Source organism: Plantactinospora sp. CNZ321, from assembly GCF_004217235.1.
In genome coordinates this window covers 3,459,577-3,920,949 of record NZ_SHKQ01000001.1, presented here as the reverse complement: position 1 = coordinate 3,920,949, position 461,373 = coordinate 3,459,577, and the positions used below count along the sequence as shown (strand labels likewise).

The following is a 461,373-nucleotide window of genomic DNA, read 5'->3' as shown; positions in this document are numbered from 1 at the left end:
CGGTCTGAAACATCTCTGATTACCGGTGGCTACCGTCCCGCGCATGACGCACGACTACCTGATCATCGGGGCCGGGCCCGCGGGACTGCAACTCGCCGCCCTGCTCGAACGCGACGGTCATGACTACCGCGTCCTGGAGGCCGGCCCCGCACCCGGAACGTTCTTCACCACCTATCCGCGCCACCGTCAGCTGATCTCCATCAACAAGGTCTACACCGGCTCCGACGATCCGGAGTTCAACCTGCGCACGGACTGGAACTCGCTGCTCAGCGACGACCCCGCCCTGCTGTTCGCCCGGTACACCGAGCGGTACTTCCCGGACGCCGAGGTGTTGCTGCGCTACCTCGCCGACTTCGCCGCGGCGACCGGGGTACGGGTCGTGCCCCGGACCACGGTGGTCCGGGTGAGCCGCGACGGCGACGGGTTCCGTGCCCTCGACGCCGACGGCCGCACCTGGCGAGGCCGCCGCCTGGTGGTGGCGACCGGGGTCTCCAAGCTGCACGTGCCGCCGATCGAGGGGATCGAGACCGCCGAGCGGTACGACACGGTCAGCGTGGATCCACGGGACTTCGTCAACCAACGGGTCATGGTCATCGGCAAGGGCAACTCCGGATTCGAGACCGCCGACGCCCTGGTGGAGACCGCCGCCGTCGTGCACGTCGCGGGGCCACACTCGGTCCGGTTCGCCTGGCAGACGCACTACGTCGGGCACCTGCGGGCGGTGAACAACAACTTCCTCGACACGTACCAGCTCAAGTCGCAGAACGCCGTCCTGGACGGCACGGTCGAGAGCATCCACCGGCGTCCCGGCGGCGGCTACCTGGTCCGGTTCCGGTACGCCCGCTCGGTCGAGGCGATCCGGGAGATCGAGTACGACCGGGTGATCGCCTGCACCGGTTTCCGCTTCGACGCGAGCATCTTCGACGACACCTGCCGGCCGCGGCTGGTCATCGACGACCGCTTCCCGGAGCAGACCCCGGCCTACGAATCGACCTCGGTACCCGACCTGTACTTCGCCGGCACGCTCACCCAGCAACGCGACTTCAAGCGATCGACCAGCGGATTCATCCACGGCTTCCGGTACGGCGCGCGGGCGCTGCACCGGATCCTCAACTCCCGGTACCACGGCGTGGCCTGGCCCAGCACCGAGTTGCCGGCAACCCCGGAGGCGATCACCGACGCGATCATCGCCCGGATCAACCGCTCCTCCGGGCTGTGGCAGCAGTTCGGCGTCCTCGGCGACGTCGTGACGGTACGCGGCGGCACCGCCCGCTACCACGAGGAGGTGCCGGTGGCGTATCTCGCCGACGGCGGGCTCGGCGACGGGTCGGCGCTCGCCGTCACCCTCGAGTACGGGGCGGGTCACGACGCGGTGGACCCGTTCGACGTCTCCGTGCCGCGGGTGGCCGAGAACGACGCGCAGGGCGCGCATCGGGCCACCTACCTGCACCCGGTCGTCCGGCACCGTCGGGGCGGGACGGTGATGGCGGTGCACCATCTGGCGGAGAACCTGGAGAACCAGTGGAACCTGCCCACGGTCCACCAGCAGCCGCTGGCCGCCTTCGTCAAGGAATGCCTGGCCGGTGCCGAACGCTGAGCCCGCCCGGGCGGTGCCACGCGCTGAGCCCGCCCGGGCGGTGCCGAACGCTGGGCCGAGCTACCCGCAGGCCGTGCTCGACCTCCTCGCCACCGGCCGGGACCGGCCGGTGTTCGAGCACGGCCCGCGTACCGTCGGCGCCGACGAGCTGGCGGACCTGGTCGCCCGGATCAGCGCCGGGCTGCGAGCGGCGGGGATCGGTCCGGGTGACGGAATCGCGGTGCTGCTCGGCGTGTCACCGGAGGCGTTCGCCGCGATCATCGCGGTGCAGGTGGTCGGTGCCCGGGTGGCCGGAGTGCGCCCCGGGCTCACCCCCGGACAGCTTCGGCACCTGCTCACCCACCGGATCAGGGCGGTGCTGGTCGACCGCGACACCGCGACACCGCGGCTCCGGTCGACCGCCGCCGGTCGCCACCTGCTGGCGGTCGGCACGGTCGACGGGTTGCCCGACCTGACCGCCACCCGGGCGTACCCGGGCCCGCCGGTACCCGCCGGACACCCGGAGGACGTCGGCCGGGTCATCTACACCAGCGGCAGCACCGGCACTCCGAAGGGCTGCCTCCAGACGTACGCCGCGCTCGGTGCCGCATGGGCAGCGCACCCGGACCGGTGGCCCCCGGCGATCCGCGACCTCGCCGCCCAGCTCGACCGCTACCTGGTCTTCGGCTCGCTGAGCAGCCAGGTGATGCTGGAGTACGGCATCCTCACCCTGGCCGCCGGCGGCACGATGGTGGTCGCCGAACCGCCACGCGAACCGGAACCGTTCTTCCCTGCCGCGCTCGTGCGGCACCGCGCCACCGCCAGCGTGATCACCGTGCCCCGGCTGGCGAAGCTTGTCGCGGCCCAGCGCGCCGCACCGGCCGACCTCGGCGCGCTACGCGCCCTGCTGGTCTCGGGCTCCCCGCTCGCACCGGCCCGACTCGCCGAGGCGATCTCCGTGCTCGGGCCGGTCGTCTACCACGGCTACGGCCAGACCGAGACCGGCATGATCTCGATGGTGACCCCGGCGGAGCTGACCGGCGCACCGGCCGTGCTCGCCTCGGTCGGCCGCCCGCCGGCCGCCGTCGAGGTGCAGGTCCGCGACGCCGGCGGCCGGCCGGTGGCGACCGGGGTCGAGGGGGAACTCTTCGTCCGCACCCCGGCCCAGGCGAGCGGGTACTGGGCCGAGCCGGCGGAGACGGCCGAGGTGTTCGTCGACGGCTGGGTACGCACCCGTGACCTCGCCCGGCTGGACGCCGACGGCTACCTGTACCTGCTGGGGCGGGCCCGGGACGTCGTCATCGTCAACGCCGACCTCCAGTACGCCGGCCCGATCGAACAGGTCCTCTCCAGCCATCCCGACGTGGCCGAGGCGTACGTCGTGGCCGTGCCCGACGAGGAGACCGGCGAGGCGGTGCACGCCTTCGTCGTCCCTGCTCCGGACCGCCGGCCCGAGGCGGACGTGCTGCGGAAACTGGTCCGGGAACGGCTGGGCGCGGCGAGCGCTCCCCGGCACGTCACCTTCGTCGCCGAGGTTCCGGTCTCGGCCGCCGGCAAGCCGGACAAGCGGCGCCTGCTGGCCGACCGCCGAGCGACACCGTCGTGCTGACCCCTGGGCACGGCGGCGGACACTCGGAACCCGGCCGGCGGCTCAGCGGTCCCCCGGCCCGGCCGGCACGACCGGCTCTGCCGAGCTGGCCGGCACGACCGGCGCTCCTCCCGGATTGGACAGCACGATCCGGGCGTCGTCGGGCAGCCGGCGGGTGGCACCGCGCCGGTCCAGCAGTTCGAGCAGCGGCACGGCGACCCGCCGGGTCGTGCCGAGCGCCTGCCGGGCGGTGCTCAGCGAGAACGGCTGCGGAAGCGCGGCGAGTACCCGGACCGCCCGCTCGGGGGCGTCCGGCAGCAGTACGACGTTGTCGGCGAGCCTGAGCAGCGCGCCGACCCGTACCGCCGCGCCGATCTCCCGGTGCCCGAGCCCGAGTTCGGCGAGCCGGCCCGCCTCCGGGGCGACGAACGGCCGCTCGGCCAGCTCCGCACCGACCCGGCGTACCGCCCGGGCGACCTGCTCGGGCAGGGTGCCGGCCGCGACACCGCGGCCGATCCGCCCGTCGCGGACCACCAGCGGCGTGGTGACCAGGGCCTCCACCAGGGCCCGATCCGGCAGGTCCAGCAGCCGGCGCGCGGTCTCGACCGGCATCCCCGGCTCCAGCGGATGCGCCCGCGTCCACCGGGTCACCTCGGCGAGCAGCCGCCGGCCGAGCTCCCGCCAGTGCCCGGGGTCGGCGTGCCACCCGCCGGTCACCGGCGCCGTCGTCACGGTCACACCCATCCGCTCCAGCTCGCGCCGCCGGGCCAGGCCGCGCCGGGCCAGCTCGCCGGGCTCGTCGGGCCGGCCGCCCAGCCCGGCCAGCACCGCCGCCCGGGCGGCCGCCGCGCCACGCCGGCTCAACCTCGGCGGTACGACGTCGAGCACCGTCACCCCGCCGGCCACACACCGCCGGCCGGGATCCCGCAGCAGCCCCCGGTCACCGATACGCAGCGGCAGCGGCCGGTCCAGCCGCAGCCGGGCGGTGTCGGCGCCGAGTGGGCGTATCCGGGCGGTCACCCCGGCCGAGCCGACGTGCAGGGTTACCTCTGCCGGCAGCTCGGCCACCGGGTCGCCGGCCAGCCGGACGTCGACCAGGTCGGTCTGCTGGAAGCGCCCGGGGGTGAGCAGTGCGTCGCCCCGGCGGACCTGTTCCCGGGCCACCCCGCGCAGGTTGACCGCGACCCGGGCCACCCCGGCGACCTCGCAGACCTGGGTACCCAGGGTCTGTAGCTCCCGGATCCGGACCCGCTGGCCGGTGCCGGTCAGCTCCAGCTCGTCACCGTTGCGCAGCACCCCCGCGCCGAGGGTGCCGGTCAGCACGGTGCCGCTGCCCCGGATGGTGAACGCCCGGTCCACCCAGAACCGCACCGGTGCGGCCGGCTCGGGCACCGGCAGCCGGGCGGCGAGCCGGTCCAGGGCGGCGCGCAGCTGCGGCAGCCCGGCGCCGGTGACCGCGCTGACCGCGACCGTCTCGACCCGGCCGAGCGAGGTGGCCGCGATCTGCCCGACCGCCTGTCGGGTGGCGAGGGCGGGGTCGGCCAGGTCGGTCCGGGTCACCACCAGCAACCCGTGCCGGACACCGAGCGCGTGCAGCGCGGCCAGGTGCTCGGCGGACTGCGGCATCCAGCCCTCGTCGGCGGCGACCACGAAGAGCACGGCCGGGGCCGGGCCGATCCCGGCGAGCATGTTGGGGACGAACCGCTGGTGTCCGGGTACGTCGACGAACGCCAGCACCGTTCCGGACGGCAGCGTGGTCCAGGCGAAACCGAGGTCGATGGTCATGCCCCGGCGCCGCTCCTCGGCCCATCGGTCCGGCTCCATCCCGGTCAGCGCCCGAACCAGTGTCGACTTGCCGTGGTCGACGTGTCCGGCGGTGGCGATGACCTGCACGTCAGCTCTCCCGCCAGCCCCGGGCCACCCGGGCGACAGCGGTCCGCACCGCCTCGTCCCGATCGGCGGGCACGCAGCGCAGGTCGAACAGCAGCCGGCCCCGTTCGAGCCGGCCGATCACCGGCGGATCGCCGAGGCGCAGCGGTTCGGCGTACTCCTCGGGAAGGGCGAGGGCCCACGAGTCGAGGGTGACCTCCGGCGCCCCGCCGCCGCCGACCACGGCGTCGTGCGGGACCACCCCGGCCTGCACACCGTCGGTCGCGAGCTGGTCGCGGAGCCGTTCGGTGCGCAGCCGCAGCGCGGCCGGGGTGGCCCGCAGCGCCCGCCAGGTCGGGGTCTCCGGGCCGGTCAGGGTGGCCGCCAGGGCGGCCAGGGTGAGCTTGTCCACCCGCAGAGCCCGGGCCAGGGGATGCCGGCGGAGCACCTCGACCAGGTCGGCGTCGCCGAGCAGCAGCCCGGCCTGCGGCCCGCCGAGCAGCTTGTCACCGCTCGCGGTGACCAAGGCCGCGCCGCCCCGCAACGCCGAGGCGGCGTCCGGCTCGGCGGGCAGCAGCGGGTCCGGGGCCAGCAGCCCGGAGCCGATGTCGACCACCACCGGTACGCCGAGGGTGGCCAGTTCCTCGACCGCTACGGCGGCGGTGAAGCCCCGGACGACGAAGTTCGACGGATGCACCTTGAGCACGAACGCGGTGCGCGGCCCGACCGCCGCCGCGTAGTCGGCCAGCCTGCTCCGGTTGGTGGTGCCCACCTCGCGCAGCGTCGCCCCGGTGCTGACCAGCAGGTCCGGCAGCCGGAACCCGTCGCCGATCTCCACCAGCTCGCCCCGGCTGACCACGATCTCCCGGCCGGCGGGGTCCCCGTCGGGCCGGTGCGCGGCGGTCAGCGCGGCCGCGACCAGGGCGAGCGCGGCGGCACCGTTGTTGACCACGTGCACCGCGCCGGCCGACGGCACCGCGGCGGCGAGCGCGGCCAGCGCACCCCGGCCGCGCCGGGCGCGCCGCCCGGTCCGCAGGTCGAGTTCCACATCGGTGTGCCCGGCCGCCGCGATCACCGCGTCGACCGCCGCCGCCGACAGCGGCGCCCGGCCGAGGTTGGTGTGCAGCACCACGCCGGTGGCGTTGAGCACCGGGCGCGGCCCGGCGGCGGTGGCCGGCAGTGCGGCCAGGGTGGCCGGGACGACCTCCTCCGGCGGGATCTCGCCGCGCCGGACCCGGTCCTGGGCGGCGCCGAGCAGGGCCTTGAGCCGGACCCGCCCGACGGTCGCCTCGGCGGTGACCAGCCGGGGGTCGGCGAGCAGCACGTCGGTGCGTGGCACCCGGCGCCGAGGATCGACCGCCCCGTCCATTCCCACCTCGCTGTAGAAACCCGTTCACCCGGCACTTAACCACACCCGATCTCCAGACGCCGGGGGAAGTCCACGACCGGCCGGGATGGACGGTGCCGATCGGAGCGCGCCGGGGCGGGTCAGCCGGCCGGGGTGAGCGCGCCGGGGCCGGGCAGCAGGTCGACGTCGGCGGCCCGGATCGGCTCGCCGCAGGCGGAACAGCTCAGCTCGACGTGACCGACCTGCCCGCAGGCCCGGTGCCGGTGCAGCACAGGTGGGCCCGGCTCGCCGGCGGTCCACCGGTCGCCCCAGCGGACCATGACGAGGAGCAGGTCGCAGAGTTCCTGTCCCTTGTCGGTGAGCAGGTACTCGTACCGCGGCGGCCGGTTCGAGTACTCCCGCCGCTGGAGGACACCGTTGTCGACCAGCCAGCGGAGCCGCTCGGCGAGCACCTTGGTGGAGATGCCGAGATCCTGCTGGATCTGGTCGAACCGGGTGATCCCGGCGTAGACGTCGCGCAGGATCAGCGGGGACCAGGGCTCTCCGACGACGTCCAGGGTGCGGGCGATCGAACAGGCCATCTCGGCGAACCGGGTTCGCTGCATGCCACCACCCTAGGCGATCTGACTTCCTTCAGGGAAGGGACTTCGGCTAGGGTGTGCCGGACCACATCCTTTCTTCAGGGAAGTCACCGTAGGAGGAACCATGAACCGACCCCAGGTGGTGCCGGCCGAGCAGTGGCGGACTGCCCTGGCCACGCTGCGCGACAAGGAGAAACAACTCACCCGGGCGCTGGACGACCTGGCCGCCGAGCGGCGCCGGCTGCCGATGGTCCGCGTCGACAAGGACTACCGGTTCGTCGGCCCGGACGGGCCGGTGGGGCTGCCGGATCTGTTCGAGGGACGCCGGCAGCTCATCGTCTACTGCTTCATGTGGCACGGCGCCGACCACGTCTGCTCGGGCTGCGCGATGTTCACCGACAACATCGGACACCTCGCCCACCTGCACGCCCGGGACACCTCGCTGGCGCTGGTCTCCCGGGGGCCGCTCGCCGAGATCCTGCCGGTGCGGGAGCGGATGGGCTGGTCGATCCCCTGGTACTCCTGCGCCGCGGGCGACTTCACCGACGACATGGACGCGGGCGACGGATTCGGGCTCAACGTCTTCCTCCGCGACGGCGCCGAGGTCTACCGCAGCTACTTCACCACCAACCGGGGGGTGGAACGGCTCGGCAGCGGTTGGACCTTCCTCGACCTCACGCCGTACGGGCGGCAGGAGACCTGGGAGGATTCGCCGGACGGGTGGCCGCAGGGGCAGCCGTACGCGTGGTGGCGGCTGCACGACGAGTATCCGGCGGAAACCGCGGCGCCGAGTGGCACGGCCGGCGTCGATTCGGTGCGGGGGCGGTCGTGAGCGGCCGTACGCCCGTCGCCGAACTGCTCTTCCGGGCCGAGGACGCGGCGCCGATGAGCCTGGACGAGGCGACGGTACGACCATGGAGCCAGGCCCGGACGGCGTTGGAGTCGACGACGAAGGGCTGGCTGTCGACCGTACGGCCGGACGGCAGGCCGCACGTCGCGCCGGTGATGCCGGTCTGGGCCGACGGCGCGCCCTGCTTCACCACCCGCCCCGGCTCGCGCAAGGGCCGGAACCTGGCCGGCGCCCCGGCCTGCGCGCTCAGCGTCGCCGCCCCCGACCTCGACCTGGACCTCGTGCTGGAGGGCGATGCCGTCCGGCTGCGGGACCCGGCGCTGCTCCGGCAGGTGGCCGACACCTTCGCGGAGAAGTACCGGTGGGAGCTGACGATCCGCGACGGAGTCGTCCGGGATCCCGGACTGCCGGGCGAACCCGAGTACGCCTTCTACCGGGTCACCGTGCTGCGCGGCTTCGGCTACGGCGCCGACGGGTCGACCGCGACCCGCTGGCGCTTCGGCTGAACCGCCGGAGCGGGCGGCGGGTGCGACCATGGTCCGATGACCACCGGGCAGCGCCATCGACTCACCCAGTACGCGCACGGCGGCGGCTGCGCCTGCAAGATCCCGCCGGGCGAGCTGGAGGAGGTGGTGGCCGGGCTGGTCGGCACGTCCGCGCCGGCCGGGCCGGGTGAACTGCTGGTCGGGCTCGACGACGGCGACGACGCGGCGGTGGTCCGGCTCGGGTCGGGTACCGCCGTGGTGGCGACCGCCGACTTCTTCACCCCGGTGGTCGACGACCCGTACGACTGGGGCCGGATCGCCGCCGCCAACGCCCTCTCCGACGTCTACGCGATGGGCGGTACCCCGGTGGTCGCGGTGAACCTGCTGGCCTGGCCCCGCGAGGTGTTGCCGCTGGCGCTCGCCGCCGAGGTGCTGCGCGGCGGGCTGGACGTGGCCCGGGAGGCGGGCTGCCACGTGGCCGGCGGGCACAGCGTGGACGACCCCGAGCCCAAGTACGGGATGGCGGTCACCGGGATCGCCCACCCGGAGCGGCTGATGCGCAACGACGCCGGCGTGGCCGGGCTGCCACTGACCCTGACCAAACCGCTCGGCGTCGGGGTGCTCAACAGCCGGCACAAGCGGACCGGCGAGGTGTTCGGGCAGGCGGTGGCGGCGATGACCGAGCTGAACCGGGCCGCCTCGGCGGCGGCGGTGGCTGCCGGGATCCGCTGTGGCACCGACGTGACCGGGTTCGGGCTGCTCGGCCACCTGCACAAGCTGGCCCGGGCGTCCGGGCTGACCGCCCGGGTCCGCGCGTCGGCCGTACCGTATCTGGACGGTGCCCGGGCGGCGCTGGCCGACGGCTTCGTCAGCGGCGGTACCCGACGCAACCTGGCCTGGGTGCGTCCGCACCTGGAGTCGGCGGGGGTCGACGAGGACGAGTTGCTGCTGCTGGCCGACGCGCAGACCTCCGGTGGCCTGCTGGTCGCCGGCGAGCTGCCCGGCCACCCGGTGGTCGGCGAGCTGCTGCCGCCCCGGGGCGACGGGCGGACCCTGCTGGTGACGGGGTGAGGACGCGGAACGGGTCCCCGGGATCGACGATCCCGGGGACCCGCACGGTGCAACCCGCTGCTACTACCGCTCAGTTGGCGCCACCGGTGAGCGGGGCCAGCTTCGGGTCGTCGGCGTACGCCTCGACCACGTTCTTCTTGGTGACGATCAGCGGCTCCAGCAGGTTGGCCGGGACGACCTTGACGCCGTTGTCGTCCGGGTCCGCTCACCATACGTCCGGCCCTGTCGGGCCGCGCCACACCGGCCCGGCCGAACGTGTGGCCGATCACGCCGGCCCACCCCACCACCGGCCCCGGCAGAACGTGTGCCCGGCGCGCCGGAACCACCACCCTCCCGGCTCGGCGTCCTCGGGTCGTGGCTACGGGCCGGCGGCGGCCTTCCGGTCCGCGCCGTGCTCCCGCTGCGGCAGCACCGTGTACTTCGGGTCCCGGGCGGAGACCTTCCCGGCCTCGAAGACGCCGAACCGGGTCAGCAGCGAGGAGGCCAGCAGGGCCGCGCCGGAGAGCACGCGAAGTGTCCGGTTGCCCCGGGCCAGCAACGCGCCCGCGGTGCCGGCGGCCAGCAGCAGCTGCCCGCCCCGGATCAGCCGGGCCGGCCGCCCGGTCCGGTACGGCTCACCGGTCAGCCCCAGCCGGGCGATCCGGCGCTCGGCGAGCACCTCGACCACCGCACCGGCCAGCGCCAGCCGGGCCGCGGGGCCGGACTGCGCGGCCGGTGCCGCGACCAGCCCGGCCCCCGCACCGGCGACCAGCGCGCTGCCGCCGAACATGAACGGCAGGTCCGGGTACGCGTCGTGCCAGGCCGGCATCGCCGTGTCGGCCAGCAGCACCCCGGTGTACGTGGCCAGCGCCGGTGCCGTTGCCGCCGCGACCAGCCCGGCGCCCCGGCCGACCGGTGGCAGCAGCCGGCGGGCCAGACCGAGCCCGCCGCGCCGGGGCAGCACCGGGGCGACCTCGCTCACCGCGGCCAACCCCGCCGCCGGCCCGAAGATGGCCAGGATCCAGGTGCCCATCGACATCGGCGAGGTCGGCTTGACGACCCGCAGCATGTGGTGGAACCGGGCCGGCCGGCCGAGATCGCTGATCAGGAAAAAGGTGCTCAGGCCGACCGCGCCCAGCGAGACGAGGCGGCCGGCCCGACGCAGCGCCGCCCGCCCGGTCAGGTCCGCACCGGCGGCCAGCAGTGCCGAGCCGGCCGCCAACCCGCCGGTGAACAGGTACGCGGGGATGGCCTGCCGCCACACCGGCGCCTTGACCACCGGCCGCCCGTAGTACGAGCTGAACTCGGCCGGTGGGACGACCACCGGTTGCCCGGCGACCACTCCCGGCCCCGACCCGCCGCGCTGACCGGTCCGCCGCCGCGGTTCACCGCCGATGCCGCCGGTCATGACGGCCGTCCGACGAACGCGGCCACCACCGCGGCAGTCATGGTGAGCGCGGCCAGCCCGGCCCGGCGCCACATCCGGGGCAGGTCCCGGGTGGTCACCACCGGGTCCGGCGGCAGCCCGTACACCTCGGGCTCGTCGAGCAGCAGGAAGAACGCTCCGTCACCGCCCACCCCGTCGTCCGGGTCGTGCCCGTAGAGCCGGGCCTCGGCAACGCCGTCGGCGTGCAGTCGCTCGACCCGGGCCCGGGCCCGCTCGCGCAGCTCGTCGAGTTCGCCGTACTGGATCGACTCGGTGGGGCAGGCCTGGGCGCAGGCCGGCATTCGTCCAGCAGTCATCCGGTCGTAGCAGAGGGTGCACTTCCAGGCCCGGCCATCTCCACTGCGCTGGTCGATGACGCCGAATGGGCAGGCGGGAACGCAGTAGCCGCAGCCGTTGCAGATGTCCTCCTGCACCACCACGGTGCCGAACTCGGTGCGGAACAGCGAGCCGGTCGGGCAGACGTCCAGGCAGGCGGCGTGGGTGCAGTGCTTGCAGACGTCCGACATCATCAGCCAGCGCAGGTCGGTACGCCCGTCCAGGTCCCCCTCCCGGCCGGGCAGGTCGGTGCCGGGCATCCCGAGGAACTGCGTCCCCTGCGCCATCCGGCCCGCCGGGCCGGGCTCCGGGGCCGGCGGCACGCCGGGACTGGTCCCCTGGTCGGGCCCGATCACCCCACCCGCCTCCGCGGTGACCGGGGCGATCGGCGGCCCGCTCGGGGTACCGGCCAGCGGCGCCGACGACTGCCAGCCGGCCGGCCGGGGCTGCTCGACGAAGGCGACGTGCCGCCACGAGTTGGCAGTCAACGCCCCCGTGTTGTCGTACGACATGCCGAGCAGGTCGAGACCGCTCTCCGGCACCAGGTTCCACTCCTTGCAGGCCACCTCACAGGCCTTGCAGCCGATGCAGAGACTGGTGTCGGTGAAGAACCCCATCCGGGGTGGCGGGTCGAGGTGGCCGGCCTGCTCGGCGGGGTTGACCGGCGCGGCCGGACGTCGCGTCTCGACCATGCTCATGCCTCCGGTTTCGTGTCGTCGCCGGTGTGCCGTCCACCCGGCCCCTGGCCGGCACCGCAGCCGTCGACGGGTGTCCGCCCGGGTCGCCGGGGATCTGTTCGGACCGCCTCGCCCCGGGCGTCGGTCACCACCGTGGGGTAGTGCCCGTCGGCACCGGCCCGCCACCGGTAGTCGGCGAGGTAGTCGAGCAGCCCCGGCCCGGTCGGTCGGCGGCCGGCCCGGATGTCACAGGTGCCGACCTTGCTCTCCTGAATCAGCACGTTCGGGTCGAGGGTGACCCCGAACAGGTCGTTGGCCGGCTCGCCCCGGACCAGGCCCGCATTGCCGAAGTGGTACGGCAGCCAGAGCTGGTGAATGATCCGGCCGTCGACCCGCAGCGGGCTCAACCGGTCGGTCACCATCACCCGCGCCTCGATCACACCCCGACAGGTGACCAGGTGCGCCCAGCCCAGGTGGGTCAGCTCGCGTTCGACGGCGAGTTCCGGTCCGACCTCGACGAACATCTCCGGTTGCAGTTCGGCCAGGTAGCGGACGTTCCGGCTCATCGCCCCCGCGGTGTGGTGCTCGGTGAGCCGGCTGACCGTGAAGACATACGGGAAGACGCCGGTGCCCACCTCCGGCGGGCTGGGGTTGGTCGGGTTGTCCGGCCGGTCGTACGTCCTGCGGGTCGGATTGGCCTGCTGCCCGTAGAGCGGGTTGCGGACCGGGGACTCGACCGGCTCGTAGTGGGTCGGCAATGGCCCGTCCAGTATCCCGGACGGCGCGAACAGCCAGCCCTTTCCGTCGCCCTGCATGACGAACGGATCGTCGCCGGCCAGCGCGGCCACTCCGGTCGCGTCCGGGTCCGGCCGGTACGACGGCGGCTTGGTCTTCTCGAAGTCCGGTACGTCGGGTCCGGTCCACTCACCCCGGTCCGCGTCCCACCAGACGTACCGCTTGCGTTCGCTCCACGGCCGGCCCTCCGGGTCGGCGGAGGCCCGGTTGTAGAGCAGCCGCCGGTTGAGCGGCCAGGCCCAGCCCCACTCGGCGGCGACCCAGTTCTGCTCCCCGCCGGGTTTGCGCCGGGCCGCCTGGTTGACCCCGTCGGCGAAGACTCCGGTGTAGATCCAGCAACCGCCGAGGGTCGAACCGTCGTCCTTCATCTCGGTGTACGAGTTCAGCGGGCGTCGGGTGGCCACCTCGTACCCGTTGATCTCCCGCAGCACCGCCTCGGCGTCCGGCTCGGCGTGCGGTCCCTCGGTGGGATAGTCCCAGGTCAGGTCGAGCAGGGCCCGGTCGCGCGGCCGGGTCGAGCCGGCGAGCTTGGCCCGGATGATCCGGCCGAGGTGGTAGAAGAACCAGAGTTCCGAGCGGCAGTCGCCGGGCGCCTGCACGGCCTTCTCCCGCCACTGCAACAGCCGCTGCGTCTGGGTGAAGGTGCCGGGCTTCTCGACGTACGAGGCGGCGGGCAGGAAGAAGACCTCGGTACGGCATCGCTCCGGGGCGATCTCGCCGGTCTCCACCTCCCGGCTGTCCTTCCAGAACGTCGCACTCTCGACCAGGAAGAGGTCGCGGACGACCAGCCAGTCCAGGTTGGCCATGCCGAGCCGCTGGGCACGGCCGTGCGCCGAACCGACCGCCGGGTTCTGTCCGAGCAGGAAGTAGCCCTTCACCTTGCCGTCGATCATGTCGAACACGGTCTGGTAGGTGCCGTGGTCGCCGCTCATCCGGGGCAGGTAGTCGTAGCAGAAGTCGTTCTCCGGGGTGGCCGCCGCGCCCCAGTACGCCTTGAGCAGGTTCACCGCGTACGCCCGGGCGTTGTCCCAGAAGCCCTTCTGGCCGGGGTGCCTGATGCCCTGGCACCACTTGTCGAAGGTCGGGTGCTGGGCGTGGTGCGGCATCGGCAGGTAACCGGGCAACAGGTTGAACAGCGTCGGGATGTCCGTCGAGCCCTGGATGCTGGCGTGCCCGCGCAGCGCCAGGATCCCACCGCCGGGCCGGCCCACGTTGCCGAGCAGCAGCTGGATGATGGCCCCGGTCCGGATGTACTGCACCCCGACGGTGTGCTGCGTCCAGCCGACCGAGTAGACCAGCATGGTGGTGCGGTCCCGGTTCGAGTTCGCCACCCAGGCCTGGGCGACCTCCTCGAACTTCTCCCGAGGAACCCCGCAGACCCGTTCGACCATCTCCGGGGTGTAGCGGGCGTAGTGCCGCTTGAGGATCTGGTATACGCAGCGCGGGTGCTGGAGCGTCTCGTCCCGCTGCGCCCGTGCGGAGACCGGCGGGCCGTGCGACTCGTGTTGCAGCCCGGCCGCGCCCTCCCGCTCGGTGGCGGTGTCGTTGTGCCCGTCGTCCTCGTGCCCGGCGTACTGCCAGCTGCCCCGGTCGTAGCTGGTCCGGTCAGGGTCGTAGCCGGAGAAGAGCCCGTCCAGGTCCTCGGTGTCCCGGAACTCGTCGCTGACGATGGTGGCCGCATTGGTGTAGGCGACGACGTACTCCCGGAAGTCCAGTTCGTTCTCCAGGATGTACCGGACGATGCCGCCGAGGAAGGCGATGTCGGTACCGGCCCGGATCGGGACGTACGCGTCGGCGAGCGCGCTGGTCCGGGTGAACCGGGGATCGACGTGGAAGACCTTGGCACCCCGCCGCTTCGCCTCCATCACCCACTGGAAGCCGACCGGGTGCGCCTCGGCCATGTTCGAGCCCTGGATGATGACGCAGTCACTGTTGATCAGATCCTGCTGGAATTCCGTCGCGCCACCGCGACCGAAGCTGACCCCCAGACCGGGGACCGTGGCGGAGTGTCAAATGCGGGCCTGATTCTCGATCTGGATCGCCCCCGCCGCCGTGAACAGCTTCTTGATGAGGTAGTTCTCCTCGTTGTCCAGGGTCGCCCCGCCGAGGCTGGCGATGCCGAGGGTGCGGTGCAGTGGCCGGCCCTGGTCGTCGACGTCCTCCCAGGTGGCGTCCCGGGCGGCGAGCACCCGGTCGGCGATCATGTCCATCGCGGTCGGCAGGTCCAGCTCTTCCCACTCGGTTCCGTACGGGCGACGGTAGAGCACCCGCTGCTGTCGCAGGTCGCTGGTGACCAGGTCCTTGCTGGCGGCGCCCTTGGGGCAGAGCCGGCCCCGGGAAATCGGACTGTCCGGGTCTCCCTCGATCTGGGTGACCCGCCCGTCGGAGACGTAGACCCGCTGGCCGCAGCCGACGGCGCAGTACGGGCAGATCGACCGGGCGACCGAGTCGGCGGTGTCGGTACGCGGCGTCAGCCCGGCGGAGCGGGCGGACTTCGCGGCGGCGCCCCGGCCGAGCGGGTCGGTGCCGGTGAGCTGACGGTAGACCGGCCACTGCGTGATCCAGGTGCGGACCCCCATGTTGTCAGCACCTCCCGCCATCACCAGGCCGGTCGCCTGACTCCCAGGTTAGGTCAGCCAGACGGTGCCCGCAGGACAGCGGCGAAACCCGGTCGGCCGGAGAACTACCAGGAAATTTCGCCCTGGCCACGGGGCCGTCGAGAGTCGCCCCAGCCTGCGGAAACGGGACGAAGGACAGCAAAGGGTCGGGCGTCAATATGAATGATCGTGACATCTGAGGGTGATCGGCGCAGTACTCTGACGCGATGTCTGTCGATCAATCCTCCGAGACCGGTTCGGATCCCATCCCCCGGATCGACTTCGACCACCACTCCCCCGGATACCGTGCCAACTGGCGGGCCATCTCCGACGAGCACCTGGCCCGGTGCCCGGTCGCCCGCACCGACACCTACGGCGGCTTCTGGGTGGTCTCCGACCACGCCGGCGTGAGTCAGGTGATGCGGGAGCACGCCACCTTCAGCTCCGGCCGAAACACCGAGGACCCGTCGGACCCGCGGCAGGGCATCGTCATCCCGCCGAACCCGATCAAGCAGGTGCCGCTGGAGCTGGACCCGCCGGAGTACAACCCGTACCGGCGGATCATGAGCCCGTACTTCTCGCCGAGCGCGGCCCGCGACTCGCTGCCCTTCGCGGAGCAGGCGACCGACACCCTGCTGGACCGCGTCTGCACGAGCGGCCGGATCGACCTGGTGCTCGACTACGGCAACCCGCTGCCGGCGCTGGCCACCATGAAACTGATCGGGCTGCCGCTGGACGACTGGCAGACGTACGCCGAGCCGATGCACCGGGTGGCGGCGTCGCCGCCGAGCGACCCCGACTACCCGCGCAACGTCCAGATCATGGGGCAGCTCGGCGGCGCGATCGCCGCCGAGGTGCCGAGACTGCGCGAGGAGCCGGGCGAGGGGCTGCTGAGCGGACTGGCCCAGGCCAGCGTCAACGGCGCACCCCTGCCCGTCGAGGAGGTGGTGAGCATCGCGCTGCTGGTGATCCAGGGTGGCGTGCACACCACCACCGCGCTCTTCGCGCACACCATGCTCTGGCTGGCCGACCACCCCGAGCACCGGGAGATGCTGACGGCCGACCCGTCGCTCTGGGTACACGCGACCGAGGAACTGCTCCGGGTCTTCCCACCGGCGATGGGCTTCGCCCGGACCGTCACCCAGAACGTGGTGGTCGGGGGGCAGCAGATGCGGGCCGGCGACCGGGTGATGATGTCGTTCGCCGCCGCCAACCGGGACCCGGCGGTCTTCCCCGACCCCGACGAGGTACGGCTGGACCGCTCCCCCAACCGGCACACCAGCTTCGGGCTCGGTATCCACCGCTGTATCGGGCTCAACCATGCCCGCGCCTGGTTCCCGGTGATGGTGCGGCGGGTGCTCGAACGCATGCCGGACCTGGTCATCGACCGCGACGCCACGAAGCAGAACGAAAGCGTCGGTGTGATCAACGGGTTCGTCAGCATGCCGGCGACGTTCACCCCGACCGACCCGCTCGGGGTGACCATGCCGGACTGACCGACCCACCCCGGCCGACCGCCGGTTCGGGCGTCCGCCGGAAGCGTTCCGGCGGACGCCCGCCGGCTCGGCCGGCCCGTGCCGGTCTCGGCCGGCCGGGACCGGCAGGGGCCGGTTCGACGAACCAACCCGCCGCCGTCACCGCCGGCCTGTCGTCGGGGAGGCCGGCGCGTGGCCGGGCCTCCCCGAATCCGTGGGCCGACGCGTCACCTGGACCAGACGTCCTGCACGATGTCGGCAGCCTGCTCCTCCCACTGCGCGTACGCGTAGGGGTAGGCCGACACCTGCACCGCCTGGGCGGCGTCGGTCAGCGGCCGGTCCCACCAGCGGTCGACCCGCTGGAGTCCGGCGTAGAACGCCCTGGCGGAGTAGTCCCGGTCCCGGACCTGCTCCGGCGATCCCCAGCCGGACGACGGCCGCTGCTGGAACAGGCCGAGCGAGTCATGGTCGTTCCACGCGCCCAGGTGACCGAGGTTGCGCAGCTTCGACTCCTGGAGTGCGGTCGCCACGCCGATCACCGCGCCCCGCTGGCCCATGTTCATCTTCCGGGCGACCCGGACGATCTCGCGGGCGTTGTCCCGCTGCTCGGCGTCAAGCTCGATCCGCGACTGGTGGCCCTGCACGCCGTGCGGGACCAGCTTGTCCCGGGACGGCTTGGCGGCCGAGTTCCCGGTGTCGGCGGGCCGGTTACGTTCGGCGTGCCAGTCTCCGCGCGTCGACTGGCCGTACCCCACCGACTGCGCGCCCGGGTCGCCGGAGGCGGCGACCACGCCGACCGGACCAGCCACCGCCGAGCAGGCGGCCGCGCAGGTGAGGCCGGCGACGGCCAGCGCGGACCGGCGGGCGAGCGGGGTTTCCGCGACGGCGGGAAGCCGACGCGTCACCGGATGTTCGGCGATGGCGGGCAGCCATCGGGCGCGAGCGGTCTCCACGATGGCGGGAAGCCATCGTCCGAAAATCGGATTCATGGTTACCCTTTCGTCTGGATTCCGGGAGGCACTGCGAGGGCCCTGGGACGCCAGCCCCAGCGCACAAGGGAGGCACGCCCGCGGTCCAGGGGGCTGACCTCGCGGGCGTACCGACAATGAACAACCAGCCGGGCCAGTCCGGCATTCCGGATTTGCCCTTCCGCCGGACACCGTCGGCCCGGCCCGGATTCCGACCCAGCCCGAACCCGAACTCGGGGCTGGCAGCAGGCCGGACAGACCAGCAAAATCGGGTACGGACGATCCGTACCCGGCCGCTTCCGGCTACCCTGAGCGCATGCAGTACGTCGCCGCGTCCGGAACCGGTGTGGCCTACCTGGCCCGCCCCGGTCGGCCTGCCGTGGTGACCGCGACCGTCGCCGAGCTGACCGGCCCGACCCGGGGCACGATCGTGCTGCCACTGCGCCTCATGTGGGGGCCGGAGCGCAGCTTCGACCTCGACGACCCGGACCAACTGCTCTGGATGTACGAGAACGTCCTGCGTGAGACCACCCGTTCCGACGACCTGCGCCGGTTCGTCAACGGTCGGGTCCTCCGTCGGGTCTGGTCCTCGCTGAACCTGCCGCGCGGAGTGCGGGCGGCGTGGGAGCGACGGCACCCGTCGCTGGCCGCCGGTGATCGCCGGGCGGCATGACCACCACGCATCTCGACGACTTCTACCGACAGGTCGCCCGGGTCGCCCTCTCCGTGGCCGACAAGCACGGATTCGTCCTCGGCGGCGGGGTGGCCTGGGCGGCGCACGGGCTGGTGTCCCGACCGACCGAGGACGTCGACCTCTTCGCCGACGTCGACGGCGCAGCGGCCAGCGCCGAGGCAGAGGTCCGAGCCGCGCTGGAGGCGGCCGGCTTCACCGTCGTCGACGAGGACCCGTCGACCGACCTGGCCGGGCTGTTCAGCGGCTTCGAGTTGGACATGAAGGACTTCCTGGTCGGCAGGGGCGGGCGGCAGCTACGGCTCAGCCTGGGCCGGCTGGACCGGCACCGCAGCCCGGTGGTGATGGACCTCGGTCCGGTCATGCACGTCCAGGACCTGGTGGCCAGCAAGACCGCCGCCCTGGTCACCCGCCGTGAGGTGCGCGACTACATCGACGTGGCGGCGGCGCTCGACCGGTACGCCGTACCTGACCTGATCCGGCTCGCCACCGAGTACGACCCGGCGATCGAGCCGGACGACATCACCGCCGCCGGCCGTTACCTGGACCGGTTGCCCGACCAGCGCTTCGCCCGGTACGGGCGGGACGCCGCACAGATCCGATCGATCCGCGCGAAGCTGGCTGCCTGGCCCCGTTGACCCGGGTGCGCCCGCCTCGGTTGAGGCTCCGGATCCGAGGATGCCGAAGGCCGGACCCGACCCGGGTCCGGCCTTCGGTTTGTTCTTCCTTAGCTGTTGGTCCAGGCGTCGGCGACGAGGTCGGCGGCCTGGTCCTCCCACTGTGCGTACGCGTCGGGGTACGCGGAGACCTGTACCTTCTGCGCGGCCACGGTCAGCGGCAGGTTCTGCCAGCCGTCGATCTGCTTCAGTCCGGTGAGGAACGCGGTGGTGGAGTACTCGGGGTCGGTGATCTGTTCCACCGAGCCCCAGCCCGAGGACGGGCGCTGCTGGAACAGGCCCTGCGAGTCGTGGTCGTTACGGGCACCCAGGTGACCCAGGTTCTCCAGCTTCGACTCCTGCAGGCTGGTACCGACCGCGATCACCGCGGCCCGTTCGTCCAGGCCGGCCTTCTTGGTGGCCTTCACGATCGCCCTGACGTTGTCGGACTGCTCACCCGACAGCGGGATCCTCGACTGCTTGCCCTGCACACCGTGCGGTACCAGCTTGTCCCGCGACGGCTTACGATCCTTACTCTTGCGGTCCTTGTCCCGCTTGTCGTGCTTGAGGATGTCCTTGCCACCCTTGTCGTCCTTGTCGGCCAGGACCGACTGCGACACCGGGGTGCCGACATGCTCGGCAGCGGCCTGCGCGGCGACGGCCGGGCCGGCGACGGTACCGCCGACGAAGGCCAGACCAGCCACACCCAGGGCGGTCCTACGGATCAGGGAGGTCTGCTCGATGGCCGGGAGCCATCGGCTGAACATGGTGGTGTTCATGATGGTCTTCCTTCCAATCGGGGATGAACACCCCACCGGGGGGATGGGGTGTCATTGGAGGAGAGAGGGGTACGCCCACACACGGCTCCAGGGGGTGCCGGTACTCGGGCGAACACAGTATGTAACGACCGGTGGCCCGGGATCATTCCCCGGCGCCTGGCCACCAGTGCAGGTCACGACTGGTGGTACTCGGTCGCACGGGTGGTGTAACGACTGCCGGCCTGCCGACATTCCACCGACCACCCAGTCGATCATGAACTTCGGAGCAGAGATCCCTCGCGGACATCGCATCCGCGCCGCGCGAGCCCATCAGACATCTCGGCTTCCCCCGAGTCGCGCAGGATCCGGCCCGGCACGTCGCCGTGATCCGGGCATCGACCCCGAAGGCCCTGGTGTCCGATTGCGGCCCTGTCCACCGGATTCGCGTTCCGCCGTCTCAGACCTTGGTTCTCGGCGGATGTGACCGACCAGCCCACCCCTACAGCATCCTAGGACGATAGGCGGCTTGGGTGCCGCTCGATCTGATGAACAAAACACCCGTCGTAATGCGAAAACGCCCGGCGGGATCGCCTGCCACGCGCAGCTGCCGCGAACCAGGGCCAGCACGACAAGCATCTCCCACGCCACCCAATCGAGTGAAGTGCGGATAAGTCGACCGACCGGCGGCGGCAGCGGTACGGCCGGGTCGGGTTTAGCGGACCCGCACCCAGGGGAGACAGCGCCGCCACACACCGGGGACCTGCCCGCCGGGCGACCCACGACACCCGACGGCCACCGGTCCGCCGGGTGGTACCGGTGGCGACCATCCGCCCGGTGGTACCGGATCCCGACGCCGGGCCACCGAGCCGTGCGGTGACCGGGTCGGCCGCTCCGGCCACCTGGCGCGAAGACCGAGGCGGTCGAGGCGATAGGAAAAGAGCCGGACGAGGAGGAGCCGAGGTGGCCGACGCACGACGAGCAGGCCCGATTCGATCGACCGTCAGCCAGGGCAGACGGCCGGCGGACGGTCGAGGTGGCAGCAAGCGCACTCCCACGAGGCCCGCCGCCGCCCGCAAGGCGACCGGCGCGAAGAAGGCACCCACGAAGAGCGCCACGAGAGCGAAGAAGGTCGCCACCGCCACCCGACGAGCCACCGGGGCGACCGCGGCGAAGACCCCGGAGAAGCGGCCGTCGACCGTGGCGAAGGAGGCGAAGAAGGCCGCTCCGGCCACCCGGACCGCACCGTCGAAGCGGGTACCCGGCAGGAAGAGCACCGCCGAGAAGAGCACCGCGCGGAAGGGCACCACGGCTAAGAAGGCCACCGCCAAGAAGGCCACCGCGAAGACAGCCACCGCGGCGAAGGGTGCCCGCAGGAGTACGGCGAAGACGACGACGGCCCGGAGTGTGACGGGGTCGCGATAACCGTCCCGCGGGTGCTCCGGTAGCCAGTTCGGTCGCCTGGGAAGCGGATCCATCGATGTAGGTTCTTGTCGCCTCGCGTTGTCATGGTGGAAGATATCGCCGTGACCCGACTGTCGCGCCGCACCGTCCTGGCCGCCCCGCTGGTCCTCGGTCCACTGCTCGGCACGGCCCCGGCCGCCCGCGCCGCGACCCCGGCGAAGCGTGCCGAGCCACGCACCGCACATGTCGACGTCTCGGTGGCCACCCTGTGGGTGGAGCCCGGTCGGCACCGTCCCGTCGACCTGCCGTCCACCACGAACCCGGTCGACCTACGTGCCTGGACGGGCGGGATGACCCTCGCCGAGCGGCGTTGGCTCATCGGTGATCTGGAGACCCAGGCGACGTATGGGCAGCGGGTGCTGATCCTGGCGGAGCTCGGCGACTGGGTGCAGGTGGTCGTACCCGACCAGCCGACCCCCCGAGACGAGCGGGGCTACCCAGGCTGGCTGCCCAGGGTGCAGTTGACCGACGGGAAGACCTTCGGCCGCTTCGCGGGCCGCCCCTTCGCACTGGTGCGTACGCCCACCGCGTGGCTGTACGACGACCCGCACCGGACCCGCCGGGCGATGGAGTTGAGCTACAACACCAGGTTGCCGGTGCTGGCCCGGCTCGACCGGGCCGTACTGGTGGCCACCCCGAGCGACGGGGCCAGCTGGCTGGCCGCCTCGGACGTCTCGGTCTACCGCTCCTCCGCCGAGATCCCCCGGCCGACCGGCCCGGACGTGGTGGCGGCGAGCCGGATGTTCCTCGGACTGCCGTACCTGTGGGCGGGTACCGCAGGGTTCGGCTTCGACTGTTCCGGACTCACCCACTCCGTCTACGCCGCGCATGGCATCACCATCCCCCGCGACGCGCAGGACCAGGCCAACGCCGGCACCCCGGTCGCCCGGGACCAGCTCGCCGCCGGCGATCTCGTCTTCTTCGCCCGGAACAACGGCACCGGACGGGTGCACCACGTCGGCGTGTACGCGGGCGACGGCTACGTGGTCGACGCGCCGACCAACACCGACACCGAGGAGAGCGGCGTCGAGTACGTCGAGCTCGACCAGCACCGGTACGCCCACGAGTACGCCGGGGCGCGCCGCTACCTGTAGCGCGGCTCGCGGTTCGCCGGTGGTGGCGCGGCCGGCGGACATCGGTACATCGGTATGTCGGGGACCATCGTGGATGGATGGTGGGTGGTCGTCAAATCGACCGGGCGGCTCGCTCGGGGCGGTTGGCTCCGGCCGGTACGGCAGCCGTCCTCGGTCATCGCTCGACCCGCAGATGCCGAGGGCTATGGCTGACTGATGCGGCAGATGCGGGTGGGCAAGCCGTCTTCACATTGCGGATGCGGATCAGTAGCCTGGCCCGGTGACCGTGTTCCGGATCGGTGAGGCCGCAGAACTGCTCGGGGTCAGCGCCGACACGGTGCGCCGCTGGATCGACGGCGGACGGCTGCCCGCACTACGCGACGAGTACGGGCACCGGCTGATCGACGGGGCGACGCTCGCCGGGTTCGTCCAGGCACAGGCGGGCGAGCCCGCGGGGCGTGCCGAGGAGTCGTCGGCGCGCAACCGGCTGCGGGGCATCGTCACCGCCGTGGTCAAGGACACGGTGATGGCCCAGGTGGACATCCAGGCGGGACCGTTCCGGCTGGTTTCGCTGATGAGCCGCGAAGCCGTCGACGCCCTCGGGCTGGAGGTCGGCTCGGTGGCGGTCGCGGTGATCAAATCGACCACGGTCGTGGTGGAGAAGCCGGCGACGACGGCCGGCGGCCGAGCGAGGACCAGCGCGTGAGGGCCCGACGATTCCGTACCACGCTGGCCGCACTGACCGTCCTGGCGGTGCTGTGCCTGCCCGGCTGCGGCAGCGGCGGCGAGACCGCGAGCCCACCACCGGCCGGCGACGGTGCCCGGATCACCGGAGACGTCACGGTCTTCGCGGCGGCGTCGCTGGCCGAGTCGTTCACCCGGCTCGGCCGGGACTTCGAGGCGGCACACCCGGGCGTGCGGGTCAGCTTCAGCTTCGCCGGCAGTTCCGCGCTCGCCAACCAGATCAACCAGGGCGCGCCGGCGGACGTCTTCGCCGCCGCCGCGCCGGCCAACATGAAGACCGTCACCGACGCCGGTAACGGCGATGGCACCCCGGCTACTTTCGCGCGGAACCAACTCGTGATCGCCGTGCCGGAGGGCAATCCTGGCGGGCTGACCGGGCTGGCCGACCTGACCAGGCCCGGCGTCAAGGTGGCGCTCTGCGCCGAGCAGGTGCCGTGCGGCGCGGCGGCGAGGCGGGTGCTGACCGCCGCCGGGGTGCGGGTCACCCCGGTCACCCTGGAGCGGGACGTCAAGGCGGCGCTGTCGAAGTTGCGGCTGGGCGAGGTCGACGCGGCGCTGGTGTACCGGACCGACGTCAGAGCCGCCGGCGGCGACGTCGACGGAGTCGAGTTCCCCGAGTCGGCCGGTGCGGCCAACGAATACCCCATCGTACTGCTCAGCGACGCGCCGAACGTCAGGGCCGGGCGGGCGTTCGTCGACCTTGTACTCTCCGCCGCAGGCCTGGCGGTACTCACCGCCGCCGGATTCCAGGCGCCGTAGCCGGTGGCACTCCCGCACGACGTACCCGCGACGAGCCCGGCCGGAAGGGGCGGGGCAGCACGGCGGCGTCGACGTACCGGCCGGGTGCCGGCGGCGCTGCTCCTCCCGGCCGCGCTCGGACTGCTCTTCCTGGTGCTGCCGCTGGTCGGCCTGCTGGTACGCACGCCATGGAGCACCCTCCCGCACCGACTCGCCGAGCCGGAGGTGCTCACCGCGCTCCGGCTGTCGCTGCAGACCGCCACCCTGGCCACCCTGTTCTGCCTGCTCCTCGGCGTACCCCTGGCCTGGCTGCTCGCCCGGGTCGAGTTCCCCGGCCGCCGGGTCGTGCGCGCGCTGGTCACCGTTCCGCTGGTACTGCCACCGGTGGTCGGTGGCGTCGCCCTGCTGCTCGTCTTCGGCCGCCGTGGGCTGCTCGGCGGCTGGCTCGACGCCACCTTCGGGATCACCCTGCCGTTCAGCACCGCCGGCGTCGTCCTCGCCGAGGCGTTCGTCGCGATGCCTTTCCTGATCATCGCCGTCGAGGGGGCGCTACGCGGCGCCGACACCCGGTACGAGGAGGCGGCGGCCACCCTCGGCGCCGGCCGGTGGTCCGCCTTCACCCGGGTCACGCTGCCGCTCGTGGCCCCGGGCATCGCCGCCGGGACGGTACTGTGCTGGGCGCGGGCGCTCGGCGAGTTCGGCGCCACCATCACCTTCGCCGGCAACTTCCCGGGCCGGACCCAGACCATGCCGCTCGCCGTCTACCTGGCGCTGGAGACCGACCTGGAGGCGGCGATCGTGCTGAGCCTGCTGCTGCTCGCCGTTTCGGTGGCGATCCTGGCCAGCCTGCGGGACCGCTGGATCACCGGCCCATGACCGCCCTCTCGGTGACCCGGGCCGACGCCGAGGCCGGCACGCCACTGCTCGACGCACACCTGGTCGCCGACCGGGGCGCCTTCCGGCTCGACCTCGCGCTGCGGATCAGCGCCGGCGAGGTCGTCGCACTCCTCGGCCCGAACGGTGCCGGCAAGACCACGGCGCTGCGGGCCCTCGCCGGCCTGCTGCCACTCACCGGCGGGCGGATCACCCTCGCCGGCCGGGACCTCGATCGACCCGACCTGGACCGCTGGACACCGCCCGAGCGGCGGCCCATCGGCGTGGTCTTCCAGGACTATCTGCTCTTTCCGCACCTGACCGCGCTCGACAACGTCGCCTTCGGACCGCGTCGGCACGGTGCGGACCGCCGGCGGGCCCGGCGGTGTGCCGCCGAGTGGCTCGACCGGATGGGCCTGGCCGGACAGGCCCGGCGGAAACCACGGCAGCTCTCCGGTGGGCAGGCCCAGCGGGTCGCCCTGGCCCGCGCCCTCGCCGTCGACCCCGCACTCCTGCTCCTCGACGAGCCACTCGCCGCACTCGACGCCCGGACCCGGCTCGACACCCGTACCGAGCTGCAACGTCACCTCGCCGAGCATCCCGGCGCCACGCTGCTGGTCACGCACGATCCGCTCGACGCGCTCGTCCTCGCCGACCGGTTGATGATCGTGGAGCACGGCCGGGTCGTACAGGAGGGTGACGCCGCCACCATCACCGCACAACCCCGGACCGACTACGTCGCCCGGCTCGTCGGGCTCAACCTCTATCGCGGTCGGGGCGACGGTGCCATCGTGCGGATCAGCGACGACTTCTTCCTCACCACCACCGAGCATCCGCACGGCGACGTCTTCGTCGCCTTCCCACCCTCGGCCGTCGCCCTCTACCCGGGCCGCCCCGACGGCAGCCCCCGCAACATCTGGCCGGCCACCATCTCCGCCATCCAGCGACACGGGGACAACCTGCGGATCCAGCTGAGCGGCCCGGTCCAGGTCGCCGCCGACATCACCCCGGCCGCCGCCGCCCAGCTGCGGCTGGCTCCGGGGCAGCCGCTCTGGGCCGCGGTGAAGGCGACCGAGACCCGCGTCTACCCGGCGGCGGCCGGCGGGCTAGGGCGGCCGGGCCGGTAGGCGGTACGGCGGGTTCCCCCAGCCGTACCGCCCCCGCCGGTTCAGTTCGCGGTGCAGGACACCGTCGGCGCGCTGTTGGTGCCGTTCCACGACCCGAGGAAGCCGAAGGTCGTGCTCGCCCCGGCGGCGAGGTTGCCGTTGTAGCTCACGTTGCGGGCGGTCACGTTCGACCCGCTGCTGGTCACGGTCGCGTTCCAGGCCTGCGAGACGCGCTGGCCGTCGGCGAAGGTCCAGGTCACCGTCCAGCCGCTGACGGCCGAACCGCCGGCGGTCACCCGTACGTCGCCCTGGAAGCCACCCGTCCACTGACCGGTCACGGCGTACGTGGCGGTGCAGGCCCGGCTCCCGCCCGTCGGGGTGGCCGTGGGGGTCACCGGTCGGGTGGTCGTGGGCGTGACCGGCGGAGTGGTCGGGCCCGGTGTCACGCTGTCGTAGACGGTGGCCTGCCGGGCGGTCGCCCTGATGCCGTTGGCGCCGTTGAAGATCCGCTCGCCCCAGGTGGTGAGCTGGTTCGGGTCGAAGTTGGTGGCCATGTCGAGGATCGGGTCGGTGTTGCCACTCCACGACCAGCCGAGGTAGCCCAGGCCCCGGGCGTTCGCCTCGGACAGGATCGTGTCGTGGTCCACCTCACCCGAGTTGAACCGCCAGCCGAATTCGCCGATCACCAGCGGCCAACCGTTGGACCGGAAGCGGTCGAGGTAGTCCGTGATGCTGGCGGCGGTGTTGAACACCGCGTACATGTGGATCGAAAGCACGGTGTTGCGCTGGGTGTCGGCGTCCAGAATCGTCTGTGCGTTGTCCCGCATGACGTACTGCCAGTCCTGGCCCCAGTTGGGCGCGTCGACCATGAGCAGGTGCTGGAAGCCATTGCCGCGCATCCTGGCTATGGCCGAGGTGGTGGCGGCGGTCCACTGTCCGGCGTTGGTGTTGCCGATCGGCTCGTTGCCGATGTTGATGACGACGAAGTTCTCCTGCCCGACCAGCGCGCTCTTCTGGCTGATCCAGTAGTCGACCGCCTCGTCGAGCGAGGCGGCCGCACCCTCCTCGCCGTAGCCGGTGGTGTCGTGCACCTCCAGCACGCAGATCAGCCGGTTCTGCTTGCACAGCGAGATGACCTGACCGACGTCGGTGGACGGGCCCCACCGCTTGCCACTGCCGAGCACCACCCGCACGGTGTTGGCACCGAGCGCCTTGATGTCGGCGAATGCTCTGGTCTGGCTGGTGAACCAGACGTGCGGGTGGTTGACACCGCGCATGACGAACGTCTGGCCGTTTGCCTCGACGATGTTTCGGCCGCTGATGTGCAGGCCGACGGCGGCATCCGCCGGCCGTACGAACAGCAGTACGGAAGCGGCGACCGCGAGCAGCACGGCGCCGAAGGCAGCGAATCGTCTTTTCATGACCTACCTCGAGCTGAGGCCCCGGTATCGGGGCAGGGCGGGTTGGCCACGGGCGTGCGCCCCCGACGATCGCTGCCCTGCTCTCGGGGGTGGGTCGGGCACAGTCCATTGGCTCGTTACTGAATGATCCGGCTCGTGGACGCACGGTACGCTCCGCCGGAGCACAACGCAATCCGCACCTGTCGATGCGCCGGAGACGCCGAAGGCCGGACCCGGCTGGGTCCGGCCTTCGGTTTCCTTCCTCGGTTTGTTCTTCCTTAGCTGTTGGTCCAGGCGTCGGCTACCAGGTCGGCGGCCTGGTCCTCCCACTGTGCGTACGCGTCGGGGTACGCCGAGACCTGTACCTTCTGCGCGGCCACGGTCAGCGGCAGGTCCTGCCAGCCGTCAACCTGCTTCAGTCCGGTGAGGAACGCGGTGGCCCGGGATCATTCCCGAGGGCCCTCGCATCTGCCCAGGTCACAGGCGCTGATACTCAGCCGTACGCGTAATGTAACGACCCGCTGGCCGCCAACATTCCATCGTCGCCAAGTCGATCACGGGACCGAAATCGGCGGACGCGACGTCGCGCACGCCGCGACGGTGTCGACGACGTCAGACGTCGGCCAGGGGTACATCCGGGTCGGCGAGCCGAATCGGATCGAACGACCGCCGGGACCGGACCAGTTCCCCGATCTGGTCAGCCACGTCCCAGACGTTGACGTTCATGCCCGCAAGCACCCGCCCGGACGCGGTCCAGAACGCGATGAACTCGCGCCTGGACAGATCGCCCCGGACGATGACCTGGTCGTAGCTGCCTGGCGGGGCGTGGCCGGTGTACTCCATGCCCAGGTCGTACTGGTCGGTGAAGAAGTACGGCAGCCGGTCGTAGGCCACGTCCTGGCCGAGCATCGCCCGGGCGGCAGCCGGGCCGGAATTGCGGGCGTTGGACCAGTGCTCGACCCGGACATGCGTGCCGAGCAGCGGGTGGTAAGCGTTGGCGATGTCGCCGGCGGCGAAGATCTGCGGGTCGCTGGTACGCAGCGCCTGGTCGACGACGACCCCGTTCTCCACGGTCAGTCCGGCCCGCTCGGCCAGTTCGGTGTTGGGCGTGGCCCCGATGCCGACCACGACCGTGTCGGCAGGCAGTTCGGTGCCGCTGGAGAGCAGCACCGAGGCGACCCGGTCGATGCCCCGGATCTCGGTGATCTGGCTGCGCAGCTGGAACGTCACCCCGTGTTCGCGGTGCAGGTCGGCGAAGACGCCGGCCATCCCGGCGCCAAGTACTCTCCCGAGGGGCAGGTCGGAGGTTTCGACGACGGTCACGTCAGCACCCTTCTGCCGGGCGGCGGCGGCCACCTCCAGGCCGATCCAGCCACCGCCGGCGATGACGATGCGGGCACCCTCGGTGAGCGCGGCGGCGAGCCGGCCACTGTCGCCGAGCGTACGCAGCCGCAGCACCCCGTCGAGGTCGGTGCCGGTGACCGGTAGGTTCCGCGCGGTCGACCCGGTCGCCAGCAGCAGCCGGTGGTAGCCGATCCGCTCCCCGTCGGCGAGCACCACCTCGGCGGCCTCTCGGTCGATCCCGGTGACCCGGCTGCCGGTACGCAGTTCGATGTTCTGACCGGGGTACCAGTCCGCCTCGTGAAGGTAGACGCTGTCCCGGACGGCCGCGCCGAGCAGCAGGCCCTTGGACAGCGGCGGCCGCTCGTAGGGAGGTTCGGCTTCCTCCCCGAGGAGGACGATCGGACCGTCGTACCCCTCGCTGCGCAGGGTATGGGCCGCGCGGGCTCCGGCGAGCCCGGCCCCGACGATCACGAACGCGCGTTGGTCGGCCATGGTCTTCTCCGTTCTGGGTCTGTGGTGCGGCACCGGCCGGTACCGCCCGGTCGGTCGGTACCGCTGGTCGGGCCGGGCGGGTCGCCCGGCGGTACGGGCCGAATCCGGGCGGTTCACCCTGTGCCGAGTCGGGCGAGGGTGAAGAACTCGGTCCGCGACCGGGCGTCGTCACGCAGGGCGCCGAGCAGCGTGGAGGTGACGGTGCTGGCCCCGACCGCCTGCACACCGCGCAGCGTCATGCAGAGGTGTTCGGCGTCGATGACCACACCGACGCCCTTGGGCCGGAGCTGGCGGGCAAGCCAGTCGGCGATCTGTTTGGTGAGCCGTTCCTGGACCTGGGGCCCATGCGCGAACAGCTCCACCACGCGGGCCAGCTTGGACAGTCCGAGAATCCGTTCTCCCGGCAGATAACCGACGTGCGCCACCCCGAGGAACGGCAGGAGGTGGTGCTCGCAGACCGATCGGATCGGAATCGACCGGGCCAGTACCAGTTCGTCGTACCCCCCGTCATTGGCGAACGTGGTGAGCTGAAAGGCACGCGGGGTGAGTAGTTCGGCGTAGGCGCGTGCCATCCGGGCCGGCGTCTCCGCCAGTCCTTCCTTGTCGATGTCCACGCCGAGTGCGGTCAGAAACGTGGCGGCGGCGCGGCTGGCAGCGGCGATGTCACGGCGCGGCCGGTCGTGCGCCACGCGGATCGGGACGACCGACATGATCAGCTGACTCCGACGCCGGCAGCGGTGAGCAGCACCAGCACGAGTGTCGTGGCAGCGAGGAGACCGTGACCGACCACGACCGGAATCGGGAAACGCGCGTCGGTGCCGCCGTCCGAGCCACGTACCGAGGGAATCCAGCGGGCCAACATGGTGAAGCCGAGCAGGGCCACCGGCAGCAGCACCACGAACGCGGTCCAGGCCAGGACGTCGCCGCCGGCGACCAGGTAGACGATCCACAGCACCAGACCGATCGCGGCAAGGGCGAAGTGACCGAAGACCAGGCCCGGGGCGAGCCGGCTGGTGCCGCCCGGACGGTGTCCGCCCCCGGCGATCCACTTGCCGAGCATGACGAACCCGCCAACGGCGGTGAGTAGCCAAGTGATCAGTGCGGCAACGGCCATGGGAGTACTCCTGTTCTACTTCGTCGAGGGTTGTCGAGCATGGCGCGGCGGCCCGCGTCGCGACTCTGGTCGCGGCGGCGCGGTCGGGATCGACGATCATGTGCCCCTTGTGGACCGGTATCCCTCGGCCTGGGTGGCCTCGTCGGCCACCCTTACGCCGTAGCGGAAGGCCAGCTCGCCACCGAGGAAGCCGGCGACCGCCAGCCCGCCGAGTGCGGCGGCGGAGAGGGCCAGCAGCCCCCCGCCGACCGGACCGGCCGGCTGGTCGCCGCGCAGCACGAAGCCCAGCGCGTAAGCAGCGGTCACGGCGAGGTTGATCGCCATGTGCAGCAGAGCCGTACGGAAGACCCTGGTGCCAGCGGGAACCGCGAACAGATCGAGAAACCCCACCATGATGGCGGCCAGGGCTCCGAGCACGCCCAGACCGATCAACCAGCGCGAACCCTGCGCGGCGACCTGCGACTCGTCGACAACGCGGGAGGCGATGTCGAAGACGAAGCTGGCGGCCCAGGCACCGACCGGCACCGCCGCCAGCGCCGGGTGCAGGGGGTGTCCGTACGGTCCGGCGAGGCCGCTGACCGGTCGCTTCGCCTGTTTCATGTGGTGCACCAGGACCACCTTCAGGGATTTTCACCAACGGACATGGTTGCTAATCCCGATCCTGCACCGGTTACCGAATAAATTCAACAGTGCCTGCTAGTGATATTCTCTTGGGGTGGTCAACCGGTGGGATGCCCTGGCTGCCCTGGTGGATCGCTCCCGCCGGGCGCTCTACGAATACGTGCGCCGGGCCGACCACCCGGTCAGCCGGGAGGAGGCCGCCACGGCGGCCCGCATCTCCCGCGGCTTGGCCGCCTTCCACCTGGACAAGCTGGTCGAGACGGGATGGCTACAGGCCCGCTACGAGGCTCCGTCCGACCAGCCCAGAGGACGGGGACGCGCGCCGAAGGTCTACGAGCCTGCCGGCGACGGGCTGGCCGTCACCATCCCCGAGCGCCGCTATGAACTGATCGCCGAGATCCTCGCTGACGCCGTCGCCGAGGATCCGGCGCACGCCGAGGACGCGGCCCGGCGCCGCGCGTACCAGCGGGGGCGTGACCTCGGCAGCGAGCTGCGGGCCGGCGGCGTGGATCTCGGTGCGGCCCTGGCCGGGCTGGGCTTCGAGCCGGAGCTGACGTCCGGCACCGTCCTGTTGCGCAACTGCCCCTTCCACACCCTCGCAATGCGACACACCGCCCTGGTCTGCGGGATCAACCACACGTTCCTCACCGGGCTGGCCGAAGGGCTCGACGCGGACGTGCGGGCGTTGCTGGCCCCCCGGCCCCGCGCCTGCTGCGTCGAACTGACATCCGCGGAGGCCGGGCCGACCAACCCGCAGCGGGGGTAGCGGACGCTCCCGGGCCCGGCAGGTGCACGATAGGAGCCGTGTCGACCCGCCGAGGAGGTACCCCGTGGCGCTACTGCCCGACCGCTTGACCGAGACGCTCCGGAAGGGTCAGCTCGACGGCCTGCACGGGGCCGTGGTGGTCCGTGCCGGCGAGATTCTGTTGGAGTACCACGGCACGGGCGAGGACTTCGCCTGGAACCACCCGCTCGGCGTGGTCGAGTTCGGCCCCGACACGCTGCACGATCTCCGGTCGGTCACCAAGAGCGTGACCGCGCTGCTGTACGGCATCGCGCTCGGCGACGGCCTGGTGCCCGACCCCGCGGCGCCGCTCCTGCCACGGTTCCCGGAGTACCCCGAGTTGGCGGCCGACCCGGCGCTGGCCCGGCTCACCGTCGAGCACGCGCTGACGATGTCGCTCGGCCTGGAATGGCGCGAGGATGTCCCGTACGACAGCCCGGCCAACGCCGAGATCGCGATGGAACTGGCGCCGGACCGGTACCGCTACGTGTTGACGCGGCCGGTCCTCGAACCACCCGGCACCCGGTGGCACTACTGCGGTGGCGCGACGGCGCTGCTCGGCCGGCTCATCGCCGACGGCACCGGGCAGTCGCTGGCCGAGTACGGCGACTCGGCCCTGTTCGCGCCGCTGGGGATCAAGGACGTCGTCTGGATGTTCGGCGCGGACGGGGTGCCCTCGGCCGCGTCCGGGCTCCGGCTCACCCCCCGTGACCTGGCCAGGATCGGCGAGCTGGTGCTTGCCGGAGGCGTGTGGCAGGGCCACCGGATCGTCCCCGCCGACTGGATCCAGACGATGCTCCGGCCCCGCCTGCGGACCACCTGGGGGGCCGAGTACGGATACCACTGGTATCTCGACGTCGTTGCCGGTCATCGGCTCGTCTCCGGCAACGGCAACGGCGGTCAGCGCCTGGTCGTCATCCCGGAGCAGGACCTGGTCGTCGCCATCACCGCCGGCAACTACGACCACCCTGACCAGTGGCGGACTCCCGCGACCCTGCTGGAGCAGGTCGTCCTGCCCGCGCTGGACTGAGGTTCGCACCTCGGGCAGCCGTTGACCCGGACCGGCTCCGGCGACAGGGCGGCGCCGCGCGCGGTACGGTCGGTCGGTGGACCAGGCCGAGGAGGGCGCCCGGATCGGCGCCACGCTGACCGGTTGGCTGAACCGGCTGACGTTCACCGACCAGACGGGTGACGAGGTCACCGTGCTGCTGATCGATTCGGTGGCGGCCTGGGCCCTGGCGCAGGGCTGGCGGGTGTACCGGCGGGCCGCCAGCGTGATGCGGCTGCCGCCGCCGTACGAGCACCGGCACTCCATAGTGGACGTCGGATGCGCCCGGCCGGACGGCGCGCCGGTCGTGGTCGAGGTCGACCATTCCGACCGGCGCCGTTCGATCGACAAACTCGAACTGGAGGCGGCGGCCGGTCGGATCGCCGTCTGGCTGCGCTGGGGTGACCGCCCGTTCGAGGCGCCGCCGGCGCCGATCGCCATGGTGCCGTTCCGGGTCACCTCCCGGGCCGGCCGCAACGGGTCGGGACGGTGGTATTCGAGGCTGCCGGCAACCCAGCGGCCGGCGCCGGCACATCTGGTCGGGGACGTGGCACTCGGCGAGCAGGTGGACCTCTTCCCCGCCCCCGGGACGGCCGATCAGCCCGATCCGGCCCGGCGCTGACCGGCCGGGTCAGCCGCGCTTCATCAGCCGCCCGACCGCGGCCATCATCTCGGTGGCCATCTCGTCGGCCCGACCCTCGGCGGCACCCTCGTGCATGCAGTGCCGGGCGTGCCCGTCCAGCAGGCCGAGCGCGACCTTGTCCAGCGCGGCCTGGATGGCGGAGATCTGGGTCAGCACGTCGATGCAGTACCTGTCGTCCTCGACCATCCGCTCGATTCCCCGGACCTGTCCCTCGACCCGGCGCAGCCGCGCGAGCAACTGGTCCTTGCTGGCGGTGTAACCGCGAATCGGGGTCCCCGGAGGTGTCGTCATGCCCCAAGCATAGCTAACCCCCCGGGGGTATGTTAGGGTCCTGGTGGCGGATACCCCCGAGGGGTAAACTCGACCGGCCCATACCCCCAGGGGGTATGGTCGGAACCGGAAGGGAGAACTTGCAATGATCACCCAGAGCTACCAGGTCAAGGGCATGACCTGCGGCCACTGCGCCAACGCGGTCAGCACCGAGGTCGGCGCGATCCCGGGCGTGACCGGGGTGAACGTCGACCTGGCCTCCGGCGCGGTCACCGTCACCAGCAACGATCCGGTGGACCCGGAGCGGCTTCGCGCCGCCGTCGACGAGGCCGGTTACGAACTCGTTGCTCCCTGACCACCGACCAGAAGAACTCTTCCTGACCACACCCACCGAAGCCTTCCCCGACCAGACCCGCCCGGAAGAAACCAGGTAGCACGATGAACACCGCGACGAAGTTGGGCGCCTTCGCGCTCGGGCTCGTGACAGTGTTCGGCGCGGCGTACGGGACCGGCCGGCTCGCCGGCCCCGTACACACCGCCGAGCCGGGCCGCTCCGCCCACTCGACCGGCCACGGCACCGAGGCGACCGGCACGACGGAACTTCCCGGCGGGCTGCTCGTCTCCGACCGGGGGTACACGCTCACCGCCGTACCGGCCCCGGCCGGCGAGTTCGCGTTCCGGATCGTCGGACCGGACGGCCAGCCGGTGACCGACTACGACGTGGCACACGACAAGCGGATGCACCTGATCGTCGCCCGCCGGGACCTCTCCGGCTTCCGGCACGTGCATCCGGAGATGAGCGCCGACGGCACCTGGCGGATCGCCTCGCCGCTGGGCGGTCCCGGAAGCTGGCGGGTGTTCGCGGACTTCGCACCCAGCGGCGCGGAGGCCCTCACCCTCGGGCTCGACGTCGCGGTGGCCGGTGACTTCCACCCCCGGCCGCTGCCGGCCCCGGCGCCCACCGCCGAGGTCGACGGGTACCGGGTACGCCTCGACGGCACCCTGGCGCCGGGCCGGACCGGCGAGCTGACCCTGACCGTCAGCCGCGACGGGCGACCCGTCACCGACCTGGAGCCCTACCTCGGCGCGTACGGGCACCTGGTCGCACTCCGCGAGGGCGACCTGGCGTACCTGCACGTGCACCCGGACGGCGCGCCCGGCGACGGCCGCACACCCGCCGGACCCGGGATCACCTTCTTCGCCGACGTCCCCTCGGCCGGCACCTACCGGCTGTATCTCGACTTCCGGCACGGCGGCACCGTCCGCACCGCCGAGTTCACCGTGACCGCCGGCCATCCGGCCCAGCCCGCTGCCGCCGGCACGCCGAGCGGCGCTCCGACACCTGAACGGCCCGCGCCGGCGACCACCGCCGGGACCGACGGACCGGGGCACGGCGAGCCGGGCCACGGACACGACTAGCGCAGGAGGCAGCAATGGCACCGGCAGCCGGGCGTCCACCCGTGGCGCCCAACCGGATCGAACTGAAGATCGGCGGGATGACCTGCGCCTCCTGTGCCAGCCGGATCGAGAAGAAACTCAACCGGCTCGACGGGGTGATCGCCACGGTCAACTACGCCACCGAGAAGGCGACGGTCACCTTCGACGACAGCCGTACCCCGGAGGAACTCATCGCCACGGTGGAGAAGACCGGCTACACCGCCGCGCTCCCACCGCCACCCCGCCCGGCCGGCGGGCCCGGCTCCGAGCCGGATGCACCCGTCGACCAGCTGCGTACGCTGCGTACCCGGCTGCTGGTGTCGCTGGTGCTTACCGTGCCGGTGATCGCCCTGGCGATGGTGCCGGCCTGGCAGTTCGACTACTGGCAGTGGCTCTCGCTCACCCTCGCCGCGCCGGTCGTCGCGTACGGCGGGCTGCCCTTCCACCGGGCCGCCTGGATCAACCTGCGGCACGGTGCCGCCACGATGGACACCCTGGTCTCGCTCGGTACGCTCGCCGCGCTCGGCTGGTCGGTGTGGGCGCTCTTCCTCGGCACCGCCGGCACGCCCGGCATGACGCATCCGTTCAGTTTCGACATCGGGCGAAGCGACGGGTCCGGCAACATCTACCTGGAGACCGCGGCCGGGGTGACCCTCTTCATCCTGGCCGGCCGCTACTTCGAGGTCCGGTCCAAGCGCCGGGCCGGCACCGCGCTGCGAGCCCTGCTCGAACTCGGCGCCAAGGAGGTGACGGTACTCCGCGACGGCACCGAGGTCCGGGTCGCCCTCGACCAGCTCGCGGTCGGTGACCGCTTCGTGGTCCGTCCCGGCGAGAAGATCGCCACCGACGGCCTGGTCGAGGCCGGCTCCTCCGCCGTCGACGTCAGCATGCTGACCGGGGAGTCGGTGCCGGTGGAGGTCGCCCCCGGCGACCGGGTGGTCGGGGCGACGGTCAACGCCGGAGGCCGGCTCGTCGTCCGGGCCACCCGAGTGGGGGCCGAGACCCAGCTCGCCCAGATGGCGGCCCTGGTCGAACGGGCCCAGACCGGCAAGGCCCAGGTGCAGCGCCTGGCGGACCGGATCTCCGGGGTGTTCGTGCCGATCGTGATCGCCCTCGCCGTCGCCACCCTCGGCTTCTGGCTCGGCTCCGGTGGCGGCGTCACCGCCGCGTTCACCGCCGCCGTCGCGGTGCTGATCATCGCCTGCCCCTGCGCGCTCGGGCTCGCCACCCCGACGGCGCTGCTGGTCGGCACCGGCCGGGGTGCCCAGCTCGGCATCCTGATCAAGGGGCCGGAGGTGCTGGAGTCGACCCGGCGGGTGGAGACCGTGGTGCTGGACAAGACCGGCACCGTGACCACCGGACGGATGACGCTGACCGACGTCCTGCCGGCCGACGGGGAGGACCCGGACGAACTGCTGCGGCTGGCCGGCGCCCTGGAGCACGCCTCCGAGCATCCGATCGCCCGCGCGGTCGCCCGCGCCGCCGCCGAGCGGACCGGGCCGCACCCCGAGGTCGCCGGGTTCGCCAACGTCGAAGGGCTCGGCGTGACCGGCACCGTCGACGGCCGGGCGGTCACGGTGGGCCGGCCGCGCCTGCTGGCCGACCGCGGTCTCGACCTGCCCGGCACGCTCGGGCCGGCGGTCGCGGACGCCGAGGCCGCCGGCCGGACCGTGGTGCTGGCCGGCTGGGACGGCCAGGTGCGCGGCGCCCTGGTGGTGGCCGACGCGATCAAGCCGACCAGCCGCGAGGCGGTCGCCGGGCTACGCCGGCTCGGCCTCACCCCGGTGCTGCTCACCGGCGACAACGGCGCGGTCGCCCGGTCGGTCGCCGCCGAGGTCGGCATCGACGAGGTGATCGCCGAGGTACTGCCGGCCGACAAGCTCGACGTGGTCAAGCGGCTCCAGGCCGAGGGCCGGGTGGTCGCGATGATCGGGGACGGCGTCAACGACGCGGCGGCGCTCGCCCAGGCGGACCTGGGCCTGGCCATGGGCACGGGTACGGACGTGGCGATCGAGGCCGCCGATCTGACCCTGGTCCGCGGTGACCTGACCGCGGCCGTCGACGCGATCCGGCTGTCCCGGGCGACGCTGCGGGTGATCCGGGGCAACCTGTTCTGGGCGTTCGCCTACAACGTCGCCGCGTTGCCGCTGGCCGCGATCGGGATGCTCAATCCGATGATCGCGGGTGCGGCGATGGCGTTCTCGTCGGTCTTCGTCGTCGGCAACTCGCTGCGGCTGCGCCGATTCACGCCGTACCGGCAGGTGCCGGCGCCCGCTCCGGGCGGGTGACCGGCGACGTCAGCCCAGCAGGGCCAGCGCCGCGCGTACCCGGCGGCGTTCCAGGGTGCGGTCGAAGCTGGTCTCACCCCGGCAGAAGGCGGTGAACATGCGCCAACCGGCCGGGGTGGCCAGGACGGTGTGGAAGATCCCCGGGTGCCGGGAGAAGGCGGCGAGAATCCGGTGCCCGGCCCGCATCGGCGGGACGAGTTCATCGTGCACCGCCCGGACGTAGCCGTCGAGGTCGCCGCCGGCCGCGGCCTCACCGGCGAGCGAGCCGGAGCGCAGGGCGAAGCTGATCCCCTCCCGGGTCCACGGCTCCAGCAGGCCGGCCGCGTCCCCGGCGACCAGCACCCGGCCGTGCCGCAGCGGGGAGTTCTCGGCGCGGCACCGGGTCAGGTGCCCGGAGTCGTGTGCCGGTTCCAGGTCGGCCAGACCCAGCCGCTCGACGAACCGTCGCAGGTAACGCCGGGTCCGCTCCCCCTCGCCCCGGGCGGCGATCACCCCGACGGTGAGCCGGTCCCGCTTGGGGAAGACCCAGGCGTACGACCCGGGCAGCGGGCCCCAGTCCAGCAGCAACCGGCCGCGCCAGCGCTGCTGGAGCGGGGCGGGGATCGGGATCTCCAGCTCCAGCCCGAGGTCCACCTGGGCGTACTCCACCCCCACCCCTCGGGCCGTCACCCCGGCCGAGCCGTCGGCGCCGACCGCGACCCGGGCCCGCAGCTCGGTGCCGTCGGCGAGCCGGATCCGTACGCCGTCCGGCTCCTGCTCCACCCCGCGCACCGCGACCCGCTGCCGGAGCTCGGCGCCGGCGCCGACGGCGGCACCGCGCAGCCGGTCGTCGAACTCCTCCCGCCGCACCATCGTCAGCAGTTGGCCCGGCCGGTGCCGGCGGGTGAACTCCCGCCGCCCGTCGGCGGTGAACGTCACCCGGTCCACCCGATCGTCGGCGGGCACCTCGATCCGCGCCGCGGCGAGCGCCAGCGAGGTGCCGAGCAGCCCACCCCCGCAGGTCTTGTAGCGCGGATGCTCGGCCTTCTCCAGCACCACCGTCCGCGCTCCGGCCCGCGCGGCGGCGAACGCGGCGGAGAGCCCGGCCGGTCCCGCCCCGATCACCGCCACGTCCCAGATCACGGGTAGCAGCCTAGGCGAGGGACCGGCCGCCGCCGGGGAAGGGAGGCCGCCGCCACGAACGCGCGGCCGGGGCACCGCCCGACGAGTCGGGCCGGGCGGATCCGGCACCCCCTGGTGCATCAACGCCGTCCCGGTGGGTAATCGCCGCCCGCGAACTGCCCGTGCGCGGTGCGCGGGCGAGGAGGTAACCATGCAACAGCTGCATCTCACGGAGATCGAACAGCGGGTGTACCAGGCGGTCACCGCCCTTGAGGCCCGGGGACAGGTGCCGTTTCCGGAGGCCATCGCGGAGGAGGTCGGTCTGCCGCCGGAGCAGTTGACGACGCCGCTGCACGTGCTCGGCGAGAAGAACCTGCTGCACCGCGAGGACTCCCCGATGGAGGGTCTGGACTTCGGTCCACGCTGGTGCTCGCAGCAGCTCGCCTGAGCCGCCCCGCCGACCGTGCCGCCCGGTCGGCGGCCCCGCGCCGGGCAGGTCGTTGAGCGGGACTCCGGACAGTTTGCGGTAGTCTGTCCCCGGCGGTCACCGTTTCACGACCCACGACTCGCCCACGACTCGGCCACGGCACAGTCAGCGAGGCCCGATTGAGCGCGGCGCAAGGCAGTCCACCAGATCGTGCCGCAGTGCCGAGCGACCGCGGCGGAACGGAGCCGGACCCACTGGCCGGGCTGGACCAGCGGACCGCCGCCCGGCGCCGCGGGCAGATCCTGGCCATCGGACTGGTCGCCGCGTTCATGACGTTGCTGGACGTGAGCATCGTGAACGTCGCGATCCCGTCGATCGAGCGGGCCTTGCGCGCCGACCCGAGTGATCTCCAGTGGATCCTCTCCGGCTACGCGCTGACCTTCGGCCTGATGCTGGTACCCGCCGGCCGGTTCGGCGACGCCCGGGGCCGGCGCAACGTCTTCATGCTCGGGCTCGCGCTGTTCACCCTGACCAGCGCGGTGGCCGGGCTGGCCGAGTCGCCGGGCTGGCTGGTCGGCGCCCGACTGTTGCAGGGCGCATCGGCCGGGCTGGTGAACCCGCAGGTGATCGGGCTGATCCAACAGCTCTACCGGGGCGCCGACCGGGGCCGCCCGTTCGGGCTGCTCGGCGCCACCATCGGCATCTCCACCGCCGTCGGCCCGCTGCTCGGCGGCGCCCTGATCGAACTCGGCGGTCAGCAACTCGGCTGGCGGTTGGTCTTCTTCGTCAACGTGCCGGTCGGGCTCGCCGCGATCTTCTTCGCCTGGCTGCGGCTGCCGACCGAGGGGCGGCGGGCCGGACGGGACGGCCTCGACCCCGTGGGCGTCCTGCTGCTGGGGCTCGGTGTGGTTCTGGTGCTGCTGCCGCTGGTGCAGCGACAGCAGTGGCACGGGCCGCTCAAGTGGTTGCTGATCCCGGGCGGTCTGCTGGTGCTGCTCGGCTTCGTCGGCTGGGAACTCCGGTACCGGCGCCGCCGGGAACCACTGTTCGACCTGGCCCTGTTCCGGCTCCGGTCGTACTCGCTCGGCACCCTGATCGGGCTGCTCTACTTCGCCGGATTCGTCGCGGTCTTCTTCCTCTTCACCCTCTTCCTGCAGAACGGCCTGCGCTACACCGCCCTGGAGGCCGGCCTGGCGATCACGCCGTTCGCGCTCGGCTCGGCGGTCACCGCGGCGGTCGGCGGCCGGATCGTCGACCGGTTCGGCCGGCCGCTGGTCGCGATCGGCCTGGCCACCGTCGCGGTCGGACTCGGCGGGGTGATCCTGGCCCTGCACTTCGTGCCCGGGCGCGGCGCCCCGGTCGCCACGGCCCTGCCGTTGCTGCTCGCCGGGCTCGGCAGCGGGCTGGTGATCACCCCCAACCAGAACCTGGCCCTCGCCGAGGTGCCGGTCGCCCAGGCCGGCAGCGCGGCCGGGATGTTGCAGACCGCCCAGCGGATCGGCGCCGCCGCCGGCATCGCCGGGGTCGGCGCGATCTTCTTCAGCAGCCTCGCCACCACGCAGAACGGATGGTCACGGGCGTTCCGGGACGCGCTGCTGGGCACCATCGGCTTCGTCCTGGTCGCGCTGGTCGCGGCGATCGTGGACAGCCGGACCGAGCGGCCCGGCAGCCCGGCCAGCCCCGGCCGCACCGACCGACGGGAGCGGAGACCGGCCCGGTGACGACCGGACCTTCGCACCCGGGGGTGCCGGCCGGCGGCGAGGGGTGGGCGCATCGAGACGCATGTCAGCCGGATTCGGACGAGGACCGGGGTCCGGGACCGGGCGCTGGCGCCGGCGGTGGCGCGTCAGGCTGTCTCGCCCGGGGTGAGCCAGCGGTAGCAGCCGCCGGCCTCCTCCGCGAGCCACCCGTGCACGCTGCGGAGCCCTCGGTCGTTGACCTGCGCGTCGTGGATGCCGTACGCACGTTCCGGGGCGACCGCCCGGACGAAGTCGATCGCCTCGGCGGTCTTCAGCCACGACCCCTGCACCGGTACGAGCAGCGTCTCCACCGGTACCCCCGGGCGGTGTACCGAGTCGCCGGGGTGGTAGACCCGCCCCTCGACCAGGTATCCCAGATTGGGGCAGTCCGGCTGGCCCCCGCTGATGGTGGCGTGCCGACCGCCGAACGCGCGTACCCGCAGGCCGGCGGCGGCGAACTCCTCCCCCGCCGCGACGGGGTGCACGTCGATGTCGGGGATCGCCGCCCCGGCCGGGGCGTAGACCGGGACACCGAGATTGGCCAGCCTCCGCACGTCGACGTGATCGGTGTGCTCGTGCGTGACAAGGACCGCGTCCGCGCCGCGCAGCGCTGCCGGCTCGGTCCAGACCCCGGGATCGATCACCAGGACCCTGCCGTCGTGTTCGAGCCGTATGCAGGCGTGGGTGTACTTGGTGAGCCGCACCCGGCCACCGTACCCGCGGCCCTCGGCAGCCCATGATCCGGCGAAGAAGTGAGACAAATCACATATCTTCTCCGGCCGGTGGAGTTCGAGTTCTTCTCCAGCGTGTAAGCACTGCCAACCTGCCGCGCCCAGCCGGGGAGGAACACATGTCGCGCCAGCAGTTCGGTTTCGTCGCCGGTTTCCTCGTCGCGGCGGTCTGGGCCGTCGCCGGCTTCGGGGCGGCGGCGGGTGCGGTACTCGCCGGCCTGGTCGGCTGGCTGGCCGTCCGGGTGATCGACGGCGATGTCAACGTCGCCGGGCTGGCCGACCGGGCCGGTGTGTCCCGACGGCGCTGAACGGTGCCCGCACCCGGATTCAGCGGAGATCCGCAGGAGATGAGGACAGGCGATGGCTGACAGCGGTACCGCCACCAGAAACGACAACCGGCCCAGGACAGCTGCCCCGGGCCCGATGGCGACGGCGGACGGCGGCGGACCGGCCCGGGCGGAGTTGAGCACCGAGTCCGGCAAGACCCGCATCGCGGAGGGCGTGGTGGCCAAGATCGCCGGATTCGCGGCGCGGGAGATTCCGGGCGTGCACTCCATGGGTGCCGGGCTGGCCCGGCGGGTCGGGCAGCTCCGCGGCCTCGTACCGGGCGGCTCCGAGACGATCCGGCAGGGCGTCTCGGTCGAGGTCGGCGAGCGCGAGGCAGCCGTCGACCTGGACATCGTCACCTTCTACGGCCAGAGCATCGTCGACGTCTCGGAGGCGGTACGCCGCAACGTCGTCGACCGGGTACAGGCGATGACCGGCCTGAGGGTGGTCGAGGTGAACATCAACATCGACGACGTCTTCGTCGAGGGGGACCAGGACGGCGACGACCGCCAGCAGCAGCGGGCGCGATGACCAGCCGGGCGGCGAAGCGCGGCACCGGCCGGGCCGCGCCCAGCGGTACCCGCCGCAACGGCCGGAGCACCGCCGCCCCGGCCGCGGGCGCCGGTCGGCCTTCCGACGCCGACCCGGCCAAGACCGCTCATCCGACCGTGGCCGCCGACCCGGCCGCGCTAGCCGACCCGGCCGCGCTCGCCGGAAGGGTTCGGGAGGCGGTACTCGGGGTTCCCGGGGTGACCGGGCTGACCGCCGGCACCCGCGTGGAGGTGGCCACCCTGTTCCCCGGCGGCAAGGTCGTCGGCATCCGGCTCGGGAACCCGGTCGAGGTGCACGTCGAGGTCGGCCCGGTGCCGATCGGCGCGGTGGCCGCGCAGATCCGGGCGGCGGTCCACGACGTACTGTCCACCTTCGGTGTGCGGCCGCCGGTGGAGGTGGTGGTCGAGGACATCGACCTGCCGGTCCCGGTGGACGGCACCTGAGATGCGCCTGGTCAACCGGCTGGCCGCCCTGCTGCTCGGCTGCGCGCTGCTGGGCGGCGGACTGCTGCTGATCGTGGAGGTCCTCGCGGTGGCCCTGGACCGCGGATCGGTGGTCGTCGACCGGGCGGGCTGGTACCGCACGCTGACCGGTACCCGCCTGGAGGATCCCTGGGTACGGACCGGGTTGGTCGCCACCGGTGTGGCCGGCCTGCTGATCCTGTGGGGACAGTTGGTCCGCTGGAAACCCGACCGGCTGCCCACTCGGCTGGCCGACGGCTGGCACCTGCAACGCCGGTCGGTGGAACGGCAGTTGGCGACGGCGGCGAACGCCGTACCCGGCGTCGAGTCGGCGAGTGCCCGGGTCCGCCGCGAGGGCTTCGGCTGGCGTACCCGGATCCGGGCGGTCGGCGACACCTCGGTCAGCATGGCGGTGGAGTTCACGGTCCGGCGGGAGTTGGAACGCCTGGGCGCCTCGCTGCACGACCATGTCGGAGTGGAGATGGTCCCGTCGGGCAGCCGGCCACGGACCGACGTGCCCCGGGTGGAGCGCTGATGCGGCAGCGCGGGGGGCCGGCATGACGAACAGCGCGATCCGGGTGCTGTGGACGGCGGTCGGCCTGGCTCTCACCGCCATCGGGGTGGTGGGGCTGATAGCCAGCCTCGGGCACCTGGCCGGGGTGGAGAACGAGGCACCGCTGCTCTGGTCGGGTCTGCTGCGCACCTGGCGCGACCTCGACCCGTGGGGGCTGGTCATCCTCGGCGTACTCGGAATCCTCGTCGCCTGGCTGGGGTCGAGACTGCTCGGCCGGGTGCTCCGGGCCCGCCGGTACCCGGTGTTGGGCGAACTCGACCTGCGGTCCGTCACCGGTCAGACCGCGGCCGCCGGGCCGGCGCTGCCCGGCGCCACCCGCGTCCGGGGTGCCCGGCTGGCCCGTGGCCTCGAACGTGATCTCGCCCGGGATCCGCAGGTCCGCCGGGCCTCGGTCACGCTCGCCGGCACGGCGCCCCGGCCGGAACTCTGGATCGAGCTGCAACTCACCTCCCGGGCCGGGCTGGCCACCGTCCGGGAACATGTGGCGGCCGCGGTCGAGCGGTTCCGGACCACCACCGGGCTGGTGCCGCGCCGGCTGGAGGTGACCGCCCGGATCGACGCCGCCGATCCGGTCCGGGTGCACTGAACCCGGAGCAAGCCGGCCGGCTACCAGAGCCGGGCCGAGCCCGCCGGCTACCAGAGCGGGCGCAGCGGCGGTGGCGAGTCCCCGGCCAGATGCCGGATCAACCGACTCAGCTCGGTACGCAGCACCGCCAGGTCGCCGGCTCCGACCCCGGCGGCGAGTTCGGCCTCCAGGGTGTGCAGCACCCGGCCGGCCGTCGCGAGGTGCTCGACGGCGCGCTCGGTCAGCACGATCAGCCGGCGCCGCCCGCCACCGGGATGCGGCTGGCGGCGCAGGTAGCCGCGCCGCTCGAGGTCGTCGACGAGTTGTCCGGCCGCCTGCTTGGTCACGCCGAGCCGTTCCGCCAGCTCGGTACCGGTGACGCCGCCGTCGCGCAGCACCTGGAACGCCAGCCCGTGCACCGGACGCAGATCCGGGTAGCCGGCCTCGGCCACCCGCCGGACGAACTCGGCGAGCACCAGCTGGAAACCCATCCCGAGCAGGAAGGTCAGCTCGGTACGGGCCAGGGGGTCGTCTGTGGTCATACCTCATCGTGACACAAGCGAGTCAAGTCGCTTTACTTTGGCTCGCAAGTCAAGCAGCTTGACTAAGGGGGAACGTCATGATCGTGGTAACCGAGCTGCCCTGGGCGCGCTGATCGGCGGCACTGCCCGGGCCGTCCCCCACCGGCCGGCGGCACTGCCCGGGCCGTCCCCCACGCCCGGCACGCCGGCATTCGACGGTTGGGGCGGGCCGAGCAACCGTCAGGGCAGGGCGGGTCGGGGCACGGTGGACCGGAGGTGGCGGTCAGAGCCAGCCGTACCGGCGGGCGATCGCCACCGCCTCGTGCCGGTTGGCGGCACCGACCTTGCCGGCCGCCGCCGAGAGGTAGTTGCGCACGGTCCCCGGCGACAGCGAGATGCGCTGGGCGATTTCCTCGATCGGCGCGCCGTCCGCCGCCAGCTCCAGCACGTCGGCCTCGCGCGGGGTGAACGGGCTGTCGCCGGCACTGATCGCCTCGGCCGCGAGCTGAGGATCGACGTACCGGCCGCCGCCGTGGACGCTGCGTACCACGTCGGCGAGCACCTCGGCGGAGACGGTCTTCGGCAGGAAGCCCCGTACCCCGGCCGAGAGCGCCCGCTTGAGATGTCCGGGCCGGCCGTGGCTGGTGACGATCATCGTCTGGCAGCCCGGCACCTCGGCCCGGATCGCCTCGGCGACCGCGATGCCGTCCAACTCCGGCATCTGCAGGTCGAGCATTGCCACGTCGGGCCGCAGCGCCCGGGCCAGCGACAGCGCCTGGGTGCCGGTCGCCGCCTCACCGATCACCACCAGGTCGTCGTGCAGCCCGAGCAGCGCGGTCAGCGCGCCCCGGATCAGGTGCTCGTCCTCGGCGAGCAGGATCCGGATCGGCTCCGGCGAGCCGGCTTCGGCCCGCCCGCCGCCCCCGGCGGCCGGCCCCGGCGGTCCGGGCCGGCGGGTCACGAGCGGCTCCGCTGCGCCGGGGCGGAGCCGGACGACACGTCGCCAGGCGACGCCTCGACCGACGCCACCTCAGCAGGTGCCACCTCAGCAGCTGCCACCTCGGCTGCCGGAACTCCGACAGGCGGCTCCCCGGCAGGCGACGCCTCGTCGGAGGGCGACGCCTCGTCGGAGGGCGACGACGTCGGGGTCAGCGGCAGCTGTGCGGTCAGCCGAAACCGGTCCCGGCCCGGTCGGCTGGTGGTCACCCGGCCGCCGAGCGGCGCCAGCCGCTCGCTGAGCCCGAGTAGGCCGCTGCCGAAGACGGGCCGGCCGCCGGAGCGGACACCGTCGTTCTCCATCACCAGCGTCACCAGGCACCCGCCGTCGGATGGGTCCGCCGCGTAGCGGGAGGAGTCGTGCCCCGACCCGGTTCCGGACGGGTCGGCCGCCGCTGGCCCCCGCCGTACCGAGACCGTGCAGGTCGCCGCCTCGCTGTGTCGCAGCACGTTCGTGGTGCCCTCCCGGACCACCCAGCCGAGCGCGCTCTGCGCCTGCGGGCTCAGATCCGCCGCAGCCCCCAGCACCCGGCACCGCACCCCCGCGGAAGCGAGCACGGCGCGGGCGCCGGCCAGCTCCGCGTCCAGGTCGGCGGAGCGGTAGCCCCGGACGACCTCCCGCACCTCGGTCAGCGAGTCCTGCGCGATCCGGCGTACCTCGAGCATCTCCTGCACGGCCCTGGGCCGCTCCCGCTTCGCCAGCTGCGCGGCGAGTTCGCTCTTCACCGCCACCACCGCCAGGTTCCGGCCGAGTACGTCGTGCAGGTCCCGGGCGAACCGCAGCCGCTCCTCGGCCACCGCCAGCCGGACCTGGGTGCCCCGGGACCGCTCCAGTTCCCAGAGCACCGCGAGCATCCACAGCGAGCAACGGAAGGTACAGAACAGCACGACGAAGCCGAAGCACAGCGCCCAGAGCGACGAGAACAGGACGCCCCCCGACGCCCCCTGGACCAGCCCGACCAGTCCGACGACGCCGGCCAACCCGGCGGCCGCGCCAGCGGCGTGCCGGGGCGGGACCGCGGTGCAGAGCGCACCGAGGAAGTAGCACGAGGCCAGCGCCGCCACCGGCAACATCCGGCCGCCGGAACTGGGCGGCGTCCGGGTCAGGGCGTCGGTGAGCCCGGCGGCGACGACCGTGCCCAGGGTCAGCCACCCCGCCGCCATCACCAGCCGGATGGGACGCTCCCGGCGGCCGAGATAGTGCTCGATCCCGGCCCGTGCGGCGAGCAGGCAGAGCACCGCGTGCGCGGCGCCGAACCCGGGTACCACGATCTGGCCGGCCGCCGGCAACCCCGCACGGGTCGCGTTGAACAGCGCGATCGGCTCGGTAGCCAACACCAGGTAGAGGGTGGCCCGGGTGACCAGGTCGAACCGCTCGGGCTGGCCACGTCCGGTCCACCAGCCGATCAGCTCGCGCATCCCGGGCCCTCCATCCGTCCGTCGGCTAGCGTCGGGTGTCCCAGCGGAACCAGCGACGGGTGGCCCAGACCCCGACAGCGACCCATAACAGTACGACCAGCGCCGGCCGCCCCGCCTGCGCCAGTACGCCGACGAAGTCACTCGGTGGCTCGGCGCCGGTGGTGCCGAGCCAGCCGAGCCGGACCAGTTCGAGCACCGGAGTCAGCGGCAGCATCTGGAACACCCTGGCGATCCCGTCCGGCAGCGAGGCCACCTGCCCGGTGAAGCCTGATCCGATCATCGACAGGATCAGCACCGGCATCGTGGTGATCTGCGCGGTCTCCACTGTTCTGGTGAAGCCCGACGACGCCGCCGCGAGCAGGACGAAGACGACACACCCGGCCAGGAGCGCGACGAGCAGCAGCGGAAGGTTGACCGGCACCGGAAGGTCGAAGAACACGGTCGCGGCGACGACGGTGAGCACCACCTGCGCCAGGGTCAGGACCAGGGCGGGGACCGCCGCACCGACCAGGATCTCGGCGTCGGTGACGACTCCGGTACGCAGCCGCTTCAGCACCCCCTCCTCGCGCCGCGCCACGTAGGTGGTGACCAGGTTGTAGTAGACGACGTAGAGCAGCACGAAGCCGAACATCGAGGTGGCCAGCAGCGCTCCGGTGGAGACGTGCCCCTCGCCGGTGAGGAAGGTCGCGAAGAGCGCCACCGTGGCCAGCGGCAGCAGCAGCGCGGTCGTCGCGGCGGTCTTGTTGCGCAGCAGCAGGACCAGTTCGGCCCGCCCGAGCGCGCCGATCCGGCGCAAACTCACCCGGCCGAGCCCGAGCCGCCGGACGAGCCCGCCGCTGGTCGCCTCCGTCGGTGCCGTCATCGGACCCCCTCCTGGACTGAGTCGCCGGACTCCCGGATGGACTCGCCGGACTGCGCCACCGCGAGAAATGCCTCCTCCAGCGACGCCGACCGGGCGTCCAGCCCGGTCAGGTCGAGGCCGCGACCGTTGGCCCAGCCCAGCAGCGTGGTCAGTGCGGGTTGCAGCGTGTCGGTGTAGAGCGTCAGCCGCCCGGCGGCCACGGATGGCGCATTGGCCGGCGGCGGCTGGGATCCGGGCAGCGCCGGCAGCTCCGCCGGGTCGAGCCCGTCCGGCAGGACGAAGCTGATCCGCGCCGGGTGCGCGGCCACCACCTCGGCCACGGTACCGGCGGCGACGATCCGACCCTGGTGCATGATCGCCAGGCGGTCGGCGAGTTCCGCCGCCTCCTCCAGGTAGTGCGTGGTGAGCAGTACCGTGATGCCGTCGACGAGCAGCGCTCTGACCAGCTGCCAGGTGTTGTGCCGGCTCTCCGGGTCGAGTCCGGTGGTCGGCTCGTCGAGGAAGAGCACGTCCGGCCGGCCGAGGATCGCCATCGCCAGGTCGAGCCGCCGCCGCTCGCCTCCGGAGAGCTGCTTGACCTGGGTACGCGCCCGGTGGCGCAGGTCCACCAGCTCCAGTACCCGCTCGACCGGTTGCGGGTGCGGAAGCGTACCCGCCCACATCCGGGCGGTCTCCGCCACGGTCAGGTCCGGCGGAAAGCCGCCCTCCTGGAGCATCACCCCGGTCCGCGGCCGCACCGCCGCCCGGTCCCGGTACGGATCCCGCCCGAACACCCGGACCGTGCCGCCGCTGGGCCTGTCCAGCCCTTCGACCAGCTCCAGCGTGGAGGTCTTACCCGCACCGTTCGTGCCGAGCAACGCGAACAGCTCGCCCTGGGCTACCGAGAAGGAGACCCCGCGCACCGCCTCGAAGCCGCCGCTTCCGCCGTACCGTCGTCGTAGGTCGGTGACCTGGACGACGGTGCCGTCGGGCGGTGCGAGCCGCGGGTCGCCAGCCGTCATCGTCTGGTTCATGCCTCGATTGTTCGGGCCACCGGTCGTCGGCGGCAGTGCCACCGCTCACCGGTTTCCGTGCGGGGTGCCCCGGCACCCCGGTGACAAATGTCAGCTCTGTCGCCCGCACGCCACTGCCGGGACCCCCCGGGCCGCCGGGACCACCCGTGCCGGACCGGTCACGGCCGGCGCGGCGATTCTGCCTACGGAAAGTGATGATCCTCACGGGCGCCGCCCAGGTCAGAGGCATTCCAGAGCTCCTCTGACTACCCTGTGGAATCGGTACGCACCAAGATCACCGCGCCGAACGGCAGTCGTTTCCGGGGGGAAGCAGCATGATGACCGGTTCCGCCACACGCTCCTGGCAGGGCATGACGATACCGGCGCCCGGCAGCTACCTCCTCGATCCCGCGCACAAGCGGGTCGGTTTCCTCGCCCGGCACATGATGGTGAGCCCGGTACGTGGCGAGTTCGCCGAGGCGACCGCGCGGATACTCGTGGAGCCGGACCCGTTGGACTCCTCGGTGACCGCGACGATCCGGGCGGCCAGCATCGGCACCGGCAGCGCGGAACGGGACGTGCACCTGAGCAGCGCCGACTTCCTCGACGTGGAGCGGTTCCCCACGCTCGAATACCGCAGTACCGGGATCAGGTGGCAACCGGACCGGAACGACTCCATCTTCTACTGGGCACGGTTGCGGAGCCAGCGCCCGGGGCGACGGGGCGGGGTCGCCGTACCGGAACAGGCGGACCGGACGTCCGGACGGTTCGTGCTCACCGGGGAGTTGACCATCAAGGGGGTCACCCGACCCGTCGACCTCCAGGTGGAGTTCGGTGGCGCCCGGCGCGACCCGTACGGCCAGGACATCTTCGGGTTCAGCGCGACCGCCGAGATCGAGCGCGAGGAGTACGGGCTGGTCTGGAACGTGGCGCTGGAGACTGGCGGGGTGCTGGTCGGCAGGAGCGTGCGGATCGAGATCGCCGGTGAGGCGATCCGGCAATCCTGACCCGACCTGCCGGGGGTGGCCGTCGCCGAGGCACCGGCCGACCCGGGCCGGGCCCGCGACGGAGGGCTTCCGCCACGGGCCCGGCAATCGGGTGGGGTCAGTTCGGGGCGTGTACGCCGTTGCCGGCGTAGTCCCTGGTGGCACCGCGGACGTACATGGTCGACTGGTTACCGGAGAAGTACTGCCGGATCGAGCCGGCGAACGGCGTGCTGGAGGCGTTGCGGCCGTAGACGTCGGTGTAGACCGTGGTCGAGCCGCTGTTCTGCATCGAGAAGGTACCCGGCCGGAACTCCCGCAGGGTGCCCTTGAACGGCGAGCGCGGGTCGTCCCAGGCGAGGTTCTGCCCGGCCTGGCGGGCCTGGTTGCAGTAGTCGCCACCGGCGAGGTTCGTGTAGCACAGGTCCACGATTCGACCCAGGTTGTTCGGCTTGCTCGGGTCGTAGTACCGGGACGGGTTGACCACGTAGAACAGCGGCGCCAGGCGGAAGCTCAGTCCGGAACCAGTGATCTGGAAGTCGGAGAACCAGAAGTCGTCCATGTCGGAGACCGTGAACGGCACCGGGTTGGGGTAGAGCGGGTCGTTGTGGGTACGCCCTTCCCGGATCGCCTGGATGCAGCCCGGCTCGGTGATCAGCCGACCCAGCGACCTGGTCTCCGACGGCGAGTCCGCCGGCACCGGGGGTCCGACGTTGATGAACGCGCCGCCGAAGCCCGGGCACTCGCTGGGGCTGAATCCGCCGGCCCGCCCGAGCGGGATCAGCGCGCTGAACCGGGCCTCGGTGACCTGGCCGCCGTTGCTCGCGGTGCAGCGCTGGTTGAAGATCAACTCGTGGATGTTGTTGGTGAACGCGTCCGGCGAGTGGGTGCCCTGGTGGAACTTGAGCAGTACGTCGCAGACGGCGATGGTCGTCCCCTGTGGCGGGAAGAAGCTGGTGCCGTTGTCACCCTGGATCACGTTGACGTTGTTGACCGTCAGCACCTTGTGCCCGACGTGGTCCTCGTGCCGGTGGCTCTGCTCCGCCATGTTCTCCATCATCACTTCGCTGGTGTAGCCGAAGGCGGGCCAGCCGGCGGTGCTGTACAGGTCCGACGGCCTGGGGTCGTCGCCGTGTTCGTGGCCGAAGGTGCAACCGCTGGGGTCCCGGGTCGGGTGCCAGGTCGGGTAGACCTTGCCGTCAGGCCCGTACGTCCAGTAGCGGGCGTGGACCTCGACCGAGCACTCCCCGGACCGTGGCTGGTAGCCCTTGTCGCTGGCGGTGGCGATCAGGTCGTACGCCCGGCTGGTCTCGGCACCCGCCGGTGGCAGCCCGGCGCCCCAGGTCGGGTTGCCGGGCGGTGCCGAGGTCGGCGGCACGGTGGGCGGCGACGTCGGTCCGGTGGTGGGGGGGCCGGTGGTGGGGCCGGGCGCCCCGGTGCAGGCGGTGCCGTTCACCGCGAAGCTGGTCGGCGCGGGGTTGCTGCCGTTCCAGGATCCGTTGAAGCCGAACGAGGCGCTGGCTCCGGTGGCAATGCTTCCGTTGTAGCTGGCGTTACGGGCAGTGACCTGGCTGCCGCTCTGCGACACGGTGGAGTTCCATGCCTGGGTCACTCGTTGGCCGGCGTCGTAGCTCCAGGTGAGCGTCCAGGAGCTGATCGGGTCGCCGACGTTGGTGATGGTCACCGCCGCGGTGAAACCGCCCTGCCATTGGGTGCTGACCGTGTAGGTGACGCCGCAGCCGGCGGCGGCCACCGCTGGTCCGGCGATGACGACTGCCGCTCCGCTGGCGGCGACCACGGCTGCCATGGTCACGGCCGACCAGAGCCGGGACCGGGGACGATGTAGGCGCATTGCTGGCCCTCCGAACGATGGTGGGTGAATCGACGGGACCGTGGCTCCCGGCAGGCGATGGACCGGACGGCGGGGACCGGGCTACCCGCCCGGGGGCGGGCGTGAGCCGCACCGGCCACCGAAGCGGCCGGGGCGGGACCCGGCGGGGTGCCTGAGTAACACCATCGATTGATTAGCATCTATGTTACTGTCCGGGTCGATACTGTCAACGCGTATCAACCGACCCCGGCGGCAAGCGCATTCACGCAGGTAGGTTCCGATGCCCGCCCGACCGGCGTTTAACGGCGCGATCGGGGGGAACGGCTACCGCCATGAGCGTTCGAGGGATCGTCGGTGGTCGTCCCGACCGGGCAACCGGGGCCGACCGGTGAGGCCGACAGCGGGTGGCACCGGCGCCGGGCTGCGGGTGGTGGTGGTAGGTGCGACCGGCAACGTCGGGACGAGCCTCGTCGAGACGCTCGGCCGGGATCCGGCGATCGGCACGATCGTCGGAGTGGCCCGGCGGCCACCGCGGTGGCGGCCACCGAAGACCGAGTGGGTCGAGGCGGACATCGTCGCCGCCGACCTGGTCGAGATCTTCGACGGCGCCGACGTCGTGGTCCACCTCGCCTGGCTCTTCCAGCCCACCCACCGGCCACTCACCACCTGGCGGGTCAACGCCGTCGGTGGCCGGCGGGTCTTCGCGGCGGCGGCCCGGGCCGGCGTACCGGCGCTGGTGTACGCCTCGTCGGTCGGCGCGTACTCGCCCGGACCGAAGGACCGGCCGGTGGACGAGGGGTGGCCGACCGACGGCTGGCCGACCGCCGGGTACACCCGGGAGAAGGCGTACCTGGAACGTGTCCTCGACGCCTTCGAGCAGCGGTATCCACAGACGCGGGTGGTCCGGCTGCGTCCCGGGTTCATCTTCAAACGGGAAGCCGCCAGCCAGCAGCGTCGCCTCTTCACCGGGCCGCTCCTGCCGGGCCGGCTGGTGCGACCGGGGATCGTACCGGTCCTCCCCGACCTGCCCGGCCTGCGCTTCCAGGCCCTGCACTCGGCGGACGCCGCCGAGGCGTACCGGCTGGCGGTGCTCCGCGACGTGCGCGGCGCGTTCAACGTCGCCGCCGAGCCGGTCGTCGACGGGCGCCTACTCGCCGACGTCCTGCGGGCCCGACCGGTACGGCTGCCGTCCGGGCCGGTCCGGGCCGCACTCGCGCTCGCCTGGCACCTGCACCTGGTGCCGGCCTCACCGGACCTGCTCGACGCGGTGCTCCGGGTGCCGGTGATGGACACCACCCGGGCCAGCACGGAACTCGGCTGGACACCCCGGTACAGCGCCCGGGAGGCGATCGAGGAGTTCCTGCACGGACTGCGCACCGCCGCCGGGATGCCGACCGCCCCGTTGGCGTCCCGGCTGCGCGGTGGCCGGCTGGCCGAGGCCGGAACCGGCGTGGGCGAGCGCCCCTGACCGAACCCGGCGGGACCGGGAGACCCGGCCCGCCGGGACGGCACGACGGCGCTGTCAGAACCGGGTGACCCGGACGGCGTCGGCGATGACGTAGCCGGTGCCGGTGGTCCACCGGCTCACCCCGATCCGGTCCGCGTCACCGGCGGCGAGCGCGAAGACACCGAGCGACACCCACTGACCACCGGTCAGGCGCTGGTTGACCCGTACCGTCTGGTTGCCGCTGGTGGTGGCCACGATGAACGGGGTGGAATCGTTGTAGTCCGGGTTGGCCGCGTACCAGACCGAGACCTCGTAGTTGGCCGTCTCCGGGACGTTCACCCGGTACCAGGCCACGTCGCTGGCCAGGACCGGTTCGGCGAAGCGGTAGTCGTCACCGTAGCGCTGGCCGGAGTAGGCGGACGTTCCCCAGTTGGCACTGGCGGTGAACCGGCCGGCGGTGCCGTTGTCGACGATGCTGCTCCAGACCGGCGGTGGTTCCCCACCACGGTTGGGAGAGACGTCGAGGTAGTTGCGGTCGATGTGGATCTGTACGCCGCCCCAGGTCTCGTTGACGTTGCCGGCGTACTGGTGCAGCCGTTGGTGGTCGGCGTAGTACTCGGCCGGGCAGTACGGGCCGGTGTCGAGGTTCGCCACACCGTTCCACCAGGCGAACCAGAGGTGGTCCACCCGGGTGTAGGCGGGGTCGTCGTACGCGCTGCACAGGTCCGCCACCCCGGACGAGCCGCTGGAGTACATCCCCGAGAGGTAGCCGAGCGCGTGCAGCCGTTCCGTCCAGCCGGACAGGTACGACAGCACGGCGGCCCGGCACGACGCGTTCGACGGGTAGTGCTCGATGTCGTTGTAGATCGTGCTGCCGGCGAGGATGCCGAGGGCCTTCGCGGCGTTCACCGCGCTGGTCGCCCGGCTGGCCCCCTGGGAGCGCGCCGTGGCCGGGTCGCTGGACATCTTCGGTGTCCGGGTGCCGCAGGGCGCCTGGCGGTCGAGTTCGATGGGAATCAGGTGCCAACCGTTGTTGGTCTGGTTGGTCACCCAGGTCGCGGTCAGGTTGGACTGGGAGCACGAGCGGCTGGCCCCGCTGATGTAGATCCCGATCGCCCGGTACGGCGAACTGGCCCGCCAGGTGTTCATGGCCGACTGGGACGGGGCGGTGCAGGTGTCGAAGCCGCGGCCGAGGTAGGTGCCGGGTTGCGGGCCGGCCGCCGCCAGTGGGGCGGCCGGGGCGGCGGGGCGGGTCAGCGAGTCGAGGGCGGACCGCGACAGCGGCACCGCGTCCGGGCCGAGGGACGCGGTGCCGAGGACCTTCCGGACGAGGCCCTCGGTCGACGGCGTGTGCACGGCCGTGACGAGTACGCCCGCGTCCCGGACCGCGACCCGGATCTCGTCGTCCCCGGAGGGCACCGCGGCCGCCGTCGCCGCGCCGGGCGCCGTGGTGGCGGCGCCGTCCGGCAGCCGGTCCGCGGAGCGGGCGTCGATCGGTTCGAGGAGCAGGCCGGCGCTCCGCCCGACGAGTCGGGACGGGCACTCGGACTGGTCACCCGGGTGGCCGAGGTAGACCGTGGGGCGGTCGAACCGGACGCAGGCGTGTGGTCGGGCGGCTAGGTCGACGACCTGCCAGTCCTCCGGCACGGCAACCCGGTAGCCCTGGTAGCTCACGGTGCGGCTGCCCTCCGGCGCGACCGGTTCGGCGGTCATGCCGGCCCGGGCCGGCATGACCGCCAGCGTCGAGCCGGCCACCACGGCGGCGAGGCCGGTCAGGCCCGCCATGGTTCTCTTCATCGAGCCTCCTGGAAAAATTCTTACCCGCAGCCGTGATATTTGGAGAATTCCTACCAGATATCGACGCCGGCCGCTAGCCGGGGCACGCGCCGTCCGGTCGGTCCGAAGGTCGTGTTGTCCGCCGTCGACCGCCGCCGGCACATTCGTCGCCATCACCGTCCACGACCGATAGAGTGCGCGCACACCACCGGCACTCGTCGGACCCTCCCCCGCCAGGAGCTCGCCTTGACGCCTCCCATACGTCGGTCGCCCCGGACCGTCACCGCCCTGCTCACCGCCGTCGCGCTGGTCACGATCCCCGCCTCGGTCGCATCGGCCGGCACCGAGACGGCGGGCGACACCGCCGTGCTGGCGTCGCGGATTCTGCGGGTCTACAACAACAACATCGAGAACCTCGTCGTGAACAACGCCGACGGGACCTGCACCCGGATCTCCGGCCCGAACCACCTCACCTCGATACTCGTCGACGACAGCGGCCGGACGGGTACCGCCGGTGTGCTGGCCCCGGACCTGCTGATCGTGCAACAGGTCCGGGGCACCGGGCAGGCCGAGGCGTACGCCGACCAACTCTCGGCGAAGTTCGGCTATCCGGCGGGCACCTACCGGGCGATCGTGGCCTGGAGCGACCCGGAGCCGTGGGGCAGCACCCACAAGTGCAGCTCGCAGTCGCTCGGTGACCTGAAGAAGAAGCAGACAAACGGCATCCTCTACAACACCCGGACCCTCAGCCTCGCCTCCGGAGACGTCTCCAAGTATTGGTCCGCCGGCTGGTTGCGCCCCGGGACGGCGTACGCCAACGGCGCCGGGTGCACGCTGTACAAGCCGCCGAACAGCGACCCGGACACGACCGACTACTACAAGTGGAAGCGGACCAGCGCCATCGCGGCGAGGTTCACCATCAAGGCGACCGGCACCACCGTCTTCGCCGCCACCATGCACCTGCCACAGGAGAACCGGCAGAACGCCTGCGCCGGGGCGGGCTACACCGGGATCGGCGGCACCGGCATACACATCGGGGCGGACGCCACCAGCCTGATGAACGCCTCGACGATCCGGGTGGTCGGCATCGACGCGAACCGTACCGGCATTCCGGCGTCCACCCTGAGCGGCTTCGGCATGACCGGCTACGGATCCCGGCCCACGCACGGCTCCAGCAAGATCGACTATCTCTTCGTCCGGGGTACCGTGCAGCCGTCGGCCGTCGACCACACCGTGGCCGGCACCAGATCGAACCACCTGGCCCTGTACGGCTTCATCGCCTACTGACGGCCGCGGCCCACAGCCCGGCCGGCGACCGGCGCGGTCGGCGGACCACCGACCGCGCCGGGAGGACCGGGTGGTGACGAATCGGCGGAGCGCGGCCGTCGAGGTACGCCGTCCGGCCGACCATCACCTCACCGCCGGCTCCGATGGAGCGCCTGGAACAACGAGATCCACTGCTCGGGCCAGACGTACCCGACCAGCGTGTCGGCCGGCACCCGGTTGGCCCGCAGCGCGGCGTCGACCCGGCGGGCCGGATAGCCGCGATGCAGCGAGGCCCGCAGCGAGCCGCCCACCCCGCTGAAGCCGAGCCCGACGAACCGCTCGTAGTCGGCGAGTTGCCGCGCCGGCAGCAGCTCCACCGCCCGGCGTTCCAGCCGCAGGATGCCGGAGTCCACCCGAGGCATCGGCCGGAACCGCTCCCGGGGGATCCGGCCGGCCAGCCGCCAGTTCATCCACGGCCAGGTCTGCACCGTCCGCAGCGTCCACCGGCCGTAGTCGCCGCAGCGCTTGCGGGCGTACTCGAGCTGGGTGACCAGGGTGGCGGTGGTCAACTGCGGGGCGTCCAGGCACCAGTCGACGATCCGGCTCGTCGAGGCGTACGGGATGTTGCCGACCACCGCGAACGGCTCGGCGGGTGGCCGGGCAGCGACGAAGTCGCCGTGCACGAGCCGGAGTCCGGGCTCCGACCGGAACTCCTCGCCGAGCCCGGCGACCAGCCCCGGGTCGATCTCGTACGCGACGACCCGCCGGCACCGCCGGACCAGTTCCCTGGTCAGCGCTCCCTGCCCGGCACCGACCTCCAGGACGAGCCCGGCCGGGTCGAGGCGGGCCGAGGTGACGATCTGCCCGATGGTCCGCTCGTCGCGCAGGAAGTTCTGCCCGAGCACCCGGCGCGACCGGTCCTGCCCGGTACGCGGCACTCTCGTCCTGCCGGGTCGGTCAGGTTGCCGGCGGACCGGCAGACTCGCCGCACGGGCGTGCGGACGGTTCTTTCGATTCGGATGGTGATGTGGCACAGCCGTGTCCTCCGCCCGGGCGCTCCGGGCCGGTTTTTGGGACAGGCGGGCGCACGGCGCCCACGGCCTGTCCTCGGATGGATCAGGACTCGGGTGACCCTGGGCGTGCGGAGGGTTTCGGCGGCTCGCGCTCGGGCGTCGTCGACGCGAGCGGTGTCGCGAATCGTCGACGCGGGTGCCCCGCACCGGGCGCAACCGACGCCGTACGTCGGGCGGCCAGGTGGAGGGCACGGCGCGGCGCGCCGCCGATGGACGGGGCTGGGATTCGACCGACGGTCACCGTCGACGTAGGCGACGGTGGGCTGGCTGCCGCGTCAGCGGCGGCGATGGTCGAACCCCGATGCTTCTCCCGTGCTCAGCCGGCCAGGGCGCGGTGCCGGGGCCGGTCGCGGTGCAGGAGCTGAATCGCCCGACCAGCGGTGCACGTCCCGGTCAGGGACCCGCGGATCAGGGCGTGGAAGGTGCCAGACACCCGGCCACCCTAGCTCAGCGGGCGCGAACCGCCCAACCGGTTTCCCCGGGAGAACGACGGTGCCCACCTGCTGCGACACTCCCACCGGGTGGAAGTGATCACGGTCCCGGTCCGGCGTTAAGGTACCCGGATGGAAAAGCCCACCGTGGGTCTGGTCGACGGTCCGCCGCCGGCCGACCTTGTCATCGAGGACATAACGATCGGGACGGGCCAGGAGGTCCAGCCGGGCCAATGGGCCGTGGTGCACTACGTCGGGGTCTCGTTCGACACCGGCGACGAGTTCGACTCGTCGTGGAACCGCGGCTCGCCGTTCAGCTTCCCGGTAGGTGGCGGCAAGGTCATCGAGGGTTGGGATCGGGGCGTACTGGGAATGCGGGTCGGCGGCCGGCGCAAGCTGGTGATCCCGCCGCAGCTCGGCTACGGCAATCAGGGGGTCGGCAACCGGATCAAGCCGGGCGCCACGCTCGTCTTCGTGGTCGACCTGGTCGACGTGAAGTTCTGACTGATTCTGCCTTGTTCTGACCTGTTCGGGGTGTGTTCGTCCCGGCCGGAGGGCCCCGGACGCCGTCGGCGTCCGGGGCCCGCGATTCTGATCGGCCCGATCCGCGCTCAGAAGCCGAGCGCGGGGCGTCCGCCCACCACCGGCAGGGTCAGGGTGCTCGCCGTCGGCAGTACCGTCAGCCGGGTACCGGGCAGCGGCAACAGGGTGTAGTCCTGGTCGCTGGAGAAGATCACCAGACCGAGCCGGTGCCCGGAGCCGAACACGTAGTCCTTGGGCTCCATCGACCAGCGGTAGTCGGCCATTCGCCCCGGCCGCAGCGGCCGGCCGTGCGCCTCGCTGGTCCGGTTCTGCGGGTCCAGCCAACCCCGGGAGACCACCACCGGCGCCTCGTTCGAACCGGCCGGGCCGTAGTCGACCAGGTAGCCGGTGAGGTTCGCGCCGGTCCGGTTGTCGACGGAGAGCCGTACCCGCAGCTCGGGCCGGCCCGAGATCCGGACGTCCCGGTCCAGCGCCGGGGAGGTGTAGACCAGCCGGTTCGGGTTGGCGGTGTCCGGTCCGGCCACGAGTTCGGCCGGGCCGATGGTCCGGCCCGAGTCGACCAGGCTCTGCGCTGCGCGGCCCCGCCCACCGTGCCCGACCAGCCGGCCCGGCGCGGTGGCGTCGCTCGCCGAGAGTCCCAACGCCACCTCCCGGGAGCCCGGATCCGGCCAGTCCCGGTACGTGGTGTAGACCCGATCCTCCCGCTGCACCACCGCCCTCGGCTCGGCCATGATGCCGTTGTCGACGCCCCACAGCCAGTGGTCGAACCAGCGGTTCTCGGTCTGCTTGTAGCTCCACGACCGCCCGTCCGGCAGCGTCACCGTGGCCGCGCTGCCCGGCCCGCCGTGGCCGCCCTGGTGCAGCCACAGCTTGCGTGGCACGGCGTACCGGTCGAGCTGGTCCCACCAGTCGGCGAACTGGCCGGTCTTCACGTTCCAGTCGTTGAGCCCGTGTACGACGAAGACGCTGGCCCGGACCCTGCGCGCCCCGGGCAGATAGTCCCGCTCCCGCCAGAACCGGCTGTAGTCGCCGGTGACCCGATCCTGTTCCTCGGCGATCTCGGCGATCTCGTCGGCACAGGTCCCCTCGGAGCGGGCCCGTCCGGCGGTGTACATGGTCAGGATGTCGGCATCCTCACCCTGGTATCCGCCGGGTGCCACCACCAGACCGTTGGCCCGGTAGTAGTCGTACCAGTTGCTGATGGCGGCGACCGGGACGATCGTCCTGAGTCCCCGAACCCCGGTGGTCGCCACCATGTTCGGCAGGGTCCCGTTGTAGGAGACGCCGGTCATCCCGACCGCCCCGGTGGTCCAGCCGGCCCGCACCGGCGCGCCACTGGCGTCGTACGCCCTGGCCCGCCCGCCCAGCCAGTCGATGATCGCCCTGGTGCCCAGCGTCTCGGCCGAGTCACCGGTGCTCGGGCAGCCGTCGGAGTCACCGGTGCCGATGCTCTGTCCCAGCACCACCGCGTAGCCGCGCGGCACGTAGTAGTCGTCGAGCTGGCCGGGCAGGTTGGCCTTGGCCTTGGCCCGCAGGACGCCGGGTTGCTCCGCCCGCCGGGCGGACGCCCCGGCCGACGAGTTCTGCGGCAGGTCGTCGACGAGTACGCTCGGATAGGGGACGTCGCCCCAGGTGCCCTTCCGGTACGGCGAGTGCTCCAGGATCACCGGCACCCGCAGTCCCTCGGAGTCGGTCTCCCGGGGCCGGGAGATGTCCACCACCACCCGGTCGCGGCTGCCGTCGTGGTCGGTGTCGAGCGGGGTCTCCACCCACACCCGCTCCTCGATGGCGTCGGCGAGGGAGAAGACCGGCTGGGTCATGCCGTCCCGCACGACGATCTCCGGCGGTGGCGCGGCCGTGGCGGCGCGGGCCGGTACCGCCGCCGCGACCAGGGCCAGGCCCACCACGTACGCCCCGAGAATCCTCCCGGGACCCGCTGATGGCATGGCGTTGCTCCTCTCGACCTGTCCTCGTGGTCCGGCGCCCGGCGCCGCGCGGCCCGCCCCCAGAGGGTGTCGGGAGTGTCGGGACGAAGGCGCCGAGAGCGGGGAGATCGACGACTCATCCTAGTACGACAGTCAGTGGCCGGCCCGGATCGTCAGTCGGGTCCAGGCACCGAGGTAGATGCGGTCGCCGTCACCGAGCGGGACCGGTGTGTTGGCGACGATCGGTGGCGTCGACGGATCGTTGAGACAGGTACCGTTGGCGGACTCCAGGTCCACCATGGCCCAGCCGTCCGGCTGTGGGAGCAGCAGCGCGTGCAGATGAGAGACCCCGGGATCCTCGGGCGGGCCGACGAGGTCGACGTCCGGAAATACGCCCCGGGATCGGCTGCGGCGACCGATCAGCAACTGCCGGGGCTCCAGGATGAACCGGCGGGGCACGACGAAACGGGGAAGCGTCAGACTGCCGGCGTCCGTACCGCCCGAGGATCTGACCAGGTCGAAATAGCTGGCATCGACCTCGACCAGCAGGTGCCAGGTGGCGCCGTGTCCGGAAACGGCCGGATCGCCGCCGGCCGGCGGGGCGGTACCGGTCGGGGCAGGGTCGACCGGTGGACCCAGCAGGAAGTCGTAGCCGTCCTCCTCGCAGAATCGGCCCACCTGAGGCGTACCGCAGGTTGGGCACGGCGGTGCCGGCGATTCCCGCGCGGCCTCCGCTCCGCCGCCCGCCGGTTCCACCGCTCCGCCGCCTGCCGGTTCCACCGGTACGCCGGTCCCCGGCGCCGAAAGCGATCCTCCGGGGCGGTCGGGAACCGAGTCGACCCCGGCGGGCGGGATGGGTACCCCGCAGACGTCGCAGTAGTCCATGGTGGACGACTCGTGTCCCCGGGGGCAGGTGTTGGGCGACGCGGTCACGGGCTCACCCCTGCTCCTTCTTCACCCGCACCGTCTTCACCGACCGCACGTCGGTCAGTTCGGCGTCCAACGCGGCCACCTGCCGCTTCAGCCGTACCGTGCCGGTCGGCGCGTCGACGACGTCGACGATCCGGCCGAGCAGCATCGCGGTCTCGTCGTGTCCCGACTCGGCGGCCAGCTGCACCGCCCGCCCCAGCCGCGCGGTCGCGGTCTCCTCGTCGCCGCTCTCCCGGGCCCGCAGCCCCTCCTGGATCGCGGCGGCGAGTTCGGCCTGCCCGGTGTAGTGCGCCACCTGGGGGCTGATCCGGGTGGAGAGCGCCGTGTCGTCGGTCCACCTGGCCAGGATCAGCCGCTCGGTCAGTACCTGGCCGGCGCTGACCAGGCTGACCCGGGCGGCCAGCACCTCCTCGCCGACCGCGTCGGGTTCGAGGGTCACCGACACGTGGTATTCGCGGGTCTCCGCGCCCCATGCGCCGGTCGGGTAATCCCCGATCCGGGCGCTGACCGGCGAGCGGCGTGCGGTCAACTCCTGCACGTGTGGAAAGACCTGTTTGACCATGCGTACCGTCGATCCGGCCGGACTCCAGATCCTGAGCGCGACGTCCGCCACCCGCTTGCCCATCGCGGCCGCGGTCATCGCCTGGAACGCGGCCGGCAACTGCGCCGGGTGCTCCAGGCCGTCGGCCGTGCCGAGCAGGGCCGAGGCGATGGTACGCAGCTCGCTGGCCACCCAGCCGCTGCCGATCCCCCGGCTGTCGCAGACGAACCGGCCCTCGCAGGCGGCCAGCATCCGGCGCAGGTCTTCGGGCCTCTCGTGCTCGTTGCGCCCGTCGGTGAGCAGGATCGCGTGCCGGACCTCGGTGGGACAGCTGGCGAAGAGCCAGTTCGCCAGGTCCAGCCAGCGACCGATGGCGGTCCCGCCGTCGGCTCGCAGCCCAGCCACCGCCGCCTTCGCCGCCGCCCTGGTCTGCGCGTTCGCCGGCACCATTCCCGGTTGCGCCGGGTAGACCATCCGGGCGACCGCTGTCCCGGAGACCACCGCGAAGGCCACATTCTCGCGCAGGGTGTCTATCGCCACCGCCGTGGCCCGTTTCGCCTCGGCGAGCTTCGTCGGCGGCATCGCCATCGAGCCCGAGGTGTCGATCATGATCACCTGTGCCGCCGTCGGTGCGGTCCTCGGGTTGCGCAGGTCCGCACCGACGGCGGTCACCGTCAGGATCGCGTCCACCACCTGACCACCGGCCGGCAGGTACTCATTGTGGTCCACCTCGGCGACGAACTGCGGTACTCCGCTCACGTACCCGCCCCCGGCATCCCTCCGGCAGGCGGAAACGGCAGCACCGCCACGGCGATGTTGTCGTGGCCACCGGCCTCGGCAGCGAACCTGGTCAGGTCCTGGGCGATCGCGATCGGCGTGCCACCGCCCGGCCCCGGCACCCGGGCCGCCAACGCCCCGGCGTTCGGCAGGTAGTGCGAGAGTCCGTCCGAGCAGATCACCAGCCGCCCCGGCCGCCCGGGCTGGAACGTCACCACCTGCGGGTCGGTGTCGCCGGAGTCCGCACCGAGCCACCGGATCAGCGCCTTGGATGTCGGGTCCTGCTCGGCGCCGGGCGGCACCGGCCGCCCGGCCCGGATCTGGCCGACCACGGAGTCGTCCACGGTGAGGCAGACCGCCTCGTGCACCGCGCCGTCGGGACCGAGCCAGTAGGCCCGGCTGTCACCGATCCAACCGACCGTGACCGAGCCGGCGGTCACGATGGCGGCGACGAAGGTACAACTCGGCGGCACCTGCCCGTCGTCCTGCAAGGCGGTCGCCCGAGCCGCCTCGGCCCCGGCCCGACCGGAGGCCACCACGGCGTCGGGTGGGGCGGCACCGCTGCCCAGCGCGGAGAGCATCGTGGCCAGAGCCGCCTCCGCGGCACCGTGCGCCGCGAGGTCCGCGCGGAGTGATGTCGAGACCCCGTCGCAGACCACCGCCGCGATGGCCGGACCCAGCCGGCCGACCGCGACCGCGTCCTCGTTGCGTCGCCGCCGGGCCCGGTCCGTGACGGCGGCGACCGCCCCCAGGTCCAGGTCGGCGCGGTCCCGCCCCACCGACGAGCGTCGTCCGCAGTGGTCACAGTGACCGGAGTCGCCTGACGGCGGGGTACCGCAGCTCGGACAGGGTTGGCCGACCGCGCGTGAGGAGAGCCAGGAGCCGGAGGGGCCGAGCGGACCGGTGGGAACCGCCGGCACGCCGACGGCGAACGTACCCGGGGTGGCAGCCCCTCCGGCCGACCCGGCCGGGCCGGTCCAGCCGGGTGGGGCGGGTGGTGCCGAAGGCCCGGCCCACCCCGGCGGTGTGAGCGGCGTCGTGGGCCCGGCCCACCCCGGCGAGGCGGCGGGCGCCGCGGGCCCGGCCCACCCCGGTGGTGCGGCCGGCGGTGGGTGGACGGCGGGGTTCTCCGGTCCGGCCGGTGCGGTCGGCTGCGCGGGCGGACCCCAGCCGGGAACCCCGGACGGTGGGGCCGGTGGCACGGACCCGGCCAGCTCTCCCGGCCGGCCCTGGGCGACGGATGGTGCCGACGACGCCCCGGCCGATCCGGTCGGTCCGGCGAGCGCCTCCAGTCGGGACAGCGAGGTCGGCCCGGAGATGTCGACCTGGCGCAGCAGTTCGGTCGACTCGGCAGACCCGACCGGGCCGGACACCTCGGCCCGCCCGCTCGCGGTCGCGGTGCCCGACCGGGACGACTCGGCCGGGGCGGACGAGCCGGTCGCCGTGCTCGTCCCGCCGGACGGCCCGGTCACCTCGCCCACCGGTACGCGTTCCAACTCCCGACCGCAGACCTCGCAGTACCGGTGTGCCGGGTCGTCGGGCGCGCCATGCTCGGGACAGGGCTTCGGCATGCTGCCGGCACTGCCGGCTCCGACGGCGGTCACACCAGAGTCCTCGGTCGGACCGCGTTCGCGTGGTCGACCAGGGCGATCCGCAGCTCCGGGTCGTGGGAGAGCTGGGCCAGCATCCGGTACGCCCGTTCCAGCCCGAACCGCAGGCCGCGCTCGGACAGCTCGTGTCCCAGCACCCGGGCTCCCGAGGTGGCCCCGGGTCTGCTCCGTACCCAGGCCAGGGCCACCTCCAGCACCTCGATGGTGAGCCGGGTCTGCCGTTCGACGTCCAGACCGAGCCGCTCCAGCCGGACGGATGCCCGCTGCAGGTCGTCCGGGCCGGTGGTGCCCGCGGCCAGCCCGGGCAGGCTGGCCCGGACGGCGGCTACCTGCGCGGCCACGTGCTGGCTGGAGCTGTCCGGCACCTGGTCCAGTACGGCGAGCGCCCCCGTGCGGTCGCCGACCAGGAACCGGATCCGGGCCAGCCCGAACGCGGCACTCAGGTAGCTGCGGTCGACCCGCCACACCCGGTCGTACAGTCGGGTCGCCAACTCCCGGTCGCCGGTGCACTCCGCGCTCACCGCCAGCGCCAGCCGGGCGGCCGGCTCGCCCGGCAGGGCGTCGTACACCGCGTCGAAGGCGACCCGGGCGTCGGCGGGCCGGTTCGCGGTCAACGCCGCCAGGCCCCGGTACCAGTCGACCCGCCAGTCGAACGGGTCGGCCGCAGCCAGCCGGTCCAGGTCGACGCCCGCCCCGGCCAGGTCACCGCTCTCGATCCGGGCCCGGGCCAGCCGCAACGCCACCTCGACACTGCGGACCGGCGCCGCGGAGAGCTGTCGGACCAGTTCCGCCGGGTCGGTCGTGCCGAGTGAGGCGAGGAAGCCGGCGCCCGGGTCGAGCACGTCGACCTGCGGCAGCGGCAACGCGGCGGCGACCACCGGCGGCGCCGGGGCGATCGCACCGGGCGGTATCCCGCCGCCGGCGCCCCAGGCCCGGCCCGCCACCGCCCGGCCGACCTCACCGGCCTCGGTGCCGAAGGCGCGCCGCTCCGGCGTGAATTGCCGGGACACCGCCGGCCTGGGCACCCCGTCGGCGGCGGAGAGCACCTCGCGCAGTACGCCGAGCAGTTGCTCGCTCATCTCCCCGGCGCTCTGGAAACGCCGGTCCGGATCGGGGTGGGTGGCCCGGCGCAGCAACCGGTGGTACGACATCTCGGCGGCGAGCAGCGGCGCGTCCGCCGGGTCCGGCAGCCGGTCGGCGTACGTGGTCGTGAAGCCGCGGAAGTCGAGGCTGAGCACCGCCAGCGCCCGGCCGACGGTGTAGATGTCGGAGGCGACCGAGGGGCCGAGCGTGCCGACCTCCGGCGCCTGGTAGCCGGGGGTACCGAAGATCGCGCTGGCGCTGTCGTCGACGTGGCGTACCGCGCCCAGGTCGATGAGTTTGAGCTGTTCCTCGGCGTGGATCACGTTGTCCGGCTTGAAGTCGCAGAAGAGCAGGTTCCGGTCGTGCAGGTAGTCCAGGGCCGGCAGGATCTCCACACCGTAGGCGATCACCTCGGGCAGCGGCAGCGCGCGCTGCCCGGTCTCCCGGCGCCGGGCCATCAGCATGTCCCGCAGGGAATGGCCGCCGACGTACTCCATCACGATGTAACCGACCGGGGTGCCGGTACGCGGATCGGGGTGCTCGACGAAGTCGTGGATCTTGACGATGTTGGGGTGGTCGAGTTCGACCAGGAAGCGGCGCTCCGCGACGGCGGAGGCCATCGCGTCCTCGTCCGAGGTGTTGATCAGGCCCTTGAGTACCACCCAGCGGTCGCTGACCGTGTCACTGACGTTGCGGTCCCGGGCGAGATAGATCCAGCCCAGTCCGCCGTACGCGAGTGCGCCGAGGATCTCGTACCGTCGGTTGATCACGTCACCGGGACCGAGTCGGGGCACGAAGGAGAACTGGGTCCCGCAGTGCGGACAGAAGCCCTCGGCCCGCCCCGGTCGGTCGTCCCGACCCCGACCCACCGGCTTCTCGCAGCTCACGCAGAACCGTCGAGACTCGGCGACCTTCGGCTCGGCCATCACCGCCGTCGCCGGGTCGCGCAGCGGCACCCGGGCGATGTCGACCAGACCGGCACCGAGACCGCCCCGGGAGGCGCTCCGGGACCGGCTGGAGGCCCGCGAGCCGGAGTTCGCGCTCCCTCGGCTCGGCATGGTGCCGAATCCGGTCGAGGACGACCCCCGCCCGGTACCGGTCGACGCCGGCCCCTGCCCGGTCGAACCTGGCCCTGGGCGGGGACCGGTGGAGGCCGACGCCTGGCCGGCCGGTGCTCCGGGTTGCCCCGGCACCGGACCGTGCCCGGACGGACCGTGCCCCGACGGACCGTGCCCCGACGGACCGTGCCCCGACGGCACCGGACCGTGCCCGGACGGCGACCGGCCCAGCCCGGTACCGGTGGACGGGCCGACGGCCGCGGCCGGCACCGACGCCCGTCCGGCGCCGGTCGGCACCCGGCCCGTCCCGGCCGGCACCGACGCCCGCCCCGCACCGGTGGACGTCCCGAGCGGGCCGGTACCGGTCGATCCGGTGCCCTCGGGCCCGGCCACCGACCCGGCCGGTGCCCGCCGACCGCACTCGTCGCAGTAGCCGTCGGGCAGGTAGGAGCCGGGGCAACCGGGCCGCAGGCAGCGGGTGCTCATGAGGATCCCTTCGCACCGGGCGCCGGGCGCTCGGCGAGGTCGTTGAGATGACGCTGGTACGCGACCACGGCCCGGGTCGCCGCCGACAGGTCACACGGGCTGGTGTACAGCAGGTCGCTGGCCTGCCGGTAGCGGGCGGAGAGTTCGAGGTGCTCGATCAGGCCGAGCCGCCCCGCCTTGGCCCGGTACGCGTCGAGCCTGCCCCGCAGTTCGGCACGCCGCAGCAGCAGCCCGTCCGCCGCCTCGTACGAGGAGGCCAGCCGGCGCCGGGCGTCCGCCACGCCACGTTCGAGCGCGGCCAGTTCCGTACCGAGTTGGCTCCACCGCCGCTCCCGGTGCAACTGGCCGAGCTGCGCCAACTGGGCACGCAGCGCCGGAGCCGGATCCGGCGGCAGGTCGGGTAGCGCGGAAGCGGCGATCTTGGCGCGCGCCAGCGCGTGCGCGCGGGCGGTCCCGGCGGCCGCGGTGGTGAGTTCGTCCAGTGCGCTCGCCAACCGGACGATCCGTCCCGGGTAGCCGTCGCGTACCTCGGTCAGGTCGGCGAGCCGGCCCGCCAGGGCGGCGACCTCGGCCTCGAACCGCCGCAGCCGGTCCCGCACCGTGGTCGCGGCCGGTCCGCTCCCGGACGCGCCGATCGGGTCGGCAAGCGCCTCCCGGTACGCCTCGTCGACCACCCGGTCGAGCCGGTCGAGTTCGTCGCGCGGCGACGGGTCGACCCGCGATCCGGTCACCGGAGTCGCGACGGGAGCAGCCGGCGGGACAGGACCGGCAGCGGGCGGGACCGGCTCGTCGCCTCGTCCTCCCGGCCCGGTCAACCCGACGGCCTCGGCCCGCAGCCGGTGCAGCGCGTCGGTGAGCTGCGCGAACCGTCCGGCGAGCCGGGCCCGCGCGGACTCCAGGCCGGCGAGTGCCCCGGAGAGCGCGGCCGCCTCGGCCTCGATCCGACGGGCGAGTTCGATCAGCCGGAGCCGCTGTGCCGGTGTGCCGGCCGGATCGTCGAGTACCGTCCCGTCGACGTCGAGCGCGACCACCGCAGCCCCGAGCAGATCGCCGAGTTCCCGCAGCTCGGTCTCGCCGGGTCGGGTCCGCCGGGCGCGTACCTCGCGGGCCTGGGCCAGCAGCACCCCGAAGGCGGCGAACTGGGACCAGAGTGCGCCGGTCCGGGCGAGCACGTCGCCGGCGACCCGCGCAGTCTCCCCGGCCGTCCGGGAGTCCCGCAACAGGACCAGCTCGGGCCGGCCGTCCAGGGCGTACATCGCGGCCGAGGCCCTGTCGTGTGCCGCGCCGAGCGCGCCGAGCACCTGGTCGACCTCGGCTCGACCCATCGGCGACGGCGGCGGCACGGTCATCGGCGCGGCTGTCGGGGTCTGGCCGTGCCGGCCAGCGTCCCCGGACGCCCACCGGTGCTCGGCGACTGCGCTGGAAGGTCCACGAGCCACGCTAGTCCCGGTAACGCGCGACCGGTGGCGCCGGGGCCGGACCCAGCGACGTCAACCATCGGGTGTAGAGCCGGGTCCAGGTCCCGTCGGACCGGATCTTTGCCAACACGCCGTTGACGAACCGGACCAGCTCCGGCGAGTCCCGGGAGATCGCCACCCCGTACGGCTCGTCGCTGAACCGCGGGCCGACGACCTCGGTGTTCGGGTCCTGCGCGGCGAGCCCCACCAGGATGCTGTCGTCGGTGGAGACCGCGACGACCTGGTTCTGCTGGAGCAGTACCAGACAGTCCGTCCAGTTGACCACCGAGACCGGCACCGTACCCCTTCGCGCGATGTTCCGGATCGAGGTGCTGCCGGCCGCCGCGCAGACCTTCTTGCCACGCAGGTCGTCGATGGTCTTCACGCCGGAGCCGCGGGTGACCAGGACGCGCTGGCCGGCGGTGAAGTACTCCGTGGAGAAGCTGACTTCCTGCCAGCGTTCGCAGTTCATCGTCATGGTCCGGACCACCATGTCGACGGTGCCGTCCTTGACCACCTTTATCCGGTCGGCCGAGCTGATCGCCCGGAACTGGATCCGGCCCGGGTCGCCGAAGAGGCCCCTGGCGATCTCCCGGGCGATGTCGACGTCGAAGCCGGTGAGTTGGCCGGTCTGCGGGTCACGGAAACCGAACTGGTAGCTGTTCTGGTCGACCCCGACGATCAACCGTCCACGCTGGACGATCTTCTCCATCGCGGTGCCCGGCGGCATCTGCCGGGGACGGGGCAGGCTACCGGACGGCCGGAGGCTGGCCCGGGGGTTGCAGGACCCGGACGAGGCCGCCGGACCGCTCGGCACGACCGCCGGGTCCTGCATGCCGACCGGCCGGGGCGGGTCCGCCGCGATCTGGTTGTCGGGAAGCGCCTCTTCGCCCGTGCCGCATCCGGCGAGACCAACCGTGCAGACCAGCACGAGGACGCCGGCAAGGAGCCGGCCGGCGAGATGCCGGTGTCTCATCGGTACTCCACAATCCGCCGCTGCATGCCCACCGCGGCCCCGACCAGCATGACGAGGGTCAGCCCGACGATACCGACGTCGACCCCGGTCAGGGCCCGGCCGGCGCCGACCGCCTCGCGTTCGAACCGTTCCCCGTTGTGGTTGATGGCCAGGGCCAGCGCCTCGTCGAACTCGTTGAAGATGGCGGCCGTGGTCTGCTCGCCGGCGCCCACCGTGGCGGCCACCGCCTTGGCGTACTCGCCGCCGTCGTCGAGGGCCCGCACGTTGCGGTGCGCCGCCGACCAGTCCTTGCTGCGGGCGATGGCGGCGTCGACCGCCTGCCGGGTGGTGTCGTCCGACGCGGCCGCCCGGGCCTGCGCCAGCAGCCCGCCCGAGCCGTCGGTGCCGGCGAGTCGCTCCATCACGACGCCGTAGTTCTCCTCGAACGCCGCGCCGTTGCCCCGGGCGACCAGGGTCAGTGCCTCGTCGGCACGGGCCTGCAACCCGGCGATCCGCGCCTCGGCCAGGAGATTGACCTGGTCGGAACCGTCGTCCCGGCTGTCCCGCAGGTTTCCGGCCGCGACCAGCGCCGACCCGGCCAGCCAGACCGTCAGCAGCACCGTCGCACCGGTGCCGACCAGAAGTCCGACGTTGAGCAGCCGGTTGGTTCGCCGGGTCAGGTGGACCTGCGCCAGTGCCAGCGCCGCCAGGGTGAGGACGGCGAGCAGCACCGCGACCCAGGGAAAGCCGGCCGCCCGGTCCCGCGCCTCGTCCAACTCGGACGAGGCGGTCGCGTAGAGCTCCTGGGCGGCCGGCAGCAGTTCGTCACGCATCAGGCCGGAGGCCTCCTGCAGATAGGCGACGCCGAGCGGCAGACCCTGCCGGTTGTAGGTCCGGGCGGTCTCCACCAGGCCGCTGTAGACCGGAAGCCGTGCGGTGATCCGGGCGACCGCCGCCGCACCCCGGCTGTCGTCCGAGACGGCGGCCGAGACGACGGTCAGCGCCGAGGCCGCGTCGGCCAGGTCACGCAGGTAGCGGTCACGCAGCGCGGGCGGTTCCAGACCGTTGGAGAGGAAGGCGCTCGCGGCGGTGGCGTCGGCGTCGGAGAGAGCGCGGTAGAGGCTCTGTGCCGCCACCGCCAGCTCGCCGCTGCGGGCGGTGACGCCACGGACCAGGTCCGCCCGCTGCCGTACACCGACGAACGCCACCAGCCCGGTGAGCAGGCCGAGCACGACCACTCCGGCCAGGATCGCAGTGAGTCGGCCGGGTGTACGCCGCAACGGTGTGGTGGCCCGGCGGAGCAGGTCCGGCGGGCGGGGCTGCGGCGGAACGGCCAACCGGCCTGGCGGGGCAGCCACCGCCGACCCGTGCGAACCCACCCGAAACCTCCCCAACACCGCACCGGGATCCCGCCGCACCGGACATGGCTCCGGCGGTCAGATCTTGAAACGACCGGCTTCAAGGTAACCAATCCGCTCAACCGGTGGGGGGCGGCCCGCCGGCCGGGCGGGGCGGACCGGGATCGGGCGCGCCGGGTCCGCCCGCCGGCCCGGGGAATCGACCGGACCGGGGACGACCGCCGGCCGGGTGGACCGGAAACGTAACCTGGCCGAAGGCGCGCCGTCGCGACCGTCGACCAGGCTGATGGGGCTAACCTAAGTCGGATGTCCGGCGTCGCCGGCGGGGGTGGAAGGTGGTAGCGGGATTGTGCTGGCGGAGGAAGACCACGTGACCACGCCGTCGCGGACCGGACGCCCGGCGGTGATGACCGACGTGGCCCGGCTCGCCGGAGTGTCACACCAGACGGTCTCCCGGGTGATCAACGGCCATCCACGGGTCCGGCCGGAGACCCGGGACCGGGTGGTCCGGGCGATGGCCGAGCTGAGCTACCGGCCCAACGCGATGGCCCGAGCCCTGGCCAGCCGCCGGTCCCGGGTGCTCGGCGTGGTGAGTTTCGACACCATCCTGTACGGCCCGGCCTCGACGCTGCTCGGCATCGAACGCGCCGCCCGGGCCGCCGGTTACGGGGTCAGCATCGTGACCCTGGAGAAGGTCGACCGCCGTGGCGTACTCAGCGCCGTCGAGGCGCTCGACGGCCAGGGCGTGGACGGGGTCATCATCATCGCACCGCAGATGGCCGCCGCCGCCGCGCTGCACAGCCTGCCCCGGGGGATGGCTGCGGTGGCGGTGGAGGCCGGCCAGGACAGCGGACTGCCGTCCGTCTCGGTGGACCAGGTGGCCGGGGCCCGGCTCGCCGTCCGACACCTCCTCGACCTCGGGCACCGCACCGTGTGGCACGTCTCCGGGCCGAGCGACTGGCTGGAGGCGGGTGACCGGATCATCGGCTGGCGGCAGACCCTGGAGGAGGCCGGCGCCGCCGTACCGCCGATCATCTCCGGCGACTGGAGCGCCCGGTCCGGGTACGCCGCGGGTACCGCGCTGGCCGGCAACCCCGACGTCACCGCGGTCTTCGTCGCCAACGACCAGATGGCGCTCGGCCTGCTGCGCGCCCTGCACGAGCGGGGCGTCCGGGTGCCGGCCGACATCAGCGTGGTGGCCTTCGACGACATCCCCGAGGCGGAGTTCATGCTTCCGCCGCTGACCACCGTCCGGCAGGACTTCGACGAGGTGGGCCGGCGCGGCATGGCGACCCTGCTGCAACTGCTCGACGCCACCAGCCGGGCGGAGGGGCCGCTCCCCGTGCTGTCCAGCACCACCCCGATCGAGCCGACCCTGGTGATCCGGCAGAGCGCCGCCGCTCCGCCGGCCGGACGGAGCTGACCCGGCAGGGCCAGGACTTCCCGGGCGGCGGGCCGGAGTGCGGACCATCGGCTCGACCGGCGTCGTCAGGCCCACGGGGCGGTCGGCCGGAACGAGCTGTCCGCCCGGAAGGTGGCGTTGTCGGCGTACCAGTCGATCCGGAGTTCGTAGTTGTAGTGCCGCAGGTACCGGCCCGGCAGGTTGTAGGACTCCAGGGCGACGGAGCCGGTCACCGAACCGGGGCGGGCGCAGAAGGTGGCGTCGCCGCGGAAGAGCGCCGTACCGTCGCTCGGATCCAGGCGCAGCCGGTAGTCGTAGTGCCGCAGATAGCGGCCACCGGTGCCGGTGAAGGAGTAGCAGTTCGGGTCGGCCAGTCCGGCGACCACGGTGAAGGTGGCGTCCTGCCGGGTCTGCGCCGGGCTCGACGCGGAGACCGGATCGATGTACCCGAGGTAGTCGCGGTGCCGGAGGTACCGGTCCGGGAAGTTCACCGACTGGAGGGACCGGGTCGTGTTGACCGGAAGGGTGACCCCGCCGGACACCGTCTCCCGGAGCACCGTGAAATGCCGGGCGAACCCGGAGAGCCCGGGTAGCTGGGTCGGGGCGGTCCAGGTGTTGAAGCCGTCGTAGCTGTCGCTGAACAGGTACTGCCCGCTGGTGTAGCCGTCGAAGAAGATCCGCCAGCCGCCGTTGTCCAACTGCACCAGCGCCTGGCCCTCGCGCGGGCCGCCCCAACCGGCCCAGTTCCCGGTGCGGCGCATCGTGTACGGCCCGGTCAGGCTGGTCGCCGTCGCGTACTCGATGAACTTGGTCGTCTCCTGTTTGGTGAACGCGTGGTACGTCCCGCCGATCTTCACGACGAAGGTGTCGATGTAGTTCGGCCCGATCCCGCTCAGTACCGTCGGCGCGCTGAACGCGGTGAGTGCGGCGTTCGTCGCCCGCAGCCGGTACGGCTTGAAGTCCGCGCCGTTGGTGGAGAGCGAGACGATGACGTTGACGCTGCCGTCGGTGTCGACGAACCACTCCGGCGCCCAGGTGTTCTGCACCCCCAGCGGGATGGTGTGGTTGCGCAGGAAGGTCCAGTTGACCCGGTCGGTGCTGGTGGCGAAGCCGATGGTGTTGCCGGTCCAGTTGGTGGTGTAGACGATGTAGTAGCGCCCGTCGGTGTGCCGGATGATGCTCGGATCCCGGATCAGCCCGGACGGCGGGGTGTAGGCGGGGCCACGCAGCAGTCGGAAGCCGGTGGCGTCCGGCGACTCGTAGACGTACATGTTGGATTCGCTGCTGTTGGTGAAGGCGGTCATGGTGTAGCGGGTGACCTGGCCGGGTGGCGGGGCGGCGGCCCCGGCCGGAGCGGCGGGCACCGCCGCCCCGGCCACCGCCAGCAGTGCGGCGGAGGCCAGCGACGGCCATCGGGAACGGTTCCGGGCTCGGGTCATCGTCGCTCGGGTCATCGTCGCCACCTCCGGGCGGGGTGCGGCATGCCGTGTCCGGGCATTCGTGTGAGCGCTAACATCGCGTCTGAGCGCTAACATACCGGTCGACCGCCGGCCATTCAATAGAAGCTTACCGATCACCGCCGACCGCCGGGGTCACCGGATAGCGGAGGATCGTCCCAGCCTGGCCATCACCATCGCGTCGCGCACCTGGTCGCGCCGGTAGTAGCGGTAGCCGGTGGCCGGATCCACGCTCGCCGGTCTGCGGTGCGGCCGGGTCAGCGGTCGGTCAGGCGTTGGAAGAGGACGTGGTCCTGCCACCGTCCGGCGATCTCGACGTGCGCCCGGGCGAAGCCGATCCTCTCGAACCCGTTGCGCCGGAGCACCCGCTGTGACCCCGTGTTGTGTGGCAGGGTGCCGGCCAGCACCTGGTGCAGGTCCAGTTCGCCGAAGGCGAGGTCGAGGGCCAGGCCCACGGCCCGGGTCGCGACTCCGCGTCCGTTGACCGACTCGGCCACCCAGTAGCCGAGGTACGCGGACTGTGCCGGCCCGCGGACGATCGTCGACAGCGTGATCGTGCCGCAGATCCCCCCGTCGTACTCGATCACACAGCCGTAACCGGTGCCGTTGCCCCGCTCGGCCGTCGCCTGTTCGAGCCGGGCACGCTGACCGGCGGGGGTGAAGAAGCTCGCCGGTCGCCGGGGTTCCCAGGGGGCCAGGAAGCTCCGGTTCGTCGCGTACACCTCGGCCAGCGCGACCGCGTCCTCGACATCGGCGGGTCGGATTCGGATCATGGTCCGATTCTTCCAGCCGGCTCCTCCGGCCCGGCACGGGGCGACCGGCACGGGGCGACCGGCACGGCCGCGACCTCCCGATCGTGGGCAGCCTCCCGATCACCGGGCCAGGACGTCCCGGTTAACCTGACGGGATGTTGGAAGCCCGCAGGGTGAGCGCGTGGCGCAGTCGCTACGAGATCAGTGTCCAGGGTCGGGTCGTGACCACCTGGGACGGCTCGTCGTGGCGCAGCGGCGGCGAATTCGAGTTGGACGGCCGGCGCTACCAGGTGCGCGGCAACGCCTGGGGCAACCGTTACAGCCTGCTCGACGCGGCGGGCGGGACCGTCGCGTCGGCGGACCGGGTCGGGCGCAAGCGGTGGACGGTCTCCACCGACGGGCAGACCTACCACTTCCAGCGCGCCTCGCTCTTCAGCAGCGAACAGGAACTGCACGCCGACGGGCGTCGGGTCGGTTCGGTGCGCCGGGTCAGCATGTGGCGCGGCGACGTCGCCGCCGACCTGCCCGGCCTGCCGCTGCCGGTGCAGGTCTTCGTCCTCGGCATCGTGATCACCATGTGGACCCAGCAGGCGGCCGCGGCGAGCTGAACCGGCCGGTCCGCACGCCACCTCCGGCATCGCCCGCCAGCTGTCCCGGCCCGGTGGCCGGCTGGTCGGTCGCGGGCGGCTCCGGTCCGGGAATCTTGAAAACCTTTTCGGGCTCGGCTGCGGAAGCCACGCCAGTGTCGATCATCCCAACGATGGGGCTCATCGCGGAGTGCGTGCCTGGACTACAATCCTGTTGCTCCGCCCTTCCGAAAGACAGTCCGAAAGGATTTCGGTGGTCAGACAACGCTCCCAATCTGTGACCCTGACCGACGTGGCACGGCGGGCCGGGGTCTCGGTGGCCACCGCATCCAAGGCGCTGAACGCGCGGGACGAGGTCGCCCCGGCCACCCGCCGCAGGGTCCTGGAGGCCGCCGAGGAACTCTCCTTCCATCCCAACGCCCTGGCCAAGGGACTGATCTCGGGACGCACCCGGACCATCGGGCTGCTCACCGACGAACTCGGCGAGCGGTTCGCCTTCCCCGTGCTGCTCGGCATCGAGAACGCACTCGGTAACGAGCAGATGTGCGTGCTGCTCTGCGACGCCCGGGGCGACGTCATCCGGCGCCGGCACTACATCCGTACGCTGCTCGCCCGCCAGGTGGACGGCTTCATCATCCTGGGCGACTCGAACGACATCCGCCCCTCGCTGACCCGGGACATTCCGGTCCCGGTCGTCTACGTCTACGGCGAGTCCGACGACCCGAAGGACCTCTCGGTACTCGCCGACGACGCCGGCGGCGCGCGGCTGGCCGTCGAGCACCTGATCTCACTCGGCCGACGTCGGATCGGTCACATCACCGGCCCGGAGACCTACCGCGCCGCCCGCGACCGGGTGACCGGCCTGCACTCGGTGCTGGCCGAGGCGGGCCTGCCGCTGGTCGGGGGCGATCCGCTCTACGGCGAGTGGTCCCAGCGCTGGGGCCGGCACGCCGGCCGGATGCTGCTCACCTCCGATCCGGACATCGACGCGGTCTTCTGTGGCAACGACCAGATCGCCACCGGGGTCGCGGAGACCCTGCTCGACCTCGGCCGGCGGATCCCGGACGACGTCGCGATCGTGGGGTACGACAACTGGGAGGTCTTCGCCGCCGACTGCCGGCCGCCACTGACCACCGTGGACCTGAACCTGCAACAGCTCGGCGCGACCGCGGTCAAGCAGCTTTTCGCCGCCCTGGACGGGGAACGGGCCGCCGGGGTGATCCGGCAACCCTGCCGTCTCGTCGTCCGGGAGTCGACCGGCCCGGTCGCCTCGCTCGGCGCCGCCCGCGGGGGCGCCCGGACCGAGGCGGTTACCCCGAGCGAGCGCGGATAATCCCACCGGCACCGGCGGACCGGGAAAAACCGATAACCGCAGACCCTTCCGCACCCCTCGGGCATGCTCAGGTGATGGGCGGGGAAGGGAGTACGGCGTGAGGAACTACGACGACGACTGGACCGAGGACCAGCGCGCGCTGTACGACGAGTGTTACGACCTGGGCGAAGCCTGGGCGGGTGATCCGGAGACCGACACCGACCAGCTGCAGGACGTGATCAACCTCGCCGAGGCCGACGACGACGAACTCGCCGACGTCGACCTCAACTATCCCCCGCTGGTCGACGCGGTGGCCGAGGCGACCGGGGAACAGGTGACCAGTGTGACCGCCGACCGGGACGACCCGGCCTTCCGGGGCTTCGTCGACGGTGTCCGGCAGGGCGTCGAGGAGGACGTCTTCGGGCTCTGAACCACCGGGACGCCAGGGCGGGGCGGCTCAGGGCCGGGCCGGCTGGATGCGGGCGGTGCCGAGCGACGCCGGGAAGTCCGCCCGGCTGATCCGGACCGACTGGCCGGAGAGCACCGCGACGGCGGCGGTGTAGTCCGGACCGACGTCGAGGTCGTGCAGCTGCACCGGGCCGTCGAGGGGACGGTCGACGGCCCAGTCGACGAGCCGGGCCGGCTCGTCCGGCGGCGTCAGCGTGATCCGGTTCATCGGCACGGCCAGCCCGTGCCCGGTCGCCTTCAGCAGCGCCTCCTTGCGGGCCCAGTACCCGAAGAACGCCCGGCGGGCCGACTCCGCCGGCTGCTCGCTCCACCAGCGAAGCTCGGCCGGCGAGAGCACGTTCCGGCTCAACGCGACCACGTCGGTGCCGTCGGTCAGCTCCTGCACGTCCAGGCCGACCGGGTCGGCGGCCACCGCCACGGCGACCCACTCGCCGGAGTGGGTGAGGGAGAAGTCGAGCTTGGTGGCGGGTCGGTCCACCACCGGCTTGCCGTGCCCGGCGCCGCAGTGCCGGCAGTGCCGGGAGAAGCCGAGCTGTCCGGCCGGCACCCCGAGGTAGTGCCCGAGCAGCATCCGCACCCCGACGTGCGCGGCCTGGTAGCGGTCCCGGTCGGCGGCCTGCCGGAACCGGGCGTACCGCTGCCGCTCCTCGTCGTCGAGCACCTCGAGCCCGGCCCAGTGCGCCGGTCCCATCGGCAACCGCCACACCTGGCACTCCCCCGGCCCCGGCGGCAGCGGACCGTCGGGACCGGCAGACGTCGGAGCGACCGCCCCGGGCAGGTCGTCGGGCGGGCGGCGGGATCCGGTCAACAGGCACCACCAGGGTCGCGGGTGAACGACGGGCGGGGATGCCCGCCGGGAACATTCTGGCGCGAGCATGCCAGCCCGGCAGTCAGCGCACCAGTACCGGGACCGTGCGCCGGCCGCCGGCATGCCCCCGGCCTCCGCCGCCGTCCGGACGTCACCGCTGGCCGTAGACCCCCTGGTAACGCTCGTAGAGTGCGTCGATGTGCTGCGGCTCGATCGGCACCAGCGGACCACCGGCCCGGGCGATGTGCACGGTACGCGCGACGTCCTCGCACATCACCGCCGCCTTCACCGCTGCCTTGGCGCTGGCCCCGATGGTGAAGACCCCGTGGTTGCGCATCAGCACCGCCGGTGAGCGGTGCCCCTCCAGGGTGGCCACGATGCCCTTGCCGATGTCGTCGCCGCCGATCAGCGCGAACGGGCCGACCGGGATCTCCCCGCCGAACTCGTCGGCCATGGCGGTGAGCACGCACGGAATCGCCTCGTCCCGGGCCGCCCACGCGGTGGCGTACGGGCTGTGCGTGTGCACCACACCGTTGACCTGCGGCATGTGCCGGTAGACGTACGCGTGTGCGTCGGTGTCGCTGGACGGTGAGTGGTTGCCGTCGACGACATCCCCGTCCAGGGTCGTCACCACCATCGACTCCGGGGTGAGGTCGTCGTACGACACCCCGCTGGGCTTGATCACCATCAGGTCGGCGCCGGGCACCCGCGCGCTGACGTTGCCGCTGGTCCAGGTCACCAGCTCCCATCGGGTGAGCTGCTCGTGCAGCCGGCACACCTCCTGGCGGATCCGGGCGACGCTGTCGCTGATCGTGCCGGTGAGTCCACCGCCGGTCATCGGCGCACCTCCTCGCGTAGTGCGTGCAGCCGGTGCAGCACGTCGTTGCCACCCCGGCCGAAGTAGTCGTGCAGTCGCTCGTACTCGGCGTAGAGCCGGTCGTACACGTCGGCACTGGCCGGGTCGGGCTGGTAGACGCCGCGCCGGACCTTGCCCATCGCGGCGGCCGCGGCCGTGATGTCCGGGTACGCCCCGGCGGCCACCGCCGCGTGGATCGCCGAGCCCAGCGCCGGCCCCTGGTCGGAGTCGATCACCGACAGCGGACGGCGCAGCACGTCGGCGTAGACCTGCATCAGGAAGGCGTTCTTGAGCAGGCCACCGGCGACGATGAACTCGGTCACCGGCACCCCGGCGTTGACGAAGGCGGCGACGATGGTCCGGGTGCCGAAGGCGGTCGCCTCGATCAGCGCCCGGTACTGGTCCTCCGGCCGGGTGGCCAGGGTCTGCCCGACCAGCACGCCGGAGAGGTCGTGGTCGACCAGTACCGAGCGGTTGCCGTTGTGCCAGTCCAGGGCGACCAGCCCGTGCTGGCCGGGGCGTTGCGCCGCGGCCAGCTCGGTCAGGTACTCGTGCACCCCGATCCCCCGCCGGGCCGCCTCCTCGGTGTAGCCGGCCGGTACGCAGCGTTCGACGAACCAGCCGAAGATGTCCCCGACGCCGCTCTGTCCGGCCTCGTAGCCGAACCGGCCGGGCACGATGCCGTCCTGGACCACGCCACACATCCCGGGAACCTCGGCGAGGGTGTCCGCGACCATCACGTGGCAGGTCGAGGTGCCCATGATGGCGAGCAGCTGACCGGGCTCGACGGCGTTGGCGGCGGCGGCGGTGACGTGCGCGTCGACGTTGCCGACCGCGACCGCGATCCCCGCCGGCAGCCCGGTGGCGGCGGCCGCCTCCGGGGTCAGCCGCCCGGCCAGCCCGCCGAGCGGGGCGAGCGGGTGGGCGAGCCGGGTCTCGACGAAGTCGGCGAAGTCGGGGTGCAGCGCCGCCAGGTAGTCCCGGGACGGGTACCGCCCGTCCTGGTGGATGCCCTTGTAGCCGGCGGTACAGACGTTACGGGTCTCCTCGCCGCAGAGCTGCCAGATGATCCAGTCGGCCGCCTCGATCCACCGTTCGGTCCGGGCGTACACCTCGGGGTCCTCGGTGAGCACCTGGAGCGCCTTGGCGAACTGCCACTCGGCGGAGATCCGCCCGCCGTACCGGGGCAGCCACGGCTCGCCGCGCTGCTCGGCCAGCTCGTTGATCCGGTCGGCCTGCCGCTGCGCCGCGTGGTGCTTCCACAGCTTCGGGTACGCGTGCGGCCGGTCGGCGAGCCCGGGAACCTCGTTCAGCGGGGTGCCGTCGGCAAGTGTCGGCAGCACGGTACAGGCGGTGAAGTCGGTGCCGATCCCGATCACCGCGTCCGGGGGCACCGAGGCGGCGGAGAGCGCCTTGGGCACCGCCTCGCGCAGCACCGTCCGCCAGTCCTCCGGCATCTGCAGCGCCCAGCCGCCGGGCAGTTCGGCCCCGGTCTCCGGCAGCCGGTCGTCGATCACCCCGTGCCGGTACTCGTGCACGGCCGAGCCGAGTTCGGCGCCGTCCGAGACCCGGACCACCACCGCCCGGCCGGAGAGCGTGCCGAAGTCGACGCCAACCACGTACCGGTCCGCACCGTCAGTGCTCACTCGTGTCCCTCCTGGGGGTTTCCCTGTCTCCCTCGCCGGCCGCCCGCGCCAGGTGGACCGGCCCGCAGCGGCACCACCGGCGCCTCCGCTATCCGTCAGCCAACCACGGTGTTAGCGCTACCACCAGGCCGGGTCCGGGTACCGGCACCGGCGGGCCGGTGCCGCACCCCTACGCCTGGCGCCGGGTCACGGCGCGTTGCAGCACGATGAACACGAAGAGCAACACACCGATCACGATCTTGGTCCACCAGGAGCTGAGGTCGCCCTGGAAGGTGATGATGGTCTGGATCAGCCCGAGCACCAGCACCCCGAGCACCGTGCCGACCAGGTAGCCGGAGCCGCCGGTCAGCAGCGTGCCACCGATCACCACGGCGGCGATCGCGTCGAGTTCCAGCCCGACCGCGTGCCCGTTGTTGCCGGAGAGCATGTAGAAGCTGAGCAGCAGCCCGCCGAGCGCCGAGCAGAACCCGCTGATCGTGTAGACCGCGATCCTGGTACGCGCCACCGGCAGCCCCATCAGCAGCGCCGACTGCGGGTTGCCGCCGATCGCGTACGTGTTGCGGCCCAGCCGGGTGTAGCCGAGCACGTAGATGCCGATCGCCACCACCACCAGCGCGATGACCACGCTGGTGGAGATGAAGAAGCCGCCGAACCGGATCCGCTGCTGCGCCACCGAGGTCCAGAACGGGTCGTCGATGGTGATCGACGAGGTGCTGATGGTGTAGCAGAGCCCACGGGCCAGGAACATCCCGGCCAGCGTGACGATGAACGGCTGGATCTCGAAGTAGTGGATGATGCAGCCCATCGCGAAGCCGAGCAGGGCGCCGATCAGCAGCACCAGCGGCAGGACGAGCACCGGCGGCCAGCCCCGCTCCTCCAGCAGCGAGGCGGAGAGCATCGTGGTCAGCGCGACCACCGAGCCGACCGAGAGGTCGATCCCGCCGGTCAGGATCACGAACGTCATGCCGACCGCGACCACCAGCAGGAACGCGTTGTCGACGAAGACGTTCAGCACCACCTGGGTGTCGGAGAAGCCGTCGTAACGCAGCACCCCGGCGCTGTACATCAGGACCAGCAGGGCGAGGGTGGCGAAGATCGGCAGGTACTTCTGCTGCGGCCGCAGCAGCCGCTCCCGACCGTTCGCGACAGTACCCGAAACAGCACTCATGCCGGCACTCCGCTGCGCTCCGTGCCGCCATGAGGCACACCCACACTGAACTGACCGATTCGCTCACTTCGTTCGCTCATGCCGGCACTCCGCTGCGCTCCGTGCCGCCATCAGGCACACCCACACTGAACTGACCGATTCGCTCACTTCGTTCGCTCATGCCGGCACCTCCACCTTCGGCTGGGCGCGCTCGGGGGCGGGCGGCAGTGGCGGTTTCCGGCGCCGGCCGAAGACCCTGGCCCGGAACGCCGGCGACTGGAGCAGACAGACGATCGTCACGACCAGGGCCTTGAACAACAGCGTCGTCTCCGGTGGGATCCCGATGGTGTAGATGGTGGTGGTCAGGGTCTGGATGATCAGTGCCCCCAGCACCGTGCCGCCGAGGGAGAACCGGCCGCCGGCCAGTGAGGTACCGCCGATCACCACCGCCAGGATGGCGTCCAGCTCGATCCAGAGGCCCGCGTTGTTGCCGTCCGCGCTGGAGACATTGGAGCTGATCATCAAGCCGGCGACCCCGGCGCAGAAGGCGGCGAAGACGTACCCGGTGAAGATGATCCGGCGGGAGTGGATCCCGGCCAGCCGGCTCGCCTCGGCGTTGCCGCCCACCGACTCGATCAGCAGGCCGAGCGCGGTACGCCGGGTGAGCAGCGACGCCAGCCCGAAGACCAGCAGCGCGACCAGGATCGAGAACGGCACGGTCAGCCAGTAGCCGGCCCCGATCAGCTTGTACGGCGAGCTGTTGACCGTGATGATCTGCCCGTCGGTGATGAGCTGGGCCAGTCCCCGGCCGGCGACCATCAGGATCAGGGTGGCGATGATCGGCTGGATGCCGAACTGCGCGACGAGCAGGCCGTTCCAGGCGCCGAGCAGCAGGGCCAGCCCGAGGGCCAGCCCCACCGCGGCCAGTACCCCGAGCACGCTGTTCTGGTCGCCCAGCTCGCTGATCCGCAGGCAGGCCAGTGCGCCGCAGATGGCGACGATCGAGCCCACCGAGAGGTCGATGCCGCCGGTGGCGATCACCAGGGTCATGCCGAGCGAGACCAGGATCAGCGGCGCGCCGAACCGCACGATGTCGATCAGGCTGCCGTACAGGTGCCCCTGGCGGATGTCGACGACGAAGAAGTCGGGGGTGAAGAACAGGTTGCTGACCAGCAGGAGCAGCAGGGTCAGCACCGGCCAGAAGAAGCGGTGCCGCACGAGGTTCGCCATCACACCTCCTCCCGGACGACGATCGCGTCCGGATCGGGTCGGCCAGCCGCCTCCGGTGGCGCCGAGCCGTGACCGCTGGCGATGGTCGCCATGATCCGCCCGACGGTGACCTCGTCGTCGTTGGCCAGTTCGTCGACCATCCGCCGGTCCCGCAGTACGGCGATCTTGTGACTGAGCCGGAGCACCTCCTCCAGCTCGGCGGAGATGAAGAGCACCGCCATCCCGCCGTCGGAGAGCGTGACCACCAGGCGCTGGATCTCCGCCTTGGCGCCGACGTCGATGCCCCGGGTCGGCTCGTCCAGGATCAGCAGCCGCGGCTCGGTGATCAGCCAGCGGGCCAGCAGCACCTTCTGCTGGTTGCCGCCGCTGAGCTGGCCGACCGGGGCCTCCGGGTTGGCCGGCACGATGCGCAGCGCCTTGACGTACCTGTCGACGAGCTCGTCCTGCCGGCGCCGGGGCAGCGGACGGGACCAGCCCCGGGCGGCCTGGAGGGCCAGGATGATGTTCTCCCGGACGGTGAGATCGGCGACCAGCCCCTCGGTGCGGCGGTTCTCCGAGCAGAAGGCGATGTCCTGGGCCATCGCACTGCGCGGGCCGCGCATGGCCACCGGCTCGCCGTCCACCCGGAGTTCTCCGACGTCGGACCGGTCCGCGCCGAAGAGCAACCGGGCCACCTCGGTACGCCCGGAGCCGAGCAGCCCGGCCAGTCCGACCACCTCGCCCCGGTGGATGGCCAGGCTGAACGGGGCGACCGCGCCGGCCCGGCCGAGTCCGACCGCCTCGACGACCGGCCGGTCCCGCTCCAGGGTGGCCAGTTCGCGCCGGGGCTGTTCCTCCAGCTCCTCCAGGGCCGCGAGTTCCTTGCCGATCATCGCGCTGACCAGTTCGAGCTGGCTCATCTGCCGGGTGACGTACTCGCCGACCCGGCGGCCGTTGCGCAGCACCGTCATCCGGTCGGAGATCTCGTAGACCTGGTCGAGGAAGTGGCTGACGAACAGGATCGCCATGCCCTCCTCCTTGAGTTGGCGCATCACCCGGAAGAGCTGCCCGACCTCGTCGGCGTCCAGGCTGGAGGTCGGCTCGTCCAGGATCAGCACCCTGGCCGAGATGTCGATGGCCCGGGCGATCGCGACCATCTGCTGCACCGCCAGGGAGAGGCTGCCGAGCGGGGCCGAGACGTCGATGTCCAGGCCCAGCCCGTCGAGCAGTCGTCGGGAACGGCGCCGCAGCTCGCCCCAGTTGATGGCACCGAAGCGGCGCGGTTCCCGGCCGATGTGGATGTTCTCCGCGACGGAGAGGTTGGCGCAGAGGTTGACCTCCTGGTAGACGGTGCTCACCCCGGCCTGCTGCGCCTGCAACGGGCCGGCGAAGCGGACCGGGGTGCCGTCGAGGACTATCTCGCCCTCGTCCACGTCGTACACCCCGGTCAGCACCTTGATCAGTGTCGATTTCCCGGCACCGTTCTCGCCCATCAGCGCGTGCACCTCGCCGGGGAAGAGCCGGAAGTCGACCTCGTCGAGTGCCCGTACGCCGGGGAACCGTTTGCCGATGCCGGCCATGGTCAGGATCGCCCGGGGCTCCCCCGACGTCTCCATCCGCCCTCCTCCGTCCGTCACGTCGTCGCGTGCGGGCCCTCGGCTAGTACTGCCGGTTCGGCAGCGCCGCCTTGGCCTGCTCCTGGGTGAAGGTGGTCTCCTCGGTGACCACCCGCTCCGGCACCGTCTCACCGGCGACGACCTTCTTCACCAGCTCCATCAGCTGTGGGCCGAGCAGCGGGCTGCACTCGACGATGAAGTTGATCTTGCCGTCGGCCAGCGCCTGCATCCCGTCCTTCACCGCGTCGACCGTGATGATCTTGATGTCGACGCCCGGCTTCAGCCCGGCACCCTCGATCGCCTCGATCGCACCGAGACCCATGTCGTCGTTGTGCGCGTAGAGCACGTCGATGTCCTTGTGCGCCTTGAGGAAGGCGTCCATGACCTCCTTGCCCTTGGCCCGGGTGAACTCGCCGGTCTGCGAGGCGATCACCTTGAACTTCGGGTCCGCCTTGATGACGTCGGCGAAGCCCGCCTTCCGGTCGTTGGCCGGCGCCGATCCGGTGCTGCCCTGCAGCTCCACGATGTTCACCGGCTCGGTCTTGCCCTCGTATTCGGCGACCAGCCACTCAGCGGCCTTCTTCCCCTCAAGCACGAAGTCGGACCCGATGAAGGTCTTGTACAGCGTCTTGTCCGGGGAGTCGATCGCCCGGTCGGTCAGGATGACCGGGATCTTGGCATCCTTCGCCTCGCGGAGCACGGTGTCCCAACCGGACTCCACCACCGGCGAGAAGGCGATCACGTCGACCTTCTGGGTGATGTACGACCGGATGGCCTTGATCTGGTTCTCCTGCTTCTGCTGCGCGTCGGAGAACTGGAGGTCGATGCCGGCCTCCTTGGCGGAGTCCTGGATGGACTTGGTGTTCGCGGTACGCCAGCCGCTCTCCGCACCCACCTGCGCGAAGCCCAGCGTGATCTTGCCATCGTCGTTTCCGGAGCCGCTGCCCGCGCCGCCGTCGCCTCCACAGGCGGCCAACGCGGTCACCATCAGTCCGCCGAGTACAACGGCGGAGACCTTTTTCAGCACCGTTTCCTCCTCGCCTGGGAAATCGCTGTCTGTCGTAGTTACCGTTCACACGCAGGGCCGGCCAGCACCCCTCGTCACCACCTGTCCGACGCCGGAGAGGGCTGGATCCGGCCGAGTCTGCCACGGAGAACGCCGACCCTAAGGGCACGCCGGTCGATCCACAGGGCTTCCTGGTTCGTGAGTGTTAACGTTCTCATGCCGGCCGTCAAGGGGTACTTCCGGCGACGGTATGGATCCGTGATGCTGGACGTGCCGGACCCTCCAGCGCAAAGACGGCTGGTCGAGACGAAGGAGCGGCCGTTGACAGCTGACCGTATCGACGCCGGTGACCAGTCGGCTGACCCGCCGCCACGGACCCGGGGTTCGGTGATGCGCGACGTCGCCCGCCTGGCCGGCGTCTCCCACCAGACCGTCTCGCGGGTGCTCAACAACCATCCGAACGTCCGGCCGGAGACCCGTGAGCGGGTACTCGCGGCGATGCGGGCACTGAACTACCGGCGCAACTCCGCCGCCCGCACCCTGGTAACCCGCCGGTCCCGCACCCTGGGACTGATCGCCTACGAGACCACGCTGTTCGGCCCGGCCTCCACCCTGTACGGACTGGAGCAGGCGGCCCGGGCCGCCGGCTACTTCGTCAGCGTGGCGAGCGTACGCACCCTGGACCGGGAATCGGTGCTGGATGCGGTCGGCCGGCTCTGCGAACAGTCGGTGGAGGGGATAGTGGCGATCGCCCCACAGAGCAGTGTGGGCACCGCCCTCGCGCAGGCACCGGCCGGGCTGGCCGTGGTCGGGGTGGGTGGCGGCGCCGAACACGTACCGACGGTCTGCATCGACAACTCCAGCGGCGCCGCGATGGCGACCCGGCACCTGCTCGACCTGGGGCACACCACCGTGCAACACATCGCCGGTCCAGCCGACTGGCCGGAGGCGCGGGACCGGACCGACGGCTGGCGGGAGGCGCTGCACGCGGCCGGTGCCCCGGTGCCGGCACCCCGGCTCGGGGACTGGAGCGCCCGGGCCGGCTACGAGCACGGCCGACTGCTCGCCGCCGATCCGACGGTCACCGCGATCTTCTGCGGCAACGACCAGATCGCGCTCGGCGCGCTGCGGGCCCTGCACGAGGCCGGCCGCCGGGTGCCGGACGAGGTCAGCGTGGTGGGCTTCGACGACGTACCCGAGTCGGGTTACTTCCTGCCACCGCTCACCACGGTCCGGCAGGACTTCGCCGAACTCGGCCGACGCAGCCTGGACCTGCTGATCGAACAACTCGAAAGCGGTGTCCGGACCAACCGCCGGGTCTCGTTGACCCCCCGGTTCGTGGCCCGGACGAGTTCGGGACCGGCGCCGGCGCAGCGGCCCAGCCGGCCGGTCCGGCGCGACCCGGAATGCGTACCGCCGGATTAATCGCCGATAGCGTGCGGCCCCCAATCACCGCCGCCAACCGGCCGCGGCGGTGCCACATCGACATACCACGGGAGCCTTACCCGGGCCGGATACCGCGCGCGTCAACGCCAGAACTGAAGTCACGCCGTGTACGGTCGACGCGCGAGAAATGTCCAATGTCTTGCAGAATTGGCGTGCGATCAGTCAAACTCGACTCCTAGCAATAAATGTTCACGAGGAGTAATCGACCATGGCGAAGCAGGTAATCACACTTCTGACCGACGACCTCGACGGCGGCGAGGCCGACCGCACTGTCGAGTTCGGTCTGGACGGCGTCAACTACACGATTGACCTGTCAGATAAGAACGCCGGCAAGCTCCGCAAGGCGCTGGACGTTTACATCCACGCGGGCAGCCGGGTGGGACGCGGCTCGATCGAAAGCCGTCGGTCGGGTCGGCGTGGCGGCGCCACGAGCCCGACGCGAAGTGACCGCGACCTGAACCGCGCGATCCGGGAATGGGCCGTGCAGAACGGCTACGAGGTTTCGGAGCGGGGTCGCATTCCGTCGTCGGTGGTGAAGGCGTACAACAGCCGGTGAGCGGTCGGGGGACGGGAGCGGTCGTCCCGATTTCCCCGGGCGGGCCAGGGCGGAATGCTCATCCACCCGCCGGGTGCCGTCGGCGACGGTCGTCGCCGACGGCACCCGGGTCGCGGTGCGGCACCTGCCGGGTCACCGGCCGCCGCTGCTCGAAGACGGTGCCGGTGACGCGGGCGGCTTGTCCGCGGCCGGTGGTCCGCCGTTCGCCGGACCACCGTTTCCCGGACCACCGTTCGCCGGCCCGCTCGGAGGCGGTGGCGCCGGCTTGAGATCGGCGGGCACCGGCAGGGCACTGCCCTTGACGAACTCGTCCCAGCTCACGTTCCAGGCGGTCCAGCCGTTGCCCTGGTCAAGGGTGACCTCGGTGCCCTTGATCGTCACCAGGTCACCGACCTTGGTGGTCTCCATCAAGAACTCCGCGTTCGCGTCCGAGACGTTCGTGCAGCCGTGCGAGACGTTCCGCTCCCCCTGGGCGCCGACGGACCACGGCGCCGCGTGGATGAATTCGCCACCCCAGGTCAGCCGCTGTGCGTTCGTGACGGTGACCACGTAGGGATCCGGCGAGCCCGTGGTGTCGAAGACGGTCGACTCGTGCTTTTCCATGATCACCATCTTGCCGCTCGACGTCGGGGTGCTGCTCTTGCCGAGGCTGACCGGGATCTTCCTGACCAGTACGTCGTCCTTGAACACCGACATCTGCTTGGTGGCGTTGTCGATCTCCAGAAAGACCCGGTTGCCGATCTTCGCGGTGCCGCTCCGGTCGGTGTCGCCGAAGCTGCCCTCGCCCATCGGCACCCCGTCCAGGGCGGCCCGGACGGAGACGGTGGTACCCGGGCGCCAGAAGTCGGGAGCCCGGTAGGAGACCTGGCGGCCGTTCTCGTCCCACGACCAGACACCCGGCTGCGGCGGATCGGTGCTGACCAACAGCCGGCGCTGGATCCCGGCACGCGCCTCCTTCGGGATGTCGGAGTCGAATGACACCGTTATCGGCATCGCCACCCCGTAGGTCTGGTCACTCTGCAGATTCAGGTTGGTCACGGTCCGCTTAGCCGGTTTGTCCATGGTGCTGAAGGTCGTCTTCTGGGTGACCGCCTTCCCGGCGTCATTCTTCGCGGTCACCTCGGCGGTATAGGTCTGCTTGTTGGCCAGCGCCCTGCTCGGCATCCAGCTCGAACCGTCGGCGCGCATCGCACCGTCGACCCGGGTGCCGCTGGCGTCGGTCACGACCACGTCGGCGACCTTCCCGCCCGTCACCGCCGTACCGATCTCGACACTGGTCGGCAGATCCCGGCTATCCGGAGCCGGGGTAATCGTCAGCTTCGGTGGCGGCGCCGGCCGCGCGACGCGTTCAAACGGATTGCCCGTACAGCCCGCCAGAACCAGTGGTACGGCAGCCATCACGAGCATCACCAACAACACCGCTCGACGCCTCAGTACCATGCTCCCCCCACCCCATTCCCTCCGCCGCTCCTCGCAGGACTTCGTCCCGGACCGTCCGATCGCCTCGCGGCGAGAACCGCCATTACCCGGGGAATCGCCGCTCAACCAAGGGGTAAACCCCGCCGCACCGGCCGTTTTGCCCCGCCCGGCCCCACCCGCACCCCGCCGGAGGGCGGATTGTGGCATCCTGCTTCGATGCAACAGATCGACCTCGGCCTTCCGACACCGCTGCACTGGGATGTCGCACCACCCGACTGGTCACCCGACGGCGTCACCGGACTGACCGTGAGCGCGCCGGCCCAGAGCGATCTCTTCGTGGACCCGGCCGGCGGCGAGCCGGTGCTCTCCGCGCCCCGGCTGCTGGCCCCGGCACCGGAGGGCGACTTCCAGTTCTCGGCCCGGGTCAGGGTCGACTTCGCCGGCACGTACGACGCCGGCAGCCTGCTGCTCTATTCCGGCCCCCGGCACTGGGCCAAACTCGCGTACGAACGCTCACCCCAGGGCCCCGCGATGGTGGTGTCGGTGATCACCCGCGACGTCTCCGACGACGCCAACGGATTCGTGGTCGACGACGGCGCGCCGCTCTGGCTGCGAATCTCCCGGCTCGGCCCGGCCTGGGCGTTCCACGCCAGCACCGACGGGACTTTCTGGCAGTTCGTCCGGTACTTCCGGCTCGACCCGGCAGCGGCCCCACTGCGGTTCGGCCTCTCCCCGCAGTCACCGACCGGCGCCGGTTGCCCGGTCTGGTTCGACCGGATCAGCTTCTCCGCCACCCGGCTGGCCGACCTGCGGGACGGCCGCTAGCGGAGCTGACCGCCACGCAGGTCCTCCTCGATCCGCTTCGCGGTGGCGAGCAGTGGCGGCAGCAGTTCCTTGCGGATCAGCTCCGAGCTGCCCCGGCTGGCGTGCGCGGAGACGTTCACAGCGGCGATCACCGCGCCGTCGGCGTCCCGGATCGGCGCGGCGAGGGAACGCAGGCCCTCCTCCAGCTCCTGGTCGACGATCGCGTAGCCCTGGTTGCCGATCCGGTTCAGGATCGTCCGCAGCCGCGCCGGTTCGGTGACCGTACGCCGGGTGAGTGGACGCAGCTCGGCGCTGTCGAGATAGTTGTCAAGCCACGGGGCCGGCTGGGCGGCCAGCAGTACCCGCCCCATCGAGGTGGCGTACGCCGGGAACCGGGTGCCGACGCTGATCGCCACCGTCATGATCCGCTTCGTCGGCACCCGCGCGACGTAGACCACCTCGTCGCCGTCCAGTACCGACATCGAGCAGGACTCGCGCACCTCGGCGACCAGAGCCTCCATGTGCGGCTGGGCCACCTCGGGCAGGCTCAGACTGGACAGGTAGGCGTACCCGAGTTCGAGGATGCGGGCGCGCAGCGAGAAGAGCCGTCCGTCGGTGCGCATGTATCCGAGCTCGACCAGGGTGAGCAGAAATCGTCGGGCCGCCGCCCGGGTCAGCCCGGTCGCCCGGGCCACCTCGCTGAGCGTCAACTGGGGATGGTCGGCGTCGAACGCCCGGATGACCGCGAGTCCTCGCTCCAACGACTGGACGAACTCCCCGGTGCGAGCCGTCTCCTCGACCACCTCGGTCACCCGTCCTCCTTCCGCAGAGTCTCCTGGGCGACCTTGAATGCCCGGTTCGCCGCTGGAACGCCAGCGTAGACGCCCACCTGCAGCAGGACCTCCCGGACCTCCTCCCGGGTCAGCCCGTTGCGCAGCGCGGCCCGGACGTGCATCGCCAGCTCCTCGTCGTGGTGCAGGGTGGCCAGCACGGCGAGGGTGACGCAGCTGCGGGTGCGCCGGTCCAGTTCCGGCCGGGTCCAGATCTCGCCCCAGGCGTACCGGGTGATCAGGTCCTGGAAGTCCGCCGTGAACTCGTCGGTACCGGCGACGGCGCGGTCCACGTGCGCGTCGCCGAGCACCTCGCGCCGGACCGCCATGCCGGCGGCGTGCCGTCGACGATCATCCATCCGTCCGCTCCCTCCACCCACCGGGCTCCGGCACCCCCGGGGCAGGTCCGCCGTCGAGGTGCTCCAGGATCAGCCGGCCCACCTGCTCCGGTCGCTCCACGCTGGCCAGATGGGCGGCGTCGCCGACCACCCGCAGACCGGCGTCGGGAATCCGCTCGGCCAGCAACCGGGCGTGTCCGAGCGGAATCGCCGGATCGTCCCCGCCCGCGATCACCAGGGTCGGCGCGGTGATCCGGGCCAGGTCGGCCCGCAGGTCCATTCCGGCGATCGCCTCGCAGCAGCCGGCGTACCCCTCGACCGGAGTCGCGGTGAGCATCGACCGGTAGGCGGCGACCACCCCCGGGTGGCTCGCGGCGAAGCCCCGGGTGAACCACCGTCCCAGCACCGCGTCGGCGACCGCTTCCAGCCCGCCGGTCCGGGTCGCGGCGGCCCGGTCCCGCCAGCCCCGGGCCGGGCCGAGCCAGGCCGAGGTGCAGAGCAGCACCAACCGGTCGACCCGGTCGGGCGCGTTGGCGGCCAGCCACATCCCGACCATCCCGCCGAGGGAGAGCCCGGCGTACGACACCCGGGGCAGGTCGAGCTCGTCCAGCAGCCGGAGTACGGCGTGCCCGAGATCCGCGATCGTGTACGGGCCGGTCGGCACGTCGGAGTCGCCGTGCCCGAGGTGGTCGTAGCGGACCACCCGGTGCCGCCGGGTCAGCGCCGGCACCTGCGGCCGCCACATCGCCGCCGAGGTGCCCAGCGAGCTGCCGAGGAGCAGCGTCGGCGCCTCGGCCGGCCCGTCGACGCAGGCGTGCAGGGGGGATGTGTCGACGCAGGCGTGCAGGGGGGATGTGTCGACGCAGGCGTGCAGGGGGGATGTCATGTCTGGTTCTCCGGGTTCCGCTCCACCCCGCACGTCCGGTACTCCCGCAGTGCCCGGTCCACGAAGGTGCCGGCCGAACCGAGCCAGTTGGCCGGCGCGAGGGCCTGGTCCAGCTCCCGCTCGGACAGGTGTGCCCGGACGGCCGGGTCGGCCAGCAGTGCGGCCCGGAAGTCCAACGCGGCGGCCGCCCGGGCCAGCACGTCGTGCGCGTCGGCCCGGCCGAGTGCCGGCGCGAGCCGGGCCGCGACCGCCTCGGCGAGGACCCGGCCGCCGAGCGCGTCGAGGTTGTCCCGCATCCGCTCCGGACGCACGTCGAGCCGGGAGAGCAGCCGGGCGGCCCGGGCGGCCGCACCGCCGGCCAGCCGGAGCAGGTCGAGCAGCGGTTCCCACTCGGCGTGCCAGCCGCCGGTGGCCCGCTCGTGCTCCTGCACCGCGGCGGCGAAGAGCGTGCCGACCAGGTGCGGCCCGCGCCGGGCGGCAGCGCCGATCAGGACCGCGTCCACCGGGTTGCGCTTGTGCGGCATCGCCGACGAGCCGCCCCGGCCCGGACCGCCGCCCTCGGCGACCTCGGCCACCTCGGTCTGGGCGAGCAGTCCGACGTCCAGGCCGACCTTGCCGGCGGCCGCGAGCAGGCTACCGAGTGCGGCGGCCAGGTCGAGGATCGGCTGACGCCGGGTGTGCCAGGGTAACCGGGGCGCGGCGAGGCCGAGCCGGGCGGCGAACCGCGCGGTCACCTCCGGTCCGGCCGGGCCGAGCACGGCCAGCGTGCCGACCGCCCCGCCGAGCTGTGCCGGCAACGCGGCCCGGGCGGCGGCCAGCCGGGTCCGGGCGTCCAGCAGGGCGAGCAGCCAGCCGGCGGCCTTCAGGCCGAATGTGGTGGGCGCGGCCGCCTGGCCGAGGGTACGGGCCAGTGCCACGGTGTCCCGGTGCCGGTCGGCGAGCCCGGCGGTGGCGTCGAGGGCGGTGTCGAGGTGACGCAGCAGCGGCTCGCCGGCCCGGGTGGCGACCAGGACCAGCGCGGTGTCCAGCACGTCCTGGCTGGTGGCGCCGTGATGCACCCAGGGCCGGGCGGCGGCCGGTACCGCCTCGGTGAGCTGGCGGACCAGCGGCACCACCGGGTTGCCGGCGGCGTCGGCGGCCGCGGCGAGGGCGGCGAGGTCGAACCCGTCCGGGTGGCACCGCCCGGCGATCGCCGCGGCGGCCGACGCCGGCAGTACCCCACCCTCGGCCCCGGCCTCGGCGAGCGCCCGTTCCACGTCGAGCAGCGCGGTCAGCAGTGCCCGGTCGGTGAGTTCGGCGTCCACCTCGGCGGTGCCGGACAGCCCGGAGAGCAGTCCCGCGCCGGCCGCCGGCGGCTGCTCAGACCGCGAAGAAGACGGTCTCATCCGGGCCCCGCAGGTGGATGTCGAACCGGAGCCCGTCCGGCACCGGTCGGGCCACCAGGGTGGCCCGGCGGGCCGGGTCGATCGCGCCGAGCACCGGGTCGGCGGCGTTCGCCGCCGCCTCGTCCGGGAAGTAGAGCCGGGTCACCAGCCGGTGCAGCAGGCCCCGCGCGAAGATCGACAGGTTCAGGTGCGGTGCCTCAATCTCCCCGTCCGGGCCGGGCAGCGGGCCGGGCTTGAGGGTACGGATTCCGTACCGGCCGTCGGCGTCGGTGGCGCTGCGGCCGAAGCCACGGAATCCGGGCACCGTCGGCGGGCGGGCGCCCCGGGGGTCGTCCGGATGGTCGAACCGGCCGTCCGGGTCCGCCTGCCAGGTCTCCACCAGTGCGTCCGGCACCAGCGCCCCGGCGCCGTCGAAGACCTGGCCGCGGATCCAGATCGCCCCGGGGGTACCCGCCGGCACCACGTCCGGGCCGTCCGGCCAGAGCAGGCCGATGTGCAGGTACGGTCCGACCGTCTGCGCGGGGGTCGAGCCGAGCGGTGGTGCCGGGGCGAGCCCCGCCGAGCCGGCCGGTGAACCGGCGGTGTCGACGGCCGGGCCGGTACCGAACGTCGGGGTCGGGTCGGGCTGCTCAGTCATCGTCGCCGTCCTCGAAGGGTGTGGCCTCCCGGCCGCGCAGCACCAGGTCGAACTCGAAGCCGAGCGCCCACTCGGGTTCGCTCACCGCGTGGTCGTAGCGGGAGATCAGCCGTTCCCGGGCCAACGGGTCGCGGACCGAGTTGAAGATCGGGTCCTGGAAGAAGAGCGGATCTCCGGGGAAGTACATCTGGGTGACCAGCCGTTGGGTGAAGGCCTGGCCGAAGAGGGAGAAGTGGATGTGCGCCGGCCGCCAGGCGTTGGGGTGGTTCCGCCAGGGGTAGGCGCCGGGTCGCACGGTGACGAACCGGTAGTGGCCGTCCGCGTCGGTCAGCGTCCGGCCCGCCCCGGTGAAGTTCGGGTCCAGTGGTGCCGGCCAGTTGTCGCCCGCATGGCGGTACCGGCCGGCGGCGTTCGGCTGCCAGATCTCCACCAGCGTGTTCGGGATCGGCCGGCCGTCCCCGTCCAGCACCCGGCCGTGCACGATGATCCGCTGGCCCAGCGGCTCCCCGGCATGCTGGCGGGTCAGGTCGTGGTCCAACTCGCCGAGCCGGCCCTCGCCGAGCAGCGGCCCGGTGACCTCGGTCAGCCGCTGCGGCAGCACCACCAGCGGCTGCCTCGGCGCGCGCAGGGTGGTGGAACCGTAGTCGGGGAAGAGCATCGGCGGGTGGGTGTCCGGGGCGTCGTGCCGGTAGCGGGGCAACACCGGCCGGCCGGGACGGGCCGCCGGCACGCCGGGTGCGGTGGACCGGATGTGTTCGGTGGTCATGGTCGTCCTCCGTCAGGCTTCCAGTACCCGTCAGGCCTCCAGTACGACGGCCAGGCCCTGACCGACGCCGATGCAGATGGCGGCGAGGCCCAGCCCGCCTCCACGGCGATGTAGTTGCCAGGCCAGCGAACCGAGGATGCGCGACCCGGACGAACCGAGCGGGTGGCCGAGGGCGATCGCCCCGCCCTGCGGGTTGACGATCTCGGGGTCGAGGTCCTTCCACTGCGCCAGGCAGGCCAGCGACTGGGCGGCGAACGCCTCGTTCAGCTCCACCACGGCCAGGTCCGACCAGCTGATGCCGGCCCGGCGCAGCGCCTCCTCGGCGGCGCGTACCGGGCCGATCCCGAACAGTTGCGGTTCGATGCCGACGACCGCGCGGGAGACGATCCGGGCCAGCGGGGTCCGACCGGCCGCCTCGGCACCGGCCCGGTCGGCGAGCAGCAGTGCGCTCGCCCCGTCGTTGAGCGGGGAGGAGTTGCCGGCGGTCACCGTGCCGTCCGGCCGGAACACCGGCTTGAGCCGGGCCAGTGCCTCGGTGGTGGTACCCGGGCGGATGCTCTCGTCGCTCTCCAGCTCGGTACCGGGTACCGGGCTGACCTCGTCGGCGTACGCCCCGGCGGCCCACGCCCGCGCGGCCAGCCGCTGGCTGCGTACGGCGAAGGCGTCCTGCTCGTCGCGGGAGATCCCGTACCGCTGCGCGAGGATCTCGGTGCACTCGCCGAGCGAGGCGGTCCACTCGGCCGGCATCGCCGGGTTGACCATGCGCCAGCCGAGGGTGGTCGAGTGCAGGGTCTCGTGCCCGCGCGGGTAGCCGGTCTCCGGCTTGGCCAGTACCCAGGGGGCCCGGGTCATCGACTCGACGCCGCCGGCGACGCAGACCGAGGCGTCGCCGACCGCGATCGCCCGGGCCGCCCCGATCACCGCCTCCAGGCCGGAGCCGCAGAGCCGGTTCACGGTCGCGCCGGGCACCGTCGGCGGCAGCCCGGCCAGGAGTACCGCCATCCGCGCCACGTCCCGGTTCTCCTCGCCCGCACCGTTGGCGTTGCCGAGCAGTACGTCGTCGATCCGGACCGGGTCGAGCTCGGGGCTGCGCCGGGTCACCTCCCGCAGCACGTGTGCGGCGAGGTCGTCGGGGCGTACTCCGGCGAGGGCGCCACCGTACCGGCCGATCGGGGTCCGTACGGCGTCGAGGACGTACACGTCGTTGCTCACGATGTCTCCTTACTACCCGCCGGTTGCCGGGTCGGCCCGACGCTACCGGCGGCCCCGGCCGGGGCGCCGGCCGGCGGGTGGATCGACGTCGTGCCTCCCTTCGCCAGGTCCGGCGCACCACCCACCACGCATGCCCGGGCCACCACGCATGCACAGGCCATCACGCATGCAGCGGCGCGTTCGACATGCGGACTTCCGTGCTTATCACGAACGTAATCCCCGGCCCACGATCCGTCAACGAGGTCCCCGTGCCGCTCGACGCCGTTGTGGAGAAGTTCCAAAGCGCTGGTTGACGTGAATCGGGCACTGTGCCAACGTTCCAAATGAGAACAGTCGTTCGGCTAGCGACCACCACACCCCCCGAGGTTCCTCCGGGAGCCGCTCAGCCCGGTCTCGACAGGACCGCCGGAAGCCGGGAGACCCGATGCGCCGTCTCGCCGCCACCACCGTCCTCGCCGCCCTCCTCGTCGTCGCCGGCTGCGGCTCCTCGTCCGACGACTCCTCCGGAAACGGCTCCGGAGGGGTGGACCGGGTGAAGGTCGGCCTGATCCCCATCGTCGACGTCGCCCCGCTGCACCTCGGCAACGCCAAGGGCTTCTTCAAGGAACAGAACATCGAGGTCGAGGTGGTCAACATCAGCGGCGGCTCCATCGCGGTGACCGGCGTGGTGAGCGGCCAGTTCGACTTCGCCTTCGGCAACGTCGTCTCGCTGATCACCGCCCGCTCGCAGAACATCCCGGTCAAGGCGATCACGGTGGGGAACTCCTCCACCGGCAAGCCCGGCGCGGACTTCGGCGGCGTCGTGGTGCCGCCGGACAGCCCGATCACCGACGCGGCCGGCCTGGCCGGCAAGAACATCGCGATCAACAACCTGAACAACATCACCGACACCACCACCCGGGCGTCGGTCCGCAAGGCCGGCGGCGACCCGTCGACCATCAGGTGGACCGAACTGCCCTTCCCGGACATGCCTGCGGCGGTACTGGGCAAGCGGGTCGACGCGGCCATGGTCGTCGAGCCGTTCTTCACCATCGCGCAGAACCAGGGCGCCCGGGTCGTCGCCTACAACTTCGCCGAGGCCATCCCGGACATGACGGTGGCGGCGTACTTCTGCACCGAGCAGACCATCGACCGGCGGTCCGACCTGACCGAGCGGTTCAAGGCCGCGATGGACAGGTCCCTGCGGTACGCCCGGGAGCACCCTGACGAGGCGCGCCAGGTGCTACAGACGTACACCAAGATCGACCCGACGGTGGCCGAGAAGATAACGCTGCCGGCCTGGCCCGCCGAGATCAACCGCGCGTCGGTGCAGACCCTGACGGACCTGATGCTGACCGACGGACTGCTCAAGGAGAAGATCGACGTCGCGGAACTGCTCCCGTGACCCGAGCCGCCACCGTGCCGCCACCCGCCGCGACCGCACCGGCGCCGGCCGGCCGGCCCGGCGGTGACGGTCGGCCGCGCGGCGGCACCCCCCTGCTCGGGCTGCTCGGCTTCGCGACCTTCCTCCTCGTGCTGGAGGCGGTGCCACGGCTCGGGCTGGTCTCGGCGAACTACCTCCCGCCGACCAGTGAGATCACCGTAGCCCTCGGGGAGCTGCTCGGCGAGCCCCGGTTCTGGACGGCGGTCACCGACACGCTGCGCGGCTGGTTCCTCGGCCTGGCGATCGCGGTCGCCCTCGGCGTACTGGTCGGCTTCGTCCTCGGCACCGTCCCGGTGCTGCGCGAGTTCACCACCTCCACCGTCGAGTTCCTCCGGCCGATCCCCTCGGTCGCGCTGATCCCGCTCGCCGTGCTGCTCTTCGGCACCGACCTGCGCTCCGTGCTCCTGCTGGTGGTCTACGCGGCGTTCTGGCAGGTGCTCGTCCAGGTGTTGTACGGCGTCCGGGACGTCGACCCGGTCGCCCGGGACACCGCGTACACCTTCGGGCTCGGCCGGTGGGCCCGGATCCGGCACCTGCTCTGGCCGACCGCGCTGCCGTACCTGCTGACCGGGGTGCGGCTCGCCGCCGCCGTGGCGCTGATCCTGGCCATCACCGCCGAGCTGATCATCGGCGCGCCGGGGTTGGGCAACGAGATCAACCGGGCACAGTCCGGTGGAGCCGTCGACTCGATGTACGCCCTGATCATCGTCACCGGCCTGCTCGGGGTGGCGGTCAACGTACTGGCCCGGCGACTCGAACGCGCGGTGCTCTCCTGGCACCCCTCGGTACGCCGTGAGGGCACCCGGTGAGACCCGGTGGCGTACTCCCCCGGCGGCGCGCAGATGCGGGCCGGCGGATCGTGGCGGTCGTCGGCCGGGCGCTGTGGTGGACGGCCGCCGTCTTCGGGCTGCCGTTCGGGCTGCTCGCCCTCTGGTGGGTGCTCTCGGCCGACAGCGAGACCTTCTACCTCCCACCGCTGTCGGAGATCCTGGCCAGCTTCGACGACGTCTGGCTGCGCAGCGACCGGCTGCGTACGGATGTGCTGCCGAGCCTGCTCCGGCTCGCCGCCGGATTCCTCCTCGCCGTCGCCGTCGGCGTCGGGCTCGGCGTCCTGATCGGCTCCTTCCGGCGGGTCCGCGCGTTCTGCGAGCCCGTGCTGGAGTTCCTCCGGGCCGTCCCGCCGCCGGTACTGGTGCCGGTGCTGATGCTCTTTGCCGGCTTCGGCGACACCATGAAGGTCCTGGTGGTGCTCTCCGGCTGTGTCTGGCCGATCCTGCTCAACGCGGTGGAGGGGGTGCGGGCGGTCGACGAGGTGCTGACCGAGACCTGCCGCTGCTACGGCATCCGCGGCCCGGCCCGGCTCTGGCACCTGGTGGTCCGGTCCGCCTCCCCGCAGATCTTCACCGGCCTGCGCCAGGCCCTCTCGGTCGGCATCATCCTCATGGTGATCAGCGAGATGTTCGCCGCGAACAACGGTCTGGGCTACACCATCATCCAGTTCCAGCGGACCTTCGCGGTCACCGACATGTGGACCGGCATCCTGCTGCTGGGTCTGCTCGGCTTCCTGCTCGCCATGCTGCTGCGGCTATTCGAGCGGTCGGCGCTGCGCTGGTACCTCGGCCTCCGGCACTCACAACGAGACGATGGACACCGATGAACTCCACAGACGCCCGCCAGGCCGGCACCCCGGCCCTGCTCGACGTCCGCGCGCTGCGCAAGGTCTACACCGGACGTGGCCGGTCGGTCGAGGCGGTCCGGGACCTGACCTTCTCCGTCGGCGCCGGCGAACTCGTCTGCGTGGTGGGCCCGTCCGGCGCCGGCAAGACCACCCTGCTCAAGTGCATCGCCGGCCTGCTCCCGCCGACCTCCGGCGACCTGGTCCTGGAGGGCACCCCGGTCCGGGGTCCGTCGCCGGGCATGGCCGTGGTCTTCCAGGAGTACGGCCGCAGCCTCTTCCCCTGGATGACCGTGCAACGCAACGTCGAGCTGCCGCTGAGGCAGAAGAAGGGGCTGAGCCGGTCCCGCCGCCGGGAGCTCGTCCGGGACGCGCTCGCCGCCGTCGGTCTCGGCGACGTGCCGGGCGCCTACCCGTGGCAGCTCTCCGGCGGCATGCAGCAGCGGGTGGCGCTGGCCCGGGCGGTCGCGTACGAGCCGCACATCCTGCTGATGGACGAGCCGTTCGCGGCGGTCGACGCGCAGACCCGGGCCGACCTGGAGGACCTGGTCCGGTCGTTGTGGCAGCGCCTCGGCGTGACCATCCTCTTCGTCACGCACGACATCGACGAGGCGGTCTACCTCGGCCAGCGGGTGCTGGTGCTCTCCGGTTCGCCGACCGTGGTCCTCGACGACGTGGCGATCGACCTGCCGGCCGAGCGGGACCAGCTCGGCACCCGGTCGTCGGCCCGCTTCGCCGAGCTGCGGGCCCAGGTCTTCGGCCAGATCCAGCGGGCCAAGAGCGGCTGGCCCGCCGACCCAGGGAGGTTCCCGTGACTATTCTCGACTCGACCGACTGGTCCGGCAGGATATCCAGCGACGGCTGGGTCCGGGCCGACGGCGGCGACGCGGCCGTGCGGGAGCCGGCCACCGGCGACGAGATTGGCCGGACCGGAATCGCCAACGCCGCCGACGTGGCCCGGGCCGCCGCCAGGGCCGCCCAGGCGCAGCGCGACTGGGCCGCGACCCCCTACGACCGACGCGCCGCGGTGCTACGCCGGGCCGGGCGGTTGTGGGAGGAACACGCGGCCGAGATCGGTGACTGGATCGTCCGGGAAACCGGTTCGGTGCCGCCGAAGGCGAACCTGGAGACGGAGACCGCCGCGCAGGAGTGCTACGAGGCGGCGGCGCTCGCCTCGCAGCCGCTGGGCGAGATCATCCAGAGCGGGCAGCCCCGGCTCAGTCTGGCCCGCCGGCTGCCGGTCGGGGTGGTCGGGGTGATCTCCCCGTTCAACGTGCCGGCCATTCTCGGGATCCGCTCGGTCGCCCCGGCGCTGGCCCTGGGCAACGCGGTGCTGCTCAAGCCCGATCCGCGGACCGCCGTCGCCGGCGGGGTCGCGATCGCCCGGATCTTCGAGGAGGCGGGCCTGCCGCCGGGGGTACTGCACGTGTTGCCGGGCGGGCCGGAGGCCGGCGAGGCGCTCGTCGCCGACCCGCACGTGCGCCTGATCAGCTTCACCGGCTCGACCTCCGCCGGCCGCCAGGTCGGGCAGGCCGGCGCCCGGCATCTCAAGCGGGTACTACTGGAACTCGGCGGCAACTCGGCGCTGGTCGTCCTCGACGACGCCGACCTGGAGCTGGCGGTCTCGGCGGGTGCCTGGGGTTCGTTTCTGCACCAGGGGCAGATCTGCATGACCACCGGCCGGCACCTGGTGCACGAGTCGCTGGCCGACGAATACGTCGACCGGCTGGCCGCGAAGGCCGCACAACTACCGGTCGGCGACCCGGCCCGGGAGCAGGTCGCGCTCGGGCCGATCATCGACGAGCGGCAGCGGGACCGGATCCACTCGCTGGTCACCGCCAGCGTGGTCGCCGGGGCGACCCTGGCGGCCGGCGGGACGTACGAGAACCTCTTCTACCGGCCGACGGTGCTCACCGACGTCACCCCGGCCACCCCGGCGTACGCGCACGAGGTCTTCGGCCCGGTCGCCCCGGTACTGCGCTTCGGTGACCTGGACGAGGCCGCGAAGCTCGCCGCCGACAGCGAGTACGGCCTCTCGCTCGGCATCCTCAGCCGGGACGTGATGAAGGCGCTGGCCTTTGCCGAGCGGGTGCCGAGCGGCATCGTGCACATCAACGACCAGACGGTCAGCGACGAGGCGGTCGCCCCGTTCGGCGGGGTCGCCGCCTCCGGCAACGGACCGCGACTCGGCGGGCCGGCGGCAAACCTCGCCGCGTTCACCGAGACGCAGTGGGTGACCGTGCGGGGCGACATCACGAGGTACCCCTTCTGAACCGCGATTCTCCGGTCCCGGAGGCCACCGTCGCCGATCCGGGCGGCGGGGCCCGGTTCGGGGCAGGCCGGTTCGGGATGGGCCGGTTCGGGATGGGCCGGGGCGGCTGGCTGACGCTGCTCGGGCTGGTCCTGCTGGCGTTGAACCTGCGGGCGGCGATCGCGGCGGTCCCGCCGCTGCTGCCCGAGCTACAGGCCGACCTCGACCTGGGCCGGGGAGCGGCCGGGCTGCTCACCGCCCTGCCGGTGCTCTGCTTCGGGTTGCTCTCCCCGTTCGCCGCGCTCTTCGGCCGCCGGGTCGGCATCGAGTTCGCGCTGCTGGTCGCGATGCTCGGCATCGTGCTGGGCAGCGTGGCCCGGATCCTGCCGCACGCCGGCTGGATGTTGGCCGGCACCGCGATCATCGGCGCCGGGATCACCGTCGGCAACGTCCTGGTGCCCAGCGCGGTCAAGCGGCACTTTCCGGGCCGGGCGGGGCTGGCCACCGGGGTCAGCACCGCCGCACTGACCACCGGGGCGACCCTGGCGGCGGCGGTGAGCGCGCCGCTGGCGTACACCGTGGGGTTGGGTTGGCGGGGTTCGCTGCTGGCGTTGGGCGGACTCGCCGGGGTCGCGGCGCTCGGCTGGCTCCCCCGGGTACGTCGCCGGCACACCGCACCGGCCCCGGAGCCGCCCCGGTCCGCAGGCAGCGTGCTGCGTTCCCCGGTCACCTGGCAGCTCGCCGTCTTCATGGGTACCCAGTCGATGCTCTACTACGCGCTGCTCACCTGGCTGCCGAGCATGCTGCGGGATCACGGCGTCGAGCCGACCCGGGCGGGGGCGGCGTTGGCGGTGTTCAACCTGCTCGGGATCGGCACCGCGCTGCTGGTGCCGACGCTGGCGGTCCGCCGACCGGACCAGCGAGGGCTGGCGCTGTTGGTCTGCGCTTGCTGGGCGGTCGGCCTGGTGGGCCTGCTCGCCCTGCCGTCGCTATATCTACTCTGGACGGTGACGACCGGGCTCGCCCAAGGCGCCGCGATCAGCCTCACCCTGACCCTGCTGGTGATCCGGGCTCGCACCCCCAGGTCGGCCCGGGAACTCTCCGGTGCGGTGCAGTCGATCGGCTACCTGCTCAGCGCCACGGCCCCGGTGCTGGTCGGCGCGCTCCGGGACGCCACCACCGGCTGGGGTGTGCCGCTCGCCGTCCTGATGCTGGTGACGGTGGTGATGGCGGTGAGTGCGCTCGGTGCGGGTCGGAACCGGCAGGTGTGAGCCGCGGTCCGGCAATTCGGGGAGGTCACGAGAGGTCATGGAGGCAACGATGCGTACCCAGGTCGGGATCGTCGGCGCCGGGCCGGCGGGTCTGGTGCTGTCGCACCTGCTGCACCGGGCCGGCATCGAATCGGTGGTGCTGGAGTGCCGCAGCCGGGAGTACGTCGAGCGCCGGATCCGGGCCGGCGTGCTGGAGCAGGGTTCGGTCGACCTGCTCCGCGGCTGCGGGCTCGGTGAACGGCTGGATCGGGAAGGGCTCCGGCACACCGGCATCGAGCTGCGGTTCGGCGGTGCCGCGCACCGGATCGCGATGACCGAGCTGACCGGGCGGGCGATCACCGTCTACGGCCAGCAGGAGGTGGTGAAGGACCTCATCGCGGCGCGGATCGCCGCCGGAGGTGACCTCCGGTTCGAGGTCGAGGAGGTACGCCTCGCCGGGCTCGACTCCGACTCGCCGGTGATCCGGTTCCGGCACCGGGGCCGGGACGAGGAGCTGCACTGCGACTTCGTCGCCGGCTGCGACGGCTCGCACGGGGTGAGCCGGGCGAGTGTGCCGGCCGGCGAGCTGACCGAGTACGACCGCAGCTATCCCTTCGCCTGGCTCGGGGTACTCGCCAGGGCCGCCCCGGCGGCCGAGGAGCTGATCTACGCCCACCACGAGCGCGGGTTCGCGTTGCACAGCATGCGCTCCCCGGAGATCTCCCGGCTCTATCTCCAGGTCGAGCCGGAGACCGATCCGGCGGACTGGCCCGACGAGCGGATCTGGTCGGAGCTGCGTACCCGGCTGGAGACGGTACCGGGGTGGAGACTCAACACCGGCCCGATCCTGGAGAAGAGCGTCACCGGAATGCGGAGCCTGGTGGTGGAGCCGATGCGGTGGCGGCGACTCTTCCTGGCCGGCGACTCGGTGCACATCGTGCCGCCGACCGGCGCCAAGGGGATGAACCTGGCGCTGGCCGACGTCACGCTGCTCGGCGACGCGTTCGCCGGCTGGTACCACGATGGTCGAGAGGACCTGCTGGACGCCTACTCCGACACCGCGCTGCGCCGGGTCTGGCGCGCCCAGCACTTCTCCTGGTGGATGACCTCGCTGCTGCACCGGCTGCGGACCGACGACCCGTACGAGGCGAGGTTGCAGCTCTCGACGCTGCGCTACGTCACCTCGTCCCGGGCGTACGCCACCAGCCTGGCGGAGAACTACGTCGGTCTCGCCGAGGTCTGATCCGCCGCCGGGGTACGTCGCTGGGCTTCGCTCAGGATGCGGTGGTGGCGGCGACGGTGCTGGGCTCCTGTTCCACACCGCGGCTCCGGCGACGGGCGAGTGCGGCATCCAGCGACCAGCGCCCGGCGCCGAGGGCGGCGACCAGCAGGAAGGACCAGCAGAACAGCGCCGCGGTCTCGCCGCCGTTGTTCAGCGGCAGCAGCGCGTCGGGCTGGTGCACCATGAAGTAGGCGTACGCCATCGAGCCGGAGCAGATGATCGCGGCGGGGCGGGTGCTCAGGCCGACCAGCACCAGCAGTCCGCCGACGAGCTGGATGAGGGCCGCGTACCACCCGGGCCAGGTGCCGATCGGGATCGCCTCGCCGCTGCCCCGGTTGCCGCCGAAGATCCCGAAGAGGGAGGCGGCGCCGTGCAGGGCGAACAGCAGGCCGAGCACGATCCGGAACAGCGTGGACACGATGTCAGCGACTCGGACGTTGGACATGGGACACTCCTTGCGACTGGCAGGAATAGCTGTTGGGTCCCACGGCAGAGTCACGTTAACCATTTACATTGATAGCTGTCAATAGCTATCCAATGGGTTCCGAGTATGCCCCACCAAGCGCTCCGTCGCGGCTCGCAGGTGAAAGGCTATGTGAGCGATGCCATCCTGTTCAAATTGGAAAAGTTCCAATTCAGCCGGTGGTCGGTGGTCCGGTGTCCGTGACCGAAACGGTCACCTCGAACCGCCGCGCCGGGCGCTTGCCCGCCTGCCAGTCGCGCACCAGCACCAGCCGCAGCACGGTCCGGCCGGGCCCGGTCGCGGTGAACCGCAGTTGCCGGGTCCCGGCGCCGCCCAACCCCTCCCGCTCCGGCCGGAACGAGTCCCCGGCCGGCGCGAGTACGGCGCTGTCCACCGCGTCGAGCCGCCACCGGTAGCCCGAACTGGGCGTCTCGGTGAGCTGGACGACCACCAGGTCCCCTGGTGCCGCCGGGCACGAGCGGCCGGCGTCCGCCTCGGTCACGTCGACCCGCGCCACGCCGTACTCCGATCTCCGGTGGGATGGGCGGCGGCTCGCCCCGGACGGCTAGTGCGGCAACTCCACCGCACAGCACGCCTCTCCGTCATCCTGGAGCAGTCCGTCGAAGTCGCCGCGCTTCATCTTGAATCGGCCGCCCCAGCCCCACGCCGCACCCCAGGAGTTCTGGAAAAGGTACGCGTCCTCGGACTCGATCCGGTCGAGCATCAGATAGCAGTGCCCGCCCGTCGCGGCACCGGTCGGCTTGACGAACCCGTCGTCGTCGGGGTTGAACATGTCGGCGGTCCACGCGGTGCCAACCACGATCGACCCCTGGTTGTCGATCCACTCGTCGATCTCCGCCGTGCTGCGCGCGAACGCGAACGCGGCGAGCCGACCCCGTTCCCGGACGGCGAGCGCGCCGGACCGGACCGTCGAGCCGTTCTCCTTGCCCGGCTCGCCGTCGATCACCTTGGCCTCGTAGTAGAGGGCGTGACCGTCGGCGTTCTGGTAGGTGCCGGCGACCGGCATCGCGTCCACCCAGCCCGCCCAGCCGAAACCGACGCAGTGACCCGTCTGACCCTGGTCGAGCTGGACGGCCAACTCCCAGGCCGGCGCCCTGTCCCGCACCGGGGCGGGGGGCGCCGCCGGCTGCCGCTGACTCCGTAACCAGCGCCAGAAGACCAGGTACGCCCGCCAGTCGGAGAAGTACGGCGTCTCGGTGAGCACCTGCTCGACCGTCATCTGCCGGATCGACTCGGCCGGCTCGGCGATCTCCAGCAGGCGCGGGATGTCCCAGTCCCGCGGGTCCGGCCGGTAGAGCCGGCCGAGCAACTGCGGACCGGGAATGCTGCTCGCGCTGGTCTCCGGTGGATCCACCGCGAAACGTCTCTCCGACTCCATCGACTCGCCTTCGACCGGGCCCTGACGGGCGGCTGGACACCGACGGCTCCGGGTCCCACTCGGACAACACCGCCGAACCCGTCCCGTAGCCGCCGCGGCACCCATTGTGCGCCCCGAGCACAATCCCGCGGGCCCGATCCGGCGAGTCCGCCGAGCTGCCGGCGTGTCACCGAAGGTCGCCGGAGAACCGGGGGCGTCGGAGAACCGGGGGCGTCGGAGAACCGGGGGCGGGTCGCCAAGGGTCGTCAGGTCACCGGGGGGTCGTCGGAGACCGGGCGGGCCCGCTCGCCGTCCCGGGCCGCCCGCCGCACCGACAGGGCGGCCTCACGACTCGGGCAACCGCTGGCCCGGAGGAGGTCCGCGGCGGAAACCCGCACCTGCGTGACGAGCGCGTCGCCGTAGTTGTGCAGTTCCTCCCGGCGGGCCCGCCCGCCACGCCGGGCCGCCACCAGCGCCCGGCGATGGGCCGCCCCGGTGTCCCGTCCGGTCCGCGCCTGCCGGTGCAGCGCCTTCACCGCGCTCGCCAGGGTGTCGACCGCGTCGGGCAGGCAGTTCGGGATCGGCTCCCGGTAGTTGATGACCGTCACCGCTCGGCGGGCCAACATCTGGGCGCCCTCGATCACCTGGGTCAGCTGCGTCACCCCCCTGGCGTAGTGCTCGAACTCCTGCCGGCGGCCCCACCGCAGCGGCGCCACCCTGACCACCTCCTCCGCGCCGCTCACCGCCTCCCGCAGCCGCTCGAGGTCCGGCTGGACCCCGCGCAGCCCGTCCAGCGCCCGCCGGGCCCCGTCCAGGTCCCGCTTCCGCAGCGCGACCGCGGTGTCGTGAAGCCGACCGGCGAGGACCGCGAAGACCGGTCCGGCCGCGCGGTTGACGATCCGGATCGGGTTCAACGGCAGCAGCAGCGCGACCACGAACAGCCCCACCGCGCCGCCGGTCGCCGCGTCGACGATCCGCGGGATCTCCAGGTTGCGTTCGCTGGAGGAGAGGGTCGCGATCAGCACGGCCGTACCGGCGACCTGGCTGACCACCGTCCCGCCCCGCCCCATCAGGCCGAGCGCGATGCCGACGGCCAGGGTGACGATCACCGCCGTCTGCCACGGTCCACTGCCGAGGAGAAAAATCAACAAATCGCCGACGACGATGCCGAGGCCCACCCCGGCCAGCAGTTCGACCGTACGCCGGGTGCGCTGGCCGATCGCCGCGACGATCGTGCCGACCGCGGCGGTCGGTGCGAACACCGGGTTCGGGTTGCCCAGCAGTTCGCCCGCGATCCATCCGGCCAGCCCTACCGCGACCCCCGCCTGCACCGCGATCACCAGAATGATCTCCAGCTGCCGCACCCGCAGCCGGGTTGCCCGACCCCCCTCGTACCGGGCCCGACCGGCCGTCCCGCGAAGCCGGTGCACGGCCGCACCCAGCGGTGACCGGTAGTGGGGGCGGGACGGCATCCCCGCGACTACCCGGCTCGACGCCGTGCAACCCCCGGGCCCTGCCATGGTCGACTCGCGTGACAACCGACCATCCGCCGTGCCCGCGGTGGGCGAGGTTAGAGACAGCGCGAAGTGGGCACCCGGGCCGCAGTCGTGGGAACGGGGGTATCCGCCGGTGTCGACCTTCGGGCTGTACGCCTCGCGCGAGCGGATCCCGGCGGTGGGCCGGGCGTTGTTCCCCCTGCCGGAGTCGGCATGACCAGTTCCTTCCCACCGATCGACTCGTACGCCTTCCTCTCCGACACGCACACCTCGGCCCTGGTCGGCCCGGACGGCGCGGTGGAGTGGTTCTGCGTGCCTCGCTTCGACGGCGACGCGGTGTTCGCCCGGCTGTTGGACCGGCGGGCCGGCGTGTTCTCGATGACCGTGACCGGCGCGGACGTCCCCGAACGCCGGTATCTGCCTGACACGCTGGTGCTGGAGAGCCGTTACCGGACGGCGTCGGGCACGGGCGTCGGGCACGACTTCCTGGCCGTCCGGGTCGGCCCCGCCGAGCGACCGATCCACGCCGACCACCTACTGGTCCGCCGGATGACCGCGCTGCGCGGCACGATCCGGCTGGCCGTCCGGATCGCCGTCCGTCCGGAGTACGGCCGCCGCGCTCCGGGCTGGGAACTGATCGACGAGGAGTGGTGGACTCGACAGCCGCGCCTGCGCCTCCGCGCCAGCCTGCCCTTCCAGCTGCGGGCAGCCGACCTGTGCGGTGAGGTCGAACTCGCCGAGGGGCAGAGCGTGGACGTCATGCTGCGCTACGGCCACGCTTCGCAGGAGTACGGACCGGCCGAGCCGGGCGACGGCCCCGACCTGCTCGCCGAGACCTGCCGGGTCTGGCGGAACTGGTCGGGTCGCTCCGACTACACCGGGGTGGGCACGGCAGACGTCCGGCACAGCGCCCTGGTGCTGCGCGGGCTCTGCTTCGACGAGACCGGTGCGCTGGTCGCGGCGGCGACCGCGGCACTGCCCGAGGAGATCGGCGGGGTACGCAACTGGGACTACCGATACACCTGGCACCGCGACGCCGCGCTGCTGCTGCTCGCCCTGTTCCGGCTCGGGCACGCCGACGAGGGCCGCCGCTATCTGCGCTTCCTGCTCGACGTCTGCACCAATTCCGCCGACCGGCTCGCACCGCTGGTCGGCATCGCCGGCCACACCGAGAAGGAGCGGATCCTGCCACACCTGTCCGGCTACGCCGACTCGGCGCCGGTCCGGATCGGCAACGAGGCCGCCGACCAGGTGCAGTTCGACACGTACGGGCACGTGCTCGATGCGGCGCTGGTGTACCAGGAGCTGACCGGCGAACTGACCGAACGGGAGTGGGCGGTGCTCCGGCGCCAGGTCGACACGACGGCCGCCCGCTGGCGGGAACCGGACCACGGCACCTGGGAGATTCGTGGACCATGCCGGCACTACGTCAACTCCAAGGTGATGTCCTGGGTCTGCCTGGACCGGGGCATCCAGCTCGCCGGCATGCTCGACGACGACACCGCCCCGGTCCACCGGTGGCGGCGGGCTCGGGACGAGCTGCGCGCCGAGATCCTCGACCGGGGCTACGACGCCCGGATCGGCAGCTTCGTTCTGGCGTACGGTTCGACCGAGCTGGACGCGTCGCTGCTGCGCATCCCGTTGGTCGGCTTCCTGCCCGGCAGCGATCCTCGGGTGGTGGGCACCATCGACCGGGTCCGCGAGGTGCTCGGGATCCGCCCGGCGCTGCTGCGCCGCTACACGATCGACGACGGGCTCCCCGGGCAGGAGGGCGCCTTCCTGCTCTGCTGCTTCGAGATGGTCTCGGCACTGGTGCTGGCCGGACGGGTCGACGAGGCCCGGGACGCCTTCGCCGAGCTGTGCCGGCACGCCGGCCCGCTCGGTCTCTACGCCGAGCAGCTCGCCGCCGATGGCACCGCGCTGGGCAACTACCCGCAGGCCTTCACCCACCTGGCACTGATCGAGGCCGCGCTGAACCTGGACGCCGCCGATGACCGGGAGGCGCTGCGTGCCTGGGCGAAGCGGTCGCGCCGGACCTCCGGACGACAGCAGTCCGTCCCCGAACTCCGAGACCCGCGAGACGGCGGCTAGAGGGGGTAGAGCGCGCTCTGGCGCCGGGCCGGATCCGCAAGTAGTGCTGGCTGCAGTAGGCACGGGCCATGCCGACCGTTCGGATTCGTATGAGGACATTCGGAACAGCGGCTGGGCACGCAGACCGGGTCACTGCCGCGCCTCGACCTGGGCGGCTCGTGCAGCGGCTCTATCCGGCGTTCGAGGGTCAGTCACCCGCCGCCCGCTCGGCAGACACGTCCTGCCGGCCCCACCTGCCAAGCACACCGAACAGATTGATCTTCTGGATCCCAGCCGGAAGGGCCGGATCGGCGAGCAGTTCCTCCCCGTGTGGCTGCATTCCGAGCATGATCCGCAGCAGGAGCGGGGGCGCGCCGGTCGACCAGGCCTGCGGGCTGCTCGCGGTGGGATAACCGACCGGGCGTCGAGTCGATTGTCGACTATAGCCTGCGAACACCTCGGGCAGGCGCCCGTCGAAGAACGGTGCGGCGTCGATAATTGCCTGCGCGATCCGCCCTGCCTCCGAGCGGAAGCCGTACCGCCACATGCCCCAAGCTATTATCGAATTGTCGAATGGCCATACCGTGCCGACGTGATAGCCGACGGGGTTGTAACGGCCCTCGCCTTCGGCGAGCGTCCGGACGCCCCAACCGGAGAACAGTCGAGGCCCCATCAGGTGGTCCACGACCATCGCGGCGCGGGACTCCTCCACGATCCCGCTCCACAGCAGATGGCCGATGTTCGACGAGAGGGCGTCGACCGGCTCGCCGTCGGGGTCCAGCGCCAACGCGTAGTATTCGCCGTCGGCGATCCAGAAGTCCCGGTTGAACCGGGCCTTCAGATCCGCCGCCTCCCGTTCCAGCCTCTGCGCATACGTCTCGTCGTGCCAGAACAGCCGGGCGAGCCGGGCTCCGCGCAGCTTCGCATCATAGGCGTACCCCTGCAATTCGCAGGTCGCCCGGGGAAAGCCGGGCAACCTGCCATCTCGGTAGGAGATCGCGTCCCAGGAATCCTTCCAGCACTGGTTCTCCAGTCCGGTCGCCTCGTTGCGGCGCTGATACCAGATGTATCCGTCTCCCATGATGTTGGCGTAGGTGTCGATCCAGTCGAGTGCCGCGCGCGCTTCGAGTTCCAGGTGCCGGGCGAGCGTGCTGTCGCCGGACCACCGCTCGTACTCGTCGAGCAGGATCACGAACAGTGGCGTGGCGTCGGCCGAACCATAGTACGGCGAATGGGGCTGTTCCTCGAAGGAGCTTGACTCTCCGTACCGGGTCTCGTGGGCGATCTTGCCCGGCTCCTCCTCGCGGAAGTCGCCGAGTCGGGCACCCTGCCCGGCGGCGAAGGCATTCAGCATGGTGGGGGTCAGCTCCGGCGTGAAAGGTAGCGTCTGTAGGCAGGTGATGGCGTTGTCCCGACCGAAGGGCGCCATGAACCAGGGCAGGCCAGCCGACGGCATGCGGGTCGGCCTGGACATCCCGACATGTCGTAGGGCGGCCAGATCCTCGACGCTCTTCGCATAGGTCTCGGCCAGCGCTAACGAGTCCGTCTCCAGGCGCGGCGCCGAGTCGAACCACCGCCTCAGGTCCTCCGCCAGCTCGGCACTGGCCTTCTTGTGCTCGGCGTAGATGCTCGACCGGACGTCACTGCCACCCATGCCCCGCACCACCGACTCCACCCGTAGCAGCGTTGACCAGCTCGCCTGGGGCTCCACTCGGATCCGGAAGGACATGCCACGTTCGTCTGTCTCGGAAGGCTCGGTAGAGCGGACAATCGCCGTGCGATGAAAATCCTCGCGGCGGTAGTCCAGGTGGAGCGCGCCATCCGCCACGATGATCGTTGGCTTGAATTGTTTCACAACGGCATTCTTGACGTCGAAGACGTCGGCGAAATCGGAAGCGACCTCCAGCCGGACAAGTAGGTCCACCGCCTCCTGAGCGTGGTTTACGATGGTCAACCTTTCGTCGAAACTGCCCCCAACCCAACGGTGACGAATCACGGACAGGGTCGCATTCACGTACGGAGTCGGCTCGCCTGGCACACAAAAGAACTTGGCCTCAAAGTAGTTGAGGTCGTCCACCGCCAAGCCGTTGAGCCCCTGCCCGTCGACGGTAAGAACCCAGGTGGACAGAAAACGGGTGTCAAACGAGAAGAATCCCTCCGGACTAGCGTGCGAAGCGGCGATATCGCCGTTGCTGTTGCTGACCACGAAGGTGTTGCCGTCGAGGACGCTGATCCGGTGTTTCATCCTCGCCTCCCCGGCGCGAGGCTGCGCGGGTCCCGGGCGCCCTTCATGTCGGGTAGCAAGCGGCGCAGTATCGCGAATGCCTGGAAGTCGCCCTTGAGCAGGACACGACCTCGGAACAGGTACGGACCGAACTGAGCCTCGCCATCCACGATGCGGTCGAAGAGCGACCTTTCGAGCGTGAGTGTGCAGTCGGCCGCACGGTGTTCACGCGAGACCGAAGCCTGCCCGTGCTCGACTGAAATGTGCCATGGCTCCCGCCGGCCGTTCTCGAGTAGCTCGATCAGAATCGTTCCGTTATGACGGTGCGTCAACGCCGTGCGCGCCCGGTACGGCACCTGAGCGAAGAACTCCGCAGTCGGGTCCGCTGGGTGCGTACCGGCGTCGACGGCTGCCATGCCGGTTGCCATACCCGCTGCGACGAGCAATAGGCGTGACGTGCGGCCCCACGAGTCGACGCCAGGCTCCGGCACCCACACCTTGCGCTCATCCAGCGGCTTGCGACCGCTCGGCTTCCGGCTGTGCCGATAGGTTGCGGTCAGCGTGTTCGGTTCACCCAGACCGGCTGCCGGGGCTCGTCGTTGTGCACGATGATGTCGACCTGATCGTTCGGGCGGACCGTAGCGAAGTAGAACTGCTGGGCGGGGATGTAACGCTCGCGCCAGCGCCGTTCGACGTCGGCCCGGGATGAGACCTGGCGCTCTCGGATCACGGCACGATCCACCGTCCGGTCGAGCGCGGCCGACACGAAGATGCGCAGGTCCCACCGATCGATCAGTTCCGGGCGCATGAGGAACACGCCGTCGAAGATCAGCACGGCGTCGACGGAGGCAGTCGTGACCGGCGGGGAGAACACGGTATCCGTCGTACGGTCGCAGACCGCGGGTTGGAAGCGTCGGTCTCCGCCCGGGCCGAGCGGATCGAGCAGAACCCGGTTCAGCGCCTCGGTGTCGTGGGCGTCGAAGTAGCAGCCCTCGGCCGAGTACTCGCCGCGCGGGTAGCGCTGTGCCCGGGGGAAGAGGAAATCGTCGATCGTCGCGCGAATGACGTCCCGGCCCTGGGTACGCAGGACGACGGCCAGCTCGTCGGCGAGCGTGGTCTTGCCTGCGGCGGGCGGCCCGTCGACGGCAACCCGCGTCGGGTGTGTGACTGCGACGGACCCGACTGCCTCAGCCAGGCAGCCGAGCATCTCGTCGCGGGTGCCTTGGTCCACGTCGTACCCGCCGCCAAGTTGATCGTCAGCCATGACGAACGATTATCAGCCGTCCGCCTGGACCGGCGTACGCGGAACAAGGGGCAGCACGACGCGGTCCGGACGCCATCCTCGGCTGCCGCGATCGACGCACGTCTCGCCGGGCGTAGCTGTCGACGCCCGCAGCTGCGCATCGTCGCGGCGGTGACCGAACGTAGGTAGACCAGGGCGGGTACTAGTACTCCAACGTCACTTGGCTTCGGCCATGGGCGTGGCGTGGGCATGAGGACGGCCACCGCGTTGATCATCGATGGTTTGTGAGGACAACCGAAGATCGTGCGGTGGCCGTGTGCCACAGCGTAGACCTTGATCAGTGGCGGGTCATCCTGGACGAGGCGGTGACGCGTGTCGCTGACCGGTTCGTCCGCGCGGAGCCACGCCGGACCGCCGGGCAGTTCGTGGAAGGGCTGCTGTCGCGCGTGGAACGCAAGACTTGCTGGTCCCTGGCGGAACGGGCAGGTCACGATGATCCGCAGGCGATGCAGCGGCTGCTGCGTACGGCGGTGTGGGACGCCGACGCCGTCCGCGACGACGTGCGGGCCTGGCTGATCGAGCACCTCGGCCACCCTGACGCCGTGCTGGCCACTGACGAGACAGGCTTCCTGAAGAAGGGCATGTGCTCGGTCGGGGTGCAGCGGCAGTACACCGGCACCGCCGGGCGGATCGAGAACAGCCAGGTCGGGGTGTTCCTGGCCTATGTCTCACCTCTGGGGCGGGCGCTGATCGACCGCCGGCTCTATCTACCCGAGACGACCTGGTGCCAGCAGCCCGAGCGTCTCGCCGCCGCCGGCGTTCCGGACGGTGTCGGGTTCGCCACGAAGCCTGCGCTGGCCCGACAGATGATCGCCGCCGCGTTGGACGCCGAAATCCCGTTCGGATGGGTGACCGGCGACGAGGTCTACGGCGCCGACCCCGGCCTGCGCGCTGACCTCGAACACCGCGGGATCGGTTACGTCCTCGCGGTCGGCTGCGACCGACGCGTGGCGGTCAACGACGGCCGCACCCTCATCCGCGTTGACGAACTCGCCGAGCGGATCCCCACCCGCGAGTGGCAGCGGCACAGCTGCGGGCCGGGCGCGAAAGGGCCCCGCGACTATCTATGGGCCTGGATCACCACGGCCGCCCGCCCTGGCGAGTATCGGTGGCTGCTCATCCGCCGCAACCGCACCAGCGGCGAGTTGGCCTTCTACCTGTGCTGGTCACCCCGGCCGGTGCCGCTGCACACCCTCGTGACCGTGGCCGGCTCCCGCTGGAGCATCGAGGAGTTGTTCCAGACCGGCAAAGGCCAGGTCGGCCTCGACCACTACCAGGTCCGCGGCTGGACCGGCTGGCACCGGTTCATCACCCTGGCCATGCTCGCCCTGGCCGTCCTGACCATCCTCGCCGCCCAGCAACCCGATCCCGACTCGGAGATCATCGCGTTGACCGTCGCCGAGATCCGCCGACTCCTCAACGCCTTCGTCCTCGCCACATCGCCACCGCCAGAACACACCCTGCACTGGTCGATCTGGCGACGAACATCCCAAGCCCGAGCCCGACGATCCCACTACCAGCGCAGACAGGCGAAGTGACGTTGGAGTACTAGTCGATGGCGATGTCGGCGCAGCCGGCCTCGTCCGGCAGCAACGGCCGCAGGCCGACCTGCCAGCGGTCGCCCCCGGAGGTCCACGGGGTGCGGGCGTTCGCCTTGGTGGCCGCCGAGAGCAGTGCGGTCGCCTCGGCACCGCGTACCTCGACACAGCCCTGGTCGAAGCCGGCCGAGGGCGGTGAGCCCGGAAGCGCCGGGCCGGGCCAGGCGATCTCCGGCGGGGCGGCCAGCCCCTCGTTGTCGTCCGCGCGCCACGGGATCGCCACCGCCGCCACCGCCTCGGCCTGGTACGGCTGCGGCTGCTCGACCTCGTCCTGCCCCAGCGTGCCGGCCAGGTCGGTGAGCGCGCCGACCAGCTTCTGCAACTCGGCCCGGGCGGTACGCTGCGCCTCGGTCAGGCCCGAGGTGCCCTCCCCGCCCTCGGCGAGCGCGTAGACCTCCAACTCGTCGGTGCCGGCTGCGGACGACACGGTGAACCGGGTCGACGGGGCGTCCGCGACCGGTGGCCGACCGAGATCGGTGACGGTCCCGACACCGGCGGTCCGGGCCTGCTCGACCAGCCGGTCGACCTGCTCCGGCGCCAGGCGCTGCTGCTGGAGGTTCGGCAGCGCCGGCGCGGGATAGATCTCGATCTGGGGCCCTTCGGTGATCACCCGCCCATCCGCATAGACGGTCAGCATCGGCACCCGGGTCAACCGGGCAGCCGGCGGCACGAACCCACCGACATGCTCCACCCGGAGCACCACCGCATTCGGGTCGACGGAGCCGGCGTCGCCGCCCGAGCCTCCGCCCGGTCCGTCACCACCCGCACCGGCACCCTCGCGGGCACAGGCGGCCAACAGCAGAAACAGTGCGCCGACACAGGTTATCCGGACACCACGCCACGTTCTCATGCCGATCAGACGGGACGGTGCGCCGGCTGGTTCCGCACTGCCTCCGGACAAGGAAGATCAAGACCGTGCCCGGCTGGCGCGGAAGCTCGCCCGCCCCTGCAGCGGCCCCTATCCTGGGTTCCGATGACCACGAACCCGATGCTCGCCCGCGCCCGCACCGGCAGCCTCCTGCTCGGCATCACCCCGCCCCGGGGCAATGCCACTCGGGAGCGGGTCGCCGAGATCGCTCGCGCCACCCTCGCTCGACTGGAGTCGCTCGACCTCGACGGGCTCGTCCTCTATGACATCGACGACGAGAGTGACCGCAACCCCAACGAGCGGCCGTTCCCGTATCTGCCGACGGTCGACCCCGCCGTCTTCCACGCTGAGTATCTCGGCCGGTGGCAGCGGCCGGTGGTGATCTACCGGTGCGTCGGCAAGTACGCCGAGGACGAGATCAGCGCCTGGCTGGGTGCGGCCGACCCTGGGGCGATGTCGGGCGTCTTCGTCGGCGCGTCCTCCCGCGACAAGCCGGTGCGCACCAGCCTCGCCCGCGCGCACACGCTGCGCCAGGAGATCCGCCCCGACCTGCCGATGGGCGGCGTGGCGATCACCGAGCGCTATACCAGCGGTGGCGACGAGCACCTGCGGATGCTGGCGAAACAGGAACGCGGCTGCACGTTCTTCATCTCGCAGGTCGTCTACGATGTCGGCGCGACCAAGAGCCTCGTCTCCGACTACTTCTACACCTGCCGCTCACGCGGTGTGGAGCCGCAGCCGGTGATCTTCACGCTGTCGGTGTGCGGGTCGCTGAAAACGCTGGCATTCCTGCGCTGGCTCGGTGTCGCCGTGCCACGCTGGCTGGAGAACGCGCTCGTCCACGCACCGGACCCGTTGACCGAGTCGCTGAGCCAGTGCCGGGCCAACGCGCGCGAGCTGGCCGACTTCTGTCGCGGAATCGGGATCCCGTTCGGGTTCAACGTGGAGAGCGTGTCGATCCGCAAGGAGGAGATCGACGCGTCGGTGCAGCTCGCCGCCGAAATCGGCAGGACGTTGCGCTAGCTCCGCCGGGCGGCGAGGCCGACGAAGGCACGCCACGCCGCCGGCCGGAAGGTCAGCACCGCACCCGCCGGGTCCTTGCTGTCCCGGACGGCGACCACACCGGGCAGGTTGTCGGCCACCTCGACACACCCGCCACCGTTGGTGCCGCTGCGGGTCGATTTCCGCCACCGGGCGTCACTGAGGCGCATGTTGGCTCTCCACTTCCTTCAGCAGGGCGAGTGACAGGTTCTCCGGCAAGGCTACGCTGCGAACACCCTCCCAGCGGGTGAGGAGCGTAGCGATGCCCTCCTCGTCGTCCACGACGAAATCGGTGAGCTGGTTCTCGATGTTCCCCACCCAGTTTCCGTCGGCGGACCTTGCCAGAGAGAGCTGCCCGTTGAGGCCGACGTGCAGCCCGGCGTCGGCGGGGATGATGTGGAGCTGGATGTGGGGCCGCTCGGCCATCCGCAACAGGTGCCGGAACTGCTCGGCCATGATGGCGTCCCGGACGCGCAGCGCCGACTCGTCGATGACGGCGATCAGCAGAGGTGGCTCCTCCCGGGTCAGGATCTCCTGCCGTTCGAGCCGGGACGCGACCAGCTTCTCCAGCTCCGCCTCGGGCCGGGTGGGTTCGAGGCGGAGCACCGCACGGGCGTAGTTCTCGGTCTGGAGCAGCCCTGGGATCAGGGTTGGGTGGTAGCACCGGAGCTGCGTTGCGGTGCGCTCGGCATCTAGCCAGCGCTTGAACCAGGTAGGCTCGCTGTCCCGCTGCGCCGCCGTCAGCAGGGAGACGAACAGCCCGCCGGTCTCCAGAATCTCGTCGGCCCGGGTGGCGTACGGCATGTCAACCGGCCGGGTACCGGTCTCCACAGCGGAGACCGTCGAGGCCGAGTAGTTGGTCCGCTTGCCGAACTCCTCCTGCGGCATGCCGCGCAGGGCTCGCTGCCTGCGGAGCTGGTCTCGAATGAAAGCGAATGCGTCCTCGTGTCCCATCGGACCTCCAGTAGTTCGTCTAGATCAGCGCAGGGTCGCCAGTCGCCGCCGACGGCTCGCCAGAGCTGCGCCGTGAGCTGCTCCGTCGCCTTCCGACCCTAGTGCCGTCCACAGCAGAGTGTCACCCAGCGGAACTGCTCGGTGACCGTCAAGCGCCCGGGTGGAACCTGCCCCGGGAGCCGGCCCCGCCCCCCCGCCGGGACCGGCTCCCTCCAACTCCCCAAGGAGGTTGTGATGGCGAGGCTGCTCCGGCATCTGACCGGACCACGGCCCCAGCACCGCCGGGACTGGCGCCGGCTCTGGCGGTACTGCCGCTGCGGATGGCGCTGGCGCTGCCCGGATTCGATCGAGCTGGTACCCACGCCGTACCAGCCGCCGCCCTCGGTCGAGTTGACCGAGGCGGAGCGGGCCGAGATTCGTACCCTCTCGGCCACGCCGCCGCCCGCCACCCCGGAAGTGGCACTGCCGCCGGCCATCCCGGCAGCGGCACCGGCGCCGGTCCGGGCCCGGTCGCGCAACCGACGGCCCGGCTGGGAAGCGCCCACCCGGTCACACCTGGCGAACGGCCGGGCGGGTGGCCTGACGCCTGGGCAGGAGTACCGGGCCCGGCGGGCTGCCCGGGTGTGACCGGTGATCGGCCCGCAGGAGCGCTGGCGCAAACACATTCCGACACACCCGTCGTACCGGTGCCGGAGCTGCACCGATCCCTGGCCCTGCCGGCCCGCCCGGCTGGCGCTGGCGACCGCCTACCGCGACGACCGGGTGGGCCTGATGGTGTACCTCGGCGCGCACCTCGCCCGCGCGCTGCGGGAGCTGCCTGACACGCATCCCGCACTGCTCGCCGGGCAGATCCTGCACTGGGTGCCGCGCCGCCGCTGACCGCCTCGTCACCCGACCGGCCCGCCCCGGGACGCCGCTTCCCCTTCGGCGCCCCGGGGCGGGCCTCCGCGGCACACACCGGGCCTCCGCGGCACACCCTCCCCCGAGCGACGGTGGTCCGGCGGCGGCCGGAGTGCTCCGGACGCCGCCGGACCGGCCAGCCTGGTCGGCGGGTCCTGCGGCCTGTCGCTGGGGAGGAAGCGGCCGCGTTGGCCCTGGCCCGCCGCCCGCTGGCGCGGGGAGATGGTCAGTACAGGCCGCTCGGGCGCCGGCCCCGGGTGGAGACGAACTGGTACGACAGCGAGGCGAAGGCGGGATCCTTGGCCAGTTCCCGGAACCCTTCCAACTGGTTCGGCGAGAGTCCGGTGGCGAGCAGCCGGGGTTCGAGCTGACGGGAGTTCGTCTCGTGCAGCGAGGCCCCGGTCGAGCCGCCGGGCCAACTCTGCGAGTGGGTGATGGTGTCCACCTCGGTCAGCCCGGCCAGCACCATCTCGGTGTGAACGTCCTGCGCCCAGGCCAGGTCGGCGCCCCGGTCCTGAAGAATGCCGAGGGTCGCCTCCATCACCTGCTGGAAGAGCTTCGCCGCGTCGTCGGTCGGCGCGGCGAGTACCCGCAGCCCGGCCGTGCAGTCGAACTCCTCGACGACCAGGGCGCCGCCCGGGGCAAGTGCGCCGATCAGCTCGGCGAGCACCCGCCGCCGCTCCGGCAGGTGCAGCAGGACCAGCCGGGCGTGGATGACGTCGAACGGGCCACCCTCCGGCGCACCCGTCCGGACGTCGTGCTGGCGTACCACGAGGTTTCCCCCCGGCTCCAGCCGGGACGGTTCGATGTCGGTCGCGACGACCAGTCCGGTGGGCCCGACCGCCCGGGCCATGTGCCGGGCGATCGAACCACCTCCGGCACCCAGCTCCCAACACCGCGCGCCGGGGGTCAGCACCGGGGCGAGCCGTTCCGCGGTTATCGGATCGAGGAACGACTCCAGCGCACGCATCTGCGCCTCGGCCTCCGGGGAACGGTTGTCGAACGCGTAGCTGCTCTTGACAGGGGTGGCAGTCACGAACGGTACCTCCTTCGTGATGATCCGTGACGACGAGCCGCCCACGCGTCATCGCGCGTCGGCACCGGAGAAGCATGGGGGGACCGGTACGGACACGGAGTCAGCGGTACGACGAACGTCGGGATCCGACGGTTCTCAGGGTGCGGATGAGGAAGAGGATGTGGTCGGGGCGGACGCGGGGTCCGCCGAGGAGTCGGAACCAGGAACGAGCACGTCCGGGCCTCCCGTTGGCCCGGAGCGAGCGGAGTCCGGCCCGGTCGGGGCCGTCGACTCCTGGCCGGACGGGACCGATCCGGTCCCGGCCGGCGTGGCCGTGCCCGCCACACTGAGTACCGCCTCCACCGGGGCGGGGTCGGCGCGCACGGCGGCCGTCGAGTCCGCGAAGACCAGCCGGCCGTAGTCCAGCACCGCGATCCGGTCGGCGACCTCGATCGCGTGCTGGAGCTGTTGTTCGACGAGCAGGATGCACAACCCGGCCGCGGCGAGCCGGGTCACGAGTTCCCGGACCCGGGCCGCCAGGTCCGGCGCGAGCCCCTCGCCCGGTTCGTCGAGGAGCAGCACCCGGGGCTGGGTGAGCAGCGCCCGGGCGATGGCGAGCATCTGCTGTTCCCCACCGGAGAGCTGGTTGCCCCGGTGGCCCAACCGCTCGGCCAGCCGGGGCAGCAGTTCCAGCACCCCGGCGACCGTCCAGTTCGGACCGGACCGCGCCCCGGCACGGCGGCGCAGCGAGGCGGCCAGCGTCAGGTGCTCGGCCACGGTCAGCCGGGGAAACACCCGGCGTCCCTGCGGCACCAGGCCGACCCCGGCCCGGGCCACCCGGTACGCCGGCTTGCCGGCCAGGTCCGCGCCGTCGACCGAGACGATTCCCCGGTACGGCCGCAGCAGCCCGGCGACGGCGTGCACCAGGGTGCTCTTGCCGGCACCGTTGCGGCCGACCAGCGCCTGCACCGTGCCGGCCGGCACCTCGACGTCGACGTCGTGCAGCACGGTGCCGCCGTCGTAGCCGGCGTACAGGCCCTGCACCCGCAGCATCACCGCACCGCCTCGGCGTAGGCCCGCCGGACGGCGGGCGCGTTGCGGATCTCGGCCGGCTCGCCGCTGGCGACCAGCCGGCCGTCGTGCAACACGGTGACCGTGTCGGCCAGTGCGTACACCAGATCCAGCCGGTGCTCCACCAGCAGCACCGACACGTCCCGGGGCAGCTCCGCCAGCAACTCGGCCAGCCGGTGCACCTCCACACCGGAGAGTCCGGCGGCCGGCTCGTCGAGCAGCAGCAGGCGGGGACGGCCGGCCAGCGCCATCGCGATCTCCAACTGGCGCCGCTCGCCGTGGGACAGGTGCGCCGCCGTGGTCCACGCCGTGCCGGCCAGCCCGACCCGCTCCAGCAGGGCCATCGAGGGTTCACGCAACCGCCGCCGGAACCGGCTCCGGCTGCGTACCCCCCAGAACCCGCCGGCCTGGTGCCAGCCGGCGACCACGACGTTCTCCAGCGCGGTCAGCGACGGCCACACGGCCGGCCGCTGGTGGATCCGGCCGATCCCGATCCGGGCCCGGCGGGCCGGGCCGAGCCGGGTGATGTCCCGACCGGCGAAGCGGATCCGGCCGCCGTCGACCCGGGTGGCCCCGCCGACCAGGTCGAGCAGGGTGGTCTTGCCGGCACCGTTCGGTCCGATCAGGGCGTGCCGCTCGCCGTCGGCGACCCGCAGGTCCACCCGGTCCACCGCGACCAGCGAGCCGTACCGGCGGACCACCGCCTCGGCCGTCAGCAGCGCCGTCTCCGTCTGCGAAGATGCCGTCTCTGCCGTCAGGTGTGCCGTCATCGCCGCTCCCCGCTCGACACGTGCGCGGCACCGACCGGTTCGCCCCGGGACGGGCGGCCCTGGATTCCCGTCCCGGGGCGATCCCCCGGCCCGGTCCGGCCCCGCGAACGGGACCTGACAAGGTTGGCGAGGTCGGTCGAGAAACCGGCCACGCCACGGGGGAAGAGATAGGCGGTCAGCACGAAAAGGCCGCCGAGCAGCAGCGGGGCGTACCCGGGCAGCAGGCCGGAGAGCCAGTCTCGGACCGCGACCACCAGGGCGGTACCGACGATCGCGCCACCGATCGACGCCGCCCCACCGATCACCACGCCGAGCAGCAGCAGTGCGGAGACGTCGAAGCCGAAGTCGGCCGGCGAGACGTACTGCTGCGCGGTGATCAACAGGGAACCGGCGACCCCGGCCACCGCGCCGGCACCGACGAAGGTCACCGCCAGGTAGCCGGTGACCCGGTGTCCGGAGGCGCGGGTCCGCGCCTCGTCGTCCCGGCTGGCCCGCAACAGCAGCCCGGCCGGCGTCCGCAACAACATCACCATGGCCGCTATCACCACCCCGACCACGACCAGCGTGTACAGATAGCGTGCCCGGTCGCTGGCCAGCGGATCCATGCCCCAGACGGGCCGGATCGCCGGGATTCCGGCGAGCCCGTCGGTCCCTCCGGTGACCGAACTCCACCGACTGGCGGCGGTCACCGTCAGTTCACCGATGGCCAGGGTAATCATCAGGACGACGACGCCTCGGGCGTACACCACCAGTGGGACGGTGAGCAGGGCGAACAGCGCCCCGGCCAGCGCACCGGTGAGCACCTGCACCACGCCGACCGAGGAGACGTGCATCGCGACCAGGGCACTGGTGTACGCACCGGCGGCGTACGGACCGGTCTGGCCGAGCGTGGGCAGCCCGGCGAGACCGGTCAGCAGCGCCACGCTCACCCCGACCAGCCCCAGCACCAGGGTGCGGGCGAAGAGCGAGGTGGTGTAGGCGTCCACCGACCAGGGCACCGCGACAGCGGCGGCGAGCCCGCCGGCCAGCACGGCCCGGCCCAGCCAGCGCCGGGGGGCCGGAGTCACGGCGTGCTCCCCGGGCGGAGCCGCAGGAACCGACCGGGCAGCCCACGGGCCCGGACGGCGAGCACCAGGGCCATCGCCGCGAAGAGCAGGAACGGCGCGGCCGTCGGCGCCAGCGCGACGCCGAGGCTCTGGATCTCGCCGACCGCGAGGGCGGCCAGCAGGGTGCCCTGGACCGAGCCGAGGCCGCCGAGCACCACCACGACCAGGGAGAGCAGCAGCACGGTGTCGCCGGTGGTCGGTGCCGGCCCGATGATCGGTGCCCCGAGCACCCCGGCGGCACCGGCCAGCGCGCCGGCCGCGCCGAGCACGCCGAGCCGGATCCGGGCCGGGTTCACCCCGAGACAGGCGACCATGTCGGCGTCGTCGACCGCCGCCCGGACCAGCATCCCGGCCCGGGTCCGGGCCACCGCCAGCCAGAGCAGCACCGCGATCACCGCCGCGACCCCGATGAAGACCAGCCGGTACGCCGCGTAGCGGTGCCCGGCCAGCTCCACCGAACGGTCCAGCGCGGCGGGGATGCGCACCGGGAGGCTGTCCGGACCGAACGCGGTGACCAGCAGGGCACCCCCGCCGAGCGCGACCCCGAAGGTCAGCAGCGCCTGGGTCAGATGGTCCCGCCGGGCGACCGGCGCGAGCAGGCCCGCGAGCAGGCCCCCCGCGCCGGCCGCCGCCAGCGTCCCCACGCCCAGGGCGAGCAGGAGGCTGCCCCAGCCGCCGTCCAGCACCGCCGCGGCCAGGTACGCGCCGATCGCGTACAGCAGCCCGTGCGCCAGGTTGAGGATGTTCGCCACGCCGAAGCAGAACACCAGTCCGGATGCCGCGACGAAGAGCAGCAACCCGTAGGCGACGCCGTCCAGAGCCGGGATCAGGTACGGGTCGACCGGGCCGAGCAGCCGTGCCGATTGGACCATCATCCGCCCACGGTCGCCAGGTCACCGACGACGGTGTTGGACAGCGCCCGCCCGTCCTGCCGGACCTGCCGCAGGTACCACTTCTGCACCGGCGAGTGCGTCCGCTTCGAGAACTGCCAGGTGCCGCGCGGGCTGTCGATCTGGCCGAGCCCGGCGATCGCCTTGTTGATCTCCTCCGGGGTGGGGTTGTCGCCGGCCGCGCCGATCGCCTTGTCCAGCACCGCCGCCGCGTCATAGGAGGCCATCGCGTAGGTGGTCGGCGATCCGTCGTGGTCCTCCTTCCAGGCGGCCACGAAGGAGCGGTTCTCCGCGTTGTCCAGGTCGGGCGAGTAGTTGAGTACCGAGTAGATGTTCCGGGCCGCCTCGCCCTGGGCGTTCAGCACACCGCCCTCGGTGAGGAAGCCGGCGGCGTAGAGCGGCAGGTCCTTGATCTCCGACTGGGCGTACTGCTTCACGAAGTCCACCGCCGCGGTACCGGCGTAGAAGGTGAAGACCGCCTCGGCACCGGAGGCCTTGATCTGCGCGAAGTACGGCAGGAAGTTCGTGGTCTGCGGGAACGGCGTCCAGAGTGTCTTGCCGTCCGGGTTGGCGAGCTTGCCGCCGATCTCCTTGAAGGTGTCGGTGAAGCCGCGCAGCTCGTCCCAGCCGCCCTGGTAGTTCGGGCCGATCGCGAAGACCTCGCCCTTGACGTTGTCCCGGACGTACTCGGCGATCGCCGCGCCCGGCTCGTCGGAGAGGTAGGAGGTGAACCAGGACCGGGAGACGTCCTTCAGCGCCGGACTGGCGTTCGAGCCGACGAACGGGATCTTCGCCTCGGCGAGCACCGGGGCGACTCCGGCCACCGAGCCGCCACCGACGATGCCGGTGAGCGCCTGTACCCGGTCCTGTTTGATCAGCTTGGTCGCCGCGGGTACGGCGGTCTGCGCGCCGTTGCCCTCGTCGGCGACGATCAGGTCGACCTTGTGACCGCCAAGCTTGCCGTCGTGCATCCGCAGGTAGAGCTCGAAGCCGTCGCGCATCTCCGTGCCGACCGCCTCGTAGGTGCCGGAGAGCGAGGCGAGCAGGCCGATCTTTATCGTTCCCGGCGTGCCGCCGGCGTCGTCGCCGCTGTTGCAGGCGCCGCTGGCCACGGTCAACCCGAGGGCGAGCAGCACCCCGGTCAGGGCGCGACGCCGGCTCGTACCGGTGGGGAAAGGCATAACTTCTCCAGTCGAGGGGTGAGGAAGGTTGTGGGGAGGGTGTGGTCGTGGTGGTGCCCGCCCGGCCGACGCAGGCCGCCGGTGGCGCGGTGCCGGGCCGGTGACTCTGCCCGGCGACCGGTCGCGGCCGGGTCGGTTCGGGCACGTGCCCCCGAACCGGCACCGGACGACGGGTGCGCCGGCCGGCCAGTGCGCCGGAGGCCGTCAGCGTCCCTGCGCGACCGCGGCCCGGGCCGCCGGCGTCAGTACGTCTCCAATCCGGTTCGCCAGTTCCGTCATCTCGTAGGAGACCTTGCCGACGTCGCAGCTGGGCGCCGCGAGGACGAGCAGCGAGGCACCGTCGTTGAACGCCATCGAGAACATGAAGCCACCCTCCAGCTGGGTGACGTTGGAGATCACCGCGCCCGCCTCGAAGAACCCCGCGGCACCCCGGAGCAGGCTGACCAGGCCGCTGCCGGTGGCCGCGAGCTGGTCGGCCCGGTCCGGTGGCAGGTTCCGGGTGGACGCCACCATCAGGCCGTCGCTGGAGATGGCGATCGCATGGCTGACCTCCGGGGCCCGCTCGACGAAACTGTCCAGCATCCAGCCGAGATCTCGTTGGTTCACGTAGCACTCCCTGTCGCGTCGCTTGTCGCCGAGGCGTTCACCAGCTTGGGACGGCGGGCGGCCACGCCCCGGGCGTAGGCGGCCATCGCGTTGGCCACCTCGGCCGGGTCGCGGTGCTCCGAGACCGGCTGCTGTTCGGGTGGCGGGGCGACGCCGCCCGGCACCAGGTGCCGCTGCGGCTGACGGATCGGAAGCCCCGACGGGGTGGTCGCGGAGATGTCCGGGTTGACCAGCCCGGTAGCCGCTCGCCACCCCTCGTCACCCCGGGTCTGCCAGCCCGTGGCGGTGTAGCCGCCGTTGGCTCCGTCGGCCCCGTTGGCGGCACCGGCCGACGGCGTACCGGCCGGCTCGGGAGCGCCCCCCGCCGGGCTGCCCGCGCCGTTGCCCGTGGGTGTCCCGACCGGGGTGCCCGACCGGTCGGTGCGGAACCAGTTGTTGACCTGCTCGAAGATGACGAGTTCCTGGGTCGGATCGTCGCCCCGGCCGCTCCGCTGGGCCGGCGGTCGGAACACCGATCCGGCCGCCGGTAGCGCCCGGTCCGAGGCTTGCCGCCGAGCCGGGCCGTTCGGGGTGGCCGTCGCGGCGGCCGGTTCGGCGGTGCCGCGTACCCGGCTCTCCGGCATCGTCGACAGCCGGCCGGGCGCCAGCACCTGGGTCTCCGGCGGGACGGGGCGGATCAGCGTCGCCGGCAGCGAGATCTCGGCGATGGTGCCGAGCCTGGGACCGGGCCGTAGTTCGACGGCGACCCCGAGCCGGCCGGCGAGTTGGCCGACCACGACCAGACCCATCGCCCGGACCGCCGCCACGTCGGTGGCCGGTGGCCTGGCCAGCAGGTCGTTGAGTTGTGCCAGCCGTTGCAGCGAGAGCCCCACACCCTCGTCGCTGACCTGCACGATGACCCGGTCGCCGAGACTGCGTGCGGTCACCCAGGCCTCGGTCTCCGGCGGCGAGTAGCTGGTCGCGTTGTCCATCAGCTCGGCGAGCAGGTGCACCACCTCGTCGACCTTGTCGGCCGCCACCGCCACGTCCGGGTCGACGACGCCGATCCGGACCCGGGTGTAGTGCTCGATCTGCGACAGCGCCGCCTGGACGACCTTCTGCATCGGTACGTCCTCGTGGCGTACCCGTCCGACGCCCACCCCGCCGAGCACGAGGAGGCTCGCGTTGATCCGTCCCATCCGGGTGGCGAGGCTGTCCAGGGTGTAGAGCTGCTGTAGCCGCTCCGGGTCGGTCTCGTCCTGCTCGACCTTGTCCACCTGGGCCAGTACCGCGTCCACCAGGCGCTGCTCGCGGCGGCTGAGGTGGACGAAGATGTCGGCGGTGTTGGCCCGCATCACCGCCTGCTCGGCGGCGGTCCGGACGGCGGCCTGGTGCACGGCGGTGAACGCCTGCCCCACCTCTCCGATCTCGTCGTCGCTGGTCGCCTCCAGGGTGGACGCGGACGCGCGGGCGAGGGCCTCCGGATGGATGCCGGCGCTGTCGAGGCTGCGCAGTTCGGCGACCATCGCCGGCAGTTCGGTGTAGGCCACGGAGTGCGCCGCGTCCCGCAGCCGCCGCAGTCGTCGGGTGATCTGCCGGGCGACCGCCCAGGTGACCAGTACGGTCAGCAGCAGCGCGACCGCCATCGCGGCGCCCTCGACAACGGCCCGCCAGCGCTGCTCCACCCGGGCCGCGTCCACCCTGGCCAGCACGGCGGCATCGACCCGCTGCTGCACCTCGAACAGCCGCGCGGCCCAGCCCTGGGTGGCACCGATCCAGGCGTTGGTTCCCACCTCCAGCGGGGCGCCGATCTCGGCCCGGGAGACCTGGTCCTGGAGGCGTTGCAGGGTGAGCGCCTCCTTGCCGCTGCCTGCCTGTTCCCACCACACCTGCCACTGCCCGGGGGCGAGGCCGAGGAAGGCCTGGCTGGCTTCGGTGAAGCCGGTCCGGGCGGCGGTGATGTCCTGCTGCATCGCCGGGGCGAGTTGGCCGGCGGCGATGGCCCGCAGTACCGCGACCTGTTGCTGGCCGAGCGCCTCCGCGGTCTTGGACAGCGCGGCGGCGGCCCGGATCCCGTCCGCGACCTCGGCCGAGGCGACGCCCTGGGCGATCGACTCCCGGTACGCGAGCAGGTCGGCGATGATGATCCGATAGCTGAACGTGGTGGCCGAGACGGCGGCGTGCGCGGCGGTCCGCACCTGGGTGCGCAGCGGCGCCAAACCGGCCAGGGTGTTGTCGATCCGGGACAGTACGCTGGCCGGTCCGGCGTCCACCCCGGGAGCGAGCGCACGTTGCCGCTGGTAGCGCGCGACGATCTCGTCGGTGGCGGCGGACTGCCGAGCATAGGTGTCCTGCTGGCGGTCGGTGGCGCCGGTCAACAGGTCGGCCGCGGCCGCCCGTTCCCGCTGGAGCTGGTAGGCCAGCCGGCCGGCTTCGGCGCCCAGTTGGGTCAGTACGCCGAGGTCGCTGGCCTGCCCGGCCCGCCGGACGCTGTCCGCCAGGGCGAGTCCGGCGAACCCGACGACCGCCACCAGCGGCGCGGCCACGATGATGCGCATCCGGGAGGCGATCTTCCAGCCGCGTCGGCGTACGGGCTGGGGTCGGGCCGCGTGGGATCGGGTGGTCGAGGCCAAGACTGACTCCCACGGCTCGTCATCGAGGAGATTTGCATCTTGCAGTTAGCAAGTCCCATTGCGCCGGACCGGCGGGGCGGACAACAGGGTTAACGGTGGTACAAACAGCTCGTACCACTATCTGTACCCACCGCCGAACAGGGAGTTACTTCCGCAGGCAGCGATATCCGGGAGGCCGATCGACACCCTCCGCCGACCGACCTCACTGCTGTTTCACGACTCAGTCTGGGTGCGCGGGGCTCAGCGCCGGCGACGCAGGGCGCCGACCCGGTCTCGCCGGTGGGACTCGACATAGGGCCGACGGACCTCGCCGGCCGGCCGACGCGCGCCGGCCGCCGGCTGCCGGGGCTCCTCCACCGAGGGGGGCGGCTCCAGGTCGCCGTCGCGGACCGTCGGATCGTCCGCGGGACCCGCGTCGTCCTCGTGCCACCGGTGCAGCTGCGTCGCGAGCCGGTGCGCCTCCTCGGTGAGCCGGTGCGCCTCCGCCGGGCGCCGGTCGGACTCCGCCGGGAAGTGGACCCGCAGCATCTGGTCGATCAGGTCCCGCAGTTCGTCGATCGCCTCCACCACGGACTGTCGCTCCCCGAGGGTGGCCGGCTGCTGGTCGGCATCGGGGCCGGTCGGGGCCGCACGTCCGGCCGCGGCGCCGCGTGGCCCGCGCCGCCCGTCCGCGGCGATCTGCTCGACCGCCACCTGTGGCCAGAGCGCGGCGAGCAGGCCCCCGGTCCCGAGTACGTCGTCACAGCGCACGGCGAGCTCCTGGCTGCCGTAGCGGCGACCCGCCTCCACCGCCGCCACAGTTTCCCGACTGAACCGCACACGGTCGGCGAGAGCGCGCTGGGTCAGCCCCTTACGGGTACGCCAGCGACGCAGTTCGCGCTGGAACTGTCGGGTGGCCATCGATTCTGCGGTACCTGACGACGCAGCGTCCATTTGCTCACCTTCGTTGGTCAGCGATCCGATTCTCGCACCAGATCATGAGACGCACTGAAAAGATCATGACCCGGCATTTGCCGGGGCCAATTCTCACCTGGGGAGCGACGGGTGTGAAGGCTTACGCGCCCCTCGTCGTTGACGGTGAGTGAAAAACCTCGCACGCCGATCTACTTGACGGTAGCCAAATGATCTACAAAGGAGACGGACGCCGCCGGTTGCCCGGATTCATCCCATCCGCCGCGAGCGACGAATGGCGACACTCCGCAATCATCGGTCGGAGATCGAAGGCCCCCGAGCGTCCGCCTACACGACGACCGCCATCGATGCTTGGCCGTTCACTGACAGAACGTGATCCCCGACCCTCCAGTGCCGCCGCCCCGGTCGTTCGGACACCGACATCCCCGATCCCGCGATCATCGCCGAACAACAGCGGCGCCGTTGCCGGGATGGGCGGCGAATCTGCCGGTCCGCCCGGGATCGGCTAGGCGGCCCGGGCGCCGAGCGGGTCGGGTGGATCTTCCCGCCGTTCCCTCGGCGCACTGCCGATATCGATGACGGCGGGCAGCGCCTGATGCGCACGGAACGCGACATTCGGTTTGTAGGCACTTACGTGACCGGGGACCAGGCGCAAGCCGGGAATTGCCTCCGCGAGCCGCACGAGCGCGATCCGGGCCTCCAGGCGGGCGAGTGCGGCACCGATGCAGAAATGCGGACCGTAACCGAAGGAGAGATGCTCCCTGACGTCGTCCCGGTCCGGATCGAACCGATCCGGACCGGTGAACGTCGCCGGGTCGCGGTTGGCGGCTCCGATGAGGAGCAGGCACCGTTGCCCGGCCGGGATGGTGACGCCGCCGACGGTGACCGGCCGCAGGGTCACCCGCAGCCAACCGTCGATGGCCGGGCCGAACCGCAGCGCCTCCTCCAGGAAGGCCTGGACACTGCCCGGGTCGTCGGCGATCCGCTCCCACCGACCCGGTGTGGACAGCGCCTGTTCCAGGCCGTGCGCGAGAAGTCCGGCGGTGGTCTCGTGACCGGCGACGAGGAGGTTGAACGCCATGCTGGCGACCTCGGCGACGGTGAGGACCCCGTCGTCGCCGTCGCGGTAGCGCAGGGCCCGGGAGACGAAGTCGTCGCCGTCGAGGTCACCGGCGGCCCGCTGGTCGACCAGGTCCTGGCAGTAGTGCCAGAAGTCGAGCAGCCCCTGGGCCAGGCGTACCTGCTCGGCGGGGTCGGGCCGGCCCCAGACCAGGGCGATCTGCCCGTCGGCCCACTGCCGGATCCGCGCGGTGTCCCGATCGGGTACGCCGAGGATGTCCAGCACCACCAGCAGTGGCAGCAGGGCGGTGAACTCGCCGATCAGGTCGACGACCTCGCCCCGGCGGGCGACGATGGCGTCGACGAGTTCGTCGACCCGGCGCCGCACGAGCGGCCCGTACTGGGCGGCGACCCGGGGGGCGGTGTTGGCGAAGGTGGCCCGCAACGCCCGCCGGGTGCGGGTGTGCACCGGGGAGTCCGCCGCGGCCGTGGTCGGCGGAGCGTCGAGCCGCATCACGATCGCGAGGGCCTCGGGACACATCTCGTACACCGGCGCCAATGTGAGCGCGTTACCGAAACTGTCCGCGTCGCCGAACGCCTGCCGGACGTGCTCGTGCCGAGTGATCAACCACATGCCCAGATCCTCGGCGTAGTGCACGCTCTCGGGACGGTCCAGCAGATCCCGCCACACCCTGGCCGGGTCGGTCAGATAGTAACCAGCGAACGGGCTGAGTTCCATGGCCGCCTCCTGGCCCATGATCGGGCGCTGTCGCAGGGGTTTCGATGACAGGGTTCCGATGGCAATACTTCGTCCACCGGAATGGGTTGCCCCGCAACTTCCAACGACATCTGGGAACCTCACGATGCGCTGTGGCAGACGGTAAGTCAAGGCATTGGTTTGTGCCATTGTATTGACGCTCGGTCGACGCGCCGGTGGCGCCGGGTCGGAAGCGGACCGGCCGCCGGGAGTGCAAGTTGCGGGAGGCACCTTGCTTCCTGGGCGAACCCGCACCGGCCGGACGTCACCCGGAGTCACCGGATCCGGCGGATCCGCGCCCTGCACCCCCTCTCGCCGGCGGCCGCCGCCGGTCCGGCACGCGGCCCGTCAAGGGGCCGGACCATTGCGATGAAACAGCTCATCCTGAGCGATCGTTTGGGTAGATTCTCGACAATGCCCAATCGAGACAGTCACTCGCCTCGACGACCCGTCAAGAGGTTCACGTTCTGCGAGACAATGGTGGACGGCCACCGCCAACCCGGACGGGGGCGCACCGGAACATCAGGTTCGCGATGAATCTGCACGGCTACGGCGGCTACCTCGGGTGGCCGCCGGGGAACGGCGCGGGCGGGTCAGCTCGTCGAGCGGAGCCGGCGGCCCGAGCCGTCCGCCAGCATCGCCGCGACCAACTCCTCCCGGGCCCGGGCCACCCGGGACCGGATGGTGCCGACCGGGCAGTCACAGACCTCGGCCGCCTCGGCATAGCTGAGCCCGGCGATCTGGGTGGCGACGAACGCCTCCCGCCGGTCCGGCGGCAGGTCCGCCAGCAGCCGGTTGAGTTCCACGGCACCCTCGAAGCCGGTGCTCCCCCGGGCCAGCGCGGCGTCGGCGGCGAGTTGCCAGTCCGGCAGTGACGCGATCCGGGGACGACGCATCGCCGTCCGGATGTGGTCGGCGCAGGCCCGCCGGGCGATCGAGAGCAGCCACGTCCTCGCAGACGACCTGGCCGCGAAGCGGGGCAGCGCGCGCATCGCCCTCAGGTAGGTCTCCTGGGCCAGGTCCTCCTCCTCACCGGCACCCACCAGGTGGGAGACGAACCGCCGCACATCGTGCTGGGTCGCCTGGATGAATGCCGCCGCGGCCGAGCGGTCGCCGGCCTTGGCAGCCAACGCCAGCCTGGTGATCTCGTCGCTGTCGACGCCGGAGGGACGCATGCCCCAAAGCTACCGGCAACGACAGTCGCCGCCGATACCCCCGGTCGGCATCTGATCGCCTTGCGCGTTGATCATGGAGATCCGGAAGGGTCGACCCGGCCCGGTCGCGCCGGTCAGCGGCAGAATGCTTACCCCGGAGGGAACCGTCGGCCGGTCAGAGCCGACTATGGGTGTGTGGGGTGCGAAGAGTATCGAGAAGCCCTGTCGGCCCGGCTGGACGGCGAGGAGCACCCGGCCGAGCGGGCCGGGCTGGACCGTCATCTCGCCGGCTGTGCCCGGTGCCGGAGTTGGCTGGAGAGCGCGACGGCACTGAACAGGCTGGCCCGGACCAGTGTCGTCGGGCCGCCGCTGGAGATCGACGATCGGATCCTCGCCGCCGCGCCCGGGCCGGCTCGCCCGGTAGCCCGGCTGGCCGGAGCGCTCCGGGTCGCGCTCGGCGTGGTCGGGGTCGCCCAGTTCCTGCTCGGCGCGGCGCAGATCGCCGGCATCGGCGACGCCGGGCACCGGCACGGCTTCCAGGCGGTGTTCGGCGGCGGGCCCGACCACCTGTGGCACGAGTCGGCCGCCTGGAACGTCGCGCTCGGCGCCGGTTTCGCCTGGATCGCGCTTCGCCGTACCCGGCCGGTGGGGTTGGTGCCCACGCTGACCGCGTTCGTCGCCGTCCTGACCCTGCTCTCCGTCAACGATGCGATCGCCGGCCGGGTCGACCCCAGCCGGATCCTCAGTCACGGGCTGATCCTCGCCGGCTATCTGATCATCCTCGGTCTGTCCCGTCCGACCATCGACTCGGGCGAGCCGCCGCCCCGGTACGGCGGGCGAACCCGGCCGGGCTGGCGGGCGAGGTTCGACGAGGAGCCGGAGCCGGCGCCGCCGCGCCTCCGGCTGGTCCGCCCCAATACGGCGCGGGCCCGCACCCACCACCGGGCGGCCTGACCGCCCCCTGCCCAGGCCGTGCACTGGCCTGCGGCCGCGCCGAAACAACCGGCTCGCCGGAACGGGCAATGGACCCGGCCGACGCATTGACATTATTAGTTAACTTTCCTAATCTCAGCAACTCAACGACGTCTATCCGATCCCGCTTCACCGGTACCGCGCCGGCCCCTCGCCGCCGTGCCGCCGCGGCTCCACCCCCACCGGGTCGGATCGAGCCGCTGAGGTGCCTGCGACAGAAGGGAACGTCGATGTCACGCATCCTGAGCGCCAACCCGGACAACCCGCCGGGACGCCGCTCCGGCGTCCGGTCCAGGTGGTGCACCGCAGCGCTCGCGATCGCCACCGCCGCGACCGGCACCGCCGTCGCACTCGCGCCGCTCTCCCCCGCCGAGGCCGTGGTCCTGCCCAACAACTTCAAGAGCGTCGGCTACCTGCCGAGCTGGGCCGGTGACGTCAACGCCGTCCAGTACACCAAGCTGACCCACATCAACTACGCCTTCGTACTGCCGAACCCGAACGGGACGCTGCGGGCCGTGGAGAACCCGGGCAAGCTCTCCTCGCTGGTGTCACGGGCGCACAGCAGCAACGTCAAGGTGTCCATCGCGATCGGCGGCTGGAACAACGGGGACGACTCGGCGTTCGAGGCGCTCGCCGGCAACGCCTCCAGCCGCACCACGTTCGTGAACAGCGTGCTCGGCTTCGTGTCGCAGTACAACCTGGACGGTGTCGACATGGACTGGGAGTACCCGGACCCCGGCACCTCGGCGAACAACTTCACGGCACTCATGCGGCAGCTCAGCGAAGCGCTGCGCAGCCGGGGCAAGCTGCTCACCGCCGCCGTCGTCTCCGAGGGCGGTACCGTCACCGGGGTGCAGCCGGCCGTCTTCGGCTACGTCGACTGGCTGAACATCATGGCGTACGACGGCGGCAGCCCGCACGCCAACTACGACTGGTCGGTCAACGCCGTGAACGGCTGGAAGTCGCGCGGGCTGCCGGCCGCAAAGGCGGTGCTCGGCGTACCCTTCTACAGCCGGCCCGGCTACTACACCTACTCCGCGCTGGTCGCGATGGACCCGGCCAACGCCAACCGGGACTGCACCACGGCCGGCGGGGCACAGCAGTGCTACAACGGCATCCCGACGGTGAAGCGCAAGACCCAGTGGGCGATGGCCAACGCCGGCGGGATGATGAACTGGGAGCTGTCCCAGGACACCAACAACGCGACATCGCTGGTCAGTGCCATCTACGACACGGTGCTGGGCGGCGGCACGCCACCGGGCGGCCGGACCGGCCAGATCACCGGCATCGGTGGCAAATGCGTCGACGTCGCGGCGGCCTCCACCGCGAACGGCACGGCGATCCAGCTCTACACCTGCAACGGCACCGACGCCCAACGCTGGACGGTCGGCACCGACGGCACCCTGCGGGCGCTCGGCAAGTGCGCCGACGTCACCGCCGCCGCGACCGGCAACGGAGCCAAGGTGCAGCTCTACGACTGCAACGGCACCGGCGCGCAGGCCTGGCAGGCGCAGGCCAACGGCACCCTGCGCAACCCGGCCTCGAACCGGTGCCTGGACGCCACCGACAACAGCTCGGCGGACGGCACCCGGCTTCAGATCTGGGACTGCTTCGGCGGCGCCAACCAGGTCTGGCGGCTTCCGGCCTGATCCCGGCCCGCGTCCGGCCCGGTCGCCCCGAGCGGCCGGGCCGGCGGCTGCGTACGGTCGCCGACGTTCGACCGTCAGCCGTTGCAAGGACATGGACGTCCTGCCGCCTTGAGCCGAAACCCTATCTTCACCGCCAGACGTTGACCGCCAGCCGGCCGGTGGTGCCCAGGTCGATCCCGCCACGCGGCGCGACGAGCTGGGCCGGCGCCTCAGGCCCGGGAGCGATCTCCAGGTAGCTCGCGTTCGTCGCTTGCTCGGTCGACTCGGTGACGGTGTTCCGCCAGAGCACCCGGGCCCGCGCCGACTCGCCCGGGTCCAGTACCACCGGGCGCGGTGGCACGTCGTAGCTGTCCGGGCTGCTCACCGGCGCCGACCCGTTGCCGACCGTGACGTCGAGCGCCCGCCGCTCCTGGTCCAGCACCCGCACCACCGGATAGCCGTCGAGCCGGTAAGGTGCCGCTCCGCAGTTTCGCAGCTCGATCCCGAGCGCCCGCAGGCCGAGCGCGGCTTCCACCTCGCCGGCGGTGATCAGGAAGCCGTCGGGACACTCGGCGGCGGTCGGGGACGGATCGCCGGTCAGGGTCGGCTCCGGGATCGGCGGCCGGTTCGGGGTATCGCACCCGACGAGAAGCACGGCCGCCCCGAGCAGGGTGCCGAGCCGGCGGGTCCACCCGAGCGGGAACGGCGGCCGAGACTCGCCGCGGCGGGGCATGCCCGTGCTGGCGCCGAGGACGCGGGTCATATGATCATCCCCTTCAGTCCCGTCGAGCACGCCACCGGCCTGTCGGCGGTACGGACCCGCCGCGAGCAGGCACGATATCAGTACCGACCCCCCGGCCGGCCGGGAACGTCACCGCCGGCGGCTCGCGTATCGCCGGCGGGATCCCGAATCTGGATCTCGATGGGCATGATGGCGGTTGGTTGACGCCGGACGGGGACTCCGGGGGAAGGGACGACATGACATCCGCGAGAACGGAGCCGGAAGCCGTGCCCCACGAACAGGGCCTGATCCGCAATCCGGTGCTGCCCGGTTTCCATCCGGATCCCTGCATCCTGCGGGTCGGTACCGACTACTACATCGCCACCTCGACCTTCGAGTGGTATCCCGGGGTACGCCTGCACCACTCCACCGACCTGGTGCACTGGCGCCCGCTCGGCGGGATCCTCACCGAGCGCCGGCTGCTCGACCTCGGCGGTGCCGGCGACTCGGCCGGGGTCTGGGCCCCCGACCTGAGTTACCGGGCCGGCGTGTTCTATCTCGTCTTCACCGACGTGTCGAGCTTCGCCGGCGGCTACTGGGACTCACAGAACTACCTGACCACCGCCACCGACCTCGCCGGGCCGTGGTCCGACCCGGTGGCGTTGCACGCGCGTGGCTTCGATCCGTCGATGTTCCACGACGAGGACGGCAGTAGCTGGCTGCTCACCATGGCCGCGGACTGGCGCCCCGGGCGGAACCGGTTCGCCGGCATTCAACTCCAGCGGTACGACCGGGCGGCCGGCCGGCTCGTCGGCGAGGAGCGGACGATCTTCGAGGGGACCGCCGCGGGGCTGACCGAGGCGCCGCGGGTCTACCGCAGGGACGGCTGGTACTACCTGATCACCGCCGAGGGCGGCACCAGCTGGCCGCATCAGGTCACCGTCGCCCGGTCACGGGCGTTGACCGGTCCCTACGAGGTGGCGCCGGGCGGGCCGATGCTCACCTCCGCCGGCCGCCCCGACCTCGCGCTGCAGAAGGCCGGGCACGGCAGCCTGGTCTGCACGCCGGACGGGCAGTGGTTCATGGCCCACCTGGCGGCCCGGCCGTACTCCCCGCTGGGCCGGTGCGTGCTCGGCCGGGAGACCGCGATCCAGGCGGTGACCTGGGACGAGGCGGGTTGGCCACGGATCGACGGCGGCGTTCCGGCCGAGACGGTGCCCGCACCGCCCGCTGCCCCGAGCGCCGGACGACCCCCGGCGGGGACGACCGGGGACCACCGGCAGGGGTACGCCGCACACGACGACTTCGACGATCCGGTACTCGGACCGGACTGGTCGACCCTGCGCCGCCCGGCCACCCACGACTGGGTACGGCTCAACGCCCGGCGATCGCACCTGCGGGTCTACGGCGGGCAGTCCCCGGTGGGCCGGCAGCGGCCGAGCCTGGTCGCCCGCCGGGTGACCGCCACACACTGCGTCCTCGACACCACCATGGAGTTCCGGCCGCGCACCTTCCGGCAGCTCGCCGGCATCACGGCGTACTACAACACCGGCAACTGGCACTACCTGCACATGACGGCGGACGACGACGGCCGGCGGGTGCTGGACGTGCTCACCTGCGACAGCGGTCGGCTGGTCGAGCACCCCGGCTGCCGGGTCGACGTCGCCGGGGTGGACCGGGTACGCCTGCGGGTCCGCCTCGACGGCCCACTGGTCAGGTTCGGCTACTCGGTCGACTCCACATCGGAGGGTGCTGCGCCGTCGGCCGACGGGTGGCACGAGTTTCCGGTCGACCTCGACGCGACCATCCTCTCCGACGAGTACACGTCGCGGAGCACCGGCGACGGCGAGCCGGAGGCGTGGGGTTTCACCGGCGCCTTCGTCGGGCTCTGGGTGCAGGACCTGGGCGCCGAAGGGGCGTACGCCGACTTCGACGCGGCGACGTACCGGACTGTCGAGCCTGGCTGATCCGGCCGACCCCCGGGGCGCCCGGGCGGCCCTCGTCCGATGGCCACGGGTACCGGGAACCGGTGCCCGTGGCCCCGTTGTTCCACCGGCCCGGTCACGGCGGGCTCATCGCCCGGTCACCTCGACCCGGAGGATGCGGTCGTCGCCCGCCCGTGGTTCGGTGCCGCCCCAGGTCGCGCGGTCGGTGTTCGACGTGAGCAGCCACAGTGCCCCGTCGGGAGCGACCTCCACGGTCCGGATCCGGCCGTAGTCACCGGTCAGGTGGGCGATCGGATCGGCCGTCGCGGCCCCGCCCTCGACGGGGAGCTGCCAGAGCCGCTGGCCGCCGAGCGCGCCGATCCAGAGCGACCCCTCGGCGTACGCGACGCCCGACGGACTCGCGTCGTCGGGGTGGAGCGTGGCGATCGGAGGCTCGCCCGTCGATCCCGCGATGCCCTCGGTCTCCGGCCAGCCGTAGTCGGCGCCCGCGCGGAGGACGTTCACCTCGTCCCAGGTGCGGTGCCCGAGCTCGGAGGCGTAGGGCGTGCCGTCAGGTCCGAAAGCGATCCCCTGGACGTTGCGGTGGCCGCTGGAGTAGATCGGCGACTGGCCCGGATTGTCCCGGGGAACGGAACCGTCGACCGCGATACGCAGGATCTTGCCGTTGAGTGATCCGTCGGCGGCGGCGTTCTCCGGCTCGAAGGCGTCGCCGGTGCCGATCCAGAGGTGTCCGTCCGGTCCGACGACGATGCGGCCGCCGTGGTGGCGGTCGGCGGTCTGGATGCCGTCGAGCAGCACCCGGTCGACCGCGAGGGAACCGTAGTCGTCGGCGATGGTGAGCGCCACGATCCGGTTCTGGTCCGCTCCGGAGACCGATGCGAAGACCGTACGATCGGTCGCGAACCCGGGGGAGGCGACGATGCCGAGCAGTCCGCCTTCCGCGCTCGTCCGCACGCCGGGCACGACCCCGACCGTCTGCGGATCGCCGCCGCGGGCGGGGATCCGGACGATCTCCCCGCTGATGCGCTCGGAGACCAGCGCCGACCTGTCCGGCAGGAAGGTGAGTCCCCACGGCGCCTCCAGGCCCGTCGTCAGCTCGACCGGCTCGCCGAGGGTGGCGGTTCCGGCGCCCGGGACGGCGGTCGACCGTGCCGGCCGGAGTGGACCTGCCCCCGACTCGCCGGCCGGGTCCGCGCAGCCGCCGAGCGCTCCGGCGAGCGACGCGGCGACGACCGCCGCACGCCACCGGGAAGGTCGAGCCGGAAGGGGTCCGCCTGGGCTGTCCACCATGATCTACCTCCAGTAAGCGGCAAGATATGGACAACCTGTACACTACTGCCGTCGCACAGAAATGTACAAGGAGTCCACAAGAAGGGATCGTGGAATGCCCGAGAGCCCTGCCACCCGACGGGGACGCGGCCGCCGGCCGGCTGCCGAGGTGCGCGCCGCCGTGCTCGCCGCGGCGGGGCGCATCCTGTTGCGAGACGGCATGCGAGCGGTGACGTTCGACCGCGTGGCCACCGAGGCCGGTTCTAGCAAGATGACGCTCTACAAGTGGTGGCCGTCACCGGGCGCGCTCGCCGCCGAGGCGTACTTCGCGCAGAGCCGGAGCATGCTGGACTTCCCGGACACCGGCGACCTCCGCGCTGACCTGATCACACAGCTGAGCGCGTTCGTACGCCTGCTGAAGGACGAAGGCGCGGAGAAGCCCGTCTCGGAGCTCGTCGGGGCGGCCCAACTGGATCCCGCGCTCGCCCAGGCGTGGTCCGAAAGCTACGCGCAGCCCCGTCGCGAACTCGCCCGGGTACGCCTGCGGGCCGCCCAGCGACAGGGCCAGTTGCGCGCCGACGCGGACCTCGACGTCATCGTCGACCAGCTCTGGGGTGCCTGCTACCACCGCCTGCTCGTGCTCAGGGTGCCGTTCGACGAGTCGATCGTCGCGCGCCTGGTCGACCACGCGCTCTACGGGGCGGCACCGCGGGGCGCGTGACGGCGACGAGCGCGACCGTCCCCGTCCGGACCGTGGCGACCGGCCCGGCGCGCCCCCCGAGGCGCGCTCCGGACGCGCTCGGCGGGGTCGGCCGGGCGCGTCCGGAGCCGGTGCGCGATGCCCCGCGCAGCGGTCGGCAGGTCAGCTGGCGACGCAGCTCGGCGTGAGACCCGCGCCGCTACCGGTGCCCTGGAAGCCGAACTCCGTCGACTGCCCGGCGGCGATCCGTCCGTTGTAGCTCACGTTGGTGAACTGGACAGCGCCGGTACTGCCGCTGCGCTGGGCGTTCCAGGCATTGGTGATCGTGGTGCCGGACGGCAGGGTGGCACTCACCGTCCAACCGTTGGTGCCGGCCGAGCCGGCGGTGACCCGTACGGTCGCGACGAAGCCGCCGGTCCAGGAGTTCAGCGACACCGTCGCGGTACAACCGGCGGGTGGCGTGGTGGGCGGCGTGGTGGGCGGGGTGGTGGGACCGCCGGTCGGCGGAGCGCTGGGGGTGGCGGTGGGCGTCGGGGTGACGCCGCCGTCGGTGAGGCTGCCGGGCACCGCCAGCAGGGCGTTGTACCAGGTGGTGGCCATCTTGCTGTAGCCGGTCGCGTTCGGGTGCACGCCGTCGGCCAGGTCTGCGGTGGTCAGCGCCGCGTACATGTTGACCAGGTACACCTGCCGACCGGCGTTCGCCCGGCTCGCCACGATCTGCGGGATGGCCGCGTTGAAGCTGCGCACCTGGGCGTCGGTGCTCGCGGACCCGGCCGGGACGATCGTGGCGACGAAGAGCTTCGCCTCGGGCGCGGTGGTGGTGATCCGGTCGATCAGCGCGGCCAGCCGGTTCGGGGCGTTGGGCAGGTCGCGGTTCTGGAAGATGTCGTTGGTGCCGATGTGCAGCAGGATCGTGCGCGGCTGGTACGTGTTGAGCCAGTTGACGATGTTCGCGTCGATCTGGTCGATCCGCCAGCCGGAGTGGCCTTCGTGGTCACGGTCGCCGAGACTCGCCGGGCCGTTGGCCTGGGAACCCACGAAGTCGATCGTGTAGCCGCCGGCAACCACCTTCTGCCACAGGTCGATCCGGTATCCGCCCGGCACGTTGAAGCCGTCGGTGATCGAGTCGCCGAGCGGAAGCACCCGGACCCCGGCCGCCGCCTCCACCCGGTGGCCGGTGTGCAGCAGGATAGCCGCGGTCGCCAGGACGACCGCCAGCAGGACGCCGGCGCAGCGGCGCATGGTCGTGGACATAGCCACCCACCTTCCGAGACATTCATGGCCTTCAATCGAAACTATCGAATGTCCCGTCCCCGCCTCCCAACCCGCGGGTGCGGACCTGAGCGGCGAACGCGCCGCCACATGCGCCGAACGGGCGAGCGGGCATCGCGCCCTCTCGCCCCGGCTGCCCGCAGCCGGCCCGCAGCCGACCCGGCCCGCAGCCGACCCTCAGCCGACCCGGTCCCGGAACGTGAAGATGAGGTCCCGGCTCTCCTTGCGCTCGATCGAACTGATCCCGCTGATCCCCAGTTCCTTGCCGTAGCAGAGGACCAGATAACAGGCGGCGGTGCCGTTCTCGGAGCCGAGAATCAGCGAGAAGTACGGGCTGTCTTCCGGGAAGGTGCCCACCAGTTCCTCATAGGTGTTTCGCTGCCAACGGACATAGTCGAGACTGCTGGTCAGGGATTCACTGCTGGCCTGCTGCCGCATCAGGATCCGCAGGCCCGGGAGCCCGCCGTCAGCACCGTCCCGTTGGTGTTGCAGCCGGTACTGGCAGTAGTAGATGTCGGCGTTGGTCAGCGGCTCGCCCTGCGCTCCCTTGTTCTGCCACGACAGTATGGTGCCCTGGGCCGGCAGCGGCGTGTTCTTGTATCCGTGGCTCGGCTGCACGACCCCGCCCGACCAGCGGCTGTGCAGGGTGCGCTTGGTTGGCGAGTCGTCGTGCTCCTCAATCGTCGTGCAGTATTCGTGGAAACGGCCTTCCGCCTGGCGTCCGGGCTTGCCAGCCCGAATCAGCTCCAGCCGGGCAGTGCCCTTCCTGAGGCATTCCTCGTACGATTTTTGCCACGCCGCCACCCGTTCCTTGGTGCTCGGTGCGTCCCTGAACGGCGGTCTGTCTGCCGTAGGCTGTGGTGGAGGCGGTGGGATTCGCGGAGGGGACAGCGGCTCTTCCGACATTCCTGGACGGCTCCCTGTGCGATATGGAGAGAGGCCGGAGATCGCCGACCGCCCGATGCCGCCGCAAGAATTTCACGTTCACCGACCGGCGCCGCTGCTATGTCCTTGATCTGATAAATGCGATCGTTCTCGTTCGGGATCAGCCGAGCCGGAAGTCCGCCACCCGGATCGGGGACGGTGTGGTGCCGCTGGAGCCGCGCTGGTAGAGGATCGACAGCACGCCGTCGCTCTCCACCCGCATCCGGTCCACGATCACCTCGCCGAAGGCGTTCAGCCCGGCGCCGTCGAAGCGTACGGTCCAGTCGGTGTAGCCGCTGGCCCGGCTGGCGGTGACGATCCGCCCGTACGGCAGCACGACGTAGGCGTTGTCGGCCGCGTCGAGGACGATCTGGGACCGACCGGTGGCGTTGAGGGGCACCGGGATCTCGATCTTGCGCCAGACCCCGGACGAGTTGCGGAACAGGTGGAAGGCCCGACCGTTGGCCCGACGCGCCGAGGCGTACGAGGTGACGCACGAGGTGAACCGGCCCGGTACGTAGCTGATGATCACATGCGGGTTGCCGGTCGAGTCGACGTCCTGGCTCTCCTGGTTGATCAGCCCGTAGTTCGGCGGCAACGGGTCGACCACCAGGCCCGGGCTGGAGATCGACACCAGGTTGCCCGAGTTGGTGGTGCCGACGATGGTCCCGACGTTGTTGCGCCAGGTCCGACCCTGGTCGTCGCTGTGGACGTACCCGGTGTCGTGGTTGGTCAGGCCGCCGCTGTTGCAGGTGACGGCGGAGTTCCCCTCCCGCCAGGTGAACGACGCGTGCAGCCGGCCACCCGGGCCGTAGGTGAGCCCGTGCAGGTACATGTTCCGGGTGGTGCTGGTGGCGCCGTTCGCGCTGTACGACCCGGTCGCCGACGACCAGCGGCCGAGCCGGCGCCAGGTGGAGCCGTCGTACTCGGCGAGTTCGTTGGTGCCGTTGCCGGACCGCCCGGTCCGGTAACTCAGCTGGAGGCGGTTGCCGGGCGCGACCCGGAACTGCGGGTACGTCATCGCGCCGAGCCCGACTCCGTCCAGGCTGCGCTGCACCGCGCCGAACCGGCTCGCCAGCCAGCTCCGCGAGCCCGGCGCGGAGACCAGCCCGGCTTCGGACCTGACGTAGTAGATCTCGCTGTCGTGGGTGTCCATCGCCACGTGCAGCCGGCCGTCGCCGGGCGAGATGCCGAGCGCGATGGAGTTGTGCGAGTCGTTGCTGGTCAACCGGTGCGGCAACGACAGGGTCTGCCACGCCCCGGACGGCAGTTGCCGGCGGGCGAGCACGGCGTGCCGGGTCGAGGTGTACCAGGCGGCGTACTGGTAGCCGGCGTGGCTGACGATGCCGTCGCCGTACGAGTTGTTGTTGACCAGTCCGTCGTAGGAGACGAAGTAGAGCGCGGCGGGGTCGAGCTGGGTGTCACCGAGCCGGGTCACACCCGGGGCGGCCGCGGCCGCCGGACCCGGCGGGACCAACGCCGCTACGGCGACCCCGAGGACGAGTGAGGCCGCCGACGCGGCCCGACGGTACGACGGGGCGGGCATGGCTTCTCCCTCGCGCCGGGCGCCACCGGGCGCTCCAGATGAATGGATTCAATTTACATCTACATCCATCAATCTGGAACCCGTCGGACCGGCCCACCCGGACGGGATGCCCGGCGGGTCAGGATCGACGAGCCGTGGTCTCCTCCCGGACCACGAACCGGATCGACCTGGCCTCGGTGATGCAGGCCCGCAGCGGGGCGGCCAACTCGCGGTGCCCGGGGCTGCGCTCCCACGCCTCGAAGTCGGCGAGCGACGCCCACTCACTGGTGATCAGCCACTGCTCGGAATCGCTCGACGCCTCGCAGACCTGGTCCACCAGGTGCCCCGGCACGCCTTCGGCCACCTGGTAACGGATCTGCTCGTACGCCTTCAGGAAATCCTCGGTCCGCTCGCGCGGCACCCGGATCAGGAACAGCACCCTGGCCTTCGACATCCCGGTCGTCCTCTCCGTTCTCCCCCGGCCTACGCCGGTCCGCGCCGGACCACCACGGCGCTGTTGAAACCGTCGAACCCGCGCGCACCGACCAGCGCCACGTCGACCCGCCGCGGCCCGGACTCCCGGACGAAGTCCAGCTCGCAGCCGGGCGCCGGACGGTCCAACCCGGCCATCGGCGGCAGCGTCCGGTGCCGGATGCCGAGCAGCGCGGTCGCCACGTCCAGCGCCGACCCGCCCTGGTGCGCCCGGCCGATCAACGGCTTCTGGGTGGTCACCGGCGGTGGCCGCGTCCCGAACACCGTCCGCAGCGCCTCGGCCTCACTCCGGTCGTAGCGCAGCACCCCCAGCGCGTCCGGGAAGACGACGTCGACCTCGGCCGGCGCCACCCCGGCCCGGTCGAGAGCGAGCCGCATCGCCCGGGCGTACTGCACCGGGTCTCCGGCGGCGCGCCGGCCGGTGTGCCGGGCGTCGTGGCTGGCCCCCCAGCCGGCCACCTCGGCATAGCCGGACACCCCCCGGGCCCGGGCGTGCGCCAGGTCCTCCACCACGAAGACCGCCCCGCCCTCCCCCGGCACGTAACCGCTGGCCGTCACGTCGAACGGCCGGTACGCCAGCGCCGGCTCGGGACAGGTGCTCAGCAGTCCGCTGCGCATCTGGCAGGTCAGCGCATACGGGCTCAGCGGACACTCGGTGCCACCGGCCAACACCACCGGGGTGCCCCGGCGGACCATCCGTACCGCGTGCGCCAGGCTGTCCAGCCCACCCGCGGACTCGGCGGCCAGCACCCCGCACGGGCCCTTGAACTGGTGCCGGATCGAGAGCTGGCCGACGCTCGCCGCGTAGAACCAGGCGATCGACTGGTACGCCCCGACGGTGCGGGCCGGGCCACGCCAGAGCCGTTGCAGTTCCCGCTGTCCGAAGAGGTTGCCGCCGGAGGCACTGGCCAGGGTCACCGCGTACCGGTACGGATCGTCGGCCGTCTCCGGCAGCCCGGCGTCGGCGAGCGCGAGCCGGGCCGCCGCGAACCCGAGGTGCGTCCACCGGTCGGTCTGCACCAACTGTCGGTTGTCGGCGTAGTGCAGCGCGTCGAAGCCGGCCACCTCGCCGGCGAGCCGGCTCGGATAGCGTTCCGGGTCGAAAAGGGTGATCGGGCCGATCCGGTTCTGCCCGGCCACCACACATTTCCAGTGCGCGTCCGCGCCGATGCCGCTCGGCGCCACCACGCCGATCCCGGTGATCACCGCCCGACGCCGCGCCCCGGCCCCCTCCGTCCGGCCGGTCACCCGGCTGCTGCCGCGCACCCCGGCCGTCACCGGGCTGCTGCCGCTCACCGGGCCGGCCCGGTGAAGCGGGTGAAGACCATCGCCGACTGGAACCCGCCGAAGCCGCTGCCGACGGAGAGAGCCACCCGCACCGGTACCTCCCGGGCGGTGTTCGGCGTGTAGTCCAGGTCGCACTCCTCGTCCCGGTTCGCCCAGTTGGCCGTCGGCGGCACCACCCCGTGCTCGATGGCCAGCGCGCAGGCCGCCATCTCGATCGCGCCGATCGCACCGAGCGAGTGCCCGACCATCGACTTGATCGAACTGATCGGCACCTGGTACGCCGCCGCACCGAGCGCCCGTTTGAAGGCGGCCGTCTCGTGCCGGTCGTTCTGCCGGGTTCCCGAACCGTGCGCGCTGACGTACGACACGTCGGCCGGATCGCACCGGGCCTGCGCCATCGCGTCGTCGATGGCGAGTGCCATCTCGACACCGTCCGGGCGCAGCCCGGTCATGTGGTAGCCGTTGCTCCGGTTGGCGTATCCAGCGGCCTCGCAGTAGACCCGGGCCCCGCGCCGCCGGGCGTGTTCGGCCTCCTCCAGCACCAGCACGGCGGCGCCCTCGGCGAGGACGAACCCGTGCCGGTCCCGGTCGAACGGCCGCGAGGCGTGCGCCGGGTCGTCGTTGTCCGGCGTGGTCGCCTTGATCGCGTCGAACGAGGCGACGGTGACCGGCGAGATCGGACTGTCCGAAGCGCCCGCCAGCACCAGGTCCGCCTCGTCGTCCTCGATCAACTGTTGCCCGTAGCCGATCGCGTCGATCCCGGAGGTGCAGCCGGTGGAGATCACCTGGGCCGGGCCGTGCAACCCGTGCCGGCAGGCGACGTCGGCGGCGAGACTGCTCGGCATCAGGGCCTGGTAGAGGAACGGGCCGGCCCGGTCCGGATCCACCAACCAGTCCGCACCGGAGTCGCTGACCTGCACGTACTCCCGTTCCAGCAGCATGGTCCCGCCCACCGCCGAGCCGAGCACCACTCCGGCGCGCTCCCGCGTCGCGTCGGTCAGCTCCACCCCGCTGTCGGCCAGCGCCTCGATCGACGCGGCCAGCGCGAACTGGACGTAGCGGTCTGCGCGCTGTCGCTCGGCGACCCCGAGTCCGGCCCGGACCGGATCGAAGTCGCATTCGGCGGCCACCTGGGAGCGGAACGGCGACGGGTCGAAGAAGCTGATCCGGCGGGTCGCCGTGCGGCCGGCGGTGATCGAGGCCCAGAACTCCTCCCGGGTCGCCCCGCCCGGCGCGACCACTCCGATCCCGGTGACCACGCTACGGCGCCGGCTCACGGTCCGGCCTCCGGCCCACCGACCACCGCACCCGCCGCCGGCTGGTCGGCACCATCCGACCGCGCCACCGGGACGCCGTTCTCCGGCCGGCCCGACGCCGGTTCGGTGGCCGACGGTTCGGTGTCGACGTGCCCGAGTTCCGGGCGCGGGGCCAGCGGTCCGAGTTGGAAGACCACCTCGGCGGGTTCGTCGGCCACATTGCGGAGCCGGTGCCGGACGTTCACCGCCACGTACAGTGCCTCCCCGGTGCCGACCGGCACCGGCTCGCCGTCCAGGTCCACCACGATCGCGCCCCGGGCGACATAGAGGAACTCCTCGCTGTACGGGTGGTAGTGCTCGGCGATCCGCTCGCCGGGGGCCAGATTCGCCACCCCCAGGAAGCCGGATCCGCTGCCCACGGTGCGGGGGCCGAGCAGTACCCGGATCTCGCCACCCCGGCGGCGGTCCGGGGCGACGTCGCGGGCGGCCACCCACCGGCGGCCCGGCTCACTCATCGCCGACCCCGGCGGTCGACGCGGCCGGTGCCGACGCGGTCGCCGCCACCTCGGCGGCGATCCGCTCGATCCTGTCCCGGATGATGTCCAACTGGATCCGGCTGTTCGCGTTGATCCGGTCGGTCATCTGGGCTGTGGTCACCGGTGCCGTCGGGCGCATCTCGAAGTCCTGCGTCCAGGTCATCCGGGTCCCGCCCGCCACCTCGGCGTAGCGCCAGTGGATCCGCATGTACTCGAACGGCCCGGTCTCGACCCGGTGGGCGTGCACCTCGCGGCGAACCGGATCGGCGGTACGTTCGCTGACCCAGCTCCAGGTGACCCCGTTCTCGTCGGGATACATGGTCAGCCGGAACCGCACGGTGTCGCCGCGCCGCTCGATGATCTCCACCGACTGGTACTCGGTGAAGAGCCCGGTCCAACCCGCGACATCGTTGGTCAGGTCCCACACGAGTGGCAACGGGGCCGCGATGCGGACGCTGTTCTCGGTGTGGCCCGGCCGGCCCGCACCGGCGGCGGGGGCGACCGACGGCTCGTACTGGTGCGCCACCACCTCGGCGACCTCCGCGATACTGAGCCGCCCGGCCTCCTCCGGAAGCTGGATCCGGTAACGGTCCGCCACCACCGCCTGTAGTTCGAGCAGTGCCAGCGAGTCCATGCCGAGTTCCTCCAGCGAGGCGTTCGGCGCGGCGGCCGCGGCCGCCGGGTCCAGCCCGCAGTGCCGGACCAGGATCGTGGTGATCTCCGCCGCCGTCACCGGCGACGATCCCGGCTCGCGCTGGGTCAACGCCGGCTCCTGCTGGGTCGACCCGGTCAACGCCGGTTCCTCGTGCCTGACACTCATCTGGTCCTCCTGGAAAGGTTGGCGATAGTGGGCGGAGCGATCCCCGCACCGACGGAAGCACCGACCGGGGCACCGATCGAGGCACCGACGGACGCCTCTGGACCGGCAGGACCGCCCCGAGCCGACGAATCGGCGGTGTCCAGCAGCCGCTCGACCAGTCCGGTCGAGTACCGCCCCTTGCGGAATCCCGCGTCGTCGAGCACCCGGCGCAGGAACGGGATGGTGGTGCGGATGCCGGGCCCGTCGACGTCGAACTCGTGCAGCGCCCGCTCCATCCGGCCGAGCGCCAGATCCCGGTCCGGCGCCCAGACCACCACCTTGGCGAGCAGCGAGTCGTAGTACGGCCCGACCAGGTAGCCGGGGTAGCCGTGCGTGTCCACCCGGGTGAACGGACCGCTCGGCGGAACGAACCTGCCCAACCGGCCGGGGGTCGGTGCAAACCCCCGGCCGGGGTCCTCGACGTTGACCCGGCACTCCAGCGCGACGCCGGTTATCCGGACATCCTCCTGGCGCAGCCGCAGCGGCACGCCGGCCGCGATGTGCAACTGCTCGTGCACCAGGTCGACCCCACTGATCATCTCGGTGACCGGGTGCTCGACCTGGATCCGGCAGTTGACCTCCATGAACGAGAACCGTTCGGCCTCGTCGACGAGGAACTCGAACGTTCCGGCTCCGGTGTAGCCGGCCCGGAGCGCGCCGCGCAGGGCGGACTCGGCGAGCGCGTCGCGGGTGCCGGCCGAGATCGCGGGCGCCGGGCCCTCCTCGACCAGCTTCTGGTGCCGCCGCTGCACCGAGCAGTCCCGGGTGCCCAGGTGGACGGCGTTGCCGTACCCGTCGCAGAGTACCTGCACCTCGACGTGCCGGGCCTGAACGAGATACCGCTCGACGTAGACCCGGTCGTCGCCGAAGACGGCCTGGGCGGCGATCCTGGTCCGCTCGTACGCCGCGCCGAAATCGTCGGCCGACCGGACAACCGTCATCCCGCGTCCACCGCCGCCGGCGGCACACTTGATGATCACGGGATAGCCGATCCCGTCCGCGGTCTGCCGAGCCTTCGCCGCCGTGTCGACGGTCGCCAGGCTGCCCGGCGACAGCGGGAGGCCGGCCTCCCGCATGAGCGCCCGGGCCCGCGCCTTGTCGCCGAGGGCGACCATCACCTCCGGCGACGGTCCGATGAAGACGAGCCCGTTGTCCGCACAGATCTCGGCGAAGTCGGCATCCTCGGAGAGGAACCCGTACCCCGGGTGCACCGCCTGCGCGCCGGTCCGGCGGGCAGCCTCGACGATGGCGGCGGCGTTGCGGTAACTCTGCCGGGCCTCCGGCGGGCCGATGCAGACCGCCTCGTCGGCCAGCCGGACGACGGCCGAGTCCCGGTCCGCGACCGAGTACACCGCCACGGTGCGGACGCCCAGTTCACGACAGGCCCGGGCCACCCGGAGCGCGATCTCGCCTCGATTGGCGATCAGGATCTTCTCGAACATCGCCGCACCGTCCTGGAAGTCATGCGGGTAGCAGGGCGATCAGTGGCTGCCCGAACTCGACCGGCTCGCCGTCCCGGACGAGCACCTCGGCGACCCGGCCGACCTGGTCGGCGACCACCTCGTTCATCAGCTTCATCGTCTCGACGATGCAGACCACCTGACCGGGCTCCACCCGGTCGCCGACCTCGACGAACGGCGCACCGCCGGGTTCGGCGGCCCGATAGCAGGTGCCGACCATCGGCGCGAGGAGGGTCCGGTGGCGGTCGCCGCCGACCACACGGTCGGCGGCGGCGTCCGGCACGGTAGGAGTACCGGCGCCGGCCGAGGCGTGGCCGGGCGCGCCGGCCGGGTCCGGCGGATCGGGTACGCCGTGCCACTCGATCTCCAGCACGGCGTCGCCACTGCGCAGGTGGATCCGGCGCACCGGCCCAGCCGTCTCGGCCAGCAGCAGATCGGCCTGGCGGCGCAGTTCGGCCAGTTCCCTCCCCGGGCCGTTCGGGGAGGCGGCCGGCACGCCGTTCGGGGAGGCGGCCGGCACGCCGTCCGGGGCTGGCGGCAGGGGGACGCCCCGGTCGCCCGCCGGCCGTTCTCCCGGCGCGGGCTGGGCCGCTCTGGCCGGAGCCGGCTGTCCGGGAGTCGCCGCGGCCGTCACTCCGGACCCGCTTCCGACCGTACGCTGGCCGCCGCACCGTAGCGGCGGAAGCGCATTCGACGACGCCGGACCAGCTCCCCTGCGGGTACGTCGCGCAGTGGTGCGAGGTTCTCCAGCAGCGCCCGTCGGAGCAGCCGGGCCGCCCCGACGGGATCCCGGTGCGCACCACCGGGCGGCTCGGCGACGATCTCGTCGGCGACCCCGAGCCGCAGCAGATCGGGTGCGGTCAGCCGGAGCGCGTCGGCGGCCCTCGGCACGGCGGTCCGGTCGTGCCAGAGGATCGCGGCGCATCCCTCGGGGCTGATCACCGAGTAGACCGCGTTGCGCAGCATCAGTACCCGGTCCGCCACGGCCAACGCGAGCGCACCACCGCTGCCGCCCTCGCCGATGATGACCGCGACGACCGGGGTCGGCAGCCCGGTCATCGCGAGGATGCTCTCGGCGATCGCCGCGGCCTGCCCCTGCTGTTCGGCCTCAACCCCCGGGTACGCACCCGGCGTGTCGATCAGCGTCACCACCGGCAGTCCCAGTCGGGCGGCGAGCCGCATGATCCGGATCGCCTTGCGGTAGCCGGCCGGGCTCGCCATCCCGAAGTTGCGGGCAACCAGCTCGCCCGCCTGGTGCCCCTTCTGGTGCCCGATCACGACGACGTACCGCTCGTCGAGTCGAGCCAGCCCGGCGACGACCGCCGCACAGTCGACCCCGAGCCGGTCGCCGTGCAGCTCGACGAAGCCGTCGAAGGCGGTGGCCAGGTAGTCCAGCGTGGTCGGCCGGCCGAGGTGCCGGGCGGACCGGACGATCCGCCATGCGTCGGTCGGGTCGCCGGTGCCGGGGGCACCGCCCCGCGCCCGGACCCGCGGGCCGGTCACCGCAGCCGCGAGGCCGGCCACGTCAGCCGGCAGACCGGCGACGCCAGCCGGCAGACCGGGCATGCCAGCCGGATGGCCGGCCAGCGGCGGTGGAGGCGCTCCGGTCGCGCGGTCCGGAGTCGCGGCCGCACCGGCCGACCGGCTCCGGGTCGGCGCGGCGGCGGCGAGGAGCCAGCGCAGCCTGGACCGCAGCGACCGGCGCTGCACCACCATGTCGACCTGGCCGTGCCGGAGCAGGAACTCGGTGGTCTGGAAGTCGGCCGGGAGCGTCTGCCGGATGGTCTCCCGGATCACCCGGGGACCGGCGAAGCCCAGCCGGGAACCGGTCTCGGCCAGCACGATGTCGGTACAGGTCGCGAAGGACGCGGCCACGCCGCCATAGGTGGGGTCGGTGACCAGGCTGACGCTCAGCAGCCCCGCCTCGCGCAGCGCGGCGATCGCCTGGCTGATGGTGGCCATCTGCATCAGCGCCAGCACACCCTCCTGCATCCGGGCACCGCCGGAGGCGGTGACCAGCAGCAGTGGCAGGCGGTCGGCTAGGGCGCGCTCGGCGGTCCGGGTGATCAGCTCCCCGGTGACCGAGCCCAGGCTGCCGCCGAGGAATCGGAAGTCCATCACGGCCAGCGCCAGCCCGTACCCGCCGAGTGTCGCGGTACCGCAGAGCACGGCCTCGGCCAGACCTGTGGCCGCGCGGGCGGCGGCGAGCCGATCCGGGTACGGCACCGAGTCGACGAACCCGATCGGGTCGACCTGGGCCAACCGGCCGGGCAGCTGCCGGAACGTGTCCCGGTCCACGAGCTGCGTAATCCGCTCGGACGCGCCCAGCCGGCGGTGGTCGCCGCACTCCGGACAGACGTCCAGGTTGCGCCGCAGCCGCTTGCGGTAGAGCAGCGCCGGGCAGGAGCGGCAGCGGATCCAGGGCTGCTGGTCGAGGTCGGCGTACCGGCGTGCGGCGGTGCCGGCCGGCGTACCCCCGGTCATCGCCGTATCCCGAGGTCGGCCGGGGCGTCCCAGCGGTAGAAGCAGCGCGCCATGGCGTCCGCCGGCACCCGCCAGTTGGCCAGGTACGGCGTGATGTGCGCGGCCAGCCGCTCGCTGACCCGGACGAACTCGGGGTGCTGGCGGACGTTCTCCACAGCCGCGGAACCCGGGTTCTCCGTCTCGATCAGGTGCACGTACAGGTCGTGCAGCCGGTAGAGCGAGCGGTGCCGTACCCCCACCAGCCGGGGCAGGTCGGTCCGGTCCGACTCGGCGAAGATCTGCGCGACCTGCCCCTCGGCCTCCGGCACGACCTTCGCGACGATCAGTGAGCGATCCATGGCGCAGCCTCCCTGGGCGATTCCCGCGCTCCGGATGGGTGACACCGGCACCCGGCCGCGACAAGAGCCTCTCCCCCGGCTTCTCCCCCGACTGCGACCTTGTCCGAACGACTGGGGACCACCCTGCCGATCGGGTGTCAACGCAGTGTCACCCGATCGCGTACAACCGCACCCCGGCATGGTGACGCTCCGGTGACGGCGGTGTGGGCACTATGCCCGTTCGCCGACGCTGATGCGGCCCCGAGTCAGCGCGGTGACGATCGATAGCGTCCACTTATGCCCAGCTCAGAGCCATGGTGCAGCGCCGAACGGGCGGGTCGTATTACGGACCGGCGGATTGACCGAGCGTGACGGCGATTGATAATCTTCGTCACGCTTTGTGGTGTCGGGCCCGATCGGGCGCGACCTGCGGAGCGGGCGTCGGCAGACCGGAGCGCTGGACAGGGCGTCCGGCAGAGCGGACCTCGGGACACGGGTTCCGGGTGCAGGAGGGTGGGCCGTGACTCCTGAGCAGAGCGTGCCGCACGACGCGCGGCGGCGGACACCGGCCCGCCCCTCCGAGCGCCAGTCCGGCCGGGAGCCCGGGCAGGGCGGCGCGCAGCCGGAGGCGGTCCAACTGTTCCTGCTGGACGGGTTCAGCCTGCTGCACGACGGGACGCCGGTGGTCGTACCACGCGGACTGCAGCGGATCATCGCCTTGGTCGGATTGCGGCCGGGCGCGACCCGGGCGCACCTGGCCGGTCTGCTGTGGCCGGAGACTCCGGAGGAGCGGGCGATGTCCTCCCTGCGGACCGCGCTGTGGCGGCTGCGCCAGGAGGGCAGTTGTCCGGTGCTCACCACCGGCGACACGGTCCGGTTGGATCCGGCGGTACGGCTGGACATCGACGACCTCGTCCGAGCCGCGGAGCGGGTACGCGACGGCGGCGACCCCCGCTGGGCGGCGAAGATCCGTGGCGCTGGCCGGCACGACCTGCTCCCCGGCTGGTACGACGAGTGGGTGCTGGTGGAGCGGGAGCGGCTGCGCCAGCTCCGGCTGCACATGCTGGAGGACATCGCCCGGGGACACCTGGAGGCCGGGCAGCACGGCGAGGCGTTGCAGGCGGCCCTCGAGGCGGTCCGCGCCGAGCCGCTGCGGGAGACGCCGCACCGTCTGATCGTCGAGATCCATCTCGACGAGGGGAACGCCTACGAGGCGCTCCAAGCCTTCTACGTCTACCGCGACCTGCTGCTGCGCGAGCTTCAGTTGGAGCCGTCCGAGACGATGTGCGAACTGCTCAGCGAGCTGCTCGCACCGATCGCCCGGCCGCCGGGGGCGCGGCTGTCGAATTCGCGGCCACCGTCCGGGCACGCCGGGGCGTACCCCGGCCGGTCGGTGCTGCCGGCGATGCCGGTACGGCGTTGAGCCCTGCCCCCGCCGCCCCGCACGGTGACCGATCCTGCGTGTCACCGCGCGCCAGCGCATCTGGTCGGCGGCGGTCGTTGACGGTCCGGTGACGGTGGGGTGACGTCGCCGCCGGCATGGTGGTCGGGCCCGATCGGACGGCCGGCAGGTCGTCCGGGCCGAACCGGGTCCGGACGCCCGCCGGACCCGGGTCCGGGGCACCGGTCCGGGGCAGTCGGTCGAGCCGGTGAACCGCGGTGACACCACGGCGACCCGAAGGAGTCCGATGAATCGCATACTGATCGTGGGCAGGATCGTCCCGGGCACCGAGGAGGAGATCGCGAAGATCCTCGCCGAGTCCGACGGCACCGACCTGCACACCGTCACCGGGGTACGGCACCGCTCGCTCTACCACCTCGACGATCTCTGCCTGCACCTGATGGAGACCGACGACTCCGCGCCGTCCCGGCTGGAGCAGGCGAACCGGCATCCGCTCTTCGTCGACGTGACACAGCGGCTGGGTGCGTACATCTCGCCGTACTCGCCGAACTGGCGGTCGCCGCGCGACGCGATGGCGCGGTGCTTCTACCGCTGGGACGGCCCGGGCGCGACGGCCGCGGAAGGGGCCTGATGCCCACCGCCCCGCTGCACGTGATCGTGATCGGTGCCGGTACCGGCGGCATGTGCCTGGCGCACGGCCTCCGCCGGGCCGGGATCAGCGTCGCGGTCTACGAACGGTACCGCGACCGGAGCGACGGTCTGCTCGGCTACCGGGTCGGAATCAACCCGACCGGCTGCCGGGCGCTGCGGGAGTGTCTGCCGCCGGAGCTGTTCAGCACGTTCCTCGCCACCTGCGCCCAGCCGCCCCGGTACTTCAACGTGCTCACCGGTCAACTGCACCGGACAGCCTCCTTCGCGCTGCGCCCCGAGGCCGATCCGACCAGCATCGACCAGTCGGTCTCCCGGATGACGCTGCGCCAGGTGTTGTTGACCGGCATGGACGACGTGGTGCACTTCGGCAAGACGTTCACGCACTACGCGCGGCGCGACGACGGGCGGGTCACCGCGTACTTCGCCGACGGCAGCTCGGCCACCGGGGACCTGCTGGTCGCCGCCGACGGCACACACTCCGCGGTACGCCGGCAGTACCTGCCGCACGCCGAGGTCAGGGACGCCGGGAGCATCAACATCGCCAGCAAGATCCCGCTGACCGAGCAGACCCGGAGCCTGCTCACCGAGGAGATGCACCGGGGCATCTCGCTGATCTTCGGCGCCGGCGGGGTGATGGGCGTACTGCACGTGATGGAGTTCAAGTGGGACCAGCGCGGCTCGGTCAAGTCCGGGGTCGGGGTCACCGAGGCCCGGCTGATCGGGCAGTGGCCGGGGCTGCTCTTCGACAACACCCGGGACTGCATCAACCTGATCGTCTGGAGCGCGGCGGACCGGTTCCCGCCGGACGTGATGCAACTGCGCGGCGAGCGACTCGCCGAGGTCGCCCGGCAGCTGACCCGGAACTGGCATCCGAACCTGCGCGAACTGCTGCGGCTCAGCGACACCGGCAGCGTCATCCCGATCAGGGTCGCCACCTCGGTACCGGTGCAGCCCTGGCCGAGCAGCAACGTGACCCTGCTGGGCGACGCGATCCACACCATGACGCCGGGGCGGGGGGTGGGGGCGAACACCGCGTTGCGGGACGCCGCGCTGCTGCACCGGCAGTTGGTCGCGACGGCGGCCGGCGCCAAGCCGCTGCTGGGAAGCATCGCGGACTACGAGACGGAGATGATCCGGTACGGCTTCGCCCGGGTCGCCGACTCGCTGCGTACCAACGGGACCAACGGCGACGACCCGATCTACAAGCCGGTGATCGGCCGGTTGGCGATGCTGGCCGCGCGCGGCTACTTCAGCGTGACCAGCCGGCTTCCGCCGCTGCGCCGCCGGTTCGTCGACGAGCTGTACAACTACCGCGGCGCGGAGACCTGAGCTGGTCGACCCCCGACCGAAGTGCTCACCGGCCCGCCCGACCCGGGAGCCCAAAACTATTGACATCGGCAAAGGATTTGTTGAAATAGGCAGATGACTTCTGCGCTGGCGCCGCAGGCGAACGCGGTACGCGACTTCAACCGCTTCTACACCCGGATCATCGGTGTGCTCGACGAAGGGATGGTCCGCACGCCCTTCTCGCTCACCGACTGCAGGGTGATCTACGAGCTGGCCCAGCGCCCGGCCACCGAGGTGCCGGCACTCCGCCGCGAACTGGGACTGGACCCCGGCTACCTGAGCCGCATCCTGTCCCGGTTCGCCGCCGACGGCCTCGTCGAGCGGAGCCAGTCGCCGGTGGACGGGCGCCGACAGGTGGTCGCGCTGACCGACGCCGGGCGCGCCGCGTACGAGCTGCTCGACGAGCGGACCCAGAACGAGATCGAGAGCCTGCTGAGCCGGCTCTCCGACCCGGATCGGGAACGGCTTGTCGAGGCGATGCGCACGATCCGTGGCCTGCTCGGCGAGGCGCCGCCACCCCGGGCATACCTGCTGCGACCGGCCGGCCCCGGCGACCTCGGCTGGGTGGTGCACCGGCACGGCGTCCGCTACGCCGAGGAGTACGGCTGGGACATCACCTACGAAGCCCTGATCGCCCGGATCGTCGCCGATTACGTCGACGGCCGCGACCCCCTCCGCGAGGAGGCCTGGATCGCCGAGCTGGACGGCGCACCGGTGGGCTCCGTCTTCTGCGTCCGCCGCGACGACGGGGTGGCCCAGTTGCGCCTGCTGCTCGTCGAGCCGGAGGCCCGGGGGCTGGGCATCGGCAGCCGGCTGGTCGACGAGTGCCTGCGCTTCGCCCGCCGGGTCGGCTACCGGGAGATCATGCTCTGGACCACCGACATACTCACCGATGCCCGGAGGATCTACGAGAAGGCCGGCTTCGAACTGCGCGAACAGGCCCCGCGTCACAGCTTCGGCCACGACCTGGTGGAGCAGACCTGGTGGCGACGGCTCTGAACCGTCGAGAGAACATGCGCTGCGCAGCACCGCTCGGCCGAAAGGCTTTCGGACGATGCCGGATCTTGACGTTGCCGGTGGAAGGCGGTTAGCTCGGGAAAGCGTTTACCGCTTGGCCACGGCCCCGAACGGCACCATCGCTCCCGCGCCCCGAAAGGCACCGACGCTCCATGACTTCCGCGCACGACACCACGGGCCGGCTCACCGTCACCCACGAACACGGCCGCCAGATCGTCGTCACCGCGAACGGCGTGGAGATCGCGACCTACGTGTACGGCTCCCCTACACCGGCCTTCGAGTCGCCCAAGCCGTACCTGCACCCGCTGCGCACCCTCGACGGCGCCCTGGTCTCGGCGTACCGGCCGAACGACCACCGGTGGCACAAGGGGCTCCAGATGACCGTCTCGCACCTGTCCGGGCAGAACTTCTGGGGCGGCAACTCGTACGTGCACGGCAAGGGCTACCTCGTCCGGGACAACGTCGGCCGGATGCGGCACGACAGCTTCGACGCCGTCGACGTCACCCCCACCGAGCTGACCCTGCGGGAGGCGCTGACCTGGATCACCTCGGCCGGTGAAGACTGGATCGCGGAACGGCGGGAACTGCGGATCCACGCGGTGGACACCGGGCGCGGCACCTGGACGCTCGACTTCGGCACCGAACTGCGCAACATCCGGGGCGCGGAGCTGCGGGTCGGCAGCCCGACCACGCACGGCCGGCCGAACGCCGGCTACACGGGGTTCTTCTGGCGCGGGCCGCGCGGCTGGACCGGTGGCGAGATCGTCACCGCCGACGGTGGTGGCGGGCCGGAGAGCATGGGCCGGCAGTCGCCCTGGCTCGCGTACACCGCCGAGCACGACGAGGTCGACGGCGGCGGCACCGTACTCGTCTTCGCCGGCACCTCCAGCGCGGCCGTACCGCTGAAGTGGTTCGTCCGCAACACCCCGTTCCCGGCCGTCAACCCCTCCCCCGCCTTCGACGAGGAGGTGGTGCTCGCCCCCGACGAGAGCCTCCGACTGCGCCACCGGGTGGTCTTCGCCGACCGGGCCTGGCAGCGGTCGGAGATCGAGGCGTTCGCCGCGGAGTACGCGCCGTGACCGGCGACGACGGCACGCCGCCGCCCTTCCCCGGCGCCGTCGGCATCACCAACCTGCGGGTCTATCCCTGGCAGGCCGACGACGGCCTGCACGGCGGCACACCACACGTGCACCTGTGCTGCACCGAGTGCTACGTGGTGGTGGGCGGTCGGGGACGGCTGCAGACCCTGACCCGGCGGGGCTTCGCGGAAACGGCGCTGGGTCCGGGCGACGTGCTCTGGTTCACCCCCGGCACCATCCACCGGGCGATCAACGACGACGGTGCACTCCAGGTCGTCGTGATCATGCAGAACAGCGGGTTGCCGGAGGCCGGCGACGCCGTACTCACGTTCCCGCCGGAGCAGCTCGCCGACGCGGCGACGTACCGGCGGGCGGTCTCGCTGACCGGGCCCGACGGGTCCGAACCGCCCTCGGCCGAGCGGGCCCGGGCTCGCCGCGACCTCGCCATCGAGGGGTTCGCCGAGCTGCGGCGCCGCTGCGCGGCCGGCGACACCGCCGCGCTCGACGACTTCTACGCGGCCGCCGCCGCCCTGGTCCGCCCGCAGCTCGACGCCTGGCGGGACCGCTGGGAGCAGGGGCCGGCGGCGGTGAGCCGGCAGACCGGGGCGGAGCTGGACGCGCTGCGGCGCGGTGACCACAGCCATCTCGCGGACGCCACCGTCACCCGGATCGCCCAACCCGAGCAGACGACCCTGGGCATGTGCGGCTTCCTCTCCCCCTACGACCCGCCGCGCCCCCGGCATGACTGAGCGGCCGGCAACACCTCGCCAAGGAGCACCTGTGGAACCCATCCGCGTCGCCGTGGTCGGGACCGGAAACATCGCCTGCCTGCACGCCGAGGCGCTGCGGCAACTCGGCGACGAGGTACGCCTCGTCGGTGCCGTCGACACCGACGGCGGCCGGCTGTCGACGTTCTGCGACCGGTACCAGGTGCCGGCCCGGCACCCCGACCTGGCCAGCCTGCTGGAGAAGGAGGAGCCCGAACTGGTGCACGTCTGCACCCCGCCCGCCTCGCACCACGAACTGGCCCTCGCCTGCCTGCGGGCCGGCGTCAACGTGCTGGTCGAGAAGCCACCGACGCGCAACCTCGGCGAGTTGGAGGAGCTGGTCGAGGCGGAGCAGCGGTACGGCGGAAGGCTCGCCACCGTCTTCCAGCACCGGTTCGGCAGCGGCGCGCTGCGGCTGCGCGCCCTGCTCGACGCCGGACTGCTGGGCCGGCCGCTCATGGCGGTCTGCCACACCACCTGGTTCCGCCCCCAGGCGTACTTCGACGTGGCGTGGCGCGGGCGCTGGGACACCGAGGGCGGCGGCCCGACCATGGGCCACGGCATCCACCAGATGGACCTGCTCTGCGCGATCCTCGGCGACTGGACCGAGGTCTCCGCCCTGGCCCGCCAGCAGGCCCGGCGGTCCGAGACCGAGGACCTGAGCATGGCCCACGTCAGCTTCGCCAACGGCGCGGTGGCCAGCGTGGTGAACAGCCTGCTGTCGGTCCGGGAGGAGAGCTACCTGCGGTTCGACTTCGAGCGGGCCACGGTCGAGCTGACCCACCTGTACGGCTACGGCGACGACGACTGGCGGATCACGCCGGCACCGGAGTACGCCGAGCAGGTCCTCGCGGCCTGGCGGACCGGCGCGGCCGGAGTCCGCAGCGGTCACCACGCTCAGTTCGCCCAGGTGGTCCGGAGCCTGCGCGCCGGCACCCCACCTCCGGTCACCTCGACGGAGACCCGCCGGACGATGCGCCTGGTCGCCGGGGTGTACGCGTCGGCGTTCACCCGCCGCCCCGTCCGCCCGGACGAACTCGGCGAGGATTCGCCGTTCCACCGGCGGATGCAGGGGGACGGTCCGCGTTGGTGAGCCGACCCGCCCGGGTCAGTGGCGGGGCGTGAACCGCACGAACGGAATGTGCCTGCCCACCTCGCGGTAGTCCGACACGCTCCCGTCCACCTCGAATCCCATCACCCGGCACAGCCTCCGGGCGGCCGTCGGGTGGCGGGGCGCGTACCTGGCCATGATCTCCGCGCCCACGTCGGTCGGAAGCGGCGCGGCGGTCACCTCGATCCTCCGGCCGCCGACCTGGATGGTGGCCTCGGGGGTCTTCATGACATTGCGGTACCAGTCCGCGCGGGGGCCGAACCCGGAGGCCGCCACGTAGCCGCGCTCGTCGTGTTCGACGACCTCGATGACCGCCTCCCGGCGGCGACCGGAAACCCGACCGACGTGGCTGAGCAGCATGACCCGGTCGCCCAGCAGCCGGCCGAGCCTCATCCGGTAGAACCAGATCGGTAGCCGCCACAGCCGGCGGCGCAGTCCGGACGGTGGGTCCGGCCTCCGGATGATCTCCATGGCCCGGATTCTCCTCGCATGGCTCGGTGGTCCGGATTCTCCTCGCACCGGCGGCGCGTCGGTAAGGCTAACCGACCGGGTGCCGGGGTTCGGCCAGCAGGTCCGGGGGTTCGGTCAGCAGCTTGTCGACCTCGGCGCCGGTCGGCATCGCGGCGGAGCCGCCGAGCCGGGACGCCACCAGCGCCCCGGCCGCATTGCCGAACCGGATCGTCCGATCCAGCGGCCAGCCGGCGAGCAGCCCGTGGCAGAGCGCGCCGCCGAAGGCGTCCCCGGCACCGAGCCGGTTGCGCACCTCGATCGGCACCGGCGGCACCTCGACCACCTCGTCGGCGGTCCGGGCGAGCACTCCGGACGGCCCCCGCACCACCGCCAGCCGTACGCCCCGGGCGAGCAACGCCGCGGCCGCCGCGTGTGGCTCCCGCTCACCGACCGCGGTGGCGCACTCGTCGAGGTTGCCGACCGCGACAGTGGCGTACCGGAGCGCCGACTCGTACGCCGCCCGGGCATCGTCTCGGGAGGGCCAGAATCCCGGCCGGTAGTCCAGGTCGAAGACGGTGTTCGGGGCACGTCCCCGGGCGCCGAGGGCGGCGAAGTGGGCGTCCCGGCTCGGCAACTCGCAGAGCCCGGTGCCGGTGAACCAGAAGACCCCGGCCGTCCGGATCGCCGGCAGGTCCAGCTCCTCGGGGCGGATCTCCAGGTCCGGCGCCCTCGGACAACCGTAGGAGTAACTAGGGAAGGCGTCGGGCGGGAGGACCTCGCAGAAGGTCACCGGGGTCGGCAGCCCGGCGACCGGGAGCACCCAGCGGTCGTCCACCCCGAAGTCGCGCAGCGCGCGGTGCACGTACTCGCCGAACGGGTCGGCGCCGGTCCGGGTGACCAGGGCGACCCGCCGGCCGTACCGGGCCGCCGCGACGGCGACGTTGGCGGCGCTGCCGCCGAGGAACCTTCCGAACGTCTCGACGTCGGGCAGCCGCGTGCCGGTCTGGAGTGGACAGAGGTCCACTCCCACCCGCCCCATGCTGACCACCTCGAACGAGGTCACCGCATCATGTAACCCCGACACGTCCGGGACGGTCAATATCTGTCGTACCCGCGACGGCGCCCGGGCGTGGCGAGTTACCGGAGGCGTCGCCCGTGCCCGGCCTCGATCCGGTCGGCGACGCGGGGTGCGACGGGCCGCTCGCCGCACGCCGTCCAGCGGATTCGGCTCACTTCGCGAAGATCTGGGACTCGTCCCGGAACGCCTTGAATTCCAGGGCGTTGCCGGCCGGGTCGCGGAAGAACATCGTCCACTGCTCGCCCGGCTCGCCCGCGAACCGCAGGTACGGTTCGATCACGAACCCGCCGCCACCGGCCCGGATCCGGTCCGCGAGGGCGTGGAAGTCCTCGATCGAGAGGATGAGCCCGAAGTGCGGCACCGGTACGTCGTGCCCGTCCACCGGGTTGCGCCCCGCGTCGGTCTGCCTGGCCGCCGGTACGACGTGCGTCACCACCTGGTGGCCGTAGAAGTCCCAGTCGACCCAGGCGTCCGCCGAACGCCCCTCGGCAAGGCCGAGCACTCCGCCGTAGAAGGCGCGGGCCCGCGCCAGGTCGTCGACCGGGATTGCCAGGTGGAAGCCGGGACGGGGGGCCGCGGTCATCGTCTGCTCCTCTCCGCCGGGTGTGGCCCGGCCTCTTCCGCCATCCAAGCATGATCACGTCGTCGGGATTGGTGCAGAATCGGCGGCCAGGAAACGGCCGACCACCCGGCGGACCGGTCGGGCTCGGACGACCCGGAACCGCACCGGCCCTCCCGGGGCGGCCTGGGCGACCTGCGGAAGGTCGTCCGGGTGCAGCACGCCGATCACCGGGTAGCCGCCCATGGTCGGATGGTCGGCCAGGAAGATCACCGGCGAACCGGCCGCCGGCACCTGCACCGCGCCGAGTACCAGGCCCTCGCTGCGCAGTTCCCGGCGGATCCGTCGGGGCAGCGCCGGCCCCTCCAGGCGTACCCCGATCCGGTTGCTGTGCGTGGAGACGTGGTAGCGGCTGGCGCCGAGGAGGCGTACCGCGTCGTCGGTGAACCAGTCCGTGCGGGGGCCGAGCAGGACCCGCAGGGTCAGCTCCTCGGCCAGGATGCCGGTCGGGGCGACGTCGACCGGGGCGGGCGGCCCGGCCGCTTCGCCCAGTGGCAGCCGGTCCCCGGCCCGCAACGGTGCGGGGCCGAGCCCGGAGAGCAGATCGGTCGACCGGCTGCCGAGTACCGGCGGGGCCGCGATCCCGCCGTCGAAGGCGAGATAGCTGCGCAGCCCGCGCCGGGCGGCGGTCACCTCGACGCGGGCTCCGGCCGGCACCGGTACCGGGGCCGACCAGCCCGCCGGCCGGCCGTCCACGGTGACCGGCGCCCAGGCTCCAGTCACCGCGACCGTGCCGGCCCGGCCGACCCGCACCGAGACTCCGGTGCCGGTCGTCTCGATCGTCGCCGCGTCGGGCGGATTGCCGACCAGCCGGTTCGCCAGCAGATGCGCCGGCAGGTCGAGTGCGCCCGAGCGGGGTACCCCGAGGTGCGCGTGCCCGGGTCGGCCGAGGTCCTGCACGGTGCTGAGTGCCCCGGGCCGGAGCACCTCGACGAAGCGTCCGGCGGTCATGCCGGCGACTCGCCACGCCCGGCGTCGTGCCGCGCCCGCGCACCGGGCCGGCCGCCGGCATCCTCGTCGACGCCGGCGATGCCGCCCCTGCCGTCGTCGCCGCCGCCCCTGCCGTCGTCGACGTCGACGTCTCGGAACCGGACCCGCGTCCCGGGGGTGAGCAGGGCGACCGGGTCCCGGTCCGGGTCGAAGAGGACCAGGTCGGTGCAGCCGAGCAGTTGCCAACCACCGGGCGAGTCCCGGGGGTAGATCCCGGCGTAACCGCCGGCCAGCGCGACCGAGCCGGCCGGGACCCGGGTCCGGGGCACCGCCCGCCGGGGCAGGTGGTACCGCTCCGGCAGACCGGTGAGGTACCCGAAGCCGGGGGCGAAACCGCAGAACGCGACCCGGTACTCGGGGGCGCTGTGTATCCGCCGCACCTCCTCCTCGGTGACCCGCCAGTGCCGGGCCACCTCGGCCAGGTCGGCACCGTCGTACCGGACCGGCACCTCGACCAGCGGCCCGTCCGGCGGCCGAGACGAACTCGGCCGCCAGCCGGCGAGCCGTCCGGCCAGCGCCGCCGGATCGTCGAGACCGTCGAGCAGCACGGTGAGTTCCCCGGGTACGACGTCCCGCACGCCGGCCAGTTCGCCCCGGTCCCGCCACCGGTGCAGGTCCGCGGCGAGCGCGGCGGTGTGCGCCGGCTCGGTCACCTCCACCAACAGCGCACGCAGCCCCACCGGGATGATCCGCACCATCGCACACTCCTCGTCGATGCCGGTGGTCGCCCGAGGGTCAGACGAACGGGGCGAGGCCGACGCCCGCATCCTGCAACGCGGTGCGCACCTGGCGGGCCAGTTCGACCGCACCCGGGGTGTCGCCGTGCACGCAGATCGACCGGGCGTGTACCGGCACCGGGGTGCCGTCGACGGCGGTCACCCGCCCGGTGGTGGCCATCTCGACGCAGCGCCGGGCGACCGTGTCCGGATCGGTGACCAGCGCGCCGGGGCCGCCGCGTTTGGCCAGGCTGCCGTCGGCCCGGTAACCGCGGTCGGCGAAGGCCTCCCGGACCGTCTTCAGCCCCAGCTCGGCGGCCTGGCGCAGCAGTTGCGAGCCGGGCAGACCGAGGATCGGCAGGTTCGGGTCGTACGCGGAGACGGCGCTGGCCACCGCCGCCGCCTGGGCCGGGTCGGTCACGGTGCGGTTGTAGAGCGCGCCGTGCGGTTTGACGTACCGGACCCGACCGCCCTCGCTGCGGGCGATGCCGTCCAGCGCGGCAAGCTGGTACAGCACGTCGTCGGAGAGCCGGTCGGGTTCCATGTCGATGGCCCGGCGACCGAAGCCGGCCAGGTCCCGGTAGCCGACGTGGGCGCCGATGCAGACGTCCCGGCTGATCGCCTCCGCGCAGACCCTGCGCATGATCGTCGGATCGCCGCCGTGGAAGCCGCAGGCGACGTTGGCGCTGGTCACGACGGAGAGCAGGGCCATGTCGTCGCCCAGCTGCCAGACCCCGAAGCCCTCGCCGAGGTCACTGTTCAGATCGAGGGTGACCGACATCGGAACCTCCCGGGGACCGCGGCGGACGCCGTCGATCCAGGCTGGCAGACTGTTGAACAATCCGTCAATGGTCATGTTCACTGGTGTCTGGTACTCGTGCCTCTCATAGCATGGACCTCCTCTTGATTGCGGGCCCGACGGTGTGAAGGAAGATGACCGCGTGACGTGGCTGGCGAAGCTCCAGGACGACCGCTCGTTGATCACGCGGGCGAGCACCGCGCAGCGGGTGGCGGAGGTTCTCCGGGTGCGGATCACCGAGGGAGCCCTGCTGCCGGGCACCCGGCTCTCCGAGGAGATGATCGGGGCGGCGCTCGGGGTCTCCCGCAACACTCTGCGGGAGTCGTTCCGGCTGCTGATGCACGAGCGGCTGGTGGTGCACGAACTCAACCGGGGCGTCTTCGTCCGGGTGCTCGAGGTCCAGGACGTGGTCGACATCTACCGGGTCCGCCGGGTGCTGGAGTGCGCGGCCGTGCGCGACGCCCGCAACTGCTCCGCCGAGGCGGTGGACGCGCTCGAGGCCGCGCTGGTGGCGGGCGAACAGGCGGCGGCGCAACAGCGGTGGTTCGATGTCGGCACCGCCAACATGCGGTTCCACCAGGCCATTGCCGGCCTGGCCGGCAGCCCCCGGATCGCGGAGATCATGCGGCAGGCGCTGGCCGAGATCCGGCTGGCGTTCCACGTGATGGCCGCACCGCAGACCTTCCACCAGCCCTATCTGGACCGGCACCGGGAGCTGCTGGAGCTGATTCGCGGCGGCGAGGTGGAGCGGGCACACGCGGTGCTCGACGCCTACCTGCGGGCCGCGGAGCGACAGCTCGTCGACGCGTACGCCGACGGGGTGCCGGAGAAGACGGCCGCGCGGCGCTGACCGGTCGGCGGGCCTCGGCGACCGGCCGGCGGTCAGACGGTGTGCAGGGCGTACACCCCGGCATCGGTGCCGACCCCGGCCGGCCCACCCAGCGCGGACCAGGCGCTGCCGTTCCAGCCGGCGACGTGGTTCACCGCCACCCCACCGGCGCCGGTGAAGAACCCGCCGGCGATGAGCCGGCCAGCATGGACGGCCAGGGCAAGCACGATGTCCTCGGTGCCGGCACCCAGCGCGGACCACCGGGATCCGTCCCACCGGGCGACGTAGTTCGCCGCCGCCCCGTCCGCCTCGGTGAACGTGCCGCCGACGACCAGCGCCGCACCGAAGACGGTGAGCGCCCGTCCCTCGGCGTTCAGCCCGGCGCCGAGCGTCGTCCACGCGCCGCCGCGCCACTGCGCGACGTACCCGGCGGCGGTGGAGCCGGCCTGGGTGAAGCCGCCCGTGGCCACCAACGCGCCGTCGTGCACGGCCAGCGCCAGTACGTCGCCGTTGAAGCCCGTGCCGAGCGTCGACCACGCGCCGTCGCGCCACCGGGCGATCCGGTTGGCCGCCGCGCCACCGGCCTGGCTGAACCCGCCGCCGACGATCAGCGCGCCGTCGTGCACGGCCAAATCCCAGACCGACGGTACGTCCACTCCGGTGCCGCCGGGCCCGGTCAGCGGCCACCACTCGGCCCCGTCCCACCGGGCGATGTGGTTGACGGTGACCCCGCCGGCGGTGCGGAACTGCCCCCCGACGAACAGGTCCCCCTCGAAGACCGCCAGCGCGTTGACGAAGTCGAGCGAGGTGGTCATCACTCCGGTACCCGACGAGCCGGTCAGCGGCGACCAGGTGCTGCCGTCCCAGCGGGCGATGCCGTTCACCCGTACCCCGCCGGCGGTGAGGAAGCTGCCACCGGCGATCAGGTCCCCGTCGTAGACGGTCAGGGCGGTGACCGAGCCGTCGGGTCCGGCACCCGACCCGCCGCCCGGCATCGACCAGGCGGAACCGTTCCAGGTGGCGAGGTGGTCGACGCTGGCGCCACCGGCCCGGGTGAAGGTGCCGCCCGCGTACAGGCCGGGGGCGGCGGCCGCCCGGGTGTCTGGATACACCGCAGCGGCGGCGGAGACCGGCTGCCCCGGTGCGGCGCTCGCGGCGCAGATCGCGGCCAGCGCGAACACGGAGAGTCCCCGCCGTAGCCTGGGTGTGCCGACCGCGGACATGCGCGCTCCCTCCGCCGGGTCCACCCGAATCAGGTCGGATCCTGCCAGGAAAAATACACGAGCATCAATGTTCGGGCAATTCGACCACCCGCCACCCCGCGCACCGGTCAGGGGCGCCGGGTCGGCTGGTGGAGCAGGCAGAACTCGTCGCGCTCCGAATCGACCGGTACGACGAACGGCGCGGCGCCACGCTGTCCCACCGCCGCCCGCCGGTCACCCGGAGTAATCACCCGGTCGGTTCTCGGCGTCGGGTCGCCGCGGTCCCTGCCGGGGTCGACCTGCAACCGGTTCCCGCCGGTCTGCTCCGGCGCCCCGGGCTGTGGCCCGGCCCTCGGTGCCGGGCTCGGCGGCTCACGGGCGGCGCAGCGTCAACAGGGTGATCTCGCTCGGCGCGAAGATCCGCAGCGGCGGACCCCAGAACCCGGTACCGCGACTGGTGTAGAGCCGGGTCACGTCGCCGTGCCGGGTCAGCCCGTGCACGGTCGGCTGGTCGAGCCGGACCAGGAGGTGGAACGGCCAGATCTGGCCGCCGTGGGTGTGCCCGGACAGTTGCAGGTCGACGCCGTGCGCGACCGCCGCACCGATCTGCTTGGGCTGGTGGGCCAGGAGCACCACCGGCAGGTCCGGATCGACGCCGGCCAGCGCGGCGGCGTGGTCGGGGCGGTGTCCGGGACGCCCCGACGATCCGGCGGTCGCGTCGTCTACGCCCGCCACCACCAGCCGGGAGCCGTTCCGCTCGACCACGAGGTGCCGGTTGTGCAGCGGCTCCCACCCGAGGTCCCGCATGTGGTCGAGCCAAGCCTGCGCCTCGCCGAAGTACTCGTGGTTGCCGGTCACGTACGTCCGGGCGAGCGCGGCCCGGACGTCACCGAGCGGCGCGGCCTGGGTACGCCGCTGCGCGACGGTGCCGTCGGCGATGTCACCGGTGTGGCAGACGATGTCGGCGCCGAGTTCGTTGACGGCCGCGACGACCCGTGCCGACCAGGCGGTCCGGTCGATCGGCCCGTAGTGGGTGTCGGTCAGCAGGACGATCCGGAGACCGTCCAGCCCGGGCCCAAGGCGCGCGATCGGCACCTCGACCCGGCGGACCCGGGGCAGCCGCATCGCCTCGACGTACCCCCAGACGAGCAGCAGTATCGCGACGACCGCGACCGCGGCGGCGGTGATCCGGGACCGGACCGGGTCGGCGACGCCGCCGGCCGCCAGTCCGGCCCGTAGCAGGTTGCCGAGCGCCGCCCAGACGAAGAGCACCCAGACCACGCCGAGCAGGGTGTCACCCACTCGGGCCGCCCAGTCCCGCCCACGGCCGTGCCCGAGGTACATCAGCACCGGTAGGGCGACGAGGGCCAGGACGAAGAGGGCGGTGCCGGCGGCGAAGACCGGGCCGGGCCAGTGCGCCCCGGCCGCGACCAGCGTCCACCAGGGCAGCCCGAACAGCAGGGCCAGCACGGCGGTCAGGGTCAGGCCGAACAGCAGTGGTCGCAGCAGCCGCCGGGCGGGCGCGACCGGTACGGTGGGTGCCGCTTCGCCGGCTGACACAGTGGGCCTCTCCTCAGCTCGTTCGGCTGGTCCCCCGGTGCGCCGCGTCCCCGTCGGCAGTGTCGCCGTCGGCGGTGCGCCGCGTCCCCGTCGGCGGTGTCCGTTGGTGGTGTCTCCGCCGCCGGTGTCTCCGCCGCCTGGGCCGGAGCGTCGACGCCCGGGTGCGTGCAGCATGACACGGGCGCCGCCGCATCGACCACGTTGCTGAGACCGGCCACAGCGAACGGTCTCCCGTCGGGCCCGGCCTAGACTCGGCGTGGAGGTGTATCCGCAGGCCGGCGGGGGACGGGAGGGCGATGATGTCGAGCCGACACGAGTCCAGAATCGAACGTCAGATCCGCGAGGCACAGGAGCGCGGCGAGTTCGACAACCTCCCCGGGGCCGGCAAGCCGCTACCCGGACACGGCGGCACGTACGACGAGAACTGGTGGATCCGGGACTGGGTACGCCGGGAGAACCTGACCGACGTCGGACCCGCGTCGTTGCAGATCCGCAAGGAGGCCGAGCAGTTGCCGGATCGGCTGGCCCGGGAGTCCTCGGAACAGGCGGTCCGGGCCATCGTGACCGCGCTCAACGAACGGATCCGGCTGGCCCGGCGCGGCCTGGTCGACGGGCCGCCGGTGGTGTTGCCGACCTTCGACGTCGAGCGGGTCGTCGAGACCTGGCGCCAACGGCGGGGACGGTAGCCGCACGACGGCGGAGCGGCTGCCCCGGCTGACCGGGACAACGCGGCCGGGCGGCTGCCCGGCCCGGACGGCCAGCCGGCCCGCCGCGGCAACCCCGCCGACGATTCGACGAGCCATTCGCGTCACTTCCACCAGGCGTCCAACCGTGCCAGCACGGCAAATCCGCCAGCCGAACGGTCGTCTTGTCGAGGCCGGCGCACGGCCAAAGACATAGCGTCGGCCGTCGCTGAGTACGAGTATCCGCAGGTCCCCTCTCCGGCTCCCCGGCGGGGCGACTCACCGGTCGGGCCCTAAACCGGTTCATGGCCGCCGCTCGGACCCGGGCTGGACCGCCGTTTCGGGCGTTCCGCCCCTGGCCACAGAGTCGATGTCGGCGGCTCGCCCTGAACCGGTTTACCCACTTAACTGTTCAGTTCCCACCGGCCCTTGTCGCGTCGTTGACAGCGCTGAAACCCGCGTGTACGTTCCCTGCAAGTCGCGCCGCCTATCATGCACTCCCCCAGGCGCGCCACTGTGCATCGCGCAATGTCAATGTGGACACCGAAAGGTGGGACGCGCATATGAGAAAGCACGGAATCGCCGGTGCCGCCCTCGCGCTCGTGCTGGCCGTGACGACGGGCTGTGGCGGGGGTGACGAGGAGAGCGGCACCGACGGTGCCGTCACCGGTGAGATCACGGTGCTGACCCAGCGCACGGACATCGTCGACACCGTCTTCCAGGACTACAAGAAGAGGTTCGAGGCGAAGTACCCCGGCACCACGGTCAAGTTCGAGGCGATCACGGACTACGAGGGCGAGGTCCGGATCCGGATGAACACCAAGGAGTACGGCGACGTGCTCCTCATCCCCAACTCGGTCACCACCGACCTGTTGCCGACCTTCTTCGAGCCGCTCGGCACCGTGGCCGAGCTGGAGAAGAAGTACCGCTTCGTCCGCACCGAGCAGCGTCTCGACGACAAGGTGTACGGCATCACCATCACCGGCAACGCCCAGGGCTTCGTCTACAACAAGAAGGTGTGGCAGCAGGCGGGCATCACCGCGCCACCGAAGACCCCGGAGGAGTTCCTCGGCGCGCTGGCCGCGATCCGGGACAGGACCGACGCGATCCCGCTCTACACCAACTACAAGGACAAGTGGCCACTGGGCCAGTGGGAGGGCAACCGGGGCGGAGTGAGCGGCGACCCCGAGGCGGCGATCAAGCTGGCCAGGGACGACGCGCCCTGGGCGCCCGGCAGGGAGCACCACATCATCGACTCGCTGCTCTTCGACGCGGTGCAGCGTGGACTGACCGAGCCGGACCCGACGACCACCAACTGGGAACAGTCCAAGGGCATGCTCGGCACCGGCAAGATCGCCACCATGATGCTCGGTTCCTGGGCCATCGTGCAGATGCAGGCCGCCGCCACCGACCGGGCGGACATCGGGTACCTGCCCTTCCCGACCCAGGTCGACGGCAAGTTCCACAGTGTCACAAGTGGCGACTACGACAACGGCATCAACGTCAACTCCAAGAACAAGGCGACCGCGCGGGCCTGGATCGACTGGTTCGCCGACGAGTCGAACTATGCGGTGGACCAGGGCGGCATCTCACCGCTGATCAACGCGTCGATGCCGAGCACCCTGGCCGACCTGACCGCCGCCGGCACCGAGTTCATCGAGTACAGCCCGGCGCCGAAGGGCGAGGAGGGGCTGGCCGACAAGATCGGCAACGCCGCCGAGATCGCGCTCTGGGACGGCACATACCGGCAGCGGATCGTGGACGCCGCCCGCGGGGCGAAGAAGGAGACCAAGGAGCAGATCTTCGCCGACCTCAACAAGAGGTGGGCAGCGGCCAGATCCAAGGTCAAGTAGCGAATCGACCCGGTCAGCACGCGCCGGGCGGGCGGTGGATGTCGCCCGCCCGCCCCCGGACGACCGCACGAGGGCGTGCGGCCCCGGTTCGATCCGGAAGGTCTGTGTTCCAGATGGCAGCTCCGACGAACACCGCGAGTCGCTTCTCCGGGTTGACCCGGACGCCGCGGCAGCGCCTCGGACCCACCGGCCCGCGCCGGCCGGTGTCGCGCCGCCGGAAGCCCCTCACGCCGTACCTCTTCCTGCTGGTGCCGGTGGCGCTGCTGGCCGTCTTCACCTACGTACCGGTCGTCAACATGTTCGGCTACAGCGTCACCTCCTGGAACGGCCTGAGCCCGACCAGGGAATTCGTGGGCGTCGACAACTACGTCGAGATCGCAACCCGCCCCGAACTCTTCGGAGTGCTCCGGGTCAGCCTCTACTACATCGGCGCGTCGGTGGTCCAGATCGCGCTCGCGCTCTACTTCGCCACCGTGCTCAGCTTCAACGTCAGGTTCCGCAACCTCTTCAAGGGAATCATCTTCTTCCCGTACCTGATCAACGGCGTCGCCATCGCCATGGTCTTCCTCTACTTCTTCCAGCCCGGCGGCACGCTCGACTCCGCGCTGCGGGTCTTCGGCCTCGGTGACCTGTCACAGCAGTGGCTCGGCGACCCGGAGGTGATCAACTATTCGCTCGCCGGTACCTCGGTCTGGCGCTACCTGGGGCTGAACTTCGTACTCTTCCTCGGCGCCATCGGGTCGATCCCGGCCCAGCTCTACGAGGCGGCCGAGATCGACGGGGCGAACCGCTGGGACCAGTTCCGCTTCCTGATCCTGCCCGGCATCCGGCCGATCGTCGGACTCTCGTTCATCCTGGCGATCTCCGGGTCGCTGTCGGTCTTCGAGATCCCGTACATCATGACCGGCGGCGCGAACGGCAGCGAGACGTTCGTGATCCAGACCGTCGACATGGCGTTCAAGTACTACAAGGTCGGTCTGGCCTCGGCGATGGCCGTCGTACTCCTCCTGATCATCCTGCTGCTTACCTGGATCCAGCGCCGGGTCGTACCCGACGAGAAGGTGAACCTGTCGTGAGCCCCACCGCCACCCGCTCCCCCGAGTCACCACCCCGGCGCCGGACCGGGGCCGGCGCCGCGCCGGGCACGATCGGCGGCCGGGTCGCGACGGCCCTCACGTACGCCTCCCTGGTGGTCGCCTCCCTGGTGGTGCTGACACCGCTGCTGGTCCTGCTGATGGCGTCGTTGAAGACGAACCAGGAGTTCATCAACGGCGCGCCGTTCGACCCGCCCGGCAACTGGTTCAACCTCGACAACTACGTGACGGCCTTCACCCGGGGCGGGATGCTGCGGGCCTTCGTCAACACGACGATCATCCTGGCCGTGTCGCTCGTCGGTACCGTCCTGATCGGCTCGATGGCGGCGTACGCCCTGGACCGGTTCGAGTTCCGGTTCCGCAGGACCATCATCATGCTGTTCCTGCTGGCCACCCTGGTGCCCGGGGTGACCACCCAGGTGGCGACCTTCCAGGTGGTGAACAAACTCGGCCTGTTCAACACCAGATGGTCCGCGATCGCGCTCTTCCTCGGCACCGACATCATCTCGATCTACATCTTCCAGCAGTTCCTCCGGGCGATCCCCCGGGAGTTGGACGAGTCCGCCGCCATCGAGGGCGCCAGCCACCTCACGATCTACTTCCGGATCATCCTTCCCCTGTTGAAGCCGGCGATCGCGACCGTCGTGATCATCAAGGGGATCACCATGTACAACGAGTTCTACATACCGTTCCTCTACATGCCGGACCGGGACCTCGGGGTCATCTCCACCTCGCTGTTCCGGTTCAAGGGGCCGTTCGGGGCACAGTGGGAGGTCATCTCGGCCGGGGTCATCCTGGTCATCATCCCGACGCTGGTCGTCTTCCTGCTGCTCCAGCGCTTCATCTACAACGGATTCACCAGCGGCGCCACCAAGTGAGCCCGGGTCACCGGGTACGAACGCCGCGGGCGTCCGGTCGCCTCGCTACCCTACGAGGGCTCTTCTCCCCTGACCTCTCCTGCTGGAGCCCAGATGCAGCGCGCCCTCGACGATCCGGTCGGACCCTCCGACCAGCCGGCCGGCCCCCTTGCCGCAGCGGAAAAGTCCGACGAACAGTCCGACGCCGACCCGGGCCGGGCCGCCCCGGAAACCGCACCGCACCGGGCCGACGAGCCGACGGCCACCCCCGGCGGCCCGGACACCGGCACCGTCCCGCCCCGCCGGACCACCGTGCGCCGAGGGCTGCTCGCGGTCAGACCGCTGCTCTTCGCCGCCGCCGCCGGGATTCTGGTACTGGCGATCGAGGCGCTCGCCCAGGCCGCCGGCTTCAATCCGTACTCCGGCCGGGTGCAGTACGGGATGCGGGCCGCTCCGATCGTCGTCGCCGTGCTGGCGGCCGGGTCCGTGTGGTGGGCCCGGCGCCGGGGACGGGCCTGGGACGCCGACCTGCTCCCGGCGCTGTTCGGCGGGCTCGGTGCGCTGACCGTCGTGGTCGGCCTGCACGGAACCCCGTACGACCTCTACGCGCTCGACGGCGACCAGATGTTCCGGACCGAGGCGGTCACCCGGTTCGCCGACTCGTGGCGGGGCGCCGACTACACCTACCGGGGCCTGCCGGCGTACTACGCACCGGCGTACTTCTGGGTGCTGGGTCGGACCGCCGACCTCGCCGGGCTCCCGCCATGGTGGATGCTCAAGTACGGCAGCATCGCGGTCGCGTTCCTCACCCCGCTCGTGGCCTACCTGCTGTGGCGCCGGGTGGTGACCGTCCGGGTCGCCGCGCTCATCTCGGCGACGCCGCTGATCGTCCCCAACCTCACCGAGACGTACTCCTGGCTCGTCCTGGTCGCCCTGGTGCCGTGGTGGCTCCAGGTCGGGCCCGGGCTGACCCGGCCGGGCCTGCGACGCTGGTCCCCGCTGCTGCTGGGCGCGATCGGCGCGGTGCTGTTCACCGTCTACTACTACTTCTTCTTCGTACTGCCGATCGTGCTGCTCCTGCACCTCGCCTGGTCCCGATGGCAGGGCCGGGTCGACTGGCGGGAGGTCGGCCGCCCGATCGGCATCCTCGGGATCGCCGCCCTCGGCTCGTCGCCGTACTGGGCGCCGCTGGCCTGGAACTTCCTCACCGCGCCGCACTTCGAGTCGCTGAACAACCGGTGGATCACGTTGAACTCGGGCAAGCTGGCCCTGCCGATGCTCGAACCGTCGGTGCTCGGCGCGCTGTGCCTGCTCGGCCTCGTCTTCCTGGTGGTGACCGCCCGGGAGGCGCTGTCCCGGGCACTGCTCACCGTGCTCGTCGCGCTGTACGTCTGGCACGTGGTCGGCTTCCTGTTCCTGGCCGCCGGCACGCCGCTGATGTCGTTCCGGATGCGCGAACTGGTGCCGACGGTGCTGCTGGCCGCGGCCGCGATGGCGGTGGTCCGGGCGGTCCGGTACGCCGCCGGCAGGTTCTCCGCCGAGCACGTCTGGCGGGTCGCCGCGACCCTCGGCGTACTGCTGGCGATCTTCGCCGGTGACCGCTTCGTCAACCTGGTACTAACGGACATCGGCAACGCGCACAACCGGGCCCTGCCGAGCGGCGAGTTGCCACCGTTCCACGAGCCTGACGCGAAGGCGTGGGGGACGCCGCCGGCCAAGCTGAGCGCGTTCATCGACGGCCGGTACCGGGGCACCGGACATCCGGTCGTGTTGACCGGGCACTCCGACCTGATGGCGCTCAACCCCTACTACGGGTTCGTGCAGTGGAACGCCAACTACAGCCACCCCACCGCCCAGTTCAACCGCCGGATCATCTTCCTGGAGGAGTTGGCCCGGTCGGGCACTCCGGCCGAGTTCGCCGCTCGGCTCCGGGACAACCCGTACGACCGGATCGACGTGGTGGTGCTGCACGTCGTCGAAGATCGGCTGGTCTTCAGGTTCCACGCCGACGACTTTCCGTTCGGGACCGCCCGCCGGGAGATCAGCTTTCCGCGCCGCCTGGTGACGCCGGAGCACTTCGAGGTGACCACGGTCAAGGACACCCTCGTCGCGGTACTGCGGTCGTAGCCCGGGGCCGGGGACCGGCGGTGTCGTAGCCCCGGCCGGGGACGGTGTCGTAGCCCCAGCCGGGGACCGGCGGTGTCGGCGGTCGGGCCGGTCGGCGGTATCGTCGTGCGGTGCGTGCAGACGGCGTCGGCCGGAGCCCGGCCGGCCGGCCACGGACCTCCTCGCGGACCGACTCCCCCGACCGGCCCGGCCAGACCAACCGGCCGGCCCGGACGGACCGGGCCGGCCAGACCGGACGGGCCGGCCCGGCGCGGGTGGGCAGAACGCTGCGGGTCAGCACCCGCAACGCCAGCTTCCAGCAGTGGTCGGCCCTGCTGACCAACCGCACGAAGCGGCAGCGGGCCGGCGAGTTCCTGGTGCAGGGCGTCCGGCCGATCACCCTGGCGGTGCAGCGGGGCTGGCCGGTGCACGCCCTGCTGCACGCGGACGGCGTGCCGCTGTCCCGGTGGGCCCGAGACCTGCTCGACGGGGTCGCCGGCAGCCGGGTCGCGGTCGCCCCCGAGCTGCTGCGGGAACTCGGCGGCAAGGACGAGGACCAGCCCGAGCTGGTTGCCGTGGTGGGCCTGCCGGCGGACCGGCTGGAGCGGATCCCCACCGGCCCGGACGCACTGGTGGTGGTCTTCGACCGGCCCACCGCACCGGGCAACATCGGCACCCTCGTCCGCTCCGCCGACGCGTTCGGCGCCGCCGGGCTGGTGGTGGTCGGGCACGCCGCCGACCCGTACGACCCGAGGGCGGTCCGGGCCAGCACCGGCTCGCTCTTCGCGATCCCGGTGGTCCGGACCGGGTCGCACCACGACGTGCTCGACTGGGTGGCGGCGCTGCGCGGACGAGGGCTGCCGGTACAGATCGTCGGCACCGACGAGACCGGCGAGGGCGAGATCGCCGAACACGACCTCACCGGGCCGACCGTGCTGCTGGTCGGCAACGAAACCTCCGGGCTCAGCGCGGCCTGGCGGCAGTCCTGCGACCGGATGCTCCGGATCCCGATCGCCGGGGCGGCGAGTTCGCTGAACGCCGCCACCGCCGGCACGGTCGCACTCTACGAGGCGGCCCGGCAGCGACGCGCCCGACCGGCGCCGCCCGGTTGACCACCTCCGCAGGGCGAGGATGGGCGGACCGGGCGGCTGGCCGGCTGCCGCCCCGACGGCGCGGGGTCGGCCCGGGCTGCGGCCCTCAGTGCGGCAGTGCCGCCGGGGTGTGGCCGACCGCGACCGGCGGGGCCGTGCGCCGGGCCAGCCGGCCCGGCCACCAGGTGGCGGGCCCGATGGAGAGTGCCAGTGCCGGAATCAGCAGGCTGCGCACCAGGAACGTGTCGATGAGTACGCCGACCGCGACGATCACCCCGGTCTGCACCGACGGCACCAGCGGCAGCACGGTCAGCGCCGCGAACGTGGTCGCCAGCACCACACCGGCGCTGGTGATCACGCCGCCGGTGACCGTGAGGGCGTGCAGCACCCCTCGCCGGTGTCCCCGGACGGCGACCTCCTCCCGGGCCCGGGTCATCAGGAAGATCGTGTAGTCCACGCCGAGGGCGACCAGGAAGAGGAACGTCTGCAACGGCAGCGCCACCCAGAGCCTCGGATGGCCCAGCACGTCGAGGATCAGCCCGGCCGCACCCAGCGCGGCGAGGTACGACAGCACCACACTGGCCAGCAGCAGCAGGGGGGCGACCAGTGCCCGGAGCAGTGCCACCAGCACGAGGAAGACGACGAGCAGGATCAGCGGCATCACCACCCGGTCGTCCCGGCTGGTGACCCGGTCGACGTCCAACTGGTACGCGGTCTCGCCGCCGACCAGCGCGTCGGCACCCGGCACCGCCCGCAGCGCGGTACGCAGCCGGTCGATGCTCTGCTTAGCCGCCGCGCTGCCCGGGTCGTCCGCGAGTACCGCCGGGATCCGTACCCAGCGGCCGTCGGCGGAGCGCTCGACCGGGCCGACCTCGGCGATCCCGTCCACGCCCCGGGCCGCCCGGACCACCCGGTCGGCACCGCCCGCACCGGCCACGATCTCCACCGGCGCGATCATGCCGGCCGGCCAGTGCGCCGCCACCATCCTCTGCCCGGTGACGGAGCCGACCTCCCGGGTGAAGTACCCGTCCCCGGGCAGACCGACGCTGAGGTTGCCGATCCCGAGCACCAGCACGCCGAGCGCGAGCGTGCTGCCGATCCAGGTGATCCTCGGCCGCCGGCCGACGAACCGGGCCACCCGGGCCCAGCCACGGTGATCCTCGGCGACGTCGTGCCCGGCCAGGTCGGCGGTGTAGCGCGGGACGAAGGGCCAGAAGACCCAGCGGCCGAAGAGCACCAGTACCGCCGGTAGCAGGGTGGCCATCGCCACCAGGGTGGCAGCGATGCCGACCGCGCCGACCGGGCCGAGCCCTCGGGTCGCCGGCAGCTCGGCGGCGAGCAGGCAGAGCAGCCCGGCGCCGACCGTGGCGGCCGAGGCGCACATCGCCGGGAAGGAACGGCGCAGCGCCAGCGCCATCGCCGCGTGCCGGTCCGGGTGTCGCCGCAGCTCCTCGCGGTAGCGGGCGACGATCAACAGCGCGTAGTCCACCCCGACGCCGAGGACCAGTACGGTCAGGATGGTCTGACTCTGGAAGTCGACGGTGAGCCCGCCGTACCGCGCGAGCAGGTAGACCGCCGCGCTGGCCAGCTGACTGGCCAGCGCGGCGGTGAGCAGCGGGATCAGCCAGAGCACCGGACTGCGGTAGGTGACCAGCAACAGCAGTGCCACCGCGCCGATCGTGGCGAGCAGCAGCGTGCTGTCCATCCCACCGAACGCGTCGAAGAGGTCTCCGTCTGCCCCGGCCGACCCGGTCAGGGCGGTACCCAGACCGTCCGGCCCGCCGCCGGCCAGCCGGTCCCGGATCTCGCCGACCGCCGCCGACTGCTCCTCCTCGGTGCCGGCGAGCGGAAAGGAGAGCAGCAGGGCCCGGCCGTCTTCGCTGGACAGTTCGGTGGGTGCGCTCCCGTCGACCGCGTACCGGGCGAACGCGGCCCGGTCGGCCGCGACCCTGGCCCGGTCGGCATCGGTGAGGCCGCTCTCCCGGGCGTAGACGGCGACCGCGACCAGGGCGTCCGGCTCGGGGAACGCGGCCGAGGCCCGGGCGGCCGCCCGGCTGGCCTCGGCGCCGCCGGGCAGGGCACCGAGGTTGTCGTTCTGCTGCACCCCGCTGAGCTTCAGCGCGAGCGGGCCGACCACCGCGGCGACGACGACCCAGAGGGCCAGCATCGCGAACTTCGCGCGCCGGCCGGCGACGACGCTGGCAATTCGGTGTCCGGAGATGGCGTGTTCCTCGTCGGTCATGACGTCGATCCAACGGGCTGGCAGGGCTACCGGCAGGGGTGGCACGTCCCGAACCGGGGTGGTCCTAGCACCACAGCTCGGGTCGGGCCGGTCGGCCAGAATGGGCGGATGGACCGCGTGACCACTGAACCTTTGTCAACCTCCCCTTGCGGTCCGACGGACTGCAAGGTCGGGCGCGGTGCATGAGCGCCGCGCGGTTCAGGTTGAAAAGGTTGACTCTCCGGCCGCCATCGCCGTGGCTCCGGCGCCGGCTCGCGCAGAGCGGCCAGGCGCTGCTGCTGGCCGTCCTCTCGGTGAGCGCCAACATCGGGCTGCTGGTGCTCTCGCTGCTCTCCCTGGCCTTCACCGTGCTGGGGGTGGGGCTGGTCGCCTTTCCGGCGGTGACCGCCGTGGTACGCGATCTGGCCGACCTCAACCGTCGGATCGCGGGGCGGTGGACCGGCCGGGAGGTGCCGAGCCCGTACCGGCCGGCACCGGAGCCGATCACCGTCTGGCGCCGGTACCGGTGGGTGGTCACCGACCGGGCGACCTGGCGCGACCTGCTCTGGCTCGCGGCGTCGATCCCGGTCGGGCTGGTGCTGGGGCTGCTGCCGGTCTGCCTGGTGGTCTACGGCCTGGAGGGAGTGCTCGGGCTGCCGATGCTGCTCTGGGCCCTCGACGTCTGGTACGGCTACGGCGCGATCTGGCCGATCGACAGCTTCGGCCAGGCGCTGCTGGGGGCACCACAGGGTGCCCTGATCCTGGCCTTCGGCGTCGTCGCCGGCGACCTGATCCATCGGGCGCACGCCGGCTTCACCCAGGCGCTGCTGGCACCGAGCCGGACGGCGGCACTGCACCAGCGGGTCCGGCGGCTCACCGAGACCCGGTCGGAGACCGTCGACGCGCAGGCCGCCGAGCTGCGCCGGATCGAGCGGGACCTGCACGACGGGGCGCAGGCCCGGCTGGTGGCGCTGAGTATGAGCATCGGACTCGCCGAGGAGCTGATGGGTCGCGACCCGGAGGCGGCGCAGCGGCTGATGGCCGAGGCCCGGGAGGCCAGCGGGCAGGCCCTGGGCGAGTTGCGGGAACTGGTCCGGGGCATCCATCCGCCGGTCCTTGCCGAACGCGGGCTGGCCGGTGCGGTCCGGGCGCTCGCGCTGAAGCTGCCGCTGCGGGTCGAGGTCGACGTCGAACTGCCGGGCCGGCCGCTGGCCCCGGTCGAATCCGCGGTCTACTTCACCGCGGCCGAACTGCTGGCCAACGTCGCCAAGCACAGCGCCGCGCGGAACGCCTGGGTACGGCTGCGGCACGGCGACGGTCGGCTGGTCATGGTGGTCGGCGACGACGGGGTGGGCGGGGCCGACCCGACCGGCGGGACCGGCCTGCGGGGCATCGAACGACGACTGGCCGCCTTTGATGGGACGATGTTCGTGGCCAGCCCGCCGGGCGGGCCCACGAGGGTGACCATGGAGCTGCCTTGCGAGTTGTCATCGCCGAAGACCTCGCCCTGCTCAGGGACGGGCTGACCCGGCTGCTCCAGGCGTTCGACCTCGAGGTCGTCGCCGCGGTCGACAACGGGCCGGCGCTGCTGCCGGCGCTGCTCGACCACCGCCCCGACGTGGCGGTGGTCGACGTACGGTTGCCGCCGACCTTCACCGACGAAGGGCTCCAGGCGGCGATCGAGGCCCGCCGGCGGATTGCCGGCCTGCCCGTCCTCGTGCTGTCCCAGCACGTCGAGCAGCTCTACGCCCGGGAACTCCTGGCCGACCGCACCGGCGCCATCGGCTACCTGCTCAAGGACCGGGTCGCCAACGTCAGTCAGTTCGTCGACGCGGTGCGCCGGGTGGCGGCCGGTGGCACGGTGATGGATCCGGAGGTCATCGCCGAGCTGCTGGCGAACCGCTCCGGCGTCGAGCCGCTGCACGCGCTGACCGGCCGGGAGCGGGAGGTGCTCGGCCTGATGGCCGAGGGCCGGTCGAACGCGGCGATCGCCGGCCGGCTCTTCGTCACCGAGAAGGCGGTCAGCAAGCACATCAACAGCATCTTCAGCAAGCTGGGCATGCCACCGTCGGAGGACGACAATCGGCGGGTGCTGGCCGTGTTGACGTATCTGAACGCGTGAGATAGCCGGCCGGACCGCGAGCCGACCGCCGACCGCCGACCGCCGTCGATCATCCACTGTGACCGATGGAATTGATCGGCATAATTCGCTACCATCCGCCATCAACGCCTCACCCGGCGTCGATGGCCCGATCGCACTGATCACCCCGGTCAAGCCGATCGTCAGCAACCGTCGCGCCGGCCCGCGCCCGCTCGACGGAGGGATTCGAGATGACGGACAGCCGGCAGGTGACCGCCCGCCCCTACCCGTTCGCCGCCCCGGACCGGCTCAACCTGGACCCGCAGTACGCCCGGCTGCGCCGCGACGAGCCGCTGATCCGGGTGCAGCTGCCCTTCGGTGAGGAGGCCTGGCTCGCCACCCGCTACTCCGACGTCCGGGTCGTGCTCGGCGACGCTCGGTTCAGCCGGGCCGCCGGGGCCGGGCGCGACCAGCCCCGGACCACGCCCCGGCAGCCCGACCTGGGCATGCTCGGCATGGACCCGCCGGACCACACCCGGCTGCGTCGGCTGGTGGCGAAGGCGTTCACCGCGCGCCGGGTGGAACGGCTCCGGACCCGCACCCAGGAGATCGCCGACGGGCTGGTCGACGAGATGATCAAGGCCGGCCCGCCGGTCGACCTGGTGGAACAGTTCGCCACCCCGCTGCCGATCCAGGTCATCTGCGAGCTGCTCGGCGTCCCGTTCGCCGATCGGGACAGCTTCCACACCTGGTCCGAGGCGATCGTCTCGACCACCTCGCTGAGCCCGCAGCAGATCCAGGAATACCTGGAGAATCTCTGGGACTACATCGGGAAGTTGGTCGCGATCCGCCGCCGGGAACCAGTCGACGACCTGCTCGGCGCGATGGTGCGGGCCCGGGACGAGAACGAGGACCGGCTCACCGAACAGGAGTTGGTGCAGCTCGCCGCCGGTCTGCTCGCGGCCGGGCACGAAACGACGGTCACCCAGATCCCGAACTTCGTCTACGTACTGCTGGAGAACCCGGCGGAGCTGGCCCGGTTGCGGTCCGATCCCGCGCTGATCCCGAGCTCCGTCGAGGAGTTGATGCGCTACGTACCCCTCGGGACGGCCTCGGCCTTCCCCCGGTACGCGACGGAGGACGTCGAGCTGGGCGGGGTACTCGTCCGGGCCGGCGAGCCGGTACTGCCGGCGGTCGGCTCGGCCAACCGGGACGGCACCGTCTTCGCCGACCCGGACCGGCTCGACCTGGGCCGGGAGGTCAACCCACACGTCGGCTTCGGCCACGGTGTGCACCACTGTCTCGGCGCGCAGCTCGCCCGGATGGAGCTGCAGGTGGCGCTCGGTACCCTGGTCGACCGCCTGCCGGGGCTGCGCCTGGCGGTGCCGGAGCCGGAGGTGCCGTGGAAGAGCGGCCTGCTGGTACGCGGACCGCTCGCGCTGCCGGTGGCCTGGTGAGCGCCGCCTGGCGGGTCAGCGTCGACCCGCAGCGCTGCATCGGCTCGGGAATCTGTGCCGGCATGGCGCCCGGGCACTTCCGGCTCGTCGGCGGGCTCTCCACGCCGCTGGCCGGGACCGTCGAACCGGACGACCGGGTGGTCGACGCGGCCGAGTCCTGCCCGGTCGAGGCGATCCTGGTGCGGGACGCGGCCGACCAGCGGCTGATCGCGCCCGAGTGACGACCGGCTGGTCGGAGCCGGCCGCCGGTCAGCGACGACGGCTTTGCCCAGAGACGACGACTCGGTCAGAGCAGGGCGTCGACCGGGGTCCTGATGAAGTCGAGCAGCGCCTGGTTGATCTCGTCGGCATGGGTCCACGGGATGCCGTGCGGTGCGCCCTTGAGGGTGACGAGCTGACTGTTCGGCATCGCCGCGTGCATCCGCTGTCCGGTCACCGGAAACGGCAGGATCCGATCCGCGTCGCCCTGGATGATCAGCACCGGTACGTCGATCCGGGCCAGGTCCTGTCGGAAGTCGGTGAGCCAGGCGGGGATGGAGGCCAGCGTGCCGATCGGCGAGGCGCTCACCGCCACGTCCCAGTTCATCCGGACCACCTCGTCGCTGACCCGCGTGCCAAGGTTCTCGTCCAGGTTGTAGAAGTCGTGCAGGAACGACGTCTGGTATCTGGCCCGGTCGGCGATCACGCTCTGCATGAAGCCGTCGAAAAGGCTCTGGTCGATGCCCTCCGGGTTGTCCTCGGTTTTGAGCAGGAACGGCGGGATCGGGGCGATGAGGACGGCCCGGTTCACCCGGGCGGAGCCGTAGTTGGAGATGTAGCGGGTGACCTCACCGGTACCCATCGAGTGGCCGACCAGGATCGCGTCGGTGAGGTCCAGCTCGTTCATCAGGATGCTCAGGTCGGCGGCGAAGGTGTCGTAGTCGTATCCCACCGCCGGCTGGCTCGACATGCCGAATCCCCGCCGGTCGTAGGCGATGGTCCGGTAGCCGGCGTTGAGCAGCGGGTTGATCTGCTTCTCCCAGGCCGCGGCGCTGAGCGGAAAGCCGTGGATGAGCACCACCGGCTGCCCGGCGCCGTGATCCTCGTAGTGCAGATCGATGGGCGCGGAGTTCTCCACGCCGACAGTCAGATATGGCACCCGACTCTTCCCTTCCCCCGTGGTTCGCCCGCCGGGACGGCGGTCGCGCCGGACAGGCTACGACGGCCGACGGCAATTGCACCAATTATCGGATTTGCCGGCCTCGGTCAGCCTACCCAGTCCAGCTCCATCGCACCGGTGATTTCCCGGCCCCGACAAACCGGCACCATTCATCCCACCCCGGCAACTCCGGCACGGCGACCGCTGATTTTCGGGTGTGGTCCCGGCCAGCCCCGCCTAGGGTGGCCGGGATGACGCTCGCACACGATGTCGCCGGGAACGGCCCCGCCGTCCTGCTGCTGCACTCCTCCGTCTGTGACCGGCGGATGTGGGACCCACAGTGGCCTGCCCTACGCGACGCCGGCTACCAGGTGATCCGCTGCGACTTCCGTGGCTTTGGCGGCAGCCCGGTGCCGGACCAGCCCTACGCCGAGGCGCAGGACGTCCGCGATCTGCTGGACGCCCTCGGGGTCGACCGGGTGGCACTGGTCGGCGCCTCGTTCGGCGGCCGGGTGGCTCTGGAGGTGGCCGCCCACTGGCCGCACCGGGTGGCCGCGCTGACGCTGCTCTGTCCCGCGCTGCCCGGGCACGTGCCCGGCCCGGAACTGCGGGACTTCGACCGGCGCGAGGACGAGCTGCTCGAGTCCGGCGACGTCGCCGGGGCCGTCGAACTCAACGTCCGGACCTGGCTCGGGCCCGAGGCCGACGACGCGACCCGGATTCGGGTCCGCGAGATGCAGCGACACGCCTTCGACGTCCAACTCGCCGTCGACGAGGACGTTGCGCAGCTCGATCTCGGCGAACCCGACCTCGGGAAGATCACCGCACCCTGCCTCGCCATATCCGGCCGGCACGATCTGCCGGACTTCCGGCAGATCGCCGCCCGGTTGCCCACGCTGCTGCCCGACGCCCGGCACCTCGAACTGCCGTGGGCCGGCCATCTGCCCAGCCTGGAGCGCCCCGCCGAGGCGACCGCGCTGGTCCTCGACTTCCTCCGCCGAACCTGGCCTGCCTGATCTACGGCCCGGCGTCTCGGACGGCCCGATGCTCCGGACCGCCCGATGCTCCCGACGGTCCGGGAGTGACTGTCGGGCAGGGGCGCCGCTGGTGCTGGCCCGCGTCGTGCTGATCCCACACGTCCGGTCGGGAGTGCCGGCCGTGGCCGGTGGATGGCGCGACCGGGTGCAGTGGCGGGATACCGCCGCGGGCCAACATCCAGTCTGGCGGAGCGGGGACGGGGGCGCCGGGCCCTACGGGCGGCGCCGGTAGAGACCTGCGGCCAGGCTGACTCCGACGGCGGCGAGGGCGACCTGGAGGGCGAGTTCGATCCAGTCGGGGCCGCCGGTCTCGGCGACACCGAAGGCGGCGGCGACGACCGTTCCGAGCAGGGCTGCGATGATGCCGATGGCCAGGGTGAGCCAGATCGGGATGTTCTGCCGGCCGGGCACGACGAGCCGGCCGAGGGCACCGATGATCAGACCGATGATGAGGGCGGTGAAGATACCGCTGATCTCCATGCTGGCTCTCCTTCGCTTGTCGTCCAACGGGGATGCAGTGCCCGTTGACCGGGCGACAGAAACCGTCCGCCGATCGTGACCGCCATCCGGTGCGCCCACGGCGTCCCGTCGTGGTCACCTCGCCCGGTGCCGCAGGACACCTGCCCGGAGCGCTACCTCCGTATGCTAACCGGATGTGAACCGCCTTCGGCGCCGACGACGAGGCGGGGAGGTTTGCCCGGATCTGGCGATTCGGAGCCGGGGCGAGGCCCGGTGCGATAACCGGGTCCGTCGGCCGGGCGATCCGCCCCGGCCGATCCATCCGGTGGAAGGTGGCGCTCAGTGTCGGCACGGGGATACGACGTCATCGTCGTCGGCAGCCGGGTGGCCGGTGCCGCGACCGCGATGCTGCTGGGCCGCCGAGGCCTACGGGTGCTGGCGGTCGACCGGGCACGGTTTCCCAGCGACACCCTCTCGACGCATCAGGTCCAGGTACCGGGGGTCGCCCGGCTCCACCGGTGGGGGCTGCTGGACCGGCTGGCGGCGGCCGGCACTCCGCCCGCCCGCGACATCCGGCTCGACACCGGCGGCGTCGTGCTCGCCGGCCGCTACCCCGCACACGAGGGCGCCGACGCGCTCTACAGTCCCCGCCGTACCCTGCTGGACGCACTGCTGGTCGACGCGGCCCGCGAGGCGGGGGTGGAGGTGCGGGAGGGGTTCGACGTCGACGAACTCGTCCGGGACCGGGACCGGGTGGTCGGGGTGCGCGGGCGGCAGCGCGGCGGCGGACCGGTGACCGAGACCGCCTCGTTGGTGGTCGGCGCCGACGGCAAGCGTTCCATGGTCGCCGCCGCGGTCCGGGCACCCGCCTACCGGGAGCGGCCGGCCAGCACCTTCGCCTGCTACACGTACTGGTCGGGGGTTGCCGTCGCCGGCGGGGAGTTCTACCAGCGCCCCGGCCGGACCGTGGCGGTCTTTCCCACCAACGACGGTCTGACGATCGCCTACGTCGCCGGGCGGGCCGCCGACTTCCCGGCGTTCCGCGCCGACGTCGAGGGCCAGTACCTGAGCACCCTGGACGGCTGTGGCGATCTCGGCGCCCGGGTACGGGCCGGCGAGCGGGCCGAACGCTTCCGGCTGACGCCGGACGTGCCCAACGCGTTCCGGGTGCCGCACGGTCCGGGCTGGGCACTGGTCGGCGATGCGGGCCTGGTGATGGACCCGATCACCGGTCAGGGCATCGGCAACGCCTTCCGTGACGCCGAACTGCTCGTCGACGCCGTCGTCACCGCTGTGGAGGGGGGCGGTCGGCCCGACGCCGCACTTGCCGGATACCGGGCCCGCCGGGACGCCGCTGCCGGCCCGATGTACGACCTTACCCTCGACCTGGCCTCCTTCCGGCCCACCCGCGCGGTCGACCGGGCGCTGTTCGCTGCGCTGAAGGACCGGCCGGCCGCCGTCGACCAGTTCCTCGGCGTACTCTCCGGGGCGATTCCGATGTCCCGGTTCCGCGCGCCGGGCAACCTGCTGAACCTACTCGGGCCGCGGGCCCTGATCCGGGTCGCCGCCGCCGACCTGCTGAACCGCTGACCCCGCTGGTCAGGCGCATACTCGCAGATGGACCGTGTGGACTGGCGGGTTCGGGGCAAGCAGTTTCACCTGACCTGGGCACCGGTCGCGGGGCGGAGTTGGCCGCTCGGGTCGGCACCGGCCCGCGACACGGCACCGGGCGGGCGTCGGTCGACAGGTGAGACAGCGACCGTCGTACGCTATCTGCTGCGCCGGACGACCCGCACGCCGTACGCGAGTGTGCCGAGGACGAGGAGTGCGCCCAGGAACTGCAGGCCTGGCGAGTCGTCGGCCTCCCCGTAGACCACGGCGGCGACGCCGAGCGCGATGGCGAGCAGGGCGAGTAGATACCTCATCGGATTCTCCGCTTCGGGGCCGGATACACCGTCGACCGCGACGGTGCGCAAGGCTGTGGCGGGTGGATTCGGTGATGGGTCATTCCTCCACCCACTCGAGCAGGTCACCGGGCTGGCAGTCGAGCACCCGGCACATGGCCTCCAGGGTGCTGAACCGGACGGCTTTCGCGCGGCCGTTCTTCAGCACGGCCACGTTCGCCGGGGTGAGCCCGACACGCTCGGCGAACTCGCCGACGCTCATCTTGCGTTTCGCCAGTTGGACGTCGATGCGCACGACGATGGGCATCAGATCACGCCTTCCATGTCGCTGCGCAGGGTGGTTGCCTGCCGCAGTAGCGCGCGCATCACGACCATCAGCAGCCCGAGCACGGCGACACCCACCGACATCAGGAACAGCAGCACGGGCAGCCCGGGATCGTCCGCGTTGAAGCCGACGTAGAGGAGAACGCCGACGAGCACGACCCAGGCGGCGGCGATGGCCCAGACGATCGCGTCCACCCAGGCCAGCGAGGCCTCGCTGAAGATGCGGTCGTTCTTGACCATGGTGAGCAGCTTCCAGGTGGCCACGATCACCACTTGGACGCAGAGCACCCAGAACACCGAGATGGCGGTCATCGGCCACCTCAGGTACGCCATGTCCGGGGACTCCTCGGCCATGTGCGCGAACTGTCCGGGCAGCGAGAGGGTCTGGAACATGACCAGAATCCCGAACAGCAGCACCAGGAGTACTCGGAGCGGGGCCACCGCTCGATGCTCGGCAAACATATATCGACTATCAGGCGTTACCTATCGATTGTCAATAGGGTCGACGGGGTGCGACCAGCGGTGTGCCGATGTTCGGTCTTCCTTCTGTCTGGACCGGCTATCCGGCCGGCGCGGACCGGATCGCGAGCGCGGCCTGGACGAGCGCGGCGTGGGACAGGGTCTGTGGGTAGTTGCCGAGGTGGGCGTCGGTGACCGGGTCCATCTCCTCCGCGTAGAGTCCCAGCGGACTCGCCCGGTCCAGAAGCGCCCGGAACAGCTCGACCGCCTCGGCTCGGCGCCCGGTGGCGGCAAGGGCCTGGACCAGCCAGAACGAACAGGGCAGGAAGGCCGCCTCGGCACCGGGCAGGCCGTCACGTCCGGGCGGGTAGCGGTAGAGCAGCGGACCGCCCGCCCCCAGCTCCCGCCGGATCGCCTCTATGGTCTGCTCCACCCGGGACGAGCCGGCATCCTCGATGCCGAGCAGCGGCAGCGTCAGCAGCGCCGCGTCGAGTTCCCGGGAACCGTAGCCGCGTACGTAGTTCGACCGCTCGGGGTCGACGCCGTGCACCCGTACGTCGTCGGCGATCGCCTGTCGGGCCTCACGCCAGCGGCGCCGCTGCCGGTCCGGAAGTGGATGGGCCTCGGCCATCCGCAGTGCCCGGTCCAGCGCGAGCCAACCCATCAGCTTGGAGTGCACCTGCTGGGTGGCGTGGCGCAGCTCCCAGATGCCGGCGTCGGGTTCCCGCCACCGCCGGGCCACCACGTCGGCGAAGCCGCGTACGGTGCGCCAGGTCTCCCCGTCGAGGCGGTGCCCGGCCCGCACGTACACCCAGGCCGCGTCGACGACCCAGCCGTACCCGTCGAGCTGGTGCTGGCCGGCGGCGTCGTTGCCGAGGCGTACTGGGATGCTGCCTGCGTAGCCGGGCCAGCCGTCGAGCCGCCGCTCCCCCGGCACCCGCAGACCGTCCAGGGTGAACAGTGCCGCCAACCGCGGTCGCTGCAACCGGCTGGCCCGCAACAGCCAGGCGAGAAAGCCACGGGCCTGGTCGGGCTTGCCGACACCGAGAAAGGCGGCGACGCCGATGCTGGCATCGCGGGGCCAGACGTAGCGGTAGTCCCAGTTGCGTACCCCACCGGGTTGTTCCGGCAGCGAGGTGGTCGGCGCCGCGACCGGGGCGTGCGACGGCGAGTAGGTCAACAGCCGCAACGTAAGCAGGCTGCGCGCCACCGCGTCCCGGAACGGCAGCCCGGGATCGAGGTCGCCGACCCAGGCCCGCCAGCGTGCCTGGTCGGCACGGAGCAGTTCCCAGGCCGCGTCCGGGTCGACGTGGATCAGTGGCTCCCGCAGGGCCACGACCAGCACGAGGGTGACGGGCCGGCCCGGGTGTACGGTCAGCGAGGTGGGTCGGCCGGGCCCGACGACGGGCCCGGGAGCGCAGCTCAGCGACACCGCGAGCGAGCCCCATTCGCAGACCACCAGTGAGCGGCGGCGGTGTATCCGGGGCGGCCGACGCCCGGCGCCGAGCCGGGGATCGAACTCGACGACGGCCTCGGTCGGACCTCCCTCGGCGCACAGCCGCCGCACCAGCAGCGTCGCCGGCAGCAGCGCTCCGGTCACCTCGGCCACCATCCCCTCGGTGAGGGTGAGGCGCCGGTCGCCGAGCGCCCAGGTGGTCCGCAGAGTCGCGGTGTGCCGCCGGTACCGCCGCTCGACCACCTCGGCCGGTCCGGCCGGCCCGATCCGGTACGTGCCCGCCTCCGCTCCGCCGACGAGCCGGCCGAACAGGGATGCGCCGTCGAACCGGGGCACGCACATCCAGTCGATCGCGCCCGCGCTGGAGACCAGGGCCGCCGTGCGGGTGTCTCCGAGCAGCCCGTAGTCCGCGATCGGCGGTGGCTCGGCGGGGCCGACCTGGCTCATCGGGCCTGTAGGAGCAGCCCGAGGACGGCCCCGTAGAGGACGTGCACGGCCGCCGTGACGGCCGGTGTCTGCATGCCGTAGTTGAGGGCCAGCAGGCCCGGCGGCTCCAGCACCGCCGTGCTGGACGGACCGGCCCGTGCCGAGGCCATCCGGGGATGTACGCCCGGCAGCAGCGGCAACAGCACCGTCAGCGTGATCCCGACATGCAGTACGCCGAGCAGCGCGCCGAGCCACCAGGTGGCCCGGCCCAGCAGGGCGAAGGTCGCGGCGTAGCCGAGCGCGAAACCCTGACCGGCCAGCAGGTGGAGGAAGAATCCGGCGACCCGGGCCCGGTCGGGGTCCTCGGTGAACATGGTGCCGAGGATCAGTGGCAGGTCAACCCGGGTTAACCCGGCGAGCTGCGCCGTGATCATCGCCGCCGTCAGTGCGGTGGTGGCGACGATCCCGAAAAGTGCCCATCCGGCCCAGTCCATCTCAGCCGGCGCGGCCGACCGTCGGGACGCGCCGGCCCGGCCCGCTCGCCGGGGTCCTTACCGGATCGGCCATCGGCCTGCCTCCTGACTCCACACGGGCCCGCCCCGCCCCGGCGTCGGGCGCCCCGATCCCGGATCGGACCCTGGTTCGTCCGGATATCTACCGTATGCGCTCTCGCAGTCGGAAGCCGTACGGCTCGCCGGGCCAGTACGGCGAAGACCCCGTCGGCCGGGGTACTGCCGTGGCAGGTGCGCCTCCCGGGCGGGCCGGCCGCCGACCACGCCGAGGCAGGTGTGTCGCCGCCGGAAGGGCTCCCGACTACCGGGATGCTCCGGCGCGTCGCTTGGTCCAGACGTCGAAGGCGACCGCCGCGAGCAGTACCGCGCCCTTCACCAGCATCACCTGCTCGCTCGGCGCGCCCATCAACGACATGCCGTTGTTGATGACACCCATGATCAAGCCACCGGTGATCGCCCCGACCACCTTGCCGACCCCGCCCTGCACCGCCGCCCCACCGATGAACGCCGCCGCGATGGCGTCGAGTTCGAAGGCGTTGCCGGCGGTCGGCCCGGCCTGGTTGAGCCGGCCGGCGAAGATGATCCCGGCGAGCGCGGAGAGCACCCCCATGTTGACGAAGATCCAGAAGATCACCGACTTGACCTTGACGCCGCTCAGCGTCGCCGCCTGGAGGTTGCCGCCGACGGCGTAGATCTGCCGGCCGAAGACGGCCCGGCTGGTCAGCAGCGAGTACGCCAGGATCAGTCCCGCCAGCAGGATCAGCACCCAGGGCAGGTTCTTGAACCGGGCCAACTGCACGATCACCGTCATCACCACGACGCCGGCCAGGGCGAGCTTGAGGACGAACAGCGGCAGCGGTTCGACGTTCTGCTGGTAGCCGAGCCGGGACACCCGGCCGCGCCACTGCACCAGCACGATGCCGGCCATCGCGGCGATCCCGACCAACAGGCTGAACAGGTCGGCGCCGCCCAGCGGGCCGAGGCCGACGTTGCCCAGGTAGCCCTCGGTGAAGCCGTTGGCGAGGGTACGCACCGGGTCCGGGAACGGGCCGATGCCCTGGTTACCGAGGACGGTGAGGGTCAGCGCCCGGAACAGCAGCATGCCGGCGAGCGTGACGATGAAGGCCGGGATGCCGAAGTAGGCCACCCAGAAGCCCTGCCAGGCACCGATCAGCCCGCCGACGACCAGGGTGATCAGCAGGGCCAGCGGCCACGGTACGTCGTGTTCGACCATCAGCACCGCCGCGACCGCCCCGGTGACCGCCACCACCGAGCCGGCGGAGAGGTCGATGTGTCCGGCAATGATGATCAGGATCATGCCGATCGCCAGGATCAGCACGTACGAGTTCTGCACGATGATGTTGGAGATGTTCTGCGGCTGGAGCAGGGCCCCGTCGGTCAGCACCGAGAAGAGCAGCACGATCAGCGCGAAGGCGACGTAGATTCCGCTCTGCCGCAGGTTCACCGAGAGCCGGCGGCCTGGCCCGCCGGACGGGGCGGCGGGCACACCGAGACCGGGGCCGCTCAGCGTGACGTCGGCGTTGGTCGGGGCGGTGGCGCTCATATCGAGGGCTACTCCTGTCCGTTCGTCGAGTCGCCCGGCCGGCCGGCGGCGTCCACCGGGCCCGGGGCGTCGGTGGCACCGCGGGCGTCGCCGTGGTCGGCCTGGCCCTTGGTCATGTGCCGCATCAGGTACTCCTGGGTCGCCTCGGCGCGCGGCACCTCGGCGGTGACCCGGCCGGCGGAGAGGGTGTAGATGCGGTCGCAGAGGCCGAGCAGTTCGGGCAGCTCCGACGAGATGACCAGGATGGCCTTGCCCTCGTCGGCGAGCCGGTTGATGATCGAGTAGATCTCGTACTTGGCGCCGACGTCGATGCCCCGGGTCGGCTCGTCGAGGATCAGCACGTCAGGATTCGTGAAGATCCACTTCGACAGTACGACCTTCTGCTGGTTGCCGCCGCTGAGCTTGCCGGTCACGCTCAGCACGCTCGGCGCCTTGATGTTCATGCTGGCCCGGAACTCGTCGGCGACCTGGTACTCCCGGTGGTCGTCGACCCAGCCGCGCCGGGCCAGCCGGCTCAGGCCGGCGGCGGAGATGTTCCGCTTGATGTCCTCGATCAGGTTGAGGCCGTACCGCTTGCGGTCCTCGGTCGCGTACGCGATGCCGTGCCGGATGGCGTCCCGCACCGACCGTACGCTGATCTCCCGCCCGTCCTTGACCAGCCGGCCGGAGATCTCCGTCCCGTAGGAGCGCCCGAAGACGCTCATCGCCAGCTCGGTACGGCCGGCGCCCATCAGCCCGGCCAGCCCGACGATCTCCCCGCGCCGCAGCGTGAGGTTGGCGTTGGAGACCACCACCCGGCCGTGCTGGGTGGGGCTGTGCACCGTCCAGTCCTCGATCCGCAGCACCTCGGTGCCGATGCGCGGCTCGCGCGGCGGGAACCGGTGGTCGAGGTCGCGGCCGACCATCCCGGAGATGATCCGGTCCTCGGTCACCTCGTCGGACTCCGGGTCCAGGGTCTCGATCGTCCGCCCGTCCCGCAGGATCGTGATCCGGTCGGCGATCGCCGCGATCTCGTTCAGCTTGTGCGAGATGATCACACAGGTGATGCCCTGGTCACGCAGGCCGCGCAGCAGGTCGAGCAGGTGCGCCGAGTCCCGGTCGTTGAGCGCCGCGGTGGGCTCGTCGAGGATGAGCAGCCGGACCCGCTTGGCGAGCGCCTTGGCGATCTCGACGAGCTGCTGCTTGCCGACGCCGATGTCGCTGATCTGGGTCACCGGGTTCTCGTGCAGTCCGACCCGGGCGAGCAGCTCGGCGGCCTCGTGGTTGGTCCGGTTCCAGTCGATCAGACCACGGCTGGCCCGCTCGTTGCCGAGGAAGATGTTCTCGGCGATCGAGAGCTGCGGGCAGAGCGCCAACTCCTGGTGGATGATGACGATTCCGCGCCGCTCGCTGTCCCGGATGTCGGCGAACTCGCAGGGCTCACCGTCGAAGAGGATCTCCCCGGCGTACGAGCCGTGCGGGTAGACCCCGGACAGCACCTTCATCAGGGTGGACTTCCCGGCGCCGTTCTCGCCGCAGATCGCGTGGATCTCACCCCGGCGCACCGAGAGGCTGACCTCGTGCAGTGCGCGTACCCCGGGAAAGGTCTTGGTGATGTTCCGCATCCGCAGGATGTCGTCGGTCATGCCAACGGATCGCCTCCAGCGTCGGTGGTGGGCAGGTGTTCCCGGCACGGGCGCGGCGGCCGCACAGGGGATCACCCCGGGCGACCGCCGCGAGGGTACGACTACTGGAGCTGCTCCGGCTTGTAGTACCCGGTGTCGATCAGCGCGGCCTGGTAGTTCTCCTTGTTGACGATGACCGGTTCGAGCAGGAAGGACGGCACGACCTTGTTGCCGTTGTCGTAGTCCTTCTCGTTGTTGACCTCCGGCTTGCTCCCCTTCAGCACCGCGTCGGCCATCTTGACCGCCACCTCGGCGAGCTGCCGGGTGTCCTTGTAGATGGTCGAGTACTGCTCACCGGCGATGATGGACTTCACCGAGGCCACCTCGGCGTCCTGCCCGGTCACGATCGGGTACGGCTGCCCGGCCGTGCCGTAGCCGTTGCTCTTCAGCGCCGACAGGATGCCGATCGACAGCCCGTCGTACGGCGAGAGCACGCCGTCGACCTTCGTGCCGCCGCTGTACGTCTTGGTCAACAGGTCCTCCATCCGGCGCTGCGCGGTGCCGGCGTCCCAGCGCAGGATCGCGACGGTCTTGAAGTCCGTCTGCCCGCTCTTCACCACCAGGGTGCCCTTGTCGATGTACGGCTGGAGCACCGACATCGCGCCGTTGAAGAAGAAGGTGGCGTTGTTGTCGTCCGGCGAGCCGGCGAAGAGCTCGATGTTGAGTGGTCCCTTGGCGGTGCCCTCGCTGCCGTCGGGGTTCTTCAGCTTCAGCCCGACCAGCAGCGAGGTCGCCTGTTGCACCCCGACCTTGAAGTTGTCGAAGGTGGCGTAGTAGTCGACGTTCGGGCTGTTGCGGATCAGCCGGTCGTACGCGATGACCGGGATCTTGTTGTCCGCCGCGTTCTGCAACTGGGTGGTGATGGCGGTACCGTCGATCGAGGCGATGATCAGCACCTTGGCGCCCTTGGTGATCTGGTTCTCGATCTGGTTCACCTGGGCGGGGATGTCGTTCTCGGCGTACTGGAGGTCGACGGTGTAACCGAGCTTCTCCAGGCCCGCCTTGACGTTGTTGCCGTCGTGGATCCACCGCTCGGAGGACTTGGTCGGCATGGTGACCCCGACGAGTGCCCCGGCGTTGTCGCCGGAGGCGGCCTCCTGGTCCACGGTCTTGGTGCTCGATCCGCACGCGGTCAACGCGGCGGCGAGGGTGGCCGCGCTGGCCACCGCCGCGAGCCGGACAAACCTCATCTACTCCTCCGTTCCATGGGGTGCGCGGAAGGGCCCCGCTTCCTTCCTTGCACCTCCGTGCTGCGTGGGCGGGTTGGTGGTACGGGTTCGGGTCAGCCCCGGCCGGGCAGCCCCTGGGCCAGCCGGTGGTATGCCTGGTTCCAGCGCAGCCGGTCCCGGAATTCGGCGGTCGTGGTCCGCTCGTCGATCAGCACCAGTTCGGTGTGCAGCATGTCGGCGAAGTCGCGCAGCGTGGCCGACCCCACCGCCTGGGTCAACACGGTGTGGTGCGGGCCGCCGGCGGTGAGCCACGACTCGGCGGAGGTGCTCAGCGACGGCGCCGGCTTCCACACCGCGCGGGCGACCGGCAGCCGGGGCATCGGCTCGTCCGGCGGCACCACCTCGATCTCGTTGGCGACCAGGCGGAACCGCTCGCCGAGGTCGGCCATCCCGATCACCACTCCGGGACCGGGGGTGGCGTCGAAGACGAGCCGGACCGGATCCTCGCGGCCGCCGATGCCGAGCGGGTGGATCTCGCACGACGGACGCCCGCTCGCGATGCTGGGGCAGACCTCCAGCATGTGCGCACCGAGGATCTTCGGCTCACCCGGTCCGAAGTGGTAGGTGTAGTCCTCCATGAACGAGGTACCCCGCTGCGATCCGACGCCCATCGCCTTGACCGCGGCGAGCAGCGTCGAGGTCTTCCAGTCGCCCTCGCCGCCGAAGCCGTAGCCGTCGGCCATCAGCCGCTGCACGGCGAGGCCGGGGAGCTGCCGCAGCCCGCCGAGATCCTCGAAGTTCGTGGTGAACGCGCCGAAGCCGCCGTCGACGAGGAACTCCCGCAGGCCGGCCTCGATCCGGGCCGCGTACCGCAGCGACTCGTGCCGGTCGCCGTCCTTGGCCAGTTCGGGGGCGAGCCGGTAGAGGTCGGCGTACTCGCCGACCAACCGCTCGATCTCCTGGTCGGCGACCCGGTCCACCACCTCGACCAGGTCGTTGACCCCGTAGGTGTTCACCGAGACGCCGAAGCGCAGCTCCGCCTCCACCTTGTCGCCCTCGGTGACGGCGACGTCGCGCATGTTGTCGCCGAACCGGGCCAGCCGGAGGTTGCGCAGGTGCGCGAGGCCGAGCGCGGCGCGGGCCCACTCGTCGATCCGGCTCACCACGCTCGGGTCGGAGGCGTGCCCGGCGACCGTCTTGCGGGCCAGTCCGAGCCGGGTCTGGATGAAGCCGAACTCGCGGTCGCCGTGCGCGGCCTGGTTGAGGTTCATGAAGTCCATGTCGATGGACTCCCAGGGCAGCGCCTCGTTGAGCTGGGTGTGCAGGTGCAGCAGGGGCTTGCGCAGCGCGTCCAGACCGGTGATCCACATCTTGGCCGGCGAGAAGGTGTGCATCCAGGCGATCACGCCGAGGCAGCCGGGGTCGGCGTTCGCCTCCAGCAGGATCGCACGGATCGCCGACGCCTCGGTGAGGACGGGTTTCCAGACGATGTCCGCGACGATCTGACCGGATCCGGCGAGCGTACGCAGGATCTGCTGCGACTGGGACGCGACCTGGTCGAGGGTTTCCGGACCGTACAGGTGCTGGCTGCCGGTGAGGAACCAGATCTGCGGATGCGTGGCCGGCGGCATGTCCACCTCTCCTACCTGGGGCAGGCGCCTGCCAGCCCCGACCGTCTGGTCGCGATCACGTCGCGAGCCGAGTGTTACCGCTAACATTTGACCAGTCAAACCGTACACCGTAACGCTTCAGTAACGGGAGAGCGGGAACCCGGAATCCGGGTGTCAGTCCGGGGGCGGCACCGGGGCGGACGGGAACGGCACGGAGGCGTCGTACTCGTGGTGCGCCACGACCTGGAACCCGTTACGGAGCAACAGGGCCGCCGTGACCCCCTGACCGGCGACCCGGTTCCGCCGGAACGTCCCGTCGCTGACCTGCCGGCAACCGCAGGACGGGCTGTAGTCCTGGAGCACCGCCCCGACCGCCCCGGTGGCCCGGGCGATCCGCAGGGTACGCCGGGCACCCGCCAGGTACGCCTCGGTCACGTCCTCGCCCCGGTCGGTCAGCACCCGGGCATCGCCGTCCAGAACGTCGAACCCGTCTCCGCCGACGATCTCCGCACGGTCGCGCGGGGTCGGCAACCCACCCATCACCTCCGGACAGACCAGCCGGACCCGGGCATCGGCAGCGGGCGCCACCTCCTCCCGCGCGGCGCCGCCGTCGTACGCGCAGCGGGTGCCGGCAAGGCAGGCGCTCATCAGGAACAGCGGTGCGGCACCCGCGGCGGATGCGGGCACGGCGTCGTCGCCACCGGCCGTTGCGGTCTCCATTTCCGAACCTCCGCGCTCGCTGGCACCGCTGCGTCGGACATCGAACTCCACCTGGCAGTCTAGGCGCCGAACCGCCCGAGCAGGTCCGCCATTCGCCGAGACCATCCACTTCGGACCCGTAGTGGGCTCGGTACGCTGAGTCAGCAAGCGGGTACGGCCCCAGCGCGATCGCGGCCTGCACCACCGGCGCACAGGCTGCTGGAGGGGCCTCGGACGCACTGGTCTCGCCTCGCTAGGATCCGCAGGGAGCGAAGCGGAAGTGGGTTGGGATGCAGCCAGTGGGTCCGTACCAGTTCATCGAGGCGGTCAGCCTCTGCCAGGTCGGCAGCGTCTGGTCCGCCATCGACGGACAGGGCAACTCGTACACGGTGGCCGTGCTGGACGCCGCCGTCGCGAGTGACCAGCGCTGGCGGCAGGCGTTCGTCGGCACCGCGCAGGCGCTGGCGCAGCCCGGTGCGAACGGTCCGCGCTACGTGCACGCGGAGTTCGCCGCCCCGGCCCCCTGGGTGGCCTACGCCGCGGCCGAGGCCGGCGGCGGCGAACGACTCTTCGCGGCGCTCGGCATGGAGTGCCGGGCCACGCAGGAGGGGTTCGGGGACGGTGAGGAGCCGACCAGGAAGACCGGTGTCGCCGCAGCGCCGGCCGACGGCACGCCGGCCGGCTCCCCCGGAGCATCCGAGGACGACGACCTGGCCACACCCACGACCCGACTGACTCCGGGCACGCCGCCGCCCAACCCGTGGCAGGCCGGACCCCCACAGCCGGTGCCGCCGGTGGGCGGCACCCCGACCTCGGCACCACCGCACCAGACCTCGGCACCACCGCACCAGACCTCGGCACCACCGCACCAGACGTCCGCGCCGCCGGACCAGACCTCGGTGCCGCCATTCCAGGGTTCGGCGCCGCCCTACCAGAACTCCGCACCGCCCTACCAGATCTCGGTGCCGCCGGACTCGGTCTCCGGGCCGCCGCAGCCGCTGCCGGAGATGCCGAGGGCGTACTCGACGGAGCCGCCGACGGAGGCGTCCTCGTACGACCCGCTGTATTCGCCGGTACGGCACATCGTCCCCTCGGAGCCGAAGCCACGGCGCAACTGGCTCTGGATCGCCATCGCGGCGGTGGTCGTACTGGTCCTGGCCGGTGGCGGGACCCTCCTCGCGGTGAACCTCTCCGACGATGGCGGGGACAAACCGCCGCCGGACGCGAAACCGACCGCGAGCAGCCTGCCGCCGCCACCACCGACCAATCCCCCGCTACAGCCGGGTCTCGAACCGCCCACCCCGGGTGCCTGGCCCAGCAAGTGGCCGACCTTCACGGAGCGGGACAACGTGCGCACCCTGGCCCGGTTGGAGGGCCTGACCTTCACCCTCAAGGTGCCGGGCACCTGGCAGTGCGAACTCTCCGGCCGGGCAGAGGGCTTCACCAAGTACAACTGCGGCGTGCCGCCGGGCAGCGACCTGCCGAAGTACGGCGGGGAGCTGATCGTGCGGGACTGTGCGCAGCCCTGCGACGAGGCGCAGCAGGTCGCCATGCGGCAGGCCGAGGAGGCCTGGGGCAAGCGGTGGATCCGCAGCGGCCAGAACTCCGCGTTCCTCGAGACGAACACGTTGCAGGAGAACGGCGAGCAGCGACACGGGCTGGTCGTGGTGGCGTACTTCCAGAGCGGCACCAGTGAGGAGAGCAGGATCGACCGGCAACTGGTGCTCAGGATGACCGCCCCGGTGAACGGTGCGCAGGAGCTAAGGCGGGTGGCGACCTACCTGCGCGAGACGCTGATCTTCTGACCGCCCCGGCTGTGCCGACCGGCTCACCGACCGGTCTGCTCGGCGATCCACCGTCGCAGCCGCACAGAGAACGCGTACTCCGAGAAGCCGGCGGCGTGCGCCGCCAGCCGGTCCCGGTCCAACTCGTCGAGACGGCGGAGCAGGGGCAGGTAGTCGGCCGGGGACACCGAGTCCACGAGAAGACCGGTCTGTCCGTCCACGACGGTCTCGAGCAGACCGCCCCGGCGCAGTCCCAGCACCGGCGTGCCGCAGGCCTGGGCCTCCACCGGGATGATGCCGAAGTCCTCGTGGACCGGGAAGAGCAACGCCCGGGCGCCCCAGTAGAGCTGCCGTAGCCGCTCCCGGTCGGGCTGGACCTCGAAGCTGACCTCGACCCCGGCCCGAGCGGCGGCGCGCCGGAGATTCGCCTCCTCCGGACCCGAGCCGGCTACCACCAATGGCAGCCGGGCGGCCTCGGCGATCGCGATGATCAGTTCGAACCTCTTGTACGGAATCCACCGCCCCACCCCGAGCAGGTAGTCCCGGGACTGGTGGCGCTGCGCGTCGGGCGGGGAGGAGAAGAAGTCGGTGTCCACGGGTGGGTTGATGACCACGGCGTCCCGACCCCAGTAGCGGCGGATCCGGTCCCGCACCTCCCGGGAGTTCGCGGCATAGCCGTGCACGTGCCGGCTCAGCCGCAGGTCGACCGTGCGCAGCAGCCTCCTCGGAACGGTCAGCAACGGATTCGCGCCGCGGCCGTCGAAGGACGGGCTCCAGAGGTACCGGGCCGGCGAGTGGACGTAGCTGAGGTAGCGGGTCCGCTCCGGTGCGCCAAGCCGCACGGTGTGCGCGAAGGCGTGGCTGGAGGAGACGACGACGTCGAACCGCTGCCGGCTCAGGGTCCGCCAGACCAGTGGCATCAGCGGCAGCGCAATCGCCTTGGTACGCCGCAGCGGCGTCCGGGCCAGCCACGACTCCTTGAGGTCCGGCTCGTCGACGCCCGCGTCCTTCCACAGCACGAACCGTTCGGCGTGTGGCAGCTGCGCCGCGATCTGCCGGAAGACGTTCTCCGAGCCGCCGGTGGCACCGAACCACTCGTGCACCACCGCCACCGACCGGTCGGCGAGGTGATCGAGCGGGACCGGTCCGTCGATCGAGGCCGATCGGTCGATCGCGGCGCCGGTCGGAGCGGATTCCGTCCGCCGGGTACGAACCTCTTCGGCACTCATCCTGCTGCTCCATCCGACGGGGTCCGGTCACGATCCCGGGGTTCCCCGGGCCTGCGCCACGCGCCCAGCCCCCGCACCCGTGCCCAGACGCCCACCAGGTAGGTCCGGCGCAGCGCCGGCACCAGCGCGGCGGAGCCCAGCCAGACCAGCAGGATTCCGGCGCAGGAGCCGACCAGCCGCGGCAGGCCCGGACCGGCGAGCAGGTATCCGAGCCCGGCGGCCGCGACCGAGCCGGGCAGCAGCGTCACGAGCAGTCGAAGGCAGTACCCGAGCACCCCGAGCAGGCGCGCCGAGACGAGGAACATCAGCAGCCCACCCACCGACGCCGCCGCGCCCAGGGTGAACGCCCCCCAGTGCCGGAACAGCAGGAGGTTCAGTGCGGCCGCGGCGGTGTACGACACCGCCATCACGATCGCGACCTCACGGTTCCTGCCCTGGGCGTTGAGCACCTTCATCAGGGTGTAGCCGATCACCTGCGCCCAGATGCCGAGGGCGAAGCCCAACAACAGCGTGGCGGAGATCCGCACCGCCTGGTCGTCGAACTCGCCCCGCGCATAGAGCAGGGTGACGATGCCGGTGCTGTTCAGACAGAGGATCAACGAGAGCGGCACGGTGGCGAACAGCACCGGGGGTAGCAGCCGGCGCAGGCCACCGGCCACCTCCCCCGGGTCCATCCTGGCGAACGAGGCCAGGCCGGCCAGCCCCAGCGGGGCGGCGAGCAGGGCCATGCAGGAGTCGACGACGAACCGGGCGTACTCGGTCGCCGCCACCACCTCGATGCCGAGCAGCGACCCGACCGCGCGTTCGACGCCGATCGACCCCTGGAGGATCACGGGGATCAACAGCAACGGGCGGAGCCGGCGCCAGAACATCGCCAGGGCCAGCCGGCGGCCCGTACCGTCCGGCAGGTCCGCGCCCGGACCGTCCACGGCGGCCAGGTATCCCCGGCGCCGCACCCAGTAGGCGCCCCAGGCCCACAGCAGGACGTACGGCACGGTGAAGCCCCAGGCCAGGATCGCCACCTCGCCGGTGAGGTAGGCCAGCACCGTTGCGCCGATCAGGCCGAGGCTCTGCACCGAGGGTCGGATGTTGATCAGGCGTACGTCGTCGTGTGCCAGTCCGACCAGCGTGTACAGGCCGTACTGGACGTAGAACGGCACCGACAGCGCGGCGATCCCGAGCATCGTCGCGGTGAGCGCCGCGGTCTCCGGGTCCAGTCCGGGTGCCAGCACGTCGACCCAGGCCGTCCGGCCGAACACCAGGGCCACGGTGAGCAGCAGCGAGAACGCGCCCAGCAGCGACCGTACGGTGCGATAGAGCACCAGGGCCATCGCCGGTCGCTCCTGGCGGTACCGCACGTAGAGCGGCAGGAAGCCGGCCGACAGCGCGTCGGCGGTGAAGAAGTTGACCGGGATCAGCGTGGCCGTCAGCGCGACCCGGTTCGCCGCCACCGCCCGACCGGCGCCGAACAGCGCCGCCAGCAGGACCTCGCGGAGCAGGCCGAGTACCTTGCCGGTCACCCCGCCGAGGACCAGCCGGAAGAAGATCCTGGTCACGGCGGGAGGTACCCGCCGCGAAGCTCCTCCAGCAGCGCCAGGTAGCCGCGGGCGCAGTGCGCCAGGGTCAGGTCGTCGGGGAGCAGGCTCGGCCGTGGTGCGGGTACCGGCGGCATTCCGTGCAGGATGTCGGCGAGCGCAGCGGGATCGTCGGTGTCGACCGGACGCAGCACGGAGTCGAGCACCACCGGTCCGGCGATGCCCCGGGACACGACGCAGGGCACGCCGCTGGCCAGCGCCTCCAGGATGGCCATCGGGAGCCCGACCTCGAGGTGGGCCGTGGTGAGCAGGGCGACGTCGGCGGCCGCGTGGTACCGGCCGACCTCGTCCGGCCGGACCTCGCCGACGAACGTGACCAGCTCCGCCAAGCGGAGATCCCGGACAAGCTCCCGTAACCGGCCCTCGTCGGGTCCACCGCCGACCAGCAGGAACCGGAACCGGCCGCCATGCCCCCGGTCACGCAGCACCGCAGCGGCCCGCAACACCCGGTCGAGCCGCTTCTGCGCGTGCAGCCGGCCGACACAGCCGACCACCGTCACCCGATCGTCGACACCGAGTGCCGCCCGGAGTTCCCGCCGGGCCGACTGGTCGGCGGCGTGGTCCGCCGGTCGCACCCCGTTGGGGATGTGCCGGACCCGGTCCACCGGGGCGAACCAACGCTGCGGTCGGGCTGCCAGCGAGTCGACCACCCGTCCGCCGACCGCGACGATCCGGTCGAAGTCCCGGTACCGGGCCAGGTCCCGCAGCAGCCAGGCCGCGTTCTTCGGCGCGGTGGCCAGCAACCGGGGACTCCCGGACCGCAGTTTGGAACTGATCTCCATCATCGAGGTGCCGTGCGCCTGTAGCACGAACGGCGTACCCGGATGCCGCACCCGGGCCCGGGCCACCGCGTACGCCCCGGCGCTCACCGACAGCACCGCCCCGGGCGGCTCGGCGAGCGCGGCCCAGTAGGCCCGGGACTCGCGCCACCAGGCGGTCGAGTAGCGACCGGGGCGGGTCCCGGGCAACGGCACCACCTCGACGCCGTCTGCCGAGAACGGGCCGTCGACCCCGGGCACGGCGGTCGTGACCAGCCGGACCCGACGGACCTGCCGGGCCAGTTCCACGGCGAGGTTCCAGGAGAGGACCTCCATGCCACCGATCTGATGCCGGAGGGTGGCCCGGGAGAAGACCAGGATCGACTCGATCATTCGAGGGTCCTGTACAGCGACTCCAACCGGTCGGTCTGCCGGCGCAGGTTGTACCGCTCGACGACCATCCGCCGGCCCGCCGCACCGAACCGTTCGCAGAGCTGTCGATCGCGGAGCAGGAGGGTCAGCCGTTCGGCCAGCGCGGCGACGTCCCGCTCGGCCACCAGGAAGCCGTTCTCGCCGTCGATCACCGCCTCCGCTATCCCGCCGTGCGCGGTCGCGACCACCGGTCGCCCGCTCGCCGCCGCCTCCAGCAGCACCGTCGGCAACCCTTCCTGGTCACCCGTGGCCGCCGTCACGCTCGGCTGGCACAGCAACCGGGACCGGCCCAACCGGTCGAGCGTCTCGGCGTGCGGCCGCGCCCCCAGGAACCGGACCGCCGCGGACACGTCGAGTTCCCGGGCGAGCCGGTCGAGCCGCTCCCGCAGCGGTCCGGCGCCGACGATCACCAGTTCGGCCTCGGGAACGACCCGGCGTACCACCGCGAACGCCCGCAGCAGGTCCGCGGTCCCCTTCTTCTCCACCAGCCGCGCGACGTGCAGAATCCGGGGCGTCTCGACGAACCCGGCGAACGGGATCAGGTCGACGTCCACCCCGGTCGGCAGTACGACGAGTCGGTCGGCCGGATAGCCCCAGTCGACCGCCCGGTCCCGGATGTGCGCGGAGACGCAGACGAATACGGCGCCGGTGTCGAAGAGGTCGCCCCGCCAGGCGACGTAGTTCATCCAGGACGGTTTCCTCGACGCGATCAGCCGGGATTTCGGGATGGTCACGTCGAACCCGTGCAGGGTGGTGACCAGCGGAACGCCGAGCGTCCTGGCCACCGGGGCCGCGTAGACGCCCTCCACCCCGAAGTGTGCGTGCAGCAGCGCCGTCCCCCGCTCGGCCAGCAGCCGGCGCAGCGGTGCCGACCGCCGGGTCAGCGTGTAGGCCAGCAGCGCGGCCCGGCCGAAGTCGGCGACGCTGACCGAGTCCGGTGGCGACCCGAGGCCGACCCGGTCGACCTGCCGGGCAGCACCGGCCGGGGCGGGCACCGTCGTGACGTCAGCCGCGCCGGTCGGCGGCAGGCTCGGGACCGGGTCCCTCGCCACGAACAACGGCCGGAAGCTCCGCATCGCCAGGGCCTGGCTCGTGATGAACGTCTCCGACGGCCGGAACTGCTGATGTCGTACGACGCCCACCGTCGGGGTGACTGACATTGTCCTCGGACTCCTCGTTTCCGGACTCCTCGATGACCGGCCGGATCAGATAGGCGACCAGTACGGCGACGATCGGGATCAGGTGGATGTCGCCGAAGATGTCGGTGTTCTCGCCCAGGCCCTGTACCAGGATCCAGGCGAGCGCAGTGCCGACACAGACCAGGTACACCCGCGGGACCTGCCCGTGCGTCGACATGCGGCGGGCGACCAGCCGAAAAGCCACGACGAAGAACCCGACGGTGAGTGCCAGCCCGGCGATCCCGGTCACCGCCCAGGCACCGAGCAGGATGTTGTGCGGTGGGAAGACCCGCCAGATGTCGTGCTGGTCGGCGTACGCCGCGAAGCCGAGATTCCAGCCACCGTAGCCCAGCCCCAGCAGCGGACTGTCCCGGAACGCCTCCGCGCCGAACCGCCAGATCACGCTCCGCCCGGCGAACGCCTCCAGAAGGGCGTCGAGAAAGCCGCGGTTGAGGGTGAACAGCAGCGCCAGAGCCGCGCCCAGCGGCACTGTGGCGATCAGCAGGTACCGCCGGAGCACTCCGGTCGGGTACCGGCGCAACCGGTGCAGGCCGTACGCGGCGGCGGGCAACGCGACCACCAGCACGGTGGCGGACTTCGAGCCGGTGAACGGCACCGCGAGCAGCGCCACCACGCCGACCACCCGGACCCAGCGGGCGCCGGTCAACGCCGCCAGGGCGAACGCGGCGAGGCCGTTGATCCCGAGGAACATCGCCGCGACGTTCGCGTTGATGAAGACCCCGCCGGCCTTCGCCGGGTCCAACACGTTGTTCGGATTGTCGCCGAAGAGCGCCGCGACGGCGTTCTGACCGGCGAAGTAGCCAGCGATCGAGTGCAGGAACGCGTCCTCCAGGCCGGGCAGCACCCGGAAGACGACGACCAGGCCGGCCTCGAACAGCACCCACGGCCAGTACCAGAGCTGCAGCCCGCGCAGGGGTGCGGTGCCGTACCCGGCCACCGCCGACATGAGCACCAGGGTGACGACGAACTGGCCGAGCAGCGTGATCGACTGTAGCCCGGCGCGGGGCTCGGGTGACCAGGCCAGCGTGAGCAACCGGAGTGCCAGCAGGAGCAGCAGGATCCGGACCAGCGCCAGCCGGAGCAGCCGGCGCACCGATTCGCCGCGGGCGGCGAACAGGATCACCGGGGCGAGCAGCAGGGCGACGACCGTGCCGAGGGCGATGTCCACGCTGCCCCTGGGAAGCAGGTAGACCTGCGGCAGGGCGAGGAACAGCACGACGGTGGCCAGCACCGCGAGCCGGACCGGATCGGCGGCGGCCGTGGCGAGCCGGTCGAACAGGCGCCGGGCCGGGTCGGCGGCGGCCGTGGCGAGCCGGTCGAGCCGGCGCCGGGCAGCGGGCAGCGGACCGGTCACCGGACCGCCCCGTGGTCGGCGCCGGCCGCTCCCGGGCCCGCTCCGGTGACGATGCTTCGCAGCAGTTCGCCACGGGCCTGCCAGCCGAAGTCGCGGGCGTACTCGACGCGGGCACTGACATCCGGATCCGATCCGGGCCCGACGGCGCGTAACACCCGGGCCACGAAGTCGTCGACGGAGTCCGCGACCTCGATCGCACCGGTGCCCCGGGCCGCCCGGATCACATCCGGCACGGCGGTGCTCACCACGGTCAGCCCGGCCGACAGGTATTCGTAGCACTTGAGCGGGCTGACCCCCACGGTGTACGGGTTCAGTGCGTACGGCACCAGGCCCACCGTGGCGGTGCCGGCCACCGCGGCCAGGTCGTCGATGCCGAGCACGCCGAGATAGCGGGCGCCGAGCCGTTCCAACTCGGCCAGTTCGGCGGCGAAGCCGCCACCACCGGCCGCGACCGGACCGGCCAGCAGCAGTTCGCCCCGGCCGCGCAGGCCTTCGGCGAGGGCGCGGAGCAGCGGGTAGTCCAGCTTGTGTGGTGACAGGTTGCCGGCGAACAGCGCCGCCGGACGGCGCGCTGCGGCGGGGTGGCCGGCCGAGGCGAAGACGTCGATGTCAGCGACGTTCGGCAGCGTACGAACGTCGGAGAAGCCAACCTCCGCCAGGTGTGCGGCGACGGCGTCGCTGGTGGCGATGGCACACCGGGCCCGCCCCGCCAACTGCCGCTCTCCGGTCGCGACGGCGACCCCGTCCACCCCGGGAAACGCGGCCAGCAGGTCGACGCAGTGGTAGACGGTGAAGTCGGCGTACCGTTCGAGCCCGTAGGTCACCGGGGTGAACGTCCACAGCCCCCGGGGCCGGGGGCTGCGCCGCCACCGCGTCACGGCCCGCTCCAGCAGCACCCGATTGATCAGCCGGGTCGGCCGGCGGTGCACCGGCAGGACCAGCGGTGAGACGATCGTCGCCCCGACCGGCACCGGCCGCTGCGCGGTGTCGGCGTGCCCGCGGACCGAGTTGCGAACCCGGTGGGCGATCCGGGTGAGGTCCCGGGCGTCGAACCGGACCCGGCGCAGGCCGAGTGACTCGACGAAGTGCGTCTCGAAGGCCTGCGCGAACTCCCGCACCACGTAGTGCTGGTTCGTCGCGATCTGCGCACTCCACTCGGCGGTGCCCAGTACCAGCATCGTCGGTCGCGGCGGCCCGGCCTCGGCTCCGCCACTGCGCGGTCGTGTCGTCGTCACCTGTCTCTTCCGGCCTGGTCGGGCAGCGCGCACCGGCCGCTGCCGAGGAAAGACCCGATCGACCGTAGGGTGGGTCATTCTGTCAACGGGGGCGCGCTGCCGCACCAGGGGCACCCTAGGCGAGCGCCGGGACGCGACGGCAGCCGCCCTCGCCGACGCTCCGCTTTATCCAGTTTCGACCAGACCCGCTGGTCAGCCGGTTGCCTGGCCGAGGTTTGCCGCTGCCGCCGCTTCTCGCCTATGTTGCCCCTATGACCGGCGACGTCGCGCTGCTCCTGCGCCGGGCCGGATTCGGTCCGACCGCTGCCGAGCTTGCCGCGGCGCGCCAGGCGGGCTACCCGGCGACGCTCTCCGGCCTGCTGTCCCCGCTCGGGCCCGATGTCGGCGCCACCAGCTCCCCGGTGCCGGAACTCGGCCCCGATCCGCACGCCAACCTGCCCAATCCGACCCGGGCCCAGCACATCCGGGCCGACATCAAGCGCAAGGCGCAGGGCGAGCTGATCCAACGGTGGTGGCTGGACCGGATGACCGTGGCGAGCCACCAGGCCGTCGAGAAGCTGGTGTTCTTCTGGCACGGGCACTGGGCCACCTCGGCCGACAAGGTGAGAAGCGCCCAGTTCGTACTGAACCAGCACCGGGCCCTGCGAGACAGCCGGGACTTCGTGGACCTCGCCCACCGGATGATCGTCGACCAGGCGCTGATCTACTGGTTGGACGGGCAGTACAACCAGAAGGACGCGCCCAACGAGAACCTCGCCCGGGAGCTCTTCGAGCTGTTCCTGCTCGGCATCGGGCAGTACACCGAGCGGGACGTCCGGGAGGCGGGCCGGGCACTCACCGGATGGCTGACCGTGCTGGAGGAGAAGAGTCCGCTCTTCGACCCGGCTCGCCACGACCCGGGGCGCAAGACCATTCTCGGCCAGACGGCGAACTTCGACGCGCACAGTCTGGTCAACCTGCTGCTGACCCGACCGGAGTGCCCCCGGTTCATCGCCGCCCGGATGTGGTTCCGGTACGCCTCGCACAGCGAGCCCATCCCGGAGCGGCTCCGGGAGAAGATGGCCGAGGCGTTCCCCGCGCCGATGGCGATGCTGCGCGCGCTCTTCGAGGACGAGTCCTTCGGTGCGACCGCGCACACCCTGGTCAAGCAGCCGGTGGAGTGGCTGGTCGGGGCGATGCGGCAGCTCGGCCTGCGGATCAGCGGCCTGCCGGTCGAGACCGCCATGGATATCGTGTACGGGATGCGCGCTCTCGGACAGCTTCCCTTCGCGCCGCCCAGCGTCGGCGGGTGGCCGGCCGGCACCGCCTGGCTGACCTCGGCCGCCGCCCAGGTCAGGATGAATCTCGCCGGCAAGCTGGCCGGGCTGCACCAACCCGGGCGGCTGACCCCGGAGGAGGTGGCGCACATCCTCGCCGTGGACGGCTGGACCGACCGGACCTACCGGGTGCTGCGCGACGTCAAGGACGCACGCCAGTTGCTGGTCCTCGGCCTGTCGAGCCCGGAATACCTGGTGACCTGAGATGGACGCGCTGACCCGACGCCGTTTCCTGCTCGCCTCCGGTGTCGTCGGCGCCGGCGCGCTGGCGACGACCGGAGCCGCGCTGGGACTCGGCGAACTGCTGGAGAAGTCGACGTCCCGGGCCGCACCGGCCGACCCGGGCGGAACGCTGGTACTCGTCACCCTCTACGGCGGCAACGACGGTCTGAACACCGTCATCCCGTACGCGGACCGTCGCTATCACGGGTTGCGGCCGGAGTTGGCGTACCCGGCCGAGAAGGTGCTGCATCTCGACGACGCCCTCGGGCTCAACCCGAAACTGCGCGGCCTGAAGCGGCTCTGGGACGCGAAGAGCCTCGCCATCGTCCTCGGGGTCGGCTATCCGAAGCCGGACCGCAGCCACTTCCGGTCGATGGACATCTGGCAGACCGCGTCGCCGGGCGTACCCGTGTACAGCGGCTGGGTGGGGCGCTGGTTGGACGGCACCGGTGCGACCCCGGAGACGGCGGTGAGTTTCGAGCCGGTGCTGCCTCCGCTGCTCGCCGGAGAGACCCGGGCCGGCGCCTGCGTCAGCATCGGCGGCCTGCGGCTGCCGCCCGGGATCGACACCGGACTCGTCGGTGCGCTGGGGGGTCCGCAGCAGGGCGAGCCGGCGATGCAGGCCCGCGCTGCCGCCTCCTACGCGGACCTGCTCCGGGTGGAGGACCTGGTGCGGCACTCCTCGGAGTCGGCCCGACCGGAGACCGGGCCGACCGGTCCGGCGACCGGTACCGGTGGGTCGAGCGCGCTCGCCGTGCAACTCGGGCTGGTCGCCCGCTGCGTCGAGGCCGAGGTGCCGACCCGGGTGTACTCGGTCAGTCTCGGCGGGTTCGACACCCACGCCAGCGAGATCGCCGGGCACGAGACGCTGCTCACCCAGCTCGACGAGGCGTTGACCAGCTTCGTCGAGCGGATGTCGCAGACGGAGGCGGGCCGGCGGGTCACGGTGGTGGTCTACAGCGAGTTCGGGCGCCGGGTCCGGGCGAACGCCTCCGACGGTACCGACCACGGCACCGCGGGCCCGGTCCTCGTGCTCGGCGGCCAGGTGACCGGCGGCCTCTACGGCGAGCAGCCGAGTCTGGCCGATCTGGACGACGGCGATCTCAAGGCGAGCGTCGACTTCCGGCAGGTCTTCGGCACTCTTCTCGGCTCGGTGCTGCGCGCCGATCCGGCCCGCTATCTGGAGGGCTACCAGGTGACTCCGCTGCCGTTCCTGCCCGCCGGGTGACCGCTCGCCGCCGCCCGGGCGTACCGCCACGGGTGACGGCTCACCGGCCGCCGCCCCGGAACACCTCGATGACCGTCCGGAGCAGCACCTTGGTGTCCAGCCAGAGCGACCAGTTCTCGATGTAGTAGTTGTCGAACCTGGCCCGGTCGGATATCGGGGTGTCGCCGCGCAATCCGCTCACCTGGGCGAGCCCGGTCAGCCCCACCGGCACCCGGTGCCGCATCGCGTAGTCGGGATGCTCGGCGGAGAACTTCTGCACGAAGTACGGCCGCTCGGGACGGGGGCCGACCACCGTCATGTCGCCGCGCAGGATGTTCCAGAGCTGCGGCAGCTCGTCGAGGGACGTCCGCCGCATGAAGCGGCCGACCGGGCCGATCCGCCGGTCGTCCGCGATCGACCAGCGGGTCCGGGACTCCAGCTCGTCGGCGGGCTGCATGGTGCGGAACTTGATGACGTCGAACGGCTTGCCGTACCGACCGATCCGCTCCTGGTGGAAGAAGACGCCCCTGCCGCCCTCCAGCCAGGTGGCGAGGGCGCAGATCAGCAGGACCGGGCTGAGCAGGACCAGCGCGACGAGGCAGAAGACGATGTCGGATGCGCGCTTGACCACCCAGCGCACGCCGGAGAGGCTGGTGTGCCGGATCTGTACCACCGGGATCGCACCGATGTGGTCGGGCAGTCCTCCCGGAGAGCGGGAGCCCCAGAGCCGGGGCACGCTCCAGATGTCGCAGTTCGCGTACTCGGGTCGGGCCAACTGCTCCATCAGGCCGCTCTCCGGATAGTCGGGTTCGGCGACGAGCAGGACGTCGCACTCGACAATCCGGATCCGGTCGGCGAGCTGGTCCAGGGTCCCGATCAGCGGTGGCGAGGCCGGGCCATGCCGCTTCTCCGCGTCGACGAAGCCCGCGAAGCGCAGGCCGTACTGGGGATAACGGCGCAGCAGCCGGGCGAGTTCGACGGCGATCGGACCGCTGCCGATGATGATGGCGTTGTGCTCCACCCACCTACGCTTCCGGGCGATCAACACCACCCGTCGGGTGATCGCCCGTCCGACGATGACGAGGCCGGCGGAGAGCGCCACGCCCCGCATGAAGCCGGTCATGTAGTCGACCGAGCCGTGCCGCAAGGCCGCGATGATGGCGACCACCGCGGCGGAGGCGAGCAGCCGGCCGCAGAGGCTGGGCAGCTCGTCCAATATGCTCATGTGCCGGCGCGCCCGGTAGAGCCCGCCGGCGGCGAAGATGGCCACCGTGAGACCGGCGGTGAAGACGGTTCCCCGCCAGTAACGGTCGGTTACCAGCAGCGGGGCGAGCAGCGCGGCGACGTCGACCGGGGCGGTCACCATCCAGGCCCGCAGCCGGCGGGTGCGCACCGAGGCTCGGGAGCCGACGTACGGCAGTACCGCCGTCGTGTCGATGCCGGACCGGGTCCGACCCGGTGGGTCCCACCCGGACCCGGTGCGGGGTCGGGGCAGCGCCGGTGGGTTGGGCCCCGAATCGACGGCATCGACGGCGCCCACGGTCGACGGCCGGTCCGACGAACCGGAGTCGGGCAGGCCGACCGCCGGGTCGTGCGGTGCCAACGGCCACGTCGACATCTACTTCCTCCCCCGTAACGACAACCTCCGCTACGCCGGCCCCCGGCGCGGGATTACGCCGCGAGCATTCCCACCGGTGGGTGCGGTCACTTCACTCCACTCAGGATCTCGGGTACGGCGTCGCGCCGGACGGCGTCGTAGAACCTCTTCGCCTCGTCGGTCTTGGCGAACACGACGCTCTCGTTGCCGACCTCGCCGGTGCCCTTGGTCGGGCTGGTGATGAAGCTCAGGTTGCCGCTGCGCAGGTGCCGCAGCTCCATGCCCATGTCGAGCAGGGAGAGGGTCTTGTCGACCGAGACCGCGTCGGCGGAGGCCCGGATGAACGAGTTCAGCTTGGCCGGATTGGCCAGGGTGCCGCCGGAGGCGGCCTTGTCCAGGATGGCGCGGATGACCTGCTGCTGATGCCGGATCCGGGCGAAGTCCCCGTCCTTGAACGCGTAGCGCTCCCGGGCGTAGTCCAACGCCTGCGCGCCGTCCATGACCTGCGGGCCCTTCTTGAACTCCCGACGGCCGGTGGGCAGCAGCGAGTGCGTCGAGGTGAAGCTCTGCTCGACGGTGAGCTGGATCCCGCCGAGCGCGTCCACGATCTCCTTGAATCCGGAGAAGTCGACGATCGCGACGTGGTCGACGCGGACCCCGGTGAACTTCTCCACCGTCTGCACCATCAGCGGGATGCCGCCCCAGGCGTAGGCCGCGTTGATTTTGGCGTCCCGGCCGCCGTGCTTGCCGTCCTTGGATCTGGGCACGTGCACCCAGGTGTCCCGGGGGATCGAGACGAGTTGGGCGCTCGACCGGTCCGCCGGCAGGTGGGCGAGGATGATGGTGTCGCTGCGTGATCCGTCGGCGTTGGACGGGTCACGGGTGTCGCTGCCCAGAATCAGGATGTTCTTGGCGTCCTTCGCCACCTTGACCGGGCGTGACTCCTCGGGAACGGCGTCGAACGCCTCGACCCGCTCGATGCCCGACTCCAGCGAGTGGACGTAGATGCCGGCCGCGACCGCTCCCCCGCCGCCGAGCAATGCCAACACCAGCAGCGTGATGAGGAGGATCCGCCTGGTGCGCCGCCGTTTCGGAGCGGGTGCTCCGGTGGAACTCCCGTCGGGGGACACCGCGAGCACCTCGGTGGAGTCCGACTCCGCGAGTTGGGGTTGGTGTGGCATGGACTCGATGCTACTGATTGGCGCAACAGGGAAAGGTCCCGGCTCTTCGACCGATCCGACCGGTCCGCCCGCCGATACTGCGCCGCTGGTCAGCGACGGTTCCCACGACCGTGACGGGCGGCCGTGCGAACCGTCGGGGCTATCCGGCGTCGTGTCCGGTGCCGTCGATCGAGCGCACCCGTGCGATCCGAATCACCCGGTTGAGCGCCTTCGAACCGGTGAGGAGGACGGCGCAGAGCACGGCGATCGTTCCCGGGATGAACACCAGCAGGTTGTCGATCCGCTCCCAGGCGGCGGGGCTCCAGAGGGCGACCCAGGTCAGCACGAGCGTGACGGCCGTCGTGCATTCGCCGACCAGGCTGACGAAGCCGGCGAAGATCGCGCCTCGGCGGTGTCGCTGCGCGGCACGGGTGGACATATGGAAATCGATCCCGAAGGCGATCAGGAGCAGGACGAAGACGGAGAGCAGCAGCCCGAGGTCATCGTTGGACAGTTCACGCATATGCCCACTATGCCCCGATATCGCCGCCTCGGCCTTCCCCGCCGTGCTATCCGACCCTGAGGACCAGCTTCCCGAGATAGTGATCGTCCAGGGCGCGATGCGCATCCTGGGCCCGCTCCAACGGGAAGGTCCGGGCGACGTGGACCTCGAACGAGCTCGCCTCGATGATGGCGTTCAGCCGATCGGTGGCGGCCCGGCCTCGGTCCCCGTCGTAGTAGGAGACCGTCGCGTCCAGCGACGTCACCGGCAGCGGCAGGACCCCGTTCGGCCAGGCGATCCGCCCCGAGCTCCTGATGGCGCGAAGCGAGCGTTCGGCGATCTCTCCTCCCACGGTGACCAGAGCCGCATCGAGCCCGTCAGGTGCGAACCCGAGTGCCGCGGCCAACACGTCGTCTCTGCGGCCGTCGACGACCGCGTCGGCGCCCAGCCGCCGGGCCAGGGCGACACCGTCGTCACCGGAGGCCACGGCCAACACCCGGATGCCGCCGTGCCGCGCCAGCTGCACCGCCATGTGCCCGATTCCCCCGCTGGCCCCGAAGACCATCAGTGTCTCGCCCGGACGCAGGCCGAGCAGATCGAGGCCGCTCAGCGCGGTCAGGGCGTCCCAACCCATCGGGCCGGCCTGTTCGAGCGGCAACCGGTCAGGCACCCGCGCCACGAACTCTGCCTCCACGACGCCGTACTCGGCGTAGAGGCCGCCGCGCACCATCGGCATCGTCGCGGCGTAGACACGCTCGCCCGGGTCGAACCGGGTGACGTTGCGTCCGACCGCGGCCACCGTGCCGGCGGCGTCCCAGCCCAGGACATAGGGGAAGGTCGACGGGATGCCGAACGCGCCGTCGTAGTCCCCCGCCCGCTCGGCCGCGTCCCAGGACCCGACCCCGGCAAACTCCACCCGGATGAGGACGTCGTCGTCGCCGACCTCCGGGACCGGAATCCGGCGCGACGAGAGTTCGTCGACTCCGCCGAACCGGTCGAGGACGACCGCGTTCATCCCCGACTCCACGCTCGCGCCGCCCACGGTAGGCCCGCCTTTGCTCTCCATTGGCTCCCCCGATTACTTGAGTAGATCAAGCATTAGTCGATCACAACTGTTTGAGCGGGTCAAGTACCTGTTCTAGGCTGGGCGCATGGCCCTGCCGAACGGACCCGTAACCACCTCGTCCCAGGCCGAGGCGGTCCTGTTCGACCTGGTCGACGCATATGACCGCGCCTACGAGGCGGCCGCGGCCGAGCTGTCGCTCACCCCGGCCCAGGCCTGTCTGCTGGGACGACTCGACGAGAGGTGCGGCATGGGCGCCCTGGCCGAGGAACTCGGCTGTGATGCTTCCAACATCACCCAGATCGTCATGCGTCTCGAAGCGCTCGGCCTGGTGACCCGCGAACCGAATCCCAGGGACCGCCGCGCCCGGCTCGTCGCACGAACCCCCCGAGGAGACGAGATCAACCAACGGTTCGCCACAGCCTTCACCTTCGCCCGCACCGCGGTCGGGCGACTCTCACCCGACGAACAGGACCAGTTGACGGCGCTGCTACGCAAGGCACTGGGCTGACGGTGCGGCTGGCCTGTTCGGTCCGCGGGTGACGGGCTGACACGCCGACCACCACCCGATTCCGCCCTCGCCCGTTCGGTCGAGTTGCTGCCCGATCGAGGACAATGCCCGTTCCGGTCGGCGTGTAGACCGAGCGGGGTGCAGCCGCGCGGCGCAGACTGTTCCGCGTGGAGGCGCAGCAGGTACTCGGCGGCCGCTACCGGCTCGAAGACCAGCTCGGCCGGGGCGGTATGGCGGTGGTCTGGCGGGCCCGTGACGAGGTACTCGGCCGTCCCGTCGCGGTCAAGTTGCTGGCCGGCCCGCATGCCCGGGACCCGGTCTCACGACGCCGGATCCGGCAGGAGGCGCGGGCCGCGGCGGCGCTGTCGCACCCCAACGTCGCCCAGGTGTACGACTTCGGCGAGTCCGCCACCGGCCTGACCTGCGTCCCCTACGTGGTGATGGAACTCGTCGAGGGCCGTACCCTCGAACAGCGCCTCGCGGCCGGCCCGCTGCCGCCGAAGGTCGGCTTCCGGATCTGCGCCGAGGTGGCGGCGGCGCTGGCCGCCGCCCACGACCGTGGCCTGGTGCACCGGGACATCAAGCCCGGCAACGTGATGGTGACCCCGGCCGGCGCGAAGGTCGTCGACTTCGGCATCGCCGCCGCGGTGGGACACGGAGACGCCGACGAGTGGGGTGACGAGTTGCTCGGCACCCCCGGCTATCTCGCCCCGGAACGGATCAGCGGGGACGCCGTCGTGCCCGCCTCCGACGTGTACGGCGTCGGGGTCCTGCTCTACCGCCTGCTCGCCGGTCACCCGCCGTGGAGCACGGAGACGGTGACCCAGATGTTGCGGGCGCACGTCTATGTCGAGCCGGCACCGCTCCCGCCGCTGCCCGACGTGCCGGCGAAGGTCGCCGAGCTCTGCCGGCGCTGCCTCGACAAGGACCCGGAACAGCGTCCGCCGGCCCGCGAGGTGGCCGCCACGCTCGCTCGGGCCGCCGGCGTGCGGATCGTCGACGACGAACTCGCCCACTCACTGGCCCCGGCCGCGGTCGACGGTGAACCCTCGACCGTGCTGGTGCCCCGGGCCGTCCACGGCCGGGCCGCCCGGCGCCGCGCCGGGGTGCTGGTGACCGGCGCGGCGGCCGTCGCGGTCACCGCGCTCCTGCTCTGGCTCGCCGACCCGCTCGGCTCGGGGTCGAGCCCGCGCGGTGCCGCGGAGTCCGGTCCGAGCGACCGGCCGACCGCGTACACCGGACCGTCGGGGAGCACCGGTGGCGACTCCGTCCCCCCACCGGCCGGGCCGGGGCCGCTGACCCCGGTCGCCGGCGCGCCGGGTACACCGCTCGGCGACCCCGTACCCGGTCCGGTGACCGGGTTCCCGCCGGGAGGTCAGCCGGGCGGAGTCCCGGGCGGGGAGCCGGGCGGCGGAGACCCGGACGGCGGGATACCGACCGGGCCGGGCGAGCCGGCGCCGTCGTCTCCGGAGTCGCCGCCGACCGCGACGCCGGAGGCGAGGACGCTGACGTCGGACGGCGGATCGGTCCAGGCCAGCTGTACCGACGGCGGCGCCTGGCTGCTCTCCTGGACGCCGAACCGTCCCTACCGGACCGACGCTGTCGAACCCGGTCCGGCGCCGGCCACGATGGTCAGGTTCCGGCACGGCAACCACACCGTGCAGATGACCGTCATCTGTACCGACGGTGTCCCCTCGACCACCAACACCGGCTCGGAGTGAGCACGGGCCGGCGACACTCGGCTATGTCGGCGCGATGGGTTTCCGGCGTACCGGGCCCGGCTGCTGGCCGGCGACACCGGCGAGGGCTCACATCCGGCCGGCGACGGTGCGGGCCACCTCCTCCAGCGGCTTCCGGCTCTCCTTCGGGTCGTTCAGCAGTACCAGCTTGACCGCGACCCACTGCCCGCCCTTGTGCACGAAGACGGCGCCGTCCTCGGCGTACGCCTCGTCACCGATTCCGGGCAGCGGCCAGATCTCGTGGTCGAGTTCACGCTCGATGTCGAGGAACTTCTTCGCCCCGTCCCCGACGTAGATCTCCACCTGGGCGGTCGGCCCGGTGACCGGCCCGGTGTAGCTGCACGTCTCGCGCACCGGTACGGCGTCCTCCAGCGGCGTACCGGCCAGCTTCTCGGCCTCGGCCCTGGTGACCAGGGCACAGGCGTCCAGCGACGCGGCCGCCGGCGGCGCCGAGGTCGGCTCGGTCACCGGGTCGGCGCCGGTCGCGGCCGGTGGGGCGTCCTGCGGTGCGGCGACCGGCGGGTCGCCGCCGAACCGGCCGCACCCGGTGGGGAGGGCGAGCGCGAGCGCCGTCAGGGTCACCAGCAGCGGGCGGCTACGGACGATCATTGGAGCCTTCCTCTCAGCCCACGCAGAGTGGGACGTTCGGCAGGGTCTGGGCCGCCCGGTGGATCGGCCACAACTGCTCGCTCTCCAGCTCGAACTTCAGCTTCGTCGGCAGCAGCTTCTTCAGCGCCTCGACCGCCTTGGACGAGGCGGTGATCCCGAAGCCGCCGCCGACCTTGGCGTTCAGGCTCGCCGACACGCACCGGGCCAGCGGGGCACCCAGCGCCGAGCCGTTGGTGACGCCGAGGTCGACCACAAGCTTGGCGTACGGGCCGGCGAAGGCGGCCGGAATGCCGATACCGAACTGGATCTTCGTCTCCACGGCGAAGGCGAGCCCGCTGGGACCGATCGAGATGCCGGTGATCGAGTCCATGATGCTGCGCACCACCGAGAGGGTCGGCTTCTGCAACGTACCGCCGATGATGCCGAGGGTGCCGTTGACCGCCCACTCCCCGGCCGCCGTCACCGTGGTGTTCCGACCGCTCAGCCCGGTGGTCACGATGAACTTCCAGGTGTTGCTGTACACCAGCGGCTCACCCGGTACCGGAATGTTGATCTCGACCGGTACCTCGACGCGGACCTTCCGGTTGTCGTCCGCGCCGTTCGCGGCGCCGGCGGAGACGTCGACCGAGATGCTCCGGATGCCGTCGACCGCGAACGTGCCACTGCCGATCCGCCCGTTCGAGATCGGCACGTCGGCCCGGATCCGCAGGTCGGCGACGTTCATCGCGAAGTCGATGTAGACCTTGAGGTTCTCGTTGGCGGCGTACCCGATCTTCAGGCCGAGCTTGCCCTGCGTCCGGTAGGGCTGGGCCTCCCACTCGCCGACGCTGACCGCGAAGTTCCGCTCCCGCGCCGGTGGCAGCCGGCCACCGCCGGCCGGGGCGAGCCGCACCGGGTTCATCGTGAGCACGGTGGTCCCGTCGAGCCCGATCGGGGTGACCGCTTCCGGCGACCGCGACCCGGCCGGTACGCCGACCGCCCCGGGCAGGTCCGGCACCTCCTGGTACGCCAGGTCGGCCTCGTCGAATCGCTGCTCGGATCGGAAGTGGGCGTCCCGGAACACCTCGGTGAGCGTGACCGGAGCGAGGGTGACGGCGAGATCGTCCCCGGACCGCCGCGCCTGCACCACCCGACCGACCGCCCGGCTGGTGGCGTACATGATCCGGCCCGGTTCGAGGTCGTCGACGCCCGGCGCGTCGGCGTCGAGTACCCAGGTCGTCCCGTCCGCGCTGGCCGACCGGATCGCGTCCGGTCCAGCCTCGACGAGCACCACGTCCGGCTGGTACCTGATCGACCGGTCCCGACTGGGGCCGTACCCGTAGGTGCGGCCCGCCTCGCTCGCGGCGATCGCGCCCCCCGGTTCGCCGTCGCCGCCCGGAAGGATTCCGCACGCCCCGACGCCGACAAGCAGGACGACCACCACGAGCAACGAGCCGCACCCCCGCCAACCGGACATCCGCCGCCTCCGCCCTCGACCCGCCGTGTCGGGCTCCATGATGGGCGGTGATGTTCCGAGGCGGTTCAGGAATCGTTCAGGGCGCCGGCCGTCTCGCCGGTTCCCGGCGGAAAGGCCGCCGGTTCGACCTCGATCTCCCGCATCCGGTCGAGATAGTCCCGGTAGCGGCGGGCGGCCTCGCCGTGCCGGCCGGCGGCCGACAGCGCGCTGACCAGTCCCAGGTGGGCCGATTCGTCGTAGCCGTCCTCGGTGGTCAGCCGCAGGTACCAGCCGACCGCCGCCTCCGGCCGGCCGATTCGCAGGCACCGGCGGGCCAACCGGCGGATCAGCTCGCGGTGCAGTTCGGCCAGCGCGGTACGCGGACGGGCCACCCAGTCCCCGGTGGCCTCGCCGTCGGCGCAGAAGTCCCCGGCGTACATCCCGACGACCGCCTCCAGCCGGCCCAGTATCCCGACGCCGCCCGCATCGTCCCACTGCCCCGTCGCCGCACCCACCTCCGGCCGGGTACGCCCGTCCGGTGGGCTGGCGCCGTCCGCCGCGATCGCCGACCGGGCCGCGTCGTGGAACCGCACCGCGTCCACCGACACCCGCTCCGGGTTGAACCGCACCGTTGCCGGGTCGGTGTGCAGGTACCGGTCGGCCGGGTACCGGCGGTCCGGATCCAGCACGGCCCGGACCGTCGAGACGAGCACCGACAGCCGGCGCAGCGCCACCTCCGGCGGCGTCTCCGGCCACAGCACGGCGGCCAGGGTCTCCCGGCCCAGCGGCCGGCCGAGCTGACCGGCGAGCAGCTTCACCAGTTCCCGCGCCCTGCGGGACTGCCAGGCCGCCGCCGGCACCGGCACGCCGGCCAGCCGGACCACGAAGTGCCCCAGGGTCTGCACCTCGACCTCCGGCACCGGCGCCGGCCCGATCGCCGCCAGCGGTCCGGCGACATGCCAGGCTCCCTCGCGTACGCCGAGCCGGTGCAGCCGCCGGCAGGCGACCTCCTCGGCCGGCCGGTCCGCGCCGAGCCGCGCCCGCAGCAGCGCGTTCGTGGCCAGTCCGACCTCGTTGCCGACCTCGGCCCAGATCTGTGCCGCCTCGACCAGCCCCACCACCGGACGGTCCGGCGTCCGGCCGCCGCCGGAGCCGCCGACGCCGCGGACCGGGTCCGCCGCGTTCGCCGCCGTGCCGGCCAGCCCGGCGGCGAGCGCGGCGAGCTCGATCGCCTCGGCCAGCCCGGCCGGGTCCCGCCGGGATCCCGCCTCGGCGCGGGCCCGCTCGGCGTGTTGCCGGGCCGAGTCGAGATTCCCGGAGCAGAGCGCCACCCAGCCGGCGGCGAGTTCGGCCACGGTGGGCCCGTTGGCGCTCGGCATCGCCAGGGCGCGGCGGGCGTACTCGGCCGACCGGGCGGGATCGTCGGCGTACCGGGTACGCGCCAGCCCGGCGCACGCCTCGGTCAGCACCTGGGCGTTGCCGTCGGGTTCGGCCATCGCCAGCGCCGCCTGGTAGGCGGCCACCGCCTGGCTGGTCGCGCCACAGACCCGGTGCACCCGGGCGGTCAGCAGCAGCCCGAAGGCGGCCAGCGGCGACCCGTCGCGCTGCCAGAGGCTGAGCGCCGCGTCGGAGTCGGCCCGGGCCCGGGCCAGTTCGCCGAGCCCCAGCCACGCCTCGGCCCGGTTGTGCAGGGCCAGCGCCAACAGCATCCGCTGCCCGGTGCGCTCGCCGAGCCGGATCGCCGCGCCGAGTTCCTCGGTCGCCGCCCGGTAGCGGCCCTCCTCCGCCAGCCGCGAGCCGACGTTGCAGTGGATCCGCAACTGTTGCCCGAGGTCACCGGCGCGAACGGCCGCGGCTAGCGCCCGGGCGTACGCGTGCTCGTTACCGGCCCGGTCCCCGGCGCTGAACGTGGCCAGCGCCCGGGCCACGTACGCGGCCGCGATCGCCGCGTCGTCCCGGCTCGTCTCGGCCAACCGGACCGCCTCGTCGGCGAGTTCCCTGGTCCGGGCCCCGTCGCCCCGGGCCCACCGCACCGCCGCCCGGCCCGCCATGACCTGCGCCTGGTCTGCCAGCCCGGACGTTCCGTCCCCGGGTGCCGCCCGTTCGAGCAGCGCCTCCGCGTCGTCGAACTCACCGCGCCGGTGCAGCAGGGCACCGAGTTGCCAGGCCAGCGCCGCCGGCAGTGGCGTCCCGGCAGGTACGGCCGCCAGGTAACGCAGCGCCTCGTCGTGCTGGTCGTCGCGTACCGCCGACTCGGCGAGCCGCAGGTCGGCGTCGGGAATCCCGGACGGCCCGCCGAGGACCAGCCGGGCCGCCCGCAGCGGTAGGAGGTCGCCCGCGGCGATCCGTCGCCGACCGGCCAGCGCAGCCAGCGCCCGGTGGTAGGCTCCGGCGCCCCGCGAGCCCGGACCGGCCCGCTGGATCGCCGACAGCGTCCAGAGTGCGGCCAGGTCGGCCTCGTCGAGCGTCGGCGGCAGCTCGTCCAGTTCCGGTGGCGCCAGGGTCCCGCCCGCGCTCGGCCACGATGTTCGGCGTCCCCGTTCCGTGGCGACCTTGACGAGGCCGGCGATCGCGGCGACCACCCCGGGTGAGTCGGCAGCGTCGAGCGCACCGCGCCGGACGATCGGGTCCTGCCCGGGTGCCCCGGCGCCCGCCAGCATCCGTCGTACCTCGGCCGGGGTGAGGGCCAGGTCAGCGGCGGTGATCTCGCCGAGCCGGCCGCTGGATCGCAGTGGGCCGGTCGGGAACGGCACCGGGTGTCGGCCGGCGAGCACCAGTACCGTGCCGGCGGGCATCCGGCCGGCCAGCGCCGCCAGCAGGCTGGCGCCCGGACCGGGGTCCACCAGGTGCGCGTCGTCGAGCACCAACCGGAGCCGGACCTGGTGGGCCGAACCGGCAGCCGCGCCCACGGCCAGCCCGGTGCCGGCAGGGACAGCCGGGGCGGTGGTGGCAGGGGCAGCCGGGGCGGTGGTGGCAGGGACAGCCGACCCGGTGCCGGCAGGGCCGGGCGGGGCGGTGGTGGCCAGTGCGTCGGCGAGCAGTCCGGCGAGCACGGACGGGTCGTCGTGGGCCCCTGGGCCGGGTACCGGGATGCCGACGGTGCGCAGCGCCGTGGCGAGGGCGGTGAAGAGGTGCCCCTGATCGCGGTCCTCGGGACCCAGGCTGTGCCACGCGGTGGGCCCGCGGGTCACCCACTCCCGCAGCAGGGTCGTCTTGCCGGTACCCGGGCCGGCGACGACCGCCACGAGCCGACGGGCGGACAGCTGGTCGAGGCGCCTGATCAGCCTCGGCCTGGGCAGCACCACCGGATCGGGCCGCTCGTCGCCAGCCGGTGCCCATCCCCCACCGGTGGTCACCGCACCAGGTTATCGGCCGGCCGGACCGGACATCAGTTCGGCGGCAGGGTGTCCATGAAGGAACTGACCGAGAAGACCGCGTTGCCGGCACCGGGCGGACCGTACCCGGGCGGGCTACTCAGCCCGTTCGCCTCCATCGTCGCCCGGTACGCCTCCAGCAGCCGGATGTGGTACTCCAGCGGCGCACCCTGCGGGTTGGTCCGGCCCAGCGGCGTGGTCGGCTCCGGGCACCAGGTGGTGAACCGGGGGGTGATTCCCCGGGACATGAAGAACTGCAGCCCCTCGGTGGTCGACTCGATCGCCTCGTCCACGGTGGTGAAGCCGAACGGCTCGGCCATCTCGATCCCGGCCACGAAGTTCGGGATGACGTTGCGTGGCCCGAAGATCTCGGCGGAGTCGAGGATCCGGCGGTGCCACTCCTCACGACCGACATACCGCTCCTTGCCGGGGCAGTAGAGCTCGAAGAGTCGCTTGTCCCACACCTCGTAGTTGGGGTGGTAGATCCGGATCCCGTAGTCGTGGAACCGCTGCACGTCGGCCTTTGGCAGTGCCTGGGCCACGACCTTGCCGATCCACCGGCCCGGGAACCGTTCCTCGATCGCCTTGGCGTACCGGCCGTAGAAGTCGGCCTCGCCGAGCCCGTCGACCTTGGAGGTGACGCTTCCTCCGGTCAGGGTGTACGCCTTCGACGCGCCGAGGGTGTCGTGCCGGTCGATGATCGCCATCGCCTCCAGCACCTCGTCCACCGGCTTCACCCCGGTGTACGGCCGGCCGGCCGCCTTGTGCTGGCGCCAGTTGTGGTTGATGTCGCAGTACTGGCACTCCTCCTTGGCACCGAAGTACTGACAGACCCGGAACACGGTCAGGTAGATCAGGTAGCCCCACTGGATGGTCGGGGCGACCTCCATCACCGACTTGCCGTTTCCGAGCGTGTGCCGGTAGTAGTCCGGCATCGGCGGCAGCCCGACGTCGGCGATCGGCCGGTCGTCGAGGTAGAGCCGGAGCATCCCGTCGCCACCGTCCTTCACCCGGTACGGCGACTCCGGGTTGACCCGGACCGATACCACGGTGCGGCGCAGCTCGTACGGGCCGCCGGTCAGGACGATCTCCTCCGGGGGCCGGCGCAGCGCCGCCGAGCCCAACTCGGGCAGGGTCCGGTGGTCGAACGAGAAGATGAAGTACGACTTCGGCTTGACCTCGCCGTTCTCGTTGTCGGTCAGCGCCGAGTCGTCGAACGCCATCCCCCGCGCAGCAGGTCCTCCTTGAGGACCGCTTCGCGTGGAATGTGCGGAAAGCGCCCCATCAGCTCCTCGACGAGATCAGTGCGGGTCTGCACGCGCGCTCCTCCGGTCCGCTACGACGCCGCCGGATCCCCGACGAGCCTGCCGTCACCATGGCACCCCCCGCCGGCTGGCCGGCGACCGCCTCCTCGGCGGTGTGCCCCCGACCACGCTACCCGCGCCCCGTCCCGACCCACCGGGTGGATCAAGGACCGGCGTGGCACCGACACCGACGCCGCCATCGGCACCGACACCGGCGCCGCCATCGGCACCGGCATCGGCACCGCCATCGGCACCGGCCGAATCGGTGGGCCGGGCCCGGCCCCGTCAGGCCAGCAACTGCCGCTTCTGCACCTTGCCCATCGCGTTGCGCGGCAGCGCGTCGACCAGGTGCACCCGGCGGGGCCGCTTGTGCCGGGACAGCCCGGTGGCGACGAACTCGATCAGCGTCTCGGGGGTCACACCGTCGCCGACGACGTACGCCACCACCTCCTGGCCGAGGTCCGGATGCGGGGCGCCGACCACCGCCGCCTCGCGGACACCGGGATGGGCGAGCAGCATGTTCTCCACCTCACCCGCGCCGATCCGGTACCCGCCGCTCTTGATCAGGTCGATGCTGGCCCGGCCGACGATCCGGTGCTGCCCGTCCGACGCCACCGTCGCCACGTCGCCGGTGCGGAACCAGCCGTCCGGGGCGTACGCCGCCGCGGTCACCTCCGGCAGCCCGAGGTAGCCGGAGAAGAGGGTCGGGCCACGGACCTGGAGTTCACCGATGCTCTCCCCGTCAGCCGGCAGCACCGCACCGGCGTCGTCGACCAGCCGGCTCTCGACGCCGGACAGCGGCAGCCCGACGTGTCCGGGCCGGCGCTCGCCGTCGACCCGGGTGCTGATCGTGATCAGGGTCTCGGTCATGCCGTACCGCTCGATCGGCCGGTGCCCGGTCAACCCGGCCAGCCGGGCGAAGACCGGCTCCGGCAGCGGCGCGCTCCCGGAGACCAGCAGGCGCGCCGCGCCGAGCGCCCGCGCCGCGCCGGGGTCGCCCGCGATCCGCGACCACACCGTCGGTACGCCGAACAGCAGCGTCCCGCCGGCCGCCGCGTACCGGTCGGGCTGGGGTCGGCCGGTGTGCACCAGCCGGCAACCGATCCGCAGCGCTCCCAGTACGCCGAGGACCAGGCCGTGCACGTGGTACAGCGGCAGTCCGTGCACCAGGATGTCGTCCGGGGTCCACGCCCACGCCTGCGCCAGCGCGTCCAGGTCGTGCGCGATCGCGTCCCGGGTCAGCAGGACGCCCTTCGGCGCCCCGGTGGTGCCGCTGGTGTAGAGGATCAGCGCGGTGGCCGTACCCGGCGGCTCGGTCAGGCCGCCGGAGGGTGCGAGTGCGGGCCCGAGGACCGGTTCGACCGGCACCGGCACCGGGTGCGGCGGTGGGGCCTCCGCCAGCAGCAGCGCCGCTCCGGAGTCGGCAAGGATGTGCGCCAGTTCCACCGGTCCAGCATCGGCCGGCACCGGCACCACCGGCACGCCGGCGATCAGCCCGGCGAGCACCCCGACCACGCCGGAGAGCGAGGCGGTCGCGTGCACGGCGACGGCCGGCGACCCGACCAGCCGGCCGGCGACCCCGGCGGCGGCCCGCCGCAGCTCCTCCCAGGAGGCGGTCTCGCCGTCGACCCGGACCGCGTCCGGGCGGTCGGGCAGTACCCCGTCCAGTGCCGGCAGCAGCATCGTTCCTCCCGTCCCTCGGCTGACGACGATCCTGCCAGCTCCGGCCGGCCCGACACCCGGCCCACGTCACCGCCCGGCCAGCCGTCACGGCCCGCCTAGCCGTCACCGTCGCCAGCCGTCACAGTCGGGCCGCCCGCCTGGTCGGGCCGCCCGCCTGGTCGGGCCACCCGCCTGGTCAGGCCGGCCCCGCCTGGTCAGGCCAGAGCGGCGCGGGCTGCCACGGCGGTGTCCGGGTGGTCGCTGAACAACCCGTCCAGGCCGAGCCCGTGGCAGAGTTCGTACTCGGCGACGATGTCGCCCCGGGCGTTCGGGTCGGCGCCGATCCGGAAGTCGATCGGCAGGAACTGGTTCTCCGCCCGGAACGTCCAGGCATGCACCACCAGTCCGGCCCGATGCGCGTCCCGGACCAGGGTGGTCGGGGCGCGCAGCCTGCCGCTCGCGTCCCGGGGCAGCAGCAGGTTCTTGTGCACGCCGATGCCGTCGGCGTAGCCGCCGATCCAGCGCAGGTTCTCCGCCGTGACCAAATCGGCATAGGTACGCGGGTCACCGGCCAGGGTGAGGTCGTACGGCCGTCCGACCGCGTCCAGCAGCTGGACCAGTCGTACCCCCGTCAGCCTGTTCAGGCCGCGAAGGCTGGCGGCTTCGAAGGATTGGATGATCACCGGGTCCGCCCTGCCGGTCATGCCGTTCTTCCCGAGTACCCGCACCAGCGGCTCCTCCAGCGGCAGTCCGATCGACCGAAAGTAGCTGGGATGCTTTGTCTCCGGGTAGATGCCGATGGTCCGGCCCAGCCGGCGGCTCTCGTCGCGGGCCAGGTCGACGACCTCCTGCAGGGTCGGCACCGGCAGCTGGCCGTCGAACGCGGTGTTGGTCGCCCGGATCTGTGGCAGCCGCTCCCGTGCCCGCAGCGTCCTCAGCTCGGCCAGGGTGAAGTCCTCGGTGAACCAGCCGGTCACCGAGGTGCCGTCGATGGTCTTGGTCGTCCTCCGGGCGGCGAACTCGGGGTGGGCGGCGACGTCGGTGGTGCCGGAGATCTCGTTCTCGTGCCGGGCCACCAGCACCCCGTCCCGGGTGCAGACCAGGTCGGGCTCGATGAAGTCGGCACCCAGCCGGATCGCCAGCCGGTACGCCTCCAGGGTGTGTTCCGGACGGTAGCCGCTGGCGCCGCGGTGCGCGATCACCAACGGGCGGTCAACGGTCATCCGGCCCCCTCTCCCCGCGACCGCCCGGTCCACCGGACATTGTCGCCGATCATCCACTCCGTGTCCCGGGGTCCGCCGATACGGACGGGTCGCCGAACCCGGGTCCGCGCCGTACGGCTCCTTTGAGCATCCATGCCTAACCGTTAGACTTCAGCGCGCCAGGCATCGGAGGTCGGTGGATGAAACACCTTGTGCTCGGCCTGCTCGCCGCCGGCCCGGCCCACGGCTACGAGCTGCGTCGACGCTACGACGAGCTGTTCGCCGACGCCGCTGGCGAAGTCAACATCGGCCAGGTCTACGTGACGCTCGGCCGGCTGGAGCGGGACGGGCTGGTCGCACACACCACCGAGTCCGGCGGCGACCGGCGCGATCGCAAGGTCTACCGGCTCACCGAGCCCGGCACGGCAGCGCTGCACGAGTGGCTCTCCGCCCCCTCCGACCCCCCGCTGGTCAAACCGGACGTGCTGCTCCGACTGGTCGCCGCCCAGCTCGCCGCGCCCCTGCTGCCCGACGTGGATTCCCGGACGGTCGTCACCGACCACCGGCAGCGCTGTCTGGAGGCGCTCCGGGAGCTCGACCGGCAGGCGGCGCGCACCGCCGCCGGAAGCGTCAGCGGCCTGCTGGTGCAGGCGACCGCGCTGCACCTACAGGCCGAGTTGCGCTGGCTGGAGGCGTGCCAGCAGCAACTCGCGCAGATCGAGCTCAAGACCTCCTGGAAGGGAGACGGCGATGAGTGACCCGCTGCTGCGCGCCCGCGGGCTGGCCCGCAGCTACCACGGCGGCGTACGGGACCTCGCCGCCCTCCGGGACGTCTCGCTCGAGGTGGCGGCCGGCGACTGGGTAGCCGTGACCGGACCGAGCGGCTGCGGCAAGTCGACCCTGCTGCACCTGCTCGGTGGGCTCGACCGCCCCGACCGGGGCGAGGTGTGGCTGGCCGGCCAGCGGATGGACACCCGCTCGGAGAGTGGCCGAGCCCTGATCCGGCGCCGGCACGTCGGCTTCGTCTTCCAGTTCCTCAACCTGGTGCCGACGATGACGGTGGCCGGCAACGTGGAGCTGCCGCTGGTGCTCCAGGGCGTCGGCCGCCGGGATGCCCGCCGCCGGGCGCTTGAGGTACTCGACGAGTTGGATCTGGTCGGGGCCGCTGACGCCGCACCGGCCGAACTCTCCGGCGGCCAGCAGCAACGGGTGGCCCTGGCCCGCGCCGTGGTGCACCGCCCCGACATACTGCTCGCCGACGAGCCGACCGGCGCACTGGACTCGGCCGCCGCCGAGACCGTGCTCGACCTGCTCCGCCGACGTCACCAGGACGGCCAGAGCATCGTGCTGGTCACCCACGACCACCGGGTCGCGGCGGCCGCGGACCGGGTGGTCACGATGCTCGACGGGCAGATCGTCGACGAGCGGGACCTGACCGGCTCGGCCGGTCGACCCGGGTTCGGCAACCTGATCGACCTGGAGGGCTGACCGGTGTCCGCCGTCCTCCGACTCGTCCGCTCCGGTCTGCGCGGCGGCAACCGGGCCGGCGCGTTCGCCACCGTCCTGGTCTCCGCGCTGGCCACCGCCGGCATGGTCGCCGGACTGTCCGTGCAGGGCCAGGGCGGTGCGGAGGTGGACCGGATCTACCGCGAGGCCGGCCGCCCGGACCTGGTCGTCTACGGCACGCCAGAGGTGCTGGAGGGCGTACGGCAGGACCCGGCGTTCGCGGCGACGACCCCGGTGACCCCGTATCTTGCCGGGGTCGTGGCGCTCGGCCGGGACACGGTCGACGCCCGGATCACCGCCCTGGCCGGCGGCACGGCCGCGCTGGGCCGACCGCTGCTGCGTACCGGCGGGTGGCCGTCGGCCGGGGAGGTGGTCTTCGACCAGGCCGCCGCCACCGCGGCCGGGATCCGCGCCGGTGACCGGGTGCGGCTGACCGTCGGCGGTCGGCCCGCCCTGCTGACCGTGGCCGGTACCGCGGTCGACCTGACCGACTGCTTCTACCCGGACTGCGACCCGATCCGGCTCTTCGTCGACCCCGCCACCCTGGCCACGCTCGCCCCGCCGCCGGCCGCCACCCCGACCGCCGAGGTCACCCCGACACCCACTGCCACGCCCACCCCGGGTGCCGGACCGGCCAGGTCGCCCGAGGCCGGTCCGACAACGGCGGCCCGGCAGACCGCGGTGCTGGTCGCCCGGCTGATCGAGCCCGACCGGGCCGACGCGGTGGCTGCCCGGATCGGCACCCGCTCCGGCGTGCAGGCGGTCCAACCGTGGCCGGACACCAGGGACGACATCCTCATCCGGGACCGGATCTTCGGTGCCTCGCTGGCCGGTTTCGGCGTCTTCGTCCTGCTCGCCGCCGCCTTCGTGGTCGCCGGCACCGCCGCCGCCCGGCTACTCGCCCGGCGGCGGGAGATCGCGCTGCTCCAGTCCGTCGGCTACACCGCCCGACAGGTGACGACCGGACTCGTCGCCGAGACGCTGCTGCTCGGCGCGGCGGGGATACTCGTCGGCTGGGTGGCCGGCATCCTGGTCGCCCCCTTCCTCCAGCTCGGCCTCGCTGGCGCGCTCGGCCGGGCGGGCCCGCGGATCGACCCGCCGTCGCTGCTCGGCTCCGCCCTGCTGGTCGGTACGGTCCTCGCGGCCGCCACCGTAGCGCCGGCCTGGCGGGCGGCCCGGCAACCGGTCTCCGACGTGCTGCGCGACGCCGCACCGCGCGGCGCGGAACCGGCCCGGGTCACCCGGATCCTCGACCGGCTCCGGCTCGGCCCCACCTACCGGTACGGGCTCGGTGCCGTACTCACCCGGCCTGGGCGCTCGGCACTGACCGCCGCCGCCCTTTCGGTCGCCGTGGCGGCGGTGGTCGTCGGGGGTGGCTTCACCGCCACAGTGGATCGGCTGGTCGCCGAGCCGGCCCGGACCGGCGACCCCTACGACGCCGTCGTGGTGGCCGACGGCACCGATCCGGCCACCCTGACCGCAGCGCTGGCCGGTACGCCGGGTGCCGCCGGCTGGTACAGCCAGCTCGACCGGCGGACCACCCTCGGCGACCAGACGTTCCTGTCCCGCGCCATCGGTGGGGATCCCGCCGACGCCCGGTTCCTGGTCCAGCAGGGCCGGCCGCTGCGGGCACCCGGCGAGGCGATCGCCGGATACGGACTGCTGCGCCGGTTCGACCTCCAGGTCGGTGACACGGTCGAGGTCCGGGCGGGCGGCACTCCGCTGCGGCTGACCATCGTGGGCTGGTACAGCGAGACCGAGGACACCGGAGAACTGCTGATGTACCGGGCCGAGATGCTGCCGGGGGTGGCACCGGAGGCGTACCTGGTCTCGGCCGGTCCGACCGCCAGCCCGGAGACGCTGGCCGCCACCCTGCGGGACCGGCTCGGCCCCGGCGTCACGGTGCACGCCCGGGCGTCCGATCCGGACGACCTCGGCACCTTCACCATGGCGATGCGCCTGCTGGCCGCCCTCGTCCTGCTGGTCAGCCTCGCCAACCTGGCCGCCGCGCTGCTGACCGTCGCCCGGGAACGCGCCCGCACCCTCGGGGTACTCCGCGCGGTCGGGTTCACCGTCCGGCAGACCCTCGCCCAGTCCGCTACCGGCGGTGCCGCGCTCGGCCTCGCCGCCGCGCTCGTCGGACTCCCCGCGGGGCTGCTGCTGCTCCGGCTCCTCACCGACCGGGTACTGGTCGGCATCGGCGCCGGGCCGGGACTCGCCGAGCTTCCCCCGGCCGCGCTGCTCGCCGGGACCGTGCCGGCGGCCGCCCTGGCCGGCGCGCTCGCCGGGGTGCTGGCCGCCGGCCGGCTGGCCCGGACCCCGGCCGCCGACCTGGTGCGCTACGAGTGACCCGGTACGCCCGACCGGCACGCCGCGCGTACCGGTGGATCAGAACTCGTCGTCGAACCGGACCGTGCCGGTCACCCCGACCTGGTACGCCGAGACCCGCCGCTCGAAGAAGTTGGACAGTTCCTGGACGTCCTGCAACTCCATGAAGGCGAACGGGTTCGCCGACCCGTACAGCGGCTCGATGTCGAGTTGGGCCAACCGGCGGTCCGCGACGTACTGGAGGTACTCCCGCATGTCCGGCAGCGAGAGTCCGGAGACCCCCTGTGCGAGCAGGTCCTCGGCGAACTGCACCTCGCACTCGACCGCCTCGGCGACCATCTCGCGGACCTGTCCGCGCAGCTCGTCGTCGAAGAGGTCCGGCTCCTCCCCGCGTACGGTGTCGACGACGTCGAAGGCGAACGCCATGTGCATCGACTCGTCCCGGAACACCCAGTTGGTTCCGGAGGCGAGCCCGTGCAGCAACCCGCGGGACCGGAGGAAGTAGACGTACGCGAACGCGCCGTAGAAGAACAGCCCCTCGATGCAGGCGGCGAAGCAGATCAGGTTGAGCAGGAACGCCCGACGGTCGGCACGGGTCCGCAGCTCACGCAGCTCGAAGACGGAGTCGATCCATCTGAAGCAGAACTCGGCCTTGCGGCGGATCGACGGGATGTTCTCGATGGCGGCGAAGGCGGCGAACCGCTCCTCGTCGTCCGGCACGTACGTGTCGAGCAGGTTGAGGTAGAACTGCACGTGTACCGCCTCCTCGAAGAGTTGGCGGGACAGGTAGAGCCGGCCCTCCGGCGAGTTGACGTGCTGATAGAGGTTGAGCACCAGGTTGTTGGCCACGATCGTGTCGCCGGTGGCGAAGAACGCCACCAGCCGGCTGACCAGGTGCCGCTCGGCCGGGGAGAGCCGGTCCAGGTCGGCCAGATCGGCGTGCAGGTCCACCTCCTCCACGGTCCAGGTGTTCCGGATCGCGTCCCGGAACCGGTCGAAGAAGTGCGGGTAGCGCATCGGACGCAGGGTCAGGTCCATTCCGGGGTCGAGCAGCATGGGTTCCTCTCGGTCGCTGGTGGTGGTGGAGGAGGTCACTGGCAGGCCTCGCAGGATTCCGGGTTCTCCAGCGAGCAGGCCGAGGTCGGATCCGGCGCCTCGGCACGGGACGGCGGCACGGCGGCCAGCGCCGGCCGGGAGCCCTGCGGCACCCCCACCGTCGCCTGCTGGATCCGGGTGGCCGGGCGGGACCTGAGGTAGTAGGTCGTCTTCAGTCCCGACTTCCAGGCGTACAGGTACATCGAGCTGAGCCGGCCGATGTCGGGCGCGGCCATGAAGAGGTTCAGCGACTGGGACTGGTCGACATAGGGGGCCCGGGCGGCGGCCAGGTCGATCAGCGCCCGCTGTGGCAGCTCCCAGGCGGTACGGAACAGCTCGCGCAGCCGCGCCGGCAGCTCCTCGATGCCCTGCACCGAGCCGTCGGCCCGCTTGATGGCGGTCCGGATCCGCTCGGTCCACAGCCCGCGTGCCTTCAGCTCCGCCACCAGGGCGGTGTTGACCTGGAGGAACTCTCCGCTCAGCGTCTCCCGCTTGAACAGGTTGGAGACCTGCGGCTCGATGCACTCGTAGCAGCCGGCGATCGAGGCGATGGTGGCTGTCGGGGCGATCGCGACCAGCAGCGAGTTACGCAGCCCGTACGCCGAGATCCGGTCGCGCAGCGCGGCCCAGCGCCCGGTCTGCCGGCCGGTCACCCCCCACAGGTCGGGTTGCAGCTGCCCGGCCGCGGCCCGGGTCTGCGGGTACGCCGGATGGGCACCGAACCGCTCGGCCAGCCCGGCCGAGGTCTCCAGCGCGGTCAGGTAGATCTCCTCGGCGATCCGGGTGGAGAGTTCCCGCGCGGCCGGCGAGTCGAACGGCAGCCGCAGCGCGAAGAAGACGTCCTGCAACCCCATCACCCCGAGTCCGATCGGCCGCCACCGGGGGTTGCTCGCCGCCGCCTCCCGGCTCGGGTAGTAGTTGATGTCGATCACCCGGTCCAGGAAGGTCACCGCGGTCCGGACGGTCTCCCGCAGCCGTACCCAGTCGATGCCGTCCGGAACGGCGGGCACGACGCCGGGGTCGGCCGGGACGGCGGGCACGCCGCCGGGGTCGGCCGGGCCGGTCGCCAGGTGCGCGGCCAGGTTGACCGAGCCCAGGTTGCACACGGCGGTCTCGGTGTCGCCGGAGACCTCGATGATCTCGGTGCAGAGGTTGGAGAGGTGCACCACGTTGCCCGGCTCGGCGGTCTGGTTGCACAGCCGGTTCGAGGTGTCCTTGAAGGTCATCCAGCCGTTGCCGGTCTGGGCCAGCGTGCGCATCATCCGGCCGTAGAGGTCACGGGCCCGGACCTGGCGGACGTACCGGCCCTGCTCCTCGGCCGCGCGGTACGCCGCGTCGAACTCCGCGCCCCACAGGTCGGGCAGCTCCGGCACCTCGTCCGGGTCGAGCAGCGACCAGATCCCGTCCGCCTCGACCCGCCGCATGAACTCGTCCGGAACCCAGTTGGCCAGGTTCAGGTTGTGGGTACGCCGGGCCTCCTCGCCGGTGTTGTCCCGCAGGTGCAGGAACTCCTCGACGTCCGGATGCCACGGTTCGAGATAGACGCAGGCCGCGCCCTTGCGCCGACCGCCCTGGTTGACCGCCGCGACCGACGAGTCGAGGGTGCGCAGGAACGGGACGATGCCGTTGGACGTACCGTTGGTGCCCCGAATCAGCGCGCCCCGGGAGCGGATCCGGGACCACGAGATGCCGATCCCACCGGCGAACTTGGACAGCCGCGCCACCTGGGCGTACCGGTCGTAGATCGAGTCCAGTTCGTCGCGAGGCGAGTCGACCAGATAACAGGAGGACATCTGGGTGTGCCGGGTGCCGGAGTTGAACAGCGTCGGCGAGCTGGGCAGATACGCGAGCGAGGCCATCAGCCGGTAGAAGCCGATCGCCTCGTCCGGGGTCCGGGACAGCCCGCAGGCGACCCGGAGCAGCCAGTACTGCGGGGTCTCCAGCACCAGCCGGTCCACCGGATGCCGCAGCAGATACCGGTCGTAGACGGTACGCAGCCCGAAGTACTCGAAGCGCCGGTCGGCGGCAGGGTCGACGGCGTCGTCGAGTTCGCGGGCGTGGGCGCGGACGAACTCGGCCGTCTCGTCGCCGATCAGGCCGTGTCGGTGTCCGAGTCGGATCGACTCGCTGAACGTGTCGACACCCTGCCCCCGGACCTCCTGGTCGAGGTATCCGGCGAGCAGCCGGGCGGCCAGTCGGGAGTACTGCGGCTCCTCGCCGATCAGCTCGGCGGCGGTCCGCACGCAGAGCCGGTGCAGCTCGGCGGCGGTCGCTCCGTCGGGCAGGCCGTTGACCGCCCGGGTCGCCACCCGCACCGGGTCGACATCGGGCAGGTCGTCGGCCTGGTGCCGCACCGCCCGGGCGATCGTGGCGACGTCCGCCGGCGCGGTGACCCCGTCGCGGCCGCGTACCCGGGGCGGCCGGGCGTCCCGGCCGGGGCGGTGACCGCCGGTGTCCGACATCGTCGGCTGCTCGGCGTCTCGCGCCGCCGGCCTCGGCGGACAGCTCGGAGTTCCGCCCGTCCCGCTCGGCGTGGCCTCGGTGACCGTCACGACTCTCTCCTCGCGCACTCGACTCCTCCGGTCCGGACTACTCCGGTCCGGAGGAAGCCGCGCGGAGACGCCGACGGGCACGCGATGGCGTACGTCGGTGGCGTCGGCCGTCCCGCGCGGCCTCGGACCGCCGCGTACGGGCTCGTACGCGGCGCGCTGGCAGGTCTTCGGACTCGTGGGCGGTCCACCGGGTACCGGTGGTTCGCCTACTGGCCGTCGCTTCCCAGGCGGTCCGGTTCTCGGCCGGACGACCCAGTGCGTGATGACGGCGGTCGTTCCCACTCACCGCTGCGGGGCAGTCCCGGACTCCCACCGGGTTCCCTCTTGCCTCGACCGCCGGCGGCGGCCGAACCAGCTGCAGGCAACACCATATATAGGGATGGCCCGAAAGTCATACCCCAAGATGTCGTGTCGGCGTGTCGGCGTGCCTCACGGCCACACCCCGGCGTCACAATGACGGGTCGTCGCCCGTCCTGTCCGCGATGCCACCGTGGCCCCCGCCGACCCGTCGGTCCGGGTCGGCCCGATCCGATCCGACGACACGCGGAGACTTCCATGCACATCCTGATCACCGGGGCGACCGGGCGGCTGGGCCGGGTGCTCACCCCGGAACTGGCCCGGGCCGGGCACACCGTACGGGCTGCCAGCCGCGCTCCGGCGCCACTCGGAAAGACCGGCCCGGACCTGCCTGCGGAGGGCGGCGGCGAGGTGCGGCCGGTCCGGCTCGATCTGGTCACCGGAGCCGGACTACCGGCCGCGGTCGACGGCGTCGACACCGTCGTCCACCTGGCGTCCGCGCCCTACCAGCGCGGCTACACCCGTCAGGTCGACGTGGCCGGCACCCGCCGGCTGGTCGACGCGGCCGGCCGGGCCGGGGTACGACACCTGGTGTACCTGTCGATCGTCGGCGCCGACCGGGTGCCCTGGCCGTACTTCCGGATCAAGATCGAGGCCGAGGCGGCGGTCGCGGCCGGCCCGGTGCCGTGGACGGTACTCCGGGTCACCCAGTTCCACGAGTTCCTGGCCGAGGCGATGAGCCGGCTGGACCGGCTGCCGGTACTGCCCGTCGATCCGGGAATCACCGCGCAGCCGGTCGATGTTGCCGACGTCGCCGCGTACCTGCGGTGGCGGGTGACCGCCGCACCGGGCGGGGCGACCGAGGAGTTCGGCGGGCCGGCGGTACTGGACGCCGGAACGCTCGCCCGGGACTGGCTGGCGGCGCGACGGATCCGGCGCCGGCTGCTCCGGCTACCGGTGCCGGGGCGGCTCGGCCGCGCCTTCCGGGCGGGTGCGCTGGTCTCCCCCACCGGCGACCGGGGACGGATCACCTGGCAGGAGTACCTTTCCGGCAGGTCGGAACGGGCGGGGTAGCGCCCGGGTGGGCTCCGCAGGGTCCGGCGCCGGGTCGGCGGCAAAGCCGATCATGCGCCGGCGGCAGAGCGATCCGGCGGCGGGTACCTCCCAGACGTCGACGAAGCTCACCGAGCGGATCGATGCGATGATGTGGAGACCGGACGATTCCGCAGAGCGAGCGAAACTGAGGGCCCGGCACAATTCCGGTGAAAAACCCCGGACCCGGCCGGGCGCGTGGCGGGGAGACAGCGATGCACCACCCCTGGTAACGTCGGCGACACTCGGCGTCGAATCATGGATCTCCATGTTCCGTGCGGCGCCGCCCTTGTACCGGCAGGTGCTCGAACAGGGAGTTGTCACTGCCCACACGAGCCTCTCAGTTCTTCTCGCGTCGCGGGTGCACACCGTGCCGGGCCCGGTAGGTCGTCTCCGGGTTCCCGGCCACGTCCGCCCGGCTCAGGAGGTGACGGGATGACCAGTTCGGTCGACGTACGGGACGGCTATGCTCTCTCGCCGGTCCAGCGCGGCGTCCTCCGCCCAGCCTCCGAGGAGGTCGATCCGGCCTGCGACCTCGAACAGGTGCGCCTCGTCATCCGTGGCCGGCTGCGGGTCGCCGAGTTCCAGCAGGCGTGGCACCGGGTGATCGCCCGCCACGAGGTGCTGCGCACCGGGTTCGTCCGGCACCGGGTCGAGGAGCCTGTCCAGGTGGTCGCGGCGAAGGCGCCGCCACCCGAGTGGCACCTCGACGACCTGCGGGCCATCCGGGCCTGCCAGCGCCGACGCGGCCTTGCCGAGTTCCTCGCCGCCGACCGGGTCCGGGGCTTCACCCTGGACGCGCCGCCGCTGACCCGGTTCGCCCTGCTCCGCGTCTCCGAGACCGAGCACCTGCTGGTCTGGACGGCCCACCACCTGGTCGTCGACGGCTGGAGCCTGCCGATCCTGCTCCGCGAGGTGCTCGCCGAATACCAGGCGGCGATCGACGGCCGGGAGGTCGCGCTGCCGGCTCCGACGCCGTTCCGGGACCACGTGGCCCGGGCTGCCGCCCGTGACCTTGCCGAGGCGGAGGATTTCTGGCGCGCGGAGTTGTCCGACCGGCCCGTGCCCGGACCGCTGCAGAGCGATCCGCCGGCCTGGCGGGGAGAGCCGGCGGACGCGTTCGACGAATACACGTTCGAACTGACCGGCGAGGACACCTACCTGCTGCACGAGGCCATCGCTCCACAGCGGATCACGCTGGAGACGGCGATTCAGGGCTGCTGGGCGCGGCTACTCTCCGCCCGCGCCGGGACCGGCGACATCATCATCGGTTCGACGGTCGCCGGCCGGGGCGCCGGATCGGCCGCGGAGGCCCTGGTCGGTCCGCTGGCCAACACCGTGCCGGTCCGGGTCCGGATCCGGCCCGACCAACCGGTCGGAGTGTGGTTGCGCGGATTGCAGGCACGCCAGGCCCTGGCCCGCCCGTTCGACCACGTGCCGCCGGCACTGATCCGGTCCTGGGCCGGGCTGCCTGCCGGGGCGCCGCTGTTCGAGACCGTCCTCGACTTCGAGACCTATTCGATGGACAACGACCTGTTCACCGGTACGGCCGACGCGTCGATCCTCTCCGTACGCTTCGACGGCCGGTGGTCGGCGTCGCACCACCCGCTCAACCTGCTCGTCGTACCCGGCGAGCGGCTCGGCCTGCACGCCAGGTACGACCTGCGGCACCTCGATCCGGAGACGGTCGAGAGCCTGCTCACCGACCTCGCGCTCCTGCTCAGCCTGGTCGCCACGGATCCAGACCGGCCGGTTTCGGCGCTCCGCCCGCCGGACGACGAGCCCCTCCCCACCGGCTGACTCGGTGCCGGTGGGACCCCGGCGCCGTGCGGCGAGCCGGTCAACAGCAGGGCGACGGCCACGTGCAGAGCAATGGCCTTTTTCAACCTGGACCGCGCGGCGCTCATGCACCGCGTCCGACCTTGCGGTCCGTCGGACCGCAAGGGGAGGTTGAAAAAGGTTCAATGTGGACCACGGAGAACCGGGGCGCCGGTCAGGAATCGACCAGACCGAGAGCGGCGAGCCCACCGGTCAGGTCTGCGGCGGTGACCAGATGACGGAGGTTTCCCTGCTCACGTAGGTCGATCCGGCAGCCGGCAGGACCGAAGTGGACGGTCACCCGCTGCCCCGCATGGTGCGCGCCGAGCCGGCGCAGCATCGGCTCCGGGTCGGTGATCACCTCCGCCATCGACGCCTGCGGCACCGCGATCGGTTGCGCAGGGTCGTCCGGCACCGCCTCGGCCAGCACACTGCCCAGATAGTCGAGAGCGTAGGCGACCGCCCCGGCCAGGGTTGGCCGGCCCGCCGGCTCGACCTCCGGCGCCGTCGGGGCGGCGACAGTGATCTCGACGTACCAGCAGAGGCCCTGCACGCGCAGCGGGTCGTCGGCGTTGTGCCGGTTGTCGCGTACCGAGACGTCGACCGCCAGGCCGAGGCCGTGGGCGAGCCGGATCAGGTGGGCCAACGGCGGCACCTCGGGTGGGGCTGCCAGCACGATCAGCCGGCCGCCGGGTCGGCCCCGGCCGGCCTGGGCAAGATGCTGGGTCAGCGGCTCGACGCCGGTCACGTGCAGCGTGACGTACCCCTGGCGGAGGTCCTGGTCGACCGACCAACCACCGTCGGCCTCGGTGAGGTCCTCCGGTCGTACCCCGAAGGTGCTGGCGTGGGTGGCCAGCCGGAAGCGCTCGGGTAGCTGGACCACCGGCTTGCCGCCGGGTTGGGTCGCGACCAGCGGCGCGGGCGCGGCGTCGCCGGCCCGCCAGTTGAGGTGTACGACCTGGTGGTCCAGGTCAGTGAGGGTGACGACCAGCCCCTGGAAGATCCGGTGGCTGCCCAGGCAGGTGTGGCAGGTCAGCATCCCGGCGCGTAGCCCGGTGCCGAGGCAACTGTCGCAGTCCGGATCGACCGTGGCGGTGCCGACGGTGCAGAAGCAGGGCCGCAGCCCGTTGCCGGGGTCGCAGGCCGGGCACGGGGTGTGCGGGATAGCATCGCCGAGCCAGCCGGGGTCGGGTGGTTCCCAGCCGCGCCGCAGCACCTCGGTGTGCCGGCGCAACATCTGGCCGGTGTCCCGCTCGACCAGCCGTTCGGTCCGGTCGGCGACCCGCAGACTGGTGTACCACCAGTGCCCGTCCCGCCAGATCGCGCAGGCGCCGGGGAGCGGCTCTCCGGTGCGCAGATCGGTGCACTCGGAAATCACCCGGCGCTCCACCTGGTCAAGATCCCGGACCGGCCGCGCGGGGTCGGCCGGCTTGACCGACGGAACGAGATATCGGGCCGGTGCGGCCAGGCCGCGCGCCGCGATGCCGGAGATCGCGGACAACGCGGTGGCGGTGCCGAGCGCCTCGGTCAGGCTGTATGCGGTGCCGCGCCGGGCCGTCGGCACCGCCGCCCCGGGTACGTCGAAGCGGACGTCCCAGAGCAGGTCGTCGTGGCCCTGGCACAGTCGACGCGCCTCCAGCACCAGGTCGAGGCAGAGCCAATCGGCGAGGGCACAGAGCTGACCGAGGCGGTGCACCGGGGCGACCGACGGCGGGGCGACGCTGCGGCCGAGGAACACCTGCCAGCTCTCGTCGGGGTGCCCGGCGATGGCCTGGGCTTCCAGCGTCAGCCGCTGATCGTCGGGCAGTTCGGGGCTCCACTCGCGGGGCAGCCCTACGGCCGACCCGTCGCCCGACTGCCCGTAACAGTCCGTCCAGGTGACCGCGCCGACGGCTTCGGCCAGCGCATCGACCAGGGGTTTCAGCGGCAGCTGCCATCCGTGGTCGGGTGCCGGCCGGGGCGGCACCGTGCCCGGGACGACACTGGCCGAGGCGACCTCGCCGGTGTCGACGTTGGCCACGGTCAGCACGAGCTGCGCCCGCCGCTCACCGCGCTGTCCGCACCGATGGCAGGCGGTCGCGACCTGTCCGACGCCGCGACAGACCCGGCATTCCTGGTACGGCTCGCGGGGTGCCTGGTCGTCGGTGACCAGCATCCGGTTGCCGTACCCGACGCAGAGGCAGGCGCCGACCGTGAAGGTCAGGCCGTCGCAGCTCGGGCAGGTGACGGTCACGGCGCGGCCGGTCATCGGCCCGTCCACCATCGAATACGACAGACATTTGCGCGCACGGCAGCATCATCCTTTCGCCGAGGATTATTGATCAGCGCGGCGGCCCAGTAGAAAACTGTTTGGACGGTCGCCTCTCAGGGGCCATCTTGTAGCGTGTACCGGGCGGCTGGCAACAAATTCGCGCGAGAAATCGGCGCCGCGTATTGACTTATTTCTGGTGAACGGATAGACGTTTTATCGGAGGCGGCAGGATGTTGCAGAATCGAACGCGGGGAGTGATCAAATGACCGAGGACATGGGTTCGACCGTGCCGCGCCGCCAGCTCGGCCGAACACTCAAGCAGCTCCGCACCGAGGCCGGGGTGACCCTTGACGCGGCGGCCGAGGCGCTGGAGTGCAGCCGGCAGAAGGTCTGGCGGATCGAGAGTGGACTCGGCGTGGTCCGCTCGCTCGACGTCAAGGCGATGTGCGCGCTCTACGACGTGCGGCCGGACCTGGTCACCGCCCTGGTCGGCCTGGCCAGCCAGACCAAGGCCAAGGGCTGGTGGCACGCGTACGGCGACGCCATCCCCGAGTGGTTCGAGCTGTACGTCGGCCTCGAAGCCGTGGCCTCGCGGCTGCGCTTCTTCAAGGATGCGCTGCTTCCCGGGATCGTGCAGACCCGTGAATATGCCCTCGGGATGTACCGTACCGACCAGCCGGAGATGGACGAGGATAGTCGGGAACGGGCTATCGAGGCACGGTTACAACGCCAAAGCCTGCTGACCCGGCGCCTACCCCCGGCACCGAGCGTGGACATAACCTTGTCCGAGGCCGCGCTGCTGCGGCCCGTCTGCGACCGGCAGGTCATGACGGGACAACTCGAACACCTACTGGCCGTGTCCGCGCTGCCGAACGTCGTCATCCGAGTGCTGCCGCTGGCTGCCGGGCAGCATCGCGGTTCCCTGGCCGGGTCGTTCATCATCCTCGACTTTCCGGTCGGCAACCGGAACACTCCGGAGCCGCCGATCGTCTACTGCGAGTCGCTGACCGGGGCTCTCTACCTCGACCGGCCCACCGAGTACGCCGCCTATCAAAAGGTATGGACCAGCCTGGATGCACTCGCACTCGATGAGGGACAATCGAGGAACATGATCCACAAAATCATCGGGGAGATGCAACATGGCTGACCTGCGCGACGCGCACTGGCGCAAGAGCACTCGCAGCGGAGGCAACGGTGGCGAGTGCGTCGAGGTCGCCGACAACCTGACCGACGTCGTCGCCGTACGCGACAGCAAGGACCAGGCCGGGCCGGTCCTCGCCTTCTCGCCGTACACCTGGTCCGCCTTCGTAGCCGGAGTCAAGACCGCCAGCATCGTCCACTGACCGACCCGCTCCCACCTATGCCCGGCCCACCGGACGAGGGCATGGGTCTGTCGGATTTTCGGTCCGCAACGGGTGAGCCGGCCGAAGTCCCCGGGGGGTCGACGGCGGTCAGCGACCGGCGTCCAGCAGCCGGTCGAGGTTGACGGCGGTGCTGATCAGGGAGAGGTGGCTGAATCCCTGCGGGAAGTTGCCGACCTGCTCGCCGCTCGGCGCGATCTCCTCTGAGTAGAGGCCGAGCGGGCTGGCATAGGTGAACATTTTCTCCAGCGTCAGCCGGGCGTCCTCAAGGCGGTCGGTCCGCGCGAGGGCGTCGACGTACCAGAAGGTGCACATCGTGAAGGTGCTTTCGATTCCGGGCAGACCGTCCGGGGATGCCTCCGGGTTGTAACGGTAGACGAGGCTGTCGGAGACGAGTTCGTCGTCGATGGCATGCAGAGTTGACTGCCACATCGGGTCGCGCGGCGACACGAAGCCGACGGAAGGCATGGCGAGCAGCGCTGCGTCCAATACGTCGTTGCCGTAGTGCTGGACGAAGGCCCGCCGTTCCGGGTGGTAGCCCTGCGCCATGATCTGGTCGTAGATTCGGTCACGTACTGCCGTCCATCGGTCGATGTCCGCGGGCCGTCCCAGCGCGTTCGTGATGCGGACGGCGCGGTCGAGGGCGACCCATGACATCAGCCGTCCGTATGTGTAGTTCCGCCTTCCGCCGCGGGTCTCCCAGATCCCCTCCTCCGGCTGGTCCCAGTTGTCGCAGAGCCAGTCCATCGCCCGTAGGGTGTGCCGCCACCCCTCGTGGGTGATCTGCAGCCCTCGGCTGTCGGCGACGTGGAAGGCGTTGAGTGTGGCGCCGTAGATGTCAAGCTGCAGTTGCGTCGCCGCGCCGTTGCCGATTCGGACCGGAGCCGAACCCCGGTAGCCTTCCAGGTGGTCGAGCACCTCCTCGGGGATGTCGGGTGAGCCGTCGACCCGGTACATGACCTGCAACGGACGGCCAGTCTCGTCGGCGTCGCGGACCCGGTCGCCGAGCCAGCGCATGTAGCGGTCCGCCTCGTCGGTGAAGCCCAGGCACAGCAGCGCGTGCACCGAGAACGATGCGTCGCGGACCCAGGTGTAGCGGTAATCCCAGTTGCGTTCCCCGCCGATGTGCTCGGGCAGACCCGCAGTGGGCGCGGCGACCAGCGCACCGGTCGGCGCGTACGTCATGAGCTTGAGGGTTATGGCGGACCGCTCGACCATCTCCCGCCAGCGGCCGGCGTAGTCGGAGCGGCCGAGCCAGCCCCGCCACCAGTCGCGCGTGCACGCCACCAGGTTATCGACCTCGTCCGGGCTGTACCGACGCGGCGGGTCGGGATCGATGCCGGTCTCCAGGACCACACCCCCGACCTCGCCCTCATGCAGGGTGGCGACGAGGCAGATGCCCTCGTCGGTTCGGCGGACGTCGTGCTGCTCGGTCAACTGGTCGGCGTACCGCACCCGGCTCAGGCTGAAGGCGGCCGTCGCGCTCCGGATCAGGCTCCCCTCGGGGTGGACCTCGAGTTTCTGGGGGTCGCGGCCGTAGTTGAACCGGGGTTGACAGTCGAGACGGAACCGCATCGTGCCGCGGACCATCCGGAGGACCCGGACCAGTCGATGCCGGTCGGTGGCCTGGTCGCCGGCGACCGGCATGAAGTCCATGAGCTCGCCGACGCCGTCCGCACTCAGAAAGCGGGTGATCAGGATCGGGGTGCCGGGCAGGTACAGCTGTTTGCGCACGTGGTCGACGCCGTCCGGCGCTATCCGGAAGTAGCCGCCGCGGCGCCGGTCCAGCAAGCCGCCGAAGATGCTTGGTGAGTCGAACCGCGGAGCGCAGAACCAGTCGATCGTGCCGTCCACCGCCACCAGGGCGGCGGTCTGCAGGTCACCGATCAACCCATGCGATTCCACCGCAGGGTACGAATCCACCAATCCTCCCTGGGGTCCTTCCCGACATCCTCCCCGACCGGACGACTACCCCCGGTCCCCCGACGCACACCTCCCACCCGAGTGGGCGCGCGCGGACCTGGACCATCCAGAGCGAGAGTCGGTCGACGTTCCCCGGCTGAGGTGTCAGGAGTTCGGCGAAGCCCTCGACTACGGCGGCCAGTTGAGCCATCTCTGGGCAGGCTTGGACGGCCTGGTGGTGAAGCGGGTTGAACTGAACGCACGGCTGTGCGGACTGCCATGTCACCGGCGCGGACAGCGTCGGTACACGTGGGAAGTCGCCTGACCGGTTTGGGACTACCTACCCGGTGCGGCGCCGGCTCTGCTCCACCCCGGCCAGCAGGATCTGCGAGATCAGCTCCATCCGGACGCTGTCCGGACTGTCCTCGTCGGCGTAGAGGCGGTCGAGCATGTGGCGTACGTCGCGCAGCCGGTCGGGCTCGCCGTCGGCGTCGGTTCCCGCGGCTGACTCGCCGCTGCCGCGGATCACACCGTCAGACCCCGGATGCGTCATAACCCGCCACCCCCACTCCGCGCAGTGGTGAACTTCCGATCCCGGCCGTGGCGCCGAGGATCGTGCCGACGGTGGCCCGGGCACTGATCAACGTCCAGCCGAAGTACCCGATGTACTTGACGAGTTTGAAGGTCTCGAACACCGCCGCCGCTTCGGCGAAGGGGCCGCCCTTCCGCCGGGCGATGATGATCAGCGCGGTGTCGATGGCCATCTTGATGGTGTCGACCACCAGCGAGGCGGCGTACATCGCGAACTCGGCGAACTCCTCGTACGTCTGATGGACCTTCGTGAACCGCGACAACATGTCCTTGAAAACGTTGGCGAGCGCCTGGAACTGCGCGTACGCCGCCTCGCTCGCCCCGCCGTCCCAGTTGCGGTCCAGCGAGGCGAGTCCCCGGTCGATGTTCTTGCCGATCCGCTCCAAGGCCTCGCCGATGACCCGCCAGGCCCCGGCGGCCCTGCTGTAGGCCTCCCAGTCGCCGGCGAAGAACCGGCCCGCCCGGTCCAGCGGGTTGACGCCGGTCGCCTCCTGGATGAAGTTCAGCACCGTTCCGGAGATGCTGACCGCATCGCCGATCTTGTCGAGGATCTTGGTGGGATCGGAGAACTGCTCGTAGGCGGGCGTCCCGACCAGCAGGTCGAGCGGGTTCATGTAGTCGGCGAAGCCGGAGTGGCTCGCCTCCCAGCCCTCCCGGGCGGTCGGGTTGCTGAACTGGCGCTCGAAGCGCTCCTTGGCCGCCTCGTCGCTGCCGTCGTAGAGCTTCGCGGCCTTGCTCAACTCCGCCGCCGAACCCCGCAACGCCTGGCCAAGCTGGTTGATCAGGTTCTCGGCGTCGGCGTAGATGCGGTCGTGGAAGTTCAGCGCCTTGGCCAGCAGCCCCTCCGAGTCGATCGCCTGCATCTCCGCGCCGCACCACTGGCGCAGGTACGCCAGGATCTTGTCGTTGTGTGCGGCGTTCCGGTTGAGCAGGGCAACGTACCCGCGCAGGTCGGCGGTCTTCACCTTTACCGTCATCCCTGCTCCTCCTCCCGGGCCGCTGCCATGGCCTCCCTGCCCTCGACACGCAGCCGCTCCCGATCCTCGTCGGACAGCGCGTGCCACCAGTTCGTGTGCTCGTAGGCCCGCTGGGCGAAGACCTCGCCGTAGACGCTCGACCCCACCGCCTGGTAGAGCGTGATGTTGCCCGCCAGCACGTCGCGGGCCATGTCCCGGGCCAGCGGGTCGGAGTCGTCACGAGCCTGCTCCGCCAGGTTCTCGCGCAGCATCCGCTCCAGGACCGGGTCCCGCAGGTTCGGTAGCAGCGGCTTATCCACTGTGCATCCTCCGTCCCCGCCTCCGGTTCCGGCGACAACTACGCCCGGGGCGGCCTCCGCACCCGAGCGGAACCGCTCCGACTCCGCCGGACCACTTCCCGACCATCCCGTTCTCCGCTCCTGCCCGCTACCCCGCTGGACGCTAGGACGCGATCCCGGACCGCCGTGACGGTCATTCGCCCCACAAGCCGGATCAGCCCCGGTTTCGGAGGTCGGCTTGTCACAACTCCTCGAGCCCGACCAGGCCGTCCTGAATGGCCCGGGCGACCAGCGCGGCCTTCGTCGAGGCCGGACGTCCGGCGTTGGCGTACCTGATCCGGACCCGGTCGATGTAGCTGTTCACGGTGCGAACGGAGAGGTTGAGCTTGCGCGCCACCATCTCCTTGGACTCGCAGGCGAACCAGTTGACCAGTACGTCGGTCTCGCGGGGGGTGAGCCGGGGTCGGTCCGGCCGGTTGTCGGTGCTGATCGCGCGGGCCATCACGGGCGGGGTATACGGCATGTTCCGGCTCGCGGTGTGGATGGCCCGGACCAGGTGGTTCGGGCCCTCGGACTTGGTCAGGCAGGCGTGCGCGCCGAGATCGAGGCAGGTGAGGATGGTGTCCCGGTCCTCCCGCATGGTGTAAACGATCACGGAACGGCCTGCGTCGACAAGTCGCCGCAGGTCGCGGTAGGCGGGGACGTCCCGGTTGAGCAGCAGGTCGAAGACGACGACGTCGGCGGAGAGGCCGGGATCGGTCCAGGCCACCGCCGGGGTCGCACCGGAGTCGAGAACCTCGATCGGCGGGTCTGCCGCGGCGCACCAGGCGCGGATGCCGGTGACGATCGCCGGGTGGTCGTCGATGACCACGGCCGTGGTCAGTCTCCCGCTTGCCATGTGGCCTCTATCCACACCTTCGATCCGTCGACGAGCCGGGTGACGGTCACTCCGTCGGTGCCCGCGGTGCCGTCGCCGTTCGCGCCCCTGTCGGCGCCGATGCCGCTGGTGGTGGCCTCCGGAGCGGCGCCGGCCAGCCCGTCGAGCTTAGCGTCGGCGACGACGCTCACCGTCACGCCGCCGGGGAAACCGAGCAGCGTGACCCGGACCTCGGCGGTGGCGGTCGCGATGATCCGCAACGCCGGCTCGGTCAACGCCCGCCGTGCCGGCAGGGGTGGGGTCGGCCACTCGCCGCAGGTGCCGAGGTAGACCGCCACCCCGGTGCGGTCGGCCAGGTCGAGACAGGCGCGTAGCTCGTGCAGGAGAGGATCGACCACCTCGTCGTGCTCCGCCAGTAGTCGGCGCAGTCGGGCCGCGGCCACGGCGTACCGGCGGCGCACCCGCTCGTCGGAGAGGTCCGCGGAGCCGGTGCTCAGGTCGGCCAGGAGCGGCACGCAGGTGGTGGCGAGGGTGGCGTAGCGAGACCGGCGGTCGAGGTGCAGGTGTTCCGCGACGGCCTCGGCGGTGCGTACCCGCTCGGCGTCGGCTGCGGCGTCGGAGACGGTCGCCACCAGCCCGGGTAGCGCCGCCGCGCAGGCCAGCACCGGAAGCTGGCAGCCGAGCACGTTCACGGTCACCACGACCAGGTCGACGATCTCGTGTCCCTGCCCGACCAGGGCGAGCTGGGCGAAGCTCGCGGCGGTGTACGCGCCGAGAAACGCCGCCGCCGCCGCGAGACTGTGATCGACCAGTAGGAGCAGCCCGAACCAGCCGATCATGCCGTAGGACCACTCCTCCTCCGACATCAGCGCGTCGGCGGGTATCCCGGTGGTGGCCAGCGCCGCCGCCCCGACCACGGCCGCCACCATCAGCCAACGAATCCGGCCCAGCGGCCGGTCCCGGACGACGGGCACCCCGGCCACCACGGCGACCGCGGTCAGCAGGCCGAACGCGAGGACCTGCTGCCCCACGCTGTGGTAGGTCTCCGGGTGAGCCAGCAGCAGCGGCAGGGCGAAGCCGAAGAGCCCGGTGACCGTGATGGCGAGCAGGGCCAGGCGCAGCCCGTGCAGGAGCCTGCCCACCGGAAGCCGTGGCATCGGCTCAGTCATCGGGCACCTCCAGCCGGACCCGGGTACCCCCGCCGGGGGTCGAGGTCACCCTCGCCCGACCGTCGACCCGGTCCAGTCGCTCCTGGATGGAGTACGCCAGCCCGCGCCGATGCCTGGGCACCCGGTCCGGTGCGAAGCCCCGACCCTGGTCGACGACCTCCACCACGGTCTGGCCAGCAGAACGGTGCACGAGCAGTTCCGCCGTCCCGACTCCGGCGTGCCGGGCCACGTTCGTCAGCGCCTCCCCGACGGCGGCACCTATCGCTCCGGCGCGGTCCGTCGGCAGCAGGAGCTCCGGTGGCGCCCGGAGCGCCACCGCGACGGGCGCGTTCCGGGCCACCTGGCGCAGCGCCCGCACCAGGTCGGTGCTGGTGTCGGCGAGGTCCGGGCCGGCGGCCAGGCCAGCCAGGTCGCGGCCGGCCTGTGCGGCGAGCCAGGGCTCGGTGCCGTCGACCATCCGGGCACCGACCGCGAGCAGGGTGCTGGCCGCGGTGTCGTGCAGCACCGCGAGGTGCTCCCGTTCATCGGCCCACCGGGCGGCAGCCACCGCCGCCTCGCGCCGGGCCCGTTCCCGTTCCGCGACGGCCCGGTCAGCCTGGCGGGCACCGGTCCGGACCATCAGGAACAGCACCCGGGACAGGCCGGCCTCCACGAGGGTCCAGAGTCCGAGCGGTACGGACTCGGACCAGGCGCCGGGCGCCGCGAGGACGTTACCCGCCAGGTGCGCCGTCACGATCACCGTGGCCAGCAGCGCACCGTAGGTGGCGGTCGTGAGCCACTGGTGCGTCACGGCGGTGACCACAACGACCGCGAGGACCCAGTTGGTGCTGTCGACCAGCGCGTCCGGCGCCACCGTCCAGCGCTGCGTCAGGCACAGCAGCACGATCAGCAGGGTGTCCACCGGCAGCAGCCAGCGACGGGACCCGGCACGGGCGTATAGCACACTCCAGGCGCAGATTGCGGCGACCACGCCGCCGACCAGCGCGCGCCGCTCCGGGACCGCCTGGAAGAGGGCGGCGGTGCCGGCACAGACCATCGTCGCGCTGCGTACGACGAGGGCGTACCGCCGGCCCAGCCGGCGCAACCCGCGTTCGGTCCCGCCGATCCTCCTGCCGCCGCCGGACGCTGCGCTGCCGCCGGACGCTGCGCTACCGCCGGTCGGGTCGGCGCGGGCGGGGATGTCCTGCGACGCTGGCCGTCGTCGCCACCGGCCCCGCTCCGCCCTCACGGCGTGCTGGCCGTGCGATGGCCGGAAATGGTCGTTGATTCGGTGTTCATGAACGTTCGCCGGGACGCTGGATGTCAGGGGTCCGGCCGAGAATACCCGGGCCCGGGTCGGCGGAGCCGCCGCCGGGGGACGATCCCGGGGCCCGGTGTCCCGCCGGTATGCCGGCCCGGGCGCGGTGGACGTGTCCCGGTCAGCGGCTGAGGCGCTGGTACTGGCGTACCGCCAGGGGCAGGAAGATCGCGGTGATCACCGCCGGCCAGAGCACGGCGGCGGTGACGGCGTGCTCCTCGATCCAGTAGCCGCTGGCCACGGCGGGAGACTGGAACAGGTCCCGGATCGCTCCGGCGGTGGAGGAGACCGGATTCCAGGCCGCGACCGCGCCGAGCCAGCCGGGCATCAGGTGTGGCGGCGCGAAGACCGACGAGACCATGCCGAACGGGAAGGCGAGCGCGAACAGGTTCCCTGCCGCCTCGGTGTTCTTCAGCATCAACCCGAGCTGGATTCCGACGAAGATCAGGGCCGTACGCAGCCAGAGCAGCAGCGCGAAGGCGGTCAACGTGTCGGCGAGGCTGCCGCCGGGGCGCCAGCCGAGCACCAGCGCGATCACGACCAGGATGACCAGGTCCACGGTGGCGTGGATGACGTCGGCCAGGCCCCGCCCGGTGACCACCGCCGACGAGGCCATCGGCATGGAGCGGAAGCGGTCGATGAAGCCGCGCTCCTTGATCATGGCTACCGCGAACGCGGTGTTCATGAAGCCGAAGGCCATGGTCATGGCGAAGAGGCCGGGCATGGCGAACTCCAGGTAGCCGGCGCCGGCGCCCTGCCCCGAGACGTCCATGGCACTGCCGAAGACGTAGACGAACATCAGCACCATGACGATCGGGAAGCCGAGCTGCCAGGCGAAGGTGGAGGGCTGCCGGACGAGGTGCACCATCTCCTGGAGCAGGATCGTCCAGCAGTCGACGACCGCCCACCTGATCCGGCTGGCGAGGGTGTCGGTGGTCTCCGGCGCGAGGGGGATCGTCGTCATCGGCTGGCCTCCAGTCGCACGGTCGGGCGGGTCTCACCGGCGGGTGCGTCGGCACCCCGGCGTTCGTCGGTCAGGTGCAGGAATGCCTCGTCCAGGGTGGGGCGGCGCACCCCCAGGTCGGCCACGGTGATCTCCCCCCGGCGCAGTTCCGCGGCGACCTCGGTCAGCGCCGCCACGCCGTCGGCCACCGGTACGCTGACCGCCAGCACGCTCTCGTCCACCGTGGCCGTACGCCCGGCGGCGGCGACCCGGTGCGCGAGCGCGCGGATCGCCGGCAGGTCGGCCGATTCGACCGCGACGATTTCGAGCCGTTCGTTGCCGATCCGGCGCTTCAACCCGTCCGGGGTGTCCTCGACGACGTTGCGGCCGTGATCGATCACCCCGATCCGGTCACACAGCCGGTCGGCTTCGTCGAGATAGTGGGTGGTGAGCACGACCGTGGTGCCGCGTGAGGCCAGGTCTCCCACCGCCTGCCACACCTCGCGCCGTCCGGCCGGGTCCAGTCCGGTGGTGGGCTCGTCGAGGAAGAGCACGTCGGGGGCGAGGATCATGCTGGAGGCGAGGTCGAGCCGGCGGCGCATCCCGCCCGAGAACTTCTTCGGAGTCTTCTCCGCCGCCTGGGCGAGACCGAACTGGTCCAGCAACTCCTGGGCCCGCTGCCGGGCCGCGACCGCACCGATGTGGAACAGGCGGCCGAACATCACCAGGTTCTGCCGGGCGCTGATGTTGTCGTCGACCGCGGTGTTCTGCCCGGTCAGGCCGATGCGCCGGCGTACCAGGCGGGGCTGGGTCCGGACGTCGTAGCCGGCGACCTCGGCCCGGCCGCCGTCCGGCCGGAGCAGGGTGCACAGGATGCGAACGGCGGTGGTCTTGCCGGCACCGTTGGGGCCGAGCAGTCCGTAGACCAGACCGCGCGGCACGGCGAGGTCCAGCCCGGCCAGTGCCTGGGTGTCGCGGTATCTCTTCTGTAGGCCCTCGGTGATGACGACATGGTGGGAAGTGGGCAAGGGAAACCCTCTCTACTGGGTACGGCGTACGAAGATTAGCGTACGGCGTACCCAGATCACAACCGACTTGTAGGATGACGGCACCATGACGAGCGAGCTCAGCCCCACGGAGCAGTTGCGGCGCAGCATCGACCTGCTCTGGGGCGGCAGCGAGCGCCCCGCCCGTGGACCGAAACCGACCCTGACCCTGGACGGGATCGTCGACGCGGCGATCGCCGTCGCCGACCGGGACGGCACCGCCGCCATCTCCATGCGGCGAGTGGCCGGCGAGCTCGGGGTCGGTGCGATGACGCTGTACCGATACGTCCCCGGCAAGGCCGAACTCGTCGCGCTGATGCTGGACAGGGTCAGCGGGCCGGGCGACGAGGCGCTCCAGGCCGCGGAGAAGGGCTGGCGGGAGCTGCTGACGGCGGTGGCCCGCGACTCGTACCGGCTACACCTGGCACACCCCTGGCTACTCCAGGTCAACTGGACCCGCCCGGTCATGGGACCGAACAGCCTCGCCGGAGCCGAGATCGTCGTCGCCGCGCTGACCGGCCTCGGCCTCACCAGCCAGGAACGGATCGGCGTCATGATCACTCTCGACGGCTTCGTCAGCGGCTACGCCCGGCGCCGGATCCTCTACGACGCCGCAGCCGAGGAGAGCGGAGTCAGCGACGAGGAGTTCTGGAGCCAGCACTATCCGGTGCTGGAGCGGGCCATGGCGTCGGGCAACTACCCGGCGATGGCCGCCCTCGCCGAGGACGCGTTCGACGCCGGCTGGGACGACACCTTCGAGTTCGGCCTGCACTGCCTGCTCGACGGCTTCGCCGTGCTCTTCGCCGCCCGCCGGTCGACCCCGCCGGACGGTCCGGCCGGGCTCGACCCGTCCCACAGTTGCCGGTGATCCTCGAACTCCTCCGGCGGGCTCAGCACGGGTCAGGGCGTGATCCCGGGCTCACCCAGCGAGGATCTAGACGAAGGTGGGCCTGGTGAGTCGCCACGCGGCGCCGATGAGCCCGACGTGGGAGAGCGCCAGTGGGGTGTTGCCGAGGTGCGCGCCGGTGCGGGGGTCGATCTGTTCGGCGAACAGGCCGAGGTCGTTCGCGCGGGCGGCGGTGCGTTCGAACAGCGCGGCGGCGCGCTCGGTCTCGCCGGCCATCGCCAGGCATTCGACCAACCAGAACGTGCAGGCCACGAAGCCGGCCGGATCGTCCGGCCAGCGTCGGACCAGGCCGTTGGTCGTCAGCCTGGTCGCGATCGCCTCGACCGTGGCCCTCATCCTCGGGTCGGCCGCCGACACGATGCCGGAGGCGGGCAGCACCAGGACCGAGGCGTCCAACTCCGCCGAGCCGATCGCCCCGGTGTAGGCGCCGACCCGCTCGTCCCAGCCGTCGCGGAGTACCGTGGCCTGGATCTCGTCACGGACGGCGGCCCACCGCCGAGGGTCGGCGCGCGGGCCGAGCATCGGTGCGAGCCGCACCGCGCTGTCCAGCGCGCCCCAGCAGAGCGCCTTCGAGGCGAGGTAGTGCCGGACGGAGTCGCGTTCCTCCCACATGCCGGCGTCCGGTTCCCGCCAGTGTGTGGCCTGTTCGGCCAGGCCGATCAGCAGCGCCTGGAGCTCCTCGGACATCTCGCCCAACTGGTCGCGGAGCAGGTGTGCGCAGAGCAGCACCTCGCCGGGCACGTCCTGCTGCCGCTGCCGCCAGGCGTCGTTGCCGATCCGGACCGGCCGGCTGCCGGCGTACCCACGCAGGTGGTCCAGGGAATACTCGGACATGTTCCGCTCGCCGGTCACCCCGTAGATGATCGGCACCGGTCCGTCACCGCTACGCCCCGCGGAGCGGGCGGCCCACTCGAAGAGCCGGCCGGTCTCCTCGGGGCAGGTGGTGACCCAGAGCGCCCGCATGGTCAGGAAGAAGTCCCGCAGCCAGGCGTACCGGTAGTCGTAGTTGTCGGTGCCGCCGAGCCGCTCCGGCAACGACGTGGTGACGGCGGCGACCACCGCTCCGCTGGGCCGGTAGGTCAGGCCCTGCATGATCAACGCGTGGTGCCGGACGAGGTCGGCGTAGCGGCCGTCGTACCGGTGCAGTTCCTGCCCCGAGCGCCAGGTCTGCACCGTTTCCTGGAGCGCCGGTACCGGGTCCAGATGCTGCGGCGGCGGGCCGTAGGCCGGCGCGACCGCCAGGTCGAAGGCGACGACCTGACCGGCGGCGATGTCGAACTCGCCGTACGCCCGGCCGTACGCACAGTCCAGCGGGACCGGGCCGCGCAGGGTCAGGGCCACCGGGCCGGCGATGGTGAGCACCTCGCCGTCACCGCAGTGCAGGTACGGCACGATCAGCCCGTACTCCGGCCGGGGAACGTACTCACAGGCCATCCGTACCGTGCCGCCGAGTCCCTCGACGATGCGGACCAGCACCATCGGAGACTCCCGGCCGAGGTCGTGCGCCCGAGCCCCGGGCTCGGCCACCAGCCCTTCGGTCACCGCCACGCTGCCACCGCCGGTGTGGTGCACGGTCCGCAGCACCAGCGAACCGTCGAGGTAGGCCCGCTCCGTCCGGCGGCCCGCCCCGGCCACCGGGCGGAGGGACCAGTGCCCGGCGTCCGGATCCAGCAGGCGTCCGAAGACCGACGGCGCGTCGAACCGGCTCGGGCACCACCAGTCGATGGAGCCGTCCCGGCTGACCAGCGCCGCCGACGCACAGTCGGACAGTAGACCGTAGTCGGCGATCTCAGGCTCGGACATTCCGCGCATTTACCCGACCAGCCGTGCTTCGCACTCCCGTACTGACATCGCGGCGCCGACCTGCCGCCCCGCGGCCGGCAACAGGTGTCATTATGATGCGATGACAGACGGAAGGTGGGAGTTGTCTCCCGATCTCGGTTCCGCCGCCGCCGTCCTGTCCCTGACGGTGGTGGGCAATGGCACCGACATCCGGGTGGCCGCCGACGGTGAGGTCGACATGAGCACCGCGGACAACCTCCGAGACTGTCTGGACGAGGTACTGGACCAGAAGCCGGACAGGCTCACGGTCGACCTTGCCGGCGTCACCTTCCTGGACTCCAGCGGCATCGCCACCCTCGTGCACGCCTACAACCGCGCGCTCAAACAGGACGCCGGACTGAACGTGGTGAACTGCCAGCCGAACGTTCGCCGGGTGCTGGAGCTGACCGGCCTGCTCACGATGATGACCGACGGCGGCTGAACCGGCGCCCCGGTCGGGCACCGCGCGCTGTGCCGGCTCGCCCGGCTCGCGTAGCGCGAGCCGGTTCTGGGTAGCTGCGGGTCGTGAACGCTATCCCGCAGGTCCTGGTGGTCGGACAGCTTGCCCGCGACCTCGTGCTCGTGGTCGACCGGATGCCGCCGGTCGGTGGCGCCGCCGACGTCCGGCGCCGTCGCGAGATGCTCGGCGGCAAGGGCGCCAACCAGGCGGTCGCGCTGGCCCAGCTCGGCGCCCGCCCGGTCCTGCTCGCCGTGGCCGGCGACGACCTGGCCGGCGAGGAGCTGTTGGCACAGGCACGCCGGGACGGGATCGACGTGTCCCGGGTACGCCGCCGGGTCGGCAGGTGCACCGGACTGATCGTGGAGGCGCTGGACGCCAAGGGAGGCTGGCGCTACCTGCAACACCTCCCCGACGACATGCTGCTGACCGAGGCCGACGTGACGGAGTCCGGGTCGGCCTTCGACGCCGACGCCGTACTGGTGCAGCTCCAGCAGCCACCACCGGCGGCGCTGGCGGCGGCACGGCTCGCCCGGGAGGCCGGGCGGCTGCTCGTGCTCGACGGCGCACCCGCCGACGACGAGCACCGGCAGCCGCTGCTGGCGGCCGCCGAGGTGCTGCGGGCGGACGACCGGGAGACCGAGTTGCTGACCGGCGTCCGTGCCGACGACCCGGAACGGGTCCGCACCGCCGCCGAGCAACTCCTCCGGGCCGGCCCGGGTCTGGTCGTGCTCGGCCTCGGGCGGGCGGGAAACCTCTTCGTCTGGGACGACCGACGCTGGGGCAGCGGACATCTGCTGGTGCCGCTCTCCGAGGAGAGGGTCGTGGACACCACCGGTGCGGGCGACGCGCTGACCGCCGCGCTCACCGTGGCGCTGCTGCGGGGCGATCCGCCGCCGGACGCGGCCAGGTACGCGGTGGCCGCCGCCGGAGCCACCGTCGGGCACCCCGGCGGCAGACCCGCGCTCGACGCCGCCGCACTGCGGAACCGGATGGCGGAACTCGCACCCCGGCCGGTACGCGATCCGCTGATCGGCGGCGAGGCGTGAGCGTCGAGACCGGGCCGGCCAGCGGGCGCCGGCAGCCGACAGCGTCGATACCACGGGCCCGAACCGGCCGTACGACCCCGACCCCCCACTCCCCCACCTGGGAGATCCGCGAGAAGGGCCTGGACCGGGCCGCCGGGTAAGGCGGCCGGTCAGGGACGGCCGGCGGCCGGCCGGACGCCACCCGGTACCGGGCGTTTGCCGAGCCCGACCTCTCCCGCCCGCCGCCGAGAACGCCCCGCCGCTCAGGCCGGGACACCGGCCCCGGCTCGGCGTGCAGCATGGGCGGCTCGGCGTGCAGCATGGGCGGTCCGCGTCCAGCATGGGCGGTCCGCGTGCAGCATGGGCGGCGGCCAGCATGGGCGGCTCGGCGTGCAGCATGGGCGTGGCCGCCAGCGGGCGCGGGTATAGCGACGGCATGGCGAGTGGATCGGGCTCGGCGGAGTCGTACTGGATGGATTCGACCGCGGCGACATCGTTCGGCGGCCTGGCCGACGACGTCGAGGTCGACGTGGCAGTGATCGGCGGCGGTATCGCGGGCCTCAGCACGGCCTGGGAGTTGGCTCGGACCGGAGCGTCGGTCGCGCTCCTCGAAGCCGACCGGATCGCCGCCGGAGTCACCGGTTACACGACCGCGAAACTGACCGCCCAGCACGGTCTCGTCTACGCCCACCTGCGGTCGAAACTCGACGAGCAGGCCGCCCGCTGGTACGGCGAATCGCAGCTTGACGCCATCGAGCACGTCGCCGCGACAGTCGCCGAGCTCGGGATCGACTGTGACCTGGAGCGGCTCCCCGCCTACACGTACCTGCCAACGGAGAAGCGCGATCAGATCGAGGCCGAGGTCCAGGCGGCGCGCCTCGCCGGCCTTCCCGCGTCGCTGGTCACCGAGTCCGGACTGCCCTACCCGATCGGTGCCGCCGTCCGGGTCGAGCAGCAGGCCCAGTTCCATCCCCGCCGGTACCTGCTCGCGCTCGCCGCCGACCTCGTCGACCGGGGCGGACGGATCTTCGAACGTACCCGCGTCGTCGACCTTACCGAGGGCGAGCCGTGCCGGCTCCAGACCGAGAGCGGTGCCACGGTGACGGCCAGGGACGTGGTGGTCGCTACCCACTACCCGATCTTCGACCGGGCCGGCCTGTTCACCCGGCTGGTACCGCACCGGGAGCTTGTCGTCGCCGCCGTCATAGACGCCGGCGACGATCCGGCCGGCATGTACGTCACGCCGGAGGAGAACACCCGTTCGATCCGTACCGCCCCGTACGGCAACCGGCGTCGGCTACTCATCGTGACGGGCGAGTCGTTCCAACCGGGCACTCCCGGGGTGGGCGAGCGCCTGGACAAACTCGTTTCCTGGACCAGGAACCACTTCCCGGTCGACTCGCTGGCGTACCACTGGGCGGCCCAGGACAACACCAGCACCGACCGGGTCCCCTACATCGGTCTGCTGCATCCGGGTGCCTCGCACGTCTACGTCGCCACCGGCTTCAACGCCTGGGGCATGACCAACGGAGTCCTGGCCGGGCGCCTGCTGACCGCGCTCATCGACGGCACGGCCCCGCCGCCCTGGAGCAGGCTCTACGACCCACGTCGCCTGCATCCCCTGGTCGAGGCGGTACCGCTGGCCAGGGCCGCGGTCAACGTCGCCCGGCGGTTCGTCCGGGACCGGCTGCGACCGGCCACCTACGCCGACTCCCCCGAGCAGCTCGCACCCGGGGACGGAGCCGTGATCCGGATGGGCGGGCGGCGGTGCGCGGTGTACCGCGACGACTCCGGCGACCTGCATTCGGTCTCGGCGACCTGTACCCACCTGGGCTGCGTCGTCGCGTTCAACGATGCCGAGAAGACCTGGGACTGTCCCTGTCACGGTTCCCGTTTCGACGTCGACGGTGCGGTGCTGCACGGACCCGCGACAACGCCGCTGCCGCCCGCGGACGGGGCCGGCAACTGATGGCGACATGCCGAGGACGACCGTATCGTCCGCGCCGCCCGTGACGTCGGGGCGCTGGGTGTCACTGTCGAGCCCGTCCAGGCCGACCGGGCGACGCCCGCCGGCGTCCAGTAGGCCGTACGACCGGGTCACCGCGACGGGCCACCCCGTCGACGCCCCGGTCATCAACGCCGAGCCAGGCCCGGCTCCGCCGAGGACTGAGATCCCGGACTTCCGCCGACGGAGCGGCCAAACCCGCCAAGCCGGTACGAACGGGTCAGATTCCACTGAGCGCAGCGAACCGGGCCCGAGCTCGGACGACCTCGGGGCGAGAAAGGGCAGGACGATCCGCCGTGTCGGTATAACGCCCGGTCAGCGGGGTAACCGGCCGTCGACACCGCGGGCGAAGCTGGGGGCGGAGATGACACAGGACAGGATCACTGACCCGTCTGGTGACGGTCACCGGTCGAAGACCCAGGTTGCCCGGCAGGGCGCCACGGAGACCGGACAGCGATTGACACAGGCCGGTAGCGGTCTGGCACACAGCGCGACCGACCGGGGACGGGATATCGCGGCCGAGGCGGGACGGCAGGCCCAGAATCTGATGGGGCAGGCCTCGGGACAGCTCAAGGAACAGGCGGGTGCTCAGCAGCAGCGCGCCGCCTCCGGGTTGCGGGCCCTCGGCGACGAGTTGCGGGCGATGTCTGAGCGCAGCGACCACCCGGGCGTCGGCACGGACCTGGTCCGGCACGCGGCCGAACGCGTCCAGCAGGCGGCGCACTGGCTCGACCAGCGCGAACCCGGGATGGTACTCAACGACGTGCGCAACTACGCCCGCCGTAACCCCGGGATCTTCCTCGCCGGAGCCGCGGTCGCGGGCGTGATCGCGGGACGACTGACCCGGACCCGGGACACCCTGCAGGGCGGCACGTCCGGTCCACACCCGGACGGAGGGCGCACGGAACCGGGTGTCCGGCCGGGAGACATGCTCGGGCAGCCCTCCGGGATCGGTGGTCAGCCGGGGCAGACCGGGCAACCGCACGGCCACCCGATTCCGGAGACGGAGGCGGGGCAGCGCGGCGGGCCCGGTGGCGGTGGCGGACGGACCAGCGGGGTACGGCGGTGAGCGTCTCGGCGGGTGGGCTCGGCGCGGACCGCGAGCAGGACCCCGCCCGCGCCTCGATCGGCGAACTCCTCGGCGCCGTCACCCGCGACACGTCGACCCTGGTTCGCCAGGAGATCCAGCTGGCGAAAGTGGAACTGCGGCAGGAGATGCGCACCGCGGGCAAGGTCGCCGGGATGTTCGGCGGCGCCGCGCTCGGCGCGCTGATGGTGCTGCTGTTCCTGTCGTACGCCCTGTGGTGGGGCTTGTCGAACGTGATGGACCAGGGCTGGGCGGCGCTGGTCGTGGCCGGAGTGTGGGCGGTGATCGCCGCCGCTCTCGTCGGGGTGGCCAGGCGTCAGGCACGCAGCCTCCGGCCGCTGCCGCAGACGTCCGAGTCGATTCGGCGGATGCCTGCCGCCATGCGTGACCGGACACAGCATCGATCGGGGGGACAAGGATGAGTACGGACCCAGGCTCGATCCGGGCCGACGCCGACCGTACCCAGGACCGTCTGGGTGAGAACCTGAACGCGCTCAGCGACCGGATGAACCCGCGCAACGCGGCTCAGCACCAGGTTGGCCGGGCCCGGCACGCCTGGCAGCGGGCGCGGGAGACGGTGATGGGCAGCGCCGAGAACGCCCGGCAGGACGTCGGCGGTGCGATGTCCCATGTGCGGGAAGGTGCCCACCAGGCACGCGGTGGCATGTCGCGGGCCCGTGAAATGTCGCAGGCGCAGATCTCCTCGGCCGGCCATCGGGCGCAGGAGCTGGGTCAGCAGACCCGGCAGTTGCCGGAGGGGCATCCGCTCGCGGCGGGCCTTGTCGCGTTCGGGCTCGGCGTACTCGCCTCCGCGCTGCTGCCGGCCAGTCCGGCGGAGCGGCGGATGGTCGGCCGGGTCCGGGACGAGATCGCCGAGCATTCCGACCAGCTCAAGCAGCAGGCCAGTGGTATGGCCCGGCAGACGCAGCAGAACCTTCGGGAACCGGCCCAGCAGGCTGCCGAAGCGGTCCGCTCCCGCGCCGGCCAGCACGCGGGCGAGATGCGGGAGCAGGCGCGCTCGTCTGCGGAGGACCTGCGGGGGCAGAGCCAGGAGACGATGGGCGAGGTGCGCCGCCGCTGACCGGGGCCGGCGCGCTCCAGGCACCCTGCCGGCGACCGGCCGGACGTGCCGAACGACTCACCCGCCGGACGCGCCGAACGACTGGCCGGACGTGCCGAACGGCTCGACGGACCTCTGGTCACTCGCCGAGTGGGTCGCGATCAGCCGGCCGAGCAGGCCGAGAACGGCCTGCTCGGCCGCTGCGCCGGAGGTTCCAGCCAACGGTGCTAGCCGGCCGTCCCGGTAGAGGTCGAGAAGGCGGGGGTCGACGTACGAGGCCCGGGCAACCGCCGGAGTGTTGCCGAGAAGATCGGCCACCTCCCGCATCACCCCGGCGACGACCCGCCGCCGTTTCGCTTCCGAGTTCCGTGGCCCGGCCGTGGCCAGCCGGGTGGCCGCGAGCACGGTCGCATGCCAGGTGCGGAAGTCCTTCGCCGTCATGTCGGTTCCGCCCGCCTCGCGGAGATAGTCGTTGACCTCCTCGGCGCGTACGTCCCACCAGCGCCGCCGTTGCCAGTAACCGAACAACCGGTCCCGCCCCCGGCGCCGCCGCCTCAGATCTCGCAGTACCTGGCAGACGTCAGGGTCGGTCAGCCGCCGGCTCTGCGCGACGCCGCCCTTGGCGGGGAACTCCAGCACCACACAGCCGGCGGCTGCCCGGACGTGCTCCGGGCGCAGCGTGGCGACGCCGAACGATGGCACCTCCCCGGCCGCGTACTGGTCGCCGCCTATTCGGAACATTCCCAGGTCCAGCAGGCGGACGATGGTGGCCAGCACCCGTGACCGGGTCAGGCCGCGCTCGCGCAGATCGTGATCGATCTGCTTACGCAACTGGCCGAGATGCCCGGCGACGTCGACGACATGCGCGAACTTCTCGCGGTCCCGGCGTTCCCGCCATACCGGGTGGTAGAGGTACTGCTTGCGCCCGGCCTCGTCGATGCCGGTGGCCTGGATGTGACCCCGCGGGTCGGGCGAGATCCAGACGTCCCGCCAGGCTGGCGGGATGGCAAGGCCACGCAGCCGGCTCCGCTGGGCCGGATCGGTGATCGTCCGCCCTTCGCGGTCGAGAAAGGTCACTCCGCGCCCCCGCCGCCGGCGGCCGTAACCTGGCGCGCCCAGATCAGATCGGCGCAACCGCACAGCTCACCACCGCTGCTGCCATGTCCGGGCTTCTACCCCCGGATCCGCGCGGGCACTCCCCCGTGACGACCGATGGCCACCACTGCGGACACCCGGGCACATCGGGTACGCGCTGCGGCTCCCGGCTGTTGCCTCGTGGTCGGGCCACGGCGCCCGGTTGGTGTGATGCGGGCATCCGGGCCTTGGTGTGTGGTACTGGACCATTCCACCCGAGCCTGGGTGGTTCGATGATCGACTGGGTGGTCGGTGGAATGTCGGCAGGCCGGCAGTCGTTACACCACCCGTGCGACCGAGTACCACCAGCCGTGACCTGCACTGGTGGCCAGGCGCCGGGGAATGATCCCGGGCCACCGGTCGTTACATACTGTGTTCGCCCGAGTACCGGCACCCCCCGGGCAGGTGTTCGGGCGTTCCTCGCTTGTCCCTGGAGACCTGTGGCGTCTCGGGACAGGTTTCTCCAATGACACCCCATCCCCCCGGTGGGGTGTTCATCCCCGATTGGAAGGAAGACCATCATGAACACCACCATGTTCAGCCGATGGCTCCCGGCCATCGAGCAGACCTCCCTGATCCGTAGGACCGCCCTGGGTGTGGCTGGTCTGGCCTTCGTCGGCGGTACCGTCGCCGGCCCGGCCGTCGCCGCGCAGGCCGCTGCCGAGCATGTCGGCTCCCCGGTGTCGCAGTCGGTCCTGGCCGACAAGGACGACAAGGGTGGCAAGGACATCCTCAAGCACGACAAGCGGGACAAGGACCGCAAGAGTAAGGATCGTAAGCCGTCGCGGGACAAGCTGGTACCGCACGGTGTGCAGGGCAAGCAGTCGAGGATCCCGCTGTCGGGTGAGCAGTCCGACAACGTCAGGGCGATCGTGAAGGCCACCAAGAAGGCCGGCCTGGACGAACGGGCCGCGGTGATCGCGGTCGGTACCAGCCTGCAGGAGTCGAAGCTGGAGAACCTGGGTCACCTGGGTGCCCGTAACGACCACGACTCGCAGGGCCTGTTCCAGCAGCGCCCGTCCTCGGGCTGGGGCTCGGTGGAACAGATCACCGACCCCGAGTACTCCACCACCGCGTTCCTCACCGGACTGAAGCAGATCGACGGCTGGCAGAACCTGCCGCTGACCGTCGCCGCGCAGAAGGTACAGGTCTCGGCGTACCCCGACGCCTACGCGCAGTGGGAGGACCAGGCCGCCGACCTCGTCGCCGACGCCTGGACCAACAGCTGACACACCACCCAACACCAACCCGCTGGCCGGGTCCCCACCACCGGGGACCCGGCCAGCGGCGTCTCCACACCCGGACCGACCACCGCGGCAGCCACCCATTCACCAGCACTGATCTCCGCTCGCGACACGCCGTGACCAGGTTTTCTGCGAACCTGCCCAGGGAAGCAACGCCCTGGCAGGAGGGATTCCCTGACCCGGGGAACGGCACCTCCGGGAGAGGAGATCCCGGTATGGGACAGCAGACGGTCACCACAGGGCGGCCCCGAGGGCGTCGCGCCTCGGGTCCGAAGCCCGCCACCCGGACCCGGCGCTGGCTGCGCGACAACGGACTGGCCGTGACGATGTTCGCCGCGTTCCTGCTCTTCCTCGCGCTGCAGAGCCTCTTCGGCTGGCAGACCCGCAACGACGAACTGGTCCAGGCCGGGGTGCGCCCGGAGGGCTTTCTCGACTACCTCGGTACGGGACACTTCGCCGAGGCGGTGTTCGAGAACTGGGAGTCGGAGTTCCTCCAGATGGGTGCGTACGTGCTGCTCACGGTCTATCTCGTCCAGCGCGGCTCGGCCGAGTCCAGGCCCGATCCGGACCACGACCGGCCAGGTGACAACCCGACCAGGGCGAAGTCCAACTCCCCCTGGCCGGTACGTACCGGTGGCCTGCTGCTGGCGCTGTACCGCAACAGCCTCGCCATCGCGCTCTTCCTGCTGTTCGGTGCCTCGTTCGTTCTGCACCTGCTCGGTGGCACCGCCGAATACAACGAACAACAGGCGTTGGCAACCGGAGCGCCGCCGATCTCGGCATGGGAGTTCCTCCGCAGCAGCGAATTCTGGTTCCAGTCGATGCAGAACTGGCAGAGCGAATTCCTCGCCGTCGGCACACTGATCGTGCTCAGCATCTTCCTACGCCAGCACGGGTCACCGGAGTCCAAGCCGGTCAGCACCCCGCACCACGAGACCGGGGCGTGACACCGCCCGCACCCGGGTAGCCCCGGCCGGCCGCATCAGGAGCGAGGACAGCCAAAAGGGTTTGTCGGGTTCCTACAAACCGGGCCGCGTACTGTTCGGCGCGTACAACATGGCGCCATCCGGCCCCAGGCAGAAGGGTGATCACTGTCGGGGGAAGCCGTCCCGCGGCGACGTCGTGGTGGGTCTACCAGAGGGGTCGGTCGGGTGTTCAGCCGTATCGCCATCGTCAACCGTGGTGAGGCCGCGATGCGGCTCATCCACGCGGTCCGAGAGTTGGCTGCGGAGACCGGGAAGCGGATCGAGACCGTCGCCCTCTACACCGACGTCGACCGCACCGCCACGTTCGTACGTGAGGCCGACTTCGGCCACTACCTCGGCCCCGCGTCCCAGCGTCCGTACCTCGACATGGCGGCGCTGGAGCGCGCGCTCCTGCGGTCGGGCGCCGACGCCGCATGGGTCGGTTGGGGCTTCGTCGCCGAGGATCCGGCGTTCGCGGAGCTGTGCGAGAAGCTCGGTGTCACCTTCGTCGGGCCGAGCCCGGACGCCATGCGCCAACTGGGCGACAAGATCGGCGCCAAGCTGATCGCCGAGGAGGTCGGGGTGCCGGTCGCCCCGTGGAGTCGCGGTGCGGTCGAGACCCTGGACGCCGCTCTGGCGGCGGCAACCGAGATCGGCTACCCGCTGATGCTGAAGGCGACCGCCGGCGGCGGCGGGCGCGGCATCCGGGTGATCACGAACGATTCCGAACTCGCCGACGCTTTCGAGCGGACCCGCCAGGAGGCGGCGCGGGCGTTCGGCAGCGGGGTCGTGTTCCTGGAGCGCCTGGTCACCGGTGCCCGGCATGTCGAGGTCCAGGTGATCGCCGACGGTCAGGGCACCGCATGGGCGCTCGGCGTACGCGACTGTTCGGTGCAGCGGCGCAACCAGAAGGTGGTCGAGGAGTCGGCGTCGCCGGTACTCAGCCCGGCGCAGGCCGCCGAGCTGAAGTCCTCGGCCGAGCGGCTGGCCGTCGCGGTCGGTTACCGGGGCGCGGCAACCGTCGAGTTCCTCTACCACCCCGGCGACCGGATGTTCGCCTTCCTCGAGGTCAACACCCGGCTGCAGGTCGAGCATCCGATCACCGAGGCGACCACCGGGTTCGACCTGGTCAAGGCGCAGCTGCACGTGGCCCTGGGCGGACGCCTCGACGGCACGCCGCCGGTGGAGCGCGGGCACGCCATCGAGGCCCGACTGAACGCCGAGGACCCGGATCGTGACTTCGCGCCGTCGCCGGGCCGGATCGTGCGGCTGGATCTGCCCGCCGGGCCGGGCATCCGGGTGGACACCGGCGTCAGCGAGGGCGACACCATCCCGGCCGACTTCGACTCGATGATTGCGAAGATCATCGCCTACGGCCGGGACCGCGACGAGGCGCTGGGCAGGCTGCGGCGTGCGCTTGCGGAGACGACGGTGATCATCGAGGGTGGCGCGACGAACAAGAGCTTCGTGCTCGACCTGCTCGACCAGCCCGAGGTGATCGACGCGAGCGCGGACACCGGCTGGATCGACCGGGTCCGGAGTACCGGAAGGCTGGTCGCGCACCGACACTCCGCCGTGGCGCTGGCGGCGGCCGCGATCGAGACGTACGAGGAGGAGGAACGCGTCGAGCGGCGGCGGCTGCTCGCGACGGCCTCCGGCGGACGCCCCCAGGTGCAGCACTCCAGCGGCCGACCGTTGGACCTCAAGCTGCGCGGGGTGGGCTACCGGCTACGCGTGGCGCGGATCAGCCCGCACCGGTTCCGGGTCGGCATCGAGCTGGGCGACGAGGTCCGCACCGCCGACGTCGAACTCGATCGCTTCGACCGGCACAGCGGACAGATCGTCGTCAACGGCGCCCGGTACCGCCTGCTCACCGGGACACACGGACCGACCCACCTGGTCGAGGTGGACGGTGTGACGCACCGGGTCAGCCGGGACGAGGGCGGTGTGCTCCGCTCCCCCATGCCCGCGCTGGTCGTCGCCACGCCGCTGCCGCTCGGCGCCGAGGTCGAGGCGGGCGCGCCGGTGCTGGTGCTGGAAGCGATGAAGATGGAGACGGTGCTGCGAGCGCCGTTCAAGGCACGGCTGAAGGAATGCGCCGTCTCGGTCGGCAGCCAGGTGCAGGCCGGCGCACCGCTGCTGCGGCTGGAACCGCTCGGTGACGGGGCCGTCGACACCCCGGCCGCCACCACCGTCGAGCTGGATCTGCCGGCCGCGCCAGCGGAGATCCCGGTCCGGCGACGTACCCGACGCGGCCAGGAGGACCTGCGCGGCCTGCTGCTCGGCTTCGACGTCGACCCGCACGACGACCGCCGGGTACTCGACGACTACCTCGTCACGCGGCAGGCGACGATCGCGGAGGGCCAACGGCCGCTGGCCGAGGAACTCGACCTCGTCGACGTCTTCGCCAACCTCGCCGAGCTGAGCCGCAACCGGCCCACCGGCGAGGACGGCGGCGGCGAGGCCCATGTGCACAGCGCCCGCGAGTACTTCCACACCTATCTGCAGAGCCTCGACGTCGAGCGGGCCGGACTGCCGACCGGCTTCCAGGCCAAGCTCGCCCGGGCGCTCGGACACTACGGCGTCACCGATCTGGAGCGCTCCCCCGCACTCGAAGCGGCCGTGTTCCGGATCTTCCTCGCCCAGCAACGCGCTGCCGCCGACGCCACGGTCGTCGCGGCACTGCTCCGGGCGTGGCTGCGGGAGCCTCCGCCGGACGAGACCCTGCGCGAGCCGGCCGGTCTGGCGCTGGAACGGCTGGTGGCCGCCACCCAGGTCCGCTTCCCGGCCGTCGCCGACCTCGCCCGCGGCGTGGTGTTCGCCTGGTTCGCCCAGCCGCTGCTCCGGCGCAACCGTGCCCTGGTGTACGCCCGGGTCCGCAAACACCTGCGTCACCTCGACGCGCGGCCCGACTCGCCGGACCGCGCCGAGCGGATCGCCGAGATGGTGCGCAGCACCGAGCCCCTGGTCCGGCTGCTCGGCCAGCGACTCCTCCGCGACCACCCCGACAACGCGGTCATGCTGGAGGTGCTGACCCGGCGGTACTACGGCAACAAGGGGCTCACCGGCGTCGCCACCCGGCAGGTCGCGGGCTGCACCTTCGTGGTCGCCCAACGGGCGGACTCGAGTCTGGTCTCCGCCGCGGTCCGCTTCGACGCGCTGGACGGGGCACTGCGCGGGCTCGCCGAGATGGCCAGCGACGAGGACTCCGTCGACGCCGACCTCTACCTCGGCTGGGAGAACCAGCCGGAGGACTTCGACGCGATGGCGGCCGGACTGCTGGAGGTCATCGCCGCGAACCCGCTGCCGCCCCAGGTCCGCCGGCTCACCACCACCGTCGCGGGCCGGCACGGAGCGGTGATGCACCACCACTTCACGTTCCGCCCGACGGGCAGCGGGATGGCCGAGGAGCGGCTGATCCGCGGCCTGCACCCGTACATCGCGCAGCGGATGCAGTTGGAGCGGCTGCACAGGTTCGACCTGACCCGGCTGCCGTCGTTGGACGAGGAGGTCTACCTCTTCCGGTGCGTGGCCCGGGAGAACCCGTCCGACCAGCGCCTCGTGGCGTTCGCGCAGGTGCGCGACCTGACCGAGTTGCGCGAGCAGGACGGCCGGCTGGTCTCGCTGCCGACGACCGAGGGCACCGTCGCCGCCTGTCTGGACTCGATCCGCCGCGCCCAGTCGCGGCGGCCGTCGAAGACGCGCTTCAACACCAACCGGATCGTGATTTACGTCTGGCCGCCGAGCGAACTGACCCGGGCGGAAATGGAGATGATCGCCGGGCGGGTGCGCCCGACGACCGCGGGAGCCGGGCTGGAGGAGATCCTGTTCATCGCGCGGCAGCGCGACCGCAGGAGCGGCGAGCTGACCAAGATCGCCGTGCGGATCTCCTTCGACGCCACCGGCGGCGCCGAACTGACCGTCGGCGAGCCGCCGACCGACCCGGTCGAGCCGCTCGACGACTACCGGCTGAAGGTGCTGCGGGCGAGCAGCCGCAACACGGTGTACCCGTACGAGCTCACCGGCCTGCTCGGCGACTTCGTCGAGTACGACCTCGACGGCGACCACGCGCTCGTGCCGGTCGACCGGCCGAAGGGCCGCAACACCGCCGCGATCGTCGCCGGAGTGGTCAGCACACCGACCGCCCGGCACCCGCAGGGCGTCACCCGGGTCGTACTGCTCGGCGACCCCACCAAGTCACTGGGTGCGCTCTCGGAGCCCGAATGCCGCCGGGTGATCGCCGCGTTGGACCTGGCCGAGCGGATGCGGGTGCCGGTGGAGTGGTACACGCTCTCCTCCGGCGCCCGGATCTCGATGACGTCGGGGACCGAGAACATGGACTGGGTGGCGGCCGCGCTCAAGCGGATCGTCGAGTTCACCCAGCACGGCGGCGAGATCAACATCGTGGTCACGGGCATCAACGTCGGTGCGCAGCCGTACTGGAACGCCGAGGCGACGATGCTCATGCACACCAAGGGCATCCTGGTGATGACGCCCGACTCGGCGATGGTGCTCACCGGCAAGCAGGCGCTCGACTTCTCCGGCGGCGTCTCCGCCGAGGACAACTTCGGCATCGGCGGCTACGACCGGGTGATGGGCCCGAACGGGCAGGCGCAGTACTGGGCTCCGAACCTGACCGCCGCGCGGGACGTGCTGATGTCGCACTACGCGCACACGTACGTCGCACCGGGCGAGGAGGCACCGCGACGCGGCATCACCACCGACCCCATCGACCGGGACATCTCCGACTTCCCGCACGCCATCCCGGGCAGCGACTTCAGCACGGTGGGCGAGATCTTCTCCGCGACGATCAATCCGGATCGCAAGAAGCCGTTCGACATCCGGAGCGTGATGCGGGCGCTGGCCGACCAGGACCACCCGGTGCTGGAACGCTGGGCGGGTATGGCCGACGCGGAGACCTCGGTGGTGCAGGACGTGCATCTCGGCGGCATCCCTGTGTGCCTGCTCGGCATCGAGTCCCGGACGGTCGCACGGCGCGGCTTCCCGCCCACCGACGGTCCGGACGCCTACACCGCCGGCACGCTCTTCCCGGCGTCGTCGAAGAAGGCCGCGCGGGCGATCAACGCGGCCAGCGGTAACCGGCCGCTGGTGGTACTGGCCAACCTGTCGGGCTTCGACGGATCGCCCGAGTCGATGCGGAAGCTGCAACTGGAGTACGGCGCCGAGATCGGCCGTGCCATCGTCAACTTCCGCGGACCCATCGTGTTCTGCGTGATCTCGCGGTATCACGGTGGGGCCTTCGTGGTGTTCTCGAAGGCGCTGAACCCCAACATGACCGTGCTGGCCCTGGAAGGCTCGTTCGCCTCGGTGCTCGGCGGCGCTCCGGCCGCTGCCGTGGTGTTCACCGGCGACGTCGACGCACGCACCGCGGCCGACCCGCGGGTGCGGGACCTGGAGTCCCGGGTCGCGGCCGCCTCCGGCGCCGACCGCGCCGCGTTGACCGCCGAACTCGACGAGTTCCGCGCCTCGGTGCGGGCCGAGAAGCTCGGCGAGGTTGCGGCGGAGTTCGACCGCGTGCACGACATTCGGCGCGCGGTCGAGGTCGGCTCCGTGGACGCCGTCATCCGGGCGGTGGAGCTGCGGCCCCGGGTCATCGAGGCCATCGAGTCGCGTCTGGGCCGGACCGGCCGGGGTGCGGCGACGGCGGCGGCGGTCGGGTGAGCCCCGACGTCCGGAAACGGCACGCCCGGACCTAGTCGCCGGTGGCGTCTCCGCCCGGTGCGCCGGGATTCTTCCCCGGCCCGGCGTCGGCGGGCTTCGGCGAACCCGGGGCGTCGGCCGCCTTCGGCGAACCCGGGGCGTCGGCCGCCTTCGGCGACCCCCGGGCAGCGCGATCGTTCGCCGTCGGGGCACGTCGGGCGAGCAGGAACACGCCGACGATGAGTCCGCCGAGCGCGGCGAGTTCGCCGAACAGGCTCCACGCGTCGGTCCGGATCCGCTCGTCCAGCCAGAGCAGTCCGACCGCCATGGAGACCAGGGGATCGGTGACGGTGAACGTCGCCAGCGCCGGCGCGCCGAGCGGCCCGGCCTGGTACGCGTTCTGGCTCAGCAGGACGCCGATCGGGCCGAGCACCACGATGCCGTACGTCTGCCAGTGCCCCAGCACGGCGACGGGCCCGTCGCCGAAGGCGTGCGCCAGGCTGCTGATCAGGCCGGCGGTGACGCCGTAGCAGGTGCCGGCGGCGACCGCCAGCGGGAGTGGCCGGAACCGGCGGCCCAGCCGGGCGGCGAGCAGCAGGCAGCCGGCGACGATGCCGACGAGTCCGACGGCTAACCAGACACCGTCGCCCATCGCGTCCAGCCCCGGGCTGCGGCTCCCGGTGGGCGCGGCGATCAGCAGAAACGCGGAGAGGCCGGCGAGACAGAGGAACGACTCCAGCAGGATGGGTCCGTCCGGGCGGTGGTGCTCCAGGGCGGCGAGCAGGAGGACGTACCAGAGCAGGCCGGTCACCAGGACCGACTGCACCAGGATCAGCGGTACGAGAGCGAGTGCCGCTGCCTGGAGCACGAAGGCCACCACCGCCAGTGGAATCGACCACCGCCAGTTGCGCCGGTGCCACAGCCGCCACAGCAGCTTCGGTTGAGCCACCCGCTCCTGCGGTACACCCTGGTTCGCCCGGTACTGGAGAACCGACGACGTGCCGAACGCGGCGGCGGCGGCCACCGCGAGCGCCGTGCCGAGCGCCAGCTGCGTGTCCTGGTTCACCGACGGGTAGGTCCGGGCATCGCAACTCCTCGGCCAGGTGTCCGCGCCATGGTCCGGTGTCCGGCCATGCTCCGCGGTGTCCGCTCCGGCATCCGCGCCACGGTCCGGGCCGGCCGACAGGCCGGCGAGTGGTCGGGCCCACCCGGCGCCGGGGCGGACCGCCGGAGGCGTTCCCCGGCGGACCGCCGACAAACCTTCGCCGGAGCGGCACCGGTCGCACCGGTTTACCCGCCCCGGTCGCGGGTAGCCGGCTCGCCGGCGAGGCGTGGGCGGGGCAGAAGCGTGGCGGAACGGACGTGAGCGGGTGGCCGAGGCGAGCGGCGTCGGACGGCGCGGGCCGCGGGGGCGGGTGCCGCTGCTGCTCGCTCTGACGGCCGGCCCCGCCGCGATCGAGGCGGCGGTGCTCGGCTGGACCGCGAACCGGTCCGCGCTCGGGATGGCCCCGCAGGCCGGCGCGGCCAACCCGTTCGGGGTCTTCCACGATCTGCGCTGGGTCTTCGTCTACCACGACTCCTGGCTCTCCTTCACCCTCGCGCTGCTCGCCGCGATCGTGGTCCGGACGCTGTTCACGGTCGCGCTCGTGGTCGTCGCGTGGCCCCCGCAGCGGCCCCGTCCACCCGTACGCCGGCTGGCGCGTACCGGTCTGGCCGTCACCGCGGCGACCGCGGTCGCGCTCGCGCCGTGGACGGCGATCGCCGTGGCGGCCGGCGCCACCGCGCTGTCCTGGTTCTCGGTCGGCACGGTGCTCGCGCTGTTCGTCCTGGCCATGGTGCTGCAGCGGGGACCGATGACCGGAGCGTGGTGGCGGGGGCTACCGCCCCCGGGGGCGGTGCTCTGGGCTGCGGCCACCTTCGGTGCGCTCACCGTGGGGGCCATGGTCGTCGGCCTCGGCCCCGGCTGGGCGGCCGTGCCGTTGGCCGCCGCGGCCGGCGCGGTCAACGCACCGCTGTGGCGGGCGCTCGTCGCCAGCGCGGTACTGGGCCGATCGCGGCTGCCGCGGCTGCCGACGGTACCGGCGGTCGTCGTGGTACTGCTGCTCGCCCTCGCCGGCAGCGGGCTGCTGGCCCGGTCCGGCTCGGGTGCCGCGGCGCGTCCCCCGCCGGCGCTGGTGCAGCGGGACGGCGACCTCGCGCCGGAACAGGCGCTGCTCTACGTCGGCGGCTACGACTCCCGGTACGACGGCACGACCGGCCACCTCCCCGACCCGGCGGGCCGGCCGTCGCTGCCGCTGCACCGGTTCTCCTACGCGGGGCTCGACCGGGAGGGTCGGCCACTGCCCTATTCACCCGCCGACACGCACCAGGCGCTCACCCGCAGCGCGCGACTCCTCGCCGCCCAGGTGATCGAGGTACGTCGGCGGACCGGACGGCCGGTGGCGCTGCTCGCACACAGCCAGGGAACCCTGGTGGTACGCGCCTACCTGGACGACGACCCGCATCCCGACGTCGACGCCGTCGCCCTGCTGAGCCCGCTTCCGCAACCCGCCCGCGTCTACTATCCGGCGGCGGGGGCGCGCACCGGGTGGGGCATCGCGACCGGCTGGCAGCTGCGGATCATCTTCGCGGTGGTCACCAGGACCGGCGGCTCGGACCTCGGCAGCGACACCCCCTTCGCCCGGTCACTGCTGGACGAGGCGCCCCGGTACCGCAACCGGATGCTCGATCCGGTGGCCGGCGTACGGATGATCGCGTTCCTGCCCCTGCTCGACGCCCTCACGAACCCGCCGGGCCCCGAGCCGCGGATCCCGGTCGTCATCGTTCCCGAACGGCACGCCATGGACTACGGCAGGGCGAGGACCCAGCGGCTCCTTGTCGCGTTTCTCCACGGCACCCCACCCGGCCCGGGTGGGGACGGCGGGTACCGGGCGCTGCGCGCCGCCGGTGCCGCCTGGCAGGCGCCGAGCCTGGTTTTCTCGCTCAACCCGGTCTGGCAGACCCATCCGGCCCCGCCGTGACAATCTGAACATGGACGACGGAGACCCCGGCGCGCGCCGGGCGATCCGCGCCGCTGACCCGAACCGGGCCCGGTCGGCCAAGGGCCGCTCGACGAGGAGACGGCATGACTGATGGAGGTGGCAGCGCGCTCCGTCGTGTGGTCAGCCGTGAACCGCCGGACCCGCCCCCGCACCCACCCGTCACGGCGGCGACCCCGCGTCGGGTGCTGGTGGTCTCGGCCGACATCGGCGGTGGGCACGACGCGACCGGCCGGGCGCTGCAGGAGCGGATCCTGGATTTGTGGCCGGGCAGCACGGTGCGGTGGCTGGACACCCTTGACGTGATGGGGCCCGGCGTGGGTGCGGCCTTCCGCCGCGTCTACGTCACCAACGTCGAGCTGACCCCCTGGCTGTACGAGTTCTTCTTCCGCTCCCTGTGGCGGTACCCCTGGCTGGCCCGGGCGTCGAAGGCGTTCACCGGAGCCTGGGCGGGGCGTCGGCTCGGCCCCCGGATCGAGGCGTTCGACCCCGACCTCGTCATCTCCACGTACCCGCTGGGCAGCGCCGGTCTGGCCTGGCTGCGTCGGCACCGCGGGCTCGGGGTGCCGATCGGGGCCTGGGTGTCGGATTTCGCCCCGCACCCGTTCTGGGTCTATCCGCAGCTCGACCTGAACCTGGTGGTGCACCCGCAGGCCGTACCGCTGGCGGACGCCGCCGCACCCGGGGCGCCGATCGCCGTCTGCCCGCCGCCGGTGCTCAAACGCTTCCACCCCGGTGACCGGGCCGCCGCCCGGGAGCTGTTCGGGCTGGACACCTCCCGGTACGTCGTCGTGGTCGCCTGCGGTTCGTTCGGATTCGGGGCGGTCGAGGAGGCGGTCCGGGGGCTGGCCACGCTCGCCGGCCCGGTGCAGGTGGTCGTGGTCTGCGGGCACAACCGGCAGCTCGCCGACCGGCTCACCCGGCTGGGGGCACCGGCGGACCGGCTCAGGGTGCTCGGTTGGGTCGACGACATGCCCGCCCTGCTACGCGCCGCTGACCTGTTGGTGACCAACGCCGGCGGCGCCACCGCGCTGGAGGCGTGGGCGACCGGTACCCCGATGCTGATGTACCGCCCGATCGCCGCGCACGGTGCCGCGAACGCCGCCCTGATGACGGCCTGCGGGCTGACCGATACCTCCCATGACCTGCCTGACCTGCTGCGCCGGGTACGGCTGGCGGCGGCGCGCGGAGCCTCCCCGCGCCCCTACCTGAACGACGGCGATGCGTGCCTGGCCGAGTTCGGCCTGCTCGCCCTGGCCGCCTCGACCCCGGCTCCGCCGCCGGTCCCGGCCCCGCCCGCGCCCACCCCGATGTCGGTGCCCGCCCTGCCCGAGCCGATCTCGGCCGTGCCGGCGTCGATGCCCAGCGTGCCGGCGTCGGTGTCCAGCGTGCCGGCGTCGGTGCCGGCGGTGCTGACGGCACCCGCCACCGGCGCCCACCCCGAAGGCCGCCCAGGCGCCACGGACCCACGGCGGCGCCGACCCCGGCGTGCCCCGAGCTGGCCGCTACGCGCCCAGGACGCCTTCTTCCTGCACGTCCAGTCCCCGACGGTCGCCCAGCAGATCGGCGCGGTGCTCGAACTCGGCCCGTTGCCGGACGGTCGTCCCGTCGAACGCGACGAGATCGTCGACCTGCTGGCCCGGAGGTTGCCCGCGATCACCACACTTCGTCGCCGGCTGTCCGGGCGCGGCCGGTGGCGGCGGCCCGGCTGGGTCGTCGACCCCTGGGTCGATCCCGCGGACCACGTCGACGAGCATCACCTGCCGTCCGGCTCCGCGGAGAGCGCCGCCGACTCGGCGATCGACCTCTTCTGGTCGCAGCCACTGCCGATGCACCGACCGTTGTGGCAGGTGCTGCTGGTCACCGGCCTGGCCGGCGGCCGTACCCGGCTCGCGGTGAAGGTGCACCACAGCCTCGGCGACGGCCTGTCCGTGATCGGTACCGTACAGCGCCTGTTCGATCCGCCCCCCGAACCGAACGGCCATGGCAAACCTCCCGGGCCGGCGCGCCGACCCGCCGTCCGGCCCCGTGGGAAGGCACTTGCCGAGGCGGCCAGGAGCGGCACCCGGCGCACCCTCGGCACGATGCGCGGACTCGCCCGGCTGGCGGTGGCCGGGCGGGCCCCCCGCACCCCCGTCAACCGCCCGCTCCGCACCCCGGGTCGGGTCTTCGTCTCGACCACGCTGCCCAGTGACGAACTGCGTCGGGTGGCGCGACGCAGCGGCGCGCACATCAGCGAGCTGATGTGCGCGCTGGTGGCCGAGGCGCTCGGGAACATCTATCTCCCACCCGCGGCCACCAGCGGCCTGCGCGCCATGTTCGCGGTCTCCCTGGACCCCCGGGACCGCTCGCGGACCCACGGAAACTGGACCGGGGCGATCGCCCTCGACCTGCCGGTCGAGCCGCTGCCGCCGCTCCGGCGTCTGGCCGAGGTACGTGATCGGTTGCGGAGCAGCGTGACCAGCGGGCAACCACTCGCCGCCATCCTCGTGATGAGGGCAATGGGTGTGCTGCCGGCACCGATCCACGGCGCTCTGGCCCGCCGGGTCTACAACCACCGCTTCCTCAACGTGATCGTCTCCTACCTGAGCCAGCGCTCGCCGCATCCGCACCGGCTGGCCGGTGCACCCGTCCGCGCCGTCACGCCGGTCGTCGCACTAGCCGACGGCGTGCCGATCGGCGTCGGCGTGCTGCGCTGGGGTGACACCACGAACGTGGGAATCCTGCTGGACGAGACGCTGGCCCACACCGCGGGCCCGTTCGTGGCCGCGCTGCAGGCCGCGTTCACCGAGATGTCGCGGAGCAGCCCTTCCGACCTGGAACCCGACGCGGAAGGTTGAAATCCGACCTGGAACCCGACGCGGAAGGTTCAACGGGTCAGTGGCCGCGGTACAGCGCCTCGATCTCTGCCGCGTGGTGGCCCTCCACCACGTCGCGTTTGATCTTGAGGGTGGGGGTCAGTTCGCCGTCGGGTTCGGTGAACTCCCGGGGCAGGATACGGAAGCTCTTCACCCGTTCCGCCCTCGACACCGTCTCGTTGGCCCGGTCGACCGCGACCTGGATCTCGCGCCGGAGATTCGGGTCGTCCCGCAGCTCGGCCACGGAACCGTCGGGTCGACCGTGCGCGCCCCGCCACCGCAGCCATGCCTGCGGGTCGATGGTGACGAGCGCGGCGACATAGGGACGGCCGTTGCCGACGAGCATGCACTGGCTGACCAGAGGGTGGTCCCGGACCCGCTCCTCCACGGGTTCGGGCGCGAGGTTCTTCCCGGTGGCGGTGACGATGATCTCCTTCTTGCGTCCGGTGATGCTCAGGTAGCCGTCGTCGTCGACGCTGCCGAGGTCCCCGGTACGGAGCCAGCCGTCGGTGAAGGTGTCGCGGGTCGCGTCGCGGTTGTTCCAGTAGCCGTGGAACACCACCTCGCCGCGGGCGAGCACCTCACCGTCGTCGGCAATCCGGATCTCCACGCCGGGCAGCGGGCGTCCCACCGTGCCGATCCGGGTCGCCGACGGAAGGTTCACCGTCAGCGCGGGCGACGTCTCGGTCAACCCGTACCCCTCCAGCACGGCCACGCCGGCGCCCCGGAAGAAGTGGGCGAGCCTCTCGCCGAGCGGGGCGCCGCCGACGATCGCCATCCGGCAGCGCCCGCCGAGGGTGGCGCGCAGCCTGCGGTACACCAGGACGTCGAACCCGAGGCGGGCCAGCCGCAGCAGCGGTCCCGGGCCGCCGCGCCGGGTCTGCACCGCGCGGCTGTACCGGACGGCGACGATCTCCGCCGCGCCGAACAACCACCCGCGGTGGGTGTCGTCGGCCGCCTGTCGGGCCCGGGTGTACATCTTCTCGAACACCCGGGGCACCGCGAGAATGAACGTCGGACGGTACCGGCGCAGTTGATCGAGCACTCCGGCGCTCTCGGTGCCGTGCACCAGGGTGGCCCGGTTGTGCACCATGCCGACCTGGATCAGCCGGGGGAACGCGTGGGCGAGCGGCAGGAACAGCACGGTCGTCGCGCCGGAATGCAGCAGCTGCGACAGCACCGCGGTCGCGGCGGCGACGTCGCAGGAGATGTTGCCGTGTGTCAGCACGCATCCCTTCGGCCGTCCGGTGGTGCCACTGGTATAGACGATCGTCGCCACATCCGCGGCGGTGACCGCCCGCCGACGTGACTCCACCTCCGCCTCGTCGACGGCGCGGCCGTGCGCGGCCAGCTCGATCAGGTCACCGGAGTCGATCCGCCAGGTCTGCCGCAACGCCGGCAGGTCGGGGCGGAGGCCGGCGAGCATCGCGGCATGCTCGGCGGTCTCCACGACACATCCCACCGCGCCGGAGTCGGACAGTATCCATCCGAGCTGCTCCGGGCTGGAGGTCTCGTAGACGGGGACGGTGATCGCCCCGATCGACCAGAGCGCGTAGTCGACCAGCGTCCACTCGTAACGGGTACGGCTCATCAAGGCGACCCGGTCGCCGGATCCGATCCCGGCCGCGACGAACCCTCGCGCGAGCCCCTGCACCTCGTCCCGGAACTGGCGGCAGGAGACCGGGACGGCCCCGCCGCGCCCTGCGCGCCGCGCCGGCCACGCCCGAGGGTCCGGATCCGGACGCACGAACTGCACGGCCTCCGGATCCTGCCGGGCGTTGTCCCACACCACCTCGGCCAGGCCCGACGGCCGGAGACCGGCGAGCGGCGGAGCCGCGGTCACGTTCCGCACCCGGCCACCTCGCAATCACCCTCGGCGGTCCTGCTCCGGCACCGCGACCAAGGTCTGCTCCGGTCATGATGTCGCACCGACAGCCCGGCCCGACGGCGAATTCCGAAACCGAGCCCGCGCCACGGTCCGCATCCGAGCTGGCGGAGGTGGTGGTGACCTGACACCACGATCCGGCTCGCCGCGATGGTGGCCGCGCGTCCCGGTCCGCCGTGGTGGAGGATGAGGGCAGGAGGAAAAGATCAATGACCGATGCCGCACGTCCCGGCACGGCGGTCCTTGCCGAGGCCGCGAGCGCTGCCGGGTACGCACCGTCCGTGCACAACACGCAACCCTGGCGCTGGCGGGTCACCGCCGACGCGCTGGACCTGTACGCGGTCCGGGACCGTCAACTCCGGGCCGCCGACCCGGAGGGCCGGCTGCTGACCGTGAGTTGCGGGGCCGCCCTGCACCACGCGGTGGTGGCGCTCGCCGCGCAGGGCTGGTCGGTGGCGGTGACCCACCTGCCCGACCCGGCCGATCCCGACCACCTGGCCCGGGTGAGGCCGGCCGGACACATCGGGGTGGACCCGGAGGCGATGCGCCGGTTCCAGTCGGTGCGGCTGCGGCACACCGATCGCCGGCCGGTCAGCGACACCCCGGCCAGCCCGGAGGCGATCGCCGCGATCGGCCGGGCGGTGACGGCCGAGGGCATCCGGTGGCACGTCCTCACCCCCGATCAGGTCCTCGAACTGGCCGCCGCCGCGTCGCACGCCGACCGGGTGGAGACCGAGGACGAGGAGCAGCGCACCGAGCTGACCTACTGGCGCGGCGGCGACCGGCCGGAGGGCACCGGCATCCCGGACCATGTGGTCCCCGCCCAGCCACCGCAGACCACCGTCCCGGGCCGCGACTTCGTGCGGGCCGGAACCCTCGCGGTCGGCCCGGGACACGACCGCGCGGCCAGGTACGCGATCCTGTACGGCCCGGGTGACCAGCCGGCCGACTGGCTCCGCGCCGGTATGGCGCTCTCGGCCGGCTGGTTGAGCGCGACCGAACTCGGTGTCACGGTGCTGCCGTTCAGCTCCGTCATCGAGCTGCCCAGCACCCGGCAGGTGCTGCGGGCGGTGGTCAGCAACCTGGGTCACCCGTACCTGGTGGTGCGGCTCGGCACCGCCGATCCGGCGACGGCCGGCCCACCGCACACTCCTCGGCTGCCGGCCGCGCAGACCATCGAGGTCGCCGCCGGCTGACCCGACCGGCCCTCCGCGGCCCGCGCGGGCAGGCTTACGAGGCGCGGCACTCCGGGTAGCCGTAGAGATCGAGCAGGCGGGTACGGGTGGCCTGGAGCCGGTCCAGCATGACGGCCATGAACCGGCGGGTCAGCTCGTACCCGAGCGCGGTGTCATCCTCCATCAGGTGCCGCACGCCGGAGGCGTCGAACTCGACGGCCCGGACCGGCTCGACCGCCACCGCCCCGAACTGCCACCGCTGGGGCGGGAACAGCCAGGACCAGCCCAGCAGGTCGCCGGCGCCCACGGTCTCGATGGCCACGTCGCCCCGGCCCGGCGTCGGCAGGTCCAGCGACACCCGCCCGGTGCGCAGCAGCCAGAAGCGCGTCGCCGGGCGCCCGGCCGCGAAGAGCCGGTAACCGGGGTTGCGGTACACCGGGTGGGCGTACGCGCTGAGCCGGTCGAGCCAGGCCGGGGCCAGACCGTCGACGAACGGCTGCCCGGCCAGCAGGTCACGGATGCTTGTCATGACTCTCCCCAATCTGCCGTACCGGTGTCGTCAGGCTCGGTACCCGAGACGAGGTCCAGGCACCCGCGCAGGTGGTCGCTTCCGGACACGCCGCCTTCAGGTCGAGGGGTCCGTGGTGCTGAACGGGTGGGACCGACCCCACCGGGACCGGGCCAGCTCGGCATCGTCCAGGTCGAAGCTGAGGTGGTCGTGAACCGCGACCACGCCCGGCACGGCGCCGACCATCCGGACCGTCAGCTCGGCCAGGGTGCGCCGGTCGAGGTTGCCCCGCAGCGTGACGACTCCGCTGTCGACCTCTACCTGCACCTCGTACGGTTCCAGCCACAGCGTCCGCCGCAGTACCTCGTCCTCGATGTCGCGCCGAAGCTCCGGGTCGGGGCGCAGGTGCACCTTCAGCACGTCGGCGCGGGAGACGATCCCGACCAGGGTGCCGTCGTCGGCGACGACCGGAAGCCGCTTGACGCCCTTCTCGGCCATCAGCCGGGCGGCGGCGGGCAGCGGGGTGTCCGGTCCGGTGGTCACCGCCGGCGCGCTCATCAACTCCCGCGCGGTCCTACCCTCGCCCTTCTCCCGCTCGGGCCGCCGGCGGTTGGGGAAGCGGCGATGCTCGGCGGCGGTACCGGCGAACTCGACCTTGTAGAGCAGATCGGCCTCGGAGACCACCCCGACCACCCTTTCGGTCGCGTCGAGCACCGGCACCGCGCTGATCCGGCGTTCGGCGAGGAGGTCGACGACGGTTCGGTAACTGGCGTCCTCGGGTACCGCCACGACATCGGTGGTCATGACGTCCCGTATCGTCCATTTCTTCATGGCCCTCTCCTTCCCCGGCGTCGCCGGTACGACACGGCGCACCCACCGGAACTGCCCGGGTTCGCCGGATCAGGCCGGCCCACCCCTCTATGGCACGCCACCCGGCCCGACTTGTACAGGGCCGAACGGCCCGGTCGCCGAAGGCGGGTGACCCTGCATCCCCCAGGTGGTGCGGCCGGCCGGCACGGGTAAAGGGTCACTCACGGGGCTGACCATCGGCCCTACACCGGACGGCCCCCGCGCCGTTACGTTCGGTTCAGGAAGCCCAGTTGGAGGAGATCATGAAGGCACACCCCATCATCGTCGGATATGACGGGTCCGAGGGCGCGAAGGCCGCCCTCCAGTGGGCGCTGGACGAGGCAGCCCGCACCGGCGCGCAGCTGAGGCTGCTCTTCGCGTTCGAGTGGCCGACCGTGGCCAGCACGGTCGCCCCGATGGCGACGACCTGGCCGGACCAGGGCGCCCGGGAGGACGCGCAGAAGATGCTCGACGCCGTGATACTCGAGGCGTTCCAGACGCACCCGCAGGTGGTGGTGACCAGCACCGTCCTGGACGGTTCGGCGGCGATCCTGCTCCGGGAGCACTCGCACGAGGCCAGCCTGCTGGTCTTGGGCAGTCGTGGTCTCGGCGGCTTCGCGGGTCTGCTCCTCGGGTCCACCAGCGTCACCGTGTCGGCGCACGCGCACTGCCCGGTCGTCGTGGTCCGGGGCGAGCAGGAGCGGCCGGAGGGCCCGGTCGTCGTCGGCGTGGACGGCTCCACGTGTGCGCTGCTGGCCCTCGAGTACGCCTTCGCGCAGGCCTCGGCCCGGGGCAGCGTGCTACGGGTCGTCCGGGCCTGGACGCCGGTCGCGCCGCGCTGGCAGCCCCCGGGCTACGGGCCGGAGGACCAGGCCACCGCCGAGCGGATCGAACTCGACGAGTTGCTGACCGACGCGCGGAGCCGCTATCCGCGGGTCGAGGTGGTCGCCGAGGTGATCTCCGGTCCGGCCGGCCAGGTCATGGTCGAGGCGAGCCGGGACGCCCAACTGGTGGTCGTGGGCTCCCGAGGGCGCGGCGGCTTCGGCGGGCTGCTGCTCGGCTCGATCAGCCAGCAACTGCTGCATCACGCCCACTGCCCGGTCGCGGTGGTCCGGGAACTTCCGTCGGCCGCCGGCTGAGCGGACGCGGCGCCCGGGCCGCCGGCACGGCAGTACGTCGCGGCGCGCCCGACGCCAGCAGCCGGGGACGAGGGACCGGCTCACTCGGGGACGCGCACCAGTTCGCCGGCTACGGCCTGGTGGTCGGACATGTATCGCCTGCCGTTCGGGTCGTCCCGATAGGGTTTCGGCTCAACGTGGCAGGACGTCCAAGTGCCCTTGCCGAAGATGTAATCGAGCCGGTAGCCGCCGTTCGTCGCCCGCCCTGCGCGTTGGTCGCCGTACACCGCCTGGTCACACTCCCGGAACGACGCGTACATCACCGCAAGCTCGGGAAGCGGATGGACCGGGCCATCCGGCGGCCCCGCGTTGAAGTCCCCACCTATCACGGCGAGCGGGTCCTGGCCCAGAACCTCCACGATCCGCGCGGCCTGGGCACGACGGATGTTTTGCTCCTCATACTGCGAATCGGTCGAGTTCCACTCCTTCGGCCAGGTCATGTGCGTGGTACACGCCCGGACAGCAACCGAGACCGACGTCAGGCAAAGCAGCGGATGGCGCCACCGCCCGGCCCCAAGGAAACCGGGCAGGTATTCCACCGTCTTGGCACTGGCCGGGATCCCGGCCTCCTTGATGCCCACCACGACGTTCACCGATCCGTACGCCTCGGCGGCGGCGCTGCCGGGATGGTCGTCGCCACACCAGATCGGCCGACTGGTCGAGTCGTCGACCCAACGCATGTACGGCGTCGCGTGCAACGTCCACTCCGGACCGAGCAACCGTGCGAGTTCCGCGACGTGTGCCTGGCACGCTTCCTGCAGCAGCACCACGTTGGCGTCGCGCAGATCCATCACCTTCTTGGTCTCCGCCGCCTTGGCGGCAATGCTCGGATAGCGGCAGGCATCCTGTATCTTCCAGCCGCACATGTTCCAGGTGACTGCCCGGATCACCGCGTCGTCCACCGCCACCACACTCGGATGGGCTGGCAGCACGACCAAACTCGGCGCCACCACCACAGCCAACGCGACCAACGCTTTCAGGACTCCACGCGGCACGGACGTCACCCCCACTCGACCAACCCGAACACTTGTCGACCGGCCCACCACGCTCGCCAGCGACAGCATCCTCGCAGCCACCCGCATGAAACAGGCACATTGTTCGCACAAGCCCCGGCCGCCGGGCCGACACCGTCCGCGCGGGCAAGCCGCGGCCTTCACCGCACTTCCCGAATCGAGGTGATCAAGCAGGGATCGGGCAGATCGGACGTTGGCGCGGAGGCGGAGGGTGCTCCGGTCGACCTCCACGTGCCCGGGCACGGTCGCCCATCAGCTCAGCATGACCTGCGCCGAGGTCTCCTTGAGTTTCGCGTTCGCCCAGCGGGCCTGTCGAAGCGTCTGTGGATGGCAGCCCTTGGCGAGCGCGAGCAGTTCCCGGTCCCGGGCGGCCTGGGCGGTCTGGGCCAGGATCTCCCAGTCCAGCGACACGCCGGAGGCGTCCCGGTAGAGGTGACGCAGGTCGGCGAGGAGGAGCAGCCCGGGGGCGCGGTGTCGCCCGACCAGTTCGGAGGCCTTCTGCTCGATCGTCGCGAGCAGACCGGAGTCGTCCTTGACACCCTCGTCGAGGTCCAGGTCGTAGTCGCGGCCGACCCGGGCGAGTTCGGTCACGTGCTGCTGTGACCAGCGGGACAGGTCCCGTCCGACGTAGTGGATCTCGTGGTCGGCGCTGTGCCGGTCCGACATGCGCAGCAGGTCGACGGCGAGCTTCCGCTCCGACCGGTGCAGTTCCCGAATGACCATGTCGATCTTGTTCATCGGCCCCCTCCGCCCGCCGGGCCCGCCCTCCGCACCGGTGCCGCGGCCGTCACCCGTTCGTCGGCCAGCGCGTCGGCGCCACCGGCCGTGTCCGGGACTCTCGCCGCCACCGGTCGGGAACCGGTGGTCGTCGGCGCGGCCGCCGGTGCACCGTCGCCGGACTCCAGGCGGGTCACCCGGGCGACCGCCGACTTGAACAGCGGCTGCTTCGACACCGGGTCCCAGTCGGTGATCGTCAGCTCGTTGGCCGCCCGGCCCGGTTCGCGCTCCGGTGGTGCCGACCCGTCCGGCGTGTCCCAATAGCCGTAGTGGAACGGCAGGAAGAGCACTCCGGGCCGGATGCCGCTGACTCGCAACCGCGCCCGTACCCGGCCCCGTGGGGTGGCGACCTCCAACAGGTCACCCTCGGCGAACCCGCGATCGGCCGCGTCGCCGGGCGCCATCTCCACCCAGACCTCCGGGGCGGCCGCCTGCAACTGCGGTGCCCGACCCGTCTTGGTCCGGGTGTGGAAGTGGTACAGGGTACGACCGGTGATCAACTGGAACCGGTACTCCTCGCTCGGCATCTCGTGCGGGGGCAGGTACTCGGCCGCCTTGATGATCGCCTTGCCCGACGGGTTCATCGCCCGATACTCGGTCGGCTCCAGCGGAGCCCCGGTCACCAGGTCCCGACCGAAACTCTCGCAGTAGTCGGGAGCGGCCCAGAACCGCCCGTCGGCGTAGATGCGTTCCGTGCCGTCCGGGTGCTCGGCGTTGCACGGCCACTGGATGCCGCTGCCGCCGCGCAGCTTCGAATAGCTCAGCCCGGTGTAGTCGCAGGGCCGGCCGGCGCTGCACTCCTGCCACGCCTCGAACGCCCCCTCGGGGTCGGTCCACTTCACCAGCGGCTGCCCGTCGGCGTCCCGCAGGTCCAGCCGGCGGGCGTAGTCGACGAATATGTCGAGGTCGGACCGGGCCTCGCCGGGCGGGTCCACCGCCTTCTCCGACAGGTGCACCGTCCGGTCGGCGTTGGTGAACGTCCCGGTCTTCTCCCCCCAGGTCGCGGCCGGCAGGACCACGTCGGCCAACTGCGCGGTCTCGGAGCAGAAGATGTCCTGCACCACCAGGAAGAGCCGCTCCTGGCGGAGGATGCCCCGGATCCGGGCGAGTTCCGGCAGCGAGACCGCCGGGTTGGTGCAGCTCACCCAGAGGAAGCGGAGCGAGCCCTCCTCGGCGTACCGCATCATCTGCATCAGGTTGGTCGGCGCCGAGTAGTGCGGGATCCGCATCGGGTCGATGTTCCAGATCCGGGCGAGTTCCTTGACGTGCTCCTCGTTCGACCAGTTCCGGAACGCCGGCAGGTCCCCGTCCGCACCGCACTCCCGGGTGTTCTCCGCGCTCGGCTGGCCGTTCATCTGCAACAGGCCGCAGCCGGGCCGGCCCAGCATGCCCCGGACGATGTGGATGTTGTTGACCTGGACGGCGGCGGCGGTGGCCTGGTGTGACTGGTAGAAGCCCTGGAGCACGGTGGAGAGCAGCCGCCGGGCGGTGCCGATCAGCCGGGCCGCCTCCCGGATCTTCTCCACCGATACGTCGCAGGCCCGCGCCGCCCGCTCCGGCGGATACTCGGCCACCCGCTGGCGCAGTTCCTCGAAGCCGACCGCGTGCGCCGAGACGTACGCCTCGTCCACCCACCCCTGCGCGATGATCTCGTGCAGCAGGGCGTTCATCAGCATCACGTTGGTGCTCGGCAGGGGTGCCAGGTGCACTGTGGCGGCCCGGGCCACCGGCGTCTCGCGCGGGTCGACGCAGACCACCGCCGGCGGATTCGGGCCGGCGAGCCGGTCCAGGACCCGGGCCCAGAGCACCGTCTGGGTCTCGGCCATGTTGTGGCCGTACAGCGCGATCACGTCGGCGTGGTCGATGTCGGTGTACGACCCGGGCTGCCCGTCGCAGCCGAAGGACTCCTTCAGCGCCTCCGCCGCCGTCGCGGTGCAGAGCCGGGTGTTCCCGTCGATGTGGTTGGTGCCGATTCCGCCGTGCGCGATCAGCGCGAGGGTGTAGTACTCCTCCAGGAAGAGCTGGCCGCTGGTGTAGAAACCGATCGCGCTCGCCCCCTGCTCGGCCAGGAGTTCGCGGGTCCGGTCGACCACCAGACCCATCGCGGTGTCCCAGTCGGTCTCCACCAGCCGGCCGCCGCGCCGGACCAGCGGTCGGGTCAGCCGGTCGGAGGCGCGGTTGGCCTGCCACCCGTAGAGGTCCTTGGGGTCCAGGCGCCCCCGGTTGACCCGGTCCACGGCCCGGCCCCGGACCCCGACGATCCGGCCGCCCTTGACGGCGATGTCCAGGCCGTCACCGTTGGAGTGCAGGATCGACGCGGCCTGGATCCACTCGTCGACCTCGTCCGGAGGTACCCCGGCGGCCAGGAACGTGTCCACCCGGACCGGCCACGGCTCCCCCGGCCCGTACGGGGTGCGACCGCCCCACGGGTGGGCGATCCGGTCGACCCGCCCGGTGTCCGCGCTGTCTACCATGGCAATCCGTCCGACGAGTCCTCGTGCTCCCGATTTCCGGTTCCCTACCCGTCACCCTGACAGGACATGCGCGCTGGTGGCGGTCAAACAGCCAGATCAGCGCCCGGACCACCCGGCGATACCGCGCCGGTCAGGTGGCGCGGGTCAGTTCGGTATGCGGCACCGTGAGGGTCACCACGCCCGGGTCGCCCTCCGACACGTCGGCTACCTGGTCGCCCCCGGCGTAGGCGTCGGAGGTCGCCAGGCCATCGACGTCGATCCGCAGGTATCCGGTGGACATCAGGCGTTCCGCCTGGCCGGGCGGAGCGTCCGGGTGTACGTCGGTGCCGGGCTGCTGCACGGCGGTCACCGTCCCGACGGCTTCCCCGGCGGCGTCCAGCACCGACATTCCGGGGTTGACCTGGGCGATCGGCAGCGGCTCGGTCGGCATGCCGGGCACGGCCGGCTGGTGCGGATCCATGCCCACCTCGTTCCCCCGCTCGGGCGGGGCGAAACCGGGCGGCCGACCCGGCGGGGGGAGGCTCGATTTATTGATGTCCTTGGATAAATCGACTAGGAATGTGGCATGCCGGTGCACGCTCGATCCCCCAGGCGTTGCCGGGCCAGCAACGAGCCGAACAGGAAGGACACGAACGTGCGAAGGAACAGGCGGTTCCTCCCACTCGGGCTGTCGCTCGTCGTCGCCGCGGCCACGATCGGGACGGCGGTGGCGGGAACGGGCGCTCCCGCGCAGGCGGCGCCGGTCACCATCACTAACGGCACACAGTTCAGAGACACCGGCGGCAACCTGCTACAGGCACACGGCGGCGGTGTACTCAAGGTCGACAACTACTACTACTGGTTCGGCGAGAACCGCAACGCGGACAACACCTTCCGTGCGGTCTCCGTCTACCGCTCCACCAACCTGCGGGACTGGGAGTTCCGCAACAACGTCCTCACCCAGTCGTCCGCGTCCGAGTTGCAGGTCGCCAACATCGAACGGCCGAAGGTCATCTACAACGCCAGCACCGGCCGGTACGTGATGTGGATGCACAAGGAGAACGGGTCCAACTACAGCGAGGCCCGGGCCGCCGTCGCCTCCTCCGGCACCGTGGACGGCAACTACACCTACCACGGCAGCTTCCGGCCGCTCGGACAGCACATGTCCCGGGACATCACGCTGTACAACGACAACGGCACCGCGTACATGATCTCGGCCGCCGACGAGAACTACGACCTGCACATCTACCGGCTCACGGCGGACTTCCTCAACGTCTCCACCCTGGTCGGCAACTTCTGGGACGGCGCCCACCGCGAGGCGCCCGCGATGTTCAAGCGGGGCGGTACCTACTTCCTGCTCACCTCGGCGGCGACCGGATGGAACCCGAACCAGGCCAGGTACGCCACCGCGTCCAGCATCTCCGGCCCGTGGAGCGGCTGGACCAACGTCGGCGACTCGACCACCTTCCGATCCCAGCCGACCTTCGTGCTCCCGATCCAGGGCAGTGCCACCACCAGCTACCTCTACATGGGCGACCGCTGGGCCGGCGCCTGGGGTGGCCCGGTCAACGACTCCCAGTACGTCTGGCTGCCGATCACCTTCCCGTCCAGCACCAGCATGAGCCTCGCCTGGTACCCGTCGATCACCATCGACACCGCCACCGGCACCATCACGGGACAGTCGCCGCCCTACTACCGGATCACCGCCCGGCACAGCGGCAGGGTCATGGACGTGGTGGGCAACTCCACCGCCAACAACGCGGAGGTCAAGCAGTACGGCTGGAACGGTGGCGGAAACCAGAAGTGGGAGTTCCAGGACGCGGGCGGCGGCTACTTCCGGATCGTCAACCAGAACAGCGGCAAGTGTCTCGACGTCGCCTCCGGGTCGACCGCCGACGGGGCGAACATCATCCAGTACACCTGCGGCGGCGGCACCAACCAGCAGTGGCAGTGGGTCGCCACCAGCGGTTACCACCAGCTCCGGGCCCGGCACAGCGGCAAGTGCCTCGACGTGGTCAGCGGCGGCACCGGCGACGGCACCGACATCACCCAGTACACCTGCGGCAGCGGCACCAACCAGCAATGGACCCGCACCGAGTCGTGATCCCCGCCTCCCGCGACGTCCATCCCGGCGCTATCCACACCTGACGACCCTACGAACCGCACGCGAGCACCGGCCGGCGCTCAACGGACTTCCTGTCGGAGCGCCACCCTAGACTGCGACGCCATGGCGATAGTGAGTTTCGTCGACGAGACGACCGCGGGCGAGCGCAGCACCGAGTGGCACCTGGAGATCTTCGAGGAGCGCCTGCCGGTGCGGGAGGTGATACGCCGCCGTGTCTTCCAGGAGGTCGCCGAGCACAACGCGAAGGGTGGCGACCTCTTCCGGGGGCTGGTGCAGCCGACCGAGGCCGAGCGGACGCTCAACGGTTTCAAGCTGCGGCAGCCGCGGCGGATCGACCCGCAGGAGCAGGCCGAGCGGGCGCTGGAGGCGTTCTCCCGCAACGGTTTCATCCTCCTCGTCGACGACCGGCAGGTCGACGAGCTGGACGCGGTCGTCGAGCTGAGCCGGGGCACCCGGATCACCTTCCTCAAGCTCGTGCCGCTGGTCGGTGGATGATGCCGACGCCGATGCCCCACTCCGAACCCGGCGAGCGGATGGCCGAGCTGGCCCGGCGCGGCGACGTCGAGGGCCTCGTCGACGAGACGATGGCCTACACCGCCCGCCACCCGGGCCAGTGGGGTCAGCAGACCCGGCCGGTGACCGCCGCGCTCGGCCTGGTCGCACCGGAGCGTCAGCCCGAGCTGCTGATGGCGATCCTTGAGCGCTGTTGCCAGGTCACCGAGCCCGAGCAACGCCGGGTCACCAACGAACTGCTGGCGAACCTGGTCCAGCGATTCAGCACGACCATGACACCGGATTCGGCCGCCGTCGCGCTGGCCTTCGCCGCCCGGCACACCAGCTACTTCAGCGGCGAGCAACAGCGGCTGATGGCCGAACTCCTGCTCGACGCCGGCCGGCCGCTGCCACCGGAGGTCGTCGCCATGATGCGCCGTACGGTCGTGCACGGCTACTGGGGCTCGGCCGGAGCACTCACGCCGTTGCCGGACAGGCTCGACGCGCCGGCAATCAATCCGGGCGAGGCGTGGGCCGACCGCGCCCTCGCCGACATCGCGTCGCTCGACCCGGACGAGGCGGGTCGCTGGCACGAGCTGCTCCGGCACGCGGCGACCGCGACGAGCGCCAAACCGGCGCGGAAGTGGGAGGCGACCGCCCGCGGGCTGCTCGACGAGCTGACCGAGCCGGGTGACCGGCTACGGAGCTGGCTCGCGCTGGTCGGGCGCCCGCGCACCCTCCGTCTGAACCGGACGCAGTGGGAGTACGACGTCAACGAGGCGTTCGACCAGTTCAACACGACACCACTGCGCGGGCTCGTCTGGATGCTCTCCTTCCTGCCCGCGCACCCCGAGAGCCCCCGGATCCTCGGTGCGATCGTCGAGACGGCACTGCGCAAGGTCGCCGGGCTCGGCCCACGCAACCCCAAGACCGCCAACGCCGCCGTGTACGCGCTGTCCCGCATCCCGACCGAGGAAGCGCTGGCCCAGATCGCCCGGCTCGCCGCCCGGGTCACCTACAAGGGCACGCTCAAGGAGCTGAACGCGGCCCTCGACACCCGGGCGGCGGCGCTGGGTCTGAGCCGGGACGAGGTCGAGGAACTCGCCGTACCGGCGTACGGGCTGACCGAGGTGGGCAGGCGGGTCGAACACTTCGGCGACGCGTCGGCGACCCTGGACGCCACCTCCGCAACGGTGACCGTAACCTGGCGCAACAGCACCGGGAAGGTCGTCAGATCCGTCCCCGCCTCGGTCCGGTCGGGTCACCCCGAGCAACTCGCCGGGTTCAGGGCCGCCGTCAAGGACGTCGAGAAGATGCTGTCGGCGCAGGCGGAACGACTCGACCGCCAGTTCCTCGCCCAGCGGGTCTGGCCGTTCGACGCCTGGCGCACCCGCTACCTGGACCACCCGCTGGTCGGTACGCTGGCCCGCCGGCTGATCTGGCTCGTCGACGACGTGCCCTGCGGCTATGCCGACGGGGCTCTGCGCACCGACGAGGGCAAGGAGATCGTGGCCGGCGAGACGGTCCGGCTGTGGCACCCGATCGGCCGCGAGGTGGCCGAGGTGCTCGTTTGGCGCGCCTGGCTGGAGCAGCGCCGGGTGACCCAGCCGTTCAAGCAGGCGCACCGCGAGGTCTACCTGCTGACCGCGGCCGAGGAGAAGACCCGGGTCTACTCCAACCGGTACGCCGCACATGTCCTGCGCCAGCACCAGTTCCACGCCCTGACCGCCGCTCGCGGGTGGCGCAACAAGCTGCGGATGATGGTCGACGACGCGTACGAGCCGGCTGTCCGCGAGCTGCCGCAGTGGGGACTGCGCGCGGAGTTCTGGATCGAGGGCATCGGCGACGAGTGGGAGGCCGACACCACCGAATCGGGGGCGTATCTGCGGATCGCCACCGACCAGGTCCGGTTCTATCCGATCGACGCGCCCCGGCACTACGCGCACGCCGGTGGCGGCGGCTACGAGCAGTGGACATCCCAGGACGCGCGCCCGACCGACCCGCTGCCGCTGGCCGAGATTCCGCCGCTGGTGCTGAGCGAGGTACTGCGCGACGTGGACCTGTTCGTCGGGGTCGCCAGCGTCGGCAACGACCCGACCTGGCAGGACGGCGGTCCCGGAGGACGGTTCCGCGAGTACTGGGCGTCGTACAGCTTCGGTGAGCTCAGCGGCACCGCGCAGACCCGCCGGGAGATGCTCGAACGCCTCGTCCCCCGGCTGGCCATCGCCGAGCGGGCGAAGGTCGAGGGTCGTTTCCTCGTGGTCCGGGGCGACCTGCGCAGCTACAAGATCCATCTCGGCTCGGGCAACATCCTGATGAGCCCGAACGACCAGTACCTCTGCATCGTGCCGAAGCAGACGGCCGGCTCCTCGACCGGCGACGTCTTCCTGCCGTTCGAGGGCGACCGGGTGCTCGCCGTCATCCTCAGCAAGGCGCTGATGCTGGCGAAGGACGCCCAGATCACCGATCCTACGATCACGCACCAGTTGCGAGGCTGACCCGGCGGCCCGGGTCCGCCGGTGTCTTCACAGCCGACGGGGAGCGGGGAAGGCGGGCATGTTCGACGACACCGGGCTGCTGCGACCGCAGGAGGAGCAGGCGTACCGGCTGCTGCTGCGCCTCTCCTCGGCCCGACCCGCCGAGATCGCCCGGCTGGCCGAGTTGCCGGTCGACGAGGCCCGCGAGGTGTTGGAGGTCCTGCGGAGCAAGGGGCTGGCCGTGGCACGCCCCGGTCCGGACCCGGCCTTCGAGCCGCTGCCGCCGGACGTCGCCCTGGGCGATACCCTGCTGCGCCGGCAGGAGGCGCTGGAGCGCGCCCGGCAGGCGGTGGCCGCGCTGACCGAGGAGTACCGGACCAGCGCCCGGCGCCGCAACGCCGACCATCTGGTGGAGGTGGTGGTCGGCGCCGGGGTGTTACGGGATCGACTGCGTGACCTGCAGGACTCGGCCCGCGAGGAGATCCTCTGGTTCTGCCGGGCCAATCCGCTGGCAATGTCGGGCTTCGAGAACGCCGAGGAGTCCGGGGCGCTGGCTCGGGGTGTGCGCTACCGGGCGATCTACGAGCGGGCCCTGCTGGAGGCACCCGGCGAGCTGGAGAGCATCGCGGAGAGTGTTCGTGCCGGGGAGGAGGCCCGGACCCTGCCGACGTTGCCGGTGCGGATCGCCATCGCCGACCGCTCGACCGCGATCTGCCCGCTGGTGCCGGACGACGAGCGCGACATCGGGGAACCCACCGCCGCGCTGATCCGGCGCAGTGAGCTGCTGGACGCGCTGCTGGCGCTCTTCGAGAGCCACTGGGACCGGGCGACCCCGATCCGCTGGGACGCCGACCGGGGGCTCCGCGACGCGCCCCCCGACGACGCGCTGGACGACGGCGAGCGGTTCCTGCTGTCGCTGTTCGTGGCCGGCTTCCCGGACAAGTCGATCGCCTCGCAGCTCGGCGTCAGCCGGCGGACCGTACAGCGTCGACTGGAGCGGTTGATGGCGCTGGCCTCGGTCGACACCCGCACCGGTCTGGCGTTCCAGGCGGCCCGCCGGGGCTGGCTCTGATCGGCGAGGCCGGCCGCGCGGGCCGGGACGGCCCGATCGGGCGCCGGTCCGGGCGGGAGGGCGCGGCTGCGCCGTCCCGCCCGGGAGCCGCTCAGCGCAGCCCGTACGCCCGGATCACGGTCTGGGTGACCGCGCTGCCGGACCGGTCGGTCGCCCGGACCCGCAGCGACACCGTGCCCTCTGCGGCCGGGACGCTCGCCCGGTAGGCGTTGCCGTGCCCGGTCACCCGGACCGGCCGCCAGGTGGCACCTTCGTCGAAGGAAACCTCGGCGGTCACCCTGGTTCCCTTCGCGGCGGCGTGGCCGTCCTGGTGCCGGACGGTCAACCCGACGGTGTGCTGCCGGCCGGTGGCCCGACCGGTCAGGTCCACCGGCGCGGCGTAGTCGACCTGCAGCAGCGGCAGCGGCCGGGCCTGGTCGCCGGAACGCCGGCCGGAACGGAACTGCCAGACCGTCTCGGTACGGGTCCCCCAGATCCACTCCTCGCTGTCGCGCTCGGTGGTCAGGGCCAGCCGGTAGTCGGCCTCGGGGCCGGTGGTGGGCACGTTCCGCCGGGCGTCGGCCAGCTCCGCCAGCAGCTTCCCGTCGCGCCACAGCGTGGCGTCCACCCGGGTCGCCTCGCCGATCGTGTAGTGGCCCTCGGCGTCGACGAACTCGGGTATCCGCAGCGCGAGCGTGTTGCCGGTGCGGGTGGAGACCAGCGCCGGGGTACCCCGCGGCGAGGCCGGGCGGACCACCGGAGCGAGCCAGGTCTGCTCGGCCCTACGGGCACGGTAACTGGTGGGCGGCTCGATCATCCCGCTCTGCAGCGCGCCGAAGTCGTTCCACGGCCACTCGTGGCTCACCCGGTGTTGCCAGATCGAGTCGCCGGCGGTCACCCACTCCTCGCGCTCCTTCGGGGTGGCCACGAACCGGGACGTGTCGTTCCATGCATATGTCTGCCAGGGGCGCCATCCGAACCGCTGCTCCTTTGCCCAGGGGAATCCACCGTTGTCGGCGTACCGAGTGGTGATCCGTGTCGAGTTGGCCGGGGTCATCCGGTAGACGATCCGATCCGGGATCCGGTTCCGCTCCACGTGCATCACGTCGTACAGATAAGGGCTGGAGGTGGTGAGGGTCAGGGCCAGCGTCGCCCGGCCCCGCTGTGCCCTGGCGATGAGCCGCTGGCCGTCGTCGTTCGCCACCGCCAGCATCGGAATCGGCTCCCGGTCGCCGGTCGGCCGCCACACGGTCCACGCCGACCAGTCCGCCGGACGCACCATCAGGGTCACCGCGGCGCCGGCCCGGGCCGCCGCCGCGGTCAGCTCGCTCTCGCTCGGGGCGTCCGCTCCGCCCGGTTCGTCGGCCGACTCGATGAGTACCGCCGCGCCGCGCACCTTCGCCGCCGCCAGCTCCGCCGGGGTACCCCGGCCGGCGTAGACCAGCGGGAACCGGCGGGTGCCGTGGTACGCCGGGGACTGGCCGGTCAGGTTGACGTCCATCGGACCGGCGACCCCGGGCACCTCGACGCGCACCATCGGCGCGACGAGCTGCCACCGCGACGAGAACTCGTACTGGCCGCTGGTGAGCCTCTCCGTCGGGGTGACGTTGACCTGCTGGATCGTGCTGAAGTGCATGGTGCCGTGGCTGATCTGCCGACCGGTGCCGGTCACCCGGTGCGAGTAGTAGCTGAGCACCGTCTGCTGCTCGGCCGGCCTGGGCGTCTCGATCCGGATCGGGGTACCCCGGCGGGCGTCGAGCAGCACCTCCATGTCCCGGTCGACGCGCAGTTCCGGATCGGTGATCAGGGTTGCCTGCTCGTCGAGTACGCCGCCGTCCTCGATCAGCGCGTGCAGCAGGTACGTGCCCTCGCCGACCTCGAAGCTCTTGGACTCCCCCTCCCACAGGAAGTCCAGAACGTCCCACCGGTAGCTGTCGCCCATCAGCGCGATCACCGGTACCGACACCGGCTGGCCGGCCCGGCCGAGCGCGCGAAGGGTGACCGTGTGCCGGGGACCGTCCAGGGTGATCCCCACCGCCGTGCTGGTGGACACCCCGCCCGGACCGGTCGCGGTGATCGAGCCGCCGAAGAGCCCCCGGTCGAGTTTCGCCAGGTCCACGCTGACCGGTACGTCCACCGAACCCCGGGCGGGCACGGTCACCGTCGGCGAACCGGTCGTCACGGCGTCGGTCTCCGGTTCCTCGGTGGCGACGTTCTCCAGCTCGACGGCGAGGGAGAGGGTGACCGGCGCCGGTCCGTCGTTGGTGTAGGTGACGACCTTGTGCAGTGGCGCCGCCGCACCCGCCCGGGCGGTCACGCTGTCGTCCGGGTCGGTGTGCAGGCCGAAGTCGAGCTGGCCGCTGGCGTACACCCGCTGGCCGACCGCCCGGGCCACGTCCACCCGGCCGGTGCCCTGCTCGAACACCGACAGCTCCGGGTTGCTCCGGGCGGTGCTGACCAGGGCGTCCTTCAACCGCGTCGCCGACCAGTCCGGATGTGCCTGCGCCAGCAGCGCGGCCGCGCCGGCAACGTGCGGGGTCGCCATCGAGGTGCCGGAGGCGGCGGTGTACCGGTCGTCGACCGGGGTGCCCATGGTGGTACCGGCGGCACGGGCGGCCACGATACCCACCCCGGGGGCGGTGATCTCCGGCTTCAGCCCTTCGTCGCCGAGTCGTGGGCCCCGGCTGGAGAAGTCGGCGAGCGACTCGTCCCGGTCCACCGCGCCGACGGTCAGCGCGGAGGTGGCCGCGCCGGGCGTACCGACGCTGTAGTCCGCGCCGTCGTTGCCGGCGGCCACCACGAAGAGGGTGCCGGTGTCGGCGGTGATCCGGTTCAGCGCCTGGCTGAGCGGGTCCGTGCCGTCGGTCGGGCCGCCGCCGAGGCTCAGGTTGACCACCGCCGCGCCCTGCTCGGCGGCCCACTCCATCCCGGCGATGATCCAGGAGTCGTAGCCGCTGCCGTTGTCGTCGAGCACCTTTCCGGCGAGCAGGTTCGCGCCGGGCGCCACGCCCCGGCGGCTGCCGCCGGATCCGGCGCCGGTGCCGGCCACGGTCGCCGCGACGTGCGTACCGTGTCCGTGCCGGTCGGTGGCCTCCGGGCTGTCGCTGAAGTTCTTCGCCCGGGTCACCCGCCCGATCAGGTCCGGATGGGTCTGGTCCACCCCGGTGTCCAGCACCGCCACCGTCACCCCGGCACCGTCCAGGCCCGCCTGCCAGGCGGCCGGTGCGCCGATCTGGGCGACGCTGCGTTCGAGCACCGGACGGACCCGGCCGTCCAGCCAGATCTGGCTGATCCCGCCGCCCAGCGCGGGTGCGGCGGCCGAGCGCGCCGGGCCGGCTGGGTCGGTGGGGCGGACCGCCTGCCAGAAGCCGGCCAGCGAGTCCTTCCCGGCCGCCAGCGCGGCGCCGCCGATGCTCTCCAGCGGGCGGGCGTCGGTCGTACCGGCGAGGGCCCGGGCGGTACCGGCCGCCGGGTTCTGGTAGCGGACGATCAGCGGCAGGCTCGACGCAACGCTGTCCGCGTACCCGTCGGCGATCAACTCCTGCACGTCGAAGAGGTCCGCGTCGAGGGTGCCCGCCGAGACGTACGGCACGACGTCGCTGGGCAGCACGCGCAGCCCGCCGTCCACCTCGAGCGTGTGGAAGGTGATCCGTTCCCGGCCGGCCGCCGGGCGGACCGCGGCGGCATACCGGCCGGCGCCGGCCGGCGAAACTTCGACGACGTCGCCGGTGATCAGGGTGATCCGCGAGGCGGCGGCCGGACCGGGCGCGGCCAGCGGCGCGGTCGCCCGGGGTAACCCGGACGACGGCCCGGCTGTCGCCGGTGGCGGCCCGGCGGCGGTGAGCGCGAGTACGACGGCCAGTACGGCAGCGGTACGGCGCAGCGGAGCTGGCATGGCGGGTCTCCTTCGACTTCTGACGAAGACGCCGTCAACGGCGACAGTCGGAGTCTGTGGCCGGAGCATTTCCCTGGTCATCAACCTGGGGTGCCGCAGAGGCGACATGGCGCCAAGTGGACACTGGGCCGCCACCGCCGGTACCTCCGGCATTCACCCAACGAGACGGGACCCCTCCGGCGCGGCCCTGCGCAACCTGTTCCGGCTCGCATCACCACCGGTCCGGGCCCTCGGCGGGGCCACGACGAGTGGCGGCCTGCGACACCACCCCCGCCGCCTGGGCACGCTGCCGGCCACCAGGCAAGCCGGCCACCATAGAAGCCACGATAGGGAGCAGAACCTCACATAGCTGTCTGGTCAGGCACATATCGCCCGCAGCCGTGATTCGGTCCGATCCACCCGGCTGGCCGCGGTGTGCCAGTCGAGGTCGTCGACAGCGCTTGAAGTGGTGTCCGCCGGGAATGCGAACGCCGGTAGGGGCAGACGATCATGGGAGCGACGAGTGGCGGCGACCGGAACCGGCACTACCTCGCGGATCGTGGCGGCCTGCCGCGCAGCACCGGGCGCGGGTGCTGCGGCAGGCACGGACGGTTGCTCGGCGGGGCCTCCCGGGACCGAACCAACCGAAAGACGGATCATGGCAGGGATCGTCACACCGTTCGGGCGGCACTCCACCGCCGCGGAGGTCATCGCCGGGATCGACCTGTCCGGGCGCCGGGCCATCGTCACCGGAGGCGTCTCCGGCATCGGTCTGGAGACGGCGCGGGCGCTGGCCAGCGCCGGAGCGCAGGTGACGGTGACCGCCCGGGACGACGCCGCCGCCCAGGCGGCCGCCGGTGCCGTCTCGTCGACCGGAAACGCCGGCATCCGCGTCGCCCGCCTCGAACTGACCGACGTCTCGTCCATCCGGAGCTTCGTCGACGGCTGGGAGGGGCCCCTGCACATCCTGGTCAACAACGCCGGTGTCATGGCGCTGCCCGAACTGCACCGGACCACGCAGGGCTGGGAGGAGCAGTTCGCCGTCAACCACCTCGGCCACCACCTGCTCGCCGTCGGGTTGCGCGACGCTCTGGCCCGGGCTGAAGGCGCCCGCATCGTGTCGGTCAGTTCGAGCGCCCACCACCTCTCCCCCGTCGTCTTCGACGACATCCACTACGTCTCCCGGCCATACCACCCGCAACTGGCGTACGGGCAGTCCAAGACCGCCGTGGCGCTCTTCGCGGTCGGTGCCGCCAGCCGCTGGGCCGACCGGGGGATAACCGCCAACGCCCTCAACCCCGGTGCGATCGCCACCGGCCTGCAGCAGTACATCGGCGGTGATCTGGGGGTCTCCGTCGAGCTGCAGAAGAGCCCGCAGCAGGGAGCGGCCACCTCGGTCCTGCTGGCCACCTCACCGCTGCTGGAGAACGTCACCGGCCGCTACTTCTACGACTGCGCCGAGGCGCGGCCGGTCACCGTCTCGCCGACGGACGAGGCCGAACTCGCCTCCTCCGTCGCCGCCTACGCGATCGACCCGGAGAATGCCGACCGGCTGTGGCGGATGTGCGACGAGATGACCTGCTGACGGTTGTGGTCCGGGGGCGCCGTCGTCCGGCCCGGTCGCCCGGAGGAGGATGCCGGCGGGGGCGAGCCGGCGACGAGCCGGACGGGGATGGCGCCGGCCGGCGCCATCCCCGTCGTCGGAGCCGGTGCTACCTGGCCGTACAGGTCAGCGTCGGTGAGGTGTTCGTGCCGCTCCAGGATCCGTTGAACCCGAAGCTGGTGGAGCCGTTGGCACTCAACGCGCCGTTGTGACCGACGTTCGAGGCGGTCACCGACGAACCGTTCGAGCTTATCGACGCGTTCCAGGAACTGGTGATGCTCTGGCTGTTGGGCCAGTTCCAGCTCACCGTCCACCCGGAGATCGCGGCGTTGCCGGCCCGCACGGTGACCTGGGCGCCGAAGCCGCCGGTCCACTCGCTCGTCTTCGTGTAGGTCGCGGTGCAGCCACCACCGCCGGTCGGCGGCGGAGTGGTCGGCGGCGGGGTGCTCGGCGGCGGAGTGCTCGGCGGCGGGGTGCTCGGGGGCGGGGTGGTCGGGTTGCCGCCACCGCCGAAGATGACGTCACTGCACAGGTAGTACGGCTGGTCGAGGTGGCTCGCCTGCCAGATGGTGTAGACGACGTGCCGCCCGGTGCGGTTGCCCGCGTTCACCTGGGCCTCGTACAGCCCGGTGGTCGGGTAGCTGCCGGTACGCAGCACCAGGTCCAGGCTGCCCCAGGTGAGCGGCTGGGTGGTCGGGTCGAAGCCCTGCTTGGTGATGTAGATCAGCAGGTAGTCGGCACCGTGCCGGGCCCCGTCGGTCAGCGTCAGCGTGAAGTTGTTCGGCATCGGCTTCGCGACCCACGCCCCGACCGCGTCGAGGGAGGCGTACAGCCCGCCCTGGGTACGGCCACCGCTGCAGAGCTGTCCATCCGGGACGGCGGCCTGGTGGTTGCCGCCGACATTCTCGCGGAACAGGCCGTTCCAGTTCCACATCGTGTTCGGGTTGGCCTGCCAGGCCTGGGCGCACATCGGGTCGGTCTGCGCCATGTTGGGGTTGAGGTGGTCGTCACCCCAGCGCTCCCAGCATCCGTAGTTCCGCGACGGCGGATTGGTGACCGACCCGTGCGCCGAGGCCGGACCGGCCTGGTTGACCGCGACCATCGTGAGCCCGGTGGCGAGGATCGCGACCGCGGCGTAGATCAGACGGCGGGCTGTTCGTGAGGCTCTCATAAGTGCTCCAGCATTCCGCCGACACATGCGTCACTCGACGGGATGCCCTGGCCCGCGGGGAAACACGCGCCGACCAAGATGACGAATTCGACAGGCGCGGGCGGACGACTGTGCCGCCCGCGCTGGCTCGGTGGCTCCCGCGATGATCCTACTGGACACATCCAGGAAAGTGAATCTCTTGCTGAGCCTTTCCTCACCCGAACAGTCCACCGGGCGGCAGCAGGCGCCCCGGCTTGACATGCGAGTAGTCGCGGGCCTCGGCAACCAGGCCCTCCTCGTCGAAGCGCAGCAACGTGCAGCCGGAAATGGTGAGCGGCTCGTCGTTCGGGTAGGTCACCGCCCAGTACTCCACGGCCGCCAGCTCGCCGTCGACCTGTGGCTCGCCGAACCAGACCTCGGCCGGCCGGGTCTCCTCGTCGAAGCACTCCTGGACGTAGCTGCGCAATCCCGCCCGCCCCCGGTAGGGACGGAACATCGACGCCCAGTGGTCGGCGTCCTCGGCCTGGAGAGCGACGATCCTCTCGACGTCCTTCACCGGCCAGCCCTCGGCCCAGGCCGTCGCCCATCGTCTGGCCGCGTCGCGTACGTCCATGCTCGGTCCCCTCCCGCGCGAATTTCCGGCCCGGTTCGTACCACGGGCGTACGACAGTCGGCGGGGTGACGCGTGACAGCCCGACTACCCGGGCCCGGGGTTCCGGGATCCGGCCGCTGCCCGCCGCCGCACCACCTGCCGGGACGGATGGCGGTTCGGCGGGTCGTCCGAGGCGTACCCGGCCGCGCGGTTCGCGCCGACGGGAAGCCTGCGTTGCAGGATCGCGCGATGCAGCGCGGCCAGTTCGGCGCCCGGCTCCATCCCGTACCCGGTGATCAGCGCGACCCGTGCGCTCCGGTACGCGGCGAGCGCCCCCGCCAGGTCACCACTGCGGTAACAGGCCACCATGAGCTGCCCCCAGGCGCGCTCCCGGTGCGGATGGTCGCCGAGGAACTCGTGCAGCATCGCCCGAGCCGCCTCGTACTCCCCGAGCTTGACCAGCACGCTCGCGTACTCCTCGGTGGCGGCGAACCGTTCGGCTTCCAGTACGGCGGCTCGGGCGCCCAACGGGCCTCCCTGCGGCACGTCCTGCAACGGCGCGCCCCGCCAGTACCCGAGGGCGTGGCGCAGGTGCCCGCCCGCTGCCACCAGATCACCGCACCGGGCCGCCCGGCGCCCCTGCGCCAGCTCGGCCTGGAAGCTGGTCACGTCGACGGTGAGCCGTACCCGGGACGGCGGGACGAGCCGCCATCCGGCGCCCTCGCGTACCAGGTCGGCGCGGTCGGCCAGCCACGCCCGCAGCCCGGACAGGTACGTGCGCAGGTTGGCCGGGGCCGACCGCGGCGCATCCCGCCCCCACAACTCGGCCGCCAACCTGGTGCGCGACACAGTGCCGCCGTCGAGCAGCATCAGGGCGAGGATCCGGCGCCGGTTGCCGACCGGGGCCGCGACCGCCTCCCCGTCCTGACGGATGTCCAATGGCCCCAACAGCCCGACCGCGAGCTCCATCGCGACCGCTCCCTCCCCCACCGTCGCACCGCAACGTCCCGCTCAGGATCACACCTCCGCTGTGGAGGGAGCGTGGAAGAGACGTGGAGAGGCCCCGGGTAACATCAACGAATCCAGCGTCGTGGCCGCGAAAGCGTCGAAATGCGAGGTCGGAATGCTTATGGTCTCGGTGCTGGGCCCGGTGCGGGTGCTCCGCGACGGCGTCCCGGTCCGGCTGGGGCCACGGCAGGTCGAGGTGCTGTCGATCCTGCTGCTCAACCGGGGTACGTCGGTGCCGGCGCACCGGATGGTGGAACTGCTCTGGGGTGACGCGGTCCCGCCCGGCGCACCGGCCACGCTGCGCAGTCACGTGTCGCACGTGCGCCGGGCGCTGCAGCCGGACTCCCCCGGTGCCGCCGACATCATCAGCGGCGCCGGCAGCCCGTCGGGCCGGGGCTACCGCCTTGACCTGGCTCTGGAGCAGATCGACGCATACCTGTTCGCGCAGGAGTACACGCTCGCCCGCCAACTGCTGCGGGCAGGTGACGTCGAACAGACCGGCCGGGCCGTCGCGGTACTGCACGACGCGCTGGGGCTCTGGCGTGGACCGGCCTTCGCCGACGTGGCCCATCGCCCGTTCGCGCTGAAGGAGGTCGCCCGGCTCACCGCACTGCACCGCTCGGCCCGGCTCGCCCACGCCGAGGCGCTCGCCTCGCTCGGCCGGTACGGCGAGGTGATCATCGCGCTCTCCGGCGCGGTGGCGGAGGAGCCCTACGACGAGGGGCTACGCCAACTGCTCGCCGTCGCCCTCTACGCCGAGCAACGGGTCGACGAGGCTGCCCAGCTCTGCCGGGCCGGTCTGCTGCTGCTGCGCAAGCGCGGCATCGACGCCCCCGATCTCCAGCTGTTGCAGCGCCGGATCCTGCGCCGTGACCTCCCGCTGGCCAACCCGCCGCCGGGCGCGGCCACCGGCGCCGCGACGGCCGGACCGGTAGGCGTCGCCGCCGCCCAGCCACCGGCCGCCACCACCCGGCCCGTGACCGGCACGGTCCACTCCGGCACGGCCCACTCCGGCACGGCCGCCACCGACACCGGCACCGACACCGGAACAGCGGCGGGGTCGGGGGCGAGGTCGGGGACCGGTGGGCCGACCGCCACCGGACCGGTCGCGCCGCATCTGCTGCCGCCGGCTCCGGCACGGTTCGTCGGGCGCGAGGCGGAGCTGGACGAGATCCGGCGGCGGCTCGCCGAGCTGACCGACCGGGCCGAGACCATAGCCATCACCGGGCCGCCCGGAGTGGGCAAGTCCTGCCTGGTGGTCCAGGCCGGGCACGCGGTGGCGGACCGGTTCCCCGACGGCCAGTTGTACGTCAACCTGCGCGGCTTCGACCGGACCGGCCCGCTACTCGGCCCCGGTGAGGCGATCCGCGGCTTCCTCGACGCGCTCGGCGTACCGCAGCAGCAGTTCCCGGTCACCGAGGCGGCCCAGGCCGGTCTCTACCGGGCGAGGCTGGCCGGCCGACGGGTGCTGGTGGTGCTGGACAACGCCCGCGACGCCGACCAGGTACGCCCGCTGCTGGTCGGGTCGCCGGGCTGCGCCGTACTCGTCACCAGTCGCAATCAACTCGCCGACCTGGTCGCCACCGACGGCGCGCATCCGGTCGGGCTGGATCTGCTCTCCGAGACGGAGGCCCGGCAGTTGCTGGCCCGCCGGCTCGGGGACGCGCGGGTCGCCGACGAACCCGAGGCGGTGGCGGAGATCGTCAGCCGGTGCGGCCGGCTCCCGCTGGCACTGGCGATCGTGGCCGGCCGGGCGGCCCGGAACCCGCGCTTCCCGCTCGAATCCTTCGCCGCCGAGCTACGCCGGGCCGACCAGGGCCTGGACGGGTTCCGGACGACCAGCCCGACCACCAACATCCGTACCGTCTTCTCCTGGTCCTACCAGGCCCTCAGCCCGGCGGCGGCGCGACTGTTCCGGCTGCTCGCACTGGCGCCCGGTGCCGGTATCACCGTGCCGGCGGCGGCCAGCCTCGCCGCCGAGCCGGCCGCCCGGCTCCGTCCGGTCCTCGCCGAGTTGGCCGCCGCCCACCTGGTCGCCGAGGTGATCCCCGGGCGGTACGCCTGCCACGACCTGTTACGGGCGTACGCCGTCGAGCTGGCCGGCGACGACCCGGAGGACGGACGTCAGGCCGCCGAACGCCGGCTGCTCGACCACTACCTGCAGACGGCCCGCGCCGCCGACCGACTGATCTGGCCGCAGCGGGACCCGATCGCCATCCCGCCGCCCCGGGCAGGGGTGGTCGCCGAGCACTTCGCCGACCAGCACTCGGCGCTGGCCTGGTTCGCCGCCGAGCACGCCGTACTGCTGGAGGTGGTCGCCCGGGCGGTCGACACCGGATTCGACGCACCCGCCTGGCAGCTCGCCTGGACCCTGGTGAACTTCTTCGACCATCGGGGCCACTGGGACGACTGGCTGACCACCTTCGGCCGGGTGATGCCGGCGCTCGACCGCCTCGGTGACCGGTCCGCCCAGGCACACGCCCACCGGATCCTCGGTGCCGCGTACGTGCGGTTGCGGCGCCACGACAACGCGCGGGCGGCGTACCGGCGCGCGCTGGACCTCTTCGGCGAACTCGGCGACACCGTCGGCGAGGCGTTCACCCATCGCAGCCTGGGCTGGCTGGCCGAACGGCAGGCCGACCCGGAGAGTGCGCTCCGCAGCGACCTGCGGGCGCTGCGGCTCTTCCAGCAGGTGGGTCACCTGGACGGCCAGGCCAGCGCCCTCAACTCGGTCGGCTGGTGCCAGGCGCTCCTCGGCCGCTACCGGGAGGCGATCGACCACTGCGAACAGGCCCTGCTGCTGCACCGGAAGAACGGCAACCGGGGCGGCGAGGCGAGCGCCCTGGACAGCCTCGGCTACGCCCACCACCTCCTCGGCGACCACACGTCGGCGATCGGCTATCTGCGCCAGGCGGTCGAGCTGTGCCGGGAACTCGGCCGGTGGACCCAGGAGGCGGAGTCCCTGCACCGGCTCGGCGACGCGCAGTACGCCGCTGGTGCGGTGCCCGCCGCCCGCCTGGCCTGGCGGGCGGCGTTGACCATCTTCGACCGGCTGGGCCGGCCCGAGGCCGAGACTGTCCGTGGCAAGCTCGGCCACGGCCACGCCCCCGGGGCCGGTCCGCAGACGGGTTACCGAACCCGTCACCTGTAGTACCCGCCGTTGAACAGGTTGGCGTCCATTTCGAACGGGTTGTAGCAGGCACCGGGGTTGGCGCACTGTTGCTTACCGTGCTTGCGCGGGCCGAAGACCTGGTACGCCCGCTTCGAGAGGTTGTCCATCTTGGTGTAGAGGGCCGCGAACCAGACCGGACCGAACAGTGCCCACTGGGTGGCGTGCCGGACCTCGTGCGCCAACAGCAGCTTGTCCTTGAGCACGTCCTTTGTCGGTCGCCTGGTCAGGAAGACGTTGCCGTGGGTGTACTCCCGAGCCTTGAACGTCCACTTCGCACCGCCGCAGACCCAGAGTCCCCCGTTCGCCCGGGAGCAGGACGCACCGGCCGCGCCCGCCTCACCTCGGGCGGTGAGGCTGACGCCGAGGTTCTGCCGGGCCCGCCAGTTGGAGAACTCCTTGCCGAGCACCGTCTGCACCAGCTCACCGAGCGCGGTGACGAAGTTCGCCAGCGTTTCGATCCGGGCCTTCAGCCCCTCCTTGGCCTGGCTGCTCAGCGATTTCGCGCCGAGCTCCTTGTAGATGTCGTCGACCTCGGCGTTGACGATCGACGCGATCCTGTTGAGTTCGGCGCGGACCTCCTTGCTGTCCGGGTCCTTCTTGAGCAGGTTGACCAGCTTGGTCAGGATGTCGTGCAGCGCGTCCGGGTCGCGGAACGCGTGCTTCATCACCTTCTTCAGCTCGGCCTTGAGCTGCTTCTGTTGCTCCTTCTGCGTCTTGCGCCCGTCCGGGTCGCTGAACGAGGTCGGGTTGTTCTCCGCATACGCGTAGCCCTGGAGCTGCTGCGGGTCCTCCACGTCCGTGACCGGATCGGCGGAGATGAACCGGCCGATCGCCGGGTCGTACTCGCGCGCCCCGAGATGGGTCAGCCCGACCGACGGGTCGCGCTGCCCGCCGACGAAGCCCCGCTCGTCCGGCCAGGCCGCCGGGATCGCGCCGCGCGACTCCCCGAACGGCAGGTGCCGGCGGACGGTCACGGCCAGTGAGGTCGCGTCGACCGCCAGCTCCGCGGTGCCGTGCAGGTCGGTGGCGACCCAGGCCAACCCGGCCGGGGTACGCACGGCGACCGGCTCGCCTCCGAACCGGTACGACCGGGTGCCGGTGACCGCATCCGTTGCCGAGTCGAGGCGCAGCTCCATCCCGTCCAGGTAGAGCGTGGCGCCGCCCGGGTCGCGGCGGAGCAGCCGGTTGCCGTCGGCGTCGTAGACGAAGCTGGTCACCGCGTTGCCGGCGGTCACGCTGGCCAGGTGCCCCTCGGCGTCCCAGCTCAACACCTGCCCCGGCCGGGCGGTGGTGTTGCCGACGGCGTCGTAGGAGTAGGAGTCCGTACCCGGGCCACCCCGGCCGGTCCGGTTCACCGTGCGTACCGTGTGCGGCTGCGCGGTGCCGGCGGCCGGATAGGTGTAGCTGGCCACGCTGTCGCCGCCGGCCGCGTGCCGCACCTCGGAGAGCCGGTTCCCGGCCACGTCGTAGGTGTAGTCGTGCCAGTAGGGTGCCGGGCCGCCCAGCGCGGCCACGCTCGGCGCGGCGGCACAGCCGCCGGTCGGCGTCCAGGCCGCGACCAGCCGGCGCAGATGGTCGTAGCGGAAGCACTGGGTGTCCGCCACCCCGCCCGCCGGGGTATCGGTGACCGAGCGCAGGTTGCCGGCCGGGTCGTAGTCGTAGCGCCGGTCGGCGACCGAAGCCTGGCTCGCCGTCTCCCGGGTCAGCTGGGCCCGCACCACCCGCCGGGTCGCCGGGTCGTAGCTGAACGTCTGCCACACCCGCGTTCCGGCGACGCCGGACGTCTGCTCCAGCGGCTCCGCCAGCTCGGTGTAACGGGCGGCGGTGACGTAGCCGGCCAGTCCGGTCAGGGTCGAGGAGAGCCCGAGCGGGGTGTAGCCGAAGGTCAGCGTCTCGTCCGGCAGCCCGCCGAGGCTGCTCCGCCCGGCCACGAACGGCATCCGCACCGTGGCGACCTGGCCGACGTCGTTGTAGGTGAGCCGGTTCTCGTAGCGCCCGGCCAGCTCGTTCTCCGCCGCCGGGATGGTCACGGCGGTGCCGGTCGGCCGACCCGCCTGGTCGTAGCCGAGCACCTCGGTGGTGTACGCCTGCCCGTTCACGTAGCGGGTGCTGCTCGCCGGCAGGCCCACCCCGCCCGGTGCGGTGTCGTAGCTCCACGACGCCAGCCGGGTCCCGTCGAGGCTGCCCGCGTACGCCCCGATCTTGCGTCCGGCAGCGTCGTAGTCGTACGCGACGGTCTGGCCGCGCCCGTCGACGGTGGAGACCAGCCGGTCGTCATCGTCGTACACGTAGCTGGTGGTGCCGGCGTCCGGATCCTCGGTGCTGATCTTCCTGCCCCGCAGGTCGTAGCCGTACCGCCAGACGTTGCCGGCCGGGTCGGTCACCGAGGAGAGCTGCCCGGCCCGGGTGTAGGTGTAGCGGGTGGCGTCGTACGCCCCGCTCGGCGCCCCGCCCGCGTACTGGCGCAGCTCCACCGTCTTCCCCTCCACGTCGAGGATCCGGGTCGTCGCCGTCTCCCCGTCCGGCGGGTCGATCGAGACCCGGTCACCGCCGTACGTCGTCGTGGTGCGCCACTTCTCCACCCCGTACGAGCGCAGCGCCTCCACCGTCGGCCGGCCCGCGCCGTCGTACTCGTAGGTCGTCGCCGCCGGTACGGACTCCTCCGCCGCGGTGGCGAGGGTGCCGGTCGGCGGGGACGAGTGGTAGTAGGGAGCGTTCTTCCGGACCACCCGGCCCTGCGAGTCGTAGAGGACGTCGGTGACGATCCGGCCCCCGGACGGCGACGGGTCCTGGGTCTGCCGCTCCCGCAGCAGCCCGTCCAGCAGCACGTAGCTGGTGGTGTAACCGCCGTCGCCGCGCAGCGTGGCGGTGCTGACCACGCTCGGCCCGCCGGCACTGACCTGGTACGTGTGCCGCCGGCTGGCGGTGGCGCAGGAGGTACGCGGCCGGCCCGGCTCCCACACGCAGCTCAGCCGCCCCAGCGGGTCGTAGCTGGCCTCGGTGCGCCGCCCGCCCGCGTCGACCTGGGCGACCGGCTGGGCGCGGGCCGGGTCGAGGAAGGTGGTCTCGCTCTGCCCGAGCGGGTTGGTCCGGACGAGCCGGGTCACCGGCCCGCCGGTGGCCGGCGTGAAGGTGGTGGTCGACCGGTTGCCGTCCGAGTCGACGGTCTGCACCGCCCGGCCGTGACTGTCGTAGCTCGCCCGGACGTTGGTCACGAACGACTGTCCGGTGGCACCCCAGGAGGCGGTCTTGTCGTGCCGGGTGGTGTGGCCGGCGGCCGGGATCGTGCCGGTCGTCGCGGCACCGTCGTAGTAGAGCCGCTCGTCGGAGATCAGGTCGGCCGGGTACCGGGGGATGGAGTCGCAGGACCGGCTCAGTTTCAGCACCCGGGACGGCAGGTTCGTCAGGTGCCGGTCCGGGCTGGTCGCGTAGCTGGTCTGGGTACACCGGTCGTCGGTGCTGTCGGCGATGTCACCGAGGTCGTTCACCTGCCGGATCCGCCCCTGCGCGTCGAAGCTGCGGTGCTCCTCGGCGACCCGGACGCCGCCGCCGGCCAGCGCCGCCCGCTTGCGGACCACCGCGACGTCGAGCTGGTGCGCCTGCAACGGGTCGTTGCCGGTCCGGGCCCGGGTGGCCAGCGGCGCGGTCAGGTACGGGTCGTTGATCGTACTGGTCACCATCGGCCCGCCGACGCCGTCGAAGACCGTCGTCTCCCGGGTGAAGCCGCTGAGCCGGGGGTGGTCCTCCAACTGCTTCCCGGTCGAGTCGGTGACCTGCACGTCGCGCCGCCCGCCGCCGGAGAGCCGGTCGTCGTCCATGCCGCGCAGGAACAGGTGCTCGGTGAGGCCCTGCACGCCGGCCGAGGAGTTGCCGGTGCGCACCCGCACCTTCTGGTAGCCGCGCCAGTGGTTCCAGTCCCGCCGGTTCGTCGGGGTCGCCTCCGAGTCGTCGTAGTGCCAGGCCGCGCCGCCGACGTACTCGTACTGGGTCAGGCGGGTCGGACCGCCACCGACCAGGTCCGCCTCGGCGACCTGGGTCACCACGTACTTGTAGAAGACGTCCGGTCCGGCGTACGGGCTGGGCAGCCGCCCGTTCGGATAGCACCGGCTCACGTTCTGGTCCGGGGCGAGGTACGGCTCGACGCCGCACTGCACCGCCGAGTACGAGACCTGGATCTGACCGCCGGTCTCGGTGTTGATCCGGTTGACCCGCCACTTGTACAGCGACGGGAAGTCCGAGTTGCCGTTGTGCCGGTTCTTCATCGACACACCGCTGAACGTCACCTCGGGCAGTGCGACCGTGCCACCGGAGTGCCCGGTCCGGGTGATGCCGGCCAGCCACAGCGACCGGGAGGCGTCGTTCTCCTCGCCCCACGGTTCGTCGGCCGGATACGGGTCCGGGTACGACTGGCGCAACGTCCACGAGTCGACGTCACGCAGCGCGCCGTCGACCAGGACCTGGGTGGTGACCGCGCCGAGCCGCTTGCTGGTCCAGAACGTCGGCGTCCAGTAGTAGGTGCAGGAACCCTGACACTGCTGGTCCCACGGCACGTCGGGCCAGTTCGACCAGTTGGCGGAGCTGGAGGTGCAGCTCGATCCGGCGTTGCGGCACCGGTCGGCCGCGGTGAAGACCACCCGGGCGCCCGGCGTGGTGGAGTAGACCGTGCCGTCCCGCTGCCCGTAGTCGATCCGGCTCAGGTAGGCGCTCCGGACGTAGCTGGTGGTCTCCCCGAAGTAGGGCATGCCGTTGTACCGCCCGTAGCTGTTGGTCTCCCGCTGGTACCAGTACGACATCGCGTCGCCGTTGCGGTCGACCACGTAGTCGAGGTTCCACCGGTAGGCCTGGTGGCACCAGGAGGTGGCGGCGCTCGACGTCCGGCACGGTTCGCCCGCGTGGTTGCCGAAGACCGGCGCGGTCTGGGTCGAGTTGGTCTCGGGTCGCCCCGACTCCCAGCCGGTCGGCCGGTTCAGTCCGAAGTAGTACCGGGTGCCGTCGGGTGAGCTGAGCCGCCAGTACTCGCCGTCGTCGTCACCGTTGTTCGCACCGGTCAGCTTTTCGATCTTCCAGCCGCTGTCGTTCTGCGCCCGCCAGGTGCCGGTGACGTCGTCCCGGACCAGGGCACCGCCGACGCCGGGGAAGGCGGCGGTCGCGTTGTCGGAGACCCAGCACAGGTCGGAGGCGTCGACCGAGCCGCCGGTGTCGTCCCGGCAGGTCCGGTAGGAGCGTTCGATGTAGCCGGTGGCCAGGTCGAAGCCCTCGCCGATCCAGGACGGCTGGTTGTTCGAGGAGCCGGCCCGGCCGTCCACGCTGGACGCCGAATAGTTGATCGCGAGTTCCGGTGTCGGACCGGGCACCTTGGGCGCCGCCAGCGGGTAGTTCCAGGAGAAGTCACCGGACTGGAGCCCGACCTGCCAGGTCGCCGACGGTGCCAGCTTGGTCGCGGCGAACGAACCGGTACTGCCGGCTGCCGCCGCCGTGACCGCGTAGACCGCGTCGGTGGCGCCGGGCACCTCGACCTCGGCGACGAGCCGCCGGGCGGCGGCCTCGTTGCGCCCCGGTACGGGGGTGGCGGCACCCTTGCAGTCGGCCGCCCTGGCCGCCGGTGCGGTCACGCAGTCCGGCAGCCGGAGCAGGCGCAGGCGGGTGCCGAAGCTGCCGCCGGCCGCGGCTGCGAAGCCCGAGTAGTCGACCTCCACGGTGGCCCGGCCCGGTGCGGTCACCCCGTCGGCGCGGCGCAACCTCAGCAGTACGCCGGTGAGGTTGATCCCCCGGGCCGCCGCCTGGTCCAGCACCTGCACGCGTACCCGCTCCGGCCCCGCGCCCGCCGCCGGCGCGCCCACCCGGACCGGCAGTTCGCCGGCCCGGGCCCGGCGTGGCTCCTGGGCGGCGGACCGGCCGGTCAGCGGGGTCGGCGGTGCCACCTCGGCGACCCCGGCCGCCGGCCAGCGCACCGCGACCGGCTCCCGCGAATCGGCCATGGTGGCCGGGTCGGGCCCGGCCGGACGGACCGGAACCGCCGCGACCGGTACCGACGCCATCCGCTCGACCGCCGGCCGGGCCGCTGCGCCCGCCAGCTGGTCGACGGGGGGCCGGGCCGCCGCGGCGACACTTCCGGCAGGTACGACCAGAGGGGCCGCCACGACCGCCGTCAGGGCCGCGACCATCACCCGGGTACGTCTCATGCCCGTCCTCCAGCTTCGCAAGACATCGACACCTGCAACGCTATGCAGCGCCCGTCCAGCGGAGCGCACATCGCGACGCATACCGGCCGGGGCGGTCGCGGGAGCCGGGCCGTCCGCCTACGGGCTGGAGTGGGAGAGCGGACGGCGGTGACCCCGGCGCGCACGGGGCGCACCGGGGTCACGGGTCGGGTCGGTCAGGTCGGTCAGGTGGATCGGGTCAGAGCGTCAGCGACCACCCGTCGATGTAGCCGCTGTCCCCGAGCTCCGCGTCCTGCACCCGCAGCCGCCAGGCGCCGTTGCGGCCCTCCCCGGACAGGTTCACCTGATAGGTGCGGTCGATGTTCTGGGCGGCCTCGCCGGTCCGGTTGTGCAGCACGTACGCGCTGCCGTCCGGCGCGACCAGGCTCACCACCAGGTCACCGATCCAGGTGTGCACGATGTGCACCTCGACCTCGCTGGTCGCCGACGCGTTGCCAGAGCACCCCGACAGGGTGATCGTGCTCTGCACGGTGGAGAGGCTGGTGATGGGCACGTCCGTGTTGTTGCTGCCGTAACAGACCGTCGGCGAGTTACCGCCGGCCAGGTCCAGCGACCACGAGTCGAGGTAACCGGTGTCGAGATAGGCGACGTCCTGCACCCGCAGCCGCCACGTGCCGTTCGCCGTCTCGCCGGAGAGGTCCACCCGGTAGACCTGGTTCAGGTTGTCGGCGTCACCGCCGGTCCGGTTGTGCAGCACGTACGCGCTGCCGTCCGGCGCGACCAGGCTCACCACCAGGTCACCCCGGTAGGTGTGCACGATGCGTACCTCGACGGTGCTGGAGGCGGAGGCGTTGCCGGCGCAGCCGGAGACCGTGATCGTGCTCTCCGCGGTCGACGCGTCCGGGATGGTCAGGTCGGTGGGGTTGCTGCCGGAGCAGGTTCCGGGGCTGCCGCCACCACCGCCGCCCAGGTCGAGGCGCCACGAGCTGAGGTAGCCGACGTCGAGCGCGGCGGCGTCCTGCACCCGCAGCCGCCAGGTCCCGTTCGCCGCCTCACCGGATAGGTCGACAGCGAACGTCTGGTCGAGGTTCGCCGCGTCACCGCCGGTCCGGTCGTGCAGCACGTACGCGCTGCCGTCCGGCGCGACCAGGCTCACCACCAGGTCACCCCGGTAGGTGTGCACGATGTGCACCTCGACGGCGCTGGTCGTCGACGGTACGGCGGAACACCCGGAGATCGTGATCGTGCTCTCCACACTGGACGCGTCCGGGATCGGCGTGGCGGTGTCGTTGGATCCCGAACAGCCCGGCGGCCCCTGCACGGTCAGCGCGTACGTCGCCGCCCGGGTGGCCTCGGTGCCGGTGCCGGTGACCGTCACCGAGTAGCTGCCCGGTGGAGTCGACCCGGCCACGTTGATCGTCAGCGTCGACGACCCGCCCGAGGTGATCGAGGCCGGCGCGAACGAGGCCGTCGCACCCGCCGGTAGCCCGCTCGCGGTCAACGTCACCGGCTGGGGGTCACCGGCCGTCACCGTCGTGTTCACCGTCGCGGTGAGCGAGCCGCCCGGCGGCGTCGAACCGGCGGCCGGCGAGACCGAGACGCTGAAGTCGTGCTCCGCCGGCGCGGCGTTCTCGACGTGCAGCAGGACGTTCGGCGAGCCCGGCCCCGGGTTGATCACCGCACCGGTGGTGCCGTTGCCGACCAGGTGGTCCCGCACCTGTCGCGGGGTGAAGGTCGGGTTCTGGGCCAGCACCAGCGCGGCGGCGCCGGCCACGTGCGGCGACGCCATCGAGGTGCCGTTCCACGTGTCACTGGAGGTGTTGCTGTCGATCGTCGAGGAGGTGATCGCCACCCCCGGCGCGAAGATGTCGACGCAGCTGCCCCAGTTGGTGAACGACGCCCGCTCGTCGTTGCGCCCGATGCCCTCCTCGTCACCGCCGGTCGCCGCCACCGTGATCGCGTTCGGGGCGCTGGCCGGGGAGCTGTCACAGGCGTCGCCCTCCTCGTTGCCCGCCGCAACCGCGAAACTCACCCCGTCGGCGACCGCGTTCTCCACCGCCGTGTCGATGGTGCTCGACGTCGGCCCGCCCAGGCTCATGTTCGCCACCGCCAGCTCGCCCGGGTCGTGGTCACCGGTCACCCAGTCGATGCCGGCGATGACCTGCCCGTACGTGCCGCTGCCCGTACAGTCCAGCACCCGCACCGCGACCAGGGTCACGCCCTTGGCCACCCCGTACTCACGGCCACCGGCGGTGCCGGCCACGTGGGTGCCGTGGCCGTCGCAGTCGTCGGCCGTCCCGCCGTCGATGGCGTCGTAGCCGGAGACCGCCCGCCCGCCGAAGGTACTGTGCGAAAACCGGATGCCGCTGTCCACGATGTACACCCGGACGCCGGAGGCGGTCGTCGGATAGGTGTAGCTGTTGTCCAGGGCCAGCGGTCGCTGGTCGATCCGGTCCAGCCCCCAGGAGGGTGTCGGCGACTGGGTGTCGGTCTTGCGCACCCGGTGGTTCTGCTCCACGTACGCCACCGACGGGTCGGCCGCGACCCGCCGGGCCATCTCGGCGGAGCCGGTGAACTCGAATCCGCGCACCGCGTGCCGGTAGGTGCGGGCGACCTTGCCGCCAACCCGGCCGGCCAGCGTGCCGGCCCGGTCGCCCACCGCGCGCGCGGCGACGGCGGTGTCCCGGAACGCGACGATGTAGCTGTCCGGCACCGCCGTCGCCCCACCGGCGTGCCGGATCACGCCCTCGTCTGCCGGGACCGGCTTCGCGGACGCCGGCGGCGCCATCGCCGCCGCCATCCCCACGGCGAGCGCCGCGACCGTCCCGGCCAGCATCCCGCGCGTCCTCCACCGGCCCGCCGGCCGTATCAGGTGTGTCACTGCCTGTCTCCTCCCTCGCGCCGAGACGGGTCCGATGCGGGCGGCTGCCCACATCGGACCCGAGATCGACTACCGGCGATGCTAAGCGACACATCGGTCCGCCGACGGCGGGTGATCGGCCGGAAAATCCGCTGTATACGCCGGATGTGCTGTCCCGTGTACGCCCGGGGCCGCACGGCGCCGCGCGGCACTGTGCGGCACGTGCGAGGGCCAGCCGGAGTCAGCCGGGTTGGACGGAGAGACCGTGCCGGAACACGTTGCGGGGATCCCAGCGTGCCTTCACCCGGCGCAGCCGCGGATAGTTGGCCCCGTAGTACAGCGAGTACCACGGCACGCCGGAGGTGTTCCAGGCCGGGTCGGCGAGATCGACGTCCGGATAGTTGATGTAGGAGCCGTCGTTGACGTCGCCGGACACCGGCACTCCGCCGGTGTCCGGGTACATGTCACGGTAGAACTCGCGGATCCACCCCAGGTGCCGGGCGTCCTCGGCCGGGTCGGCCCAGCCGGCGAGGTAGAACAGCTTGATCACCGAGTCGCGCTGCACGGTGGCGGTCGCCGCCGACGGTACCGCGTTGATCTGCCCGCCGTAGGTGTTGAGGCTCAGCGACCCGGCCGGGTTGGCGTAGTCGGTGCGGGTCAGGTGGTGGTACGCGGCGGCGATCTGCCGGTCGGTGAGGCCCCGCCGCAGGTATCCCGCCTTCGTCTTGAGCCGCCACTGCTTGCCGTCGTCGCCGTTGCCCCGCAGCGCCGAGGTGAGCCACGGCAGGACCTCCTGGGTGCGCACCGGCGCCACGCCGACATCCGCGCCCAGCGCGGCGATGTGCTCGTCCAGCAGCCGGGTGCCGTCGGCGCCGCCGGCCACCTGACCGACCAGCGTGTGGTTGCCGGCCGGTCGCCGGGACAGCAACAGTTCGGCGTAGAGCCGGGCCGAGGGCGCACCCGCGGCGCGGTGCCGGGTGCACCAGTCGCCGAAGTTGCGGGCCAGTCTGGCGAACCCCCGCTCGTCCATGCCCTGCCACGGCCACTGCACCGTGAAGGTCAGCACGGACGCGGGCGGTCGGGGCAGCAGCCGGCTCGGGTCGTCGCCGGTCGCTCCGGGCGAGCGGAACCAGTACCGGGTGACGATGCCGAAGTTTCCGCCACCGCCACCGGTGTGCGCCCACCACATCTCCCGATTGGGGTCGTCCGGCTCGCGGCTGGCGACCACCGTCCGGGCCGTCCCGGTCCGGTCCACGGTTACGACCTCGACCGCGTAGAGGTGATCGACGACCAGGCCGTGCAGCCGGGACAGCGGACCGTACCCGCCGCCGGCGACATGCCCGCCGGCGCCCACTCCCGGGCACGACCCGCCGGGCAGGGTCACGCCCCAGCCGAGGTAGAGCCGGCGGTACACCTCGCCCAGGGTGGCGCCCGCCTCGACCACGAACGCCGCCCGGAGCGGGTCGTAGTGGACACCGGTCATGCCGGAGAGGTCAATGATCATCTGGACCTGCGGATTGTCGACGAAGTCCTCGAAGCAGTGCCCGCCGCTGCGTACCGCGATCCGTTGGCCGGCCCGCACCCCGGCCTGGACCGCGGCCCGGACCTGTTCGGTCGAGCCGACCACCCGGACCTGGTCCGGGGTGCCGACGAAACGGCGGTTGCCCCGGCGGACCAGATCCGGGTAACGCGGGTCGTCCGGGCCCACCGCGACCGGGCCGAACGGCGCCGGGCAGCCGTCGACGGCCCTTCCGGCGACGGCGGGCGCCGGCCGGTGAAGCTGATGGGCGGCCGTCCCGGCGGCAACGGCGGTGATCGCGGTGGCGCGGAGTAGATCTCTGCGGCGGTGTTCAATCATCTGGCGCATGCTCCCGTCCTGCTGTTGCTGGCGTCTCTTCGTACGGTCGGTGCCCCGCCGTACGACGTCGCCGACAACGCTAGGGACGTTCGACGTGCCAAAAAATCTTGCTATCCACCCAACAGGACGGGGGAAGACCCTACTGTCCAGCCCGTGTGGAACTGGCGGAGCCCGGGCCGTCGCCGTACCGCCTCGCCGAGCCGCTCACTCGAAGCCCATGAACCCGTCATGGTTGTAGATCACGATGCGGCCCCCGGCCGCCACGACCAGGCCGCCGCCCCTCGGCGTGAACTGGTGCCCGAAAATCACCTTCCCGGAAGCCGTGTCGACGATCTCCACGCCGTGGCCGAGCCCGAACAACGTGCCGTCGGCGACGCCCACCATCCGCCCCCGGAGCGACTGGTTGTCGCCCTTGCGGGTGGCCAACGTCCAGAGCTGCTCGCCGGTGAGCATGTCGTGGCCGATGAAGCGATACTCCTCGTCGACCAGCGACAGCACCCCTCCGACCGGCAGGCCGAGGCGGATCTTTCTGGGCAGCGGCTGGTCCCAGAGGTTCTTGCCGGTACGCGCGTCGAGGCCCCACATCCGGCCCGGTTCACCGTGGCTGGTGACGACCACGATGTCGCCGCTGGTGACCATCTCGTCGGGTGCCTCGCCCTCCGGGAAGTCGAACTGGTGCACCGGCTTGAGCGCCTTGCTCAGCACGGCGACGCTCCGCACTCTGGTATTGATGCCCTCGGTATCCTTCAACGGGTCGGGCCGGACGAGGACCACGAGGTGGTCGCGCGCCGCGCGAGGGCCCACCAGAGCGTAGTGCGACTTGCTGGTCCGCTGGTAGCGAACCTTCCCGGTGACAAGGTCGCGGCCGATCAGCTTCGCCCCGTCGGCGTAGTAGAAGACCCCGTCCAGGATCGCTCCCGGCTCCGGGGCGGGCCGGCTGCTGACATGATTGCCCATGAACGCCCGGTGGCTCACCTTGGCGCGCCACCGCTCCTGCCCGGTCGTGGTGTCCAGGGCGACGAACTCCACCGGGGTCTTGAGTGTCTCGTGCTCCTCCCCGAGCGGCACGACCACCGTTTCCCCGGACGCCACGGGTGTCGCGACCGCGGCCCACGGTAGCTGTTGCCGCCAAAGCTTCTTGCCGCTCGCACCGTCGTAGCCGGTCAACTCCGCCTCGCCCGAGCCGTCGATCTCCTTACGTAGCCCGACGAACCGGGTGCCGTCGGAGACCAGGCCGTACCGGTGCGGAACCTCGTCGAGCTGTGGCACCTCCCAGACCTTGCTGAGCCCGACCCAGTGGTGGGAGACCGTCTCCGGAGTCCCCTTGTCGCCACCGTCGGAGAAGGCCTCCTTCGCCGGGACCCGGTGCGGCCCTTCGACCTCCGGCTCACCACCGTTCTTGGTTGGCAGAAGGCCGCACCCCGTGACGAGTGCGAGGGAGAGAACAAGGGGTAGCAGACGAAACCGATCCATGGGCAGGAAAGTACGGCGGCAACCCCCTGACCGGCAAATCCTCCCGGCCATCCTCCGGTGGGGCGCTGCGGCCCGACGGCGGCTGACACTGTTGCCGGCCGCCGCGAGTCGCGCCGTCAGGTCGGGATCGCCCTGGCCCACTCGCGCCGCGGGCTACTTCGCGCCGCGGGCTACTCGCGCCGCAGGCTACTTCGCGCCGGTCACGATTCCCGGGTTGATGCACAGCCCGGGGTTGCTCCCGTTCTTTTCCGCGATTTCCAGGCAACGGCTGATCTTGTCCACCTCCGCGTTCTTCTCGGTGATGGCCTTCTGCTTCTCCGCGTTGATCAGGTCCTGGTCGAGGTTCCGTCCCTGGGCCAGCTTGTCCTGGAACACCTTGATGTTGGCTTCGGTCTTCTCGTCGTGGTTGACCCGGATGATGGTCACGGACAGGATCTCGATGTCCTCACCGAGGCGATCCTGGGCCGAAGCCTGCACCTTCTCCGCGAAGGGCCGCAGGTCGACGTTGAGGTTTCCGGTCTTCGCGTCGATGTTCGCCAACGGGTTGTAGGTGGCGAAGGCGTCGTTGACCGCGCCGTCGAGCTGGACACCGACGCGCTGGCCCCGGAACGCCTCGAAGTCCCCCTTGTAGTCCATGAACTGCCGAGGGGCGTTCTCCGACCGCACCTGCCACTCGATGAGCAGCTCGACCCCGGCGTTCGCCAGGGTCCCGGTCCGGACCGGAACGGCGTCGTCGGCGCCGATGTGGTCGTACTTCTGCCGGCTCGCGTCCCACTCACCGACCTTCTCCCACGGGGCGACCCAGTTCAGCCCACTGCCGGTGACCTCACCGGTGGGCTTGTTGAACGAGGTGACGATGCCCACGTTCCGCACCGGTACCGAGTTCGCCGCCGAGCCGACCGTGAGCGCGACTCCGAGTAGTGCCGCACCGGCGGCGCCGCCCAGGACGCGGCCCCGTGTGCCGCTCGGCGCGAACATGCTGTACATGGCGGCGAGGACCGCGCCCGCGAAGACGACGAGAGCGCAGACAAACAGCCCTGGCATTACCGCAACTCCTCTGCTGGTCCCCGACCGGAACCCAAGGTGATCTTGCTATTTGCCGGCAGCATAACGAGCAGGGGCAACCACTGGTTCGTCCGACGGCGCTGAAGTTCGTCCGGCGGCACCGGAACGCTTCTAGCGGACCGCGCGTGCCGTTCCCTCGGCGTCGACCGCGATCCGGCCCTGCTCCCCGGCCCCGCCGCACTCGCCGGGACCGTCGACCAGCGTCGGATCGAGCGTCAGCCGCTGGTTGACGATCCGGCTGCCCGCCGGATCGGTCAGCCGCACGGTCACCTCGACCGGGTCGGACGGCATGTCGGGGAGGTCGACGAAGCCGGATTTCTCGCCGGTGGGCTCGGCATGTGCGGCACAGACATCGTCAGAGCCGCTCCCGGTGCAGTCCTCGTCGACGACCCGGGTGCTCGGCTCCAGGACGACGGTGTGTGTTCGGCAGGAGCCGCTCCAGCACACTGCCAGCTCCCCGGCGGTCACCCGCTCCGCGACCGCCTCGTCGACGGTGATGCCGATCCCCTGTCGGACGGCGATCAGAGGGCACACCCTCGCTTCGGTGCCGGCGCAACCCGCCAGGGTCGTAAGCGTCAACGCCGCAGCCAGCAAGGAACTGCCACTCGCCATCGCGCTCCAATCGGGCCGGGACGTGGTATGACGATGCCTCGACGCCTCGGTATCGTCCCAGACGGCTCCATCGCCAGCAATGAGCTCCGACCATCGATGTCGACGACGGGAGGTGGCGGGCGGCGGTTTCGACGTCCATGATCGGTGCATGGGCACGTCGGTCTGGCGAGCGTTGGAGCGAGCATCTCCCGGTCCGATCGGGCTCGCGGTGTGGATCGCGGTGACCGTACCCGCCCCGCTGCTGTTCTTCGACGCTACCCACCGGTGGGAAGAGGACCAGCGGGTGTCGACGGCGCTGTGGTGGAGCCTGGCAGCCCTTCCGGCACTCGCCGGCACGGTGGCGGCGCGCTGGACCCGGCGCACCGGCCGGCAGCGCAGCGGCTCCGGGCTCCTGGTGGCCGTCGCCGTGGCCACGCTGCTCAGCGCGGCGTTTCTGGCCGTGTCGATGGCCGTCTACCGGTGGGTCATCCCGTTGGCCGGCACCGTCGACTGGTGGGGTGTGGCGGTCCTGGGCATCGCGTTGGCGGCCGGCGGCGCGGCGATCGGTTACCCGATCGGGCTGGGCCGCACGCGTCGCGGCCGGCTCTCCGACCGGCACGGCTACCTGATCGGCGCAGCCGTCGCGATACTGGGTGTTCTCCTCGCACCGGTGACCATCCGGTTGGGCGCCGAGGGCAGCACCGCGTCGTTCGACCCGACAGCCTACGGCGGAGTGGGACCGTACGCCGACTCCGCCGGCGAGCCGGGGACGCTGTCGTTGCCGGCGTCGGGTCGGTACGCGATCTTCGCGGTGGGCTTCGCACCGGAGGATCCCGATTGCCGGGTCACCGGGGCCGGGCTGACCGGTCGGTCGGCGGAGCTAGTCGCGATTCCACCCGGGAACTACGGCGGGGACGCCGCGTCGTACGCCTGGGTCGCCTCGTTCGACGTTCCCGAACCCGGCACCTACGCGCTGTCCTGCAGTGCCTCGGACCCGCAGGCGTCCTACACGGTCGGGGAGCTGCCGCCGATCCGCGGGGCGGTCGGCGGGTTGATCCACTGGCCGTCGGCCACGATCTGGCTACTCGGGGCCGTCCCCGGTCTGCTGATCGTCGCGGACGCCGTTCGGCGACGCAACCGGACGGCGGCGCGAGGCGGAGGTAAGAGAGTTCACGGATAGGCGCGGCAACCTCTGGTCCCTAACTGTCACGCCAGCGGACCCGGGTCGGGCGAACGCCGGTGACCGCGTACTCCAAAGCCGCGTCGCGGACGGCGCCCGGTGTCACGCAGGCCAGCTTCGGACCGCAGGCGATCGGTTCGCCGCCGTAGTCGAACTCGATCCGTTCGACCCCGACCGGCCACGGGGGCAACTCCGGCTCGTAGCCCAGACTGCCGGTCGGCCCGGTCCAGTAGAGGAATCCCCGCACCGGATGCCCGAGTCCGAGCTGCAACGACGGCAGGGTCGACGGCGTACCCGGCCGGAAGCCCGGCTCCAGGAACCTCGGCGTATACATCCCGACCACCTGCGGCTCGGGCATCAACGCCGCCAGGCCACCCAGCAGGGCGTCCAACTCGGCGACGCTGCCCACCGCCTCCCACCTGCCCTGCCCCCACACCACCGCCATCATCACCCGGCGGCTCCCGCATCACCCGAGGACGCACCACCATCGCCCGGCCTGGCGGATCTCGGCAGGTCGGCGAGCCGACCGGCCAGAACCAGCCGCTCGTAGGCCCACCGCCACTCGTCGCACCGGCTCCGTCCACACCGCACGCAGATCCCGAGGTCGGGGTCGTCGGCGTGGATCAACATCGTCTCCCGGAAGTGCGCCGCCATCTCGTCGGAGACCTCGGCCGCCGCAGACGGCCGCCCAACCGGTCGATCCGTCACCGCTGATCACCCCACCACCGGCCGTCGGCCAGCCGGGCGTTCCGGGTCTGCCAACTCCGCAGCGCCGCCTTGACCCGGTCAGCGTCCGCGCGAGCGACCCGGACGTCGCGCCGCAACAGGTCCACCTCGTCGGCCAACCGGGCCAGGAACCGGTACACCTCGTCCGGGTCCAACCCGCGTCGCCACGGCCCCCTCCCGAACCGGACCGACCGGATCTCCGTCGAGGTCAGCCTCGGATACACCGCGCTCACCGCCGACCACCGCCAGCCCGATCGGGTACGCCCACCGGCGCCGCAACCGCACCACCACCCCACCCCGCCCTCCGGGCGGCTCCCGCACACCACCACACCCGTGCCCTCCCGACGTCGTCCGCACCTGTCGACTGGATCGGCACCGAGGCGGGCGGGGTCGGCAGTCCGCCACGCCGGCATGGCGGAAACCGTTGGCCACAGCACCCGCCCCGGGCCGTGGGTGGATCGTGTACGGGAATACGTCTCCTCGGAATGACGCAACGTTGGCGGGATATATACGCAAAGCGCATTGGTTCGATAACCTCGTCGGCATCTGCCCGATGCTCAACCGGCACCTCGTGGGAGTTCTGACATGTCCCGCACATCCCCGCCAGCCTGCGCCAGGTGTGGTGCCCGGTTGGCGAGAGACAACCGCACGAGAGCCTGTGGGCGATGCAGCGGCCATGCCCGCAGCTCCCTCTTCGCGCCGCCATCGTTGCCGCCGGAGTTCTGGCAGACCAGAGAATTGCGGGACGCCTTTGCTGAGCGTCATATCGGCCACGTGATCAGGGCGTACCGACATCATCCCCACCATGGACCACGGCCGCTGTCTCAGGATCTCGTGGCCGGATGGATGAGCCAGACGCAAGCCCAGCTCAGCCGCTTGGAGAACGGGCCAGGGTTGCGCGACCTCGATCGACTGGTCGACTGGGCGCTCCTCCTCGGCATGCCCGCCGAGATGCTGTGGTTCGCGCTGCCCAGTGTTGGGCAGCCGCTGGCAGAGCAGCCCCGACCTGACCGTATCGCGCTCCCCTTCATGTACGCGCTCCGTCAAGCTGATCGACAGCTCGGCGGCGCCCATCTGTACGCCACCGTCGCAACCCATCTCGCCCGGTATCCGCGCATGCCGCCGTCCACCGGTGTCAGCCCAGAGACGCCCTCCGCAGCAGCACCGGTGGCCTGCCTCGCTGAGATGGCCGGCTGGATGGCAATGGAAAGCGGCGCCAGGAGGATGGCTTATCGACATCTGTCCCAGGCCGGTGCCGCCGCTGCCGTCAGCGGCGATACCCAACTGGCTGCCCAAGTCTGCGCGAGCCTCAGCCACTTCGCCCGACGGCACGGCAATGCGAGCGATGCGGTGGCGCATGCCGAGGCAGGGTTAGGACGTCTTTGGAGCGGACCTCCCCATGGGCCGCTTGAGGCTCGGCTGCATGCGGTACGCGGCTGCGGATTGGCTGCAAGCGGACGCCCGGTCGAGGCGGTTGCGGCGATCACGGCTGCTCAGTCGGCTTTCCAGCGCGAACGTGCCTTCTCCTCGCAGTGGCTCAGCCCATTCGACGAGGCGTCACTCGCCGCCGAGGCAGCCTGGTGCTTCCTCCGGATAGGCGACCTTGCCGAGGTGGCCAGGCACGTGGACCAGGCCCTCGCGGGCCGCGAAGCCGGTCGGGTACGTAGTCGAGCCTTCGCCCAACTCACGCTGGCTACCGCGCTTCTCGGCCAGAGCCGTCCGGAGGAGGCGTGCGCTCTGATCCGCGAGGTGCTGGCATACACCACAAGTCTCGGCTCCGCCGTACTCGTCGACCAACTCAAGCATGTCGCGTTGCTGCTGAGGTCCTACTCGGAGCAATACGGCGAAGTCCCCGAGGTGATCGAGCGGGTAGACCAGGCTGTGGTTGACCGGGAGTGGATCTCGGCAACCGGTGCCCTGCATGAGCCCCCAGCAGCCCATCCACCACTATGACCAGCAACGAACCGCCGCTCTACGAACGCGACCGCGCGGCTTGGCACGAGTACCTCGCCGAAGGCAACGCCCGGCAGGCCCGCAAGCGTGTCGGCGCCGATGCCCTCATCCGGAACGACCGGGGCGAGGTCCTGCTGGTGGATCCAAGCTACAAGCCAGACTGGGACCTTCCCGGGGGCATGGTCGAACACAACGAACCGCCGCGCCAGGCCGCTGAGCGTGAACTGCGTGAAGAGTTGGGTCTCGAACTCTCGCTCGGGCCGATGCTGGTGGTCGACTGGGTTGCACCGCACGGCCCCTGGGATGACAGCCTCATGTTCGTCTTCGACGGCGGCATACTCGATGCCCGACAGATCCGTCCACTCCGTGCAGCAGATCCGGAGATCAGAGCATTTCGGTTCTACTCTTTGACACATGCGGCGACGATACTCAGACCATACGTTTGGAGACGCCTTGAGCAGGCGCTCGCTGCCGTCGCCGACGGAACGGCACGCTATCTGCATACGCTATGATCGACCGGCCAATGCGATGATGGATGTCCCAAGCTCGTCGTTGCGGTATCAAGAAGGGGCAGGTCACCGCCCGGCATCATCGTATCGAGCCTCGACCGCCGAGACCGACGGCAAAGCTTTCCTACCAGCAGCCAAGCGGCCAGCCCTCATCCGAGCGCCCACAGGGCTGGCCCAGCCCCGTTCTTGACAACCGCGTCGGGTACCCCCTCGCCGTAGACAACCCTTCGCGCCCCCGTGTCGCGCGCGGGGACGGCCACACCAATCCGCATCTGGTCCGGCGGGTTATCGATGGCAACATCTCGACGATTGTCGAATGCCGGGTACAGATACCGCCGCTAGCGCGATGATCAGCACGGCGGCCAGGAGATGGCGTCCGATCCGTTTCACACTCCTCCTGCCCCCTCCGGTACGCCACAACCTAGACCAAGGCGAGCCGGTATTCCATCAGTGGGAGGCCTTCAACCCTGTCGATGACAGCCCGGCAGAACGCTGCATCAGTGTGACGTACCCGTCCTCAAGCGACGGTGCCACCGGCACAGCGTCCGGGCTCGGCCGGGTCGGGCTGACCACCCGGTAGTGGGTGCCGTCGGTCCGGCTGATCGCCGAGACCACCACGCCCGACGGCGGCGGTGCCCCGACGGCCGACACCACCTCCCAGGTGGCGCCCTCGCCGATCCGGACCAGGTCGGTGACCATCCCGGTGTAGACCACCCGGCCGCCCGCCATCACCGCCGCGTGCTGGCAGGTCTGCGCCACGTCCTCCACGATGTGCGTACTCAGCAGCACCGTACGGCCCCCGGCCAGCCCGGCCAGCAGGGTCCGGAACCGTACCCGCTCCTCGGGGTCCAGCCCGGCGGTCGGCTCGTCGACCACGATCAGGGCAGGGTCGCCCAGCAACGCCTGCGCGATGCCGACCCGTCGCCGCATCCCGCCGGAGAAGCCCTTCATCCGCCGGCCGGCCACCTCGGTCAACGCCACCAGCTCCAGCAGCTCGTCCACCTGCCGGCGCCGGGCCCGGGTGTCGTCGAGCCCCTTGAGCAGCCCGACGTAGTCCAGGAACTCCCGGGGAGACAGGTCGGGATAGAAACCGAGATCCTGCGGCAGGTAACCGAGCCGGCGCTGCACCGCCAGCCGACCGGCCCCGGTGGTCAGGTCGTGCCCGCCGACCCGTACCTGCCCGCCACTGGGCGGCAGCACCCCGGCCAGGATCCGCATCAGGGTGGTCTTGCCGGCGCCGTTCGCGCCGAGCAGCCCGTACATGCCGCCCGGGATGGCCAGGTCGACCGAGTGCAGCGCGGTGACCCTGCCGAACCGGCGGGTCAGGCCGGTGGTCTGGATGTCCATGCGAGGTGAACCTTTCGACAGGCGGGACGCGTCAGGCGGCGTGCCGGCGACGGGACAGGACGGTGTTCGCGACCAGCAGCGGCAGCAGGCCGAACAGGACGAGTAGCGCGATGCTGAGCAGCGCGCTGCCGGCGCCCGGCTCGGGACGCAGGAAGGAGAGCCAGCCTGGCGTGCCGGCGAAGAGCGCCAGCCCGCCCGAGAGCCAGCTGGCCGGATAGTCGCCGATCGGGGTGAGCAGCGTGCCGGTCAGCGTGGGCATGAGGTCCGGGGTGAGCATGTTGCCCCAGAACCAGTAGCCGACGAAGAACACCCGGAACAGCGGCGCGGAGATCGCCAGCGGGCAGGTCAGGGCGAAGCCGGCGACGAAGGCCAGTCCGGGCAGCATGACCACGGCGAACGCGAGTACCGCCCAGCCGAGCATCAGGGGGTCGGCCCGGTGCACCGCCTCGTAGCCTCCGGCGACCACCATCAGCAGCAGCACCGGCAGCGCGGTGGCGGCGAGCCCGCCGAGGTACTTCCCGGCCAGCAGCAGACCCGGCCGGACCGGCAGGCTCTCCAGCAGCGCGGCGGTGCCGAGCCGGCGGTCCCGGACCAGCCGGTCCGCCAGCACCATGCCGAAGCCGAGCGGCAGCACGATGCCGAACAGCAGCGCCCAGCCGGCCATCACCTCCGGGGCCGTGGCGTCCGCCGGCAGGTAGCGGGGCCCGGCCGGGCCCTGGAACAACGCGATCACCGTCGCCAGGATCAGCATCGTCAGCCACAGCGACCGCTTGCGGGCCTGCATCCGGAACTCGTACCGGCCGACCGCGAGCAGTTCCGACATGCCGCTCACTCCTCCTCCTCGGACAACAGCAGATGGGGCTGGCGCAGCAGCAGCGCGACCGCTCCGGCGAGCAGCAGCCCGGTGAGGGTCAGCACCAGCCGGTTCGTCAGCCAGCCCTCCCCGGTGCCCACCCGGGAGGTGGTGAACAGGAAAAGTGGGCGGGTCCAGTCGTGCCCGACCAGCGCATCGGCGAGGATCTGCTCGCAGAGCCACAGCCCGGCGATCCCGCTGGTGGCCAGTACGACGCTGCGGCTGAGGACGGCCAGCAGCACCGCCACGGCGGCGAGCCAGATCGTCGGCGGCGCCCAGACCAGCGGCGAGGCGAGCGGGTCCGGCCCGGTCCACCAGCCGGACAGCCCGAGTCCGGCCGAGTAGACCAGCGCGGCGAGCGCGGCGGCCAGCGCCAGCACGCCGAGCCGGCGGCCGAGCGTGTGGGCGTACCGGGTCGGGAGGGCGAGTTGCAGCTCCCGGCAGCCGTCCCTGGCCACCATGGTCACCGCGGTCATCGCCACCGCCAGTGGCAGCAGGGCTTCCGGGCCGGCGAGCAACAGGTTGCCGATCTGCCGCCGCCCGGCCCCGCCGTTGCCGGCGAGCAGGGCCATCGCCACCGCGCCCAGCAGCGCCGCCGGTGGCGCGACGCCGGCCGCCCAGCCGGCGCGCCGCGCCTCGTACCGCCACAGCTGGCGGGAGCCGGCCCGACGCAGGGGAACGGGCCAGGAATATTGGGCCATCACACCACTGGGTGGGGCGCCGGGCCGCCGGGGTTCACCGGTACGCCAGGTGACCCGGGCCACATTCCGGCGCCGGTCACCGGCCGTAGGCGCGGCGTCCGAGCCCGGCCGGCAGGTAGGGCAGGAGTACGACGGTGCCGGTCGTCAGCAGCGCCGCGACCAGCAGCAGCGGTCCGCTGGTCCGCCACAGCGGCTCGACCAGCCGATCCACCGCGCCGTCCAGGGCGCTGGAGCCGGCCAGCACCCGGAGCACCCAGAGGACCATGGCGACCGCGATCCCGACCGCCGGTCGCCAGAGCACCGACAGCGCGAAGCTGACCGCCGAGAGCAGCGCCATCGGCCCGAGCCAGGCGGCGAAGAGCACCAGCGGCGCCCCGGCGTCGGACCAGGCCAGGCCGAGCGAGGCGACCGAGGCGGCGCCGAGGATCGCACCGAGCACCAGGGTGAGCCGGGCCAGCAGCACCGCGCGTACCCCGGTGGGGCTCGCCGCGACCAGCTCGCCGGCCGGATCGGCGCCGCCGCCGCAGGCCCCGGCGACACCCAGCGCGGCGACCAGGGGCACCACGACGGCCAGGACCTGCTCGGAGGTTCCCGGCGGCGCCCAGCCGGCGACGGCGGTGCCGACCGCCAGCACCACGGCGGCGACCAGCCAGACCCGCCGGTCGACCAGGCGTCGCTGGGCGGCCAGGATCCGCACCGCCCGGCGCGCGGCGGCGCCGCCGAGCGGTGCCGCATACCGGGGTACGCCCGGCGCGGCGGCCCGGGCCGGCGCCAGCCGGGCCAGCACCCCGGCGAGCAACCCCGGCGACGGTACGGCGACCGCCGCGACCCGGTCACCGACGGCGTCGGCCACCCGCCGCCACGCGGTCAGTTCGGTCGCACAGCCGGGGCACTCCGCGACGTGCCGGGCCACCCGGCCGGCCCGGTCGTCCGGCAGGGTGCCGGCGGCGAAGTCCGCCAGCAGCTCGCTCGGGTGGGTCATCGTCCCGCCTCCCGTCCGGAGATCCCGACCGCGGCGGCGTCGGGCAGCGCCCGGGCGAGCCCGGCCCGGGCGTGGAACAGTCGACTCTTCACGGTGCCGAGCGGAATGCCGAGCACCTCGGCGATCTCGGCGTGCGCGAGTCCGGCCCCGAACGCCAGGTCCAGCACCTCCCGGTACGCCGGTGCCAGCTCGGCCAGCGCGGCGGCCACCGCCCGGGCGTCGGCCCGGGCCAGCGCGACCGCCTCGGGGCCGGGCTCCCCGGTCGGCACCTCGGCGGCGGCCTCCATCGGCAGCGGGACCGGGCGGTGTCCGGTCATCCGGCCCAGGGCCTGCCGGCGGCAGATGCCGAACAGCCAGGTACGCACCGTGGACCGCCCCTCGAACGAACCGGCGCCCCGCCAGGTGGCCAGGAGGGTGTCCTGGAGCGCCTCCTCGGCCCGACCACGGTCTCCGAGCAGCCCTTCGGCGTACGCCAGCAGCGGCCGGCCGTGCCGGTCGTACAGCTCCTCGAAGGCCCGCTGGTCACCGGCGGCCACCCGGTGCAGCAGCCCGCGGTCGACGTCATCCATCCCGTCCTGGGTAGCCGGCCGACCCGCCCGGGTTCACGGATCGGCGGCGAATGTGCGGCTCGTCACAGCCGGGTCGGTCGCCTCTGGGAGGATCATCTGATCACGATGATGGATTTTCGGATCGTCGGTCCGACCCGGGCCGGCCACCGTGCGGACACCCCGGCCCAGTCGGTGGTGCCGGCGCAGCTGCCGCCGAACCTGCCGGTCTTCGTCGGCCGGAATGCCGAACTCGACCGGCTCGACGCCATCCTGCTGCCGGCCGGTGACCCTCCGCCGGGACGGTCGGTCGCGCTGATCTTCGGAACCGCGGGGGTCGGCAAGACCGCCCTGGCGGTGCGGTGGGCGCACCGTCGTGCCGCCAGCTTCCCCGACGGCCAGCTCTACGTCGACCTGCGCGGCGTCGAGCCGGCCGACTCGACGCCGCCACGCCCGGAGCAGGCGATCCGTGGCTTCCTCGGCGCGCTCGGGGTGCCACCGCAGCGGATGCCGGCGGAGCTGGCCGAGCAGGTGGCGCTGTACCGGGGCCTGGTCGCCGGCCGGCGGATGCTCGTGCTGCTGGACAACGCCGCGGACACCGCGCAGGTCCAGCCCCTGCTGCCCGACTCCCCCGGCTGCGGTGTGATCGTGACCAGCCGTAACCGGCTGTCCGGCCCGGTGGCCGCGGTCGGTGCCGAGCCGCTCGCCCTCGACCTGCCGCCGGTCACCGAGGCCCGGCACCTGTTGGCCGTCCGGATCGGTGCGGACCGGGTGTCCGCCGAGCCGGACTCGGTCGACGAGATCATCGCCCGGTGCGCGCGGCTCCCGCTCGCGCTCGCCCTCGTGGCCGCCCGGAGCGTCGCCCGTCCCGGGCTTCCGCTTCGGACACTCGCCCGGGAACTGCGCCGCCCGGACGGCCGGCTCGACGGGTTCGGCGACGGCGGTGCGGGGACGGACGTGCGGGCGGTCTTCGCCGGCTCCTACCGGACGCTGGAGGCGGCAGCGGCCCGCCTGTTCCGGCTGTTCGGGCTGCATCCCGGGCCGGAGATCGGTGTCGCCGCCGCGGCCAGCCTGCTCGGGGTGCCGATCGCGCAGGCCCACACGGCCCTGGCCGAGCTGGTCCGGGCGAGCATGCTGGTCGAACGCTCCCCGGGCCGGTACGGCTGCCACGACCTGCTCCGGGCCTACGCGGGCGAACTGGCGAACGACCGGGAGCCCGCGCCGGAGCGGCAGCGGGCGGTACGCCGGCTCTTCGACCACTACCTGCACACCGCGTACGCCGCCGCCCGGCTGACCCACCCGCACCGGGACGAGATCACCACCGGTCCGGTCGAGCCGGGGGTGACCGTCGAGACGTTCGACGACTCCGCACAGGCACGTGCCTGGTTCGGCACCGAGCAGCCGGTACTGCTCGCCCTGCTCTCTGGGAGACCGCAGCCGGACTTCCCGCACGCCTGGACCCTCGCCTGGACCTTCGCGCCCTTCCTCGACGAGCACGGCCACTGGCCCGACCTGGTGGCCGTGCTGGAGAGCGCGCTGGCGGAGGTACGCCGGCTCGGTGACCGACCCGACGAGGCGTACGCGCTGCGCTACCTCGGCATCGCCTACCTGCGGCTCGGCCGGCACGACGACGGGCACGCCCACCTGCGGCAGGCCCTCGCGCTCTTCGCGGAGCTGGACGATCCGGTCGGCCAGGCGCAGGTGCACCACAACCTGGCCCTGGTCGCGGAGCAGCAGTCCCGGTACCGGGACTCGCTGCGGCACGCCGAGCAGGCGCTGGAGCTGTTCCGGACGGCGGGACACCGGATCGGACCCGCCCGGGCGCTCAGTTCGGTGGGGTGGTGCCGGGCCCAACTCGGCGAGTACGAGGCGGCCATCACCTCCTGCCGGCTGGCCCTGGCCGAGCAGCAGGACCAGGGCGACCGGCCCGCCGAGGCGCACACCTGGAACAGTCTCGGGTACGCCCACCGGCACCTCGGGCAGCTCGCCGAGGCGATCGCCTGCTACCGCCGGGCCCTGGATCTGTTCCGCCGGCTCGGCAACCGCCCCGCCACCGCCGACACGCTGATCCGGCTCGGTGACGCGTGCTGTTCCGACGGCGGGTTGGCGGAGGCCCGCCGCAGTTGGCGGGAGGCGGTGGAGATCCTCGACGACCTTCACCACCCGGACGCCGACCTGGTCCGTTCCCGGCTGCGGCGGGGCGGCGGCCCGGGTCCGGAGGGTCCGGTGTGAGCCGCTGCGCGATCAGGGACCGGAGAAGAACCCGGGGCTGGCTCGGCGGCTAGCCACGCGACGAGATCTGCTGCACCGCCCAGCCGTTGCCGTCCGGGTCGCTGAAGAAGACGAAGCCGACGTTGTCCAGCGGCTCCGGGACGGGCCGCGGATTCTCGCCGAGCACCTGGATCTCGCTGACCTCGACACCCCGCTCGACGAGCTGGGCGCGCGCCCTGGCCAGGTCGGCGACGACGAGTTGCAGGCCGCGCAGCGACCCGGGCGGCGGCATGTCCGGTACGACTCCGGTGCCGATCACGATCGAGCAGCCCGAGCCCGGCGGGGTCAGCTGGACGATGCGCACATCCTCGCCGGCCCGGGTGTCGTGGTCGACGTGGAAGCCGAGCTGGTCGGCGTAGAAGGTCTTGGCCCGGTCCACGTCGGAGACGGGGACCACCACCACTTCCAGGGTCCAGTTCATGGCGAATGCCTCTCTGTGCTGGTCTGCATCGGTCGCTGCGTTGGTCTGCATTCGGTCTCTGTGTTTGCTGGCCCCGGTCTGCGGCCGGCGCCGGAACGATGTCGGGGCACCGCGACGGCTGGGCGGTCAGCGGGCGTCGACCAGCTCCGCGAGCAGGTCGTCGAGCCGGTGGTAACCCTCGGTCACGCCACGCCGCATCGGATAGCGGAGCACCCGGTCCCGACCCGCCGGGGTGGCGTACCGGATCGTGCTGGTCAGGGTGGTCACGCCGGCCCGTTCGGCGAGGCGGTGGCTGATCAGGGTGTCGCCCGGGTACGACTGGTTGTCGTACCTCTCGGTGTAGACCAGCCGTCGGGCCGGCTCGATGACCTGGTAGATCCCGCCGTGCGCCATCTCCTCGTCGCCCGGGCCCCGGGAGACGAACCGCCAGGCGCCGCCGACCCGCAGGTCGATCCGGCAGTCGACGAGCTGCCAGCCTCGGGCGCCGAACCAACGGCGGAGCAGGTCGGGGCGGGTGAGCGCGTCGAAGACGAGTCCGGCCGGGGCGTCGAAGGCCCGGCTCAGCACGATTTCCCGGTCCGTCGGGGTGGTGACGGTCAGCTCCCGGTCCCCGCCCGTCACCGGGTCCGCCCCTCGCCGTCCTCGGCCTGGAGTTCGGCGAGCAGTCCGTCGAGCCGCCGGTAGCTCTCCGCCCAGTAGTCGCGATAGTTCTCCAGCCAGTCCAGGGCGGCCTTCAGCGGCCTGGCCTCCAACCGGCACGGCCGGCGTTGCGCGTCCCTGCCCCGGGTGACGAGCCCCGCCCGTTCCAGCACCTTGAGGTGTTTGGAGACGGCGGGCTGGCTCATCGCGAACGGCGCCGCCAGCTCGGTGACGCTGGCCTCGCCGGTGGCGAGCCGAGCGAGGATGGCCCGCCGGGTCGGGTCGGCCAGGGCCGCGAAGGTCGCGTCGAGCAGCTCCGCATTCACCTTTCGTAACCTCCTGGTTCTATAACCACCTGGTTTATAGCGCTTTCCGGCCGGGGCCGTCAAGCAGGCCCGTTCCTGCCCGCCAGCGAACGCGGTCGATCGACTGGTAGCAAACTTCCCTATTCTTCCCCGTTGTGGGTAGAGTAGGTCCCGATGGGTAACGAAATGTACTCGGTCGAGCAGGTGGCCGACCGGCTCGGCCTGCACGTGCGGACCGTGCGCGGCTACATCCGCTCGGGTCGGCTCCGGGCGGTACGGATCGGTAAGCAGTACCGGATCGCCCGGGCCGACCTCGACGCGCTGACCGGCAGTCCGGCCCCGGGCCGGCCCGGCGCCCCCGCCGCGGTGGAGGTGTCGAGCATCGTGCAGGTCGACGGCATCGACCGGTCCGGCGCCGACCGGCTCGGCACTCTCCTGCTGGCCGGTGTGAACACCAACCACGACCCCGGACGTCCGCTGCGGGTGCAGACCGTCCACGACGAGGAACGAGGCCGCATGAAGATCGTGATACTCGGTGACGCCGCGGCCACCGCAGAGCTGCTGCACCTGCTCGACGCCGTACTGCACGGCGACAACGGGCTGCTCGGCGAGGAGGTGCCGGATGCCTGACGACATCCAGGAACGGGCCGGAACGCCGGTACTGGTCTGCGATCCGGCCGGCCCACCGATCACCACCGAGCAGGACGCGCTGGACCTGATCGGTGCGGCGTTCCTCGGTGCCACGGCGGTGGCGGTGCCGGCGAGCCGGTTCGACCCGAGCTTCTTCTCCCTCGGCACCCGCTTCGCCGGTGAGGTGATGCAGAAGTTCGTCAACTACCGGCTGCGGCTGGTGGTGGTCGGTGACATCTCGGCGCACCTCGCGGCCAGCTCGGCACTGCGCGCCCTGGTGCAGGAGTCGAACAGGGGCGGCCACGTCTGGTTCGTACCGGACCTCGACGCCCTCGACCACCGGCTTCGGGACCAGACCGAACAGGGCCGGCACCCCGGCTGACCCGGGGCCACCCGCCCGGACCGGCCCGGGACACAGCCGGCGGGACGGGACAGGCGCAGGCGGCCCGGGACAGGCGCAGGCGGGACGGGACAGGCGCCGTCGTACCGGCCCGGTAGCCTGCCCGGCGTGCACAGCCCGACGGGGGGCGGACCCGGGCTGCCCGAGGTGCGGGCGGTCCGGCGTGCCGTGCTCGACCACATACTCGCGCTGGTCGCGGCGGCGCCCTGCGGCGACGCCCTGGTGCTGCGCGGCAGCATGACCATGCGGTCCTGGGTCGGTGACCGGGCACGCGAGCCGGGCGACCTCGACTGGGTGGTCCGGCCGGGCGCACCGGTCCCCCTCGACAACCTGCATCCGCACCCCTACGTCGACCATCTCGGCCCGGTCCGGCTCTGGCCCGAGGCGGTGCACGGGGTGCCCCGGGACGAACCGTGGATGTTCGAGGACTTCGACACCGGCGGGCTGCCAGCACGGCTGCCACCGGAGGGACTGCACTGGGTGTCGGGCGCGGAGACCGCGCTGCTGCCGAGCCCGCACCGGGACGTCGTCGAGCTGCTGCAGCGCGATCCGGCGGTCGCCGCCGACCTCCGGGTCGACCCGGACGCGATCACCGAGGCCAGCACCTGGGGCTACGCGTACGGTTCCGGATACCAGGACGACGCCGGGGAGGGCGGTGGCGGGAGCCGGCTCGTCGTGCCCTGGCGGGCCGGCGACGCGCTCTCCGGCACGGTCCAGCTCGATTTCGCGTACGACGATCGGCTGCCCGAGCCGCCCCGACTGCTCGCCGTGCCCCGGCAGGACGGGACCGCCCCGCCGACGGTGGTGTGGGCGGCGACGCCGGAGCTCTCACTGGCCTGGAAACTCCGGTGGCTCGGCACCGACCAGGCGACCACCGGAGTCTCGGACGGCAAGGACCTCTACGACGCGGTGCTGCTCGCCGAACTCCCCGACGTACGCCTGCCGCCCCGACTGCTCCGTACGGTGCTGCACCGGGTCCCCGACCCGGACCTGCTGCGACCGGCCGCCGTCCGGGGCTGGGCGGTCGACTGGTCGGCCCTGTCGGCCGGGCACCCGCCGGCCGGCGCCGATCCGGTGCCCTGGCTCGACCGGCTGGCCGCCGCGCTCGCGCCGGACCTGCCGTAGCCCGCCCCGCCCAGCGGTCATTCCCGGGCGGCCCGGTCCGCTTCCTCGTAGACGTCCGGCACCCCGTCGGCGTCGCTGTCGCGCTCTTCGATCGCACGCAGCCGCCGGTAGTGCCGGTTACGGGCCCGCAGTACGACCGCGGCCAGCAGTGCCGAGACCATCGAGCCGAACAGTACGCCGATCTTGGTGTGGTCGTCGCGCTCGCTGCCGGGGCCGAACGCCAGTTCGCCGATCAGCAGTGAGACAGTGAAACCGATCCCGGCCAGCAGCGCCAACCCGAACACGTCCCACCAGCCGAGCCCTTCGGCGAGGCGGGCCCGGGTGAACCGCTGCACCAGCCAGGTCGCGCCGAGGACCCCGACGGCCTTGCCCACGACCAGCCCGACCACCACCCCGACGGCGACCGAGTCGGCGAGGGCGGCACCCAGACCACCCGCGCCGACGACCGACACCCCGGCGGCGAAGAACGCGAAGACCGGCACCGCGAACCCGGCGGACAGGGGGCGGAATCGGTGCTCGAAGTGTTCGGCCAACCCCGGGCCGGGCCCGGGTCGGCTCCGCGACACCGGCACGGTGAACGCGAGCGCCACCCCGGCGACCGTGGCGTGCACCCCGGAGGCGTGCACCAGCGCCCAGGCCACCGCCGCCAGCGGCAGCAGCAGCCACCAGGACCGCACCCGTCGCTGGACGAGCAGCCCGAACAGTGCCAGCGGCACCAGCGCGAGCAGCAGCCAGCCGAGGTGCAGCGCGCTGGTGTAGAAGACCGCGATGATCACGATTGCCAGCAGGTCGTCGACGACGGCGAGGGTCAGCAGGAACGTCCGCATCGTCACCGGCAGGTGGGTGTTGATCACTCCGAGCACGGCGAGGGCGAAGGCGATGTCGGTGGCGGTCGGGATCGCCCAACCGGCGAGCGCCCCGCCCCCGCTACGCAGGTTGAACGCCATGTAGATCAGGGCCGGCACCGTCATCCCACCCAGGGCGGCGGCGACCGGCAGCATCGCCCGGCGGGGTTCCCGCAGGTCCCCGGCGACGAACTCGCGCTTGAGCTCCAGTCCGGCGACGAAGAAGAAGATCGCCAGCAGGCCGTCGGCCGCCCAGGTCGCCAGGGACAGATCCAGGTGCAGGGCGGCCGGACCGAGCCTGACCTCGGCGAGCGACCGGTACGCCGCGGACCATGGCGAGTTCGACCAGACCAGTGCGAGTACGGCGGCGACCAGCAGCAGAACCCCGCCGACGGTCTCGGTGCGCAGGATGTCGCCGACCCGGCGGGCCTCGGGCCAACTGCCCCGGTCGAACAGGCTCGGCACGCGGCTGCCGGGTGTGCCCATCAGGTGCCTCCGGTGGGGTCGACGAAAGAACCGCCGACCAGACTTCCCGGCACACCGGCTCCCACCCTACCGACTCCACGGCCACCGCCCCGATCGCCCCGCGACGGCGCGTCCCGGCAGGCACTCGGGACCGCGCCCGCGCCCCGTTTGGACCCGGGCGCCGCCTCCGTTGCCCGGCGTGCGGCCAGCACCGCTGTTACGTTGAGAACATGTTCACCCGGGCCAGAGGTATCGCCCGGTCCCTGTTGCTCTACCACTGCCGGCCCGCGACCCAGCGCCGGGCCGCGCGTCTCTACGGAGAGTTCCTGCGGCCGGGAGACATCGGATTCGACGTCGGAGCGCACGTCGGTGGCCGGGTACGCATCTGGCGGCGGCTGGGCGTACGGGTCGTCGCCGTCGAGCCGCAGCCGGACTGCCAGCGCGTCCTGCGCTGGGCGTTCCGCGGCGACCCGGGCGTCACGATCGTGCCGGCGGCGCTCGGCGCTCGTCCGGGCCGGGCGACGATGGCGCTTTCCACCGCCACCCCGACGGTGTCGACGATGTCGGCCGAGTGGATCCGTTCGGTGACGACGGACCGTAGCTTCCAACAGGTGCGCTGGGATCGTGCGGTGGAGGTGAAGGTGACGACCCTCGACGACCTCATCGCGGCGCACGGCGTACCGGCGTTCTGCAAGATCGACGTCGAGGGCTTCGAGGCGGAGGTCCTCGCCGGGCTGAGCCGACCGGTGTCCGCACTGTCGTTCGAGTACCTTCCGTCGGCCCACGACGCCGCACTCACCGCACTCGACATCGTGGACCGGCTCGGCGCCTCGGCCGACGGGTACCGCTACAACTACTCGCCCGTGGAGACGATGCGGTTCGCCAGCGCACGGTGGCTCGACGCCGCCGACCTGACCGGCCTGCTCGACCGGTTCCGCCCGATCGGCCGGTCCGGCGACGTCTACGCCCGTCTGCCGCGCACACCGCGCTGAGCGAGACCCGCGAGACGGTCCCGCGCCGGTCCTACCCGGACGCCGTGCCGGGTAGGCTGCCGGATCGTGGACGCCTCGGACCGGGACCGCCGTCACGCCGCACCTGAGCTGATCGGCCGAGGAGATGCCGTGCGGCCGCCCGGAGGAGGCGCCGACGCCAGGACCGGGCCGGGGCGGACCGGCGTACCCGGGTTGCGGCGGCTCACCGGGCCGGAGGCGCTGGCCCTGCACGACCGGCTGGTCGAAACGTACGCGGCGGTGTTCTGCGCGCCGCCGTGGAACGACTCTCCCGAACGGGCCGCCCGATTCGGCGAGCTGCTGACCGGCTGGGCCGGGGCGCCGGGCTTCGTCGCCGTCCTGGCCGACGGCGTCCCGGCCGACGAGGTCCGGACCGCCGGATCCGGTGGCCGCCACGACGGATCGGTCCCCGGCTTCGCGCTCGGGCTGACCACCCCGGCCCCGTTCCCCGTCGACCGCGCCTACGGGCAGGTACGCCGCCTGCTCGGACCGGCCGTCGAGACACTCTCCGGCTGGCTGGAGGTCGCGGAGCTGGCCGTACATCCGGCGGCCCGACGGGGCGGGCTCGGCCGACGGCTGCTGGCAACGGTGGCCTGTGACCGGCCGGCGTGGCTGCTGACCGTCCCGCAGGTCCCCGGCACCACCGCCTTCTACGACGCCGTGGGCTGGATCCGCCACGGCACCGGTGAGGGCATCACGGTCTACACCAACCGGCCGCTACCCCGCTGAAACGTACCCGTGAAGCCGGGGACCGCGCGGGGTCGCCGCCGCCATGCGGCGGTGGTGGTCGGCGCGCGGACCCCCGACGCCGATCAGCCGGACCGTTCCGCGCGCAGCCGCCCGAATGCCCCGCCGAGCAGCGCCAACGTGAGCACGGTGACCGTCAGGTCGGCAACCAGCGCCTGAGTCGGTGACGCGCCGGTGTAACTCGGCGCCAGGTACGCCCCGACCGCCGCCACCACCAGCCCGGCCCCCCAGGCTGCCAGCACGTGCCGCTGTCCCCAGCCGGTACGCCGGGACCAGCGCACCACCAGCACGGCGGCGAGGGCACTGACCAGCGCCCCGATCGCGACCCCGAGCCAGTTCGGCACCAGGTCGACGGCGAGCCGGGCGCCGCACACCACCAGCCCCGCCCAGAGCGGATGCGGCGCTCGGCCGCTGGTCGCATCGGCAGGCGCGCCGGAGCGGGCGTCGACGCTCCCCGCGACGCCGACCAGGGCGGGGGCGACCGGTCGCGGGGGAGCACCGGCCCCGCCCGGCCGCCGTCCGCGCCGCCACCTGGGCAGCAGCGCGGCGCCCACCAGGGCGAGCGCCGTCAACGCCGCGAACGACAACTGGAGCGGGCTGGCCAGGAAGCCCTTTCGGCCGCCGTCGTCGGAGAAGTCCAACAGGCTGCCGAGCAGGTAGAGGGCGACGGCCAGCAGTAGACCGAACCGACCCAGCCACGGCTCGGCACGCCGGACCGGACGGACGAACGATTCGACGATCACGATCGGAACGCAGACGCTCAGTACTATGTGGCCACCGATGTACCCGAGCGCGTTCTGGGCGCTGAATCCGAGCCCCGGAACCGTCGTCGCCCTCGTGGCGGCGGCTGCCTCGGCGAACTCGGTGTCGTCCAGGAAGGCGTCGTTGAACAGCGACTGATCGACCAGCCCGGCCTGGATCATCCCGAACGCCGCGCCGAGCAGGACGATCGCCGGCCAACCACCACCGGTACGCCGGGCGGTCTCCCGGATGAGCAGGACGGCCGAGCCGTAAAGTGGCCCCAGGAAGATCAGCACCAGCGGGTAGTCCTCGACGGTGAAGCCGCCCCACGCGCACTCCGCGGCCCAGGGTGCGAGCAGCCAGAGGGCGACGACCGGCCCGACCCGGCGCCACCGGGACAGCTTCGCGGGCTCGACCCGAGCGCTACCGGGTACGATCGCCGGGCCGGCGAGTGTCGCCGGGACACCGGCGGGACCGCCCTGGTCGTCAGGCATCAGCGGATCCTCGACGCTCGCCTTCCCTGCCGCTCGGGCACCGCACTTTCCCGGGTCTCGGGCTCCGCAGTTCTTTGGCACCGGGCTCCGCACCTTCGCTGGTCTCGGGTCTTCCGCACTTCTCGGGCCGGGCCTGCCGCCGCGTCCGGCGGCCCGTCACCGACCCGTCTCGGGCTGGCCGGGCGGTGTCTTTCCCATGCCGTCCACGGTCGCGGTTGGGCGCCGCTGCCGAAACGGCCCTTGGGCGAATCCACATGAACCAAAGTCGCCGGCTGGCACGACCAGGGGCGGTCCCCGCTCCCTTCCTGCCCTCGCCGTTGCTCCCTGGCCCCAACCCCCGCCGCACCGCGATGTCTAGAAAACTTGACATGATGTCCGCAGTTCTTTACGCTTCCGGATGTCAAACATTCTTTACCTACCGTAGGCGGCGCCATGTCGTACGAGGAGAAGGGCACCTGGGTCGCTCTGGTGGTCGGGGTAACCGTCTACCTCGGCTATCTCGGGACCGTGCTCGGCCGGCTGGTCGGCACACCCGTGTCCGGAGTCAGCTACGTGCCGGCCCTGCTGTTGGCGATCGGCGTCTCGATCCTGGCGTCGATCGTGGCCCGCATCGCGGTCGAGATCGCCCGGCCAAGTGACAGCCACTCCGGCGACGTCCGGGACAGGGAGATTCATTGGCTCGGTGACCGCGTCGGGCAGCGGCTGCTGATGACCGCCGCTCTCGTGGCGCTCGGCCTGGCACTGTTCGAGGCCGAGCACTTCTGGATCGCCAACGTGCTCTACCTCGGCTTCGTCGCCGCCTCCGTGGTCACCTCGGTGGTCAAGCTCCGCGCCTACCGCAGGGGCATGTAGCCGTGGTCAAGCCGACCAGGGTCACCAACTCGATCCGCGCTCTGCGGTTCGCCGCCGGCGAGATGACGCAGGCCCAGCTCGCCGAGCGGATCGGGGTGACCCGCCAGACCATCATCGCGATCGAGCAGGGCCGCTACTCACCCTCGCTGGAGATGGCGTTCCAGATCGCCCGCGTCTTCGCGGTACCGCTCGACGACGTTTTCCAGTACCCCGACCCCGAAGGTGAGCAGCGATGAAAGCAGCCGTGTACCGGAGGTACGGTCCTCCGGACGTCGTCCGGGTCGAGGAGGTCCCGACACCCGTTCCCGGCGACCAGGACGTGATCGTCCGGGTCTGCGCCGCCACGGTCGGCGTGACCGACGGCACCGCCCGGCGCGGCTCGCCGGGCTACGCCCGACTCTTCTTCGGGCTCCGGCGACCGAGGTGGACGGTGCTCGGCTCCGAGTTCGCCGGTGTGGTCGAGGCGGTCGGGGCGGGCGTGACCCGGTTTCGGGTCGGTGAGGAGGTCGCCGGGATCACCGGGCCGGACTTCGGCGCGCACGCCGAGTACGTCCGCGTCCGTCAGGACGGCGCCCTCGGGCCCAAGCCGGCCAACCTCGACTTCGCCGAGGCGGTCGCCCTGATCGACGGGACCGCGCTGGCGTTCCTGCGCGACCGGGCCGGACTGCGCCCCGGCCACACCCTCCTGGTCAACGGCGCCTCCGGAGCTGTCGGAAGCGCGGCCGTGCAACTCGGCAGGCACTTCGGCGCCCGGGTCACCGGGGTGTGCAGCACCCCCCACCTCGACCTGGTACGCGACCTCGGCGCCGACGAAGTCCTCGACTACACCCGGGAGGACTTCACCCGCACCGGGCAGACGTACGACGTCGTCTTCGACGTGGCCGGCACCAGTTCGTTCGGGCGCTGCCGCCGGGTGCTCAACCCGGCCGGCCGCTATCTCAGCCCGGTGCCGTCGCCGGGCCTGCTGGTCCAGATGCCGTGGACGGCGGCGTTCGGCGGGAAGAAGGCGGTCGTCGCGTTCACCGGGCTGCGCAAGGCCGCGGACAAGGCCCGCGACCTGCTGCTCGTCCGGGAGTTGGCGGAGGCGGGCACGCTCCGGCCGGTCATCGCGGAGCGCTACCCACTGGAGCGGATCGCGCAGGCGCACCGCCACCTGGACCGTGGCAAGTACGGCAACATCATCCTCACCGTCGGCGAAGCCGGCTGACCCGAACCGGCTGACCCGGGCCACCGAGGTGCACGGCGATGCTCCGGATACCGGTGACGCAGGTGGGCGGCGGTAGCTACTCGTGCCGGCTGACGCCTTCGGAGTGCATGCCGGTCTCCTCCCACAACGGGTTGTTGCGAAGATCGTCGAGCGCGGTGTCGTCGGGGAATAACCGGCGCCTCGGCGCGGGGTCCGGGGCACCCCCGGGCCCCGCCTCCGGGGCACGGGTCGGCTCGACCGTGCCGAACCCGTGTCTGCCGGCGTCCTGCGGCCACGGTCGGGGCGGCTGCGCGTCGGCCCGCCGTTCGCCGCGACGGGCGGGCGGCAGGCCGGTTTCCTCACTCCCCTCGTCCATCGGCGAGTCCTCGGCCGCGCCCCACGGAGCGTCCCGGTCCGCCGTGCCGCCGGTGGTGCCCCACGGCCGCACCGATTCCGGGCCACGATCCGGCCCGTCCAGGGCCGCCTGTGCGCCGTCCGCGTCGTCCGGCTGGATCTGACCGCCCGGGTCCTGCTCCACCGGTCGTCTCTTCGCGCTCATTCCCCACCACCCTCGCTGCCGGTTCGTCCCGCCGGGCCGGCCCGGGTGCCCCCTGCCGGTGTGCCCCGTGCCGGTGCGTGTGCCGTTCCCGCCCACCCGCCAGACATGCCGCCGACCGGCAGGTATCTCCCGTGGGCGCTCACCGCAGCGCCAGAAGCCGCAACGACGATGCGGGCGACGGACCGGATCGGTCGGACGTGATCGGAAGGCTGAAGGAGGGTGGGCCGGGGCTGGGTCGCCTCGGTGATCTTTTGAACCGGCGCTGAAGGTTGGACCGGCCCGGAAGAGGTATCGGACGGCCGCCCATCGCCGATGTCGCCCGATCCGGCCGGGACGTCCGGTTCAGGCGCGCATGACAGTGGCGATCGGGATGGGGACGGCCCGGACGGCGCCCCCTGGGACGTCAGTCGAAGTGCCGGATCCGGGGCCACAACTCGGCCCAGGTCTGCCGGCGATCCTGGCACACCACGATCGGCACGCCCTGCTCCTCGTTGTCGACCCCGACTCCGTTGTCGAGGCGGCCGGCGAGCCGGCACGCACCGAAGTGGCGGCTGAGTTCGCCCACCTCACCCAGCCCGACGCCGACCAGCACCGTCGCCGACTCCGGCGGCGGGCCGTAGTAGCCCAGCTCGTTGTGTCCACTGTAGATTGGCGGCAGCCGGTCGGCGCCGAGTCGGGTGAGCGCGCCGGCCTCGCCGTAGTTTGCGGTCACCACGACCGCCGCGGCCCGGTCGGTGGAGGGGAGTTCGTCGTACGCCCGGACCACCTGGTCGACGTAGCGGGGCCAGCCGACCGAGTCGGCGGCGGTGATGTTGATCCCGGGCACCGGCGTGTCGCCGAGCACCTCGACCGGGAGCAGCGGCAGGGCGACCACCGCGCTGGTCAGCGCGTTGACCAGGTACGCCGTGCCGACCAGGGTCGTGCGGAGCCGCCGTCGTCCCCGCCCCAACCAGTCGGCCAGCACCACGCAGCCGGCGGCGAAGAGCACCCCGAGCAGCCCGTACGAGTAGTAGTGCTGCCCGCCGGAGACCAACGCCAGCACGCAGACCACCAGGTACGCCACCGCGAGCGCGCGTACCGGTCGCCACCGCGGGCGACGCAGCAGCCCGACCAGTCCGGCGATCCAGACCGCCGCCAGCGGTGGCCCGATCAGCAGAAACTGGAAGGGCACGAAGGTGCTCCGCGACTCGGCGCCCCGGTCCTCGGCGAGCGCGCCGGCCATCTCGGCCTGGGGCAGCTCGTGGGTGAGCTGGTAGATCAGGTTGGGCGCGCCGACCACCAGGGCGAGCGCGACGCCCGCCCAGAGCCAGCGACCGACCAGGACCCGGCGCGGTCCCACCGCCAGCAGCCCGGCGCCGAGCCCGACCAGCAGCAGCGCCACGAGCAGCTTGTTGTAGAGACCGATCCCGAGCACCGCTCCGGCAGCGAGCCACCAGCGCGGCTGGTCGCGTAGCAATGCCCGGGCGGCGCAGAGGACGATGCCGAGCCAGACCACCAGGTCGAAGCCGGCGGTCAGCAGCACGTGTCCGAAGATCAGCGTGGTCGCCCCGGTGCCCAGGCCGAACGCCGCCAGGGTCTGCGCGAGCGCGCCGCCGCCGAGTTCCCGGGCGAGCAGGGCGGCCAGCAGCAGCGCCGCCAGCACGCAGAGGGTGGCCGGCACCCGCAGGCCCCAGAGCGAACCGCCGGAGAGCGCGTCGGCCAGCCGGGCGATCGCCGGGGTGAGCGGCGGCTGGTCCCGGTAGCCCCAGTCGGGGCGGAGCATCAGGAAGTAGAGCTCGTCGCGGTGGTAGCCGTAGCCGCCGTTGGTGGCCAGCAGGAGCGCGGCGACCAGCCCGGCGACGACGCCGAGCGGTCGCCAGGCGACCGGCGCCAGCCTCACCCGCCCGCCGTCGGCAGTCGCGGTTCCTGCGGGTGCGTCCGGCGGCGCGGTGCTTCCGGCGAGCCGGACGGCGTGCTCGGTCATGGGTCGCCCCTCCCCTGAAGGTGTGCCGGCGCCCCCTGGCTGGGACCCGCTACGGCCGATACCTAACGGTTAGAGCTTAGCGGTTAGGTATCGACTGTCAACGCACTCTGACCTGGACCGGAACCCGGGCCGGCCACGGTGGAGGTCCACCGTGGCCGGCCCGGCGTCCCGGCTACCCCGCCGGCCGACGTCCCGGCTGTTCCGCCGGCCGACGTCCCGGCTCTTCCGGCGGCCGGCGTCCCGGCTGTTCCGGCGGCCGGCGTCCCGGCTGTTCCGGCGGCCGACCACAGGTCGGGGCGGCGACCGGCCTCGACACCTGGTGCGCCGGGTTGCCCCGCCAGACCGTGCCGGCCGGTAGGCTGCTCCCCTTCATCACGAACGAGTCGGGTGCCACCACCACCCCGTCGGCCACCTCGACCCCGTAGTGCACGAGCGCGCCGGTGCCGACCGAACAGCCACGCCCGAGCCGGATGCGGTCCATCTTGAAGGTCCCGTCCTCCAGCGAGTGCGAGTGCAGCGACGAACCCTCGCTCAGGGTGCAGTGGTCGCCGATCCGCACCAGGGTCCGTTCCGGCATTCCGCAGCCGTCGTCGAAGACCCGCCGGCCGACCCGTACGCCGTGCAGGCGCAGGAGTAGGGGCTTGAGCGGGGTGCCGTTGAACAGGCCGAGGTGCCCGACCCCGGCGAGCTTCCAGTACCGCTCGTGCCGCCAGTACCGGGGGTCGTAGATCGAACAGCACAGCGGGCGCAGCCGGCGGAAACCGAGGCAGATCCAGTCCATCAGCGCGGAGTAGCCGATGATCAGCAGCGAGGCGAGCAGCATCCCGGCGCTGAACGTGAACAGGTTCGGCCGGGCGTCGTCGTGGATCCCCTCGACCCGCAGCACGACCTGCACCGCGAGGTAGAACGGCAGCCAGCTGTTCAGCAGGTACCAGCCCATGGTGCACAGGTTCGAGCGGTTCTTCCGGGACAGCCGGCGGCGGAACTCGTCCCCGGTCTTCAGGTCGTCGAAGCCGGCGTCCCGGCGTACCGACCGGGGGATCTCGAATGGCGGTGAGCCCAGCAGGCCGACGTCGGACCGGGCCGGACCGTCGATCGGCACCATCACCTTCGTCGCCAGCAGGCAGTTGTCGCCGACCCGGGCCCCGGCGGGGAAGATGATCCGGTTCCCGAGGAAGTTCTCCGCGCCGATGGTGACCCGGGACAGCGTGAAGGAGGTACGGGAGTACCGGGCGTTGCCCATGGAGAGACCGTCGGAGACCAGCACCCCGCCGCGCACCTCGCAGAGGAACGGCGTGTCGTGCCGCTGCCCGCAGCCGAAGTTCGAGCCGGTCTGCCGTACCTGCCGCAATCGCCAGCCGATCGCCCGCAGATAGCCGACGATGTACGAGCTGTCTCCGAAGAGGTTGTTGAAGAACCCGACGTTGCTGAACCGGGAGACGGTCTGGTAGCAGATCCACCGCCAACCGTAGAGCGGATAGATCCGGCCGGCGGCCAGGAAGAGGTTCGCCAGCCGGGGCACGGCGAGCACCAGCAGCGCGCCGAGCACGACGCCGCCGACGAAGAACAGCAGCGACCCGGAGACCGTGCTGATGTCGAGCACGAAGGCCAGTGCGGCGAGCACGACCAGCAACTGGGTGTCGAGGACCACCCGGCCGAGGAGTTGGCCGGCACCGTAGACGCGCCGACGCATCGTCGAGCAGTGCCGGGGTTCCGGCGCCGGGTTGCCGCTCCCGCCGGGCACCGCCGGTGAGCCGTGGAAGTTCGCCCCGGCCGGTACGACCTGCCCGGCACGCGGCGACGATGCGTGCCCGAGCTGCGCGCCGTCGCCGAGTACCGTGTCGAGGTCGAGCACGCAGCCCTCGCCGACGTGTACGTCCCGGCCGAGCCGGACCGGACCGGTGGTGATCCAGCCGGCCTCGGCTCGGTAGCCGAGGAAGCTCGCGCCCCTGCCGACGACCGATCCCGCGCCGATCTCGATCAGGTCGGTGCAGACCGGCACCGACCGGGACAGCAGCAGGGCGCCCGGGCCGATCTTCGCGCCCAGCGCCCGCAGGTAGAGGTTGTAGACCGGCGACCCGGCGAAGAGCACCAGCGGGTTGGCCCGGATCATCCGCTTCACGACCCAGAACCGGAGGTAACGCAGGCCCCAGATGGGAAACGTCTCGGCCCGCCACCGCCCGACCAGCAGCCACTTCAGCGCCACCGGCAGCAGCGCCAGCACCGCGAACCAGGCGACCCCGAAGCTGACCGACCGGCAGGCGACGTCGACCGCGCCGGCTCCGCCGGCGATCCAGTCGTATCCGGCGAGCGCCACGGCGGCGAGCAGGACCAGATACCCCAGGCCGAAAAGGGTCTGGAACACCGCGCAGCCGTACCACTCGATGTCGCTGGGTACCCGGTGCGCCGGTGGCGGCGGTTCCGGTGGCGCCTGCGGAGGCTCCGCCCCGACGACGGTGGCCAGGGCACGCACCGTCGGATGCAGGTACACGTCCTTGATCGAGACGTCGGCACGCAGCTGTTCGCGCAGCCGGGTGCAGTACCGGGACATCACCAGCGAGTCGCCGCCCAGGTCGGTGAAGAAGTCGTCCCGGACCGACACCCGGTCCACCCGTAGCAGGTCGGCGAGGAGTTGCGCGAGGGCGGACTCGGTGGACCCGACCGGGTCGACGACCGGCGTCGTCGGCAGCACCCGCGCCCCGGACGGTGCCGGCAGGCGCTTGCGGTCCACCTTGTCGCTGGGCAGCGTCGGCAGCTCCGGCAACTCCTCGAGATAGGCCGGGACCATGTAGCCGGGCAGTCGGCTCCGCAGCGCGGCCAGCGCCACCGCGGAGTCCAGCCCCGGCGCACCGGCCCGCCGGGTGTAGAACGCGACGAGTTCGACGACACCGGACTCCGGGTGGTACGTGGTCACCGCCGCCTGGGCCACCTCCGGCAGCCGCAGCAGCACCGACTCGATCTCGGTCAACTCGATGCGGTACCCGCGCACCTTGACCTGGCTGTCGATCCGGCCCAGATACTCGAGCTGCCCGTCGGCGGTGATCCGACCGAGGTCCCCGGTCCGGTAGATCCGGCCCGAGGGGTTGTGCGGGATCCCGACCGGGTCCGGCACGAAGGCCCGGGCGGTCAGGTCGGGTCGGTTGACGTACCCCGGGGAGAGGCCGATTCCGGCAAGGCCGATCTCTCCGGTCTCGCCGGCCGGCAGAATCCGGTGATCGGGGTCCAGGACCACCGCCGAGTACGTCGGCAGCGGCACCCCGATCGTCACCGCCCGGTCCGGCTCCAACCGGGTCCAGGTGGCGGTGACCGACGCCTCGGTCGGACCGTAGACGTTCAGCAACGTACGCCCCGGCCGGTGCCACCGGTCCACCAGACGTGCCGGACACGCCTCCCCGGAGACCAGCACGAACCGCAGCTCCGGCAACTCCTCCTCGATCGTGGCCAGCAGGGTCGGCACGCAGCAGAGCGCGCTGACCCGGTGCCGGGCGAGGAAGCCGGCCAGGTCGCTGCCGACCAGTGCCCCGGGGGCGGTACTCGGCACCAGCGTCGCGCCGGAGACCAGCGGCACCCAGATCTCCTCGACCGAGAAGTCGAAGGCGATCGTCATCCCCTGGTAGACGCGGTCGTCCGGGCGCAGTCCGTAGCACTCCACGGCCACCCGGACGAAGTTGCAGATGTTCGCCTGGTTGATGGCGACGCCCTTGGGCCGGCCCGTGCTGCCGGAGGTGTAGATGAGGTAGCAGAGTTCGTCCGGGGCCGGCCCGAGTTCGTCCGGACCGATCCGGTGACTCGGATACCGGTCGAGGTCCGGTTCGGTGTCGATCCGGATCACCGTGCCGGCGACGCCGTCGAGGCGGTCGGCCAGCGCCGAGAGCGTGACGATGGTGCTGACCCGCGCGTCGGCGACCACGAAGCGGATCCGGTCCGCCGGGATGTTGGCGTCGACCGGAACGTACACCGCGTGGATCTTGGACACCGCCAGCATGGCCAGATAGGCGAAGGCGGACCGGTCGAGAAGCAGCCCGACCCGGTCGCCCGGCAGCACGCCGCGGGCCGACAGCAGCCGGGCGAACTGGTTCGCCCGGGCATCCAGCTCGGCGAAGGTGATCCGGCGCTCGCCGTCGTCCACGGCCAGGTGCCCGGGATCACCCTCGGCGGCGAAGCGATCACAGCGCTCCTCGAACAGGTGGTGCAGGCGCTCACCGGGTCGCCAGCGAGGCCGGTTGTCCGCTCCCGGCGCGGTCAGCACCAGTCCGGTGCCGGCCCGGGTCGGGGTGCGGGGCGCGACGGTGCTCCCGGCATCCGTTGTCGCCGGAGCCGGCCCGGTCACGCGGGGACCAGGCCGGAAGAGTCGCGACGGTCCCGCTCCGGCCCGACGTCCGGCCCGGCCTGCACCGCCCGAGCCGCCGCCAGCAGGATGTCGAGGCCGGCGTCGAGCAGCTCGTCGGGAGTGGTGAGCGGCGCCAGCACCTTGACCACCTCGTCGTACGGGCCGGCGGTCTCCAGCATCAGGCCGTCGGCGAAGCAGCGCAGGCTGATGGCCGAGGCGAGCTCCCCCGAGCCGACGTCGACGCCGCACATCATCCCGCGCCCCTTCACCACCGCCCCCGGCACGACGTCGGCCACCTCCGCCAGCCGCCGCGCGAGCAGGTCGGCGCGGCGCGCCACCTCGGCGGTGAATCCGGTTCCGGTCCAGAACTTCGTCAGCGCCACCCGGGCGGTGACGAAGGCGTGCGCGTTGCCGCGGAACGTCCCGTTGTGCTCGCCGGGCTGCCAGACGTCGTACTCGGGGCGGATCAGCAGCAGCGCCATCGGCAGGCCGGCCCCAGAGATCGACTTCGAGAGTACGACCAGGTCCGGGACGATGCCGTACGGCTCGAAGCTGAAGAACGTGCCGGTACGCCCGCAGCCCGCCTGCACGTCGTCGACCACCAGCAGCGCGCCGCTGTCCCGGGCCAGCTCGGCGATCCGCCGCAGCCAGCCGGCCGAGGCGACGTTCAGGCCGCCCTCGCCCTGCACGGTCTCCAGCAGGATCGCCGCCGGTGCGTCCATTCCGCTGGACGGGTCCCGCAGCATCCGCTCCAGCAGGTCGGCGGTGTCCACGCCGGGCCCCTGGTAACCGTCGTACGGCATCCGGGTCACCCCGGGCAGCGGAAGCTGCGGCCCGATCCGGTGGTGCCGGTTCCCGGTCGCCGCCAGCGCGCCCAGTGAGACGCCGTGGAAGGCATTGGTGAAGGCGACGACGTTGGTCCGGCCGGTCACCTTGCGGACCAGCTTGAGTGCCGCCTCGACGGCGTTCGCTCCGGTCGGCCCGGTGAACTGCACCCGGTAGTCCAACTCCCGGGGCAGCAGCACGATCGACTCGAACGCGGCGAGAAACGCGCTCTTGGTCGAGCTGGACAGGTCGAGGCAGTGCGACATCCCCCGCTGTTCCAGATGCCTGATCAGGGCATCGCGCATGTCGGGGTCGTTGTGCCCGTAGTTCAGCGAACCCGCACCGGCGACGAAGTCGAGGTACTCGCGACCGGTGACGTCGCGCACCACGCTTCCCTCCGCGGTGTCGAACACGCGGTCGAATCGGCGACAGTAGCTCCGCACCGCGGACTCTCGCCGCTCGAAAATCAGATGCTCGTCCGCGCCCGCCGCTCCGCGCATGGTCATCACTCCCTCCGGGCACACCCGATCACCTGGCTGGCCGCAGCCGCCGACCAGGAGACGGGGTCTTGGACATCCGTACGTCCAACCGGAGAAGGGCGTCCCGGAAACGGGCCCAACCGGGCGACAGTGTCAATCGGTTAGATTGCCGACAATCGCGTGCAGTTCGAACGGTTCGGCATCGTGATCCGAGATTGCCCTTTGAGGACCGGCGCGCGGGCATCCGATTCCGGACCGGCCTGCCCGGCACCCGCCGCGCGCTGGTCGGGGTGGGTCAGCGGTAGTCGCAGACCCCGGTCGGGAAGATCTGTTCGAGGCGCCGCCGCTCGGCGTCGGTCGGACGCCACGATCCGTAGAGACCCCGGGCGATCGCCGCCCGGACCGGCTGCCGATCGCAGGCGTAGACGCCGCCCTCGATCGGACCACCGGCGACGGTCCGGGACGTGCCGTAGAGCGGGAACCGCCGGGTGCAGGCGCCGTCGGGTCGGTTGTCGAGGATGCCGTCCCAGACGTGGTCGCCCCGGGCGATCTCCGTACCGGCGGTGCTGAAGCAGCGGTCCACGGCCAGCGCCGGCCTGTTGCCCCGGACGCCCCGCCACGGCCGGCTACGCAGGTTGGCCATCCAGTCGTCGATCACCGCCAGCGCCTCCGGGGTCTGGTCGAACGCCTCGGCCGGCCGGGCGTCGGTGAACCAGATGACCTGGTTGCCGGCGTCCCGGTCATGGTCGCGCATCCGCTGCCGGGACGCGAACGACTGGTGCGAGTTGTGCATGTCCAACTGCTCTTCGAGGTAGTGCCGCCAGTCGATGATCGGGATGTCGATGTCGCCGGTGAAGACGATCCCCGACTCGTGCGCGGCCCGGATCGCCCGCCGGTCACCGGTGGTACGCGGCGCCGGGGTCCGGCCGCCGTCCGGCGACAGTCGCATGTTCCGAGACGACCAGGGGTCGAACTGGGCCGGATCGGCGCAGGCCGCCGGGGTGAACGGGCAGCCCTCCGGCACCATCTCCGACTGCGGCTTCCAGGAACCGACCCGGGCGTTCAGGTCGAGGAACTCGGCCGGGGTGATCCGGCCCGAGGTCAGCGCCGAGAGTCCGTACTGCACGCCGACGTTGTCCCAGGTGGACCGGGCGTACCCGTCCGGGCCGGTGCCGTAGACGTTGACCAGGTCGCCCCAGTGCGACCACTGCACCGTCTCCGCCACCCCGGGCGGGTCCATCCGGGCCCAGAGCGGGTCACCGGGGAACCAGCGCGGGTTCAGCGCCAGCGGGGTCAGGCCGCGCCAACCCTCGACGCACTCGGTGGACCCGGGTGCACCGCCGAGGTACGGGTTCGGCACCGTGGCGCTGGCGTTCATGCCGATCAGCCAGGTCCGGTTCTCCCAGTCCCGCCACTTCGGGTTCGCCCGATCGGTGACGTCCATGTAGTACTCGAGCAGCTCGCAGTCGCCGACGTGGATCGTCTGGGTCGCCATGTCCGGATACGAGTACTGCGGTATCGCCGCGTCGAGCAGCCGGTTGCCGTGGTTCTGCCCGTAGATGTACTGCTGGATGCCGCCGCCGGAGCCACCGACCCCGACGGTGTAGAGCGGGACGCCGTACTCCTCGACGAAGTGTTCCTTCACCATCAGCGCGGTCTCGCCGCCGAGCACCAGGTTGTAGTGGGTGGCGGTGCGGGTGCCGGTGGAGTAGAGGACGGCGTAGCCGAGCGAGAGTGCCTCGTGGTAGAGATGTCCACCGGGCAGCCGACCCTGGTCGTGCCCGATCGCCACCCCGCCGTCGAACCGGTAGACGACCCGCCGGTTCCAGTTCCCCTCCAGCACCGCGATCGAGTAGACGAACCGGTTGATCGTGCCGCGCTCCCGGCGTACCACGTAGTCGACGGTCCGACCGTCCAGGGTGCGGGTGGTGAGCAGGTCGGCCGGTCGGGTGCCGTCCGTCGGCATCGGCTTGAACGTGCCGTCGGTGGCCCGGTAGAGCCGGTCGGTGACGGTCGGGGCGGCACAGTCCCGGCTCCAGCCCACGATCGCACCGTCCGGACCGCGTACCCGCATGCCCTGCCCGGCCTGGTTGTCCACCAGCGGAGCACCGAGACCGTTCTGTTCGGTGCGGCAGAGGAACGGATACTGCCGTGGCCCGGAGAAGATCGGTCCGGCGGCCGGATGGTTGCGGACGGCCAGCGTCGCGGTACGGGCCCGCCGGGCGGTCGCCCGGAGCAGGTTGGCGCCGTCCCGGAGCCCGTCGACCACCCCGCGCAGCGACCGACCGTCGACGGTGAGTGCGCCGGTCACGTCGGTGCCGTTGCGGGTGACCCGGACCGAGCGGGGGTCGATCCGGCTGTCGAAGGTGACCCGGACCAGCGCGTCGCCACCGCTGACCTGGTCCGGCCGGCTGGAGAGGACCTCGATGTCGAGCCGCTGCCCGGCGGCGCCGTTCGAGGCGGCGGCCGGCGGCGCCGAACCGACGGTGAGGACGACGGCCAGCGCGACCCCGCCGGCGATGCCGCCCCGGATGCGGGGCCGCATCCACCTGTCGCCGGCTCCGGCGAGCGGGGTGGAACGGCTCAGTCGGCCGGCCCGGACGGTGCCATCGGCGGTACCCCGACGGCGAGCGAGGAAGCTGAGCACCGACATCATCTCTCCGTCTCCTCCCCGGGAGCCCCGCAGCCCCGATGGTGGCGGACACCGACGATGTCACGAGCATCGTTCACTTGTCGAGAACCGTCGACGTCCGACCACGGTGGCGTCCGGCGACCGGCACCGCTCTCCCCACCGCCGATGTGAGCAGCGCCGATGCGGACGGTTCGGGTTCACCAGCAGCCGGGCGTTCCGGCGAGTAGATCCGCGACGGCGGACGCGGTCGCCGGATGCGCGCGCAGCAGCGACGCCGGTCCGCTCGACCGTGGCTCGCCCGTGGGCGACCCGGCCGGCTGCCAGCCGCCGGCACAGCCGAGCAGCTCGGCAACGGCGTCGCAGGTGCTCGGATGGTCACGTAGCAACCCGAGCACGGGCCCGCACGACGACGCCGGTGTGCCAGCCTCCACAGCGGCCGGCGCCGCGCCGGGCGCGGCCACCTCCGGCGTCCACGGCGGTATCCAGGTGTCGAGCACGGCGAGAACGCCCGGAAACGTCCGGCCCGCCTCCCGGACCAGCAACGGCACGAGGTCCGGCGCCTGCTGCCGCAACGTCGTGATCAGCTTGGGCAGCCAGGGCAGCAACACCGGGTCGGGGAGCCGGGCGAACGCCTCGGAGATCACCTCCACGACGAACGGGGCCAGCGACGGCACCGGCTCCAGCGCCTGGACGAAGCCACCGAGATAGTGCGGGAACGCCGGCACGACGAGCGGGTTCGTCAACAGTTCCGCACAGCGTGACCGGAGCTGCGCCACCGTCAGCAGTCCAAGGTGGGTCTGGGCCGCCCAGAGCAGCGCCACCTTCGCCGGGGCCTCCGGGTGCGACTGCTGTACCGCCAGCTCCAGTTGGGCACGGTCGCAGCCGAGGGAGAGCGCGAGACTCTCCATGGAGAAGAGGAAGCCGAGCATCGCCCCGACCTGCCGTACGCCGGTCTCGTCGTCCGTGAACGCGGTCGGCAGCAGGGTGCAGTAGTGCGCGTACCCGGTCGTGACGAAGGACCCGCACCACGCCGGCAGCTCCGGCTCGGTGTTCCGGTAGTGCGCCAGCAGCCGGCGGACCCGGCGCAGCACCTCGGGCGCGTCGTCGACAGTGCCCTCGGCGGAGAGCAGTTCGACGGCCCGCCCACCGAGTTCGTCGACGAACCGCCGGCTGGGTAGGAACGGGATCGCGTCCTCCACCGCCGCCAGGGCAACCGCCGCGGTCGCGTCCGGTGCCCAGACGCAGCCGCGCAACCGCTTCTCCAGCACCTGCTCGACGGTGATGCCCTCGTAGCCCAGCTCGATCACCACGCGCTGGTGCCGACCGAGGGCGAGATCCCAGCTCTCCTGGATGGAGCGCTCACCGAGCCGCCGCTCCCCCATGATCGGCCGGACGATTCCGTCGGGCAGCAGGCGGTGCAGCACCCAGAGCAGGTCCGAGCAGGACGCCAGCTCGGGGTCGGTGGTCAGGTCCAGCAGGGCCCGCTGGATGGTGCGGTTCTCCAGGGCGAGCCCCAGCGGCGCGAGCCGGTCGAAGACGTCCCGGGCCAGCGGCGGCAGGGCGTCGTACCCCACCTGGCCGATCCGGTCACCGCCGAGCAGGATCTCGCAGAGCCGGCGTACGTCCCGTCGACCGGGGACGACGTCCTTCTCGATGCAGGTCACCGCCGCATCGGCGAAGTCGTACGGCGTGGGCCGGGCCCGGTTGCGGATCCCGGCCAGCAGGATCGAGGTCTCGAAGACCGCGATCGCGTCGGCGGTGCTGGCAAGGTAGCCGTTGCGTCGGGCCAGCCGCACGATGTCGACGCACCAGCCGAGCAGTTCCGCCTCGTCGACGTCGTCGAGCACCGGCGGCCGGGACAGGAACCCGGAGAGCCGGTCGGTGACCGGCGCGGGCGCCGCCGTTGCCACCGGCCGCTTCCTCGCCCGGCCCCGCTTGCCGCCCGCCGGCGCTCCGGCCAGCCGGTACGGCGTGACGCCGCCCCGGCCGACCGCCTTCACCCAGGCGGCCTGGGCGATCGACACCGACCCGGCGGCGAGGCCGAACTGCCGCTCGATCGCGGAGTGGCTGGACGGGATCAGCCCGTACAGCCAACGGGTCCCGGTGCGCGGGCTGATCTCCCAGTCGGGCGTGCCGGGCGCGGTGCCGAACTCCCCGACCGGGCTGGCGGCGTGGAAGGCGCCGCAGACGTACAGGCAGCGCGACCGGTCGACGCCGGTGGCCGCCAGGTGCTGGCGCATCCGGGTCCACATGTAGCGTTCGCGGTCGCAGTCACGGTCGTCGTGCCCGGGGTCGGCGGGTGGACGCAGGCGCCGGAACAGGCTGCCGATCAGCACCATGACCTGCCGGTACGTGTCGTAGTCGGCGTCGGCGAGCGGCTGTTCCACGTACTGGTCCCACCACTCGGACCAGTGCCGCACCCTGCCGTGGTGCAGCAGGTGGGACCGGAGTTCGGTGAACCGGGGCCGCAGGTCGCCGATGCCGATCCCGACCGCCTCACCGTGCAGGGCCGCCTCCTCCGCCGCGTCCTCTGCCGGCTCCGCCGCCGACTGCCCACCGCCCTCGTCCGGGGCGGCGTCGGTGTCGCCGGACTCCGGCCGGTCGCCGGCCGCCGGATCGGCCGACCCGGTGGGCGTCCACTGGAATACGTGGTCCGTCGACCGGTCCACCAGGACCAACTCCACGCCCGGGGTGTCGAGCGCGTACGCGATGGCCTGGTATTCCGCCGACGCCTCGCTGATCGGGGCGACGATGTTGAGCGGCGCCCAGGCCGGCGGGAAGCCGTCGAGGTCGGAGGCGAACGCCTGCAGGGCCACCGGCAGTCGGCAGTTGCGCAGCTCCTCCAGCAGCGGTCGCAGGTCCTCGCAGAGTTCCAGGTAGATGACGGCGGGCTGCTTCTCCCGCAGCCGGCGGGCCATCGCCAGCGCGGAGGCGGGCGAGTGGTGGCAGACCGGGAAGATCTCCAGCTCCTCCCCCAGCGCCCGGTCGACGTCGTCGACGATGCCGGTGAGGATGTCGGCCAGCGCGTCGGGACCACCGGCGAACGCGGCCGCGGCCGCCTCGAGCTGCGCACGCAGCGGGGCGAAGGTGCCCGCCGGCCGCCCCGGAGCCTCGGCGCGGGGAACGGAGACGCTCGCACTCATGACAGCGTCGCGATCGCCTCACGACCGCCTTCGAGGAACTCCGGCCACGGGCCGCCGTCGGACTTGCTGCGGGGCTCGACGACGCCGTGCCAGTACTTGTTGAGGATCGCCAGGTCCTCCGGGGTGCGCCGGGCCAGTGAGCCGACCAGCGAGCCGGCCAGGGTGGCCGCCCGCAGCGTACGGTCGCCGAAGAAATGACTGTGCAGGATCGCGTCCTCCAGCACACCGATCTGTTCGGCGGTGGAGAGCGCCGACTCCAGCCTCTGGTCGTCGCTGCCGGCCGAGGCCGCCGCCGCCCGCAGGTCCGCGAAACTCTGCAACAGGATGTCCAGCAGCGTCGGCGGCACGTCCAGCTCGATCCGGTGCCGGCGCAGCAGTTCGGTGGTACGGAACCGGACGATCTCCGCCTCGCTGCGCTTGTTCGTCACGACGGGGATGCGGACGAAGTTGAACCGTCGCTTGAGTGCCGAGGAGAGGTCGTTCACGCCCCGGTCCCGGCTGTTGGCGGTGGCGATGATCGAGAAACCGGGCTGGGCGAAGACAATGTTGTCGTCGTCGAGTTCCGGGATGGAGACGTACTTCTCGGAGAGGATGGAGATCAGCGCGTCCTGCACGTCGCTGGTCGACCGGGTCAGCTCCTCGAACCGCCCGATCACCCCCTGCTCCATCGCCGTCATGATCGGCGACGGGATCATCGACTCCCGGGACTGGCCCCGGGCGATCACCATCGAGACGTTCCAGGAGTATTTGATGTGGTCCTCGGTGGTGCCGGCGGTGCCCTGCACCACCAGCGTCGAGTTGCGGCAGATCGCCGCGGCGAGCAGTTCGGCGAGCCAGCTCTTGCCGGTGCCGGGGTCGCCGATCAGCAGCAGGCCCCGGTCCGACGCCAGGGTCACGATGCTGCGCTCGACGAAGCTGCGGTCGCCGAACCACTTCTGCGAGATCTCCCGGTCGAGGCCGTCGGCCCGCTCGGAGCCGAGCACGAAGAGCCGGACCATCCGCGGGCTGAGTCGCCAGGAGAACGGCTTCGGGCCGTCGTCGACCGACTCCAGCCAGTCGAGTTCCTCGGCGTACTTCACCTCGGCGGGGGCACGCAACATGTCGGTCATTCGGTGGGTCTCCTAGCTGAGGAAGTTCTTGAGTTCGAAGACGAGCTTGCGGATGTGGCCGGAGAGGACCGGCGCACCGAGATCCTTGAAACGCTGCCGGAACCACGGGTTGACGCTCTGCTGGCCGCCGCTGCTGACCGAGCCGACCGGGATCACCCGCACCCCGCTGCGGTGCGCCGCCGCCAGACCGTCGAAGACGCCCTGCGGATTCGCCTCGTAGTAGTCCGAGATCCACACCAGTACGGTGTTGCGCGGCTCGGCGATCTTCGGCCGCACCAGGGTGAGGGCGGCGGTGCCGTCCGTCCCACCACCCAGCCTGGTACGCAGCAGCACCTCGAACGGGTCGTGCACCCACGGCGTCAGATCCAGCGCCCGGGTGTCGTACGCCACCAGGTGCACGTCGACCTTGGGCAGCCCGGCGAAGATGGAGGCCAGGATGGTGCAGTTCACCATCGCGTCCACCATCGACCCGGACTGGTCGACCACCACGATCAGCCGGGCCGGGGTGGTCCGCCGGGCGGTGTGCCGATAGTAGAGCCGGTCGACGTAGAGCCGCTGGTCCTCCGGGCTCCAGTTGGTGAGGTTCTTCCAGATGGTCCGTTCCAGGTCCAGGTTGCGGAAGACCCGCTTCGGCGGCACCGAACGGTCGATGGTCCCGACGGTCGTCTGCTGCACCTGGGTTCGCAGTACCTCGGCGACCTCGTCGACGAAGCGCCGGATCAGCGCCTTGGCGTTGGCCAGCGCCACGCCCGACAGGTTGTGCTTGTCCCGCAGCAGTTGCTCGATCAGTGACATGCTCGGGGTCAACTTGCTGGCCAGGGCGCTGTTGCCGAGCACCTCGCGCAGCTGCATCCGACGCACCAGGTCGCCCTCGATCCCGGCGAGGACACCTGCCAGCTCCCCGTTGCCGGGCTCGGTCCCCACCCCCGACCCGCCGGGCCGGCCGCCGCGCAGCTGCCCCGGATCCAGCCCGAGCGCCTGCTCGAACCAGCCGGCGTCGGACTGCCAGCGGGCCAGCTGGGTGGCGGTGACGTTGCCCGAGCCGGTCGCGAAGACGTTGAGCAGCAGCTTCGACACCAGGGCGGCCCGGCGCACCTCGGCGGCGCCGACCCGCCCTGCCGGGGCGGGATCGCCGGAGGGAGCCTCCTCGCCGGACGGCCCCGCCATCAGGTCCCGCAGATCGGCGGCGAGCTCGGGAAAGCGCTGCACGATGGTGTCCACCGAGACCGCCGGATCCAGCAGCGCCGCCGGCAGTCCGAGGTCGTCGACGATCGCCACACTGGCCGACTCCAGCGCCGGCTGCTCGTCCCCGTCGAACAGGCGGGCCAACAGGCGCCAGTAGAGCACCTGCCGCCGGTTCTCGTGCGCGCGGGTCGGGTCGGGCGACTCTGCACTGTGCTGGTTCATCGGCGCAGCAACCGTCCCGCCCGCTCGCGGAGTACGGCCACCGCGTCCCCGGACCTCGCCTCGGCCTTGACCACCTTGGGATCCGTCGGGCCGAGCGCCCAGTCTCCGGTGTGCGCCTCCGCCGTCGCGCGTTTCACCGTGTGCCGTACGGCGAGCGGTTGCAGCCGCCAACCGCCGGCGTCCCAGCGGAGCAGGCCCAGACAGGTCGACGACCTGGCCACCAGCTCCGGGGTCAGCGGCGCGCAGGCCGGCAGCCGGGACACGTCCACCGGAAGGGACCGCCCACCGAGTTCCAGGGCGAGTCCGCCCCCGTCGCCGGTGGTGACCGAGTAGTCCTCCAGGAGGACCGGCTCGGCGATGCGTACCGGATGGCGGTCCAGCGGCGGGACGGCCGGGGCGATCGCCTCGGGCAGCCGCAGCCGGGCGGTGGCGAACGGGTCGGCCGGCTCGGCCGGCCGGGCCCGCTCGTCCCGCCAGATCAGATCACCGCCGGGCAGCAGCGACAGGTCGGTGATCTCCATGGCGTGCCGCCGGGCAAGCGCGCCGAGCAGCACCGGGTGGTCGGCGAGCAGTCGCCAGACCGCCGGGCCGACGATGGTCTCCACCTTCGGGGCCGAGACGCTGGTCCGGACCAGCCGCGGCGGCGCGCCACCGGCCGGTTCGAGCACGGCGTGCACCTGCACCTGGACCGCGGTGCCGTGCTCGTGCACGTCGGCGCCGAGCGGTAGCAGCCGTCCGGAGACCGCGGCGGCGGTCGGGCCGCCCGGCAGGCTCCCGGGTTGGGCCAGCAGCAGGCCCCGGGTCCACAGGTCGGCCCAGCGTCGGGTCGGGAGTCGGTCCATCGTCGCCACCGGCGCGCATCCGCGCAGCTCGGCGGCGAGACCGTCGAGGAGTACCGCCAGCCGGCGCAGCGACGGCACGGCCAGCACCGCGTCGAGGGTCTGCGCCGAGGCGGCGACCAGGTCGTGGTCGACTCCCCGCCAGCCCGCGATGGCCAGCTCGCGCAGCCACGACCGGCAGCCGGCCAGCACGTGCCCCGACGGCGACGGCGCGGGACCTGCCGGCGCGGCCGCCTCCCAGCTCGCCCGGGACCGGCCGAGCGCGGTGTCCAGCCGGGCGAGCAGCCCGTCGTGGACCGCGCCCAGCAGGGCCCACCGTCCGCCGGCCAGCGCGGTCAGGTGCTCGTCGGCGAGGGACCCCGCGACCACCTTCTCCACGGCCTCGCGCATTCGGTCGCGCAGTGGCGTCACCGCGAGGGCGTCGGCCAGCGCGGTCAGCGCCGCCCGGGGCTGCTCACCCAGCCGGGCGAGGCCGTGGGTGAGGCCGTGGTCGAAGCCGCCGACCAGACCGAGGGCCTCCTCGATCCCGGGGTCGGCGTCGTCGAGCCCGGCCAGTTGGGTGGCGAGCATCAGTCGACCGCCCTCGTCGCCGGAAACCAGTGCAGCTCGGGCAGTGGCTCGGTGCTGCCCGGCACCTCCAGGTAGGACAGGTGTCGCAGGAAGCGGCTGAAGACCACCGCCGCCGAGGTCGGCTCGTGCACACCGGTCAACCGGGCGGCCAGACCGGCGCCGGAGGAGCTCCCGTCGGCCACGTCGATCCGCAGGTAGCCGGCGACCCGCTCGACGCCGTACTGCAGGACGGCCTCGTCCAGCAGGGCGTGCAGGTGCTTGCAGGGCGCGCCGCGCAACCCGCCGCACGGACGGTTGTTGTTGGTGCTGCAGTTGAAGGCGTGGCTGCCGGCGGAGATCGACGAGACGTAGACCCGTTCGGCATCCGAACCGCTCGACACGACACCCTGCAATCGCCCGTCCGCCAGCTCGACGAAGGGGACCTTCGCCAGTTTGCGCGGCTGCACCGCAGGTAGCACCCGGGCCACGCTGCGCCGCTCCCACCCGACTTCGATCGTTCCCACGATCCCGCCTCTCTCGTTCGATGCCCCGAGAAGATAAAGGGATGCGGCGACATTTTCCGGTCGTCGGGACGGAACCGCTGGCAGCCGGATCGGAACCCGCTGGCGGCCGGATCGGAACCGCCGACAGCCGGGTCGGCCGATCCGCCGCCGCACGCCCGGACCACGGTTCCGTAGGGGTGCAGCGGTCAGTTTCTGGCCTGAATGTCAGGCAGACTTGCCGGCATGGCGAACACCAGCTCCCGGACCCTCCGCCTGCTCTCGCTGTTGCAGACCCATCGCTACTGGCCCGGCACCGAACTGGCCGACCGGCTCGGCGTCTCGGTCCGCACCCTCCGCCGGGACGTCGACCGGCTGCGCGAACTGGGCTACCCGGTCGAGGCGCACCGCGGCGTCGACGGCGGCTACCAGCTCGCCCCCGGAGCGGCGCTGCCGCCGCTGGTGGTCGACGACGAGGAGGCGGTCGCGCTCGCCGTCGGATTGCAGGCGGCCGCGCACGGTGCGGTCGCCGGCATCCAGGAGTCGTCGATCCGCGCGTTCACCAAGGTCGTTCAGGTGATGCCGCCCCGGCTGCGGCGCCGGGTCGACGCGCTGCACGCGATGACCGTGCCGGCGTTCTGGGGCGACGGTGCCGGGCCGACCGTGCAGGCGACGATCCTCACCACCGTCGCCCAGGCGTGCCGGGACGCCGAACGGCTGCGGTTCCGCTACACCGCCCGGGACGGGCAGCGGACCGAGCGGCTCGTCGAGCCGTACCGGCTGGTTTCGCTCGGCCGCCGGTGGTACCTGGTCGGCTACGACCTGACCCGGCACGACTGGCGCAGCTTCCGGCTCGACCGGCTGCACGATCCGGTCGGCACCGGGGCCCGGTTCCACCCCCGGCAACTGCCCGCCGAGGATCCCGCCACGTTCGTCCGGACCGGGATCGAGAACCTGCCCGCGCCGTACCGGGTCGAGGTGCTGTTGCACGCGCCGCTGGCCACCGCCGAGTCGCGGTTGGGCCGCTGGGCCAGCCTCGAGTACGTCGACGAGCGGCGCTGCCGGATGGTGATGACCGCCGACACGCTGGACTGGCCGATCATGGCGCTTGGCAGCCTCGGTGCGGAGTTCGAGGTGCTCTCCCCCGCGGAGCTGGTCGACCAGCTCCGGGAGTGGAGCGAGCGGTTCCGGCGCGGCACCGCGCCCGGCCCGGCGGATGGCGCGGGGTGAACGCCTTCGCACGCCATGTGCGACATCGGCACCGGGCGGATCGATAACCTTCGGTGATGCGTGGCTCGCCAGAAGACGACGGTTCGGCCGACCTCGATGACGTCGAGCGCCGGCTACGGGCGATCCGGGACGACCCGGAGAAGTCGACGACGCTCCGGGAGCTGGCGCAGTACCAGCTCGAACGGATCCTTGCGCTGCGGGCGGCGGGCGCCGACCGCGGCACCGGTACGCCCACGGTGACCGTGGACCGGCTCGGCCCGTTCCGGTTCTCGACGATCCCCGCTACCAGCGTCGTCGGCATCGAGGTCGACCGGGGAGCCGACCTCGCCCCGCTGGTGGCCGTCGTCTCCGCCGCCGAGATCCGCCGGTTGATGCCGCTGTTCGAGTACCTCCGGGCGCACGCCGCGCGCGGCGAGTCGATCCGGATCGACGTCCGGGACGCCTGCCTCGAACTGCTCGGCCACGACCCGTTCGCCCAGCTCGACGACTGCTGACGGCCGACCGCGCAGGCATGGCGGCCGGTTCCACGAGCAGGTCGGCGGCGAGCGCCAGCCGCCAGCCGGCGCTGCTGACGTATCTCTTCGGGGAGGTGCTGGACGGGCGCAACGCCCAGCTGGCCGACGGGGTGCGGCGGGCGCTCGGTCGCCAGCCCGGGACTTCCGCGACTTTGCCAGGCGAGCCGCCGCGACCGTGGCCCGGTCCGGGCGAGAGGCGGCGCGGGACGGATCAGGCGCTGCCGACCCGTTCCGGAGTGACGGGGCCGGGCGGCCCGGCCGGCTCCCCCGCCGCGCCGGCCGGCTCCACCGGCAGGTCGAGCGGATGCGCCAGCTCGTCCTGGGGCATCCGGGCCAACGCGATCGCCAGTACGGCCAGCGCGGGTGGCAAGAGTCCGGCAAGCGCGAAGGTCGCACCAAGTCCGACACCGGCGCTGACCGGTCCGGCGATCGCCATCGACAGCGGCATGAAGACCAGTGAGACGAAGAAGTCGAGACTGGAGACCCGACCCAGCATGTGCGCGGGCACCCGTCGCTGGAGCAGCGTGCCCCAGATGACCATGGGGGCGGAGAAGCAGATCCCGACGACGAACACCGCCACCGCGATCAGCCAGACCTGGCCGGCGAGACCGACCGCGACCAGCGGCAGGCAGCCCACGCCCCAGAAGAGGTTCATGACGGTCAGGTAGCGCCGGGGCATCCGGAACGAGGCCATCCCCAGCGACCCGATGGCGCCACCGATGCCGAAGGCCGCCATCACCAGAGCGTGATCACCGGGGCCGCCACCGGCACGATCCTTGATGACGAACGGGATCAGCACCTCGATCGGTCCCATGATCAGCAAGATGAGGACCGACGCGTAGAGCAGGGTGGCGAGCAGCCACGGCGTGCGGCCCATGTAGCGGAAGCCGTCGCGCAGGTCGATCAGGGTGGATCGAACCGGATGGGCCGCAGACGGCGCCCGGTCGTGCCGCAACGGCACCGGTCGCAGGGCCAGCAGGCACAGCACACCGGCGACCTCCAGCATGACCACCGCGAGCAGAGCCGCCCCCGGCGACCGAGCGGCGATCAGCACGCTGGCCAGCGCCGGACCGGCGGCCTGCATGATCGTCGGCCGCAGCATCCCCTCGACCCCGTTGGCGGCCATCAGGTCCTCGGCCGGCAGGATCGACGGCAGCAGCGCCGAGTACGCCGGGAAGTGGAAGCCGTTCCCGACACCGATCAGCAACGCCACCGCGCCGAGCTGCCACACGTGCAGCCGGTCGGTCAGGGACAGCGCCGCGACCAGGCCGATGGCGACGGTCCGCACCCCGGCCACCACGAGCAGGATCCGGCGCTGCGGGACCCGGTCGGCCAGGACCCCGCCGAACAGCGCGGTGGACACCATGCCGGCCGCCATCGCGGCGGAGACGAACGACAGCTGTCCGGGCCCGCCGCCCAGCGCGATGACCTGCCAGACGACGGCGATCATCCAGACACCGGCGGCGAACAGCGACATGGTCAGCGCACCGGCCAGCAACTGGTACTGACCGCTGCGGAATGGGCGCAGCGGCCCCCGCAGCCAGCCCGGTCCGCTCTCCCCCGTGGCGCCGTCCACTGCCCCGTCCCCCTCGTGTCACGACCGCTCGATGATGCCACGGCCCGGCCCCCCGGACCTCGGTGCCGCTCGGGCCCCTACCGGCCTCGGTCACCGGGGCCGGAATCCGCGCTATTGTCGTCGACGCCTCCGACACTTTCGGGACCGAACGAGGTGGATGTCCGGATGAACGGTTCGACCGCGGCAGGGCTGAACCCGAGCCTGCCGTGGAGCGGCACCGGCACGTTCCGGCTCCGGTCGTACGACGCCGCCCACTCCCGGCTGGTGCTGACCAGCCGCTCGGGCCGCGATCCGTCCGAGCACGTCGAGGTGGTCTTCGCGGGCGTGGAGTCGCTTCAGGTCCAGCGCCGGTACGCGGGACTCACCGTCGCGCTGGCGGCCGAACCGCTGCTGATGGTGCACCACCCGGCGGGCCCACTCACGCTCCGGCTGCTCCGGGTGGCACTCTCCAGTCCGTCCGGCACGGGCCTGGTGACCTGCTCGTGGGTCTCCGTCCTCCGGCGGCGACGGCCGGAGGACGGAGAGCTGTTCGAGACCGGCGTACTGGCCTCGTGCGGGGTGTCGGCGTACGGAGGCTCGGTGGTACGCGGCCCGGACCCGGAGGTGACCGGCCAGGGCGGTGCCGACGCAGCAGAGCACGGCGACCAGGCCGCTGTCGCCGATCGCGGTGCCGGTGAGGTCGCCGATCGCGGTGCGGGTGAGGTCGCCGATCGCGGTGCGCGTGAGGTCGCCGATCGCGGTGCGCGTGAGGTCGCCGATCGCGGTGCGGGTGAGGTCGCCGATCGCGGTGCCGGTGAGCGGGCCGCGCGACGTCTCGACGATCGGGAGGCAGGGCTGGCGCCCGGCGAACCAGCGTAGCCCGCCCGGCAACGCCTCGGCCCGGACGAACCGCCGCCGAGGAAGCGCGGCGGCCACCGCGATCAGAATGGTGCCGGCTCGGCGCCGGACGACCTCGGGTGCCCCACCGGACCGGCACCGTCGACCGAAGGATGTACCGGCGGATCGTCGCGGCGGGCGACGAGAAACCGGGTGTCGGACGACACGCTGGCAGCTATGCGGAGACGGATCTGGACCGGCGTCGGCGTGGCCCTGTTGATCGCCGCTCCGGTGGCGTTGGCGGTGTTCGGCGGGGCGGAGGTGCGTACCTCGGCCGATTCCGAGGCCCCGCCCAAGCCACTGGTCGGGATCGTCGCCGCCGCCCTGGTCGGGCTCTTGCTGGTCCGGCTCGTCCCGCTCCGGCTGCCCGCCATGCCGGTCGTCGGGACCGCCGACCGGCCGGCACTCGGCCGGCAGGCCGCCGGGCTGGTGGTGATCGCCCTGCTACTGCCGGCTGGGATCCTGGTGGTCGACCCCGGCATCTGGTACGGGCCGGTCAAACTGGCCCTCTTCTTCGGCGGCGCCGCGCTGGTGCTGCGCCGGTGGCCGATTGACTGGCGGGGCGGCCGGGCGCACCGGCGGGCGATCCCGACCCGGTGGTACTGGCTCGGCCCGCTACCCGCCCTGCTCGGCTGGGCGTACCTGCTCTACTACAGCCCGCTCGCGGGCAGCCAGGACATGTCGGGCTACCGCCAGTACGACCGGATCTACCTGCTCGCCGCCACCCTGTTGACCTTCGTCACCGCGAGCCTCGCCGAGGAGATCTTCTACCGGGTGCTGCTGCAGACCCGCCTGGAGGCGCTGTACGGGCGCTGGCCGGCGATCGTCGTCACCTCGCTGCTCTTCGCCGCCATGCACGTGCACCGGATCGGGGACGGTCCGCTGTGGGAGATGGTCGCGGTGATGCTCGCCTGGAATGGAGGATTCGGCGTCCTCGCCGGCTACCTGTGGGCTCGCCACCGCAACGTCTGGGCCATCCTCGCCCTGCACACCGCGGTCAACTCGCTCACCCTGCTGCCGCTGCTGGTCGGCTGAACGACGAACCGGAGGGTGCCGACGGACCGGACGCGGCGGGTGGGACACGCGCGGTCGGTCGCCCCGGAACGTGGTTCGCTGCGGTCGGCGCGGCCGTCCCCGGGCCGGCAGGGGACGACCGCCCGGCGGGCGAGCCGGTCCGGTCATGCCGGTACCGGGGTGAACCGGGCGACGTAGCGGCGCTGCCACGGCGTCTCCACCGCACCCCTGGCGTAGTGCTCGCGGACGAAGGCGACCGCCTGCCCGGCCGGGACGCCGTCGAGCACGGCGAGGCAGGCCAGCGCCGTGCCGGTCCGGCCCTTGCCACCACCGCAGGCGAACTCGACCCGTTCGTCGGCCGCCCGCTCCCAGGCCAGCCGGAGGGCGGCTCGGAAATCGGCGTGGTCGCGGGGCAGCCAGAAGTCCGGCCAGCGCACCCAGCGGCCCGGCCACGGGGTCTGGGCCGGTGGGCGACCCAGCAGGTAGACCCCGAACGTCGGCATCGGCCCTGACGGGAGTGCCCGGCGCAGGCCGCGACCTCGCACCAGCCGACCCGACGGCAGCCGCAGCACACCAGCGTCCGAGGGTGTCCAGAGTTCGGTCATCCCGGCAGTCTAGGTCGGCCCGGTCCCGCCCACCGCCCGCTCGCGGCCGACGCGGGGGGCGGAACCTGGTGGGCGCTGGTCGCTACTCGTCGATGATGGTGAACTCCCCATCTTCCCACCAGTAGGAATGGTGACTGTTCGACAGCCACACGATTCCCAGGAGCGAGTGGTACTCGTCCATCGTCGCAAGGGTGTTGGTGTCCCCGTTGCGGACGTACTGCACGACCGTGAGCGACGGGAAGTTGTCGCCCATGTCCCGGACCCGGGGGGCCGCGCCGTCGAATCCGACACTGATCGTCCGGTCGATCGACGGGCCCCAGGGCAGCACCGAGTTCACGGCATCGACCTCGAAGGTGATTCCGGTCCAGTCGGGCGACGGCTCCTTCTGGTTCCAGGGCCGCGGAGGTCCGGTCGAGGGGTATTCGTCCCAGCCGTAGATCGCCACCTCGTTGGCGTTGCCGCAGTCGTAGCACAGGTCGACGGCGTCGGTGCAGTCGTCACCCACGCAGGTCGGCCAGACGACCGTGGTGATCTGACCGCTGGACGTGTCCCAGAGGACCTTGATCTTGCTTTCGGCGTACGGCTCCACGTCGTGACCCCGGCCGTTGCCGTGGCCCTCCAGGAACGCCGGCCCGAACCACTCTGCGGCGATGTACAGGTCGACCATGATGATGCCCTGGTCGGTCAGGGTCGTGTACTGCGACTGCATCGTCTCGCAGTGCCCGCCGTCGGGCACGTGCACGCAGTCCATCAGCAGCATCGCGTCGTTGTAGTTCTGGCTGAACGCCGAATCGTCCCCCTGGCAGCTCCCGCTCACCCCACAGCCGCCACCGCCACCGCCGCCACCGCCACCGCCACCGCCGCCACCGCCGCCACCACCGCGACCGCCACCACGCCCGTCGGTGCTCCGGCCGCTACCGTCGCAGCCCGGGCCGCCCGGCGAGCACTCGGTCTCGTACAGCCCGGACGGGTCGGCCTTGCCCACCGGGTTGTTCGACGCGTAGGCGTAACCGTTGAGCTGCTGTGGATTGGTGTAGTCGGCGACCGGGTCGACCGAGATGAACCGGCCGATGACCGGGTCGTACTCCCGGGCGCCGATCGTGGTCAGCCCCACGCCGGCGTTGTCGATCCCGCCGATGAAGCCGCGCTGGTCGGGCCAGCTCGACGAACTGGTCGAGCGGGGGTTGCCGAACGGGTCGAAGCGGCGCACCGTCGCCGTCAGCGTGTCGCCGTTGACGATCCACTGGTTGGTGCCGTGGTGATCGCTGGCCAGCCACTGGATGTCGCCGGCACCGACCCGCATCCCGACGACGCTGTCGCCGTGCCGGTAGTACCGGGTGGCCGTCACGGTGTCGGTCGTGGCGGAGTAGGTGAGCTCGTAGCCCGCGACCCAGGCCGTCATGTCGCCGTCCGGGTCGATCCGCAGGATCCGGCTGCCGTCGGCGTCGTCGACGAACCTGGTGGTGCCGTCACCGTTCTCGACGGTCCGCACGCGTCCGGTCGGGGTCCAGGTCAGCGTGTCGACCTCGCCACCCCGGTCGATCGCGGTGGTGTGTCCGGCGGCGTCGTAGCGGAACGCCGTGTCCGCCGCGGCGTCGGCGTCGCTGGCGACCGACGTCACCGCGTGCGGGTCGTCCTGGCCCGCCGCCGGATACGAGTACCGGTGCTCGGCCCGCCCGGTCGGGCTCCACCTGGTCTCGGCGACGCGGTTGCCGGTGAGGTCGTAGGCGTAGGAGGACCAGTACGCCCCCGGCCCGCCGACCACACCACCACTCGGCGTTGCCGCACAGCCTCCGGTCCCGGCCTGCGCCCACGCCTCGGTCAACCGGCGCAGGTGGTCGTACCGGAAGCACTGCGTCTCCGGGTCCAGGTCGTCGGCGGTGTGCACCGGCTCGTCCGTGATCGACAGGATGTTGCCGGCGTCGTCGTACCGGTACGACAGCGCGGCGATCCCGTAGTTGGTGCCGGTGTGGTCGCCGACGGTGTCCTTGTCGAAGTAGAACCGGGCGACCCGGCCCGTCCCCTCCTCGTAGATCCAGGTCTGCCACGCCTGCCCGGAGGTGCCGCCCACGTCGTCGGGGTCGCCGAGCCGGCGTTGCAGCAGTTGACCGTAGGGCGAATAGACCGCCTCGTCGACATAGACGTGGCCCTCGCCGAAGTCGTCACCGTTGGAGGTGACCCGGACCGGCTGCCCCATCGAGTCGTAGTGGGAGATCATGGTCTCGGTGGCCAGCCCACCGGCGGCGACCGCCTGCGAGCTCAGCAACGAGCCATCCGGATAATAGGTGTACGACTCCCAGTACGTCCCGGCCAGTGCCCCGGCCGCCGCCGGCAGGTGGCTGTACACCTGCTGCGGCTGACCGTCGACGGAGTACTTGCGGATCTCCGTGCGCCACGCCTGACCGTCGACCCAGTGCGTGGCGGTGTGCGGGTGGCCGATACCGCCGGCCGCCCCGTCGTAGGCACGCTCGATCAGCAACTGCCCCGCGTCGACCGCGCCCTCCCACACCTGGGTCGGCCGGCCCAGCCTGTCGTAGACGTAGGAGAGCAGGGTGCCGTTGCCGTCGACGGTCGAGGTGACCTGCCCGGCGGTGTTGTAGGTCTTGGTGTTGGTGCCGGTGTCCGGGTCGCGCAGCACCGTGGGACGGCCGCGCAGGTCGTACTCGGTCTGCCAGCTGTTGCCGGCGGGGTCGGTGACCCGCTCCAGCGCCCCGGCGGCGTTGTAGCGGTAGGTGGTGGCGTCGAAGGCGCCGGTGGCCGCCCGGTCCCGGTACTGCCGCAGTTCCACGGTACGGCCCTGGGCGTCGGTCAGGGACGCGGTCGAGGTGCTGCCCTCGGGCACGATGGTGGTGGTCATCCAGTGCTCGTCGTGCCCGCCGTAGCGGTAGCTGGTGCGCCACCGCTCCTCGTCCTTGACCACGAAGATCTCGTCGGTGACCCGCCCCGCGTTGTCGTACCGGTACTCGGTCCGCGCCACGTCGTTCGGTCGGGTGATCCAGACCAGGTCGCCGGTGGGCCCGGACTGGTTGTTGAAGACCGGGTCGGACTCGTACCGCACCCGTCCGTAGGAGTCGTAGACGGTCTGCGAGATGAGCCGCCCACCGTAGGTCTGGGCCTGGACCTGACGGTCACGCAGCAGCGAGTCGTACAGGGTGATCTCGGTCAGGTACGACTCGTCCTGGATCATGGTCTTCGTGGTCACCGCGGTCGGTGCGGTCTGCGAGACGTCGTAGCTGAACAGCTTGCTTGCCGGGTCGGAGGCCGGGTCCCGGCCCGGGGTCCACACCGCCCTCGCCCGGCCCAACGGGTCGTACCGGACCGTCGTGGACCTGGAGTTCGGCGCGACGGTGCGGACGATGGAGCCCCACGCCGGCTCCAGGTGGCTGGTGGTGACGTGACCGGCGGCGTTGGTGACCGTGCTCCGGGTGACCGGTCCGGCGCCGGCCGGGGTGTACGCGGTCGTGGTGGTGTTGCCCAGGGCGTCGGTTTCGACCAGCGGCCGCCCGAGCGCGTCGTAGGTCGACTCGCCGATCGTGGCGTACACCGGAGCGCCGCTCTTCCAGTCCTCCACCGCCTCGGCCCGGGTGATCAGCCCACGGGTGGGCGCGGCGGTGTGCGAGGTGTGCCCGTCGTAGTAGGCGCGGGCGGCACCGAGCAGGTCCGCCGGCCGGCTGGGCGTCGCCGAGCAACCCACCGAGACTGCCTCAACCGACGCCACCGTCCCGAGCAGCCAGCTGGTGGTGTTGTCGGTGTAGGTGGTCCGCAGGCAGCGCTCGTCGCCGCTGACCGACAGGTCGCCGCTGTCGTCGACGGCCACCACCCGGCCGAGGGCGTCGTAGTTGTTCTCGGTCCGGGTGTGCCGCCAGGAGTTCGGGGACAGCCTGGTCCGGGTGTCGATGCGGGAGGCCCCGGCCAGGAAGGCCTCCAGCTTGCCGCCGTCGTAGCTGCGCACGGCGGTTCTGGAGTGCCAGTATCGGGTGGTCGAGGACTCGATGATGGTGGTGCCGTCGTACGAGGCGGTCTCCCAGACCATCCCGGCCAGCGCCCGGTGGTCGGCGGCGGTCTGGCCCTGCGAGTCCGTCACGCTCACCGAACGGGTGCCGCTCTTCTGCTTGTCCCCGTCGAGGCCGCGGAAGTAGCGGGTACGGGACCGGGTCTGCGCCCCCGGGTCGGCGGGGTCGCCGGTGCGGGTGGTCACCTGCGCGTACCCGCGCCACTGGTTCCAGTCCCGATCGTCGTCGTCGACGAACTCCGCGTCGTTCCACGCCCAGAGCGCGGCCGTGCCGCCGCCGTCGGTGGCGTAGTCGTAGAACGTCCAGACCGTGTCACCGCCGCCGGTCGCGTCCGACTCGGCGATCGACCGCACGACGTACTTGTGGAAGTACGCGTCGACCGGGTCGGCCAGCCCTTCCGGGGTGTACTTCACCGGATAGCACCGCCGGGCGTTCTGGTGGTGGTCGGCCGGCACGTTCCCCGGACCGCAGCCCGGCTCCGAGTAGTTGATGGTGGTCACGCCGCCGGTCTCGTTCTTGATCGAGGTGAGCCTCGGCCGCCAGATCGACGGCCACGCCTCGCCGAGGTCGACGCGGTTCTCGTAGAAGGTGCCGCCGAACTCCACCGCCGGCATCCGCTCGGTGCCGCCCACGTGCCCGGTGTGCCGCACGGCGGCCAGCCAGAGCACGACCTGCTCGGTGTCGCCGTAGTCCTTGAACTCGTGCGTCAACGCCCACGAGTCCACCTTGCGGAACCCGGACCCGTCGGCCACGTAGCTGGCCACCTCGGTCAGCCGCTTGCTGGAGAAGAACGTCGGCGAGTGGGTGTCGCAGTCCGTGCTCGATTCGCAGTGCAGGTCCCAGGGGGTGTCCGGCCAGTTGTCCTCGTCCGGGTCGCCGTCGCCGTCGCGGCAGTCCGCCAGGCATCGGTCCGAGACGGTGAACTCGATCTTTGCGGTCGGTCCGGCGCTCGAACCGTCCCGCAGGCCGTACTCGATCCGCCGCAGCCACGACTCCCGGTCGTAGCCGGCGGTCGAATCCTCCGACATCGCCGGCCCGTAGCGGCCGCTCGCGGTGCCGTAGGTGTAGCGGATCAGGTTGCCGTGCACGTCGACGCTCCTGTCCAGCAGCCACCGGTACGCCTGGTCGCAGCGCGAGCCCGCGAAATCACCGGACCGGTGGCACCGCTCCCCCGAATGGTTGCCGAAGACCGGCACGGTCAGCCGGCTCGACGACTCCGACGCGAAGTAGTGCCGGGTGCCGTCGGTGGTGGTCACCACCCAGCGCTCGGTGGAGGCGCCGTCCCGAGTCGCCGGAGCGCCCAGATGCTGGATCCGCCAGTTGGAGTCGGAGGCCATCCGCCAGGTCCCGGTGTCGTCGTCGCGCACCAGGGAGGTGTTGACACCGTTCAGCGCCAGGGTGACCGCCGGTGAGTCGTCCTTCCAGCACAGGTCGCCGGTCAGGTCGTCACCCTGGTTGCCGTCCTCCTCGGACTCCGCCGCGCAGGCCACGTAGGTCCGTTCGACGAAGCCCGGCGAATAGCTCCAGCCGTCGCCGATCCAGGACGCCTGGTTGTTCGTTCCGGACGTCCGCCCGTCGTGCGACGCCGAGGAGTACGCCAGGCTCAGCCCCGGCGTCGGCCCGACCGCCGGCGGCACCCGCAGACCGTACGCGTAGCTGAACGCCCCGGAGGCTCCGCCGTGCGTCCACGAACCGGCATGCGACAGGTCGGTGGCCGTCCAGTCGCCGCTGCCGGACGCGCCCGCCGGATCGGTCGGGCCGCCGCTCCAGTTCGGTGCCGCGTCCCGGAACGCCGAGCCGGCCCCGGCCACCGGCTGCACCGGGGTGGAGTCGAACGGCTGCGGACCACGCGGGAAGGTCTCCGCCCAGGCGGCCGCCGGCGCCGGCGCCAGCAGCACCGCGACCAGCGTGGCGGCAACTGATCCGGCAAGTGATCTGCGGTACATGTCCATGCTCCGCCTCATCGTCGTCGTCAGCACCTGAGGAGTCGTCACCGGCAGCGGGGAAGCCGTCACCGGTGCCTTTGGAGTTCTCGTCAGCACTTCGGGACCGTCAGCACTTCGGCACCGGTGCGGCCGAGATCTGGCCGATGATGTGATCGGGAACCCTGCCCTGCCAGACGACCACGTCGTCGACCGCGCCGTGCAGCCGTTGTCCGCGCCCGCCGTCCGCGGTGCCGGCCGCGCCGAGCAGCAGGGGTCCCGTTGCGTTCCACGGGCTCTCGGGTCCGGACCGGCTGGCGACCTGCTCGCCGCTGACGTACAGCCGCATCGCGTCGGAGTGCAGGTCGTAGACGCCGGCCAGGTGGTACCAGGTGTCCGGCTCGGGCGTCGGGCCACCGTAGGCGGTCAGCCAGGACGGGCTCGCCACGTCCCCGCTCATCATGACGAAGCCGAACTTCTGCAGGCTCTGGCTGTATCTCAGCCGGAAGGCCGTCGCCTGCTGGCCGGCCGCCGACACGATCGTCAGATCGGCGTCCAGCCGGTCGATCCGCACCCACGCCGAGACCGTGAACGAATCGTCGGTGGCCACGACCGGACCCGCGGTGGCGGCCTGCCCGGCACCGGTCAGCTCGAGCGCGCTGTCCGGGTCGCACGACCAGCCGTCGTTGAACCGGGTGTCCCCCTCAAAGCTGACATCGCGGCCGTGGCCGGAGGTGTCGGAGCCGTGGCCCATCAGCCGCCAGCGGCCCTGCAACTCCGAGGGCGGGGCCGGCCACGGGTCGTCGAGGTTGAAGGTCCGGTCGCCGCGCCAGACCCGCACGTCGTGCAGCATGCCCTGGAAGTGGTGTTGGTGCCCCTGACCGTAATCGGCGCAGCCCACGAGCAACGGCGCACCGGCAGCACCCGGATCCCCCTCCGACCGGGTGCCGCTGGACGTCCCGTCGATGACCACCTGCCAGCTGGCGCCGCCGCCGTACTGGACCGAGATCCGTTGCCAGCCCTCCCGGACCTTCACGTCCTGGCCGGGCGGCACGAGACGGGCCGGTGCCTGCCCGGCGGAGCCGCTGGCGGTGCCCCCCGCCCCCGGCAACCCGAACGCGGCGGGCGGACCGGCCTGGAGGAGACCGTCCTTGTCGACCACCACGACGAACCCGTCGCCGTCAGTGTCGAGTTGCGAGAAGAGCACCTGGTAGCCACCGGTGACCCGGACCGGTTTGACCCATGCGCTGATCCCGAACGCCGTGTCGGACGGGGCCACCGGAGCCTGGGTGGCCGCACAGGACTGGCCGTCGAGCACCAGCGCCCCGTCCGGACGGTGGAACGGGTCGAAGTCGTGTGCGGCGGAGTCCGGCAGCAGCAGGTCGCGGCCGAACCCGCTCGAGTCGGTACCGTCGTGCCGCATCTCCCACCGGGCGATCTCACCGAGCGGCAGCGGGTCGTTCAATCGCAGGGCGTAGCTCGACAGCAGCCCCTGCCACACCGCGACGTTGTCGACGGCGCCGGTGAAGAAGTGGCCGTGCGAGCCGGAGGCGCCCCGCAGGCAGCCCAGCCCGAAGGTGTCCATGCCGTTCCACGGCTCGAAGTCGACCGACTGCTCGGCGACCAGGGCACCGTCGAAGAAGAGCCGCTGCACCCCGGCGTCCGGATCGTAGGTGCCGGCGATCCGCAACCACTGGCCCCGGGCGACCGGGCTCACCGCGCTCACGCTGCGCCACTCGGCGTCCGTGCCGGGCGACGTCAGCAGCGAGAAGGACCACATGTTGGTGGTGGCGTTGTGCTGGATCTGGTAGGCCGAGTGGTTCTCGTTGCCCTGGGTGAGCAGCTTCGCGTAGCCGCTGGCGGCGTCCAGTCGGACGTTCAGCGACACCGAGAACGCGGCGTCGGTCCGGACCGTGGGGGTGGTGGTCAGGCAGGTACTCCCGTCCAGGTTCAGCAGCACATTGTCCGGATCGCCGCGATCGGGCCCGAACGCCGGGCCGGTCCCGGTCGACATGGTCAGGGCGGCACCGTTGCCGGAGTCGTCGACCAGGTCACCACCGAGCCGCCAGGCCCCCATCGCGGTGGCCGGGATGTCGCGGCCGACGAAGAAGGTGTACGTCCGCTCGTTCGACGTGTTCCCCGCGTTGTCCACGGAGCGGACGTAGAGCACGTGCCGGCCGGGCTCCGCGTCGGCCCGGGTGATGGTGGTCGACTCGGTCGGCGGCACCGAACGGTCGAAGGTCGGCGTGTTCCACGAGTACTCGTACCGCTTCAGTCCCGAGTGCACGCCGTTGACGATCGGATCGCTCGCCGAGACGCCGAGCCGCACGTTCTGGCCCTCGGTGTACGGGCCCTCCGGCGCGGTCACGGTCGGCACGCTCGGCTTGGTGGCGTCCACCTTGAAGTAGCAGGGATCGGTGTAGCCGGAGTTGACCGCCGAGGTCTGCCGGGCGTCGGCCCGGGCCTGCCAGGTGTACTCCCCGTCCGGCAGCGACGTGGTCACCCGGCGGTTGACCGTGGCATGCGAGCCGACCGGGTCGGGCGTGCGATACCAGAAGTAGTTGCTGTCCGCGCCCCGCTCGCGGATCCGCAGCCGCACGTAGACCGACTCCGACTCGTACGAGCGGGCCCGCACCGACATGGTCGGGTGCCGGGATGTCACCCACTGCGCCCGGGACAGGCTGGTCCGGCACGGCTCGCCGTTCAGCTTCCGCATGTCCGGCTGCGGCGGGTAGATGTAGTACGTGACGTGCAACGCCACCGAGCTGGTCCGGATCCGCCGCCAGGCGTTCCGGTCGTCCTCACTCGACGATCGCAGCCCGAACGAGATCGTGTCGTAGCGCTGGTCGGCCGCCGACTGCACCCGGCGCTTGACGTTCGCGCCGTCGAAGGACACCCACTCGTGCGAGTTGTCCGACCCGCAGCCGCCGGTGGTGTTCGACGACGGCACGCTCTCGGTCTGCAACTGGCTGCCGTACAGCCATGTCACGCCGTTCCACGACACACCGTTGGAGATCGCCTCGGTCCGCCACAACTGGAGCCCGTACGACCCGCAGCCGCCGGTGTGGGTCTGCAGGGCCTTCACGCTGGCCGAGGCGATGTACCTGCCGTTCAGCTTCCCGATGTCCAACTTGATCACCGAGCGCCACAGCCCGCACCCGTTGCCGCAGTTGCTCCAGGTGTTGTAACCCACCCGCATCCCACCGGCCCGCGGCCAACTGGAGTCGCCGGTCCAGCCGCGGCCGCGGGCCCCGGCGTACACGTTGGCCCACGCCTTGCGGGTGGAGGTGAACGGTGGGTCGATGTAGATCGGGTACGTCACGGTCTCGTCGGCCAGCATCTCCGGGTCCGGGATCAGCTCGATGCCCGGGGCGGTCACCTCGACCTCGACGTCGCCGATCCGTCCCGGATCGGCCGGCGGCTCACCGGCCACCGCGGTGCGCGGTGCGGTCGCGGCGGCACTCCCGTCACCACCGGCGACCGAGGAGTCCCACATGATCCCCTGACCGGCCTCGAAGATCACCGCACCGGTGTCGTCGACCACGTCGATCCGGCCGGTCTCGGCGTCCTCGACCACGTTCAGGCCGACGGTGTCGACCCCGATCACGATCTCCGCCAGCGCCGGCGAGGCCGCCGCCTCGGCGGTCTTGACCACCAGCACCCAGGAGAACCCGACGGACTCCGCCTGAACCGCCAGGTCGACGCCGGGCAGCAGCTCCGGATAGGTCGCCACCGGGCCGTTCAACACCGGAGTCGGCAGCACACCACCCGGCCACTTCAGCGAGAGGGACCCGCCATCGGGGTCGACGGCGGTCACGAAGGTGTCACCACCCCCGGCCCCCACGACAATGTCGATCACCGTCGCGGTCGAGGCGGCCGACCCGTCCGGACGTACGGCGAACGTCGGATCGATGTCCACCCATTCTCCGGCGTCATCGCGCACCCGGTACGGCTCCACGGCGATCTGTGCGTCCAGCACGCCCGCCGGGGTGGCGAACACCTGCCGGTCGACGTCGCGCAGCCCCAGCACCTCCACGTTGACGCCGCAGGCCAGCGCGTACCGGTACGCGGTGAACTCGTCCTCGGCGGCCGGGGCACCGTCGAACTCCGGACACTCCACGGGCGGAAGCTCCTCATCGGGCGGCTCCGCCTGGACCTGCGCCTGGGCTCGCGCCTGCGCCTGGACCTGCGGCGGGGCGACCACGATCCCGGCCGGCATCAGCCCCACCGCTACCGCGACGGCGAGCCAGGATCGGACACGGGTACGGGCACGTATGGGGGTTCGGGTCAACGACGAGGTAGACAAGGGGGTTACCTCACAAACCGACGGACACGCAGGCATGAGCCCGACAACCGAGGCCGCCGGACCTCCACACGCTAGGCGCGGCCAGTTGAAGCCGGCTTGAAGCGCGCTTCAATCGCGGCTCAACAGTGGCGCCGCCTGATCAACACAGTCCGTCGTACGCCTGCGGAGATGTCCTATCCTGGCTGCCGATCCGGGGGGAGTGGGTGGACGGTGATGCGGTTTCGGGTGTTGGGGCCGATGGCGGCGCACAACGAGCGCGGACCGGTACCGCTCGGACCGGCGCGCCAGCGCACGGTGCTGGCGGTGCTGCTGGCGGAGCGGACCTCGACGGTCTCGGTCGACCACCTGGTGGACCGGGTGTGGGGTTCGGCGGCCCCGGAACGGGCCCGGCAGATCCTGCACACATATCTCTCGCGGCTCCGCAGCGTGCTCACCGAGGCGGGCGGGCCGACGCTGACTCGGCAGGCCCGCAGCTACCGGCTGGCGATCGACGAGTCGGCGGTGGACCTGCACCAGTTCCGAGCCCTGGCGGCGCGGGCGAGGCAGGAGGCGGACGACGAGCGCGCCGAGGCCCTGTGGCGCGACGCGCTCGCGCTCTGGCGGGACGTCCCGTTCGCGGACCTGGACAACGACTGGCTGCGCGGGGTGGCGGTGGCGCTGGAGGCGGAGCGGCTCGCGGCCATGCTGGACCGCAACGATCTGTCGCTGCGCCGGGGCGACCATGCCCGGCTGCTGCCGGAGTTGTCGGTCGCGGCGGGCCGGCACCCGCTGGACGAGCGGCTGGCCGGACAGTTGATGCTCGCGTTCTACCGGTGCGGCAGGCAGACCGACGCGCTGGCCGGCTACCGCCTGCTGCGCGAGCGGTTGGCTGACGAGTTCGGCAGCGATCCGGGACCGGCGCTGCGCGACCTGCACCAGCGGATACTCCGGCAGGACCCACAGCTTGACGTACCGCCGGCCGCGGATGCGCCGCCGGCACCGGTCGCGGACGCGGTTCCGCAGCGGCCGGAGCCGACCGACCAGCGGGAGTGCCCGGCGGTCGTGGACCCGCAGACCGGCGCCCCGGAGCAGCCGGAGACTCCGGCCGCACCGGTTGTCGCCGTGCCGGCGCAGTTGCCGGCCGACATCGCCGGCTTCGCCGGGCGGGCGGCACCGCTCCTCCAGCTCGACGCACTGCTCGGCCCGGCCGGCGCCCCAGCATCCACTGTGGTGATAACCGCGATCGGCGGCAGCGCGGGGATCGGCAAGACCACCCTGGCGGTGCACTGGGCACACCGGATACGCGACCGGTTTCCCGACGGACAGCTGTATCTGAATCTGCGCGGCTTCAACCCGGCCGGCCAGGCGATGAGCCCGCCGGAGGCGCTGCGGGCGCTGCTGGAACTCCTCCAGGTACCGCCGCAGCGCATTCCGACCAGCGTCGAGGCGCAGACCGGGCTGTACCGTAGCCGGCTGGCGGGTCGCCGGATGCTGGTAGTGCTCGACAACGCCCGCGACGCCGACCAGGTGCGGCCACTGCTGCCCGGTTCGCCCCCCACCATGGTGCTGGTGACCAGCCGCAACCAGCTCGCCGGCCTGGTCGCCACCGAGGGCGCACGGCCGATCCGGCTGGACGTGCTCGACGCCGCCGAGGCCCGGGGCCTGCTGGTCGGCCGGCTCGGGGCCGAGCGGGTAGCGGCCGAGCCGGACGCCGTCGACGAGATCGTCAGGGCGTGTGCCGGGCTGCCGCTCGCGCTCGCGATCGTGGCGGCCCGCGCCGCCGCCCGGCCCGGATTCCGGTTGGCGGTGTTCGCGGACGAACTCGCCGACGCGCGCAGCCGGTTGGACGCGCTGGCCGGTCCGGACTCCGCCACGGACGTGCGGGCGGTGTTCTCCTGGTCGTACCAGGCGTTGAGCCCCTCGGCGGCCCGGCTGTTCCGGATGTTCGGGCTGCACCCCGGGCCCGACATCAGCCGCGGCGCAGCCGCCAGCCTCGCCGGCGTGCCGCTGTCGCAGGTCCGCCGCCTGCTGACCGAACTGGACGCCGCACACCTGCTCACCGAAGGCCAGCCCGGCCGGTACACCTGCCACGACCTGCTCCGGGCGTACGCCACCGAACTTGCCCAGGACGTCGACACCGAGCCGGAGCGACGTGCCGCCCGACACCGGACCTTCGACCACTACGTACACACCGCCGTCGCGGCGGCGCAGCTGCTCAACTCGTACCTGAAGCCGATCGACATCGCCCCGGCACAGTCGGGCGTCACACCCGTGCCGCTGGCCAGCTACGACGACGCGTTGCGGTGGTTCACCGACGAGCGACCGGTACTGCTCGCCGCGATCGCCGAGGCCGCCAACGCCGGGTACGACACGCACAGCTGGCAGCTCGCCTGGGCGCTGCGAGACCTCCTGGAGCGCCGCTGCCACTGGCATGCCCAGCTGCAGATCCAGCAGACGGCGCTCGCCGCGGCCGAGCGTCTCGGCGACCCGGCGCTACAGGTCAACCCGCACACCATTCTCGGTGTCACCTACCGGCACCTGGGCCGTTACCCGGACTCCCACGCCCATCTCCAGGACGCCCTCCGGCTGGCGGGCGCCGTCGGTGACCAGCGCGGTCAGGCCGGCATCCACGGGGCGCTCAGCCTCAGCTACGAACGGGAGGGCCGTCACCTCGACGGTCTGAGGCACACCCGGCGGGCCATGGACCTGTACCGCGGCCTCGGCGATCCGATCGGGCATGCCCTGCACCTCGGCAATCTGGCCTACTTCCAGGCTCTCCTCGGGGACTACCAGCAGAGCCTCGTCTCATCCCGGGAGGCACTCGGGCCGCTGGAAGAGCACGATCACCGCAACGGGCAGGCCCACGCGTGGGATTCCCTCGGCTTCGCACACCACCGGCTCGGTCAGCACCGGGAGGCGATCGCCTGCTACCAGCGCGCTGTCGCGCTCTTCCGCTCCATCGACGACCGGCATCCCCAGGCGGCCAGCCTCACCTGCCTGGCCGACGTCCACCACGCGACGGGTGACATCGACGCGGCCCGCGACGCCTGGCAGCAGGCCTTCCTCCTGTTGGAGGAGATCGGCCACCCCGACGCCGACGACCTGCGTAAGAAGCTGGAATCCGCGGACCTGGGCCGGTCGGAGCCACCCGGGTTCCGCCGCTAGCGCTGCCGCCGGCCGCCGGGGCGCTCGCCGCGGTCAGGTCGCGGGCAGCACCCCGGCAGCCGCGCCGGGACCCTTCGCCACGGCGTCGGGTGCCGCTGCCGGGCTTTCCGGGCGCAGATTCCGGCCTCTTCGGTACGCGGTGTCTATTCGGTACGCAGTGCTGTGGCGGTGCGGGTGCGGGCGGCCCAGCCGGCCGGAAGGAGCGCGCCGAGCACGGCGATCAACAGCCCGCCGAGACCGAAGAGCGCCAACTCGGCGGGGTGGTAGATGTCGATCACCGAGGCGGGCAGGTTGAACCCCGCGGCATGGCCCATCTCGGCGACCGTCACCCGCTGCATGATGACGCCGACGGGCACGCCGATGGCACCACCGATCAGGCCGGTGACGACGACCGAGGAGATGACCATCGTGATGGTCTGCCGCGGGGTCATCCCCAGGGCCTTGTGCACCCCGAGATCGTGGACGCGTTCCCGGGTCTCCAGGACCACCATGTTGAGTACGCCCAGCGCGGCCACGGTGACCAGCATCAGGGTGAGCAGGCCGGTCAGCGCGTTGATGATCAGGAGGATCTCGTCCGCCTCCTGTTCGGCGACCTCCGCGGTGGCGTCCACCGACGCCAGCGCGGCGTTCAGCGCCGTGACATAGCCGGCCGGGTCGGTGCCCGGGCTAAGGGTGATGTGGTACTCCAGGGGCCGCAGGTCAGGTTGGCTGGCCGCGAGTGTCTCGGCGGCGGTGAGGACCTGCATCCCCCTGGACTCGATGTTGAAGACCTCACCGACGATGTGCGCGTTGATCCGGGTGCCGTGGTCGACCAGGACGACGCTGTCGCCGACCCGGGTGCCGGTGGCGGTCAGGAACGGTCGGGCAACCACGATCTCCCCGGGTTGGCTGAACCATCTGCCGGAGATCATCTGGTAGCCGTACGCGGAGCCGTCGCCGGTCAAGGCGAGGATGTCCAGCGGAGTGGTGAGTCCGGGGGTGGTCAGCTCGGTGTACGCGACGCCGCTGTATCCGCTGGTCCCAGGCTGTGCGGTGATCGCCCGGACCACCACCACCGGGTCCGGCGGTGGCGGCGGCTCCCACTCGACCCGCCGCGGGCCCGTCGGGGCCTCCTCGGGTGGCGGCCCGGACATCGGTGAGCCCGGGTGGATGACGACGTCGCCATGGCTCTCCGTGGCCTGCACCTCGTTCAGTGAGGCGCCCAGGCCGACGGCGAAGGTCGCGGCGGCGGCGCCGAACGCGATCGCCGCGACGATGGTGGCCGACCGGAGCGCCCGGGCGAACGGCTGGGCCAGACCGAGGGTCACGGGTCGGGGCAGCGGGAGCCGCGCGGCCAGCCGCGCGGCCCACTGGCCCTGGTTCGGGCCGGGGGTGCGGCCGACCGCGAGCACGTCGACGGTGCGCAGCCGCCCGGCCCGGGACGCCGCCACCCAGGCGGTGGCGGTGACCACGGCCAGCGCCCCGACCAGCGCCAGGAGGTTCACCCAGCCGGTGACCCCGGTGTCCGTCGTGCCGTAGACCTCGTTGGTCTGGGTCAGGACCAGAACGGTCAGGAGGTTGCCGGCCAGGACGCCGAGCAGGGCGCCGACCACGGCTGGGACCAGCGCCTGCACCGTGTACGCCCGAACCACCTGGTGCGGGGTGAACCCGAGGGCCTTGAGGATGCCGATCCGGTGTGTTCCGGTGCCGACCGCCCCGGCGATGACGTTGCCGATGATCAGGACCGCCATGAGTACGCCCAGCACCCCGAAGGCGATGAGGAACGGCCCGAACAGCAACGTGCTGCCAGCACTGTTTGCCCTGGTGGTGAGCCAGGACCGCGCTCCGGCCAACGCGCCCGCCGGCACGCTCGCCTCGATCGTGTCCCGAGCGGAGTCGATCTGTGCGGCGGTGTCGCTCGCGGCGAGCCGGTAGAGCATCTGGTACCCCGGCGCCGCGCCCGGGGCGGTCAACGCCGCGACCTGTTCCGGGACCACCCAGCCACCGGCGGTCCCGCTGACCGACCGGGCCAGCCCGACCACCGTCAGGGTCGGTCCGCCGGCCGGCTCCGACAGCGGCAGCGCGTCGCCCACCTGTGGTTGGAGACTCGCCGGGCGCCGGTGGTCGACCTGAAGCACGATCTCCCCAGCGCCGCTCGCCCACCGTCCCTCGGTCACCGTGACGGCGTCGACCGGTCCACCCGGATCGGCCCGCCCGACCACCGTGATCGGCTCGGCCGGCGGGCCCTGATCGACGATCGGGGTGATCGTCGCGGTCGGGAACGGGCCGTTCGCCGCCGCGACCCCGCCGGCCCCCGCGGACGCCGACAGTTGCGCCGCGGTGACCTTGGACCCGTCGAACTGCGCGGTCAGGTGCGCGCCGTGCTGCTGGTCGAAGGCCCGGTCGAAGGGGGCGGAGGAGGCCACCATCAGCGAACCGCCGAGTACCCCGGCGGTCACCGCGATCATCACCACCAGCGCGACCACCAGCGTCTGCACCCGGCGACGGCCCACCCCGGACCGGACCACCCCGCCCAGTGCACTCATCGGACCGGCTCCGCCGTGCGGTCGGCGGCGATCCGACCGTCGACGAGCTGGACGGTACGGGTCGCGCACGACTGCGCCAGGGCCAGGTCGTGGGTGACCAGGACGATGGTCTGGCCCTCGGCGTGCAGGGTGTTGAGCAGGTGCCGGACCTCCTCGCCGGAGGCGGTGTCCAGCGCGCCGGTCGGTTCGTCGGCGAGCAGCAGTGCCGGCCGGTTGACCATGGCCCGGGCCACCGCGACGCGCTGCCGCTCACCGCCGGAGAGCCGGCCCGGGTAGGCGGCGGCGTGCCGGTCGACGCCGAGCAGGCCGAGCAGGTCCATGGCGCGACTCCGGGCGACCCCACGGGCCGTCCCGGCCAGCTGCGCCGGCAGCATGACGTTGTCGACGACGGTCAGGTCGTCCAGGAGGTTGAAGAACTGGAAGACCATTCCGATCTTCGCCCGTCGGTAGCGGGCCGACGCGGCCTCGCCCAACCTGTCCACGCGCACCCCGGCCACCGTCACCGTCCCGGCGCTCGGCCGGTCCAGGCCGGCGACCAGGTTCAGCAGCGTGGACTTGCCGCTGCCGGACGGCCCCAGGATCGCGACCGACTCCCCGGCGGCGATCCCCAGCGAGACAGCGTCCAGCGCCGGTGGCCCCTCGTCGTACCTACGACTCACGTCGTTCAACTCGATCAGCGGCGCGCTCATGGCGGCTCTCCTTCCACTCGGGCACCTCTGGCGCCTCGATCTCCAGGCACGTTCCGGTCAGCCCTCCAGGCACTTTCCGGCCAGCCGCTCGAAGCTAGGTCCGGGCCGGGCCGGTGGGCGTCGGCCACCGGAGCCAAATCCGGTACCGACCCGGGATGAGACGGGTCGACGTCATCCCTGCGGCGTAGTCGACGGGGGTATGCCGGGTGGTCAACGCGGTGGATGCCGCCGGCCGGGGGCGGTGGGCGAGAATGGCCCGGTGGTGAACGGCGCGCTGGCAGACCGGCTCCGGGCCCGGCTCAGGCTGCTGTTGCGTCCGTCGGGCCCGCTGCCGACGCTCTCCTGGCGCGGCCGGGTCTTCGACGTGATCCTGGCGCTGGCGTTGCTGCTCGCCGCGATCGTGGAGGGCGACGGCCAGGACGGAGAACACCGGCCCCCGGAGTTCGAGTTCGATTTCCGGGGTCCGTACGACCCGGTCCCGCCGCCGGCCCCGGTTCCACCGCCCGCTCCGGGCCTGCCCCCAGGGTTCGGCCCGGAGCCGGACCCGGGTCCGGCGAGGCTCGAACCGTTCCTGCCGATCGAGGACTACGAGCTCGGCCAGACGGTCGTGGTGCTCCTCCTGGTGGTACTGCCGCTGGTGTTCCGCCGCCGCTATCCGCTCGCGGTGCTCTGGTTCGTCCTCGGCACGGCCCCGCTGGTCAGCGACTACAACGCCGCGTTGCGGGTCTCCTTCTACGCCTGCGTCATCGCCGCCTACACCGCCGCGGTGTACAGCCCGTACCGGCTGCCGGCGCTGGCGAGCCTGCCCCTGGCCGCGTTCCTCTACACCCAGATCCGGGAGCCGGCGGTGCCCACCGTCCCGGACAACGCCGTCCCGTTCCTGATCCTGGTGCCGATCGTCCTCGCCGCGAACGGGCTGCGCCAGTGGCAGCGGCGTGCCGACGAGGACCGTGCCCGGCTGGCCAGGATGGAGCACGAGCAGGCGGAGGCGCTGCGCCGCGCCGCCGAGCACGAACGTGCCCGGATCGCCCGCGAACTGCACGACGTGGTGACGCACAACGTGAGCGTCATGGTCATCCAGGCCGGAGCCGCCCGCAAGGTGATGCCGACCAGCCCGGACCAGGCCCAGCAGGCGCTGCTCTCGGTCGAGGCCGGCGGTCGGGCCGCGATGGCCGAACTGCGTCACGTCATGGGGCTGCTCACCACGGACAGCGACGGCGGTGACCCGGCCGCCACGGACGGCCTGACGCCGCAGCCGGGCCTCGACCGGCTGCAAGCGCTGGTGCAACGGGTGCGCGACACCGGGACACCGGTCGAGCTGACCGTGACCGGTCAGCCCCGTCCGCTGCTGCCGGGAATCGAACTCACCGCCTACCGGGTGGTGCAGGAGGCGCTGACCAACACTGTCAAGCACGCCACCGGCGCGACCGCGACGGTCCTGCTGGAGTACGGCACCGACGAGCTACGGGTCGAGGCCACCGACACCGGTGGCACTCCCGGCGCCTCCGCCGGTACCGGCAACGGGCGCGGCCTGATCGGCCTGCGCGAGCGGCTGGCGGTCTACGGCGGCACCCTGCAGGCCGGGCGACGTCTCAGCGGCGGCTACCGGGTCGCCGCGTGGATCCCCCTGGAGGCGCCATGACCGCACCGCTGCGGGTGGTGGTGGCGGACGACCAGGCACTGGTCCGTACCGGCTTCCGGATGATCCTCACCGCCGACGGCATCGACGTGGTCGCCGAGGTGACGAACGGTGCCGAGGCCGTCGACGCGGTCCGGCGAACCCTGCCGGACGTCGTCCTGATGGATGTCCGGATGCCGGAGATGGACGGTCTGGAAGCCACCCGGCGGATCCTCACCGGCGGCACCGGCGACCCGCGCGTGATCATCCTGACCACCTTCGATCTCGACCACTACGTCTACGCGGCGCTCTCCGCCGGCGCCAGCGGCTTCCTGCTCAAGGACGTCACCCCCGAACATCTGGTCGCCGCCGTCCGGATGGTGCGCTCCGGCGACGCGCTGCTGGCCCCGGCCATCACCCGGCGGCTCGTCGAACGGTTCGCCCGGCGTAGCGCCGACCCCGCCGCACCGCACCGCGACCTGTCCGCGCTGACGCCACGCGAACTCGAGGTGCTGCGGCTGCTGGCCCAGGGGCTGAGCAATGCCGAACTCGCCGCCCACCTCCACCTGTCCGAGGCGACCGTCAAGACCCATGTCGCCCGCATCCTCGGCAAACTCGGGCTCCGCGACCGCGTGCAGGCCGTCGTCGTCGCCTACGAGACCGGCCTGGTCAGCCCCGGCCGCGGCTAGGACGTGACCGTCCCCTCTTGCCTCGGTTTGACCCGCACGCCACCCTGTTAGGCATGCGGGCGGCCCTGTTAGGCATGGCGGCGGCATGGTCGTAGCCCGCGATAGCGCAAACGGCGTCAGCGCTTTCCGGAGCTCCGGTGACGGGGGCGCCGACACCGTACGGCTGGAGATCCTCGGCTCGGTACGAGCCTGGCGCGGAGAGCACCAGATCGCCTTCTCCGCCCCCGGTCAACGGGCCGTGCTCGGCCTGTTGGCGCTGGCCGCCGGCCGGCCGCTGCGCCGGGCCGAGATCATGGACGCGCTCTGGGACGACAGCCGGCCGCCACCTACCGCCATCAACGTGATCCAGACACACGTCAAGAACCTCCGTCGACTACTCGAACCGGGCCGGCGTACGCACACCGCCAGTGCCGTCCTGCCCCGGGTCGGCGACGGGTACGCCATCGGCGTACCGGCCCGCAACCTCGACCTGTGCGTGTTCCGGGAACTCGCCGGTGCGGCGGCCGAGGCGCACCGCCGCACCGACCTGCCCGGTTCGGTCCGGCTCTGGCAGCGGGCGCTGGCGCTGTGGCGCGCCGGGCCACTGGCCGACGTTCCCTCCCTCGCCAACCATCCGAGGGTCGTCGCGTTGGCCGAGGAACGCCGGGAGGTGGTCCGCCGGTACGGCGAGGTCATGATCACGATCGGCCGGGCCGCCGAGGTGCTGCCGGCGCTGGAGGAGGCGGCCGCCGGCAACCCGCTCGACGAGACCACCCAGGCACTGCTGATCCGGGCCTACCACGCGCTCGGGCGCCGGGACCGGGCCGTCACGGCCTACCGGAAGGCGCGCGAGCGCCTCGTCGAGGAGCTGGGGGTCGAACCGGGGGCCGAACTCGCCACCGCCTACCGGAACGCGCTGCGGGCCGCCGTGCCCCGCACCGCGACACCGGCCGCGGCTGCCGGCGCGGGCTCCGGCCGCGACACCGGACCGGCCGTACCCGCGCAACTGCCCGCCGACGTCGCTCGATTCAGCGGCCGGACCGCCGAACTCGACAGGCTGGACAGGCTGCTGACGCGGTCCGGGCGGGACGGCCGGGCGGACCCGGGACCGGTCCCGGTCGTCGTGCTCGCCGGTACCGCCGGCGTCGGCAAGACCGCGCTCGCACTGCGCTGGGGGCACCACGCCCGGCACCTGTTCCCGGACGGGCAGCTCTACGTCAACCTGCGCGGCTACGACGTCGACCGGCCGATGCCGCCGCAGGAGGCGCTGGCCGGCTTCCTCCGCGCGCTGGGGGTGCCCGGCACCGAGGTGCCGTTCGAACTCGACGAGTGCGCGGCCCGGTACCGCAGCGCACTGGACGGCCGGCGGATGCTGATCGTGCTCGACAACGCGGCGTCGGTGGCGCAGGCCCGCCCGCTGCTGCCCGGCGGCGGCTCCTGCGCCACGCTGGTCACCAGCCGGGACACCCTCGCCGGGCTGGTCGCCCGGGACGGTGCCGAACGGATCGAACTCGGGCTGCTCTCCAGCGCGGACTCGGTCGAACTGCTCTGGCGCACCCTCGGCGACCGGGTCGCCCGCGAGCCGACCGCCGCCGCCGCGCTCGCCCGGCACTGCGCCCACCTGCCGCTGGCTCTGCGGGTCGCCGCCGAACTCGTGCTCACCCGGCAGACCGCACCGCTGGCGGTACTCGTCGCCGAGCTGGCCGACCAGCAGCACCGGCTCCGGCTACTCGACGCCGGCGGTGACCCGCGCACCGGCGTACGGGCCGTGCTGTCCTGGTCGTACCAGCAACTGCCGGCCGCCGCCGCGCGCGCCTTCCGGATGCTGGGGGCGCATCCCGGCCCGGACGTCGACCGGTACGCCGCGGCGGCGCTCTTCGGCACCGGACCGGAGCCGGCCCGACACCTGCTCGACACGCTCGCCCGGGTGAACCTCGTGCAACCGGCCGGCAGCCACCGGTACACCTTCCACGACCTGCTCCGGGCCTACGCGGCCGAACGCTGCGCGGCCGACGAGCCGGCCTCGGCCGCCGACGCCGCCGTCGACCGGCTCTTCGACTACGAACTGGCGGCCGCGACGGCGGCGATCGACACGCTCTACCCGGCGGAGCGGCACCGCCGCGCACCGGTCGACCTGCCGCCGGTCCCGCCGCCGCCAATGCCGGACCCGCAGGCGGCCCGGGAGTGGTTGGACGCCGAACGCCCGACGTTGGTGGCCACGGCGGTCCGGGCCGCCGAACGCGGCCGCTCGGCACACGCGGTACGGCTGACCCTGACCCTGCTGCGCTATCTGGAGAGCGGCGGCTACGTCGCCGAGGCCGAACGGATGCACACGCACGCCCTGGCCACGGTCCGCCACTCCGGCGACCGGGTCACCGAGGCACACCTGCTGACCGGGCTCGCCGTGATGTACGCCCAGCAGGGCCGGTACGCCCCGTCGATCGCCCGGCTACGCGAGGCGGTGGTGCTGAGCAGGGAAGCCGGCGACAGCGCCGGTGAGGCACGGGCGCTGGGCAACCTCGGCCACGTGCAGCAGCGCCAGGGCCGGTACGACGAGGCCGCCGAGGCGCTGCGGGCGGCGCTGCCGCTCTGCCGGCGGGCCGGTGACCCGGCGGGTGAGGCGCGGGCCGGTGGCAACCTCGGGCACGTACTGCTGCGGCAGGGCAACTACCGCGAGGCCGGGGTACGCCTGCGGACCGCCGCCGTGCTCTGCCGGCGGATCGCGGACGCGACCGGCGAGGCGTACGCGCTGACCAGCCTCGGTGACCTGCACCTGCGCGCCGGACGGCTGCTCACCGCCGCCGGTCGGCACCGACGGGCGCTCGCCCTGTTCGAGGCCGTCGGCGACCAGGCCGGCAAGGCGCTCGCGCTGGACGGTCTCGGCCGGGTCCGGCTGCGGCAGGGCGACCACCGGGCGGCGCTGGACCTGGTGGAGCAGGCCCTGACGTTGCTGCGCCGGGTCGGCGAGCGGGCCGGCGAAGCATCGTCGACAAACAGCCTCGGTGAGGTGCTGCACCTGCTGGGTCGGCCCGGCCCGGCCCGCGCGCAGCACCGCACCGCGCTCGGCCTGGCCACCGAGATCGGGGACGCGTTCGAGCAGGCCCGGGCGCACGCCGGGCTGGCTCGGGCCTACCAGGCGGTCGGTGACGGTGAGCGGGCCGAGACGCACCGGAGTTCCTCCGCCGCTCTCTACCGGGCGCTCGGGTGCCCGAGGCGGCCGGCTCCGCGGACCCGCCGGTCCGACCCGACCACCCGTGACGACCTGATCCGCCGAGGGCCTACTCCTCGATGGCGCCGCCGATCCGGCGCAGGTGTCGGCGGAAGCTGTACGCCGGATCGGCGGCCCGCCGCACGAGATAGTCGGCGAAACGGGTCTGCTCGCGCAGGGACTGCCCGGCCCGGATCCGGTCGGCCTGGTCGCGTTCGGTCCGGCGGATCTGGTGCGCGGTCCCCAGCACCTCCTCGGCCCGGTCGGCGGGGACGAACAGCACCCCGTCGTCGTCGGCGAGGACGACGTCCGCCGCCCCGACGGAGTGCGCACCGAACCGGGCGCTGAGCAGCGCCGCCGGCTCGGGTTCGTCCAGCCGTACCGGGCCGGGTGGAAAACTGCCGTAGCTGAAGACGGGCAGCCCGATCTCCACCAGTTCCGGTGTGTCGCGGTGCAGTCCCCAGATCACCAGACCGGCCAGCCCGGCCGCCCGGGCCTCCAGCACCACCAGGTCCCCGACGCACGCCTCGTCCACCCGCCCGCCGTTGTCGACGACCAGCACGTCGCCCCGGTCGGCGGTGCCCAGCGCCTCCAGGAACACGTCCACGCTGCCGTAGTGCCGGGCCGGCAGGACGCGTCCGGCGAGCCGGTGCCCGGGTACGACCGCGGCGATGCCGGGCGGGGCGGCCCGCAGCGGCACACCGAGGCGGACGCAGGCGTCGGCCACCAGCGGGGTGGACAGCTCGGCGAAGGCGTCGCGCACGGGTTCCTCCCTGGTCGGGGTGGTGTCGGCGGCGGTTCCGCACGCCGATGGGCGGCCCGATGCTACCGACGGTCGTCGGGCGACCGGCCGGGCCAATTCGCCGTTCGTGGCCCGGCCGGCGCGGCGGCCGATCGGCGGTCAGCGCGGCGCGGGGTGCCCGGAGAACCGGGCCGCCGGCACGCCGTCGAGCCGCCCCGGCGGCAGCCGCCGCCCGCAGATCACGAGCAGCAGATCCTGGGCGAGTCCCCGGAGCGGAGTACCGGTGCCGTAGCTCCAGTCGAGATCGGTGGCGTGCAGGGCGACCCCGGAGAGGTCCACCCCGAAGTAGGCGACGTTCCTCGGGCGCATCCCGGACAGTACGACGCCGACCCGTTCCGGCGGCACCCGACGGTCCAGCCCGAGTCCCACGGTGATGTCGAGGCCGTGTATCACATCGTGCGACAGTGCGCCGTGCGCGCCACCGCCCGGTGGTGTCCAGCGGTGCGCGATGTTGTCCCGCAACGCGCCGAGCAGGCGCTCGGCGGGAAGTTCGGCGGCGTCACGCCGGGCGCACCGGTCGGCCATCCGGTCGACGTTTCCCCGGGCCCCGAGCAGATCCACCATCGTACGCCCGAACGACGTCCGGAACGGCAGCGTGGTGTGTGCGACGACCTCGCGCACCCGCCAGCCGGCGCAGAGCGTCGCCGAGTCCCACTGCTCGGGGCGGAGCCCGGCGAGCACCTGCAGCATTTCCCGCCGCTCCGCCCGCACCTCGGCCCACACCTGATCCTTGTTCATCGATTTTCACCTCTCCGGCCGCACCGACCTACGGCGGGCCCTGCCAGGGATACGGCGCGGGCACCGGTAACTCATCGGTCCCGACCGTCCGGGTGCTCGTGGCCCAGCCGGCTGGGTATGGTCGGACGGGTGGTGGAGACGACCGTGGAGACCCCCCAGCCGCCCGCTCAGGCGTACCGGTTGGAGACGTTCCGGACAGAGCTGACCGGTTACTGCTACCGGATGCTCGGCTCCGGATTCGAGGCCGAGGACGCGGTCCAGGAGACGCTGGTCCGAGCCTGGCGGTCGTTCGACCGGTACGACGAGCGGCGCGGCTCGCTGCGCACCTGGCTCTACCGCATCGCGACGAACGTCTGCCTCGACATGCTCCGCAGCCCACAGCGCCGGGCACTGGCCATGGACCTCGGCCCGGCCGCCGAGGGGCCGGGGATCGGCGCGCCGGAACCGGAACGGAGCTTCGTCCAGCCGGTCCCGGACGGTGCCGTGTTGTCGACGCAGGGCGATCCGGCGGAGCTGGCGGTACGCCGGGAGACGATCCGGCTCGCCTTCGTCGCCGCGTTGCAGCACCTGCCGCCCCGGCAGCGGGCGGTGCTGATCCTGCGCGACGTGCTGTGCTGGCGAGCCGAGGAGGTCGCCCAGTTGCTGGAGAGCACGGTCGCGTCGGTGACCAGCGCGTTGCAGCGGGCCCGGGCGACGGTGCGGACGGTCGTCCGGGTCCCGGGCGAACCGTTCCGGCCGGCCGACCGGACCCAGCGGGACCTGCTCGCCCGCTACTGCGACGCGTTCGAGCGCCACGACGTCGAGGCGCTGGTGGCGCTGCTGCACGAGGACGCGACGATGTCGATGCCGCCGTTCCGGTTCTGGTTGCGGGGCCGGGACCGGATCCGGTTGGCACTGCTGGACCCGGAGGCGTCGTGCGCGGGTGCCCGCCTCGTCCCGGTCGCGGCGAACGGCTCGCCGGCGTTCTGGCAGCTGCGGCCGGGCCCCGGCGGCGGGTACCTGCCGTTCGGCCTGGTCCTGCTCGACGTGGTCGACGGGTTGGTGGCCGGGGTCACCACGTTTCTCGACGCCGATCGACTGGTCACCCTCTTCGGGCAGCCGGACGGAATCCGGCCCGCCGACCGATGAGTTCCGGCCCGATATCCGTGTTCCGGGCGGCCACGCGGATGTTGACGTTCGTCATTGGCTTGGCGCCTTCTGGAGCGGTTTGATCAGGAACCGGCAGGGATCGGCGATGTCGCGGCGGGTGCCGTGGCTGTCGATGTGGTGGTAGCGGTCGAGGTAGTGGCAGTCGGTTTCCTGGTAGCCGAGCCGGAGGTAGAGCGCGGCCGCGCGGAGGTTCTGGTCATCGACGCCCAGGCCGAGGTGGCGGTAGCCGCGGCGAGCGGCGAGGGCTTCGGCTGCATGGATGATGGCGGTGCCAATGCCGTGGGACTGTCGCTGCGGGGGCCAGACGGCCAGACCGTTGAGCTCCGGGCAGTCGGGGTATCGTGCCTGCACCTCGGCAGCCGCGCATCCGTGCCAGCGGATCTCCCCGGATCCGACTGGGACCTCGTCGAACCAGGCGGTCAGGAACGTACTCGACCCCTGTTGCTGGCGACGGAAGCGTGCCTCATGGTCACGGGTCTGCCCGGGCGAGGGTTTGTGGTGCTCAAGCAGGGCGAGGTCGTCCTCGCGGCACTCGCGGATGATCATCGACCAGGTTCCTTCCTGTCTGTGTGCGCTGGACGCGCCGATCGAGAACGGATCCCGATCGGAGCGTCGCGGACAGCATGCGGCGGTATCAGCCGAGGTGCCGGGCGAAGAACCGCAGCGTGCTGTCGAGTTCGAAGGCCGGGACCTCCCTGCCCAGCACCGCCGCGCGGACCCGTGGTTCGGCGGCGACGAACGGAACGCCGAGTCCGCAACCCAACGACACCCCCAGTAACCCACTGGACCAGCACCGACGTGGTCGAGATCCTAAACGGCGTCCAGGACCGCCCGCCATTCCGGGACGGTCTGGCGGGCGGTCACACATTCCCGGACATCGAAGTGATGACGATCCCCACGATCGAACCTGGGCTCGGCCCCTGGCACTCCGGTCGGTCGGGTCGCGTCCGGCCGATAGTCTCCGGGAGATGGTCCCCGTCCTTCCCACCCACCCCGTCCCGGGAGCCCACAACCGTCTCCGGGAAGCCCGTCGCCAGGATGGTCGTCGCCGGGGCGCGCCGGCCGAGCCCGCCCGATGAGCGCCGCCCGATCCGGGTCCCGCACCGGGCCGCCGCCCCCGGCCGAGAACCGCCGGCTGTCGCCGTACACCGGGTGGAGCCGGGCGCACTGGGAGTGGACGGTCGACCGGATGCTCGCGGCCGTGCGGCCGTACGCCTCCCCTGGGCACGCGCTGATCGAGTTGCCGGGACCGGCGAGCAGCTCGGGGCGGCGCAGTGACGGGCTGGAGGGGTTCGCCCGGACGTTCCTGGCCGCCGGCTTCCGGCTCGCGCACGGCGACGACGGCGGGCTGGCCCAGTGGTACGCCGAGGGTCTCGCCGCCGGAGTCGATCCGGACTCGCCGGAGCGGTGGCCCCGGGTGACCGAGGTGGACCAGGCGAAGGTGGAGGCGGCGTCGATCGCGCTGGCCCTGCACGAGTCCCGGCACGTCATCTGGGACGCCCTCGACGACCCTGTCCGGGACCGGTTGGTGGGCTGGCTCGCCGAGGTGATCGGCCAGCCGTATCCGGCCTGCAACTGGTGGTGGTTCCAGAACGTGGTCGAGGCGTTCCTCCGGTCGGTCGGCGGACCGTGGTCGGCCGAGGAGATCGACCGGAACATCGCCGGGATGGAGCGGTGGTACCGCGGTGACGGCTGGTACACCGACGGGTTGGAGGGGGCCGGCACCGGCCGCAACTTCGACTGGTACGCCGGCTGGGCGATGAACTTCTACCCCCTGTGGTACTGCCGGATCTCCGGCGAGTACGCCGGGCCCGAGCTGTGGGCCCGGTACCGGGAGCGGCTGCACGCCTACCTGACCGGCGCGCAGCACCTGTACGCCCCGGACGGCGCGCCCCTGCACCAGGGGCGGTCGTTGACCTACCGGTACGCGGCCCTCGCCCCGGTCTGGGCCGGCGCGGTCTTCGACGCCACGCCGCTGCCGCCCGGCCGCACCCGCCGGCTCGCCAGCGGCGTGTTGCGACACTTCCAGCCCGACCCCGCGTCCGACGGCCGGAGCCGGACCGGAACCGCAAAGCGGCCCGACAGCGATCCGGGACGGTCCGCGGAGCAGCCCGACAACGGGCCGGGACGGTCCGCGGAGCGCCCCGACATCGGTCCGGGACGGTCGGACGGGCTCCAGCCGATCGGCTGGTACGGCGCGTTCCCGGCGATCCGGCAGCCGTACACCGGGCCCGGCTCGCCGTACTGGTCGAGCAAGGGCTTCGCCGGACTGGTGCTGCCGGCCGATCATCCGGTGTGGACGGAGCGGGAACGGGCGCTGGTGGTCGAGGAACGCGACGTGGCGTTCGCCCTGCCGGCGCCCGGCTGGCTGTTCTCCGGCACCACCGCCGACCGGGTGATGCGGGTGGTGAACCACGGCACCGACCATGCCGCCGACGAGACGCTCGGCACCGAGGAGCCGGGCTACTCGCGGTACGCGTACGCCACGCACGCCGGGCCGGAGTACGACGGCTCGGTGCTGGACAACTGCGTCACGCTGCTCGACCCGGCCGGTGAGCCGGCGCACCGCCGCCCGCTGCGGCCATTCGGGGTACGCGGCCGAACCGGCAGTTCGGCGTACCGGACGCACTGGCCGGTCGGGCCGGCCCCGGCTCGGGTCTGGCCGCCGCGCCAGCCGGCGTTCCGGACCGGCCCGTGGTTGTACACCGCGTCGGTGCTGCGCGGAGCGGTCGAGATCCGGCTGGCCCGGGTCGGGGCGCTGCCGGAGGGCGGGGGCCCGTGGACGCTGCGGATCGGCGGTTACGCGCTGGCCGGGTCGACGCCGCCGGAGGTGCTGGTGCGGGAGGGCGTCGCCACCGCCCGCCGGCCGGACGGTCTGATCTCGACGGTACGCGGGCTGCGCGGGCTGGCCGTCGCCCGGGTCGTCGAACGGGCCGGTTCGAACGCCTTCGGCGGGCACTCCGCGGTGCCGATGGTGCGCAGCGCCGGCCCGGTACGCCCCGCCGAGGTGTACGCGGCGGCGGTGCTGCTGACCGGGGCGGCCCCGCCCGGCCTGCCCGAGGTCACGGTCGGCCCCTCCGGCGTGGTGCGGCTGCGCTGGCCGGACGGGGAACGCGACGAACTGACCCTGGCGGCACTGCCCCTGGACGGACCGGCGCCGGACGAACCGACACCGGACGGACCGGCCACGGACGGACCGCGGTAGCGGGCCCGCGCCCGACGGGCCACCCGACGGGCCGGCCGACGCGCCGCCCGACGGGGTGCGGCTCAGCCCTTGATCCCGGTCGCCAGGATCCCGCGCACGATCCAGCGCTGGGCGACCAGGAAGACCAGGGCCAGTGGCACGACCGAGACGACCGCGCTGGCGAAGAGCGCCGGCAGGTTGATCGCCTGTGCGGTCAGGTTGGTGGACATCGCCACCTGCACGGTCCAGAGCGCCGGGTCCTGACCGACCACCAGCGGCCAGAGGAACGAGTTCCAGTGCTCGATGAAGGAGAGTACGCCGAGCGCGGCGAGCAGGCCCGCCGAGTTGGGTAGCGCGAGCCGCAGGTAGACCCCGAGGTGACCGAGGCCGTCGATCCGGCCGGCGTCCTCGATCTCCTGCGGGAAACGCAGGTAGAAGCCGCGGAAGAGGAGTACCGCGAGCGCGTTGAACAGCCCGGGCACGATCAGTCCCCACAGGGTGTTCACCCCGCCCAGCGAACCGACCACCACGAAGGTCGGCACGAAGGTGGCCGCGCCGGGCACCATCATGGTCGCGACGACCAGCAGGAAGACCGGTCGTGCCGCGGCGACCCGGATCCGGGCGACCGCGTACCCGGCCATCGAGGCGAACAGCGTGGAGACCGGGGCCGAGACGACCGCGACCAACGCCGAGTTGAGCAGTGCCCGGCCCAGTGGCGCGGTGCCGTTGTCGAACGCGTCGGCGAAGCCGGTCAGGTCGATCCGTTCCGGCCACCAGCGCCACTCCAGGGCGCCGAGTTCGGCCTGCGTCATCAACGAGTTGCGCAGCAGCAGGTAGAACGGGAGCAGGAACGGCACCGCGATGACGACGGCCGCCAGGTAGCTACCGATCCGGGCCCGTCCGGTCCCGCGGGCCGACCGGGCGGTCCGGCGTCGCGGAAGGCGTTCGTCGCTCAATCCCCGTCCCTCCGACCGAATCCGACCAGCCGGCCCTGGACCAGCGTCACCAGCACGATCAGCAGGGTGACCACGAACGCGCCGGCCGAGCCCAGGCCGTAGTCCTGCTGCACCAGCGACACGTCGTAGAGGTAGACCAGCGGTGGCCGGCCGTCCGGACCGGGTGCGCCGGCCAGGCCGGTGCTGAGCAGGTTGTAGAACTCGTCGAACGCCTGGAACGCCGCGATCACCAGCAGCAGCGTCACCGCGACCGAGGTGTTGCGCAGCAGCGGGAAGGTGATGTGCCGGAACAGCCGCCACTGGCCCGCCGCGCCGTCGACCCGGGCCGCCTCGTACAGCTCGGCGGGGATCTCCTGCATCCCGGCCAGGAACAGGATCATGTAGAGGCCGACCTGCAACCAGAGCCGGACGGTGACCAGCACCACCCAGTACAGCGGCGGATCCACGGTGGCGATCCACGCGGTCGGCTCCTGACCGAAGAGCGCGGCGAGCGAGTTGGCGGCGCTGGACGGTACGCCGCTGAACAGGCTCATCTTCCAGATCAGCGAGGCGACCACGTAGGAGACGGCGGCCGGCAGGAAGAAGGTGGTCCGGAACAGCGCCCGCCCCCGGCGCAGCCGGTTGACCAGTACGGCCAGCCCGAGCGCGATCGCGAAGGTCAGCGGCACGATCACCAGGGTGAAGACCACGATCATCGACAGCGATTCGCGGAACCGCGGATCGCCGAAGAGGGTACGGTAGTTCGCCAGCCCCGCCCAGTCGCCGAGCGCGATGGTGCCCCGGGCGTCGCTGAAGCTGAGCAGCAGGCCCCAGCCCATCGCGACGTACTTGAAGACCAGCAGCCCGACCAGCAGCGGCGCGGTCAGCAGGGCGAAGGCCCGCCGGGCCGACCAGTCCACCCGACGGCGTCGGGCCGACCCGGGCGCCGGCCGGACGGTCCCGGCGTCGGCCTGCCGCGCACCGGTACGCACGGACACGCCGGCCTCAGACCGTGGGCAGCTTGTCGAGCGCCTCCTGGGACCGGCCCGCCGCGGCGGTGAGCGTCGCCAGCGGGTCGGCGTTCTTGCGGATGATGTCGGAGGCCGCGTCGTCGTACGGCTTGCTGACCGTCGGCGCCCAGAGCGCGGTGGTCCGGGTGCCGTGCTGGTTGAGCAGGTCGACCGCCTTCTTCGCCGCCCCGGTCTGCAACGGCTCGGCCTGCGCGGCCAACCCGGCCCGGGGCGGCACGTGGAAGCCGTAGCTCAGCGCCCAGTCCTGCTGCACCTCGTTGTTCTGGAGCCAGAGCCACCGCACGTACTTCTTCGCCTCGTCGACGTGCTTGCTCTTGCCGTTGACCACCTGGGACCAGCCGCCGAGAATCACCACCGGCTTGCCGGTGGGTCCGTGCGCGGGCCACGGGACGAGGTCGAAGTCGTCGCCGAGTTCCCTGCTGATCCGCGGCAGCGCCCACAGCCCGCCCCAGGCGATCGCGGTGGCGCCGGTGATCAGGGCGCTCGGGTCGTACCACTCGGTGGCGTAGCCGAGCAGCATCGACTTCTCGGTGAACATCCGGCGGGCGACGGCGAAGGCGTCGGCGATCTCCGGGGTGGCGTAGCTGACCTTCCGGTCGGTGAGCACGGCCTGGCCGACCGAGAAGGGCAGCACCCCGCGCATCCCGGCGAGTCCGTCGTTGCCGACGAAGATGCCCTTGGTCTTGCCCCTGGTGAGCGCCCTGGCCGCGCCGACCAGCTCGGTGAGGGTGGTCGGTACCGCGACGCCGGCGTCGGCGAGCAGGCTCTTCCGGTAGTAGAGCAGCATCACGTCGATGATCATCGGTACGCCGTACGCCGTGCCGCCGTGGGTCAGCGGGCTGAGCGCGTGCGGGTTGAGTTCCGCCCTGACCGAGCCGAGGATGTCGTCGAGGGCGGTGACCTGCCGCTGCGCCACCATGTCCGGAGTGACCTCGTTGATCTCGTACACGTCGGGGCCCTCCGGGGTGAGCACCGACGACTGCCACTTGGTCTTGTAGTCGCCCGGCACCCAGGTCACCTTGACCGCGACGTCCGGGTTCTGCTTGGTGTAGTCGGCGGCGTAGCGCAGCGCGGCCTCCCGGGTGCCCTGCTCGCCGTACTCGTGGTACCAGTGGTTGAGGGTCACCTTGGCCGACCCGGAGCCGCCGCCGATCGGGTCGGACTGGCAGCCGGGCAGTACGGCGCCGCCGACGACCAGCAGCGAACCGCCGAGAAGGCGCCGGCGGGACAGGCCGGGAGTGGAACCGCTCATGGTGCGCCTTCCTTCTCACGCGCTGACCGTGGCCGTGTGCATCGGAGTTGGTGGATGGCGTCGCTGGGGTGAGCCGTAGCCTAGGGTTCGGCGAATACTTCGTCAAGGACAAAGAATAAGCCTGTTTGAGTGGTTGACGCCTGCCTCGTCCAGGTCCGACGATCTGGACATGGCCCTTGATCTCCCGGCCGTGCCCGGCCTCGCCTTCGGTGGCGACTACAACGCCGAGCAGTGGCCGGAACAGGTCTGGGCCTCCGACGTCCGGCTGATGAAACAGGCCCGGGTCGACCTCGTCACCGTCGGCGTCTTCGCCTGGGCGATGCTGGAGACCGCGCCCGGCCACTACGACTTCGACTGGCTCGATCGGCTGCTCGACCTCCTCGCCCGGCACGGCATCGCCGCCGACCTGGCCACCGCCACCGCCGCCCCACCGCCGTGGTTCAGCCACGCCCACCCGGAGTCGCTACCGGTCGGCCCGGACGGCAGCCGGCTCTGGTACGGCAGCCGGCAGGCGTTCTGCCCCAGCTCACCGGCGTACCGGTCGGCGGCGGTGGCCCTGGTGGAGCGGCTCGCCACCCGCTACGCCGGCCACCCGGCACTGGCCATGTGGCACGTCAACAACGAGTACGGCTGCCACGTCGCCCGCTGCTGGTGCGACACCTCGGCCGAGGCGTTCCGGAACTGGCTGCGCGACCGTTACGCCACGCTGGACGCGCTGAACACCGCCTGGGGCACGGCGTTCTGGTCGCAGCGCTACACCGACTGGGCACAGATCCTGCCGCCCCGGCAGACCCCGAGCTTCACCAACCCCACCCAGCAGCTCGACTTCCACCGCTTCTCCTCCACCGAACTGCTGGCCTGCTACCGCGCCGAACGCGACGTGCTGCGCCGGCTCAGCCCGGGTGTGCCGGTGACGACGAACTTCCTGGTCGACCGCTGGAGTGTGGATTTCTGGGCCTGGGCCGGCGAGGTCGACCTGGTCGCCATGGACCACTACCTGAGCGCCGACCGCGCCGACCCGTACGCCGACCTCGCGTTCATCGCCGACCTGGCCCGGTCACTGGCCGGCGGACGGCCGTGGGCGTTGATGGAGCACGCCACCAGCGCCGTCAACTGGCAGCCGCGCAACCTCGCCAAGCCGCCCGGACGGCTGCGCCGGGACTCGCTGGCACACGTCGCCCGGGGTGCCGACTCGGTGCTCTACTTCCAGTGGCGAGCCTCCCGCTCCGGGGCCGAGAAGTGGCACTCCGGCATGGTGCCGCACGCCGGCACCGACACCAAGGTGTGGCGTGAGGTGGTCGCGCTCGGCGCCGAACTGGACGCTCTGGCCGAGGTCGCCGGCAGTGAGGTGGTCGCCGACGTCGCCATCCTGCTCGACTGGTCCAGCATCTGGGCGCAGCGGCACCCCAGCCAGCCCAGCGTGGACGCCGAGCCGGTGGCGCTGATCGAGCAGTGGCACCGGGTGCTGCGTACCGCCACCGTCACCTGCGACTTCGCCCGACCCGGCGACGATCTCGGCCGCTACCGGCTGGTGCTGGTCCCGGCGCTGTACCTGGTCAGCGACGCCGACGCGGAGAACCTGGTCCGGTACGTCACCGACGGCGGCACCGCGCTGGTCGGCCCGTACGCCGGGGTGGTCGACGAGGTCGACCGGATCCGGCTCGGCGGGTACGGCGCCTGGGCCGAACTGCTCGGCGTGCGGGTCGAGGAGTTCTTCCCACTCGACGCCGGCCAGCGCGTGCCGCTCGACGACGGCACCTCCGGTCGGGTCTGGACGGAACTGGCCACGATCGACCGGCGGGGCGCCGCCCCGGACGGACCCGCGGAGGCGGCGGAGGTGCTGCTGACGTACGCGGGCGGGCCGCTGGCCGGCGGGCCGGCGCTGACCCGGCGGCGGCACGGCCGGGGCACCGCCTACTACCTCGGTACCCACCTCGCCGACGCCGACCTCGGGCGGCTGCTCACCCGGCTGTGCACCGGGGGCGGCGTGCTGCCGGTGCTGGCCGCGCCGCCACCCGGGGTGGAGGCGGTCCAGCGCCGACACCCCGACGGGCGCCGTTACACCTTCCTGGCCAACGACACCGACGCCCCGGTCGAGGTGACCGTCGACGGCCGGGTGCTCGGCGGCGCCGACCCGGTGCCGGACGGCGTCCGGCTCCCACCGGGCGGCTTCGCCGTGCTCCGCACCGACTGACCGGACTCCGGTACGTCGGCGTCAGGGGTTCTTCGGGTGGCTGATGAGACCTCCGGCGGTGGTGCCGATGCCGGCGAGGAACCGTTCCAGGGCGAAGGTGGCCGCGCCGAGACTGACCGGGTTGCCGGGAATCCGGCACAGCGTGATCTCGGTCGCCGCCAACGGCCGGCTCAGCGCGTGCTGGGCCACCACCGCGCGTACCTCGGAGAGCAGTGCCTCGCCGAGCCGGGCGGCGACCCAGCTACTGAGCACGATCACTTCCGGGTTGACCAGGTTGACCAGGTCGGCGACCGCGACGCCGAGATAGCGGGCGGTCTCGGTGACCACCTTGGCGGCCACCGGATCTCCGGCGGCCACCCCGGCGGCAAGCGCCTCGATGGTCGAGGTCTGGTCCTCCGGATGCAGGAGTGGGCTGTTCGGCGCCAGGTCACGCAATGTCTGCATGATGCCGGGCGCGCCGACGTACGTCTCGACGCAGCCGCGACTGCCGCAGTGACAGAGCCGCCCGTCGACCACCAGCCTGGTGTGCCCCCACTCCCCCGCGCTGTTGGTGGCGCCCCGGTAGAGCGCCCCGCCGAAGGCGAGCCCGGCGCCGACACCGGTGCCGAGGTTGACCACCACCACGTCGTCGCGCCCCCGGCCGGCCCCGAACCACAGCTCGGCGACCACGCATGCGCGCAGCGGGTTGTCCAGGTAGAGCGGCAGGTCGAGCGAGCCGGCGAGCAGGCCGCGCAGCGGTACGTCGCGCCAGTCCCAGTTCGGGGCGTACACCGAGACCCCGCCCTCGCGGTCGACCTGGCCGGGCACGCTGACCCCGACCCCGAGCACCCGCTCCGGGTCGACTCCGGCGGAGGCGAACCCCGCCCGGACCGCCGAGGCGATGTGCGACACCACCTGCTCGGGCCGGTTCTCCGTCGGGTGCAGTTCCTCCTCGACGCTGGCCAGCACGCCGAGCCCGGCGTCGAAGAGGTCGACGTGCACGTACGTCTCGGCCACGTCGATGCCGACCAGCGCGCCGCCGGCCGGGTTGACCGAGACCACTCCCCGGGGCCGGCCGCCACCGGAGTCCTGGTAGCCGACCTCGACCAGCAGGCCCAGCTCCAGCAGTTCGCCGATCAGGTTGGCCGCGGTGGCGAGGCTGAGCCCGGTGTCGCGGGCGATCTGCTGCCGCGACACCATCGGCGCGCCGATGATCCGTCGTAGCACGTCGAACCGGTTGCCGATCCGGATGTCCCGGGAGGTGCGCTTCACGGCGGAACTCTAGACCTTCCCGGACCTGGGAACCCGTCGTGGCCTTCCTGGACCCGGGGACCCGTGGTGGCCTTCCCGGACCCGGACCCATCGTGCCGGTGCCGGACCGTCCCCCGCGCCGGTCGCCGGAGAGCGGCTATCTGATGACACCGCGTTCCCGGAGTCCGGCGATCTCCTCGGCGCCCAGCCCCAGTTCGTCGCCGAGAATCCGCTCGGTGTCCTGGCCCAGTCCTCGACCGGTGAACCGGATCCGGCCCGGCGTGCGCCCCATCCGCCACAGCACGTTCTGCATCCGGATCGGACCGAGGTCGGGGTCGTCGACAGTGGTGATCAGATCCAGCGCATTCACCTGCGGATCGTCGAGCAGTTCGCTGGGCCGGTAGACCGGGGCCACCGCGGCACCGGCCTCCTCGAACGCCCGCAGCACCTCGTCGCGGGAGCGCTGGCCGATCCACTGCCCGACATAGCCGTCCAGCAGGTCGGCGTGCTGCGCACGCTGCCGACCCGTGCCGAACCAGGGCTCGTCGACCACCTCCGGATGGCCCACCAGCCGCAGCACCCGGGCCGCGATCGTGTCCGCGCTGGTCGAGATCGCCACCCAGTGCCCGTCCGCCGTCCGGTACGTGTTCCGCGGCGCGTTGTTGACGGACCGGTTTCCGGTGCGCCGCTGGTCGATGCCGAGCTGGTCGGCGTAGATCACGCCCGGACCGACGGCGGTCATGATCGGGCTGAGCAGGTCGAGGTCGATCTCCTGCCCCCGGCCGTCCCGGCCGCGCTGGTAGAGCGCCATCGACACGGCTGCGGCGCCGGCCATCCCGGCGATCGAGTCGGCCAGTCCGAACGCGGGCAGCGTCGGTGGCCCGTCCGGCTCGCCGGTCAGCTGCGCGAACCCGCTCATCGACTCGACGAGGGTGCCGAAGGCGGGCCGGCTGGCGTACGGGCCGGACTGCCCGAAGCCGGTCACCCGCAACATGATCAGCCCGGGATTGTCCTCGGCGAGCACGTCGTAGCCGAGACCCCACCGCTCGAACGTGCCGGGCCGGAAGTTCTCGATCACGACGTCCGCCGTCCGGGCCAGTCGCCGGAAGATCCCCGCGCCCTCCTCGGTGCCGAGGTAGAGCGCGAGGGTCCGCTTGTTGCGGCCGATCATCTTCCACCACAGCGGCTGGCCGTCCTTGTCGAGACCGTGTCCCCGCATGCCGTCACCGCGTACCGGGTGCTCGATCTTGATCACCTCGGCCCCGTAGTCACCGAGGATCTGCGCCACCAGGGGACCGGCCAGGATCGTCGAGGCGTCCAGCACCCGCAGCCCGGCGAGCGGGCCGCCCCCGTCGGGTTGCGCCTGCGCCCGCCCCGGCTGCACCGCTCCCGACCGTGCGGCGGCGGGCGGCACGGTCGGCTCCGGGGCGGTCATCGGGCGGACGGCCGGCGGACGTACCGGCCCCGGGGGGTGCCGACCACGTTGCCCCGGTCCAGCACCTGCTGGCCGCGTACCCAGGTGTCGGTCACCCGGGCACCCAACTCGAAGCCCTCGAACGGGGTGTACTCCTGGGTCGACTCGGAGTCACCGGCGTGCACCGTCCAGGTCGACCCGGTGTCGACCAGGCAGAAGTCGGCGTCGTAGCCGGGCGCGATGGTGCCCTTGCCGAGCAGGCCGTAGCGCTGCGCCGGGTTCCACGCCGTCAACCGGGCGATCCGCTGGTACGACAGGCCGCGCCGCCGCCCCTCGCTGACCAGCCCGGGCAGCAGGTACTCCGCACCGCCGAAGCCCGACTTCGCGGCGAAGACGTCGTCCCGGGGGGTACCGAACTTTTGTTCGTCCCTGCAGCAGGCGTGGTCGCTGACCACCCAGTCGACGCTGCCGTCGAGCAGGTACTCCCAGAGCGCCTCGACGTCCTCCCGGGGCCGCAGCGGCGGGTTGACCTTCCCGCCCAGCCCGTGCGCGGTGTCGACGCTGGCCAGCAGGTGACCGATGGTGACCTCGCGGCGGAAGTCGACGTGCGGGAACGTCGCCGCCATCCGCATCGCCGCCCGCAGCGCCTTGCGGGACGACAGGTGCAGCAGGTTGATGTTCGGCAGCCCGGTCTCGTCGGCGAGGAAGGCCGCGATCGTCACCGCGAGCCCCTCGGAGTGTGGCGGCCGGGACGCGCTGTAGGCGGCGAGCCCGGTCAACGACGGGTCCTGCTCCACCAGCCTGGTGTAGGCCGTCATGATCTCGGCCGTCTCGCAGTGCAAAGAGAGGGAGACGTGCGGCGCCGCCTCGGTCAGCTTCTCCCGGGCCGCCTGGACCCCGCGCATCACGAACTCGAAGTGGGCCAGGTCGTAGCGCTCCCCCGGCGGGATCATCAGGAAGGAACTCTGGTCCGACGAGCGACCGTGCAGGCCGTGGCTCCCGTAGAACATGAAGATCTTGAACGAGGTGACCCCGAAGTCCTCGATGATCGACGGGATCTCGTCGATGTGCTGCCGCATCATCGGCGCCAGGTGGAAGCTGTAGTCGATGTACGACCGGCCCTGCGCGGCCGCCAGCACCTGCGGGAAGAACTCCGCGTACGGCCCGCCGCGGTTGAGGTAGTACTGGCCGGTCCGCATGTAGGTCAGCCCGGTGGTGACCCCGCCCTGCGCGCTCGCCCGGCTCTCCGTCTCGGCGTCGGCGGCCAGTGGGTTGTAGATCCCCCAGTGCTGGTGCGCGTCGACCGCACCGGGAAAGGCGAGCAGGCCGCGACCGTCGACCACGGTCTGCGCCTCGCCAACCGGGATGTCCCGCTCCACCCGGACGAACCTGCCGTCCGCGATGCCGAGGTCGAGTGACTCGCCGTCGGGTGCGGTGCCGTCCTCGGGCCGGACCACGGTGACGTTCTTGACCAGGGTTTCGAGCTGCTTCATCGGATTCCTTCGTCGATCGGTCGGTGCGGGTCGGCCGGGGCCGGGCCGGCGGTGCCGGCGGCGTGGTCCGCAGCCAGGTAGGCGAGCCCGAGTGCGGGCAGCAGGCCGTTCCCGGCCAGATATCCGGCGGCGCCGTGCCCGGAGATGCCGGCGGCGGCGCCGCCCGAGGCGTACAGCCCGGGGATCGCCGAGCCGTCCGGCCGGAGCACCCGGGCATGCTCGTCGACCACCAGCCCGCCCTGGGTGTGGAAGAGCGCGGGCACCACCCGTACCGCCAGATACGGCGGTGCCAGCGGGGCCTCGAAGCTGGCCCGGCCGAACCGGTCGACGGCCTCGCCCCGGGCGACCGCCGCCGCCCCGGCCAGCTCGGCCGCCACCGCCGCGATCGGCAGTCCGGTCACCTCGGCGAGCGCGGCCGGGTCGTCGGCGCTGACCAGGACGCCCGACTCGACGGTCTGCCGGAAGTCGGTGAAGGCCAGGCAGGCGTCCGCGATCCGCCGGTCCAGGATCAGCCAGCCGGTGGCCCCGGGCCGGGCGGCGAGCGCGGCGGCGTACTCGGAGTAGCCGGTCGTCTCGTCGCCGAACCGGTGGCCGGTGCTGTCCAGCAGGAACCCGCCGTGCATCACGGTGGCCCAGCCGACCAGGGTGGCGGAGCGCTGCGCCAGCGCCGCGTGCCCCTGGTAGGCGTCCAGGAAGGCAGTGGCAGCGCCGAGCGCGGTGCCGATGCGCAGCGCGTCCCCCCGGGACGCCTCGCTGCCGTGGTAGACGGCCGCGGCGATCTCGGGGGCGTGCTCGGCCACCAGCGCCCGGTCCGCGCCGTAGCCGTTCGTCGCCAGCAGCACCGCTCGGGTGTCGATCTCCTCCCGGGAACCGTCGGGTCGCTGCACGACGACCCCGGAGACCGCGCCGGCAGCGTCGAGCCGCACGTCCACCAGTCGCGCCGGGACCAGCAGGTCGATCCGGGGCGACCCGGTCACCCGCTCGACGAGGTGGTCCAGGAGTACGGTGCCGTGCCGGCCGGGCACCGTGTGGCAGCGGTCGACCGAGTGGCCCGGGTAGTGGAAGTCGGTGACCAGCTCCAGCGCCAGCCCGGTGTCGTCGGCCAGCCACTCGACCAGCGGCGCGCTGACCTCGGCGAGTGCCCTGGCCAGCCGGGGGTCGGCCTCGCCGCGGGTCTTGCGGAGCACGTCGGCGACGAAGAGGTCCGCCGAGTCGTACAGGCCGGCGGCCCGCTGCCAGCGTGACCCGGCGCCGGGAATCATCGCGGTGGACATCGAGGTGTTGTTGCCCCGCCGGTAGTGCTCGGTCGCCTCCACCACCAGCACGTCGAGCCCGAGCTGGGCCGCACGGAGCGCGCCGACCAGCCCGCCGCCGGCACCGGCGACGACGAGGTCGGGCCCCTGCCCGCTCACCGCAGCTCTCCGGCGGCGATCAGGCGCAGCGCCAGCGCGGTCGGGTCCACCAGCCGGACCGGGGCCGTCGGACCGGCCGGCGGCAGCTCGACCGCGGAGCAGCCGTTGACGACGGTACGCGCGCCCGCTGCGGTCAGCCGCCGCACCGCACCCTCCAGCGCCACCGCCCAGCGCCCGGCGTCCGCGATCGCCCGCACGTCGAGGTCGAGCACCTCCACCCCGCACAGCGACGACGTCCAGCCGTACGCCTCGGACCGGGCCACGATCTCGGCCGCGATCGCCCGGTTCCGGGCCACCGCCCCGGTGCTGCGACCGGTCAGCACCGTCCAGCCGAGACTGATCCGCAGCAGCCCGAGTACCGGCACCGGCAGCTTCCCGGCCAGCTGCGCCACACCCGGATCGAGTACGCAGTCCGGCAGCAGCGCGTCGAAGCCGTCCGGCGCCGCGGTCAGCGCCTCGATCACCAGCGCCTCGCTCTGCCGGACCTGCTCGTCGGTGTCCAGGGCACGCGGGGCGCGCGGCCCGAGGTCGTGCAGCTCGACCTGGACGCCGGGCGGGCAGAGCGCGTCGTACCGCGCCTGCCGGCGGGCCAGCTCGGCCGGGCCGACGGAAATCGGGGTCACGGCGTAGATGCGCACGGCTCCTCCTCCTTGTCTCGACGGTGGTGGCGGCCGGGTGTCAGGTCCCGGCCAGGCGTCGCAGCGGCACGGCGACGTCGGCGCCACCGGCCAGGGCGGCGGCGACCTCGTGCACCCGGTGCACGGTGCCGGCGTCCAGCAGCCGGCCGAGCAGGGCGAGCACGTCGTCCTCGGCCATCGGGTGGTGGGCGCTGTCGCCGACCGGGTTGGGCACCTCCACGACCCGGGTGACGCCGCCGGCCCGGACGGTGACCCGGGCGGCCCGCTCGGCGGGTAGCCGGGCGTCCAGGTCGGCGGCGCGCCGCACCACCACCCTGCCGGCCAGGGCCCGGAGCCGGGGGTCGTCCCGCCGGTCGTCGGCCGAGACGTCTGGCCCGACCTCGCCGTGCAGCAGGGCGGCGGCGACCACGAACGGGGTCGAGAAGAGCGCGCCGAGCCGGTGGTCCCAGCTCGTCCGGTCCAACCCGGCGGCGAGCGAGTGGGTTTCGACCAGTATCTCCTCGACCTCCTCTGGTCGGGACAGCTCGGGCCGGATCAGCAGCGCGGCGTCGGCCGCCGGGTGGGTGAAGGAGCAGGAGGCGTGCCGCTTGAAGTAGCCGAGCGTCACGTCCCAGCGCTCACCCAGCTCGGCGGTGAGTACGTCCGGCGCGAAGCTGCCGAGCAGTTCGCCGAGCGAGCCGGCCGGGGTGCCGGTGTTGTGGGCCAGGCCGGCCCGGGCCATCCGGGCGGCTGCCAGCCCGGAGAGGTTGGCCGAGGCCATCCAGGCGTCCCGGACCGGGTTGCCGTCCAGGGCGCTGGAGAAGTGACCCGCGACCGGCAGCCCGGCGCCCGCGTCGATCGCCGCCGCGACCCCGTCGCCGGGCAGGCCCAGCAGCCGGGCGCAGCCGGCGGCGGCACCGGCGACGCCCCAGCTCCCGTGCGGGTGCGCCCCCGGCCGCAGCCCGGTCGCCCGGCCGAACCGGGCCGCGACCTCGTACCCGACCAGCAGCGCCGCCATCGTCTCGGTGCCGGGGCGGCCGAGCTCCGCCGCCAGGGCGAGCACCGCCGGCAGCCCGTGCGCGGCCGGATGGCCCTTCGCGTACTTGTGACCCTCGTCGAGTTCGAGCCGGACCAGCGCGGTCGCGTTGAGCCAGGCCGCGGCCTCGACGGTGGTGCAGTGCCCGGCGCCGAACAGCGGCGCGGGGCCGGGCGCCGGATGCCAGGCCGCGACCAGCGCCCGCTGCTCGGGCTGCCGCGCGCCGACCACGGTCACCCCGAGCGAATCCAGCAGTACCAGTTCGAGCCGCTCGCGCACCCGCGCCGGCACGTCGGACCAGCGCAGTCCGGCGGCCCAGTCGCCGAGCCGGCGTACCGCCTCGATCGTCGCCAGCCGGAGCGGCGGACCTGCCAGGGGATCCGTCACGGCGCTCACAACCCGAGGTACGCGGCCCGGACCCGGTCGTCCCGGGCCAGCTCCGGACCGGATCCGGAAAGGACGACGCTGCCGCTCTCCAGCACGTACGCCCGGTCGGCCAGGTTCAGCGCGTGCGCCGCGTTCTGCTCCACCAGGAGTACGGCGACACCACGGTCCCGGATGGTCCGGATCGCGTCCAGCACCGCCCAGGTGAGCTTCGGGGAGAGCCCGGTGGACGGCTCGTCCAGCAGGAGCAGCCGGGGACCGGCCATCAGCGAGCGCCCGATCGCCAGCATCTGCTGTTGGCCACCGCTGAGCGTCTCGGCGACCTGGCGCCGCCGCTCGGCGAGGATGGGGAAGAGGTCGAACACCTCCCGCATCGGCTCGTCGAGCGGCCGCCGCCCCCGGGTCCAGCCGCCCATCCGCAGGTTCTCCTCCACGCTGAGCGGGCCGAACAGCGCCCGCCCCTCGGGCACGTGCACGAGTCCCCGCCGGACCAGTTCGCTGGGGCGTACCCCGTCGATCCGCTGGCCGCCGAAGGTGATCACGCCGCTGCTCGGCCGCAGCAGCCCGGAGATGGTCTTGAGGGTCGTCGTCTTCCCGGCGCCGTTCGCGCCGACGACGGCGACGATTTCCCCCTCCTCCACGTGCAGGTCGAGTTCGTGGAGGATCCGCAGGCTGTGGTAACCGGCGCTGACACCCTCAAGTTTCAGCATTGGGGTCCTCCCCGAGGTACGCCTCGATGACCCGGGGGTCCCGGGTCACCTCTTCCGGTGCGCCGGAGGTGAGTACCCGGCCCAGGTCCAGGACCAGCACCGAGTCGGAGAGCCGCATCACGGCCGCCATGATGTGCTCGACGAAGACGAGGGTGACGCCCTGCTCGGTACGCAACTCCTCCAGCAGGTCCATCACCGGGGCCCGCTCGGCGGGGACGAGGCCGGCCAGCACCTCGTCGAGCAGCAGCACCCGGGGCCGGCTGGCCAGCGCCCGGGCCAGTTCGAGCCGTTTCAGCGCGGCCGTCGGCAGTCCTTCGGTGGGGGCGTCCCGCCACCGGCCGAGCCCGACCCGTTCCACCACCTCCGCCGCGGCGGTCCGGGCGGTCCGCCGCGCGGCACCGCCGGCCAGTACGGCGACCGTGACGTTCTCCAGCACGGTCATCGAGTAGAACGGACGCATCAGCTGGAAGGTCCGGGTCATCCCGGCCGCGCTGATCCGGTGCGGCGGGTGGCCGGTGATGTCCCGGCCGGCCAGGTGCACCCGGCCGGCGTCCGGTCGGATCGCCCCGGCGACCAGGTTGAACATGGTGGTCTTGCCGGCGCCGTTCGGCCCGATGACGCCGAGGATGGCCCCCTCGGCGACCTCGAAGTTGACGTCGTCGACCGCGCGCAGACCCTTGAAGGACTTGGCCAGCCCCTCTACCCGGAGCAGCGTCATCGTCGCGACCACCTTCCGCGCAGTGCGCCGTAGATCCCCTGCGGCAGGAGCAGCACGATCAGGATCAGGAGCGCGCCGTAGACGACCACGTCCAGTCCGCCCCGGCCCTGGAGGAACTCCAGCGCGGGTGGCGGGTTCCGCAGGATCGTCGCGGTGATGTCGTTGAGCGGCCCCAGCACCGCGGCGCCGATCACCGGTCCCCAGACCGTGGCCACGCCACCGATCACGGCCGGCAGGATCGCCTGGATCGACACGCTCGATCCGAACGCCAGGTCGGGGTCGACGAAGAGGAAGTACTGCACGTAGAAGGCGCCGGCCACCGAGGTGACGGCGGCGGAGAGCGCCATGGTGTACAGCTTGTAGCGCATCACCGGGATGCCGATCGCGGCGGCGGCGTCCTCGTCGTCCCGGGCTGCCTTGCTGAACTGGCCGGCCCGGGAGCGCAGGAAGAGCACGCTGGCCGCCATCGCGGCCACGGTCAGGGCGAGCGCGATCCAGAAGTAGTTTGCCGATCCCGGCTCGAACTGCAGGTACCACCAGGACGACTCGGGCCGCAGTGGCACGTGGTAGCCGACGGCCCGGTTGACGAGGTCGCTGTTGATCGCCCAGAGCCGCAGCATCTCGGCAAAGGCGAAGGTCGCCAGCGCGAAGTAGGCGCCCCGGAGCCGGTAGCGCAGCGCGAGGAAGCCGATCAGGGTGGCGAAGCCGGCCGCCACCAGCATGCCGGCGGCCATGCCGAGCCAGGGCGACACGCCCCGCTCCACCAGCAGCCAGGCGCTGACGTAGGCACCGATGCCGAAGTACGCCGCGTGACCGAAACTGAACATCCCGCCGAAGCCGCTCATGATGTTCCAGCCGATGCTCATCAGCGCGAAGATGAGCACCCGGACCGCGACCGCGGACTGGGCCGGCGGCAGCAGCAGCGGCAGCGGCACCAGCACCGCGCCGAGGATCCCGATGGCGATCAGGTGCCGGTTCCAGGGCTGCCGGGGCAACACCCGACCGGCCGCCGGTTCTCTGGTCGTGGTCGTGGTCACGCGGCCCTCCTGAACAGCCCCTGTGGGCGCAGGAACAGCACCAGCACGAAGACGATGAAGACGGAGAGCAGCGGTGACTGGCCCGGCAGGTAGAGGCCGCCGAGCTGCTCCGCGAGACCGACGATCAGCCCGCCCAGCAGGGCGCCGACCACGTTGCCCATCCCGCCGAGCACCACCACCACGAAGGCGATGATGTTGAACAGCGCCCCGGTGGTCGGCTCGATGGTGACCAGCGGTGCGACCAGGGTCCCGGCCGCACCGGCACAGGCGGTGCCGATCGCGAAGGTGACCGCGTAGATGAGCCGGGTGTCGATCCCGGCGAGTTGCGCGCCGACGTCGTTCGCGGCGACCGCCCGGATCGCCGTGCCGAGCCGGGTCCGCTGCAACAGCAGGAAGAGCAGGCCCGCCAGGAGCAGCGCGCCGACGAAGGCGAGCACCCGGGACAGATCCGCCACCGCGCCGAGGATCGGCACTCCGCGGTCGCCCGGCAGCGCCACCGAACGGGGGTTCGCGCCGAAGAAGAGCAGCAGCGCGTTCTCGATGATCAACGAGAGGCCGAGGGTGATCAGGAGCTGGTTCTCCAGCGGCTTGCCCATCGCCCCGGAGAGGACTCCGCGCTGCACCAGCATCCCGAGCAGGAACATCGCCGGTACGCTCACCGCCAGTGCGAGGTACGGGTGCACGCCGTGGCCGTTCACCAGCCAGAAGGTCAGGAACAGCGCCAGGGCCAGGAAGCTGCCGTGCGCGAAGTTCACGATGTCGAGAACCCCGAAGATCAGCGTCAGGCCCATCGCGACCAGTCCGTACACCCCGCCGATGAGGACGCCGGTGGCGACCGCCTGCATGACCACCACACCGCTGCCCGACCTCAGGTAGGCGAGGGCGATCCCGGCGACCACCAGGCCGACGACGATCGCGACGCGCAGCCACGGCACCCGGCGGAGCAGGGGCGCCCGCGGGGCGGGCTCCCCGCCCGGTTCCAGTTCGTCGTCGAGGTCCCCGGACACCACGCCGCCGCCGTTGCCGGCGACCGCGTGGGCCCGGTCGGGTGTCTGGGTCATCGGCCGGCCGGGTAGACCGGGGCGGTCTCCGCCTTGTCGGCCGGGAACACCTGCTTGACCTTTCCGTCGCGCACCTGCATGAGGATCGGCGTCGCGTTCTCGTTCTCGCCGGTCGGACCGAACTTGATCGGACCGTCGCCGGCGATCAGCGTGTCGAGTTCGACCGTGGCGATGGCGTCGCGCACCTTCTCCGGCTCGGCGGAGCCGGCCCGCTCGAGAGCGTCCGCGATGACCCGTACCGCGTCGTACGCCAGCACGGCGCCGGTCCGGATCTCGTCGCCGTACCGCTCCTGGTAGAGCTTGGCCAGCGCCTGGGTCTCCGGCTTGGTCATGTCGGGGTGGTAGTTGGCGTCGAAGTACCCCTCGCCGGCCGCGCCCACCTCCTTGGGGAACTGCGGCAGGTCGAAGGCGCCGTTGGCGACGCCGAACACGGCGTCCAGGCCGGGCTTGACGGTGTCGGCCGCCTGGGCGACCAGCACGCCGTCCCGGTAGTAGCCGGAGACCATCAGCACGTCGGCGCCGGACGCCTTGACCGTGGTCATCTGGGTGGTCAGGTCGGAGACGCTGGCCGAGTCGTAGGAGATCACCGGCCCGATCTTCATCCCGCGCTTCTCCGCCTCGGCCTTGAAGGCGTCCCGGATCGCGCTGCCGAACGGGCCCTGCTCGTGGAAGATCGCGACCTGCTTGGCCTGGCGGCCCGCGGCCTTGGAGACCTCGTCGAGGAACTGCGCCCCGTGGGTGCCCAGCACCGTGGAACTGGGCTGGACCCGGAAGGTGAACTTGTAGCCCTGCGCCAGGATCGAGTCGGCGCTGGAGACGTCGATGACCAGCGGCACCTTGTTCCGCTCGGCCACGGTGGAGACGTTCGCGGTGACCGCGCTCTGGTAGGTGCCGACCAGCCCCACGGCGCCGGCCTGGATGAGCCGCTGCGCCTCGCTCTGGCCGACCTCCGGCTTGCCCTGGGTGTCGGCGCTGAGCAGTTCGAGCTTCGCCCCGCCCTGCGACTTGATCCCACCGGCGTTGTTGATGGCCTCCACCGCCAGCTTGGCGCCGTTGTCCATCTGCTGCCCGTCCGCGGCGGCGGCGCCGCTGAGCGGGTGCAGGGAACCGATCTTTATCGTGCCGCCCGACTGCCCGCCGTCCGCCCGGTCCGTACCGGCCGGGGCGGACCCGCCACAGGCGGCGAGCGCCAGTGGCAAGGCCAGGGCGAGCCCTGTGGTCCAGGTCTTCCTCATGTCAGCTCCTGGGGGGTGGATGTGTTCCGCCGCACGGAACGACGCATGAGGCCTGATGCTGACACCGCCTGTTCAGCGGGTCAAGAGTCCAGGGAAAATCTTCGTCAACCGCAGCACGATCGCAATGAGAGGGCTTGACCCGGTCGCCGGGATGCTGTTGGAATTGCGTTCCGCTTACGGGAACGCGGTGATGGGCGAGGTTCACGACCTACGGCGACCCGCCCGCAGAAGGGAATGGACGTGGCGGAGAGCCAGGGCACGGAGACGGCCACCCGGGTGGCCGACGTCCTACTGCTGTTCACCGACGGGCCCGACTCGCTGGGTGTCAGCGCCATCGCCCGCAGCCTCGACCTGTCCAAGGCCGTGGTGCACCGGATCCTGCAGACGCTGGTGGACCGGCGCCTGCTGGTCAGCGATCCGGCCAGCCGGGGCTACCAGCTCGGTCCGGCCGCCGCCGCGCTCGGCGCGCGGGCGCTGCGCGAGTCGCCGCTGCGCACCGTCGCCATGCCGTACCTGCGCGAGCTGCAGCTCGCGACCGGGGAGACCACCACCGTCTCGGCGCGGGTCCACAGTGGTCGGGTCTACCTCGACCAGGTCGAGTGCACCCGGGAGATCAAGATGACCGTCGAGGTGGGACGGCGGTTCCCACTGCACGCCGGCAGCTCCAGCACCTGCATCCTGGCGTTCCTGCCACCGGCGGAACGGGACGAGATACTGGCCGCCGGCCTGCCGTCGCTGACCGACCGCACGGTGACCGACACCGAGGTGCTCCGGCAGCGACTGGCCGAGATCCGGCGGCTCGGCTTCGCCGGTTCGGACGGCGAACGACAGGAGGGCGCCGGTTCGGTGGCCGCGCCGGTGTTCGACATCGACGGCACCGTGCTGGGCGCGATCTCGGTCTGCGGCCCGGCCGCCCGGGTCGACGCGGCGGCACGGGAGCGTTTCGTACCCCTGCTGATCAAGGCCGCGGACGCGATCTCGCGGGCCCTCGGCTGGTCCGGCGGGCTGCCGCCCGAGCCGGGGGTACGGCTGTGACCGGCGTACTCCGGTCCTGGCTCTACGTGCCCGGGCACCGCGCCGACCGGGTGGCCAAGGCCCTGGCCGCCGGAGCCGACGCGGTGGTGATCGACCTCGAGGACGCCGTACCGCCGGAGCAGAAGGCGGCGGCCCGCGACAACGCGGTCCGGGTCGCGGCGGACCGCCCGGCGGACCCGGCCGGCCCACAGCTCTGGGTACGGGTCAACGACCCCGCCGGCCCCTGGGGCGAGGCCGACCTCGACGCGGTCAGCGGGACCGCGCTGCACGGACTCCGGCTGCCCCGGAGCGAGGACCCGCAACTCGTCCGCGAGGTCGCCGACCGGACCGGCCTGCCGCTGCAACTACTGCTGGAGACCGCCACCGGACTTGCCCGGGCCGTCGACCTCGCCGCCGCGCACCCCGGGGTGGCCGGGTTGGGCCTCGGCGAGGCGGACCTCGCCGCGGACCTGCGCGTGCCGTCGGCCGCCGGACTCGCCTGGGCCCGGGGCTGGGTCGTGGTGGCCGCGCGCTCGGCCGGCCTGCCGTCACCGGTGCAGAGTGTCTTCACCGACGTGGCCGACCTGGCCGGGTTGCGGGCCAGCAGCGAGCAGGGCCGGGACGCCGGCTTCGTGGGGCGGTCCGTGCTGCACCCCCGGCAGATCCCGGCAGTGCACGAGGTCTACACCCCGACCGCCGAGCAGGTCGAAGCGGCGCAGGCGGTGCTGCGCGCCGCGGCGCAGGCCCGGACCCGGGGCGAGGTGGCGGTGCTGGACGCCGCCGGCCGCTTCGTCGACCCGGCGGTCGTCGCGCGCGCCCGCGTCGTCCTCGACCTGGCCCGGGAACCCGGCCCCGCACTGCCCGCACCACCCGAACAACCAGCAGGAGGAACGCGTTGACCACCGAGCAGCAGCAGGTCCGGACGTCGGGCGGGACGAGCGGCGACGGGCTGCTCGCGGCAGTGACCGCGGGGGTACGCCTCGTCGAACTCGGCCACCCCCACTTCACGGGCATGCCGTGCTCACCCAACCACCCCGGCTTCCGGATGAGCCTGATCCGCCGGCACGGCGACCTGGTACGCCCCGACGGCGGCTCCGCGTCCAACGAGATCATCGTCACCGGCGGCCACGTCGGTACCCACGTGGACGCCCTGTCGCACGTCAGCCACGACGGCCTGCTGTACGGCGGAGTCGACGCGGCGGCGGCGCAGACCGGCGGCCGGTTCTCGGCGCTCGGCGCGGAGCACATCCCGGCGCTGCTGACCCGTGGCGTCCTGCTGGACGTCGCGGCCACGCACGGCGTACCGCACCTGCCGGCCGGTTACGGGGTCACCCCCGCCGACCTGCGTGCCGCCGCCGACCGGGCGAACGTCCAGGTGGGACGGGGCGACGTGGTGCTGATCCGCACCGGCTGGGCCCGGCACTTCGACGACGCGCCGACCTACCTGGGCCAGCAGGACGGGGTCCCCGGTGCGACCCCGGAGGCCGCGGAGTGGCTGGCCGGGCTCGGCGTCGCGGCGACCGGCGCGGACACCACCGCCTACGAGCAGATCCGGCCGGGACTCGGGCACAGCCTGCTGCCCGCGCACCGGATACTGCTGGTCGAGGCCGGCATCCACATCATCGAGCACCTCAACCTTGAGGCGGCCTCGGCGGACGGACTGCGCGATTTCGTCTTCGTGATGGCTCCACTGCGGATCGTCGGCGGCACCGGCTCGCCCGTCCGCCCGTTCGCGGCGGTGTCGGCATGACCGAGCGCCACGCGCGAAGCGCGCCCAGCGAGCACAGCGCGCCCAACAAGCACAGCGCGCCCAACAAGCACAGCGCGCCCAACAAGCACAGCGGCACCGTCCCGGGTGGACGCACCGTCGTGCAGGCCCTTGCCGGGCTCGCCGCCGACGTCGCCCGGGACGGGCTGCCGGCGCCGCTGCGGCAGGACGTCGCCCGCCGGGTGCTCGACCTGATCGGCAACAGCCTCGCCGCCACCGCGGAACCCCCGGCCCGGGCGGTCACCGCCGTGGTACGCGGCTGGGGCGGCACCGGGGAAGCGGTCGCGATCGGCACCGGACTGCGGGTGCCGGCGGCCTCCGCCGCCCTGGTCAACGGCACCCTCGCGCACTCGCTCGACTTCGACGACACCCACCTGCCGTCGGTGCTGCACCCGTCGGCCCCGGTCATCCCGGCCGCGCTCGCCGTGGCCGAGGCGCGCGGGGCGAACGGCGCCGCACTGCTGGACGCGGCCGGGGTCGGCATCGAGGTCGCCGTCCGGCTCGGCATGGGCGGCTACGACCGCGAACTCGGCAACTCGGAGTTCTTCGAGCGGGGCCAGCACGCCACCTCCATCTGCGGTGCCGTCGGGGCCGCGGTGGCCGCCGCGATGGTCGGCGGCCTCGACGCGGCCGGGATCGCGCACGCCGCCGGGATCGCCGCCAGCATGGGCTCCGGCCTGCTTGAGGCGAACCGCACCGGCGGCACCGTGAAGCGGGTGCACTGTGGCTGGGCCGCGCACGCCGGGGTGGTCGCGGCCGACCTCGCCCGGCACGGACTCACCGGCCCGCCGACCGTGATCGAGGGGCGGTTCGGTTTCCTGCCCGCCTTCTGCGGCGAACGCGCCGACATCGACGCGGTCGTCGACCGGCTCGGCGAGCACTGGGAGCTGCCTGGCATCTTCTTCAAGCCGTACCCCTGCAACCACTTCACCCACGCCGGCATCGACGCGGCACGCGAACTGCGGGCCCGGGGTGTCGATCCCGACCAGATCGACGAGATCGAGTTGGGGGTGCCGACGCCGGTGCTCCGGACGATCGCCGAGCCGCCGGAGGAGAAGGCCCGGCCGCAGTCCGGCTACCACGCGGCGTTCAGTGGCCCGTACACGGTGGCGGCGGCGCTGCTCGGCGGCGGCGGGCTCGGCCTCGGGCACGAGGACTTCACCGACGCCGCCGCGGCAGACGCGCGTCGCCTCGCGCTGGCCGCCCGGGTACGCTGCGTGCCCGACGAGCGGTGCGACGAGATCTTCCCCCGGCAGTTCCCGGCGGTACTGCGGGTACGGATGCGGGACGGGACCCGGCACGAGGTGCGGGTCGACGCCAACCGGGGCGGTCCCGGCAACCCGCTGCGCTCGGCGGAACTCGCCGCCAAGTTCCGGTTCAACGCCGACCGGGTGCTCGACGGGGCGGCCGTCGACGCCATCGCCGAGGCGGTACTCGACCTCGGTTCGGCGCCCGAGGTCGGCACGTTGCTGGATCGGGTCCGGGGATGACCGGGGCCGGCTCGGCCCGGGGCCGGCTCGGCCCGGGGCCGGCACGACGTCCGGGTGGGGCGGCCGTGACCGTCGAGGCACTCGCCCGGGCCGCCGCGACCACGGACTGGTCGGCCGCACCGCCCCGGGTGCGCGACCGGGTGCTCGACTTGGTCGCCGACACCCTCGCCGTCGCCGCGCTGGGCAGCGGACGGACCGAACTCCGGTCACTTGTCGACGGCCTGGCCGGCAGCACGCCGCAGGGGTTGGCGACGGTGGTCGGCACGGCGCGCGGCTGGCCGGCCGCGAGCGCCCAGTTCCTCAACGGCTGCGCCGTGGCGGCGGACCAGTTGCAGGACGGTCACCGGCCGGCCCGGGGCCATCCGGCCTCGCACGTCGTGCCGGCGGCGCTGGCCCTCGCCGAGGAGCGCGACCGCGCCGGCACCGAACTGCTCTCGGCGGTACTGGCCGGCTACGAGGTCGGGGTCCGGGTGGGCCGGGCGATGGGCGGCACGCCGGACGGCGTACACGACATCGGCACCTGGGGGCAGGTCGGTGTCGCGGCGGCGGTGGCCCGGCTGCTGGCCCCCGGCGACCCGGCCGCAGCCCGTCGGGCGATCGAACTCGCCGCCTCGGCGGTACTGCTCGGCGACGCCGCGACCATCTTCGCCGGCCGTACCGGCGGGCACGGCTTCCTCGGCGCCTCGATCCAGCTCGGGGCGAGCCTGGGTGGTGCCGCGGTCGCCGGGCTGGAGCCGGAGCCGGGTGCGCTGGACCGGCACCTGGCGGCGGTGGCCGCCCGTGACTGGCAGCGCGACCCCCTGGCCGACGGGACCGGGGGCCGGGAACCCGGCTGGCGCCGGCACGAGGTGCTGGACGGCTATCTCAAGGCCCACCCGAGCTGCGCACACCTGCATGGCGTCAACGACGCGGTGGCGGACATCCTGCGGACCGGCCGGCCGGGTGGTGGCCGGGTGCGGGCCGCCGACATCCGCGAGGTGCAGGTGCGGGTCTTCGCCGCCGCGGCGGCCTTCGACCAGGTCGCCGCGCACGACCTCGCGGCCCGGTTCAGCGTACCGACCTCGGTCGCCGTCGCCCTGGTCACCGGGAGGCTCGACGAAACCACGATGACCACCGGGACGGTACGCTCCGCCGCCGTGACCGAGCTGGCGGCGCGGGTCCGGGTGGTGCACGACCCGGAGCTGGACCAGGGCTATCCCGCCGGGCGGCCGGCCCGGGTCCGGGTGCTGCTGACCGACGGGACGGAACTGCTCGGCCGGGCGGACCGGCCGCGCGGGGACGCCGACCGCGGGTTCAGCCGCGCCGAGCTGCGGGGCAAGGCCCGGCGGCTGCTGGCACACCGGTTTCCGGGGCGGGCCGACGCGCTGCTCGGCGCGGTCGACGCGCTGGCCACCGGCGGGACGGCCGGGGAGCTGGGGTTCCGGTTCCGCCGGGCCGCCGAGGCGTCGGGCGGGAGCCGGTGATGCGGCCCGGAACCGGTGGCGACGGCGTACCCGACCGGGTCCGGCGGGCGGCCCTGGACTTCGTACGCGACGAGGCCGGGTTCGCCCAGGTGACCACGATCGACCGGCAGGGCTTCCCGGTGACCCGGACGATGACCGCGTTCCTCGGCGACGACTGGTCGGTCAGCCTGGTACAGCGACGCGGCCACCGCAGGCTGGGCCAGTGGCGCCGGAACCCGCACACGCTGGTGAGCTGGGTCGGGGCCGCCGCGCCGGGCGCGACAAACGAGCGACCGCACGTCTTCGACCTCGGCCTGCTGCCGCCCCGGCTGGTCTCGGTGCGGGGCAGCGCGGAGTTCATGCCTCCGGAGTGGACGGTCGACCGCTACCGGCGCGAACTGGACCGGCAGCGCGGGCGCGGCCACACCCGGGCGCCGCAGCGCACCGACGCCGAGGTGGTCGAGGAGCTGGCCGGGGTCGTCATCCATCCGGTCCGGATCCGGTTGGAGGGCTTCGGCGTGGGCGCGCAGTCGTTCACCTGGACGGTCGATCGGTAGGGAGTGAAGGCTGATGATCAAGACCATTCTCGGGTACGAGATCGAGGACGGGGTGAGCCCCGAGGAGTACGAACGCTGGCTCTTCGAGGTGCACGCGCCCGACCTGCTGGCAAACCCGCACCTGGACCGGATCGTCTTCAACCGGGTGCTGCGGCCGGTCCAGCAGACCTCCGGCGGCGCCGCCGACGTACCGGTCGGCTACACCTTCTACCGGATCGCCGAGATGCACTTCGCCGACGAGGAGGCGTACCAGCGGTACCTGCGCTGGTTCGAGGAGCATCCGATCCCGGTCGAGCGCGGGCCGGCGGGCCGGACGGCGTTCAAGTTCTACCTGGTGACCGAGAGCACGGAGGTGACCCGGGAGAGCCTGGCCGCGGCCGGCCAGGGCCGGCCGTGACGCCGCCCGGCACACGGGCCGACCGGCTCGCCGAGGTCGCCCTCGCCGCCTACGACGAGCCGGCGGCGGATGGCTGGGATCCGGTACGCGACGCCCTCGGTCGGCTCGCCGACGCCGCGGGCCGCCGGCCGGAGGGCGACCTCGCCGGCTGGGCCGCCCGGATCGCGGTACCCGGTGGCGACCTGCCGCTGCTCGGCGCCGGGGTGCGGGCCGGTGCCCACCCGGGGCTGCTCTGGAACGGGGACCGGTGCCGACGAATGCTGGTGGGGCGGGAGGCCGCGCTGACCCTGGTCGGACTCGTCGCCGGCTCCGACCGGGGCCGGGACGCGGCGGCGCTGGTCCGGGCCGTCCGGGCGGGGACCGCCGTCGCGGACGCGCTCGACCGGTGGCTGCCCGCCGCCCCGGTGGCCCGACCGACCACCGACGCCGTGGCGGCCGCCGCCTGCGCCGGTCTGCTCGCCGGGGTGCCCCGGGACGACCTGCCGGAGGTGCTCGACATCTCCGGTGGTCTGATGATGCTCACCCCACCGACCGCCGGCACCGGGACCGCCGCCGTCACCGGCGCGTGGGCCGGGCACGCCCTCGCCGCCGGCTGGCTCGCCGTCGCCGCCTGGAACGCCGGGCTGCGCGGCTACGACGGCGCTCTCGCCGACACCCTGGCCCTGGTGACGGGTGCGGGTATCCCGCCGGCGCCGGCTGCGCCACGGGCACCGGCCCACGCCCCGGCCGTCCCGGTCGATACGCCGGCCGGGGTGTCGGCCGGCCGCACCCCGGTCGAGGCGCGGATCCGGGCCCTGCTCGGCCGCGCCCCGGCCGAGGTGCCGGTGCGGACCCTGACGGAGGCACTCGGATGACGGCGGACCTCGGTCACGGCGTTCCGGAACCGGCGACCACCGCGGCAACGGGCGGACGGCCCGAGGGCCACCTCGGAGCCGCCGGGCCGGCCCCGCAGGTCGTGCTCAACCTCGCCCGTCCCTGGGGTGAGGCGGACCCGCTCGACCTGGCCGGCGCGGCGCTCGGGGCCGGGCTCGACGGGGTGACCCTGGCCGACAGCCCACGGTTGTTCCCGGACTGCCTGCTGGAGACCGGCCGGATCCTCGCCAACACCGGGGCACGGCTGGCCGGACCCTGCGTGCTCAGCCTCGGCCTGCGTCATCCGGCCACCGTGGCCGGTGCGCTCGGCACGCTCGCCGCGCACCATCCGGGCCGGCTGCTGGCCGTGGTCGGCCGGGGCGAGAGCTCGGTCCGGAACGAGGGGCTGGCCGTGCCCTCGCTGCGCACCCACCGGGAATCCCTCGACCGGTTGCGGGAGCTGCTCGACGACCGCGCCCCGGAACTGCGGTTGCTGGGCGCGGCCTCCGGGCCCCGGACGATCCGGGCCACCGCGGCGCGGCTCGGTGGTGTCCTGGTCGACGTCGGCGCCGACCCTGCGGTTCTCGGCAAGGCGGTCCGGCTGGTCCGGGCCGAGCGCCCGGAGGCCGAGATCTGGGTGTTCCTGCGCGCGGTACTCACCCGGACCGCCGCCGAGGCGGACGCGGCCGGCCGACCGGTGCTCGGCTCCTGCGCGTCACGGCTGGTCCGTGCCCCCGACTGGTACGACCTGCCGGCCGAGCTGCTTCCGCGGGTCGAGGCGGTGGCCGCCGCGCACGACTACCGCCGGCACGGCACCCCGGCGGCCCGGGGCGGTGCCGGACGCAGCCCCGAGACGGAGCGGTTGGTGCGGGACCGGTTCCTGCTCACCGGCGACGAGCGGCGGATCGCCGGCCAGCTCGCCGCCGTGCGCGGGCTCGGGGTCGACGGCGTCGTACTGGCCGGCGCCCTGACCGGCGTCGTCGAGCGGCTCGACGAGCTGGCCACCGCCGTCCGGGCGGGACTGGCCATCGACCCCGCCGTCCGGACGGGACCGGCCGCCGACCCGGCCGCCGGGCCAGCGGTCCGGCATCGCCCGGATCGGCGCGGCCGCAACCTCTCCGCGGAATCGGAGGAGTGACCGTGGACGATTCCGTCGACACGGACCGGATCAGTGAGTTCGTGCATGGCACCCGGATCGGTGACGCCCCGCCGGAGGTGGTCCGTACGGCCCGCCGCCTGCTGCTGGACACCGTGGGTGCGCTGGCCGGCGGCCTGCGGTATCCACCGGTACGGGCGCTCGGGCGGGCGCTGCGGGCCGCCGAACCGACCGGCCCGGACGACCTGCCGTACGCCCGCCTGGTGACCCTCGGTACGGCGGCCACCTGGCTCGACGCCGACTCGGGCGGCTCGTTCCACCCGCAGGGCCATCGACTGCCGCCGGTGCCGACCGCCCATCCGGCGCCGCACTCGCTGCCGATCCTGCTGCACGCCGCCGCGACCGGAGACCTGCCCGACCGCCGGCTGCTGGAGGTGTTCCTGCTGGCCAACGAGGTCGGGATGCGGTTCGGGGTGGCTACCACCCTGCGCCCCGGGCTGCACCCGCACGGTATCCACGGTCCGGTGGCCGCCGCGCTGGCCGCCGCGCTGCTGCGCGGGCTGGATCCGGACGCGACCTCGGCGGCGATCCGGCTCGCCGCGTCCGTGCCGCTGGCCGCGACCCTGGCCGTGCCGATGCGGGGCGGGACGGTCCGCAACCTGTGGACCGGGCTCGGTGCCTATCACGGTGCGGCCGCGGCCGGCCGGGCCGCGGACGGCGCGGCCGCCAGCGCCGCGCTGGTCACCGCCCTGCTGGACGCGGCGGTCTGCACCGACCTCTCCCCCGCCGAGCTGACCGGCGAACTCGGCACCAGGTGGCGGCTCGTCGACAGCTATCTCAAGCCGTACGCCTGCGCGCGGTGGATCCATCCCGCGCTCGACGCCTGGCGGTCGGCGGTGGCCGGGGTGCCCGATCCGGTCTCCGGCCGGGGCGGGCTGGCCGCGATCGAGGTCGACACGTTCGCGTTCGCGGCGTCGCTGGCCGGCACCGAGGTCCGCTCGGACCTGCACGCGAGGTTCTCGCTGCCGGTCAGCCTGGGCACGCTCGCCCTGGACGGTGAGCTGGTCGCCGGCTCGTTCCTGCCGGAGCGGCTCGGTCGGGCGCAGGTCCGGACCCTGGCGGGGCTCGTCCGGGTTCGGGAGGATCCGGCGTTCACCGCGGCCCTGCCCCTGCAACGGCCGACCGCCGTCACGGTGCGCTGGCGGGACGGGTCGTCGAGTACGGCCCGGGTCCGCAACGCCCGGGGAAATCCGGACGATCCGCTGACCGACCGGGAGGTGGCGGAGAAGTTCCACCGCAACGTCGAAGGGGTGCTCGCGGACGGCACCGCCGAGGCCGTCGTCGCCAGCCTGCTCACCGCGGACGGCGGCCGGGGCGACTCGCTGCGGCGGGCGGCGGTGGAGATCCTGGGGGCCTGACGCCGCAGGGCTGACCGGCCCGCACGGTTGGCAATCTGTACCCAGGTCGGCCCAACTGTACGAGCGTGGAGTACTGCGCGTCACCCGAGGCCTGGGGCACACTGCGCGCATGAGTCATCACGGTAGGCAGGTGCCCGACCATCTGCTGATCCGGATCGCGCGGCGGGACGATCCGGTGTCGGCGGTCGCCGAGGACGACGCCCGACGCCGGTCGCACGCCTATCCGAAGCTGATGTGGGGGGCGCCGGTCTTCGGTTACGTCGAGGAGGTGGCCGGCCGGTGGTGCCTGCACAACCTCGGCGCTGACCAGCCGCAGGGAGCCCGGGACGGTCTCGGCTCGCACTTCCGCCGGTTGCTCGGCGCGGCCCCGGACACCGCCGCGCACGCGGCCGAGCGGCGGGAGTACCGGGCGGCGATCCGGCTGCTCGACTGGGAGGTGGTCGACGACCTCACCGTGCATGGCCGCCGCTACCGGATCATCCGCGCCCAGCCCTTCATCCGGATGGGGCCGGACGGGCCCGAACCGCCCCGGCCGACGGACCCCGATCCGCACCCGCCGGGCGGGACCCGGGATACCCGACCCGCGGAGGAGGGCTTCGTGATCGACCCAGCCGCGACCACCGGCCTCGCCGACGGCCTGCTGCGGATCGAGATGGTCCCCGCGTTCTACCGGGCCGGGATCGTCCCCGACGAGGTACGGGCCGACTCCCGCCGGGCACTGGCCAGCCACCCGAACGTGGTGCTGTTGCCGGTCGGCTTCACCATCGGTGAGTACGTCGACCGGGCCTGGCGGCCGCGAACGTGCGACACGTACCCGACGCCGCAGGCCGCCCGCGACTCGGCCGCCTTCCGATTCAGCGACATCATTCCGGGCGAGGACGCCTCGTTGGAGGAGATCAGGGCCGCCTACAGCCGGGCGCTGTCGGAGTTCGAGGCGCCCCGCACGGACGAGTTCGAGATCCGGGGCGTCCGCTGCCGGGTGACCCGGGTCGAGCGGTTCGTCCGGGTCGGCCCGGACGGCCCGGAGGGTCCCCGGCCCTCGGACTGGGATCCGGAGCCGCCGCCGGAGCTGCACTGCCAGCAACTGCGCGCGCAGGGGCTGCTGCCGGAGCCGGACTGAGCCGCGCTCGGCTCCCCGGGGGGTCGGCCGAGGTGGCACCGCCGCCCGCGACGGCCCGGCGCCGGGATGCGGCGCCGGGCCGTCGGCGACGGTCAGCGGCCCGGTAGCGGCACCCGGGACCAGTCGATGTCCGAGCCGAGATAGAAGCTCGGGTACGACGGTTGGTTGTAGGTCGTCTGTTGCCGGGCCACCTCGACCCGGTACTGCGGATCGTGCATCAGGGTGTAGAGCTTGCGGTCGGTCAGCTCGGTGCTCAGGTAGATCCGGATCGCGGAGCTGTCCACCGTGCGGACCAGCATCTCCTCCCGCCAGTCGCCGAGGACGTCCGCGACCAGGCCCGGGTTGCCCTTGGTGCCGTTGTTGGTCCGGGTGCCGTCGGCGGTGAGCAGCCGGCCGCGTTGCCAGTCCTCGATGGTCGGTGTCACCTCCCCGGCGCCGTCGACGATCTGGGTGGTCATGTCGGCCGCCCACCGGATGCTCTGGTTGGTGCCCGGGATCACGGTGCCGAGCAGGTCGCCGTCGGCGGTACGCAGGCCGGGCCCGTCCGGCTGGCCGCCGACCACCGTCGCCCAGGTCTCCAACCCCGGCTCGGCCGGCACGACGTCGCCGACCATGCCCCGGCCGGTGTCCCGACCGGTGTAACCGCCGTAGATCACCTCACCGGTCGCGGCGTCCCGCAGCGCGTAGCCGTACGGCGCCCCGGTCGCACCCTCGTGCACCATGAAGATCTCCAGCCCCGGACGGTTCGGGTCGATGTCGGTGACGTGCATCGCGTCGCCGTGCCCGACCTTCGCCCGGGCGCCCGGGTCGGCGCTGCCGGGCGGCAGGATGCCGTACGAGCTGTACAGCAGGCTGCCGTCGTGGTCGATGGTGGCGCCACCGTAGACGATCTCCTGCTTCCCGTCGGCGTCCACGTCGGCGACGCTGAGCGAGTGCGCGCCCTGGGTGGTCAGGGTGCCGTACTCCGGGTCGGTGCCCTCCCGGCCGTGCGGGCTGTCGTTGAACGGGTTGGTCATCGGCACCCAGCCACTGTCGACGTACCAGTTCTCGCGCAGCCGCCGGCCGTCCCAGCGGTAGGCGACCAGGGTGGCGCGGGTGTAGTAGCCCCGGGCGAAGATCGCCGACGGGTGCCGGCCGTCCAGGTAGGCCACTCCGGCGAGGAACCGGTCCACCCGGTTGCCCGGCTCGATCCGGCTCATCGCGTAGTCGCCCCACATCAGCCCGTCGTCGTGCCGGCCGGGCTTGTACCGGATGGTCTGCAACTCGCGGCCGGTCGCCCCGTCGAAGACGGTCAGGTACTCCGGCCCGTCCACGATGAAGCCCTGGAACGCCCGCAGCGCGTTGCGGGTGCTGCGGGCCGGGGCGTAGACGTCGACGAAGTGGTCGACCAGTGCCTCGGCGTCGGTCCTGGACAGCGGGTACGTGTACGCCGGGGCGATGCCGAAGGCCTGCTCCAGGGTTGCCGGCCAGCGTCCGGCCCGCACCTCCGGGTGCCGGTGCCAGCCGAGGAAGAGGTCGACGAGCTTCTGCCGGTATCCCTCCGGGCTCAGCCGGTAGTCGTCGGTGTGCGCGTAGCCGGCCCGGACGTCCTCGCGGGGCATCGTGACGTACCGCTCGGAGACGACCCGGCCGCGCCGGTCGTACCGGGTGACCTTGGTGCCGGGGGCGGTCTTGAGCATCATCTCGGCGCGGTTGTCGCCGTCGAAGTCGTAGACCAGGAACTGCGTGTAGTGTGCCCCGGCGCGGATGTTGACGCCGAGCGAGACGCGGTGCAGCAGGGTGCCGTCGAGTTCGTAGGTGTCGAGGTACACCTCGCCGGTGTAGCCGACCTGGGAGACGTCCTTGGAGTTCGACGGGTCCCACTTGACGACGTACTCGTACTGCCCGTCGCCGTCGACGTCGCCGACGCTGAGGTCGGAGGCCGAGTAGGTGTACGCCTCACCGGTCGGGGTCACCCCGTCGGCCGGCCGGCGCAGCGGCAGGTCGTAATGGCCGTCGGCCCACGCCGTCACCGGTGCGCCCCGGGCGCCGGTCCGGCCCCGGAGCACCGGCGCGACCTGGTAGGCGGCGGTGGCGCTGCCGGCCCGGTCGAGATAGTTGGTGCTGTCGGTGACGGTGGCGATCCGCCGCCCGTTGCGGTAGACGGCGAAGTCGGCTCCGGTCAGGCCGGTACGGCTCCGTCCGGTCGCCTCGGTGCCGAGCAGCCGCCAGCTGAGGAACACCCCGTCGGGGGTGGCGACCGCGACGAGTCCGCGGTCGAGACGTTCGAGGCGGGGTCCGTGCTTACCGGCGCCGCCCGGCTGGGCGGAGACGGCCGTCGGACCGCCGACCAGCAACGCGGTCACCGAGAGGCCCGCGACGAGGGCCCGGGACAGTACGGCGATCGGCCGGCCTCGCCTGCTTCGAAATGTCATGGGTCTCCAATGTGGGTACGACCCGATCCTCCGGGTGGGACGAACTACGACCGGGCTGAAACGATACAATCCACTGAGAATTCTGTATCCGTCGCAGCCTTGTCAAGGCTGTCCGGCCAGCTTCGTCGGCCGCGCCGCGCCGCTCGCACCCGGTCCCGGAGGCAGGCCTGGTCACCCCTCGACGGCGACATCCAGGACCAGACAGGCGATGGTGAGGGCCAGGAAACCGCCGGCGTAGCCCATGTTGTGGAATACCCGGGCCCGCAGGTGCGCGGTCACCGCCCCGACGAAGAACAGCACCAGGCCGGTCGCGGCGGCGAGCCCGACCACCGGCACCCCGAGCAGGCCGAGCAGCAGCCCGGCCACTCCGGCGGCCTTGAGGGCGGCGAGCGGCGGCAGCCAGGACTGCGGCACACCGACCTCGGCGCAGTTGGCGAGCACGAACTGGACCCGGGCCAGGTCGGCGGCGGCGCTCCAGGCGCAGGCCACCATGGTCAGGACGGCCACCACGACGTACGCGGTCAGCATGCCACGCCCCCGGCGGACCGGCCCGGGCGGATGATGCGGGGCGCCATCGGTACTCTCACAGCGTCGGTCTCCTCGTCTCTGACGGATACGGTCGTCTCGGGTAGGTCACCCCCCATGACGTCTGACACCTGGAGAAGGTGACCCGTGAGCACCGATGAATTCCTCGCCGACCGGTTCGCTCGCGACCGGCAGCACCTGGGGGCGGTCGCGTACCGCCTGCTCGGCTCGCTGCCCGACGCGGAGGACGCCGTACAGCAGGCGTGGCTGAAGGCCAGCCGGACCGACCTGGCTGAGGTCCGGAACCTGACCGGCTGGCTGACCACCGTCACCGCCCGGGAGTGCCTGGACATGCTGCGGGCCCGACGCCGCCGGGCCGAGCTCGCCCTCCCCGACCCTGAGTTCCCGGCACCGGGCGCGGCCCCGGTGCCCGCCCCGGCACGGACCGCCGAGGAGGAGGTGCTGCTCGCCGAGTCGGTGGGGCTGGCGCTGCTGGTGGTGCTGGATCGGCTCTCACCGGCGCAACGGGTCGCCTTCGTGTTGCACGACCTCTTCTCGGTACCCTTCGAGGAGGTCGGCCGGGTGCTGGACCGCTCGCCGGTGGCGGCGAAGAAGCTGGCGAGCCGGGCCCGGGACCGGGTGCACGGTCCGGCTCCCCGGGAGCAACGGCTCGCCGCCCGGCACCTCCCGCTCGTCGCGGCGTTCCTCGCCGCGTCCCGGGGCGGTGACCTGGCAACCCTGCTCGAACTGCTGGCACCCGACGTCGTACGCCGGGCCGATCCGGTACTGCTGCCCGCCGGAATGCCGACCGAACTGCGCGGGGCGCGAGCGGTGGCTGAGGAGACCCGGCACTTCGCCGCCCGGGCCCGGACGGGCGGCCCCGCCTGGGTCGACGGTGGCCCGGGAATCGTGATCGCTCCGCGCGGCCGGCTGATGGTCGTGCTTCGCCTCAGCGTCGAGGCGGGCCGGATCCGCACCATCGAGGTGATCGGCGACCGGGACCGGCTCGACAGGGTGACCATCGGGGTGTTCGCCACCGCCGGGTGGTCGCGGAAACACGTGGGATAGTTTCCGGCGCTTCGCTGCGGCCGTCCCGGATCACAGCCGGGCCGTCCCGGGTCGGCCTACCGCAGCACGCCGCGGACGGCCCGCTCGAACTCGGCCCGGCGCAGCGATGCGCCGAAGACGGGTCCGCCGGGTTCGAGCAGCCGCCCCGCGCGGAGGCTGTCCAGCCGTACGGCGTCGTAGCCGATCCGCTCGACGAGCTCGGCCACCAGATCGGTCGCGGTCCTGTCGTCGCCGGCCACGCCGAGCGCGCGCCGGTCCGGGTCGCCCACCGGCCGGCGCTCCTCCTCGATCTGGTGGTAGCCGGCGTGGTTGAAGGTCTTCACCACCGTCGACCGGTCGAGCCGGCGGGCCACGATCTCGCTGCTGCCGTACCGGGGGTCCTCGAACATCTCCTGTACGCCGTCGGTCGGCGGCCAGTAGTTCATCGGGTCGACGACCAGCTTGCCGGCGACCAGTCCAGGGTCGAAGTCCGGAAACCGGCGCAGCGGGATCGCCAGCACCACGAGGTCGGCGTCGCGTACGGCGTCGGCGGCCCAGCGTGGTTCGGCGCCCGGCACCAGGATCCGGGTGATGAGTGCGATCTCCTCCGGGTCGCCGGAGGCGGCGATGTTCACCGGATAACCGGCGGCGAGCGCGACCCGGGCGATCACCGGGCCGACGTGTCCGGCGCCGAGCACGGCGATCCGGGGCAGCAACGATCCGGTCATGATCGGGAGGTTCTCACAGCCGTCCTCCCGTCTCGTTGACGCGTGCAGCATAGCCGGCAGCTCCGCCGGCCGGAGCGGTACTCCCGGCACGGGCTCGCCGCCCACGTTGCCCCGGGGGCGCGACCGGCAGCTCAGCTGCCAGCTCGGGTCGGCGGCTGCGCCTCGCCGGCCGTCAACGCGTCGTCGGCGGCGGTGAGCAGCCGATCCACTTCGGTACGTCGGACGACCCGGATCCCGAGGACCGCGGCTGTCACGACCGCCGCACAGGCGGCAACCACCAGCAGGTTGCTCGTGGCCTCGACGGTGCGCATGTACTCGCCGCCCTGTGCGGTGGCGGAGCGGTACCACAGCGCCGCGCCGATGTTTGCGGGCACGGCGAGCACGGTGCTGATCCACCACCCGGTCACCGGTGCCGTTGGTGCCGTGGGCAGTCCGGCGCGCCGGAGCCGGACCGCCCAGTTGGCGGTGGTGGCGACGGCGACGAGGAGCGCGAGCAGCACCAGCCAGGCCGTTGCGGTACGGAGTTCGTCAAGCCCGAGCAAACTGTCGATCATCTCCACCGTGCCGGACCCGTCGTGGGTCACCACGCCGATCCGGCGCTCGTACGCGGCGAGGGCGACGATCGCGTACAGGACGTCGAGGACGGCGAGTGCGGCAAGCGCGGGCACGGCGCCCCGGGCGGGCGCGGCGAGACGGGGAACGGGCACGCGCCGACGGTAGCGGAAGACGAATTCGCCTTCGGTATATCGGTCGACCAAATAGCTTGCTATTATGTTCCGCATGATAGCGGCGGAGCACCAGCCGAACGAGGAAAACGACCGGCACACCCAACTGCTGCGCGGCGTGCTGGACATGTGCCTGCTGGCACTCCTGGCCCGCCAACCGGCCCACGGCTACGAGCTGGTGCGCCGCATGGAGACGGCCGAGTTCGGCGTGATCAGCTACGGCACCATCTATCCGCTGCTGACCCGGATGCGTCGCCTCGGCCTCGTCGCCGACGAGCAGCAGGCGAGCCCGAGCGGCCCGCCCCGGAAGGTCTACGCGCTGACCGACCTCGGCCGGGCGCACCTGGATGCCTGGCAGAAGCAGTGGAACCAGTTCGCCGACAGTGTCGGCGCCCTCCTCGACGCACCCGACCACGACCCCAGCAGGAGTTGACCGTGAACACCATCAACAGCGTTCTGGCCGAGGCCGAGCGGGCCTGGCGGGCTCACGGGGTCGTCCGGGCCGATCGGGCGACACTCGCCGGCGATCTGCGCCTCGACCTGGAGGCCGCAGCCGCGGATGGCGGCGATCCGGTGCAGTTGCTCGGGGGCGACGTGACCGGTTTCGCCCGGCGGCTCGCCGACGAGGCCGGTGTCCGCCGGGTGCGCCGGTACTACGGACGGCTGCTCGGCACCGCGTTGATCGGTGCGGTGCTCGGCAGCCTGCTCGGCTACGGCGTGCTGGCCGGGCTGTACCCGGTATTCGTGCACGCGTTTGACATCCCCCGCTCGATCACGATACCGGTCCAGCTCGCCGTCGCCGTCTTCTACGGCGTGCCGGCCGCCGTCGTGGTCGCGGGTGCGGTCACCACGGTCCGGCTCTGGCTGCACGATGTGCCGGAGATCAGGAGGACGGCCCGGCTGATGGCCCTGCTGCTCCCGGTGGCCGGCATCGTCGCCACGCCGGTCACCATGGGGTTCGCCTCGTCGACCGACTACAGCACGGCGCCAGGGGTCTTGTTCGTGGAGGTCGCCATCGTGTTGGCGACGCTCGCCGGTGCCACGATCCTGGCCCGCCGACTGGCGCTTCGGGAGCGCCCGCAGACCTCGGGCCCGCCGTCTCCGCACTCCACGCAGGTCAACTCGGCCTGACGGGTCCGGCAGCGGCGGTGGCAGGATCTACGGCATGGAGTTCGCCGAGGTGATCCGCCGCCGCCGGATGGTACGCCACTATGCCGACCGACCACTCGGTCCCGACGTCCCCGTGGTGGACGTCCCGGCGCACACGGCCGCGTTCAAGGCCGAGTTCGGCATCCCCGACGAGTACTCGCCGATCGGTGGCATCTGCGTCGGCTACCGGGCCGACGACCTGCCGCCGCAGAGTCCTGGCATCGCCGGACGCCGCCGTAGCCGCGACGAGGTGATCCACCATGGACAGTGGGGTCGCCGGCAGTCGTGAAGCGGTACGCCCGCGGAGCCGGTACGCCCGCGCAGCCGGTACACCCGCGCAGCCTCAGCCGAAGCGCCCGGGTGCGCCGTCGGCGAACGGCCAGGTGATCCGCTCCGCCCGCAGGTCGGCCACGAGACCGCGCACGTAGCGCAGTTCCGCGTCGATGACCTGGCGCTGGTACTCCGCCTCGACCACGAAGAGCCGGGGCAGGAACCTGGCGACCTCGGCGATCTCCCGGTCCAGGGCGGCGAGCCGCTCCTCCAGCCGGGTCACCCGCAACGTCAGCGCCTCGACCGCGTCCGTCGGCGAGAGGTTCGGTAGAAACGACAGCGCGGCCGGGAACTCGGGATACTCCGCCGCCGGGGTGGCGAGCATCGTGCGGAGCCAGTCGGCCAGGGTGGCCAGGCCGGCATCCGTGATCCGGTACGTCGTGCGCTCCGGCCGGTTCTCGGCGCGTTCGGTCGCGGCGACGGCCACCAGCCCGTCCCGGGCCAGCCGCTGGGTCGTCTGGTAGACGCTGTTGCGCTGGCTGACGTTGACCACGTCGTCCTTGCGCCGCTCCTTGATCAACTGCTGCATCCGGTACGCGTGCATCGGCTCCTCGGTGAGCATCGAGAGCACGGCCAGCGCGAGTACGGAACGGCGCGGTGCGGACACCTGCCGAGCCTAACCGGTACCGCGCACCTAGCCATAAAATGTATAGTCATTCTATGACTACGACCCCTCACTCCCCTGTTCCGGATTCCCTCGCCCGACGGCTCGCGCTCGGCGCCGTCGTCGGACCCGTGCTGTTCACCCTCGCCTGGCTCGTCCTCGGCGCCGTCAGCCCGGGATACACCCTCTTCGACCACCGGTTCACCGACTACTCGCCGATCAGCCAGCCGATCAGCGGGCTCGGGATGGGCGTGACGGCGCCGTACATGAACACCGCCTTCGTCGTCTGTGGGCTGGTCCTGGTCGCCGGGGTGGTCGGGGTGTTCCGCACCCTTCCGGCCGACCGGCCCACCCTGCGCCGCTGGTCGATAGCGCTGCTGGCCTGTAGCGGGATCGGGCAGGCCGTCTGCGGGATCTTCAACCTGGAGGCGATGATGCCGCACACCCTCGGCTTCGTCCTCGCCATCGGCACACCGGTCGCCGGCTTCCTGGTCGCCGGACGGTACCTCCGGGGCGTCCCCGGCTGGCGGCGGTTCGGTACCTGGCTGCTGCTCGGCAGCCCGCTGACCCTGATCCTGCTCGTCGCCTTCTTCGCGACGTTCCAGCCGACGGCGGACGGCGCCGAACAGGGCGTCGCCGGACTCGTGCAGCGGCTCGGGATCCTGGAGCTGCACGCCTGGTTCGTGGCGATGGGCTGGCTCGCGTACCGGGGTGCCCGGCCGGTGCCGCCGGGCCGGCCGGAGGGTTCGCCGCTACCGGCGACGGACGACCACCCAGACGCTCAGGACGGTACGGCGGGACGCACGGCCTCGCCGGCAACCGGGCGGTCGTAGCCACGCTGCGCGCCGCCCTGCGGATACCCACGGCAGGGCGGCAGGCCCCGGTGGCAGGTGCCGACGGGTTGTTGTGTGCGGCCTCGACCAGCCGGCACGTCCGTCACGCACCGGTCCACTCGACCAATCCGTCCGGACGCAACCTGGCGCCGTCCGCCACGCGGTGCGGGCTCAACCGCCCGTCCGGCATGAGGTGCCGCGCGGGCACGGCGCGGCTCAGCACCGTGACATCGGCGATCAGGCGGCGGTGGCAACGCCACCACACGCTCTCGCTGCACATCACCGCGACCGTGCACTCCGCCGCCCGGTCAAGCACAAGATCCAGGGCCGCCCGGAACTCCGGCGTACGGGTGTGTGCCGCGTAGGCACGGAACGCCGGCACGGTCCACCAGGTGTCCTGCTCGGGTGCGTCGGCCGGACGATGCCGCCGGCCGCCGAGCCGCTCCTCCCACCGATAGTCGATCCCCAGCTCCGGCAGCCAGTGCGCCAACGCGTCCCGCTGTACATCGGGATTGGTGCGGCTGCCGGGGAAGCGGCGTACGTCGACGACCAGCTCAACGCCGGCACCGGTCAGCAAGTCGCCCAGCGCGGCACGAGGCAACGGCCCGTGACCTACCGTCAGCAGGGCTGACGGGCGTTCTGTCGTCTGCACAGACCGATCATCGCGCGCCGCTCTGCCGCCAGGTGCGGACATGACCGGGCAGCAGGCGGGCAGATCCCCTCGCCCCTACGCCTCCGACCGGCTGCTGATCCTAGAATCCCGACCACCGGCCCGGGCGCCGATCGCGAAGTCAAAATTGGCCGTGACCAGGCGATGATCGGACGGGAACTCGGTCGGGTTGTCCCTGGGCGGCGGATGCACCCGGTACGTCATCGGCACGAGCGACTCTGCGACGGTGGTGAGAATGAAGTCGATCAGTTGTCCGTCGCCCTCCTCGTCGGCGCAGTTGGTGGTGGGCCGGTATGCCTGATGGTGGGATGTGCCGCTATGCCAGGCGAGGTCAGGCGCGGCGTGGAAGCCGCAGCCGCCGATCCGTTCGCCGTGGTCGTCGGACCATGCGCCGATGAGATGGTCGACGGCCTCCGTCTGATCGACCCAGATGCGGTCGGCGCGTTGGCGGGCCTTCTGGCTCCGGGCGCGGTAGTCCGCCAGCTCCCAGTTCCGCTTCGGATACGAGGGCCCGGAGGCAGTCTCGTTAAGGTCCCCCAACACGAGCATCGGTAGCCGGTATCTGCCGTACCGGTCGATTCGGGCGGCCTGGCGTAGCCGGGTCACGCCGGAGCGGGGATCCCAGTGCTCGATGAGGACACCGAATTCGACACCGGTGGCCCGGACGCGGAAATGGGCCAGCCCGCGTTTGTCGTCATGGGTCGGATAGCCGGTGTCGCTGTACCAGCTGGTGAGGGTCAACGCCGTCGGGTCGTAGAGTAGGGCCGGTTCGATGGGTCCGCGCTCCCGCCAGCCGAGTTGCCCGACGTACGGGCGGTCAAGTTGCTGGGCGAGGGCATCAGTGGCGGCAAGCAGTCCGAGGTTGCCGTCACGCGCCCACTCCTTCGCCTCGTTGATCGCTATTAGCGTTGGCGCCTTGTCGAGGTGTGCGAAAGCGCGACGGAGCCGGTCGAAGTCGAAGCCGCCGTCGGCCAGCAGCCCACCGCCCTCGAAATTGAACAACGCCACTCCGACGTGCCCCATGATTCCCTGCACGGTCACTCCCTTGCCGTCCATGGCTACGGTCTGGCCTTCGATCGCTGTGGCCCGGCTGGGCGCAGGTGGATTCCGGCCTGTCGCAGCCGATCTCCGACGTAGACGCCAGACACTCCACCGGCTGCGGCGAGCGCGGATATCGTCTCCCCGGCGCGGTAGCGCGCGACGATCTGTTCGTCGGGGATGGCGGCCTGTCGCCGGACCGGGCCGGGACGCATACGCACCCGGGCAGCCAGGAGACGGTCTCGGACGTAGCCACGTGACATGCCGGTGCGGTAGGCGATCCAGCCAATCGACTCGCCCGCCTCGTAACGGGCGACGATCTGCTCGTCGGTCGGGATGTCGCGTACGCGTGGCCGGCGCCCCTGCTTGCGGCGGGGAATCTCCAGCGCGACCAGGAGGTGGTGGACATGGCCGTGCGAACAGCCGATCGTCGTGGCGATTTCCATGATCGACCACCAGTCGACGAGGTAGCGGTCCACCAGGTAGCGGGTGACGATCCGGGCGGCCCAGGAGGGCAGCGGGGTCATCTGCCTCGTCCGCGCGATCGCCATCACCGCACGGTCGGCCTGTTGCGCGAACACCTCGTCCGCCTCCCGAGCCGGGCCCGTCTCCGCCCCGTCGCCGGATGCCACCTGTTCGCCCGGGACAGCACCGGTAGGACCGGATAGGCCCCGGCGCTGCGATATCCCCAGCTCTGCCAGTAGGTTGTTGATCCGGTCATGCGGGCACCTGATCGACCGGGCGATTTCCGCGACCGACCACTCGTCATCCAGGTACCGGTCGGTGAGGTAGCGGATGACGATGGTCGCCGCCCAGTCCGGCAGGTCCGCCAGCGAGTACGCTTCCGCCGGCCGTCCCGACCGCCGCGCGCCGTCATCGAGACGGTCGGCACGCGGGGCCAGGGCGGTCGTCGAGAACCGCTGGCCCGGTCTGCGGCGGGGGATCCCAGCCTCGACCAGCACCCGACGGATGTGCACCTGGGTGCATCCGGTCGAGTTGGCGATCTCGGGGATCGTGCACCCGTCGACAAGGTATCGGTCGACCAGGTGGCGAGTGACGATGCGGGCCGCCCAGTCGGGCACGCTGCCCAGAGAGTTCGTCCAGGTCCAGCCCGGCGGCGGTTCGGCTGCGGTGGCGCCGCCCGGCCAGGCGATCCGATCGGCCGGAACCGGGCCCGACCTGGGCCGCTCACCCCGGTTTCGACGCGGTATCCCCGCCTCCACCATCACCCGGTGGAGGTGGCTGGCCGAGCAATCCACCGACCTGGCAATCTCCTCGAGCGTCCACCGGTCGAACACGTACCGCTCGGCAAGGTGTTGGGTGACGATGCGGGCCGCCCAGTGCGGCACCTGCGCCATTACACTGTTTCTTCCGCGTCGTGGTGAGGTCGCCGCAGCCCGCGAGCTGTCAGGCACTGGAATGGGCTCTTCCATCAGCGGTGCGGTGGTAGCGAGGCCGGGTGGCGCGGACCGCAGCCGAGCAGGAGTTGCGCGGCCGCAGCCCCGCGATGAGGTAACTGGCCGACGGGAAGCCACTCGCTGCCCTGGCGGGTGAAGCCGATGTCGGCGAGCCCGGCCGCGACGCGGGGCAGCACCTCCGGGGCGCAGAGCAGGACCCCGTGCCCGTCGTCGTGGCGCAGCGCGTCGAGAGCAGCGGTGGCCCGCCGGACCAGCAGGGAGGGGTGGGCGCCGAGCCGCTCGGTCCGGCCACGCCGGGCCTCGCGCCGCGCGGCGGTAGCCACACGCAGCTGGTGCAGGCGCGGACCGCGACGGCTGCCGTCCGCCCAGTCCAGCCGACGCAGGGCTTGGCGGACGTACCGGTCGATCCAGCTGGGCCCGGTAAGGTCGACTGCGTCGGACATCGAGACGGGGTGGATGTGCCAGTCAGTCTCCGGGCGCAGTGCCTCCCGGGCGTCGACCCAGCCGAGCACCCCTGCCCGGGCGATCCGGAGGACCTCCCATTCCCCGATGCGGTCGACCACCTGCCGCACATCCGGGTGCAGCCCACGGCGCTCCCCTGCTGATGGAGCGAGCAGCTCCTCGTAGTACACCCGCGAGCCGCCGGTCCGGCCGCGGTTCGCGATGGTCCGCACGGTGAGGAAGTAGGCAGGTTCGCCCTGCGGGTGAACGGCCAGCACGGTGATCCAGCGGTTGACCGCCGAATGCCGGTAGTACCACACCGCCGACTCCAACATCCGACGTCGGCGCACACGCAGAACGCCCATTCCGGCCGTACTCCTTTCCCTGGTCGGTGTCGCGGTAACGGAGATCTCCGGCGCGGGTGCCGGGACCGGCGGGCTCACGTGGTCGTCTCCGCCGCCCAGCGCAGCGCCAACCGTTCGACGGCGACGAGACCGCCGAAGAGAGCGCTGCTCAGCAGCGCGAGCAGCGTGACGGCGGCGAACGCGCGCGGGGTGTCGGCTGTCGTGCCGGCGGTGAGGATGACGGCGCCGAGTCCGCTGCTGGAGCTGGACAGCTCAGCGACGACCGCGCCGATGACAGCGAGGGTGCCGCCGGTCTTGAGCCCGACAAGGACCTGTGGCAACGCCCATGGCAGGCGGATCTTCACGAACGTCTGCCAGCGGGAGGCGGAGAGAGAGCGGGCGAGGTCGGCCAGCTCGCGTGGTGTCGAGGTCAGGCCGGCCACCGCCGCCAGCATGATCGGAAAGAAGGCGACCGCCAGGACCAGCGCGATCTTCGGTCGCGGCCCGAAGCCCAGCCAGACCACCAGCAACGGCGCTATGGCGATCTTGGGCACGGAGTGCAGGGCGACGAGGATCGGCAGGACCGCCCGCTCGACCAGCCGGGATGTGGCGATGACGGCGGCGACGACAAGCCCCACGGCCGTCGCCAGGCCGAAGCCGGCGAGCGTGACCGCAGCCGTGGCGGCCGTCTCCTGAAGCAGGTAGCCGGGAGCGGCGACGAACGCACGCACGATATCCGGTGGCGACGGCAGGAAGAACGGATCGATCGAGAAGAGTACGGACGCCAGCCACCAACAGCCGACCAGTCCCGCTGCCGCGAGGCCCGGCAGGATACGGCCGAGGACGCGTCTGCCCCGTCCTGCGACCGGCCCCCTGACCAGCGCGACGACGGCTTTCAGTCTCATGGGTGCCCCCAGGCGTTGACGGACTGTGTGTGAGAGCGGCGCTCGGCGGGGCGGGCGCCGCTCTCCGGGGGGTGAGAGACGACGCCCGCCCAAGGGCCGGCCTCAGCAGGGGCGCCGACCGCTGGTGATGTAGAGCGGGTGACCGTGGATCACCAGGCCCGGGTCGTCGAGCAGGTCGAGCACGGCGTCGAGCTGCCCACGGGTCATGCCTGCGGCCAGCAGGCGAGGCCGGACCTGCCGCAGGACGGCGCCGACGAACCGGGCGCCGGCGCTGCCGCCGGTCCAGTACTCGGCGCTGACGGTCGTGCGCACATCCACCAGTCCGGCGGCCAGCATCAGCGGATGCACGCGGCGGGCCCAGTTGCGGTCGGTACCGGCCGCCTCGAAGACCTTCCTGCCCACCGTCTGCTGGTAGGCCGCGTACGCCTCGGCGGCCGCCGCGCTCGGCGCGGCCACGACGACCTCGTCCCGGGTACGCAGGCTTGCCCAGTCCGCGACCACCAGGGTCCCGCCGGGCACGAGGTCCGCCACCAGGCGGTGCAGGATCGCCTCCCGCTCTGGCAGGTGGCTCAGGACGAGCCTGGCCACGGTCAGATCTTTCGGACCGCCCGGCAGTGGATCGCCGCTGCGTAGGTCGTGCCGGACGCAGAGCAGACGCCGGTGATGCGGGAGCCGGTCGAGGTCCGTGTCGGTGGCGAGGACCCGGCCGTCGTCGCCGACCCGGCCGGCGAGCCACCGGGCGAGACTGCCGCCGCCGGCTCCGACCTCCAGACAGGTGGCGCCGGTCCAGTCACCCAGCTCGGCCAGCCGGGCGGTGGTGACCGGATCCAGGAGGTCGGCGAGCGCGGCGTGATGGTCCGGCGAGTGCGGATCGGCGTTGCTCATCGGATAGGGCTCGGCGCCGATCTCGGGTGCCACGCTCACCGGAGGCTCCCCGCGATGTTGACGTTGACCACCTGCCGGGGCAGCTCCGGATTCGCCCCGCCGGGCAGCAGGCCGACCGACTGCAGGAGCGCCACGCTCCGCACCACCCGCTCCTCCTCCATGGTCCCGACCGGAGCGCCGGAGGCCGGGATCACGTAGGGGCGCATGAGCCGGAGTTCCTCGGCGGCCAGGCGCACGTCCTGCCCCTTGACCGCCTCCGCCAGGATCCGGCCCGCCTCGTCCGGATGCTCCACCGCGTACTCGGCTCCTCGGAGCAGTGCCTGGACGAACCGCCGCAGCAGGTCGGGATTGTCCGCGATGGTCTCCTTCTGCGCGACCACCACACCGCCGAAGAGGTCGCGTAGGTACTCGCTGTAGGGCAGCGCCGACACGGACCGCTTTGCGGCAGCGGCTACACCAGGCTGTCCGACCAGATAGATGCCGATCCCGTCGACCCGGCCGGCAGCCAGATAGGAATTCAGCTGGGGCGCCGACCCGTACTGCCAGCTGACCTTCGTCGCGTCGATCTCCGCGAGTCGGGCATAGGCGGGAAAGAGAATCTCCGGCGCTGCCCCCTTCACCGTCGCCAGGGTGCGCCCCTGCAAGGCGTGGGCGTTCGTGATGCCCGACGCCTCCAGGGACACGATGGAGAGCAGCGTCTGCTGGTGGATCGCCGCCAGGATCTGGAAGCTCGTGTCACGACCGCTGCCGTAGCGGACCAGGGCCCCGGCCGCGTCCACGATGGTGACCTGGGCTCGTCCCGAGCGGATCATCCGATGGTTGTAGTCGCCGGCCTGACCAGGCTGGATATCCACCTCGATACCTGCCTCGGCGAAGAAGCCCTTGTCCCTCGCGACAAACCCGTACGCGTCCCGCCCCTGCGTTCCCAGGGTCGTCACGAAACGCACTCTGTCCTTGTTGGACCGGCCCGCACGGTCCGAGCTGCCGCACGCCGCCGACATCAGCGTGCCACCGGAGACGACACCGGCACCGGCGACCAGGGCGGCGCGGCTGAGGGCCGTCCGGCGGCTGATGACGGCGGGCCGGCGGGAAGTCCGAAAGCCCGGCCAACGATGCTGCTCGGCCGAGCGCTTCGGAGCCAGCGCTATCGTGAGCATTATCTGGAACCTCCCAATGCAATGGATGCGAGCCGAGATGGCTGTCCCGCTCGGCGGCAAGGTAGGGAAGCACCGGACCGACATGCATGATCGACGTGGATCGCCGGAAATCGCCGGCGGCCGGATGCCGCCCACAACAAAACCCGACCGGAAATGCACGTAGAAGATCCCGGGAAAGGCGGAGCCGGCGGTACGAAGGGGCGCCCAGGGAGGTACGCGGCGGGAACGGCTACGTCAAAGTCCTGGCTTCCGTCGCGCGGATGGTCGTGCTCGCGTGCTGAGGAGGTGGGTTGCTATGCCTCGGCTGTGCGGTCGATCTCACACGTGAAGGCAAAGGCAGATCGGAAGCATCCGAGAGCGGCTCCAGCGCCCGACCGGTGTGGACGCACGAACCAGTGCCGAGATCGGCACGCAGCTGCTATCGCTATCCCCGAAGCGGGAGCACGAGCTGGTCCATGCACGGGGCTTCAGGCGTGTGCTGGGCAGTTCCTATCTGCTTCCAACCCCAGCGGACGTACATGGATCGGGCGGGCGACTCCGGCGTGGTGGTGAGTATGGCGAAAGGCTCTGGCCGGCCGGCCAGCAGGAGGTCGAGAAGTCGCCGCGCCAGCCCTCGCCCCCGAAAAGCACCAGCGACGTTCAGTTCGATCACGGCAAACTTCGACGCTTCAAGCACTTCGGCCGGAGGATCATCACGCCGGTGCGAGGCCCACCAGACGCCGGGCGGAAAGGGCAGTCCGAAGGCGAAGCCCGCCAACTCGTCAGTAGCGCCACGCCTGGCGAGCGTCGCGGCGAACCCGGGCCGCACCGCCTGCCGGTTGGTTCGCTTGAGGAACGTTTCGCGAGCGTACAGCGGCGAGTCTCCCTGCGGTCCCTCGCCGTGTACGGCCACGTAGAGCGCGGTTACCTCGTCGAGCGTGGCCAGGAAGGCCGGACCGTCGATGCGCTCCAAGGCAAAACCGTCACTCACGGCGCACCCGCGCGGACATTCGTTAATATTTCCGCGTACTGCCGAACCGCCGGCAGTCGTCGGTCCTCGGCCCTAACGCTCGTCAAGACATAGTCAGCGATTGCCAACAGGTAACGACCGGGCGCGTTCATCTGCACGACATCAGCGGCATGGTCCACGCCTGCCCGAACATCGCCGCATCGGATAATCGACAGAGCACGGTGCATCTCGACCTGGGCTCGACCAAGAGTCTGGTCGGGTCGATATGCTTGTACCGCTAGATCCTGCGCTCGTTCCGCCTCATTCAATGGGCCCGCAGTCGAGTAGACAAAAGAACGGCTATGAAGGACGTGCCGATCGCCCCACGAAAAGACCGGTGCAGCGTCCGTGCTCGTTGATCTTGTCATTGCCATGGCATCCAAACACTTGATGGCACCGAGCTTGTCTCCCAGCAGGGCCAGTGCCTGCGCTCTGGCAGCGAGCAAAAGTCCATGCCCCACGCTGCGGTTGCCACCTTCACCACCTTCGATCGTGGCAAGCGCTTCATCGGTGAGCGAAAGAATGACGGCCGGAGGTCGACTCGCATAGAACCCCGCGATTGCCTCCTGCCCCCGCGTCCATAGACAAAGCTCAGCCGAGCCGCTAGCGTGCGCGTAACGCCTTCCGAGCAGCCAGGCGTGTCGGGCTTCGCGGGGGTGCCCAGCATCAGTGCACGCCATGCCCAGGATGCCAGCGAGACGTCCAGCGGCCTCGCACAGATCCGCTCGTCGTGGCCCATCCGGCGCCGATTCAATAACACGCAGCAACGCTGCGAGATCATGGCCAAGCTCCACGAGCAACTGGGACTTCGATCTCGTCGGGTAGGCATGGCCGTACTCGAAGGCGACGGCGAGCCAGTCCCCTGCGGTCATGGCACCGTAGCCTGAAGCCAGCAGGCTGGCGGGGAAGGCGGCACCTGCGCCGACAGCCAGAGAAGCCGAAAAGAATGCCCGTCGGTCCACAACACTATCCTCGAGATCGCCTCGCGTCAGGTGAGACACGCTCCTTGACAGTAGGCGGTCCTGAGCCGGTGCCGCCAGTGCCTGCGACATGGCTTCCACCGGACCTACCAACGTCTCAAACGGGTATCCCCAGAACGCCTCGGCGACTCGTTGCGCTGCTTGGCGCGGCCGGCCGACCTTGCCGTCCATCCAGCGGCGAAGCTGCCGGATGGAGAGGGTTACGTCTTCGCCCAGCTCACGGGCGGTTCGCTCGAACGCGGCACACGTTTCCTCTATCGTCCAGCGCCCCTCTCGTACGAGGCGACTAAGCAGAGTGGGGTGCAGGGCCGTTACCACGCAGTCCACGGTAGGGCATCGGGCCAGACGGAGACGAGACGAGTCGACAAACGTCCGCTCAATGTCCTGACTGCGACCCTCCGGCGCGCTTTCGATTGCGCACGACGCACCGCAAGACTCTGACGTCAAAATGTTCCGCACCGGGTTTGATGGAGACATCGAAACCTGGGAGGAACACTAGCGATGCCGGCACCGAAGAAGTACAGCGATGAGCTGCGTGAGCGTGCTACCCGGTTGGCGGTCGAGGCCCGCCGGGATCCGGCGTCCGCGGTCGGGGCGATCCGGCGGATCGCCGGTCAGCTCGGGGTTCATCCGGAGGCGTTGCGCACGTGGGTGAAGCAGGCCGAGACCGACGCCGGGCAGCGGCCGGGGACCACCAGCGGCGACGCCGAACGCATCGCCGCCCTGGAACGGGAAGTGCGTGAGCTGCGGCGGGCGAACCAGATCCTGAAGTCCGCGGCGAGTTTCTTCGCGGCGGAGCTGGACCGTCCGTCGCGATGAAGGTCGACTTCGTCGACTCCCAGAAGGCCGAACACGGTGTCCAGCCGGTCCTGCGGGCGCTCGAAGACACGCCGGCGCAGATCGCACCGTCGACCTACTACGCCGCCAAGACCCGCCCCGCCAGCGCCCGCTGTCGGCGCGACGAGGAGCTGACCGCGATGATCGAGCAGGTCCACACGGCCAACTACGGCGTCTACGGCGCCCGCAAGATCTGGCACGAGCTGCACCGCCAAGGGGTGCGGGTGGCCCGGTGCACGGTCGAGCGGCTGATGCGTGAGTCCGGGCTGCGTGGGCTGCTGCGCGACAAGTCGCCACGCACGACCCGCCCGGCAGCCGAGACCAGCCGCCCTGCTGACCTGGTCAGACGGGACTTCACCGCAGCCGGGCCGAACCAGCTGTGGGTCGCGGACCTGACCTACGTGCGCACCAGCGTGGGCTGGGTGTACGCCGCGTTCGTCCTCGACGTGCACTCCCGCATGATCGTCGGCTGGCAGGTGTCCACGAGTCTCTACACCGGTCTGGCCCTCGACGCGTTGAAGATGGCGATCTGGCGCCGCGAGAATCAAGGCGCTGACCTGGGCGGACTGGTCCACCACTCCGACCGGGGAGTCCAGTATCGAGCGATCCGCTACACCCAGCGGCTGGCCGAGGCCGGCGCCGTCGCCTCGGTCGGCTCCAAGGGCGACTCCTACGACAACGCCATGGCCGAGGCGTTCAACTCCCTGTACAAGGCCGAACTCGTCCGCAACAAAGGCCCGTGGCGTGGACTCGACGACCTGGAGATGGCCACCGTCGAGTACATCGACTGGTACAACAACCGGCGCCTACACGGCGAGCTCGGGCACGTCCCGCCCGCCGAGCACGAGGCACTACACGCGATGACCCAGCCGGTCACCGCACCCCTGGAAACCAGCTAACCAACTCTCCATCAAACCCGGGGCTTGACAAAACACGACCGTTGCCGAACCCTGGACCGGCGACCACGCCCACAGAAACTGATCTTGGTGTCACCACTCATGGCGCCGAGGTATCCAAGCCCTTGATACGACCGTCAGTCCATCCGGCAACGACTATGAAACAGAGCGGAAGGTGATCGAGATGATGCCACGACCCACCGTCCGACCGGACGAGCGCCCTGATACCGAGATTCCTACAGCGAGTGCCTACGGACCGGGTGATCGTGTCTGGGTTTACCGTGGTGGTTCCTGGCGCCCCGGGAGGGTGGAGCAGTCGTCGGCACTGGCGGTGTTGGCGACCTACTGTCCCACGGATGCGCGGGGAACCAGTGTCGACACCGTGACGGCACCGTACGTTGCCAAGCGGGCCGACGCGGATACCGTCCCGGCGGTCGACTGGGCCGAGCTGGCAAACCGACGTGTGACCGCGGCGGCCGACCTCGAGTCAGCGCCGGACCAGTGCAGCGGCGGTCCGGCTGAACAGCTCGTCGTTGGTCTGATGGATGCGCCGCTCAGCAGCACTCACGTCGCCTATTCGCAGGACCACCTCTCGGCCGCGCCGGTCGGATGGCCGTAGCTGGCAGCCGCGCAGCCGTCACCCCTTGCCCTTGTCCTGTCCGTGCTCGTGACGTGATGGAGAAGCTTACTGATGTTCTTGCCGGCAGACGTGACCAACCAGGTACTCGCCGTTCTGATCAACGGATCGGGGTACACCACCATGACGCACGTCGCCACCGCGATAAACGACCTCGGACGAAAGAAGTACGGCCTCGACCTCGGCTACGACCACAAATGCGTCAAACGCTGGCTCCAAGGTCGCGACAGCGACCAACCCGACCTCCTCGCCGAAGTCCTCGCCACCGCCTGGGGCGCCGACATAACGCCACCGCTCATCTGGCCCCACACCCGCAACGGCAACCCACCACTCCCCGCCCACCATCACCCAATCGTCGCCACACGCACCCTGCAAGAACTCGCAACCCTCGTGCGCCGCGACATCCTCTGCACCACCTCCACCCTGACCAGCCTGGTACCCGTCGTCGCCGGACCCGCGTACGCCGACGCGACCATTCGCTGGCACGAGGCCGACACCATCGGACTACCCGTCCCCGACAACCACCGCACCGACCGCACCGACCGCATCGACGCGTCGGCCGTCGATGCGGTCGAAGCCGCAACGATCCGACTGGCCGAGTACGACCAGGAGTTTGGCGGGGCGCTGGCCCGCGACGCGGCGATCGGACACCTCAAAACCGCCGTCGACCTACTCCACCAGGCCACCTACGACACCACCACCGGCAACCGGCTCCTCGCGGCGATCGCCACGCTCGCCGCAGCGGTCGGCCGCATGTCCCACGACGCCGGCCTCGACGGACCAGCACAGCACTACTTCACCTACGGACTCCATGCCGCCCGTGAATCCACCCACCACCACGCACCCCTCACCGCAGTGGTCATCTTCGCCGACATGGCCCGTCACCTCCACACCCTCGACCATCCCCAGGCCGCCCTACGACTGGTCGACCACGCCATCAGCATCCTGCCCGGGCAACACACCCGGACCAGAGCCATGCTCTGGAACCTCAAAGCACACATCCTCGCCGCCGAACCCACCAACAGACTCAGCGAAGTACGCGGCATGCTCGACCTCGCCGCGAACCTCCACATCGAATCCGACGACGACCCGCCACACCATCACACCCTCCATCCGAGCGACGCCGACCTACGCCGCGAAGCGGCCACCACCTACCTACACCTGGCGACCGTCCATTCCGGGCACGCCGACGACCTCGCCAACCACGCCGGAACCGAAGCCCTCGCCGCACTCACCACCTACCGTCTCCACCAGCGCCGCGAACGCGCCCACAGCCACATCGACCTTGCCCACGCCCGATACCTGCTCGGCGACACCGCGCAGGCGCACACCGACACGCAGGAAGCCATCCGACAAACCGCACTGATCCCAGGCTCGACCCGACTCCGAACCCGACTCCACCAAATGCTCGCCAACACCGCTCAATCCGAAACGACGATAGGCAACGTGCCGGACCGCGAGGAGTAATCACGGGCGCAGACCCACTTCGCCCGAGCCCCGCGTGCGCGGGGAGCAGGGTGTCGGCCACCCGGACGGTCCGGGCGGTCGCGGATACCGGTTCTACGCCGCCTATCCCTTCAACGGCCCTCCGGCCGACGTCCCGGCCGTTTCGACCCGCGCCTCCAACATAACCAGCCGGGGCGTGGCGATCGCTGTTCTGCCCGTACTCCAGTCCCTGTAGTTTCGCTGTCTCCGGGCCCCGCCGCACGGCGGGCCCGGAGTCATGCCGGCAGGCCGGCCCTCAGCGCCGCGACGACGGCCGCGTCGTGCGCGATCCCGGAGCCGGCCAGTGTCTCGGCGGCCCGACGCCAGGCGTTGAGCGCGCCGCCGGCGCATCCAACGCAGCGGGCAACAACACGTCACCGACGTCGACTGACAACGTCCCCGCCCAGCCAAGCACGCACCGAGCCGCCGGCGCCAAGCTCGCGCAGCGGCCTCTGACGAACGTCGAGCAGCTCTTGAAGCAGGTCAGTCCTCTACCCCATCCAGAATGCGAATGTCGCGTTCGGCGCCGTCGCCGAGCGCCGCGAGCGCCTCCTGGTATGCCGGGCTGCGGTAGGCCGCGACGGCGGCATCTGCGCTATCGAAGCGGATGACCGTTGTGCGCAGAGCGGCGGATCCCTCCAACACGTGCACTGGGTTGCCGCGGGCGAGGAACGCCCCGCCTGCCGCCCGCATCGCCGGACCGGCCAACTCAACGTAGCGCGCAAGCCTGGCCTCATCATGGATAGCGGTGAACGTGTTGATCCAATAGGCGGTCATGGACCCCATGATGCCTGTTCAAGGCCGAGAAGGCAGCCGCAGTTCCTTGACGGAAGCAGCGATCTCGTAGAGCTCGTGTCTGACCGCCCAGCCGACCGGTCCTGAATGCTCCAGGACACGCCCGACACGGCGGTGCAGCGGGCCGGCGGCCAGGTCACGCACACGCTGCCGGCTCCGCATGGCGTCGCCGACCACGCCCGGCCGGCGAGCTGGTTACTGAACCTTTTTCAACCTCCCCTTGCGGTCCGACGGACCGCAAGGTCGGACGCGGTGCATGAGCGCCGCGCGGTCCAGGCTGAAGAAGGTTCACTGAACGTATACGGGGGGTGTGGACCGGCTGATCGGGTCGATGATCACCACCGCGTATCTGAGCGGGCGAGGGCTGATGGCGGTGTCGCGTACCACGGTCGTCGTGCCGGTGATCGGTACCGGGGGCAGGGCGACGCTCGGGTACGACCCGGGCGGGTAGATTCGGTGGACCTCGAGTCGGTGTGGCGCGATCGCGTGCCGGTGGGAAATCGGCGTATTGGTCACGGCGATCTCGTTGTACGTGCCCCACCGGACCGTGGCCCGGGGCACGAGCGGGGTTTCGGGGGTGAGCAGTGTGCTCGCGGGCGGGGAGACCGGGCCCCAGCCGGACACCTGTGGGCCCGGATGACCGCCCCCGATCAGATGGATCTGACTGTCGGCGGGCAGGGTGCCCACGGGCAGGTGCGGTTCGGCCGGGTACCGCACCTCGGCCAGCCAGGTCAGCCGGACGTAACCGGGAAAGCCCGTGGCCGGGCCGTCGACGACGGTGGCCGACCAGGCCCCGTCGGCGTCACGGGTGAGCGAGATCCCGGTCTGCACGACGGGGACGTACTCGGGGTCGCTGTTGGCGAGGCGACCACGGCGCAGCCGGGCCTGTGGCGGCTCGGTGAGCCCGGCGAGCAGGTCGTCGCGGAGCCCGGTCACGGTGATGGTGACGTCCACCCGGCCGTCCGTGCGCGGTCGTACCCGCACGACCGGCGCCGGCGGCCGGTCCGGTACGGGCACCGCGACCGGCGTCAGTCCGCAGGTCTCGAAGGCGGTTTCGACACCGGCACTGGTCACCGGCACCACCCGGACGAACTGTACGTTGCGCAGCGACCCGGGCAGTCGGTGGCGAAAGCGCACCACGCCGTCCGGCGCGGCCCGCAGTGGTTTCGGTGTGACCAGGCTGAACCGGCGGCGGTCGGTCAGTTCGCCCGACCGCGCCCAGACCTCGGCCGCCCGTCCGCACCGCTGTCCGCTGCCCGTGCCGCCCAGCCTGCGTTCGTCGCCCAGGTACACCCGGTATCCCCACGCGCCGCCACTCCACTCGAGGCCGACCTCGCTGTCGCCCATCGGGTCCTGCTCGGTGGCGAACAGCAGGGTCGGTGCGACGTGCAGCGGGGCGTAGGCCCGGGGGTCGTGCACCGTACGCTCGACCTGGGCGGGTTCGGAGGTCTGACCGGCCGCGTCCACCAGACTGGCGAGCACGGGGATCGCCGCCGTCTCGCCGACGCCGAACTCGCGTACCGCGACGGTCGCCACGACCGATGACGCGCCCGCCGGTACCGGTACCGCGGGCTGTTCCACGCCATCCACCGTCAGCAGCGCGAGCGTCACCGGCGCCCCGCCGGGGCCGATCACGTCCCGGGAGGGCAACCGGCCCGGCAGGGTGCGACCGGGCACGCCGATCCGGATCCGCAGTGTCCCGGGCGACCGTGGCTGGAGCCCGCCGTCCCGGGCAGCGGGTTGGAACTCGGCCTCCACGGTGGGTGTGGGCGGCCCGGCCGTGGGTGGCGCCTGCCCGCTGACCACCGCCCGGTCGCTCCACCGACCGAACTCGTCGGCCCGCCACAGCCCCCAGGACGCGGACTGGCCGGGCACCGCGAGGTCGGTGACCGAGCCCGCATCGTTGTTGTACCTGTCCCAGTGGGCGACCACGGCACGCGCCCGGTTCACTGATCCGACCCGGATCGTGTCGTGTAGCGAGACCGGGCTTGGGGTCAGCCTGGCGAGGCCGAGCATGCCACCGGCCGCCGGCCCCACCAGTGGAATCCGTTGGGTCCAGAGCCGCTGGCCGGTGGTCACCCGCCAGGTGCTCTGCGGCAGGGCGAGCGTACGGGGCGGAGCGGGCCGGTCCGGCGTGGCCTTGGCCGCGACGGCCGGCACCATCAGCGGTACCGCGGTCCAGCCGTCGGCGGGATGGGCCGCCCGCAGCTGGGCCAGCCGCTCGGCGACCAGCGCCGACAGGCCGGGATACCGGTCGTACAGTGCGGACACGACGGTGGCCGGTGGTGGGAAGCCGGTGATCAGCGAGCGTAGCGTGCCGCCGTCGGATGACCGGTCCAGCGGCAGCAGCCACAGTCCGGCGACCATCCACAGGGTGCACACCGCCGAACCGGTCGGCGGGTCCACCCGGGTAGCCAGTCCGAGGTGCCGGGCGATTGCCGGGTCGACCGCCGAGGCGAGCAGGGCGGAGAGCGGGGAGATCGCACCGGAGGCGGCGGGGACCGGGCCACCGGCGAGGCTGACGGCGGTGTCCACCGGCGGTGTCGCCGGGTCGGTGAAACACCGCTCCAGCCAGTAGTCGAGACCCGACGGTGCGCTGGACAGGGCCTGCACCCGGTTCACCTCGTCGGCCGGGGTCAGCGCGGTCACCGTGCCGTCGGGGCGATCCGGTGGGCCCATCCGCTTGGCCGCGCCCTGCTCCACCCGGATCCGGGCCGCGGTTGCCGGATCGGTGGTCGGGTCGGGCACGTACCAGGGACCGGCGCCGCGCGGCAGGCCGAAGGAGACCGCCCGAGCGGGATCGATCGCGATGTACGGCGACTCGGTGCTGACGATCTCGACCAGGTCGATCGCGCCCGCACCGCTGACCCGCAGCAGGGTGATGTCGGTGCCGCCGAATTCGTACGGCGCCGCGCCGCGGCTGGCCAGCACCCTGGGATCGGCGTCCGGCAGCTCGGTCGCCGGGTCCAGCACCTCGACCCGGAAGGCGCTGCCCGACTGGGTGAGCAGCCGGACGAAGCAGCATCGGACCGCCCGGAACGTCCACTGCCATCCGTGGATCACCAGGTAGTGCGTGTCACTGGCACTGGTGTGCCGGATCCCGCCGCCGGTGGCGGCGACGGACAGGTCGGCGTTCAGCCAGACGTGGGTCGTCGACGATTCGAGCTTGTCCGGTCGGGTGTAGACCGGCACGACGTCGATGCGGAACGCGGTGAGTGGATGCAGCGGGAATCCCAGGCGTGGCGCGAGGTTGACCCGCAGGTGCGTGCCGTCGGGCAGCCAGGGGTCGCCCGCCGTGGTGATCGCCGACGCGCGCAGCAGCTGCGCCGGCGCCGCCGTCGACCGGCCGGCGGCCGTGGCCTCGATGTCCGGCCGCTGGGCAGCGGCAGGGCTCCCGGGCACCACCGACACCACACCGCTGGCCACCGCCCCGCCGAGCAGGCTTCGACGCGAGAATCCCTTGTCCGACATCAAATCTCCTCGGCGAAGCGGGGTGTGGTGTTGCAGGAGCCGGTCAGGTACGTGGTCACCGTGCTGGTGCCACCGGTGGCGAGGGGCCGGTTCTCCTCGATTGCCAGCCGCAGTCCGTAGCTGGGCACCGCGGGCGAGACCGTACGCAGCAGCACCCGACACCCGGAACTGTCCCGCCACACCTGGCCGAAGGCGTTCGGGGCGCTCAACGACAACAGCCGGACCCGTGGCGGGGCGTCCCCGTCGGCACCGGGTTCCCGGCCCATGTCCAGCCGCTCCAGCGGCTCCGGCGACTCCAGCAGCACCCCGGAGAGCAGCCAACCGGAGCCACTGCGGATCCACAGCGCGCTCGTCCTGGCCCGGGGCGCCGGGCGCAAATCGAGACCGAGATCGCGCAGTACGCGGGCGAGCAGGCCGTCGCCGGTGCCGGGCGGCGGCAGTGTCGTGGGTGCCGCCACGGCCAGGTCACCCGCCATGCCGGGGGTTCCGGTGCCCACGAGGCCCAGGTCGGCGAACTGTTCGAGAGGGGAGGCGTAGCGGGAGGTCGTGAACACCACGCCGGGCAGGCCAACGCCACCGCTGAGCTGTCCGCGCTTGCGGAACCAGACGGCCAGGTCGTAGGTCGCGCGCGGCTCCAGCGGCACCTCGGGCACGAGCGATGCCCCGACAGCCGGGCGCCGGCACGCCCCGCTCGATGCCAACGCGAGCGCGTGTAGCCGCTGGTCGGCCCGGGCGAGTTGCCAGGCCCCGATCAGCGCGACCAGCCGCGCGGTGACCGGGTCGGGCGGTGCAGCCGCCTCGGGCGGGGTGTCGGTACGGCGCAGCCGGAGCAGCGTGTCGTACTCGTAGCGGCGGGCCAGTGCGGTGATGTGGTTGCGGCTGAAGCTCGCCGCGACCGGGTCGTCGTGGTACCAGAACCGGGTGCCGTCGCCGGGCACGTAACCCAGCAGGTATCGCTCGAGGTAGCTCGGGTCGAACCGGTCGACGGCCCGGAAAATCGGCGCGAAGACGCTCGCCGCGAACTGTGGCGACGCCGTCTTCGTACCGGTTTCCGGTGCGGTCCGGAAGTAGTAGTCCGTGCTCGGCAGGACCGTCGGCTCAGGCTCCCCAGGAGCGTGCACCACGATCGTGTTGGTGATTTTGTAGAGGGTGTCGGGCAACAACAGGTTGGTGTCGTCGTCCAGCGACCGCCAGGACGCTACGGTGCCCGCGGTGGCCGCCTGCCACCGGCCCGCGTCGACGACGTTCGCCGCGTTCTGCGCCGCGGAGGTGATCCCGCGTACGCCCAGCACCTCGACCCGGCTGCGGGCGTAGTAGAACAGCCGGAAGCCGGTATCGGTCAGGTTCGACGGCGGGGTGTAGCAGTAGACCCGGTGGCTGGGGCTCGGGTTGAGGGTCTGCACACGGGTCCACTCGATGCTGGAGTTCAACGAGAACACCCGGATCGTGTCCTCCGTCGCGGTCGCCCGCACCCTGAGCCAGAGCCGGGGCTGGGAGATCTCACCGTCGAAGGTGAACTGTGCGAGTGCGAGCATCGGCGCACCGGTCACCTGCCGCCACTCGCCCTGAAGTGGGTGTGGCAGGACCAGCCCTCCGGAAAAGACCCGGTCCGGTGTGGACACGCCCCCGGAAATCTGCCGAGGGCCGCCGGAGTGCATCGGGGCGGGCAGCCCGCGCGAGGCGAACCAGGACGCCCTCAGCGGCTCGTCGTCCAGGGTGACCGCCACCCGCGCCGAAAGCCGCGAGCGAAATCGGTTGGCGGGCAACGCCTCCGGCGGTATCTCCCAGCCGACCGCGGTGCCTTTGGCATCGGTGCCGAGCAGCCATCCGGCCTGGGCGAGAACCGCCGGCCCGCACAGGTCGCGCAGCGGAATCAGCGGGTCCTCCGGCAGGTTCTCACCGCCGTCGGCCAGGGTCTGGATCCACGGAACCGGGTCGGTGGAGAGCAGGCTGAGATGCCGCGCGGTGGTCAGCGGGTTGGGCGACCTCTGGTCCACGGCCGGGATCCACCAGGTGGCGTCCGGGTTGTTCGGCACCGGCACCTCGCCGTCGTCCGTGACGCTGACCATGGACAACTGCCTCAGCAGGTACCGGTACCGCAGGTCGGCGGTGCCGACCTCACCGCTGCCGGAGAACGTGTCGACGATCCGGAACGGACCGATGGAGTACGTCTCGGATGGCGGGCCGACGGTGAAGGCCAACGTCGGTACCACGTCCGGCCACACCACCGGCGCGTCGTCGGGGTTGGTGGCCGCCGCGGCGACCGTACGACCGTTGCGGTCCATCAACGCGACCCCGGTCAGCGGGCTGACCATCGGGACCGGCGGCGGGCCGGGCTCGTCGCCGAGGTGGAAGTCCACGCAGCCGCCGATGGAGAAGAAGCACAGATCGACCTCGCCGCAGACGTGGAAGTCGACCAGGTAGCGGACGCCCGGCCCGACCTGCACCCTCAGGGTCGTACTCGCGGCGACCGACACCGGCCCGAGGTCGAGGGAGCCGGCCAGCCGGCCCTCGGCGGCGATGATCGGGGACTGCCCCCGCTCGTCGGGGTACGGCATGGTCCCGATCCCGGCGACGAGTGACGCGGACATCTCCAGGCCCAGCGGACCGAACCGCAGGTTCCGGTGCCAGCTGGCGCCCATTCCGACGGCGAAGCCGTCGAGGCCACGGCCATCCTCGAACAGGTCGGGCAGGCCGGCGCCGTCGATCATGAGAAACGCCCAGGCGTGCTCGTCGAGGATGTCCGGCAGGATCGTCAGCAGCACCGGGGCGCCCCGACCGTGCTTGTCGTCGCCGCCGACCCGCAGGAACCAGTTCTTGCCGCGCTTGGGGAAATGCGCACCGATGGGCACGGTCAGCTCGAACAGCACCGGTACGCGGTAACTGCCGCGCAGCCCCATGGTGAGCCCGTCGTCGCCGTACGCCAGCACGCCCAGGTAGTTGATCAGGTCTCCGCCCGGCGGGGAGCCGACCTCACTGAGCTGTGCCCTCGGGGCGAACAGGCTTCCCTTGAGACTGGCGTTGATCGCCACATCGGGCACGCTCAACGCGAACATCGCCCGGGCGGAGAAGGTGAATCCCAGGTCGGGTACGGTGCCCAGCACGGCGCCGATGCCCAGGGTCGTGCTGCCCGGATCGAACCGGGTGTGACCGCTGCGGCGCGGATCCCAGGACAACTGCTGGGCGACCATGTCGTCGCCGGGTGGCAGCGCGATCGCCGTGTTGGCGCCGAAGACACCCATGAAGCCGAACACACCGAGGCCGGTCGGTCCCAGGGGCACCGGTCCGGGCAGGTCGATGGCGAACACGACCAGGATCTGGTTGCCGTCGGAGCCGTGGTCGGCGGTCATCAGGTACGCGTCGGCGGCGAGGTTGAGCGGCGGGATGCTCGCGGCCAACCGGATGTCGGTGATCGGGCGGCCGGTCGCGGCATCTGACAGGATCTTGAGCTGGCCCCTCCCCTCGATGACGTCCAGACCACCACCCGCGCCTGGGAAGGCAAGCGTCACCGCCAGCCCGCGCAGGGTGACGTCGAGCGAGCCGCCATGCACGGTGGCCCGGATGGTGGCGCCCTCGACCCGTACCGGTCCGAGGTCCAGCGCGAAGGCCAGATCCACCTCGAACCACGTCGAGCCCTTGCCCGACCGGGTGCCCAGCACGTCGAACAGCGACCCGAGGTGCTCGACCTGCCACCCACCCGGGTCCTCGACATCCACCCGCGACGAACGGTAGTCGAGGGTGTAGCGGTCCAGCCCGGTGGCGTTCATGTCGACCCGCAGCCGCACCCCGTGGAAGCGCACCCGCATCGGCCGGGCCGGGTCCATGCTCACCCCGAACCCATTGCCGCCGCCGACGGTGAGCGGCTTGACCACGATGTCGGCGCTGTAGTCGACGGTGAAGTCGAATACCGAGGCCGTGGAGTAGCCGATGGTCACGCCGTGCACGACGACCTGACCCTGCTGGGTGAGCACGGTGCTGAGTCCGAGTGCGGCGACGAGCAGGTCGTGCACCAGCGCGCCGCTGCCGTCGTCACCGGGTCGTGGTGGCGGCTTCGGCGCATCGGCCATGACCGCGGTGGCCAGTGCCGCGGCGGTGACGACCGCCTTGGGCGCCACGGACGACTGCGGGGTGGCGCGTACGGAGATCAGCCCCTGGTCACCGTCGGCTTCGAGGGCCGCGGTGAACCCGACGACGACCGGGTTCTGCCGGGGATCGCGGCTGTAGCGGACCCGGATCCGGGTCGGGGCACCGCCGCCGACGGTCAGCTCCTCGCCCACGGCGGGCACGGTCATGCCGTCGATCGGCAGCACCGCCACGATGTCGACGAGCGTAGGGATCAGATCGCCGAGCCGGGTCGCGGCCGGGTCCCGCCACTCCACGGTGGCGGTCAGCTCGGGACGGCCATCGGCCGACGGCAGCCGTACGGTTGCCGTCGCATCCACCCCGGCCGGGCTGGTCATCGACAGGCTGGCGGTGACCTTGGTGCCGCCGCCGAGCGGAACGCCCCGCGGCACATACAGGCTCAGCCCCGGAATCGACAGGCCGCGCCACGCCGGATCCTGGCCGGGTGGGGACATGGTCGGGTTGTCGTCGATCAGAATGACGCCGCCGGTGAAGGACATGCCGACGCCGGTGGTGCCGAACAGCATCGCCGGCGGGTCGAGTCGTACCGTGATCAGTTCGTCTTCGCTCAAGCCCTTGGGCAGTAACCGCATCCGCGCTGCCTGCCCCGCGATGCCCGTCACCCGTACGACCAGCTCGCCGTCCACCCGCAGCCGTCCGGCCACCGGCTCCAGCCACTCCTGCCGGCCCGCGCCCGTGCCGCCCGAACGCGGCTCCGCGGGCAGGAGCGCCGGCGTGGTCGGGAGATAGAACAGCGGGTCCGCCGTGCCCAGCAGGGCGATGTCCACGCTCCAGTTGTTCTGGTTTCCTACCACGGTCACCACGACGGGGCGGCCGGTGGCGAGGGTGAAACTGAGGAAACCGGGCAGCGCCGGGTTGGCCACGATCCGGCCGTCGAGGGTGATCGGTGTCCCTGGTCGGACCGTCACCTGATCCACCGACCGCAGCACCGTGTCGATATCCGCCGGTATCAGCACCTGATTCGTGGCACTCAGAGAGTCCAGGTAACCCCGCAGGTTGGCCATCTGCAAATCCCCATTCGGGTTCGCGGGCATGGTCAGGGCGACCTGGCCATTGATTAAATACTTCGCATCTACGAATCGGTCCAGGTGTCCTGAACCGCAGCAGATCCAGCACGTAAACGGAGCTGACCGTCGGCCCTGGCGTCGGATAAGGTCCCTCTGGCCGACCAGGTTCCAGGCCGTCGCTTACCCGAAGTCGTTGCCGGATCGACTACTGGAGCCCTGACCTGTGCAGATCGTCGGTGGAGGCTGCGAATCGCAGGTGGCCCGCGTCGCGTGGGTCACGGGGTTCGGTGCTTCTTCCCGTGCGCTCGGCCGGGTTCACCCGCTTGCGCGCTCGGTCGCCGATCCGAGTGTTCCAGTAGGAACGGTGGTCATCAGCGAAATCGAAGCGACAACGAACTGATCCACGATATCGCATGGCCGTCGCCTTCCGAAGGGGACGATACATGTTTATTGAAGCATGCGGATGACTCAACTCTCTACCCCCGATCTGCCAGGGTGAAATCAATCCTTCTTGTCCGAGAAGTGCGGCCCCTGGGATGTGTCCCGTCTGCGGTGGAAGTCCGCAATGAGCTGAGTTCGTCCAGGCTCGACGATTACCTGCATATCGAGCAGAAGCGTGCATCCGAGCGAGACACGCGGGTTCCGGACCCTTTCGGCATGGGCCGCGCGGCGGCCCGTTCAGCCGACCTGACCGGTCGCCCGCAACGGACAGGCTGTACCTATGCGAGCGGACAGGTCGGCCCCGCCAGGATTCGCCACACCCGTACCTGGATCGCGCCGTCGGAACGGGGGCGGGATCACCCCCGCGTGCGCGGGGAGCAGATCCCGGCCGCCACCCGGTTCTGCCCGCCACCGGGATCACCCCCGCGTGCGCGGGGAGCAGGTGCGGGACTGCTTCGTGCGTGGGGTCGAGCACGGATCACCCCCCGCGTGCGCGGGGAGCAGACCCGGTTGATGATCCGGTACGCGGTCATGTCGGGATCACCCCCGCGTGCGCGGGGAGCAGGCCGAGGCGCTCGACGTCCACCGGTCGACCCTGGGATCATCCCCGCGTGCGCGGGGAGCAGATACCCGGGCATCCCGGCTTTCAGTTCCTCTAGAGGATCACCCCCGCGTGCGCGGGGAGCAGAGGTAATCGACGCCATCGGCAAGCCACGCCGCGGGATCACCCCCGCGTGCGCGGGGAGCAGGACTCGTACTCCGGCCGGGAACGGCCGAGCAGGGGATCACCCCCGCGTGCGCGGGGAGCAGCTCGTCATCCCGGCGCTGATGCAGCGCGAAGGCGGATCACCCCCGCGTGCGCGGGGAGCAGGTCGCTTTCCGGCACGCGTCGGCCGGCGCCATCGGATCACCCCCGCGTGCGCGGGGAGCAGACACCGGGGCCGGTGCCGACGAGCAGCGCGCCCGGATCACCCCCGCGTGCGCGGGGAGCAGGGCTCGTCCGAGTCGTAGATCGGCACCGACCCGGGATCACCCCTGCGTGCGCGGGGAGCAGCGGTGCGTCGCCGCGCCGCCCGGGCTCGGCGGGGGATCACCCCCGCGTGCGCGGGGAGCAGTCGTTCTGCGCCCGGACAGACTCCCGGGCCAGAGGATCACCCCCGCGTGCGCGGGGAGCAGTCCCGGTGCTGTTTCGCGCCTTCCCAGCCAAGGGATCACCCCCGCGTGCGCGGGGAGCAGATCTCGTCTGCCGGGCCGCCGAGCTTAGCCGCCGGATCACCCCCGCGTGCGCGGGGAGCAGATCTCGTCTGCCGGGCCGCCGAGCTTAGCCGCCGGATCACCCCCGCGTGCGCGGGGAGCAGGTGTCCCGGCCCCGGGTCCGCCAGCCGGGGTACGGATCACCCCCGCGTGCGCGGGGAGCAGATCACAGGCGTCGTGAAGCTGCTTGTCGGCGCCGGATCACCCCCGCGTGCGCGGGGAGCAGCCACCACCGATCTTCCAGTATCGGCGCCAGAGGGGATCACCCCCGCGTGCGCGGGGAGCAGGCTTCTTGACCTGGGGCTCCGTAGATCAACTCTCGGTTTTTTCTTCACTTTGTCTTGGGCTGGCCGCCGTGGTGTCCCTGCCCGCTGGGCCCCGCCGTCCGAACCGACGGCGCTTCGACGCCTTGCTCCAGCCTCTTGGCAGAGCAGGGTTGTACGTGCTTCGCTCCGTCGGTCTGCGGATCAGGGTGATCCCGTCGAAGTCGACCGGCTTCCAGTGGTGGTCGTGTACCTCGAAACACAACCGTTGCTCCCCCGGATGTTGATAGACGAGCAGCGCTCGGCCAGGTCCCGCCATCTCGACGACCTTGGCCCAGAGCCGGTGTCGGATCCGGCTGTTGACGTGTCCCACGTAAACCCCGGCGGAGATCTCCAGCAGCCATTGCGTCAGGTGGCCGCGCAGCCCTTCGGGGCAGGCGGTGAGGATGATGACGGTCATCAGAAGTCCACCTCGTCGCTGTAGTTCCGTCCGCCGGCGAGTTCGTAGCCCTCCTCGTCCCACAGGCGTACGGTGCCGCCTTCCGGCTCCTCGCCGAGCCACTGCTCGTCGATCGGTCCGGCGGGAGCGGGGCCGAGCAGCAGTGTCCGGATGTCGCGTACGCAGCGGTCGAGGAGGGCACCGCCATGGGCTCGGTCCCGGACGGCACGACGGGTGTCGCCGCCGACGTCGGTGGAGCCGCTGGCGGCGATGTCGAAGGCGACTGGGATGGTGATGTCAGCCTTGTAGAGGTCGGCGATGTCGTAGACAAAGGATCGATCGTGGCCGGTATGCACGAAGCCGAGGCCGGGTGAGGCGCCGATGGCGACGATGACGGCGTGCACGATGCCGTACAGGCAGGCGTGCGCGGCGGAAAGCGCCTGGTTGACGGGGTCGCTGCCACCGAAGTCGTCCGGGTCGTACTCCCGGTTGTTCCAGGTCACGCCGGTGCGCTTGGCGTGCTCGCGGTAGCAGCGGCGTACCCGGGCCCCTTCCTTGCCCCGCAGTTGCTGCATGGTGAGGGCGCTGGTGTCCTCACCCGGAAAGCGCATCCGATACATCTCTCGGGCCACCCGCAGCCGCCGGTCGCGCTGCGAGACCGCAGCGGCCTGGGCCACGAGCAACCGGCTGGATCGGGCGAGCGGGCGTCCGTGCGCGTAGTAGCGGACGCCCTGCTCGCCGACCCAGACCGCAGTGGCACCGTTGTCGGCGAGAAGCATCATCGCCTGTTGGGTGATGCTGGTCCCGGGTCCGAGCATCAGGACGCCGAGGGTGGCGGCCGGGATGTGGGCCACTCCCTTGTCGTCGGTGGCGGTGATCGCGTTGCTGTCGCGGTGGATGACGCAGCGTTCGAGGTAGAGAAAGCTGAGCCGGTCCTGGGCACGGTTGAGGTCCGCCAGTTCCGCCGGTGGGACACCGGGGATCTTCACCGGGCGGTTTGGGCGGGCGCGAGGGTGAGCAGGCCGCAGCCGTACGCCTTGGCATGCCCGATTCCGCTGGTCAACGCCCGGCGGAAGGCGCACGCATCGGTGACCTGGAGGATGCCGTCATAGGTCGCCGTGGTGAGGGTGACGGTGCCCAGGCCGCGCTTGAACGTCTGCGTGTGGCGCCGGTGCAGCCGCAGATTGGGCCGGCCGTCGTGCTGGGTCGCCAGGGCGAAGCCGTGCCGGTCGGCCCGGCTGGCCAGCCATCCGAGCTGCTCGGGTTCGCGCAGGTGGCCGAAGCGCTGTGTCTCCTTGGCGTCGGCGGTCTTGCGCCCGCTGTGGGTCGGGTTGGCGGTGAGCCGGAATGCCCACTGCTGTCCGGGATGCAGCGAGCCGAGCAGCCCGTCGTAGTCACGGGTCACCCATGGCTCACCTTCGGCCGTTGGCCAGCCGACCTGCTCGACCAGGTGGGTGAGATCGGGGCGGCCAGGGCTGACGATGTAGAGGTGGACGGTGGCGGTGGCCCGGGTGTCGAGCCGCCACAGCGTACGGGTGCCGGCGCGCTCGTAGTCCTCGGCTTCGCGGAACGCCGCGCGGACCGCCGCGTGCATGGCGTGTGGCGAGGAGAGCAGCTTCCGGGCGTTGCGCCGGGCCGGGTTGATCTGGAATCGGGTCAGGAACATGCTCAGCCTCCCAGCAGGCTCAACGGGTCGTGCTCGGCGACACCGGCCCGCTCGGCGAGGTCGTTCGTGACCGGTACGTGCTGGCGCAGCACGGATCGCCAGATGTGCTGCCGGTGCGCCGGGTCGAAGCTGACCGGCTCGTCGGGCACGGTCTCGGTGACCGGCTCGCCCGGACGGGCGTCCCGGATGACCTCCAGCAGAACCTCGCGGGACGCCCGCCTGCAGTGCCACTCGGAGGCGATCCACGGCCAGTCTCTCAGCGCGTCATCGAGGGTTTCGTCGTGCACACCGAGGCTGATCGGCCCGACCGGCGGGCACGACCGGCGCCCGAGGTAGAGCGGGAATCGGGGTCGGTTCAGCGCCTCCGCCAGGCCGTCCAGCAGTTCCCGGTCGCCGCCGACCGCGCCGAGAAACGCCGCGTCGGAGAGGTAGAAACGGTAGGTCAGCGGTGCGCTCTGGCGACCGTCGAGGCTGCGGGCCGTCTGGAAGTCCCGCAGGATCTGCCCGGGCTGGTCCAGCCGCGGGGAAATGATCTAACGGCTCGCAGATGTCCGCGAGGCATGGGGCACCCCCAGCTTCTCGCCGAGGACCAGCCCAGTATGTCACCTTTCCGACAAGTACCTTGGGCAGGCCTACGCAACCGGAGATTCTCGACCGCCTGCGGACAATCACGGAGCGCGAGGACAGCTTGCTGGTCCCCCGCGTTCGACTACTGCGGGAAGCGAGCAAGACGGAGTGGCAGGTGTGGTGTCGCATCCTGAAGAGATCGACCTCAGGGTCTTCTGGGGAAAGGCTGGTGCCGCAAAGCAGGGCGAGGAGACCATCCCGCACCCCTTGATCTGCCACACCATCGACACCGCCGTCGTCGCGGAGCTGCTCTACGAGCGGCTATTGAGCTCGGCATGCAGACGAGAACTTGACGCAGCCTTCAAGCCGCTCGGCGGCAGCCCGGCTCAGTGGACCGCCCTGCTGTGCGGCCTGCATGATCTGGGGAAGCTGTCACCCGCGTTTCAGGCGCTGCGCGCGGACGTAGCGGCAAGACTGTTGCCGCCCGAGGCGGTTCAGGAGACGGAGAGGTTGAGCCGCCTGCGGAGCGGCGCCAGGCGTACGGACACTTTCCACGGCGTCCTGACCGCACTTCACATCCGTCGCTTGCTCCTCGGATGGGGCGCGGAGCCGAACACTGCCCACACGCTGGCCCAGGTTCTCGGCGGTCACCACGGCGCCTTCTTCTCCGATCAGGTCCTCCGTGATGTCGAGCCGGCCGTCTTCGATCACGGTGGGCAGCGGTGGGCGGGGTGGATCGAAGAGTTGTTCTGCCGTACTTCGTCACTGCTCGGGCTACCTGATCCCCGTACCGTTCCCTGGTCGGAGGTGGCGCTCGGGACGGGCGGCGCGGTCGCACTGGCCGGACTCACGACAGTGAGCGACTGGATCGCTTCCGGTTCTATCAGCAAGGCGACGCACGCAGGCAGCGGTGTCGATATGCAGGCCTACATCCAGCTCTCCCGCAACCGTGCGGTCGAGCAGGTCGTAGACCGGCTCGGATGGTCGGAGTGGGCGACCGGGGAGGACCTCAGCTTCCAGCACCTGTTCGGCCAGCAGCCTCGGCCGCTGCAGTGGGCGGTCGAGGACAGGGTCCGCGCCAAGTCTCGGCCGGGCATCCTCGTCATCGAGGCTCCTACCGGCGACGGCAAGACGAGGACCGCACTGCAGTCGGCCATCAGCCTGATCCACCAGCTCCGGCTGGCCGGCTTCTTCATCGCGATGCCGACGCGAGCAACCAGCAATCAGATGTTCGATGAGGTAGAAGACCTGGTGAAGAGGCTGGACCAGGCTCTGCCGATCAGACTCCTGCATGGCACGGCTGGCGATTACCTGGCCGATCGCCGGGCGCGAGCCGTACGTGCTGAGGCGGTCAGCCCGGAGAACGTCGGCACTGACGATCCAACCGGTAGCCAGGACCAGGCAGTCCGCGAATGGTTCACCCGGCTGCGGGCCCTCCTCGCCCCACTCGCTGTGGGCACCGTCGATCGGGTTCTGCAGGGCGGGATCCGCTCCCCCTGGGCGCCAGTGCCTCTGGTCGGGCTTTCCAACAGGGTGCTCATTCTGGACGAGGTGCACGGCTACCAGGTCTACATGTCTACGATCCTGGATCGGTTGCTGCAATGGCTGGGTTGGCTTGGCGTACCGGTGATCCTGCTGTCCGCGACCCTCCCCCGGCGTCGCCGGGAGGAGTTGCTGCGTGCCTGGTATTCCGGTGCTCGGCATAGCCGTCCCAACCAGGTTGAGCTCGACCTGCCGCCGCTGACCTACCCACATGCCATCTGGCTCGATGGGACCGGGACTCCGGATGTCGTCCGGGCCGAGGCATCGGGCACCAACGCCGCCCGCGAAGTCGAGCTGATGCACCTACCTGACGACGAGCTCGCTGGCTGGGCCTTGAAGGAGGCAAGCAAGGGGCGGGCTGTCGCGGTGATCCACAATCTTGTTCGCCGTGTCGATCAGACCGTGGCCTTGTTGGAAGCGATAGTGGCTGGGCTGCCCGAGCGCGACCGTCCGCGAATCGTCTCTCTAACGGGCCAGCTGGCGGCAGGACCACGCGCCGGTCTGGAACTGGAGCTGCGGCAGATCGTCGGTAGGGGCGGGCAGCGAGCCCCTCGATCGGGATACATCGTCGTTGGCACCCAAGTTCTCGAGCAGAGTCTGGACCTCGACTTTGATTCGATGGCTACCGACCTCGCTCCGGTGGACAGCCTGATCCAGCGGGCGGGGCGGTTACATCGCTTCAGAACGACTGACCCGCTAGCCCCGCCCATACTCGTCGTGACCGGAGTGACCGACAAGACGTCCGGGCCGGATTGGCCCAGATACACCCTCTCGGTCTACCAGGACATGCTCCTCCTACGCACCTGGGCGCTGCTGCGTGAACGGCGTTGTCTACGCATGCCCGACGATGTGCCCCGGCTGGTCGACGCCGTGTACTCAGATCCCGAGACGATCTCCTTCCCGCCAACGTGGAAAGCGCGATGGCACATGGCACAGAGCAAGCTCGATGCGGCCAGGGAGGCTGAGCGAAAACTCGCGATGGCGCTCTACCTGCCACCGCCAACCAAACCAGGTGCTCTCTTGGAGCTGACGAAACATCGGAGGCACACGGGTCAAACCCGGAAGCCGGACGGGCGCGGTCGACGTGATGGATGACTTCCCGGGCAGCCATCCCGTCGACGATTGGGTCGACGTCGTGGTACTGCGCGCCATCGATGGTCACATACTCCCGGTGACGGGGACCATTCCCGTAGATCTGGACGCCGAGGGGCCTCCGGTACCCGAGCTCCTGTCTGAGCTCATGGATGCCACGGTGCGGCTCGCCCCGGGAGAAGGATGTTCCTCGCTGATCCGGAATTCCCTCCGGGCGATCCCGACCCCAGCACTCTTCGCCGCGTCGCCCTGGTTGGCCGATTCGCGGCCAGTGGTAGTCCGGGACGGACACGGGGTCGCTGCTGGCCTGTCGGTGCGTTACTCCGACGCTACCGGCCTTCGAGTTGTCGACCCGGCGGCCGATGGCGGCATTGATCAAGATCAGGACGGATGAAGCATGCGTTTCAACCTGGCCGAGGAGCCCTGGCTTCCGGTCGTCTGGCTGGACAGCACGGGCGCGGCCGGCGATCGTCCCGACGAAGTGGATCTGGTCACCCTGTTGACGAAGGCCCATCTGATCCGGCGGATCCTCGGGCACACGCCACCGATGACGGCCGCGCTGCACCGGCTGGTCTTGGCCCTGATGCACCGTGTCTACGGGCCGGCGAGCGACGATGCCTGGGGCGACCTGTGGCAAGCCGAGCAATTGCCTGATCCTACGGAAGCACGAGGAGATGAGGCGCCGCACTTCCAGTCCCGTTGGTTCGAGTTGTTCGACAGCGAGCGCCCGTTCTTCCAGTGTCCCGCTGTGGCCCAGGTGACCTCGTCCAGTGCGGCGAAGCTGGTGCCGCATCTGGCCGTCGGTAACAACACCACGTTGTTCGACCACACGACAGCCGCCGACGAGGTACGTCTATCACCCGCCGAGGCGGCACGTTGGCTGGTCACCCTTCAGGCGTACGACCCGGGCGGAATGAAGACGCCGTACGCCAAAGACAAGTCATCGCAGGCTGCGCCGGCCAACGGCATGGGCATGGTCCTGGTGGAGGGCAGCAACCTCAAGGAGACGTTGTTGCTCAACCTCCTGCCCTACCTTCCGGACGAGGAGATGCCGCGCAACACCGGCGCCGGCGACCGACCCGTCTGGGAGGCCGATCCGCCCCGGCCCGAGCCGGACAAGCGACACCCTCAGGGGTGGACCGACCTGCTGACCTGGCCCAGCCGACGTGTCTGGCTAGTGCCTCGTCAATACGACGGAGCCGCGACGGTGGAGCGGGTCGTCATCACGCCGGGAACCCGGCTCTCCGGTGACCCGCAGGACAACGAATGGATGGCGGCTCACCGGCGGGTCCGAACGAGTCGAGGACGCGGCGCGAAGGGCAAGGCTGGCAAGCCGACGTACGGGCCGTGGTATCCGGTCCGTCTTCAGGAGCACCGCGGTGTTTGGCGGTTCAGCCAGGAGCTTCTGCTTGCTCCGATCGGCGGCGAGGAGCGGCACTGGCAGCGACCGCAGACCCTCGACAATGTTGCGACCATGGCAACGCGGGGATACCTCGCTCCAGATGCCGTCTACACCCTTCGAGTCTTCGGCCAGCAGCTCGACAGCAAGGGCTCGGTCATCCAGCAGGCGCTGGAGGAAACGGTCTCGGCACCGGTCGCCCTGCTGCGGGCCGACTTCAAGGTCGCCGGTCCGGTCATCGGACGGACTATCGAGCTGGCCAACCTTGTGGGAAGCGCGTTGACCCAGATGGAGCGCGACCATCGGGCTCAGTTCCGCGCCTTAGTACGGCAGCCGCCCTTCGTGATCAGAGCTGAAGTTCGAGGTTGAGGCGGCGTGTGTAGTGGCATCGTCGGGCTCGGGCTTGATGCCGGCGTCGCCACTGTGACCAGCGCAGACGATGGGCGAGTTGGGTGATCGGGCGGATGATGCCGGCGTTGATCAGTCGTCGAACCTCGTTGACCGTCAGCTTGATCAACCCAGTGCTGGCCGGATCGTCTTTGGCGGCGTCAGCGGCGCAGATCACCAAGACGGCGAGGGCGGCCAGGGCCAGGGTGGTGAACCGGTGCCAGGAGTCCCAGCGGCGGACCTGGTGCTGGTCCAGACCGATCTGGCCCTTCGCGGCCTGGAAGCTCTCCTCAACGGTCCATCGGATGCCCGCGACGCGGACGAGTTGGGCGAGGGCGGCCCGGCGCGGAGTCCAGCAGCGGTAGAAGGCCAGCTCACCGGTAGTGGTGTTGCGGCGGATCAGCAAGCTGTGGTGGCCGTCATCGTCGGGGTCGGCGTCGGTGGTGACATCGTCGAGCCAGGCCCAGTCGTAGTAGCGGGGGCCTTTCGAGCCGACGCCGGCCGATCGGCGCTGCCAGGCCGAGTCGGGCAGGTCGTCGGCGATGCGGTCGGCGCGAACTCTGGTCTTGCCGCCGTCGAGTGGGACCAGGTGGCTGCGGGACACCGCGAGGACGTAGCCGAGGCGGTGTTCGCGCAGGTGAGCGCGGAACGCGCCGCTATTGCCGTAAGCCTCGTCCGCGGCGGCCCAGCCCGCCGGCACGCCGGCGTCGATCGCGGCGGTGATCATGTCGGCGGCCAGCTCCGACTTGGTAGCGAATTCGATCTCGTCAGGCACGCCAGCAGCTGCGCACCGCTGACGGTCCTCGGTCCACGACGCCGGTAGATACACCCGACGGTCGATCAGCGTGTGCCCGCCCGAGCCGGCGTAGCCCAGGAACACCCCGACCTGGCTGTTCTCGATCCGCCCGGCGGTGCCCGTGTACTGCCGCTGCACCCCGACCGTGTGGGTGCCCTTCTTCAGGTCGCCGGTCTCGTCGACCACCAGGACTGCCTCCGGGGCACCGAACCGGTCGGTGATCAGCTGCCGCAGGTCGTCGCGGACAGCGTCGGCGTCCCACACCGCCCGGTACAGCAGCCGCTGCATCGCGTCCGGCCGGGCGTGACCGGCCCGCTCCGCCAACTGCCAACACGTCTTGATTTCAAGATCAGCCAGCAACCCGGTCACGAACTCCGCCGCTGCACGACGCGGCTCCACCCGCCCGAACCGGCCCGCGAAGCACCCCAGCACGCCGGCCAGCACCCGCTCCCACCGGACGACGGCTACGCTGTGGCACGCGGCCACCGCAAGATCTGATGTTGTGTCCACAACACACAGACGATCACGCGGTGGCCGTCTCGCGTCCACCCCACCCGAGCAGCAAGATCCCAAACGGCGGCTGCCGTATTAGCCTCGTCCAGCCTCGACCTCGCGTACTGGACGCGTTTGTCCCGGCCCTTTGACACCTTCCTGGAAGCAATCGCCCTCGGACTTGAGACGGGCACCACCCTGGCCCGAGCCACACAATCCTGGGCCAGTGCCGTACGACAGATCGCAAGTCAGGCTGCAGCCCGATGGGCCGAAGGCTCACCTCGGCAGGGCCGCAACCTCGAGGTCGCCGGCGAATGCTACGGGCGGTTCATCGACCAGCTCGACGCCGAAATCAGGGCGTATCGCGGACACCTCGCCGGCCTCGTGGACTAGGAGACAACACGTGGACTCCAATCTGACGGTTATCCAGCGGCGGGAGGCCTTCGTCCGCCACCTCTACGGGTTGCACTACGCCGTAACCTCGACCAACCCGCAGCGATCTGGGGAAGCTCGCCAGACACTGGCGCGACTTCGTCGGTCTTTCGCCGGTCAGCAGCAACAAGTCGAAGCCTACGATGTGGTCTTCCCGCACGAGCCACCGCTCCGCGAACAAGATCTCTGGCTCCTGGTTGCAGGACTGTTCGCTCTGCATCCGCACGCCAACACCGTCCGAGGACGGAGCCTCGGTGCTGCGATGCAGGAACTCGTCGAGAAGCGTCCCTCAGCCGCACGTCGCTTCACTCAACTGCTGTCGGTCGACGTGGCGGCGATGCCGCACTACCTGCGACAGGCCATCCAGCTCCTCCGCTCCGCCGAAGTCGCCATCGACTACCTTCGCCTGCTCACCGACCTGATTGAGATGCAGGAACCCCGCGAAGAGACCCACCGCGTCAGGCTGAGCTGGGCGCGGGATTACCACAGGCCGAAGCGTCGGCCCAAGCCCAGCCAGACTCTCCCCATCGAACCAGAACCGACCGCAGATGCCCCTGCGGAGCCGGTCGACGCCTAACCAGGAGAACTAGTGATCATCGAGTTGCACCTGCTGCAGTCCTTCCCGGTCAGCAACCTCAACCGTGACGACGTCGGCCAGCCCAAGACCGCCACCTTCGGCGGCCAGTTGCGGGGTCGGATCTCGAGCCAGTCACTGAAGCGCTCCGCACGGCTGCTCTTCCAGCGCCACGGGCTCGAGGCCAGCGAGACCGGAATCCGCACCAAGCGGCTCGTGGCCAAGACCGCAACCCTGCTCGGAGAACGCGGCCGCAACCTTGATGAGGCCGTCGGCGTCGCCTCATCGGCGCTGTTGGCCCTCGGTCTAGGGCTCGACAAGCGCCGATCCACCCTCACCGAATACCTGCTCTTCGTCGGAAACGACGCTGTGGATCTTCTCGCCGACTACTGCGAGCGGGACTGGGGTCGCCTAGCCGCCGATGCGGCGGCCCGGGCCAACGCGGCAGCGAAAAAGAAGGCTGACGCCTCGAAGGACGACACGACCGACGAGAAGAAGAGCAAGGTCAAGCCGGACAAGACGACGCTGGAGGCAGCAGCACGGATTCTCGACGCCAGTCGTGTCGTCGACGTGGCGCTCTTCGGGCGCATGATCGCCGACAACAAGGACTTCAACGTCAATGCGGCGTCCCAGGTCGCGCATGCCATCTCGACCCACGCGGTGGTCAACGAGTACGACTACTTCACGGCTGTGGACGACCTCCAGCCCTCTGACGAGTCCGGCGCCGACATGATCGGCACGGTCGACTTCAACGCCGCCTGCTACTACCGGTACGCCAACCTGCATCTCGACCAACTAAGCCAGAACCTCCGTGGGGACACCGACCTGATGGCACGCGCCACCCGGGCGTGGTTGAACGCGTTCATCGACGCGGTACCCAGCGGCAAGCAGAATTCCACAGCCGCCCTGACGCCGCCCGAGACGCTCCTGGTCGTAGTTCGTGACTCCGGCGCCTGGAACCTGGCGAACGCCTTCCTCAAGCCGGTCTCCGACAGTGACCTCATGGTCGCTTCCACCCGCGCCCTGCTCGGTCACTTCAACCGCATACGCCGCTTCTACGGGGAGGACGGGCTCCGTGCAGTCGTCGCCGCCTCCGTCACCGCCGAGTTGGACGGTCTCGCGGAGGGTGAGATCGCACCCAGCCGGCACGAGTTGGTGTCGCGGGTCCTGGCCGCCACGAAGGCCTGAGCGCATGGCCATCCGCTCCCTCGCGCTATGTCTCGACGCGCCAATGCAATCCTGGGGTTCCAGATCTCGGGGCAGCATCCGCGACACCGGTCGAGAACCCAGCAAGTCTGGGGTCATCGGCCTGGTCGCAGCAGCACTCGGGACCTCCCGCGACGACACCGATGCCATCGCCGAACTCAGTCAGCTGCGGATGGGCACGAGAGTAGACCGCGAAGGCATCCTTGAGCGCGACTACCACGTCACCCTGAACGTGCCCACGACCTCAGGTGGGGGGCACCGAACCGCACTCAGCCACCGCTATTACCTCGCTGACGCGGTGTTCCTGGTGGTGCTCGAGGGCGATGAGGACGCACCCCTCGACCGGATCGAGGCAGCGCTTCGGGCACCGGTCTGGCCGCTCTTCCTGGGCCGCCGTGCGTTCCCGCCCGCCCGACCGCTGATGCGCAACGCCAACGACGAGCAGTTCGTCAGCGGAATCGGCCTGACTTCGCAGCCCATGGAGGCCGTGCTGGCCACCCATCCGTGGCTCGAGGATCGAACCGAGGTCCGCGAAGCGGAGCGCCGGCACGCCGACCGGACTCCGCTACGCACCGTGGTCGAATGCGACTCACGCGATCCGGGGGCCGAAGTACGGCTGGACGTTCCACTCTCATTCAAGCCCGAGGACCGGCGGTACGCCGCCCGAGCCGTCCAGACCGGCTCGGTCCCACTCACGGATGAGATGATCTCCACGAAGGAATCGACGTGTACCTGAGCAAACTCACGATCAATGTCTACTCGCGGGACTTCCGACGCGATCACGCCGACCTTCGGCAGATGCACCGAACGGTGATGTGTGGGTACCCGGACCTGCCCAATGACACTCCCGCGCGGCAGTCACAGTCTGTACTCTGGCGGCTCGACAGCGTCCACCGGGGGTTCGTGCAGTACGTGCAGAGCAGTTCCAAGCCCGACTGGAGCCGGCTTCCGGCGGACTACCTTACCCAGTCAGCCGAGGTACGTAGCCTACAACCACTGCTCGACGCGATCAGTCCCGGGCGGACCTTCGCTTTCCGCCTCGTCGGCAACCCCACCCGCACTGTCGTACGCCCTGCGGACCGCGACCGGCCACCGCCCGAGGGCGGCAAGCGTCCGCGCGGCATGAGGATTGCCCGCCACAAGCCCGAAGAACAGATCGAGTGGCTGATCCGGAAGGGCAGCCAACATGGCTTCGTGGTGCCCGCCACCCAGAGCGGTCATCCCGACGTGTCCCCCTCACCGTGCCTTACGGCATCGGGACAACGTCGGCACGGGGAGAAAGGCCCGATCACTCTCGCCCCGGTGCGGTTCGAAGGACACCTAGTGGTCACCGACACCGAAGCCTTCCGCACTGCTGTCCAACAAGGCATTGGCCACGGGAAGGCATACGGGTGTGGGTTGATCAGCTTGGCTCCCCGCAGAGCTGCTTGACCGCGTGATGTAGGAGGCAGCCCGGACGACCGGCTATCGAGGAAAGCTGCTCCCCAAGCACAAGGGAGGCAGCGGATCACCGCCCGCGTGCGCGGGGAGCAGGCACTTCGCCTCGCCCACCTTCTATCCAACAACGGATCACCCCGGCCGACGCCAGCCTGCCCACCCCGAAACAGCTCGTCACCCGGCTGCGGGCCCTCGACCCCGGCCTGGCAACCCAGGTCGGAGACCGGCTGCCGAAGCAGTGGGACGGGCAGCTCACCACCGTGTTGCGCACGGTCGACCAGCTCGGCGCCGAACAGGGCGCCGAGGCGGCCTTCGAGTATCTGCACGGCCAGTACGTGACCTCGGCCCAGTCGCTGTCCGGCCTCGCCGGCACACCGAGCAGCGTTGCCGAAGTGATGCTCGCGCTCGCCGGCTCCGGAGCCCGAATCTTCGACTTCACCTGCGGCACCGGCTCAATTCTGCGGATGGCCGCCGACCGCGCCCTGGCGGACGGCACGACCCTCCGCTGCTACGCCCAGGAAATCAACTCCCAGTACGCCCTGATCACCCTGCTGCGGCTGTGGTTCGTACACCTGCGTGCCCGGCACGCCGGCCACGACGTCGAGCCCCCCGTGGTACACGTGGGTGACAGCCTGCTCGCCGACGCCCTACCCGGACTGCGGGCCGACGTGGTCGTGGCGAACTTTCCGTTCGGCATCCACGACTGGGGCCACGACCGCCTCGCCTACGATCCACGCTGGACCTACGGTCTGCCGCCGCGAACCGAACCCGAACTCGCCTGGGTGCAGCACGCGCTGTCCCACCTCTCCCCCACCGGCACCGCCGTGGTACTCATGCCACCCGCCGCCGCGTCACGCCCCGCGGGCCGCCGGATCCGCGCCGAACTGATTCGGCACGGAGTCCTGCGCGCGGTCGTCGCTCTCCCCGCCGGCCTCATGCCGCCGACCGGAATCGGACTGCACGTCTGGGTACTCACCCAGCACGAGGCCCAGCAGCCGCGCGCCGGAGAGGTCCTCATGGTCGACACGACGAGCGCATCCGAGCATCAGCCACTCACCGACATCGTGGGCGCCTCCTGGGCGGCCTACCTGTCCGATCACTACACCGAACTACCCGGTGTCCACCGCGCCGTGCCCGCCATCGACCTGCTCGACGGCCAGGTCGACGTGACGCCGCAACGCCACCTACCACAGGCCGCCGGGCTTGCCACCAGCCCGGCCCAGACCATCGCCCGGATCGACGAGTTCGTCCGCCTTCTCGACCAGGTGCGACACACCCTGCCCCCGGTCGGGGAGACGCAGACAGCACCGCTACGCGAAGCCCCGCACGCCGACATTGCCGATCTGATCCGGCAGCATCACCGTGCTGCGCGCCCCATCCCGCAGCCGATCAGCCAGCGGCACCGTGCTGACCGCCGCCGACATCCTCTCCGGGGGCCCGGCCACCGGCTCGGCCCCCCGCACCGAGCGCGAGGAGTCGGAGACGCGAGTACGGCCGGGCGACATCCTCGTCCCGTCCATCGGGCACAGGATCAACGCCCGAGTCGCCACCCCGGAACAGGTCGGCGCCGAACTCGGTCCCGGCACCCAACTCGTACGCGTCGACACGACCCGCTTCGATCCGTGGTTCGTCGCCGGTGTCGTCTCGCGGACGGACAACGTACGAGTCGCCGGCCGTGCCTCCAGCACCGCCAACGGCGCCCTGCGCATCGACATCAGGCGGCTGGCGATCCCCGTGATGCCGCTGGAGCAGCAGCGGGCGTACGGTGATGCGTTCCGCCAGCTCGTCGAGTTTCGGATGATGCTGGAGCGGGCTGCCGCCAGCGGCGGCGCCCTCGCATTACCGTCACCATCAAGCCCTCCACAGTGAGTCCTTTCGGAAGTCCACAGCAGACCACTGCTGCGTACGCGAAAAGCGGACCCCTCGGGAGCACCGGGGAGGTAGGGGCCCTGCGTACGCGGTACGCAGCACCGACCGGTGAACGACGGCTGCACGAACGATTCACCCCCGAGGGTGAGCAGCCCTCACCAGAGGTAGCGTACGGGGATGCCGCCTGGATCACCCCAGCGTGCGCGCGGGGAGCAGGCCCGGATCAACCCAGCATTGGAGATGGTGGGGTCACCCCAGAGTGTCGGGATGTATCCGGGACTTGGCGGGCCGGGATCACCCCCGCGTGCGCGGGGAGCAGTCCGGCACCGCCGTGTGCAAGGTCCGCCTCGCGGGATCACCCCCGCGTGCGCGGCGAGCAGGGCCGGGAGGTCGCCGACGTGCTCGCCGCCTACGGATCACCCCCGCGTGCGCGGGGAGCAGCTTCCCGAGGGCGTCCAGTTGCGGGTTCAATTCGGATCACCCCCGCGTGCGCGGGGAGCAGGAACTGGTCGCACTGACCTTCGCCGTGGTGGCGGGATCACCCCCGCGTGCGAGGGGAGCAGCGTAGCCGCTCGTACTCCCCGAGGTCATGCATCGGATCACCCCCGCGTGCGCGGGGAGCAGGCCAGCACGCGGCCGAGCCGGTCCCAAGCGACGGGATCACCCCCGCGTGCGCGGGGAGCAGGGCGGAGGTGGGCCGCGCTCCAAACCGGCCATGGGATCACCCCCGCGTGCGCGGGGAGCAGGCTGAGGCCGGCGGCTCCGCGATCTCCCGCGCGGGATCACCCCCGCGTGCGCGGGAGCAGCCGAGCCCGGCGTTCATCCGGGCGAAGGCGGAGGGATCACCCCCGCGTGCACGGGGAGCAGTCTTCTCCGGTTGCGCCTGGTGTGGCAGGCCCCGGATCACCCCCGCGTGCGCGGGGAGCAGAGTGTGGCGCTTGAGGCCGTCGGCCCTGCGCTGGGATCACCCCCGCGTGCGCGGGGAGCAGACCTGGCCGCCGTCGGTGCGGATCGTGACCGTCGGATCACCCCCGCGTGCGCGGGGAGCAGGTTCCCGGGTCGACCTTGATCCAGATCGGCGTGGGATCACCCCCGCGTGCGCGGGGAGCAGTTTGGCCACCGTTCATTAACCTCGGCGCGGAAAGGATCACCCCCGCGTGCACGGGGAGCAGAAGGTGGTCCGGACCAAGCCGTCCGGTAACACGGGATCACCCCCGCGTGCGCGGGGAGCAGTGGCCCAGGTGCCGTTTGTACTGCGGCAGGAAGGGATCACCCCGCGTGCGCGGGGAGCAGACGCTCGGCCGCGTCCAGCTGGACCGGACCCACGGATCACCCCCGCGTGCGCGGGGAGCAGTACGCGCCCGCGAACTTGCAGGCGGTCCGGCGGGGATCACCCCCGCGTGCGCGGGGAGCAGGCGCCGATGATCCCGCCGTCCTCGTAGGAGTAGGGATCACCCCCGCGTGCGCGGGGAGCAGACGCGAACCTGCGCGCGATCGAGGGCCGGAACCGGATCACCCCCGCGTGCGCGGGGAGCAGGGTCTCCCGCAGGTCCCGCTCCTCGGCCTCGAGGGATCACCCCCGCGTGCGCGGAAAGCAGCCGGGCCCCGAGTTCCTGCGCGCGACGGCCGTGGGATCACCCCCGCGTGCGCGGGGAGCAGCCGGCGGCCCGCCAGTGGGTGGCGGACGCCTGGGGATCACCCCCGCGTGCGCGGGGAGCAGATGGACGCGAACTTGCCGAGTCCCTGCCCCAGCGGATCACCCCCGCGCGCGCGGGGAGCAGCAGTTCACCGGCTCCCCGACACTCGGGATCGTCGGATCACCCCCGCGTGCGCGGGGAGCAGACATGTCCCCGTCCCACGCCATGTCCCGGACAGGGATCACCCCCGCGTGCGCGGGGAGCAGCTCACCACTCGACGCGCGATGGTTCGGTACTCCGGATCACCCCCGCGTGCGCGGGGAGCAGTTACCGAGCTGCCGACGCTGCGAGGCAGCTTGCGGATCACCCCCGCGTTCGCGGGGAGCAGGCGTGCTCGGCCTTATCGATCCGGCGCCACATGGGATCACCCCCGCGTGCGCGGGGAGCAGCCGGGCCGGCACGCGGTAACGAGCGCGGATGTGGGATCACCCCCGCGTGCGCGGGGAGCAGATCACGTCCTAAGCCGGAACACGTGGACGCTACGGATCACCCCCGCGTGCGCGGGGAGCAGGGCGACCCCGGCGGTGCTGGCGCTGTCTGAGGGGGATCACCCCCGCGTGCGCGGGGAGCAGGCTTCCTGACCTGCTGCTCTAGAGATCAAATGGGTCGTTTTTCTTCACTTTGGTTCGCAAGATCGTTTCTCCAACACCTAATGCATCCAGCGCGCCTGCATGCGTCTGCTACGGACGCCGGGAAACGTCCTCGACGAACGAGCGCCAGGCGCCCGGGTCGAAGGTAAGGGCGGCACCGTCGCGGTCCTTACTGTCTCGGATCAGCACTCGGCCTGGAAGGTTGTCGGCGACCTCTACGCAGGCGCCGCCGTTGTTGCCGCTGCGGGTGCTCTTGCGCCAGTGGGCGCCGGCCAGGTCATCCATGGTGGGCTGCCTTCTTCATCAGTGCCAGTGAGGCAGAGCTTGGGAGGGCGAAACTGCGAATCCGCTCCCATCTACCCGCCAGCGTAGCAACGTCCTCGACTCCCTCCACGATGTGCGCCGCCACCTGGCTGTCGGCGTACCCGGCGCGCACGCCATCGCTTAGCTCGGCAATGATGAACTGGCCGCCGAGTCCCGGGTAGAGGCCGGTGCTGGCCGGCACAACGTGGAGCTCGACGTTCGGCAGTGCAGCGAGCTCAATCATTCGCTCCAGTTGCTCTGCGCAGAGTCGGGGCGGACTCGCGCAGAGTCGCTGGATGACAGCCTCATCCAGGACCGTCACGAGCAGCGGCGGACGCTCCCTGGTCAGGATGGCCTGCCGCCGTAGGCGCGCGGTCACCAGGCGGTCGACATCCTCAGCCGTCAGCATCTCGCCCGCCAGTGTCGCCCGCGCGTACGCCTCGGTCTGGAGAACGCCAGGCACCCACGCCGGCTCATACCAGCGGAGCGACACCGCCTCGTGCTCCGTGTCGGCCCACGGCCGAAACCATACGGGATCGCGCCGCTTTAGGACGTCCGGCCAGAGCTCTGCGACGTCCCGGCCCACAAGCCCAGCGATCTTCGCCCTGTGTCGCGTCTGCGGCACGCGTCCGGGAGTCACCCACCGGGCAGCAGTTTTCGGGTCGACGCCGACTTGCTCCGCCAGACTCTCCGGAGTCTCGCCTGACTCCGTCATCGCTTCCAAAAAGGTCCGGTTCATCACGAACTCCCATTTGAACGTCCGGAACGTCCCGGGTCCATCTTGCAACGGAGTGTGTTTGAAGCACAACAGTAAGCAAAGTGGATTTGAGCGACTCACCGAGACCGAGTTCTCCGGCCTCTACTTCGCAGATGGGAGACACCCATGACGCTCAGCCGTAAAGCCAAGGCGTACCATCGCCGCGACTGGCGACGCCTCTGGCGGTACTGCCGGTGTGGTTTTCACTGGCGCTGTCCGGACTCGGTCGACCTGGTGCCGATGCCTTACCAGCCCTCACCCGTGCCGCCGCTGACCCGCCAGCAGCACCAAGCCGC

The 461,373-nt window shown here is 72.0% G+C and carries 376 protein-coding genes, 6 pseudogenes, 3 CRISPR repeat arrays and 1 riboswitch (1 of these 386 only partly in view); of the genes and pseudogenes, 157 read left to right on the top strand and 225 right to left on the bottom strand.

The window, feature by feature from the left end:
- Window positions 1–43 precede the first annotated feature (43 nt).
- Entirely contained in the window at window positions 44–1,597 is a 1,554-nt protein-coding gene (locus tag EV371_RS17185) for an NAD(P)-binding domain-containing protein (protein ID WP_130462936.1), read from the top strand.
- Window positions 1,584–3,185, top strand: coding sequence for a class I adenylate-forming enzyme family protein (locus tag EV371_RS17180; protein ID WP_486484657.1), 1,602 nt, complete (start codon window positions 1,584–1,586; stop codon window positions 3,183–3,185). Before EV371_RS17185 ends, EV371_RS17180 begins: the two co-directional genes overlap by 14 nt.
- A gap of 42 nt (window positions 3,186–3,227) precedes the next feature.
- Here EV371_RS17180 and selB read toward each other — a convergent pair whose 3' ends face one another.
- The 3 genes from selB to EV371_RS17165 form a co-directional block, all read right to left on the bottom strand.
- A complete protein-coding gene (selB, locus tag EV371_RS17175; RefSeq protein ID WP_130462935.1) occupies window positions 3,228–5,057 on the bottom strand; it encodes a selenocysteine-specific translation elongation factor in 1,830 nt (609 codons plus the stop codon).
- A gap of 1 nt (window position 5,058) precedes the next feature.
- Window positions 5,059–6,402, bottom strand: a complete 1,344-nt coding sequence (selA, locus tag EV371_RS17170; protein WP_130462934.1) for an L-seryl-tRNA(Sec) selenium transferase — start codon at window positions 6,400–6,402, stop codon at window positions 5,059–5,061.
- A gap of 119 nt (window positions 6,403–6,521) precedes the next feature.
- Entirely contained in the window at window positions 6,522–6,986 is a 465-nt protein-coding gene (locus tag EV371_RS17165) for a winged helix-turn-helix transcriptional regulator (RefSeq protein ID WP_130462933.1), read from the bottom strand.
- Between the two features lie 100 nt (window positions 6,987–7,086).
- Between EV371_RS17165 and EV371_RS17160 the strand changes: the two genes are divergently transcribed.
- Genes EV371_RS17160 through selD form a run of 3 tightly spaced genes read left to right on the top strand, consistent with a single transcriptional unit; the run spans window position 7,087 to window position 9,368 of the window.
- On the top strand, window positions 7,087–7,794 hold the full coding sequence (locus EV371_RS17160) for a DUF899 family protein (protein ID WP_130462932.1): 708 nt from the start codon (window positions 7,087–7,089) through the stop codon (window positions 7,792–7,794).
- Window positions 7,791–8,318, top strand: coding sequence for a pyridoxamine 5'-phosphate oxidase family protein (locus EV371_RS17155; RefSeq protein ID WP_130462931.1), 528 nt, complete (start codon window positions 7,791–7,793; stop codon window positions 8,316–8,318). Before EV371_RS17160 ends, EV371_RS17155 begins: the two co-directional genes overlap by 4 nt.
- 36 nt (window positions 8,319–8,354) lie before the next feature.
- Window positions 8,355–9,368, top strand: a complete 1,014-nt coding sequence (gene selD, locus EV371_RS17150; protein ID WP_130462930.1) for a selenide, water dikinase SelD — start codon at window positions 8,355–8,357, stop codon at window positions 9,366–9,368.
- 358 nt (window positions 9,369–9,726) lie between these two features.
- On the opposite strand, the gene nrfD is transcribed toward selD, so the two are convergent.
- The 3 genes and pseudogenes from nrfD to fdh all read right to left on the bottom strand — a co-directional run.
- The gene (gene nrfD / locus EV371_RS17140; protein ID WP_130462929.1) at window positions 9,727–10,755 is read right to left on the bottom strand and encodes an NrfD/PsrC family molybdoenzyme membrane anchor subunit; all 1,029 of its coding nucleotides are present in this window, start codon (window positions 10,753–10,755) and stop codon (window positions 9,727–9,729) included.
- Window positions 10,752–11,801, bottom strand: a complete 1,050-nt coding sequence (locus EV371_RS17135; protein WP_130462928.1) for a 4Fe-4S dicluster domain-containing protein — start codon at window positions 11,799–11,801, stop codon at window positions 10,752–10,754. The genes nrfD and EV371_RS17135 overlap by 4 nt, the downstream gene beginning before the upstream one ends.
- Window positions 11,802–11,917: 116 nt before the next feature.
- Window positions 11,918–15,160 (bottom strand): annotated as a pseudogene (gene fdh, locus EV371_RS17130) (formate dehydrogenase); the annotation flags it as partial.
- Between the two features lie 245 nt (window positions 15,161–15,405).
- On the opposite strand from fdh, the gene EV371_RS17120 reads away from it, so the two are divergent.
- Entirely contained in the window at window positions 15,406–16,674 is a 1,269-nt protein-coding gene (locus EV371_RS17120) for a cytochrome P450 (RefSeq protein ID WP_130462925.1), read from the top strand.
- A gap of 206 nt (window positions 16,675–16,880) precedes the next feature.
- On the opposite strand, the gene EV371_RS17115 is transcribed toward EV371_RS17120, so the two are convergent.
- The gene (locus EV371_RS17115; RefSeq protein ID WP_130462924.1) at window positions 16,881–17,642 is read right to left on the bottom strand and encodes a hypothetical protein; all 762 of its coding nucleotides are present in this window, start codon (window positions 17,640–17,642) and stop codon (window positions 16,881–16,883) included.
- Window positions 17,643–17,937: 295 nt separating this feature from the next.
- Between EV371_RS17115 and EV371_RS17110 the strand changes: the two genes are divergently transcribed.
- Window positions 17,938–18,294: a hypothetical protein gene (locus tag EV371_RS17110; RefSeq protein ID WP_130462923.1), complete on the top strand. Its 357-nt coding sequence runs from the start codon at window positions 17,938–17,940 to the stop codon at window positions 18,292–18,294.
- Entirely contained in the window at window positions 18,291–18,950 is a 660-nt protein-coding gene (locus EV371_RS17105; protein WP_130462922.1) for a nucleotidyl transferase AbiEii/AbiGii toxin family protein, read from the top strand. Before EV371_RS17110 ends, EV371_RS17105 begins: the two co-directional genes overlap by 4 nt.
- 89 nt (window positions 18,951–19,039) lie before the next feature.
- Here EV371_RS17105 and EV371_RS17100 read toward each other — a convergent pair whose 3' ends face one another.
- Window positions 19,040–19,747 carry a hypothetical protein gene (locus EV371_RS17100; RefSeq protein WP_486484656.1) on the bottom strand — a complete coding sequence of 236 codons (708 nt, stop codon included), beginning with the start codon at window positions 19,745–19,747 and terminating at the stop codon, window positions 19,040–19,042.
- A 939-nt stretch (window positions 19,748–20,686) separates the two neighbouring features.
- Here EV371_RS17100 and EV371_RS17095 point away from each other — a divergent pair.
- From EV371_RS17095 to EV371_RS17070, 6 genes are all read left to right on the top strand, one after another.
- The gene (locus EV371_RS17095) at window positions 20,687–21,148 is read left to right on the top strand and encodes a hypothetical protein (RefSeq protein WP_130462921.1); all 462 of its coding nucleotides are present in this window, start codon (window positions 20,687–20,689) and stop codon (window positions 21,146–21,148) included.
- 101 nt (window positions 21,149–21,249) lie between these two features.
- Window positions 21,250–22,281 carry an NlpC/P60 family protein gene (locus EV371_RS17090; protein ID WP_207230521.1) on the top strand — a complete coding sequence of 344 codons (1,032 nt, stop codon included), beginning with the start codon at window positions 21,250–21,252 and terminating at the stop codon, window positions 22,279–22,281.
- A 259-nt stretch (window positions 22,282–22,540) separates the two neighbouring features.
- The gene (locus EV371_RS17085; RefSeq protein ID WP_130462919.1) at window positions 22,541–22,966 is read left to right on the top strand and encodes a TOBE domain-containing protein; all 426 of its coding nucleotides are present in this window, start codon (window positions 22,541–22,543) and stop codon (window positions 22,964–22,966) included.
- Window positions 22,963–23,763, top strand: coding sequence for a molybdate ABC transporter substrate-binding protein (modA, locus tag EV371_RS17080; RefSeq protein ID WP_130462918.1), 801 nt, complete (start codon window positions 22,963–22,965; stop codon window positions 23,761–23,763). The genes EV371_RS17085 and modA overlap by 4 nt, the downstream gene beginning before the upstream one ends.
- A gap of 3 nt (window positions 23,764–23,766) precedes the next feature.
- Complete coding sequence (locus EV371_RS17075; protein ID WP_130462917.1) at window positions 23,767–24,618, top strand: ABC transporter permease; 852 nt, start codon at window positions 23,767–23,769, stop codon at window positions 24,616–24,618.
- A complete protein-coding gene (locus EV371_RS17070; protein ID WP_130462916.1) occupies window positions 24,615–25,742 on the top strand; it encodes an ATP-binding cassette domain-containing protein in 1,128 nt (375 codons plus the stop codon). The genes EV371_RS17075 and EV371_RS17070 overlap by 4 nt, the downstream gene beginning before the upstream one ends.
- 41 nt (window positions 25,743–25,783) lie before the next feature.
- Here EV371_RS17070 and EV371_RS17065 read toward each other — a convergent pair whose 3' ends face one another.
- The 5 genes from EV371_RS17065 to EV371_RS17045 all read right to left on the bottom strand — a co-directional run bounded on the left by EV371_RS17065 (window position 25,784) and on the right by EV371_RS17045 (window position 30,671).
- Complete coding sequence (locus EV371_RS17065; RefSeq protein ID WP_130462915.1) at window positions 25,784–27,142, bottom strand: cellulase family glycosylhydrolase; 1,359 nt, start codon at window positions 27,140–27,142, stop codon at window positions 25,784–25,786.
- Between the two features lie 591 nt (window positions 27,143–27,733).
- The gene (locus EV371_RS17060) at window positions 27,734–28,957 is read right to left on the bottom strand and encodes an FAD-dependent oxidoreductase (RefSeq protein WP_130462914.1); all 1,224 of its coding nucleotides are present in this window, start codon (window positions 28,955–28,957) and stop codon (window positions 27,734–27,736) included.
- 113 nt (window positions 28,958–29,070) lie between these two features.
- Window positions 29,071–29,667: a GTP cyclohydrolase I FolE gene (gene folE, locus EV371_RS17055; RefSeq protein WP_130462913.1), complete on the bottom strand. Its 597-nt coding sequence runs from the start codon at window positions 29,665–29,667 to the stop codon at window positions 29,071–29,073.
- A gap of 2 nt (window positions 29,668–29,669) precedes the next feature.
- Complete coding sequence (locus tag EV371_RS17050; protein ID WP_130462912.1) at window positions 29,670–30,071, bottom strand: hypothetical protein; 402 nt, start codon at window positions 30,069–30,071, stop codon at window positions 29,670–29,672.
- A gap of 96 nt (window positions 30,072–30,167) precedes the next feature.
- On the bottom strand, window positions 30,168–30,671 hold the full coding sequence (locus EV371_RS17045; RefSeq protein ID WP_130465992.1) for a DUF2231 domain-containing protein: 504 nt from the start codon (window positions 30,669–30,671) through the stop codon (window positions 30,168–30,170).
- Window positions 30,672–30,786: 115 nt separating this feature from the next.
- On the opposite strand from EV371_RS17045, the gene EV371_RS17040 reads away from it, so the two are divergent.
- The 3 genes from EV371_RS17040 to EV371_RS17030 all read left to right on the top strand — a co-directional run bounded on the left by EV371_RS17040 (window position 30,787) and on the right by EV371_RS17030 (window position 33,146).
- Window positions 30,787–31,458, top strand: a complete 672-nt coding sequence (locus EV371_RS17040; RefSeq protein WP_130462911.1) for a helix-turn-helix domain-containing protein — start codon at window positions 30,787–30,789, stop codon at window positions 31,456–31,458.
- A 73-nt stretch (window positions 31,459–31,531) separates the two neighbouring features.
- Window positions 31,532–32,506, top strand: a complete 975-nt coding sequence (locus EV371_RS17035) for a serine hydrolase domain-containing protein (RefSeq protein ID WP_486484946.1) — start codon at window positions 31,532–31,534, stop codon at window positions 32,504–32,506.
- A gap of 76 nt (window positions 32,507–32,582) precedes the next feature.
- Window positions 32,583–33,146: a hypothetical protein gene (locus EV371_RS17030; RefSeq protein WP_349337522.1), complete on the top strand. Its 564-nt coding sequence runs from the start codon at window positions 32,583–32,585 to the stop codon at window positions 33,144–33,146.
- A gap of 9 nt (window positions 33,147–33,155) precedes the next feature.
- Here EV371_RS17030 and EV371_RS17025 read toward each other — a convergent pair whose 3' ends face one another.
- On the bottom strand, window positions 33,156–33,458 hold the full coding sequence (locus tag EV371_RS17025) for a metal-sensing transcriptional repressor (RefSeq protein ID WP_130462909.1): 303 nt from the start codon (window positions 33,456–33,458) through the stop codon (window positions 33,156–33,158).
- A gap of 124 nt (window positions 33,459–33,582) precedes the next feature.
- Here EV371_RS17025 and EV371_RS17020 point away from each other — a divergent pair, with 124 nt between their 5' ends.
- The 3 genes from EV371_RS17020 (at window position 33,583) to EV371_RS17010 (ending at window position 37,162) form a co-directional block, all read left to right on the top strand.
- Complete coding sequence (locus tag EV371_RS17020) at window positions 33,583–33,792, top strand: cation transporter (protein WP_130462908.1); 210 nt, start codon at window positions 33,583–33,585, stop codon at window positions 33,790–33,792.
- An 83-nt stretch (window positions 33,793–33,875) separates the two neighbouring features.
- Window positions 33,876–34,856: a hypothetical protein gene (locus EV371_RS17015; RefSeq protein ID WP_130462907.1), complete on the top strand. Its 981-nt coding sequence runs from the start codon at window positions 33,876–33,878 to the stop codon at window positions 34,854–34,856.
- Between the two features lie 14 nt (window positions 34,857–34,870).
- Window positions 34,871–37,162: a heavy metal translocating P-type ATPase gene (locus EV371_RS17010; protein ID WP_130462906.1), complete on the top strand. Its 2,292-nt coding sequence runs from the start codon at window positions 34,871–34,873 to the stop codon at window positions 37,160–37,162.
- Window positions 37,163–37,171: 9 nt separating this feature from the next.
- Here the strand turns inward: EV371_RS17010 and EV371_RS17005 are convergent, their stop codons facing one another.
- Window positions 37,172–38,284, bottom strand: a complete 1,113-nt coding sequence (locus EV371_RS17005; protein WP_486484655.1) for a geranylgeranyl reductase family protein — start codon at window positions 38,282–38,284, stop codon at window positions 37,172–37,174.
- Between the two features lie 190 nt (window positions 38,285–38,474).
- Between EV371_RS17005 and EV371_RS17000 the strand changes: the two genes are divergently transcribed.
- Together EV371_RS17000 and EV371_RS16995 are read left to right on the top strand one after the other, a co-directional pair.
- Window positions 38,475–38,711 (top strand): hypothetical protein, encoded by a 237-nt coding sequence (locus EV371_RS17000; protein WP_130462904.1) that lies wholly within the window; start codon window positions 38,475–38,477, stop codon window positions 38,709–38,711.
- A 233-nt stretch (window positions 38,712–38,944) separates the two neighbouring features.
- Window positions 38,945–40,411, top strand: coding sequence for an MFS transporter (locus tag EV371_RS16995; protein ID WP_486484945.1), 1,467 nt, complete (start codon window positions 38,945–38,947; stop codon window positions 40,409–40,411).
- Between the two features lie 125 nt (window positions 40,412–40,536).
- On the opposite strand, the gene EV371_RS16990 is transcribed toward EV371_RS16995, so the two are convergent.
- Window positions 40,537–41,133, bottom strand: a complete 597-nt coding sequence (locus tag EV371_RS16990; protein ID WP_130462903.1) for an MBL fold metallo-hydrolase — start codon at window positions 41,131–41,133, stop codon at window positions 40,537–40,539.
- 146 nt (window positions 41,134–41,279) lie between these two features.
- Between EV371_RS16990 and EV371_RS16985 the strand changes: the two genes are divergently transcribed.
- The 5 genes from EV371_RS16985 to EV371_RS16965 are packed head-to-tail and all read left to right on the top strand — an operon-like array spanning window position 41,280 to window position 43,660.
- A complete protein-coding gene (locus EV371_RS16985) occupies window positions 41,280–41,468 on the top strand; it encodes a hypothetical protein (protein WP_130462902.1) in 189 nt (62 codons plus the stop codon).
- 52 nt (window positions 41,469–41,520) lie between these two features.
- Window positions 41,521–42,018, top strand: a complete 498-nt coding sequence (locus EV371_RS16980) for an Asp23/Gls24 family envelope stress response protein (RefSeq protein WP_130462901.1) — start codon at window positions 41,521–41,523, stop codon at window positions 42,016–42,018.
- Window positions 42,015–42,482 (top strand): hypothetical protein, encoded by a 468-nt coding sequence (locus tag EV371_RS16975; protein ID WP_130462900.1) that lies wholly within the window; start codon window positions 42,015–42,017, stop codon window positions 42,480–42,482. Before EV371_RS16980 ends, EV371_RS16975 begins: the two co-directional genes overlap by 4 nt.
- A gap of 1 nt (window position 42,483) precedes the next feature.
- Window positions 42,484–43,035 carry a hypothetical protein gene (locus EV371_RS16970; RefSeq protein ID WP_130462899.1) on the top strand — a complete coding sequence of 184 codons (552 nt, stop codon included), beginning with the start codon at window positions 42,484–42,486 and terminating at the stop codon, window positions 43,033–43,035.
- A gap of 22 nt (window positions 43,036–43,057) precedes the next feature.
- Window positions 43,058–43,660, top strand: coding sequence for a hypothetical protein (locus tag EV371_RS16965; RefSeq protein WP_130462898.1), 603 nt, complete (start codon window positions 43,058–43,060; stop codon window positions 43,658–43,660).
- Window positions 43,661–43,707: 47 nt separating this feature from the next.
- Here the strand turns inward: EV371_RS16965 and EV371_RS16960 are convergent, their stop codons facing one another.
- The 5 genes from EV371_RS16960 to EV371_RS16940 form a co-directional block, all read right to left on the bottom strand.
- Window positions 43,708–44,181, bottom strand: a complete 474-nt coding sequence (locus EV371_RS16960; RefSeq protein WP_130462897.1) for a MarR family transcriptional regulator — start codon at window positions 44,179–44,181, stop codon at window positions 43,708–43,710.
- Window positions 44,182–44,443: 262 nt separating this feature from the next.
- Window positions 44,444–45,121, bottom strand: a complete 678-nt coding sequence (locus EV371_RS16955) for a response regulator transcription factor (protein ID WP_130462896.1) — start codon at window positions 45,119–45,121, stop codon at window positions 44,444–44,446.
- Window positions 45,118–46,575: a histidine kinase gene (locus EV371_RS16950; protein ID WP_130462895.1), complete on the bottom strand. Its 1,458-nt coding sequence runs from the start codon at window positions 46,573–46,575 to the stop codon at window positions 45,118–45,120. The genes EV371_RS16955 and EV371_RS16950 overlap by 4 nt, the downstream gene beginning before the upstream one ends.
- 25 nt (window positions 46,576–46,600) lie before the next feature.
- Window positions 46,601–47,437, bottom strand: coding sequence for an ABC transporter permease (locus tag EV371_RS16945; protein ID WP_130462894.1), 837 nt, complete (start codon window positions 47,435–47,437; stop codon window positions 46,601–46,603).
- Window positions 47,434–48,450 carry an ABC transporter ATP-binding protein gene (locus tag EV371_RS16940; protein WP_486484654.1) on the bottom strand — a complete coding sequence of 339 codons (1,017 nt, stop codon included), beginning with the start codon at window positions 48,448–48,450 and terminating at the stop codon, window positions 47,434–47,436. The genes EV371_RS16945 and EV371_RS16940 overlap by 4 nt, the downstream gene beginning before the upstream one ends.
- A gap of 317 nt (window positions 48,451–48,767) precedes the next feature.
- On the opposite strand from EV371_RS16940, the gene EV371_RS16935 reads away from it, so the two are divergent.
- Window positions 48,768–49,436: a YceI family protein gene (locus tag EV371_RS16935; protein ID WP_130465988.1), complete on the top strand. Its 669-nt coding sequence runs from the start codon at window positions 48,768–48,770 to the stop codon at window positions 49,434–49,436.
- 97 nt (window positions 49,437–49,533) lie between these two features.
- Here EV371_RS16935 and EV371_RS16930 read toward each other — a convergent pair whose 3' ends face one another.
- Complete coding sequence (locus tag EV371_RS16930) at window positions 49,534–51,264, bottom strand: cellulose binding domain-containing protein (RefSeq protein WP_130462893.1); 1,731 nt, start codon at window positions 51,262–51,264, stop codon at window positions 49,534–49,536.
- A 367-nt stretch (window positions 51,265–51,631) separates the two neighbouring features.
- Here EV371_RS16930 and EV371_RS16925 point away from each other — a divergent pair, with 367 nt between their 5' ends.
- Window positions 51,632–52,711 carry an NAD-dependent epimerase/dehydratase family protein gene (locus EV371_RS16925; protein WP_349337514.1) on the top strand — a complete coding sequence of 360 codons (1,080 nt, stop codon included), beginning with the start codon at window positions 51,632–51,634 and terminating at the stop codon, window positions 52,709–52,711.
- A gap of 54 nt (window positions 52,712–52,765) precedes the next feature.
- Here the strand turns inward: EV371_RS16925 and EV371_RS16920 are convergent, their stop codons facing one another.
- Window positions 52,766–54,487 carry a glycoside hydrolase domain-containing protein gene (locus tag EV371_RS16920; RefSeq protein ID WP_130462891.1) on the bottom strand — a complete coding sequence of 574 codons (1,722 nt, stop codon included), beginning with the start codon at window positions 54,485–54,487 and terminating at the stop codon, window positions 52,766–52,768.
- A gap of 225 nt (window positions 54,488–54,712) precedes the next feature.
- On the opposite strand from EV371_RS16920, the gene EV371_RS16915 reads away from it, so the two are divergent.
- Window positions 54,713–55,753, top strand: coding sequence for a hypothetical protein (locus EV371_RS16915; RefSeq protein ID WP_130462890.1), 1,041 nt, complete (start codon window positions 54,713–54,715; stop codon window positions 55,751–55,753).
- Window positions 55,754–55,881: 128 nt separating this feature from the next.
- On the opposite strand, the gene erm is transcribed toward EV371_RS16915, so the two are convergent.
- Complete coding sequence (gene erm, locus EV371_RS16910) at window positions 55,882–56,670, bottom strand: ErmE/ErmH/ErmO/ErmR family 23S rRNA (adenine(2058)-N(6))-methyltransferase (protein ID WP_349337512.1); 789 nt, start codon at window positions 56,668–56,670, stop codon at window positions 55,882–55,884.
- Between the two features lie 698 nt (window positions 56,671–57,368).
- On the opposite strand from erm, the gene EV371_RS16905 reads away from it, so the two are divergent.
- Entirely contained in the window at window positions 57,369–57,740 is a 372-nt protein-coding gene (locus EV371_RS16905; RefSeq protein WP_130462889.1) for an FKBP-type peptidyl-prolyl cis-trans isomerase, read from the top strand.
- 107 nt (window positions 57,741–57,847) lie between these two features.
- On the opposite strand, the gene EV371_RS16900 is transcribed toward EV371_RS16905, so the two are convergent.
- The 8 genes from EV371_RS16900 to EV371_RS16865 form a co-directional block, all read right to left on the bottom strand.
- A complete protein-coding gene (locus EV371_RS16900; protein WP_130462888.1) occupies window positions 57,848–59,725 on the bottom strand; it encodes a Xaa-Pro dipeptidyl-peptidase in 1,878 nt (625 codons plus the stop codon).
- A 132-nt stretch (window positions 59,726–59,857) separates the two neighbouring features.
- The gene (locus EV371_RS16895; protein ID WP_207230519.1) at window positions 59,858–60,382 is read right to left on the bottom strand and encodes an FHA domain-containing protein; all 525 of its coding nucleotides are present in this window, start codon (window positions 60,380–60,382) and stop codon (window positions 59,858–59,860) included.
- Between the two features lie 259 nt (window positions 60,383–60,641).
- Window positions 60,642–61,934, bottom strand: coding sequence for a VWA domain-containing protein (locus EV371_RS16890; RefSeq protein WP_130462887.1), 1,293 nt, complete (start codon window positions 61,932–61,934; stop codon window positions 60,642–60,644).
- The gene (locus EV371_RS16885) at window positions 61,931–63,556 is read right to left on the bottom strand and encodes a protein phosphatase 2C domain-containing protein (protein WP_130462886.1); all 1,626 of its coding nucleotides are present in this window, start codon (window positions 63,554–63,556) and stop codon (window positions 61,931–61,933) included. Before EV371_RS16885 ends, EV371_RS16890 begins: the two co-directional genes overlap by 4 nt.
- Window positions 63,553–66,189: a tetratricopeptide repeat protein gene (locus EV371_RS16880; RefSeq protein WP_130462885.1), complete on the bottom strand. Its 2,637-nt coding sequence runs from the start codon at window positions 66,187–66,189 to the stop codon at window positions 63,553–63,555. Before EV371_RS16880 ends, EV371_RS16885 begins: the two co-directional genes overlap by 4 nt.
- Window positions 66,186–67,538 (bottom strand): hypothetical protein, encoded by a 1,353-nt coding sequence (locus EV371_RS16875; RefSeq protein WP_130462884.1) that lies wholly within the window; start codon window positions 67,536–67,538, stop codon window positions 66,186–66,188. The genes EV371_RS16880 and EV371_RS16875 overlap by 4 nt, the downstream gene beginning before the upstream one ends.
- A 91-nt stretch (window positions 67,539–67,629) precedes the next feature.
- On the bottom strand, window positions 67,630–68,622 hold the full coding sequence (locus EV371_RS16870) for a transporter substrate-binding domain-containing protein (protein ID WP_130462883.1): 993 nt from the start codon (window positions 68,620–68,622) through the stop codon (window positions 67,630–67,632).
- Window positions 68,619–69,980 (bottom strand): hypothetical protein, encoded by a 1,362-nt coding sequence (locus tag EV371_RS16865; RefSeq protein WP_130462882.1) that lies wholly within the window; start codon window positions 69,978–69,980, stop codon window positions 68,619–68,621. The genes EV371_RS16870 and EV371_RS16865 overlap by 4 nt, the downstream gene beginning before the upstream one ends.
- 385 nt (window positions 69,981–70,365) lie before the next feature.
- Between EV371_RS16865 and EV371_RS16860 the strand changes: the two genes are divergently transcribed.
- Window positions 70,366–71,382: a LacI family DNA-binding transcriptional regulator gene (locus EV371_RS16860; protein ID WP_130465985.1), complete on the top strand. Its 1,017-nt coding sequence runs from the start codon at window positions 70,366–70,368 to the stop codon at window positions 71,380–71,382.
- Between the two features lie 65 nt (window positions 71,383–71,447).
- On the opposite strand, the gene EV371_RS16855 is transcribed toward EV371_RS16860, so the two are convergent.
- Together EV371_RS16855 and EV371_RS16850 are read right to left on the bottom strand one after the other, a co-directional pair.
- Window positions 71,448–72,815: a glycoside hydrolase family 43 protein gene (locus tag EV371_RS16855; protein WP_486484653.1), complete on the bottom strand. Its 1,368-nt coding sequence runs from the start codon at window positions 72,813–72,815 to the stop codon at window positions 71,448–71,450.
- Window positions 72,816–73,075: 260 nt separating this feature from the next.
- Window positions 73,076–73,591, bottom strand: coding sequence for a GNAT family N-acetyltransferase (locus EV371_RS16850; protein ID WP_130462881.1), 516 nt, complete (start codon window positions 73,589–73,591; stop codon window positions 73,076–73,078).
- Between the two features lie 134 nt (window positions 73,592–73,725).
- On the opposite strand from EV371_RS16850, the gene EV371_RS16845 reads away from it, so the two are divergent.
- The 3 genes from EV371_RS16845 to EV371_RS16835 all read left to right on the top strand — a co-directional run bounded on the left by EV371_RS16845 (window position 73,726) and on the right by EV371_RS16835 (window position 75,899).
- Entirely contained in the window at window positions 73,726–74,178 is a 453-nt protein-coding gene (locus tag EV371_RS16845) for a hypothetical protein (protein WP_130462880.1), read from the top strand.
- Window positions 74,179–74,410: 232 nt separating this feature from the next.
- Entirely contained in the window at window positions 74,411–75,490 is a 1,080-nt protein-coding gene (locus EV371_RS16840; RefSeq protein WP_130462879.1) for a substrate-binding domain-containing protein, read from the top strand.
- Window positions 75,491–75,587: 97 nt separating this feature from the next.
- Window positions 75,588–75,899 carry a hypothetical protein gene (locus tag EV371_RS16835; RefSeq protein WP_130462878.1) on the top strand — a complete coding sequence of 104 codons (312 nt, stop codon included), beginning with the start codon at window positions 75,588–75,590 and terminating at the stop codon, window positions 75,897–75,899.
- A gap of 27 nt (window positions 75,900–75,926) precedes the next feature.
- On the opposite strand, the gene EV371_RS16830 is transcribed toward EV371_RS16835, so the two are convergent.
- The 7 genes from EV371_RS16830 to EV371_RS16800 form a co-directional block, all read right to left on the bottom strand.
- Complete coding sequence (locus EV371_RS16830) at window positions 75,927–76,745, bottom strand: 4'-phosphopantetheinyl transferase superfamily protein (RefSeq protein WP_165436719.1); 819 nt, start codon at window positions 76,743–76,745, stop codon at window positions 75,927–75,929.
- Between the two features lie 151 nt (window positions 76,746–76,896).
- Window positions 76,897–77,583: an L-ribulose-5-phosphate 4-epimerase gene (locus EV371_RS16825; RefSeq protein WP_130462876.1), complete on the bottom strand. Its 687-nt coding sequence runs from the start codon at window positions 77,581–77,583 to the stop codon at window positions 76,897–76,899.
- Entirely contained in the window at window positions 77,580–79,247 is a 1,668-nt protein-coding gene (gene araB, locus EV371_RS16820; RefSeq protein ID WP_130462875.1) for a ribulokinase, read from the bottom strand. Before araB ends, EV371_RS16825 begins: the two co-directional genes overlap by 4 nt.
- 169 nt (window positions 79,248–79,416) lie before the next feature.
- Window positions 79,417–80,415: a galactofuranose ABC transporter, permease protein YjfF gene (gene yjfF / locus EV371_RS16815; RefSeq protein ID WP_130462874.1), complete on the bottom strand. Its 999-nt coding sequence runs from the start codon at window positions 80,413–80,415 to the stop codon at window positions 79,417–79,419.
- A gap of 156 nt (window positions 80,416–80,571) precedes the next feature.
- On the bottom strand, window positions 80,572–81,624 hold the full coding sequence (locus EV371_RS16810; RefSeq protein ID WP_130462873.1) for an ABC transporter permease subunit: 1,053 nt from the start codon (window positions 81,622–81,624) through the stop codon (window positions 80,572–80,574).
- Window positions 81,624–83,219, bottom strand: coding sequence for a sugar ABC transporter ATP-binding protein (locus tag EV371_RS16805; protein ID WP_207230518.1), 1,596 nt, complete (start codon window positions 83,217–83,219; stop codon window positions 81,624–81,626). The genes EV371_RS16810 and EV371_RS16805 overlap by 1 nt, the downstream gene beginning before the upstream one ends.
- Window positions 83,220–83,262: 43 nt before the next feature.
- Window positions 83,263–84,207, bottom strand: a complete 945-nt coding sequence (locus EV371_RS16800; RefSeq protein ID WP_130465982.1) for an ABC transporter substrate-binding protein — start codon at window positions 84,205–84,207, stop codon at window positions 83,263–83,265.
- A gap of 408 nt (window positions 84,208–84,615) precedes the next feature.
- On the opposite strand from EV371_RS16800, the gene EV371_RS16795 reads away from it, so the two are divergent.
- Together EV371_RS16795 and EV371_RS16790 are read left to right on the top strand one after the other, a co-directional pair.
- Window positions 84,616–85,650 carry a LacI family DNA-binding transcriptional regulator gene (locus EV371_RS16795; RefSeq protein ID WP_130465981.1) on the top strand — a complete coding sequence of 345 codons (1,035 nt, stop codon included), beginning with the start codon at window positions 84,616–84,618 and terminating at the stop codon, window positions 85,648–85,650.
- Between the two features lie 229 nt (window positions 85,651–85,879).
- Window positions 85,880–86,227: an Lsr2 dimerization domain-containing protein gene (locus EV371_RS16790; protein ID WP_130462872.1), complete on the top strand. Its 348-nt coding sequence runs from the start codon at window positions 85,880–85,882 to the stop codon at window positions 86,225–86,227.
- A 132-nt stretch (window positions 86,228–86,359) separates the two neighbouring features.
- On the opposite strand, the gene EV371_RS16785 is transcribed toward EV371_RS16790, so the two are convergent.
- Complete coding sequence (locus EV371_RS16785) at window positions 86,360–87,667, bottom strand: Ig-like domain-containing protein (protein WP_130462871.1); 1,308 nt, start codon at window positions 87,665–87,667, stop codon at window positions 86,360–86,362.
- Window positions 87,668–87,862: 195 nt separating this feature from the next.
- Between EV371_RS16785 and EV371_RS16780 the strand changes: the two genes are divergently transcribed.
- A complete protein-coding gene (locus tag EV371_RS16780; protein WP_130462870.1) occupies window positions 87,863–88,471 on the top strand; it encodes a DUF1349 domain-containing protein in 609 nt (202 codons plus the stop codon).
- Here EV371_RS16780 and EV371_RS16775 read toward each other — a convergent pair.
- The 7 genes from EV371_RS16775 to EV371_RS16745 are packed head-to-tail and all read right to left on the bottom strand — an operon-like array spanning window position 88,468 to window position 94,504.
- Entirely contained in the window at window positions 88,468–89,262 is a 795-nt protein-coding gene (locus EV371_RS16775; protein WP_486484652.1) for an IclR family transcriptional regulator, read from the bottom strand. The two genes, EV371_RS16780 and EV371_RS16775, sit on opposite strands and share 4 nt — an antisense overlap.
- Window positions 89,259–89,639, bottom strand: coding sequence for a 4-carboxymuconolactone decarboxylase (gene pcaC / locus EV371_RS16770; RefSeq protein ID WP_130462869.1), 381 nt, complete (start codon window positions 89,637–89,639; stop codon window positions 89,259–89,261). The genes EV371_RS16775 and pcaC overlap by 4 nt, the downstream gene beginning before the upstream one ends.
- Entirely contained in the window at window positions 89,632–90,504 is an 873-nt protein-coding gene (pcaD, locus tag EV371_RS16765; protein WP_130462868.1) for a 3-oxoadipate enol-lactonase, read from the bottom strand. Before pcaD ends, pcaC begins: the two co-directional genes overlap by 8 nt.
- Complete coding sequence (gene pcaB / locus EV371_RS16760; RefSeq protein WP_130462867.1) at window positions 90,501–91,889, bottom strand: 3-carboxy-cis,cis-muconate cycloisomerase; 1,389 nt, start codon at window positions 91,887–91,889, stop codon at window positions 90,501–90,503. Before pcaB ends, pcaD begins: the two co-directional genes overlap by 4 nt.
- Window positions 91,864–92,526, bottom strand: coding sequence for a protocatechuate 3,4-dioxygenase subunit alpha (gene pcaG / locus EV371_RS16755; RefSeq protein ID WP_130462866.1), 663 nt, complete (start codon window positions 92,524–92,526; stop codon window positions 91,864–91,866). Before pcaG ends, pcaB begins: the two co-directional genes overlap by 26 nt.
- Window positions 92,519–93,292, bottom strand: a complete 774-nt coding sequence (gene pcaH, locus EV371_RS16750) for a protocatechuate 3,4-dioxygenase subunit beta (RefSeq protein ID WP_130462865.1) — start codon at window positions 93,290–93,292, stop codon at window positions 92,519–92,521. Before pcaH ends, pcaG begins: the two co-directional genes overlap by 8 nt.
- A 30-nt stretch (window positions 93,293–93,322) precedes the next feature.
- Entirely contained in the window at window positions 93,323–94,504 is a 1,182-nt protein-coding gene (locus tag EV371_RS16745) for an acetyl-CoA C-acyltransferase (protein ID WP_130462864.1), read from the bottom strand.
- A gap of 424 nt (window positions 94,505–94,928) precedes the next feature.
- Here EV371_RS16745 and EV371_RS16740 point away from each other — a divergent pair, with 424 nt between their 5' ends.
- The 7 genes from EV371_RS16740 to EV371_RS16710 are packed head-to-tail and all read left to right on the top strand — an operon-like array spanning window position 94,929 to window position 102,346.
- Entirely contained in the window at window positions 94,929–95,888 is a 960-nt protein-coding gene (locus tag EV371_RS16740; protein WP_130462863.1) for an ABC transporter substrate-binding protein, read from the top strand.
- Window positions 95,885–96,736 carry an ABC transporter permease gene (locus tag EV371_RS16735; RefSeq protein ID WP_486484651.1) on the top strand — a complete coding sequence of 284 codons (852 nt, stop codon included), beginning with the start codon at window positions 95,885–95,887 and terminating at the stop codon, window positions 96,734–96,736. Before EV371_RS16740 ends, EV371_RS16735 begins: the two co-directional genes overlap by 4 nt.
- The gene (locus EV371_RS16730; protein WP_486484650.1) at window positions 96,733–97,584 is read left to right on the top strand and encodes an ABC transporter permease; all 852 of its coding nucleotides are present in this window, start codon (window positions 96,733–96,735) and stop codon (window positions 97,582–97,584) included. The genes EV371_RS16735 and EV371_RS16730 overlap by 4 nt, the downstream gene beginning before the upstream one ends.
- Window positions 97,581–98,417 carry an ATP-binding cassette domain-containing protein gene (locus EV371_RS16725; protein WP_130462862.1) on the top strand — a complete coding sequence of 279 codons (837 nt, stop codon included), beginning with the start codon at window positions 97,581–97,583 and terminating at the stop codon, window positions 98,415–98,417. Before EV371_RS16730 ends, EV371_RS16725 begins: the two co-directional genes overlap by 4 nt.
- Window positions 98,414–99,874, top strand: coding sequence for a benzaldehyde dehydrogenase (locus EV371_RS16720; protein WP_130462861.1), 1,461 nt, complete (start codon window positions 98,414–98,416; stop codon window positions 99,872–99,874). The genes EV371_RS16725 and EV371_RS16720 overlap by 4 nt, the downstream gene beginning before the upstream one ends.
- A complete protein-coding gene (locus EV371_RS16715) occupies window positions 99,832–101,124 on the top strand; it encodes a CynX/NimT family MFS transporter (protein WP_130462860.1) in 1,293 nt (430 codons plus the stop codon). Before EV371_RS16720 ends, EV371_RS16715 begins: the two co-directional genes overlap by 43 nt.
- Before the next feature lie 49 nt (window positions 101,125–101,173).
- Window positions 101,174–102,346, top strand: coding sequence for a 4-hydroxybenzoate 3-monooxygenase (locus EV371_RS16710; RefSeq protein ID WP_130462859.1), 1,173 nt, complete (start codon window positions 101,174–101,176; stop codon window positions 102,344–102,346).
- Window positions 102,347–102,377: 31 nt separating this feature from the next.
- Here EV371_RS16710 and EV371_RS16705 read toward each other — a convergent pair whose 3' ends face one another.
- The 4 genes from EV371_RS16705 to EV371_RS16690 form a co-directional block, all read right to left on the bottom strand.
- Window positions 102,378–102,830: a DoxX family membrane protein gene (locus EV371_RS16705; RefSeq protein ID WP_130462858.1), complete on the bottom strand. Its 453-nt coding sequence runs from the start codon at window positions 102,828–102,830 to the stop codon at window positions 102,378–102,380.
- 190 nt (window positions 102,831–103,020) lie between these two features.
- A complete protein-coding gene (locus EV371_RS16700; RefSeq protein WP_130462857.1) occupies window positions 103,021–103,365 on the bottom strand; it encodes a protease inhibitor I42 family protein in 345 nt (114 codons plus the stop codon).
- A 48-nt stretch (window positions 103,366–103,413) separates the two neighbouring features.
- Window positions 103,414–103,875, bottom strand: a complete 462-nt coding sequence (locus EV371_RS34355) for a C1 family peptidase (RefSeq protein WP_486484944.1) — start codon at window positions 103,873–103,875, stop codon at window positions 103,414–103,416.
- Between the two features lie 617 nt (window positions 103,876–104,492).
- On the bottom strand, window positions 104,493–105,698 hold the full coding sequence (locus EV371_RS16690; protein ID WP_486484649.1) for an FUSC family protein: 1,206 nt from the start codon (window positions 105,696–105,698) through the stop codon (window positions 104,493–104,495).
- Between the two features lie 237 nt (window positions 105,699–105,935).
- Between EV371_RS16690 and EV371_RS16685 the strand changes: the two genes are divergently transcribed.
- A complete protein-coding gene (locus tag EV371_RS16685) occupies window positions 105,936–107,813 on the top strand; it encodes a glycoside hydrolase family 15 protein (protein ID WP_130462855.1) in 1,878 nt (625 codons plus the stop codon).
- A gap of 187 nt (window positions 107,814–108,000) precedes the next feature.
- Here EV371_RS16685 and EV371_RS16680 read toward each other — a convergent pair whose 3' ends face one another.
- From EV371_RS16680 to EV371_RS16670, 3 genes are all read right to left on the bottom strand, one after another.
- Entirely contained in the window at window positions 108,001–110,037 is a 2,037-nt protein-coding gene (locus EV371_RS16680; RefSeq protein ID WP_130462854.1) for a glycogen debranching N-terminal domain-containing protein, read from the bottom strand.
- Window positions 110,034–110,432, bottom strand: a complete 399-nt coding sequence (locus EV371_RS16675; protein ID WP_165436718.1) for an SCP2 sterol-binding domain-containing protein — start codon at window positions 110,430–110,432, stop codon at window positions 110,034–110,036. The genes EV371_RS16680 and EV371_RS16675 overlap by 4 nt, the downstream gene beginning before the upstream one ends.
- Before the next feature lie 140 nt (window positions 110,433–110,572).
- Window positions 110,573–111,247, bottom strand: a complete 675-nt coding sequence (locus EV371_RS16670) for a nucleoside/nucleotide kinase family protein (protein WP_130465976.1) — start codon at window positions 111,245–111,247, stop codon at window positions 110,573–110,575.
- Between the two features lie 320 nt (window positions 111,248–111,567).
- Between EV371_RS16670 and EV371_RS16665 the strand changes: the two genes are divergently transcribed.
- A complete protein-coding gene (locus EV371_RS16665; protein ID WP_486484425.1) occupies window positions 111,568–112,857 on the top strand; it encodes an IS701 family transposase in 1,290 nt (429 codons plus the stop codon).
- A 10-nt stretch (window positions 112,858–112,867) separates the two neighbouring features.
- Here the strand turns inward: EV371_RS16665 and EV371_RS16660 are convergent, their stop codons facing one another.
- Window positions 112,868–113,767 carry a hypothetical protein gene (locus EV371_RS16660; RefSeq protein ID WP_130462852.1) on the bottom strand — a complete coding sequence of 300 codons (900 nt, stop codon included), beginning with the start codon at window positions 113,765–113,767 and terminating at the stop codon, window positions 112,868–112,870.
- 123 nt (window positions 113,768–113,890) lie between these two features.
- Between EV371_RS16660 and EV371_RS16655 the strand changes: the two genes are divergently transcribed.
- On the top strand, window positions 113,891–114,808 hold the full coding sequence (locus tag EV371_RS16655) for a methylenetetrahydrofolate reductase (protein WP_130462851.1): 918 nt from the start codon (window positions 113,891–113,893) through the stop codon (window positions 114,806–114,808).
- Here EV371_RS16655 and EV371_RS16650 read toward each other — a convergent pair.
- Both EV371_RS16650 and EV371_RS16645 read right to left on the bottom strand, forming a co-directional pair.
- On the bottom strand, window positions 114,805–114,996 hold the full coding sequence (locus EV371_RS16650; protein ID WP_130462850.1) for a DUF397 domain-containing protein: 192 nt from the start codon (window positions 114,994–114,996) through the stop codon (window positions 114,805–114,807). The two genes, EV371_RS16655 and EV371_RS16650, sit on opposite strands and share 4 nt — an antisense overlap.
- Window positions 114,983–115,780 carry a Scr1 family TA system antitoxin-like transcriptional regulator gene (locus EV371_RS16645; protein WP_130462849.1) on the bottom strand — a complete coding sequence of 266 codons (798 nt, stop codon included), beginning with the start codon at window positions 115,778–115,780 and terminating at the stop codon, window positions 114,983–114,985. The genes EV371_RS16650 and EV371_RS16645 overlap by 14 nt, the downstream gene beginning before the upstream one ends.
- A gap of 234 nt (window positions 115,781–116,014) precedes the next feature.
- Here EV371_RS16645 and EV371_RS16640 point away from each other — a divergent pair, with 234 nt between their 5' ends.
- Both EV371_RS16640 and EV371_RS16635 read left to right on the top strand, forming a co-directional pair.
- A complete protein-coding gene (locus EV371_RS16640) occupies window positions 116,015–116,407 on the top strand; it encodes a hypothetical protein (protein ID WP_130462848.1) in 393 nt (130 codons plus the stop codon).
- Between the two features lie 3 nt (window positions 116,408–116,410).
- A complete protein-coding gene (locus tag EV371_RS16635; RefSeq protein ID WP_130462847.1) occupies window positions 116,411–116,659 on the top strand; it encodes a flavin reductase in 249 nt (82 codons plus the stop codon).
- A 247-nt stretch (window positions 116,660–116,906) separates the two neighbouring features.
- On the opposite strand, the gene EV371_RS16630 is transcribed toward EV371_RS16635, so the two are convergent.
- The 11 genes from EV371_RS16630 to EV371_RS16585 all read right to left on the bottom strand — a co-directional run bounded on the left by EV371_RS16630 (window position 116,907) and on the right by EV371_RS16585 (window position 129,834).
- Window positions 116,907–117,716, bottom strand: coding sequence for a methyltransferase domain-containing protein (locus EV371_RS16630; protein ID WP_130462846.1), 810 nt, complete (start codon window positions 117,714–117,716; stop codon window positions 116,907–116,909).
- Window positions 117,717–117,851: 135 nt separating this feature from the next.
- Complete coding sequence (locus tag EV371_RS34350) at window positions 117,852–118,748, bottom strand: branched-chain amino acid ABC transporter ATP-binding protein (protein WP_130462845.1); 897 nt, start codon at window positions 118,746–118,748, stop codon at window positions 117,852–117,854.
- Window positions 118,748–119,536 (bottom strand): ABC transporter ATP-binding protein, encoded by a 789-nt coding sequence (locus tag EV371_RS34345; RefSeq protein WP_130462844.1) that lies wholly within the window; start codon window positions 119,534–119,536, stop codon window positions 118,748–118,750. The genes EV371_RS34350 and EV371_RS34345 overlap by 1 nt, the downstream gene beginning before the upstream one ends.
- The gene (locus tag EV371_RS33840) at window positions 119,533–120,603 is read right to left on the bottom strand and encodes a branched-chain amino acid ABC transporter permease (protein ID WP_207230517.1); all 1,071 of its coding nucleotides are present in this window, start codon (window positions 120,601–120,603) and stop codon (window positions 119,533–119,535) included. Before EV371_RS33840 ends, EV371_RS34345 begins: the two co-directional genes overlap by 4 nt.
- Window positions 120,600–121,517 (bottom strand): branched-chain amino acid ABC transporter permease, encoded by a 918-nt coding sequence (locus EV371_RS33835; protein ID WP_349337474.1) that lies wholly within the window; start codon window positions 121,515–121,517, stop codon window positions 120,600–120,602. Before EV371_RS33835 ends, EV371_RS33840 begins: the two co-directional genes overlap by 4 nt.
- Window positions 121,514–122,713 (bottom strand): ABC transporter substrate-binding protein, encoded by a 1,200-nt coding sequence (locus tag EV371_RS16610; RefSeq protein WP_130462843.1) that lies wholly within the window; start codon window positions 122,711–122,713, stop codon window positions 121,514–121,516. Before EV371_RS16610 ends, EV371_RS33835 begins: the two co-directional genes overlap by 4 nt.
- Window positions 122,714–122,917: 204 nt before the next feature.
- Entirely contained in the window at window positions 122,918–123,295 is a 378-nt protein-coding gene (locus tag EV371_RS16605; RefSeq protein ID WP_130465975.1) for a roadblock/LC7 domain-containing protein, read from the bottom strand.
- A 20-nt stretch (window positions 123,296–123,315) separates the two neighbouring features.
- Window positions 123,316–125,856, bottom strand: a complete 2,541-nt coding sequence (locus tag EV371_RS16600) for a nitrate- and nitrite sensing domain-containing protein (protein ID WP_130462842.1) — start codon at window positions 125,854–125,856, stop codon at window positions 123,316–123,318.
- A gap of 315 nt (window positions 125,857–126,171) precedes the next feature.
- Window positions 126,172–126,831: a helix-turn-helix domain-containing protein gene (locus EV371_RS16595; RefSeq protein ID WP_165436717.1), complete on the bottom strand. Its 660-nt coding sequence runs from the start codon at window positions 126,829–126,831 to the stop codon at window positions 126,172–126,174.
- Window positions 126,832–127,348: 517 nt separating this feature from the next.
- On the bottom strand, window positions 127,349–128,641 hold the full coding sequence (locus tag EV371_RS16590; protein WP_130462840.1) for a cytochrome P450: 1,293 nt from the start codon (window positions 128,639–128,641) through the stop codon (window positions 127,349–127,351).
- Window positions 128,642–129,252: 611 nt separating this feature from the next.
- Entirely contained in the window at window positions 129,253–129,834 is a 582-nt protein-coding gene (locus EV371_RS16585) for a sigma-70 family RNA polymerase sigma factor (RefSeq protein ID WP_130462839.1), read from the bottom strand.
- A 174-nt stretch (window positions 129,835–130,008) separates the two neighbouring features.
- Between EV371_RS16585 and EV371_RS16580 the strand changes: the two genes are divergently transcribed.
- A complete protein-coding gene (locus EV371_RS16580; RefSeq protein ID WP_130462838.1) occupies window positions 130,009–130,767 on the top strand; it encodes a zf-HC2 domain-containing protein in 759 nt (252 codons plus the stop codon).
- A 248-nt stretch (window positions 130,768–131,015) separates the two neighbouring features.
- On the top strand, window positions 131,016–132,434 hold the full coding sequence (locus EV371_RS16575) for a glycosyl hydrolase family 18 protein (RefSeq protein ID WP_130462837.1): 1,419 nt from the start codon (window positions 131,016–131,018) through the stop codon (window positions 132,432–132,434).
- A gap of 127 nt (window positions 132,435–132,561) precedes the next feature.
- Here EV371_RS16575 and EV371_RS16570 read toward each other — a convergent pair whose 3' ends face one another.
- On the bottom strand, window positions 132,562–133,176 hold the full coding sequence (locus EV371_RS16570; protein ID WP_130462836.1) for a DUF4232 domain-containing protein: 615 nt from the start codon (window positions 133,174–133,176) through the stop codon (window positions 132,562–132,564).
- 245 nt (window positions 133,177–133,421) lie between these two features.
- Here EV371_RS16570 and EV371_RS16565 point away from each other — a divergent pair, with 245 nt between their 5' ends.
- Complete coding sequence (locus EV371_RS16565) at window positions 133,422–135,101, top strand: glycoside hydrolase family 43 protein (RefSeq protein WP_486484648.1); 1,680 nt, start codon at window positions 133,422–133,424, stop codon at window positions 135,099–135,101.
- Between the two features lie 105 nt (window positions 135,102–135,206).
- Here EV371_RS16565 and EV371_RS16560 read toward each other — a convergent pair whose 3' ends face one another.
- Window positions 135,207–136,370, bottom strand: a complete 1,164-nt coding sequence (locus EV371_RS16560; RefSeq protein WP_130462834.1) for a PQQ-dependent sugar dehydrogenase — start codon at window positions 136,368–136,370, stop codon at window positions 135,207–135,209.
- 94 nt (window positions 136,371–136,464) lie between these two features.
- Here EV371_RS16560 and EV371_RS16555 point away from each other — a divergent pair, with 94 nt between their 5' ends.
- Window positions 136,465–137,070: a TetR/AcrR family transcriptional regulator C-terminal ligand-binding domain-containing protein gene (locus EV371_RS16555; RefSeq protein ID WP_130462833.1), complete on the top strand. Its 606-nt coding sequence runs from the start codon at window positions 136,465–136,467 to the stop codon at window positions 137,068–137,070.
- Window positions 137,071–137,211: 141 nt separating this feature from the next.
- Here the strand turns inward: EV371_RS16555 and EV371_RS16550 are convergent, their stop codons facing one another.
- The 12 genes and pseudogenes from EV371_RS16550 to EV371_RS16495 all read right to left on the bottom strand — a co-directional run bounded on the left by EV371_RS16550 (window position 137,212) and on the right by EV371_RS16495 (window position 149,482).
- The gene (locus tag EV371_RS16550) at window positions 137,212–138,303 is read right to left on the bottom strand and encodes a GDSL-type esterase/lipase family protein (protein WP_349337469.1); all 1,092 of its coding nucleotides are present in this window, start codon (window positions 138,301–138,303) and stop codon (window positions 137,212–137,214) included.
- Between the two features lie 195 nt (window positions 138,304–138,498).
- A complete protein-coding gene (locus EV371_RS16545; RefSeq protein ID WP_130462832.1) occupies window positions 138,499–139,125 on the bottom strand; it encodes a hypothetical protein in 627 nt (208 codons plus the stop codon).
- A 241-nt stretch (window positions 139,126–139,366) separates the two neighbouring features.
- Window positions 139,367–140,791 (bottom strand): BNR repeat-containing protein, encoded by a 1,425-nt coding sequence (locus EV371_RS16540; RefSeq protein WP_130462831.1) that lies wholly within the window; start codon window positions 140,789–140,791, stop codon window positions 139,367–139,369.
- A gap of 118 nt (window positions 140,792–140,909) precedes the next feature.
- Complete coding sequence (locus tag EV371_RS16535) at window positions 140,910–141,224, bottom strand: antibiotic biosynthesis monooxygenase (protein ID WP_130462830.1); 315 nt, start codon at window positions 141,222–141,224, stop codon at window positions 140,910–140,912.
- A 29-nt stretch (window positions 141,225–141,253) separates the two neighbouring features.
- The gene (locus tag EV371_RS16530) at window positions 141,254–142,510 is read right to left on the bottom strand and encodes a beta-ketoacyl synthase N-terminal-like domain-containing protein (protein ID WP_130465973.1); all 1,257 of its coding nucleotides are present in this window, start codon (window positions 142,508–142,510) and stop codon (window positions 141,254–141,256) included.
- A 44-nt stretch (window positions 142,511–142,554) separates the two neighbouring features.
- Complete coding sequence (locus EV371_RS16525; protein ID WP_130462829.1) at window positions 142,555–143,826, bottom strand: beta-ketoacyl-[acyl-carrier-protein] synthase family protein; 1,272 nt, start codon at window positions 143,824–143,826, stop codon at window positions 142,555–142,557.
- A gap of 92 nt (window positions 143,827–143,918) precedes the next feature.
- Window positions 143,919–144,320: pseudogene (locus tag EV371_RS16520) on the bottom strand (cupin domain-containing protein); the annotation flags it as partial.
- Window positions 144,313–145,161 (bottom strand): SRPBCC family protein, encoded by an 849-nt coding sequence (locus EV371_RS16515; RefSeq protein ID WP_130462827.1) that lies wholly within the window; start codon window positions 145,159–145,161, stop codon window positions 144,313–144,315. The gene EV371_RS16515 and the pseudogene EV371_RS16520, both read right to left, overlap by 8 nt.
- Window positions 145,158–146,642: an acetyl-CoA carboxylase biotin carboxylase subunit gene (locus EV371_RS16510; protein ID WP_130462826.1), complete on the bottom strand. Its 1,485-nt coding sequence runs from the start codon at window positions 146,640–146,642 to the stop codon at window positions 145,158–145,160. Before EV371_RS16510 ends, EV371_RS16515 begins: the two co-directional genes overlap by 4 nt.
- A gap of 19 nt (window positions 146,643–146,661) precedes the next feature.
- Entirely contained in the window at window positions 146,662–147,180 is a 519-nt protein-coding gene (locus tag EV371_RS16505; protein WP_349337464.1) for an acetyl-CoA carboxylase biotin carboxyl carrier protein, read from the bottom strand.
- Between the two features lie 110 nt (window positions 147,181–147,290).
- Window positions 147,291–149,144 carry an acetyl-CoA carboxylase carboxyltransferase subunit alpha gene (locus tag EV371_RS16500; protein ID WP_130462825.1) on the bottom strand — a complete coding sequence of 618 codons (1,854 nt, stop codon included), beginning with the start codon at window positions 149,142–149,144 and terminating at the stop codon, window positions 147,291–147,293.
- Window positions 149,141–149,482 carry a TcmI family type II polyketide cyclase gene (locus tag EV371_RS16495; RefSeq protein ID WP_130462824.1) on the bottom strand — a complete coding sequence of 114 codons (342 nt, stop codon included), beginning with the start codon at window positions 149,480–149,482 and terminating at the stop codon, window positions 149,141–149,143. Before EV371_RS16495 ends, EV371_RS16500 begins: the two co-directional genes overlap by 4 nt.
- 499 nt (window positions 149,483–149,981) lie before the next feature.
- Between EV371_RS16495 and EV371_RS16490 the strand changes: the two genes are divergently transcribed.
- The 7 genes from EV371_RS16490 (at window position 149,982) to EV371_RS16460 (ending at window position 156,817) form a co-directional block, all read left to right on the top strand.
- A complete protein-coding gene (locus EV371_RS16490; RefSeq protein WP_486484647.1) occupies window positions 149,982–150,884 on the top strand; it encodes an AfsR/SARP family transcriptional regulator in 903 nt (300 codons plus the stop codon).
- Window positions 150,885–151,149: 265 nt separating this feature from the next.
- Complete coding sequence (locus EV371_RS16485; RefSeq protein WP_130462823.1) at window positions 151,150–151,494, top strand: TcmI family type II polyketide cyclase; 345 nt, start codon at window positions 151,150–151,152, stop codon at window positions 151,492–151,494.
- On the top strand, window positions 151,494–152,843 hold the full coding sequence (locus EV371_RS16480; protein WP_130462822.1) for an FAD-dependent oxidoreductase: 1,350 nt from the start codon (window positions 151,494–151,496) through the stop codon (window positions 152,841–152,843). Before EV371_RS16485 ends, EV371_RS16480 begins: the two co-directional genes overlap by 1 nt.
- A 93-nt stretch (window positions 152,844–152,936) precedes the next feature.
- Window positions 152,937–153,860, top strand: a complete 924-nt coding sequence (locus EV371_RS16475) for a helix-turn-helix domain-containing GNAT family N-acetyltransferase (protein ID WP_130462821.1) — start codon at window positions 152,937–152,939, stop codon at window positions 153,858–153,860.
- Window positions 153,861–154,030: 170 nt separating this feature from the next.
- Window positions 154,031–154,957, top strand: coding sequence for a DUF6807 family protein (locus EV371_RS16470; protein ID WP_130462820.1), 927 nt, complete (start codon window positions 154,031–154,033; stop codon window positions 154,955–154,957).
- Entirely contained in the window at window positions 154,954–155,706 is a 753-nt protein-coding gene (locus tag EV371_RS16465) for a cupin domain-containing protein (RefSeq protein WP_130462819.1), read from the top strand. Before EV371_RS16470 ends, EV371_RS16465 begins: the two co-directional genes overlap by 4 nt.
- 31 nt (window positions 155,707–155,737) lie before the next feature.
- Window positions 155,738–156,817, top strand: a complete 1,080-nt coding sequence (locus EV371_RS16460) for a Gfo/Idh/MocA family oxidoreductase (RefSeq protein WP_207230516.1) — start codon at window positions 155,738–155,740, stop codon at window positions 156,815–156,817.
- A gap of 15 nt (window positions 156,818–156,832) precedes the next feature.
- On the opposite strand, the gene EV371_RS16455 is transcribed toward EV371_RS16460, so the two are convergent.
- The 6 genes from EV371_RS16455 to EV371_RS16430 form a co-directional block, all read right to left on the bottom strand.
- Window positions 156,833–157,306, bottom strand: a complete 474-nt coding sequence (locus EV371_RS16455) for a nitroreductase family deazaflavin-dependent oxidoreductase (protein WP_130462817.1) — start codon at window positions 157,304–157,306, stop codon at window positions 156,833–156,835.
- Window positions 157,307–157,373: 67 nt separating this feature from the next.
- Window positions 157,374–158,348 carry a 5-dehydro-2-deoxygluconokinase gene (gene iolC, locus EV371_RS16450; RefSeq protein ID WP_486484646.1) on the bottom strand — a complete coding sequence of 325 codons (975 nt, stop codon included), beginning with the start codon at window positions 158,346–158,348 and terminating at the stop codon, window positions 157,374–157,376.
- A 166-nt stretch (window positions 158,349–158,514) separates the two neighbouring features.
- On the bottom strand, window positions 158,515–158,946 hold the full coding sequence (locus EV371_RS16445) for a VOC family protein (protein ID WP_130462816.1): 432 nt from the start codon (window positions 158,944–158,946) through the stop codon (window positions 158,515–158,517).
- 54 nt (window positions 158,947–159,000) lie between these two features.
- Complete coding sequence (locus EV371_RS16440; RefSeq protein ID WP_130462815.1) at window positions 159,001–159,933, bottom strand: 5-oxoprolinase subunit C family protein; 933 nt, start codon at window positions 159,931–159,933, stop codon at window positions 159,001–159,003.
- Window positions 159,930–160,670, bottom strand: coding sequence for a 5-oxoprolinase subunit PxpB (gene pxpB / locus EV371_RS16435; protein WP_130462814.1), 741 nt, complete (start codon window positions 160,668–160,670; stop codon window positions 159,930–159,932). The genes EV371_RS16440 and pxpB overlap by 4 nt, the downstream gene beginning before the upstream one ends.
- Before the next feature lie 37 nt (window positions 160,671–160,707).
- Window positions 160,708–161,469, bottom strand: a complete 762-nt coding sequence (locus EV371_RS16430; RefSeq protein WP_130462813.1) for a 5-oxoprolinase subunit PxpA — start codon at window positions 161,467–161,469, stop codon at window positions 160,708–160,710.
- Between the two features lie 160 nt (window positions 161,470–161,629).
- Between EV371_RS16430 and EV371_RS16425 the strand changes: the two genes are divergently transcribed.
- Window positions 161,630–162,337: a GntR family transcriptional regulator gene (locus EV371_RS16425; RefSeq protein ID WP_207230515.1), complete on the top strand. Its 708-nt coding sequence runs from the start codon at window positions 161,630–161,632 to the stop codon at window positions 162,335–162,337.
- 32 nt (window positions 162,338–162,369) lie between these two features.
- On the opposite strand, the gene EV371_RS16420 is transcribed toward EV371_RS16425, so the two are convergent.
- The 3 genes from EV371_RS16420 to EV371_RS16415 all read right to left on the bottom strand — a co-directional run bounded on the left by EV371_RS16420 (window position 162,370) and on the right by EV371_RS16415 (window position 165,078).
- Window positions 162,370–163,539: a hypothetical protein gene (locus tag EV371_RS16420; RefSeq protein WP_130462811.1), complete on the bottom strand. Its 1,170-nt coding sequence runs from the start codon at window positions 163,537–163,539 to the stop codon at window positions 162,370–162,372.
- A 107-nt stretch (window positions 163,540–163,646) separates the two neighbouring features.
- Window positions 163,647–163,769 (bottom strand): hypothetical protein, encoded by a 123-nt coding sequence (locus tag EV371_RS34340; protein WP_486484645.1) that lies wholly within the window; start codon window positions 163,767–163,769, stop codon window positions 163,647–163,649.
- 121 nt (window positions 163,770–163,890) lie between these two features.
- Window positions 163,891–165,078, bottom strand: a complete 1,188-nt coding sequence (locus tag EV371_RS16415; RefSeq protein ID WP_349337451.1) for a metallophosphoesterase — start codon at window positions 165,076–165,078, stop codon at window positions 163,891–163,893.
- 296 nt (window positions 165,079–165,374) lie between these two features.
- Here EV371_RS16415 and EV371_RS16410 point away from each other — a divergent pair, with 296 nt between their 5' ends.
- The 6 genes from EV371_RS16410 to EV371_RS16385 all read left to right on the top strand — a co-directional run bounded on the left by EV371_RS16410 (window position 165,375) and on the right by EV371_RS16385 (window position 172,783).
- Window positions 165,375–165,764, top strand: coding sequence for a DnaJ family domain-containing protein (locus tag EV371_RS16410; protein WP_486484644.1), 390 nt, complete (start codon window positions 165,375–165,377; stop codon window positions 165,762–165,764).
- Window positions 165,765–166,324: 560 nt separating this feature from the next.
- Window positions 166,325–167,614: an ABC transporter substrate-binding protein gene (locus EV371_RS16405; protein WP_130462809.1), complete on the top strand. Its 1,290-nt coding sequence runs from the start codon at window positions 166,325–166,327 to the stop codon at window positions 167,612–167,614.
- 113 nt (window positions 167,615–167,727) lie between these two features.
- Entirely contained in the window at window positions 167,728–168,690 is a 963-nt protein-coding gene (locus EV371_RS16400) for a carbohydrate ABC transporter permease (protein ID WP_130462808.1), read from the top strand.
- Window positions 168,687–169,586: a carbohydrate ABC transporter permease gene (locus EV371_RS16395; protein WP_486484643.1), complete on the top strand. Its 900-nt coding sequence runs from the start codon at window positions 168,687–168,689 to the stop codon at window positions 169,584–169,586. The genes EV371_RS16400 and EV371_RS16395 overlap by 4 nt, the downstream gene beginning before the upstream one ends.
- A 93-nt stretch (window positions 169,587–169,679) precedes the next feature.
- The gene (locus EV371_RS16390; RefSeq protein ID WP_130462807.1) at window positions 169,680–171,692 is read left to right on the top strand and encodes an arabinofuranosyltransferase; all 2,013 of its coding nucleotides are present in this window, start codon (window positions 169,680–169,682) and stop codon (window positions 171,690–171,692) included.
- A gap of 254 nt (window positions 171,693–171,946) precedes the next feature.
- Entirely contained in the window at window positions 171,947–172,783 is an 837-nt protein-coding gene (locus EV371_RS16385; RefSeq protein WP_130465967.1) for an RNA methyltransferase, read from the top strand.
- Window positions 172,784–172,868: 85 nt separating this feature from the next.
- On the opposite strand, the gene EV371_RS16380 is transcribed toward EV371_RS16385, so the two are convergent.
- Window positions 172,869–175,004 (bottom strand): MMPL family transporter, encoded by a 2,136-nt coding sequence (locus tag EV371_RS16380; protein ID WP_130462806.1) that lies wholly within the window; start codon window positions 175,002–175,004, stop codon window positions 172,869–172,871.
- Window positions 175,005–175,216: 212 nt separating this feature from the next.
- Here EV371_RS16380 and EV371_RS16375 point away from each other — a divergent pair, with 212 nt between their 5' ends.
- From EV371_RS16375 to EV371_RS16360, 4 genes are all read left to right on the top strand, one after another.
- Window positions 175,217–176,509 (top strand): sensor histidine kinase, encoded by a 1,293-nt coding sequence (locus EV371_RS16375; RefSeq protein ID WP_486484642.1) that lies wholly within the window; start codon window positions 175,217–175,219, stop codon window positions 176,507–176,509.
- The gene (locus EV371_RS16370; protein ID WP_130462804.1) at window positions 176,461–177,105 is read left to right on the top strand and encodes a LuxR C-terminal-related transcriptional regulator; all 645 of its coding nucleotides are present in this window, start codon (window positions 176,461–176,463) and stop codon (window positions 177,103–177,105) included. The genes EV371_RS16375 and EV371_RS16370 overlap by 49 nt, the downstream gene beginning before the upstream one ends.
- A 209-nt stretch (window positions 177,106–177,314) precedes the next feature.
- Window positions 177,315–178,520 carry a cytochrome P450 gene (locus EV371_RS16365; RefSeq protein ID WP_130462803.1) on the top strand — a complete coding sequence of 402 codons (1,206 nt, stop codon included), beginning with the start codon at window positions 177,315–177,317 and terminating at the stop codon, window positions 178,518–178,520.
- Complete coding sequence (locus EV371_RS16360) at window positions 178,517–178,741, top strand: ferredoxin (RefSeq protein ID WP_130462802.1); 225 nt, start codon at window positions 178,517–178,519, stop codon at window positions 178,739–178,741. The genes EV371_RS16365 and EV371_RS16360 overlap by 4 nt, the downstream gene beginning before the upstream one ends.
- A gap of 65 nt (window positions 178,742–178,806) precedes the next feature.
- Here EV371_RS16360 and EV371_RS16355 read toward each other — a convergent pair whose 3' ends face one another.
- Window positions 178,807–179,658, bottom strand: coding sequence for an alpha/beta fold hydrolase (locus tag EV371_RS16355; protein ID WP_130462801.1), 852 nt, complete (start codon window positions 179,656–179,658; stop codon window positions 178,807–178,809).
- Window positions 179,659–179,909: 251 nt separating this feature from the next.
- Between EV371_RS16355 and EV371_RS16350 the strand changes: the two genes are divergently transcribed.
- Window positions 179,910–180,674 (top strand): alpha/beta fold hydrolase, encoded by a 765-nt coding sequence (locus EV371_RS16350; RefSeq protein WP_130462800.1) that lies wholly within the window; start codon window positions 179,910–179,912, stop codon window positions 180,672–180,674.
- A gap of 234 nt (window positions 180,675–180,908) precedes the next feature.
- Here EV371_RS16350 and EV371_RS16345 read toward each other — a convergent pair whose 3' ends face one another.
- Window positions 180,909–181,175 (bottom strand): GlsB/YeaQ/YmgE family stress response membrane protein, encoded by a 267-nt coding sequence (locus EV371_RS16345; RefSeq protein ID WP_130462799.1) that lies wholly within the window; start codon window positions 181,173–181,175, stop codon window positions 180,909–180,911.
- A gap of 321 nt (window positions 181,176–181,496) precedes the next feature.
- On the opposite strand from EV371_RS16345, the gene EV371_RS16340 reads away from it, so the two are divergent.
- Window positions 181,497–182,744, top strand: a complete 1,248-nt coding sequence (locus EV371_RS16340) for an NAD(P)/FAD-dependent oxidoreductase (protein WP_130462798.1) — start codon at window positions 181,497–181,499, stop codon at window positions 182,742–182,744.
- Between the two features lie 179 nt (window positions 182,745–182,923).
- Here EV371_RS16340 and EV371_RS33420 read toward each other — a convergent pair whose 3' ends face one another.
- The 10 genes from EV371_RS33420 to EV371_RS16295 all read right to left on the bottom strand — a co-directional run bounded on the left by EV371_RS33420 (window position 182,924) and on the right by EV371_RS16295 (window position 192,962).
- Complete coding sequence (locus EV371_RS33420) at window positions 182,924–183,079, bottom strand: hypothetical protein (RefSeq protein WP_165436716.1); 156 nt, start codon at window positions 183,077–183,079, stop codon at window positions 182,924–182,926.
- 79 nt (window positions 183,080–183,158) lie between these two features.
- Window positions 183,159–183,365 carry a helix-turn-helix domain-containing protein gene (locus EV371_RS16335; RefSeq protein WP_076472788.1) on the bottom strand — a complete coding sequence of 69 codons (207 nt, stop codon included), beginning with the start codon at window positions 183,363–183,365 and terminating at the stop codon, window positions 183,159–183,161.
- Entirely contained in the window at window positions 183,365–183,823 is a 459-nt protein-coding gene (locus EV371_RS16330; protein WP_349337438.1) for a DUF2975 domain-containing protein, read from the bottom strand. Before EV371_RS16330 ends, EV371_RS16335 begins: the two co-directional genes overlap by 1 nt.
- A 118-nt stretch (window positions 183,824–183,941) precedes the next feature.
- Complete coding sequence (locus tag EV371_RS16325; protein ID WP_130462796.1) at window positions 183,942–185,744, bottom strand: glycoside hydrolase family 15 protein; 1,803 nt, start codon at window positions 185,742–185,744, stop codon at window positions 183,942–183,944.
- Window positions 185,741–186,217, bottom strand: a complete 477-nt coding sequence (locus tag EV371_RS16320; protein WP_130462795.1) for a hypothetical protein — start codon at window positions 186,215–186,217, stop codon at window positions 185,741–185,743. Before EV371_RS16320 ends, EV371_RS16325 begins: the two co-directional genes overlap by 4 nt.
- Window positions 186,218–186,536: 319 nt before the next feature.
- Window positions 186,537–187,799: a multiple monosaccharide ABC transporter permease gene (gene mmsB / locus EV371_RS16315; protein ID WP_130462794.1), complete on the bottom strand. Its 1,263-nt coding sequence runs from the start codon at window positions 187,797–187,799 to the stop codon at window positions 186,537–186,539.
- Window positions 187,800–187,807: 8 nt separating this feature from the next.
- Window positions 187,808–189,424, bottom strand: a complete 1,617-nt coding sequence (mmsA, locus tag EV371_RS16310; RefSeq protein ID WP_130462793.1) for a multiple monosaccharide ABC transporter ATP-binding protein — start codon at window positions 189,422–189,424, stop codon at window positions 187,808–187,810.
- A gap of 101 nt (window positions 189,425–189,525) precedes the next feature.
- Window positions 189,526–190,653, bottom strand: a complete 1,128-nt coding sequence (chvE, locus tag EV371_RS16305) for a multiple monosaccharide ABC transporter substrate-binding protein (RefSeq protein WP_130462792.1) — start codon at window positions 190,651–190,653, stop codon at window positions 189,526–189,528.
- Window positions 190,654–190,745: 92 nt separating this feature from the next.
- The gene (gene araA, locus EV371_RS16300; protein ID WP_130462791.1) at window positions 190,746–192,263 is read right to left on the bottom strand and encodes an L-arabinose isomerase; all 1,518 of its coding nucleotides are present in this window, start codon (window positions 192,261–192,263) and stop codon (window positions 190,746–190,748) included.
- Between the two features lie 153 nt (window positions 192,264–192,416).
- The gene (locus tag EV371_RS16295; protein ID WP_207230514.1) at window positions 192,417–192,962 is read right to left on the bottom strand and encodes a 2-thiouracil desulfurase family protein; all 546 of its coding nucleotides are present in this window, start codon (window positions 192,960–192,962) and stop codon (window positions 192,417–192,419) included.
- Between the two features lie 269 nt (window positions 192,963–193,231).
- On the opposite strand from EV371_RS16295, the gene EV371_RS16290 reads away from it, so the two are divergent.
- On the top strand, window positions 193,232–194,746 hold the full coding sequence (locus EV371_RS16290) for a hypothetical protein (protein WP_130462790.1): 1,515 nt from the start codon (window positions 193,232–193,234) through the stop codon (window positions 194,744–194,746).
- A gap of 23 nt (window positions 194,747–194,769) precedes the next feature.
- On the opposite strand, the gene EV371_RS16285 is transcribed toward EV371_RS16290, so the two are convergent.
- From EV371_RS16285 to EV371_RS16260, 6 genes are read right to left on the bottom strand one after another with little or no spacing between them, the layout of a single operon-like run.
- Complete coding sequence (locus EV371_RS16285; protein WP_130462789.1) at window positions 194,770–195,954, bottom strand: glycosyltransferase; 1,185 nt, start codon at window positions 195,952–195,954, stop codon at window positions 194,770–194,772.
- The gene (locus EV371_RS16280; RefSeq protein WP_130462788.1) at window positions 195,951–197,510 is read right to left on the bottom strand and encodes a lipid II flippase MurJ; all 1,560 of its coding nucleotides are present in this window, start codon (window positions 197,508–197,510) and stop codon (window positions 195,951–195,953) included. Before EV371_RS16280 ends, EV371_RS16285 begins: the two co-directional genes overlap by 4 nt.
- A complete protein-coding gene (locus tag EV371_RS16275; protein WP_130462787.1) occupies window positions 197,507–198,700 on the bottom strand; it encodes a glycosyltransferase family 4 protein in 1,194 nt (397 codons plus the stop codon). Before EV371_RS16275 ends, EV371_RS16280 begins: the two co-directional genes overlap by 4 nt.
- Window positions 198,697–199,791 (bottom strand): glycosyltransferase, encoded by a 1,095-nt coding sequence (locus EV371_RS16270; protein WP_486484943.1) that lies wholly within the window; start codon window positions 199,789–199,791, stop codon window positions 198,697–198,699. Before EV371_RS16270 ends, EV371_RS16275 begins: the two co-directional genes overlap by 4 nt.
- Window positions 199,745–201,292, bottom strand: coding sequence for an O-antigen ligase family protein (locus EV371_RS16265; protein ID WP_130462785.1), 1,548 nt, complete (start codon window positions 201,290–201,292; stop codon window positions 199,745–199,747). The genes EV371_RS16270 and EV371_RS16265 overlap by 47 nt, the downstream gene beginning before the upstream one ends.
- Entirely contained in the window at window positions 201,289–202,527 is a 1,239-nt protein-coding gene (locus tag EV371_RS16260; RefSeq protein ID WP_349337432.1) for a glycosyltransferase, read from the bottom strand. Before EV371_RS16260 ends, EV371_RS16265 begins: the two co-directional genes overlap by 4 nt.
- Window positions 202,528–202,778: 251 nt before the next feature.
- Here EV371_RS16260 and EV371_RS16255 point away from each other — a divergent pair, with 251 nt between their 5' ends.
- Complete coding sequence (locus EV371_RS16255; RefSeq protein WP_130462784.1) at window positions 202,779–204,047, top strand: DUF1800 family protein; 1,269 nt, start codon at window positions 202,779–202,781, stop codon at window positions 204,045–204,047.
- Between the two features lies 1 nt (window position 204,048).
- The gene (locus EV371_RS16250) at window positions 204,049–205,293 is read left to right on the top strand and encodes a DUF1501 domain-containing protein (RefSeq protein ID WP_130462783.1); all 1,245 of its coding nucleotides are present in this window, start codon (window positions 204,049–204,051) and stop codon (window positions 205,291–205,293) included.
- A 40-nt stretch (window positions 205,294–205,333) separates the two neighbouring features.
- Here the strand turns inward: EV371_RS16250 and EV371_RS16245 are convergent, their stop codons facing one another.
- From EV371_RS16245 to EV371_RS16230, 4 genes are all read right to left on the bottom strand, one after another.
- Complete coding sequence (locus tag EV371_RS16245; protein WP_486484641.1) at window positions 205,334–206,890, bottom strand: sugar transferase; 1,557 nt, start codon at window positions 206,888–206,890, stop codon at window positions 205,334–205,336.
- Window positions 206,891–206,976: 86 nt separating this feature from the next.
- Entirely contained in the window at window positions 206,977–208,050 is a 1,074-nt protein-coding gene (locus tag EV371_RS16240; protein WP_130462782.1) for an LCP family protein, read from the bottom strand.
- A gap of 139 nt (window positions 208,051–208,189) precedes the next feature.
- Entirely contained in the window at window positions 208,190–208,552 is a 363-nt protein-coding gene (locus tag EV371_RS16235; RefSeq protein WP_207230512.1) for a hypothetical protein, read from the bottom strand.
- A 46-nt stretch (window positions 208,553–208,598) separates the two neighbouring features.
- Window positions 208,599–209,546 (bottom strand): NADP-dependent oxidoreductase, encoded by a 948-nt coding sequence (locus tag EV371_RS16230; RefSeq protein WP_165436715.1) that lies wholly within the window; start codon window positions 209,544–209,546, stop codon window positions 208,599–208,601.
- A 136-nt stretch (window positions 209,547–209,682) separates the two neighbouring features.
- On the opposite strand from EV371_RS16230, the gene EV371_RS16225 reads away from it, so the two are divergent.
- On the top strand, window positions 209,683–210,105 hold the full coding sequence (locus EV371_RS16225) for a MarR family transcriptional regulator (protein WP_130462780.1): 423 nt from the start codon (window positions 209,683–209,685) through the stop codon (window positions 210,103–210,105).
- 167 nt (window positions 210,106–210,272) lie between these two features.
- Window positions 210,273–211,826, top strand: coding sequence for a serine/threonine-protein kinase (locus EV371_RS34335; protein ID WP_486484640.1), 1,554 nt, complete (start codon window positions 210,273–210,275; stop codon window positions 211,824–211,826).
- 87 nt (window positions 211,827–211,913) lie between these two features.
- Here the strand turns inward: EV371_RS34335 and EV371_RS16215 are convergent, their stop codons facing one another.
- The 6 genes from EV371_RS16215 to EV371_RS16190 all read right to left on the bottom strand — a co-directional run bounded on the left by EV371_RS16215 (window position 211,914) and on the right by EV371_RS16190 (window position 221,451).
- Window positions 211,914–212,453 (bottom strand): hypothetical protein, encoded by a 540-nt coding sequence (locus EV371_RS16215; RefSeq protein ID WP_130462779.1) that lies wholly within the window; start codon window positions 212,451–212,453, stop codon window positions 211,914–211,916.
- Window positions 212,454–212,466: 13 nt separating this feature from the next.
- Window positions 212,467–213,909: a hypothetical protein gene (locus EV371_RS16210; protein WP_130462778.1), complete on the bottom strand. Its 1,443-nt coding sequence runs from the start codon at window positions 213,907–213,909 to the stop codon at window positions 212,467–212,469.
- A 65-nt stretch (window positions 213,910–213,974) separates the two neighbouring features.
- Window positions 213,975–217,244: a BTAD domain-containing putative transcriptional regulator gene (locus EV371_RS16205; RefSeq protein WP_130462777.1), complete on the bottom strand. Its 3,270-nt coding sequence runs from the start codon at window positions 217,242–217,244 to the stop codon at window positions 213,975–213,977.
- A gap of 32 nt (window positions 217,245–217,276) precedes the next feature.
- Window positions 217,277–218,485: a radical SAM protein gene (locus EV371_RS16200; RefSeq protein ID WP_486484639.1), complete on the bottom strand. Its 1,209-nt coding sequence runs from the start codon at window positions 218,483–218,485 to the stop codon at window positions 217,277–217,279.
- Window positions 218,486–218,851: 366 nt separating this feature from the next.
- The gene (locus tag EV371_RS16195) at window positions 218,852–220,249 is read right to left on the bottom strand and encodes an acyl-CoA synthetase (RefSeq protein WP_130462776.1); all 1,398 of its coding nucleotides are present in this window, start codon (window positions 220,247–220,249) and stop codon (window positions 218,852–218,854) included.
- Between the two features lie 194 nt (window positions 220,250–220,443).
- On the bottom strand, window positions 220,444–221,451 hold the full coding sequence (locus EV371_RS16190) for a glycerophosphodiester phosphodiesterase (protein ID WP_130462775.1): 1,008 nt from the start codon (window positions 221,449–221,451) through the stop codon (window positions 220,444–220,446).
- Between the two features lie 179 nt (window positions 221,452–221,630).
- Between EV371_RS16190 and EV371_RS16185 the strand changes: the two genes are divergently transcribed.
- Genes EV371_RS16185 through EV371_RS16175 form a run of 3 tightly spaced genes read left to right on the top strand, consistent with a single transcriptional unit; the run spans window position 221,631 to window position 225,285 of the window.
- Window positions 221,631–222,188 carry a helix-turn-helix transcriptional regulator gene (locus tag EV371_RS16185; RefSeq protein WP_207230511.1) on the top strand — a complete coding sequence of 186 codons (558 nt, stop codon included), beginning with the start codon at window positions 221,631–221,633 and terminating at the stop codon, window positions 222,186–222,188.
- Complete coding sequence (locus EV371_RS16180) at window positions 222,181–222,918, top strand: ATP-binding cassette domain-containing protein (RefSeq protein WP_130462774.1); 738 nt, start codon at window positions 222,181–222,183, stop codon at window positions 222,916–222,918. The genes EV371_RS16185 and EV371_RS16180 overlap by 8 nt, the downstream gene beginning before the upstream one ends.
- A gap of 3 nt (window positions 222,919–222,921) precedes the next feature.
- Window positions 222,922–225,285, top strand: a complete 2,364-nt coding sequence (locus tag EV371_RS16175; protein WP_130462773.1) for an FtsX-like permease family protein — start codon at window positions 222,922–222,924, stop codon at window positions 225,283–225,285.
- Between the two features lie 39 nt (window positions 225,286–225,324).
- Here EV371_RS16175 and EV371_RS16170 read toward each other — a convergent pair whose 3' ends face one another.
- Window positions 225,325–226,320, bottom strand: coding sequence for a ribonucleotide-diphosphate reductase subunit beta (locus tag EV371_RS16170; RefSeq protein WP_130462772.1), 996 nt, complete (start codon window positions 226,318–226,320; stop codon window positions 225,325–225,327).
- Between the two features lie 35 nt (window positions 226,321–226,355).
- On the bottom strand, window positions 226,356–228,821 hold the full coding sequence (locus tag EV371_RS16165; protein WP_130465962.1) for a ribonucleoside-diphosphate reductase subunit alpha: 2,466 nt from the start codon (window positions 228,819–228,821) through the stop codon (window positions 226,356–226,358).
- 231 nt (window positions 228,822–229,052) lie between these two features.
- Window positions 229,053–229,282: riboswitch (cobalamin riboswitch) on the bottom strand.
- Between the two features lie 184 nt (window positions 229,283–229,466).
- Between EV371_RS16165 and EV371_RS16160 the strand changes: the two genes are divergently transcribed.
- Window positions 229,467–230,282 carry an NAD(P)H-binding protein gene (locus EV371_RS16160; protein WP_130462771.1) on the top strand — a complete coding sequence of 272 codons (816 nt, stop codon included), beginning with the start codon at window positions 229,467–229,469 and terminating at the stop codon, window positions 230,280–230,282.
- Window positions 230,283–230,735: 453 nt separating this feature from the next.
- A complete protein-coding gene (locus EV371_RS16155; protein WP_165436714.1) occupies window positions 230,736–232,100 on the top strand; it encodes a condensation domain-containing protein in 1,365 nt (454 codons plus the stop codon).
- 193 nt (window positions 232,101–232,293) lie between these two features.
- Here the strand turns inward: EV371_RS16155 and EV371_RS16150 are convergent, their stop codons facing one another.
- Window positions 232,294–234,366: a hypothetical protein gene (locus tag EV371_RS16150; RefSeq protein ID WP_130462769.1), complete on the bottom strand. Its 2,073-nt coding sequence runs from the start codon at window positions 234,364–234,366 to the stop codon at window positions 232,294–232,296.
- 265 nt (window positions 234,367–234,631) lie between these two features.
- On the opposite strand from EV371_RS16150, the gene EV371_RS16145 reads away from it, so the two are divergent.
- Window positions 234,632–235,516: a Scr1 family TA system antitoxin-like transcriptional regulator gene (locus EV371_RS16145; RefSeq protein ID WP_130462768.1), complete on the top strand. Its 885-nt coding sequence runs from the start codon at window positions 234,632–234,634 to the stop codon at window positions 235,514–235,516.
- Entirely contained in the window at window positions 235,509–235,712 is a 204-nt protein-coding gene (locus tag EV371_RS16140; RefSeq protein WP_130462767.1) for a DUF397 domain-containing protein, read from the top strand. The genes EV371_RS16145 and EV371_RS16140 overlap by 8 nt, the downstream gene beginning before the upstream one ends.
- A 108-nt stretch (window positions 235,713–235,820) precedes the next feature.
- Here EV371_RS16140 and EV371_RS16135 read toward each other — a convergent pair whose 3' ends face one another.
- From EV371_RS16135 to EV371_RS16090, 9 genes are all read right to left on the bottom strand, one after another.
- On the bottom strand, window positions 235,821–237,653 hold the full coding sequence (locus EV371_RS16135) for a glycoside hydrolase family 15 protein (protein ID WP_130462766.1): 1,833 nt from the start codon (window positions 237,651–237,653) through the stop codon (window positions 235,821–235,823).
- 319 nt (window positions 237,654–237,972) lie between these two features.
- The gene (locus EV371_RS16125; RefSeq protein ID WP_130462764.1) at window positions 237,973–238,161 is read right to left on the bottom strand and encodes a hypothetical protein; all 189 of its coding nucleotides are present in this window, start codon (window positions 238,159–238,161) and stop codon (window positions 237,973–237,975) included.
- Window positions 238,162–238,165: 4 nt separating this feature from the next.
- Complete coding sequence (locus EV371_RS16120) at window positions 238,166–239,200, bottom strand: hypothetical protein (protein WP_130462763.1); 1,035 nt, start codon at window positions 239,198–239,200, stop codon at window positions 238,166–238,168.
- A complete protein-coding gene (locus EV371_RS16115; RefSeq protein ID WP_130462762.1) occupies window positions 239,197–239,499 on the bottom strand; it encodes a hypothetical protein in 303 nt (100 codons plus the stop codon). The genes EV371_RS16120 and EV371_RS16115 overlap by 4 nt, the downstream gene beginning before the upstream one ends.
- A 220-nt stretch (window positions 239,500–239,719) precedes the next feature.
- Complete coding sequence (locus EV371_RS16110) at window positions 239,720–240,376, bottom strand: response regulator transcription factor (RefSeq protein WP_130462761.1); 657 nt, start codon at window positions 240,374–240,376, stop codon at window positions 239,720–239,722.
- Window positions 240,358–241,524 carry a hypothetical protein gene (locus EV371_RS16105; RefSeq protein ID WP_130462760.1) on the bottom strand — a complete coding sequence of 389 codons (1,167 nt, stop codon included), beginning with the start codon at window positions 241,522–241,524 and terminating at the stop codon, window positions 240,358–240,360. The genes EV371_RS16110 and EV371_RS16105 overlap by 19 nt, the downstream gene beginning before the upstream one ends.
- Window positions 241,517–242,608, bottom strand: coding sequence for an ATP-binding protein (locus EV371_RS16100; RefSeq protein WP_130462759.1), 1,092 nt, complete (start codon window positions 242,606–242,608; stop codon window positions 241,517–241,519). Before EV371_RS16100 ends, EV371_RS16105 begins: the two co-directional genes overlap by 8 nt.
- Before the next feature lie 334 nt (window positions 242,609–242,942).
- A complete protein-coding gene (locus EV371_RS16095) occupies window positions 242,943–243,785 on the bottom strand; it encodes an ABC transporter permease (protein WP_130462758.1) in 843 nt (280 codons plus the stop codon).
- Entirely contained in the window at window positions 243,782–244,792 is a 1,011-nt protein-coding gene (locus EV371_RS16090) for an ATP-binding cassette domain-containing protein (protein ID WP_130462757.1), read from the bottom strand. The genes EV371_RS16095 and EV371_RS16090 overlap by 4 nt, the downstream gene beginning before the upstream one ends.
- A gap of 85 nt (window positions 244,793–244,877) precedes the next feature.
- Here EV371_RS16090 and EV371_RS16085 point away from each other — a divergent pair, with 85 nt between their 5' ends.
- On the top strand, window positions 244,878–245,678 hold the full coding sequence (locus tag EV371_RS16085; protein ID WP_130462756.1) for a TetR/AcrR family transcriptional regulator C-terminal domain-containing protein: 801 nt from the start codon (window positions 244,878–244,880) through the stop codon (window positions 245,676–245,678).
- 66 nt (window positions 245,679–245,744) lie between these two features.
- Here the strand turns inward: EV371_RS16085 and EV371_RS16080 are convergent, their stop codons facing one another.
- Window positions 245,745–247,520, bottom strand: coding sequence for a glycoside hydrolase family 15 protein (locus tag EV371_RS16080; RefSeq protein ID WP_130462755.1), 1,776 nt, complete (start codon window positions 247,518–247,520; stop codon window positions 245,745–245,747).
- Window positions 247,521–247,620: 100 nt separating this feature from the next.
- Between EV371_RS16080 and EV371_RS16075 the strand changes: the two genes are divergently transcribed.
- The 6 genes from EV371_RS16075 to EV371_RS16050 all read left to right on the top strand — a co-directional run bounded on the left by EV371_RS16075 (window position 247,621) and on the right by EV371_RS16050 (window position 253,196).
- Window positions 247,621–247,980, top strand: a complete 360-nt coding sequence (locus EV371_RS16075) for an anti-sigma factor antagonist (protein ID WP_130462754.1) — start codon at window positions 247,621–247,623, stop codon at window positions 247,978–247,980.
- Between the two features lie 83 nt (window positions 247,981–248,063).
- Window positions 248,064–249,044 (top strand): carbohydrate kinase family protein, encoded by a 981-nt coding sequence (locus EV371_RS16070; RefSeq protein WP_486484638.1) that lies wholly within the window; start codon window positions 248,064–248,066, stop codon window positions 249,042–249,044.
- A gap of 415 nt (window positions 249,045–249,459) precedes the next feature.
- The gene (locus EV371_RS16065) at window positions 249,460–250,992 is read left to right on the top strand and encodes an FAD-dependent oxidoreductase (RefSeq protein WP_130462753.1); all 1,533 of its coding nucleotides are present in this window, start codon (window positions 249,460–249,462) and stop codon (window positions 250,990–250,992) included.
- 493 nt (window positions 250,993–251,485) lie between these two features.
- Window positions 251,486–252,097 carry a hypothetical protein gene (locus tag EV371_RS16060; protein ID WP_165436713.1) on the top strand — a complete coding sequence of 204 codons (612 nt, stop codon included), beginning with the start codon at window positions 251,486–251,488 and terminating at the stop codon, window positions 252,095–252,097.
- Window positions 252,094–252,537, top strand: coding sequence for a phage holin family protein (locus tag EV371_RS16055; protein WP_207230510.1), 444 nt, complete (start codon window positions 252,094–252,096; stop codon window positions 252,535–252,537). The genes EV371_RS16060 and EV371_RS16055 overlap by 4 nt, the downstream gene beginning before the upstream one ends.
- Entirely contained in the window at window positions 252,534–253,196 is a 663-nt protein-coding gene (locus EV371_RS16050) for a DUF3618 domain-containing protein (protein ID WP_130462751.1), read from the top strand. The genes EV371_RS16055 and EV371_RS16050 overlap by 4 nt, the downstream gene beginning before the upstream one ends.
- Before the next feature lie 150 nt (window positions 253,197–253,346).
- Here EV371_RS16050 and EV371_RS16045 read toward each other — a convergent pair.
- Window positions 253,347–254,315 (bottom strand): annotated as a pseudogene (locus tag EV371_RS16045) (DNA topoisomerase IB); the annotation flags it as partial.
- A gap of 515 nt (window positions 254,316–254,830) precedes the next feature.
- On the opposite strand from EV371_RS16045, the gene EV371_RS16040 reads away from it, so the two are divergent.
- From EV371_RS16040 to EV371_RS16030, 3 genes are all read left to right on the top strand, one after another.
- Window positions 254,831–255,538, top strand: a complete 708-nt coding sequence (locus EV371_RS16040) for a hypothetical protein (RefSeq protein WP_486484637.1) — start codon at window positions 254,831–254,833, stop codon at window positions 255,536–255,538.
- A 230-nt stretch (window positions 255,539–255,768) separates the two neighbouring features.
- Window positions 255,769–256,500 (top strand): DUF6766 family protein, encoded by a 732-nt coding sequence (locus EV371_RS16035; RefSeq protein ID WP_349337390.1) that lies wholly within the window; start codon window positions 255,769–255,771, stop codon window positions 256,498–256,500.
- Window positions 256,501–256,704: 204 nt separating this feature from the next.
- On the top strand, window positions 256,705–262,200 hold the full coding sequence (locus tag EV371_RS16030; RefSeq protein WP_130462749.1) for an ATP-binding protein: 5,496 nt from the start codon (window positions 256,705–256,707) through the stop codon (window positions 262,198–262,200).
- Window positions 262,201–262,231: 31 nt separating this feature from the next.
- Here the strand turns inward: EV371_RS16030 and EV371_RS16025 are convergent, their stop codons facing one another.
- Complete coding sequence (locus tag EV371_RS16025; protein WP_130462748.1) at window positions 262,232–263,245, bottom strand: DMT family transporter; 1,014 nt, start codon at window positions 263,243–263,245, stop codon at window positions 262,232–262,234.
- A gap of 304 nt (window positions 263,246–263,549) precedes the next feature.
- On the opposite strand from EV371_RS16025, the gene EV371_RS16020 reads away from it, so the two are divergent.
- Together EV371_RS16020 and EV371_RS16015 are read left to right on the top strand one after the other, a co-directional pair.
- Window positions 263,550–265,199: an alpha/beta fold hydrolase gene (locus EV371_RS16020; protein ID WP_130462747.1), complete on the top strand. Its 1,650-nt coding sequence runs from the start codon at window positions 263,550–263,552 to the stop codon at window positions 265,197–265,199.
- Window positions 265,200–265,303: 104 nt separating this feature from the next.
- The gene (locus tag EV371_RS16015) at window positions 265,304–268,057 is read left to right on the top strand and encodes a wax ester/triacylglycerol synthase domain-containing protein (RefSeq protein WP_130462746.1); all 2,754 of its coding nucleotides are present in this window, start codon (window positions 265,304–265,306) and stop codon (window positions 268,055–268,057) included.
- 37 nt (window positions 268,058–268,094) lie between these two features.
- On the opposite strand, the gene EV371_RS16010 is transcribed toward EV371_RS16015, so the two are convergent.
- Window positions 268,095–269,927 carry a long-chain fatty acid--CoA ligase gene (locus tag EV371_RS16010; RefSeq protein ID WP_130462745.1) on the bottom strand — a complete coding sequence of 611 codons (1,833 nt, stop codon included), beginning with the start codon at window positions 269,925–269,927 and terminating at the stop codon, window positions 268,095–268,097.
- Between the two features lie 242 nt (window positions 269,928–270,169).
- Here EV371_RS16010 and EV371_RS16005 point away from each other — a divergent pair, with 242 nt between their 5' ends.
- A complete protein-coding gene (locus EV371_RS16005; protein WP_130462744.1) occupies window positions 270,170–271,156 on the top strand; it encodes an Acg family FMN-binding oxidoreductase in 987 nt (328 codons plus the stop codon).
- Between the two features lie 34 nt (window positions 271,157–271,190).
- On the opposite strand, the gene EV371_RS16000 is transcribed toward EV371_RS16005, so the two are convergent.
- Both EV371_RS16000 and EV371_RS15995 read right to left on the bottom strand, forming a co-directional pair.
- A complete protein-coding gene (locus EV371_RS16000; protein WP_130462743.1) occupies window positions 271,191–271,664 on the bottom strand; it encodes a cyclic nucleotide-binding domain-containing protein in 474 nt (157 codons plus the stop codon).
- A 96-nt stretch (window positions 271,665–271,760) separates the two neighbouring features.
- Window positions 271,761–272,474, bottom strand: coding sequence for a CBS domain-containing protein (locus EV371_RS15995; RefSeq protein ID WP_130462742.1), 714 nt, complete (start codon window positions 272,472–272,474; stop codon window positions 271,761–271,763).
- Window positions 272,475–272,755: 281 nt separating this feature from the next.
- Between EV371_RS15995 and EV371_RS15990 the strand changes: the two genes are divergently transcribed.
- Window positions 272,756–273,631, top strand: coding sequence for a universal stress protein (locus EV371_RS15990; protein WP_130462741.1), 876 nt, complete (start codon window positions 272,756–272,758; stop codon window positions 273,629–273,631).
- Between the two features lie 80 nt (window positions 273,632–273,711).
- Here the strand turns inward: EV371_RS15990 and EV371_RS15985 are convergent, their stop codons facing one another.
- From EV371_RS15985 to EV371_RS15970, 4 genes are all read right to left on the bottom strand, one after another.
- A complete protein-coding gene (locus tag EV371_RS15985; RefSeq protein ID WP_165436712.1) occupies window positions 273,712–274,665 on the bottom strand; it encodes an endonuclease/exonuclease/phosphatase family protein in 954 nt (317 codons plus the stop codon).
- Between the two features lie 270 nt (window positions 274,666–274,935).
- Window positions 274,936–275,421: a hypothetical protein gene (locus EV371_RS15980; RefSeq protein ID WP_130462739.1), complete on the bottom strand. Its 486-nt coding sequence runs from the start codon at window positions 275,419–275,421 to the stop codon at window positions 274,936–274,938.
- Window positions 275,418–277,934 (bottom strand): nitrate reductase, encoded by a 2,517-nt coding sequence (locus tag EV371_RS15975; protein ID WP_130462738.1) that lies wholly within the window; start codon window positions 277,932–277,934, stop codon window positions 275,418–275,420. Before EV371_RS15975 ends, EV371_RS15980 begins: the two co-directional genes overlap by 4 nt.
- A gap of 130 nt (window positions 277,935–278,064) precedes the next feature.
- The gene (locus tag EV371_RS15970) at window positions 278,065–278,394 is read right to left on the bottom strand and encodes a hypothetical protein (protein WP_349337380.1); all 330 of its coding nucleotides are present in this window, start codon (window positions 278,392–278,394) and stop codon (window positions 278,065–278,067) included.
- A 174-nt stretch (window positions 278,395–278,568) separates the two neighbouring features.
- Between EV371_RS15970 and EV371_RS15965 the strand changes: the two genes are divergently transcribed.
- The 4 genes from EV371_RS15965 (at window position 278,569) to EV371_RS15950 (ending at window position 284,079) form a co-directional block, all read left to right on the top strand.
- The gene (locus EV371_RS15965; RefSeq protein WP_486484636.1) at window positions 278,569–280,017 is read left to right on the top strand and encodes an RICIN domain-containing protein; all 1,449 of its coding nucleotides are present in this window, start codon (window positions 278,569–278,571) and stop codon (window positions 280,015–280,017) included.
- 123 nt (window positions 280,018–280,140) lie between these two features.
- Window positions 280,141–280,533 carry a hypothetical protein gene (locus EV371_RS15960; protein WP_130462736.1) on the top strand — a complete coding sequence of 131 codons (393 nt, stop codon included), beginning with the start codon at window positions 280,141–280,143 and terminating at the stop codon, window positions 280,531–280,533.
- An 11-nt stretch (window positions 280,534–280,544) separates the two neighbouring features.
- Window positions 280,545–283,028 carry a DUF4132 domain-containing protein gene (locus EV371_RS15955; RefSeq protein ID WP_130462735.1) on the top strand — a complete coding sequence of 828 codons (2,484 nt, stop codon included), beginning with the start codon at window positions 280,545–280,547 and terminating at the stop codon, window positions 283,026–283,028.
- Between the two features lie 58 nt (window positions 283,029–283,086).
- Window positions 283,087–284,079, top strand: coding sequence for a helix-turn-helix domain-containing protein (locus EV371_RS15950; RefSeq protein ID WP_130462734.1), 993 nt, complete (start codon window positions 283,087–283,089; stop codon window positions 284,077–284,079).
- A 91-nt stretch (window positions 284,080–284,170) separates the two neighbouring features.
- On the opposite strand, the gene EV371_RS15945 is transcribed toward EV371_RS15950, so the two are convergent.
- Window positions 284,171–287,953, bottom strand: a complete 3,783-nt coding sequence (locus EV371_RS15945; protein ID WP_130462733.1) for a S8 family serine peptidase — start codon at window positions 287,951–287,953, stop codon at window positions 284,171–284,173.
- A gap of 637 nt (window positions 287,954–288,590) precedes the next feature.
- Here EV371_RS15945 and EV371_RS15940 point away from each other — a divergent pair.
- The gene (locus EV371_RS15940; protein ID WP_130462732.1) at window positions 288,591–289,517 is read left to right on the top strand and encodes an SDR family NAD(P)-dependent oxidoreductase; all 927 of its coding nucleotides are present in this window, start codon (window positions 288,591–288,593) and stop codon (window positions 289,515–289,517) included.
- A 127-nt stretch (window positions 289,518–289,644) separates the two neighbouring features.
- Here EV371_RS15940 and EV371_RS15935 read toward each other — a convergent pair whose 3' ends face one another.
- The 3 genes from EV371_RS15935 to EV371_RS15925 all read right to left on the bottom strand — a co-directional run bounded on the left by EV371_RS15935 (window position 289,645) and on the right by EV371_RS15925 (window position 292,246).
- The gene (locus EV371_RS15935) at window positions 289,645–290,706 is read right to left on the bottom strand and encodes a lytic polysaccharide monooxygenase (protein ID WP_130462731.1); all 1,062 of its coding nucleotides are present in this window, start codon (window positions 290,704–290,706) and stop codon (window positions 289,645–289,647) included.
- 193 nt (window positions 290,707–290,899) lie between these two features.
- A complete protein-coding gene (locus EV371_RS15930) occupies window positions 290,900–291,298 on the bottom strand; it encodes a nuclear transport factor 2 family protein (protein ID WP_130462730.1) in 399 nt (132 codons plus the stop codon).
- Window positions 291,299–291,382: 84 nt separating this feature from the next.
- On the bottom strand, window positions 291,383–292,246 hold the full coding sequence (locus EV371_RS15925) for a BTAD domain-containing putative transcriptional regulator (RefSeq protein ID WP_130462729.1): 864 nt from the start codon (window positions 292,244–292,246) through the stop codon (window positions 291,383–291,385).
- Between the two features lie 154 nt (window positions 292,247–292,400).
- On the opposite strand from EV371_RS15925, the gene EV371_RS15920 reads away from it, so the two are divergent.
- Window positions 292,401–295,436 (top strand): tetratricopeptide repeat protein, encoded by a 3,036-nt coding sequence (locus EV371_RS15920; RefSeq protein ID WP_165436711.1) that lies wholly within the window; start codon window positions 292,401–292,403, stop codon window positions 295,434–295,436.
- On the opposite strand, the gene EV371_RS15915 is transcribed toward EV371_RS15920, so the two are convergent.
- The 6 genes from EV371_RS15915 to EV371_RS15890 all read right to left on the bottom strand — a co-directional run bounded on the left by EV371_RS15915 (window position 295,427) and on the right by EV371_RS15890 (window position 309,408).
- Window positions 295,427–301,639 (bottom strand): RHS repeat-associated core domain-containing protein, encoded by a 6,213-nt coding sequence (locus tag EV371_RS15915; RefSeq protein ID WP_130462727.1) that lies wholly within the window; start codon window positions 301,637–301,639, stop codon window positions 295,427–295,429. The two genes, EV371_RS15920 and EV371_RS15915, sit on opposite strands and share 10 nt — an antisense overlap.
- Before the next feature lie 217 nt (window positions 301,640–301,856).
- Complete coding sequence (locus tag EV371_RS15910) at window positions 301,857–304,454, bottom strand: proprotein convertase P-domain-containing protein (protein ID WP_486484942.1); 2,598 nt, start codon at window positions 304,452–304,454, stop codon at window positions 301,857–301,859.
- Window positions 304,455–304,719: 265 nt separating this feature from the next.
- A complete protein-coding gene (locus tag EV371_RS15905; RefSeq protein WP_130462726.1) occupies window positions 304,720–306,336 on the bottom strand; it encodes an FAD-binding oxidoreductase in 1,617 nt (538 codons plus the stop codon).
- Window positions 306,337–306,540: 204 nt separating this feature from the next.
- Window positions 306,541–307,809, bottom strand: coding sequence for an outer membrane protein assembly factor BamB family protein (locus EV371_RS15900; RefSeq protein ID WP_165436710.1), 1,269 nt, complete (start codon window positions 307,807–307,809; stop codon window positions 306,541–306,543).
- Window positions 307,810–307,995: 186 nt separating this feature from the next.
- The gene (locus tag EV371_RS15895) at window positions 307,996–308,853 is read right to left on the bottom strand and encodes an SPFH domain-containing protein (protein ID WP_130462724.1); all 858 of its coding nucleotides are present in this window, start codon (window positions 308,851–308,853) and stop codon (window positions 307,996–307,998) included.
- A gap of 132 nt (window positions 308,854–308,985) precedes the next feature.
- Window positions 308,986–309,408, bottom strand: a complete 423-nt coding sequence (locus EV371_RS15890) for a hypothetical protein (RefSeq protein WP_130462723.1) — start codon at window positions 309,406–309,408, stop codon at window positions 308,986–308,988.
- Between the two features lie 226 nt (window positions 309,409–309,634).
- On the opposite strand from EV371_RS15890, the gene EV371_RS15885 reads away from it, so the two are divergent.
- Entirely contained in the window at window positions 309,635–310,645 is a 1,011-nt protein-coding gene (locus EV371_RS15885) for a hypothetical protein (protein ID WP_130462722.1), read from the top strand.
- A gap of 19 nt (window positions 310,646–310,664) precedes the next feature.
- Here the strand turns inward: EV371_RS15885 and EV371_RS15880 are convergent, their stop codons facing one another.
- The 3 genes from EV371_RS15880 to EV371_RS33415 are packed head-to-tail and all read right to left on the bottom strand — an operon-like array spanning window position 310,665 to window position 311,604.
- On the bottom strand, window positions 310,665–311,093 hold the full coding sequence (locus EV371_RS15880; protein WP_349337566.1) for an Imm1 family immunity protein: 429 nt from the start codon (window positions 311,091–311,093) through the stop codon (window positions 310,665–310,667).
- The gene (locus EV371_RS15875) at window positions 311,093–311,353 is read right to left on the bottom strand and encodes a hypothetical protein (protein ID WP_130462720.1); all 261 of its coding nucleotides are present in this window, start codon (window positions 311,351–311,353) and stop codon (window positions 311,093–311,095) included. Before EV371_RS15875 ends, EV371_RS15880 begins: the two co-directional genes overlap by 1 nt.
- A complete protein-coding gene (locus EV371_RS33415) occupies window positions 311,350–311,604 on the bottom strand; it encodes a DivIVA domain-containing protein (protein ID WP_165436709.1) in 255 nt (84 codons plus the stop codon). The genes EV371_RS15875 and EV371_RS33415 overlap by 4 nt, the downstream gene beginning before the upstream one ends.
- A 613-nt stretch (window positions 311,605–312,217) precedes the next feature.
- Between EV371_RS33415 and EV371_RS15865 the strand changes: the two genes are divergently transcribed.
- Together EV371_RS15865 and EV371_RS15860 are read left to right on the top strand one after the other, a co-directional pair.
- Window positions 312,218–313,324, top strand: coding sequence for an NsdA family TPR-like regulatory protein (locus tag EV371_RS15865; protein WP_130462718.1), 1,107 nt, complete (start codon window positions 312,218–312,220; stop codon window positions 313,322–313,324).
- Window positions 313,321–313,836 carry an NUDIX domain-containing protein gene (locus tag EV371_RS15860; protein ID WP_130462717.1) on the top strand — a complete coding sequence of 172 codons (516 nt, stop codon included), beginning with the start codon at window positions 313,321–313,323 and terminating at the stop codon, window positions 313,834–313,836. The genes EV371_RS15865 and EV371_RS15860 overlap by 4 nt, the downstream gene beginning before the upstream one ends.
- A gap of 444 nt (window positions 313,837–314,280) precedes the next feature.
- Here the strand turns inward: EV371_RS15860 and EV371_RS15855 are convergent, their stop codons facing one another.
- From EV371_RS15855 to EV371_RS15835, 5 genes are all read right to left on the bottom strand, one after another.
- Window positions 314,281–315,180, bottom strand: coding sequence for an ATP-binding cassette domain-containing protein (locus EV371_RS15855; RefSeq protein WP_130462716.1), 900 nt, complete (start codon window positions 315,178–315,180; stop codon window positions 314,281–314,283).
- 31 nt (window positions 315,181–315,211) lie between these two features.
- Entirely contained in the window at window positions 315,212–316,012 is an 801-nt protein-coding gene (locus tag EV371_RS15850; RefSeq protein WP_130462715.1) for a hypothetical protein, read from the bottom strand.
- Complete coding sequence (locus tag EV371_RS15845) at window positions 316,009–316,734, bottom strand: hypothetical protein (RefSeq protein WP_130462714.1); 726 nt, start codon at window positions 316,732–316,734, stop codon at window positions 316,009–316,011. The genes EV371_RS15850 and EV371_RS15845 overlap by 4 nt, the downstream gene beginning before the upstream one ends.
- A 76-nt stretch (window positions 316,735–316,810) precedes the next feature.
- Window positions 316,811–317,716, bottom strand: a complete 906-nt coding sequence (locus tag EV371_RS15840) for a zf-HC2 domain-containing protein (RefSeq protein WP_130462713.1) — start codon at window positions 317,714–317,716, stop codon at window positions 316,811–316,813.
- Window positions 317,713–318,285: a sigma-70 family RNA polymerase sigma factor gene (locus EV371_RS15835; protein WP_130462712.1), complete on the bottom strand. Its 573-nt coding sequence runs from the start codon at window positions 318,283–318,285 to the stop codon at window positions 317,713–317,715. The genes EV371_RS15840 and EV371_RS15835 overlap by 4 nt, the downstream gene beginning before the upstream one ends.
- 105 nt (window positions 318,286–318,390) lie before the next feature.
- Between EV371_RS15835 and EV371_RS15830 the strand changes: the two genes are divergently transcribed.
- Complete coding sequence (locus tag EV371_RS15830; protein ID WP_130462711.1) at window positions 318,391–320,493, top strand: tetratricopeptide repeat protein; 2,103 nt, start codon at window positions 318,391–318,393, stop codon at window positions 320,491–320,493.
- Between the two features lie 49 nt (window positions 320,494–320,542).
- Here the strand turns inward: EV371_RS15830 and EV371_RS15825 are convergent, their stop codons facing one another.
- The 3 genes from EV371_RS15825 to EV371_RS15815 form a co-directional block, all read right to left on the bottom strand.
- Window positions 320,543–320,953 carry a VOC family protein gene (locus EV371_RS15825; protein ID WP_130462710.1) on the bottom strand — a complete coding sequence of 137 codons (411 nt, stop codon included), beginning with the start codon at window positions 320,951–320,953 and terminating at the stop codon, window positions 320,543–320,545.
- Window positions 320,954–321,079: 126 nt separating this feature from the next.
- A complete protein-coding gene (locus tag EV371_RS15820; RefSeq protein WP_130462709.1) occupies window positions 321,080–321,574 on the bottom strand; it encodes an SRPBCC family protein in 495 nt (164 codons plus the stop codon).
- Complete coding sequence (locus tag EV371_RS15815; protein ID WP_130462708.1) at window positions 321,571–321,918, bottom strand: metalloregulator ArsR/SmtB family transcription factor; 348 nt, start codon at window positions 321,916–321,918, stop codon at window positions 321,571–321,573. The genes EV371_RS15820 and EV371_RS15815 overlap by 4 nt, the downstream gene beginning before the upstream one ends.
- A gap of 153 nt (window positions 321,919–322,071) precedes the next feature.
- Here EV371_RS15815 and EV371_RS15810 point away from each other — a divergent pair, with 153 nt between their 5' ends.
- The 3 genes from EV371_RS15810 to EV371_RS15800 all read left to right on the top strand — a co-directional run bounded on the left by EV371_RS15810 (window position 322,072) and on the right by EV371_RS15800 (window position 324,052).
- The gene (locus tag EV371_RS15810) at window positions 322,072–322,527 is read left to right on the top strand and encodes a helix-turn-helix domain-containing protein (protein ID WP_486484635.1); all 456 of its coding nucleotides are present in this window, start codon (window positions 322,072–322,074) and stop codon (window positions 322,525–322,527) included.
- Window positions 322,520–322,909: a DUF4180 domain-containing protein gene (locus EV371_RS15805; RefSeq protein ID WP_130462707.1), complete on the top strand. Its 390-nt coding sequence runs from the start codon at window positions 322,520–322,522 to the stop codon at window positions 322,907–322,909. Before EV371_RS15810 ends, EV371_RS15805 begins: the two co-directional genes overlap by 8 nt.
- Before the next feature lie 126 nt (window positions 322,910–323,035).
- Window positions 323,036–324,052 carry a nucleotidyl transferase AbiEii/AbiGii toxin family protein gene (locus tag EV371_RS15800; protein WP_207230508.1) on the top strand — a complete coding sequence of 339 codons (1,017 nt, stop codon included), beginning with the start codon at window positions 323,036–323,038 and terminating at the stop codon, window positions 324,050–324,052.
- 17 nt (window positions 324,053–324,069) lie between these two features.
- Here EV371_RS15800 and nhaA read toward each other — a convergent pair whose 3' ends face one another.
- A complete protein-coding gene (nhaA, locus tag EV371_RS15795) occupies window positions 324,070–325,383 on the bottom strand; it encodes a Na+/H+ antiporter NhaA (RefSeq protein ID WP_130462706.1) in 1,314 nt (437 codons plus the stop codon).
- A 209-nt stretch (window positions 325,384–325,592) separates the two neighbouring features.
- Here nhaA and EV371_RS15790 point away from each other — a divergent pair, with 209 nt between their 5' ends.
- Together EV371_RS15790 and EV371_RS15785 are read left to right on the top strand one after the other, a co-directional pair.
- Window positions 325,593–326,354 (top strand): FkbM family methyltransferase, encoded by a 762-nt coding sequence (locus tag EV371_RS15790; protein WP_130462705.1) that lies wholly within the window; start codon window positions 325,593–325,595, stop codon window positions 326,352–326,354.
- Between the two features lie 129 nt (window positions 326,355–326,483).
- Window positions 326,484–327,101: a GNAT family N-acetyltransferase gene (locus EV371_RS15785; protein WP_130462704.1), complete on the top strand. Its 618-nt coding sequence runs from the start codon at window positions 326,484–326,486 to the stop codon at window positions 327,099–327,101.
- A gap of 83 nt (window positions 327,102–327,184) precedes the next feature.
- Here the strand turns inward: EV371_RS15785 and EV371_RS15780 are convergent, their stop codons facing one another.
- Window positions 327,185–328,354, bottom strand: a complete 1,170-nt coding sequence (locus EV371_RS15780) for a hypothetical protein (protein ID WP_486484634.1) — start codon at window positions 328,352–328,354, stop codon at window positions 327,185–327,187.
- 432 nt (window positions 328,355–328,786) lie between these two features.
- Between EV371_RS15780 and EV371_RS15775 the strand changes: the two genes are divergently transcribed.
- From EV371_RS15775 to EV371_RS15765, 3 genes are read left to right on the top strand one after another with little or no spacing between them, the layout of a single operon-like run.
- Window positions 328,787–329,206 carry a hypothetical protein gene (locus EV371_RS15775; RefSeq protein ID WP_130462703.1) on the top strand — a complete coding sequence of 140 codons (420 nt, stop codon included), beginning with the start codon at window positions 328,787–328,789 and terminating at the stop codon, window positions 329,204–329,206.
- A gap of 2 nt (window positions 329,207–329,208) precedes the next feature.
- Window positions 329,209–329,442: a helix-turn-helix domain-containing protein gene (locus tag EV371_RS15770; RefSeq protein WP_130462702.1), complete on the top strand. Its 234-nt coding sequence runs from the start codon at window positions 329,209–329,211 to the stop codon at window positions 329,440–329,442.
- Window positions 329,439–330,413 (top strand): NAD(P)-dependent alcohol dehydrogenase, encoded by a 975-nt coding sequence (locus EV371_RS15765; RefSeq protein WP_130462701.1) that lies wholly within the window; start codon window positions 329,439–329,441, stop codon window positions 330,411–330,413. Before EV371_RS15770 ends, EV371_RS15765 begins: the two co-directional genes overlap by 4 nt.
- Window positions 330,414–330,489: 76 nt before the next feature.
- Here the strand turns inward: EV371_RS15765 and EV371_RS15760 are convergent, their stop codons facing one another.
- The 10 genes from EV371_RS15760 to EV371_RS15715 all read right to left on the bottom strand — a co-directional run bounded on the left by EV371_RS15760 (window position 330,490) and on the right by EV371_RS15715 (window position 348,715).
- Window positions 330,490–330,951 (bottom strand): hypothetical protein, encoded by a 462-nt coding sequence (locus EV371_RS15760; RefSeq protein WP_486484633.1) that lies wholly within the window; start codon window positions 330,949–330,951, stop codon window positions 330,490–330,492.
- 403 nt (window positions 330,952–331,354) lie between these two features.
- The gene (locus tag EV371_RS15755) at window positions 331,355–332,914 is read right to left on the bottom strand and encodes a glycosyltransferase family 39 protein (RefSeq protein ID WP_130462700.1); all 1,560 of its coding nucleotides are present in this window, start codon (window positions 332,912–332,914) and stop codon (window positions 331,355–331,357) included.
- Window positions 332,915–333,086: 172 nt separating this feature from the next.
- The gene (locus EV371_RS15750) at window positions 333,087–337,244 is read right to left on the bottom strand and encodes a Pls/PosA family non-ribosomal peptide synthetase (RefSeq protein ID WP_130462699.1); all 4,158 of its coding nucleotides are present in this window, start codon (window positions 337,242–337,244) and stop codon (window positions 333,087–333,089) included.
- Window positions 337,241–338,575, bottom strand: a complete 1,335-nt coding sequence (gene ectB / locus EV371_RS15745; protein WP_486484632.1) for an aspartate aminotransferase family protein — start codon at window positions 338,573–338,575, stop codon at window positions 337,241–337,243. The genes EV371_RS15750 and ectB overlap by 4 nt, the downstream gene beginning before the upstream one ends.
- A 268-nt stretch (window positions 338,576–338,843) precedes the next feature.
- Window positions 338,844–341,204 (bottom strand): DUF6351 family protein, encoded by a 2,361-nt coding sequence (locus EV371_RS15740; RefSeq protein ID WP_130462698.1) that lies wholly within the window; start codon window positions 341,202–341,204, stop codon window positions 338,844–338,846.
- A 173-nt stretch (window positions 341,205–341,377) separates the two neighbouring features.
- Window positions 341,378–344,323 (bottom strand): DUF5682 family protein, encoded by a 2,946-nt coding sequence (locus EV371_RS15735; RefSeq protein ID WP_130462697.1) that lies wholly within the window; start codon window positions 344,321–344,323, stop codon window positions 341,378–341,380.
- Window positions 344,320–345,432 (bottom strand): AAA family ATPase, encoded by a 1,113-nt coding sequence (locus EV371_RS15730; RefSeq protein WP_130462696.1) that lies wholly within the window; start codon window positions 345,430–345,432, stop codon window positions 344,320–344,322. The genes EV371_RS15735 and EV371_RS15730 overlap by 4 nt, the downstream gene beginning before the upstream one ends.
- Before the next feature lie 12 nt (window positions 345,433–345,444).
- Window positions 345,445–346,839, bottom strand: coding sequence for a VWA domain-containing protein (locus EV371_RS15725; protein ID WP_130462695.1), 1,395 nt, complete (start codon window positions 346,837–346,839; stop codon window positions 345,445–345,447).
- Window positions 346,836–348,248, bottom strand: a complete 1,413-nt coding sequence (locus EV371_RS15720) for a hypothetical protein (protein WP_130462694.1) — start codon at window positions 348,246–348,248, stop codon at window positions 346,836–346,838. The genes EV371_RS15725 and EV371_RS15720 overlap by 4 nt, the downstream gene beginning before the upstream one ends.
- Entirely contained in the window at window positions 348,248–348,715 is a 468-nt protein-coding gene (locus EV371_RS15715) for a hypothetical protein (protein ID WP_207230761.1), read from the bottom strand. Before EV371_RS15715 ends, EV371_RS15720 begins: the two co-directional genes overlap by 1 nt.
- 258 nt (window positions 348,716–348,973) lie before the next feature.
- Between EV371_RS15715 and EV371_RS15710 the strand changes: the two genes are divergently transcribed.
- On the top strand, window positions 348,974–349,957 hold the full coding sequence (locus EV371_RS15710) for a WYL domain-containing protein (protein WP_130462693.1): 984 nt from the start codon (window positions 348,974–348,976) through the stop codon (window positions 349,955–349,957).
- Window positions 349,958–350,013: 56 nt separating this feature from the next.
- A complete protein-coding gene (locus EV371_RS15705) occupies window positions 350,014–350,451 on the top strand; it encodes a hypothetical protein (RefSeq protein ID WP_130462692.1) in 438 nt (145 codons plus the stop codon).
- Between the two features lie 232 nt (window positions 350,452–350,683).
- Here the strand turns inward: EV371_RS15705 and EV371_RS15700 are convergent, their stop codons facing one another.
- Window positions 350,684–352,048, bottom strand: coding sequence for an MFS transporter (locus EV371_RS15700; protein WP_486484631.1), 1,365 nt, complete (start codon window positions 352,046–352,048; stop codon window positions 350,684–350,686).
- Between the two features lie 165 nt (window positions 352,049–352,213).
- On the opposite strand from EV371_RS15700, the gene EV371_RS15695 reads away from it, so the two are divergent.
- Both EV371_RS15695 and EV371_RS15690 read left to right on the top strand, forming a co-directional pair.
- Complete coding sequence (locus tag EV371_RS15695; RefSeq protein WP_130462691.1) at window positions 352,214–352,906, top strand: hypothetical protein; 693 nt, start codon at window positions 352,214–352,216, stop codon at window positions 352,904–352,906.
- A gap of 195 nt (window positions 352,907–353,101) precedes the next feature.
- Window positions 353,102–353,959 carry a CPBP family glutamic-type intramembrane protease gene (locus EV371_RS15690; RefSeq protein ID WP_130462690.1) on the top strand — a complete coding sequence of 286 codons (858 nt, stop codon included), beginning with the start codon at window positions 353,102–353,104 and terminating at the stop codon, window positions 353,957–353,959.
- 143 nt (window positions 353,960–354,102) lie between these two features.
- Here the strand turns inward: EV371_RS15690 and EV371_RS15685 are convergent, their stop codons facing one another.
- The 3 genes from EV371_RS15685 to EV371_RS15675 all read right to left on the bottom strand — a co-directional run bounded on the left by EV371_RS15685 (window position 354,103) and on the right by EV371_RS15675 (window position 364,697).
- Window positions 354,103–354,543 carry a phosphatase domain-containing protein gene (locus tag EV371_RS15685; protein ID WP_130462689.1) on the bottom strand — a complete coding sequence of 147 codons (441 nt, stop codon included), beginning with the start codon at window positions 354,541–354,543 and terminating at the stop codon, window positions 354,103–354,105.
- 82 nt (window positions 354,544–354,625) lie between these two features.
- Entirely contained in the window at window positions 354,626–360,502 is a 5,877-nt protein-coding gene (locus tag EV371_RS15680) for an RHS repeat-associated core domain-containing protein (protein ID WP_165436708.1), read from the bottom strand.
- Window positions 360,503–360,608: 106 nt separating this feature from the next.
- Window positions 360,609–364,697: a LamG-like jellyroll fold domain-containing protein gene (locus tag EV371_RS15675; protein WP_130462687.1), complete on the bottom strand. Its 4,089-nt coding sequence runs from the start codon at window positions 364,695–364,697 to the stop codon at window positions 360,609–360,611.
- A gap of 300 nt (window positions 364,698–364,997) precedes the next feature.
- On the opposite strand from EV371_RS15675, the gene EV371_RS15670 reads away from it, so the two are divergent.
- Window positions 364,998–367,928: a BTAD domain-containing putative transcriptional regulator gene (locus EV371_RS15670; protein WP_130462686.1), complete on the top strand. Its 2,931-nt coding sequence runs from the start codon at window positions 364,998–365,000 to the stop codon at window positions 367,926–367,928.
- 143 nt (window positions 367,929–368,071) lie between these two features.
- Here the strand turns inward: EV371_RS15670 and EV371_RS15665 are convergent, their stop codons facing one another.
- A complete protein-coding gene (locus EV371_RS15665; RefSeq protein WP_130462685.1) occupies window positions 368,072–370,453 on the bottom strand; it encodes an FtsX-like permease family protein in 2,382 nt (793 codons plus the stop codon).
- Window positions 370,450–371,142, bottom strand: a complete 693-nt coding sequence (locus EV371_RS15660) for an ABC transporter ATP-binding protein (RefSeq protein ID WP_130462684.1) — start codon at window positions 371,140–371,142, stop codon at window positions 370,450–370,452. The genes EV371_RS15665 and EV371_RS15660 overlap by 4 nt, the downstream gene beginning before the upstream one ends.
- Before the next feature lie 259 nt (window positions 371,143–371,401).
- On the opposite strand from EV371_RS15660, the gene EV371_RS15655 reads away from it, so the two are divergent.
- The 3 genes and pseudogenes from EV371_RS15655 to EV371_RS34330 all read left to right on the top strand — a co-directional run.
- Window positions 371,402–372,784 carry a histidine kinase gene (locus EV371_RS15655; RefSeq protein ID WP_207230507.1) on the top strand — a complete coding sequence of 461 codons (1,383 nt, stop codon included), beginning with the start codon at window positions 371,402–371,404 and terminating at the stop codon, window positions 372,782–372,784.
- Entirely contained in the window at window positions 372,781–373,449 is a 669-nt protein-coding gene (locus tag EV371_RS15650) for a response regulator (protein WP_130462682.1), read from the top strand. Before EV371_RS15655 ends, EV371_RS15650 begins: the two co-directional genes overlap by 4 nt.
- A gap of 85 nt (window positions 373,450–373,534) precedes the next feature.
- Window positions 373,535–376,492 (top strand): annotated as a pseudogene (locus EV371_RS34330) (AfsR/SARP family transcriptional regulator); the annotation flags it as partial.
- Window positions 376,493–376,706: 214 nt separating this feature from the next.
- On the opposite strand, the gene EV371_RS15640 reads toward EV371_RS34330, so the two are convergent.
- Entirely contained in the window at window positions 376,707–377,399 is a 693-nt protein-coding gene (locus EV371_RS15640; RefSeq protein WP_130462680.1) for an RraA family protein, read from the bottom strand.
- A 138-nt stretch (window positions 377,400–377,537) separates the two neighbouring features.
- On the bottom strand, window positions 377,538–378,176 hold the full coding sequence (locus tag EV371_RS15635) for a maleylpyruvate isomerase family mycothiol-dependent enzyme (RefSeq protein ID WP_130462679.1): 639 nt from the start codon (window positions 378,174–378,176) through the stop codon (window positions 377,538–377,540).
- Window positions 378,177–378,305: 129 nt separating this feature from the next.
- On the opposite strand from EV371_RS15635, the gene EV371_RS15630 reads away from it, so the two are divergent.
- Window positions 378,306–379,304, top strand: a complete 999-nt coding sequence (locus EV371_RS15630; RefSeq protein ID WP_486484630.1) for a sigma-70 family RNA polymerase sigma factor — start codon at window positions 378,306–378,308, stop codon at window positions 379,302–379,304.
- A gap of 51 nt (window positions 379,305–379,355) precedes the next feature.
- Here EV371_RS15630 and EV371_RS15625 read toward each other — a convergent pair whose 3' ends face one another.
- The gene (locus EV371_RS15625) at window positions 379,356–379,871 is read right to left on the bottom strand and encodes a GNAT family N-acetyltransferase (protein WP_130462677.1); all 516 of its coding nucleotides are present in this window, start codon (window positions 379,869–379,871) and stop codon (window positions 379,356–379,358) included.
- A gap of 151 nt (window positions 379,872–380,022) precedes the next feature.
- Window positions 380,023–380,183 (bottom strand): annotated as a pseudogene (locus EV371_RS33820) (alpha/beta hydrolase); the annotation flags it as partial.
- A 217-nt stretch (window positions 380,184–380,400) separates the two neighbouring features.
- On the opposite strand from EV371_RS33820, the gene EV371_RS15620 reads away from it, so the two are divergent.
- Window positions 380,401–382,530: a DUF2264 domain-containing protein gene (locus EV371_RS15620; RefSeq protein WP_130462676.1), complete on the top strand. Its 2,130-nt coding sequence runs from the start codon at window positions 380,401–380,403 to the stop codon at window positions 382,528–382,530.
- Between the two features lie 62 nt (window positions 382,531–382,592).
- On the opposite strand, the gene EV371_RS15615 is transcribed toward EV371_RS15620, so the two are convergent.
- The 3 genes from EV371_RS15615 to EV371_RS15605 are packed head-to-tail and all read right to left on the bottom strand — an operon-like array spanning window position 382,593 to window position 385,727.
- Window positions 382,593–383,465 carry a carbohydrate ABC transporter permease gene (locus EV371_RS15615; RefSeq protein WP_207230506.1) on the bottom strand — a complete coding sequence of 291 codons (873 nt, stop codon included), beginning with the start codon at window positions 383,463–383,465 and terminating at the stop codon, window positions 382,593–382,595.
- The gene (locus EV371_RS15610; protein WP_486484629.1) at window positions 383,462–384,442 is read right to left on the bottom strand and encodes a carbohydrate ABC transporter permease; all 981 of its coding nucleotides are present in this window, start codon (window positions 384,440–384,442) and stop codon (window positions 383,462–383,464) included. Before EV371_RS15610 ends, EV371_RS15615 begins: the two co-directional genes overlap by 4 nt.
- 7 nt (window positions 384,443–384,449) lie before the next feature.
- The gene (locus EV371_RS15605) at window positions 384,450–385,727 is read right to left on the bottom strand and encodes an extracellular solute-binding protein (protein ID WP_130462675.1); all 1,278 of its coding nucleotides are present in this window, start codon (window positions 385,725–385,727) and stop codon (window positions 384,450–384,452) included.
- A 169-nt stretch (window positions 385,728–385,896) separates the two neighbouring features.
- Here EV371_RS15605 and EV371_RS15600 point away from each other — a divergent pair, with 169 nt between their 5' ends.
- Window positions 385,897–387,921 carry a beta-galactosidase gene (locus EV371_RS15600; protein WP_130462674.1) on the top strand — a complete coding sequence of 675 codons (2,025 nt, stop codon included), beginning with the start codon at window positions 385,897–385,899 and terminating at the stop codon, window positions 387,919–387,921.
- Between the two features lie 21 nt (window positions 387,922–387,942).
- Here EV371_RS15600 and EV371_RS15595 read toward each other — a convergent pair whose 3' ends face one another.
- The 11 genes from EV371_RS15595 to EV371_RS15545 all read right to left on the bottom strand — a co-directional run bounded on the left by EV371_RS15595 (window position 387,943) and on the right by EV371_RS15545 (window position 400,268).
- Complete coding sequence (locus EV371_RS15595; protein ID WP_130462673.1) at window positions 387,943–389,172, bottom strand: ROK family protein; 1,230 nt, start codon at window positions 389,170–389,172, stop codon at window positions 387,943–387,945.
- Window positions 389,173–389,308: 136 nt separating this feature from the next.
- Window positions 389,309–390,586 carry a CoA transferase gene (locus EV371_RS15590; RefSeq protein ID WP_130462672.1) on the bottom strand — a complete coding sequence of 426 codons (1,278 nt, stop codon included), beginning with the start codon at window positions 390,584–390,586 and terminating at the stop codon, window positions 389,309–389,311.
- Window positions 390,583–392,058 carry a dihydroorotase gene (locus tag EV371_RS15585; RefSeq protein WP_130462671.1) on the bottom strand — a complete coding sequence of 492 codons (1,476 nt, stop codon included), beginning with the start codon at window positions 392,056–392,058 and terminating at the stop codon, window positions 390,583–390,585. The genes EV371_RS15590 and EV371_RS15585 overlap by 4 nt, the downstream gene beginning before the upstream one ends.
- On the bottom strand, window positions 392,055–393,470 hold the full coding sequence (locus EV371_RS15580) for an FAD-binding protein (RefSeq protein ID WP_130462670.1): 1,416 nt from the start codon (window positions 393,468–393,470) through the stop codon (window positions 392,055–392,057). Before EV371_RS15580 ends, EV371_RS15585 begins: the two co-directional genes overlap by 4 nt.
- Window positions 393,467–394,108: an aspartate/glutamate racemase family protein gene (locus tag EV371_RS15575; RefSeq protein ID WP_130462669.1), complete on the bottom strand. Its 642-nt coding sequence runs from the start codon at window positions 394,106–394,108 to the stop codon at window positions 393,467–393,469. Before EV371_RS15575 ends, EV371_RS15580 begins: the two co-directional genes overlap by 4 nt.
- Before the next feature lie 40 nt (window positions 394,109–394,148).
- Complete coding sequence (locus EV371_RS15570) at window positions 394,149–395,510, bottom strand: MmgE/PrpD family protein (protein ID WP_207230505.1); 1,362 nt, start codon at window positions 395,508–395,510, stop codon at window positions 394,149–394,151.
- Between the two features lie 5 nt (window positions 395,511–395,515).
- Window positions 395,516–396,217 (bottom strand): ABC transporter ATP-binding protein, encoded by a 702-nt coding sequence (locus EV371_RS15565; RefSeq protein ID WP_130462668.1) that lies wholly within the window; start codon window positions 396,215–396,217, stop codon window positions 395,516–395,518.
- Window positions 396,204–396,935 carry an ABC transporter ATP-binding protein gene (locus EV371_RS15560; protein WP_130462667.1) on the bottom strand — a complete coding sequence of 244 codons (732 nt, stop codon included), beginning with the start codon at window positions 396,933–396,935 and terminating at the stop codon, window positions 396,204–396,206. Before EV371_RS15560 ends, EV371_RS15565 begins: the two co-directional genes overlap by 14 nt.
- Window positions 396,932–397,972 (bottom strand): ABC transporter permease subunit, encoded by a 1,041-nt coding sequence (locus tag EV371_RS15555; RefSeq protein ID WP_130462666.1) that lies wholly within the window; start codon window positions 397,970–397,972, stop codon window positions 396,932–396,934. Before EV371_RS15555 ends, EV371_RS15560 begins: the two co-directional genes overlap by 4 nt.
- Complete coding sequence (locus tag EV371_RS15550; RefSeq protein WP_130462665.1) at window positions 397,969–399,033, bottom strand: ABC transporter permease subunit; 1,065 nt, start codon at window positions 399,031–399,033, stop codon at window positions 397,969–397,971. Before EV371_RS15550 ends, EV371_RS15555 begins: the two co-directional genes overlap by 4 nt.
- Window positions 399,030–400,268, bottom strand: a complete 1,239-nt coding sequence (locus EV371_RS15545) for an ABC transporter substrate-binding protein (RefSeq protein WP_130462664.1) — start codon at window positions 400,266–400,268, stop codon at window positions 399,030–399,032. The genes EV371_RS15550 and EV371_RS15545 overlap by 4 nt, the downstream gene beginning before the upstream one ends.
- Window positions 400,269–400,508: 240 nt before the next feature.
- Here EV371_RS15545 and EV371_RS15540 point away from each other — a divergent pair, with 240 nt between their 5' ends.
- From EV371_RS15540 to EV371_RS15490, 11 genes are all read left to right on the top strand, one after another.
- The gene (locus tag EV371_RS15540) at window positions 400,509–401,303 is read left to right on the top strand and encodes an IclR family transcriptional regulator (RefSeq protein ID WP_207230504.1); all 795 of its coding nucleotides are present in this window, start codon (window positions 400,509–400,511) and stop codon (window positions 401,301–401,303) included.
- On the top strand, window positions 401,300–402,181 hold the full coding sequence (locus EV371_RS15535; RefSeq protein WP_130462662.1) for an aldolase/citrate lyase family protein: 882 nt from the start codon (window positions 401,300–401,302) through the stop codon (window positions 402,179–402,181). Before EV371_RS15540 ends, EV371_RS15535 begins: the two co-directional genes overlap by 4 nt.
- Complete coding sequence (locus EV371_RS15530) at window positions 402,178–403,032, top strand: cyclase family protein (protein ID WP_207230503.1); 855 nt, start codon at window positions 402,178–402,180, stop codon at window positions 403,030–403,032. The genes EV371_RS15535 and EV371_RS15530 overlap by 4 nt, the downstream gene beginning before the upstream one ends.
- Window positions 403,029–404,540 carry an MmgE/PrpD family protein gene (locus EV371_RS15525; protein ID WP_130462661.1) on the top strand — a complete coding sequence of 504 codons (1,512 nt, stop codon included), beginning with the start codon at window positions 403,029–403,031 and terminating at the stop codon, window positions 404,538–404,540. Before EV371_RS15530 ends, EV371_RS15525 begins: the two co-directional genes overlap by 4 nt.
- Entirely contained in the window at window positions 404,537–406,003 is a 1,467-nt protein-coding gene (locus EV371_RS15520) for an MmgE/PrpD family protein (RefSeq protein WP_130462660.1), read from the top strand. Before EV371_RS15525 ends, EV371_RS15520 begins: the two co-directional genes overlap by 4 nt.
- Window positions 406,003–406,539 (top strand): hypothetical protein, encoded by a 537-nt coding sequence (locus EV371_RS15515; RefSeq protein ID WP_130462659.1) that lies wholly within the window; start codon window positions 406,003–406,005, stop codon window positions 406,537–406,539. Before EV371_RS15520 ends, EV371_RS15515 begins: the two co-directional genes overlap by 1 nt.
- Window positions 406,540–406,552: 13 nt before the next feature.
- Window positions 406,553–406,936, top strand: coding sequence for a hypothetical protein (locus EV371_RS15510; protein ID WP_130462658.1), 384 nt, complete (start codon window positions 406,553–406,555; stop codon window positions 406,934–406,936).
- A complete protein-coding gene (locus EV371_RS15505; RefSeq protein ID WP_130462657.1) occupies window positions 406,933–407,790 on the top strand; it encodes a hypothetical protein in 858 nt (285 codons plus the stop codon). Before EV371_RS15510 ends, EV371_RS15505 begins: the two co-directional genes overlap by 4 nt.
- A complete protein-coding gene (locus tag EV371_RS15500) occupies window positions 407,787–408,926 on the top strand; it encodes an LLM class flavin-dependent oxidoreductase (RefSeq protein WP_130462656.1) in 1,140 nt (379 codons plus the stop codon). Before EV371_RS15505 ends, EV371_RS15500 begins: the two co-directional genes overlap by 4 nt.
- A gap of 2 nt (window positions 408,927–408,928) precedes the next feature.
- Entirely contained in the window at window positions 408,929–410,302 is a 1,374-nt protein-coding gene (locus EV371_RS15495; RefSeq protein ID WP_165436707.1) for an MmgE/PrpD family protein, read from the top strand.
- A 109-nt stretch (window positions 410,303–410,411) separates the two neighbouring features.
- Window positions 410,412–411,422 carry a DUF5954 family protein gene (locus tag EV371_RS15490; protein WP_130462654.1) on the top strand — a complete coding sequence of 337 codons (1,011 nt, stop codon included), beginning with the start codon at window positions 410,412–410,414 and terminating at the stop codon, window positions 411,420–411,422.
- Between the two features lie 92 nt (window positions 411,423–411,514).
- On the opposite strand, the gene EV371_RS15485 is transcribed toward EV371_RS15490, so the two are convergent.
- Complete coding sequence (locus EV371_RS15485) at window positions 411,515–413,836, bottom strand: rhamnogalacturonan lyase (RefSeq protein ID WP_130462653.1); 2,322 nt, start codon at window positions 413,834–413,836, stop codon at window positions 411,515–411,517.
- A 171-nt stretch (window positions 413,837–414,007) separates the two neighbouring features.
- The gene (locus EV371_RS15480; protein WP_130462652.1) at window positions 414,008–414,364 is read right to left on the bottom strand and encodes a DoxX family protein; all 357 of its coding nucleotides are present in this window, start codon (window positions 414,362–414,364) and stop codon (window positions 414,008–414,010) included.
- Window positions 414,365–414,508: 144 nt separating this feature from the next.
- Here EV371_RS15480 and EV371_RS15475 point away from each other — a divergent pair, with 144 nt between their 5' ends.
- Window positions 414,509–415,429 (top strand): sigma-70 family RNA polymerase sigma factor, encoded by a 921-nt coding sequence (locus tag EV371_RS15475; protein ID WP_130462651.1) that lies wholly within the window; start codon window positions 414,509–414,511, stop codon window positions 415,427–415,429.
- A gap of 56 nt (window positions 415,430–415,485) precedes the next feature.
- On the opposite strand, the gene EV371_RS15470 is transcribed toward EV371_RS15475, so the two are convergent.
- Window positions 415,486–416,136, bottom strand: a complete 651-nt coding sequence (locus EV371_RS15470) for an NAD(P)-binding domain-containing protein (RefSeq protein WP_130462650.1) — start codon at window positions 416,134–416,136, stop codon at window positions 415,486–415,488.
- Window positions 416,137–416,267: 131 nt separating this feature from the next.
- Window positions 416,268–416,843, bottom strand: coding sequence for a hypothetical protein (locus tag EV371_RS15465; protein ID WP_130462649.1), 576 nt, complete (start codon window positions 416,841–416,843; stop codon window positions 416,268–416,270).
- Window positions 416,844–416,907: 64 nt separating this feature from the next.
- On the opposite strand from EV371_RS15465, the gene EV371_RS15460 reads away from it, so the two are divergent.
- From EV371_RS15460 to EV371_RS15450, 3 genes are read left to right on the top strand one after another with little or no spacing between them, the layout of a single operon-like run.
- Window positions 416,908–417,294 carry a PadR family transcriptional regulator gene (locus tag EV371_RS15460; RefSeq protein ID WP_349337328.1) on the top strand — a complete coding sequence of 129 codons (387 nt, stop codon included), beginning with the start codon at window positions 416,908–416,910 and terminating at the stop codon, window positions 417,292–417,294.
- Window positions 417,295–417,296: 2 nt separating this feature from the next.
- Window positions 417,297–417,992 carry a hypothetical protein gene (locus EV371_RS15455; protein ID WP_130462648.1) on the top strand — a complete coding sequence of 232 codons (696 nt, stop codon included), beginning with the start codon at window positions 417,297–417,299 and terminating at the stop codon, window positions 417,990–417,992.
- Between the two features lie 34 nt (window positions 417,993–418,026).
- Entirely contained in the window at window positions 418,027–418,299 is a 273-nt protein-coding gene (locus tag EV371_RS15450) for a hypothetical protein (protein WP_130462647.1), read from the top strand.
- Window positions 418,300–418,353: 54 nt separating this feature from the next.
- Here the strand turns inward: EV371_RS15450 and EV371_RS15445 are convergent, their stop codons facing one another.
- On the bottom strand, window positions 418,354–418,947 hold the full coding sequence (locus EV371_RS15445; RefSeq protein WP_349337327.1) for a PadR family transcriptional regulator: 594 nt from the start codon (window positions 418,945–418,947) through the stop codon (window positions 418,354–418,356).
- 53 nt (window positions 418,948–419,000) lie between these two features.
- Here EV371_RS15445 and EV371_RS15440 point away from each other — a divergent pair, with 53 nt between their 5' ends.
- Window positions 419,001–419,777, top strand: coding sequence for a DUF998 domain-containing protein (locus EV371_RS15440; RefSeq protein ID WP_165436706.1), 777 nt, complete (start codon window positions 419,001–419,003; stop codon window positions 419,775–419,777).
- A gap of 103 nt (window positions 419,778–419,880) precedes the next feature.
- Here the strand turns inward: EV371_RS15440 and EV371_RS15435 are convergent, their stop codons facing one another.
- The 9 genes from EV371_RS15435 to EV371_RS15395 all read right to left on the bottom strand — a co-directional run bounded on the left by EV371_RS15435 (window position 419,881) and on the right by EV371_RS15395 (window position 428,921).
- A complete protein-coding gene (locus tag EV371_RS15435; RefSeq protein ID WP_349337326.1) occupies window positions 419,881–420,429 on the bottom strand; it encodes a DUF488 domain-containing protein in 549 nt (182 codons plus the stop codon).
- 75 nt (window positions 420,430–420,504) lie between these two features.
- Window positions 420,505–421,503: an exonuclease/endonuclease/phosphatase family protein gene (locus tag EV371_RS15430; protein ID WP_130462644.1), complete on the bottom strand. Its 999-nt coding sequence runs from the start codon at window positions 421,501–421,503 to the stop codon at window positions 420,505–420,507.
- 2 nt (window positions 421,504–421,505) lie between these two features.
- Window positions 421,506–422,918 carry a hypothetical protein gene (locus EV371_RS15425; protein WP_130462643.1) on the bottom strand — a complete coding sequence of 471 codons (1,413 nt, stop codon included), beginning with the start codon at window positions 422,916–422,918 and terminating at the stop codon, window positions 421,506–421,508.
- Window positions 422,918–423,709, bottom strand: a complete 792-nt coding sequence (locus tag EV371_RS15420; protein ID WP_130462642.1) for a hypothetical protein — start codon at window positions 423,707–423,709, stop codon at window positions 422,918–422,920. Before EV371_RS15420 ends, EV371_RS15425 begins: the two co-directional genes overlap by 1 nt.
- 74 nt (window positions 423,710–423,783) lie before the next feature.
- Entirely contained in the window at window positions 423,784–424,593 is an 810-nt protein-coding gene (locus EV371_RS15415) for an ABC transporter permease subunit (protein ID WP_130462641.1), read from the bottom strand.
- A 102-nt stretch (window positions 424,594–424,695) separates the two neighbouring features.
- Window positions 424,696–425,517: a class I SAM-dependent methyltransferase gene (locus EV371_RS15410; RefSeq protein ID WP_349337323.1), complete on the bottom strand. Its 822-nt coding sequence runs from the start codon at window positions 425,515–425,517 to the stop codon at window positions 424,696–424,698.
- Window positions 425,514–426,416: an ABC transporter substrate-binding protein gene (locus EV371_RS15405; RefSeq protein ID WP_165436705.1), complete on the bottom strand. Its 903-nt coding sequence runs from the start codon at window positions 426,414–426,416 to the stop codon at window positions 425,514–425,516. The genes EV371_RS15410 and EV371_RS15405 overlap by 4 nt, the downstream gene beginning before the upstream one ends.
- Window positions 426,417–427,059: 643 nt before the next feature.
- The gene (locus EV371_RS15400; protein WP_130462639.1) at window positions 427,060–427,587 is read right to left on the bottom strand and encodes an N-acetyltransferase; all 528 of its coding nucleotides are present in this window, start codon (window positions 427,585–427,587) and stop codon (window positions 427,060–427,062) included.
- Window positions 427,588–427,601: 14 nt separating this feature from the next.
- Complete coding sequence (locus EV371_RS15395; protein WP_165436704.1) at window positions 427,602–428,921, bottom strand: NsdA family TPR-like regulatory protein; 1,320 nt, start codon at window positions 428,919–428,921, stop codon at window positions 427,602–427,604.
- 183 nt (window positions 428,922–429,104) lie between these two features.
- Here EV371_RS15395 and EV371_RS15390 point away from each other — a divergent pair.
- The 3 genes and pseudogenes from EV371_RS15390 (at window position 429,105) to EV371_RS15380 (ending at window position 432,440) form a co-directional block, all read left to right on the top strand.
- Window positions 429,105–430,339, top strand: a pseudogene (locus EV371_RS15390) (IS3 family transposase).
- A 379-nt stretch (window positions 430,340–430,718) separates the two neighbouring features.
- Entirely contained in the window at window positions 430,719–430,955 is a 237-nt protein-coding gene (locus EV371_RS33815; protein WP_207230502.1) for a hypothetical protein, read from the top strand.
- Window positions 430,956–431,045: 90 nt separating this feature from the next.
- On the top strand, window positions 431,046–432,440 hold the full coding sequence (locus EV371_RS15380; RefSeq protein ID WP_130462637.1) for an NsdA family TPR-like regulatory protein: 1,395 nt from the start codon (window positions 431,046–431,048) through the stop codon (window positions 432,438–432,440).
- A 501-nt stretch (window positions 432,441–432,941) separates the two neighbouring features.
- Here EV371_RS15380 and EV371_RS15375 read toward each other — a convergent pair.
- The 7 genes from EV371_RS15375 to EV371_RS15345 form a co-directional block, all read right to left on the bottom strand.
- Window positions 432,942–433,235 (bottom strand): DUF1330 domain-containing protein, encoded by a 294-nt coding sequence (locus EV371_RS15375; protein ID WP_130462636.1) that lies wholly within the window; start codon window positions 433,233–433,235, stop codon window positions 432,942–432,944.
- 306 nt (window positions 433,236–433,541) lie between these two features.
- Window positions 433,542–436,724, bottom strand: a complete 3,183-nt coding sequence (locus EV371_RS15370; protein ID WP_130462635.1) for a hypothetical protein — start codon at window positions 436,722–436,724, stop codon at window positions 433,542–433,544.
- Window positions 436,724–441,871 (bottom strand): hypothetical protein, encoded by a 5,148-nt coding sequence (locus EV371_RS15365; protein ID WP_130462634.1) that lies wholly within the window; start codon window positions 441,869–441,871, stop codon window positions 436,724–436,726. Before EV371_RS15365 ends, EV371_RS15370 begins: the two co-directional genes overlap by 1 nt.
- Window positions 441,872–442,668: 797 nt before the next feature.
- A CRISPR array of direct repeats spans window positions 442,669–443,856; the repeat unit is 28 nt; unit sequence GGATCACCCCCGCGTGCGCGGGGAGCAG.
- 25 nt (window positions 443,857–443,881) lie between these two features.
- Window positions 443,882–444,292 (bottom strand): type I-E CRISPR-associated endoribonuclease Cas2, encoded by a 411-nt coding sequence (gene cas2e, locus EV371_RS15360; RefSeq protein ID WP_486484628.1) that lies wholly within the window; start codon window positions 444,290–444,292, stop codon window positions 443,882–443,884.
- Window positions 444,292–445,260 (bottom strand): type I-E CRISPR-associated endonuclease Cas1e, encoded by a 969-nt coding sequence (gene cas1e / locus EV371_RS15355; RefSeq protein ID WP_130462633.1) that lies wholly within the window; start codon window positions 445,258–445,260, stop codon window positions 444,292–444,294. Before cas1e ends, cas2e begins: the two co-directional genes overlap by 1 nt.
- Window positions 445,257–445,937, bottom strand: a complete 681-nt coding sequence (gene cas6e, locus EV371_RS15350) for a type I-E CRISPR-associated protein Cas6/Cse3/CasE (protein WP_130462632.1) — start codon at window positions 445,935–445,937, stop codon at window positions 445,257–445,259. Before cas6e (EV371_RS15350) ends, cas1e begins: the two co-directional genes overlap by 4 nt.
- A gap of 2 nt (window positions 445,938–445,939) precedes the next feature.
- Window positions 445,940–446,434 carry a type I-E CRISPR-associated protein Cas5/CasD gene (locus tag EV371_RS15345; protein ID WP_486484941.1) on the bottom strand — a complete coding sequence of 165 codons (495 nt, stop codon included), beginning with the start codon at window positions 446,432–446,434 and terminating at the stop codon, window positions 445,940–445,942.
- Between the two features lie 238 nt (window positions 446,435–446,672).
- On the opposite strand from EV371_RS15345, the gene cas3 reads away from it, so the two are divergent.
- Genes cas3 through casA form a run of 3 tightly spaced genes read left to right on the top strand, consistent with a single transcriptional unit; the run spans window position 446,673 to window position 450,906 of the window.
- On the top strand, window positions 446,673–449,141 hold the full coding sequence (gene cas3, locus EV371_RS15340; RefSeq protein ID WP_130462630.1) for a CRISPR-associated helicase Cas3': 2,469 nt from the start codon (window positions 446,673–446,675) through the stop codon (window positions 449,139–449,141).
- A complete protein-coding gene (locus EV371_RS15335) occupies window positions 449,134–449,532 on the top strand; it encodes a hypothetical protein (protein ID WP_130462629.1) in 399 nt (132 codons plus the stop codon). The genes cas3 and EV371_RS15335 overlap by 8 nt, the downstream gene beginning before the upstream one ends.
- A gap of 3 nt (window positions 449,533–449,535) precedes the next feature.
- Window positions 449,536–450,906 carry a type I-E CRISPR-associated protein Cse1/CasA gene (gene casA, locus EV371_RS15330; protein WP_130462628.1) on the top strand — a complete coding sequence of 457 codons (1,371 nt, stop codon included), beginning with the start codon at window positions 449,536–449,538 and terminating at the stop codon, window positions 450,904–450,906.
- On the opposite strand, the gene EV371_RS15325 is transcribed toward casA, so the two are convergent.
- Complete coding sequence (locus EV371_RS15325; RefSeq protein WP_130465942.1) at window positions 450,884–452,149, bottom strand: IS701 family transposase; 1,266 nt, start codon at window positions 452,147–452,149, stop codon at window positions 450,884–450,886. The genes casA and EV371_RS15325 overlap by 23 nt on opposite strands.
- A 466-nt stretch (window positions 452,150–452,615) precedes the next feature.
- Between EV371_RS15325 and casB the strand changes: the two genes are divergently transcribed.
- From casB to EV371_RS15300, 5 genes are all read left to right on the top strand, one after another.
- Window positions 452,616–453,221 carry a type I-E CRISPR-associated protein Cse2/CasB gene (gene casB, locus EV371_RS15320; protein WP_165436703.1) on the top strand — a complete coding sequence of 202 codons (606 nt, stop codon included), beginning with the start codon at window positions 452,616–452,618 and terminating at the stop codon, window positions 453,219–453,221.
- A gap of 12 nt (window positions 453,222–453,233) precedes the next feature.
- Entirely contained in the window at window positions 453,234–454,406 is a 1,173-nt protein-coding gene (gene cas7e, locus EV371_RS15315) for a type I-E CRISPR-associated protein Cas7/Cse4/CasC (RefSeq protein ID WP_130462626.1), read from the top strand.
- 4 nt (window positions 454,407–454,410) lie between these two features.
- A complete protein-coding gene (gene cas5e / locus EV371_RS15310) occupies window positions 454,411–455,160 on the top strand; it encodes a type I-E CRISPR-associated protein Cas5/CasD (protein ID WP_130462625.1) in 750 nt (249 codons plus the stop codon).
- Window positions 455,151–455,855: a type I-E CRISPR-associated protein Cas6/Cse3/CasE gene (gene cas6e / locus EV371_RS15305; protein ID WP_130462624.1), complete on the top strand. Its 705-nt coding sequence runs from the start codon at window positions 455,151–455,153 to the stop codon at window positions 455,853–455,855. Before cas5e ends, cas6e (EV371_RS15305) begins: the two co-directional genes overlap by 10 nt.
- A 266-nt stretch (window positions 455,856–456,121) precedes the next feature.
- The gene (locus EV371_RS15300; RefSeq protein ID WP_486484627.1) at window positions 456,122–457,630 is read left to right on the top strand and encodes an HsdM family class I SAM-dependent methyltransferase; all 1,509 of its coding nucleotides are present in this window, start codon (window positions 456,122–456,124) and stop codon (window positions 457,628–457,630) included.
- Window positions 457,631–458,021: 391 nt separating this feature from the next.
- A CRISPR array of direct repeats spans window positions 458,022–458,476; the repeat unit is 28 nt; unit sequence GGATCACCCCCGCGTGCGCGGGGAGCAG.
- A 92-nt stretch (window positions 458,477–458,568) separates the two neighbouring features.
- Window positions 458,569–459,999: a CRISPR direct-repeat array (repeat unit 28 nt; unit sequence GGATCACCCCCGCGTGCGCGGGGAGCAG).
- A 108-nt stretch (window positions 460,000–460,107) separates the two neighbouring features.
- Here the strand turns inward: EV371_RS15300 and EV371_RS15295 are convergent.
- Complete coding sequence (locus EV371_RS15295; RefSeq protein ID WP_130462623.1) at window positions 460,108–460,302, bottom strand: DUF397 domain-containing protein; 195 nt, start codon at window positions 460,300–460,302, stop codon at window positions 460,108–460,110.
- Window positions 460,295–461,059 carry a Scr1 family TA system antitoxin-like transcriptional regulator gene (locus tag EV371_RS15290; protein ID WP_130462622.1) on the bottom strand — a complete coding sequence of 255 codons (765 nt, stop codon included), beginning with the start codon at window positions 461,057–461,059 and terminating at the stop codon, window positions 460,295–460,297. The genes EV371_RS15295 and EV371_RS15290 overlap by 8 nt, the downstream gene beginning before the upstream one ends.
- A 144-nt stretch (window positions 461,060–461,203) precedes the next feature.
- Here EV371_RS15290 and EV371_RS15285 point away from each other — a divergent pair, with 144 nt between their 5' ends.
- On the top strand, window positions 461,204–461,373 hold the 5' portion of the coding sequence (locus EV371_RS15285; RefSeq protein WP_130462621.1) for a YML083C domain-containing protein. The gene runs 217 nt beyond the window's last position; 170 of the gene's 387 nt are visible here — the first part of the coding sequence; it begins with the start codon at window positions 461,204–461,206; its stop codon lies off the right edge, out of view.

Excerpts from the sequence above, each read along its gene's own strand:
- EV371_RS17185 (WP_130462936.1), top strand. The coding sequence starts at position 44 with ATGACGCACGACTACCTGATCATCGGGGCCGGGCCCGCGGGACTGCAA.
- selA (WP_130462934.1), bottom strand. The coding sequence starts at position 6,402 with ATGGACGGGGCGGTCGATCCTCGGCGCCGGGTGCCACGCACCGACGTG.
- EV371_RS17165 (WP_130462933.1), bottom strand. The coding sequence starts at position 6,986 with ATGCAGCGAACCCGGTTCGCCGAGATGGCCTGTTCGATCGCCCGCACC.
- EV371_RS17160 (WP_130462932.1), top strand. The coding sequence starts at position 7,087 with ATGAACCGACCCCAGGTGGTGCCGGCCGAGCAGTGGCGGACTGCCCTG.
- selD (WP_130462930.1), top strand. The coding sequence starts at position 8,355 with ATGACCACCGGGCAGCGCCATCGACTCACCCAGTACGCGCACGGCGGC.
- nrfD (WP_130462929.1), bottom strand. The coding sequence starts at position 10,755 with ATGACCGGCGGCATCGGCGGTGAACCGCGGCGGCGGACCGGTCAGCGC.
- EV371_RS17135 (WP_130462928.1), bottom strand. The coding sequence starts at position 11,801 with ATGGTCGAGACGCGACGTCCGGCCGCGCCGGTCAACCCCGCCGAGCAG.
- EV371_RS17120 (WP_130462925.1), top strand. The coding sequence starts at position 15,406 with ATGTCTGTCGATCAATCCTCCGAGACCGGTTCGGATCCCATCCCCCGG.
- EV371_RS17115 (WP_130462924.1), bottom strand. The coding sequence starts at position 17,642 with ATGAATCCGATTTTCGGACGATGGCTTCCCGCCATCGTGGAGACCGCT.
- EV371_RS17110 (WP_130462923.1), top strand. The coding sequence starts at position 17,938 with ATGCAGTACGTCGCCGCGTCCGGAACCGGTGTGGCCTACCTGGCCCGC.
- EV371_RS17105 (WP_130462922.1), top strand. The coding sequence starts at position 18,291 with ATGACCACCACGCATCTCGACGACTTCTACCGACAGGTCGCCCGGGTC.
- EV371_RS17100 (WP_486484656.1), bottom strand. The coding sequence starts at position 19,747 with ATGAACACCACCATGTTCAGCCGATGGCTCCCGGCCATCGAGCAGACC.
- EV371_RS17070 (WP_130462916.1), top strand. The coding sequence starts at position 24,615 with ATGACCGCCCTCTCGGTGACCCGGGCCGACGCCGAGGCCGGCACGCCA.
- EV371_RS17065 (WP_130462915.1), bottom strand. The coding sequence starts at position 27,142 with ATGAAAAGACGATTCGCTGCCTTCGGCGCCGTGCTGCTCGCGGTCGCC.
- EV371_RS17060 (WP_130462914.1), bottom strand. The coding sequence starts at position 28,957 with ATGGCCGACCAACGCGCGTTCGTGATCGTCGGGGCCGGGCTCGCCGGA.
- folE (WP_130462913.1), bottom strand. The coding sequence starts at position 29,667 with ATGTCGGTCGTCCCGATCCGCGTGGCGCACGACCGGCCGCGCCGTGAC.
- EV371_RS17050 (WP_130462912.1), bottom strand. The coding sequence starts at position 30,071 with ATGGCCGTTGCCGCACTGATCACTTGGCTACTCACCGCCGTTGGCGGG.
- EV371_RS17045 (WP_130465992.1), bottom strand. The coding sequence starts at position 30,671 with ATGAAACAGGCGAAGCGACCGGTCAGCGGCCTCGCCGGACCGTACGGA.
- EV371_RS17025 (WP_130462909.1), bottom strand. The coding sequence starts at position 33,458 with ATGACGACACCTCCGGGGACCCCGATTCGCGGTTACACCGCCAGCAAG.
- EV371_RS17020 (WP_130462908.1), top strand. The coding sequence starts at position 33,583 with ATGATCACCCAGAGCTACCAGGTCAAGGGCATGACCTGCGGCCACTGC.
- EV371_RS17015 (WP_130462907.1), top strand. The coding sequence starts at position 33,876 with ATGAACACCGCGACGAAGTTGGGCGCCTTCGCGCTCGGGCTCGTGACA.
- EV371_RS17010 (WP_130462906.1), top strand. The coding sequence starts at position 34,871 with ATGGCACCGGCAGCCGGGCGTCCACCCGTGGCGCCCAACCGGATCGAA.
- EV371_RS17000 (WP_130462904.1), top strand. The coding sequence starts at position 38,475 with ATGCAACAGCTGCATCTCACGGAGATCGAACAGCGGGTGTACCAGGCG.
- EV371_RS16985 (WP_130462902.1), top strand. The coding sequence starts at position 41,280 with ATGTCGCGCCAGCAGTTCGGTTTCGTCGCCGGTTTCCTCGTCGCGGCG.
- EV371_RS16980 (WP_130462901.1), top strand. The coding sequence starts at position 41,521 with ATGGCTGACAGCGGTACCGCCACCAGAAACGACAACCGGCCCAGGACA.
- EV371_RS16975 (WP_130462900.1), top strand. The coding sequence starts at position 42,015 with ATGACCAGCCGGGCGGCGAAGCGCGGCACCGGCCGGGCCGCGCCCAGC.
- EV371_RS16970 (WP_130462899.1), top strand. The coding sequence starts at position 42,484 with ATGCGCCTGGTCAACCGGCTGGCCGCCCTGCTGCTCGGCTGCGCGCTG.
- EV371_RS16965 (WP_130462898.1), top strand. The coding sequence starts at position 43,058 with ATGACGAACAGCGCGATCCGGGTGCTGTGGACGGCGGTCGGCCTGGCT.
- EV371_RS16960 (WP_130462897.1), bottom strand. The coding sequence starts at position 44,181 with ATGACCACAGACGACCCCCTGGCCCGTACCGAGCTGACCTTCCTGCTC.
- EV371_RS16950 (WP_130462895.1), bottom strand. The coding sequence starts at position 46,575 with ATGCGCGAGCTGATCGGCTGGTGGACCGGACGTGGCCAGCCCGAGCGG.
- EV371_RS16945 (WP_130462894.1), bottom strand. The coding sequence starts at position 47,437 with ATGACGGCACCGACGGAGGCGACCAGCGGCGGGCTCGTCCGGCGGCTC.
- EV371_RS16940 (WP_486484654.1), bottom strand. The coding sequence starts at position 48,450 with ATGAACCAGACGATGACGGCTGGCGACCCGCGGCTCGCACCGCCCGAC.
- EV371_RS16935 (WP_130465988.1), top strand. The coding sequence starts at position 48,768 with ATGACCGGTTCCGCCACACGCTCCTGGCAGGGCATGACGATACCGGCG.
- EV371_RS16930 (WP_130462893.1), bottom strand. The coding sequence starts at position 51,264 with ATGCGCCTACATCGTCCCCGGTCCCGGCTCTGGTCGGCCGTGACCATG.
- EV371_RS16920 (WP_130462891.1), bottom strand. The coding sequence starts at position 54,487 with ATGAAGAGAACCATGGCGGGCCTGACCGGCCTCGCCGCCGTGGTGGCC.
- EV371_RS16905 (WP_130462889.1), top strand. The coding sequence starts at position 57,369 with ATGGAAAAGCCCACCGTGGGTCTGGTCGACGGTCCGCCGCCGGCCGAC.
- EV371_RS16900 (WP_130462888.1), bottom strand. The coding sequence starts at position 59,725 with ATGCCATCAGCGGGTCCCGGGAGGATTCTCGGGGCGTACGTGGTGGGC.
- EV371_RS16880 (WP_130462885.1), bottom strand. The coding sequence starts at position 66,189 with ATGAGCACCCGCTGCCTGCGGCCCGGTTGCCCCGGCTCCTACCTGCCC.
- EV371_RS16875 (WP_130462884.1), bottom strand. The coding sequence starts at position 67,538 with ATGACCGTGCCGCCGCCGTCGCCGATGGGTCGAGCCGAGGTCGACCAG.
- EV371_RS16870 (WP_130462883.1), bottom strand. The coding sequence starts at position 68,622 with ATGAGACACCGGCATCTCGCCGGCCGGCTCCTTGCCGGCGTCCTCGTG.
- EV371_RS16860 (WP_130465985.1), top strand. The coding sequence starts at position 70,366 with ATGACCGACGTGGCCCGGCTCGCCGGAGTGTCACACCAGACGGTCTCC.
- EV371_RS16855 (WP_486484653.1), bottom strand. The coding sequence starts at position 72,815 with ATGACCCGAGCGACGATGACCCGAGCCCGGAACCGTTCCCGATGGCCG.
- EV371_RS16850 (WP_130462881.1), bottom strand. The coding sequence starts at position 73,591 with ATGATCCGAATCCGACCCGCCGATGTCGAGGACGCGGTCGCGCTGGCC.
- EV371_RS16845 (WP_130462880.1), top strand. The coding sequence starts at position 73,726 with ATGTTGGAAGCCCGCAGGGTGAGCGCGTGGCGCAGTCGCTACGAGATC.
- EV371_RS16825 (WP_130462876.1), bottom strand. The coding sequence starts at position 77,583 with ATGACCGGCGGTGGACTCACCGGCACGATCAGCGACAGCGTCGCCCGG.
- yjfF (WP_130462874.1), bottom strand. The coding sequence starts at position 80,415 with ATGAGTGCTGTTTCGGGTACTGTCGCGAACGGTCGGGAGCGGCTGCTG.
- EV371_RS16810 (WP_130462873.1), bottom strand. The coding sequence starts at position 81,624 with ATGGCGAACCTCGTGCGGCACCGCTTCTTCTGGCCGGTGCTGACCCTG.
- EV371_RS16805 (WP_207230518.1), bottom strand. The coding sequence starts at position 83,219 with ATGGAGACGTCGGGGGAGCCCCGGGCGATCCTGACCATGGCCGGCATC.
- EV371_RS16800 (WP_130465982.1), bottom strand. The coding sequence starts at position 84,207 with ATGGTGACCGCGTTGGCCGCCTGTGGAGGCGACGGCGGCGCGGGCAGC.
- EV371_RS16795 (WP_130465981.1), top strand. The coding sequence starts at position 84,616 with ATGCGCGACGTCGCCCGCCTGGCCGGCGTCTCCCACCAGACCGTCTCG.
- EV371_RS16790 (WP_130462872.1), top strand. The coding sequence starts at position 85,880 with ATGGCGAAGCAGGTAATCACACTTCTGACCGACGACCTCGACGGCGGC.
- EV371_RS16785 (WP_130462871.1), bottom strand. The coding sequence starts at position 87,667 with ATGGTACTGAGGCGTCGAGCGGTGTTGTTGGTGATGCTCGTGATGGCT.
- EV371_RS16780 (WP_130462870.1), top strand. The coding sequence starts at position 87,863 with ATGCAACAGATCGACCTCGGCCTTCCGACACCGCTGCACTGGGATGTC.
- pcaC (WP_130462869.1), bottom strand. The coding sequence starts at position 89,639 with ATGGATGATCGTCGACGGCACGCCGCCGGCATGGCGGTCCGGCGCGAG.
- pcaD (WP_130462868.1), bottom strand. The coding sequence starts at position 90,504 with ATGACATCCCCCCTGCACGCCTGCGTCGACACATCCCCCCTGCACGCC.
- pcaB (WP_130462867.1), bottom strand. The coding sequence starts at position 91,889 with ATGAGACCGTCTTCTTCGCGGTCTGAGCAGCCGCCGGCGGCCGGCGCG.
- pcaG (WP_130462866.1), bottom strand. The coding sequence starts at position 92,526 with ATGACTGAGCAGCCCGACCCGACCCCGACGTTCGGTACCGGCCCGGCC.
- pcaH (WP_130462865.1), bottom strand. The coding sequence starts at position 93,292 with ATGACCACCGAACACATCCGGTCCACCGCACCCGGCGTGCCGGCGGCC.
- EV371_RS16740 (WP_130462863.1), top strand. The coding sequence starts at position 94,929 with ATGCGCCGTCTCGCCGCCACCACCGTCCTCGCCGCCCTCCTCGTCGTC.
- EV371_RS16725 (WP_130462862.1), top strand. The coding sequence starts at position 97,581 with ATGAACTCCACAGACGCCCGCCAGGCCGGCACCCCGGCCCTGCTCGAC.
- EV371_RS16710 (WP_130462859.1), top strand. The coding sequence starts at position 101,174 with ATGCGTACCCAGGTCGGGATCGTCGGCGCCGGGCCGGCGGGTCTGGTG.
- EV371_RS16705 (WP_130462858.1), bottom strand. The coding sequence starts at position 102,830 with ATGTCCAACGTCCGAGTCGCTGACATCGTGTCCACGCTGTTCCGGATC.
- EV371_RS34355 (WP_486484944.1), bottom strand. The coding sequence starts at position 103,875 with ATGCCGGTCGCCGGCACCTACCAGAACGCCGACGGTCACGCCCTCTAC.
- EV371_RS16690 (WP_486484649.1), bottom strand. The coding sequence starts at position 105,698 with ATGCCGTCCCGCCCCCACTACCGGTCACCGCTGGGTGCGGCCGTGCAC.
- EV371_RS16685 (WP_130462855.1), top strand. The coding sequence starts at position 105,936 with ATGACCAGTTCCTTCCCACCGATCGACTCGTACGCCTTCCTCTCCGAC.
- EV371_RS16680 (WP_130462854.1), bottom strand. The coding sequence starts at position 110,037 with ATGAAACACCGGATCAGCGTCCTCGACGGCAACACCTTCGTGGTCAGC.
- EV371_RS16675 (WP_165436718.1), bottom strand. The coding sequence starts at position 110,432 with ATGGCAGCCGTCGACGCCGGTACGCACCCAGCGGACCCGACTGCGGAG.
- EV371_RS16660 (WP_130462852.1), bottom strand. The coding sequence starts at position 113,767 with ATGAGAACGTGGCGTGGTGTCCGGATAACCTGTGTCGGCGCACTGTTT.
- EV371_RS16655 (WP_130462851.1), top strand. The coding sequence starts at position 113,891 with ATGACCACGAACCCGATGCTCGCCCGCGCCCGCACCGGCAGCCTCCTG.
- EV371_RS16650 (WP_130462850.1), bottom strand. The coding sequence starts at position 114,996 with ATGCGCCTCAGTGACGCCCGGTGGCGGAAATCGACCCGCAGCGGCACC.
- EV371_RS16645 (WP_130462849.1), bottom strand. The coding sequence starts at position 115,780 with ATGGGACACGAGGACGCATTCGCTTTCATTCGAGACCAGCTCCGCAGG.
- EV371_RS16640 (WP_130462848.1), top strand. The coding sequence starts at position 116,015 with ATGGCGAGGCTGCTCCGGCATCTGACCGGACCACGGCCCCAGCACCGC.
- EV371_RS34350 (WP_130462845.1), bottom strand. The coding sequence starts at position 118,748 with ATGCTGCGGGTGCAGGGCCTGTACGCCGGCTACGACGGCGGCACCGTG.
- EV371_RS34345 (WP_130462844.1), bottom strand. The coding sequence starts at position 119,536 with ATGACGGCACACCTGACGGCAGAGACGGCATCTTCGCAGACGGAGACG.
- EV371_RS33835 (WP_349337474.1), bottom strand. The coding sequence starts at position 121,517 with ATGATGGTCCAATCGGCACGGCTGCTCGGCCCGGTCGACCCGTACCTG.
- EV371_RS16610 (WP_130462843.1), bottom strand. The coding sequence starts at position 122,713 with ATGCCTTTCCCCACCGGTACGAGCCGGCGTCGCGCCCTGACCGGGGTG.
- EV371_RS16605 (WP_130465975.1), bottom strand. The coding sequence starts at position 123,295 with ATGCTGGACAGTTTCGTCGAGCGGGCCCCGGAGGTCAGCCATGCGATC.
- EV371_RS16600 (WP_130462842.1), bottom strand. The coding sequence starts at position 125,856 with ATGCGCATCATCGTGGCCGCGCCGCTGGTGGCGGTCGTCGGGTTCGCC.
- EV371_RS16595 (WP_165436717.1), bottom strand. The coding sequence starts at position 126,831 with ATGGCCACCCGACAGTTCCAGCGCGAACTGCGTCGCTGGCGTACCCGT.
- EV371_RS16590 (WP_130462840.1), bottom strand. The coding sequence starts at position 128,641 with ATGGAACTCAGCCCGTTCGCTGGTTACTATCTGACCGACCCGGCCAGG.
- EV371_RS16585 (WP_130462839.1), bottom strand. The coding sequence starts at position 129,834 with ATGCGTCCCTCCGGCGTCGACAGCGACGAGATCACCAGGCTGGCGTTG.
- EV371_RS16575 (WP_130462837.1), top strand. The coding sequence starts at position 131,016 with ATGTCACGCATCCTGAGCGCCAACCCGGACAACCCGCCGGGACGCCGC.
- EV371_RS16570 (WP_130462836.1), bottom strand. The coding sequence starts at position 133,176 with ATGACCCGCGTCCTCGGCGCCAGCACGGGCATGCCCCGCCGCGGCGAG.
- EV371_RS16560 (WP_130462834.1), bottom strand. The coding sequence starts at position 136,370 with ATGGTGGACAGCCCAGGCGGACCCCTTCCGGCTCGACCTTCCCGGTGG.
- EV371_RS16555 (WP_130462833.1), top strand. The coding sequence starts at position 136,465 with ATGCCCGAGAGCCCTGCCACCCGACGGGGACGCGGCCGCCGGCCGGCT.
- EV371_RS16550 (WP_349337469.1), bottom strand. The coding sequence starts at position 138,303 with ATGTCCACGACCATGCGCCGCTGCGCCGGCGTCCTGCTGGCGGTCGTC.
- EV371_RS16540 (WP_130462831.1), bottom strand. The coding sequence starts at position 140,791 with ATGCCCGCCCCGTCGTACCGTCGGGCCGCGTCGGCGGCCTCACTCGTC.
- EV371_RS16535 (WP_130462830.1), bottom strand. The coding sequence starts at position 141,224 with ATGTCGAAGGCCAGGGTGCTGTTCCTGATCCGGGTGCCGCGCGAGCGG.
- EV371_RS16515 (WP_130462827.1), bottom strand. The coding sequence starts at position 145,161 with ATGAGTGTCAGGCACGAGGAACCGGCGTTGACCGGGTCGACCCAGCAG.
- EV371_RS16510 (WP_130462826.1), bottom strand. The coding sequence starts at position 146,642 with ATGTTCGAGAAGATCCTGATCGCCAATCGAGGCGAGATCGCGCTCCGG.
- EV371_RS16500 (WP_130462825.1), bottom strand. The coding sequence starts at position 149,144 with ATGACCGGGGGTACGCCGGCCGGCACCGCCGCACGCCGGTACGCCGAC.
- EV371_RS16495 (WP_130462824.1), bottom strand. The coding sequence starts at position 149,482 with ATGGATCGCTCACTGATCGTCGCGAAGGTCGTGCCGGAGGCCGAGGGG.
- EV371_RS16485 (WP_130462823.1), top strand. The coding sequence starts at position 151,150 with ATGAATCGCATACTGATCGTGGGCAGGATCGTCCCGGGCACCGAGGAG.
- EV371_RS16480 (WP_130462822.1), top strand. The coding sequence starts at position 151,494 with ATGCCCACCGCCCCGCTGCACGTGATCGTGATCGGTGCCGGTACCGGC.
- EV371_RS16475 (WP_130462821.1), top strand. The coding sequence starts at position 152,937 with ATGACTTCTGCGCTGGCGCCGCAGGCGAACGCGGTACGCGACTTCAAC.
- EV371_RS16470 (WP_130462820.1), top strand. The coding sequence starts at position 154,031 with ATGACTTCCGCGCACGACACCACGGGCCGGCTCACCGTCACCCACGAA.
- EV371_RS16455 (WP_130462817.1), bottom strand. The coding sequence starts at position 157,306 with ATGGAGATCATCCGGAGGCCGGACCCACCGTCCGGACTGCGCCGCCGG.
- EV371_RS16445 (WP_130462816.1), bottom strand. The coding sequence starts at position 158,946 with ATGACCGCGGCCCCCCGTCCCGGCTTCCACCTGGCAATCCCGGTCGAC.
- EV371_RS16440 (WP_130462815.1), bottom strand. The coding sequence starts at position 159,933 with ATGACCGCCGGACGCTTCGTCGAGGTGCTCCGGCCCGGGGCACTCAGC.
- pxpB (WP_130462814.1), bottom strand. The coding sequence starts at position 160,670 with ATGGTGCGGATCATCCCGGTGGGGCTGCGTGCGCTGTTGGTGGAGGTG.
- EV371_RS16430 (WP_130462813.1), bottom strand. The coding sequence starts at position 161,469 with ATGTCGGTCACCCTCGATCTGAACAGTGACCTCGGCGAGGGCTTCGGG.
- EV371_RS16420 (WP_130462811.1), bottom strand. The coding sequence starts at position 163,539 with ATGTCCGCGGTCGGCACACCCAGGCTACGGCGGGGACTCTCCGTGTTC.
- EV371_RS16410 (WP_486484644.1), top strand. The coding sequence starts at position 165,375 with ATGATGTCGAGCCGACACGAGTCCAGAATCGAACGTCAGATCCGCGAG.
- EV371_RS16405 (WP_130462809.1), top strand. The coding sequence starts at position 166,325 with ATGAGAAAGCACGGAATCGCCGGTGCCGCCCTCGCGCTCGTGCTGGCC.
- EV371_RS16400 (WP_130462808.1), top strand. The coding sequence starts at position 167,728 with ATGGCAGCTCCGACGAACACCGCGAGTCGCTTCTCCGGGTTGACCCGG.
- EV371_RS16390 (WP_130462807.1), top strand. The coding sequence starts at position 169,680 with ATGCAGCGCGCCCTCGACGATCCGGTCGGACCCTCCGACCAGCCGGCC.
- EV371_RS16380 (WP_130462806.1), bottom strand. The coding sequence starts at position 175,004 with ATGACCGACGAGGAACACGCCATCTCCGGACACCGAATTGCCAGCGTC.
- EV371_RS16365 (WP_130462803.1), top strand. The coding sequence starts at position 177,315 with ATGACGGACAGCCGGCAGGTGACCGCCCGCCCCTACCCGTTCGCCGCC.
- EV371_RS16350 (WP_130462800.1), top strand. The coding sequence starts at position 179,910 with ATGACGCTCGCACACGATGTCGCCGGGAACGGCCCCGCCGTCCTGCTG.
- EV371_RS16345 (WP_130462799.1), bottom strand. The coding sequence starts at position 181,175 with ATGGAGATCAGCGGTATCTTCACCGCCCTCATCATCGGTCTGATCATC.
- EV371_RS33420 (WP_165436716.1), bottom strand. The coding sequence starts at position 183,079 with ATGAGGTATCTACTCGCCCTGCTCGCCATCGCGCTCGGCGTCGCCGCC.
- EV371_RS16335 (WP_076472788.1), bottom strand. The coding sequence starts at position 183,365 with ATGCCCATCGTCGTGCGCATCGACGTCCAACTGGCGAAACGCAAGATG.
- EV371_RS16325 (WP_130462796.1), bottom strand. The coding sequence starts at position 185,744 with ATGAGCCAGGTCGGCCCCGCCGAGCCACCGCCGATCGCGGACTACGGG.
- EV371_RS16320 (WP_130462795.1), bottom strand. The coding sequence starts at position 186,217 with ATGGACTGGGCCGGATGGGCACTTTTCGGGATCGTCGCCACCACCGCA.
- mmsB (WP_130462794.1), bottom strand. The coding sequence starts at position 187,799 with ATGAGCGCCACCGCCCCGACCAACGCCGACGTCACGCTGAGCGGCCCC.
- mmsA (WP_130462793.1), bottom strand. The coding sequence starts at position 189,424 with ATGACCGACGACATCCTGCGGATGCGGAACATCACCAAGACCTTTCCC.
- chvE (WP_130462792.1), bottom strand. The coding sequence starts at position 190,653 with ATGAGGTTTGTCCGGCTCGCGGCGGTGGCCAGCGCGGCCACCCTCGCC.
- araA (WP_130462791.1), bottom strand. The coding sequence starts at position 192,263 with ATGCCGCCGGCCACGCATCCGCAGATCTGGTTCCTCACCGGCAGCCAG.
- EV371_RS16295 (WP_207230514.1), bottom strand. The coding sequence starts at position 192,962 with ATGGAGACCGCAACGGCCGGTGGCGACGACGCCGTGCCCGCATCCGCC.
- EV371_RS16290 (WP_130462790.1), top strand. The coding sequence starts at position 193,232 with ATGCAGCCAGTGGGTCCGTACCAGTTCATCGAGGCGGTCAGCCTCTGC.
- EV371_RS16285 (WP_130462789.1), bottom strand. The coding sequence starts at position 195,954 with ATGAGTGCCGAAGAGGTTCGTACCCGGCGGACGGAATCCGCTCCGACC.
- EV371_RS16275 (WP_130462787.1), bottom strand. The coding sequence starts at position 198,700 with ATGATCGAGTCGATCCTGGTCTTCTCCCGGGCCACCCTCCGGCATCAG.
- EV371_RS16255 (WP_130462784.1), top strand. The coding sequence starts at position 202,779 with ATGACCGGCGACGTCGCGCTGCTCCTGCGCCGGGCCGGATTCGGTCCG.
- EV371_RS16250 (WP_130462783.1), top strand. The coding sequence starts at position 204,049 with ATGGACGCGCTGACCCGACGCCGTTTCCTGCTCGCCTCCGGTGTCGTC.
- EV371_RS16245 (WP_486484641.1), bottom strand. The coding sequence starts at position 206,890 with ATGTCGACGTGGCCGTTGGCACCGCACGACCCGGCGGTCGGCCTGCCC.
- EV371_RS16240 (WP_130462782.1), bottom strand. The coding sequence starts at position 208,050 with ATGCCACACCAACCCCAACTCGCGGAGTCGGACTCCACCGAGGTGCTC.
- EV371_RS16235 (WP_207230512.1), bottom strand. The coding sequence starts at position 208,552 with ATGCGTGAACTGTCCAACGATGACCTCGGGCTGCTGCTCTCCGTCTTC.
- EV371_RS16230 (WP_165436715.1), bottom strand. The coding sequence starts at position 209,546 with ATGAACGCGGTCGTCCTCGACCGGTTCGGCGGAGTCGACGAACTCTCG.
- EV371_RS16225 (WP_130462780.1), top strand. The coding sequence starts at position 209,683 with ATGGCCCTGCCGAACGGACCCGTAACCACCTCGTCCCAGGCCGAGGCG.
- EV371_RS16215 (WP_130462779.1), bottom strand. The coding sequence starts at position 212,453 with ATGATCGTCCGTAGCCGCCCGCTGCTGGTGACCCTGACGGCGCTCGCG.
- EV371_RS16210 (WP_130462778.1), bottom strand. The coding sequence starts at position 213,909 with ATGTCCGGTTGGCGGGGGTGCGGCTCGTTGCTCGTGGTGGTCGTCCTG.
- EV371_RS16200 (WP_486484639.1), bottom strand. The coding sequence starts at position 218,485 with ATGGCGTTCGACGACTCGGCGCTGACCGACAACGAGAACGGCGAGGTC.
- EV371_RS16195 (WP_130462776.1), bottom strand. The coding sequence starts at position 220,249 with ATGCTGCTGCCGGCACTGGACGGGGTACTGCCCGACCGCCCGGACGCG.
- EV371_RS16190 (WP_130462775.1), bottom strand. The coding sequence starts at position 221,451 with ATGACCGTTGACCGCCCGTTGGTGATCGCGCACCGCGGCGCCAGCGGC.
- EV371_RS16185 (WP_207230511.1), top strand. The coding sequence starts at position 221,631 with ATGAAACACCTTGTGCTCGGCCTGCTCGCCGCCGGCCCGGCCCACGGC.
- EV371_RS16180 (WP_130462774.1), top strand. The coding sequence starts at position 222,181 with ATGAGTGACCCGCTGCTGCGCGCCCGCGGGCTGGCCCGCAGCTACCAC.
- EV371_RS16170 (WP_130462772.1), bottom strand. The coding sequence starts at position 226,320 with ATGCTGCTCGACCCCGGAATGGACCTGACCCTGCGTCCGATGCGCTAC.
- EV371_RS16165 (WP_130465962.1), bottom strand. The coding sequence starts at position 228,821 with ATGTCGGACACCGGCGGTCACCGCCCCGGCCGGGACGCCCGGCCGCCC.
- EV371_RS16160 (WP_130462771.1), top strand. The coding sequence starts at position 229,467 with ATGCACATCCTGATCACCGGGGCGACCGGGCGGCTGGGCCGGGTGCTC.
- EV371_RS16155 (WP_165436714.1), top strand. The coding sequence starts at position 230,736 with ATGACCAGTTCGGTCGACGTACGGGACGGCTATGCTCTCTCGCCGGTC.
- EV371_RS16150 (WP_130462769.1), bottom strand. The coding sequence starts at position 234,366 with ATGACCGGCCGCGCCGTGACCGTCACCTGCCCGAGCTGCGACGGCCTG.
- EV371_RS16145 (WP_130462768.1), top strand. The coding sequence starts at position 234,632 with ATGACCGAGGACATGGGTTCGACCGTGCCGCGCCGCCAGCTCGGCCGA.
- EV371_RS16140 (WP_130462767.1), top strand. The coding sequence starts at position 235,509 with ATGGCTGACCTGCGCGACGCGCACTGGCGCAAGAGCACTCGCAGCGGA.
- EV371_RS16120 (WP_130462763.1), bottom strand. The coding sequence starts at position 239,200 with ATGACGGTAAAGGTGAAGACCGCCGACCTGCGCGGGTACGTTGCCCTG.
- EV371_RS16110 (WP_130462761.1), bottom strand. The coding sequence starts at position 240,376 with ATGGCAAGCGGGAGACTGACCACGGCCGTGGTCATCGACGACCACCCG.
- EV371_RS16105 (WP_130462760.1), bottom strand. The coding sequence starts at position 241,524 with ATGACTGAGCCGATGCCACGGCTTCCGGTGGGCAGGCTCCTGCACGGG.
- EV371_RS16095 (WP_130462758.1), bottom strand. The coding sequence starts at position 243,785 with ATGACGACGATCCCCCTCGCGCCGGAGACCACCGACACCCTCGCCAGC.
- EV371_RS16085 (WP_130462756.1), top strand. The coding sequence starts at position 244,878 with ATGACGAGCGAGCTCAGCCCCACGGAGCAGTTGCGGCGCAGCATCGAC.
- EV371_RS16080 (WP_130462755.1), bottom strand. The coding sequence starts at position 247,520 with ATGTCCGAGCCTGAGATCGCCGACTACGGTCTACTGTCCGACTGTGCG.
- EV371_RS16075 (WP_130462754.1), top strand. The coding sequence starts at position 247,621 with ATGACAGACGGAAGGTGGGAGTTGTCTCCCGATCTCGGTTCCGCCGCC.
- EV371_RS16065 (WP_130462753.1), top strand. The coding sequence starts at position 249,460 with ATGGCGAGTGGATCGGGCTCGGCGGAGTCGTACTGGATGGATTCGACC.
- EV371_RS16050 (WP_130462751.1), top strand. The coding sequence starts at position 252,534 with ATGAGTACGGACCCAGGCTCGATCCGGGCCGACGCCGACCGTACCCAG.
- EV371_RS16040 (WP_486484637.1), top strand. The coding sequence starts at position 254,831 with ATGAACACCACCATGTTCAGCCGATGGCTCCCGGCCATCGAGCAGACC.
- EV371_RS16035 (WP_349337390.1), top strand. The coding sequence starts at position 255,769 with ATGGGACAGCAGACGGTCACCACAGGGCGGCCCCGAGGGCGTCGCGCC.
- EV371_RS16015 (WP_130462746.1), top strand. The coding sequence starts at position 265,304 with ATGACTGATGGAGGTGGCAGCGCGCTCCGTCGTGTGGTCAGCCGTGAA.
- EV371_RS16005 (WP_130462744.1), top strand. The coding sequence starts at position 270,170 with ATGACCGATGCCGCACGTCCCGGCACGGCGGTCCTTGCCGAGGCCGCG.
- EV371_RS16000 (WP_130462743.1), bottom strand. The coding sequence starts at position 271,664 with ATGACAAGCATCCGTGACCTGCTGGCCGGGCAGCCGTTCGTCGACGGT.
- EV371_RS15995 (WP_130462742.1), bottom strand. The coding sequence starts at position 272,474 with ATGAAGAAATGGACGATACGGGACGTCATGACCACCGATGTCGTGGCG.
- EV371_RS15990 (WP_130462741.1), top strand. The coding sequence starts at position 272,756 with ATGAAGGCACACCCCATCATCGTCGGATATGACGGGTCCGAGGGCGCG.
- EV371_RS15980 (WP_130462739.1), bottom strand. The coding sequence starts at position 275,421 with ATGAACAAGATCGACATGGTCATTCGGGAACTGCACCGGTCGGAGCGG.
- EV371_RS15975 (WP_130462738.1), bottom strand. The coding sequence starts at position 277,934 with ATGGTAGACAGCGCGGACACCGGGCGGGTCGACCGGATCGCCCACCCG.
- EV371_RS15970 (WP_349337380.1), bottom strand. The coding sequence starts at position 278,394 with ATGGATCCGCACCAGCCGGCCGTGCCCGGCATGCCGACCGAGCCGCTG.
- EV371_RS15960 (WP_130462736.1), top strand. The coding sequence starts at position 280,141 with ATGGCGATAGTGAGTTTCGTCGACGAGACGACCGCGGGCGAGCGCAGC.
- EV371_RS15955 (WP_130462735.1), top strand. The coding sequence starts at position 280,545 with ATGCCCCACTCCGAACCCGGCGAGCGGATGGCCGAGCTGGCCCGGCGC.
- EV371_RS15950 (WP_130462734.1), top strand. The coding sequence starts at position 283,087 with ATGTTCGACGACACCGGGCTGCTGCGACCGCAGGAGGAGCAGGCGTAC.
- EV371_RS15945 (WP_130462733.1), bottom strand. The coding sequence starts at position 287,953 with ATGCCAGCTCCGCTGCGCCGTACCGCTGCCGTACTGGCCGTCGTACTC.
- EV371_RS15940 (WP_130462732.1), top strand. The coding sequence starts at position 288,591 with ATGGCAGGGATCGTCACACCGTTCGGGCGGCACTCCACCGCCGCGGAG.
- EV371_RS15935 (WP_130462731.1), bottom strand. The coding sequence starts at position 290,706 with ATGAGAGCCTCACGAACAGCCCGCCGTCTGATCTACGCCGCGGTCGCG.
- EV371_RS15930 (WP_130462730.1), bottom strand. The coding sequence starts at position 291,298 with ATGGACGTACGCGACGCGGCCAGACGATGGGCGACGGCCTGGGCCGAG.
- EV371_RS15925 (WP_130462729.1), bottom strand. The coding sequence starts at position 292,246 with ATGGAGCTCGCGGTCGGGCTGTTGGGGCCATTGGACATCCGTCAGGAC.
- EV371_RS15920 (WP_165436711.1), top strand. The coding sequence starts at position 292,401 with ATGCTTATGGTCTCGGTGCTGGGCCCGGTGCGGGTGCTCCGCGACGGC.
- EV371_RS15915 (WP_130462727.1), bottom strand. The coding sequence starts at position 301,639 with ATGAGACGTACCCGGGTGATGGTCGCGGCCCTGACGGCGGTCGTGGCG.
- EV371_RS15910 (WP_486484942.1), bottom strand. The coding sequence starts at position 304,454 with ATGCTGGCCGGGACGGTCGCGGCGCTCGCCGTGGGGATGGCGGCGGCG.
- EV371_RS15905 (WP_130462726.1), bottom strand. The coding sequence starts at position 306,336 with ATGATTGAACACCGCCGCAGAGATCTACTCCGCGCCACCGCGATCACC.
- EV371_RS15900 (WP_165436710.1), bottom strand. The coding sequence starts at position 307,809 with ATGGATCGGTTTCGTCTGCTACCCCTTGTTCTCTCCCTCGCACTCGTC.
- EV371_RS15895 (WP_130462724.1), bottom strand. The coding sequence starts at position 308,853 with ATGCCAGGGCTGTTTGTCTGCGCTCTCGTCGTCTTCGCGGGCGCGGTC.
- EV371_RS15885 (WP_130462722.1), top strand. The coding sequence starts at position 309,635 with ATGGGCACGTCGGTCTGGCGAGCGTTGGAGCGAGCATCTCCCGGTCCG.
- EV371_RS15880 (WP_349337566.1), bottom strand. The coding sequence starts at position 311,093 with ATGATGGCGGTGGTGTGGGGGCAGGGCAGGTGGGAGGCGGTGGGCAGC.
- EV371_RS15865 (WP_130462718.1), top strand. The coding sequence starts at position 312,218 with ATGAGCCAGACGCAAGCCCAGCTCAGCCGCTTGGAGAACGGGCCAGGG.
- EV371_RS15860 (WP_130462717.1), top strand. The coding sequence starts at position 313,321 with ATGACCAGCAACGAACCGCCGCTCTACGAACGCGACCGCGCGGCTTGG.
- EV371_RS15855 (WP_130462716.1), bottom strand. The coding sequence starts at position 315,180 with ATGGACATCCAGACCACCGGCCTGACCCGCCGGTTCGGCAGGGTCACC.
- EV371_RS15845 (WP_130462714.1), bottom strand. The coding sequence starts at position 316,734 with ATGGCCCAATATTCCTGGCCCGTTCCCCTGCGTCGGGCCGGCTCCCGC.
- EV371_RS15840 (WP_130462713.1), bottom strand. The coding sequence starts at position 317,716 with ATGACCCACCCGAGCGAGCTGCTGGCGGACTTCGCCGCCGGCACCCTG.
- EV371_RS15835 (WP_130462712.1), bottom strand. The coding sequence starts at position 318,285 with ATGGATGACGTCGACCGCGGGCTGCTGCACCGGGTGGCCGCCGGTGAC.
- EV371_RS15830 (WP_130462711.1), top strand. The coding sequence starts at position 318,391 with ATGATGGATTTTCGGATCGTCGGTCCGACCCGGGCCGGCCACCGTGCG.
- EV371_RS15825 (WP_130462710.1), bottom strand. The coding sequence starts at position 320,953 with ATGAACTGGACCCTGGAAGTGGTGGTGGTCCCCGTCTCCGACGTGGAC.
- EV371_RS15810 (WP_486484635.1), top strand. The coding sequence starts at position 322,072 with ATGGGTAACGAAATGTACTCGGTCGAGCAGGTGGCCGACCGGCTCGGC.
- EV371_RS15805 (WP_130462707.1), top strand. The coding sequence starts at position 322,520 with ATGCCTGACGACATCCAGGAACGGGCCGGAACGCCGGTACTGGTCTGC.
- nhaA (WP_130462706.1), bottom strand. The coding sequence starts at position 325,383 with ATGGGCACACCCGGCAGCCGCGTGCCGAGCCTGTTCGACCGGGGCAGT.
- EV371_RS15790 (WP_130462705.1), top strand. The coding sequence starts at position 325,593 with ATGTTCACCCGGGCCAGAGGTATCGCCCGGTCCCTGTTGCTCTACCAC.
- EV371_RS15780 (WP_486484634.1), bottom strand. The coding sequence starts at position 328,354 with ATGCCTGACGACCAGGGCGGTCCCGCCGGTGTCCCGGCGACACTCGCC.
- EV371_RS15775 (WP_130462703.1), top strand. The coding sequence starts at position 328,787 with ATGTCGTACGAGGAGAAGGGCACCTGGGTCGCTCTGGTGGTCGGGGTA.
- EV371_RS15765 (WP_130462701.1), top strand. The coding sequence starts at position 329,439 with ATGAAAGCAGCCGTGTACCGGAGGTACGGTCCTCCGGACGTCGTCCGG.
- EV371_RS15760 (WP_486484633.1), bottom strand. The coding sequence starts at position 330,951 with ATGAGCGCGAAGAGACGACCGGTGGAGCAGGACCCGGGCGGTCAGATC.
- EV371_RS15755 (WP_130462700.1), bottom strand. The coding sequence starts at position 332,914 with ATGACCGAGCACGCCGTCCGGCTCGCCGGAAGCACCGCGCCGCCGGAC.
- ectB (WP_486484632.1), bottom strand. The coding sequence starts at position 338,575 with ATGACCATGCGCGGAGCGGCGGGCGCGGACGAGCATCTGATTTTCGAG.
- EV371_RS15740 (WP_130462698.1), bottom strand. The coding sequence starts at position 341,204 with ATGATGTCGGTGCTCAGCTTCCTCGCTCGCCGTCGGGGTACCGCCGAT.
- EV371_RS15735 (WP_130462697.1), bottom strand. The coding sequence starts at position 344,323 with ATGAGTGCGAGCGTCTCCGTTCCCCGCGCCGAGGCTCCGGGGCGGCCG.
- EV371_RS15730 (WP_130462696.1), bottom strand. The coding sequence starts at position 345,432 with ATGACCGACATGTTGCGTGCCCCCGCCGAGGTGAAGTACGCCGAGGAA.
- EV371_RS15725 (WP_130462695.1), bottom strand. The coding sequence starts at position 346,839 with ATGAACCAGCACAGTGCAGAGTCGCCCGACCCGACCCGCGCGCACGAG.
- EV371_RS15720 (WP_130462694.1), bottom strand. The coding sequence starts at position 348,248 with ATGCTCGCCACCCAACTGGCCGGGCTCGACGACGCCGACCCCGGGATC.
- EV371_RS15710 (WP_130462693.1), top strand. The coding sequence starts at position 348,974 with ATGGCGAACACCAGCTCCCGGACCCTCCGCCTGCTCTCGCTGTTGCAG.
- EV371_RS15705 (WP_130462692.1), top strand. The coding sequence starts at position 350,014 with ATGCGTGGCTCGCCAGAAGACGACGGTTCGGCCGACCTCGATGACGTC.
- EV371_RS15695 (WP_130462691.1), top strand. The coding sequence starts at position 352,214 with ATGAACGGTTCGACCGCGGCAGGGCTGAACCCGAGCCTGCCGTGGAGC.
- EV371_RS15690 (WP_130462690.1), top strand. The coding sequence starts at position 353,102 with ATGCGGAGACGGATCTGGACCGGCGTCGGCGTGGCCCTGTTGATCGCC.
- EV371_RS15685 (WP_130462689.1), bottom strand. The coding sequence starts at position 354,543 with ATGACCGAACTCTGGACACCCTCGGACGCTGGTGTGCTGCGGCTGCCG.
- EV371_RS15680 (WP_165436708.1), bottom strand. The coding sequence starts at position 360,502 with ATGTACCGCAGATCACTTGCCGGATCAGTTGCCGCCACGCTGGTCGCG.
- EV371_RS15675 (WP_130462687.1), bottom strand. The coding sequence starts at position 364,697 with ATGCCGGCCGGGATCGTGGTCGCCCCGCCGCAGGTCCAGGCGCAGGCG.
- EV371_RS15670 (WP_130462686.1), top strand. The coding sequence starts at position 364,998 with ATGCGGTTTCGGGTGTTGGGGCCGATGGCGGCGCACAACGAGCGCGGA.
- EV371_RS15665 (WP_130462685.1), bottom strand. The coding sequence starts at position 370,453 with ATGAGTGCACTGGGCGGGGTGGTCCGGTCCGGGGTGGGCCGTCGCCGG.
- EV371_RS15660 (WP_130462684.1), bottom strand. The coding sequence starts at position 371,142 with ATGAGCGCGCCGCTGATCGAGTTGAACGACGTGAGTCGTAGGTACGAC.
- EV371_RS15650 (WP_130462682.1), top strand. The coding sequence starts at position 372,781 with ATGACCGCACCGCTGCGGGTGGTGGTGGCGGACGACCAGGCACTGGTC.
- EV371_RS15635 (WP_130462679.1), bottom strand. The coding sequence starts at position 378,176 with ATGAACAAGGATCAGGTGTGGGCCGAGGTGCGGGCGGAGCGGCGGGAA.
- EV371_RS15625 (WP_130462677.1), bottom strand. The coding sequence starts at position 379,871 with ATGATCATCCGCGAGTGCCGCGAGGACGACCTCGCCCTGCTTGAGCAC.
- EV371_RS15620 (WP_130462676.1), top strand. The coding sequence starts at position 380,401 with ATGAGCGCCGCCCGATCCGGGTCCCGCACCGGGCCGCCGCCCCCGGCC.
- EV371_RS15605 (WP_130462675.1), bottom strand. The coding sequence starts at position 385,727 with ATGAGCGGTTCCACTCCCGGCCTGTCCCGCCGGCGCCTTCTCGGCGGT.
- EV371_RS15600 (WP_130462674.1), top strand. The coding sequence starts at position 385,897 with ATGGCCCTTGATCTCCCGGCCGTGCCCGGCCTCGCCTTCGGTGGCGAC.
- EV371_RS15590 (WP_130462672.1), bottom strand. The coding sequence starts at position 390,586 with ATGACCGCCCCGGAGCCGACCGTGCCGCCCGCCGCCGCACGGTCGGGA.
- EV371_RS15585 (WP_130462671.1), bottom strand. The coding sequence starts at position 392,058 with ATGAAGCAGCTCGAAACCCTGGTCAAGAACGTCACCGTGGTCCGGCCC.
- EV371_RS15565 (WP_130462668.1), bottom strand. The coding sequence starts at position 396,217 with ATGCTGAAACTTGAGGGTGTCAGCGCCGGTTACCACAGCCTGCGGATC.
- EV371_RS15560 (WP_130462667.1), bottom strand. The coding sequence starts at position 396,935 with ATGACGCTGCTCCGGGTAGAGGGGCTGGCCAAGTCCTTCAAGGGTCTG.
- EV371_RS15550 (WP_130462665.1), bottom strand. The coding sequence starts at position 399,033 with ATGACCCAGACACCCGACCGGGCCCACGCGGTCGCCGGCAACGGCGGC.
- EV371_RS15545 (WP_130462664.1), bottom strand. The coding sequence starts at position 400,268 with ATGAGGAAGACCTGGACCACAGGGCTCGCCCTGGCCTTGCCACTGGCG.
- EV371_RS15525 (WP_130462661.1), top strand. The coding sequence starts at position 403,029 with ATGACCGAGCGCCACGCGCGAAGCGCGCCCAGCGAGCACAGCGCGCCC.
- EV371_RS15520 (WP_130462660.1), top strand. The coding sequence starts at position 404,537 with ATGACCGGGGCCGGCTCGGCCCGGGGCCGGCTCGGCCCGGGGCCGGCA.
- EV371_RS15515 (WP_130462659.1), top strand. The coding sequence starts at position 406,003 with ATGCGGCCCGGAACCGGTGGCGACGGCGTACCCGACCGGGTCCGGCGG.
- EV371_RS15510 (WP_130462658.1), top strand. The coding sequence starts at position 406,553 with ATGATCAAGACCATTCTCGGGTACGAGATCGAGGACGGGGTGAGCCCC.
- EV371_RS15500 (WP_130462656.1), top strand. The coding sequence starts at position 407,787 with ATGACGGCGGACCTCGGTCACGGCGTTCCGGAACCGGCGACCACCGCG.
- EV371_RS15490 (WP_130462654.1), top strand. The coding sequence starts at position 410,412 with ATGAGTCATCACGGTAGGCAGGTGCCCGACCATCTGCTGATCCGGATC.
- EV371_RS15485 (WP_130462653.1), bottom strand. The coding sequence starts at position 413,836 with ATGACATTTCGAAGCAGGCGAGGCCGGCCGATCGCCGTACTGTCCCGG.
- EV371_RS15480 (WP_130462652.1), bottom strand. The coding sequence starts at position 414,364 with ATGCTGACCGCGTACGTCGTGGTGGCCGTCCTGACCATGGTGGCCTGC.
- EV371_RS15470 (WP_130462650.1), bottom strand. The coding sequence starts at position 416,136 with ATGACCGGATCGTTGCTGCCCCGGATCGCCGTGCTCGGCGCCGGACAC.
- EV371_RS15460 (WP_349337328.1), top strand. The coding sequence starts at position 416,908 with ATGTTCCGCATGATAGCGGCGGAGCACCAGCCGAACGAGGAAAACGAC.
- EV371_RS15450 (WP_130462647.1), top strand. The coding sequence starts at position 418,027 with ATGGAGTTCGCCGAGGTGATCCGCCGCCGCCGGATGGTACGCCACTAT.
- EV371_RS15440 (WP_165436706.1), top strand. The coding sequence starts at position 419,001 with ATGACTACGACCCCTCACTCCCCTGTTCCGGATTCCCTCGCCCGACGG.
- EV371_RS15430 (WP_130462644.1), bottom strand. The coding sequence starts at position 421,503 with ATGGACGGCAAGGGAGTGACCGTGCAGGGAATCATGGGGCACGTCGGA.
- EV371_RS15425 (WP_130462643.1), bottom strand. The coding sequence starts at position 422,918 with ATGGAAGAGCCCATTCCAGTGCCTGACAGCTCGCGGGCTGCGGCGACC.
- EV371_RS15420 (WP_130462642.1), bottom strand. The coding sequence starts at position 423,709 with ATGGGCGTTCTGCGTGTGCGCCGACGTCGGATGTTGGAGTCGGCGGTG.
- EV371_RS15415 (WP_130462641.1), bottom strand. The coding sequence starts at position 424,593 with ATGAGACTGAAAGCCGTCGTCGCGCTGGTCAGGGGGCCGGTCGCAGGA.
- EV371_RS15375 (WP_130462636.1), bottom strand. The coding sequence starts at position 433,235 with ATGACCGCCTATTGGATCAACACGTTCACCGCTATCCATGATGAGGCC.
- EV371_RS15370 (WP_130462635.1), bottom strand. The coding sequence starts at position 436,724 with ATGTCGGACAAGGGATTCTCGCGTCGAAGCCTGCTCGGCGGGGCGGTG.
- EV371_RS15365 (WP_130462634.1), bottom strand. The coding sequence starts at position 441,871 with ATGGCCAACCTGCGGGGTTACCTGGACTCTCTGAGTGCCACGAATCAG.
- cas2e (WP_486484628.1), bottom strand. The coding sequence starts at position 444,292 with ATGACCGTCATCATCCTCACCGCCTGCCCCGAAGGGCTGCGCGGCCAC.
- cas6e (WP_130462632.1), bottom strand. The coding sequence starts at position 445,937 with ATGTTCCTGACCCGATTCCAGATCAACCCGGCCCGGCGCAACGCCCGG.
- EV371_RS15335 (WP_130462629.1), top strand. The coding sequence starts at position 449,134 with ATGGATGACTTCCCGGGCAGCCATCCCGTCGACGATTGGGTCGACGTC.
- casA (WP_130462628.1), top strand. The coding sequence starts at position 449,536 with ATGCGTTTCAACCTGGCCGAGGAGCCCTGGCTTCCGGTCGTCTGGCTG.
- cas5e (WP_130462625.1), top strand. The coding sequence starts at position 454,411 with ATGGCCATCCGCTCCCTCGCGCTATGTCTCGACGCGCCAATGCAATCC.
- EV371_RS15295 (WP_130462623.1), bottom strand. The coding sequence starts at position 460,302 with ATGGATGACCTGGCCGGCGCCCACTGGCGCAAGAGCACCCGCAGCGGC.
- EV371_RS15290 (WP_130462622.1), bottom strand. The coding sequence starts at position 461,059 with ATGAACCGGACCTTTTTGGAAGCGATGACGGAGTCAGGCGAGACTCCG.